Here is a 461,373-nt window from a genome sequence, read left to right on the forward strand (position 1 = left end):
GCTGCCTTGCTGCCTTGCTGCCTTGCTGCCTTGCTGCCTTGCTGCCTTGCTGCCTTGCTGCCTTGCTGCCTTGCTGCCTTGCTGCCTTGCTGCCTTGCTGCCTTGCTGCCTTGCTGCCTCGCTGAGGCCAGGGCTGCACCCGGCCATCTGTCCGCTCGCATGCCATCGCACGGATCAACAAAAAGAGCGGATTTATTCAGCTTATATGCCATCAAACAAGAGTGTTTAATCACCATTTCAGACCACACCGGTGGCATCCGCTGTCTCGAACTGTGGCATGGCAGTAAAGAGGGGGGAGGGATGAGGGTGACAACGCGTGTCTTCTCGAGGCTTTAGTAGACCAAATAAGGGTTTGTGCTGATCAAGGGTGGAAGTTCAATATCTTCATCCGATATATTGCGCCTTTCCCCTGACTCTTCTCTGCGGTGATGTCGATGAAACGCATTCTCTCTATCCAGTCCCACGTGGTGTTCGGCTGTGCCGGCAACAGTGCTGCCGTATTCCCCATGCGCCGTCTAGGTATGGAGGTATGGCCCATCAACACGGTGCAGTTCTCCAACCATACCCAATATGCGGCCGGTTGGCAGGGGATGGCCATGCCTGCAGGGCATATCAGCGCCCTGAGCATGGGGCTCTCGGACATCGGGGTGCTGGGACACTGCGATGCGGTGCTGAGCGGTTATCTCGGCTCGGCGGAGCAGGGGGACGAGATCCTGACGGTGGTGGCCGCGGTCAAGGCCGCCAACCCTGCCGCCATCTATTTTTGCGATCCCGTGATGGGCCACCCGGAGAAAGGGTGCATAGTCGCGCCTGGGGTGACCCGCTTTTTGACCGAGAAGGTGCTGCCGGTGGCCGATGTCATGGCCCCCAATCTGCTGGAGCTGGAGACACTGTGCGACGTTCATCTGACGGATCTGGCGCAGACCCGAGCCGCCGCCCATCGTCTGCTGGCACGCGGGGTGAAGATGGTGCTGGTCAAGCATCTTGGACGCGCCGCCCGCGAGCCGGGCCGCTTCGAGATGCTGCTGGCTACCCCCGAGGGGGATTATCTGATTGCTCGTCCGCTCTACGAGTTTGCTCGCCAGCCGGTGGGCGTGGGGGATCTTATCAGCGCGCTGATGCTGGCCAATCTGCAGGCGGGTTACGATGCCGTCAGCGCGTTCGAGCGCACCAATGCGGCGGTGGATGCGGTACTGCTGCACACCTGGCAGGTCGACGCCTATGAGCTGCAATTGATCGCGGCTCAGGAGGCCTTTGCCACCCCCGAGATCAAGGCGCGGGCCGAGCGGCTGGCCTGATCTTCCCACCATTGGCTAAGTCTGGGCGCGGATGATCCGCGCTCAGCTTGGCCCCCTGATCATCCTTCCTCATCTCTCAGTTAACAGCCCCTCTGCGCCGCTTATCTGGTTGCACACCTGACTAGGTAATGTCGCCTGAGCCGTCATCTTGGTTCTGGCACCGGGGATCCGGTTCAGCTCTGACCGTGTGCCTGTTCCCGCAACTCTTCTTTATCCAGCGTGACCTGCCGGTAGTGCTCGACCGTGGGAAAGGGATCGTAGAAGTGATGGAGCAGGGCCTTCCACTGCTGGTATTGGGGTGAGCCACGAAAGCCCTGGGTGTGATCTTCGAGGCGCTGTCAGTTGACCAGCAGCAGATAGCGATGGGGATCGGTCAGCGAGCGCTGGAGCTGGTGTCCGCTGTAACCGGGCATGGCGCTGATGATCCGTTGGGCCTGGGAGAATGCCTGCTCGAAGGCGGCAGCCTGACCGGGGATGACCTGCAGATGGGCGACTTCCAATATCATGGTGGCTCCTTGTCCCAAGGGGAAAGGGGCCATTGCAGCAGGTCGGACGGGGAATGACAAGGCCGGCCACAGGGGCCGACCTTGCCGGTTTGATCACGACGTTACTTGAGTGCCGATCAGGTGCGTGGGTGGCGGGCCCGGTAACGCTCGGCCATGGCATTGGCCGCGATCATGGCGTGGTAGACATCCTGTTCGTTGACGCTCATCGGCATGTTGCCCATGGTGTCGAGGGGATCGCAGGCAAGCTTGGCCACCTGACGCCACTCGCTCTCCACAAACTGGCTCAGTCCCATCTCCTGCAGGGTCATGGGCAGGCCGGCCAGCTGGATGATGCGCATCACCTCGTCGAGCTCGGCCTGGGGGGCGCGTTCGAGCACCAGCTGGGTGAGCAGGCCGAACACCACTTTCTCACCATGCTGGGCCCGGTGCAGATCTGGCACCACCGACATGCCGTTGTTGACCGCATGGGCCGCCGCCAGGCCGCCCGCCTCGGCGCCTACGCCACTCAGATAGATGGTGGCCTCGATGGTCTGCTCCAACGCCGGGGTGGTGACATGGTGGCGCACCGCGTCCATCGCCAGCTCGATGTTCTCCCCCAGCAGCTCGTAGCAGAGCCGGGCCAGCCCGAGGCCGGTGCGGGAGGGGCGCTTGCCCACCAGATTGATGCCGTCGGCCCGGTAACAGGCGCGGGCCTCGAAATAGGTGGCAAGGGCATCACCCACACCGGCGGCAAAGAAGCGGGCGGGGGCCGCCGCTATGATGGCGGTGTCGGCGATCACCACGTCCGGGTTCTGGGGCAGGAACAGATAGCGCTCGAACTCGCCCGCCGGGTTGTAGATCACCGCGAGGGCGGTGCAGGGGGCATCGGTGGAGGCGATGGTGGGAAACAGTACCACCGGGCGGCGCAGATAGAAGGCCACCGCCTTGGCGACGTCCAGGGTCTTGCCGCCACCGATGCCGACGATGACGTTGGCCCCCTGTTGTTCGGCAAGATCGCACAGGCGGCGGATCTCAATGTCGGTACACTCGTAGTTGAACTTCTCGACCGCTCCTTTCAGGCCTGCCTGTAGCAGGCCGGCCAGCGCCTCTTCCCGCACCCGCTCCAGAATGAACTCGTCGCTGACGAGCAGGGCGTTGTCGCCGAAATCTTTTACGTGATCATGGAGTTGGGGCAGCAGATCGTGGCCGATGATGAACTTTTTGGGGGAGGTGACGGTACGAGGCAGGATAGACATGCAGTATTCCTCAAGGCAGTGAGCGGTACCCGATTGGTATGCAAACGGGTCTTTCTGCCACACCATACGCCTCGCCTGGCGTGAGGTGAAGGAAAAATGGCGCTCAAATGGGGCTGAAGTCGGATCAGAATTAATCCATCTGACCGATTTGATTGTTTTGGAAGGGCAAAATGCAGGGAAAAACTGCACGCCCTCCATGGGGAGGGCGCGGCAGTTCAGTGGAGGTGTGGTGCGAGCCTCAGAGCTGCTTGTAGAAGAAGAGGGTGGCCGCCAGGGTGCCATCGGCACTGCGGGCAAAGGCGGGGATCTGGCCCGCCTCCTGATAGCCCAGCTGGCGATAGAGGCGGGAGGCGGCATCGCCCACCCGGGTGTCGAGCACCAGCAGGCTACGGCCGGCCTCTTTGGCCCCTTGCTCCATGCTGGCCATCAGGGCACGGCCGACCCCCTTGCCACGGTGGAGACTGTGCACCATCAGTTTTTCCACCTCGGCGCGGTGACGGCCATTGGCCTTGGTGCACAGCGAGAGCTGGAGGGAGCCGACCAGCTGGTGTTGCTCAAAAGCGACCCAGAGCCGGCGGCTGCCCGCGGCCAGCTCCGTCTCTATGCCCTGCCAATAGACGAGCCCCTGCTCTTCGGTCAGCGGCGGCAGAAAGCCCACCGAGGCCCCACTGGCCACGCTGTCTTGCAGCAAAGTGATGAGGGCAGGCTTGATGCCCTGGGTGGTATCAACCTCAACTATGTCCATCAGGAGTCCTTGTCAACGAAGTTCACGCCGTCGGCCCGGTCTGCCACGGCGCCTGCCGCCAACGGGACTGGCGGCAGGATGACTGGCTAGACTCGCCGTTTCCGCCGCCAATTTCAAGTCGTTGCCACTCGCCGGGTGCGCCCGATCACGCCACCCGGGCAGTTTCCCCTAGCGCATAAGCTTCTGTTCGACCAGCCAGGCAAACAGCAGCCGGGAAACCGGGGAGATCTCGGCCAGATGGCGGCTGTCGAGCCAGCGCAGCTCGGCGATTTCCGCCGAGGCGACGGGCGTGCCGTCAGCCTCGCCGGTGTAGCAGCGCAGCCTGACGTTGACCCCCTCTGGCTTGCCGTCGGCCTGGGCGCTGAACTCGCAGGCAAACGCCAGGGTGTCGGGCTTGAGGGCCACGGCCAGCTCCTCCTCGATTTCGCGCATCAGCGCCGCCTCGTCGCTCTCTCCCGCTTCGCGCTTGCCGCCGGGAATGTAGTAGATGTGCTTGCCGTGGGAGCGGGCACAAAGCAGTTGCTGATCCTTGAAGGTCAGCCAGGCGAGTTTGTCGATCATGAACGTCTCTCTGGTGATGGGGTGGTGGCTTGTTCGCACAGGGTGCGATAGGAGCGGCTCTCCAGCCGTTCGGGGTTCAGCCCGAGCTGGGCGGCCAGGGCCAGCAGTTGCTGGCGATAGCCCGGCAGCAGGGCCTCGTCATCGGTCATGATGGCCAGCTCGGCAAAATCGCCGAGCCCCGCCAGGTGATCCAGGGTGACGTGAAAGGGGCCGACGAAATAGATGCTGCGCACTTTGCGAAGGGTCAGTATCGGCTGGTAACCCAGGGTGTGCAGCATGCTGATGGCCTTGTCGGCGTCGGTGATGTTGACCGCCTCGCAGCGATCGGGTTCGGGCCCCTTCACGATCCAGAGCTGGATGCCGGAGGGGTGCATGGCGCGGATCAGCAGGCTCTTGCCCGCCGCGTTCAGGCTGCGGTCCGGCGTGTCGAAGTAGGTGTCCTGCTCCTGGTTGCGCTCCAGCATCACCTCGGGATTGAGTGCGGCGAGGGCCGTGGTGAAGGCCTCGACATCGCCGAGCCTGTATTTGAACTCGACCTCGAAGCGGCCCTGAAAGTGCTGTGCTGACATCGACAGGCATCCTTGAGTGTTGCGGATTGGCATGGCGGGCAGCCTAGCAAAGTTGGTGGGCTGGCCCAAGGGGCAAGGCGGCAGGATGTGGAAACGATCTGTTTCCGGGGCGCAGGGTTGATCAATGCGCCGCATATTGCCGTGATCAAGGGTGGGCGCCGCACATGGTCGAGCCAGTTCGGGCATGGCGGTTGCTCACAAGCTCGCCGAGCGGCCGGCAAAAGTTCGCGCTGGCGCACAGGATGGGGCGTGCAGGCTGGGCGATGGCAGACCCCTGTGTTTTAATCCTCGCCACGTTTGCGGCAGCCGCCCCGTGCCGGGCCGCTGCCTTCGCTTTGGCAAGATGCAGGTGAGAAGATGCAAGTGACAGCAGAGAGCAAGTTTATCGGACTCGGGGTGGCGGGCAATTTCGCCGGTCATCTGGAGCAGGCCGGCGAGGCCTCGGATTTCGTGGCGGTGGTGGTGCGCGACACCAGCGCCCCCAAGGCGCTGTTCCCCTTCTACGTGCCGGGCCACCCCGGCCAGCTCGGCGTCTTCCCCTTGAGCGGCGATGCCATCTTCTTGCCGGAAGCGGCGGTGAGCGGCGATGAGAAAGTGCAGATAGAGCCGGAAGTGGCGCTCTGGTGCGAGCTGGAGTACGCGGGGGAGCAGGTGGTGGCCATCCATCCGCGCGCCTTTGGTGCCTACAACGACTGCTCCATTCGCCGTCCCAACGCCAAAAAGATCAGCGAGAAGAAAAACTGGGGTGAAGAGAGCAAGGGGCTGGCCCCCGCGTTGTTGCCCCTTTCCCACTTCGCCGCCGGCTGCGAGCTCGATGACTACCGCATCGCCTGCTATCTGGAGCGGGACGGCGAGCTGCACCCCTACGGGGTCGACAGCGCGGCGGTGGATTACAGCTACTTCCACGGCCAGCTGCTGACATGGGCCATCGACAAGTTCAACCATCAGCAGGACGAGGGGCCGGCCGAGCACATCCAGGGGCTGCTGGCCCAGGCCGGGCGCCCGGCCCATGCCCTCATCAGCATCGGGGCCACCCGCTATACCCCGTTTGGCGAGACCCACTTCCTCAAGCCCGGCGACACCGCCTGCGTGCTGCTTTATCCGGCCAGCCGCTACGACGAGGCGGCGATCCGCGACGCCATCAGGGCTCGCCGCTTCGGACCGGACATGTCGGTGCTGCTGCAGGCGGTCAAGACCCGCTGAGGCGCGTTTGCCGATTTGCAGGGATGGTGCCCCCGAGGTTTGCGACCCTCGTCCAGGGTGGCGGTGTGTCGCCATGGTTCAAGGAGAAGGAAGGATGACGCTCATAAGGCGCTGTACCCTGCAGGATATGGCCGGCCTGCTGGCACTCTATCGGGAGTTGCGCCCCCATGACCCCGCGCTTGCGCCGGACGCTGCCCGCACGGCGCTGACGGCCCTGCTGACCCAGCCGCACCTTCACCTGCTGGTGGCGGAGGTGGATGGCCAGCTGGCCGCCACCTGCCAGCTTGGCGTGGTCGCGACCCTGACCAACGGTGGTCGGCCGTTTGGCATCATAGAGCACGTGGTGACGGCCTCTGCGTTTCGGCGCCGGGGCATCAGCCGGCAGTTGCTGACCCATGCGCTTGAGCTTGCCTGGCAGCAGGATTGCTACAAGGTGATGCTGCTGTCTGGGGAGGGGCGCGATGAAGCCCACCGCCTCTATGAAAAGCTGGGCTTCAAGGCCGGCATCGAGAAGGGGTTTGTCCTCAAGCAGGTCGACGCCATGACAACGACCGGACAGGCTCCAAACAATCAAGCGATTGAGTGAGCACGATATGAGACTGGAGCAGGCATCGCGCGGGGATTATCAGGCCCTGATCGCGCTGTGGGAGGCGTCGGTGCGCGCCACTCACCACTTTTTGCCGGAGGAGGAGATAGCCACCCTGCGCGAGCTCATTCTGGCACATTACTTTGACGCAGTGACCCTCACCTGCGCCCGCAGCGAGCAGGGGATCGCCGGCTTTTGTGGGGTACAGGAGGGCAATATCGAGATGCTCTTCATCGACCCCGCCCTGCGCGGGGGCGGGGTGGGTCGCCTGCTGGTGGCCGATGCCATCGCCCGGCTGGGGGCGACCCGGGTGGACGTCAATGAGCAGAATGAACCGGCGCTCGGCTTTTATCGCCATCTGGGCTTCGCGGTGGTGGGCCGCTCGGCGCTGGGCGGGCAGGGCAAGCCCTATCCGCTGTTGCACATGTCCATTGCGACAGAGGGCACTGACAGGCCGGTGACGCCATCATGAAAAAAACCGCCCTCGGGCGGTTTTTTGTTATAACGGGTTCAGGACTGTGTCTTACTCCTCGTTGGAGTTGTCCTGATAGTCGCCGCGCTGGGCCTTCGGCAGGCGGCGCATGGGGGCAAAGCCGATATCCTCGCCCACCACTTCCCGCTTGCGCGCCGGGGCGGGTTTCTTGGCACCATCCCCCTTGCCTTTGCCGGCGGCGGGCTTGCCCTTGCCACCCTTGGCATTGGCGGCGCCACGGGCGCGCGGCGGATTTTGTACCGGCTTGCTGCCGGGCAGGGTTTGCCGGCTCGGTTTGCCGCTGGGCTCATAGCCGTCCAGGATCTCGACGGAGAGGGATTGGCCGATCAGCGCCTCGATGGCCTTGAGCTGACCCAGCTCGTCCTGGCTTACCAGCGAGATGGCCTCGCCGCCACGGCCGGCGCGGCCGGTGCGGCCGATGCGGTGGATGTAATCCTCCGCCATCTGGGGCAGTTCGAAGTTGATCACGTGGGGCAGCTGATCGATGTCGAGGCCGCGAGCGGCGATGTCGGTCGCCACCAGTACCCGCACCTTGCCCTCCCGAAAATCCGCCAGCGCCCGGTTGCGGGCACCCTGGCTCTTGTCGCCGTGGATGGCGACGGTATCCAGGCCATCCTTTTGCATCTGCTGGGCGAGCCTGTCGGCAATCTGCTTGGTGCGCACAAACACCAGCACCCGCTGCCAGTTGCCGCGGCCGATCATGTGGGAGAGCAGCTCGCGGCGGCGTTCCCGGTCGACCTGGATGATGCGCTGGGTCACTTGTTCGGCGGCGGTGTTGCTGGGGTCGACCTCGATCAGGGTGGGGTCGCTCAGCAGATCGTCCGCCAGCGCCTTGATGTCGTCCGAGAAGGTGGCGGAGAAGAGCAGGGTCTGCCGCTCGGTGGGCAGGGCCTTCATGATGCGGCGGATGTCGTGGATGAAGCCCATGTCGAGCATGCGATCCGCCTCATCCAGCACCAGCACTTCCAGCTCGGTCAGGGTCAGGGCGCCCTGGGTCAGCAGATCCAGCAAGCGGCCCGGGGTGGCCACCAGGATGTCGATGCCGAGCTTGATGGCGTCCAGATTGGGTTTGATGCTGACGCCGCCGTATGCGATCAGGGTGCGAAACGGCAGGTGGTGGGCATATTTGATGATGCTCTCGCCCACCTGGGCGGCCAGCTCGCGGGTCGGGGTGAGCACCAGGGCGCGCACCTGACGCCGGCCACGGCCATGGTTGGCCAGCAGCCGCTGCAGCATGGGCAGGGTGAAGCCGGCCGTCTTGCCTGTGCCTGTCTGGGCGCCGCCGAGCACGTCCTGTCCGGCCAGAATGGCGGGAATGGCTTGCTGCTGGATGGGGGTTGGCTGTTCGTAACCCAGCTCCTTGACGGCCCGCAGGATGTGCGGGGACAGACCCAGTTCGTTGAATGACATGTTCGAGAGAGACTCCTCTGGTGAGCCTTGGGCTCAGCGGGTGACCGGCGCACGGGGCCGGCCACGGGATGAAAGTGATAACGGGGGCGTAATATAGCAAAAGCGCGGCCGCTGCGCAGTAGCTGTCGCACCGGCCGCTCAATTAGGCAGGTTCAGGCAATCAGAGCAGATCGCGGATGGGGGCGACCAGGTTTTCCGGTTTGGTGGTGGGGGCAAAGCGGTCCACCACCTGGCCGTCCCGGTCGATCAGGAACTTGGTGAAGTTCCACTTGACGTTCTCCAGCCCCAGCAGACCCGGTTTCTCCTTCTTGAGCCACTGATAGAAGGGGTGGGCCTGTTCGCCGTTGACCTCGCACTTGGCCATGATGGGGAAGCTGACCGGGTAGTCGAGGGAGCAGAAACGGGCGATCTCCTCGGCATCACCCGGCTCCTGGTGGCCGAACTGATCGCAGGGGAAGCCCAGGATGACCAGCCCCTCGGGCCCCAGCTCCCGATAGAGTGCCTCCAGCCCCGTGTATTGAGGGGTAAAGCCGCAGCGGCTGGCCACGTTGACCACCAGAATGACCTGGCCCGCGAGGGAGGCGAGCGGCAGTTCACTGCCGTCGAGGCGTTGCAGGGTGAGTTCGGGCAAAGACATGAAAGACTCCTTTGAGTGGGGCCCATTCAGGGCACATTGCACCACGTTAACGGGGGCGGCGGCGGGGAGCAAGCCGGAGTGCTCCCTTGGTGGGAGCAGATTGAGTGCGCCGGATCACAGAGTGGCAATCGCGCCGAGATAATGGGGGTCTTGGCGGCCCGGATGGCGTATTGATGGTGGGACTTCTCAAGAGAAGCAAACCGGTTTGTGTCTTGGCCGGGAAGTCGCTAAAAAGCGCCCTCTTTCCACTTGTTGCGAGTCAATCTTGGACTATCAAGCCGTCATGGACGCCATATACACCCGGGGATGGGTGATAGTGGATGATTTTTTAACCGCCGCCGAGGTGGATGCCCTCAGGGCCTGTCTGCCGGACGAGTGGCGACCGGCGGGGATCGGCCGCGATACCCTGCATCAGGACAACCGCGACATTCGCCGGGATCAGATCCACTGGCTCGACGCCTCCCTCGGCGCGCCGGTGACCGACTATCTGGTCCGCATGGAGGCGCTGCGCCTGGCCGCCAACCGGATGCTGATGCTGGGGTTGTTCGACTACGAGGCCCACTTTGCCCGCTACCGCAGCGGTGACTTCTATGCCACCCATCGCGACGCCTTCGCCGGGCGCTCCAACCGCCGCCTCACCTCGGTGTTTTACTTGAACAACGACTGGCAGCCAGAGGCGGGCGGGGTGCTGCGCATGTACGGTGACGACGAGCAGTTTCTGATGGACGTCTCCCCCCGGGGCGGGCGACTGGTGCTGTTTCTATCCGAAGAGTTCCCCCACGAGGTGCTGCCCGCCAACCAGGAGCGCTACAGCATCGCCGGCTGGTTTCGGGTCAACGGCAGCGGCAATGGTCGGCTCGATCCGCCGCGCTGAGCTCTTTTCATCCAATTTCTGACACAGGCGGGAATTTTTATGGCTCTTGTCGGCGGATGGGGCGCCCATCGGCTGACAAGGCTCGATCTCCCTTGCTACACTGGCCCGCACTTATCTTCGTATCTGGCTTCGTCCGGTTTTAATGCGGTTGGGTTTTAAATGGTGATGGCGAAGCCGCTTTTCCCAAGGGATCACATCTAATGAAGAACATCCATGTCTTGCTGCTGTGTGGCGGCGGTGGCTCCGAACACGAAGTCTCGCTGCGCAGTGCCAATTTCCTCGAAAAACAGCTCTCTCTCCTGCCCGGCGTGGAAGTGACCCGGGTCGAGATGTTTGCCGACCGCTGGCTCAGCGCCGACGGCCGCGAGTGCAAGCTGGGGCTGGACAAGCTGCTCTCTTTCGACAGCGTGGCCCGTCCGGTGGATTACGTGGTGCCCTGCATCCACGGCTACCCGGGTGAGACCGGCGATCTGCAATCCTTCCTCGAGCTGGCCGGCCTGCCTTACCTGGGGTGCGACGCCGAGGCGAGCAAGGTGTGCTTCAACAAGATCACCACCAAGCTGTGGCTCACCGCCCTCGGCATCCCCAACACCCCTTATCTGTTCCTGACCGAGCAGGGCGAGGCGAGCCTGACCGAGGCGAAAGCGGCGCTGGCCAAATGGGGCAAGGTCTTCATCAAGGCGGCCTCCCAGGGCTCTTCCGTCGGCTGCTACTCCGCCAGCAACGAAGCGGATCTGGTGAAGGGCATTGCCGATGCCTTCGGTTACTCCGAGCAGGTACTGATCGAAAAAGCGGTCAAGCCGCGCGAGCTGGAAGTGGCGGTCTACCAGTACGGTGATGAGCTGGTGGCTACCTACCCGGGCGAGATCTGCGTGCCGCAGGACAAGTTCTACACCTATGAAGAGAAGTACAGCAGCGCCAGCCACACCGAGACCGCGCTGCGTGCCGAGGGGCTGAGCCAGGCCCAGGCCGATGCCATCCACGAGTATGCCTTGAAGGCGTTTCGTCAGCTCAAACTGACCCACCTCTCGCGCATCGACTTCTTCCTGACTGAAGAGGGGGAGATCCTGCTGAACGAAATCAACACCTTCCCGGGCATGACCTCCATCTCCATGTTCCCGAAACTGCTGGAGCATCACGGCCACAACTTCGCGCACTATCTGGAGCAGATCCTGCGCAAGGCGGTCTGACGGCTTGCCGAACGTAACAGAGGGGCCCGCGGGCCCCTCTGTCGTTGTTGCGGTTGGCGATGTCACATGGGGTCAGCGGTGAACAGCCAGATGTGCGCCCCTTGCGGATCCGCAATCAGGGCCATGCGCCCGACCCCCGGGATGTTCATGGCGGGCACCACCACGGTGCCGCCGTGCTGGTTGACCCTGAGCACCCTGGCATCTACGTCATCCACCGCGATATAGGTTGCCCAGTGGGGTGGTACGCCGGCCATCTCGGGATTGCCCCGGGTAGACTGCACGCCGGCGATCGGCCTGCCATTGGCAACCAGCATGGGGTAGTCGCCGCCTTCCATCGTCATGGTCTGGCTCTCCCAGCCGAGCACCTCGGTGTAGAAACGGATCCCGGCCTCGGCATCGGGGAGATAGAGCTCGTGCCAGGTGAAGGTAGTGCCTTCGGCCAGGGCGTGCTCGCGGGCAATGTCTTGTTCTGCCATCGTCGTCCTCCTGTGTCCCATGCGTGGGTGCATGGATTGACGACCAAGTATTAAAGAGGCGCGGCATCCCGGCTTGCCCCAGATGGGGGCCTTGCTGCGCAAAGGGCGCGCCGTTACAATCTGCCCCCTTTTGTCCCGCCACAGGCACCGTCAGAGCCGCGTTCCATGAAGCCAATCCCCGATCACGCCGTCAATCGCCTGCGCATCTGGCGCAAGAGCGTCTCGACCCGACCCTTTCTCGCCCGTGGCGGCAGCGTGCCGCGCTGCGAAGCCTGTCAGCTGCGCCACGACTGGTGTGCCTGCGAGTGGCGCCCCGAGCTCAAGGCGGAGGCCGGCTTCTGCCTGCTGATGTACGACAGCGAACCGATGAAGCCCTCCAATACCGGCCGCCTCATCGCCGATGTGCTGCCGCAGACCACCTGGGCGTTTCTCTGGTCGCGCACCCAGCCCCATCCCGAACTGCTGGCCCTGCTGGCGGATCCCGCCTGGCAACCCTATGTGGTGTTTCCCGCCTGCGAGAAGGAGCCGGCCCGGCTCACTTCGGTGGTGACCCCGGTTCCCGGCAAGAAGCCGCTCTTCATCCTGCTGGACGGCACCTGGCCCGAGGCGCGCAAGATGTTCAACAAGAGCCCCTATCTGGACGGTTTTCCGGTGCTCTCCATCAAGCCGGATGCGCTCTCCACCTATGGCATGCGGGTGGCCCACTGCGACGAGCACCTCTGTACCGCCGAAGTGGCGGCCTGCGTGCTGGAGGTGGCCGGCGAGCTGGCGGCGGGGCAGGCGCTGCAGCTCTGGTTCAATCTCTTCAGCAGCCGCTACATGGCGGGCCGGGTCAGCCGGGCCCCCGGCGAGGATGAAGCCCATCTGCAGCAGGCGCTGGCCGACCTCAAGGCCGATGGAGTGACCTGCTGCGCGCCCGACGCGGCCTGATCAAGGCGGGTGAGGGGACCGCACGCGTGCCAGCCACGTCATGGTGCACTTGATTGATGAAAATCAGGAATCAATTGCCTGCCACCGTTTCGTTGGCGTCATGAGCCAAGCCCCATTAGGATAGCGACCTGCGGTGTTTATCAGGCTCATGGCGAGCCTGCGCTGTGCGGGCCCTTGCGGGCCCCGGTCAATTTCGCGAGGCGATGGATGGAACTGGAACTCTTTACCCTGCTTGCCCTGTTTGGCGTGGCCCTGGTGGCCGGCTTCATCGATGCCATTGCCGGCGGCGGGGGCCTGCTGACGGTGCCCGCTCTGCTCGCCACCGGCATGCCGCCGGCCCTGGTGCTTGGCACCAACAAGCTGCAGAGCAGTTTCGGCTCCTTCTCCGCCACCTGGTTTTATGCCCGCAAGGGGCTGCTGGAGTGGGCCATCATCTGGCCGGCGGTCATCTGCACCTTCATCGGCGCGGCCATCGGCACCCTGGCGGTGCAGACCATCGATGCCGCCATCCTGGAGCGGTTGCTGCCCTTCCTGCTGATGGCGTTTGCCTGCTACTTCTACTTCTCCCCCCGGGTGAGTGATGCGGAGAGTCAGCGCCGCCTCACTCCCATGGCGTTCGCCCTGCTGGTGGGCGGTGGCGTGGGTTTCTATGACGGCTTCTTCGGGCCGGGGACTGGGTCATTTTTTGCCATCGGCTTCGTGGCCCTGGCGGGTTTTGGCATGGCGCGGGCCACCGCTCACACCAAGCTGCTCAACTTCACCTCCAACATCGCCTCCCTGCTGTTCTTCACCTTGGGGGGCAAGGTGGTGTGGAGCGTCGGCCTGTGCATGGCGCTGGGGCAGTTCATCGGGGCCCGCATGGGCTCCAAGCTGGTGCTCAAGAAGGGGGTCAAGCTCATCAAGCCGCTGCTGGTGACCGTCTCCCTCTTGATGTCCGTCAAGCTGGTGTGGAGCCAGTATCCCGAGCTCTTTGCCTGGCTGGGCTGACGCCTTGCACAAGGGATTATAGAGAGGGCCCGATCCGCTGGATCGGGCCCTCTTGTTTTTCAGCCCCTGGAAGTCAACTGCCGGAAATGGGCCTGCAGGGCCTGCACCAGGCGGGCAATGCGCTCGCGCTTGAGGCTGTTTGGCCGGTAGACCAGGTGGAGCGGACGCCCCAGCCCCGGCAGGGGACGGGCCTGCGCCCCTTGTTCGCCCACCAGGGCCAGCAGGCCGGCCGGCAGCAGCACGGGGCCAATCCCCGCCTTGGCCAGCTCGATCAACGCCAGGTAGGAGTCGAGCTCCATGGCCGGTGTCAGGCCAAGGGCCGCCAGTGGCTCGCGCAGATAGCGGTTGGAGGGGTTGTCCAGATCCATGGTGAGGATGGGCAGCAGCCGATCGGTGTCGTGTTCGTGCGTAGGCACGGCATCCCCCACCAGATAGAAGGGCTCCTCCAGCAGTCGCTCGGTGCACAGGCCGTGGCCGGGGGGCAGGCGCCCGGCGCAGATGCCGAGCAGGGCGTCGCCGCCGCGCACCCGGGCCAGGATCACCGGCGTGTGGTGGGTGGAGAGGGCGATGTGGGGATCACGCTCGAGATAGTCGTGCATGAAGCGGGCGAGGTAGCCCGCCAGCAGGGTTTCCGAGCAGGCGACGGGCAGGGGAGTCTGGTCGGTGAGGATCTGGCTGTCCGTCAGCACCCCCTTCATCTCGGCCAGACTCGGGGCCACCCGGGTGAGCAGCTCCCTGGCCTGGGGGGTGAGGCGGGTGTGGCGCCCATCCGGCTCGATGAGCTTCTTGCCAAGGCGCTGCTCCAGCTGGGCAATGCGCTTGCTGACCGCCGACTGGCTGATATAGAGGCGGCTTGCGACCTTGGCCATGGTGCCCTCGCTCGCCAGCAGGCAGAGTGTCTCCAGCCCTTCCAGTAACATGCTCTCTCCCATCCTCGTCTGTTGAAAGCGGTTACCTTAGGGGCTGGTGGCATCAGGGGCAAGTACCGTTTGTAGCCCGTGCCAGCGGCCAGCGCCACGCCTTGACGGGCGGGGCGAAGATCACCAGGTTGCCGATGAGGCTCACCACCACGCCGACCACCGACACCGGCTGCCAGACGAACCCCTCGTAGAAGGTGGACAGGGTCAGCGCCACCAGAGGAAACAGCACGGTGGCGTAGGCCGCCTTGCTGGGGCCGATGCGCCCCACCAGGGTGAGGTAGGCTGTGAAGGCGATGACGGAGCCGAAGATGGCCAGATAGACCATGGCCGCCAGGTAGCGCGGATCGGTGGGCAACGTCAGCGACTGACCGAGCAGGGTGACCCAGCCCAGCAGCAGCCCCACGCCGTAGACCATGCCCCAGGGCACCATCTGCAGCACGTGATAGCCCTGGCGCTGGCCGCGGGCCGAGACCAGGTTGCCGAGCGAGAAGCAGAGGGTGCCACCGCAGGCAAACAGCAGCCCCTTCCAGCCGTTTGCACCCAGTTGCGCATCCGCCAGCACGGGCCAGAACAGCAGCAGGGTGCCGACGAGCCCCAGCAAGGATCCTTGCAACCAGCGCAGGCCGGGTCTTTTACCCTCGAACAGCCAGAGATTGAGGCCGTTGAAGATGCTGGCGCTGGCGAAGATCACCGCCGACATGCCGCTCGGGATATAGAGGGTGGCGTGGTAGAAGCAGAGAAAGTTGGTGGAAAAAAGCAGGGCGCCGAGCAGGGCGGCATAACGCTGGCCCGCCCAGGGCAGGCGCGGGAACTTGCCGCTCACCGTGAGCAGGGCAAACAGTGCCAGCGCCGCTAGGGCAAAGCGATAGAGCACCGAGACCTCGATGGGAATGGGGCCGAGCTGCCAGGCGATGGCGATCCAGGTGCTGCCCCAGATAAGGACGGTGGCAAGATAGAGCATCAGGTTCATGGGGTATCCGGTGAGATGAGAACGACATGGGATCAGCATGCAGCGGGCGGTGGCGGCGGGCTTACACCATCTTGCGGTTTTTTACGGGCAGCCGCAGCCTTTGCCGCCGCGCCGCGTTAAGATGGCGCACAGGGGCCATAGGCAAGCAACAAGAGGTACAGAGCGGGTGCTGCAGACTAAGCCGGCGGGAGTATTCGATGCACTGGTCAGCACGGGCGCGCGACTGGAGAACGCCTGCTGGCTGGAACCTGGCCTTGGCGTCGCCAGCTGGCGCAACTGTTACGATCAGACCCGCTATCACAAGCCGGGCCACCATACCCTGAGCGTCTACCTGCAGGGGGGCGAGCAGACCGAGCGGCTGGACGGCCCGGGCGGTCACGGCGGCACCGGCAAGGTGTGCATCATGCCGGATCACCACAGATCCGAGTGGCTGGTGCGCGAGGAGTTTCGCTTCTTCCACCTCTACTTCACCCCGTCCCACCTGACCCGCATCGCCGAAGAGGTGTGCGACAAGGAGGGGCGCCACCTGCTGCTGGAGGACAAGACCTTCATCGACGATCCGCTGGCCGCCAGCCTGGTGCAGGGCCAGCTGATGCAGCTGGACTGGCAGCACCAGGTGGACAGGATGGCGCTCTCCCACGGCGCCTGGATGCTGATGCTGCACGCCTATCGCCACCACACCCGGGAGGCGCCGCCGCTGCCCGAGGTACGCGGCGGGCTGGCACCGGCGGTGATCCGGCGGGTGCAGGAGTACCTGCTGGCCCATCTGGCGGAGCCTGTCACCCTGGCCGAGCTGGCGCAGGAGGCGGGTCTGAGCGAATACCACTTCGCCCGCATGTTCGGCCAGAGCCTGGGCTGTCCGCCCCACCGTTACCTGCTGGGGCTGCGGCTCAAGCGGGCAAAGCAGCTGCTGGCCGGTGCCGACTCCCTAGCCAGCATCGCCGTCCAGTGCGGTTTCTCGTCCCAGGCCCACCTTGGCAACCGCTTTCGTGAAGCGTTTGGTCTGACCCCAGGTCAGTGGCGCAGCCAGCTGTCATCCTCCTGTCACAGATAAGCGGCAGATTGGTTGGCAACGAGGGGGAGCCTCGTTCCTTCAACCCGCACAGGAGATGCCCTTGAATCATCGCAAACGTCAGACTCGCACCCGCCACCTCTGGTTCAGCCACTGGAACGCCCCCCAGGGCCGACTTGCCGGCGCCCCCGTCCCCGAACCGCTCGTTCCTCACAGTTCCCGCTGAAAATCGCCACGACCCGATAGGATTTTCCCGACAACTTTGCCACTATTGCGCCATCAGGATGGACTGGATATGGCCGCATGTTTCTGGAACGCATTGAAGTCAAAGGTTTTCGCGGAATAAATCGCCTCTCGCTCGGGCTGGACCACACCACAGTGCTCATCGGCGAGAACGCCTGGGGCAAGTCCAGCCTGTTGCGCGCCCTCTGGTGTCTGCTGGGCCAGGATGCCGAGCCTTACCAGTTCAGCAGCGATGACTTCCATCAGCCTGAAGATCCCGAGCTCGAGCCGGCCCGCCACCTGCAACTGGTGCTCACCTTCAGCGAGCACAGGCCCCAGATGTGCCTGCATTCCCAGCGACTGGCCCGTCTCGGCGCCGCCTGGATCAAGCACAAGGACAAGTTTCACCGCATTCACTACCGCGCGAGCGCCGAGCTGCAGAGCGACGGCTCCGTCACCACCACCCACGACTTTCTCGATGGCATCGGCAAGAGCCTGGCCATCGACAATGCCCACGAGCTGGTCTGCCTGCTCATCACCATGAACCCGGTGTTCCGGCTGCGGGATGCCCGAACTGCCCGCAACGGGGTGGAGACCCTGCAGTGGGGGGATCTCTCCGAGCTGCGGCTGAGCGAGCTGGCCGACAAGCTGATCGACGAGCCCCAGCGCATCGGCGAGCCCGAGCTCAAGGAGGCGCTGCAGGCGGTACGCCAGCTGATGGATCACTACTTCAACGCGCTGGCCCCCATCAAGAACAAGCCGCGCAGCCAGCGGGAGATCGTCAACCGCCCCATGACCCTGCGCAATCCCGGCAATCTGCAGGCGCTGCTGCGCAATGCCGACAACCGGGCGCTGCAACTGGCGATGGCGGGCATGGCGGCCACCCTGCTGCAGGCGCGGGGCAACCGGGAGCTGGAGCAGGGGGCGCGCCCCATCATGATCCTGGAAGATCCGGAGAGCCGCCTGCACCCCACCATGCTGGCGCTGGCCTGGGGCCTGCTGGAACAGCTGCCGGGGCAGAAGCTGCTCACCACCAATTCGGGGGACTTGCTCTCCTCGCTGCCCCTCAACCAGATCCGCCGGCTGGTGCGCCGCCAGCAGGATATCCTCTGTCATCAATTGGGAGGCGAGCGCTACAGCAGCGACGATCTGCGCAAGATTGCCTTCCACGTACGCATCAACCGTCCCATGTCGATGTTTGCCCGCTGCTGGCTGCTGGTGGAGGGGGAGACCGAGATCTGGCTGCTCTCCGAGCTCGCCCAGATCTGCGGTTACAGTTTGCGGGCCGAAGGGGTGCGGATCATCGAGTTCGCCCAGTGTGGTCAGTCACCCCTTATCAAGGTGGCGCGCGACTTTGGCATCGAGTGGCATCTGCTCACCGACGGCGACGAGGCGGGGGTCAAGTACGCCACCTCGGCGCGCTCCCTGCTCAAGGGGGAGCGGGAGCGGGACAGGCTGACCCAGTTGCCGGCGGCGGACATAGAGCACTACCTCTACCACAACGGCTTCGAGGCGGTGTTCCGGCGTGAAGCTGGCGTCGGGGGGCGCTCGACCCTCAACGCCGGGCGCATCATCAACAAGGCGATTCACCATCGCAGCAAGCCGGGCATGGCGCTGGCGGTGGTGGAGGAGGCGGAGCGGCTCGGCGGCGAGCACATCCCGCCGGTGCTGCGCCAGATGTTCGCCCGGGTGGTGGCGCTGGCCCGCGGCCAGAGCTGAGCCCTTCGTCGCAGGCTGATGCGCGGCAGGGATTGGGGATGGCGGCGGCTTTGGGTATACTCGGCCCCTTCATCCGGCGCCATCGGCGCGTTCTGAATTCTTGCTGCTGGAGGCGTTATGTTCGTCCAACTCCCTTTTTGGCTCTTTCCCCTGACCGGCCTGATGGCGCTGGGGGCCCTCATCGCCCTGGGCCTGGTGCTCTGGCGCGGTGATCTTTGCCCGGGCCAGCGCTCGCGGATCACCACCCAGCTCTTCTCGGTCTGGGTGATCACCGGCCTCTCCCTGATGCTGGCAGTGGAGGCCAAGGCGGCCGACTGGCTGATCTGGAGTGGCGGCGCCGCCCTGATCCTGGGAGTGGTGTTGTCACTGGCCCAATCCCGGCTCGAGGGCAAGCGCGCCATCCCGGCCACCCTGTTCTGGCTGCCGGCGGTGCCGCTGTTGGTTTATGGCATCGGCTTGCTGCAGATCCAGGGCTGGCTTGGCGGCCTGCTGCAGATGGTGCTGCTGGGGGCGGCCTTCGCCCATCTGATGCTGCTGCGGGCCCGTCACCGTCTGCAGGCGTTCAACACCCTGTTGCCGCTGGCCGGGCTGGTGGCCGCCATCCTGAGCCTGCTCTGGCTGGCGGTGCTGGTGGGCTGGCAGGGGAGCGGCGCCGGGCTTGATGCCCTGATCCCCGGCGTACTGACCCAGGCGGCCCTGCTGATCGCCGCCCTGCTGCTCTGGTTCAGCCCGCTCTACCGTCAGCAGGAGACAGCGCCGGTGGTGGTCTCCACCGCCCTGTGCGGCCTCATCATCGCCCAGATCGCGGCGACCAGCGTGCTGCACCAGCTGGCCTGACCGATCGGCATCATGAAAAAGCCCACCCCGGTTGCCCGGGGTGGGCTTTTTGCTGGCTGTTTGCGGCCTTGGTATGCGACCTCTAGTAGAAGTCGTCAGCGCCGCAGATAAAGAGGCAGCTGCTGCGCGGCTGGGCCAGATACTCCCGGGTCAGCCCTTCGAGCGGCATGCCGAAGGTGCTGATGTCCTCGGGCGAGGGCAGGGCGGTATCCAGGATCCGGCGCCAGTAGCCACCGACCCCCTTGGGGGGGCTTGGCAGGTTGAAGGTGAGCGGCTCCCAGTAGGCGTTAAACAGCACGTAGAGGGCCAGCCGGGTTTCGCTCGACAGGGCCGACATGGCGATGGCGTGGGAGTGGGGGCCAAAGTCCGGCTGGGCGGCGTTGACCCCATGCCAGCAGATCTCGCTGTGGCGCAGGATCTCGGTCAGCGACAGCGGCATGCTCTCCTGCTCCGGGCGCTGGAACAGGTGCTTGCGATACTGGATCAGCTCCTTCATGAAGCGGAACATCTCCTGCCCCCTGGCATCGGGCTGCCAGTGCATCCAGCAGGTGTCGTTGTCCTGGCAGTAGCCGTTGTTGTTGCCGTGCTGGCTGCGCAGCACCTCGTCCCCCATCAGCAGCATGGGGGAGCCCACCGAGAGCAGGGTGGCCACCATCATGTTCTTGGCCTGACGAGTGCGCAGGGCGTTGATCTGGGGATCCTCGCTCGGCCCCTCCTGGCCGTGGTTCCAGCTGAAGTTGTGATCGCAGCCATCCCGGTTCTGCTCGCCGTTGGCCTCGTTGTGCTTGCCGTTGTAGCTGGTCCAGTCCCACAGGGTGAAGCCGTCGTGGCAGGTGACGAAGTTGATGCTCTTCTCCGGATCGGCGTGGTGGTAGTGGTAGATGTCCGGGCTGCCGCACAGCCTCTCCACGAACGCCATCACGGCGTTGTCATCCCCGCGCAGGAAGCGGCGCACGTCGTCTCTGAACTGGCCGTTCCACTCGCGCCAGCGGGCGCCGGCCAGGCTGCCCACCTGATAGAGGCCCCCCGCATCCCAGGCCTCGGCGATGAGCTTGATGTCGGCGATGCGGGGATCGGTATCGATGGTGCGCAGGGTCGGTGCATTGGCCTGGGGCTGGCCCGACTCGTCCCGCGACAGAATGGCCGCCAGGTCGAAACGAAAGCCGTCCACGTGCATCTCCTGACGCCAGAAGTGGAGGCTGTCCATGATCATGCGCAGCACCACTGGGTGGGCGCCGTTGAAGGTGTTGCCGCAGCCCGAGTAGTTGGTGTCCTTCTGATTGGCGTCGAGGATGTAGTAGGCCTCGTTGTCGATGCCGCGAAAGGAGAAGGTGGGGCCATCATCGCCCCCCTCGGCGGTGTGGTTGTAGACCACGTCCAGGATCACCTCGATGTTGGCGCGGTGCAGCGCCTTGACCATGTCGCGAAACTCGGTGAGGGGATCATCGCCGCTGGCGTACTGGGCGTGGGGGGCGAAGAACGACATGGGGCTGTAGCCCCAGTAGTTGGAGAGCCCTCTGGGGGCATCCTGGGGATCGAACTGGAACACCGGCAGCAGCTCGACTGCGGTGACGCCGAGGGATTGCAGGTAGGGGATCTTCTCGATAAGGCCGAGGTAGGTGCCACGCAGGGCGGGGTCGACCCCCGAGTCCGGCGACTTGGTAAAGCCCCCCAGGTGCAGCTCGTAGATCACCGAGCGGGAGAGGGAGTGGGCAGGCAGCTTGTCCCCCTCCCAGTCGTAGTTTCGGGTATCCACCACCCGGTTCTTGGCGCAGCAGGCCAGGTTGCTGCCGGGGCGGGCCGCCGCCCAGCGATCGTAGTTGGCGCCCAGCTCGATGCTGCGACCATAAGGGTCCAGCAGCACCTTGTCGACATCGAAGCGGGTGCCGTAATAGGGGCGCCAGGGGCCCTGGATGCGATAGGCGTAGCGCTGACCCAGCCCGATCCCCTCTATATGGATGTGCCAGTAGTAGGCGGTGCGGTTGAGGCGGGGGGAGAGGGGGATCACTTCCGGCGTGGCATCGTCGGCGCCGGCAAACAGCAGCAGTTCGACTCGACTGGCAAGACGGGCCCAGATGGCGAAGTTGACGCCGTCGTGCTCGGGTGTGGCCCCCAATTGACGGCAATGACCGGCGGAGATGCGCATGATAAACCTACCCAGAACGAGGAGTTACAAACCATCTGAGTGTAGTGCGCCAGCTTGGCCCACAAGCTGCTTGCCTGAAAAAACCGCGCTCTGTTGCAAATTCCTGCGATTTATGCCGGTTTAATCTACGAATGAAGTTTTTTTAGGATATTTACTTGCAATCTGAGCGCCGGCGCCTATTATTGGCGACCTCAGACGCGGGGTGGAGCAGCCCGGTAGCTCGTCGGGCTCATAACCCGAAGGTCGTCAGTTCAAATCTGGCCCCCGCAACCATCTGAGTTCTTGCATCAGCCTTGTTTCACAATGTGTTGATAAACAAGAGAATTCGAACAGGCTACTGCTCAGCTTGAACGAAAAAATACGGACGCGGGGTGGAGCAGCTCGGTAGCTCGTCGGGCTCATAACCCGAAGGTCGTCGGTTCAAATCCGGCCCCCGCAACCAACTATTTGTGTCCATGGCAGGCAATGCCGCGCGGTGGAGACGAAGACAGCAAGGGGCAACTGCTCTGCCTCTTGTGGTGGCAGTACAATTCGGACGCGGGGTGGAGCAGCTCGGTAGCTCGTCGGGCTCATAACCCGAAGGTCGTCGGTTCAAATCCGGCCCCCGCAACCAACTAATTTGTGTCCATGGTAGGCAATGGCCGCGCGGTGGAGACGAAGACAGCAAGGGGCAACTGCTCTGTCTCTTGTGGTGGCAATACAATTCAGACGCGGGGTGGAGCAGCTCGGTAGCTCGTCGGGCTCATAACCCGAAGGTCGTCGGTTCAAATCCGGCCCCCGCAACCAACTTTCCTTCTTTATTACCTTGATCCTCTAGCTTGTCATCCAGCCGCTTTCGCGGTCTTTCTGCTTTGTCTCCTTTTCGAGTTTGATATTGATTTTCAAGTGCAATCTGGCTGTGACCCCGCTTTGTTGGGTATCATCTCTGGTACCTCTTCATGGACGAGGGCCTTGCCCGATGATGCAACCATTTACCTATCTGCCGCCGCAGATCGACATTCACGACGCCAGCCTTGCTGCCGTCCTCACCAATGGTCTGGCCGCCAACTTGCTGATTTGCGCCGAAGAGCGGCGCGAGAGCCTGCTGGCCCTGCCCGAGCTTGCCGCCGTCGGCGCCCAGATCGCGCTGGGGCAGAAAGCCCCCTACAGCCTGGTGCTGCACAATACCCTGCAACTGCTGGTCTTCCTGCCGGCCCGTCCCCCTCGCGATCATACCCTCTACAAGCAGGTGCGCAGCTGGGTTGCGCCGCTGGCCGGCCTCAAGATTGAGCGGCTGGGGCTGCACCTGGAGGGGTTTGACGAGGCCGATACCACTCTCCTGGCCGAACTGGCACTGGCCACCCTGCTGGCGGCCAACGTGCCGCTGCCAAGCCACAAGCATCGCAGCGAAGATCCCTGGCGTTACCAGCAGGTCGCGGTCTCTCCCAATTGCGTGCTGGATCTGGCGCGGATCTATGCCGAGGCCGAGGGCAACGGTATCGCCCGCCATCTGGCGGTGTCGCCCGCTTCCGATCTGACCGCCCGCAGCTACCGTGAATGGGTACGCCAGCTTGCCCAGAGCGAGGGGTGGCAGTGGCATGAGTACGATCAGGCCCAGCTGGCCGAGCAGGGGGCCGGTGCCTTCATCGCGGTGGCCCGCGGCTCGGAAGACAACCAGGCCGCCATGGTCAAGCTGAGCTACTGCCCACCCAATGCGGTGCGGCGAGTGGCCCTGGTGGGCAAGGGGATCTGTCACGACTCGGGCGGCTACAACCTCAAGGTTTCCGGCAGCATGTACGGCATGCATCTGGACATGGGGGGCAGCGCGGTGGCGCTGGGCACGCTTCACGCCATCAGCCGGGCCAGGCTGCCCTACGAGGTGCACTGCTGGCTCGCCATCGCCGAGAATCACATAGGCCCGCTCGCCTACCGGCCGGGGGAGGTGGTGACCGCCCTCAATGGCACCACCATCGAGGTGGTGGATACCGATGCCGAGGGACGCATGGTGCTGGCCGACACCCTCAGCATGGCGGTGCAGGACAACCCGGATCTGCTGATCGACTACGCCACCCTGACCGGGGCCTGCAAGCGGGCGCTCGGCAGCCGCTACAGTGGCGCCTTCACCAACCGGCCCCAGTGGCTGAGCGAGCTGATCAGCCTGGGTCAGCGCAGCGGTGAGCGAGTCTGGCCCTTCCCGCTGGATGAGGATTACGACGACAACCTCGATAGCGAGTGGGCCGATCTGTTACAGTGTGCGCCCGGCGCCTCGCCGGATCACATCGATGCGGCCCGCTTCCTCAGCCGCTTCGTGCCTGCCCAGACCCCCTGGCTGCACCTCGACTTGAGCGGTTTTCGCAACAAGGGCGGCAATGGCGTGGTCAGCAGCGAGGTGACCGGTTTCGGGGTCAGATTGACGCTGGAACTGCTGGCCGGCCCGCTGGGACGGCGCAATGAACTTGATCAACCAGAACAGTAAGGGATCCCGTGAAAGAACCAAGTTATGACTGGGTGTTGTTCGATCTGGATGAAACCCTGGTCGATTTCCCGGTCGCTCAGGCGCTGGAGCAGACACTGCACATTTACGGCGTGACGCCGACTCCGCCCAAGATGGCGGAGTACCATGCCCTCAACCACCGGCTTTGGCAGCAGTACAACTCCGGCGAGATCGATGCCGTCCACCTGCAGCAGACCCGTTTCTCCCTCTTTGCCGAGCAGGTGGACGTGGCGCCGATGGCGATGAATGACACCTTCCTGCAGCAGATCATCGCCCTGAGCGTGCCGCTGGAGGGGGTGGAGGAGACTCTGCAGGCGCTGAAGAGCAAGGTGAAAATGGGGATCATCACCAACGGTTTCAGCCTGCCCCAGCGCGGGCGCCTCGACAAGCTGGGCTGGCAGGCCTGGTTCGAACCGCTGGTGATCTCGGACGAGGTGCAGGTGACCAAGCCGGCGCCGGCCATCTTCCAGCACGCGCTGGCACTGATGGGACAGCCGAGTCCGGCGCGGGTGCTGATGGTGGGGGACAACCCCAAGACCGATATCGCCGGCGCCGCGGCCCAGGGGCTGGCAACCTGCTGGTACAACCCGGCCCGTCAGAATGGGCCGAGCGAGGCGACCCACGAGATCCACCACTTCGCCCACCTCTCGGCCATCGTGCTGGGCGAATAGGAACTTCTGCTGCGCAGGGGAAGTGAAAAAAAACAAGGCAGCCCACGGGCTGCCTTGTCTGTATCCGGCTCTTGCTAGCGGCCGAGGCGGGCCAGCAACCAGGACTCCAGCAGTGCCACGCCGGGGGCCAGCACGGCCTCGTCGAAGTCGAACTCCGGGTGATGATGGGGCGCCGCCAGATTGGCCCCAAGGATCAGGTAGGCCGCCTGGCCGCCGTTACGTTGCACCCGCTCGATGAGAAAACCGGCATCCTCGCTGGCGCCGAAGCGGCGGGTGTGAATGGTCTCCAGCTTGAGCGCCTGGGCGAGCGGGATGATCTCCTCAAGCAGGGCCGGGCTGTTGTCGATGCCGATGGCCTCTCCCTGCTTGCGAATGAGGTAGGTGGCACCCTGCATCATGGCCGCCCCTTCCACCATCTGCTGCACCTGGCTGAACATGTAGTCGTTGAGGGCCGGTGTGGCGCCCCTAGTCTCTCCCTGCAGCAGGGCATGGCCCGGGATCACGTTGCGGCCACTGCCCGCATGGAGCTGGCCCACGTTGATGCGGGTCATGCCATCGCGATGGCGGGCGATGCCGAGCATGGCGGTGGTGGCCATGCAGGCCGCCGCCAGCGCATTGCTGCCGGCGTTGGGCTCGAGCCCCGCATGGGCGGCGCGCCCCATGAACTCCACGTCGAACTTGGTGGAGCAGAGAAATTCGGTGGGATTGACCACCAGCTCGCCGCTGTTGGCGTGAATGCCGATGTGCAGCGCCAGCAGGGCATCCACGTCATCGAGCTGGCCACCGGCGGCCAGCGCCTTGCCGCCGCGACACCCCTCTTCGGCGGGTTGGAAGAACAGTTTGATACGGCCGTTCAACCGATCGGCGAGGGCGGCGATCCGCTTGGCCAGCACCAGCCCGATGGCGGTATGGCCATCATGGGCGCAGGCGTGCATCCAGCCGGGGTTGCGCGAGTGCCAACCTTCCTGGCTGGGGGGATGCAGCTCATCCTGGCTCTCCTCGACCTCCACCGCATCGATGTCGAAGCGAAAGGCCAGGGTCGGGCCCGGTCGGCCGCTGTCCCACAGTCCCATCACCCCCGTTATCTCTTCGATCCGGCCCAGCCAGTCCGGATGGGCGCCCTGGCGCAGGGCTCGCTCCTTCTGGGCCTGCACGTCTATGTTGCGTCCCATGATGAGGTTGCTGGCCAGCAGCTTGTCACCCAGCATGATGGAGAAACCGAGTTCATTGAGGTGGTGAGCGATGAGGGAGCTGGTACGAAATTCACACCAGGCCGCTTCGGGCAGACGATGAAGATCACGACGCCAATGGCTTAGCGCATCCTGTGTCATGGTAATTCCTGCATGGCGAATCCAGCGGATATTGTGACGGGCAGGGGGGCAAGAGTAAATCCCGCAGACACAAATGCAACAGGGGGAGCCACTGGCTCCCCCTGTTTACGCTGCCTTGGCACGACAGCTCTGTTTATATACACCGACTGGTGCTAACCACCTTGTCTGCACTCATTTTCGATGAAACGACCAAAAATGACTGAATGCGGTGAATTAACCAGCGCACTGGTGCCTGTCGTTGCCCATGCGGATCACGAAGTGGGCAACCAACCGGCTCAAAGCTGTGACAGCGACGGCAGAGAGACGGCAACCAGAGTGAAAAACACGGTGAAAACGGCAGTAACCACAAACTCTTTCATATTATTGTCTCCCTTGGCTGACTGATGATGGAACCAAGATACCACAATTGCGCAGTAAAACAATAGTAAAGTGTATTTATGTGGCCATAGTTGTCGCGTAGCGCTTGAAAGCGTCATTTTTATAAATCTAAGGCTGTTTTATCAGCTTCAAGATGGGTGTTGGGCATCCACCAGGATTTGATGGTATTTTTGTTCAATGAAATCAATGTATTATATTTATTCTTGTTGTGTCTCATGCAGGGTCTTATATGAGGCTTTTTTGGTTTTTTGAAATTTTGTCGGCAAAAGCAGACAGTTTTGCTGGCAATGGGGTGAGTCTGGCGTGGTTTGGACTCCTGTCAGCCCCATTTTCCCTACCCCCAGCATTTCTTGTCGTGCTCCGGGAGTTTTTCCCTGTCGTGACGCCACCTTCTGGCGGCAGCACGCTCGCAAATCTGCAGAAATCCTGCGGTTGATGACAGTCGCGCAACCATTGAACCGACCCTGTTCGACTCTTTTCAAGGCATGTTGACGGCTCGATGGGGGCTGCTGATGGCAGGTACATGGCCACTTGATGGCATGGAGGGTGAGCTGACTGCACAGCGCGATGGCCCTGTGCAGGGTTTCGCTGCGAGTCAATGGCAGGTGGGGAGGTTTGCTGGCTGCATCGCCCTGACCGGGCTGCCTGAAGAGGCGAGGGGAAGGCAGGGAGCCATGGGCGGGGAAACAGCAAACATGGCCAGAGGGTGGAATGGGAGCGGGCGTGCCGGCAGGTGGCCCACGCCAATAAAAAACCCTCCAGCGGAGGGTTTTTTGTCACAACAGCCTGAACAAGCGGGGCTTAGAACAGGGTGGTGGAGAGATCGTAGAGCTCCTGGTTGAAGGGACGCTTCAGGTTCTCGATGCAGTCGATGATGTCGTGGTGCACCATCTCGTTGCCTTGAATACCGACGCAGCGACCACCCTGACCGGCCAGCAGCTGCTCGACGGCGAAGGCGCCCATGCGGCTGGACATGATGCGATCGCGGGCGGTCGGGGAGCCACCGCGCTGGATGTGGCCCAGGATGGTGGCGCGGGTTTCGCGACCTGTCATGGCCTCGATATCCTTGGCCAAGGCGTTCACGTCGGTGACATGCTCACAGATGGTGATGATGGCGTGGCGCTTGCCTTTGGCTTCCCCTTCCTTGATCTGTTGCAGCAGCTTCTCTTTGTCGAAGGCCACTTCCGGCACGATCACGTACTCGGCACCGCCGGCGACGGCGGCAGACATGGCTAGGTCGCCGCAGTGGCGGCCCATGATCTCGACCACGGAGATGCGGTGGTGGGAGCTGCAGGTGTCGCGCAGACGGTCGATGGCATCCACCACCACGTTGAGGGCAGTGTCAAAGCCGATGGTGAAGTCGGTACCGGCGATGTCGTTGTCGATGGTGCCCGGCAGGCCGATGCAGGGGAAACCCTCTTCGGTCAGCTTCTTGGCACCCATGTAGGAGCCGTCACCGCCGATCACCACCAGGGCGTCGATACCGTGCTTTTTCAGGTTCTCGATCGCTTCGGCGCGCACTTTCGGATCTTTGAAGGCCGGGAAACGGGCGGAGCCGAGGAAGGTACCGCCACGGTTGACCACGTCGGAGACACTGTGGCGCTCCAGCTTGACGATACGGTCCTGGTGCAGACCGAGGTAGCCATCATAGATGCCGTAGACTTCCAGGCCATGATGCAGGCCGGCGCGCACCACGGCGCGAATGGCTGCGTTCATACCCGGTGCGTCGCCACCACTGGTCAAAACACCAATACGTTTGATTTGTTTGGTCATGAGTGCCTCTGGATCTGAGTTGTCGAATACGAAAGGGTTAAATGAGACAAGCCACTTTTACTATATCGGCTTTCATATGGGATGCGCTGGCTGCCATAGGAAAAGCGATACGCAGGAGGGGGCAAGCGCCCCCTCCATGGCAGCCGATTACTTGGCCGCGCCAGCGATGATCTGGGAGAAGTCGTCCACTTTCAGGGACGCACCGCCCACCAGGCCGCCGTCGATGTCCGGCTGACCGAACAGGTCGGCAGCGGTGGCACCGGTCACGGAGCCGCCGTACAGGATCTGTACCTTGGCAGCCACGGCTGCATCAAACCCGGCCAGGTACTGGCGGATGTGAGCGTGCACGGCCTGCGCGATTTCCGGGGTAGCGGTCTTGCCGGTGCCGATGGCCCATACCGGTTCGTAAGCCACGACGGCGTTCTCGAAGGAGGCGATACCGCAACGATCGATCACGGCTTTGAGCTGGGTTTCGACCACGGAGTTGGTGGTGCCGGCTTCGAACTGGGCCAGAGTCTCACCGATGCACAGCACGGGGATCAGGCCGCCTTTCTGGATGGCTTCGTACTTGGCAGCAACCACCTCGTCGGTCTCTGCGTGCAGGGTACGACGCTCGCTGTGGCCGACCAGGGAGTAGGTGCAACCGAAGGCTTTGAGCATGGACGGAGCGTTCTCGCCGGTGAAGGCGCCAGACTCATGAACGTCGGCGTTCTGGGCACCGTAGGCAATCTTGCTGCCGGCGGTCAGCTGCTCAACCAGACCCAAAAAGATAACCGGCGGGCAGACGGCGACTTGTACAGAAGGATGAGCGGCAGCCGCCGGGGTCAGTCCTTTGATCAGTGCTTCGACGGAAGCCTTGGTGCCGTTCAGTTTCCAGTTACCCATTACCAGGTGCTGTCTCATCTTCTATATCTCCTAGGCATTTGATTGCGCGACATTATATGAATTGAACCGAGCCCAAGATAGCTGACCCGGCGGCAAATGACGTAATTTTTTTTCGCTTTCCTGATCCAAATCAGGAATGAAAGGCTCGATCGCTCAATCGGTGACCTGACCCCGCAGACGGGCCCACCATACCCCAATCCATTCGTGAATGGCAGCCTCGGAATACATCAGATAGCGCCCCTTGGGCAGGTAGCTGTAGAGGGGTTGCACCACCTGGCTCTGCTTGGCGGTGTAGTCGGTGGGAGCCGGCACGGCATTTAGTCCCTGACCCTGATAGAGCGCCATGGCCCGCGGCAGGTGGGTGGCCGAGCTCACCAGCGCCACCCGCTTGCCTTGCAGGTGGCGGCTGATGCTGACAGCCTCATCGTGGGTGTCTTTGTTGTTTTCAAACAACGTCATCCGCGAACGGGGGATGCCGAGGCTTGCCGCCATGCGGGCGTTGACCTCGGCGTTCGAGAGGGGATCCCCCGACACATAGCCCGAGAAGATGAGCTCCGCTTGCGGATAAGCCTGGGCCAGCCGTACCCCCTCCAGGGTGCGGGCCAGGGCGATGTTGTTCTGCCAGCTGCGCTCAGGGACGGTCGGGTCGCTCACATGGCCGTTGCCGAGCACCACGATGGCCTGGATGTCTGGATGCTGGCTCACCTCGAAGGGGGGGAAGGTCTGCTCCAGCGGGCGGGCCAGCTGGTAGCTCACCGGCCGCATCCCCATCAGGGCGACGATGAGCAGGGCCAGGGTCGCCAGCAGCTTGCCGGTTTTCTGAAAACGGGTGAACCAGAGCAGCAGCAGCGCCAGCAACAGCAGGGTGACGGAGAAGGGGAGCGGCATCAGCAGCTGACCCAGCCACTTTTTAAGCACAAACACGGCAGAGAGTTCCTTGAGTTTTCAGCAAATTCGGGATGTGACAGAATACCTCTCTTTTTTGGGATGGCCACAACCCTGTGGCGCAATAGTTGAGTTTCTCCTTGAAGCACGATCAGAGTTTCGACGGGCGGGCCGACAAGTTCGCCCGCAACATTTATGACTCCACCAAGGGGCGCATCCGCACCACAGTGGTCTGGAGCGACATCGAAGCCTGCCTGGCCCGCCTTGGCAATCGGCCCCTGCGCATCCTGGATGCGGGCGGCGGGTTTGGCTACTTTGCCCAGAAGCTGGCGGCCATGGGCCATCAGGTGGAGCTGTGCGATCTTTCCGCCGAGATGCTGGCGCTGGCCCGCAGCCAGATCGCCGAGAAGGGGCTGGAAGACAGAATCCGTCTCATCCATTGTCCCATTCAGGATCTTAAAGCACACGTGACCGGCACCTTCGATCTGGTGCTCTGTCACGCGGTGCTGGAGTGGCTCGCCGAGCCGCGCCAGACCTTGCTCGGTCTGTTCCCTTTCGTCAATGCCGGGGGCATACTGTCGCTGCTTTTCTACAACCGCCACGGCCTGCTGTTCCAGAGCCTGGTGGTGGGCAATTTCGATTATGTGCGCCTGGGTCTTCGCAAGAAGCGGCAGACGGCGCTGACCCCCACCAATCCCCAGCTGCCGGAGCAGGTGTATGACTGGATTGGCCGGGGCGGGCTCAAGATAATCGGCAAGACCGGGGTGCGGGTGATCCACGATTACATGCGCCACAAGCAGGATCAGCTGGAGAAGTTCGACGATCTGCTGGCCATGGAGCAGCAATATTGCCGGCAGGAGCCGTTTATCTCCCTGGGGCGCTATATCCACGTGATGGCGCAGAAACCCGCCGGCTGAGCCCCTTTTTCGATGCTACCGGATGTAGCCGCGCGCAAGGCTTTGCGCCCAATACAACAACGAGATGACAACGTCATGATGAGTACATCCCGTACCCTGCCAGAGATGGTGGGATGGGTCAGGCAGGAGGGGCTGGCGTTGAGCCTGCCCACCGACCGGCTGGCCTTTCTGATTGCAATCAAGACCCTGTCCGAAGATGAGTCGGACCTGTCGGAAGCGGCCCTGCACGATGCCTTCGGCTACGTCAGCAACGCCTTCGGCCAGATGGACGAGACCCTCACCGGTCGCGCCAACAACGCCATCAACGATCTCATTCGCCAGCAGCTGCTGTCGCGTTTCAACACCGACATGGTGGCGGGGGAGAGCCTCTATCGCCTGTCGCGTCTTGGCATGAGCATCGTCGACTTCTTTATGGATCAGCGCCAGGTCGACTCCATCAAGCTCTCCATCCTGCTCGAGCACCTGGCGGCCGAGCTCGACACCGCCCGCAAGGCGGCGCTCGAGACCAACACCCGCGAGCAGTGGGATGCCGAGGTGCTGCCACGGCTCACCTTCTCCCTGGAAGAGACGCTGGGGCGCATCGATCTTACCCAGCGCGCCATGGATGAGCAGCAGAATCAGGTCAAAAGCGAGATCGCGGCCTTGCTGACCCAGAACTGGGTCGATGCCATCCACAGCTGCGAGAAACTGCTGCACGAGACCGGCCAGACCCTGCGCGAGCTGCAGGATACCCTGGACGCCGCCGGCCACCGCCTGCAGGCGGGGCTGCTCAACATTCAGGAAGCGGCGCAGGGGCGCGAGGATCTGTTCCACGTCGAGGAGCTGACTCACGCCCTGCAGGGGCGCCTTGACGTCATCACCAGCTGGGGCCAGCAGTGCATCGAGTTGTGGGCCCGCTACGACAGGCACGTCCACAAGTTCATCCGCAATGCCATCGACATGGACAAGAACCGCGCCTTCAGCCAGCGGCTGCGCGAATCCATCCGCAACTTCGATCAGCACAACTGGCAGCTGCGGGTGGCCGAAGAGCCCCGCCTGCTGGAACTGCGCGACGAAACCATCGCCATCCACGACGAGGAGGTGACCGGCGAGGTGCCCCTCGAGATGGAGTACATGGAGATGGTGGACATCAACCAGGAGCTGGCCGAGCGCATCGAGCGCTACCTGGCACGCTACCCCGAGCAGGGTCAGCAGCTGGATCTCGCCGACGTGCTGCGGGAATACCTGCTGGACTACCCGGCCCATGCCCACTTCGACGTGGCGCGTCTTCTGATCGACCAGGCCGTGCGCCTGGGCCATGCCAGCGGCGAGCACCAGCTGCATCGTCAGCCCGCATGGAAACCCATTAACCAAGCTGGATCCAAGGTTCAGGCCTATGTCATTGATCAATACTGAATTTCCCTTGCCGCTGCGGCTCGCAGAGGCGATTGCCAACCCCTTGTTTCCGCGCATCGACACCGCCCTGCGCTCCGGTCGCCACATCAGTGCCGACGAGTTCGAGCAGCACTCGGCGCTGGTGGAGTATCACCAGGAGCTGGAGATCTTCTACGGCCGCTATCAGGTTGAACTCATCAAGGCGCCGGAAGGCTTCTTCTACCTGCGCCCGCGCCCGAGCGCCGACATCGGAACAACAGTGTTATCTGAGCTCGATATGCTGGTGGGCAAGGTGCTCTGCTACCTCTACCTGAGCCCGGATCGGCTCGCCTCGGAAGGGGTGTTCGCCATGGGCGAGCTGCAGGAGGAGGTGCTGAGCCTGGCCGACGAGAAGCAGCTGCTGCGGATGGTCAACAGCCGCTCCGGTGGCACCGATCTGGACAAGAAGAAACTGCTGGAGAAGATCCGTACCTCCATGCGCCGCCTGCGCCGCCTTGGCATGATCACCGCCCTTGGCAACAGCGACAAATTCAGGGTCAACGAGTCGGTGTTCCGCTTCGCCGCAGACGTGCGCTCCGATGAGGATCCGCGCGCCGTGCAGCTGCGGATGATCCAGGAGGGGGAGGCCATCTTCCACGACGACGAAATGCCGAGCAGCGACTCGCTGTTTGATGACATCGAGGCGGATCTCGATGAAGAACAACTGGATCTGGAGGTATAAAGGTGCGAGGCAAGTTCAAATCCCTGACCATGGTCAACTGGAACGGTTTCTTCGCCCGTACCTTCGATCTCGACCAGCTGGTCACCACCCTCTCCGGCGGCAACGGGGCGGGCAAATCCACCACCATGGCGGCCTTTATCGCGGCCCTCATCCCCGACCAGTCCCTGCTTCACTTCCGCAACACCACGGAAGCGGGCTCATCCAGCGCCTCCCGTGACAAGGGGCTCTACGGCAAGCTGCAGCGCGGCCACTGCTATTCGCTGCTGGAGGTGATGAACAGCCGTGAGCAGCGGATCTGGGTCGGCGTGCACCTGGAGCAGGTGGCCAACCGTGACAACAAGGTCAACATCACCCCGTTTGCACTGGTGGATGTGCCGGAGCAATTGCAACCCACCGATCTGCTGCTGGAGAAGCTCGACGACGGCAAGGGCCGGGTACGTGCCTTCGCCGATCTGAAAGGGGCGGCGGCCGAGCTTGGCGCCATCAAGGTCGCCAAGTTCAATACGGTGACCGACTATCACAACTTCATGTTCGAGTTCGGCATCACCCCGAAGAAGCTGCGTGATCAAAAAGATCGCGGCAAGTTCTACCGTCTGATCGAGGCCTCCCTCTACGGCGGTATTTCGTCTTCCATCAGCCGCTCCTTGCGCGAATACCTGTTGCCGGAGAACTCCGGGGTGCGCAAGGCGTTCCAGGACATGGAGGCGGCCATCTACGAGAACCGCCGCACCCTGGAGGCGATCAAGGAGACCCAGGGCCAGCGGGATCTGTTCAAGAACCTCATTACCGAGACCACCCATTATGTGGCGGCCGACTACGTGCGCAACGCCGCCGAGAAGAACCGTCTCTCCGAGCTGGCCCTCAAGGCCCGGGCCGAGCTTGCGGGCAAGCGTCGCCTGCTGGCCGAGGAGAAGCAGCGCGCCATCTATCTGGCCGACGAGGTGGAGCAGCTCACCAATCGCGAGAAGCTGCTGACCGACGAGCTGGAGTCCGCCGCCGAGCACCTGGCCAAGGTGCTGGCCGCCGTGGCACTGCAAAAGAAGATCGAGATGTACCGCGCCGATCTGGCGGATCTCTCTGACAAACTCGAACAGCAGCAGGCAGTGGTGGAAGAGATCCACGGCCAGTTGCTGGAGGTGGAAGAGCGCAAGGAGCTGGCCCAGGCAGAAGTAGACAGCCTCAAGACCCAGCTGGCCGACTACCAGCAGGCGCTGGATATCCAGCAGACCCGCGCCATCCAGTACCGTCAGGCGGTGCAGGCCCTGGAAAACGCCCGCGAGCAGTGCGAGCTGCCGGGGCTGACCGCCGAACAGGCGAGCGACACCCTGCACCAGTTCCGCGCCGCCGAGCAGAGCCTCACCAGCCGGGTGCTGGGGGCCGAACAGCAGCTGGCGCTGGCCAAGGCGGCGGTGGCCGAGCACGAAGCGGCGCTGGCGCTGCTTTTGAGCATCGCCCCCGAGACAGTGCGCGAGGCCGCCTGGCCCACCGCCCAGGCACTGCTCAAGCGTCACATCGAAGACAAGGCTCGGATTGCACAGGGGCAGGGGCTGCGCGCCGCGCTGGCTCGCCTCGAGAAAGAGAGCGAAAGCCAGAAGAGTCTCTTCAAGCTGCGTGACGAGCTGCAGCAGGCCTCTGGCCAGCTGATTGCCAGCAGCGATGAGCTGGAGATCTTCCTCGAAGCCCAGCGTACCCGTCAGGAGGAGCTGGCCGAGCAACAGGCCGAGGTCAATCAGCGCCGTGCCAGCCTCGAGCATCAGGGCACTCAGCTTGGCCGCGATATCGCGGAGCTCACCAAGCTGGCCCCGCGCTGGCTGAAATCCTTCGAGAAGCTCGAGCAGCTGCGCGAGCAGAGTGGGCTGCCGCTCGCCACCGCCGAAGAACTTTCTTCCGGCATGCAGAGCGTGCTCGACAAGGAGCGCGAGTTCGAGCAGGAGAGCAACCGCATCGCGGCGCAGAAACAGGCGCTGGAGCTGCAAATTCGCAACCTGCAGTTGGGGGCTGGCGAGGCGGATCCGCGGCTGGCCCGCATTGCCGAGCAGGTGGGGGGCGTGCTGCTCTCCGATGTCTATGACGACATCTCCATCGACGATGCCCCTTACTACTCCGCCCTCTACGGCCCGGCTCGCAGCGCTCTGGTGGTGCTCGATCTCGAAGGCGCCATCGAGCGGCTGAAAAAGCTGGAAGATTGCCCGGAAGATATCTACCTCATCCAGGGCAACCCCGACTCCTTTGACGAGGATCTGGTGGAGGCCGACGAGCTGGGTGACGCCGTGCTGGTGCGCACCAGCAAGCGTCAGGTGCGCTTCTCCCGCTACCCCGAGCTGCCGCTGTTTGGCCGCGCCGCCCGGGAAAAACGGATCGAGCAGCTCGACCTTGAGCGCGAAGAGCTGATCGAGGGTTATGCCAAGGCCGCCTTCGAGCAGCAGAAGTACCACCGCCTCTACGGCCATTTCCGCGACTTTATCGGCCAGCATCTGGATATCGCCTTCCGCCCCGACCCGGAAGCGGAAGTGCAGGCCAAACAGGCCGAGCAGCGCAAGCTGCAAGAGACCATCGCCGAGTGCAACAAGCAGCTGACCGAGGCCAAAGCGGCCGCCGCCCAGCTGACTCGCCATATCCAGCTGGTGCAGGGGATGCTGCCCTTTGCCCACCTGTTTGCAGAGACTGAGCTGGCTGCCCGCCTCGAGGCGGCTCACGCTGACGTGGAAGCGTTGAAACAGGCCGAAGCCTTTATCGCCAAGCACGGCAAGTCGCTCGAGAAGCTGGAAACCATGGTGCAGGTGCTGCGTCAGGATCCGCAGGATCTCTCTGCCCTACAGGCGGCGTTTGACGAAGCCAACGAATTGCTGGCCGAGCAGAAGCGCCGTTGCTATGCCCTTGATCAGCTGGTGGCCCGCCTGCCGCACTTTGCCTATCAGGATGCGCAAGACCTGCTGGGCAAGGCCTCCGAGATGAGCGAGCGACTCAAAGAGAAGCTGAAAGCGGCCGAGCTTGCAGCCCGCACCGCTGGCGAGCAGCACAAGCAGATTGCCCAGCGCCACACCGAGGCGTTGCAGCTGCGCACCGCGCTCAACTCCAGCGTCGAGGCCAAGCGCCAGACCCTGACCGAGTTCGAGCAGGAGCTGGCGGCCATGGGGCTGACCCTCTCTGACGACATGGAAGAGAAGGCGCGCGCCCACAAGAAAGAGATCGAAGAGCTGCTGATCCGCACCCGTTCCCGTCGCACCAGCGCCGAGGCCCAGTTGCAGGTAACCAAGCGCGAGATCGAATCCCTCGGCGGTCGTCTCAAGCTGGAAGGCAAGGATTACTACGGCGCTCGCAAATCCCTGGTGGGTCACAAGGCGAGCTGGTCGCGGGTGGTGCGGCTGGCGCGGGAGACCGACGTCGAGAAGCGCCTCAACAAGCGCGAGCTGGCTTATTTGGACAGCGACGAGCTGCGCTCCATGTCGGACAAGGCCCTCGGCGCCCTGCGGGTGGCGGTGGCCCACGACGAGGCCCTGCGTGATGCGCTGCGACTGTCGGAGGGCAACCGTAGCACCGAGCAGAAGGTGGCCTTCTACGTGCAGGTTTACCGTTACCTGAAAGATCGCATCCGCAACGACATCATCCGCTCCGATGATCCGGTGGAGGCGATCGAGGAGATGGAGATCGAGCTGGCCCGTCTGGCCGATGAGCTCAAGCAGCGGGAAACCCATCTGTCGCTCTCCTCTCACGAGGTGGCGGCCAAGATCACCAACATCATCCGCCGCGAGCAGAATCGCATCCGGGTGCTCAACCAGGGTCTGCAGAACATCGCCTTCGGTCTGGTGCGCGGGGTGCGTCTCAACGTCAATATCCGCGAGGCCCACACCCGTCTGCTGACGGCGCTGGCTGACCAAACTGCCATGCACAACGATCTGTTCGCCGACAAGGAGCTCAGCTTCTCCGAGGCGATGGCCAAGCTGTTCCAGCGCCTCAACCCGCAAGTGGAGCAGGGGGATCGCAGCTATCAGGTGATGGGCGACGTGCTGCTCGACTATCGCAACTACCTGGAGCTGGAGATCGAGGTGCAGCGAGGTGCCGATGGCTGGCTGCGGGCCGAAAGCGGCGCGCTCTCCACCGGCGAGGCGATCGGTACCGGTCAGGCCATCCTCTTGATGGTGCTGATCAGCTGGGAGGAGGAGTCCCGCCGTCTGCGCGGCAAGGACATCGCCCCCTGCCGTCTGCTGTTCCTCGACGAAGCGGCGCGGCTTGATGGCAAATCCATCGCCACCCTGTTCGAACTGTGCGAGCGGCAGGACATGCAGCTGCTTATCGCGGCGCCCGAGAACATCAGCCCCGAGAAGGGCACCACCTACAAGCTCATCCGCAAGGTGCAGGGCAAGCACGAGCACGTGCATGTGGTGGGTCTGCGTGGCTTCGGCTTCGCCGACGACAAGCTCATCGCCTGACAGAGGCTGACGGACGAGGTATGAAAACGGGAGGCTTGGCCTCCCGTTTTGTTTGGAAACTGTGGCAAAGTAGCGGCGCGGCCCTGGCAGGCCGGCATCACGCCGGTTTGCTTACAACCGGCGCCGCTTTATTGGTATCGAAACCCCGCAGGGGAGCAAGGACAAGGCACATGGTTGAAAAGGGGCAATTTTTGCGAAAGGGGCTGCTGCTGCCGCTCACCGTACTGCTGGCCGCCTGCAGCAGTCGCTATGACGAGAGCCACGGCGGTAGCTGGCGCGGCTATAGCGAGACGGGGCTTGCCTCCTACTACGCCGATCGCTACCACAACAAGCGCACCGCCAGCGGCGAGCCTTACCAGCGCCACGCCAACACTGCCGCCCACATGGAGCTGCCCTTCGGCGCCATGGTGCGGGTCACCAACCTCGCCAACGGCAAGAGCGTGGTGGTCAGGGTCAACGACAGGGGCAATTTCCCGCGCGGGCGCATCATCGATCTCTCCAAGGCGGCGTTCAGCGCCATCGGCAATCCCCGCGCCGGGCTTATCAAGGTCAGGATTGAGGTGCTCTAGTAACCGGGTCTGCATGTGCTGGTGCCCCTCCATACCCGAGCCGCTGGAAGAGGGCGCTTCCCAGTGATCGCGGGCCATCTTCTTCATTCCATTGGTGATGTTGCCAACACGACTTCCCATTTTCCGGTGTGCCATTAAGATAGCCAAACGAAAATCAGGGAGTCTTTGCCATCTGGCGGCAATCGGTCAGGCGGGCATCGGGCAGGAGCAGGGGAGGTTGAATGCATATGGAACACCCCTTGCCGTGGGTGGAGGCGATCATGTCTCCCTTCAAAGGGGTGACAGGGGAGGATTTCACCGGCGTTTGCTGCAACCGGGCATGGCATGGTGTGTGAGACACCCCTTCAACCCCCTGCCCATGCTTCGCCGCTAAGGAGCAGGCTATAAAGAGAGACCTCATTCACAGGGAGGATCAGAACATGACTGACAAGCGCGCCATTCAGGCAGCGGCCATCCCCGAGCACAAGGCAAAGTCCCTTTATCCGGAGCCCTTTGCCTCCCTGGTCAAGCACCGCACCCGGCGCAGGCTGGGGGATCATTTCGGCCTCGCCAATTTCGGGGTCAATCTGACGACCCTGGCACCGGGGGCCATCTCGGCGCTCAAGCACCATCACGGCCTGCAGGACGAGTTCGTCTATGTGCTCTCGGGCAATCCCACCCTGCGCCACGGGGAGGAGGAGTACCGGATGTCGCCAGGGGAGTGCATCGGCTTCAAGGGTGGCAGCGGCCTGGCCCACCAGTTGCTCAACCACGGTGAAGTGGACGCCGTCTATCTCGAGGTGGGGGACAGGCTACCAGGGGACACCGTCGACTATCCCGATGACGATCTGGCCCTGATACAGGGTGCCGATGGCGGCTGGTTAGCCAGACACAAGGATGGCAGCCCCTACTAGGGGCGCCTCTTCGCGCAATGAGAGATACTTCCATGGTGTTCAGCCCCTTTTCTGCTGTCAGGGCAGAGGATTTTCTGCCGCTGCTCAACGACGAGACGCTGCGAAAGCACCTGATCCCTCACCCGCTTTTCGATGTTGCCGGGGTGCGCGACTGGATGGCGCACAAGCTGAGAGTCGACGACCGGCCAGGTTGCCGCGTGCGCGCCATCTTCCTCGACAGCACCTTAGCGGGGTGGTGCGGCATCCAGCCCGATGATGAGGGGGTAGAGCTTGCCATTGTGCTCGCCAGGGTTGGCTGGGGAAGCGGCGTGGCGATTTTCAACGAGATGATGGGGTGGGCGAGGGCGCTTGGCCATCGGACGATCCTCTTTCACCTGCTGGATACCCGCCCGCCTTACCGCTCCCTCGCCAGACGGGCCATCTGGGTGAGGAAAACACGCCTGGGCGAACACCCCTTCACCACCTATTGCCTTGATGTTGAATCCTGGTCTGCAGACCCTTAGCCAGGGGGTAGCAAGCCGTGCCGCCTCCTAGCGGGTAACATTGACACCCTTTGCGCAATGATCCCTCCCGCTCGTTTGTTCCTCTGTGCACTGCGTGGTGAACACTGTGTTCATTCTGCCCCCCTATATGGCCCCCACCGTCCTGCCTACACTGGGCAACTTCTGATGGGGGGCATCCGGCACTATAAATAGCTGCCCAGGCTGCACTCTCTAGTGTCTTGACGATGTAAAACGGAGAAGGATGGATGAAAAAAGAGACAGACAAACTGGTGTCTATCGCCGTGCTGAAGGCCCGCACTGGCATGAGAGAGCAACTGCGCCGCGAGCTGCTCAAGCTTATTGCGCCGACGCGGCGCGAGCCGGGCAACCTGGATTACGTGTTGTTTGAATTGCAGGAGGAGCCGGGCACCTTCTACATGCGCGAGGCGTTCATCAATCAGGCCGCGCTGGACAGCCACTGCCAGACGGACTATTTCCAGGCCTTTGCTGCCCAGGCCGAGGCTCTGCTGGCAGAGCCGCTGCGGCTGATTTTTATGGAGGAGGTGAGCCTCCCTTAAACCCATCGGGCCCAAGGTCGGCCCGATTTCTTCCCATGCCCGGTGCCGCACCAGACGCTATCCCCCGTCATCTTCCCCTTGATTTGCTTTCCTCCATCCTCCGACGAGGGACGTCTCATCACACTTATGCCACCTGTTTGTACCTGCAACCTTTTCATCTCCAGATTGTTTAGTAAGATACCCAAATGAAAATCAATATTGGGGCCAAACCCCGCAGCATCGTCACCATCGCGGGGGCTGTGATGTGGGTATTGGCCGTCATGGCGCCGAACAGATCAGAGGGATGAGATGGAGATAACACTGGCAGGGATCCCGCCAAGTGAGTTTGAACAGCGCTTTGCGGCCGTCAAAGAGGGGATCTTTCCCTATGTCGAGGCTGTGTTTGGCTGGGATGACGAGATGCAGCGTGAGCGGTTGACCAGCGAATATGAGCCGCACTGGTTTTCGTGGATCCTGGTAGAGGGTGAGCGAGTCGGCCTGCTCTGCTGCAAGCCATACGAGGATGCGCTGCACGTCCATCTGCTGATCATCTTCCCTCGCCATCAGGGCCGGCAGCTTGGTTCTGCCGTCATGGCGCGGCTGCAACGGGAAGCGGCATGTGAGGGGAGGGTGCGGGTGACCCTGTCGAGTTTTACCGCCAATCAGGGGGCGCTGCGGTTTTATCGGCGCCTCGGTTATCAGGTGGTGGCGGAGGAGCCGGCGTTCGTCTCCTTGTCCCGACCGGTGACGAGGGAAGAGTCATGGGGTGCCCATGGTTGAGGGAGCGTATTGATGGCAAGGCTGGATATTTTAACGGTTCCCGACCCCAGGTTGAGAGTCAAGGCCGAGCGGGTTGAGGATATTGCGGCCGTGCAAGGCCTGATCGATGACATGCTGGAGACCCTCTATGCCACCGACAATGGTATTGGTCTCGCCGCCACGCAAGTGGGGCGCAAGGAGGCCATCGTCATCATCGACCTGTCAAAGAACAGGGATCAGCCGCTGGTATTGATCAATCCGCAAGTGATAAGCGGCACTGACCCAGCGCTTGGGCAAGAGGGGTGTCTGTCCGTTCCCGATTATTACGCCGACGTCGAACGTTACAGCACAGTGGTGGTGTCGGCAGTGGATCGTCATGGCGCCCCGATCACGGTAAAGAGCAGCGATTTCCTGGCCATCGTGATGCAGCATGAGATCGATCACCTGCTGGGAAATCTGTTTATCGATTATCTCTCGCCGCTCAAGCGCACTATGGCGTTGAAGAAGGTAAAAAAGCATTTCAAGGCGACATGACGCGATATTTCATGCGGCACGTTACATAACCATTTGATTATCTGCACAGGATGACGGGGTAACCATGTACAAGGTTGGTATTGTTTTATTTGATGATTTCACCGATGTGGATTTTTTCTTGATGTATGACCTGCTTGGGAGAAGCAAAGAGAGCTGGTCGGTGAAAATACTGGGAACCAAACCGGAGCATGGCTCTGCACTGGGTATCAACGTAAAGACGGATGGACATGTGACGGAAGCCCGTGATCAGGATGTGGTGCTGATCACCAGCGGGCAGCGTGGCATCCCTGCCGCGCTGCAGGACCATGAGTTCATGTCCGCGTTGCGACTGGAGCCGCAGCGGCAGCTGATTGGCTCAATATGCGCAGGTTCATTCATATTGCATGAACTGGGTTTGCTGAAGGGAAAGAAATTGACAACCAACCCTGCAGCCAAAGCCCGGTTGCTGGAGATGGGGGGAGATGTGCAAGACTCTCCCCTGGTAGTGCAAGGAAATATTGCAACGGCAGGCGGCTGCCTCTCCTTGGTTTATTTGATTGGCTGGGTGGCCGAACGATGTTTTGGTCCGGAGAAGCGCAGGTTGATCCAGTCTCAACTTATTCCTGCCGGACAAATGGAAATCTTCGAAGAACTGATATCTTCCACCATCAGAGATGCTGAGAGTGCATTTGACTGATGTCATCCAATGCTCCTGAGCTCGGTTCAGACCATGACAAGCAAGCGCTATGACAAGGATGGTGAATGAACCTTGCGTTCAACAGGATCAATCTGGCCCGAGACTACGATTTTTGTGTGGCAGCGCGCCGGGACGCCTATGTGTGCAGCTTCCATCGCGACGACGGATTTGACGCGTTTCTGGCGGGCTATCGGGAGCGGATGACGACGAGGCTGACCAGCCGGGAGTGGCATTATCTGCATGTATGGCGCGGTGGCGAAATAGTAGGGCAGCTGGAATTTCGGACCTCTTCACCCGAGCCGGATAGCGGCTATGTTCACCTGATCTATTTGACGCCGCAGGCGCGCGGACAGGGCCTGGCCGCATTGCTGCTCCAGCACGTTGCCCACACAATGCAGCAGGCCGGTTGCCGGCGGGCAGTGCTGTCAGTCAGTCGCCTCAACTTGCGTGCGCTGCGTTTCTATCGACGCTGTGGGTGGCACTATCTTGGGCCAAACCCCAAGCATGCCGAGACAGATTTTTATGAATACCGGTTGCCGGACCCGGCTTGAAACTGGGCAAGCGACCTGAGCCGAAGACGGTGGGAGCGCATCCGCGCCCTGAATGACGATATGACAGGGCAGGCTGCAAGCCACGGAAGGAGATGGAATGAACAAGGTGCAGTGGGCTGTTGGTGGGAAAGGCAAAGCGCCGGGAAAAATGGCGCCTCGCAGGGGGAGTCTGGTGCTGGTGTCGCTGCTGGGTTGGCTGCTGGCTATGATGCCGGCCCACGCCGAGGAGCCGCTGCTCGCCGCCGAGTATCAGCCCTTGGTACAAAAGATGATCGATGCCGCCAAGGCGCGTGATCAGCAGGCGCTGGCCCGCCAGATCAAGTACCCCTTCAAGCGAGAGTATCCCATCCCCGCGATCAAGAGCCCGGCCGAGATGGTGGCCCGTTTCGACGAGGTGTTTGATGACGCCATTTTAAAGCGCATCGCCAGCTCCCGGGCCGGGCAGGATTGGCAGGCCATGGGTTGGCGCGGCATCATGCTGGGCAGTGGCGAGGTGTGGTTGGATTTCGATGGCAAGGTGATCGGCATCAATCATCAGACGGCGCAGGCTGCAAAACGCAAAGCTGAGCTTGTCGCCAAACAGAAAAGCGATCTTTATCCCGGCCTGCGGGAGTACAAACGCCCCGAGCTGATGTGGCAGACCGAGAAATTTACCATTCGCATCGACGAGTTGGGGGATGGCCGCTATCGCTACGCCTCCTGGGCCAAGGGCAAGGCACTCAGCGACAAGCCGGATCTGGTGCTGAAAAATGGCACCGTCAGGGTGGAGGGTTCGGGAGGCAACCACACCTTTCAATTCACCAGCGGCCCTTACCGCTACGAGTGCGTCGTGACCGTTTTGGGTGAGCAGGGCATGCCGCCGGGCGAGTTGGTGGTCTATCAGAACGAGGTCGCCATCATGCACCAGCCGGTGATCAAGGTGCTCTGAGACTCCGAGCGTTCAACGCGCAGCCCGGCGTTGTGCGGTGGTCATCTTCAACGGGCTGACGGTATTAGCCCTGCGGCACTCGAACCCCCTTGTCGAGGTAGAGGCTGCTGTAGTGAGCACGATGGGTGACGAACATCACCTGATGGCGGCTGCCATCGGAGAGGATGATGAAATCACCGGCCTGGGCGGGGCTGTGCAGGCTGATCTCATGTTCGGGGGCGGTCAGCTTGTCGACCTCCTCCTTGAAGGTGAGAGTGTAAGAATACATAGGGTGCTCCACTGCAGGACCTTATACAGACACGCCTCAAAGGTAGTTGCTGTCGCCCGGCTCTGCGGCGCCCAAGCGGCACCCGTGTACCATTTAATTTACCGGCCACGGCGGGCTCGCTATCTTATGGAAAGCGGCCTGCGGTATGTGCAAACACAGTCGGCAGACCAGGGTTATCAGCCATCGTCAGGAGCAAGTCATGACAGAGCCAGCAGCACAGTGGAAACCCGAGTTGGTGCGTATTGCCGCCTTCTCTTCTGGGGAGACGGGAGGCAATCCGGCCGGGGTCTGGCTTGGTGCTCAGCTGCCCGCTACCGAGGAGATGCAGCGCATCGCCGCCGAGGTGGGTTTTTCAGAGACGGCCTTTGCCGCGCCGCTCGCCATTGCCGATGAGCCTGCCGGGACGGCGGCGCCGCAGTGGCGGGTGCGTTACTTCTCTCCACTGGCCGAGGTGCCTTTTTGCGGCCATGCCACCATTGCCCTTGGGGTGGCGCTGGGCCGTCGGGTTGGCCCCGGTGAGTATGGGTTGCAGCTCAATCAGGCCACCATTTCGGTCTCGAGCTGGCTGGATGGGGAAGGGGAGTGGCAGGCGGCGCTGCAATCGCCCCCCACCAGCAGCAAGCCAGCCCCTGCCGAACTGGTGAGCGCCGCGCTGGCGCTGTTTGGTTATACCCGGGCTGATCTGGATCCCCGCATTCCGCCGGCCCTTATCCATGGCGGCGCCGATCATCTGGTGCTGGCCCTTAACAGCCGCACGGCTCTGGCGGCCATGCACTACGAGATGGCCGCGGGGCGCGCCCTGATGCAGCAAGAGGGGCTGGTCACCATCTTGCTGGTTCATGCCGCCCGCGAGCAGCTGTTTCATACCCGCAACCCCTTTGCTTATGGCGGTGTCTATGAAGATCCCGCCACCGGTGCGGCCACCGCGGCCTTTGCCGGTTACCTGCGGGACCTGCACTGGCCCCACGGTGGCATCATCGATCTCTTGCAGGGGGAGGAGATGGGGATGGCATCTCACCTGCACGCCGAGATCCCCCCCGAGCCTGGCAGTTCAATACGGGTATTTGGCCGGGCCCGTCTGATGTAACCCAGCTAATAAAAAACCGCCAGCTGGCGGTTTCTTACTTTATGTCGGGGCAAACCGGCCGCTTTGGCCTATTGCGGGTCGTGCTCCTCAGATGGGATCTGTTCCTGGTGATCGCTCTGTAGCCAGTGCAGCAGCAGGCGAGCCACCTGCGGGCTGCCAAGCAGCGCCATGTGACTGGTGCGATAGGCAATCATGGTATGGGCGGGGAGAAAGGCCAACTGGTGGCGTGCCTCGTCATGCAGGCCAAGGGCACTGCGCAGGGGCACCAGACCATCACCAATCAACCGGTCTGCCAGCAGACTGCGTTTGGCCGCCGTGGTGGCCGCAATGGCAAAACAGCGGACTCCGCCCGGCAGGGGTAAGGGCGTACGAGGATCGGCCAAGGGGGAAGAAAGGGGGCTCAGGGCAGGGCATGGCTCCATCACCTTGCCGTGGCGCAGATCCTTGATACCGGCGCTGCGCAGCTGTGCCAACCTGACGAACGGCTCGCTGTAGGCCGTCACTGGCAGCAGTCGTTCCAGCCAGTGGCCCACTGATTCGAGCGGCGCGCCATGATGGGGCGTGCCGAGAAACAGCAGATTTTTAAGGTGAGCCGGCCATGCCAGGGCGGCCATGTCGGCGTTGTGACAGGCGCTGCGGATCACCAGCCCGCCCATGCTATAGGCCAGCACGCTGATCTCGCCAAGGCCACCGGGCCAGTGGGTTGCCAGTTGTTCCAGCTGACGGGCCAGTGCTTGACCGTTCTGCACGATGGAGAGGCCCGAGTTGTAGCGCACATAGATGGGCACGTAACCCAGTGCCTTGGCCAGCATCTCCCCGTGATTGACCGATGTATCCTGGAGCCGTGTCTGCCACTGCAGATCGTTCATGCACAGACCGTGCACCATCAGCAGCACCCGCCCGCGAGGGGGCAGTTGCGCGGGCAGGCTCTGCCAGCTCAGGGGCTTGCCGAGATAACGCAGAGTCATGGGGGTGGCCAGGGCATTGTGACTCTCGACCAGCTTGTCCCCCATCACGCCATTGAGGGTGGCGAGCAGGGCGGCGCGGCTGGGCGTGTCGGGAATGTGCTGCAAAGGCGGGGCTGGCGGCAGACGGGCAAGCAGGGCATGGAGGCCGCTGCCCAACGCGCTGGCGGCGCCATGTACCCCCTTATAAACCAGCCCGGTGATCCCTGCCGTCTTTCCTTCCTCCCGCCCTTTGAAGCCCATGCCGCTCAAGACCGCCTGATGGACGGCTTCGGTGAGCTGTATGGTCGCAGGCAGGGCCTGAATGGACAGTCGTGTCAGTTCGCGAATGTCCGCAAGATGCCAGGAAGTGGCGGGTAGTGGTGCGGTTGGTTGCGTCATTAGAGCCCCCTGTGAAGATATTGCCGGCCTGCTCCCGCCCGGCCGCGAACAGCGTGCACGACAACCAGCTTGCGCCCTTTGCCCCGGGTTTGCCAGTAATGCGCCGACGGTTCTTGGCAGAAAACTACCTCGTGCGCCTAAAGGCTACGAGCGTGATCTTTCCTTGGTGCGAGTCGGGTCACGGCAGCGGGCAGCAAAATCCACTCTACTTCTTTTCCATATGGCACCGAAATGGGGAGGCGAAGATGTCACTGTTTGATGAGCGCAGGGTACAGGATCTCTGTGCCCGCTTGCTGGAGGGCAGCGATGAGAAGGGGTATTCACTCGATAGCAAGCATGGCCGCGGATTGCGAGATCTCTTGCAGGCTGTGGGCGGAGTCAAGCCGGTGGGGCGAGGGGCTCGTTATGTGCTGACGGATGCTGGGCGAGCTTATCTAGCAGCACAGTTGGCACAGGTGGCACCAGTGATGCCAAACAGGCGTGACACTGTACGTGCTCTCGGGGTGGACCTGCCTGCGTGCCTCAACCAGGCCAGTTTTCATGCCCTCTGGTATGGGGACAGCAAGAGCGGGATAGGTCCAGATAATGATGCTATCGACATAACATTGACACAGGATGAGGTGGTCCGGCTGCGTACCATGAGCCCGTTGCTACTCATTGATAAGAGCGGCCAGCGCCATGATATGACGGCACAGTTGGCGCTATTGGGAGAGCTGGTCTTGCCGGAGCGTTGTCTTTGCAAGTTGCAGGGCATCGAGTGGCAAGGACAGCAGATAGTCACGGTGGAGAACAAGGGGGCCTTCGTGGATTACCCGTTGCAAGCAGGGGAGTTGTTGCTTTATGTGCCTGGCCGCAATACCAGACTGGCGCGGCAAGTGATCCCGCTACTGCCGGCGGTTGTGCCTTGGGCCCATTTTGGTGATCTGGATCAGCGGGGATTGGATATTGCTACCGAGCTGGCCCATGCCCTCCGTCGTCCGTTGGCGCTCTGGTTGCCAGACACCTTGATGGCCTATGTTCATCACTATGCTTGTCCTTTGATCCGCCGCCTGGAAGGGCAACCGATCAGCAGAGGCAAGATCCCTTGGGGGGTAGTACCCGTGAGCGGCGGGGAGGACAGACTGCTGGCAGAGGCCATGACGCATCTAGTCTCAAACGGATTGTGGTTGGAGCAAGAAGTATTGGTGCTGGCCGGGGGTTGGCAGTCATGGCAACTCGAGGTGTTTTGCGAGCAAGGTAGCAAATAAAAAAACCGCCATCAGGCGGTTTTTTTATTTGCCGGCCCTTATTTCAGGGCTTTCTTCAGCTTCTTGATCTTGCTCTCGTGCTTGGCAATTTTCTCGAGGCGGGTGGCGATCTTCTTCTTGATCTCTTTCTTGCTGACTTTGGCCATCTGGCGTGCTCCTTTTGCAATGATGACACTCGCGGTGTCGGGGTAGGTCAGTCCATGAACCTCCAGAGTGCCACAGGGTAGCTGATGACACCAACCTTTCGCTCAAAATAACGGCAGACAGCATGCCGGCGTAGGGTCTTGTGCTGCGACGCTACGAATCCAGAACAGGGTCGCTGCAGGGTAATCGGCAGCCATAAAAAAAGCGCCCCGCGGGGCGCTCTTGTAATCGGTGCGTGGGGGCGATCAGGCCTTTTTCAGGTAGGCGGCAACCAGCACGATCTGCACGCCGTTGACCTTGCCTTCGATGTGCAGCGGGTTGTTGGTGAGGCGGATGCCCTTCACCAGGGTGCCACGCTTGGCGGTGAAGCCCGCCCCCTTGACGTCCAGATCCTTGATCAGGGTCACCGAGTCACCTTCGACCAGTACGGCGCCGTTGGAGTCGACGGTCGGGACGCTGTCGTCATCCTCGCTGGCCAGGCCCGCTTCGGCCCAGGCCTTGGTCTCATCTTCCATGTACATCATGTCCAGCATGTCCTGGGCCCACACCTCGCCCTGGGCGGAGAGGCTTTTCAGCTGGCGCCACGCCATGACCTGTACCGCAGGGACCTGGCTCCACATGCTGTCACCCAGGCAGCGCCAGTGGTTGACCACTGTGGTTTCTGGCTGCTCCAGCTGGCCACGGCAGGTGTCGCACAGGGCAACGCTGTGATCATCATCGCTGGCCGGAGAGTGGGGGACCGCGAAGGCAGTCAGTGCCTGTTCGGCACCGCACAGTTCACACTTGGCGCCCGCGCGCGCTTGCAGGATGGCATTGATGGTCATGTTTTGGTTCCATTCACGTTGGTAAAATGGCCCGCGCTGGGCAGGCCAAGATAATGAAGGGGCGGAATATACCACAAAACCCCGCTCTTTGTCAGGCTAAGCCCCGCCGCAGGACTATGGCGGGGCGGAGGAATGGGCCGAAGGGGCTCTCTTTGCCCGTGCTGAAGCCCGGTGATGGCGGCACACCCATGCCGGCGCAGCATGGATGAGAGTGCTTTTTGGCGCGGGATCGCTAGAATGAGCCTCCATTTTGACGGCAGAACAGGGGCTCACGTGCTGGCTCAACGTTTTCAACAACTGGACCGGCTGCTGAGCGAAGCCCGGCACTGGTGGCAATACCAACCCTATCATCACCTTGACCTCGCCTTTGCCAAGGCGGCGCCGGCGCTGGCTGAGCGGCTCAATGCCCTGTCGCTGGCCGAGATTGAGCGGCTCGATGGCGACATGCCTGCCCTGTGCGAGCTGCTGGCCCCCTGGATCCCGCAGGGTTCAGCGTTGCATGCTCTGAGCGCGTTGCCGACCCTGACGGGCGACCCCATCCCGTGCGAGCGGACCATGGCGATGTACATGCCGGGGCGCAAGCAGGCCCAGATTGAAGCCTTCACCGCCTGCCTACCCGCCCATCGCGGCCCCTATCTGGAGTGGTGTGCGGGCAAGGGACACCTGGGGCGGCTGGTCTCCCTGCACCGTCAAGCCGAGGTGCTGAGCCTGGAGCTGCAGGCGCCCCTGTGCGAAGAGGGGCGCCTGCTGGCCGCCCGCGACGGCGCCCGGATGGCATTTGTCTGTGCCGATGCCTTCGCCGATGAGACGGCCCAGCTGATCGCCCCGGCCCATCACGCCATGGCGCTGCACGCCTGCGGCGAGCTGCACACCCATCTGATTGAACAGGTGGCGGCGCGCGGTGCCGAGGGGGTGACCCTCTCCCCCTGCTGTTATCACCTGATCCGCACCAGCCACTACCGCCCGCTCTCCGGCCCGGCCAAGGCTAGTGCGCTGCAGCTTGCCAAGAGCGATCTGAAGCTGCCGCTGCAGGAGACGGTCACCGGCGGCGCCCGCATCGCCCGCTTGCGCGAGCAGGAGGTGGCCTGGCGGCTGGCCTTTGACTGCCTGCAGCGCCAGGTGCGCGGGGTGGATGAGTATCTGCCGGTGCCCAACATGCAAAAGAGCCTGCTGACCGGTACCTTCGAGGATTTCTGTGGCTGGGCCGCCGAGCGAAAGGGGCTGTTGTTGCCGGCCGGCCTCGACTACGCCGGGTTTCTGGCAAAAGGGGAGGCGCGTTATGGCGATGTCGCCCGCATGGAGCTGGTGCGTCACCTGTTTCGCCGTCCGCTGGAGCTCTGGCTGGTGCTGGATCGCACCCTCTTCCTGCAAGAGCAGGGCTACCGGGTGGAGGTGGGAGAGTTTTGCGACAAGCCCATGACTCCCCGCAATATCCTGATCCGTGCGGTGCGCACGCCAGAAAAATAAGCGGCGGGCCCCGTCGTTACGGGGTCTGTTGCAGCGGCTTGCTGTTTAACCTTCGAGGTCGCCGATTGGGGCGTTTGTTTCGTTGAAAGAGCGGCTTTTTCGCTCTTTTTTCATTTTTCTTCGGTTTATTTTCATATATCCGGCCGCCGCGTCAAAACATCGGTTCACAATGCATTTTATGGCGGCCGACCGACAGAGTGAATTGGCTCACAGTTCCGATAACATTCTTAATTTTCATCGTGAATTTAGTGGCTGATAATATTACTCTCGAGGCGACTCTTATCCCGACGTTATTCTGACATAAGGACTGTCTGTTATGTTCAAGCCTACACATTGTGCCTGGCTGGTTGCGGCTGCCTGCGCATTGCCAAGTCATGCCATGAATATTCAACCCGACCCACAAAATGCCGGTGGATATGTGATTGCCGCGCCGGATCTGGCGGCGGTTGAAAAATCCAAGACGGCCAATCCCATGTACGGGATTTGGGCAAAGGCGTTGGCGACACGTTCCAATACCATTGTCGATGCCATCAAACCGAGGGCAGCGAGCAACCCGGATAACGTCAAACGGGTCGAGCGGGTATTCACCGAATCGGACTGGGATTATTTAACCCAGATGGCGGCGCCGGAATATACCTACGAGCGTTTCTTGCGGGCGGTCGGTAAATTCCCCGCCTTCTGCGGCGAATATACCGATGGTCGCGATGCCGATGCCATCTGCAAAAAATCCATCATCACCGCCTTTGCCCATTTTGCCCAGGAGACCGGTGGCCACATTGCCAAGGAGAATATCTCCGACAACCCGCTGGCCCTGGAGGAGTGGCAACAGGCGCTGGTGCACGTGCGCGAGATGGGCTGGTCGGAGGGGCAGACCGGCTACACCACCGGCTGTGGCCAGAACGACTGGCAGAACAAGAAGTGGCCCTGCAGCACAGGGCAGGGTTATTTCGGTCGCGGCGCCAAGCAGCTCTCTTACCATTTCAACTACGGCGCCTTCTCCGAGGCGATGTTTGACGGCGATGCGTCCGTGCTGCTGAACAACCCCGGGCTGGTGGCGGACTCCTGGCTCAACCTTGCCTCCGCCATCTGGTTCTTCCTGACCCCGCAGGCTCCCAAGCCTGCCATGCTGCACGTGATTGACCGCACCTGGGTGCCCTCCCAGCGCGAGATCGCCGCTGGCATCGGCTACGGTTTTGGCACCACCATCAACGTCATCAACGGCGGCATCGAGTGCGGCGAGCAGAACAAGGACAAGGGTCAGCCGGTCAACCGCATCCGCTACTGGGAAGGGCTGGCCAAGCATTACGAGATCCCGCTCAAGGCCGACGAGAAGAACACCTGCTGGCAGCAGACCCCCTATGGCAGCCTCAACCTCAACGGCGCCACCGACGTGCTCTACACCAACTGGGACGGCAACTGGAAATATTACCCGGATCGGCCCGGCGGCTACTCGTTCGAGTGTGAGCTGGTGGGGTTCCAGACCGCCTACTCGGCGCTGGTGCCAGGAGATTACGAGAAGTGTGTGACCAACTTCTACGGCTCCCACGCCAACTGGCCCAAGGTGCGGGTGGTGGCCAAGCTGGATCCTGCGCCGGTTGACCCGACCGATCCCCCGGTGGGCGATGTACCTGCCTGGAGTGCCAGCAAGGTCTATACCGCGGGCAATCAGGTGAGCTACAAGGGGGCCATCTATCAGGCCAAGTGGTGGACCCAGGGCAATGAACCGGGCAAGGGGGATCCCTGGGTGCTGGTGCCAGCGAAATAAAGCAAAGCGGCCTGGATCAATTCGCGAGACGATTGATACATCTATTCAGCCAAGTAGGGGGACAGATTGTCCCCCTTGTTCCATATCCGACATGGAAAAATTGAGCTTGCATTTAATTTGGCAAGAGAGGGTGATACTCCGGCCCTTATCACTTATATGAGGGCCCAATGAGGGGGGTAATAGCCGACAGCTGCCGATGCTGATGCAGTAAGTCAGTCATCTATATCGGACTGACTCAGTTTTTTATCTTGGGGAGCCGTCAGCTGAACTTTATTCAGCTGGGCATTGATGATGTGTTGCCTTATTGAACTGGCCCTTGTTTTATCCATCAGGCATGCCTCACTCAGCCGATATTTTATCGGGCAATGACATGCAAGAGTTAAAAGGATTGGCCGCCATCTCGCCATGGAATATCACTGCGCAAATGCGTCAACATCAGGGAGCAACCTCATGTTCACTATTGCCGTGCATGTCGAAGTCCCGCTGACAGAGGTCGGGGAGGGCATCAAGGTGGCCAAATTTCAGGACCCTGAAGGCAACCGGATTGCATTGCAGGAGCGCTGGCCGCCGGCCTCGTGAGCCATCTCGCAGCCGGTTTTGTGATGGGGACGGTGGCCGACGAGGGCGCAACATGGTACTCATCTGATCCGGCAGTGGCCGCGATGGCGTGGTCAGGTCTGCGACGACAAGCGACAGCAAGGCGCAAGGAGGAGTGATGAAGGGACATTGTCTGTGTGGCGGGATTGAGGTCTTGGCCGGCGATCATCAGGAGGTGGGGGTGTGCCACTGCAGCACCTGTCGGCGCTGGTCGGGCGGCCCGCTGTTTGCGGTGCACTGCGGCAAGGAGGTGCACTTTAGCGGGCTCACCCCGGTGGCCTATCGCTCCTCGGAGTGGGCGGAGCGGGGCTTTTGTCCCACCTGCGGCACTCACCTTTTCTATCACCTGTTGCCGACGGATGAGTACATAGTGCCGGCCGGCCTGTTTCAAAACGAATCTTTCCAGCTGGCGAGCCAGATCTTCATCGACGAGAAGCCCGATTTCTACGAGCTGAAAAACGAGACACCTACCCTGACCGGTCAGCAGGTGTTCGAGCAGTTTGCCCCCAAGTAGTGAACGCGAAGGGAGGCCGCGAGCGCGGCTGGCAACATGAAAGGAACAGACCATGCAATTGGTAGTGATGCGCCACGGGCAAACCCCGGCCAATGCCGAGGGGCGCTATCAGGGGGCGCTGGATATTGCTCTAAGCGACACCGGCGTGGCCCAGATCAGCGCGCAGGCAAAGATGCTGGTCTTGGCGCATGCCCCGTTTCAGCAGCTGCTGAGCTCTCCCTTGCTGCGGGCACGGCAGAGCGCGGCCCTGGTGGCGGACGAGCTGGCGCTGCCGGTGACGCTCGCCCCTGCGTTTCGCGATCGCCATGTCGGGGTGTTCGAGGGGCTGACCCAACAAGAGGCGCGGGCGCGCTACCCTGCGCTGTGGGCCCGCAACATCACCCGGCGGCGAGTCGCTGGACGAAGTCATTGCCCGGGTCGGGCAGGGATTGGCGGAACTGGCGCAGAGTTGCCATCAGGAGCGGGTGTTACTGGTGGCGCACGGCGTGGTGGCCAAGGTGATCCGGGCGCTGACCGTGGCGGGATTTGACGACTTCTTCGAGTGGCAGCTGGCCAACGGGGCCCTGCTGGAGGTGTCGTTGGCATGTGACGACGCTGGCGGGCCGCTGGGTTTCTTTGCCCGGCCGGGCAGTGAACATGGTCTCGCTACCTTGAATTGAGGAAGGCGCCAGGCCTGATGATTGTCTATCAGGCTTGGCGTCGCCTATCAGGGGGAATCTGGCAGCGCCTTCCTTGAGCAGTTGCGCCCCTGTTTCTTGGCCAGATAGAGGGCGGTATCGGCCCGGCGCACCATGCGCTCCACCGTATCCTGCGGGCCCAGACTGGCACTGATGCCGACGCTGATGGTGAGCGGCACCTCGGTGCCTGCGCCCAGCTGATGCAGCTGCGACTCGACGGCGAGGCGGATCCGCTCCGCACTGGCCCAGGCCAGCTCCAGCGAGGTTTCCGGCAGCAGCACGATGAACTCCTCGCCGCCCCAGCGGCCCAGCATGTCCACCTCCCGCAGCTGTTTGGCGACTCGCCTGACCAGGCTCAAGATGGCCTGATCGCCCTGCTGATGGCCATAGGTGTCGTTGATCTGCTTGAAGTGATCGATGTCGATCAGCAGCAGGCTCATGGTGTGACTGAAACGCTGGCAGCGCTGCATCTCCAGCTTGACCAGTTCATCGAAGCGGCGCCGGTTGGCGATCCCGGTGAGGGGATCCGTAGTGGCCGCCACCTTGAGCTCCTCCACCAGCTTGGCCCGCTCCGAGATGTCCCGCAGGATGGCGGTCATCTCGGTGGTCTGGCCCAAGTTGATCTTGGCGATGGTTACTTCCAGCGGAAATTCGCTGCCGTCGCGGCGCAGCCCCATCACGGAGGCGCGGGCGTGCATGGGGCGCGAGTTGATGGGAGAGTTGCTGAACGCCTTGAAATAGCCGTCGTGGTTGGCCCGAAAGCGCTGGGGCAGCAGGGTCTCCAGCCGCTTGCCGAGGTAGCTTTCGTCTACCCCGAACATCTCGCAGGCGGCGGTGTTGATAAGTTCGATGCGCGACTCGCTGCTGACGCTGATGATGCCGTCATAGGCGGAGTTGACCACCGCCTCGAAGCGCTTGCGGCTCATCTTGAGCGCCTCTTCCAGCTGCTTTTTGGCGGTGATGTCGATGGCGGTGACCATGATGCGGGTGATGCGGGACTGCTCGGGAATGATGGGGGAGATGACAAAGCGCCACCAGCTGGTGCGCGACAGGGTATCGATGGGCAGCTCGCTCTCGAGCCCGGTCTGCTGGCTCACACACTCGTGCATCGGTTGCTCTATGCTGCCGGTGATGTAGCGGGGAAACATCTCGCCCAGGCGCTTGCCGATGCAGCCCAGCACATCCAACTCGAAGGCCTGGGCAAAGGTGTCGTTGGCGGAGATGAGGGTAAAGCGATCGTCCTTGTCGAGGGAAAACACCGCGACGGCGGCACCGATGGCATCGAGAGAGGACTTGATATCGGCGTGGGAACCCTGTGTGAACATGCAACCTCCATGACGAATAACATATTGATATTCAGTATAGTGCGGCCGCTTTGATGCCCGGTTGGCGGGAGCCGGGCAGGGGCCGGCCACAGAACGCCCGCTCTGGCAAACTGGCTGGCCGGCCCGGATTGGGCTTTACTTGCGGGCATCTACAAACGGCACCGGATCCGGCGCAGCGGTCTGGTCAGCGCAACGAAGCAGGGAGGGGGAGATGAAGATCAGCATCGAGGCACATATCGAGCAGGAGATAGAGGCGGTCTGGTGGGCCTGGAACGATCCGGACTGCATCGCCAGGTGGAATGCGCCCTCCAGCGACTGGCACACTACCAGCAGCCGGGTCGATCTGGTGGTGGGTGGGCGTTTTTGCCATCACATGGCCGCCAAAGACGGCAGCGCCGGGTTTGATTTCACCGGCACCTTTACCCGGGTGGAGGCGCCGACCCGGCTCTCGTTCTTGATGGATGACGGGCGCGAGGTGGATGTGCAGTTTGCGAGCGAGGCGGGCGGCACACGGGTGCAGGAGACCTTCGATGCCGAGTCGAGCCACACCCCGGCCCAGCAGCAGACGGGCTGGCAGGGGATCCTCGACAACTTCAAGCGCTACGTGGAGGCGGCAGGCTAGGGGAGAGGTGCCAGTAGCAATAAAAAACCACCGCCAGACGTCGGTGGTTTTTTATTGCGCCTTGATTACGGGGCTCATACCGCTGGCGTTGCCGGCGGGTGGCGCGAAGGCGTTACTCTTCGATATCCAGCAGCACCAGGATGGCGCTGTCACCGCCCCACTCGCGGGGGGCCTGATGGAACGCCTGTACATTGGGGTGTTGGGCCAGCCAGCTCGGGATGCGCTGCTTGAGGATGTGTTTGCCGATGCCGTGCATCACGGAGGCGACGTGAATGTTCTCGCGTCGGCAGAGAGTCAGCAGGGCCGCCAGCTCCTGTTTGGCCTGCTGCTGGTTCATGCCGTGCAGGTCGAGGTAGATCTCCGGCGGATAGCTGCCGCGCTTGAGCTTTTTGAGCTCGAATTTCGACACATCTTCGCGCACGTAACGGGTCGGTCCATCCTCTTCCAGATGGGGCTGGTATTCATCGCTGAAATAGTGGTCAACCCCAAGGGATTCGCGGCTCTCACGCATTTCGCGTTTCTGCTTGACCGGGCGTAACTCGGCCCTTATGGTATCTTGCTTGATTTTCCGGGTACCTTTTATCGCATCGCGGAACAGCAGGGTTTCCTCGTCTGTCGGTGAGGGCGTTTTTTTCATCAGGTACTCGTCTTGCTCGCTGTATAGAATTCTCGGGCCGGATATTACTCGACTTGGAGGTGGATTTGGACAAGATATTTATCGATGAGGTGGTTGCCGAGATGCACACCATCCAGGACATGTTGCGCTGGGCCATGAGTCGTTTCAACGACGCCGGGATCTTCTACGGACATGGTACCGACAACGCCTGGGATGAAGCCGTGCAGCTGGTACTGCCCGCGCTACATCTGCCGCCGGACGTGGATCCGGCCATGCGCCACTCCCGCCTGACCACCAGCGAACGGCACCGCATCGCCGAGCTCATCATCCGCCGCGTGCAGGAGCGCATTCCCGCCCCCTACCTGACCAACAAGGCCTGGTATGCCGGTTGGGAGTTCTACGTGGACGAGCGGGTGCTCATTCCCCGCTCCCCCATCGCCGAGATGGTGGCCAACCGCTTCGCCCCCTTCCTGAAAGACGAACCGACCCGGATCATGGATCTCTGCACCGGCTCCGGCTGCATCGCCATCATCATGGCCCACGAGTTCCCGGAAGCGGAAGTGGATGCCATCGACATCAGCGTCGATGCCCTCAACGTGGCCGAGCGCAACATCAACGATCACGGCTTGGAGCAGCAGGTCATTCCGATCCGCTCCGATCTGTTCCGTGATCTGCCGGTCGGCGACAAGTACGATCTCATCGTCTCCAACCCGCCCTACGTGGATTCCGAAGACATGTCGGATCTGCCGGACGAGTTTCGCCACGAACCCGAGCTGGCGCTGGCCTCCGGCTCCGACGGCCTCAAGCTCACCAAGCGTCTGCTGGCCAATGCCGCTGATTTCCTGAAAGACGATGGCGTGCTGGTGGTCGAGGTGGGCAACAGCATGATCCATCTGGAAGCCCAGTTCCCTGACGTGCCCTTCACCTGGGTGGAGTTCGAGAACGGCGGTCACGGCGTGTTCGTGATGACCCGTGCCGAGCTGGTGCAGTACCAGGACCATTTCGCGATTTACAAGAGCTAAGCAGGAGCAAGCATGGCAGGGAACAGTTTCGGCCAACTCTTTCGGGTTACCACCTTCGGCGAGAGCCACGGCCTGGCGCTGGGCGCCGTGGTCGACGGCTGCCCGCCGGGGCTTGAGATCAGCGAAGCGGATCTGCAGGGGGATCTGGACCGGCGCAAGCCCGGCACCTCCCGCTACACCACGCCGCGTCGCGAGCCGGACGAGGTGAAGATCCTCTCCGGGGTGTTCGAGGGCAAGACCACAGGCACCTCCATCGGGCTCTTGATCGAGAACACCGATCAGCGCTCCAAGGACTACTCCGACATCAAGGACTTGTTCCGTCCGGGCCACGCCGATTACACCTATCACCAGAAGTACGGCCAGCGCGACTATCGTGGCGGCGGTCGCTCCTCCGCCCGTGAAACCGCCATGCGGGTGGCGGCGGGGGCCATTGCCAAGAAGTACCTGAAACAGGTGCACGGCATCGAGATCACCGGCTTTCTCTCCCAGCTCGGCCCCATCAAGGCAGAAGCCTTCGACGCCGCGCAGATCGAGCAGAATCCCTTCTTCTTCCCTGATGCGGGCAAGCTGGAAGCGCTCGACCAATACATGCGCGACCTGAAGAAAGAGGGCAACAGTATCGGTGCCAAGGTGCAGGTCATCGCCAGCAATGTGCCGGTGGGCCTGGGTGAGCCGGTGTTCGATCGTCTCGACGCCGACATTGCTCACGCCATGATGGGCATCAATGCGGTGAAAGGGGTGGAGATCGGTGACGGGTTCGCGGTGGTGGAGCAAAAAGGCTCCGAGCATCGTGACGAGATGACCCCGGCCGGCTTTGCCAGCAACCATGCGGGCGGCATTCTGGGCGGCATCTCATCGGGTCAGGATATCGTGGTGAGCATGGCGCTCAAACCCACCTCCAGCATCACGGTGCCGGGCAAAACGATCAATACCGAAGGCGAGGCCATCGAGATGATCACCAAGGGTCGCCACGATCCTTGCGTCGGCATTCGCGCCGTGCCCATCGCCGAGGCGATGCTGGCCCTGGTGTTGATGGATCACCTGCTGCGCCACCGTGCCCAGAACCAGGGCGTGCTGACGCACACTCCGCAGCTGCGCTGATCGGCTGTTCACCACTCGGCTGATCGGGTGGCGCAGTCACACACAGGCACAATGAAAAGGCGACCTCAGGGTCGCCTTTTTGATGGCCATTCACCCCTCTTGGCGAGTGGGCCGGGGGGCGTGTCGGCCGCCGGGTTGTCGAGCCGGCAGGTGGGCGGGGTGGGGTTGCCGCTTGCCGGCGGCAGGTTGGCGATCGCCGCATCGACCCGGGCTAGGGTGTCGTCATCGATGGCGCTGTTGGCAAACATCAGGCTGACCGGCTGGTGGTGGAGCAGCAGCTGGCAGTGGATAAAACCGTCGGCCCCCAGCTGTTGCAGCCGGTAACGAGCGTATTGCCACTCGACGATGATGCCGTCGAGGCGGCGGGCCAGCAGCAGATCGATCAGCCGATCGTCGCTGTTGTATTCACTCGCCTGTTTCAGGGCCGGGCAGGATGCCATCAGCTGGGTCGGCCGGGTGCCGCGCAGCTTGCCAAGGCGCAGCTGGCTTTGCTGGCAGAGCCCCTGCAGGCTCTGCACATCCTGCCAGGGTTCACGCTGACCGGGGATGGGATCGCTGCTCAGCAGCACAAAGGTGCTGCGCCGATAGGGGGCTGAGAAACGGGCGAAGGCGCGCCGTTCCGGCGTATCGAGCGCCCCCATGGCGAGATCGAGTTGCTGCTGCTCTATTAGATGAAGGGCCCGGGCCCAGGGCAGATTGCGAAAGCGGGGCGTGAGCCCCGCCTGGGCCAGGATCTGGCGGGTCAGGCTCACGTCCAGCCCATCCAGCGTCCCCTGGGCATTGATGTAGCTGAACGGTGGCCAGTGACCCCAGGCGACGGACAATCTGGGGTTGGCTTGCAGCGGCAGAGTGAGGGCAAGCATCAGCAGAAGCAGCCAGCACCGGCCGGCAGGTAGAAAATGAACGCGCATGAACCTGAACCTCCTTGTTGCAGGATCGCCGCGGCGGCGTCGCCATGGCCTGGCATCAAGCATAGCCTGATTCGAATGAGTTCTTGAACGGCTTTTCTCGGCGGGACGGTGACCGGCTTTTGGCAAACATGCTGGGAGGAACATCACATTTTTCTCGTTTCTCCTCAATAACTCCGTTAGACTGCGCCCCTATTCTTTCCCCTTTGCTCTGCTCCCCGGGGAAATCGTTGTGTTCTCAACAGGCCCGAGTCTGGTGAGATGGCATCGGCTCAGCAGAGGAGCCCCATCCCGGATTGTCGGCGCCCCTATCCCTAGCAGGTAACTATGAGTTTTACTTCCCTCGGTCTGGCCGAACCCTTGTTGCGTGCCGTTGCCGAGCAAGGCTACGACACCCCGTCTCCCATTCAGCAACAAGCGATCCCGGCGGTACTGGCTGGCCGTGATCTGATGGCCGCCGCCCAGACCGGGACCGGCAAGACCGCAGGTTTTACCCTGCCGATGCTGCAACGCTTGACCGAGAGCAAGCGCAAGGTCTCCCCGAACCGCATCCGTGCCCTGGTGCTGACCCCGACCCGCGAGCTGGCCGCCCAGGTGGGCGAGAGCGTGCGCAACTACGGCAAGCACCTGCCGATCCGCAGCCACGTGGTATTTGGCGGCGTGAGCATAAACCCGCAGATGATGGCGACCCGCCGTGGTCTGGACGTGCTGGTGGCCTGCCCGGGCCGTCTGATGGACCTTTACAACCAGAACGCCGTCAAGTTTGACGAAGTCGAGATCCTGGTACTGGACGAAGCGGACCGCATGCTCGACATGGGCTTTATCCGCGACATCCGCCGCATCCTGGCTCTGTTGCCGAAGAAACGTCAGAACCTGCTCTTCTCCGCCACTTTCGCCGACGAAATTCGCGAGCTGGCTACTGGCCTCCTGGACAACCCGGCGGTGATCGAAGTGACCCCGCGCAACAGCACCGCCGAGCGCATCGAGCAGCTGGTGCACCCGTGCGACAAGGCCAACAAGATTGCCCTGCTGAGCCACCTCATCTCCAGCAACAACTGGCAGCAGGTGCTGGTGTTTACCCGTACCAAGCACATCGCCAACCGGGTTGCCGAGAAGCTTGAGAAAGACGGCATCAGCGCCGCCGCCATCCACGGCAACAAGAGCCAGGGGGCCCGTACCCGCGCCCTGTCCGGCTTCAAGGATGGCAGCGTGCGCGTCATGGTGGCGACCGACATCGCCGCCCGCGGCCTCGACATCGACAAGCTGCCCCAGGTGGTCAACTTCGAGCTGCCAAACGTGGCGGAAGATTACGTGCACCGTATCGGCCGTACCGGTCGTGCCGGCGCCGCCGGTCACGCCATCTCCCTGGTGGCGGCGGACGAGGGCAAGCTCATCAAGGCCATCGAGCGGCTGACCAAGCAGAGCATCCCCTGCGAGCAGGTGGCCGGCTTCGAAGCCTCCCGCGAGACGCTGGACAACATCGCCCGTGGCATCGGTGCGCCGCTGCGCAAAGAGCCGCGCGATCCGAGCGAGCAGCGCCGTGCGCCGCGTCCGCAAGGTCAAGGCCAGCGTCAAGGTGCCGGTCGCTCCGGCAATGGCGCCGGTGGTAACGGTGGTGGCAATCGCACTGGCAACGGCGGCAAGCCCAAGCCCCAGGGCGGTCAGCGTCCGGCTGATGGTGCCGGTAAACCGGCCCAGGCTCGTCGTCCGCGCCGTTCTACTCATAACCAGTAAGCGGTTCGGGAGCTTCTCTCCCCCGCTCAACGGTTGAATAGAAAACCCCGCCAAGTTGGCGGGGTTTTTTGTGCCTGCGGTTTGCAGCAGGATGAAAAGAGGTGGCTCAGGCTGCAAGCAAATGGCGACGCTTGCCGACCTGCGTCTGGATCTGTTGACATAGCGTTTGAATATTCGGTTCATCCATTTTTTCACGGGAAATATAGATGCCAACCGTGCCTCTGTTATATTCCTCAGCCATCTCGAGTGGGACGACACCAAATTTTGAGAAGTATTCTTCCATGCTGCCTGGATACGGCATGACCGCATTGCTGGTATTCACAAGATCGATGGCGGCCATCAATGAATTGGAGCTGTAAATGATTTTATCATTGAGCTGCATCTCTTCATGCTCTTGCTTTTTGATTGCCATATCCTCGACCAGATGAAGATATTTAGGTTCATCCGTGGTAATCAACAGGCTGGGGTAATAAACCAGATCCTGCTTGCTGCAAATTTTCCCTGAGAGGGGATGTCCAGCTCTGACAAATACGGCATCGCTGGCGGTAAAGAGCGGGATGAAGATCAGGCTGTAATGTTTATCCAGACCATGGATTTCATGCCCCAAGAACAGGTCGATATGATTGCCCAGGAGCAAGTCCAGCAGTCGCAGATGATTACCAACTTCGATATTGATGGCGCAAGACGGGTTGGCTGCGCGGTAATGCAGGGTGACAGGTTGCAGCACATGCTGCCACCAGGCGTGGCCGGTTCCCACTCTCAGGGGCTGGGCTGCTCGCTCGCGCAGGATGGCGAGTCGTCTGAGGGTGTCATCGTAGATCCGTTGCATCATGCGGGCCTGGGTCAGCAACAACTCGCCGGCTGCCGTCAGCGCCACACCGCCAGCCTGTCTGATGAGCAGGGGCGTACCCAGACTCTCTTCCAGTTTCTTCATGTTGTGGGTCAGCGTTGGCTGGCTCAGCCCCATGTGCCTGGCGGCGAGACTCACGCTTTTGTGGGTCGCGACTTCAATGAATTGTCTGAGGTGTTTATCCACGGGAAATAACGTACGTTCAGGATCAGGCGGAGCGCCACGCTAGTGCAAGCATGGGTGACTGTCAATCGCCTCCGTGTCGCCGCAACAGTTTTTGTGTGTGTCTCCTCACGTTGTTTTCTATTCGAGTTGACCGGTAACCGAGTTTATTTTGTGAATAGGATCACGCAATGCAGCCTGGTTATAGATGATGGCTATCCCGTCATTATGGTCGTCTATGTGTTTTTCAAGGCCTGCTGGTGTAGGCTAGAAAATACAGTTTATGGCTGTCATTAGAATAACGAAATAATAAATAAAGTAACGAAGGGAATATATGAAAATCCATCCATTGGCTTTATCCGTGTCATTGTTGTGCGGCGGAATGCTCTTGTCCGGTTGTAACGATAATAGTTCATCTGAAAGTGATAATACTATTGAGGCGAAAGCCCCCTGGGATTTTGATCTCTATCTGGTCGGGGAGTTCAGCGGTTGGGATCGTGAGGAGAAGTTCAAACTGCTCTTCAAAGATGGAATATATCGACTGGACAACCTGAAGATAAATTCAGGCATGTCACCGTTCAAGGTCGCGGGCCCAGAATGGACGAAATATCCTGACTTTTCTGCCGATAGCCGCAACGAGACCAGCATCTTCCCCGAACAGCGCTATCCCATGTACTACCAGAATAACGGACAGAACAATCGCCTGGTGGTGACCGAAAAGGGGCTGCTCGATATTCAGGTCAAGGTGACCAATGCCGATCTGGCGGCCCCCGTCGTCGAATTTACCATGGTGCGTGATGACCCCAATTACGCTGAAAACCTCTATCTGAAGGGCATAAACGGCAATCTCGAACCGCTCTTGCAGATGATCTACCAGGGCGACAAACGCTATGTGGTGGTGGCCAGGCTGGCTCCCGGGGAGCACAAGATTAAGATGGCCTCTGCCCAGGACGGGCTCGGCTTTGGTACCAGCGGCACCCTGTCATTGAACGATCCCGCCAGGATGCAGCGCTGTGACAGCAGTTGCCAGCTGGCATCCCTGTCGGTATCACAGGCGGGATATTACAAGTTTGTCCTTGATGCCAGTGGGGATGAAAAGGCCCCTGAGTTGCTGATCAGTGCCGCGACGGACGAGGATCTGCGCTTGATCAATCCCCATGAGGGGCATGAACTTATCGAGAGGCGGGAGTACCAGACCCATATACCCGGGGTCAAGGAGGTTGCCACCTTCTCGGTCAAGCAGGCCGGGGCCGACTATCGCAGCTATGCCCAGTCGACGACCCAGGAGCTGCGGGATCCGGGGGATAGCTTCACCACCTATCAGGAGCAGGCCGATCTGCCCCGGCTGCGTTCGGGCAACATGGTGTTTGACGCCTTGTTTACGCTGGCGACACACGAGATGCGGCAAAACAGCGTGTCCCAGGTCAAGGATGGCAGTTACGGCGGCGGTCAGGCGATCCCCTGCGACTGCTTCGAAACGGGGGCCAAGTGGCATTATGTCTGGACGCGGGATCTCTCTTACGCCACCGATCTGGGGCTGGGGGTGCTGGATCCGCAGCGGGCGCGTAACTCCCTGCAGTTCAAGCTCTCCGATTTCAGAACCGAGCTGAAGCAGGGTCTCGACGGCCTGATCCCGCAGGGGCGCCAGATCATTCAGGATACGGGCACGGGGGGCAGCTGGCCCATCAGCACCGATCGCATGGGGTGGGCGCTGGCGGCCGAGCAGGTGTTGGCGGCATTGCCGGCCGAGGAGCGCAGCGCCTTCCTGCCCGAGGCGTTTGAGGGGCTGCGCAATACCATTGAGAGCGATCGCCTGGCGGCCTTCGATAATGGCGATGGCCTCTATGGCGGGGAGCAATCCTTCCTCGACTGGCGTGACCAGACCTATGCCAAGTGGATCAAGACCGATATCGCCCACATCGGCATGAGCAAGTCCCTCTCCACCAATGTCCTCCACTACCAGGGTCTGATGCTGGCAGCGCACCTGGCCGCCGAGCTGGGCCAGGATGAGCTGGTGACTCGCTACAGCCAATGGGCCGCCGCGCTCAAGCAGGCCATCAATCGGGCCTTCTGGCTGGCAGATGAGAAGATGTATGCCAGCCTGATCAATACCGCTACGGATCCGAGCCCGGCCTACAAGTTCGATCTGCTGGGGGAGTCCCTTGCCATTCTGGCGGGCATTGCCGATGAGGCGCAGGCCAGGGAGATCGTCAGCCGCTATCCCATTGGGCCTTATGGTGCCCCTGTCTATTTCCCGCAGCAGCCCGATATGCCGGTCTACCATAACCGTGCCATCTGGCCCTTTGTCTCCGCCTACGGACTGAAGGCGGCGGCCAGGGTGCAGAACGTGGCCGTGGCCGATCGCCATGTAGACTCCATGATGCGTGGGGCCGCGCTCAACCTCTCCAACATGGAGAATCTGGAGTGGCTCTCGGGCCAACCCTCTCTGATGGATCTGGCTCAACCCGACTTGACGGGGCCTGTCATCAACTCCCAGCGTCAGCTCTGGTCCGTTGGTGGCTATATCGGCATGGTGACCAACACCCTGTTTGGCTACAACGTGGAAGAGCAGGGGATCCGTGTCTCGCCCTTTGTCACCAGTCACCTGCACAGGCTGATGGGTGCCAGACCCGAGGCCGTGCTCAAGGGGCTGAATTACCGTGGCAAGCAGATCGAGATCAAGCTGCTGCTCCCGGATGTCGGGGAGGAGGGCAGTTACTACCCGGTGCGCGGCATCATGCTCAACGGTGCCCCCGTGGGGGAGTTGATCAGCGAGGATATGCTGGCTGCCAGCAACCAGATCGAGGTCCAGTTGGGGGCCGGCATTGCCGATGAACAGGGGATCCGCCTGATCGAGGACGTGGCACCGCTGGACGTGGAAAACCGCAAGGTATTTGCACCGACCGAGCCCACCCTGCTGGGAGTGACCGAGCAAGCTGGCAAGCTGGTCGTCACATGGCAGGACAGCGTCAATAAAGGGGCGCTCAGCTACAACCTGTATCGCGATGGCAAGCTGGTCGCCAAGGGACTCGAGACGGCGGGAGAGTGGGTCGACGACCTGCGGCTGCAACCTGGCATGGCTTATTGCTACAGCGCGGAGGCCATCTATCCCGAGTCCGGTAACCGCTCCCATCATGCCAAGCCGGTGTGCTACCAGCCAGAGACCCAGCGCATCGCGGTCGATGCCGTCGTGGTGTCGCATACCGGCACCCTCACGGCGGCCGATGCGGCCATCTCCATGCCCTATCTGAAAGATTGGGGCCGCCCGGAGGATACCGTCCTGGTGCGCAATGTCACACTGGATGGTCAGCGCGCCATTCGCCTGCAGTACAGCAATGCCCAGCACGCCATCAATCTGGGGGTGACCAACGGGGTGAAGCGGATATCCGTGCTCAGCAAGGGCCAGGTGGTCGCAGGCGGCACTGTGCAGATGCCCCATGTGATGAAGGAGGGGGAGATCAAACCGCTGCGAGACTCGACCCCTGTCATCGTGAACGTGCCGGCAGGGCAGTACGACATCCTGGTGAGCGACTTCTATAACATGAGCTATCTGAAGGCGAACGATACCTACAATGATGCCGGCGGGCGGTGCGGGCCGGTCAACCTGATCGATCTGGCCAGCATCACTGTCTCGGCTCGTTAAACCAACTCAGCGGACAAGTCGGGCTTGTGGCCCGCAACTTGTCCCGCTGAAGAGTGCAAAAAGCCCTGCCACTCTGGCAGGGCTTTTCTGTATTGGCGGTGGTTCAGCCCAAGCTTGGGAAGTGCCCTGACTGTTGCGGGGAGAAGGTGCCACTGCGATGGCCGCAGCGGAAATGACAAGGCCCCGTCAACATCCGTTGGCGGGGCCTTGTCATTGGGGGATTCAATACCGGCTCTGGCTTAGAGCGCCGGCAGCAGCCCCATGCTGACGCTCACCTGCACCCCAACGATCAGCACCCCCATGGCACCGGCCAGGCCCAGGGCCAGCACGCCACCCGGGGCGCGGTAGTGGTGCGTCTCGGCCTGCTTGCGGCTCTGCCACACCAGTGCCACCGGCAGCAGTACCGCCAGTATCGCCAGCGCAATGGCGGCGTAGCCGAGCGCCATGATGAAGCCCTGCGGGAAGTAGAGGGCAAACAGCAGGGGCGGCACGAAGGTGATGAGGCCGGTCTGGGTGCGACCCTGCCAGTTGTCCTTGCGACGGGTCACCTTGGCCATGAAGTCAAACAGACCCAGGGTAACCCCGAGGAAGGAGGTGGCCAGCGCCAGATCGGCAAACAGGTGCATGGCCTGGTTGAAAGCGGGCCAGCTCACCAGCTTGCCGACGTTGGCCAGCAGGGTGTCCAGCGCGCCACCGCTCTGGAGCAGGGCCTGTTGACCCAGCAGACCCAGGATGGCGACCTGCCACAGCACGTAGAGAATGAGCGGCAGGGCGGATCCCCACACGAAGACCCGGCGCAGCTGCTTGGGGCAGTCCCCCAGGTAGAGCATCACGCTCGGGATGGAGCCGTGAAAGCCGAACGAGGTGAAGATGACCGGCAGACCCGCCAGCAACAGCCCCTGGCCCAGCGGCAGGGCGAGTAGGTGTTGCCCTTCGGTGCGCGGCAACAGCAGTGCCAGTACCGCCACCATGATCACCAGCTTGACGGTGAACATCAGCCGGTTGAGGTAATCCACCTGCTTGGTGCCGACACAGACCATGCCGCCAAACAGCAGGGTAAAGGCCCAGGCCGCCTGCTCCTGACTGAGGGGGAGGCCGGCATCGGCCAGCGCCTGGGCCAGCAGGCTGCTGCCGCCGCTGATGTAGGCGGAGGCCAGCGAGTAGAACAGCATCAGGATGCAGAAGGAGGCGATGCGCTTGCCCCAGGGGCCGAGCAGGTGATCCGCCAGCTGGTGCAGGTACCACTTGCCGGTGTTGAGGCTGGCTTCCACCTGCAGCATGGCGGTAAAGGCCATCAGGGCCCAGAGGCCGATCATCAGCAGCAGGGTGGCGGGGCCGCCGAGCGACGAAGAGGCCAGCGGCAGGGCCAGCATGCCGGCGCCTATGGTGGTGCCGGCAATCAACAGGGTACATCCCAGGGTTTTGGTGTTCATGGTGTCCATCCGAATCGAGAAACTGCGCGGTGCACAGCAGGCATATGAGGTGTTGGCAAGGCGCCTCCGGGGTCGAGACCGGAGGCTAGCAATATCGGAGTGAACCCATCGTTACGAAAAACCTGTGGTTGTAAAAGTTGGTTGCCAAGTTAACGGATCAAAATGGTGGAAACAAGCCTGAAAAAGCGGATTTTGTACTGGGTTGGCAGAATATGTGGAAATAAATGATGACAGATATGGTTTTAGGCTAGTGAAAAAAACGCGCCGCTGCGAACTGGGCCGCAGCGGTGCGCCATGGAGAGGGGATCAGCGGCGGCGTTTGAGGGTGCGGCTCACATAGTGGAGGCCGCACTGGTATTCGCCGCCAATCGCCTTGAGGGCCAGCTCCAGCGCCTGGCTGGCGAGGGCATCGTGCTGCTGGGGCAGGGAGTTGATGCCAAAGGGGAGGAAATCGAGCAGACGATCATCGCCGAAGGTGGCCATGGCGAGCCGGCTCATGTCGGTCTCCTGCTCAAGCAGATAGTCGAGCACCCCCTCCATAAGGATGTAGGAGGTGGCCACCAGTGCCTGGGGCAGCTGGCCGAGCTGTTGATGCAGCGTCTTGATCAGGCGATAGCCTTCGGCGCGGGAGAAGTGGGCCCCTTCACACAGATGGCAAGCCGTGCTGTGGCTGGCAACAGCCTGCTCGAAGCCCGCTTTGCGTTCACGGCTGATCGTGAGCGCCGGCAGCGCGGTGATCAAAGCGATGTGCGTGATTGCCGGCGAGAGCAGGGAGGCGGTGAGATCAAAGCTCGCCTTCTGGTTTTCACTGGCGACGGTGACGAACTTGTCGGCCGCCATGGCCCGGTCGATGGCGAGCACCTGGATGCCGCGCGTCTGCAGGCCGAGGTAGAAGGGATCTTCGGGCGGCAGGCAACTGGCCACCAGCAGCGCATCCACGTGGCGGCTGGCCAGCATCTCGGCCAGCTCCTTCTCGGTGGCGGGGTCATCTTCCGAGCAGACGATCAGCAGCTGATAACCCTGTACCCGCGCCCCTTGCTCCAGCCGTTTGGCGAGCTTGGCGTAACTGGCGTTCTCCAGGTCGGGCAGGATAAAGCCCAGGGTCCTGGTCTGGCCACCGCGTAGGGAGGCGGCGCGGCTGTCCGGCTGATAGTTGTGGGCGGTGACCACCGCCATCACCTTGTCGCGGGTAGCCTGGCTGATGCGGTATTGGTCGGCCTTGCCATTGATCACATAGCTGGCCGTGGTGCGCGAGACACCGGCGAGGGCGGCGATTTCATCCAGTTTCATCATGTTGGCTCTGTTTGAGTTGCAAGGCCCACGGGCACTGCCTGGTGAGGGCACCGAAAAGTGTGCGCGGGATCATATCATTGAAAAGCACTCTTTGTGGGTACTTGATCAATTCGCTGAAACGATTCAGTCTGAGTGTAAGTGAAACGATTCAGCTTGTCAGCAGACAATCGATGGCCGGGCATAAAAACCCGGCATGGCTCCCGAAGGGATGCAATCCGGTCTATTGTCAGCTGGCGAGTGGCACGAATGGTTATGTTTGATGCGCCGGTACGGTCAGACCGCCCGGCACCTGATGGAGAATCTCTATGTTGAAGTTGGCGCGACAGCAGATCCTGCTGGGGCAGTCGGTGGCGACCAAGGCCGAAGCCATTGCCCTGTTGGCAGGCAAACTGACCGAAGCCGGTCTGGTGGAGGCGGGGTACGTGGAGGGCATGCTGGCCCGCGAGGCGCAGCACGCCACCTATCTTGGCAGCGGCATCGCCATTCCCCACGGCACCACCGACACCCGGCATCTGGTGAAGAGCACAGGCGTCATGGTGGCCCAGTTCCCCAATGGCATCGAATGGGATGAGGGGCAGATCGCCTACGTCGCCATCGGCATCGCCGCCAAGTCCGACGAACATCTGGGCATTTTGCGCCAGCTCACCCACGTGCTGGGTGACGAGCAGGCGGCAGCCCAGCTCAAAGAGGCCACCGATGCCGACACCATCATCAATATCCTGACCGGTGCGACTGCGCCCAAAGAGGTGCAGTTCCTGGCCCTGGCCGACTTCCCGGCCGACGATCGCGATCAGCTGCTGCTGGGCGCCGCCGCCCGCGCCAAATCCGCCGGCTGGGGCGATGCCGCCATGGTGAGCGCCCTGCTGGCAAGCGAACCGGCCTATCTGGGCGAGGGGATCTGGCTTGCTCGTGCGCAAGCTGCCCAGACCGGTTGGGTGCTGGCCACGCCTAGCACTGCACTGAACGCAGGGGATCTGCCGGTCAGCGCCCTGCTGCTGCTGTGCGCCGCAGATAGCGGCCATCTGGCGCAGCTCGACAACCTGGCCAAGCTGGCTGCTGCCGGTCAGCTCGCCACCTTGGCTGGTAGCGAGGGGCTGGCCATGCTGCAAGCGGGCCCGGCGAGCGGTCTTAGTGAAACCTTCACCATCATCAACCCCCACGGGTTGCACGCCCGTCCGGGCGCCATGCTGGTCAAGGTGGCCAAGGAGTATGAATCCGACATTCGGGTGGCGAACCTGGATGGCAGCGGCGAGGCGGTCTCCGCCAAGAGCCTGATGAAGGTGATCGGCCTTGGCGTCAAGTGTGGCCATCGTCTGGCGTTTCGCGCCGAAGGGGCTGATGCCGAAGCGGCCCTCAAGGGGCTGGGCGAGGCCATCGCCGCCGGTCTGGGCGAGGGGGCGCACTGATGGACGTCGTCACCATCACCCTGAACCCGGCGCTCGATCTCACCACCCGCCTGGAGACCATGCACCCTGGCGAGGTGAACCTGGTGAGCGAGGCCAACTTGCGCGCCGCCGGCAAGGGGATCAACGTCGCCATGGTCCTGAAAGATCTCGGCCGTGATGTGGGTCTGACCGGCTGGCTTGGCGCCGAGAACCAGCAGAGCTTCGTCTCCCTGTTCGAGGAGCGTACGCTTGCCGATCACTTCGTGCGCGTGGCGGGCAGCACCCGCATCAACGTCAAGATCTCCGAGCAATCCGGCCGGGTGACCGATCTCAATCTGCCGGGGCTCACCGTGCACGAGGCCGAGGTGAGCGCACTGGAGACGGAGCTGGAGCGGCTGGCACCCAAGGCCGACTGGTTCGTGCTGGCGGGCAGCCTGCCCAAGGGCGTGGCGCCGGCGTATTGCGCCCACCTCATCGCGCTGCTCAAGGCCAAGGGCAAGCAGGTGATCTTCGACTGCAGCGGCGCGGCCCTCACCGAAGGGCTCAAAGCGGCGCCGACCCTGGTCAAACCGAATCTGGAGGAGCTCAGTCAGTGGGCCGGGCGCCCCATCCGGACCCTGGAGGAGCAGGCAGAGTGCGCCCGTGCGCTGCAAGCCGCGGGGATCCCCCATGTGGTGATCTCCAACGGTGCAGACGGCCTCGTCTGGTTCGGGCCGGACGCCACCTGGCAGGCCATTCCGCCGCGCATGGAGGTGGTCAGCACCGTCGGTGCCGGCGACTCCCTGGTGGCCGGGTTGGCCCATGGCCTCAGCCTCGGCTGGGGCGCAGAGCAGACCCTGCGCCTCGCCACCGCCGTCTCGGCCCTGGCGGTGAGCCAAGTGGCGGTCGGCTTTAGCGATATCAAGGTGTTGGATCCCTTGCTCGAGCGGGTGCGCCTGACTCGTCTGGATGCGGCACAGCGTCAACCCCAACCCCATTCCCATTCAATGGATAACTCAGGAGATGCCCAATGAAAGCAATTCTGGTTACGGCTTGCCCGGCGGGCATTGCCACCAGCTTTCTCGCTGCAAAACGGATAGAACAGCAGGCCAAATTGGCGGGCTGGGAACTCACCCTCGACGTCGACTCCAGCGTGCAGCCCCGTCAGGCGCCGAGCAAGGAGCAGATTGCCGCCGCTGATCTGGTATTGGTAGTGGCCAGCGCCCCGGTCGATCTCGCCGCCTATGACGGCAAGCCGCTCTATCGGGGCGACATGGATCTGGCGCTGCAAGACCCGGCCGCCCTGCTGGAGGCCGCGCGCAGCGGTGCCAGCGTCTATCGCCATCAGGCCGCGCCTGCCGTGGTCAAGGCTGCCGCCGGTGCCAAGCGCATTGTCGCGGTGACCGCTTGCCCGACCGGGGTGGCCCACACCTTCATGTCGGCCGAGGCGCTGGAGACCATGGCCAAGCAGCTGGGTCATCAGATCCGCGTCGAGACCCAGGGCTCGGTCGGTGCCCAGAACGCCCTGACGGTGGACGAGATCGCCGCCGCCGATCTGGTGTTCCTCGCCACCGACATCGAGGTGGACATGGCGCGCTTCGACGGCAAGCCGGTCTATCGCACCAGCACCGGCGCCGCGCTCAAGAAGACCCGCGCCGAGCTGGACAAGGCCTGGACCGAGGCCAAGACCTATCGCCACAGCGGCGCTGCCTCCCCCAAGAAAGAGGAGAAGGCGGGCCCCTACAAGCATTTGCTGACCGGCGTCTCCTTCATGCTGCCCATGGTGGTGGCGGGCGGCCTTATCATCGCGCTCTCCTTCATCTTCGGCATCGAGGCGTTCAAGGAGGAGGGGACCCTCGCGGCGGCCCTGATGAAGATCGGCGGCGGCTCCGCCTTCGCCCTGATGATCCCGGTGCTGGCGGGCTACATCGCCTACTCCATCGCTGACCGCCCGGGCCTCGCCCCCGGCATGATCGGGGGCATGCTGGCAAGCTCGCTGGGTGCCGGTTTCCTTGGCGGCATCGTCGCCGGTTTCCTGGCCGGTTACAGTGCCAAGTACCTGAGCGACAAGGTGCGCCTGCCGGTGACCCTGGAAGCGCTCAAGCCCATTCTGATCATTCCGCTGTTTGCCAGCCTGTTTACCGGCCTGGTGATGATCTACGTGGTGGGCGGCCCGGTGGCCGGCATCATGAATGCCATGACCGAGTTCCTCAACAACATGGGCTCTGCCAACGCCGTGCTGCTGGGTGTCATCATCGGCGCCATGATGTGCTTTGACATGGGTGGCCCGGTCAACAAGGCGGCCTACGCCTTCGGGGTCGGCCTGCTGGCCTCCAAGACCTACGCCCCCATGGCAGCCGTGATGGCCGCCGGCATGGTGCCGGCGCTGGGGATGGGGATCGCCACCTTCTTGGCCCGCACCAAGTTCATCAAGGCGGAGCAGGAAGCGGGCAAGGCCTCCTTCGTACTGGGTCTGTGCTTCATCTCCGAGGGGGCTATCCCGTTTGCCGCCAAGGATCCAATGCGCGTCATCCCGGCCTGCATGGCGGGCGGCGCCCTGACCGGTGCGCTCTCCATGCTGTTCGGCTGCGAGCTGATGGCACCCCACGGCGGTCTGTTCGTGCTGTTTATCCCGAACGCCATCAGCAACGTCATGATGTATATCGTGGCCATTGCGGCGGGCTCGCTGCTGACCGGGGTGGCTTACGCCATGCTCAAACGCGGTGAGGAACAGGCCAAGCTGGCCACGGCATAAGCCTTGCCATCCGGCAACATCTCATAGTGTCATAAAAGAAAAGCGGCCTGCGGGCCGCTTTTTTATGTTTGTCGTGAAAGGAGGAGGGGGAGAAACTAGAAATCCCAACCCGGTTGCTCTTGCGACTCGTTCTGGGCCCCCTCCAGCGCTTTGCGGCGGGCGGCTTCCACCCGCGCCTTGCGGCCCCGGCACAGGCGCATTACCTCCTGCTGCTGGGCCGGGGTCATGGTGAGCCAGTTGAAACGCTCCTCGCGGCTGCGCAGGCACCCCTTGCAGTAGCCCTTGTTGTTCACTTCACAGACCCCGATGCAGGGGCTCTGCAGCGGGAAGATCTCGAGCTGTTCCATCCATGGCCCCTCACACCTTGTTACCTTGTTATAACCCAGAAGATCCCCTTTGGAGAAATCCGTCGTCGCAGGCTTGAAGGCGTTTGCTTTCCCCCTGCAAATTTGGCATCTTCCCCGCCGAACATGACGCTTGGTGTTATATGAGGACATATGAATAAACACGCGTACTGGCTGACCGCCGCTGTGCTGGGGTTGGCCGGTTGTGCGGGCAACTCTGAGCAAGCCCAGGTGCCCAAAAACAAACCCGATGCCAGATGTTTTCTCAACTGCGAGGTGCCGGAAAATCTGGGCAAGCAGTATCTGGACGGCATGCTGCCCGACGATCTGGTGCGGGTTGAGCGCGTCAACAGCCGCGTGCGCGCCGACTACAGCAAGTTCGGCCCCCAGAGCAGGCTGGTGCTGGAGCGCTCCGGCAAGATGACCCGCCGCTATGGCGAACTCTATCACCAGCTCTCCCGCTGGGTGGCGAACGGCGGCAATCCCGCCGACATTACCCGCTACGGCATCAGCCTGGCCCAGCTGGGGGGCTCGGATCGGATGGGCAACGTGCTGTTCACCGGTTACTACTCGCCGGTGCTGGAGGTGCGCCACCGCCCGGATGCGAAATACAAGTACCCCATCTACGCCATGCCCAACTGCGGCAGTCGTTGTCCGACCCGGGCCCAGATCCACCAGGGGGCGCTGGCCAACCGCGGGCTGGAGCTGGGCTACAGCAAGTCTCTTATCGACAACTTCCTGATGGACGTGCAGGGCTCGGGCTTTGTTCACTATGGCGATGACGACAGGCTGCAGTATCTGGGCTACAGCGGCAAGAACGGTCACGGTTACGTCAGCATCGGCCGGGTGCTGATCGATCGCGGCGAGGTGCCCAGGGAGCAGATGTCCATGAAGGCCATCAAGGAGTGGGCAAACCGTCAGCCGGAGGAGAGCGTCAAGGAGCTGGTGGAGCAGAACCCCTCCTATGTCTTCTTCGAGCGTCGCCCCACCAACGATGTGATCGGGGCCGCCGGCATCCCGCTGTTGCCGATGGCTGCGGTGGCCGCCGACAAGACCCTGCTGCCGATGGGTACGCCGATCCTGGCGGAAGTACCGCTGCTGGACAAAGAGGGCAACTGGACCGGCAAGCATCAGCTGCGGCTGTTGATCGCGCTGGATGTGGGCGGGGCGGTGAAGAAGGGTCACCTCGACCTCTACCACGGCATGGGCGAGAAGGCCGGTGTTGCGGCCGGTCACTACAAGCACTTCGGGCGGGTCTGGAAACTGGGCCTGCACCATGGGCCGACCGCCGCGCCCTGGCTGTAAGGTCTTGTGGGGGCGGTTGTGCATCAGCCGCCCGCCCACGAGGCATAGAGATGGATGTAAAAAAGCCGCCGGAGCAATCCGGCGGCTTTTTGTTTAGCGAGGTGAGCTTGGACATATCAAGAGAGGGTGGTCTCAGCCCTTCTTGATGTCGAGCCGGATGGCCCCCACCGGCTTGCAACAGCAGGGCAGGCACTCTCCCTGCGAGACAAAGGCGAGCGGCACGGCGGCATAGTGCACCTTGCCTGCCAGCAGCGGCGTACGGCAGGCGCCGCAATAACCGCTGCGGCACTGGAACTCCACGTGATGACCGTGACGCTCCAGGGTCTCCAGCACGCTCTCGCCGGGGTGGGCGTGCAGCACGCCATCCCGGGTGTGTACCTGCGGTGCGCCCGTCTCGCTCTTGGCGGGGGCGGCGTGCAGGGGCTCGGTCAGCGTGCCGGTGGCGTCACTCACAGCTCGAAATCACCCAGGTCTTCGGCGTTCACTTCGCTGTCGATCTGACCCACCAGGTAGGAGCTCACTTCCACTTCCTGCGGGGCGACCTGCACGTTGTCGGAGGAGAGCCAGGTGTTGATCCAGGGGATCGGGTTCTGCTTGGCGCCGGCAAAGGCCGGTTGCAGGCCAACGGCGGCCATCCGCAGGTTGGTGATGTACTCCACGTACTGGCAGAGGATGTCCTTGTTCAGGCCGATCATGGAGCCGTCCTGGAACAGGTACTCGGCCCACTCCTTCTCCTGGATGGCGGCTTCCTTGAACAGATCGAAGCAGGCCTGCTCGCACTCGCGGGCGATCTCGGCCATCTCGGGGTCGTCCTGGCCGCTGCGCATCAGGTTCAGCATGTGCTGGGTACCGGTCAGGTGCAGCGCTTCGTCGCGGGCGATCATCTTGATGATCTTGGCGTTGCCCTCCATCAGCTCGCGCTCGGCGAAGGCGAAGGAGCAGGCGAAGCTGACGTAGAAGCGGATCGCTTCCAGTGCGTTGACGCTCATCAGGCACAGATAGAGCTTCTTCTTGAGCTCGCGCAAGGTGATGGACACCTCGCGGCCGGCCACCTGATGGGTGCCTTCACCGTGCAGGTGGTAGAGCGCGGTCGCTTCAATCAGATCGTCGTAGAAATGGCTGATGGAGCCGGCGCGCTTCAGGATCTGCTCGTTGGTGACGATGTCGTCAAACACCTGGGCGGGGGTGTTGACGATGTTGCGGATGATATGGGTGTAGGAGCGCGAGTGGATGGTCTCGGAGAAAGCCCAGGTCTCGATCCAGGTTTCCAGCTCCGGAATGGAGACCAGCGGCAGCAGCGCCACGTTGGGGCTGCGACCCTGGATGGAGTCCAGCAGGGTCTGGTACTTCAGGTTGGAGATGAAGATGTGCTGCTCGTGGGGCGGCAGGGCCTGGAAGTCGATGCGGTCGTGGGAGACGTCCACCTCTTCCGGGCGCCAGAAGAAGGAGAGCTGCTTCTCGATCAGGCGCTCGAACACTTCGTGTTTTTGCTGGTCATAACGGGCCACGTTGACCGACTGGCCGAAGAACATCGGCTCCTTGAGCTGGTCGTTTTGGGTCTGGCAGAAAGTTGAATAGGCCATGGTTGTCGAATATCGCGAAGTAGGGGAAACAGGAGGGCGGGAGCTTGTCGCTCCCGCCCGGTTCATCAGATCTTGCAGGCGCCGCCGGCACAACCGTCATCTTGCAGATCGGTCTGGGCATCGTCCGCACCATCACGGGTGTTGTGATAGTACAGGGTCTTGAGGCCGTATTTGTAGGCGGTCAGCAAGTCCTTGAGCAGCTGCTTCATCGGTACCTTGTTGCCTTCGAAACGGGCGGGATCATAGTTGGTGTTGGCGGAGATCGCCTGATCCACGAACTTCTGCATGATACCGACCAGCTGCAGGTAACCATCGACGCTCGGTTGCTTCCAGAGCAGTTCGTATTGATCCTTCAGACGGTCATACTCGGGCACCACCTGCTTGAGGATACCGTCCTTGGAGGCCTTGACAGAGACCAGGCCGCGCGGCGGCTCGATGCCGTTGGTGGCGTTGGAGATCTGGCTGGAGGTCTCGCTCGGCATCAGGGCAGTCAGGGTGGAGTTGCGCAGACCCACGGTGCGGATCTCCTCGCGCAGCGCTTCCCAGTCCAGGTGCAGCGGCTCGTTGCACAGGTTGTCCAGATCCTTTTTATAGGTATCGATGGGCAGGATCCCCTGGGCATAGGTGGTTTCGTTGAAGGCCGGGCAGGGGCCGAACTCGCGGGCCAGCTGCACGGAGGCCTTCAGCAGGTAGTACTGGATCGCCTCAAAGGTGCGGTGAGTCAGCGCCAGACCAGAACCGTCGGAGTAGCGGGCACCGTTCTTCGCCAGGTAGTAGGCGTAGTTGATGACGCCGATCCCCAGGGTGCGACGGTTCATGCTGCCCTTCTTGGCGGCCTTGAGCGGGTAGTCCTGATAGTCGAGCAGGGCATCCAGGGCGCGCACGGCCAGCTCGGCCATCTCTTCCAGATCTTCCAGCTTCTCGATGGCGCCCAAGTTGAAGGCCGACAAGGTGCACAGGGCGATCTCGCCATCCTCGTCATCCACGTTGTTGAGCGGCTTGGTGGGCAGCGCAATCTCGAGGCAGAGGTTGGACTGGCGTACCGGCGCCACGCTCGGATCAAACGGGCTGTGGGTATTGCAGTGGTCCACGTTCTGGATGTAGATGCGACCGGTACCGGCGCGCTCCTGCATCATCAGGGAGAAGAGATCCACCGCCTTGAGGGTCTTCTTGCGAATGCTCGGATCCTGCTCGTACTTGACGTAGAGCTCTTCGAACTTGTCCTGGTCTGCGAAGAAGGCATCGTACAGACCCGGCGCATCGGACGGGGAGAACAGGGTGATGTCGCCACCCTTGATCAGGCGCTGGTACATCAGCTTGTTGATCTGCACGCCGTAGTCCATGTGGCGGACCCGGTTCTCTTCCACGCCGCGGTTGTTCTTCAGTACCAGCAGGCTCTCAACTTCGGTGTGCCACAGCGGGTAGAACAGGGTGGCCGCACCGCCGCGCACGCCGCCCTGGGAACAGCACTTCACCGCAGTCTGGAAGTACTTGTAGAAGGGGATGCAGCCAGTGTGGAAGGCTTCACCGCCACGGATCGGGCTGCCAAGACCACGAATGCGACCGGCGTTGATGCCGATGCCGGCGCGCTGGGACACGTAACGTACGATGGCGCTGGCGGTGGCATTGATGGAGTCCAGGCTGTCGTCGCACTCGATCAGCACGCAGGAGCTGAACTGACGGGTCGGGGTGCGCACGCCGCTCATGATCGGAGTCGGCAGCGAGATCTTGAAGGTCGAGACCGCATCATAGAAGCGCTTGATGTAGTCCAGACGGGTATCTTTCGGATACTTGGAGAAGAGGCAGGCTGCTACCAGGATGTAGAGGAACTGCGGGCTCTCGTAAATTTCGCCGGTGACGCGGTTCTGGACCAGGTACTTGCCTTCCAGCTGCTTGACCGCGGCGTAGGAGAAGTCCATGTCGCGCCAGTGGTCGAGGTGGGCGTTCAGCTCCTCGAACTCGGCCTGGCTGTAGTCTTCCAGCAGATGCTTGTCGTACTTGCCCATGTCCACCAGCTTGGCGACGTGCTGGTAGAGGTGGGGCGGCTCGAACTGGCCGTAGGCCTTCTTGCGCAGGTGGAAGATGGCCAGACGGGCGGCCATGTACTGGTAGTCCGGGCTTTGCTCGGAGATCAGATCAGCAGCGGCCTTGATGACGGTTTCGTGGATATCGGCGGTACGGATGCCGTCATAGAACTGGATGTGGGACTTGAGTTCCACCTGGGAGACCGACACGTTGTCGAGACCCTCGGCGGCCCAGTCCAGCACGCGGTGAATTTTATCCAGATCGATGGGTTCTTTGTGGCCGTTACGCTTCGTCACAAACAAGTTCATTGGCTGATGACCTTTAGTTGATTCCCGAAAAACCATCGCACGGCGTTGGCCTCCGGCCCGGGCAGGGCGATGGAGGTGGGTACCTATTGTGCGATGAATCACAAGATATAGTGTTATTTTGAATTCGAGCTACAAGATAGTGAGGTCTGCCCGGCTTTGCAATCTGTGGATAAGGCAATTGCTGTGGATAAATTGTGGGTGTTGTCGATGGAGTTAGTGGACGCTCACAGCGAACGGGTTTTCATCCGTCCGATCCGGTAAATGCAAGTCTGATGATCGAACATGGAAAATTTAAATAACTTTTTTTGCTTGCGAAAACGGGGTGTTTTTACTAGCAAATTCAGCCTGATTATCCCTTGTGCAGCAAGGGTCAAAAGGTGTCCGATCCCGCTGCCGCACTGCTTGTCAAACCGGCAAAACGGGGGATCAATTGCCGATCCTCCGTTTTGCCGATCGAGTGACCAGATGAGCGTCATTTTCACCGCTCAGCTCAAGGGATGGTCGCAAAGCTGCGTCTGATATCCATCTCTTGTGTTATCCACCTGCTGCGTTATCCAGGAGAACCCAGGCGTGGAGCTCCCCCTGATCATCCACTTCTATATGTATCCACGGCAGCCTTGCCCGACTGCTCAGGCAGGCGGCGGCCGCTAATCCAGCTCGTAGCGCAGCCAGTGATGCAGAGCCTGCACGGTATCAAAGTGAAGATCGGCGCCCCACTGGGCGGGATCCTCGTCGTCATTGAGGTAACCCCAGCCGGCGACGGCGGTACGCATGCCGGCGTTGCGGCCGGCCTCGATGTCGCGCACATGATCCCCCACATAGAGGCAGTGGCTGGCCGCGATGCCAAGTTGCTCGCAGGCAAAGAACATGGGGGCGGGGTCGGGCTTGCGCACCGGCAGAGTGTCGGCGCTGACGGTGACGCCGCAACTGGCAAGCGCCGGCAGCGCCGCCAGCAGCGGCTCGGTGAGAAAGCCCGGCTTGTTGGTGACGATGCCCCAGGGCAGCTTTTTCTCGTCGAGCCACTCGATGAGATCCACCATGCCCTCATAGGGGCGGGTGCCGACACAGAGGTTGGCCGCGTAGTAGTCGAGCAGGGCGGTGCGAAGGCGGGTGGCGCCCAGCTCTTCCAGCAGCTCGTCACCAAGACCGGCCCTGAGCAGCCCGAGCGCCCCGTGGGAGGTGGTCTGACGGATGATGTCGTCAGAGAGGGGCGCAAAGCCTTCGCTGACCAGCACATGGTTGACGGCGGCGCCGAGATCCGGCGCGGTGTCGAGCAGGGTGCCGTCCAGATCGAACAGTACGCAGCCAAGGGGCGCAGCAGGGTGAGTCGTCATCAGCCTTGCTCCGGGCGTTCGAACGCCACCATGTAGTTGACGTCGACGTTGCGACCAAGCTTGAAGCTGTTGGAGAGCGGCGCGTAGTGGACGCCGCTCATGTCCCGTACCAGCAGGCCTGCCGCCTCACCCATGCGACACAGTTCGGCCGGGGTGATGAACTTCTTGTGATCGTGGGTGCCCTTGGGGACCATCTTCATCAGGTACTCGGCGCCGAGGATCATCATCAGATAGGCTTTCGGGTTGCGGTTGATGGTGGAGACGAACACCTTGCCGCCCGGGCGTACCAGGGCGGCGATGGCGCGCAGCACGGAGGCAGGATCCGGCACGTGCTCCAGCATCTCCATGCAGGTGACCACGTCGTACTGACCCGGGGCTTCGTCGGCGTGGGCCTCGGCGGTGATCTGGCGATACTCGAGCTCCACCCCCGCTTCCAGGGCATGCAGGCGGGCGACGCCCAGGGGCTCCTTGCCCATGTCGATGCCGGTGACCTGGGCGCCGCGACGAGCCATGCTCTCGGCGAGGATGCCGCCGCCGCAACCGATGTCGAGGATGCGCTTGCCAAACAGGCCGCCGCTCTTGTCGGTGATCCAGTCAAGGCGCACCGGGTTGATTTGATGCAGCGGCTTGAACTCTCCCTCCATGTCCCACCAGCGGGAGGCGATGGCTTCGAATTTGGCGATTTCTGTCAGATCGACATTGGCATCACTGTGCATTTTTTGATGATCCTGTGGCAAGGGCGCGCAGGCAGGGGAGTGCGCGCGCAATCTATTGTCCTGGCGGGCATTATAACGGACGGACTTTGTCACACCAGCCCGACTTGTTACCGGATTTGTGGCTTAAGATATTTGGCTCAGTGTGTTACCATGTCGCGCTGTTTAAGCCAAAGAACAACTAATTAGGGATTAAGGCTTTCTATGAGCGATCTGGCCAGAGAGATCACGCCGGTCAACATCGAAGAAGAGCTCAAGAGTTCCTATCTTGATTACGCCATGAGCGTGATCGTAGGACGAGCTCTGCCGGATGTGCGTGATGGCTTGAAACCGGTTCACCGCCGCGTTCTGTATGCAATGAACGAGCTGGGGAACGACTGGAACAAGCCCTATAAAAAATCGGCCCGTGTGGTCGGTGACGTAATCGGTAAATATCACCCGCACGGCGACATTGCCGTGTATGACACCATCGTCCGCATGGCGCAGGATTTCTCCATGCGTTACATGCTGGTCGACGGTCAGGGCAACTTCGGTTCGGTCGATGGCGACAGCGCCGCGGCCATGCGTTATACCGAAGTGCGGATGGCCCGCATCTCCCACGAGCTGCTGGCCGATCTGGACAAAGAGACCGTGGACTGGGTGCCGAATTATGACGGCACCGAGATGATCCCGGCTGTCATGCCCACCAAGGTTCCCAACCTGCTGGTCAACGGCTCCTCCGGTATTGCGGTGGGCATGGCGACCAACATTCCGCCTCACAACCTCACCGAGATAGTCAACGGCTGTCTGGCGTTGATCGAGAACGGCGACCTCACCATCGACGAGCTGATGACCTACATCACCGGCCCGGATTTCCCCACCGGTGGCATCATCAACGGTCGTTCCGGCATCGTGCAGGCATACCGTACCGGTCGTGGCTCCATCTACGTGCGTGCCAAGGCCGAGGTGGAAGTAGACGAGAAGACCAGTCGCGAGACCATCATCGTCCACGAGATCCCCTATCAGGTGAACAAGGCTCGCCTGATCGAGAAGATCGCCGAGCTGGTCAAAGAGAAGAAGATCGAGGGCATCAGCGCCCTGCGCGATGAGTCCGACAAGGACGGCATGCGCATCGTCATCGAGATCAAGCGCGGCGAGTCCGGCGAGATTGTGCTGAACAATCTCTACAAGCACACCCAGATGCAGACCACTTTCGGCATCAACATGGTGGCGCTGGACAACAACCAGCCCAAGGTGATGAACCTCAAAGAGATCCTGGATGCGTTCTTGCTGCACCGCCGCGAAGTGGTGACCCGCCGGACCGTGTTCGAACTGCGCAAGGCGCGGGATCGGGCCCACATCCTGGAAGGTCTGGCGGTAGCCCTGGCCAACATCGATCCGGTGATCGAGCTCATTCGCCACAGTGCGACCCCGGCCGACGCGAAAGCGGGCCTGGTTGCCAAAGGCTGGGAGCTCGGCAACGTGGCTGCCATGCTGGAGAAAGCCGGCGACGACGCGGCCCGCCCCGAGTGGCTGGAGCCCGAGTTCGGCATTCGCGAGGGTCACTACTACCTGACCGAGCAGCAGGCCCAGGCCATCCTTGACCTGCGTCTGCACAAGCTGACCGGCCTCGAGCACGAGAAGATCCTGGAAGAGTACCAATCTCTGCTGGATCTCATCGCCGAGCTGCTGTTCATCCTGGCAAGCCCGGTGCGGTTGATGGAAGTGATCCGCGACGAACTGCTGGCCGTGCGCGAGCAGTACGGCGACGAGCGTCGTACCGAAATCAGCATGTCCAGCGCCGAGATCAACATCGAAGATCTGATCACCCCGGAAGACGTGGTCGTTACCCTGTCTCACCAGGGTTACGTGAAGTATCAGCCGCTCTCCGACTACGAGGCCCAGCGCCGCGGTGGTCGTGGCAAGTCGGCCACCCGGATCAAGGAAGAGGATTTTGTGGAGCGTCTGTTGGTGGCCAACACCCACGACACCATTCTGTGCTTCTCCACCCGCGGCAAGGTCTACTGGCTCAAGGTGTATCAGCTGCCGGAGGCGTCCCGTGGCGCCCGCGGTCGTCCGATCATCAACCTGCTGCCGCTGGATGAGGGTGAGCGCATCACCGCCATCCTGCCGGTCAAGGAATATGACGCCGACAAGTATGTGTTCTTCGCCACCGCCAACGGTACCGTGAAGAAGACCAGCCTGTCCGACTTCAGCCGTCCGCTCTCCTCCGGTATTCGTGCCATCAACCTCAAAGAGGGTGATGAGCTGATCGGGGTGGACATCACCGATGGCAGCAACGAGATCATGCTGTTCTCCGATGCGGGCAAGGTTGTTCGCTTCGCGGAAGGCAGCGGTCGCGCTGATGCCGATGCCACTGACGAAGTTGAAACCGACGACGACGCCGGCAACGACGATGATGGCAGCGACAACGGCGAAGGCACCGAAAGCAAGGGCACCTTCAAGGGCGTGCGTCCCATGGGTCGTACCGCTGCCGGTGTGCGCGGCATCAAGCTCGGCGCCGGTGACAAGGTGGTCTCCCTCATCGTGCCCCGTGGCGACGGTGCCATCCTCACCGCCACCGAGAATGGTTACGGCAAGCGTACCGCGCTGGACGAATACCCGACCAAGAGCCGTGGTACCCAGGGCGTCATCTCCATCAAGGTGGATGAACGCAACGGCAAGGTGATCGATGCGATCCAGGTCGAAGATACCGACCAGATCATGCTGATCACCAACGGCGGTACCCTGGTACGTACTCGCGTTGCCGAGGTGAGCGTCATCGGCCGCAACACCGGCGGTGTGCGTCTGATCCGTACCGGTGAAGACGAAACCGTGGTCGGCCTGCAGCGTGTTGCCGAGAGCGACGAAGAGGAAACCGAGGCACTGGCCGTCGAGGGTGAGGTGTCTGAAGGCACCGATACCGCCGCAGACACAGGTGCTGTCGATGCAGGGGAGGCGGGCGACGAGTAATCGTTCCCCCTTTTCCCGATACGAAAGAGCGACCTTCAGGTCGCTCTTTTTTTATGCCCGCCGTTGGCTGGCTCAGCCAGGTTGCCGCCAGAGCGGCAACCGAGATGTCATCGGGGCGTCATGCCTCTGTCATGGGGGCAGGGCATCTTGCCTGCGTCGGCGATCACAACGGCGGCATCTGCCGCACAGGAGCATCTTATGACCAGCTGGGTAATGTGGGAGATCTGGTGGAGCCGGGTATGGGGCGAAGCTGGGAGGGACGAGGCGCAGCACGAACAGGAGCTGGAAGTGGCCCATGAACCGGCGAGGCTGCCGGTCGAGCTGATTGCCCGCGAGCGCGCTGCAGGAGTGCGTCACAGAAGCTGACTTGGTCATGCCCACTGGTGGCGTCATGACGGGAATTAAAACAGCCGCAGCTGCTCGCCCGGGCGGATGAAGGCATCCTGGCGCAGCTGAAAGTGGCGCTTGCCGAGCCCGAGCCGCTTGGCGATCAACCGAAAGCGCTGGGCCAGCAGATCGGCAAACTGGCCTTCTCCCCGCATCCGGGTCCCGAAGGCGGGACTGTTGAGGGCGCCGTCCCGGCTGGCTCGCAGCTGGTTGAGGATCGCCTCCTTCTGGCCGGGATAGTGTTGTTCCAGCCAGTCACTGAACAGCGGTGCCAGCTCATGGGGCAGTCGCAGCAGGATATAGTCGGCGCAGTGGGCGCCGGCCTCGGCAGCGCTCTTGATGATCTGCTCGAGCTCGGGCTCGTTGAGCCGCGGGATCATGGGGGCCGCCAGCACGCCGACCGGCACGCCGGCCTTGGCCAGTTTCTCCATCACCTTGAGCCGCCCGGCCCCCGTACTGGCTCTTGGTTCCAGCTGTCGCCGCAGGGTTTCATTCAAGGTGGTGACCGACACCATCACCTGGCAGAGGCCCTCTTGGGCCAGCTCGGTCAGCAGATCGAGGTCGCGCAATATCATGGCGCTCTTGGTGATGATTCCCACCGGATGGCGGTGGGCCAGCATCACTTCCAGCAACTGGCGGGTGAGGCGATAGTGATGCTCGATGGGCTGATAAGGGTCGGTATTGGCCCCCAGCACTATGGTCTGCGGCTGATAGGCGGGTCTGGCAAACTCCCGGCGCAACAGCTCGGCGGCGTTGAGTTTGGCAAACAAGCGGGTCTCGAAGTCGAGGCCGGGGGAGAGCTCGAGATAGGCGTGGCTCGGTCTGGCATAACAGTAAATGCAACCGTGTTCGCACCCCTGATAGGGATTGATGGAGCGGCCGAAAGGGACATCGGGGGAGCTGTTGTAACTGATGATGCTGCGGGCGCTGATCTCCGTCACCTCGGTGCGGGGATCGCTGGCGGCAAATGCCGCTTCCCACTCGGGTTGGGCCCAGCCGTCGTCGACCGCATCGACCCGCTGGCCGCTGAAACGGTGATCAACATTGTGGGAACTGCCTCGTCCTGCCATTGCATTGCACCAACACTGTTTATATATACAGTTATCATGCTGACCCTCATTGCCGAATGCAAGTTTTGCCGACCTATCCCGCCATAAAAAGCATGTCAAAAGGATCTCTTGCTTGATCGCGGCGCTACATTTCGTTTACATAAACGAAATGCGAACTGGATCACGGAAATCATCATGGCACCCATCACCTACCGCTGGCTCTTCATCGCCGTCATTGCGCTGGTTATCTGGCGCCTGATCCCGCTCTCTACCGAGCAGGAGCTGGCCTCGGCCAACCGCGCTTGGCGCACCGGCCACTTCGATGAGGCAACCCGGATCTGGTCGCCGCTGGCGGATCAGGGCCAGCCACGGGCCCAGGCATTGATGGGCTGGAGCCATGAAATGGGGCAGGGGAGCGAGCAGGATATGGAACGCGCCATCAACCTCTATCGTCAGGCGGCGCAGGCGGGGGACGCCTTCGGCCAATACCGGCTGGGGGAACTCTATTTGCGTGGCACCGGGGTGAAGCGGGATCTGCGCGAGGCGTTTCACTGGATGGAGCTGGCAGCCAGGAACGGCGATGTGCCCGCCATGTTGAAGGTGGGGGTGCTGCATCTGATGGGGGTCAGCGGGCGGGTCGATCTGCCCCGTGCCAAAGCGTGGCTCTATCAGGCCGCCAGGCAGGGCAACCAGCTGGCGCTCAAGGTGCTGCAGGAGCTGGAACTGGCCCAGGAGGGGAGCTCCACGTTCGATTTCAACTGGCAACCTCTGCTAGGGGAATAACCTCCAAGCGGTTCATCTGGTTGTAGAAAATCTCAGCAAACCCGATACAGCCTTGCTTACTTCTGGTAGCATGGTCCGGTTTTTGGTTTGTCTTGCGACGTTGAACGGGTTGTTTGCGTCACGGGGCGCCTTCGCAAAGTGCTGTGGAGAGCCAGAACATCACCCATTTTTGAATGAATCTTTCCATCCCGCATGTGCCCTTTGGTAGGGGGCACCACTGTATAAGGAAACACACAATGCCAATCATTACTCTGCCTGATGGCAGCCAACGTCAATTTGCCCACGCCGTTTCCGTCATGGACGTGGCCGCGGACATCGGTCCCGGTCTCGCCAAGGCGTGCATTGCCGGTCGGGTAAACGGTGAACTGGTGGATGCCTGCGAGCTGATCGAAGCCGATGCCTCCCTGGCCATCATCACCGCCAAAGACGAAGAAGGTCTGGACATTCTGCGCCACTCCTGTGCTCACCTGCTGGGTCATGCCATCAAGCAACTCTGGCCCCAGACCAAGATGGCCATCGGTCCCGTCATCGACAACGGTTTCTACTACGACATCGATCTCGACCGTACCCTGACCGATGAAGATCTGGCTGCCCTGGAAGAGCGCATGCTGGTGCTGGCCGCCAAGGATTACGACGTCGTCAAGAAGAAGGTCTCCTGGCAGGAAGCACGCGATGTGTTCGAAGCCCGTGGCGAGACCTACAAGGTCGAGATCCTGGATCAGAACATTGCCCGTGATGACCAGCCAGGTCTTTATCATCACGAAGAGTACATCGACATGTGTCGCGGCCCGCACGTGCCCAACATGCGTCATTGCCACCACTTCAAGTTGCAGAAGATGTCCGGCGCCTACTGGCGCGGCGACTCCAACAACAAGATGCTGCAGCGCATCTACGGTACCGCCTGGGCCGACAAGAAGCAGCTCAAGGCCTATCTGCAGCGTCTGGAAGAGGCCGCCAAGCGCGACCACCGCAAGATCGGCAAGCAGCTCGACCTGTACCACATGCAGGAAGAAGCGCCTGGCATGGTGTTCTGGCACAACGACGGCTGGACCATCTTCCGCGAGCTGGAAACCTTCATCCGCGGCAAGCTCAAAGAGTACGACTATCAGGAAGTGAAGGGTCCCTTCATGATGGATCGCGTGCTGTGGGAGCGTTCAGGTCACTGGGAGAAGTACGCCCAGGCCATGTTCACCACCCAGTCCGAGAACCGCGAGTACGCCATCAAGCCGATGAACTGCCCGGGTCACGTGCAGATCTTCAACCAGGGCCTGAAATCCTACCGCGACCTGCCGCTGCGCATGGCCGAGTTCGGCTCCTGCCACCGCAACGAGCCGTCAGGCTCCCTGCACGGCCTGATGCGGGTACGGGGTTTCACTCAGGATGATGCCCACATCTTCTGTACCGAAGAGCAGATCATGGAAGAGGTGTCAGCCTGTATCCGCATGGTCTACGACGTCTACGGCACCTTCGGTTTCGAGAACATCGTGGTCAAGCTCTCCACTCGTCCGGAACAGCGTATCGGCTCCGACGAAGCCTGGGATCGCGCCGAGGCCGCGCTGGCCGAAGCGCTGGTGCTGAATGGTCTGAAGTACGACCTGCAGCCGGGCGAGGGGGCCTTCTACGGTCCCAAGATCGAATTCACCCTGCATGACTGCCTTGACCGTGCCTGGCAATGTGGTACCGTGCAGCTCGATTTTGCCCTGCCGGGCCGTCTGGGTGCCACCTATGTGGGCGAAGACAACGAGCGTCACGTTCCCGTAATGATCCACCGCGCCATTCTGGGCTCGCTGGAGCGTTTCATCGGGATCCTGACCGAAGAGTACGCCGGACTGTTCCCGACCTGGTTGGCACCTACCCAGGCCGTGGTCATGAATATTACCGACAATCAGGCCGATTATGCGGTGAAAGTAGCCAAAGCATTGAATGATGCGGGCCTTCGCGCAAAAGCGGACTTGAGAAATGAGAAGATTGGCTTTAAAATCCGCGAGCATACTTTGAAGCGGGTACCTTTTATGCTGGTCTGCGGCGATAAAGAAGTAGAAGCCGGCAAGATTGCAGTACGTACCCGTAAAGGGGCTGACCTGGGCTCTTATCCTGTTGAAGAGCTGATTGCTCTGTTGACCCAGGAAGTTCAGACCCGCGGACAAAAGAAAGTGGAGGAATAAGCTATAAAAGGCGGAAAAAAACTGGGCAAGCAACCGCAAGCCCGCGCTCACCGGATCAACGAAGAGATCCGTCTGAAAGAAGTTCGTCTGACTGGCCTGGATGGTGAAGCCATTGGCATCACCTCCATCCAGGATGCTCTGAACTTGGCCCTTGAGGCCGGAGTGGATCTGGTCGAGATCAGTCCGAACGCTGAGCCGCCCGTTTGCCGGATCATGGATTACGGCAAATTCCTCTACGAAAAGAGCAAAACCACCAAAGAACAGAAGAAAAAGCAGAAAGTCGTCCAGGTCAAGGAAATCAAATTCCGTCCTGGCACCGACGAAGGCGACTATCAGGTAAAACTACGCAACCTGGTTCGCTTTCTGGAAGACGGGGACAAGGCAAAGGTCACCCTGCGCTTCCGTGGTCGTGAAATGGCCCACCAGGATCTTGGTATCAAGGTTCTGGAGCGCGTCAAGAACGATCTGGAAGAGCTGGCCGTAGTCGAATCGTTCCCGAAAGTCGAAGGCCGTCAAGCTGTGATGGTCCTCGCACCCAAGAAGAAATCTTAAGGCCCACAAGAAATTGACTCATGGGGCCAGCCCCATGAGTCGGTTCGCCTTGCGATTTTGTTGTCACTCACAATGCGGAGTATGAAATGCCGAAGATGAAAACCAACCGGGGCGCCGCAAAGCGCTTCAAGAAGACTGGCTCAGGTCGCTTCAAGTGCAAGCACAACCACCTGCGTCACATCCTGACCAAGAAGAGCAGTAAGCGTAAGCGTCAGCTGGGACCGAAGTTCTTTGTTTCCGCTGCCGACCACAAACGTGTTGTCGCTTGTCTGCCGTACGCATAAGGGGGGATGTGAAAAATGCCAAGAGTTAAACGTGGTGTGACCGCTCGCGCTCGTCACAAGAAAGTAATGAAAGCCGCCAAGGGTTACTACGGCGCCCGTTCCCGTGTCTACCGCGTAGCGGTACAAGCGGTAACCAAAGCTGGTCAGTATGCCTACCGTGACCGTCGCCAGAAAAAGCGTCAGTTCCGTCAGCTGTGGATTGCTCGTATCAACGCAGCAGCCCGTCAGAATGGTCTGTCCTACAGCCGTCTGATCAACGGTCTGAAGAAGGCTTCCATCGAGATCGATCGCAAGATCCTGTCCGATATCGCCGTTCACGACAAGCTGGCTTTCACCGCCCTGGTTGAAAAGGCCAAAGCAGCTCTGGTTTAATCCGGTTCTGTTATAAATGCTAAAAGGAGGCCTAGGCCTCCTTTTTTGTTGTCTGTCATTTGTCGCTTGCAGGCGGCGATGACTCTACCATCATGATAGCTATACATATGGCTTCATATGCCATCAAACTGAAATTGTGTACCCAATCGCAAAGAAGAAGCAGGTCCGGCTCGAAGCCCTACTTGATAACAAAATGATTTCTAGGGAGAAAAGGGCACCTTAACTATGGTCAGTGAAGGGGCTTTTTTTGTATTATTCCCCTCTTGACCTTATTTAGCCTAAAGGCTCCTGTACCGGGAGTGGTGACGAGGAAGACATGCAACAGCTTGAAGAAGTAGTCGGCCAAGCCAGGGCCGAAATTGAGGGCGTAAGCGACATCGCCGCCCTTGACGAAATCCGGGTCAAATATCTGGGTAAAAAGGGCTTTTTTACCGAGCAGATGAAGGGCTTGGGCGCCCTGTCTGCTGAAGAGCGTCCCGCCGCGGGCGCCGTGATCAACCAGGCCAAACAGCAGGTTCAGGATGCTCTGAACGGGCGTCGTGAAGCCCTCGAAGTTGCCGTGCTGAACCAGAAGCTGGCCGCCGAGACCATCGACATCAGCCTGCCGGGCCGCCGCATCGAGAATGGCGGTCTGCACCCGGTGACCCGCACCATCGAGCGCATCGAGCGCCTGTTTGGCGAGATGGGCTTCAAGGTTGCCCGTGGTCCCGAGATTGAAGATGGCTTCCACAACTTCGATGCGCTGAATATCCCGGCCCATCACCCGGCGCGTACCGATCACGATACCTTCTACTTCAATCCTGATCTGATGCTGCGCACCCACACCTCGGGCGTGCAGATCCGCACCATGGAACATCAGCAGCCGCCGATCCGCATCATTGCGCCGGGCCGCGTCTATCGTAACGACTACGACATGACCCACACCCCGATGTTCCACCAGGTCGAAGGCCTGCTGGTTGACGAGCATGCCAGCTTCACCGAGCTCAAGGGCATTCTGCACGACTTCCTGCGCAACTACTTCGAGGAAGACTTGACCATTCGCTTCCGTCCTTCCTACTTCCCGTTCACCGAGCCGAGCGCCGAAGTGGACGTGATGGGCAAGAACGGCAAGTGGCTGGAAGTGCTGGGCTGCGGCATGGTGCACCCGAACGTGTTGCGTTCGGTCGGCATCGATCCGGAAAAATACTCCGGTTTTGCCTTCGGCATGGGCGTTGAGCGCCTGACCATGCTGCGTTACGGGGTCAACGACCTGCGTGCCTTCTTCGAAAACGACCTGCGCTTCCTCAAGCAGTTCAAGTAAGGGCGAGAGAACATGAAATTCAGTAAATCCTGGGTGATGGAGTGGGTCCGCACCGAGTTGAGTGACAATGCGCTGGCCGAGCAGATCACCATGGCTGGTCTGGAAGTGGACGCCGTGGAAGCGGTGGCTGGCCAGTTCAACAACGTGGTGGTGGGTGAGGTGGTCGAGTGCGCCCAGCACCCGGACGCCGACAAGCTGCGGGTGACCAAGGTCAACGTGGGCGAAGAAGAGCTGCTGGACATCGTCTGCGGTGCACCGAACTGCCGTGCCGGCCTCAAAGTCTGCGTGGCCAAGGTCGGGGCGACCCTGCCGGGTGATTTCACCATCAAGAAAGCCAAGCTGCGCGGCCAGCCGTCCCACGGCATGCTCTGCTCCTTCAGCGAGCTGGGTATCGACGTCGAGGCCGATGGCATCATCGAGCTGCCGCTTGACGCCCCTATCGGCACCGATATCCGCGACTACCTCGCACTCAACGACGTCAGCATCGACGTGGATCTGACCCCGAACCGTGCCGACTGCCTCGGCATCGCGGGTCTGGCCCGTGAAATCGGCGTGCTCAACAGCGTGGACGTGGTCGAGCCGACCTGGACCCCTGCTGCTGCCACCATCGACGCTAGCTTCCCGATCCGGGTCGAAGCGCCGGCCGATTGCCCCCGTTATCTGGGCCGCGTCATCAAGGGGCTGAACCTGCACACCCAGAGCCCGCTCTGGATGCAGGAGAAGCTGCGCCGTGGCGGCATCCGCTCCATCGACGCCATCGTCGATATCACCAACTACCTGCTGCTGGAATATGGCCAGCCGATGCACGCCTTCGACTTGGCGACGCTTGAAGGGGAACTGGTGGTGCGCCGCGCCAAGGCCGACGAGCCGATGACTCTGCTCGATGGCAACGAAGTGAAGCTCAAAGAGACCACCCTGGTGATTGCCGATGCCAAGGGCCCTGCCTGCATGGCCGGCATCTTCGGCGGCAATCGCACCGGTGTCTCCGAGACCACCACCGACATCCTGCTGGAGTGCGCCTTCTTCGCGCCGCTCTCCATCACCGGCCGTGCCCGTGCCTACGGCCTGCACACCGACTCCTCCCACCGCTTCGAGCGCGGGGTCGACCCTGAGCTGCAGGCCAAGGTGATGGATCGCGCCACCCGTCTGCTGCTGGATATCTGCGGCGGTGAAGCGGGCCCGGTCATCGAGGTCAAATCCGATGCCCATCTGCCCAAGGCTGCCCCCATCAAGCTGCGTCGTAGCAAGCTCGACAAGGTGATCGGCATCAGCGTGGCGGATGCGCAGGTGGTCGAGATCCTGACTCGCCTCGGCATGCAGGTGACCGTGGATGCCGACGGCTGGACCGCGCTGGCTCCCTCCTGGCGTTTCGATATCGCCATCGAGGAAGATCTCATCGAGGAAGTGGCCCGCATCTACGGCTACAACAACATCCCCAACCTCAAACCCGCCGCATCCCTCGCGATGGTAGAGCAGGCAGAAGGGCAGGTGACCCTGAAGCGGGTGCGCGACCTGCTGGTCGATCGCGGCTTCCAGGAAGCGATCACCTACAGCTTCGTGGATCCCAAAGCTCAGCAGACCCTGTTCCCGCAGAGCGATGCCATCGTGCTGCCGAACCCGATCTCGGTCGAGATGTCTGCCATGCGTGTCTCTCTGTTCCCGGGTCTGGTGCAGGCGGTGGTCTACAACCAGAACCGTCAGCAGCCGCGGGTGCGTCTGTTCGAGCAGGGCCTGCGTTTCATCAAGGACGAAAATGCCGAGAACGGCATCCGTCAGGAGCCCATGCTGGCCGGCATCATCACCGGCAACCAGAGCGACGAGCACTGGGACATCAAGAGCCGCGCTGCCGACTTCTTTGATCTGAAAGGGGATCTGGAAGCGGTACTGGACTTGACCGCCGAAGGCGCCACCTTCACCTTCGAGCGTGCCGAGCACAGTGCCCTGCACCCGGGCCAGAGCGCGGCGATCCTGCGCAATGGCGAGGTCATCGGCCACATCGGCGTGATCCACCCGAGCCTCGAGAAGAAGCTGGGCCTCAAGAGCCGCGCCGTGATGTTCGAGCTGGAGCTGGACAAGCTGACCCCGGCCAAGGTGCCGGTTGCAGCCGAAGTTTCCCGCTTCCCGGCCAACCGTCGCGACATCGCCGTGGTGGTTGATGTTGCGGTTCTGGCCGGCGATGTGCTGGCAGTAATTAAAAAAGTTGGCGGAAATCAGGTAGTTGGAATAAACTTGTTTGACGTATACCAGGGTGCTGGTATGGCCGAGGACAAGAAGAGCCTGGCCATCAGTCTTGTCCTGCAAGACACCCAGCGCACTCTGGAGGAGAAAGAGATTGCCGAGACCGTAGACAATGTCGTGCGGGCCCTTGGTGAAGAGTTGAATGCATCCTTGAGGGATTGATCTATGGCGCTTACCAAAGCCGACATTGCAGAGCACCTGTTCACCCAGCTCGGGATGAGCAAGCGTGAAGCCAAAGATATGGTGGAAGCCTTCTTTGAAGAGATCAGACAAGCGCTTGAGCGTGGTGAACAAGTCAAGATTTCAGGCTTCGGTAACTTTGATCTTCGTGAGAAGAACCAGCGTCCAGGACGTAACCCGAAAACCGGCGAAGATATTCCCATCAGCGCCCGGCGGGTGGTCACCTTCCGCCCTGGTCAGAAACTCAAGGCCAGGGTCGAAAATGTTGAACCCAACGAGTGACAAAAAGCCAGGCAACCGCCTGGCTTTTACTTTTTCATGATAAAAACCAGTCTTTTGCTAGGTCTGCTGCTGGCCGCGCCACTGCAGGCGATGGATCTGCCTCTCTCCACGACCGCCAAGGCATTTGCCGATGCCACCCAGTCGCTGACCATCTGTTATCCGGCGCTCATCAGACCGCCTTATCTCGATGAGTCGGGAGGGCTGCTGGTCGATCAGATGGAGCGACTGGCCGAACAGCTCCCCTTTCCGCTCATCTATCAGAAGCTGCCCAACTGGTCTGCCGTGCGCAGCGGATTGCTGGAGGGGCGCTGCGATCTCATTCCCAACGTGGGCCCCTCTCTGGAGGCCCTGCCCGGGATGGCGCTCAGTCGTGCCATGCTGGAGGCCGAGTCCGCCATTCTCTATCGCGGCGAGCTGAAGCAGGCCAGGTTCCTGGTCTCGCCCATCTGGCAGGCGAACGAGGTACTGCGTGCCCTCTATCCCCATTCAACCCAGCAACCCCTGACCGAGGCGGACAACTGGTACGCGGCGCTGGCGGCGGGCAAGGGGACGGCCTACCTCGGCGACTACCTGCAGCTGCGTTACCTGATGCGCGAATACCCGGACACCGGGCTGCGGCTGAGGCGCCTGCGCAGCGACGAGCTGGTGGTGAGCTACCGGCTGATGATGCGGGACAAACCGGCGCTGCGCGAGCTGATCGACACCGCCATCCGCTACCTGCCGCCGGGCTCCCTCTATCAGGATCTCGACCGCTACCTGGCGCAGGGGGAGCAGGACATCAACCCGCTCCACTTCACCGACAAGGAGCAGGCCTGGCTGGTCGGCACCTCCAGCGCCATCAAGCTGGTGGTCAACCCGGATCTGATGCCCTACAGCGGCCTCGACGAGCAGGGCGATCTCAAGGGGTGGAGCGCGGACGTGCTGAAACTGGTGAGCCAGCAGACCGGGCTCAACTTCCACGTGATCCCCACCGCCAGCCGGGAAGAGGCGCTGGCCAAGCTGCAAAGCGGCGAGGCGGACATGATGGTCGGCCTGCTGGAGACGCCGGCCCTGACCAATGCCTTCGACTTCACCCGGGTCATGGCGGTCAGCCGTTATGCCCTGGTGAGTCGCAAGACCCAGCCGTTCGAGACACTGGCGGCGGTGAAGGGCCGGATAGTGGTGCCCGCCACCCTCTATGACGAAGAGATGCTGACCCGCCTGGAGGGCACGCATCGCTGGCGCAAGAGCGACACCCTGGCAGCGGGGATCGCGGCGGTACAGAGCGGCGCGGCCGACGCCATGCTGGCCGAGCTCTATCAGCTGCAATACCCGCTTCGCAACAACCAGCTGGACGGGCTGGAGGTGCGGGAGCTGCCGCAGCGTTTTGGGTTGGGGTTTGCCATCAGTCGGCACAGCCCCAGGCTTGCCGGGGTGATGGAGCAGAGTCTGATGACCCTCACCGGCAAGCAGAATGACGATCTCAAACTGCGCTGGCACCGGCTGGTACTGACCCAGCAGGCCGGGGTCAGCTACGGGATCTGGCTGGGTTCTGTGTTGCTGGCGCTGCTGATCAGTGCCGGTGTCATCTGGCTGATCTGGCGCTCGCGCCAGCAGCTGGCCCGGGAGGTAAGTCAGCGCCAGGCGATGGAGCAGACTCTGGCACTGGAGAGCCAGTTCCGGGAGTCCCTGTTCCAGGCGCTGCCGGTGCCCGTGTTCCTGCGGGACAATCAGGGCGAGATCATCAAGCGCAACAAGCAGGCCAAGCGGCTGGAGGCCCGCTACCTGGCGGAGCTGCAGCTGCCGCAGGCCCAGTTGCAAGAGAGCGAGGGGGAGATGGTGCTGGGCGATCAGGTCTACTCCTACGCCCAGATCCCGCTCCAGCTCGGCAAGCAGTCGCCGGCGGGGGATCTCATCGCGCTCTCCAACATCAGTGCCCTGCGCGAGCGCACCCGCTTGTTGCGCCAGGCCGAGCGGCGCCTGCGGGCGTTGACCAACACGGTACCCGGCGTGGTGATCCAGTTCCTGCTGCACGAGGAGGGGATCCGCCAGGTGGAGTTCATCAGCCGCGGCAGCTATGAGCTGCTGGGGCTGGCCAGTCAGCAGATCCGCCGCAACCCGGGCGAGGCGCTGGGACGGCTGGCGCCACAGGACAAGGTCGAGATGCAGCAGCCCATGCGCGAGATGCTGCAGGCCGGCCAGCCCTTCTCCTATGCCCTGCGCTACCAGCATCCGCTCAAGGGTACTCGCTGGCTGCAGTTTTACGGCCGGGGGCGCAGCCTGCCCGAGCAGGGGTGGCGGGTATACGGGGTGGTGCAGGATGTGACGGTGCGGGTCGAGCAGGAGCAGGCGCTGCAGGCCTCCCATGAGCGGGCCGAGCAGGCCGTGCTGGCCAAGGGGCGCTTCCTCGCGGCGGTGAGCCACGAAATTCGCACCCCCATGAACGCCATCCTCGGCTTGCTGGAGTGGCTCACCCATACCCCCCTCAATGCCGAGCAGCACTCTGCGCTCTCCCATGTCAGGCAGGCAGGGGATGAGCTGCTGGGCCTGCTCAACGACGTGCTCGATTTCAGCCGCAACGAGAACCGGCAGCTGGCGCTCTCGCCCCAGCCCACCGATCTGGTGGACTTGTGCGAGCATGTGGCCGCCGTGCACTGGTCCAAGGCCCGTTCCAAGCGGCTGCAACTGCGGCTGGATCTGGATCACCGACTGCCCGCTCAGGTGGAGCTGGATCCCCATCGGGTGCAGCAGGTACTGCACAACCTGCTGGCCAATGCCATCAAGTTCAGCAGCCGTGGCGAGGTGGTGCTGTGGGCCCGCCGGGACGGCACCCAGCTGCTGTGCGGGGTGGATGACGAGGGGCCCGGCATCAGTGCCGAGCTGCTGCCGCGCCTGTTCCTGCCCTTTGAACAGGGTGGGGAGGAGGGGCAGCCGCGGGCGCAGGGGACCGGGCTCGGGCTTGCCATCTGTCGCCAGCTGATGGAGCAGATGGGGGGCGAGATCCGGGTCGAGCCGCGCACGACCGGCGGCAGCCGCTTCACCTGTGCATTGCCGCTGGTGCTGCTGCAGGAGATGCCGCGCTGGCGCCCGCGGGTGAGCAGCGTCCATGTGGCGCTCGACGGAGCGGAGCGGGACTATCTGCTGCCCTGGCTCGGCGAGCTCGATCTGCCGGACGATCCGGCCGGCCCGGTACTGAGCGCCCGCCAGGATGAACAGGGGCTGCGCTACTGGGACTGGCAGGGCGAACCCTGGGTGCCGGGCTCCGTGGTCAGCCTGCTGCAGCCGCGGCTGGTGCCCTCCGCCCAGGGCATGATCACGTTGCCGGGGCAGGGGATGCGGGTGCTGCTGGTTGAAGATCACGAGGTGAACCGGGTATTGATCAGCATGCAGCTGACCCAGCTGGGGGCCCAGGTGATCAGCGCGGCCAACGGCCAGTTGGCGCTCGACATGCTGCAGCACGAGACGGTCGATCTGGTGCTGACCGATCTGCAGATGCCGGTGATGGACGGGGCCGAGCTCTGCCGCCGACTGCGAGACTCCCCGCGCTGGCAACATCTGCCCACCTACGTGATCACCGCCGATCTCAGCGAGCCGGCGGCGGCGCAGTTGGCCAGCTGCGGTTGTCGTGGTCATCTGGACAAGCCGCTGCTGCTCAAGGATCTCGCCAATCTGCTGCGCACCCTGGGGGACCCCGCACCCGAGCCGAACCCGGAGCAGAAGGCGGCAGCGCCTGCTTCTTGGTCAGAAGCCCAGATGCCGCTGCTCACCCCCGAGCTCATCTCCCTCTATCTGGAGGCGACCGGCCAGGATCTGGCCGACATTGAGCGCTGTGTCACACAAGCAGACGAGATGGCACTGGAAGCCGCTTTACACAAGATGAAGGGGGCCGCCAAAATGGTGGGCGCGACCCCGCTCGTCCAGGTGATTGAACAGTGGAAACGGGATCCACGGCAACCCCTGCTACCCCCGCTGCGGCAAGCTCTGGACGAGGTGTGCCGGCGACTACGTGAGAGGCTCTGACATGATCATCACAGATGAAGAGTTACTGGCCTTGCTGAACTCGGAAGAGACGGATGAGCGCCTGTTCCACCCCGTGACCATCTATGCCCTAGACGGGGTTGCCTATCGGGCGGCAAAAGCCGTCGAACTGCCGGAATTTGCCACCCTGCGCCGCACCCGGCCCGATGCCTGCTGGCAGTGGGAAGGTCTGTTTGCCGCCGGTGCCATCGCCCTGTTCGATCCCGACTCCCACGCTGGTGCCGACTACCTGCCGCAATTGACAGCGCAGGCGGAGGGGATCTATCGCCTCACTGATGACTGGCTGGCGGGGGTCAATGGCCGCTATCTGGCGTGGCAGGAGTGGCTGGCCCAGACCCGGGTGTTGCTGCTGGAGGATCACCCGTTTCAGGGGGCCCACATTCAGCAGGAGATCAGGGGACTGGGATTGCCCTGTCAGTGGGTGCAGGATGGCAATGCCTGCATCAAGGCGCTGGCCGGTGGCGAGATCAAGCTGCTGGTGAGCGATCTCAGCCTGGTGGATCAGGATGCCATCAGCCTGCTGATGAGCCAGCCCCAATACCAGCACAGCGGCCTGCCCATCGTGCTGCTCTCCGCCCACGACCAGACCCTGATCGACGGCGCCCGCCGCCTGCTGCACGATGCCGGGTTCAACGTGCTGGCGGCCCTGGCCAAGCCGCTGCTGGCCGACGATCTGCTGAGCCTGCTCAAGGGGCTTTATCTGGGGCCGCAGCGTCAGCGCCGCCTGAGCGGACTGCGCCGTACCATCCGCACCTGGCAGGGGGAGGAGAAGGGGCTGCTCGGGCTCTTGTCCGATCCTCCGTCACCCTTGCCCATTTGGCTGGCGGTGACCGGCTTGCCGCCGCGCTGGGAGCTGGTGCGCGAGTGGCTCGTCCAGCGGGGCAGGGAGCCTGGCGAGCTCACCCTGCTGATCCACCGGCGCGACCACCTGTTGAGCCAGGCGGAGCGTTTTGCCCTGGTGCTGCAGGCCAGTCTGGCGGGGGCACGGCTCGCCCTGCTGTTGGACAACGATCAGCACATTCCGTTCGACTTGCTGGAGCGGATGCCGCTGCAGCACCTGCTGTTGGGGCAGAGCCTGCTGCCGAGCCTGGAGGCCATGACCCCGGACTCCCTGCTGGGGCGCTTCATCAACCGAGCCCGGGAGCTTGGCATCGCCCTCTATCTGGACGATCCCTTCAACCTGCTGGACCACAACCTGTGGCGCGATCGCGGCATGGCGGGGCGCTGGTAGAGGGTGGCCCGCTACCTCTGCTGGCCGCCGGACGAAGCCCGGCTGCGACGCTCCCTGTCCGGCTGGCTTCATCCCCGCACCCGCGCCGACCTGCCGCTGATGATGGAGGTCGGGGGCGTTCCCTGCCGTTTGCAGGAGCTGGCGGGGGCCGATCCCGCCCGCATCCGGGCGGCTTATGACGAACTCGGTGAGCAGAGCGTCTACCTGCGTTTCATGCGCGCCAAGCAGAGGTTGAGCGATGAGCAGCTCGCCTTCTTCCTCGATTATCCCAGGGAACACCAGATCGGCCTGCTGTTGACCGACGGTCAGGGGCGGCCGCTGGCCCAGGCCCAGTCCATCCGGCGGCGGTTGCACCCGGATCGGGCCGAGTTCTCCTGCATCGTCGCCGATCACTTCCAGCACCGAGGGGCGGGGCGGCGCATCCTGCTGGCGCTGGCCTTGCTGGCGCGCGGCGAGGGGATCCGCGAATGGACGGCGGAGGTGCTACCCCAGAATCGCCCCATGCTGGCGCTGCTGCGCGGGCTGGGCCTGCCGCTCACCCTGGTGACGGGTCGGGAGCTGGTGTTCGTGCGACTCGATTTGAGCGTGCTCGACACCCTGTAACCGCATCATAAGACCAAGGGCGAATAGGCCGGTTTTTCACCCTGTGCTAAGGTCAGCCAGAGAGCTAGCCAGAGGGAGTCAGTCATGGTGCAGTCAGCGAAACACATCGTCATTCTTACCGGTGCCGGGATCTCGGCCGAGTCGGGCATCAAGACCTTTCGCGCCTGTGACGGTCTGTGGGAGGAGCACAGGGTGGAGGACGTGGCGACGCCGGAGGGCTATGCCCGGGATCCGGAGCTGGTGCAGGGCTTTTACAACTCTCGCCGTCATCAGCTGCAGCAACCCCACATTCACCCCAATCCGGCCCACTATGCGCTGGCCCGGCTCGAGCGCCTGCTGCCGGGCTGCGTCACCCTGGTGACCCAAAACATCGACAACCTGCACGAGAGCGCCGGCAGCAAGAACCTCATCCACATGCACGGTGAGCTGCTCAAGGCGCGCTGCCCAGGCTCGGGTCAGGTGATCGAGTGGCGCGGCGATCTCCATCAGGAGGAGCTGTGCACCTGCTGCCAGTTTCCCCAGCCGCTACGTCCGCACGTGGTCTGGTTCGGCGAGATGCCGCTCGGGCTGGATCGCATCTACGGCGCGCTGGCCCAGTGCGATCTCTTCATCTCCATCGGCACCTCTGGCGCCGTCTATCCGGCGGCCGGTTTCGTGCACGAAGCGGGATTGAACGGAGCCCATACCATAGAGCTCAACCTGGAGCCGAGCGAAGTGGGCAGCCAGTTTGACGAGAAGCGCTACGGTCCGGCTTCCCTGCTGGTGCCGGCCTATGTGGATGAGCTGCTGCAACGCTGCGGCGTACACCAGCCGGCGCAGATCGAGGGGCACAACTGGATGGAGATGCGCGGCCCCTAGCTATTGTGCATCAGCGCAGTTGCAATGAACCGGTGAAATCGCCACACTGGCAGCCAAAAAATGGGACGCAGTTGGCGCAACTTACATGATCACTCTCAAGCAATGGCTCGCTTTTTCCCTCCTGATGCTGGCCTGTGCCGGCGCATCGGCACAGGCCTCCCTGATGACCCTGGTGTTGCCAGGTGGCCAGCAAGTGGCCCTCGATGAGGCGACCCTCTCCGCCTTGCCACAGACCGAGTTCACCACCACCACCCCCTGGACCCAGGGTTCCCACCACTATCGCGGGCCGACCCTGGCAACCGTACTGGCGGCACAAGGGATCCAGGATGCCCGCAAGATCGCCGTCTCGGCCCTCAACGGTTATCAACAGGTGGTGGATCTGGCCCTGTTCGACGGCGTGCCGCTGACCCTGGTGCGTGCGGAGGACGGCAAGCCGCTGACCCGGCGCAACAAGGGGCCGCTCTGGTTGCTTATTCCGTTTACCAGCTATCCCAAGCTGGACGTGCCCGCCATCCACAACTGCATGGTGTGGCAGGTGACCCGCATCGAGATCGTCGATTGATGGGGCTATCCCGCCACAAACTGCTGCTGGTGGCGGTCTCGATGCTGTTTCTGCTCTCGTCGGGCAGCAGCCTCTATCTGCAGCATCGCCAGGAGCAGCTGGTCGACACCTTCTATCGCAACATCCACTGGAACATCAGCCAGGTGATGCTCGAATCCCAGCGTTTCCTCGCCGATCTGCGGCTCTATCGGGTCGGCCAAGTGGAGATGGAGACCCTGAGCCTCGATTACGATCTGCTGTGGAACCGGCTCGACATCTTTCTCATCAGCAGTGAAACCGCCGAGGCGCGCGAGCGGCACGGGCTTGGCAGGGCGCTGGCCGGACTGTTCGAGCAGATCAAGCGACTCGAGCCCCAAATGGTGGCAGGGGAGCTGCGGGAAGGGGCCCAACTCGCCCGCCTGCAGGAGGCGATCGCCAGCCAGACCCGGCTCATCGAGCAGATAGGCAACCAAATCCTCTCCGGTCAGGAGCGGGAACGTTCGGTGAGCCAGATCCGCAGCAGCCTGTTCTGGTTGCAGATCTGGCAGTTGATCCTGCTGCTGACCGGCGGTGCCCTGGTGGCCGCCCTCATTCGCGCCAATCTGGCGAATCGCCGGCTCGCCCTGCTCGACCCCCTGACCCGGCTTGGCAACCGCCGCGCCCTGCAGGAACAGCTCTCCCGCGCCCTGCATGCCGGCGAGGCGAGCGCCCTGGTGGTGCTCGATCTCAAACGCTTCAAGCAGGTCAATGATCTGCTCGGCTATCAGGTCGGTGATCGGCTGTTGCAGACGGTGGCTGACAAGCTGCAGCAAGCCCACGGCAGTCACGCCTACCGGCTCGGTGGTGATGAGTTCGCCGTAGTGCTGACCACGGCGGACGGGACGCTGGAAGCGCGCATCCACCAGCTGATGAGCCTGCTCCACTTCGAGTTCGTGACCCGGGAGTGCAGCTTCGAGCTGGCCTGCCGGCTCGGGGTGGCCAGAGCGCAGCAGCAAGATGCCGGCCAGCTGCTGGATCAGGCCATCCTGGCTCTCAATCAGACCAAGCGCAGCCAGGAGGGGGATATCAGCTGGTTTGCGCCGGCCATGCTGCAGCAGTTGCAGTTGACCCAGCACCAACTGCATCAGCTGCGCGACTGGCTGGCCGGGCGCGAGCCGGCGCCGCTGCGGGTGGCACTGCAGGCGATGACGGATGAACAGGGCAACGGCCTGTGGCAACTGGCGCTCTACTGGCAAGAGCAGGACACGCCCTGTCCTATGCGCTGGCTGCAGGAGTGCGGCGTGCTGGGCCCCGTGCTGGCCCGGCTGCTGCAGGCGCGCGAGACGCTGCGTGGCGATGATTGTGCCTTGTTGGTCCAGCTCGACAATCAGCTTCAGCTGGCCCAGGTGCTGGCCTGTCTGCCGGGGGCATCCCGCACGCCGCTGGTGCTGCTGGTGCCGGCATTGCAACCGGATACTGCCTTGCTAGCGGGATTGCGGCAGCAGGGTTGCACCCTGGCGCTCAGAGACATTGGCAGCGCCACCCCGGCGCAGCTGGCGGCCGGCTGGCCTGTGCGCTACTGGTTGCCGCAGGATGATGAACATGGCGAGTTGTTGCAGCCGCTGGCCCGGAGACTGGGGCTGGTGCAACTGCAGGTGCTGGCGGGCAGTGAGGCAAGGCAGCTGGCTTGAGCACAAAGAGCGGTATTGAACCTGCCAGAGACAAAACGCAGCAAGGCGACCCCAGGGTCGCCTTGTTTTTTTATTGAGCGTGTATGTCAGGGACGGGGAGCGCAAGAATCTCTGATCACCAGGTCAGGGTCAACGGTGATCAGGTGGTCCGCCAGCGCCTCGCCGTTGATGCGCGCCAGCAGCCGGGTGACGGCGAGGCGGCCCAGCTCCTCTTTCGGCTGATTGACGGTGGTGAGCGGCGGCGACATGAATTCGGCCAGCGCCACGTTGTCATAGCCGACGATGGAGAGATCCCGCGGGATCACCAGCCCCGCCTGATGCGCGGCGCTGATGGCCCCCATCGCCATCATGTCGTTGCAGACGAACAGCGCGCTGGGGCGCTCGGGCAGCGCCAGCAGGCGGCGCATCGCTTGATGGCCGCTGGCGCAGTCAAAGTCACCCTCCTGGATCCAGTGCGGATTGACGGTAAGACCGGCCTCCTGCATCGCCTGCTCGAAGCCCGCCTGACGCTGGTTAGCGGGGGCGCGGCTGTGGGGGCCCGTGATGCAGCCGATGGCGGTGTGACCCAGCCCCAGCAGGTGGCGGGTCGCCAGGTAGCCGCCGCGATGGGAGTTGTCGGCGATGAGGTCCACGTCGGCACTCTCCATCCCCCAGTCCATCACCACCACCGGCAGGCTCTTGAGCCAGTCGAGCTGGTTGAACACCTCCTGCTGTCCCTCGCTGCACATGATGAGCAGACCGTCGACCCGCTTGCGCAGCATCATCTTGAGGTAGGAGAGGGCGGTCTCGGCCTGCCCCTCGGTGTTGCCCAGCATCAGGTTGTAGCCCTGCTCGAAGCAGTAACGCTCCACCCCGCGCACCACCTCGGCAAAGAAGGGGTTGCTGGAGGTGGTGACCAGCATGCCGATACTGTTGGTCTCCTTCACCTTGAGGCTACGGGCCACCAGGCTCGGGGCATAGTTGAGATCACGCATGGCGGCGAAGACCCGCTCGCGGGTCTCCTCGGCGACGAAACGGGTCTCGTTGATGACGTGGGAGACGGTGGTGGTCGACACCCCCGCCAGCGCCGCCACCTCCTTGATATTGGCCATCAGTGCCCCTGTACAGTCTGCTCAAGCAGGAAGGCGTCGACCTCCTGCTTGCTCGGGATGGAGCTCTGGGCACCAAACCGGGTGACGGAGAGCGCCGCGGCGCCGTGGGCAAAGCGCACGGCCGCGTCAAAGTCGGCGCCGGCGAGCTCGGCCGCCAAGAGGGCGCCGTTGAAGGTATCGCCGGCCGCCGTGGTGTCCACTGCTTTCACCCGAAAACCCGGGATGAGCGCTTGCTGCTGCCCCTTGCTGCAATAGACCCCTTGCGACCCCAGGGTGATCATCACCTCTTCGATGCCCATCTGGTGGAAACGGGCGGCCGCCTCGGCAGCGCTCGCCTCGTCGGTGACCTTGACGCCGGTCAGCAGCTCCGCTTCGGTCTGGTTGGGGGTGATGAGGTCGACCAGTGCCAGCAGCTCGCTCGAGAGCGGACGAGCGGGGGCGGGGTTGAGCACCACCCGGGTGCCGTGGGCACGGGCCTGGCGGGCGGCCTCCAGCACGCTCTCCAGTGGCACTTCCAGCTGCAGCAGCAGGGTGTGGGCGGCGGCTATCATCGCTTCATGGCCTTTCACCACGGCCGGGGTGAGGGCGCCGTTGGCTTCGGCGGAGATGCCGATGCTGTTCTCCCCCTCATCGCTCACATAGATGATGGCGATGCCGGTCGGGAGCTTGGGGTCGAGCTCGACGGCGTTCACATCGATGCCGTCTTTAGCAAAGCCGGTCTTCATCTGGTGGCCGATGGCGTCATCGCCGATGCGGGCGATAAAGGAGACTTGTGCACCTAACCGGGCGGCGGCTACCGCCTGGTTGGCGCCCTTGCCACCGGGCACCACTTGATAGCTGTGGCCGGTCAGGGTTTCACCCGGGCGAGGAAAGTGGGGAACGCGCAGCACGTGGTCTGCATTGACACTGCCCAGAACGACGAGACGATTCATGTTGAGTACTCCTGATGCATCTTGGCATGGACACGAAAGCCGGATCCAGGCCGGGAGGCACCGTAAACCCTGAGTGAAAAGGGGGAGGCGAACCTCCCCCCGTCAACTTACTTGCTGACCACTTGCAGCGGAACCGGGATGGATTTTTCCACCGGCTGGCCCTTGAGCACCTTGTCGGCGGTTTCCACGCCAATGGCGCCGATCAGGGCGGGCTGCTGGGCCACGGTGGCGGCCAGTTTACCCTTGGCCACGGCGGCCTTGCCATCGTCGGTGCCGTCGAAGCCGACGATCATCACCTCTTTGCCAGCGGCCTGCACGGCGCGGATGGCACCCAGCGCCATCTCGTCGTTCTGGGCGAACACTGCCTGCACGCTCGGGTGAGCGGCCAGCAGGTTCTCCATGACGTTCAGACCCTTGGTGCGGTCAAAGTCGGCGGGCTGGGAGGCCAGCACTTCCAGCTTGTTGGCGGCCACGGCCAGGGCAAAGCCTTCGCCGCGGTCACGGGCGGCGGAGGTACCGGCGATCCCTTCCAGCTGGATCACCTTGGCACCGGCACCCAGCTTCTGGGTGATGAAATCGCCGGCCAGTTTGCCACCTGCCACGTTGTCGGAGGCGATGTGGGCCTTGACGTCACCCTGCGCCGCGCCGCGGTCCAGGGTCAGCACCGGGATGTTGGCCTTGTTGGCGAGGCGAATGGCGTTGCCCACCGCTTCGGAGTCGGTCGGGTTGATCAGGATGGCGTTGACCTTGCGCACGGTGAGATCTTCCATGTTGGAGAGCTCCTTGGCCGGGTCATTCTGGGAGTCCAGCACCACCAGCTCGTAGCCAAGCTCCTTGGCCTTGGCTTCGGCCCCTTCCTTCATGGTGACGAAGAAGGGGTTGTTGAGGGTGGAGACCACCATGGCCAGGGTGTGATCGGCGGCCTGGGCGGTGCCCAGCACGGACATGATGGCGGCAGCGAGCAGGGTATTGAGCTTTTTCATCATTTCATTCCTTGTGTGTGCTTACTTGCTTTTGTTATCGATCATCACGGCGAGCAAAATCACGCTGGCCTTGGCGATCATCTGGTAATAGGACGAGACGTCGAGCAGGTTGAGGGCATTGTTGAGGAAGCCGATGATGAGCGCCCCGATCAGGGTACCCATGATGCGGCCCTTGCCCCCCATCAGGCTGGTGCCGCCCAGTACCACGGCGGCGATGGCATCCAGCTCGTAACCCATGCCGGCGGTCGGCTGGGCGGAGGAGAGACGTGAAGTGACGATGAGCCCGGCCAGTGCCGACAGCATGCCGCACAGACCATACACCGCGAGCTTCACCCGATCCACATTGATGCCGGAGAGGCGGGTGGCCGATTCGTTGCCGCCGAGGGCATAGATGTAGCGGCCCAGGCGAGTGTGGTTGAGCATGAACCAGGCCAGCAGGAAGACGATGGCCATCAGCCAGATAGGCACCGGCAGGCCGAACAGGTAACCGGTACCCAGCCAGGCGAAGTGATCGGCACCGTCACTGAAACCGGTGGAGATGGGGCGCCCCTCGGTATAGACCATGGTGACGCCGCGCAGGGCGGTCATGGTGACCAGGGTGGCGATGAAGGCCTGCACCTTGCCCTTGGCAATGATGAGGCCGCTGATGCCGCCAAGCAGGGCACCGGCCCCCAGGGTGAGGGGGATCACCAGCATGATGGGCAGCTCCATGGCCACCATGGTGGCGGCCAGGGCGCCGCACAGGGCCAGCACCGAGCCGACCGACAGATCGATGCCGGCGGTGAGGATGACCAGCGTCATGCCGACCGCCATGATGGCGTTGACCGAGGTCTGGCGCAGGATGTTGAGCAGGTTGTCGGCGGTGAAGAAGTTGGGGCTGAGGAAGGAGACCACGCCGATCAGCACCAGCAGCGCCACCAGCGATTTGTTCTCGATCCACCACGCCTTGCTCATGATGCCGCGGCGGGAAAGGGTTTGGGTTGTCATTGTGCTGCCTCTTGCTCTGCTTGCCACTGTTTGCCGACTGCTGCCGCCATCAGTTTTTCCTGATTGGCGTCGCGGGTATTGAACTCTGCGCTGATGCGCCCTTCGTGCATCACCAGGATGCGATCACTCATGCCGAGCACTTCCGGCATCTCGGAGGAGACCAGGATGATGCTCATCCCCTCCTTCTTGAACTGGTTGATGAGCTGGTAGATCTCCTTCTTGGCGCCGACATCGACGCCGCGGGTCGGCTCATCCAGGATCAGCACCTTGGGCCTTGTCAGCAGCCCCTTGGCGATGGCCACCTTCTGCTGGTTGCCGCCGGAGAGCAGTTTTATCAGCTGATCTTGACTGGGGGTCTTGATGTTGAACAGGCGCACGTAGTCGCCCACCGCCTGGCGTTCGGCCTGGCCGTCAATCTTGCCACCACGGATGAACTCGCCGAGGGCGCACAGGCTCATGTTTTCACGCACCGACAGCTCCAGCACCAGGCCGTCACCCTTGCGATCCTCGGAGATGTAGGCGATGCCGGCCGCCAGGCCATCGGCCGGGCTTCTGGGGGCCAGTGCGCGGCCATCCACGGTCACCTGGCCAGCGCTGATGGGGCTGGCACCGTAGATGAGCTTCATCAGCTCGGTACGGCCGGATCCCATCAGGCCGCTGAAGCCCAGAATTTCCCCCTGGCGCAGGGAGAAGCTCACCCCGCGCACGCCGGGGCCGGCCAGATCCTTGACCTGCAGGCTGACCGGGCCGAGCTCGCGCATCAGACGCGGGTACTGCTCCTCCAGTCGGCGGCCCACCATCATCTCGATGATCCTGTCTTCGTCGAGATCGCTCACCGCCTGCTCGCCGATCCACTTGCCATCGCGCAGCACGGTGACCCGATCGCAGATCTCGAAGATCTCTTTCAGACGGTGGGAGATGTAGACGATGCCGCAGCCCTGCTCACGCAGCTCGCGGATAACCTTGAACAGCTGCTCGGTCTCGGTGTCGGTCAGCGCATCGGTGGGCTCGTCCATGATGATGACGTTGGCATCAAACGACAGCGCCTTGGCGATCTCCACCATCTGCTGTTCACCGATGGAGAGACTCCCGAGCCGGGTATCCGGGCCGTGTTTGACGCCAAGTCGTGCCAGCAGAGTGCTTGCCCGTTCGCGCAGCTGCTTGTGGTCGATGCTGCCAAAGCGGGTACGGGGCTCGCGGCCGAGGAAGATGTTGGCGGCAATGGAGAGCTCCGGCAGCAGGTTCAGCTCCTGGTGGATGATGCTGATCCCCTGATCCTGGGAGTCGCGGGGCCCTTTGAAGTGAACCGGCTCACCGCGATAACTGATGGTGCCCGCATCGGCCTGATAGATGCCGGTCAGTACCTTCATCAGGGTGGATTTGCCAGCGCCGTTTTCGCCGAGCAGGGCCATCACCTGGCCTGGATAGACCTTGAGGCCCGCCTCATCGAGGGCGCGCACCCCGGGGAAGGTTTTGACGATCCCGGAAAGCGCCAGAATGGGCGAGGGGAGCATATTGGCGTTGCTCATAGCTGCTTCCTTGGGAATTTAAAACGCCACGCCGGCGCAGAGAATGAGGTTGGCGTAGGGGGTCACCTCGCCGCTGCGCACGATGGCCTTGCTCTGGTGGGAGCGAGCTTTGAATTCTTCGTGCAGGCAGTACTCGATGGTGATGGGCTTGCCCTGGGCTGCGGCGTGCGCCTCCAGCTGATCCACCAGCGCCTGATGGGCGGCGGGGCTGATCTGCTTGATCTCGCTTGCCATGATCACCTTCTCCACCACCAGGTCGGTGAGCAGGGCGGTCAGCACGGTTTCAAGGCTCGGCGTCCCCGCCATCAACGCCAGATCGATGCGCTCGGGGCCCGCCGGGATGGGCAGGCCGGCATCGCAGACGGTGATCTCGTCGGTGTGGCCCATCCGTGCCACCAGGGCACTCAGGGGAGCATTGAGCAGTACGCCTCGTTTCATACAGCACCTCGGCAGGCTATGCCCGCGTATCTGATGTTAGCTAGGCAACCGGTTACGCAACCGGTTGCGTCATGAGGTGGAAGATAGGCGTTCAGGCGTTCTGGATCCACCAGGAGATGGCAGAAATGTGAAAACGATCTCAATGGCGAGGGGAAAGCGGGGAAAAAAGGTGCCAGAAGAGCACTGGCACCCGCAACGAGAGGAATTAGAGGGCGAGCCCTTGTTGCACGCCGGGGCGTGCCAGCATGCGCCGATAGTGATCCGCGACCTTGGGAAAGTCGCTGATGGCCACCCCGTCGCCCTCGAGCCAGCTCGCCACCACGAACAGGTAGATGTCGGCCAGGCTGAACCGCTCCCCCAGCACCCAGGGGCCGGCCAGATAGTGGCGCTCTATCTCGGCAAAGCCCTCGCGCATGTTGTGCGGCACCTTGGCCTGCATGGCGGCGATGGCCTGCGGGTCATCGGCCCAGCGGCTACCACGCCGGCCGTGGGCATGGGCGACGTGCACGGTGGCGGCGAGAAAACCGTGCACCTCCTGCATCCTGGCCAGCAGGAAGGGGTCGTCCAGCGGCGCCAGCCCGGCATGGGGAAAACGCTGCGCCACATAGAGCAGCAAGGCCGGCGTCTCGGTGAGCACACCGTGCTCGGTGACCAGAGCCGGGACCCGTCCCTTGGGGTTGATGGCCAGATAGGCGGGGGATCGCTGCTCGCCGGCCGCCAGATCCAGCCGTTTGACAACGTGAGGGGCACCGGCTTCGGTGAGGGCGATACGCACGGCCATGGCGCAGGTGCCGGGCGCGAGATAGAGGGTCAAATAAGACATGAACATCTCCTTGTGAAGCGCGTGCCCCCTGTTATCCCGGGTGGGGCGGGGCGCGCAAAAAAATCCGCACTGTCGCCTGGCATCCTACGCCCCCGGTGGCCGTCGGCCAAGGGCGGGATCCCGGCCAGGACAAGGGGAACTGATGAAATCAAAGGCTTTTTGAGCGCAGACGCGCGGGAAAAACGGCTACGCATGCCGGGTCAAATCGCTATAATGTGCTCCCTGAATAGCGGTCTTTCGGATGTTGGATAGTCAATTGAGTAACAAAATGCGGATAGGTGGTTCCCTCGAACAGTCCCTGAGCCAGGGATATCGTCTCGACCTCAAGGGGGTATTGCAGGAGAGCTGGCAACAGACGCGGCGCACCGGGTTCGGCCTGCTGCTGGCCATCGTCGGGGTAATGGCCATCTGGATACTGTTGAGCAACACCCTGCTGGCCCCTTATGTCAATCAGGAAGGGGGGATGGACGTGGCCCTGGTGCTGAGCCTGCTCATCACCGTCATCATGTCGCCCATGACCTCTTCCCTCGACATGCTGGGGTTGCAACAGTCGGTGGGGGTGCGTGCCCGGCCGAGCCAGGTGTTCGACTTCTTTCGCCACTTCCTGCGCCTTGGCAGCCTGAGCCTGCTCGGCAGCCTCATCACCAGCCTGTTCGGCCCGCTGTTCGAGCTGGTGGGTCTGCCGGTGATGCTGGCCTTCATTCCGTCGGCCCTGATCGGCATGGGGCTGGTGTTTACCGTGCCGCTGGTGCTGGAGCGCGGCCTGTCGCCGGCGCAGGCCATTCTGGTCTCCCTCAAGCTGTTTGCCCGTGGCTGGCCCAGCATAGTGCTGCTGCACGGGGTCATGATGGCGCTCTTCTTCCTGGCGCTGATCCCCATGGGGCTGGGGCTTATCTGGGTGGCGCCGCTCTATTTCAACTGCAAGGGGATCCTCTACCGGGATCTGTGCGGGGTGGCGGTCGAAGTGACCGAGGTGAGCCAGGGCCCCGATCATTTCAACGCCTGACGGGCATGCAGGGCGTCAGACAACAGCAACAGATAGCGGCGCGTGCGGATGCGTGATGCAAAAGGATGGCATATGAACAATCGATACGGGATGGCGGCCGCGCTGCTGATGGCGCCCATGCTGGCAGTGGCACAGCCCTCCCTCGAGCTGCAGTACGGCACCTTCTACAGCCAGATGAAGACCTTCGCCAAAGGGGAGTTCGGCCACGCCAGGCTGGGTTTTTATCTGACCGATCAGCAAAATGGCCGGCGCTGCCTGCTCACTTCGGCCCGGGTTTCGACCCTGGATCGGGACGTGGCGGCTGAGGTGACCATCGACAGCGAATTGCGACTGCCCTATGACGACGACCTTAATCTCGACAAGGCAAGAGTGGTAGTGGGGCTCACCGAGCCTCATGCAGCCTGCGATCTGTCGGTGCAGGTGATGGCCGATGTGCCGCCGCCGGCAGACAGTCGGTGGGAGCTCAAGGTGAGCGAGCTGACGGGGCGCCAGCACGACATGCGGAGCCTGCTGGAGAAGCTGGCCGGCATGGTCGGCAAGTATTTCCTGCCCGAGATGACGGGGGTGAGGGTCAGTCTGGTGCAGCCAAGCGGCACCGCCTACCTCATCGATGGGGCTCGCCAGCTGCCGCTGCCCTGGCAGGAGGGACAACTGCTGCTGAGCAACGCCCAGTTGGCGGAGTTTGCCGAGGGCAAGCTGCAGCTGCAGGGAGAGATCCTGCGACTGACCCCCTGGCTGCACAAGGGCTGATGGGGCCCGGGCCGCTTGCTTGCCGGCATAAAAATAAAAAAGGAGCGCCTAGCGCTCCTTTTTTCATTGGTGATGGTGAGGGCTTAGCGCACCTCAATCACGTCCAGCATGTCCATCTCGTCGATGTCCAGCAGCGGTGCCTTGGGCAGTTCGGGCGGATCAAACGCCTTGTCGCCGCCGTCGATGATGCCGGAGTCGCGGTTGATGCTCTTGAAGTCAAACAGCTTGTGATCGAGCAGGTGGCTCGGGATCACGTCCTGAATGGCGGTGAACATGGTCTCGAGACGACCCGGGAAGCGGCGATCCCACTCCTGCATCATCTGCTTGATGGCCTGGCGCTGCAGGTTCTCCTGGGAGCCGCACAGGTTGCACGGGATGATGGGGAAGGCCTTGACCTCGGCATAGCGCACCAGGTCCTTCTCCTTGCAGTAGGCGAGCGGGCGGATCACCACGTTCTTGCCATCGTCGCTCACCAGCTTGGGCGGCATGGACTTGAGCTTGCCCCCGTAGAACATGTTGAGGAACAGAGTCTCGAGGATGTCGTCGCGGTGGTGGCCCAGGGCAATCTTGGTGCAACCCAGCTCCTGGGCGGTGCGGTAGAGAATGCCGCGGCGCAGGCGGGAGCAGAGGGCGCAGGTGGTCTTGCCCTCCGGCACCTTCTCCTTGACGATGGCGTAGGTATCTTCTTCGACGATCTTGAAGTCGATGCCAAGGGTGCTCAGGTATTCGGGCAGCACGTGCTCGGGGAAGCCGGGCTGCTTCTGATCCAGGTTGACCGCCACCAGATCGAAGTGGATGGGGGCGCTGGCCTTCAGGCTCATCAGAATGTCGAGCATGGCGAAGCTGTCCTTGCCGCCGGACAGGCACACCATGACCTTGTCACCCTCTTCAATCATGTTGAAGTCGGCAATGGCCTGACCTACGTTGCGCCGCAGGCGCTTCTGCAGTTTGTTGAAACTGTATTTTTCTTTGGCGTTAAGCTCTTCTAGCATGACCTGAAACCCGGGACAAAAATAAGCGGCTTATTATAGCCATGTCCCGGGGGAGGGCAAGAAAGGCTTATGCTGGACGGCGGCTATCGACCGGGCAGCTGTAGTCGGCGGGTTTGAGGATCAGCATGTCGCAGGCGAGGCGATCCACCACGTGTTCGGCGGTGTTGCCGAGCAGGGCGGCGGAGAGCCCGGTGCGACCGACGCACCCCATGATCATCAGGGTGGCCTGCAGCTCGCCGGCGAGATCGGGCAGCACCTCTTCGGGCAGGCCTTCCGCCACCCGGGTCCAGAGATGGCCTATGCCGTATTTGTCGGCGTGGCTCAGCAGCAGGCTCTCGTGGTGTTTGCGAATGGCGTCGTTGTAGGCGTTGGGATCAAACTCCGGCAGCTCGATAGCCACGTTGACCGGGGTGCCCGGGTAGGTGTTGACCAGATAGAGGTTGGAGCCGAGCAGCTCGGCGATGGCGATCCCCTCTTCGGTGATCCTCTCGTTGAGCAGCTTCTGATCCTGATCGTCGCTGGAGCAATTGATGGCGGCGATGATGTTGCCACCCCGCTGCCAATGCCCCTCTTTCACCAGCAGCACGGGGCAGGGGCATTTGCGCAGCAGGTGCCAGTCGGTGGGGGTGAAGATGAAGGTTTGCAGGAAGGAGTGGTGGTGGGTGGCCTTGACCACCAGATCGTGGCGCTGCTCCAGCACTTCCTGAATGATGCATTCGAAGGGGCGGTTGTGCCAGACCACCTTGATCTCGCAGTCCAGCCCACGGGCACGGTAGGGTTTGAGTATGTCGTCGAGCCACTCACGGCGCTGGGAAATGACCCCGTGGCGCATCTCTTCCCGCTCATCCACCGACAGCATGGCGGTCATTTCATACGAGAAGTCGTAAATGGTGAGTAACAGGGTCAGCTGCGCCCCTTCATCCAGCTCGGCGACCTTGACCGCACGTTCGAGGGCGATTTGCCGCTCTTCTTCCGGGTTGATGACCACCAGGATTTTTCGGTACTTGACCATGTTCTCCTCCTCCTTGGCAAAAATACCAATGATGGCAGACCTTTAGCCATTACAGCTTAGCTCAGGAGGAGAAGGGGGGACGTGTGCCGGATCAAATTTCGGGGTAAACCGATCCGGCACCGGAGAGAGGAGGCTTAGCCGCAGGGGGGGCGGGTCGCACCGGCCATGACGCCGAGGGCGACGTGATCCAGCACGGTAATGTACTTGCCCTTGACGCTGATGAGGCCTGACTTCTGGAAACGGCCCAGCAGACGGCTGATGGTTTCGACGGTGAGGCCGAGGTAGTTGCCGATGTCACCGCGGGTCATGGAGAGACGGAACTCCTTGGCGGAGAAACCACGCTCGGAGAAGCGCACCGACAGGTTGTGCAGGAAGGCGGCAAGGCGCTCTTCGGCATTCTTCTTGGAGAGCAGCAGGATCATCTCCTGGTCGCCCATGATCTCGTTGCTCATCAGCCGCATGATCTGCTGGCGCAGCTTCGGCATCTTGCCGGAGAGATCGTCGAGCACGTCGAACGGGATCTCGCACACCATGGCGGTTTCCAGCGCCTGGGCGAAGGAGGGGTGCGCCTGCTTGTGGATGGCGTCAAAGCCTACCAGATCGCCAGCCAGGTGGAAGGCGGTGATCTGCTCGTCACCCTGTTCGGTGATGGTGTATGACTTGATGGTCCCGGAACGGATGGCGTAGAGCGATTTGAGCTCGTCGCCGGCCTTGAACAACTCTTCACCCTTTTGGATCGGCTTCTTGCGCTCGATGATGCTGTCCAGCTGATCGAGCTCGTTGTCGTTCAGAGTGAAGGGAATGCAGAGCTGGCTGATGCTGCAATCCTGGCAATGAATTGCACAGCCACCGCTCTGAATACGTCTGCCAGGTTTCTTTTCCGGGATCATAGGCTCATACGAATAATTGATTTATATCAAACAAGTTTACCATCAACTCATCCGTTTTGGATAGGGTTTCAAAAGGATGCAATCCCGATCCAGAGGGTATGCAGCCCGTATGCGATGAGCAGCAGGGCCCCGCCAAGGCGCAAACTGCGCAGGGTCAGCCAGTAGCGCAGCCGATCCGCCAGCCCTCCCAGCGCAAACAGGGTCGGCAGGGTGCCGAGGCCGAAAAAGAGCATGATCAGTGCTCCACCGCCAGCGGATCCCGCCGCTGCGCTCCAGGTCAGCATGGAGTAGACCAGCCCGCAGGGAAGCCAGCCCCACACCATGCCAAACGGCAGTGCCTGCCAGGCCGAGGTGAAGGGGATAAACTTGCCCGCCAGTGGCTTGAGGTGGGGCCACAACCTGGCGCCCATGCGCTCGAGCAGCAACACCCCCTGCCACCAGCCGGCGAGATAGAGCCCGAGGGCAATCATCAGGAAGGCCGCCACCAGCCGCAGGCCGGCGATGGCGTGCTTGCCCGCGCCGAGCTCGCTGGTGGTGGCGAGCAAGCCCCCGACTAGGGCGCCGGCAATCACATAGCTCAGGATCCGGCCGAGGTTGTAGTTGAGCAGGTAACCGAGCCGGCCCCAGAAGTGCTGCTTCTCGGCAGGAATGGCCATGGAGAGGGCGGCGGAGACACCGCCGCACATGCCGATGCAGTGGCCGGCGCCGGCCAGTCCCACCAGCAGGGCGCCCAGCAGATCAAGGGTGGCCGTCATCTTTGTGCTCGTGCTCGGCGTGTTTGGGGGCGGGTTGCTCTTCATCGAACAGGATATTGGAACCCTGGCGGTCGAGGTCTTCAAACTGCTCGGAGCGAATGGCCCAGAAGAAGACGGCGCCGGCGATGATGACGAAGAGGATGGCGATGGGGATGAGGACGAAGATGATGTTCATGCAGCAAACCTTGCAATAAGAGGGGTCATGGTACACCCGTTGGTGGCCGCAGGCCCGTCGATTTGAGGGTGAAGGGAGCAAGGCCCGCTCCCTTCACCCTGTCTGTCCCTGTGGCCACGGCTCAGCGGTTGAGCCGCATGGAGTTGGTGACCACGATGAGGGAGCTCAGCGACATGCCCGCCGCCGCCACGTAGGGGGGCAGCCAGCCGCTCGCCGCCAATGGCAGCACCAGCAGGTTGTAACCGATGGACCAGGCGAAGTTCTCCTTGATGATCTTGCGGGTGCGCAGCGCCAGGGCGCGGGCATCCAGCAGGCGGGAGAGATCGTCGGCCAGCAAGATGGCGTCGGCGCTGTTCTTGGCAAGATCGGTGCCGCCGGCCATGGCGAAGGAGGCATGAGCGCCGGCCAGCACAGGGGCGTCGTTGATGCCATCTCCCACCATGATGCTGATGTCGCCGCGGGCTTCGTGCTCCTTGAGATAGGCCAGCTTGCCATCCGGGGTGACGCCTTTGACCAGCTCGTCGACCCCCAGTTCGCGGGCTACCTCGTCGGCCTGGGCCGAGCTGTCGCCGGTGAGAATGGTGGTCTTGAGACCGGCCGCCTTGAAGGCCTGGATCAGCGCCTTCGCATCCGGGCGCAGGGTGTCGGTCAGCAGGAAGCGGGCGAGCGCCTGATCCTCGTCGGCCAGATAGATGACCAGCCCGTCCGCTTGCGCTTCGTGGGCATCGCTGATGCCGAGCCAGCGGGCACTGCCGAGCCGATAGTGACGTCCCTCGATCACCCCTTCGATACCGTGTCCGATGACGGGGCTCACCTTGCTGGCCGCCAGCAGCACGGCGTCGTCTGCGGCGTTGCTGCGAAAGGCGCGGGCGATGGGGTGTTCGGAATAGGCCTCCAGGGCACGGGCGATGGCAAGGCTGCGCGCCTCGTCGAAATTGCCCAGGGCCTCCGTGCTGGTCAGGCTGATGTTGCCCGTGGTCAGGGTGCCTGTCTTGTCCATCACGATGCGGTTGGCCCGGGTCAGCACGTCCAGCACGTGGCCGCGGCGCAGCAGGATGCCGGCCCGGGTCAGGCGGGCGGTGGCCGAGGTGAGCGCGGTGGGAGTGGCCAGCGACAGGGCGCAGGGGCAGGTCGCCACCAGCACCGCCAAAGTGACCCAGAAGGCCTGCTCCGGCTGATGGAAGTGCCAGAAGGTCCATACCCCGGCGGCGATGAACAGCAGCACCAGAATGAAATGGCGGGAGAGCACATCCGCCATCTGGGCGATGGCCGGTTTGTCGTCCAGCGCATGATCCTGCAGCCGCATGATCTGGGCCAGGCGCGACTCTTCGATACGATGACTGACCCGGATCTCCAATGGGGCGTCGGTGTTGATGGTGCCGGCGTAGACGGCATCTCCCGCCTGCTTGAGCAGTGGCAGCTGTTCGCCGGTCAGCATAGATTCGTTGAGACTGGCCTGCCCAAGCAGGATGATGCCGTCCGCCGGCAGGGTGGCCCCCGCCAGCACTCGCACCCGATCGCCAACCTGCAGCGTCTTGGCCGCCACCTCGTGTTCGCCATCCTCATCGAGCCGGGTGGCCATGATGGGCACCAGCCGCGCCAGGTTGGAGCTCGACTCGGAGGCCTTGCGTCTGGCCCGCAGCTCGAGGAAGCGCCCCAGCAGCAGGAAGAAGACGAACATGGTGATGGAGTCGTAATAGACCTCGCCGGTGTTGAACACGGTGGCCCACATGGAGGCGACGAAGGCGCCGATCAGTGCCAGCGACACCGACACGTCCATAGAGAGGTGTCCCTGCTTGAGGCTGCGCCAGGCGCCCACGTAGAAGGGCTGGGCCGAGTAGATCATGATGGGGGTGGAGAGCAGCAGACTTATCCACTTGAAGTAGACCATGAACTCCTCTTCGACACTGATGAAGAGATCCATGTAGAGCGCCACCGCACACATCATCACCTGCATGGAGCCGAGCCCCGCCAGTGCCAGCCGGAACATGTAGCTGCGCACCTCTTTGGCGTAGAGCGCTTCCTGCTGGTGAGTCTGGAAGGGGTAGGCGCGATAGCCAATCTTGGCAAAGCCTTTGAGGATGTCGCTCAACGAGAGCCGGTCCGGATCCCACTTGATGCGGGCTCTGTGGGTGGTGGTGTTGACGTTGATGTAGTGCAGCCCGGTCAGGTTGCCCAGATGGCGTTCGATGAGCCAGGCACAGGCGGCGCAGGTCAAGCCTTCCACCGTCAGCTGGATCTCGCGCACCTTGTGACTACCGGTGGCGCTGTCGGTGACAAAATCCTGCTGTACTTCGGCCAGATCATAGTGGGTGAGGGCGGCGAGCTCTGCGGGCACCAGCTCGCCTTTGGTGCCGGGAGCGGTGCGGTGCTCATAGTAGCTGGCCAGGCCGCATTCGAGAATGGTTTCCGCTACCGCCTGACAACCGGGGCAGCACATGGGTTGGACTATGCCTTTTATCTCGAGGGCATAGCGGCTGCCGGCGGGGACCGGCTCACCACAGTGAAAGCAGCCGCTCATGACAGCTGGCCGCAGGCTACCCGGCCTGTCGGCAGAAACAGTGAAGCGCCGGTTGCTGCCGGCGTGTCATGGTGAACAGGACGGCTCATGACTCAGCGTCCTTTGGGATCGAGTTCGACGGGGGCCTTGGTGGGGAGCTGGACAGTCTCTTGCAGCCGCCATTCGTGGTTGAAGGCATCCACCCGCACATGCCACTTGCCGGTGAGGGGCTTGTCGAGCAGCAGGCGATAGACGCCGTTGCCGTCGGCGGTCACCATGTGCTCGCTGTCCATGCCGGCGAGGGTGGGGTGAAACAGGGAGAGGTAGAGCGCCTGGCCGGCCGGGATATCCCCCGACAGCGGCTTGAGGGTCAGCTCGTTGCCGTTGACCTCCAGCGCGATGTGGATGTTGAGGGCTTCGGCGCGATCAAACTTGCTGAGATCCTGATTAATCTCTTTGCCTTGCTTGTAATAGTCTTCGGCCACCAGATTGACGCCATCCTTGCTGGCGATGATCGCCGTACTGATGCTGCCGATCACGGCGGCGGTCGGGAGGGCGATGATGAACCAAGGCCAGAATTGGCGATACCAGGGTTGGGACATAGTGCTACTACCGTGAAACCAGTGGTTAACGAAACAGAGGAAATTCAGTCAACACAAGATAACAAAAAGCCTCGAAGAGTCGAGGCTTTTTGCTGAGTAATCACGTGTTTATCACATGTTACTGCTTATTTTGCTGGTCGTTGTGGGACAAGCTGTAAACGTAGGAGGCGAGCAGGTGCACCTTGTCTTCACCCAGAATATCTTTCCAGGCCGGCATCACGCCGTGACGACCGTGGGTGATGGTCTGCTCGACCACCTGACGGGAACCGCCATAGAGCCAAGTGTTGTTGGTGAGATCCGGTGCCCCGAAGGCGATGCCGCCCTTGGCGTCCGGACCGTGACAGGCGGCGCAGATGGTGAAGCGCGCTTCACCCTTCTTGGCTTCCACCATGTCCACCTTGCGACCGGAGAGGCTCAGCACGTAGGAGGCCACTTCGCGGACCCCGTCCTTGCCGAGGATCTCGCCCCAGGCGGCCATCACGCCCTGACGACCGCCCATGATGGTGGTCTTGATCTGGTCGGGCGCGCCGCCCCATTGCCATTCGCTGTCGGTCAGGTTCGGGAAACCGCGACCGCCGCGGGCATCGGAGCCGTGGCATTGAGAACAGTTCTGCAGGAACAGACGCTGACCCACCTTGCGGGCTTCCGGATCGGCGGCGATCTCCTCGATGGCGCGATAGGTCTTGCCATCGGCCTGATAGGCCAGCTCACGGAACTTGGCGCCGTAGATCTCGTCAGCCTTGACGAGCTCGCGATCGTATTCCACCGCACGCCCTTCAGCCTTGGCGGAGGCTGCCGCTGCCTTGGACTCGGCCAGTGAGCGTATGTCCTGGTTGGAGCTCTGCCAGCCCAGCACGCCCTTGAAGTTGCCAAGGCCCGGGAAGGCAATCAGATAGACCAGACCGGTGACGATGAAGAAGAGGAACATGTAGGTCCACCACTTCGGCAACGGGTTGTTGATCTCTTCGATACCGTCGAAGGCGTGCCCCATGGACTTGCCCTCTTCCACGCCCATCTTGTCGCGCAGGCACCATACCAGCAGCAAGAAGCAGCCGAGGATGGTCCCCAGACTGATGACGGTCACAAAAATGCTAAACAAAGTGCTCATTATTGTTTCGCTCCTGCGTTCTTGTTATCAGCACTGGGTTGCTCGTCGTCGGCAAATACCAGATTGGCAGCCTCGTCGAAGGAGGTCTTGCGGCGCTTGCTGTAGGCCCAGACGATGATGCCGATCATGATGGCCATCAACAGCAGGGTATACAGGCCGCGAAAAGTGCCGTAATCCATATCCTGACTCCTTTATTTCAGGGCATGGCCCAGTGATTGCAGATAGGCTACCAGCGCATCCAGCTCGGTCTTGCCCTTCACGGCCTCACCGGCCCCCTGAATGTCGGCATCCGTGTAGGGTACGCCGAAGTGATCGCGGAACAGGGCCAGCTTCTTGCCGGTCAGCTCACCGGTCAACACGTTGGTGTCGAGCCAGGGGAAGGCGGGCATGTTGGACTCGGGCACCACGTCGCGCGGGTTGATCAGGTGGGCACGGTGCCAGTCGTCGGAATAACGACCGCCAACCCGGGCCAGATCCGGACCGGTTCGCTTGGAGCCCCACAGGAAGGGGTGCTCCCAGACGCTCTCACCGGCGACCGAGTAGTGGCCGTAACGCTCGGTTTCGGCGCGGAACGGACGGATCATCTGGCTGTGGCAGACGGTGCAGCCTTCGCGGATGAAGATGTCGCGCCCTTCCATCTGCAGGGCGGTATAGGGCTTGAGGCCCTCGACCGGCTCAGTGGTCTGCTTCTGGAAGAACAGCGGGGTGATTTCCACCAGGCCCCCCAGGCTGATGGCAAATATGATGCCGACCACCAGCATGGGAACGCTCTTTTCAAAGATCTCGTGACGGTTATTGTTGCTCATGCTTTGACCTCTTCAATCATGCTGGCTGTGCGACAGGTTCCAGGGAACCTTTGGGCGCAGTGATGGTGCGATAGGCGTTGTAGGCCATCAGCAACATGCCGGTGACAAAGAAGCAGCCACCCAGGAAGCGCACGAAGTAGAAGGGATAAGAGGCCTGCAGCGCTTCTACGAAGCTGTAGGTCAGGGTGCCGTCGTCGTTGACCGCACGCCACATCAGACCCTGCATCACACCGGAAATCCACATGGCGACGATGTAGAGCACGGTACCCACGGTTGCCAGCCAGAAGTGGACGTTGATGAGCTTGATGCTGTACATGCGGCCCTGGCCGAACAGGTTCGGGATCAGGTGGTACACGGCACCGATAGATACCATGGCAACCCAGCCCAGCGCGCCGGAGTGGACGTGACCTATTGTCCAGTCGGTGTAGTGGGAGAGGGCGTTGACGGTCTTGATCGCCATCATGGGGCCTTCGAAGGTGGACATGCCGTAGAACGACAGGGACACGATCAGGAAGCGCAGGATGGGGTCGTAACGCAGTTTGTGCCAGGCACCGGAGAGGGTCATGATGCCGTTGATCATGCCGCCCCAGGAGGGGACGAACAGGATCAGGGACATCACCATGCCGAGGGACTGTGCCCAGTCAGGCAGGGCGGTATAGTGCAGGTGGTGCGGACCGGCCCAGATGTAGAGGGAGATCAGCGCCCAGAAGTGAACGATGGAGAGACGGTAGGAGTAGACCGGACGACCCGCCTGTTTCGGTACGAAGTAGTACATCATGCCGAGGAAGCCGGCAGTCAGCAGGAAGCCTACCGCGTTGTGGCCATACCACCACTGCACCATGGCATCCATGGCGCCGGAGTACATGGAGTAGGACTTCATGCCGGAGAGCGGCACTTCCATGTTGTTGACGATGTGCAGCACGGCCACCGTGATGATGAAGGCACCGAAGAACCAGTTCGCCACATAGATGTGGGAGGTGGTGCGCTTGACCAGGGTGCCGAAAAAGACCACGGCATAGGCGACCCAGACGATGGTGATGGCGATATCAATCGGCCATTCCAGCTCTGCGTACTCCTTGGAGGTGGTGTATCCCAGCGGCAGCGAAATGGCGGCAGAAAGGATGATGGCCTGCCAGCCCCAGAACACGAAGGTCGCCAGCGGGCCACCAAACAGTCGGGTTTGACAGGTGCGTTGCACCACATAGAAGGAGGTCGCCATCAGGGCGCTACAGCCAAATGCGAAGATGACCGCGTTGGTGTGCAGAGGGCGAAGGCGACTGTAAGTCAGCCAGGGAGTATCAAAGTTGAGGGCAGGCCAGATCAACTGGGCTGCAATCAGTACGCCAACCGACATGCCGACAATTCCCCAGACAATCGTCATGACGGTGAACTGGCGAACAACGGTGTAGTTGTACTCAGGATGGTTAGTTGTATGGCTCATCGTTGTATTCCGCTTCCGATGCTGCTGTTGTTTGATTTTGTGTCCAGTGAGGTGGACCGACTTCATTGGCTACTGCCTTTTCTCTTGTTAACAACTGTTAATAAAAGGAAAAGCAAAAAGTAGCTAAATGAAAATTCAATGGGAATGATACTGAACTGACAGGTAAAATAACAGTATAAACAGTGATATATTTGGCTCCGTTGGGTCTCGCCTGTTCAATTATTTACCTTGCGCGAGATCACGAAAATGTCATTTTTCAGACATCTTACAAGGTTGTTTTTTCATGAAAGAGAGACTCACTTCACGCAAAATTATTCATTTGGCGATCGTGTTGACTATTTTGCTCGGTTTGGTTGCCTATCGAACCTGGTTCGATGGCGCGCAGACGGCGATGGCAAGCTCGGAAAAAGATCAGATTTGTGATCTGTCCCACAGCTCATGCCCCCTGCAGGCGGGGAATAAGCCGCTGACCGCCCGCATTGCCTCGCTGCCGGTACAGGCCGAACGTGACTTCGTGATACAGCTTCAGGGCGGCGATCCGGCCGTCACGCCGGTGAAGGCGTGGCTGGAGGGGCGGGACATGTTCATGGGGACCATTCCGGTCACCTTTGAGGCCACAGCCCAGGGCTGGCAAGGGACGACCCTGGTGGGATCCTGCACCTCGCCGATGATGGTCTGGCTGCTCAATATCGAGTGGAGCAATGGCCAGCGCCAGCAACTGGCGCTCTCCGTCGCCCGCTGAGAGCCTCCTTCTGAGGTGCAAAAGGAGGGGGCAAGGTGAAAATTGATTTGAATTTTTCAGGCAGGGCGTTACCTTGCACTGATTGTCAGGGAGTGAAGTTCATTTAATCATGATTGAAAAACAAGCATTTTATCGCACGCTCAACCAGCAGGCCCAGGCATTGCTGGAGGGAGAGCCGGATCTCATCGCCAACCTGGCCAACCTGTCCGCCCTGCTCAATCAGGAGCTGACCGACATCAACTGGGTCGGCTTTTACCTGTTGCAGGGGGAGACCCTGGTGCTCGGCCCGTTCCAGGGCAAGCCGGCTTGCGTACGCATTCCGGTCGGGCGCGGGGTATGCGGCACGGCGGTGGCCGAGGGCAAGACCCAGCTCATCGACGATGTGCACCAGTTTGAGGGGCATATCGCCTGCGACGGTGCCAGCAATGCCGAAATCGTGATCCCGTTGCGTCGGCGTGGCGAGATCATTGGCGTACTGGATATCGATAGTCCAATCTTTAACCGCTTTGACGAGCAGGACCGGATTGGCCTCGAAGAAACGGTGCAAATTTTGGAAAGCATGCTCTAAGTCATTGCTTGATGGTTCGCAAAAGGCCCCAAGCTCTCTATAATGGGGCCTTTGTTGTGCTCGGGCGTGCCCGCGCGTTTATATGAAAGCCAAGGTTATACATGGAAAACACTGAGAAGCTGAAGAACAGTAAAGAGATCGTTGCCTACCTGGTCGAGAAATTCCCGGCCTGCTTCATCGCTGAAGGAGAGGCCAAGCCGCTCAAGATTGGCATCTTCCAGGATTTGGCCGAGCGTCTTGCTGACGACGCCAGAGTCTCCAAGACCATGCTGCGCTCCGCTCTGCGTCAATACACCTCCAGCTGGCGTTACCTGCATGGCCTCAAGGCCGGCCAGGCCCGTGTCGATCTGGACGGCAACCCGGGCGAGCTGCTCACCGAAGAGCACATCGAGCACGCCAAGCAAGCCCTGAAGGAGAGCAAAGAGCGTGTCTTTGCCAGCCGTCGTACCAACAATAAAGAAGAGAAGGCCAAGCAGCCTCGTCGTCCTGCCCCGCGCAAGGCCGATGCCGCCGCCAAGTCCAGCAAGCCGAAAGCCGCTCCCAAGGCTGCTCCGGTTGCTGACGAGGCCCCGTTGGTCAAGGTGGATGCCGCTACCCTGAAAGTAGAACAGGGCGTGCGCGTGGTGCTGGGCAAGTCACCGGTACCGGCCACCATCAAGGAAGTGACCAAGGATGACGTTCAGGTTCAATTGCAGACCGGCATGATGCTGCGGGTCAAATTCGAGCACCTGGTTCTCTAAGGAGACAAATGTTGAAGCATGGCGTAATTCGTTTTTCCCTCGTTGCCTGTAGCCTGGCGCTTGCCGGGCTTGCACAGGCCATCGAGCCGGTGCTCAAGGAAAGTGATTTGCCTGTGTTGGCTCAGGAGAGCCAACATGCTACGGCTAGCAAGCGAATTGCCAATCTGTTTACCCGCTCGCATTACAAGCAGTTCAAGCTGGACGATGCCTTTTCCTCCGTGATCTTTGACAAGTATCTGGAGAATCTGGATTACAGCCGCAACCTGTTTCTGGCCTCTGACATCAGCCGTTTTGAAAAGTACCGTACCGGCTTTGACACCGACCTCGAAAGAGGGCGGCTGGCACCGGCCTACGAGATGTTCAACCTGAGTCAGCAGCGGCGTTATGAGCGGTTCGAATACGCCCTCAAACTGCTCGATACTCCTTTCGATTTTACCCAGCCCGACAACTACGTGTTTGATCGGGAAGGGGCGGACTGGCCGAAAGACGAGGCCGAACTCAACGAGTTGTGGCGCCAGCGGGTGAAGTTCGATGCCCTGAGCCTCAAGCTCAGCGGCAAGGAGTGGCCCGAGATCAAGGAGCTGCTCGGCAAGCGTTACAACAACGCCATCAAGCGGATGTCCCAGACCGAGAGCGAGGATGTATTCCAGCTCTTCATGAACTCCTTCGCTCGCGCCATTGAGCCGCACACCAGCTATCTGTCTCCGCGCAGCGCCGATCGTTTCAACACCGAGATGAACCTCTCGCTGGAGGGGATTGGGGCCGTGCTGCAGGCCGAAGATGACTTCACCGTCATTCGCTCCCTGGTGCCCGGTGGCCCGGCCGCCAAGTCCAACCACCTGAAACCGGACGATAAGATCGTCGGGGTAGGGCAGGACCACGGCAAGATTGTCGACGTGATCGGCTGGCGTCTCGATGACGTGGTCGAGCTCATCAAGGGGCCCAAGGGCAGCAAGGTGAAACTGGAGATCCAGCGTGGCAAGGGCGCCAGCGCCAAGACCGAGCAGATCGAGCTGGTACGTGACAAGGTACGTCTGGAAGACAGGGCAGCTAAGTCCAAGGTGATCACCGCCGAGGGCAAGAAGATCGGCGTGCTCGAGATCCCGAGCTTCTACGTCAACCTGCACGACGACGTGATCAAGGAGCTCTCCAGCCTCAACAAGCAGAAGATCGAGGGGCTGATCGTCGATCTGCGTGGCAACGGCGGCGGTGCGCTGACCGAGGCCTCTGCCCTGAGCGGCCTGTTCTTCGCGAGCGGTCCGGTGGTGCAGATCCGGGATCACATGGGCCGCATCACCGTCAACGGTGACGACGACGGCAACGTCTACTACGGTGGCCCCATGTCGGTGATGATCGACCGCTACAGCGCCTCGGCCTCCGAGATCTTCGCCGCCGCCATGCAGGATTACGGTCGCGCCCTGATCCTCGGCGAGAACTCGTTCGGCAAGGGCACGGTGCAGCAGCATCGCAGCCTGGCCAAGGTCTATGACTTCTACGAGCAGCCGCTGGGTCACGTGCAGTACACCATCGCCAAGTTCTACCGGATCAACGGTGGCAGCACCCAGAACAAGGGCGTCGCCCCGGACATCAGTTTCCCCACCGCGGTGGCACCGGAAGAGACGGGCGAGAGCCGCGAGTTCAACGCCCTGCCGTGGGACAAGATAGCGTCGGCCAAGTACGACAAGCTCGGCAACTTTGCCAGCTTGCTGCCCAAGCTGCAGGCGGCCCACGAGGCGCGGATCAACAAGGATCCGGAGTTTGCCTACGTGATGCAGGACATCGCCGAGTACAAGGAGGAGAAAGACAAGAAGTCGGTCTCCTTGAACGAGGCGGAGCGTCTGGCGGATCAGGCCAAGCAGGACGAGAAGGCGCTCAAGCGCGCCAACGAACGCCTGACTCGCCTGGGCAAGCCGACGGTGAAGAGCCTGGACGATCTGCCTGCCGATTTTGAGGCTCCCGACGAGTATCTGGTCGAGGCTGCCAACATCACGGCGGATCTGGCCAAGCTCAGCAAACGCGGCTGAACAGGGACAGCCAATTAATCAACAAGGGCGACTTCGGTCGCCCTTTCCTTTGCCTGAATGCAAACTATTTGACCCTGCCAACCGGTTATGACAGCCTCTGACACGTCAATAACAAGCGTGGAAGCAAACAATAATGACCGATCACTCCCAGGCCATGACGGCCAAATATCGCCAGGATTACCAGGCTCCGCTCTACTGGTGCGACAGCATCGACCTCGATTTTCAGCTGCAGGAGCCGCAGACCCGGGTCACCGCCATCTCGCGGCTGCGTCGCAACGGCGACCACAAGGAGCCGCTGGTGCTGGATGGCGAAGGGCTGGTCCTGCACGCCATCAGCGTGGACGGGGTTGCCTTTACCCAGTACGAGCAGGGTGAGAGCAGCCTGACCCTGTTCAACCTGCCGGCAGAGTGTGTGCTGACCATAGTCACCGACATCAACCCGGCCGCCAACACCGCGCTGGAAGGGCTCTACAAATCCGGCGATGCCTACTGCACCCAGTGCGAGGCGGAAGGGTTCCGACGCATCACCTATTACATGGACAGGCCAGACATCCTGGCCCGCTACAGCACCCGCATCACCGCCGACAAGGCCAAGTATCCTTTCCTGCTCTCCAACGGCAACAAGGTCGACAGCGGCGATCTGGGTGATGGCCGTCACTTCGTGCAGTGGCAGGATCCCTTCCCCAAGCCGAGCTACCTGTTTGCGCTGGTGGCCGGGGACTTCGATGTGGAGCGCAGCCACTACACCACCAAGAGCGGCCGCAAGGTGGCCCTCGAGATCTTCGTCGACAAGGGCAACCTGGACCGCGCCGGCTTCGCCATGGAGAGCCTCATCAACTCCATGCGCTGGGACGAGCAGCGCTTCGGCCTCGAGTACGACCTCGACATCTACATGATCGTGGCGGTGGACTTCTTCAACATGGGCGCCATGGAGAACAAGGGGCTCAACATCTTCAACTCCAAGTTCGTGCTGGCCAACCCGGCTACCGCCACCGACAGCGACTACCACGGCATCGAGCGGGTGATCGGCCACGAATACTTCCACAACTGGACCGGCAACCGCGTTACTTGCCGCGACTGGTTCCAGCTCAGCCTGAAAGAGGGGCTGACGGTGTTCCGGGATCAGGAGTTCTCCTCCGATCTGGGTTCGCGCGGGGTCAATCGCATCAACAACGTGCGCACCGTGCGCGGCCCGCAGTTTGCCGAGGATGCCGGCCCCATGGCCCATCCCATCCGCCCGGATGTGGTGATCGAGATGAACAACTTCTACACCCTGACCGTCTACGAGAAAGGCTCGGAAGTGATCCGCATGCTGCACACCCTGCTGGGTGAGGAGGCCTTCCAGGCGGGCATGCGACTCTATTTCGAGCGCTTTGACGGTCAGGCGGTCACCTGCGATGACTTCGTGCAGGCGATGGAGGATGCCTCCGGGGTGGATCTCGGTCGCTTCCGTCGCTGGTACAGCCAGTCCGGTACCCCCGAACTCACCGTGTCCGACGAGTACGATGCCGACAGCGGCGTCTATCGCCTGCACGTGAGCCAGCACACCCCGCCGACCCAGGATCAGCCGCAGAAACTGCCGCTGCATATCCCCCTCGACATCGAACTCTATGACGAGCAGGGGGCCATCATCCCGCTGCAGTACCAGGGCAAGGCCATCGGCAACGTGCTGGACGTGCTGGAAGCACAGCAGACCTTCGTGTTCGACAAGGTATCGGTCAAGCCGGTGCCCTCCCTGCTGCGAGACTTCTCGGCGCCGGTCAAACTGCATTTTGACTACAGCGACGAGGCGTTAGCCTTCCTGATGCGCCATGCCCGCAACGAGTTTGCCCGTTGGGATGCGGCGCAGATGCTGATCAACAAGGCGGTGATCGACGGTGTGGCCCGGACTCAGCGAGGGCAGGGGGTTGATGTCTCCCGGACCCTGCTGGCGGCCTTTGTCGCCATCCTTGACGACGAGGGGCTCGACCCCGCCCTCAAGGCGGAGATCCTGGCGCTGCCGGGTGAAGCGACCCTTGCCGAGCTGTTCGAGGTGGCCGACATCGATGCCATCCATCAGGTGCGCAACGAGATCCAGACCTCGCTGGCCCAGGCCTTCGGGGCCCGTCTGGTGGCCTGCTACGAGAGTTTGCGCCTGCCGGCTGATCAGGTGGTGCACGCCGACATGGCCAAGCGGGCGCTCAAGGGGGTCGTGCTGGGCTATCTGGCGGCCCTCGATGCCGGCAGCGCCGATCTGCTGGTGCGCCAGCAATATGCGGCTGCCGACAACATGACCGACACCCTGGCGGCGCTGCAGGTGGCCAACAGTCATCTGCTGCCGTGCCGCGCCGAGCTCTTGGCCGATTTCGAAGGCAAGTGGGCCAAGGACGGACTGGTGCTGGACAACTGGCTGCGGCTGGTGGGTGCCAAGCCGGCGGAAGACGTGCTGGAAGAGGTGAAGCAGGCGATGGCGCACCCCACCTTCAGCATTCGCAACCCGAACCGGTTGCGGGCGCTGGTGGGCAGCTTTGCCATGAACAACCAGGTGCAGTTCCATGCGCGCGATGGTCGCGGCTACCGCTTCCTGACCGATCTGCTGATCGAGCTCAACGAGGTCAATCCGCAGGTGGCCTCCCGCCTCATCACTCCGCTCATCCAGTTCAAGCGGCTCGATGAGGGGCGCAAGGCGTTGATCCGCACCGAGCTGACCCGTCTGGCCAACCTCGAGGGGCTGGCGCGGGATCTGTTCGAGAAGGTGAGCAAGGCGTTGCAGCAGTAAGTCCGAGCGGGTGGGGGAGTCATCTCCCGCCCTTTTACCGTGAGCCTTCAACCACGACCAGAGGAGTCATCGTGAAGCAGTTTACCTTTCGCCTCTCATTGAGCCATGACGAGGTCATGCTGATGTACCAGGGCCATGCCAAACGGCTGGTGGTGCGCAGCGAGCAGGGGCTGACCCTGGAACTGGGCATTGAGAAAATCCGGCCCTTCGTCGCCATCAGCGGGGTACATGGCTACTTTCGCCTCAAAACCCAGGACGATTATCGCTTTATCAGCCTCGAACGCATAAATTAACAAAACTCGAACATATTTCCGCGTAATTCACTGCTTTAAGTCACTATCTATCCGGTAAATCCGTAACCATCCAGTGGGATTTTCTGTTTTTTGCCAGAACGGCAAAATTTTTCACAGCTTAAGGCGTGATCTGTCCCTTGTTTTTAACAACTCATTATCACCTTTGCTCGCCTTCCTTGATCCAAGACATTACACTTCGCAGCAACTCTGTACCGGTGGGCATCCAGGGTGGATGTCTCTGTGTCGGTGGTTAATGTCGTCCGATAAGGAATATAGAAATGGCATTGAAAGACGCCCCTACCTCAGTTCTGCTCGAAAACGTTCTCAGCCTGATCCATCAGAAGTTGCCCAAGAAGAGTGCCTCCCTGGTCGAGTGCTTCGTCGCCAAGTTCTACGGCAACATGGCGAGCACCGATCTGCACGATCGCAATGACAGCGATCTCTATGGCGCCGCGCTCAGCCTGTGGAATGCGCTCAACCAGCGCACCAGCACAGAGCCCTATATCCGGGTCTACAACCCCGAGCTGACCCGCCACGGCTGGCAGTCTCCCCATACCATCGTCGAAATCATCCTGCAGGACTCCCCCTTCCTGGTGGATTCCATCCGCATGGCGCTCAAGCGCCGGGGCATCACGGCGCACATGATGCTGCACCAGCCGCTGCACCTCATTCGCGGCAGTGAAGGCAAGATCAGCGCCATTCTGGATCTGGACAACACGGCCGAACAGACCTCCGTCGAGACTGCCTTCCTCATCGAAATCGATCACCTCACCAGTGAGGAGCAGATGGAAGGGCTGACCGCCGAGCTCAACTCCGTCGCCGGTGAAGTGGCCCTGGCGGTCGGTGACTGGCAGCCCATGCTGGCACGCCTGAACGAGATCATCGACGAGCTGCCCAAACGCAAACACCCGGTCAGCAAGGCCGAGGTGGACTCCTGCGTCGCCTTCCTCAAATGGGTGGCCGCTCACAACTTCACCCTGATGGGCTATCGTCGCTACGACGTCAAGGCGGTGGAGGGGGATCACGAGATCCTGCCGCAGCCGGATTCGAGCCTGGGTCTGATGAAGAACTCCATCAAGGATGAGGGGCAGCGCCTGGGCACCATGCCGGCCAGTGCCCGTCACGCGGCCCTGAGCTCCTCCCTGCTGATCCTCACCAAGTCCAACAGCAAGTCACGGGTGCATCGCCCGGCCTATGTGGACTACATCGGCATCAAACGCTTCGACGAGCACGGCAAGGTGGTAGGGGAAGATCGCTTCATCGGTCTGTATGCCTCCTCCATCTACAACACCAGCGCGACCCAGATCCCGCTCATCAGCCACCGCCTCGAGCGCATCATGGCCGCTTCCGGTCACGAGAAGGGTTCCCATGCCTACAAGGCGTTGCTGAACGTGCTGGAAACCTACCCGCGCGATGAGCTGATCCAGGCTCGCGAAGAGGAGCTGCTGGCCACCGGTCTTGGGGTGCTGGAGATGCAGGAGCGCGACATGCTGCGCCTGTTCGTGCGCCGCGACGTCTACGGCCGCTTCTTCTCCTGTATGGTCTATGTCACCAAGGAGCGCTACAACACGGCGCTGCGGGTCAAGACCCAGCAGATCCTGCAGAAGTATTTCGGCAGCAGCGAAGAGGTGGAGTTCAACGTCTACTTCACCGAGGGCGTGCTGGCACGGACCCACTACATAGTGCGGGTCAACAACAACAACGTGGATGTGGATGTGAACGAAGTACAGAACAACCTGATTGAAGCGGCCCGCAGCTGGGATGACCGTCTGGACTCCGTGCTGCTCTCTCACTATGGTGAAGCCCGTGGCAACGAACTGCGCCGCCGTTTCAGCACCGCCTTCCCCCGCGCCTACAAGGAGGACGTGCTGCCGGGTTCCGCCGTGGCCGACATCATGGAGCTGGACAACCTGAGCGAAGCCAATCCGCTCGGCATGCTGTTCTACCGTGCCCAGGAGGAGGAGAACGATCGCCGGGTACGCCTCAAGCTGTTCCACCGCACAGAACCCATCCACCTCTCCGACGTCTTGCCCATGCTGGAAAACATGGGGCTGCGGGTCATCGGTGAGACCCCGTATCAGGTGCGCACCCCGGCGGGCGACATCTTCTGGATCCTCGACTTCTCCATGCTGCTGCATGGGGAGCAGCCGTTCGATCTGGAGCAGAGTCAGCAGCGCTTCCAGCAGGCTTTCGCGGCCATCTGGAACAAGCAGCTGGAAGATGACGGCTTCAACCGGCTGGTGCTGGGTGCCGGCCTCACCGGTCGTCAGGTATCCGTGCTGCGCGCCTATGCCAAATACATGCGCCAGACCGGCGTCTCCTTCAGCCAGTCCTATATCGAAGAGACCCTGACCCGCTACCCGGATATCGCCCAGCTGCTGTTCACCCTGTTCGAACAGCGCCTGGATCCGGCCGGCAAGCAGGACGCCAAGGTGCCATCGCAAGATGCCAAGGCATCCGCCAAGCTGCACGAGCAGCTCGCCGCCAAGCTCGATCAGGTTGCCAACCTGGACGACGATCGCATCATCCGCCGCTATGTGGAGATGATCGATGCCACCCTGCGCACCAACTACTACCAGCTGGACAAGGCGGGCAACATCAAGCCCTACGTCTCCTTCAAGCTGGCCCCCTCCAGCATCACCGACATGCCGTTGCCGCTGCCGAAGTTCGAGATCTTCGTCTACTCGCCGCGGGTGGAAGGGGTGCACCTGCGCTGGGGCAAGGTAGCCCGTGGCGGTCTGCGCTGGTCCGATCGCAAGGAGGACTTCCGTACCGAGGTGCTGGGTCTGGTAAAAGCCCAGCAGGTGAAGAACACCGTCATCGTGCCGGTGGGAGCCAAGGGCGGCTTCTACTGCAAACAGATGCCGGCGGGGGCGCCCCGTGCCGTCATCCAGGAGGAGGGCAAGGCCTGCTATCGCCTGTTCATTCGTGGCCTGCTGGACGTGACCGACAACATCATCGGTGGCGAGGTGATCCCGCCCAAATCCGTGGTGCGTCACGACGAGGACGACTACTACCTGGTGGTGGCCGCCGACAAGGGTACCGCGACCTTCTCCGACATCGCCAACGAGATAAGCCTCGAATACGGCCACTGGCTGGGCGATGCCTTTGCCTCCGGCGGCTCGGTCGGTTATGACCACAAGAAGATGGGCATTACCGCCCGTGGCGCTTGGGAGTCGGTCAAGCGCCATTTCCGTGAGATCGGCGTCAACTGCCAGACCACCGACTTCACCTGCGTCGGCATCGGTGACATGGCCGGCGACGTGTTTGGCAACGGCATGCTGCTCTCCGAGCACACCCAGCTGGTGGGCGCCTTCAACCACATGCACATCTTCGTCGACCCGACCCCCAATGCGGCCAAGAGCTTCGTCGAGCGCAAGCGCCTGTTCGAGCTGCCCGGCTCAAGCTGGGATGACTACAACCGGGAGCTGATATCACAAGGGGGCGGCATCTTCCTGCGCTCGGCCAAGTCCATCAAGCTGAGCCCCGAGATGCAGACCCTGCTCGGCACCGACAAGGCCAGCATGGCCCCGAACGAGCTGATCAAGGCCCTGCTCTGCCTGAACGTCGATCTGCTGTGGAACGGCGGCATCGGTACCTATGTGAAGAGTGCCCGCGAGAGCGATGCCGAAGTGGGCGATCGCAGCAACGACGTGCTGCGGGTCAACGGTCGCGATCTGCGAGCCCGCATCGTGGGTGAGGGCGGCAACCTGGGCTTCACCCAGCTCGGCCGGGTGGAGTACGCCAGCCAGGGCGGTCGCATCAACACCGACTTCACCGACAACGTGGGCGGGGTGGATTGCTCCGATAACGAGGTGAACATCAAGATCCTGCTGAACCAGCTGGTGGCGGCTGGCGATCTGACCCTAAAGCAGCGCAACCAGATGCTCTATGAGATGACCGACGATGTGGCGCAGATTGTCATCACCAACGCCTATCGCCAGTCCCAGTCCATCTCGGTGACCAGCTTCCGCGGCGCCGAGCAGCTCAAGGAGCAGCAGCGCTTCATCCAGGGGCTGGAGCGGGAAGGCAAGCTGGACCGCGGCCTCGAGTTCCTGCCCTCCGACGAGGAGCTCTCCGAGCGGATGGCGGCAGGGCAGGGGCTGACCCGACCTGAGCTGGCGGTGCTGGTGGCCTACGGCAAGATGGTGCTCAAAGAGCAGCTCAACTGCCCGGAAGTGACCGATGAGCCCTTCCTCGCCAACATGCTGGTGACCAGCTTCCCGGCCAAACTGCAGCAGCAGTTCGGTGCAGCGTTGGCCCAGCATCCGCTGCGCGGCGAGATCATCGCGACCCGGGTGGCCAACATGCTGGTCAACGACATGGGGCTCAACTTTGCCAGCCGGATGAAGGACGAGACCGGTGCCTCGGTGGCGGAAGTGGCCTGCTGCTTCGCCATGGCGCGCGAGGTGTTTGGCCTCAACCAGCTGTGGCGCGACATCGAAGGGTGTGACAACCTGGTGGATGCCCAGACCCAGCTCGAACTGATGTTCTACAGCCGTCGCATCGTGCGCCGTGCCACCCGCTGGTTCCTGCGCGCCCGCAACCGCAGCTGGAGCATCAGCGAGAACATCGCCTTCTTCCGTCCGGCCTTCGAGACGCTGGGTCAGCACCTCTACGAGGTGATGGACGAGAGCGAAGTGGCCGAGCACCAGCAGGCGGTCGCCGCGCTGGTGGCCAAGCAAGTGCCACAAGCCATCGCCCGTCAGGTGGCCCACATGAGCAGCCTCTTCTCCAGCCTGGACCTGGCGCAGATTGCCGCGGAGCACAAGACCGACATCCTGCGCGCCGCCAACGTCTACTATCGCCTCGGCGCCAAGCTGGATCTGCACTGGTTCCTCGACCAGATCAATCACCAACCGGTGGGCAACCACTGGCAGGCGATGGCACGGGCCTCCTTCCGCGAAGATCTGGACTGGCAGCAACGCAGTCTCACTTCCGTGGTACTGGAAGGGTGCAAAGATCAGGGAGAATGCGCTACCATACTGGCCGACTGGATTTCGGAGCATGAGCAACTCTTGTCCCGTTGGACCCACATGTTGGCCGACTTCAAGACCACCAGCACTCACGAGTTCGCCAAGTTCTCGGTGGCCTTGCGAGAGTTGAACCTGCTCCAGTTGAATTGCCGAACCTCGGCATAACCCCAAAAGCCCCGGCCAGTTGCCGGGGCTTTTTTTAAGGAGCAAACATGCTGTACCCTCTCGCCAGGCATTTCCTGTTCAAGCTCAATCCGGAACAGGCGCACGATCTCTCCATCAAATATTTGCCCCGCCTTCTCGGTACACCGCTCGATTGTTTCTTCCGCCACTCCCTGCCAAAACGCCCCGTCACCGTCATGGGGCTTTCTTTTGCCAATCCGGTGGGTCTGGCGGCCGGGCTCGACAAGGACGGTGAGTGCATCGATGCCTTCGGGGCCATGGGATTCGGTTTTATCGAGGTCGGTACTGTCACCCCCAGACCCCAGAGCGGCAATGACAAGCCCCGTCTGTTCCGGGTCATTCCAGCCGAGGGGATCATCAACCGGATGGGCTTCAACAACAAAGGGGTCGACCACCTGGTCGCTCAGGTCAAGCAGGCCAAATATCAGGGGGTGATCGGCATCAATATCGGCAAGAACAAGGACACCCCCATCGAGCAGGGCAAGGATGATTATCTGATCTGCATGGACAAGGTGTATGACCACGCCGGTTATATCGCCGTCAATATCTCTTCCCCCAATACCCCTGGGCTGCGTTCGTTGCAATATGGCGAGGCACTGGATGAACTGTTGGCCGCTCTCAAGGTTCGTCAGCAGGAGCTGGCCACACAATATAAGAAATACGTGCCGCTGGCCGTTAAAATAGCCCCGGACTTGACCCCGGATGAAATTAATCAAGTCGCCGCATCCTTGATAAAAAATGGCATCGATGGCGTGATTGCCACCAATACCACCCTCGAGCGCGACATGATTTATGACATGCCCCATGCCGGTGAAGCGGGGGGGCTCAGCGGCCGCCCTCTGCAGCACAAGAGCACCGAGGTGATCCGCCAGCTGGCCAAGGCGCTGGATGGTGCGCTGCCCATTATCGGGGTCGGCGGCATCGACAGCGCCATGGCGGCCCGCGAGAAGCTGGCGGCGGGTGCCAGTCTGGTCCAGATTTATAGCGGTTTTATTTATAAGGGCCCGGATCTGGTCAAAGAGATTGTGACCCATATATAAGAAATAAATCGGTGCCCTTTATTTAAAGTTGCTGAAATTCTCGACATGGAATAAAGTCGAGTAACGACTTCCAGTAAGGGCACCTCCATGTGTATCCAACCCAATGACAATTGGCAGTGGCATTATGATGCTCATGATGATCGTCTGATGCTGGATTTATCCGATCGCATGATATTTGCCACCGAATATAAAGGGCGGCAATTGGTGCCTAGCTCCTTCACCATCCAGCCGTTTTGTGTGGATGATGCCGCGCTCTATTATCAGCTGATGGACAGGGTGGCAGAACTGGAGTGGAGCGTGCCCCATCAGGTGCAGCTGGTCCTCAATGCCATCGCCGTCAGCCGCTTTTACAAACCCTTGATGCCACAAAGCTGGTTCTTTGGCGAAACCCATCCGGTTATCACTCCGGAAACCGGTGCACTGGTGTGCATGGGCACGCCTCATGGCAAGGGGGAGTTTCTGGTGATTGAAGCCGGCGATCAGGCCAGCGTCTGTTTGAACCTGACCGACGATCTGATATTGACCACCAGCAAGACACTACCCCGGTTTGGCGTCATCAAGGTGATGAACAATCGCATGAGCCAAAGACCCGCGGCTCAGGCGCAATATCGCCAAGTTGGTTGACAGTTAACTTGGCTAGGTGCACTGGTTTTTTACTCTGTCATAGTTCGCTATCACGTATCTCCCTTGTTAATCCTGCCTCATCCTGACCAGCCCCATTATTCTTTTCGCGTTATCTGCTCGTATGAAAAAATGCCCTCACGTCAATTTGAGGCGAGGGCGACAAACACACACTACAGGAGGAATAAGCTGTTGTATCAACAACACGGAACTATTCTAAAACCTGTAGTTTCTCTTGAAACCTGATAGATATGACAGGCGGGGCAATGTCGGCATAAGCGGTAGGGGATGTAAAAAATAGCCCTCCCGTTTACGGACGATAACGGGAGGGCAAAGCACGGGGTTTACAGAAAGGACTTGCTCTGTCGTGAAGAATAATAACGATTTGAGTTTTGTTTGACTCCTGTCAGATGTGGCAATTTAGAATAGGGCGAGGGGAATATATATCCGGATAACGGATCAAGACTTGCTCGCAAAATAGTCGATGCTGCTTTTTGTGCCATCACTCGCATTGGCGTTGCGTGTGCTGTCGTTACGGAGTCACTCGCTTGTCATCAATGTCACCATTACCGGCCTTCATCCCGTGCAGGCGCAACCACAGCCTCAGGGTCAACTGCGCGCTCTTTATGCAGACATGCCCAAGCTTTTGCTGCTCCGGATCGCCGCTTAAGGTATAATGCGGCACTATTTTTATGGCTTCCCCGTGAGCGTGATGAAAGAATTTTTTGCAACCTGCCCCAAGGGGCTGGAAAACCTGTTGGCCGTCGAGCTGACCAATCTGGGTGCAGAGCAGGTCCGCGAGACCGTGGCCGGCGTCCATTTCTGCGGCGAGCTGGCCATCGGTTACAAGGCCTGTCTGTGGAGCCGTTTTGCCTCCCGCATCGTGCTGGTGCTCTCCGAGTTCCAGATGAACGACGATCTGGACCTCTATCTGGGCGCCCATACCATTCCCTGGGAAGAGCACTTCTCCGGCACCGCCACCATAGCGGTGGATTTCACCGGTACCAACGCCTCCATTCGCAACACCCAGTACGGCGCGCTCAAGATCAAGGACGCCATCGTCGATCGCTTCACCAAGCGTGGTCATGTGCGCCCGGACGTGGACAAGAAATCCCCGGACATTCGCATCATGGCCCATCTGGGCAAGGGCAAGGCCAATATCACGCTGGACTTGTCAGGCCCAGCGCTGCACCAGCGCTTCTATCGTCAGGGCACCGGTGAGGCACCGCTCAAAGAGAACCTGGCCGCGGCCATGATTGCCCGTAGCGGCTGGGCCGGTGAGCCCATGATGGATCCCATGTGCGGTTCCGGTACCCTGCTGATTGAAGCGGCCTTTATCGCCGCCGACATGGCGCCGGCCCTGCGCCGCGAGCGTTTCGGTTTCGATCGCTGGCTGCAGCATGACAGCGAACTGTGGCAGAGCCTGATGATGGAAGCGCAAGTGCGAGCCAAGCGTGGCATGCAGCGCTGCGAGACCAAGCTGTTTGGTTGCGATGCCGACTCCCGCGTGCTGCTCAAAGCCCGTGACAACGCCAAAGCCGCCGGCGTGGCCCACCTCATTACCTTCAAACAGGCTGATGTCACTGCCCTTGAAAATCCGTTGCCCATGGCCGCGGAAGGGGAGACCCGTCAGGTCGGCATGCTGATCTCCAACCCGCCCTATGGTGAGCGTCTTGGTGAGTTCCCAGCGTTGCTGGAAGTGCATCAGGCCCTTGGCGATGCCCTGCGTCGCAGCTTCCAGGGGTGGAAAGTCTCGATCCTTTCTGCATCCCCCGAGCTCTTGAGCTGTCTGCGCCTGCGCGCCGACAAGCAGTATCGTCTGTTCAACGGGGCGCTCGAGTGTCAGCTGCGCAACTACCAGATCGCACTGGACTCCGTGGCCTCCCAAAAAGAGGTAGCGCAAGACTTTGCCAACCGTCTGCGCAAGAATCTGAAGGCCCTTGAGAAGTGGGCGAAGAAAGAGAACCTCGACTGTTACCGTCTGTATGACGCGGACCTGCCGGAGTACAACGCCGCCATCGACCGCTATCAGGACTATCTGGTGGTGCAAGAATATGCGGCGCCCAAGGACATTCCCGCCCAGAAGACCCGTCAGCGTCTGCTCGACATGGTTCAGGCCGCCATCAAGGTGACCGGCATGGACGGCGAGAAGGTGATCCTGAAGGTGCGCGAGCGTCAGGAGGGCAAGCAGCAGTACCAGAAACTCGGTGAAGAACAGCACCGGATGGAGGTACAGGAGTACGGGGCACGCCTCTGGGTCAACCTCTACGACTATCTGGATACCGGCCTGTTCCTCGATCACCGTCAGACCCGCCGCATGCTGGGTCAGATGGCCCGTGGCAAGCGCTTCCTGAACCTCTTTGCCTACACCGGCAGTGCCACCGTGCACGCAGGTCTCGGCGGTGCCAGCGAGACCACCACAGTCGACATGTCCCACACCTACCTGAACTGGGCGCAGGACAACATGCGTCTGAACTCGCTGGTGGGGCGTCAGCACAAGTTCGTGCAAGCCGACTGCCTGAAGTGGCTCTCCGAGGCGGACGAACAGTTCGATCTCATCTTCATCGATCCGCCCACCTTCTCCAACTCCAAGCGGATGGACGAGAGCTTCGACGTACAGCGCGATCACCTGCTACTGATGCAGCATCTGAAGCGTCTGCTGGCGGCCGGTGGCACTCTGGTCTTCTCCAACAACAAGCGCCACTTCAAGATGGATCTGGCCGGTCTCGAGGCCATCGGTCTCAAGGCCCAGAACATCACCGGCAAGACCCGGCCGAAGGATTTCGAGCGCAACCAGCATATCCACAACTGCTGGATCATCACTCATGCCGAGGCCCAAGGCTGATGCTGACCCTGTTTCACACCGACGGTTGCCACCTGTGCGAACAGGCGTGGGGGCTGGTGGAGCAGGCCGGCCTTGCCGGCAGGACCCGCCGCTGCGACATCCTGGATGACGCCGACTGGCTCGAGGCCTACCGGGTGCGCATTCCGGTTGTGCGCGACGAGGCCGGGCGTGAACTGGGTTGGCCCTTTACCCTGACGGAGCTGCAAGCGTGGCTTGCCGCCCGGGAGTAGTGGGCGATTTGACGATGAAACGGGGGGAGACTCAGTCTGCCGCCCGTTTTTTCATTAGCAAGAAGGAACAAGAATGGCTCTTTTGACATTGCACGGCGCTTCCCTGTCGTTCAGTGATTTTCCGCTGCTCGATCAGGCCGAGCTCACCATCGAGCGGGGCGAGCGCCTCTGTCTGGTGGGGCGCAACGGGGCGGGCAAGTCCACCCTGATGAAGGTGATCGCCGGCGAACTGCCGCTGGACGATGGCCGTCTGGTGCTGCAGCAAGACTTGAAAGTGACCCGCCTCGAGCAGGATCCCCCCGCCTCGAGCGAGCTCACCGTGTTTGACTACGCCGCCGAAGGGCTGGCCGGGGTAGGGGAGCTGCTCAAGCAGTATCACCATATCTCCATGGAGCTGGCACACGATGCCTCCGATGCCAACATTCGCAAGATGAGCCAGTTGCAGGAGCAGCTCGACTACCAGAACGGCTGGCAGTTCGAGACCCGCATCAACCAGGTGCTGACCCTGCTCGGTCTGGATCCTGACGTGACCCTCGACAGTCTCTCCGGTGGCTGGCTGCGCAAGGTGGCCCTGGCCCGCGCGCTGGCCTGCGATCCGGATCTGCTGCTGCTGGACGAGCCGACCAACCACCTGGACATCGATGCCATCAACTGGCTGGAAGAGTTTCTCAAGGATTTTCGCGGTGCCATCGTCTTCATCTCCCACGACCGGGAGTTCATCCACAAGCTGGCGACCAGGATCATCGATCTGGATCGCGGCGTGATCACCTCCTGGCCCGGCAATTACGACGAGTACCTGCAGGGCAAGGAGGAGTGGCTGCGGGTCGAGGAGCTGAAAAATGCCGAGTTCGATCGCAAGCTGGCCCAGGAAGAGGTGTGGGTGCGCCAGGGGATCAAGGCCCGCCGTACCCGCAACGAGGGACGAGTGCGTGCCCTCAAGGCGATGCGCATGGAGCGGACCCAGCGCCGTGAGCTGCAGGGCAAGGCCAAGCTGCAACTGGACGAAGCGGGCCGCTCCGGCAAGCTGGTATTTGAAAGTGAAGGCTTGGGTCTCGACTTTGGCGATCGCACCCTGTTTCAGGGGCTGGATCTGCAGGTGTTGCGTGGCGACAAGATTGCGCTGGTCGGCCCCAACGGCTGTGGCAAGTCGACCCTGATCAAGCTGCTGCTCGGCCAGCTCGAGGCAACCCGCGGCTCGGTGCGGCAGGGCACCAACCTGGAAGTGGCCTACTTCGATCAGTACCGCGAACAGCTCGACCCCGAGAAGACGGTGGTGGACAACGTCGGCGAGGGCAAGCAGGAGGTGATGGTGCGCGGCCGCTCCCGTCACATCCTCGGCTACCTGCAGGACTTCCTGTTTGAGCCAAAACGGGCACGCACCCCGGTGAAAGCCTTGTCAGGGGGCGAAAAAAACCGTTTACTGTTGGCCAAATTGTTCTTGAAGCCCAGTAATTTACTGATCCTCGATGAACCAACCAACGACCTGGATGTCGAAACGCTGGAACTGCTGGAAGAGCTGCTGGCGGATTATCCCGGTACCCTGCTGCTGGTGAGCCACGATCGTCGTTTCATCGACAATACCGTGACCGGTTGCTGGTTGTTTGAAGGGGATGGGCGGATCAGTGATTATGTGGGGGGCTATGCCGACATGATGGCCACCCGTGCCCAGCAGCAGTCTCAGCTGGCCGCACAGCAGGCGGCGAAGCAGCCCCAGAGCAAGGCGCCAGAGCCTGTCGTGACGCAGGTGCCGGTCGCGGCAAAACAGAAGAAACTCTCTTACAAGTTGCAGCTGGAGCTGGATAATCTGCCAGCCCGGCTGGAACAGCTGGAGGCGGAGCTGGATGCCCTGCAGACGGAGATCAACCACCCCGGTTTCTTCTCCCTGCCTGCGGAGCAAACCCAGACCAAACTGGATGCCCTGAATGCCGCAGAGGCGGCATTGGAACAAGCCTTCTCCCGCTGGGAGGAGTTGGAAGCGTTGAAACATCAGGACTAAGGAAGTAGATGAAAAAGCAATTATCCATGCTGGCCATTCTGGTCAGCGCCAGCCTGAATGCCCAGGCGGCACAAAGTCCCTTTTTCACCATTGTCGATGCGTCCGACAAGGGTTACGCCAGCGGGATCAGCGGCGACGGCAACGGGCTCATCGGGATCAACACCAAGAACAACATGGCCGAGCACTTCTCGACCGTGCGCTTCGCCGACTTCCTGGTTGACCGCTTCCGCTTCGAGCAGGGCTGCATGCTCTCCAACTCGGTCTGCAACTCCTTCTGGAACGACAACAGCAACTTCGCCTACCAGTGGCGTCGTGACTTCCTCGACGGTGTCGACCAGCGCAACAACGTAGGTTACGTGCAGCTGGGCGAGACCGACGGTCTGGTGACCGCGCTGGGTGACGTACCCGGCACCCAGGCGGGCTACAAGATGAGTGGCAAGGTGCGTACCGCCTTTGCCGTGGTCGAGGAGGGCAACCCCGTCGAGCTGAAGGATGGCGCCGGCACTCACAGCCTGAGCGTGCCGACCAGCATCAAGAAGCTGGACAACGGCCAGTATCTGGTGACCGGTACCGCCGCCACCGGCAAGAACATCGCCGTCAACTCCGAAACCTACAACTGGTGCTTTGCCGGCAACGACGGCCAGTATGGCGACTACCGCTACTGCCCGGGCCTCAACACCCAGGCGAGCTTCTGGCTGGTCAACAGTACCGGTACCTTCAACAAGCTGCTGCAGGCCAACGAGTATGCCCGGGGCCGCAACGAAGTGGTGCAGACCGCTTCCGCGCTCGGCGTGGGCAAATTCAACGGCACGCTGTATGGGGTAGGGTACTCCTCCACCGGCGAGATCGGCACCAACTATCTGGATGGCCGCAACCTGGCCGCCTACTGGACACTGGATCTGGATGGCAGCAAGGTGGGCACCACCCAGATCATCCCGCTGGCAGAAGGCGAGCCCGGCAAGGATGACGCCAAGCTGCAACACAGCTGGGCCGTGGGGGTCAACGACAACGGTTATGTGGTCGGCAACCAGCTCTATCGTATCAACAAGGGCCAGAACCGCCCGGTGGAGATGTTCGTGTTCAACCTGAACACGCCGACCACCAACGCCGTGGTCTCCCTGCAGGACAAGCCGCTCAGCGGCTCCGGCTCGGAAGCGGCCGCCATCAACAACCACAACATGGTGGTTGGCTGGCGTGACTCCCGTCATCAGACCCAACCCGTGGTCAACGGCACCAACCGCATGCAGGAAGGCTTCCTGCTCAACGCGGCGACCGGCAACAACTGGTATCTGAACGATCTCATCTGTGGTCTGGATGATGCAGGTGCCAAGCAGTGTGCCCAAAACGGTTACTACTACCACATCGCCTATGCCAGCGGCATCAGCGAGAATGGGACTGTGGCCGCGACCGCCTATCGCTACAACAGCGAGAGCGATCTGAACAACCGCACCAATGCTACCGTGGTCAGCGTCAAGCTGGCACCAGTCGTGACCGACTACAAGAACAACGATCCGGCCGGTTATGTGGTCGCCAACGCACCGGTCAACAACCAGACCGGTCAGGATGGCGGCAGCGGTGGTGGCAGCCTGTTCTGGTTGACTCTACTGGCCCTGCCATTCGCCTGGCTGCGCCGTTTCCAGCGCTAAAAAGTTGTGTCACTAAAAATTAATGCGGTTCAGTGTCTTGTGTCACAATGAGCGGATAGCATGAAATTTTTTGTTTGACCCTGCCAATCCCCTGGGGTAAAGATGAAAGCGACCGATGAAAAATTGGTCGCTTTTTTTGTTCCACGGAAGAGGGTCGTAGATGATGAAGAGACAAAAACGGGACCGTCTGGAAAGAGCTCGTGCTCGTGGTTATCAGGCTGGCGTGGTCGGCAAACAGAAAGAAGCGTGTCCGTATCAATGCCTGGATGCACGTGGGCACTGGCTTGGTGGTTGGCGTGATGCCATGGAAGGGCGGGGCTCAGGCCTCTTCATGAAGTAGTCGGTACTTCATCACACATTGCAAAAAGGAAAGGGGCCATGGCGGCCCCTTTACGTTGTGCGGTCTGACCGGGTGGTCAATCAGCTCATCAAAATGCGGTGGTGTCCTTGAACAGGCCCACTTTCAGGTCGGTGGCGCTGTAGATGGGGCGACCATCCACCTCGACCACGCCATCGGCAATTCCCATCACCAACTTGCGATTGATGACGCGCTTGAAGGTGATCTTGTAGGTCACTTTCTTGGCGGTCGGCAGGATCTGACCGGTGAATTTCACCTCGCCAACCCCCAGTGCACGACCCTTGCCGGGGCCACCTTTCCAGCCGAGGAAGAAACCAACCAGCTGCCACATGGCATCCAGACCGAGACAGCCAGGCATGACGGGATCACCCGGGAAGTGGCAATCGAAGAACCAGAGATCCGGCGTGATATCGAGTTCTGCCAGGATCTCGCCTTTGCCGTGCTCACCACCATGGTCATTGATCTTGACGATGCGATCCATCATCAACATGTTGGGGGCGGGCAGCTGGCTGTTGCCCTCACCAAACAGCTCGCCACGGCTGCAGGCGAGCAGCTCTTCACGGGTAAACGAGTCTTTGCCTTGTTCACACAGGGAAAGGCGGGCATCAATGGTGGAATTGTCTACGGTCACGCTGGTTATCCTTAAAATGGGTCAAAGCCGGGCCAATTTAGCGTACAGATGTTCGCTAAACAACTCCGATCACTTCGTTTATACCCCGAACAGCCTGCCAAACAGGCGGCGCAGCACGCCCCCCTTGACGGCCTCGGTGCCGTTGAGCTCATCCAGGCGCTGCTGGATGCGGCCAAACAGGGTATCCGGCATGTCCGGTTCGCCCGCCACACAGCCCGTCAGCAGCTCGATGGCCTCTTCCACATGATCCACCGGGTGGATATGGAACTGGCCGGCCTCTACTGCCGCGATCACTTCATCAGAGAGGTTGAGCTGCTGGGCGTTGGTACCGGGCAGCAGGATCCCCTGTTTGCCGGTGAGCCCGTGGATCTTGCACACCCGGAAGAAGCCCTCGATCTTCTCGTTGACGCCGCCGACGGCCTGCACGTTGCCAAACTGGTCGACCGCGCCGGTAACCGCAAAGTGCTGGTAGATAGGCTGGCGGGCGAGGGCGGAGAGCAGGGCGCACAGACCGGTCAGAGACGCGCTGTCACCATCGATCTCATGGTAGGACTGCTCGAACACCAGGTTGGCCGACAGCGGGGAGGGATTCTCTGCACCAAATTTGTTGGAGAGATAGCCGTGAATGATCATCATCGCCTTGGCGTGGATATGACCTGCCAGCTCCGCCTTGCGTTCGATGTCCGCCACATCACCATCCCCCAGATGGACGGTAGCGGTGAGGCGCACCGGCTCGCCGAAATCATAGGGGTGCCCTGAGACCTGAATGACGGAGAGACCGTTGATCTGACCCACTTCCTCACCATCGGTCTGCAGCAGGATCTGGCCGTCGATGACCCCCTGATCGGACTGCTCGACCAGGTAGTTGAGCCGATAATCCTGCTCTTCCAGTGCCCCGCGAATGTGCTCGTCGGTGACGACATCCGCTTCCAGCTCACGTGCCAGGCTGTCGGCCATGCGCATGATGGCTGAGAGCTGCACCTCGGAGAGCGAGAGCCACTCCTGATGATCACAGAGCCGGCTGGCATGGCGGCAGAGGGCTGCGAGGGCGGCCGGCGTGAAGTCCAGCAGGTTCCAGCGCTCGCGCAGCCAGGCCAGATATTGCAGATAGTCAGGCAGCTCCTCTTCGATGTTCACCTCGGAGACCAAGTCCGCGCGCAGGAAGATGCGCTCCGACATGTCTCTGTCCAGCATCTGGAACTCGGCCACATCCAGCCGGTCACCGACCAGGATCAGCTTGAGCTTGATGGGGGTGGCTTCCGGTGTGAAGAAGGGGGTGAGGGTCTTGCCTTCCTGATAGGCGTTCCAGTCCAGCTCGCCTTTTTGCATCGCGTTCTTGAGCTTGAACCAGAGGTGGGGCTGATCCAGCAGCTCGTCCAGCTGCAGGATCAGGTAGCCACCGTTGGCCTGACGTAGCAGGCCAGGTTCCAGCAGGTGCTGGTTGGCATAGACGGAGCCTTGCTCGGTCTGGTAGTTGATGGAGCCGAACAGGGTGTCCCAGTTGAGATCGCGGCCATACACCACGGGGGCTTCCTGTTCCTCATGGTGGATCAACAGGTTGATGAGGACCGGGTGCTGAAATTCGAGCCCTTGTGCCACATGGGCGGCCAGATCGGAGAGGAAATCATCGATCTTGGGATCATTGTTCTGCTTGCGCATGATGCGGGTGACCAGACGCTCGGCATCCAGATGGTGGCTCATCAGCTTGAGCAGTTCACCAACCATTTCACAAAACTCGATGCCGGTACCGGGTTGCAGGCGCAGCCAGATGGGTTTGAACGGATTGTTCAGGTTTTCGGTGTAGCAGAGATCGAACAGGTCGCCATCCTTGCCATTGGAGGCAGCGATCAGCGTCTGGCAGACATCTTCATAGTCGACCCCGGGGAAACCGTTGAGCAGCATGACCGGGCAGTCGCCATCAAAACTGGCGAGACGCTTGATGCCGGAGATGGCCCTGGGTTGCAGCGCGGCAAACGGAATGGGTTCGAGCTCGCTGAGGGCTGGAAACTGTTCAATCGCAAAAGCAGGTTTTAATTGTTCTGATGTTAATTCAGCCACTTAAGACATCCGGTCGGAGATAGGATCAATTGTTGCCATTATACACAGTTCAATAAGTGGTAACAGGAAACAAGATATCGAATTTAACATAATATACATTATGCGCGGTTGTCAGCATGGAGCAATTTAGTGTCCTGGATTGGTTCAACAACACAGGATTGGTTTGCCATGAACGAATCTTTCCCTTTCTGTTATCTCTCACTGTTGAACTTACTCATGTAGCCGATCCAGTGGTTTGTGATTGGCACTCTCGTGACGTTCGCTGTTGCCGGTGTGCAGGTATTTGGAGGTGGTGTCGATGCTGTCGTGGCCGGCATCGGCCTGCACATGGGACAAGGGTCGGCCATTGAGGTTGATGTCGTGAGTGATGCCGGTATGGCGAATGGAGTGCGGCGTCAGGTTGCGCATCTCTGCGGCATCCTGGGCAAAGCCATCCTGTTCCGCCAGCGTAGCGGCCGCCTGAATGACGGCCATCACCAGCTCGCGCAGCTGACGGATGCCGAGGTTGGCATTGAGCTCACCTTGTTCACGGCCGTGGGCTGCGGCCTTGTGACGCACAAACAGTGGCGTCTGTTCATCGGGTATCGGCAGTGGCGAGAGACCGAGAAAGGTCCGGTAGCGTTTGAGGGCCTCCAGCAAGGCATGGGAGACCGCCACGGTGCGGCGTTTGCCACCCTTGCTGCGGGGAATGTAATAGCCCCAGACGCCGGTTTTCCCGTCGCGGCGAAACTGCCCCATGACGGGGGTAAAACCCGGCCTTGCCGCCACCTCGGAGATGCGCAGGTAGCAGGCATACATCAGGCTGATCAGAAAGCGGCTGCGCTCGTGCTGCTCCGGTGACTCGGTGGCCAGCCGATCGGCCGCCTGCATTACATAGGACCATTGCAGCTCGCTGAAGGCCTGGCCCTGATCATCCGGCTCCTGCTGGACGGTGCGCTTCACCCGTTGCAGCAGAAGCGCCGGGTTGCGGTCCATGTACTCTTCCTGGATCAAAAACTGAAAAAAGGCCGACAGAATGGCGAGCTTGGTCTTCATGGCCTGTTCGCTGAGACGGTACGGCAGTTCACGGCCCAGCTCCCGTTTGCCAAGGAAGGGTCGCCATTGGGGATTGGGCAGGCGCTCTCCCCACTCCTTGTCGAGCACGAACTGCGCCACATTGCGATAGGCAATCAGGGCCGCTGGCGGTGACTGGCAATAATCGAGGTAGCGCATCATGATGCGCCGGGTCAGATCCTTTGGGCTGATGCGCATCTCGCCAAAGCACCAGTGCAAGAACGTGGTCAGCTCACTGCGATAGGTCTTGTAGTTGTTCTCGTTGTTGCGCTGCTCCAGCAGCCAGTCGACGGCGAGCTCGTAGACGATCCCGGCATCGGGTACGTCGGTGAGGCTGAGGTTGGCCAGGTACTGATTGACCTGGGGGTTGCCCGCCTCCAGGTATGCCAAGCCATCGAACAGCGGCATGGCGGGTGGAAGAAGTATGGTTGTGGTCATGGTCTTGCTTGAAATGGTTCTGGCTTGCGGCCTGCTCAAGGGTAATGCCGATAAATGGGGTTATCGGCATCATCGGTGGTGGGAACATTGTCAGGAAACATGGATACAGTCACCACGTGGAATCACGGCGAACACATTCTTATCCCATTCAATGAATATGCACTCTTGTCAGAAAATTCTCGGGGTAAATAGTCTGAAAGTTGACTGTTAATTCTCTCTTTTTGAATAAGAAAGTGTTTGGCCGTGATGGCTCGCCCCTTTTCCCTGTCCTTCCTCACCCTGTTATCCAGACGCCTTGCTACGCAACCCGCTTGAGTGACTTGCCTTTGGGTTCGGTTGCTTCACTCTGGGTTTCCTGGCTCTCTGTCTTGTTGCTCCCCTGCCCCTTTCCACCGCGCAATACGCTCTGCAGTGCGTCCCGCTGTTCGGCCAGATAGAAGGCCAGGCTCTCCTGTTGTTCAGGCTCGAGTGCAATGGGAGCCGCGGTCAGCAACGTCATCAACTCATCGGCAGTGTCCAGCAGCTTGTCATAGGCGTCAGCCTCTTTCTTGCTGGTAAAGGTCATCTTCTCCACTCCCCCACGAACCACAACATATTTGATCTCAACGGCCATAGTGGCGTCCTCCTTCTGATGGTGAATACAAGTATATGTATGGATATACAGTATTGCAAATAGCCACAGGCAGGTAGGATTTCAACAGAGACAGACCGATAGCGGGTTGGCCGTCACATTGATGAAAGGGTCATTTGACTTCCACGCCAAACTGGTCGGATGATTGGGTCATGACGATAACAAAGCAATTACTGATCCTGCTGCTGGTTGAGGTGACGCTCCTTGGGAGCATCGCCCACCTTGCCATCGGCCTCTCTTGGGCGCCCTCCATCTTGTTTGTGGTGGTGGCCCTGTTGGGGTTGCGCACCCTGGTGGTATTGCTGACCTGGGGCTTTTCCCGTTTCTATCCTGTGCCTGCCATCGGTTGGCGAGCCTGGCTGCCCATGGTGGGGCGGGAGATAGTGGCCTACCTGCTGACCTTCACCTGGCTGCTGCCGTTCGAGCGCTGGTTAATGCCGCCTGACAAGTTGACCTCCTCTCCCCTGCCTCTGCTGTTTATCCACGGTTATGGCTGCAGTCGCGGCATCTGGCGGGTACAGCGGGCACGGCTGGAGGCCGCCGGTCACACGGTGGCAACCGTCACCCTGACTCCTCCCTTTGGCCATCTCGACGACATGGTGCCCTTGCTGGCCAGGCGTATCGACGAGGTGTTGGTCGCCACCGGCGCATCGCAGCTGGTGCTGATCGGTCACAGCATGGGCGGACTGGTGTGCCGCGACTATCTGGCGGTGACGGGGGGTGACAAGGTGGCGCAGCTTATCACCCTGGCCACCCCTCATCAGGGCAGCCAGCTCGCCACCCTGGGACTCGGCGACAATGCCCGCGAGATGGAGCCAGGCTCCGGCTGGTTGCAGCGCTTTGCCGCCGTGCCGCTCTGCGTACCCGGCGTCTCGGTGCGCACCAGTCACGACAACTTCGTGCTGCCCCAGTCCCGCCAGCGCCTCGATGGCATGGAGGACGTTGAGCTCGCTGCCCTCGGTCACCTCTCTCTGCTTTACTCCCGCCGCACCACGGCCCTGCTGCTGACCCTGCTCTCCCGCCCGCAACCGCAAATGAAAAGGGCCTGATTGCTCAGGCCCTTTCCGTTTCTGCTACATAAACTCGTTGTCATCACCACTAGAAGTGGATCCCCTTGATCAGGGTGGAGACTGCCATCTGATCCGCCGAGGCCTTGGACTCGTTGCCCTCCTTGGGGTCGGAGAAGGTGCGGAAGCTGGTGTTCATGATCACCTGGGCCACCCGCGGTGCCAGGGCATGGATCACCTGGCCGAACACCCCGAGCCGGGTGGCGAGGCGCACGTGCTTGTTGATGATGGTGTCGCACACCAGATCGGCGGCTTCTTCCGGCGTCATCATGGGCACCTGTTCATATACCTTGGTGGGCGCCACCATGGGAGTTTTCACCAGCGGCATGTTGATGATGGAGAAGCTGACCCCCTTGTCGGCAAACTCGGAGGCCGCGGTGCGCACCCAGGCATCCAGCGCCGACTTGGAGGCAACGTAGGCTGAGAAGCGCGGCGCATTGGTCAGCACCCCGATGGAGGAGATGTTGATGATGTGCCCCTTCTTCTTCTCGATCATGGTGGGCAGTACCCCCATGATCACCTTGAGGGTGCCGAAGTAGTTGAGCTGCATGGTGCGCTCCAGATCGTGGAAACGGTCGAAGGAGTCCTCGATGGCGCGGCGGATGGAGCGACCGGCGTTGTTGACCAGGATATCCACGCCGCCATGTTCGGCCACTATCTGCCGAGTGATCGCCTCCCCCTGCACCAGGTCGGCGAGATCACCCTGATAGACCTGCAGGGTCAGGCCCAGTTCGGCAAACTCGGCCTGGGTTTCGGCAATCTTGTGCTCGTCCCGGGCGATGGTCAGCACCTTGGCGCCCGCCTCCGCCAGCTTCTTCGCGGTGGCCTTGCCGATGCCGGAGGTGGCACCGGTGATCAGCACCACCTTGCCCTCGACCCGGCCGCGCAGGGTGCGGTCGATGAACAGATCCGGGTCGAGGTGACGCTCCCAGTAGTCCCACAGGCGCCAAGCATAGCTGTGCAGCGGCGGTACTTCGATGCCGGTCCCCTTCAGCACCCGCTGGGCCTCGCGGTTGTCGAAGCGGGTGGGATAGTTGATGAGCCGGAAGATGTCCTTGGGCAGGCCGAGATCGGCGATGGCCGCATCGCGAATGCGCCGCACCGGGGTCAGCGCCATCAGCATGGTCATCAGATGGCGGGGAATGAAGCTGAACAGGGCTGCATTGATGCGAATGGCCGGTTCGGGGGCATGGGCCGCCCGGGAGAAGGTGCTCAGCATGTCGCCGACCCGCATGGGGTGAGAGTCGGTCAGGTGGAACGCCTTGTTGTCTTCCCCCTCCAGGTGGGCGATGTGATCGATGGCATCCACCACGAAGTTGACCGGTACCAGGTTGATGCGTCCCCCCTCGACCCCGATGGCGGGCATCCAGGGCGGCAGCATGCGGCGCAGCTTCTGGATGGTCTTGAAGAAGTAATAGGGGCCGTCCACCTTGTCCATCTCGCCGGTATTGGCGTCGCCGACCACGATGCCGGGCCGGTAGATGCGCCAGGGGATGGTGCTCTCCTTGCGCACTATCCCTTCGGCCTCGTGCTTGGTCTGGAAATAGGGCATGTCGAGGTGTTCGGCCTCATCGAACATGTCTTCCCGAAACAGGCCGTCAAACAGGCCGGCCACCGCGATGGAGCTGCAGTGATGGAAGCAGCGCACCTTGAGCCGCTCTGCCAGTTGCAGGGCCTGACGGGTGCCCTCGGCATTGACCTGCTGCTGAATGCCCGCTTTGGCGTTGAGATCATAAATGGCGGCGAGATGCAGAAAATGATCAACCTTGCCGATGAGGGGCTCCAGTTCGCCGTTGCCGACGCCGAGCAAGGGGTGGGTCATGTCGCCAACCACAGCAATGGCGCGATCCTCACCAACGCCCCAGTAGGCCAGCAGGTCGGGTACCCGCTCGAGATGGGCTGCCCGCATCAGGAAATGCACCCGACTATTTGGACGCTGCAGCAATTTTTTAATCAGCCGGCGGCCGATGAAGCCGCTGCCACCTGTGATGAAATAATCCATGGTATTTATATCCCTTACTGATTGGGCTGTTAGTTGCTGTTAGATATATCACGCTTTTACTGAAAATATTCATTCGAATATCATTCTTCGTGACCCAGTCCAAAATTACCAGGGTTGCCTGTTCCGTTATTAGGTAGAACCCTCTATTTTTTCTCCCTAGACTGAGGATGAAAGTTAAGTAATGCCACAACGAATATACCAAGGTTGTTGTCATTACCATCATCTATATCACGAGTAAGGAGACTGTCATGGCCAAAAAATTGAAAGCACTGGCAAGTTCGGTGACCGACAACCACCTCACTTCCACCATCAAAGAGTCCACCCAGCAGATCTGGCTGGCTGGCCTGGGTGCCTATGCCAAGGCGCAAGAGGAAGGCGGCAAGATCTTTGAAGCCCTGGTTCAGGAAGGGGAAGCCCTGCAAACCCGTACCCGTCAGAGCGCCGATGAGAAAATTGCGGCCATGACCGACAAGACCGCTGGTACCTGGGGCCGTCTGGAGCAGGTATTCGAGGATCGCGTGGCCCGCGCCGTCGCCAGCCTCGGCATCCCGACCCGCAAGGACATCGACAAGCTCTCCAAGCGGATGGCTGAATTGACTGAAGTGGTGCAGCAGCTGATCGATGCCCAGGACGACACTGCCCCGGCTGACGAGGCCAAGCCTGCTGCCGCAGCGGCCAAGAAGCCGGTTGTTGCCAAGAAGCCGCCGGTCAAGAAAGCCGCCCCCGCCCCCGTCGCCAAGGTGAAGGAAGAGGTCAAGGAGCTGGCTACGGAAGTAGAGAACGTGGCCAAGGAGATCAAGGAGAAGGGCGAAACCGCACTCTTCTGATCCTGACCGGCTTGTTCTGACTGATGATCCACCGGCCCATGCCCTCTGCTGGGCCGGTTTTGCGTGATAAGGGAGGCAAATCATGAGCACGATTGCGGTTGCCCTCGCCGGGGGGGGACCTCTGGGGGGGATCTACGAGATCGGTGCCTGCGCCGCCCTGGCCGACAGCATCAAGGGAGTGCGTTTCGAGCAGGCTGACATCTATGTGGGGGTGAGTTCGGGGGCGGTGATCGCCTCGGCGCTGGCCAACGGCATCTCCCCCGACAAGCTGGTGCGGATCCTGCTGAGCGACGACAGTGGCGAGTTCTTCGACCCCTCTACCCTGCTGCGCCCCGCCTTCGGGGAGTATTTTGAGCGGCTCACCTCGCTGCCGCCGCTGGCGCTGGCGTGTCTGGCCGACTACCTCTCCTCCCCCTGGAACAAGAGCCTGCTCGGCTCACTGCAGGGGCTGTCCAAGGCGATCCCCACCGGCATGTTCGACAGCCGTGGGGTGGATCGGATCCTGACCCAGTTCTTTTCGCGCCCCGGTCGCAGCAACGATTTTCGCGAGCTGGCCAGCCGGCTGTTCGTCATCGCCACCGAACTCGACACCGGTCGGGCGGTGGCCTTCGGCAGTCCGGGGCTCGACCAGGTGCCCATCTCCGCCGCGGTGCAGGCCTCCGCCGCCTTGCCCGGCCTGTTCCCGCCCTCCCTCATCGATGGCCGCTACTACGTGGACGGCGCGCTCATCAAGACGCTGCACGCCTCGGTGGCGCTGCAGGAGGGGGCCGATCTGGTGTTCTGCATCAATCCGCTGGTGCCCTTTGATGCTGGCCTGGCCAGCGAGCGCCCCGCCAAGCTGGTGGATAGCGGCCTGCCGGTGGTGCTGGCCCAGACGTTTCGCGCCATCATCCACTCGCGCATGCACGTGGGGATGGATCGCTACAAACACCAGTACCCAGATGCAGATGCCCTGCTGTTCGAGCCCTCCCCGGCCGATGGCGAGATGTTCTTCACCAATGTGTTCAGTTATCGGGACCGGCGCCATCTGTGCGAGCACGCCTTCCAGCATACCCGCCGGGATCTGTGGCAGCGGCGGGCCGAGCTTGGCCCCATCCTCGCCAGACACGGGCTGGAGCTGGATCTTGACGCGCTGGCCGATGAGCAGCGCTCCCTGCTGACCCCGGGCATCGGCGCGGTGGCGGCGCTGGATGCCTCACTGACTCAGTTGCAGCACTGGCTGACCCGTCGCTATGGCGACAAGGGCCGGCGTCAACCGAAGGAGTAGCATGGATCGCAAACCCAAGCGGCGTACCAGGGATCGCATCCTGGCCACCGCCCTCGCCCAGTTCAACCTGCTGGGCGAGCCGACCGTCACCACCACCGCCATCGCGGCCGAGCTGGAGATGAGCCCGGGCAACCTCTATTACCACTTTCACAACAAGGAGGAGATAGTCAACGCCCTGTTCGGCGAGTTCGAACAGGAGATGGCCCACCTGCTCGACACCATTACCCCGCCGTTGAACGAGGCGGAGGACATCTGGTTCTTCTTGCACCTGATGTTCGAACTCATCTGGAAGTACCGCTTTTTCTATTACGACATCAGCACCCTGATGAATGGCAACCACAAGGTGGAGCAGCGCTTTTCGGCCCTGCTGCGGCGCAAGGAGCTGACCGCCGCCGCCATCTGCCACCACCTCTGGCGCAGCGGTCTGCTAGAAGGCGACGAAGCGCAGGTGACGGCGCTGGCCGCCAACATCGCACTGGTAGGGACCTTCTGGATCTCTTATCAGCGGGCGCTGCATCCGCGCGCCGATGCCGACATCGCCCTCGGCGTTTTTCAGGTGATGGAGCTGGTGGCCCCCAGGCTGCGAGCCGATGCCCGCGCCGCGCTCGATGCCATTGCCAGCCATTATCGTCCCGCCGCCGTGGCGGGTTGACCGAACCGTGTTTTTTGATTGTGTTTTTAACAGGGAGAATCATATGACCACTGCACAGCCCAACTTCGATTTCACCCCCTTCCCCTGGCCGGAAGCCACCTATGACTATGCCGGGGAGCGCCTTGAGCAGCACTGGGAGCGGCTGCACCAGGGGGATGCCGAGCCCTGGCCCGAAGATGAACAGGTACAGGAGGCCTGGCGCGCCTATCACGCCGGTGATTTCGCCCGGGCTGTCAGCCTGGGGCTGGCCGCCGGCGAGGATGGCCTCAACGTGGCGAACAAGGCGCTGGTGATCCACGCCAGCTACCTGCTGGATGACAAATATGCCAAGCGCGAGGCGTTCGAGCTGGCCGCCAGCAACGCCGAGAAGCTGCAAAAACGTCAGCCAGACAACGTCAACGCCTGGTACTTTCACGCCCTGGCGCTGGGTCGCTACAGCCAGGTGATCTCGGTCTCCAAGGCTCTCTCCATCGGCATAGGTGACAAGATCAAGAGCAGCCTGGAGCAGGCGCTGGCGCTGGAGCCTGACCACGGGGAGGCCCATATCGCCTTCGGTGCCTGGCATGCGGAGATCATCGACAAGCTGGGCGCCATGATCGGCGGCATCACCTACGGCGCCAAGAAGGATGAGTCCGAGCGTCACTTCAAGGCGGCGCTGGCCATCATCCCCCACTCCGCCATCGCCCGCATGGAGTACGCCAACGCTATGGTGATGATGCACGGCAAGAGCAAGATGGCGGCGGCCGAGGCACTCTACGGCGAGGCTGCCGAGTGCGAGGCGCTGGATGCCATGGAGCGGCTCGATGTGGAAGCCGCCCGTGAGGAGCTGGAGGAGGAGTAATTCGCCAGACTCATAAAACAAGAGGCCAGCCCCCGGGTTGGCCTCTTGCGTTTGAAGCGCGGCGGATCAGCCGTGCAGCAGCTGATCCAGCATGGCGGGGTCGTAGAGCAGATCCGGCTCCATCAGCACCAGCAGCAGCAACTGCTCAAACTCCACCGCGAAGCGCTCGACGATGAGATCCGGGTCTGGCACCCGCTTCTTGTCGGTGATCAGGCCCACCTGCACCTTGTTGTCATAGGAGAGGATGGAGACGCCGACCGCGATGTCGCCGGCCTGGGGCACCCAGAACAGCGGCTGGCGCAACCTGGCGCCGGCCAGATAGAGGGTCTGCTGCGGGCCAGGCACGTTGGTGATGACGGCGCTGGCCTTGGCGGAGAGGATGTCGATGGCCTGTTGCTGCACCGCCTTGGGGGCCATGCCCATCACTTCCAGCAGGTTGAACACCACCGCCGGCTGCAGGGAAGATTTGAGCGCCTGCATCCGATCCCGCACCGCATAGAGGCGTTGCAGCGGATGTTCGATGTTGAGGGGCAGATCCAGGGCCACCAGCCCGAAGCGGTTGCCAAGGGCCCCCTTGTCGTCCGGGGCGCGCATGTTGACCGGCACCAGGGCCCGGATGTCGACGTCGGCTTCGTCGCCCTTCTCCAGCAGATAGTGGCGAAAGGCCCCGGCGGTGGCGGCGATCAGCAGGTCGTTGACCGAGCAGCCGAGCACCCGCCCCACCGCCTTCACATCCGGCAGCGGGATCTGTTCTGACCAGGCGACCCGCTTGGTGCAGCCGGTCTCTCCCCTGAGCCGGGTATCGGCATCATCGGAGAGGGTGGCAATGGTGTAGAGCTCGGCGGTCACGTCCCGGCTGGTCTTGAGGTAGTCCATCGCCTTGGTGGGGTGGGTCAGCACCTCGACGTATTTGGACCAGAGGGTGCCGGTCAGCTTGAGGCCGGCCCGCAGCAGGCGACTGCCCTGCTGATCGTGCTCTTCGTCGCCGTCGTCGTTGGCCACCGGCTCTGGCTGCGGTCTGGGAGGGGCAACCGGGCTCTCGTCCATCATGGTCAGCATGGCCCGCACCAGGGAGAAGCCGTCCCCCATGGCGTGATGAAAGCGCACCACCAGCGCCTGGCCGCCGAGGGAGGTGTCTACCAGGTGCATCTCCCAGAGCGGACGCTGGTGGTTGAGGGGGGTGGAGGTAAAGTCGGCCACCAGCCGCTCCAGCTCGGCCTTGCCGGCCTTGCCTGGCAGGATCACCCGCTTGAGGTGCAGGTCGAGATCGAAGTCGGGGTCGGTACGCCAGTAGTACTCCCCTCCTTCCAGGCAGGCTTTCTGCGCGAAGCGCGGCTGTACCCGTACGGTGTGCAGCAGGCTCTCGCGCAATCTGGTTTCATCCAGCTGACCGTCGAACATCAGCACGCCGACGATCTGCATCAAGTTGTTGGGTCTGTCCATCCGCAGCCAGGCGGTATCGACACAGGAGATGAGTTCACACACAGACATGTATTATTCCTATCGTTTCGCATTATTTGTGCCACATTTCGTTCTGGACGTCGGCGACCAGAACGGAAGCAACAAACAATGTTTTCTTATGTTGGTGAAACTGCACGGCGATTAATTCACGCCAGCCATCCATGACAAAGGCAGAGGATCTTGTTGCCCCGTGAAAATTAAAAATCAGACTTGTGATATGCCGCCTGAATAATAATCTCCAGGTCGGCCATTTCGTCAAAAGAATATAAAGCGCGCTATTTCACCATTATTTATTGCGCTGGATCAGTCTTTATTGGATTGGTTATCGCCGCGCGGGACAAGGCAGGCGCTGATCGACATATTCGAGGATCTCCTGCTCCAGTACGCTGCGTACCGGCAACAGCATCAGGCCGAGGCGCACTTCCAGCGACAGGGTATCCTCGGTGAGGCAGAGGGAGCCATTGACCCCGGCGCCACGAAACAGCAAGCGGGTCTCCTCCTCGTCTTCCCACTCGCAGTCGAGCTCGTACTCTTCGCTCATGTCCTGGGCGATGGCTTCGGCGGCGAGCCGAGCGCCGGCAAGGCCGAGCGGGTGTTGACGGCTGACCTGGATGGTCGACAGGTTGCTGCCGGCAAGGGGATCGTATAGAAACATGCTAACTCTCTGAGCTGTGACGACATTTACTGATATTAAACACATGAATCAAACAAGTGAAAGTGATTTGCAACATATTTGGGACTCACTTAACAAAGGCTGTCGAGTAAAAGCTCCATCGATTCCGCCTGGGTTGCCGCCGCGTTACACTGGGCTGGCGGCTCGTGACGAGTGACTCCCGCCCCTCGCCGGCCGCCCGCTTTATCCGTCACAGGCCATGGGATACACCAGAGAACACAGGTCAAGAGAGCAGCAGATGACCCAAGAGAAACAACCATCCGATGACCACCACCTGGATGAAGAGAGCACCCTGGGGCGACTCTACCGTCAGCTCAACCAGGTGGCCGCCTTGCGCGAGCAGATGCGCACCCACCCGCAGGATCAGCAAGACAGGGACGCACTGCGCCAATGGCAGGCCGATCGGCTGGGGCGCACTCACCGCGATCTGCTGGAGAGCAAGCGCTACGGCCCGGCTGCGCAGTTTTTCCTGACCGACCTCTACGGGCCGGGGGATTGTGCCCGCCGCGATGCGGACGTGATGCGGGTGATGCCGACTGCCGAGCGGCTGTTGCCGGAATCCGGTCTCAAGGTGCTGGCGCAGGCCATTGAACTCGATGCCCTCTCCGAGGAGCTCGACTACCTGATGGTGGTGGCGCTGCGTCGCGGCGGCAGCATGGCGCGCCTAAACGCCAGGAGTTATGCCCTCGCCTATCAGGAGGTGGGTGAAGAAGCGCGTCGCCGTCATCAGTTGCTACTGGTCAACGAGCTGGGGATGACCCTGGATCGGCTGGCCAGAAAACCGCTGCTCGGGGCGACCTTGAAGCTGATATCGGGGCCGGCCCATCTGGCGGGGTTGGGCGAGCTCTTCTCCTTTGTCGAGCGGGGTTACCGGGTCTGTCACCACATGGGGCGGGCCAGCGAGTTTCTCGAGACCATCGCCAGCCGCGAGACGGCGATCATGCAGGCATTGCTGGCGGGCGATGACACAGTGCTGGATTGACCTTGGGAGTCATGCAGGCACACATGCAGTCAAACATGACAAAGCGGGCCGAGTGGCCCGCTTTTCGCTTATTGCTGGACAGGAGTGCGGTCAGATCACCAGCAGATCCATGAAGGCGTGCACCGGGGTGGCGGCCAGCTGCTTGCCATCCTGGCAGAGGGCCAGGATCGCCTCGGCCCGTTTGGCAGGGAAGCGGGTGGCCAGGTTGTGGCGGAACTTCTCTACCAGCAGCGGGATCCCCTCCTCGCGGCGGCGACGATGGCCGACCGGGTACTCCACCTCCACCTTGGCGGTGTGGGTGCCGTCCTTGAAGAAGACCTGGATGGCGTTGGCAATGGATCGCTTGTCCGCTTCCAGATACTCGCGGCTGTAGCGCTTGTCCTCCTGCACCACCATCTTGGCGCGCAGCCCATCGATACGGGGATCGGCGGCCACGGCGTCCTCGTAATCCTCGGCGATGAGACGCCCGAAGATGAGCGGCACCGCCACCATGTACTGCAGGCAGTGATCTCGATCCGCCGGATTGTTGAGGGCGCCCACCTTGCTGATGATGCGAATGGCCGACTCATGGGTGGTGAGCTCGATGCGGTCAATTTCGTCCAGCCGCCCCTTCACCTGCTCATGCAGCTTCATGGCACACTCCACCGCGGTCTGGGCGTGGAACTCGGCAGGGTAAGAGATCTTGAACAGCACGTTCTCCATCACATAGCTGCCGTAGCCCTGATGCAGGGCGAACTGGTTTCCCTTGAACAGCACGTCGTAGAAGCCCCACTTGGGTGCCGTCAGAGCGCCGGGATAGCCCATCTCGCCGCTCATGGTGATCAGCGCCAGGCGCACCGCGCGGGAGGTAGCATCCCCCGCCGCCCAGCTCTTGCGAGAACCGGCATTGGGCGCATGACGGTAGGTACGCAGGCTCTGGCCATCGACCCAGGCCTGGGAGACCGCATCGATCACCTGATCGCGGCTACCGCCCAGCATGTGGGTCACCACGGCGGTACTGGCAACCTTCACCAACACCACGTGATCGAGACCGACCCGGTTGAAGGAGTTCTCCAGTGCCAGTACCCCCTGGATCTCATGGGCCTTCACCATGGCCGTCAACACATCGCTCATGGTGAGCGGCGCCTTGCCTTCTGCCACCCGGGTACCGGAGAGCCAGTCGGCGGTAGCCAGGATCCCCCCCAGGTTGTCGGAAGGGTGGCCCCACTCGGCGGCCAGCCAGGTGTCGTTGTAGTCGAGCCAGCGGATGATGGCACCGATATCCCAGGCTGCCTTGACCGGATCGAGACAGAGCTGGGTTCCGGGCACCCGGGCACCATGGGGTACCAGGGTACCGGGCACGATGGGGCCAAGGTGTTTGGTGCACTCGGGAAAACGCAGGGCCAAGAGGCCGCAGCCCAGGGTATCCATCAGGCAGTAACGGGCGGTATCGAGGGCGGCCTGGCTGGTAATGGGGTGATTGCAGACGTAATCGGCAATATCGACCAGCACCTGATCGGGGTCTGGTCTGTGGTTGACGTCGACGTTGGCGGACATCGTGACTTCCTTATCGTTGTAGTGAATGAAACGGGGTGATGAAACGGCGCTCTGCCCGCCCGCCTGCGCACATCGACCCCGCTGTTGCCGGTGTCGGGTGACGCAATGGGGTGACAGGGCCGCCCATGGTTATCGCTGCTGCAGCGAGACGAAATGCCGGGGCGCCGGGCCGACGTAATCGGCGCTTGGGCGGATGATCCGGTTGTGCTCGCGCTGCTCCATCACGTGGGCGCACCAGCCGGTGACCCGCGAGCAGACGAAGATGGGAGTGAACAGCTTGGTCGGGATCCCCATGTAGTGGTAGGCGCTGGCGTGGAAGAAGTCGGCGTTGGGGAAGAGCTCTTTCTCCTCCCACATCACTTTCTCCGCCTCGCAGGAGACGCGATAGAGCCGGTCATCGCCCACCGCCTCGGCCAGCTTGGCCGACCACCCCTTGATGATGACGTTGCGCGGATCCGAGGTGCGATAGACGGCGTGGCCAAAGCCCATGATCTTCTCCTTGGCTGCCAGCTTGGCCTGCAGCTCGCGCCGTGCCTGGGCCTCATCCTGCCAGGGCTCGATCATCGCCATGGCCGCTTCGTTGGCGCCGCCGTGCAGCGGGCCGCGCAGGGTGCCGATGGCCGCGGTGACGCAGGAGAACATGTCAGAGAGCGTCGAGGCGCAGACCCGCGCCGCAAAGGTGGAGGCGTTGAACTCATGCTCGGCGTAGAGAATGAGGGAGACGTGCATCACCCGGCGCTCCAGCTCGCTCGGCGCCTTCTGGTGCAGCAGCGCCAGGAAGTGGCCGCCGATGCACTCCTCGTCGGTGTCGAGGGCGATGCGTACCCCGTCGTGGCTGAACTTGTACCAATAGAGGAGAATGCCCGGGAAGGCGGCCAGCAGCCGATCCGCGACCTCATGTTCGTGCTCGAAGCCATCTTCCGGCTCCAGATCGCCGAGCATGGAGCAGCCGGTGCGCAGCACATCCATGGGATGGGCGTCGGCGGGAATGCGCTCGAGCACCTCCAGCAAGGCGGCTGGTAGGGTGCGCAGGCTGCGAAGGGTCCGCTTGTAATCCTCGAGCTGCTGCTCGTCCGGCAGCTCGCCTTTGAGCAGCAGGTAGGCGACCTCTTCGAACTGGGCGCCGTCGGCCAGCTCCTGGATGTCATAGCCGCGATAGGTGAGCCCGGTGCCGCTCTTGCCCACGGTGCAGATGCTGGTCTCCCCCGCGCTCTGGCCACGCAGGCCGGCGCCACCCAACGGTTTTTGCTGTCCCATTGCCTTTCCTCCTAGTCCCTGGATGTAAACAGACGGTCCAGCGTCTGCTCGTAGTGGTGATAACCGAGGAAGTCGTAGAGCGACTCCCGGGTCTGCATGGTGTCGACGACGGCCCGCTGATGGCCATCCTGGCGAATATGTTGATAGACGTTGAGGGCCGCCTGGTTGGCTGCCCGGCTGGCACTCAAGGGATAGAGCACCATGTCGACGCCGTGGGCGGCGAGCGCCTCCTTGTCGAATAGCTCGGTTTTGCCGAATTCGGTCATGTTGGCGAGAATGGGGACCCCGGCCGCCTGCTTGAACAGGTCATACTGGCCGAGCTCGGTCACCGCCTCGGCGAAGATCATGTCGGCACCGGCGGCCACATAGGCGGCTGCGCGCTCCAGCGCCGGGCCAGTCCCCTCCACCGCCAGCGCGTCGGTGCGGGCCATGATGACGAACTCGTCGTTCTCCCTGGCATCCACCGCCGCCTTGATGCGATCACACATCTCCTCCTGCGAGACCACCGCCTTGTTGGGCCGGTGGCCACAGCGCTTCTGGGCTACCTGATCTTCCATGTGCACGGCAGCTACTCCGGCCCGCTCGAAGGCGCGCACGGTGCGGGCTATGTTGAAGGCCCCGCCCCAGCCGGTATCGATGTCGACCAAAAGCGGCACACGAGTCGCCGCCGTGATGCGTTCGGCGTCGGTCAAGACGTCGTTCAGGCTGGTCATGCCAAGATCCGGCAGGCCATAGGAGGCGTTGGCCACGCCGGCGCCCGAGAGATAAATGGCCTGAAAACCGCTGCGCTCAGCCATCAGCGCCATGTAGGCATTGATGGTGCCGACGATCTGCAGGGGGCGTTCATTGGCGAGGGCGGTGCGAAAGCGCAGACCTGCCGAGGGGGTAAGGCTGGACATCATGACTCCTTTCACTTGTCTGGTCTGACTATCTAATATCACGTTTACGTTAACGTCAATCATACTTTCGTGGCAGACCCCTGCCAGGCAAGACAGGACGTGGCTTTTAGGGTAAATTTCACCAATTCCTTCAACAGGTTGAATCGTAATGTCGGATCCCAATCCCGTGATCGTCTGCCCGGCTTGCGACTTGCTGATCGAACGCAAGTTATTGCCGCTTGGGCGCCACGCCCACTGCCCCCGCTGTCATCAGCATCTGTACGGGCGCTACGCATTTCGCCCCTCCCAGCTGATGGCGCTGACCATCACCGGTTTCCTGTTGCTCCCGTCCGCCTTCTTCGAGCCGCTGATCTACCTGCGCCTGGCTGGCGTCAATTCGGACGCCAACCTGCTCAAGGGGATCCTGGTGCTGCTGCTCGAACACGAGATCTGGGTGGCGGGGCTGGTGTTCTGGTGCGCCGTGCTGGCGCCGGTGGGTTTGCTGCTCGGGATCTTTGCGCTGGCCTCGGGCCTCGCCAAACGCTGGCACATACTGGCGCCGACCCTGCAGGCGGTCGAGGTGTTTCGCCACTGGGCCATGCTGGAGGTCTACATCGTCAGCCTGCTGGTTGCCCTGTTCAAGCTGGTCGACATCGCCGACGTGCGCCTCGGCGGCGGCCTGCTCAGCCTGGGGATCCTGATGCTGCTCAACCTGACGTTGCTGATCCTGTTTGACCCCGCCCCCTATTGGGAGCGGGTACCGCTGGAGGAGCCGGACCATGTCCCAGACCAGCGCCCGTGAACTGGGGCTCTGCCGCTGCCACACCTGCGGCCTGCTGGTACGCTATCAGGCGGGCAGCGTCTGCCCCCGCTGTCACAGCCGGCTGCAAGTGCGCATTCCCCACTCCCTGGCCTGGTCCTGGGGCTTGCTGGCGCTGGCCAGCTTCATGTTGTTGCCCGCCAACCTGCTGCCCATCACCCACTTCTACAACAAGGGGTTGTTGCAGTCCGACACCATCTTCAGCGGTATCATGATGCTCTATCGCAGCAAGATGTCGGGGATTGCCACCATAGTTCTCACCGCCAGCATCATAGTGCCGGTGGGCAAGATTTTGGGGCTGGGCTGGATCTGCTGGCAGCTGCAGCGCAGCAAGCCAGTGCGGCGCAAACGCCAGCTCATCATGTACCGCATCATCGATTTCATCGGGCGCTGGTCCATGCTGGACTTGTTCGTCATCTCGCTGATGGTGGCCCTGGTGGATCGCGGGGTGCTGCTCAACGTGCGGGCCGGCCCCGGCGCCACCGCCTTTGCCGGTGTGGTGGTGCTGACCATGATGTCGGCCCGCATGCTGGATACGCGCCTGCTGTGGGACAAGGCGGCCCGTTAGGGTCGGCCATCACATATGCCTGAAACTGTTTGTCTTTATCTGAACTGCTGTTTATCTCAGCCAATTAAGGAGTCGGTATGATCGGGGCTGAACCCGTCATTGAGAAGCGTCGCTGGTTGTCACCCGTCTGGTTGCTGCCCTTTATCGCCCTGTTGCTGGCGGGGGGCTTCATCTACCAGCAGTTTGTCAGCAGTGGCCAGCTTATTCGCATCAACTTCGCCCAGGGCAACGGCATCCTGCCGGGCAAGACCCAAGTGCGCTACCAGGGGGTTGCCATCGGGGTGGTGCAGGAACTGGCGCTGGCCGAGGATGGCCGCAAGATAGCCGTGCTGGCCAAGATTGACAGCCGGGCCCGCCCGCTCATCCGCAAAGGTTCGGATTTCTGGCTGGTGAGCCCCAAGGCGTCGCTCACCGAGATCTCCGGTCTCGATACCCTGGTCTCCGGCAACTACATCAACCTGCAGCCCGGGCGGGACAACAACCCGCTACAGGAGGAGTTCGACGCGCTGGACGGCCCTCCCCCCGGTTATCAGGCCCAGGGGCGGATGCTGCACCTGACCGCCGATTCACTCGGCTCGGTCGGCATCGGCGCCAAGCTCTATTTTCGCGGCATCGAGGTGGGCAGCGTCATCAACACCCGCCTTGGCGAAGAGAACCAGAACGTGATCCTGGATCTGGTGATCGAGCCGCGTTTTGAACACCTCATCAAGGCCGACACCCGCTTCTGGAACATCAGCGGCATCAAGGGCTCCTTCAGCCTGGCCGGGGTCAATGTGGAGGCCGGCAGCCTCACCTCCATCCTGAGCGGCGGCATCGCCTTCGACTCTCCCAAGGACTCCCCGGAGCCGGAGAAAGGCCAGGTCTTCACCCTCTACAAAGGGTTGGCCGAGGCGGCCCGCGGCGAGCGAATTGACATCCAGGCGGGGGATCTGCCCATCAAGGAGGGGATGCCCATCCTGTTTGAAGGCATCGAGATCGGCCGCATCGACCCCATTCGCCTCACCGACAAGGGCCGGGTGGTGAGCGCACTGATCAACCCGGAGCAGGCGTTTCGGATCACCGGCAACAGCCGTCTGGTGTGGGAGAGCGTCTCCCTCGGCGCCGGCGGCATCAAGCATGCGGATCGCCTGCTGGCGGGCCCGGCCATTCGCCTCGACTATGTGGCGGGCGAGCGGGTCAAGGCCATGACCCTGAGCAGCAAGGAGCAACCGGGCGGCATCAAGCTGGTGCTGCAGGCAGATGATCTGGCCGGCCTCAACGAAGGGGCGCCGCTCTGGTACAAGGGCTTGCAGGTGGGCCAGATCAGCCAGCTCACCCTGGATGGCGGTGGCAACGCCAGCGTGGCTCTGGTCGTGCAGAACCAGTATCAGCATCTGCTGAACCGGGCCCGTTTCTATCGGGCGGCGCCGCTGCAGATCGATGCCGATCTGAGCGGCATCAAGGTGGAAACCAGCCCGGCCAGCGCCTGGATTGGCGGTGGCATCAAGCTGGTGCAGGCCCCCTCTGGCGAGCGGGTCAACCGGCTCTATCCCAGCCAGGAGCTGGCCCTGCTCGGCACCCGGGATGCCAAGCCCCGTCGCTGGATCTTGAAGGCTGAACAAGCCGATGGCATCGGTATCGGCTCCCCCGTGCTCTATCTGGGGCTCGAGGCGGGCAAGGTCAATGCGCTGCGCGCCGCCAAGGAGGGGGTGGAGATCGAACTCGAGATCGCCGGTGTCTATGCCCCCCTGCTGGAGCAGCAGCCGCAATTCTGGAAAAAGCCGGCGCTGGATACCCGGGTGCGGGTGGATGGCGTGCAGGTCAAGGTGGGGAACCTAGCCACCCTGCTGCGCGGTGCCATCGAATTCGATCGGCTCGGCACGGGTCGCAGCAGTCACCAGCTGTTTGACAGCAAGGAGCAGGCCAAGGCCAAGGTTCGGACCCTCTCCCTGGTGGCTGACAGCAACCCGGGGCTCGGGGTCGGCAGCCCGATCCGCTACCGCGGGGTCGACATCGGCAAGATTGAACAGATTGAGCTGGAGCCGACCCTGGGCCAGGTGATCTTCAAGGCCGAGTTGGATGGCCAGTATGCCGCGCGCTTCCTGCAGTCTGGTGCCCGCTTCACCCTGGTGCAGGCCAAGCTGGGGCTGGGCGGCGTGGCTCATCTCGATACCCTGATCAAGGGCGCCTTTGTGGAGGCGCAGCCCGGCCAAGGGGCTGGCAAGGAGCGCTTCCCCCTCAGCCAGAGTGGCCCGGCCGGCTTGGCGCTCACCCTCAAGAGCGCATCGGTCAACGGTTTGAGCGTCGGCAGTCCACTGCTGTTTCGCAAGATGGTGGTGGGCAGCGTGACCAAGGTGGCGCTGGCCCGCGATGGCAGCGAGGTGCTGATCGACGTCAACGTGGAGCAGGAGTACGCCCATCTGGTGCGGGCCAACTCCCGTTTCTGGAACGTCTCAGGGGTCAAGGCGGATATCGGCCTGACCGGTGGCACCATAGAGGTGGAGACGGTGCAGAGCCTGTTGGCGGGCGGCATCGCCTTCAACACTCCGGAGAAAGAGATGGGGCCGACCGTCAAGGCCGGCCACAGCTACCCGCTGCATGCCAAGGCCGAGAAAGAGTGGCAGGAGTGGAGCCCCCGCATCCAGCCCTGATCTCTCCCCTCACTCACGCTCACCCAAGCCCGGCACTGTGTCGGGCTTGTTTTTAGCCGCTGCGCTTTCAGAATATTCCTGCCCTTGTGATAAGATGTCGCCCCTCATTTTCGGTCAACGAGACGGCTCCGTGCACGACAACACCTATCTTCCCGATCACTTCTTGCGCCATATCGCAGCCATCATGCCGGCGCACCTCTCCATGGATGAGTTCGTGGCCAGTTGTCGACGACCGCTGCGGCGCAGCATCCGGGTCAATACCCTGAAGATATCGGTGGCGGCGTTTGTGGCGCGGATGCAACCGCTCGGTTGGCAGCTCGATCCCGTGCCCTGGTGCGACACCGGCTTCTGGCTCAGTCGCGAAGACGAGAGCGTGCCCCTTGGCAACACCGCCGAGCACTTGAGCGGCCTCTTCTACATCCAGGAGGCGAGCTCCATGTTGCCGGTCACCGCCCTGTTTGCCTGTGAGCAGACCCGGCGTGACGGCATGTTGCTGGACGCGGCGGCGGCCCCCGGCTCCAAAACCACCCAGATTGCGGCCCTGATGGACAACCAGGGCATGCTGGTTGCCAACGAGTACTCCAGCAGCCGGCTCAAGGTGCTCAGCGCCAATCTGCAGCGCTGCGGCGTGACCAACGTGGGCATGACCCACTTCGATGCCAAGGTTTTCGGCCAGTGGTTGCCGGAAACCTTCGATGCCATCCTGCTGGACGCCCCCTGCTCCGGCGAGGGCACGGTGCGCAAAGATGAAGACGCCTTGCGCAACTGGAGCATCGAGAGCATCGACGAGATCGCCGCCGTGCAGCAGGGGTTGCTGGAGAGCGCCTTCCATGCCCTCAAACCGGGCGGCGTACTGGTCTACTCCACCTGTACCTTGAGCCTGCAGGAGAACCAGGCCGTCTGTCAGTCACTGCAAGACAAGTTCGGCGATGCCTTCAGCTTTGACTCGCTGGCCGATCTCTTCCCCGCTGCAGAGAAAGCCTGTACACCAGAGGGATACCTGCACGTTTGGCCCCAGATCTTCGACAGTGAGGGCTTTTTCGTTGCCAGATTGCGCAAGCACCACTCAGTGCCCAACACCATGTTCAAACCGGGCAAGCTCGGCAAATTCCCCTTCTCGCCGCTGCCGGCCAAGGAGTCCGAACCCATGCTGCGCGAGATTGAAGCTGCTTTCGGGGTGGTGCCGCAGGGAAATCTGTTTGGCCGCAGCGAGGAGATCTGGCTCTTCCCCCAGCTGTTCGAACAGGTACAGGGCAAGCTGCGTTTCGATCGCATCGGACTGAAACTGGCGGAGACCTTCAAGAAAGGGTATCGGCTGACCCATGAGTGGGCGCTGGCCTATGGTGACGGTGCGAGCAAGGGATTCGTCGAGCTCGATATAGCGAATGCGCGGGAGTTCATGATGGGGCGGGATGTGTGGCCGGAGCAAGCCGCCGGCACTGGCGAGGTGATCGTCCGCTATCAGGGGCATACCCTGGGCATGGGGAAATGGGTGGGCAGCCGGGTCAAGAATGCCCTGCCCCGCGAGCTGGTGCGCGACAACAATCTGTTCGTGTAGCAAGTTGTACCGGAGCAGGAAAACCCACACTCCGGTTGAACCTTTGCGCGGATCTTGAAAAGCCTTGAGCCTTGTCTAAGCTTAAAGGCAATCCGAACACCAGTTAGCGCACGGCTCTGCAAGGAGCCAATTCCCCTATGCCAGGTACAAGGAATTCGTACCTGGCTTTTTTTATGTCCCTGTTTCTCGATCTTTGCCTCAATTGCCGGCGCGTTTACTCGAGCATCTCCGCCGGTGCTTGTGCATCGATCTGCGCCCTGTCCTGTTTCTGCTCATGCTGCAGCTCTTGCTGATAGAGCAGATCGATGGCCTGTTCGATGAGGGATGCCTGGCTGTCTTCGAGCAACTGCCCCAACATGGCCAACCGCTCGGCATGACGATTGCTGATCCAGCATTGCAACCGGCTGTGAGTTTCCTGTTTGCGTTTCACGTGCTGGCGCTGCCGTTCGGCATTGTCTTGCGCCCCGCTCACTTTCATTTCCTGGCTCATATCACCTTGCAACTTTGATTTTCACAGCCCGTTATCTCTCACCAAGTCTTCAATATTCGCTGACCAACACCGAAGAGCCTGACTCTCCCCTTCTTGATGGGGTGAGATCCAGTGCGCTGCAAATATATCACTGGATCAACAAGATATCATTTAACATAAAAAATGGAGTGACGCGGTTATATTACAGCAGGCCATCCAGGGCGTGATCCGAGAACTTGTGAGCATCGTCGAAATACTCCTGCAAGGTACGGATGTCCTTGTGGCGGGTGACCTCGATGATCTTGTTCATCGGTTTGCCGGCGGTCACCGCCGACGTGATAAAGCCGCGGCGCAGACTGTGGCCGCTGACCTGGAGGTCATCGATGGCCTGACCGGTGCGCCGCTTGATCATCAGGTTGATACCTTGCGGACCGAGCGGCTCCTGCATTAGCTGACCCCAGCGGTTCATGCGGCGAAACAGGGCGCCCTCGCTAATCCTGCTCTGTTTGAGCCAGCGCGCCAGTGCCGACACCGGACAATACTGTTTGCCTGGCACCAGGGCGATCTCCGTTTCATGCAGCTGATGTTTGCTGGGCTTGAGCCGAAGACGGATCCCCTGCCCCACAAAGTCGAGATCATCCACTTCAATCCTTGCCGCCTCCGAGCGTCGCAAGGCGCCGCTGAACATCAGCAACAGCAGGGTGTAATCCCGCAGCCCCGCCAGATTGCCGGTGTCGATTTCATCGAGCACACAGGCCAGCGGTTGCAGGGTCAGCGCCCCCGTTTTTCGTTTGCGATTGTCACCGAGTCGCACTATGCCCCGCATCATCTCCTTTATCTCCGCGTGCTCGGTCGGCATGGGGTGGATCCCCTTCTGCTTGAAAGCATAACGAATGCCGGCGAGCCGTCTTACCAGGGTGGCTGGCTTGCGGGGATCGCCGTTGCGAAGCTCCCCCTTCCCCTCTTCCTTGTCCAGCCAGACCCAATCGGCCAGGATGCCGTCGGCCTGATCCGCCAGGAAGTTCATGATGTCATGATGGGTGGTTTGCAACGGATCGAGCCCATGCAGCTGGCACCAGAACACGAAGATGCGGGTATCGGCCTGGTATGCATTGAGGGTAGAGTCGGCTTTGGCGCTGCGCAAGAAACGTCTGGCCCTGCTGTTCAGCTGAGGATCGAAGACGCTTTGCAAGGGCTGCTGAACTGGGCTTGAAATGCGTGGGTAGTTCACTTAACTCTATGATTTAATGCGGAGTTTCGTTGGATCTTACAGGATCTTGCAGATCTATCAAGTATCGATAATGAATATTATCGATACTTATGAAGAGTGCTTTAACCTATTTCAGCCACCTCATTTATTCCTCAAGCACACTGTTCTTCTTGCTTCGTTTTATCAGGGTTGAGCGCTTTGCCTCATCAGCATCCACCACACGAAGTGAGAGATAACGAACCACAATGCATGGATAGTGCAGACTGTTATAGTAAAACGCCCCGCTATGCGGGGCGTTGTTTGTTATCGCTTTGCCAACTTGAACAATTCAAAGAAGTTGTGACTGGTCGCTTGCGCCAATTCGGCTAGCGGCATTTGCCGCAGATCCGCGATGAACTGGGCCACGTCGCGTACGAAGGCCGGCTCGTTCTCCCTGCCCCGGTGCGGAACCGGCGCCAGATAGGGAGAGTCGGTTTCAACCAGCAGTCGTTCCAGTGGCAACGCCTTGACTACAGATTGCAGCGCAGCCGCGTTCTTGAAAGTAGCGATGCCGGAGATGGAGATATAAAAGCCCATCGCCATGGCCGCCTCTGCCATTTCGAGTGACTCGGTGAAACAGTGCAGCACCCCGCCTACCTTATCTGCCCCCTCCTCACGCATGATCTGCAGGGTATCCTGCTGGGCATCGCGAGTGTGAATGATGAGGGGCTTGTTCAGGGCACGGGCCACTCGGATATGCTCCCGGAAGGAAGCCTGCTGTACTTCCTTGTTCTCCGGCGAATAGAAGTAGTCGAGCCCGGTCTCGCCGATGGCCACCACCCTTTTATCCGCCGCCTGAGTCAACAACAAATCGGCATCGACGCCAGGTTCCTGGTTGAGGGGATGCACGCCGCAGGAGGCAAACACCTGAGGGTAAGGGGCGATCGCCTCCAGCATGGTCGGGAACTGTGCCTGGGTCACACTCACACAGAGAAAATATCCCACGTCCTGCCTGGCCGCCTTGGCCAGCACATCGGCCATGTCGGTCTGCTTGCTGCCATAACTCAGACGATCGAGATGGCAATGGGAATCAACGAGTAACATACAAAACCTTTTGGGATCTATAACCAGCGAGTGAGCCAGTTCATCAAATGAATGGTGGGGTTGGAGAGCTGCCCGGGCTGGCAGGCCGCCTTGAGCCCAACGAGCTGCTGCTCCGCCTCCAGCAGCTTTTCACTGGAGTGACGCTCCGCCAGTTGTTGACTGAGCGCGGCCAGATCCGGCATGGCCAGCTGGTGATGGCCACAACCGGCCTGCGTCTTGAGCGCATCGCACAAGAACAGCTGCACCCAGTGCAGTCTGACCTGGGTATCGCTTGCCAGCAGGCTGCACACATGGTTGGTCCGGGTGGGCGTTTGCGAGAGGGCGAGAAAACTCTCAAGCAGATCACGGCGATCCGTGTCCTGCTGCTGCATCAAGTAATCCAGCACTCGCAGCGGAGCCCCCTGGCAGATCCGCACCTGAGCCTGGGTGGCCTGATGACCCTGCTCGGCGAGCCAGGCCAGGGTCTCCCCTTCCGCCGGCAACTGGCAGACATGCTTGTGGCAACGGCTGAGAATGGTGGGCAGCAGGCGGGAAACCTGGGAGGCGATCAGCAGCAACAAGCTGTCGCCGGCCGGCTCCTCCAGGGTTTTGAGCAGCGCGTTGGCGGCCGATTCGGTCATGCGCTCCGTATCCGGGATGATCACCACCTTGCCCCGGCCAAGCTGGGCCGAGTTTTGTAGGCGCGCACAGATCTCGCGGATGGCCTCGACCCCTATGGTCTTGCCCTCAGTGGTGAGTGTGCCCAGATCCGGGTGATGACCCTTTTCAAACAGCTGGCAGGAGTGGCACTGACCACAAGGCTCGCCCCGATCAGGCTGATGGCACAGGTGCAGGCGGGCCAGCTGCTGTGCAAGTTGCTCCTTGCCAAGACCGGGATCACCCAGCAGCAGCCAGGCGTGACCGAGCCGACCGGCGGCGGCAGTCTGACTCAAGGCATGCCAGTCCGGGATCAACCAGGGATACATGAGGACTCGTCTTTCAGGTAGTGGGACAAGACCGACTCGATGGCCGCCTTGACCTGCTCCGGCGCTTGGCCGGCGTCGATCACCTTGACTGACGCATCGGCGGCAGCCAGTTCCAGATAACGCTGGCGGGTACGCTCGAAGAAGCTGAGCTGCTCAAGCTCGATCCGGTCCAGCTCACCGCGATGACGAGCCCGTTGCAGGCCGATGGCGGGATCGATGTCGAGATAGAGGGTCAGATCCGGCTTGAAATCGCCGAGCACGGCCCGCTTGATGGCGCCGATGAGGTTGGCATCGATGCCACGGCCACCGCCCTGGTAGGCCTGGGAGGAGAGATCGTGGCGATCGCCCACCACCCAGACGCCGTCAGCCAGCGCCGGCTTGATGCGTGTCTCCACCAGTTGTACCCGGGAGGCGTACATCAGCAGCAATTCGGCTTCGATGGTGAGCCGCTCGTCGTGCACCTCCTTGACGATGGCCCGCATCCGCTCCGCCAACGGCGTGCCGCCCGGTTCACGGGTACACTCGATCCGCGTCACGCCGTGGGCATGCAGATAGTCGGTCACGTAACGCACCGCGGAGCTCTTTCCTGCTCCTTCCAGTCCTTCAATCACGATAAATTTAGACATTAGGGTTTCTTCAAAATGTATTCACGCACCGCCCGATTGTGTTCATCGAGGGTCTTGGAAAAATAGTGGGCTCCGCCCCCCTTAGCGACGAAATAGAGATAGTCGGTCGACAGGGGATTGAGCGCCGCCTCGATGGAGGCCTTGCCCGGCATGGCGATGGGGGTGGGCGGCAAGCCGTCGATCACATAGGTGTTGTAGGGGTTCACGTCGGTCAGGTCGCTGCGGCGGATATTACCGTCATACCTGTCCTTCACCCCGTAGATGACGGTGGGATCAGTCTGCAATTTCATGCCAAGGCGCAGACGATTGACAAACACCGAGGCGATCCGCGCCCGCTCTTCCGGCATCCCCGTCTCTTTTTCGATGATCGAGGCCATGATCAGCGCCTCGTAGGGAGTCTTGTAGGGCAGATTGGCCTGACGCTTCTCCCAGCTCTGCTGCAGGAAGGTCTCCATGTCCTGATGGGCACGGCGCAAAATGGAGAGATCGCTGGCATGAGTGGTATAGGCGTAGGTCTCCGGCAGGAACCACCCCTCCAGCTTGCCGTTTTCGATGCCAAGCTCCTGAGCCAGATCGGTCTCGGGCAACTCGACGGTCAGCCGCTCCAGATAAGGGGCGCTGGCCAGCTGCTTCAACCAATCCTCGAAACGGGAACCTTCGACGAAGGTCAGGCTGAAGTGAAACTCCTTGCCGGAAGCAAACAGGGAGAGGGTATCCTTGAGCGGTGCCCCTTCCTTGATCTCATAGGTACCGGACTTGATGGCAACCAGCTCGGGATGACCGCGCAACCAGAGTCGCACCGCCCAGGGGCTGGTGTCCCCCTCCCCCAGTTCGGCGATCAGACGCGCCGCATGGGCTCCCTTCTCGACGGTAAAGAGACGGGTCGGTCCCTTGTTGGTGAGCGTCTCCACCTGTTGCCACTTGTAATGTACATAGCCCCCGGCAGCGGCGACAGTCAGCGCCGCGCCCGCGAGCAGGGTGTAAAGCCGATTAAACTTCAATGACCAAACGCTCCTGTAAACGGCGGATCAATTCCTGACTGGCATATTGGGTCTCCCCGATGCCGGTGACCGGCACTATGCCCATCAGGGTATTGGTCAGCCATACCTCTTCGGCCTGCCACAGTGACTCCAGCGGAGCCTCCACGACACGCAGTTCAATGCTCATCTGTTTTAGCATCGCCATCACATGGCGCCGCATGATGCCGTCTATGCCGCAGTGGGAGAGATCCGGTGTAAACACCGTTCTACCACGTCGCCAAAACAGATTGGCACTGACCCCTTCTACCAGAAATCCCCGACTGTTCAAGACTATACCTTCGACCCCGGAACGGGCCGCAAGTTCGCTTTTCAGCAGCACCTGCTCCAGCCGGTTGAGGGTCTTGAGGCCTGCCAGCATGGGGGCATCCCCCAACCGCTGCCGGCATACCAAGAGTGGAATGCCATCTTGCTGCCATGTCGGGTAGTGAGCCGGGTAAGCGGCCAGCGACAGGATCCGGGTCGGTGCATGGCAGGCTGTGCCATCATAGCCCCGGCCCCCGCTGCCGCGGGTCAGCATCACCTTGATCACCGCCAGCGCTTGATCGCGGGCCAATTGTGCCACTTCGTCGCCGAGTTGTTGCCAGTCCAGCTCGGCAAGGCCGAGTCTGGCGCTCGCTTGCTGCAACCTTGCCAGGTGTGCCGGCCACCAGACGGGTTGGCCATCCTTGACCAACAGGGTGGTGAAATGACCATCCCCATAGGCCAGACCACGATCCATGGCGGATACGCTGTCTGTCGGTATTCCATTGATCAGCAAAAGGATCCCTCCGATAAAAAAGGCCCGATACTGACGTATCGGGCCCATACTATCCGCCCAGGGCGAATTATACGCGTTTGAAGATCAGTGAGCCATTGGTGCCGCCAAAACCGAAGGAATTGGAGAGGGCATATTCGAAGTTGCCGGCCTTGGCAACATGAGGCACCAGATCCAGATCGCACTCATCATCCGGGTTGTCCAGGTTGATGGTGGGCGGCGCCATCTGATCGCGCAGCGCCAGTACCGTGATGATCGCCTCGATGGCACCGGCGGCACCCAGCAGGTGACCGGTCATCGATTTGGTGGAGCTGACCATCAGGGATTTGGCATGTTCGCCAAATACGGCCTTCATGCCGCGCAGCTCGGCGACGTCACCCAGCGGGGTGGAGGTGCCGTGGGCATTGATGTATCCCACCTGCTCGGGGGCGATACCGGCATCCTTGATGGCATTTTGCATGGCGCGAGCGCCACCGTTGCCGTCAGCGGGAGGCGCCGTCATGTGGTAGGCATCACCGCTCATGCCAAAGCCGACCAGCTCGGCATAGATCTTGGCACCGCGGGCCTTGGCGTGTTCGTACTCTTCCAGCACCAGCACCCCGGCACCATCACCCAGTACGAAACCGTCGCGATCTTTATCCCACGGACGGCTGGCCTTGGTGGGCTCGTCGTTGCGGTTGGAGAGCGCCTTGGCGGCGGCAAAACCGCCCATCCCCATCGGGGTGGATGCCTTCTCGGCACCACCGGCCACCATCACGTCCGCATCGCCGTAGGCGATCATGCGACCGGCCATGCCGATGGCATGAGTGCCTGTGGTACAGGCGGTGGTGACGGCGATGTTGGGGCCCTGCAGGCCTCTCATGATAGAGAGATGACCGGACACCATATTGATGATGGTGGACGGTACGAAGAAGGGGCTCAGCTTGCGGGGACCGCCGTTGACCAGGCTGCTGTGGTTCTGCTCAATCAGACCCAGACCACCGATGCCGGAACCGATCGCCACACCGACACGCTCGGCATTCTCCTCGTTGATGACGAGACCGGCATCATCCAGCGCCTGCACGCCTGCGGCGATGCCGTACTGGATGAAGAGATCCATCTTGCGAGCTTCTTTGCGGTTGATACCGTACTGCTCGGGATCGAAATCCTTGACCTGGCCTGCGAAGCGGGTCGCAAACTCGCTGGCGTCAAAGTGTTCGATGGGAGAAATGCCGCTCTGCCCGTTGAGCAGGGCTTGCCAGCTGGATTCGGCAGTGTTGCCTACCGGGGAAAGCATCCCCAAGCCGGTCACCACGACTCTGCGTTTTGACACTGAGGTAGTCTCCGAGAGGTGTTTTGAAAAGGAGTAAACATAAAAGAAGCGGCCCTTGGGCCGCTTCTTTCAGAACAGGAACTTATTCCTGATTAGCGGTGATGTAGTCGATAGCCGCTTGAACAGTGGTGATCTTCTCGGCTTCTTCATCAGGAATTTCGGTATCGAATTCTTCTTCCAGCGCCATTACCAGTTCAACGGTATCCAAAGAGTCAGCGCCCAGGTCGTCGACGAAGGAGGCAGCGTTCTTAACGTCTTCTTCTTTAACACCCAGTTGTTCGATGATGATTTTCTTTACGCGTTCTTCGATGTTGCTCATGACCTGAATTTTCCTTTAAAAATACGCTATTGCGTCTGGTTGGGGTAGTTTATTCAATTGACGTGAGTTTGCAAGTAGCTTGCCGCTGGTCAAACCACGAAATTCGCCAAACTTCGGCGTACTATCGCAAATTTGAACAGATCTCACGACAAATTGATTACACCATGTACATCCCGCCATTAACATGCAGGGTTTCGCCAGTGATGTAGGCGGCATCATCCGATGCCAAGAATACCACAGCAGCGGCAATTTCTTTTGGATCGCCCAGACGAGCGGCAGGTACCTGGCTCATGATGCCGGCACGCTGCTCTTCATTGAGCGCCTTGGTCATATCGGTCTCGATGAAACCGGGGGCAACCGCGTTCACGGTAATGCCGCGGGAGGCCACTTCACGAGCCAGCGATTTGGTGAACCCCACCAGGCCCGCCTTGGCGGCCGCGTAGTTGACCTGACCGGCGTTGCCCATGGTGCCGACCACGGAACCGATACTGATGATGCGGCCATTGCGCTTCTTCATCATGGCGCGCAGCACCGGCTTGCTCAGACGGTACAGGGAGGTGAGGTTGGTGTCGATGATCTCGTTCCACTCATCATCCTTCATCCGCATCAGCAGGTTGTCACGGGTGATCCCTGCGTTGTTGATCAGGATGTCGATGTCGCCAAAACGCGCCTTGATAGCGGTAAAGACGGCTTCGATGGATTCCTGGCTGGTCACGTTCAGTGCCATGCCGCAACCCTGTTCACCCAGATAGGCGCTGATTGCCTCGGCGCCGCTCTCGCTGGTCGCTGTGCCGACTACCTTGGCGCCACGGGCCGCAAAAGTTTCAGCGATCGCACGGCCGATGCCACGACTGGCACCGGTCACCAACACAACCTTATCGGTAAAGCTCATTCATTGCTCCTGTTTACTTGATCTGGGCCAGCGCCTGCTCGAAAGAGGCGGCATCGTTGGCATGAACACCTTCCACGCGCTTGTCGATGCGCTTGGCGAGCCCGGTCAGTACCTTGCCCGGTCCCATTTCGATCTCGAGGGTGACCCCCTCGTTGGCCATCCGTTCGACAGTCTCGGTCCAACGAACCGGGCTGAACAACTGACGCACCAATGCCTGCTTGATGGCGGCCGGATCCTGCTCACAGGATACGTCGACATTATTGATGACGGCGATGGCAGGAACCTTGATCTCGATCCCGTCCAGCGCAGCTGCCAGTTTTTCGGCGGCAGGTTTCATCAGCGCGCAGTGGGAGGGCACGGAGACCGGCAGCGGCAGCGCACGCTTGGCACCGGACTCTTTCATCAGCACGTTGGCGCGCTCGACGGCCTCTTTGTGACCGGCGATGACCACCTGGCCCGGGGAGTTGAAGTTGACCGGAGAGACCACCTGCCCTTCAGCCGCTTTCTCGCAGTTGGCGGCGATGGCGTCGTTGTCCAGGCCGATGATGGCGGCCATGGCACCGGTGCCTTCCGGCACGGCTTCCTGCATGGCCAGACCACGCAGCTCAACCAGTTTGACCGCATCGGTAAAGGCCAGCGCGCCGCTGCAGACCAGGGCTGAATACTCACCCAGACTGTGGCCTGCCATCACGGCGGGGGTCGCCCCACCCTGCTGTTGCCACAGGCGCCACAGCGCGACAGAAGCGGTCAGCAGCGCAGGTTGGGTGCGCCAGGTCTTGTTCAGCTCTTCGGCCGGACCTTCCATGACCAGGGCAAACAGGTCATAACCCAGCACTTGGCTCGCCTCGGCGAAGGTCTCCTTGATCACGGCATGTTGTTCGGCCAGCTCGGCTAACATGCCGACGGTTTGGGAGCCCTGTCCCGGGAAGGCAATGGCAAATTGGGTCATCATTGATTCCTTTAAATAAGAGAAAAATGAGAACGGCAGGATGAAACGCTCGCCCCATCCCGCTGACGATCAGAGGCGAACCAGCGCCGAGCCCCAGGCAAAACCGCCGCCGAAGGCTTCCAGCAAGACCAGCTGGCCCGGTTTGATCCGGCCGTCACGCACCCCTTCATCGAAGGCGATGGGCACGGAGGCGGCAGAGGTGTTGCCGTGTTTGTCGAGGGTCAGCACCACCTTGTCCAGCCCCATGCCAAGCTTCTTGGCGGTGGCGCTGATGATGCGGAAGTTGGCCTGATGGGGCACCAGCCAGTCCAGCTCGCTCGGCTCGATGCCGGCGGCTGCCAGGGTCTCGGTGACGATCTCGCTCAGACGGGTGACCGCGACTTTGAAGACATCATTGCCCTTCATGTACATGTAGGCTTCGAGCTCGGCCCCCGGCATGCCGCGACGGGGCTGCGGCAGCTTGAGCAGCTCGCCATAACGACCATCCGCATGCAGATGGGTGGAGAGGATGCCGGGGGTGTCACTCGCACCGATCACCACGGCCCCTGCCCCATCCCCGAACAGGATGATGGTGCCACGATCCTCGGGATCGCACATGCGCGACAGCACATCGGCGCCGACGACCAGCACGTGGCGGGCGGCACCGGATTTGACAAACTGATCGGCAATGGAGAGCGCGTAGGTAAAGCCGGCGCAGGCGGCAGCCACGTCGAAGGCCGGGATCCCTTGCGCTCCGAGCAGCCCCTGCAGTTCACAGGCGGCGGCCGGAAAGGCGTTTTCGGCGCTGGTGGTGGCCAACACTATCATGTCGAGATCGGCGGCCGTCAGACCCGCGGCCTCCAGTGCGCGCAGGGCTGCCTGGTGAGACAGGGTTGCAACGGTTTCATCGGCACCGGCAATGCGGCGTTCACGGATCCCGGTACGCTCAACAATCCACTCGTCACTGGTCTCTACCATCTGTTCGAGGTCGGCGTTGGTGCGTACTGAGTGCGGCAGATAGCTGCCAGTACCCAAAATTTTGCTATGCATAGAGTTCTTATAGATCCCTGTCGGAAAAGACAGATTCAAGGCGATCTGCGATTTGCAATGGAAGTTGATGCTTGGCCTCTTGTGCGGCCAGCAGGATCGCGTTACACAGGGCGCGACGTTCGGCCCGCCCATGGCTTTTTACCACAATGCCGCGCAATCCTAACAGACTTGCACCGTTATACTGGTCGGGGTTCAGGTAAGAAAAACGTCGTTTGAACATAAATCCGGCGATACGGCCAAGAAAACTGCGTTTCTTGCGGGGATATCCGGCCAGTTGGGCCATCATCCGCACCACCCCCTCCGCCGTCTTGAGGGCGACATTGCCGACAAAACCGTCGCAGACGATAACGTCGCACTCGCCACTGAAAATTCGATCCCCTTCGACAAAGCCGACGAAGTTGAGCGCCTGGCACTGGCGCAGCAATTCGGCACTGTGGCGCACCAGATCGTTGCCCTTGATCTCCTCCTCCCCCACGTTGAGCAGGGCCACCCTGGGAGTGGCAACCCCCTCCACCTTTTCAGCCACCACTGACCCCATCACGGCAAACTGCAGCAGGGTGTCGGCATCGCAGCTGACGTTGGCACCGAGATCCAGCATCACGGTGCGTTTGCCGGACAGGGTGGGCAGCGCCTTGATGAGGGCGGGTCGGTCGACGCCGGGCAGGGATTTGAGCACGCATTTGGCCATGGCCATCAGTGCACCTGTGTTGCCGGCGCTGACGCAGGCATCGGCTTCGCCGCCCTTGACCAGATTGAGTACGACTCGCATGGAGGAGTCTTTCAGGGTGCGCAGTGCCACGATCGGTTTGTCGCCCATCCCAACGACCTGGGAGGCATGTACAAAACGGACGCGAGGGTGATTGAGCAAGCCATGTTGCTGCAGGAGGGGGGTGGTCTGGTGCTGATCACCGACCAGGATCAATTTCAGCTGGGGTAAAAGAGACAGTGCCTGCACGGCGGCAGGCACTGTTTCCGAGGGGCCAATATCTCCCCCCATGATGTCTAGCGCGACAGTTTGCGTAGACAAAGGCAATCCTTAAGCGATTACCTTTTTACCGCGGTAGAAACCATCGGCAGTCACGTGGTGACGACGATGGATTTCGCCACTGGTCTGATCAACAGTCAGGGCAGCGGTGGTCAGCGCATCGTGGGAACGACGCATGCCACGCTTGGCACGGGTTTTACGGTTCTGTTGTACGGCCATTGTAGGCTAACTCCTAAATTCACTTACGTTTAAGCTCTTCAAGAACTGCAAAGGGATTCGGCCGCTCATCAGCAGGTTCGATTTCACCCCAGGTCATCTCCATGTTACCGCGCGGGCAAGCATCCATGGGATGCATGGCCACCTGCGGCAACGAGAGGATGAGTTCATCCTCCAGGATTTGATGAAGATCCATCTCGCCGTTTTCGTCCAACTCAATGGGCTCATAAGCTTCCGGCAGTTCTTCCTCGTTTGTTCTTTCGAACAGCGGAGTGTAGATAAATTCAGCTTCACAGAGATGCTCGAATGTCTCTCCACAACGCTGGCAAACCAGGTCAACCTTGGCATGGGCAGTGCCTTTCATAACGGTCAACTTCTGGACATCTTTGCCAAAGTGCAGCGATACATCGATATCACTCCGCAAGCCTGCGGTTGATTCCTCCAGCCTGGGCATCTGCGACTTTTCCACTATCCCGACATAATCGAGCAGCTTCGAGGCACTACGGACTGGATCAACCTTTACGGGCAACTTCACCTTTTGCATAGGGCGCGAATATTATAGGTCCAACAACTGATAGTCAAAGGAAAAAGTCCTTACCGCCGATGATTTTAACCTCACAACCCCCGCACATGGCGGAACTTGCGCTCACCGGTGCCTGATTATGCCACAAACCAGCGGATCCGACACCGGATCCTGGTCGGATTTGCTGGCGCGTCAGGCCCCAGGCAGTTGTCAGACCGTCCCGCCGTCGCTGCTTGTCCAGTTCGCCCTGCCTTCCCCACCCTGCTGCAATCAAGGGGTGGCGCCACAAGCACCATGCTTTCCACCATGTCGCTGATGAAGACAGGCACAGATCTCCACCGGGGCGGCCTCCATCAGGCGGCGAATGGCGCGAAAACTCTGCAGCGCAGCGTCGGCAGCCATGGGATTGACGAGCCAAGCTGGCAGCGTGTCGCCCGGGTTGGTATAGGTTTCGAGGCGCACCAGCGTCGTGCCGTTCAGCTGAGGCAGCGCCTCCCAGCGTCCTTCACTGGTGCGGATCCGCACCCGGCCGGGATAAGGCGGCAAAGCATCGGGGGCCGCCCAGACGCTCAACACCAGGCCGCAATCTGGCAGCAGTTGCAGGCGGGAGTGGGTGATCAGCTCCCGGTCCTGTACGGGCCAGGGGGCAGCGAGGCGGGTATAAACAATATCCTCATCGGGGGCGGGCTTGGCCAACACCCTCACCTCCAGGCTTTGGGGCAGCCACTCCTGATGTCGACCGGTATCACGCAGCACCGCGAGCAGCGCCGCAGGGGGCGCTGCCACATACATCTCCAGTCGCAAGGCCAGAAAGGCGCTGGGTGGATGAGGGCGGGTCCACAGCAGTATGCCCTCCTCCCCTGCCTGCAGGTGCCAGCTCTGTCCCCAGACCGGCAGACAGAGTAGCCACAACAACCATGCCCCCAGCTTGTTCATCTCATCGCCCCGTTACCCCGTTCTTATGCTTATAGCCGTTTTCGGACGGGACAGAGACAGTCAGCGAACTGGGAGCACAACCAAGCCACTCCATCAGCCAGATGTAGCCGACGCGCACTGTGTTCTGAGCAAGGCCAGCGCATCGAGCAGGCACACCTGCTTGCGAGCGCGGCGACATTTGCCCGCGCCGCACGATGGCGATACTATCGGCGCCTGCCCGTTTCTGAACCTGGATACCTGATTGCCATGTCGCGCCCCCTGATCCTCGCTTCCACCTCCCGTTACCGCAAAGCCTTGCTGGAAAAGCTGGGCCTCCCCTTTGAGTGCGCCGCGCCCGAAGTCGATGAATCTGTGCTGCCAGGTGAAGAGGCACAAGCGCTGGTGGCCCGCCTTGCCCATGCCAAGGCCAGCGCCATTGCCGGCCTTCATGATCAAGGGCTGCTCATCGGTTCTGATCAGGTGTGCGTCTGCGATGGCCGGATCCTGGGGAAACCGGGAACGGTCGAACAAGCGGTAGCCCAGCTGATGGCGGCCCAGGGGCGCAGCGTCACCTTTTATACCGGCCTGTGCGTACTGGATGCGGCCTCCGGCCGGGTCGAGCAGCTGGTTGAGCCTTTCACCGTCCATTTTCGCCAGCTGGATGAGGCTGCCATCCGCCGCTATGTGGAGGCCGAACGTCCCCTCGACTGCGCCGGCAGCTTCAAGTGTGAAGGCATGGGTATCGTGCTGTTCAAGGCTCTGGAAGGGCGCGATCCCAATGCGCTGATCGGCTTGCCGCTGATCGGACTGATCGAACTGCTGGAGCGCCACGGCCTCTCTCTGCCCTGATGAAGGCAGAATGTTGGCAATAAAAAACGGAAGCCTTGGCTTCCGTTTTTTATTGCATCCCGGTGCTTGTCATCAACCCAGCAGCGCCCTCAGCTCCGCCATGGTATCGACCACCGCCAGCGGATGGTGGGCCTGCAGGCGCCCCCGGTCGTGCACGCCCCAGCTTACGCCGATGCGCGGCATGGCCAGCGCCTCGGCCATCGCCATGTCGTGGATGGAGTCACCGATCATCACCGCCTGTGACGGGATCAGCGCCAGCTCGGTCAGGATCTGGGTCAGCATCAGCGGATCAGGCTTGGAATTGGCCTCATCTGCTCCGCGCGTGGCGGCAAAGAGTGGCCGCAATCCGGTTTCATCCAGTACCCTGTCCAATCCCCGCCGTGACTTGCCGGTCGCCACCGCCAGCGCAATCCCCTGCTCGTGCCAGCCGTGCAGCAGCTCCCTCGCCCCGGCAAACAGGGGGCTGGGAGTGGCATCGTGCAGGTAGTGGTGGCGATAGCGGGCGATCAGGGCATTGGCTCGCTCACCGCCCTGCTCCAGGGAAAACAGCCGGGGGATGCCGACCTCCAGACTGAGGCCGATGATCTGGTGAGTGTCGGTGGCGGTGGGCACCAGCTCGGCACAGTCACGGGCGGCGGCAGCCACGCAGGCCACTATCCGGCCCACCGAGTCCATCAGGGTACCGTCCCAGTCGAAAATGGCGAGCCGGATCTGTGGCATCAGCGCGCCAATCCGTTGAGGAAGGTCTCGAGTTCGGGCGACAGGGGCGCTTCGACCTGCATCTCGCGACCATCGGCCGGATGGGTAAAGGTCAGCCGCCAGGCATGCAAGAAGAGCCGTTTCAGGCCTTGGCTGCGCATTTTCTCGTCAAATGCCGCTTCTCCATACTTGTCGTCACACGCGATGGGGTGGCCGGCATGCAGGGTATGCACCCGGATCTGGTGGGTACGGCCGGAGATCGGGCTGCACTCGACCAGGGTTGCTTCGGCGAATTGACGGGCAATGCGAAACCGGGTTTCAGACGGCTTGCCATCGGCACTGACCCGCACGACCCGCTCGCCGGATTGCAGATCATTCTTGCGCAGCGGCGCATTGACCACCTTGACGTGGGGTTGCCATTGGCCACGCACCAGTGCCAGGTACTGTTTGCGCATGGTCTTGACCCGCAGCTGCTCGTGCAGACTACGCAGGGCGCTGCGCTTCTTGGCGACCAGCAGCACACCGGAGGTGTCGCGATCGAGACGATGCACCAGTTCGAGAAAACGGGCTTCCGGGCGCAGGGCGCGCAGCCCTTCGATGACCCCGAAGCTCAACCCGCTGCCGCCGTGAACGGCCATGCCGGACGGCTTGTTGAGCACGATCATGGCGTCGTCTTCAAACAGGATCTGGCTCTCCAGACGCTGGATGCTGCCAAGGTTGGCCGAGGGCAATTCGTTCTTTTCGGCGACTCGCACGGGGGGCACCCGTACCTCGTCCCCGGCGCAGAGTTTGTACTCCGGTTTGATGCGCTTTTTGTTGACGCGCACTTCCCCCTTGCGAAGGATGCGATAGATCAGGCTCTTGGGGACGCCCTTTAGCTGAGTCTTGAGAAAATTGTCGATGCGCTGCCCGTCATGCTCAGCTTCGATGGTGAGCAGCTGCACTTGTTGTTGTATCTGTGTCATGGCGCGGATTTTAACACTGCCGACGGTCCTTGGCTGCATGCTTTGTTGAAAAATGGCGCCTTGCTATAAAAGTGATTTAAATGGGATAATAAACAAGGTTTTGTCATTGTGTTCAAGCCTTGTACTAAGTGGCCAAAAATTATGCCACCCAATCCCGAAACACCGTGTATACAAGAACATGACGGTTCCCGGGTGCGAGGTACAGCGCATGGAGAACGCAAACAGAACCGCCTATTTGTCTCCACACCGGTATCCTTTTCATGCCTTCTCGAGAAGGCTGAACCAGAGTGCCCTTAGTTTGCGCCTCATGCATACCCCAACCGGGAGGTTGCCCCAGTATGCTGAAGACCCGAGGCCGGCGCCGGCAGGATCCTGTGGAGGAAATCAAAATGACAAAATAACGAGAACTCAATGAAAAGAATGCTAATCAACGCGACTCAGGAAGAAGAGTTGCGCGTAGCGCTGGTTGACGGACAACAGCTCTACGATCTGGATATTGAAAGTCCGGGACACGAGCAGAAGAAAGCGAACATTTACAAGGGCAAAATCACCCGCGTAGAACCCAGTCTCGAAGCTGCTTTTGTCGACTATGGCGCCGAGCGCCACGGTTTCCTGCCGTTAAAGGAAATCGCCCGCAATTACTTCCCCTCCGGTTACTCCTATCAGGGTCGTCCCAACATCAAAGAAGTGGTCCGCGAAGGCCAGGAAGTCATCGTCCAGATCGACAAGGAAGAGCGTGGCACCAAGGGTGCAGCCCTCACCACCTTCATCAGTCTGGCCGGCAGCTACCTGGTGCTGATGCCGAACAACCCCCGTGCCGGCGGTATCTCCCGTCGCATCGAGGGCGATGAACGGACTGAACTGAAAGAAGCCCTGAGCGGCCTGACCGTGCCGGACGGCATGGGCCTCATCGTGCGTACCGCCGGTGTGGGCAAGTCCCCGGAAGAGCTGGAATGGGATCTGAACGTTCTGCTCAACCACTGGGACTCCATCCACAAGGCGTCACAGAGCCGCTCCGCGCCGGTGCTGATCCATCAGGAAAGCAACGTCATCGTGCGTGCCATCCGTGATTACCTGCGCCGCGATGTGGGCGAGATCCTGATCGACAACCCGGTCATTTTCGAACGAGCCAAGTCGCACATCGAGCTGGTACGTCCCGATTTCCTCAACCGCGTGAAGCTGTACAAGGGTGAAGTTGCCCTGTTCAACCACTTCCAGATTGAGAGCCAGATCGAGTCTGCCTTCCAGCGTGAAGTGCGCCTGCCCTCCGGCGGCAGCATCGTGATCGATCCGACCGAAGCGCTGACCTCCATCGATATCAACTCCTCCCGCGCCACCAAGGGCGGCGATATCGAAGAGACTGCGCTGCAGACCAACCTGGAAGCGGCCGACGAGATTGCCCGTCAATTGCGTCTGCGTGACCTGGGTGGTCTGATTGTCATCGACTTCATCGACATGACGCCGGTTCGCCATCAGCGCGAAGTGGAAAACCGTCTGCGTGAAGCCGTGCATCAGGACCGTGCCCGCATCCAGCTCGGCCGGATCTCCCGTTTCGGTCTGCTGGAGATGTCTCGTCAGCGTCTGCGTCCCTCCCTCAACGAGTCCAGCAGCCATATCTGCCCCCGTTGCCAGGGTCAGGGCGTGATCCGTGACAACGAATCACTGGCCCTGTCCATCCTGCGTCTCATCGAAGAAGAGGCGATGAAGGACAACACCGAGCAGGTGCATGCTCAGGTGCCGGTCGATGTCGCCGCCTATCTGCTCAACGAGAAGCGCAGCTCCATCGCCAGCCTGGAACAACGCAATGATGTGCGTGTCTACATCATTCCGAACCAGCACCTGGAAACCCCGCACTACGAAGTGACCCGCATCCGTCAGAACGAGATCCCGGAAGCGGCCAGCTACGAGCTGAAAACCGAAATTGCCAAGCCGGTCTACCAGCCGAAACAGGCCCAGACCATCGAGCGCGAGCAGCCCCTGCTGCAAGGCTTCGTCCAGGCACCGCAACCGGCTGCGCCGGCGGCCCCCGCCCCTGTTGCAGCCCCGGTTGCCGAAGAGCCGGGCCTGTTCGGCAAGCTGTTCAAGAGCCTCTCCAACCTGTTCGGCGGCAATGCTGACAGCGCCGAGGTCACCGCGCCTGCCGAGAAACCGGCAACGCGCGAGGCTCGCAAAGAGGACGGTCACCGTCATCAGCGCGATGAATCCCGCAGCCGTGGTCAACGTGGTCGTCGTGACGACAACCGCAGCAGCCGCAACGGCGATGCCGGCGAGAAGCGCGAAGGCGTGGCCAGCCGCGAGAACGGCGAAGGCCGCAACCGTCGCCCACGCAAAGAGCGTGAGCCGCGTCAGGAACGTGAAGCCCGTGGTGACGTGCGCGAACAGCGCATGGAACGTGAACCTCGCGAGGCTCGTGAGCCGCGTCAGGAGCGCGAACCCCGTGCCCCACGTCAGGCTCGTGAGCCCCGCGCTCCGCGTGAACCGCGTGCCGAGGTAGTGGTCGACACGCTGGACAGCGTAGAAGCCGTTGCCACCAACGTGGAACAGCGTCAGGAAAAAGAGCAGAAAGTGGCCGAGCGCCGCGAACGCCGCCAACTGCGCAAGCAAATCCGCGTCGATGCGCCTGCCGATGACGCCGCTGTTGCCCATGCTGCCGATGTAGCGCCGGTTGCCACCGTCGATGCCGTTGACGCGACTGAACAGCAGGATGAGCAGGCAGAAGGCCAGCGTCGTTCCCGCCGTACTCCGCGCAATCAGCGTATCGAAGGCCAACGCCGCAAGCGCATCAACGAAGAAGCTCGCAGCCAGCGTGACGATGAAGAGCAGACTGCCGAAGTCGCTGCACCGACTCTGACTGCCGCCGCGCAAGCCGATGCAGCCCAGGTCAAAGTGGAAGAGCCGGCCGTGCCCGTGATCACCATTCCGAGCGCTGAAGCCGTTGCTGCTGCCCTGCAGGCCTCCTCCGCCCTGACCGAGCACGTGGTTGCCGAGGCCGTCGCCGAAGAAGCCCGCGAGCAGGCCGAAGCCGTTGTCGCCGCTGAACCGGTAGCAACCGTCGTCGAAACCGCCCCCGTGGTGGCCGAACCGGTCATTGCTGCTGTTGAAGCTGCGCCTGTTGCAGTGGAAACCGTGGCAGAGGCGGTCGTTGAGCCCGTACAGGCTGTTGAGACTCCGGTTGTCGAGACCAAACCGGTTGTGGAAGCGACCGTAGAAACCACTCCGGCAGTTGCAGACGTCGTTGCCGCACCGACCGTTGAACCGGTTGCCGCTGTGGCCGAACCTGTTGTCGTTGCAGAGACTGCCAAGGTTGAACCCGCAACCACAGCCCCGGCTGCCAAGCAGGTCAAGCGCGGTGGCAGCCTGCTGGCTGGTGCCCGCAAGGCCTCTGCCCCGATGGCAACTCCGGCCGCCGCCCCTGCCCTGCCGGCACGCGAGCCGGTCGAGTATGCACCCTTGGTGCGCAGCGAAGTGACCACTTCCGGCCGTCATGGTGGCAGTACTGCCGCCGTCAACGTTGCAACCAGCCCGGCCGGTCGTCCCTGATTGACCCGCTAGCCTGATAAAAGAGCCACACAGTGTGTGGCTCTTTTTTTATCTCTCTATGTAGCTCGTATTGACCCAGGAGCAGCGCCTGCAACCCGGTCCATTACCGTCTGCTCATCTTCTTTATGCCACTCTGTGCAAACCTAACCCTGGCTTCTCGCACTGCTGATGGTTACCCGTCATGCTTCCCTACCTCACTATCCAGGCTTCACGCTTCTGATACATCCATATGATCTGAAACCCCGGTCGTTTTACGACAGTAGACATGGTCAGTTGAAACCGCGATTAACACGCCTTGCTCCCCCCCATTCCCGCCGGCTTTCCAAGCAGTGAAGCTGTGATAGCGGAGCAGAACATTGCTCATGGCGTTGCACACTGTCCATTTCTTCTATCGGATATTCACCAACGCACATCTGACTGCCTCGTTACATCATCTGAACTCTGCTGCTCGCGCCGATTGGCCTCCCCATGACTTGAGTGACTGGTCTAACGGGCCACATTTTTGTTGATGTCAAATCCCCTCGCTTTGTAGACGGGTTTCTTTTAAGGTCGTGATATGGGTGAGATCAGTGACGAGTCTTTTACATTGTTTTCAAATATTTAGTTTGATGGCATATAACGAGAGCATTGGCATCCTCGTCAACTACGAAGGTATGGCTGAGTGTTTGTTTTGAAGACATGAAAAAAGGGCCCTTGGGGCCCTTTTGACAATCAGATGGAACTGGTTCAACTGAACAGATGGTTGCTGATCAGGAACAGACCACCGGAGAGCAGCATGGTGAGCGGCAGGGTCAGCACCCAGGCCATCAGAATGGTTTTGATGGTCTGGCTCTGCAGACCCGACTTGTTGGCCACCATGGTCCCCGCTACCGCAGAGGAGAGAATATGGGTGGTGGACACCGGCATGCCGGTCAAACTGGCGATACCGATGGAGGCAGCTGCCGTGATCTGGGCTGCGATCCCCTGGCTATAGGTCATGCCGGAGGAGCCGATCTTCTCGCCTACTGTGTAGACGATACGACGCCAGCCCACCATGGTACCGCAACCAAGCGCCAGGGCGATGGAGACGATAACCCAGGTCGGCGCGTATTCGGCGGTCGCGGTCAGATCCTTGCGCCATTTGGCCAGATCGGTCAGCTCCTTGGCCGGCAGCGGCAGCTTGGAGACCTTGCGGGCTGTATCGTCGATGCACAGCAGCAGGCGACGTACTTCACGACGATCGGTCAGGTCCATCTCTTCATAGGTACGCACCTGGGCAAGACGATTGTCCAGGGTGGCCATGGCCTGCAGTGCACCGGAGGCGGCGCAGTGGGTCATCAGCTCTTCCTGGGCCTGGGCCGGCACCTTGAAGTCCACCACCTTGGAAACCTGCTCATGGTTGCGCTGATAGATCTCCATGATGCGCTGGTTGGCATCCTGGGTGCGATCCAGATCGTAGGAGCGGCTGTTCATGTCCAGCGCGAAGTAGGCCGGCGCCATGCAGATCAGCACCAGCATCACCAGACCGATACCCTTCTGGCCATCGTTGGAGCCGTGCACGAAGCTGACCCCCATGGCAGAAGCTACCAGCGTGAGGCGAGCCCAGAACGGCGGATGCTTCTTGCCATCCACCAGCAGGCGCTCTTCCGGTGTTTTGTGGATCTTGCTGCCCTGCCAGACTCGTTTCATGGCAAACAGCAGTATGGCCGCGATGATGAAACCGACGGTAGGAGAGATGATGAGGGAGAGCATGATATCGATGGCTTTGCCGACGTTGATGCCTTCCTGCAGCGGTTGATGGTTGATCCAGGCATAGGCGCCGCCTACCCCCAGGATGGAGCCGATCAACGTGTGCGAGCTGGATGCGGGGATCCCGAAGAACCAGGTGCCCAGGTTCCACACGATGGCGGAAAACAGCAGGGAGAACACCATGATAAGACCCTGGGTAGAGTCCATTCCGAGCAGCAGATCGATGGGCAGCAGGTGAACAATGGCATAGGCCACCCCCAAGCCGCCCATCATGACCCCGGCAAAGTTGAACAGACCGGAGGCCACCACGGCCGTATGTGCCGGCATCGCCTTGGTATAGATGACCGTTGCTACCGCGTTGGCGGTATCGTGAAAGCCATTGATGAACTCATAAGCCAACACAAAAAAAACGGCCAATACCAAACCGATTGACCACCACAAACCCAAACCACTAAACATTTCAAACATAAAAAACGAACCTGTTTATGAGTTGCGGCGGATTATGCCAGAAGGCTGGTAACGCCATACCCGTTGTTGAAATATTTCAGTAAGAAAAAAAAAGAGCATTCAGCCAAAAAATAGCTTAGTGCCAGTCACCATGCGGCTTGTCTTGGATTAATTAAACAGACCTTGCCTGACAAAAACAGTCCCCAAACGGGAACAATTCATCATTTCTGGCCACTCCAATCCCCCTCCACAGGTGCGCGTTGCGTCAATCTTGGACCGATCCAAAAGGGAAAATTGCACAAGGAACCGACAACTTCCCTGCCGACGCAGGTTGCCACCACCATGGATAAGGGCGCCGTTGCAGGCGCCCTTCTTTAGCATGTTGTCTCTTGTCGACGGCCAAGGATCACGCAGGCCAGATCAGTCCTGGTTGATGCGGCTGGCCACGGCGCCCTGCTGGCTCTTGTACTTGGCGTTTTCCCGCTTGTTGTAGGGACGCGCCGCCACACCGGAGAGCATCTCGAAGTTCAGCGCACCTATCTTCATCTTGGGGCGCAGCGCCAGCGGCAGCTTGCCACCGTTGTAGAACTCCAGCACGATGCGACCGGACCAGCCCGGATCGATGCGGTGTGCGGTCACATGTACCATGAGGCCCAGGCGGGCCAGGGAGGAGCGGCCGTCAAGCCAGCCGACGATATCTGCCGGCAGGGTAACCGATTCATAAGTGACCGCCAGCGCCAACTGGCCCGGGTGCAGATAGAAGGCTTCCCCATCGGGAATGTGGATTTCGTCGCTCATCACCCGATCGATGGCATCGGCCATCTCGCTGCTCGGCCCGCTCAGATCAATATAGGGGGCGGTGTGATCGCGAAAGACCCGAAACTCGTTGCCCAGCAGCACGTCGACGCTGACGCCACTGATCCGTTCAATACCGGGTCTTGGCTCAATGACGATCTTGCCTTCATCCAGATGACGTTCGATATCGGTATCACAAAGACGCATTGGGCGACTCTCCTGACAAATTGTTCATTTAAAAAAGCCGGGCATCACCCGGCTTGATATCTCTCAACCGATCAACATATGGCGGATCCGCGCCTTGAGCATGTCGATGGCGATGCGGTTCTTGCCGCCACGGGGCACGATCACGTCCGCGTACTGCTTGGAAGGCTCGATAAACTGCAGGAACATGGGACGCACCGTCTTCTGGTACTGCTTGAGCACCGAATCCATGGTCCGGCCGCGCTCCTGCACGTCGCGCACCAGGCGGCGCAGCAGGCAGATGTCGAGCGGGGTATCCATGAAGATGGAGGCATCCATCAGATCGCGCAAGCGGCTGTCGGTCAGCAGCAGGATCCCTTCCAGAATGATCACCCGGCGCGGGGCAAAGGGGGTCACATCGCTCATGCGGGTGTGTTCGGTATAGGAGTACTGGGGTATGTTGACGGCATCCCCCTGCACCAGCTGGCTCAAGTGTTGTACCAGCAGGTCGTGATCCAGTGCGTTGGGGTGGTCATAGTTGGTCTTGACCCGCTCTTCCATGGTCAGGTGGGTCTGATCGCGATAGTAGCAATCCTCGGTGATCACGCCAATTTGACCGGCTCCCAGCTCGGCCACCAGCTCTTCATAGATGGTTTGGGCTATAAGACTTTTGCCGGACGCGGATGCACCAGCAATACCGATGATCACACACGAATGTTGAGTATCAGACATTGAAAAATACCTAAAGAGAAGAGCAGTGGGGATTGTTTAAACCGATCCATTATATAAAAAAGGGTGAGCCCTGCCCACCCTCAAATCCACCCCAAACGGCCGACCGCCGATTATTCATCCAGCGCCATGGCATAGAGGGGGGTCGCAATCGGTTTTCCGCTGAAATAGAGTTCAGCCCCCACCCGACGGGCCAGTTTCAGATAGGCCTCTGCCAGCTCCCCTTTCGGTGCGCCGAACACGGTCGGGCAGCCATCGTCCATGTGTTTGCGGATGTCGATGTGCAGTGGCAACTGACCCAGCAGGGCCACCTGATACTGCTCGGCCATCTTCTGACCACCACCAGTACCGAACAGCGCCTCATGATGACCACAGGCGCTGCAGACGTGATAACTCATGTTCTCGACGATGCCGAGCACGGGCACATTGACCTTGTTGAACATGGCCACCCCCTTGCGCGCATCCGCCAGCGCCACATCCTGAGGAGTGGTGACGATCACCGCTGCCGTGGTCGGTACCTGCTGGGCCAGGGTGAGCTGGATGTCGCCGGTGCCCGGCGGCATGTCCACCACCAGGTAGTCCACCTCGCCCCAGCGGGTCTCGTGGAGGATCTGGGCCAGCGCCTTGCTCGCCATGGGGCCGCGCCAGATGGTGGCATCCTGCTCGGAGACCAGATAGCCGATGCTGTTGCTCTTGAGGCCACAGGCCATCACAGGCTCCATCAGCTTGCCGTCATGGCTGACGGGGCGCTCCTTGAGGGTTCCGGTCATGGTCGGAATGGAGGGACCGTAGATATCCGCATCCAGAATGGCGACCCGCGCCCCCTCCTTTTGCAGTGCCAGCGCCAGGTTGACGGCGGTGGTGGACTTGCCCACCCCGCCCTTGCCGGAGGCGACCACGATGATGTTGCGAATGCCCTGCACCGCCGCCAGCCCCTGCGCCCGCGGCATGCTGGCCACCTCGATCTCGCCCACCCAGTCGATACGGGTCGCACCGGTAACGCTGCGCAGCCGGGCATCGAAGTCCTGCTGGATCTGCTCGAACAGGGAGTGGCCGGCGAAAGGCAACACCAGCTTGATGGTGAGCGCCGAACCCTGTTTGTCGATGCTGCGTACGAAGCCGGCAGCCACCAGATCCTTGCCCCACCCTGTCGGCTTAAATTCGGCTAGGATCTGTTTTACTGAATCAATCACCATTAACTCCTCATTATCTTGTCATTATCTTGAGGTGAACGGTTACCGCACACAAATCAGTGGCTTGCCTGCTTGCCGACCGGCGTGCGCCGGCGGGCAGGACGAGCCACAACCCTAGGCAGGCTACCCCCAATTCGGGTAACATGCACGGCACTCTATCATCCCAACAAGCACATCAAGAACGACTATATGGCAACTGATCCTCGTACAATGCTGGTAACCTGCGCCCTTCCCTATGCCAATGGCTCCATCCATCTTGGCCACATGCTGGAACACATCCAGGCCGATATCTGGGTTCGTTATCAGCGAATGCGCGGTCACCAGGTGCACTTTGTCTGTGCCGACGATGCCCACGGCACCCCGATCATGCTCAAGGCCCAACAGCTGGGGATCACCCCGGAAGAGATGATCGCGGCCGTCTCCCAGGAGCACCAGGCCGACTTCGCCGGCTTCAACATCAGCTTTGACAACTATCACTCCACCCACAGCGACGAGAACCGCGAGCTGGCGGAGCTGATCTACGGTCGTCTGCAGGCCGGCGGCAAGATCAAGAGCCGCACCATCTCCCAGCTGTTCGATCCGGAAAAATCCATGTTCCTGCCGGATCGTTTCGTCAAGGGCACCTGCCCCAAGTGCAAGTCCCCGGAGCAGTATGGCGACAACTGTGACAGCTGCGGCGCCACCTACAGCCCAACTGAGCTCATCGACCCGAAATCTGCCGTCTCCGGCGCCACCCCGGTGATGAAGGACTCCGAGCACTTCTTCTTCGACCTGCCGCAGTTTGAAACCTGGCTGGCCGACTGGGTGCGCGGCTCCGGCGCCATTCAGGAAGAGATGGCCAACAAGATGCAGGAGTGGTTCGAAAGCGGCCTGCAGCAGTGGGACATCACTCGCGACGCTCCCTACTTCGGGTTCGAAATTCCGGGCGCCCCGGGCAAGTACTTCTACGTCTGGCTGGATGCCCCCATCGGTTACATGGCGTCGTTCAAGAACCTGTGCAACAAGCGCGGCGACATCGATTTTGACAGTTACTGGAAAGCGGACTCCGACGCCGAGCTCTACCACTTCATCGGCAAGGACATCGCCTACTTCCACTGCCTGTTCTGGCCGTCCATGCTGGAAGGCGCGGGCTTCCGCAAGCCGACCAAGGTCAACGTGCACGGCTACGTGACCGTCAACGGCGCCAAGATGTCCAAGTCCAAGGGCACCTTCATCAAGGCCTCCACCTATCTCAATCACCTGGATCCGGAGTGCCTGCGTTACTACTACGCCGCCAAGCTCAACAGCCGCATCGACGATCTGGACTTGAACCTCGAAGACTTCGTGCAGCGCGTCAACGCCGACGTGGTCAACAAGCTGGTCAACCTCGCTTCCCGTAACGCCGGCTTCATCGCCAAGCGCTTCGACGGCAAGCTGGCCGCCACCTGCGCCGAGCCTGAGCTCTACGCCGAGTTCGCCAACGCCCGCACCGCCATCGCCGAGGCCTACGAGAGCCGCGAGTTCAGCCGCGCCATCCGCGAGATCATGGCACTGGCCGACAAAGCCAACCGCTACGTGGACGACAAGGCCCCCTGGGTCATCGCCAAGCAGGAAGGGGCGGATGCCGAGCTGCAAGCGGTCTGCTCCGTCGGCATCAACCTGTTCCGCGTGCTGATGGCCTACCTCAAGCCCGTCATGCCGCTGCTGGCCGAACGTGCCGAGGCCTTCCTGGCCGAGACCCTCAGCTGGGATGGTATCGCCACCCCGCTGGTCGACCACACCGTCGCCCCGTTCAAGGCGCTCTTCTCCCGTATCGAGCCGGCCAAGATTGACGCCATGATCGAGGCCTCCAAGGAGGATCTGGCCAAGGAGCAGGCACCGAAAGCAACCGGCCCGCTGGTTGATGACCCCATCAGCGAAACCATCGCCTACGATGACTTCGCCAAGATTGACCTGCGCGTGGCGCTGATCACCAAGGCCGAAGCGGTGCCGGAAGCGGACAAGCTGCTCAAGCTGCAACTGGACATCGGTGGCGAGACCCGTCAGGTGTTTGCCGGCATCAAGTCCGCCTACAACCCGGAAGATCTGGAAGGCAAGCTGACCGTGATGGTGGCCAACCTGGCCCCGCGCAAGATGCGCTTTGGCATGTCTGAAGGCATGGTGCTGGCCGCCGGCCCGGGTGGCAAAGATCTCTGGATCCTGGAGCCACAGGAAGGTGCCCAGCCTGGCATGCGCGTCAAATAAGCGCTGCCGCAGCCGCTAGCAACGAGGGAGGCCTGGGGCCTCCCTTTTATTTTCTCTCTTTCCTCCTCCCCCTCTCCCGCTGATTGCGCCGTTTTGTGCTTTGCCTCCCCCCTTGGGTGCTTGTTGCTCCCGATCAATTTGCCTAGACTGGCGATTCACTTCGGGCCCATGGCCCATTCATCAGGCAAGGAGCAAGCATGATCACCTTATATGGCACCCCCGTCAGCCGTGCCCTGCGCGTATCCTGGTTACTGGAAGAGCTGGACGTGGCATGGCAGTTCCAGTTTCTCGACTTCGCCAAGGGCGAGAACCGCAGCGACTGGTTTTTGACCCTCAACCCGAGCGGCAAGATGCCGGTGCTCAAGGACGGGGAGTTCGTGTTGACCGAGTCCGCCGCCATCATGCAGTACCTGGCCGAGGTGTATGGCCCGAACTGGCTGCCGGCCAGAGGGACCCAGGCCTCGGCGTTGCACGCCCAGTGGGTCAGTTTCATCACCTGCGAGCTGGAGCAGCCGCTGTGGACCATCGGCAAACACCGCTTCGCCCTGCCCGAGGCCCAGCGTCTGCCGGCCATCTTCCCCACCGCCAAGTGGGAGTTCGACAAGGCAGCGGCCATCGCCGAATCCTGGGTGCCCGAGCAGGGTTACCTGCTGGGTGAGCAGGTAACCATCGCCGATCTGCTGCTGGCCCATACCCTGATGTGGGCCACCCGCTTCGAGCAGACCATTCCACCCAAACTCGCGGCCTATCGGGATCGCCTGGCCAAGCGCCCCGCCCTGCAGGCGGTGCTGGCCAAGACCCAGGCCATCGCCGACGCCGCTCAGGCTGGCTGATCTGCGGACAAGAAACCCTCAATGCAAACGGGAGCCCGCAAGGCTCCCGTTTTTCATGGTTGTTCGGTATCATTGGCGTGGCAGGGCGCTCAATTGGTATGAAAGCCGCTCCCCTTGGGTGGCGGCGCCGCTTCATACTCCATCCGGGTCACCTCGGCGGTGCGCGGGCCGCGCTCCAACCAGCCCAGCATCATTTGCACGCTCTGCTCCGGCCCGCAGATGAGGATCTCCACCGAGCCATCTTCCAGGTTGTAGGCATGGCCCCGCAGCCCCAGTTGCAGCGCCCGCTCCCGGGTGAAGTAACGAAACCCCACCCCCTGCACCAGGCCCCACACTCGCACGACAAACGATTGCTCTCCCATTTCTCACACCTTCCCCTTAAGAAATTTCCCTCCAAGGCGATAATGAGCGCGACACTCTCATCCCCTTGCAGGACGCAATACCATTATGAAAGAAGTAAAGTTTCGGTGGGTTGACCGTTATCTCATTCACCTCACGATCAGCGAAAAATTTCTCATCACCTTCTGGTGCCCGCTGCTGTTCATCGCCTTTATCAGCTGGTACCTGCTGGCAGACGGCCATCAGCAGGAGATGCAACTGCGCCTGGATCAGCTCAAGCAGCGGGTCGAACTGAGCGCCCAGCTGGCCAGCCAGCACGCCGATCTGACCCTGCCCGCCGAGCTCACGCTGAGCCCGACTGGCAGCACAGGGTTGACCCAGCAGGACGACATCTATCGATACGGCGCCAGCGCCGGTCAGGCCGGGGTCGTCACCGGGACCCTGGATGCCTCCCGCTACTCCCTGTGGGATGGCCAAGGAACCACCCTCACCATCATCGCCGTGCTGGCCGCCCTGCTGGCCCTGGTGACCCACTACCTGATGACCTTCGTGTCGGGGGCGCTCTACTCCACCAACAAGGCGCTGCAGACAGTGGCGGATGGCGATCTCACCTTCCGCCTCAACTTCTTCCCGGTGCGCGACGAGTTCTCCATTCTGGCCGGCAGCATCGACCGCTTCACCGACCGCCAGCACAAGATAGTACAGCTGGTGGAAGAGTCCGCCGAGGCGCTGACCATGGCGGCCGACGAGTTTCGCGATCATGCCAGCGAAGGCGAAACCATGGCCCGCTCCCAGCGCCAGCACATGGACTCCCTGGCCGCCGCCATGGAGCAGATGTCCGCCGCCATTCGCGAGGTGGCCCGCAACGCCAACGACACCCTGCAGCAGACCCGCCAGTCGAGCGAAGAGGCGGCCAATGGCGCCTCCCGAGTATCGCGCACTATCACCGCCATCCGCACCCTGGCCGACGAGATCGGCAACGCCTCCGGCGCGGTGGAGCGGCTGACCCACAATGCCAATCGCATCAACGAAGTGGTCAACGTCATCAACGCCATCTCCCAGCAGACCAACCTGCTGGCCCTCAACGCTGCCATAGAAGCGGCCCGCGCCGGCGAGCAGGGCCGTGGCTTCGCGGTGGTGGCCGACGAGGTTCGCACCCTGGCCAGCCGTACCCAGCAGGCCACGGTAGAGATCCAGCAGATGATTGAAGAGCTGCAGGCCGGCACCGGGGCACTGAACGACATCATGGAGAAGACGGTGGAGCGGGCGGCCAGCAGTCAGCAGCTCATCAGCGAGGTGGGGCTAGACATCGACAAGCTCAGCAACCACAGCGATGCTGTGCTGGAGATGAGCACCCAGATCGCCACTTCGAGCGAACAGCAGAGCTCGGTGGCCGAAGAGATCACCCGCAATCTGGATCAGGTGCGCCATGAAGCGGGCCAGGTGGAAGCGTCCGCCAGCGCCTCGGTGGCCGGCACTGCCGGCCTCAAGGCCACCGCCACCGAGCTGGCCCAGGCATTGAAAGGGCTAAAGATCTGATTTTTTAACAACAAGCGCCCAGAGCCTGACGCTATCTGCCAAGGTTGTTTGAGTTTTGCCAGCGGGCCACATAGAATGTGGCCCCTTTTCTTTTGACCATCTGGCAACTCCCATGAGCGCTTCCATCTATCTCGTCAAAGGCCGCGAAAAATCCCTGCTGCGTCGCCACCCCTGGATCTTCTCCAAGGGGATCGAGCGGGTTCAGGGCAACCCCATTGACGGCGATACCGTCGAGATCCTCACCCATGACGGCAAGTGGCTCGCCCGTGGCGCCTGGTCCGGCAGCTCCCAGATCCGCGCCCGGGTCTGGACCTTCGACAAGGATGAAACCGTCGACCTCGACTTCTTCATACGCCGCCTGAAATACGCCCAGGAGTCCCGAGACGGCCTCATCAAGCGTCAGGGCCTCACCGGCTATCGTCTGTGCGCCGCCGAGTCCGACGGTCTGCCGGGCTTGACCATCGACCGCTACGCCGATTTTCTGGTGTGCCAAATTCTCTCCGCCGGTGCCGAGTTCCAGCGTGAGCTGATCACCCAGGCACTGCGCACCCTCTACCCCGAGTGCAGCATCTATGAGCGCTCCGACGTTGCGGTGCGTAAGAAGGAAGGGCTGAAAGAGCGCACCGGCGTCATCTATGGTGAGACCCCGAACGAGCCGGTGGTGATCGAGGAGAACGGCGGCGTCAAGATCCTGGTGGACATTCGCAACGGCCACAAGACCGGCTTCTATCTGGATCAGCGTGACAACCGCCAGGCCGCCGCCAAGTACACCGAAGGCAAGCGGGTGCTCAACTGCTTCTGCTACACCGGTGGTTTTGGCGTTTATGCCCTCAAGGGCGGCGCCAAGGAGGTGGTCAACGTCGATCTCTCCCAGAATGCGCTGGACATCGCCCGCCAGAATGCCGAACTGAACGGTCTCGATACCAGCAACACCCAGTTCGTCCGTCACGACGTGTTCAAGCTGCTGCGTGAATACCGCGAGAAGGGCGAGAAGTTTGACGTCATCGTGCTGGATCCGCCCAAGTTTGCCGAGAGCAAGGCCCAGCTGCTGGGTGCCTGCCGCGGCTACAAGGACATCAACATGCTGGCGTTCCAGCTGTTGGCGCCGGGTGGCGTGCTGCTGACCTACTCCTGCTCCGGCCTGATGGAGCAGAGCCTGTTCCAGAAGATCGTCGCCGACGCAGCGCTCGATGCCGGCCGCGACACCCAGATCTTGGAGCTCTTGTCCCAGGCCTCCGATCACCCCATCGGTACCGCCTATCCGGAAGGCTTCTACCTCAAGGGACTGGTGGTGCGCGCCCGCTAAGCCGAGCAGACCAGCGCTGCCCCCCTTGTCCCCGGTTCCAGATCCGGGCAGTGGTTCGGCAAGCCATCAAAAAGCCCGCTATTGTAGCGGGCTTTTTATATGCGCCGCCGAAGAGATTGCTCCTTTGCTTCTCCTCCAGCGGCGATGGGTACCCCCATCTCTCCTCTTCGACTGACTGCAGCCATCCTCAATCTGGAATTGCCCCATCGTTAGCCCGCTTCTCATGCCTCTTTCACCCTTGGCATGGCATACACAGCCCACCAGCAGGGACTGCCCGGCATTTTTTTTATGCAAAAACATGAAATGTTACGCACCAACATTAAAAATTACTCGGGAAAATATCGGCCATAAACGCATACTCACTCACCTGAATGAATATTGTTGTTTTCCCCTGTGGTTGGTCACACCCTGCCTCTCCCGGCTCGTCAAAGCACCAGGTCGGTAGGAATGCATCATTCCATTCAGTCACGCGCTGGCGCCCCCAACGGGAAGTAGTTCCGAAATGGTCTGGCCTCCTCCACCACCCGCACGATGGAGGGACAGCTGAGTAGACGGGCGCGATAGGCACGCAGGCAGCCATGGCTAGCGGGGATCTCGTGGGCCCAGTCGGCGTAGAAGAGCGAGGGCGCGGCGGCGCAATCGGCCAGCGTGAAGTCTGCGCCGGCAATCCAGTGGCGCCCTTCCAGCCGCTGATCGAGCCAGGGGTAGATCTGATCGAGCAGCTCGCGGGCCTCCACTACGCCATAGCGGTCACGCTCAGCGGCCGGGCGCAGCATATCCAGCACCACTTTTTGCATCGGCGTCATCACATAGTTGTCGAAGACGCGATCCAGCATATGCACTTCCAAGCCCGCATCGCCAGGCGGGATCAGGCAGACGGGGCCCGGGTGGTGCGCCTGCAGATGGGCGACTATGGTGCTGCTCTCGAGGATGCAGCGACCGTCATCCAGCAGCACCGGGAAGCGCTTGAGCGGCCAGAGGGCGGCAAGCTCGGCGTTAGCCGCCGGCTCTTCCAGATTCCGGTACTCGAACGGGGTGGCATTCTCGTAGAGAGCGATCAACACCTTCTGGCTGTAGGACGAGAAAGGATGGGCATAGAGTTTCATCGGGATGCTCCTGGCACTCTTGCGGATGACTTTCCAAGTCTAGATCCCCTCTTCATCTTCAATGCCGCGCTCATCCCTTGCTGGTTTTTGGATGATAAATGCGCATTCATGACGAAAATCACACCCGTATGGCTCTCTTTTAGGTAGGGTGATCCCGCCTGTGGCCGCCAAGCCAGGGCAGTCGACTCATTGATGAGCGGCACCACAACAAAAATCGATGTCAGGCCAAGCTGAACATCATCAAGGATCCCGTCATGAATCAATCATTGCCGCTGTTGACACCGCTGCGGGGCATCGCTGCCCTGATGGTGGTGCTGTTCCACGCCCGCTTGCTGCTCTTTCCCCAGTGGATGGAGCCCATCGCCGGCCACACCCAACTCATCGAGAACGGCTACCTCTGGGTCGATCTGTTCTTTATTTTGAGCGGGCTGGTGCTGGCCCATGTCTACGGGGAGGCGTTCGCCCACACGCCCCGCACCATAAGTTATGGCCGCTTCCTCTGGCTGCGACTGACCCGGGTTTATCCCCTCTACCTGGTGACCCTGCTGCTGCTGGTGGGCTGGGAGCTCTACAAGGCCCACCATGGGATTGGCTTCTACGCCGGCCCCCTGTTCAAGATGTGGGAGTGGGAAGGGATGCCCCCCTTCGGCTCCCCTTTTACCCCGGCCGAGGCGCTGCCAAGCAGCCTGTTGCTGCTGCAGGTGGTGACCGATCAGGGGTTGACCTGGAACTTCGCCGCCTGGTCGCTGAGCGTGGAGTGGATCAGCTATCTGCTGTTTCCGCTGCTCATTCCGCTCGCCGTCACCCGCAGCCGCTGGAGCAACCTCGCCCCCTTGCTGGCCCTGACTGTGCTGGCCTTTATCGTGCACAGCCGGGGTACCCTGGATGTCACCAGCGGGGCACTGGCCATCGGGCGCGGGGTGAGTGAATTCGTGCTCGGTCTCTGGCTGCTGCCGAAGGTCAAGGCCGCCCGCCAGTGGCCCATGATGCAGCAAGATCTGCCGCTGCTGCTCGCCTTTCTGCTCCCCTTCGCGCTGATGCAGTTCACCATGACGCAGCAGCTGACCCTGCTGCTGATCAGCGCCTACGTGTTGCTGATCTGGATTGCCGCCTGCCAGGGCGATCGCCAGAGCCCGCTGCTGCGCCTCCTGGATAACCGCTTCACCAACTGGCTGGGGGATCTCTCCTACTCCATCTACCTGCTCCACGCCCTGGTACTGCTCACCGGCTGCGAGCTTGCCCACTATCTGGCGCCGGGGCTCACTGCGTGGTGGTATGCCCAGACCAACCCCTTGCTGGGGGTGCTGGCCACCTTGTTGATGCTGGCGGTGCTGATCGGTCTCTCGGCGCTGAGCTACACCCTGCTGGAGCGGCCGCTGCAACGGCGCCTGCGCCGGCTCGGCAAGGCTCGCCAGCCGGTGATGGAGCAAGCCGGCTAAGTCCCCCACCAAGATGGCCCCGATGGCAGCATGGCTTGCCTTCGGGGCGATACCAGGGGAGGCCTTGCCAACGTCATGGCGAAGGCTGCCCCCTCCCTTTGAACCCGCCAATTCCCTGTGCTTTGTGTGAATTCCAGTTCGAACCAGAGCGGCCATTTGTGGCATAATGGCCCGTCCTGTGGCCCTTGGCGGGGCTGCGCCGGCGCGATGTCGCCCCTCCTCCCCCGTCCTGCCTGGCTGTCTTGCACGGCAAGCCTTGCATCGCTGCGCACACAGCCAGCCTGGGCCACCCAAGTTTCGCGCGCATGCGCACCCATTTGACGGCGTCATAGAGCCGCTGCACTTATTTGTACACGCACGTTTGCACACACAAGGGGAAAGTATGTCTTCCATTCGTCTGACCCAATACAGCCACGGCGCTGGCTGCGGCTGCAAAATCTCTCCCAAGGTGCTCGACACCATTCTCAAGAGCCAGATCCCGGGCTTTGACGACCCGACCCTGGTGGTCGGCAACAGCAGCAAGGATGACGCGGCCGTAGTCGATATCGGCAACGGTCAGGGCATCGTCTCCACCACCGACTTCTTCATGCCCATCGTCGATGACCCCTTCACCTTTGGCCGCATCGCCGCCACCAACGCCATCAGCGACATCTACGCCATGGGCGGCAAACCCATCGTCGCCATCGCCATCCTCGGCTGGCCCATCAACACCCTGCCAGCCGAAGTGGCCCAGCAGGTGATCGACGGCGGCCGTCAGGTGTGTCACGAAGCGGGTATTTCTCTGGCCGGCGGCCACAGCATCGATGCCCCCGAGCCCATCTTCGGCCTCGCGGTGACAGGTATCGTGCCGCTCAACGCCATCAAGCAGAACGACACCGCCAAGGTGGGTGACACCCTCTATCTGACCAAACCGCTTGGCATCGGCATCCTCACCACCGCCCAGAAAAAGGGCAAGCTCAAGCCCGAGCACGAGCAGCTGGCCCCCAACGCCATGTGCACCCTCAACAAGATTGGCCAGCGCTTTGCCGAACTGCCCGGCGTGCACGCCATGACCGACGTGACCGGCTTTGGTCTGGCTGGCCATCTGCTGGAGATGTGCGAAGGTTCTGGCGTCAGTGCCCGCCTGGACTTCAAGGCGCTGCCACTGCTGGACGAGGTGGATTACTACCTGAGTGAGGGCTGCGTACCGGGCGGTACCCTGCGCAACTTCGACTCCTATGGCAACAAGCTGGACGCCATGGATGACCGCACCCGCAACATCCTGTGCGACCCGCAGACCAGCGGCGGCCTGCTGGTAGCCGTCGGTAAAGAAAGTGAAGCCGAGCTCCTCGCCATTGCCGCACAGGCAGGGCTGACCCTCTCCCCCATCGGCCAGCTGCAGGCCCGCACCGGCAACCAGTTCATCGAGGTTGTCCAATGAGTTCTCTGCCACTGGCCACGGATTACGCCCGGATTTTTCTGGATGACGTTCCGCTCATCGACCTGCGCGCCCCCATCGAGTTCAAGGAGGGGGCCTTCCCCTGCTCGACCAATCTGCCCTTGATGACGGATGATGAGCGGGCCCAGATCGGTACCTGCTTCAAGCAGCAGGGTCAGGCGGCCGCCATCGCGCTGGGTCATCAACTGGTCGGTGGCGCGGTGCGGGCCGAACGCCTCGAGGGCTGGCTGGCCCAGCTGCGCCGGCAGCCGGATGCCGTGCTCTACTGCTTTCGCGGCGGTCTGCGCTCGCAAACGGTGCAGCAGTGGCTGCATGAGGCGGGAGTCACCCGTCCGCGGGTGGCCGGTGGCTACAAGGATCTGCGTCGCTTTCTCATCGACACGCTCGACGGAGCGGCGGCCGAGTGCCACTGGAGCGTGCTGACGGGCATGACCGGCTCCGGCAAGACCCACATGCTGGCCAAGGTGGCCCAGGCGCTGGATCTGGAGGGGCACGCCCACCACAGGGGGTCGTCGTTTGGCCAGCTGCCCGGCGGCCAGCCCAGCAACATCAACTTTGAAAACAACATGGCCATCGAGCTGCTCAAACGTAGGCAGCAAGGGGAGCAGCGTTTCGTGGTGGAAGACGAAAGCCGCCTCATCGGCCGCTGCTGCCTGCCCAATTCGCTGTTTGACACCATGAGCCAGGCCCCGCTGGTGGTGGTCGAGGTGCCGCAAGAGGAGCGCGCCGAGCAGATCCGCCAGGACTATGTACACGATCTCTGGCTGCGTTATGAGGAGCGTTTCGGCGCCGAAGAGGGCTGGCCGCTGTTTGCCGCCTACCTCACCGATGCCCTGGCCAGACTCAAGCGCCGGCTCGGCGATCAGGCCCATCGCGAGCTGGATCAGTTGATGCAAGTGGCACTCGAAGAGCAAGGCCGCAGTGGCCACACCGAGCTGCACCTGGCCTGGATCACCCTGCTGCTGACCCGCTACTACGACCCCATGTATCTCTACCAGCTTGGCAACAAGCGCGAGCGCGTCATCTTCCAGGGTGACAAGCAGGCCTGCCTCGACTTCTTTGCCCAACAGCGTGCCTGATCTTCACCGTACAAGAGGACCCCATATGTTGAAATTCGAGGTGATCCCGGTCACCCAGTTTGCCCAGAACTGCTCCCTCATCTGGTGCGACGAGACCCATCAGGCCGCCCTCATCGATCCGGGCGGAGAGGCGGACAAGCTGCTGGCCGCCATCGCCAAACGGGGGCTGACCCTCACCCACATTCTGCTGACCCACGGTCATCTGGATCACGTGGGCGCCGCCGCCGAGCTGCGCGACAGAACCGGCGTCACCATCACAGGCCCCCACAGGGAAGATGCCTTCTGGCTCGACATGCTGCCCCAGCAGAGCCAGATGTTCGGCTTTGCCCATACTCCGGCCTTTACACCGGATAGCTGGCTCGAACAGGGTGACAAGGTGCAGGTTGGCAAGAGCGAGCTGGAGGTTTATTTCTGCCCGGGTCACACTCCGGGTCATATCGTGCTGCTCAGCCAGGCCGAGCGGCTCGCCTGGGTGGGCGATGTGCTGTTTGCCGGCAGCATAGGTCGGACCGACTTCCCGCGCGGGGATCACGGGACGCTGATCAAGTCGATCACCGAGACTCTGCTGCCGCTGGGGGACGACATCGTCTTCATTCCGGGGCACGGCCCCAGCTCGACGTTCGGCCGCGAGAAGGCAAGCAATCCCTACCTGATGCAACCTATCTGGTGATCTCCCGCTCCTCGCGGGTGTCCCACTGGCTCTTGAGACGCAAGATCTCCGGCATGATCTCGAGAAAACGTGCGAGCAGCCGGGGATCGAAATGCTGGCCAGCACCGTCACGCAGCGTGGCCAGCACCTGCTCCAGCGGCCAGGGCTCCTTGTAAGGGCGACGCACGCTCAGGGCATCAAACACATCGGCGATGGCCACGATCCGCGACGCCTCGGGGATCCCTTCGCCGGTCTCCCCTGCGGGGTAACCCGAACCATCCCACTTCTCGTGGTGATGCAGGGCTATCTCCGCCGCCATCCGAAAGATGGGGGCGTCTGAGCGGCTCAAGATCTCGTAGCCGATGCGCGGGTGGGTGCGCATGATGACCCACTCCTCTTCGGTGAGAGGACCGGGCTTCTTGAGGATGTGATCGGGGATCCCAATCTTGCCCATGTCGTGCATGGGGGCCGCCAGCTCCAGCAGCTCCGACTGCTCCGGACTCCAGCCCGCCGCGCTGGCCAGCGCGCGGGCGTAGGCGGCCATGCGCCAGATATGCACCCCGGTGTCGGTGTCGTTGTAGTGACCCGCTTCGCTCAGCATCACGATGGCGGTGCGGTAGCTGTGCTCGAGCTGATCGAGGCGCACCAGAGAGAGGTGGTTGCGCACCCGGGCGCGTACCGTGCTCGGACAGACCGGCTTGTAGATGTAATCCACCCCACCCGCCTCGAACCCCTGGCTCTCGCTGTCTGCGTTGTCGCTCGCCGTGATAAACAGCACCGGGATCCCGGCGTGGGCCGGATCGGCCTTGAGTCGGCGGCACACCTCGTAGCCATCCATGTCTGGCATGCGCACGTCAAGCAGGATCAGGGCAGGTTCGTGGCGCGCCACGGCGGCCAGCCCCTCCTCGCCTCCCTTGGCGAAGAAGAGGCTGTACTCCTCCTTGAGGATTTGTCGCAGCAGCCCGAGGTTGCTCGGCTCGTCGTCGATGATCAGCACACGCGGTCGATTCATGATCCAGGTGCCTCCCGATTCTCCAGATAATCCTCCAGCTTGCAGGTGGCAAGCTGGATGTCGAACAGCTCCAGGGCCGCACTGATCTCGCTCACCAGCTCAGCGGGCAAGTAGCTCTTGGCCTGACCCAGCGCAGGCTCGATCAGCTCCAGATCCTCGCTCATGAGGGCCTGACGCAGAGCGTGCAGGCACACCTCCTGCGCCTCCCCCTGCGCCAGCGGGGAGCTGACAGCACCTGGCTCACGCCCGGCATAGATGTCGATAGCCTGCTGCGCCCGCTCCAGCGCCTCGAGCAAGGGGGCGATGAGCTGACTGGTGTCTCCCCCCTGTTCGATGGCCTCGTTCAATTCCGCACTGATGCGCGCCACATCGGTGAGCGACAGGCTGCCCGCCACCCCCTTGAGCTTGTGGGTCAGGCTCGCGGCCGCGTCCGTCTCGTGCTGGGCGATGTAACCCGGCAGCACGGTACCGACCGTCATGTAGTCATCGCGAAAACGCCGCAGGTATTTGAGATAAACCGACGCCTCGCCCCAGTTGCGCAGTCCGGTATCGATGTCGATGCCGGCCACCGGCTCCTGGGATGGCGGCGCGTCGCTGACCGTGATAGGTGCCACACTGTCGGGCAGGTAGCGCAGCAGGGTTGCGATGAGCTGCTCCACGTCGAGCGGCTTGGCGATAAAGTCGTTCATGCCAGAGGCCAGCGCTGCTTCGCGTTGATCCTTGAACACCCCGGCGGTGAGTGCCAGCACGGGGATATCCTCCCGTCCCGGCAGCTGGCGCAGACGACGGGTCGCCTCGTAGCCATCCATCACCGGCATCTGCACGTCCATGAGCACCAGATCGATGCGCTGCGCCGAGTCGGCAAGGCAGGCCAGAGCCCGCTCCCCGTCGATGGCGGTGATCACCACGGCCCCCTCCCGCTGCAGCAAGCGGGTTGCCACCTCCAGGTTGATGTCGCTGTCATCGACCAGCAGTATGTGCACGTCCGGCAGGCGCTGATGGCGCTGACCGCTTTCCAGCGGCTCCACATGTTCGCGCTTCTCGTGAATGAGGCGCGCCACCGCGTTGTAGAGACTGGAGCCGGTGACCGGCTTGTGCAGCACCAGATCCACCTGCTCCGAACCGGGGCGGCGCATCAACTCTTCCTGGGAATAAGCGGTCGCCATGATGATGATCGGCGAGCGATCCTGCTGTTCGAAGGCACGGCGAATGGCCACGCAGGTCTCGAGCCCGTCCATGCCCGGCATCATCCAGTCGAGCAGGATCACGTCGAAACGCTCCCCCTGGCGCAGCAGATGGTGCAAGGCCTGCTCGCCCGACTCCACCACCCGTGACTGCCAGCCGAGGGAGCCCACCGTCATCGACAGGGTATCGCGGGTCACCTGGTTGTCGTCGGCGATAAGCAGCGAAACGTGCTGCAGCCGCTCGTGGAAGACTTCGGGTCGCTCTACCTGAGCCAGACGGACACGGAACCAGAATTCGCTCCCCTTGCCCAGTTCGCTGGTGACACCGATGTCGCCCCCCATCAGGCTCACCAGACGGCGGCTGATGGTCAGGCCAAGCCCGGTTCCGCCAAAACGGCGGCTGGTGGAGGAGTCGGCCTGGGAGAAGGCATTGAAGATGTTGGCCTGCTGCTCGGGCGGAATGCCGATCCCGGTGTCGCGCACCCGAAACAGCAAGGTAGCCGTGCCATCTTGCTCAGCCTCCAGCTCGACCTTGACCTCCACCTCCCCGCGCTCGGTAAACTTGATGGCGTTGCCGGTCAGGTTGAGCAACACCTGTTCGAGGCGCAGGGCATCCCCAACCAGGTGAGTGGCCCGCTCGGGGGCACTGCTCACCACCAGCTCGAGGTGTTTTTCGCCCACGCAGGTGGACATGATGGCCGCCACGTGATCGAGTACCTCTTCCAGACTGAATGGCACCTGCTCGAGCTCGAGCCGGCCCGACTCAATCTTGGAGAAATCGAGGATGTCGTTGATGATCCCGAGCAGTGCCTGCCCGGCCTGGTGGATCTTGCGCACCAGGGCCCGCTGGCCATCGTCAAGCCCTCCCTGCTCGAGCAGGTAGGTCAGCCCCATGATGGCGTTCATGGGGGTACGGATCTCGTGGCTCATGTTGGCGATGAAATCCCCTTTGACCCGCGCGAGCCTGGCCGCCTCCTGCTGCGCCAACTGCTCTCGATGCCGACTGTGCACCAGCGAGGCCACCCCGGCACCGAACAGCAACAGCAAGGTGCCGCAGCTGGCCGAGATAAGCCCCCAGATATGAGTGCGAATGGCCAGCAGCTCGCTGCGTGGCACCATGGAAGCGGCTTTCCAGATCAGCTGATCGTGATTGAGTGCCGGGTACAGGGTGGTCCAGCTCCACAGCCCGTCGGCCAGTTCAACCTGGCCGCTCGAGGCGCCCCAGAATGCCTGCCAGGCCTGGGGAGAAGATTGCTTCAAGGTGAGGTTAGGGCGCTCGAGCATGAACCCCCACTCTTGTGCCGGATCCGGGCTGCGCAGCCAATAACCGTCCTGGTTGAGCAGCATGGTGTGATCGGCGGCCTTGCCACTGCTGTTGGTGAACTCCTTGAGCATACGAGCGGCCTGCACGTTGATAAGCAGCAAGCCCAGATCGCGGCCCCCCAGACGCATGCGCTTGGCGATGCGGATCATGGGATTGAAGGGGCGATCGATCACCCCGTGTTCGACGTTGAGATCGAGCGGCGAGACGTAAACCCGCTCCCAGGGCAGCGCCATGGCATCGCGAAAATAGTAACGCTCCCCTTTGTTTTGCAGCTGGTCGTCGGCCACTCGCTGCAGATGCTGACCCTGACGATCGATACGCACCCGCTCCATCCCGTCCGGCGCCAACCAGCGCACCTGAGCATAGTCGGGATTGCGGTTCATCAGAACGGTAAACTGGGCAGCCATGGTGTCACGCTCGCCGCGGCTCGCCGCTTCAAGCAGAATGGGCTCTTCAGACATGCTGCGCACATGGCGCAACGGCACCGCCAGCTCGTCATCGAGACGACTGCTGGCGAGCGCCAGAAAGGTGCTCTCATCACTGCGAACACGATAGAGCTCGCGCTCCACCAGTGCGTCCCCCAGCAGGTATCCCCCCACCAGGACCAGCACCAGAATGGGTGAGAACAGCAGGAAATATCCCCGTATGATTCCCTTCATGACGGTCAACACCACCCCGTGATTGGACTTGTTCGAATACTTTATATATGTCAGAGCACCACAATTGGTGTCCTGCTGTCAATCATGCCTACAAGTAAAGACTAACAGCACTAGTTGAGTATTTTATTTTTATCGGGAAAAAATGCCGTAAAAACAAAGAGGCCACCCGATTGGGTGGCCTCTTCACAGGAACGTTCGTGGTCGATTAGACGCGAACGAAGTCCAGGTGCAGCAGCTTGTAACGTACCGGGTGACGCTGGATAGCTTTCACTTTTACGTTAACTTCTTCGCCGTTGATAACCAGAGTCAGTACGGACTCATAGAATTCCGGCTTTTCTTGGGCCAGGATGAATTTCTTGTGGTCAACGGTGATGGACACGGCTTCTTTACCTGCACCGTAAACGATGGCAGGAACTTGGTCAGCGTGACGCAGGCGGCGGCTCGCACCTTTCCCCAGGTCAGAACGGACTTCAGCTTGGAATACGAAAGACATAGTATGTATCTCTTTTAGATGAATTTATGGTGCAGACTGCGACCGGTCGGCACCTCGCAAAACGAGCGCGAATACTATCACGGGCCCCGAGCAGTGACAAGAGACCTCAGCGTCCCTGCTCCAATCTGGCAAAACGCTGCAATCGCTGGGCCGGGCTCAGGGCATCGAAACGGGCCAGCGTCTGCGGCGCCGGGCAGTAGAGAGTATCTCCCGTCTTCACCTTGATGCCCTGACCCATCAGCGCCTGGTTGTCGTCGACGATGGCCAGCAAATAGCTGTAGGTATCCCCCGCCACCCCGGTCACGGTCCCGTTCTGGGCCAGCATGGCGGCGATGCGCCAGAGGGTCTCCCCTGCGGCGACCTGATGACAGACCCGCTTGCCCCCAGCCGCTGGCGCCGCCAGCGTCAGCGTGTTGCTGACAGGCACCATCATCCCCTGCCCATTCCCCTGCGATGACACAAATTGCGCCAACCGGGTAGCAGGCGCCTGCCAGCTGGCCTGCTGCAACAAGGCAGCCAGCAGGGGTTCCCCTTGCTCACTTGCCTTGGGTTGGCCTGGTGATGGTGGCACGGCAAACTCCGCCATGAAGGGCACGGCCAGGGTCGCCACCTCTTGTGTCGGATGAGGTTGATAGGCCGCCGGGGTAATGGGTACCAGCCCGTAGGCCGCTTCGTCGATGCGCCGCAATCTTGCCAGATAAGCTTTGGAAAGCTCGGCCTCCCCCTCGAACAGATCGAAGGGAGGCACCAGCCGTGCCGGAAACAGCACCTGCCAGCGTCCCTTCTTCTTCTTGAGCTCGAGGGTGGGAAATTGATTGCCCCGCCAGGCCACGAACATGGCGGGCGGGGTGCGATGCAGCGGGTAGTACTCCGGGTTCAACTGTACCCAGGTTTGCTCGGCAATGGGCTGATAGCCACTGATGTTGACCATCGCCATCCCTAACCAGAATCCAAGCATCCTTGCTCCTCCGTTAGCGTCCAGGCAGCCGGTAGCGCACCCGCAGCCTTTCTCTTCAGCAGATTAGCACTGGGCGATGGCGTTTAGCACCCGTTTATCGGAGACCGGATAGGGGGTCCCCAGATTCTGGGCAAAGAACGACACCCGCAGCTCCTCGATCATCCAGCGGATGTTGGCCACTTCGGTGGGCACCAGCTGGGATTTCGGGATCTTGGCCAGCAGCGCCTTGTATTCCGACTCAACGCTGTGCACCTTTAGCATGTAGACCCTATCCCGGTTGGGATCGATGGCGAGCTTCTCCAGGCGCCGCTCGATGGCGCGCAGGTAGCGCAAGAGATCCGGCAGCCGCTGCCAGCCGGTCTCGGTCACGAACCCCTTGTGAATGAGGTTGCCGAGCTGCTGCTGGATGTCGGACATGGCAAAGGCGGTGTCGAGCTGCATCTTGCCCTTGAGCCGCTTCTTGACCTCATGGGAAAGGGTCAGCACGGCTTCCACCTGCTTGGCCACTTCCACCACGGCGTCGTTGAGCTCGGCGCGGACATACTCCTTGAGCGCCTCGAAACCCGCTTCGTCCCAGGCCATGCCGCCGTGCTGCTCGATGAGCTTGTCGCAGCCGCAGGCGATGCAGTCGTCAATCAGCTCGGCCACCTTGCCAAAGGGGTTGAAATAGAGCCCCAGTTTGGCCTTGTTGGGCAGCTTCTCCTGCAGGTACTTTATGGGAGATGGTACGTTGAGCAGCACCAGCCGGCGCTGACCGGCCCACATCAGCTGCTGTTGTACCACCGGGCTCTCCACCAGCTGGATGGCGACCGAATCCTTCTGATCCACCAACGCCGGATAGGCCTTCACCTCGAAACCGCTGCGCTTTTGGCTGTACTCCTTCGGCAGCTCGCCAAAGCTCCACAGGGTGAGGCCGGACTGCTCGATATCGTCGTCCGCCACTTGTGACAACGTCTCCTGCACCTTGCCGCGCAGGGACTCTTTCAATGCCTCCAGGTCCTTGCCTTCCGCCACTTTCTTGTGTTTGTCGTCCACCACCCGGAAGGTAAGTTTCAGGTGATCGGGCACCGCAGTCCAATCCCAGGATTCGCGGGGTACGGCCACGCCGGTCATGCGCCGCAGCTGGCGCTCCATCTCATCCAGCAGCGGCCCCTGCTCGGGGTTGATGCTGGCGAGCAGGGCATCGGCATAGTTGGGGGCTGGTACGAAGTTCTTGCGCATCGGCTTTGGCATCGACTTGATAAGGGCCACCAAGAGCTCGTGACGCAGCCCCGGGATCAGCCACTCGAACCCCTTCACCTCCACCTGGTTCAGGAGCGGCAGCGGAATATGCAGGGTCACGCCATCGGCGGCCTCCCCCGGCTCAAACTGATAGGTCAACTTGAGCTTGAGGCGCCCCTGCTGCCAGAAGTTGGGATAGTCGAGATCGCTGATGTGGGCCGCATCCCCCTTCATCAGCATCTCTTTTTCGAAGTTGAGCAGCTCGGGATCCTGCTTCTGCGCCTCCTTCCACCACTTGTCAAAGTGACGGGCAGAGATAATTTCTTCCGGCAGGCGGGCATCGTAGAAGCGGAACAAGTCCTCGTCATCCACCAGGATGTCGCGCCGACGGGATTTGTGCTCCAGCGCCTCCACCTCGGCCAGGAGCTTGCGGTTGTCACTGAAGAAGCGGTGGCGGGTCTCGAAATCCCCCTCCACCAGGGCGCGGCGGATAAACAGCTCGCGGCACAGGGCCGGATCGATGCGGCTGAAGTTGATGGTGCGCTCGTTGACCAAAGTCAGGCCGTAGAGGGTCACCTTCTCCTTGGCCATGACGGCGCCATTTTTCTTCGACCAGTGGGGGTCGCTGTGGTGCAGTTTGATGAGGTGGCCCGCCAGCGGCTCCACCCACTCGGGTTCAATCTTGGCGTTGATGCGAGCGTAGAGACGCGAGGTCTCAACCAACTCTGCGGCCATCACCCACTTGGGCGGCTTCTTGAACAGGCCCGAGGCCGGGAACAGATGGAAACGGCCGTTGCGGGCACCAAGAAACTCCGGCTTCTCCAGATCCTTGTTGCCGATATGGCTCAAGAGGCCTGTCAAGAGCGCACAGTGCACCGTCTTGAAATCCGCCGGCTCTGCATTGGCCTTGAAGCCTAGCTCTTTCACCGTCTGACGCAATTGGAAGTGAATGTCCTGCCACTCGCGCACCCGCAGATAGGAGAGAAACTCCTTCTGACACATGCGCCGGAACGGGTTGCTGCCAAGGGCATCCTGCTGCTCTTTCAGGTAGTTCCACAGATTGACGAAGGCGAGGAAGTCGGACTCCTTGTCTTCAAAGCGTCTGTGCTGCTCGTCGGCGGCCTGCTTCTTCTCCATGGGCCGCTCGCGAGGATCCTGAATGCTGAGGGCGGCGGTGATCACCATCACCTCGCTCAAACAGCCGGTTTGCGCGGCGCTGATCACCATCTTCGCCAGGCGGGGATCAAGGGGGATGCGCGAGAGCTGGCGACCGGTCTCGGTCAGCTGAAGCTTGGCTTCGCGATCGCCGGTGGCAGGCAGCTCGCGCACCGCCTCCAGCTCTTTCAAGAGGGTCAGACCATCCTTGATATGGCGCGATTCCGGCGGCTCGACGAAGGGGAACGCCTCCATGTTGCCAAGGCCGAGCGCCAGCATCTGCAGGATGACGGAAGCCAGGTTGGTGCGCAGGATCTCGGGGTCGGTAAAGGCCGGACGGCCGTTGAAGTCTTCCTCGGAGTAGAGGCGGATACAGATACCGTCCGCCACCCGGCCGCAACGACCCTTACGCTGGTTGGCACTGGCCTGGGAAACCGGCTCGATGGGCAGGCGCTGCACCTTGGTGCGCCAAGAGTAGCGACTGATACGGGCAGTGCCCGGGTCAATGACGTAACGAATGCCTGGCACCGTCAACGAGGTCTCCGCCACGTTGGTGGCGAGCACGATGCGCCGTCCGGCGTGGGGCTGAAACACCTTGTTCTGCTCGGCGTTGGAGAGGCGGGCGTAGAGCGGCAGTACCTCGGTGTCGCGCAGGTTGAGCTTGCGCAGGGCATCGGCGGTATCGCGGATCTCCCGTTCGCCGTTCATGAAGATGAGGATGTCCCCCAGCCCTTCACGGGCCAGCTCTTCGACTGCATCGAAGATCCCCTGCAGCTCGTCGCGCTCCTCCAGCCCCTCGCTCTTGTCACTGCTCTTTTTATCAACAAACAGTGGGCGGTAGCGTACCTCCACCGGGTAGGTGCGCCCGGAGACCTCGATCACCGGCGCCTTGTTGAAATGGCGGGAGAAACGCTGCGGGTCTATGGTGGCCGAGGTGATGATGACCTTCAGATCGGGGCGCCTCGGCAGCAGCTGCTTCAAGTAACCCAGGATGAAGTCGATGTTGAGGCTGCGCTCGTGGGCCTCGTCGATGATGATGGTGTCGTACTGGGTGAGCATCCGGTCGTTCTGGATCTCCGCCAGCAGGATACCGTCGGTCATCAGCTTGATGTGGGTCTGCTCGCTCACCTGATCGGTAAAGCGCACCTTGTAACCCACGTAGTGGCCAAGCTCGGATTCCATCTCCTCGGCGATACGGGCCGCCACTGTACGGGCCGCCAGACGGCGCGGCTGGGTGTGGCCGATAAAGCCCTTCACCCCGCGCCCCAGCGCCAGACAGATCTTGGGGATCTGGGTGGTTTTGCCCGAGCCGGTTTCGCCGGCGATGATCACCACTTGATGCTCTTCAATGGCTTTGGCGATCTCCGCCTGCTTCTGGCTGACCGGCAGATTGTCCGGGTAGGTGACCCTGGGCACACCGGCCAGACGGGATTGATAGCGCGCCTCGGCTACATCCAGATCGGCAGCGATGGTCTCGAGCACGGCGGCCTGCTTGGCTTCCGGCAGCTTCTTGGCCCCGTGCAGACGGCTGGAGAGACGGCGGGCGTCGAGGTTCATGCAGGCAGATAGACGGCGGCGCAGCGCCTCGATAGAGAGAGACAAGGTACGAATTCCTTAAAAGAGTGCCCATCAAGGGCCATATCGATAGCTGGGGGAGATCCTAAAGAGCGAGGCTGGACGGTGCAAGCCTTAAAGCGGCGCCGAGGGGGATGAGGCCTGTATCACAGCGGGCATCGGCATTCCCCATGCGGCAATAAATAGAGCAGGCATGGTGCCTGCTCTGTGCTGCCAACGTGCTGACGAGGTGAAAACAGCGTCCTCAGGCACGAGCCTTGTGTACGAAACAGGTCCCCAGCTGGGCGTGGATGGCCTGCATCACGTCGTGGCGGCTGATGACCCCGAGCAGATGCCCCTCCTCCACGACCGGATAGATCTTGGGCTTTTGTCCCATCATCATCTCGGCCAGCTCGAGGATGCTGGTGTCGGGGCCGACGGCCAGCACCTCCTTGCGCATCACATCCCTGACCTGGGCCACCTGTTCACAGTGATAGGCCTCTTTCAACATGACGGCGATACAGTCCTGCTCGGAGACCCAACCCACCAGGTGACCCCGTTCGTCCACCACGGGACCGCCAAGCTGGCGACTGTTGAGAAACTTTTCCACCGCCGCCTGCACCATCATCTCCGCGCTGAAGGTGATGGGACGAGTCTGCATGTAATCCTTTGCCTTGAGTGATTCCATTGTGCGTTCCCCCAACCTGCCTCCCGGGCGGGAGGCGCGAGCCGGGCACTATGTCCAGCTCACTCCAAGCATAGCTCGCATGGATCAGGAGATGGATTGCAGCAACAGCAGCAGCTCGTTCTGGCTGTGGCAGTCGGTCTTCTTGAACACCCCTTTCAGGGTCGAGCGCACGGTTTCCACCTTGACGCCACGCAGCTCGGCGATGTCGTTGCTGCTGTAGCCCTTGCTCATCAGCACCAGCAGCTCTTTCTCGCCGATGGTGAGCGGATAGAGGCTGGCCAGCGCTTCGATGTCGGGGTTGAAGGAGTGTTCGGGATCCCGCAGCACCACCTCCACATACCGCTCGAAGCGATTGAGACCGCTCATCAGGGTGCACTGGATCAGCAACGGCCGTAGATTGGGCTGACGAGGAATGGACATATAGGCGCTGGCGCCGGGCAGCAGATAGGCGAAGCCATTCAATATCTCTTTGAACTGGCGCTGCTGCTCCTTATTTTGCAGCGAGAAAATACCATTGCCCGCTCGCAGTTCCACGTTCTCGTCGGCAATACGATTGAAGGCCACGTTGGAATAATGGATATGCCCTTTGTCATCGACGATGGCGCTGGGTTTATTATGGTTTTTTACCAGCTGTTGCAGCTGATAGTTCTGGGTTTCCAGGGCCAGCAAGTTCCAATAATGTTGGCTCCAGGCCGCCAGGCCAGAATAAACTTCGCCAAGGGAAGAAATTTCCTGCGCGCTAAAATCATCCTGCGTCGCCGCACGATAGGTAGACAGGCTGCTCAGCCCCCGCCCCTTCACCCGGCAGACACCGCCGGCCGCAAACTGGGCGCCGAAACTGGCCAGCAAACCCGCCGAATTGGAGAGGCTGTTGGCACTGACGATCCCCTGGCAGCCCTTGTCCAGATAGTGATTGAACCACACATCCTGGCGATGGTGCTGGACATAAAACTGCTGCTGGGCTTCGGTCAAACCACTGGAAAAGAGCTTGATGCCGTCGCTCTTGTCGTCATCCCGCAACAAGAACAGCGACGAGCTGCCTGATACGTCGGAGCGGAACTGATCCACCACCAACTTAATGTCAGAATCATTAATACCGCACTCATATAACTGGCTTATATAGGGCGATACCCTTTCTTTTACTAATGCCTTCACACCCGAACTCCTAATTTCTTATTTTTATTGAAGTGGCATCTTACTCTGCAATGAGAAACGCGAAAAGTAGTCAAATGAACAAAGGTTTTATAACTGATCCATAAATAGTAATGATGAAACGACATAAGAGCGCTCGAAAGCGAAAATCTTAAATCCAAGTTAATGTTTTTTATGATTTTTGTCGCTGATGTTGTGCTTGTCTGTGGCAAGCCACAGACACTGTCGACGCGACAATGGTGCAACAAAGCAGCCCTCTCGTGCCATTTGCTGCGACAAGTTGCCCAGGGGTACCAATCAACGCGACTATGTCACTCCACAGACCTGGTTATTCTGGGCCTCTCCACGCCTAAGCGCCTGCCACCTCTCGCCCTCGGCCATGCAGGCCCCCTGCCCGACCGATCTCTGCTTCCCTGATCATTTATCAAATCCAACCGACTCCCTTTGCCGCCAACCTCATCGCTTACTCGCTGTCGTCGCCACTCAAGGTGTTTCATTTTGGTTAATTTTGTGTTTAATTCACTCTTGAAACACTTAATGTATATACAAATAATAACCCAACACACGGACTGACACCCACCGCAAGGAGCAGGTATGGAATCGGACAACCTACTGTTAACCCCCATGAAGCCAGGCGCGGGTATCAAGCTGCTGCTGACCAGCCTGCTGGGCATCGCCATCTTCTTCATTCCGGTCGAGCTGGGGGGGCGCAGCACCATAGTGGTGGATCATCTGGCCGGCCTGGTGATGGCCCAACGCTCCCTGGCAACCGGCCTCATCCTGCTGCTGATCGGGTATGGAGCCGTGATGCCCTTGCTCGATGGCCGCTGGCGTGCGCGCCCCATCGACAGGGTATTGAGCCTGTTCAAGCTGCTGGGGCTGGGTGTGGCCTTGATCTATGTCACCGGGATCGGGCCGGCCTGGCTGATGACCCCGGATCGACTGCCTTTTCTGTTCGACAAGCTGGCCATGTCGGTGGGCCTCATCGTGCCCATCGGCGCCATGGCCCTCACCTTTTTGCTCGGCTTCGGTCTGCTGGAGCTTATCGGCGTATTGATGCAGCCCGTGATGCGACCCCTCTGGCGCACGCCAGGCCACTCCGCCATCGATGCCGTGGCCTCGTTCGTCGGCAGCTACTCGGTGGGTCTGCTCATTACCAACCGGGTTTTCCTGGCAGGCAAGTACACGGTGCGCGAAGCCGTCATCATCGCCACCGGCTTCTCCACCGTGTCGGCCGCCTTCATGATCATCGTGGCCAAGACCCTTGGCCTGATGGCGCAGTGGAATTTCTACTTCTGGTCCACCCTGGTCATCACCTTCATCATCACCGCCATCCTTGCGCGGGTGCCGCCCATCGCCACCATGGCTCATGAAGGCGACACCGACGAACCCTTGCCTGCCGGCCAACGCCGCTGGCAAGCGGCCATGGCCGCCGGGCTCGCCCAATCCAGTCAGGCCGAGCCCTTGCTGATCCAACTGCGGGACAACCTCAGGGACGGTCTTCACATGGCTGCCGCCGTGGTGCCGACCATACTGTCGGTCGGTTTGCTGGGCCTGCTGCTGGCCCAGCACACCCCCCTGTTCGATCTGATTGGCTGGCTGCTCTGGCCGCTCACCTGGCTGCTCGATCTGGGAGAGCCGCTGGCTACCGCCAAGGCACTCTCGGCCGGCCTGGCAGAGATGTTCCTGCCGGCCATCCTGCTCAAGGATGCAGAGCTGCTGGTGCGCTATGTCGCGGCCGTGGTCTCGGTCAGCTCGGTGCTCTTTTTCTCGGCCTCCATCCCCTGCATCCTGGCCACCCGGATCCCGGTAAGTGTGGGACAACTGGTGGTGATCTGGCTGCTGCGTACCCTGCTTGGCATTGTGCTGGCTACGCTTTGTGGCCGCCTTGCCATCGCACTCGGCTGGCTTGAAGGATCAAAGAGGCTCACGCATCAGCACGTTGGCTGAAACACTAAACAGGGAGGCAAGCCTCCCTGTTTATTTAATTTACCGGCCCCCTCTCCAACACTGAAAATAATACATGGCCAGCCCATTCACGATCATCAAACTGATACAGTCTGAGCATCACCAATAATGAACAACAATGGGTCAGGCACATGATGGCCGCTTGAAAAATTTATAAACAATAGAAATCCATTTAAAAAACATATGGCGAGCGTGACCAAGGCAAGTCTTGAATCAGGCCTGTCATGTCACCAGTAGGCTCACGGTGACAGCTACTTCAGCCCCGCAGCTGGCTTCCATGCAGCCGTCTTTTAGGTTGATGAACCAACCAGACAGCAGAACAGCTGTTTTCCATTTCTTATTTTGCAGGCAATATTTGGTAACAACTTCCTCATTATCATTCCCCCATGGCTGTGATACTACAGTTGACTGCCGATCTCTTATTTTTGGTGACACAGATTAAATATGGATATTGTCATGACACATCATCGCCATGCATTTTTCGACAGGGTCGACAGGCAACCGCAATTCATGCGGTCAGGAGGGTCCCATGCTGCCCTCTAGACCCGCAGTCGAGACTCATCTCGGTGCCTTGCTCCTCATGGTCTTCGTCATCGTGCTGATGGGTCAGTTTGGCCACCAGCTATGGACGCCAGACGAACCTCGCGAAGCCGCCATCGCCTGGGAGATGTTCAACAGCCGTGAGCTGGCCATCCCGACCCTGGCCGGCAGCAGCTTTATCGAAAAACCCCCGCTCTATTACATTCTGGCCATCCCCTTGCTGGCCCTGTTGCACGATACCCTGGGTATCACGGTAACACTGCGCCTGGTGGGGGCCCTCTGGGCCCTGGGCACACTGCTGTTCACCGGCCTGCTGGCCAAGCGGGTATTGGGTTCAGGCACTGCGGCGCTCTGGTCGGTCATTGCACTGGGAACCATGGAGGGCTTCATCATGAACAGCCACTGGATCCGGGTAGACACCAGCCTCGCCTTTTTCGTCGCCTTCACCATGTGGGCATTCGCCGAATGGTACCTGGGTGGTCGATCACGGATGCTCTGGTGCGCAGGGCTCGGTCTCTCCCTCTGTTTTCTGGTCAAGGGGCCCATCGGCCCCATCACCCTCTTCTTTGGCTGGCTGGCGCTCTTCATCCCGGCACTCAGGCGTCATCTTGCCGCTAACGAGGGAGGCCGTTTCGTGATGCAGCACCTCGGCATGAGCCTGCTGTTCGTCATGCCCATTGCAGGCTGGCTGCTGGCCCTGTGGCAACATCCCGAGGGAGACGCGCTCTGGCAACAGTGGTTTTGGCAAAATCAGGTGGGCAGGTTGACAGGCAGCGCCGCCGAACTGGGCCACATCAAGTCCGGCGAATACTTCTTCTACCTTGCCGGTCTGGCTGAATACACCCTGCCCTGGCTGCCCCTCGTGTTCTATTGGGGCTGGCAAACCATCAGGCAGAAACAGTGGAGCGCCTCCCGCCTGTTCCTGCTCATCTGGACAGTGGGCACCCTGCTGTTGCTCAGCGTAGCCTCCACCAAACGGACCCTCTACCTCTTTCCGCTGATGCCGGTCTTTGCCCTGATGGTCGGGCAACTGAGCCTCAGCTGGCCTCGCTGGCTGAATGGCTATGGCCGTGGCTGGACCCTGTTCATGTTCCTGTTCGCTCTGGCCCTGCTCATGGCCCCTTTCTACCTGCCGCTGTTGCCGGTGGAGATCCCCGACCAGACTCTTGGCGTCATCAGCACCCTCGGCTGGCGTCATGTGCTGGCGGCGGTATTGCTTATTTTCGCGGCTGAACAGTTATGGCGTTGGCGTGAAATTGAGGGAGCCACCCTGCTGGCCAGTGCATCCGGCATCATGTTCTTGCTGGCATTTACCCTGGCCTACCCCGCCATTGATGCCGCCAAAGCGATGAAAGGCGATACAGAGCGTCTCTTGCTGAAGATCCCCATCGAGCAGCGCGCCCGGATTGCCGGCTGGAACTTTGGTGAAACCGAGCGGGGACTCTTTTCGGTGTACGGCGACTGGCAGATCAAAAACGTCGACACGGCGCGGCTTCATGACATCTTGACTTGCCGTGACCCCATCTTCACCAGCCTGCTCATCAATCAGGACGACAAGAACTTCCAGCTGGCCAGCTTGCTGGCCGGGCATACCTACCGGTTGCTGGCCACGGGACACCCCAGAGTGGACAGAGATGCCCGCGCCATCTACTGGGTCAAGGGGCGCTGCGACCATTGATGAATTACACGGAGATAGACCCTATTGGGGAAAGGCCATTGAAATTGAAACTGGCTCATGTTGACGCTTTCCTGTTCCTCACCAAATGGAGGATGAGGAATCATGGCCAAGACCGGCTCAAGGTGGCCAGTCAATTTGCCAACGCTGGCTGAACAGCCTGCTCCTGCATCAGCAGACCAGACCGCATAAAGCAAAGAAGCCAGGACTATCCCACTCCTGGCTTCTTTGCTTTTTACGCGCTTATCCATGCTCAACACCTGTCAACATGACACGCCTGCACGATATTCCCTTGCCTATGTCCTTCAGATAAGAGTCGCAGCCAAAAACCCGGCCATGATGGCTTGCCCGGGCTATCAACATGACCGGCTTTTTAATGAAGAGCTCCCTCCGCCATCAATTCGATTCAACCAGGTGCCCTCGGTTCAACAGTGAGTCATGTGATCCGAGGCCTGCGATAAGGCGCAGACTCTTCCCCCACTCATCCATGACCGGGCTGAGGCAAGGCGCCGGTTCGACGCTCAACTATCATCTATGTCTCCACGATTTGATCATACTGACAGGCAGCCAGAGATGACGCGCATGTCTGCACGCCGGCGCTCTCGTATGCAAGGGGAGCCGGGTGGTTCAAGCAGAAATTGTCGCATGAAAGCGGATCTTCAATCGTCATTGCCGATGAATGTCAGAGTTTTAACCTTATGTTCAGTAACGCTATTTCAGAGTTAGATTGATCTTAGGAACGAAGAGCACTGTTTCACCGTCATAACGTTAATAAGAGGACATAGTGAATGGACAAACACACTCATGGGGCCGGTCAATGCCCTTTTGCACACGGAGCCAATACTTCCGCCGGCCAGGAGCCTCAAGTTTGGTGGCCCAATGCCCTCAACCTCGACATCCTGCACCAACATGACCGCAAGACCAATCCGATGGATGAGTCTTTCAATTATGCTGATGCCTTCAGCAGCCTCGATTACGACGCCCTCAAGGCCGACCTCCATGCCCTGATGACCGACAGCCAGCCCTGGTGGCCGGCCGACTGGGGTCACTACGGCGGCCTGATGATCCGCATGGCCTGGCACTCCGCAGGCAGCTATCGCGCCACCGACGGCCGTGGCGGCGCCAACACCGGCAACCAGCGCTTCGCCCCCCTCAACAGCTGGCCAGACAACGGCAACCTCGACAAGGCGCGCCGCCTGCTGTGGCCGATCAAACAGAAATACGGCAACAAGATCTCCTGGGCCGACCTGATGATCCTGGCGGGCAACGTCGCTTATGAATCCATGGGGCTCAAGACCTTCGGTTTTGCCGGTGGCCGCGAGGACATCTGGCATCCGGAAAAAGATGTCTACTGGGGCTCCGAGAAGGAGTGGCTGGCGCCGAGCGGCAGTGAAGGGAGCCGTTACAGTGGTGAACGGGATCTGGAGAACCCGCTGGCCGCGGTGATGATGGGGCTTATTTACGTCAACCCTGAAGGGGTGGATGGCAACCCTGATCCCCTGAAAACCGCCCACGACATGCGCGTCACCTTTGCCCGCATGGGGATGAATGACGAAGAGACCGTCGCCCTCACCGCAGGTGGCCACACTGTCGGCAAGGCCCACGGTAACGGCAGCGCTGCCAAGCTGGGGCCGGCCCCGGAGGGCGCCGAGCTGCACGAGCAGGGACTGGGGTGGATGAACCACGAAAGCCGTGGCATCGGCCGCGACACGGTCACTAGCGGGATCGAGGGCGCCTGGACCAGCAACCCGACTCGCTGGGACAATGGCTACTTCAAGATGCTGCTGGGTCATGACTGGTGGCTCAAGAAGAGCCCGGCCGGTGCCTGGCAGTGGGAGCCCGTCGCCATCCAAGAGGAAGATCGCCCGGTGGACGTGGAAGACCCTTCCCTGCGCTGCAACCCCATCATGACGGACGCAGACATGGCACTGCGCTTTGACCCCGTCTACCGGGAGATCTCCGAGCGCTTCGCCGCGGATCAAGACCTCTTCTCCGATGCCTTTGCCCGCGCCTGGTTCAAGCTGACCCACCGCGACATGGGGCCGCGCAGCCGCTACCTGGGGCCGGAAGTGCCGAGCGAAGTCATGGTGTGGCAGGATCCGGTGCCGGCTGTGGATTACCAGCTCTCTGACAAAGAGGTGAGCGAGCTCAAGGCCAAGTTGCTGGCCTGTGGCGTGGCGCCAGCCGATTTGATCGCCACCGCCTGGGACAGTGCCCGCACCTTCCGCGGCTCCGATTATCGCGGCGGAGCCAACGGTGCCCGTATCCGCCTTGCGCCGATGAAGGCGTGGGAAGGCAACGAGCCCGCTCGCCTCGAGAAGGTGCTCAACGCCCTGACTACCCTGCAGGCCACCCTGAACAAGCCGGTCAGCATCGCCGACCTGATTGTGCTGGGCGGCAGCGCAGCGGTAGAGCAGGCGGCCAAGCTGGCCGGCGTTGATATCGTCGTTCCCTTTGCACCGGGCCGGGGCGATGCCAGCGCCGTGCAAACCGATGCCGAGTCCTTTGCTTTCCTCGAGCCGGTGCACGATGGTTTTCGCAACTGGCAGAAGGGGCACTATCAGGTGCAGCCGGAAGAGATGCTGCTCGACCGCGCCCAGTTGCTGGGGCTGACCGCTCGCGAGATGACAGTGCTGGTCGGCGGCATGCGGGTGCTTGGCACCAACCATGGCGGCTTGGCCCACGGCGTCTTTACCGACCGGGTCGGGGTGCTCAGCAACGACTTCTTCGTCAACCTGACCGACATGGCCTATAGCTGGCAGCCGACTGGCCGCAACAGCTACCAGATCGTGGATCGTCAGAGCGGCGCAGTGAAGTGGACCGCCACCCGGGTTGACCTGGTGTTTGGCTCCAACTCGGTGCTGCGTGCCTACGCCGAGGTCTATGCCCAGCAAGATGGCAAGGAGAAGTTCGTGCGCGACTTCGTCAAGGCCTGGGTCAAGGTGATGAATAACGACCGTTTCGACCTGAAATAATCCGCCAGGTCCGTAGAAATAACGCCAGCCGCGAGGCTGGCGTTCTTTTTTGTCGGCACGCGCAGCCAGCGGCGGTGCATCGGCCTCCCCTCACTAACGGGGGACTGGAGAGCGGAAAAATAGTGAAGCAAGAGGGGGCGGAAGGAATACAAGCAGAGAGCACAGCCCCTGCACCGGTTCGATGTGGTGGGCGGCGTGACAGACGTGGACCCCTACTCATAAAAACGCAGCTGACACGAGGAAAAAGTGTCAGCTGCGTCATGACTACTCGCTATGCATCCGGATGGTGAAGGCCTTGAATCGTTGCACACGCCACTGGCTGACAACGGGAGGGAATCACCTGCCCCATCCTAGCCCATGGGTCGGCAACGACAGCCCGGCGTTACCGGAGCGAGTTGGCAGAGAAGCTGGGGCAAAATGCCCCATATACGACCCACAGGCAAAACAACAAAGCATAAGCATTTAATTTTAAAGGAATAAAACCCTTAGAACGGCATCTTGAAGCCGGGAGGCAGTTGCATGCCGCCGGTCAGCTCGCCCATCTTGGCCTTGTTCTGCTCTTCGACGCGACGCACGGCATCGTTGACGGCCGCAGCCACCAGATCTTCCAGCATCTCTTTGTCATCTTCCATCAGGCTCGGGTCTATTTCGATGCGACGCACGCTGTGGCTGCCGGCCATGGTGACCTTGACCATGCCAGCGCCGGCTTCACCGACTACTTCCATCTGGGCAAGCTGCTCTTGCATCTTCTGCATGCGCTCTTGCATCTGTTGGGCCTGTTTCATCAGGTTCCCCATTCCACCTTTACCAAACATATGTCGTCTCTCGTCTTGAAATCCGGCATCCAGCGCCGGGCCGTGGGTTTACCCGTCCTAAGTGGGGACGGCCAAACCGTTTTTCAACCGGGCACCAGGCCCGGATGGTGTGATCAGTTGCTCAGCGGCTCTATGCTGTCGTGGTGCAGCATGGCGCCAAACCGCTGTTGCAAGAATTGCACGTTGGGATCCTGCTCCAGATCCCGGGTGACCTGCTCCCGCACCCCGAGATAGAGGCGGTGCTCAATCTCGAGCGGGGTTTCCCGCTCTGGCACGACCCCCAGGGTGACGTCCACCTGTACCGCCAACCCCAGCTCGGGGCCGATGATCTCGGCCAGATCGGCGCGCGCCCTGTCGCTCACCAGATGGCGTTGCTCGGGTTTGAGAGTCAGCAGCACCTTGTCACCCTGCTGCTCCATCACCGAATTGATGGCCAGCTGGCGCAGGCGGCCGCCCACACCGGTGCGGGCAATCAGTTCGGCCCAATGGTCGCCGCAATTGGCCAGCAGCGAAGAGGGGATCAATCTGGCCGCCTCCTCGCTTCCTTGCGGCTGGTTGTCGCTCTCCAGCTCGTTCCAGTCGATGGTTTCCATGACCGAGGCGGCAGACTCGCTGATGGTCGCCTCAGGGGGCGTTGCAACGGCGGCCGGGGCACTCGGCGCAGCGACCGTCTGCCGGCCGGCACTGCCATCCAGATCCCAGGGCGGCAGATCATCCGCCTGGGGACGCGCGGCGGGCGCAGTCGGCGTCACCTGGGTAGTTCGCTCCGGCAAGGGGGCGCTGGCGAACGCATCGTTGAAACCTTGATTCAGATACTCTTCGTAGTCGCTGCCGCTCTCTTCATAGGCATCGAGCGGCGGCAATTCATCGTAACCTGACTGGGTCACTTGAGTTGGTGCCGACCCCCGAGTCTCACTCGGGGAGTGGGGCGCCGAGGCCGGCATGGCCGCAGCCTGCGCCACCGGTGCAGGTTTGGCGGCCGCCATCGGTTTGACCGGCGTCGCCCGGGCTGGCGCCGCATTGCCGCTCGGCTCGCCGCGCAGGCGGCTTCGCAGAAGATTGCGCTTGCCCAGCAGACTTTGCATGCTGGCCACCGTTGAAGAGACACTCCCCTCCCCGCTGTCAGCCACTTCGTCGGTCATATTCGTTGGTGCGGAGCTTTGTACGGAGGACGCGGGTTGAGGCGCGGGCGCAATAGGTTCGGACACAGCCTCATAGCCCATCTGCTCGGCTTCACGCAGCAACTCCGCCTGCTCGGCAAACAGCGGATCCAGCGCGGCGCCGCCTTCCGGCTCCGCCATGTCAGCCACCTGTGGGTGAGGCTGGGCGGCCTGTCCGGCCTCCTGCGTCCCTTGGTGCTCGGCAGGTGCAAAAGAAGTAACCGGCGCAGGCGAGTTCGCGGCGTCGGCTGACGGAGCCTGCGGCATCATGCCGGTGGCCGGGGGTGGCTCAACCCCCTCGGGCTTTCCCAAGGCGGGGGGCGTGCTCCTCGCGCCGGCGGCGGGCAGGCCACCGAGTGCCGGAGGCAGCGCCGTCAGGCTGGCGGGGTGCAGCACCTCGCGCCGGGGCGAGAAGGCCAGCATCCGCAGGCAGGTCATCTCCAGTGCGGTGCGGCCATCGGGGGCCCATGGCAGATCCTTGCGGCCACCCAGCACGATCTGATAGCAGAGCTGCACCTCTTCCGGGCTCATGGCCTGGGCCAGCTGCAGCAGGGCATCGGCATCCGCCCCCTGCTCCTGCACGGTGGCGGGCAACAGCTGCGCCATGGCGATGCGATGGAGCAGCCCTTCCAGCTCGGCATGGAGCTGATCAAAGTCGGGGCCCAGGGTCGCTATCTCGGTGATCTTTGCCATGGTGGCGGGTGCATCCTGGCGCAGCACAGCTTCCAGCAGTTGATGCAGATGGCGGTGATCCAGGGTCCCCAGCATGGCCAGCACACTGTCGGTGCGCACGCTGCCATTGCCGTGTGCCAGCGCCTGATCGGTCAGGCTCAGGGCATCGCGCATGCTGCCGTCCGCCGCCTTGGCCAGGGCCAGCAGGGCGCGCGGCTCGAAGGGTTGTCCCTCCTGATCCAGCACCCATTCGAGCTGCTTGGCGATCTGGGCCTGATCCAGACTCTTCAGATGAAACTGCAGGCAGCGCGACAAGATGGTGATGGGCAGCTTCTGCGGATCCGTGGTAGCCAGCAGGAACTTCACATAGGGGGGAGGCTCTTCCAGGGTTTTCAGCAGCGCGTTGAAGCTGTGGCGCGACAACATGTGCACTTCGTCGATGAGATAGACCTTGAAGCGGCCACGGGCCGGTCGGTACTGCACGTTGTCGAGCAGCTCGCGGGTATCTTCCACCTTGGTGCGTGACGCCGCATCGATTTCCAGCAGATCGACGAAGTTGCCCTGATCGATCTCGCGGCAGGTGTCGCACATGCCGCACGGATGGCTGCTGATCCCCTGCTCGCAGTTGAGGCTCTTGGCCAGGATGCGCGCAATGGTGGTCTTGCCGACCCCGCGAGTACCGCTCAGCAGATAGGCGTGATGCAGCCGTCCCTGATCCAGGGCGTTGGTCAAGGCGGTCAGCACATGATGCTGGCCTACCACTTGTTCAAACGTATGGGGGCGCCATTTACGCGCCAGAACCTGATAGCTCATAGATCTCGATGCAGGGATGACAAGGCATTGAGGCTGGATGCTAACACAAATGCGGGGCGGGCTGTATCGGCTATCGGCCGAGGCGGGAGGGATCGCTTGAATTTCAAACCGATGCCCGCTCGGGCACCGGTTTGGACGCAGGCAACGGGCTGACGAGGCCCGTCTGCGTGATCGGACTGGCGGCTTATTCGCCCGGCAGTTCGACCAGGGAGACCACCTTGACGCCGGCTGCGGTCAGGCGGGCATCACCACCCAGCGACGGCAGGGAGATGATGAAGGCGGCATCGGCCACTTCACCGCCGGCACGGCGGATCAGCTTGACGGTGGCATCGACGGTGCCGCCGGTGGCCAGCAGATCGTCCACCACCAGCACCTTGTCACCGGGCACGATGGCGTCGGTGTGCAGTTGCAGGGTGTCGGTGCCATATTCGAGGGCGTAGGACTCCTCGATGACGGCGCGGGGCAGCTTGCCCGGCTTGCGAACCGGCACGAAGCCCAGACCCATGGCGAAGGCAACCGGCGCGCCGAAGATGAAGCCGCGCGCTTCGGTACCGACAATCTTGGTGATCCCTTGATCACGGTAGTGATTGGCCAGCAGATCGATGGTGGCCTTGAAGGCGTCGGCATTCTCGATCAGGCTGGTGATGTCGCGAAACAGAATGCCCGGCTTCGGATAGTCGGGAATGGTCTTGATGCTCGCTTCGATAAATTTCAGGGTTTCCGGATTCATGGTTTGACCGTTTGTTTTTCGACGCAGATGGTCGTTTCTCTCAGCTTCCCGCCAGCGGGAAATAAAAAGGCCCGTCACGCAAAAATGACGGGCCGACTCCATAGCATTATTGCCGCAATAGCTTAGGGACTTCACTTCTCCATTGCAACTGGCTCCAGCACCGGCAGGCGCATTAACCAGGTGAGCAGGATCACCATTATGGCAATGAGCAGCAGCCTGACCCACATCATGGGCACCACCGCCAGCGACACCGAAAAGGAGAGCAGAATAAAGACAATGGCGCGCCGCCTGGCATGGCGGCGAATGCCGCGATACTGCTGCCAGTCCTGGATGGGGGGGCCGAACCAGGGGTGCGCCAGCAACCAGCCATGAAAGCGGGGGGACGAGCGGGCAAACAGCGCCGCCGCCAGCAGCATGAAGGGCGTGGTCGGCAGCAGGGGCAGGACTATCCCGACTATCCCGGTGGCGAAGGCAAGCCAGCCCAGGGCTATCAGACACCAGCGTTTCATGGGTACTCCTCTGAATGTATCTCTGCCTTTAGCCTAACAGAGTTGGCCTGGAAGCTGACAGCCTGGCCCAGGCGGTGGCCGTCGATTGGGTTCATCGAGTGGCCAAACGGCTGACAATCCCGGCAATTGCCACTACAATCTGCGCTCTTTTTTCTCTGTTTGCCCTGCGGAACCGGTTATGCGCGTTATTTTGGCCCCCATGCAGGGGGTGCTGGATCACTTGATGCGGGAGGTGCTCACCTCCGTCAACGACTACGACCTCTGCGTCAGCGAATTCATCCGGGTGGTCGATCAGCTGCTGCCGGCCAAGGTGTTCCATCGCCTCTGCCCCGAGCTGAAACAGGATGGCAAGACCCGGGCCGGAACCCCGGTACGGGTGCAACTGCTGGGCCAACACCCCGAATGGCTGGCCGAGAACGCACTGCGCGCCATCGAGCTTGGCTCCCCCGGCGTCGATCTCAACTTTGGCTGCCCCGCCCCCACGGTCAACAAGAGCAAGGGAGGGGCCGTGCTGCTCAAGGAGCCCGAGACCATCTATCGCATCGTCAAGGCGGTGCGCGAAGCGGTGCCGGCCCATCTGCCGGTGAGCGCCAAGATCCGCCTCGGCTACGATGACAAGGATCTCTATCTGGAGAACGCCCTGGCGGTTCATCAGGCCGGGGCCAACGAGCTGGCCGTGCACGCCCGCACCAAGCGCGAAGGCTACAAGGCGCCGGCTCACTGGGAGTATGTGGACGCCATTCGCCGCGCACTGCCCATCCCGGTCACCGCCAACGGCGAGATCTGGAATCATGCCGATGCCCTCACCTGTGCCCGGGTGTCCGGCTGCGATGCCCTGATGGTGGGCCGCGGCGCCATCTCGTTGCCCAACCTGGCCAACGTGATGAAGACCGGCTGTGCCCACATGAGCTGGGCCGAGGTGCTGCAGTTGATGGTGAGCTACACCGAGCAGGATTTGGCCAGCGAGAAGGCCGACTACTACCCGAGTCGCATCAAGCAGTGGTTCAGCTACCTCAAGCGGGAGTATCCCGAGGCAGACCAGCTGTTTCAGGAGATCCGGGTACTCAAGGAGACCCATCCCATTCGGGACGCCCTGCTGCAGGCCGCGAAAACTGTGATCTAACCGTTCTTTACTTGACGCATATCATCTTGATAATCCTGTCGCTTCCCTATACTGCCCACAATTTGTTATTCGTCCGTTGGGGGCTAGTGTGTGTGAAATGACGCAAGCTCAGTTGGCCGTGTGGCGTGATCGCCTGCTGACTGACTGGGCGCAAGTAAGAGAAGAGCTGATCGGTCAGCTCAAAGCCTGTCGGCGTGACGAGTGGGCGGAGCAGGTGGATCACTGCGAGCGGGATCAGCTGGTCGATCTCACCAGCCGCCTCGACTTGCCCAAGGTGGAGCAGAGCGTGGCCCGGCTCAAGCGGATCGATGCGGCGCTTTGCCAGATGGATCTCGGCCTCTATGGCCTCTGCTCCGACTGCGAGGAGCCGCTGGCCATCGAATCGCTGGAGCAGGACCCGACCCTGCAACGCTGCCCGCGCTGCGAAGCCCGCTATCGCAAGGGATTCCACGCCCACGAGCTCTGAGGGATGCACCTTCGTGCATCCTTTCCCCCGGGCTGGTCAGCCCGACATTTCTATTCAATAATCAACAACAACCACGCTGAACAGGGATAGCTCCGTGTACAGAGTCTTGTTGTTATGGTGTTTGTGCACCGCCGCCTGGGCGCAGGAGTCACTGCAGGTGGGCTGGGCCAGCTGGCACCCGTTCAGCTTTCGCGACGAACAGCAGCAGCTACAGGGGCTGGACATCGACCTGCTGCAAGCCATCTTCAGCCGGGCCGGCTTCAGCGCCAACTACAGCGAGATGCCCTGGGCTCGCGTACTGCGCGAGCTGGAGTTCGGCACCATCCAGCTCACCATGTCCGCCAACCAGACCGCCGAGCGCGAGCGGTACGCCCGCTTCAGCCTGCCCTATCGCAACGAAGAGACAGTGCTGCTGGTGCGCCGTCAGGACAGGGCTCGCTGGCAAGGGATCACCCAGCTCTCGGACCTGCTGCCACGGCAGGATTTCACCATAGGGATGATGCGTGATTTTGATTACGGCACCGATTTTCGCACCTTCATGCAATCGCCCCAGATGCAGGATCGGCTGCTGGCCCGCCTGCGGATGGAGCCCTTGCTCAAGCTGCTGCTGGCCGGTCGCATTCAGGGGGTGGTCATCGATCCCATGGGGCTGCAGGAGATGAACCTGGCCGGTATCCCGCTCGATGACCTCACCCCCCTGCTCAATATCCAGCGCACACCGGTACATCTGATGCTGAGCCGGCGCACCACCACGCCAGCCCAGCTGCACCGGCTGGACGAGGCCATCCAGGCGCTGCTCACCAGCCCGGAATACACCCAGATCCTGGCCCGCTATCGTTATCAGTTGCCGCCCATCAGATGAAAAAAACGGGCCAAGTGGGCCCGTTCTCTTGTGCGCTATCTCATTGAGCCAACAGATGGCCAACCAGCTCAAAGCGCCAGCCCTGCAGTAGCATGGGCTTGTCGGCCCGGGCCCGCTCTTCGTCGCTCATGCGCCAGCTCCAGGTGAAGTACTGGTGAATGATCTTCTTGCTCGCCACCAGTTCGGGCGGAATATTGCTGGCCTTGGCCTTCTCCTCCACCATCCCCTTGATGCGCTTGAGCTCGGCCTTGTATTGGGGGTAATCCACCAGCCGGCGAATGGGCTCGGGCCAGCCGGCGGGATCGCTCTGCTGGGCGGCGGCCACGATATCCAGCATCCGCTTGCCGTGGATCTTGATCTCGATGGGGGCCAGCCCCAGCTCGTTGAGATCGCGCAGGGAGGTGGGCTTGCGCTCCGCCACCTTGAACAGGTGCAGCTCCTTGACCACGAAGTTGAGGGCCAGATCCCGGCGCACCGCCTCCTGCTGACGCCAGGCGGCCAGCTCGCGCAGGATCGCCAGCTCGCGGCGCCCCAGCTGCCAGGCGTTGACGATGTCGAGATAGGCCTGACGGGGATCGCTGCTCTGGGTCTTGCGGGCAGAGTGGTTCTGACACTCCTGCTCGAACCAGGCGAACTTGCCGCTTTCACGCAGCGCTGCCATCACCTTGTCGTAGAGAGGCAGCAGATAGAAGACGTCGGCCGCCGCATATTCGAGCTGACGGGGGGTGAGCGGGCGCGCCAGCCAGTCGGTGCGCGCCTGATCCTTTTCCAGGGTCACGCCGAGAAACTCGTTGACCAGGGCGCCGAAGCCCACCGAGACCCCGTGGCCCAGAAAGGCTGCCGCCAGCTGGGTATCGTGCATCTGGTTGGGCAGATGGCCCGCCTGATGCTGGATGAGCTCCAGATCTTCGCCGGAGGCGTGCAAAATGGCGATCTGCCCTGCCCGACCGAGTCGCTGCCAGAGGGAGGAGAGATCCAGCGTCAAGGGATCCAGCAGCGCCAGCTGGTGGCCGTCATAGATCTGGAACAGGCCCAGCTGGGGGTAATAGGTACGGGTGCGGACGAATTCAGTATCGATGGCCAGGGGAACGTCGGCCAGGGAGGCGAGATACTGATCCAGTTCGGCTTGCTGTGAAATGAGTTGATAATGCATCTGTGCCTGCGCGTTGATCAGGGCCAAAAGAAAAAACCGTGGGCTGACCCACGGTTTTGCATAACGACGGCATGCTGCTTGGCAGCGCCACGCCGGTTACTGCTTGGCAATCTCCTCGTCGCGCAGCACGCGGCGCAGGATCTTGCCCACATTGGTCTTGGGAAGTTCGTCACGAAATTCTACCAGTTTCGGGACCTTATAGGCAGTCAGATGTTTGCGGCAGTGCGCAATAATCTCGTCTTCCAGCAGCTTTGGATCTTTCTTCACCACGAAGATCTTCACCAGCTCGCCGGAAACCTTGTGCGGCACGCCGACGGCGGCCACTTCCAGCACTTTCGGGTGGAGCGCCACCACGTCTTCAATTTCGTTCGGATAGACGTTGAAACCGGAGACCAGGATCATGTCTTTCTTGCGATCGACGATCTTGAAGAAGCCCTGCTCGTCGCACACCGCGATATCGCCGGTACAGAGCCAGCCATCCTGCATCACCTCGGCGGTGGCTTCCGGTCGCTGCCAGTAACCGCTCATCACCTGCGGACCGCGTACCTGCATCTCCCCCGGTTTGCCGAGTTCGTGGATCACCTGGCCGTTGTCATCCACCAGCCGGATGTCGGTGGAGCAGACCGGCAGGCCGATGGAGCCGTTGTAATCCACCAGATCGTAAGGACAGACGCTCACCAGGGGTGAACACTCGGTCAGGCCGTAACCTTCCAGCAGCGGGGTGTCGGTCAACGCCTTCCACTGCTCGGCCACCGCCCGCTGCACCGCCATGCCGCCGCCGATGGTGAGCTTGAGCTTGTCAAAGGGCATGCTCTGGAACTCGCCATTGTTGACCAGCGCGTTGAACAGGGTGTTGACCCCGGTGATGCAGGTGAAGGGGTACTTCTTGATCTCTTTGACAAAGCCCGGGATGTCACGCGGGTTGCTGATCAGCAGGTTGTAGCCACCCAGACGCATGAACAGCAGGCAGTTCACGGTCAGCGCGAAGACGTGGTAGAGCGGCAGTGCGGTGACCACGAACTCCTTGCCTCGCTCCAGCATGGGACCATAGACGCCGAGGCACTGCTCCACGTTGGCGATCATGTTGCGGTGGGTCAGCATGGCCCCCTTGGAGAGGCCGGTGGTGCCGCCGGTGTACTGCAGGAAGGCGAGATCGTCGTTGTTGATCTCGGGCTTGATGTACTGCAGATAGCGCCCCTTGGCCAGCGCCTGACGCATGGTGCTGGCGTGGGGCAGATTGTACTTGGGCACCAGCTTCTTGACGTATTTCACCACGAAGTTGACCAGGGTTCCCTTGGCCAGTCCCAGGTTGTCCCCCATCCGGGTCAAGATCACGTGCTTGACCGGGGTGTCATAGACCACTTTTTCCAGGGTGTGGGCAAAGTTGGAGACGATGACGATGGCCTTGGCGCCGGAGTCCTTGAGCTGGTGCTCCAGCTCGCGCGGGGTATAGAGCGGGTTGACGTTGACCACTATCATGCCGGCACGCAGGATGCCGAACACGGCGATGGGATACTGCAGCAGGTTGGGCATCATCACGGCGACCCGGTCACCCTGACTCAGCTTGAGCTCGTTTTGCAGGTAGGCGGCAAAGGCGCGGGACTGCTCCTCGAGACGACGATAGGTAATGGTCTGCCCCATGTTGACGAAGGCAGGCTGGTCGGCGAACTCGTTCACCGACTCTTCAAACATCTCGACCAGGGAGCTGTATTGGTCTGGATTGATCTCGGCGGGCACCCCTTCTGGATAACGCTTCAGCCAGACTTTTTCCACGAACTTCTCCTGCATAACTAGCACCTGTGCGCTCACTGTGTTGCCTCCGTCCCTGTTCACATCCATTTCAAGCAGTTGTTTTAAGCTCATACTCTAATGCCGCCCATATTTACATAGGGCAACATCAATTAACAGCGAATTAACAACAGAAAAATGTGAGGGGGAAGACAAACCTGGAATTATTGAAAGCCGTCGATTCTACCGAATTTGACAAAATTTTTCGATACAAACCGCGGTCTCTGCCGAATTTTCCATATGAAAATGGTGGTTTCCCGCCAAAACGACCCGCTCAATGCGCGTAAAGGCGGCATGACGCTGTTGCCACTGTGCCTGCAGGCTGGCAAAGCCCTCTGCGCCGGCGATAAACAGCACGGGACAGGCAATGGCCCGGATCAGGGACTGGGCCTGCCCCTCGCTCATGCGCATGGGGGAGAGATCCCGCAAACGGGGATCGCTGCGCCAGTGCCAGCGCCCTGCCCGCGCTTCCAACTGCCGCTCGCAGATAAGGCGTGCCGCACTCGGGGTGATGTCCGCCACCTTGCAACGCGCCGCCACCGCCTCGTCGATGGAGGCAAAGCCCTGGGAGGCTCGCTCGCGGGTTCTGCTGCGGTTGAGGATGGCTCGGCGCAGCTGCTCCGGCACGGCGTCGTCCGGCTGACTGAGGGGTCCGAGTCCCTCCAGCAGAATGAGCCGCTCCACCTGCTCGGGGAAGACCCCAGCATAGGCGGAGGCAATCAGCGCCCCCAGGGAGTGGCCCAGCAGCACAAAACGCGACCAGCCGGCGGCCTGGGTGATCTGATAGAGATCGTCCAGCCAGTCGACAAAGACATAGGGCGTGTTCTTGTGATCCGAGCGACCGTGCCCCGGCAGATCGACACAAACGAGGTGAAAGTGAGTCAGAAAGGGGGCCAGGGGCACAAAGCTTGCGCTGTTGTCGAGCCAGCCATGCAGGGCAAGCAGCAGCGGTTTGTCCCCCTGCTCTCCCTGCGCCGGCGGGCTCTCGAGCAAGGCAACCCGGCGGCCGTCGGCCAGGGTCAGGAAGCGCTCTTGCAGCAAGGTGTTCATGCCTAGCTCCTAGCGGCGCAGCGGCCGTCTCGGCCAGTAGGGATCATAGAAGGGGTCGTAGAAGTAGGGATCCATGTAGCGGATCTCCACCTCCTTAACCGGCGGCCACAGCTTGCTGCCCGTCACCTTGAGCACCGAGAAGCGATATTTATGCTCGCCAATCTGGCTGTCCACCGGCTGAGCTATGGTGCCGAGCACCGTCAGGCTGCGCCCCTTGGCATAGAGGGTCGGGTCGACAAAACCCTGCATGATGGCCAGAAAACGGCCCGGGCTCTGTTCGGTCTGCTCCGGCACCCCGTTGGACTTGAGCGGTAGATAGACCACCTCGATGACGCTCTGATCCGCCTTGTTGTGTACCGACGAGATGACGCCGCTCCAGCGGGCCGGCTTGCCTTCCAGGCCGGCAAGCGCCGGCTGGTAGGCCACCAGCTGGTTGGCGGGCTCATAGGCCAGCTCTTGCGGGACCGAGCTGCAGGCACCGAGCAGAAGGCCGGCGGCCCCCATCACCATTGCACGCTTCAACATGTCACTCTCCTTGAGTCGGGCTGGGCCCGACCTCTCAACCGCCCGCATGGGGCCTGTGTCGACCGGCATGAGCGACAAGTCTGCCACTCCTGCCCTTATTCGCGACCCGGCAGCTTCTTCCAGGTCACCTTGTCACGCAAATATACCGGGGTCGCCTGCTCGACCGCCACCGCCTCGCCGGCCAGCCAGGCGCTGCGGGCCAGCGGCAGCATGTCCTCTGCCGCCGGGAAGCGTACCTGGCTCGCCACCTGCTCGTCGGCCAGCGCAGCGAGGGTCTCACCATAGGTCTCAAATCCGGTACCGACGCGGGTAAAGCTGCCCGGCAGCGTGCCGCGGGACGCCACCAGTGCGGCGGGGCCGCTCACCACCTCTTCGCCCACCAGCTGGGCGCGGCCATCGATGAGTTCATATTGGCCGAAGTAGACCTCGTCCATTCGCGCATCAATGGCGGTCAACACCCGCTCCGCCCCGTCCAGGCGATGAGCCCCCTGCGCCATGGCGGCCAGGGTGGAGATGCCGATCAGCGGTACACCTGCGCCCAGCGCCAGCCCCTGTGCCACGCCGATGCCGATCCGTACCCCGGTAAAGGAGCCGGGACCGCGGCCGAAGGCGATGGCATCGAGCTCGTCCAAGGTTACCCCGGCCTCGTCCAACACAGCCTGAACCATGGGCAGGATTTTACGGGTGTGATCCCGCGGCGCCTCTTCCCAACGGGAGAATACCTTTTCCCCCACCAACAAGGCGGCGGAGCAGGCTTCGGTGGCGGTATCTACGGCCAGGATCTTCAACTCGTTCATGCTTTCCAATCTCTATAAAATCAGTCAATTACATAATCTGCAAGCAGGCTCTGCCAGCAGTTTTCACATTCTGGTGCGCGCATTGCGGGCCACCTCGTCCCCTATCGGCAGCGTGGCCGCCTCGCCAGTGCACGGGTGCGCAGCATCTTCGGTAGATTCAGCCCTTGCGATCGAAAAAACCGCCCAGGGTGGCCAGCTCCCGGGTCCGAGGAATCGCGGGCAGGCTCTTGATGAAGGTCGCGCCGTAGGGTTTGTTGACCATGCGGGGATCACAGATGACCAGTACGCCGTGATCACTGCGATCACGAATGAGCCGCCCCACCCCCTGCTTCAAGGCAATCACCGCCTTGGGCAGCTGGATATCGGCGAAGGGATCACCGCCCCTGAGCTTGCAATCATCCACCCGCGCCTTGAGCAGCGGATCGTCGGGGCTGGCAAACGGCAGCTTGTCGATGATAACACAGGAGAGCGCGGCACCACGCACGTCGATCCCCTCCCAGAAGCTGCTGGTCGCCACCAGCACGGCGCGGCCATTCTCGACAAACTCCTTGAGCAGCCGCTGCTTGTTGTCCTCCCCCTGCAGCAACACGGTGCGACCGATCTCCCGGCGCAGCACCTCAGCCACCTGGCGCATCACCTGATGACTGGTACAGAGGAAGAAACAGCCCCCCGGCGTCTTGTTGATAAGCGGGATCATCAGGTTGGCCAGCTGCTCGCCCCGACCAAAGGCATTGGGCTCGGGCAGGAAGCGCGGCACACACAGGCGCGCCTGCTCGCCATAGTCGAACGGGCTGTCGAGGATAAGCTCGGCGCTGCCGGCCAGCCCCAACTCCGCCTTGAAGTGATCAAAGCGCATGTCCACTGTCAGCGTGGCCGAGGTAAACACCCAGGCCACCTCGGAGCGCAGCACCTCGGCGCCAAAGCGCTCGGCCACCGACAGCGGGGTCAGATTGAGGGTGAAATGGAGCCGCGAGCAGTCATACCAGTAGGAGAAACCGGTCTGATTGACCGCCAGCACCTCGCCAAGGCGAGTGCGCAGCTCACTGATGCGCTCGAAACAGTGGTCAAGCTGCTCCCCTCGCCCCAGCGCCAGCTTCAGCACCTCGTAACACAGGCCGAGGGCATCGTTGAGGCGGGCCAGCGCCTGGCCCCAGAGCGGTTGGCGCAACATGTCGCGGGTGTTGCCACGACCGCCGTCCACCCCGAAGGCGAGCCGCAAGTCCTGGCTCGCGATGGCGAGCCTGTCTGCCGCCTTGCCAAGCTGACCCATGTCGTGGGCCTCGGCCCGATAGGCAAGCTGGATATCCTGCGCCAGATCCTGGATGGTGCGGCTGCCCACCGACTTGCCGAAGTAGTTGGTGGCGATCTCGGGCAGCTGGTGCGCTTCGTCAAACACATAGACCTGCGCTTCTGGCACCAGCTCGCCAAATCCGGTGTCCTTGACCGCCATGTCGGCGAAGAAGAGGTGATGGTTGATCACCACCACCTGGGCATCCATGGCGCGGCGGCGGGCCACCACCAGATGGCAGTCGTCGTAATAGGGGCAATCGCGGCCGAGGCAGTTTTCATTGGTGCTGGTGACGTGCGCGAGGATCTCGGCGTTCTCCTGCAGCCCCGGAATATCCCCCACGTCACCGTTGTCGGTGGCGGTGGACCAGGACTTCACCTTGACCAGGTCGTTGAGCACTTCGGGCTTTTGCAGGTGGGATTCGCTGAGCAGCCGGTTCATCCGCTCGATGCAAAGATAGTTGCTGCGCCCCTTGAGCAGAGCCACCGGCGGGGTATAGGAGAGTGCGCCGGTGATGGTCGGCAGGTCTCGATAGAAGAGCTGCTCCTGCAGGTTTTTGGAGCCGGTGCTGATCACCACCCGCTTGCCGGATTCCAGCGCCGGCACCAGATAGGCGTAGGTTTTGCCGGTACCTGTACCCGCCTCCACCAGCAAGCGACCGTGTGACTTGATGGCGTTGGCCACCGCTTCGGCCATCGCCAGTTGCGGGGCGCGGGCGACAAAACCGTCGATATGGCTGGCCAGAGGGCCGTCTGGCTTGAACAGGGTCTGGATGGTCAAAGGGGCGTCCCGCTGCAACAAAAGGGGGCATTATGCCAAAAAGGTGGCAAAAGCGGGACTGACTTCTGTCCCTAGACGAAGAGATCGATCTGGTGATCGGGATCCGGCTTGTGATCGTCCTCTTCAGGCTTTTCCTGATCACGCTTGGCCGAGGGGTAAGGCTGCTGGCGCTGCTGGGAGTCACCGTTGTCGGTGCTGGTCTTGCGCAGCTGATGCTTCTGGCTGATCTGGGTTACTTCCCGCTTGATGTCGTCACTGCTCGGCGCGGCCGGCGCCCTGGGCAGAATGGGGAATAACAGGTCCTGGCTGGGCATGATGTCGCCTCCTCTGGCTCACCTTGTCTAGTTATCGACCATAAAACCGTTTTCTCAACTTTAATCGACCAAATCACATTTTCCGGTTGCTTTTTCCGTCAAGGCGGGTAGTTTAAATCGGGCGTCAACTACGACATCTTATTTGTAAAGGATTGATTACATGCCGTTCACCAGCCTGAAGACTCATCACCACCATCATCATCCCGAATAGTCTTTCAGGAGGTTGACTGCTGGAAGACACTTAACTGGTGACTTCCAAAAGGACCGCAAGATTCATAAACCCTCGGAAGCACCCACTTCCGAGGGTTTTTTCGTTTTTGACTAGAAGGAAATCGAGCAATGGAAACACAACGTCTGCGCATCGCCATGCAAAAATCCGGTCGTCTGAGCCAGGACTCCCAGGCCCTGTTCAAGAGCTGCGGCCTCAAGATCAACCTGCGCGAGCAGCGCCTCATCGCCCATGTCGAGAACATGCCCATCGACATCCTGCGGGTGCGTGATGACGACATCCCGGGGCTGGTGATGGAAGGGGTGGTCGACCTTGGCATCATCGGCGAAAACGTGCTGGAAGAGGTGCAGCTCATCCGCGCCTCCCAGGGCCAACCCTTTGCGGTCAAGACCCTCAAACAGCTCGACTTCGGCGGCTGCCGCCTCTCCCTGGCGGTGCCGGACGACGTCAACTACACCGGGCCAGAGAGCCTCGCCGGCAAGCGCATCGCCACCTCCTACCCTGGGCTGCTCAAGCGCTTCTTCGACGAGAAGGGGCTCGCCTTCAAGAGCGTGATGCTGGGCGGCTCGGTGGAAGTGGCGCCGCGCGCGGGCCTGGCCGACGCCATCTGCGATCTGGTCTCCACCGGCGCGACTCTAGAGGCCAACGGCCTCAAAGAGGTGGAGGTGATCTACCGCTCCAAGGCGGTACTGGTACAAGCACCCAACCCCTTGTCCGATGCCAAGCAGAAGATCATCGACACCCTGCTGCCCCGCATTCAGGGGATGCAGCAGGCGCGCGAGAGCAAGTACATCATGCTGCACGCCCCCAAGGACAAGCTCGATGCCATCACCGATCTGCTGCCGGGGGCCGAACGTCCCACCATCATGCAGCTGGCGGGCGAAACCAATCAGGTGGCGCTGCACGTCGTCTCCAGCGAGACCCTGTTCTGGGAAACCATGGAACAGCTCAAGGCCCTGGGTGCCAGCTCCATTCTGGTGCTGCCCATCGAGAAGATGATGGAATAAGGAAGGGATATCATGCAGACCCTGATCTGGAAGACCCTCTCCCCCGCCCAGCAGGCCGACGTGCTGACCCGGCCCGCCCTGAGTGACGAAGCCGACATCGGCGCCGTGGTACGGGAGATCATCGGCTCGGTACGCAGCCGGGGCGATGAGGCCCTGCGCGAGCTGAGCCAGCGTTTCGAACGTGCCCCGCGCCAGCAACTGCAGGTAAGCAACGCCGAAATCGAGGCCGCCTGCGAGCGCCTCGATGACGACATCAAGGGCGCCATCGAGGCGGCCATCGCCAACATTCGCACCTTCCACGCCGCGCAAGCGCAGCCGGTGGTGCGGGTGGAAACCCAGCCCGGTGTGGTGTGCGAGCTGCGCACCCAGCCCATCAGCCGGGTCGGCCTCTACGTGCCGGGTGGCAGCGCGCCGCTACCCTCCACCGTGATGATGCTGGCCATTCCGGCAGCGATCGCCGGTTGCCGTGAAGTGGTGCTCTGCACCCCGTCCCCGGCCAGCGACGAGATCCTGTTTGCCGCCCGTGCCTGCGGGGTCGAGAAGATGTTCGCCATCGGCGGTGCCCAGGCCATCGCCGCCATGGCTTACGGCACCGAAAGCATTCCCAAGGTGGACAAGATCTTCGGCCCGGGCAACGCCTATGTGACCGAAGCCAAGGGGCAGGTGTCCCGCGACTGGCGCGGCGCCGCCATCGACATGCCCGCCGGCCCCTCCGAGGTGCTGGTGATCGCCGACGAGAGCGCCAACCCGGCCTTCGTGGCGGCAGATCTGCTCTCCCAGGCCGAGCACGGCCCGGACAGCCAGGTGGTGCTGGTGACCACCTCGCCCCTGCTGGCCGATGCCATCGGCGCCGAGCTCAAGGGCCAACTGGCCAAGCTCACTCGCCGCGACATCGCCGCCAAGGCGCTGGGTTCAAGCTTGGTGATCCTCTGCGATAACTTGGACGAGGCGTGTGCCATCTCCAACGCCTACGCACCGGAACACCTCATCGTGCAGACCCGTGCCCCCCGCGAGCTGCTGGACCGACTCGAGAATGCCGGCTCCATCTTCCTTGGGGCATGGACACCGGAATCCGTCGGGGATTACGCCAGCGGCACCAACCACACTTTGCCCACCTACGGCTATGCCCGCACCTGCTCCAGCCTGGGACTGGCCGATTATCAGCGCCGCTACACGGTGCAGGAGCTAAGCGAGAGCGGCATCCGCGGCCTTGGTCCAATCGTCGAGCGCATCGCCCAGGCCGAGGGGCTCGATGGCCACAAAAATGCCGTCACCCTGAGATTGCAAGCCCTCGCGGGCGCCACCCAAACCGGTTCACAGCAAAAGGATTTGTCATGAGCATTGCCAATCTGGCGCGCCGCGTGGTGCGTGCCCTCACGCCCTACCAATCTGCCCGTCGCATCGGTGGCAAGGGTCATGTCTGGCTCAACGCCAACGAGGCCCCACAAGCCTACCCCTTCACCGTCGAGGGGAGCCGTCTCAACCGCTACCCCGAGTGCCAACCGGCCGAGGTGGTGAACGGCTATGCCGCCTACGCCGCGGTCAATCCCGACCAGGTGCTGGTGAGCCGCGGTGCCGACGAGGCCATCGAGCTCTTGATCCGCACCTTCTGCGAGGCGGGACAGGATCAGATCCTCATCTGCCCGCCCACCTACGGCATGTACGCCATCAGCGCCGAGACCTGTGGTGTCGGCATCGTCGAACAGCCGCTCACCGCCAGCCGCCAGCCGGACTGGCCCGCCATCGCCGATCGCCTCGGCGACGTGAAGCTGGTGTTTCTTTGCTCCCCCAACAACCCCACCGGGGATCTGGTGGGTCACGACGGGCTTATCGCCTTGCTGGAGAAGGCGCAGGATCGCGCCATCGTGGTGGTGGACGAGGCCTATATCGAGTTCTGCCCCGAGGCGTCCGTGGTAGACCTGCTGGCTCGCTTCCCCAATCTGGTGGTGACCCGCACCCTCTCCAAGGCCTTCGCCCTGGCGGGGATCCGCTGCGGCTTTACGCTGGCAACCCCCGAGGTGATCGCCATGCTGGCCAAGGTGATCGCCCCCTATCCCATTCCCGAGCCCATCGCCCAGATAGCGGCGCAGGCCCTCTCCCCCATGGGGCTCGAGCTGATGCGCGAGCGAGTGGTGGAGCTCAACAAGCAAAAGGCCGCCTTCAAGGCAGAGCTGGCAGGATTTGCCTGCGTGAAGGAAGTGTTCGAGGACAAGGGCAACTTTGTGCTGGTGCGCTTTGTGGATGGCGCCAGCGTGTTTGCCGCCATGAAGGCCGCCGGCATCATCTTGCGGGACTTCTCGACAAAGCCAGGCCTTGATAACAGCATTCGCGTCACCATCGGCTATCAGGGCGAGATGGACGCCGTGCTGGCAGTGTTGCGTGACCTGCCCTCTCCCACTTTGTAAGACAAGGATGTAGCGATGAAGACCCCGTTTTTGTTTATCGACCGCGACGGCACCCTGATTGAAGAGCCGGTGACCGACAAGCAGGTGGACAGCCTCGCCAAGCTGCGCTTCGAACCCATGGTGATCCCGGTACTGCGCGAGCTGCAGGCCGCCGGTTACGTGCTGGTGATGGTGACCAACCAGGATGGGCTGGGCACCGCCAGCCTGCCGCTGGAGAACTTCCAGCCGCCCCACGATCTGATGATGCACCTGTTCGAATCGCAAGGAGTGAGCTGGGAAAAGGTGCTGATCTGCCCTCACTTCCCCACCGACGGCTGCAGCTGCCGCAAACCCCACCTCGGCCTGGTGAAGGAGTATCTCGCCTCGGGTCGCATCGACTTTGCCAACTCCTTCGTGATTGGTGACAGACAGACCGATCTGCAGCTTGCCGAGAACATGGGCATTGGCGGTATTCGCTACCACCCGCAAGATCACGACTGGCTCGCCATTCGTGATCAGCTGCTCTCCAAAGGACGAGTTGCCGAGGTGGAGCGCTATACCAAGGAGACCCGCATCCAGGTGGCAGTGGATTTAGACAAGAGCGGCGGCAACCAGATTGAAACCGGCATCGGCTTTTTTGATCACATGCTGGATCAGATAGCGACCCACGCCGGTTTCAGGCTCAAGCTCAAGGTGAGCGGCGATCTGCACATCGACGATCACCACACGGTGGAAGATGTCGGCCTCGCCCTCGGTCAGGCCCTGCGCCAGGCCCTTGGCAACAAGCGCGGCATCGGCCGCTTCGGCTTCGTGCTGGCGATGGACGAGGTACAGGCGGTGATCGATGGCCGCCCGCGTGCGGATGAAGAGACCCCGCTCACCGAGCAGGAGGTGGCCACCGCGCTGGATTTGAGCGGCCGCCCCTACTTCGTGTTCGACTGCCCGAGCGGTTTTGGCCGCGACAACGTGGGCGAGATGGCCACCGAAATGGTGCCCCACTTCTTCCGCTCACTTTCTGATGCCATGGCCATCACATTGCAGATGAAGGTGGGCAGCGGCAACACCCACCATCAGGTGGAGGCGCTGTTCAAGGGCTTTGGCCGTGCCCTGCGCCAGGCCATTCGGGTGGAAGGGAGCGAACTCCCCTCCAGCAAGGGGGTGCTGTGATGGATGTGAGCAAACAGAAGCTGGTCATCATCGATACGGGGTGTGCCAATCTGGCCTCGGTCAGGATGGCGTTCGAGCGCCTCGGCGCGGCGCCTCGAGTCTCCCGCGAGGCGGCCGACATTGAAGCGGCCGACAAGCTGATCCTGCCCGGGGTCGGCACCGCCGTGGCCGCCATGAAGAACCTCAACGAGCGCAATCTGGTGCCCCTTATTCGTGCCGCCAAACAGCCGCTGCTGGGCTTTTGCCTCGGCATGCAGATGCTGGCGGAGGCCTCCGAAGAGATCATGAGTGAGGGCGAAGACAAGGGCGGGCTGATCGACTGCCTTGGCATAGTCCCTGGCAAGATCCGGCTGATGGAGGTGGGCAACCTGCGCCTGCCTCACATGGGCTGGAATCAGGTGGAGCACGACGAGAGCCACCCGCTGCTGAAGGGCATTCCAAGCGGCAGCTACTTCTACTTCGTCCACTCCTATGCCCTGGAGGTGACCGACGCCACCATCGCCACCTGCGACTACGGCCAGCCGTTTACCGCCATCGTCGGTCGTGACAACTTCTTTGGCGCCCAATTCCACCCGGAGCGCTCCGGCGCGGCCGGAGCCCGCCTACTGCAAAACTTTTTGGAGCTGTAACAAGGATGATTATCCCAGCCATTGATCTGATTAACGGCCAAGTCGTGAGGCTCTATCAGGGCGACTACGGCCAGAAGACCGCCTACAGCGACAGCCCGCAGGCCCGTTTCGATGAATATGTCTCCCAGGGGGCGGTGCAGCTGCACCTGGTGGATCTGGACGGTGCCAAGGACGCCAGAGCGCGCCAGCTCCCCCTCATCGCCCAGCTGCTGTCGGCGACCGAGGCGCCGGTGCAGGTAGGGGGCGGTGTGCGTAGCGAGCAGGATGTGGCGGATCTGCTGGCCGCCGGCGCCAGCCGGGTGGTGATCGGCTCTACCGCCGTCAAATCGCCGGATCTGGTGGCCAGCTGGATGGAGAAGTACGGCCCCGAGCGCATCGTGCTGGCGCTGGACGTCAATATCGACACCCAGGGCAACCGTCACATCGCGGTGGCCGGCTGGCAGGAGAATAGCGGGGTGACCATAGAGGCGTTGATCGAGCGCTTCCTGCCCGCCGGGCTCAAGCACGTGCTCTGCACCGACATCAGCCGTGACGGCACCCTGGCCGGTACCAACGTCGAGCTCTACCGGGATCTCTGCGCCTGCTACCCGAGCGTCGGTTTCCAGGCCTCCGGCGGCATTGGCGGCATCGAGGATATCGAGGCGCTCAAGGGCTCCGGGGTCAAGGGGATCATCCTCGGTCGCGCCCTGCTGGAGGGCAAGTTCTCGGTGGGGGACGCCATCGCCTGCTGGGGCAGCCACGGCAGCGCCGGCTGATCCCGCCACAGCAGACAACCTCCTGACGTTGACTGGTGAAGGCCCGCCTGCCGGGCCCTCTCCAGCAAGGGGTAAATCGGGGTAAGTCCTTATTACTTGGTAACAATTGACTCTATACTCGAACTCACTGAGACAACGTCACGGAGGATCTATGTTTACATCTCACTCCGCCACCATCCTGATTGTCGACGATTCCCCCGAGAATCTGATGGTGCTGACCGACCTGCTCTCCTCCACCTACCGGGTGCTCGCGGCCCAGAGCGGAGAGAAGTGCCTGCGCATCGCTACCGGCAAGATCACACCGGACCTCATTCTGCTGGATGTGATGATGCCTGGCATGGACGGCTACGAGGTGCTCAAGCAGCTGCGTCTCAACGGGCAAACCAGCCGCATCCCGGTCGTGTTGCTCACCGCCCTCGCCGACCCCCAGAGCGAAGAGTACGGCCTGTCGCTGGGAGCCGCCGACTACATCACCAAACCCATCAAACCCGCCATCGTCCAGGCCAGGGTGCGCACCCAGCTGGAGGCCAAGCAGGCCCGTGACGGTCTGCAAAACCAGAATGCCGCGCTGGAGGCCGAAGTGGCACGGCGCATGGCGGAAAATGATCTGACCCAGCAGGTCTCCATCCGCGCCCTCGCCCATCTGGCGGAGATCCGCGATCCCGAAACCGGCAATCACATCCTGCGCACCCAGGGCTATGTCAGACAACTGGCCAGCGCGCTGTCGACCCATCCCCGCTTTGCCGAGACCCTGACCCCCCGCTACATCGACCTGCTGAGCCGCTCGGCCCCGCTGCACGACATCGGCAAGGTGGGCATACCGGATCAGATCCTGCTAAAACCGGGCAAGCTGACGCCCGAGGAGTGGCAGATCATGCGCACCCACGCCAAGCTCGGCAGCGATGCCATCGAGGAGGCAGAACGGGACATCGATCAGCCACTGGTATTTCTCACCCTGGCCAAGGAGATCGCCCACTGGCACCACGAGAAGTGGGACGGCAGCGGCTATCCGGACGGTCTGAAGGGAGACGCCATTCCACTCTCGGCCCGCTTGATGGCATTGGCGGATGTGTTCGACGCCCTCATCAACGTGCGGGTCTACAAGGCGGCCATGCCCTATGACGAGGCGCGCGCCCTGATCCTCTCCGGCAGCGGCCAGCATTTCGACCCGGACGTGGTGACCGCCTTTGACAGCCACTTCGACGAGTTCATCGCCATCGCCGAGCGCTACAAGGACGACAACGAGGTCCCTCATGGCTGAACGGCCGCCCTTGACCCGGGCCCATGTACTCAATGTGGTGCTCACCTATGCCGCCGTGGCGAGCCTGTGGATCCTGCTCTCCGACAAGGCGGTGGAGTGGCTGTTCAGCACCCCGGCGCAGTTCGCACTGGCCAGTACCATCAAGGGGTGGCTGTTCATTGTCATCACCGCCACCCTGCTCTACGCCATGCTGCGCCGGCGCATCGATCAGCCCACCGTCAGCAGCACGCCATCAAGGCGCCAACTGCTTCCCTTCGTGCTGTTCAATGGCCTCATCATTGCCCTGACCGCCATGGCCATCGCCCAGAACATCAATCTGACCCAGGACAAGGAGGCGACCCGGCTCGAGACCATTGCCGACCTTAAAGGCAAGCGCATCACCGAGTGGCTCAACTCCCGCGAATTCGACGCCCACATCCTGCTCGAAAACCCGCTCTATGGCGCCCTCTATCGCGAAGCCCAGACCAGCCATGCCGGCCAGGCCGACCTGATGGCCAGACTCGATGAGTTTCTCTCCATCCGCCGTTTCAGCGCCGCCACCGTGCTGGCGCCGGGTGGCGAGGTGCTGTGGCAGACGCAGGGGGCCAGCGGGCTCAACCGCGCGCTGCGCAATGTCCTGGCCAGTGTCAGCGCCGGGCGTATCACCCGGGTGGGCCCCTACCTGGACGAGCAAGGGCATGCCCGGCTCGATTTCATCGCTCCCCTGCCGGTGACCGACGGCAAGCCCCCCCTGATCGTGCTGCAGATCAGCAGCAGCGATCCCCTCAACAGCATTCTCAAGACCTGGCCGGTACCGGACAGCAGCGGGGAGGCTTTGCTGTTTCGCCGCAACGGCGAGCAGATCCAGTTCATCAATGACGTCCGCTATCGTCCGGACTCGGCCCTCAGCCTGCAGTTGCCGGCCAGCAGCAAGGAGCTGCTGGCGGCCCAGTACCTGCGCCATGATCACGACGCCCAGGACAAAGCGATCTTCTTTGGCCGGGACTATCGCAACGTGCCGGTGTTTGGCACCGCCCGTCCGGTGCTGGGCACCGACTGGTACCTGCTGGCCAAGATAGACGAGGCGGAGCTCAACCGCGCGGTATTGAAAGAGAGCATCTGGATCGGGCTCATCGGCCTGCTTGCCCTCTTCATTACCAATGCGGGCATAGTACTGCTGCGCCAGCACACCCGGCTGCAGATGGCCGAGCAGGTTCGCCAGTCCCAGGCCGGCCGGCTGCAGGCGCTGCAACTGCTCTCCGCCATCGCCGACAGCTCGGAAGACGCCATCTTCGCCAAGGATCTGGAGGGCAAATACATTCTGTTCAACCGCGCCGCCAGCCAGTTTGTCGGCAAGTCGGCCAGCGAGATGCTGGGCCAGGATGACACGGCCATCTTTCCCCCCGATCAGGCGCGCATGCTGATGGAGATTGGCCGCCAGGTGATTGCCAGCAACCGGGTGCAGACCCAGGAGGAGTTTCTGACCCTGCCAGGCGGCGAGCGGGTGTTTCTCGCCACCAAGGGGCCGCTGCAGGGCAGCGATGGCGAGGTGATCGGTATCTTTGGCATCTCCCGCGACATCACCGACTTCAAGCGAGCCGAGGCGGGCCTGCGCGAGCGTGAAGGATTGTTCCGCGCCCTGGTGGAGCAATCCCTGGCCGGCATCTACATCATCCAGCAGGGTCAACTCTGCTACATCAACCCCGGTTTTGCCCGCCTGTTCGGCTACGGCTCGACCGCGGCGCTGCTGAAGATTGGCTCCCTGCCTGCCCTGGCCAGTGCCAAGGACAGCGCCAGAGTGGCCGAACAGTTGCAGCGCTGCGAGCAGGAAGACAGCGAGATCCACACCCGCTTCACCGCCCTGCATCACGATCACCAGAACATCGAGATGGAGCTGTACGGCCGGCGCGTCGACTACCGTGGCCAGCCCGCCGTGCTCGGCCTCTTGCTGGACATCACGGAGCGGGAGCAGGTCGAACAGGCCCTGACCCGTCAGGCGAGCGAACTGCGCCAGCAAAACAACGAGCTGGAGCGGTTCAACAAGGTGATGGTGGACAGAGAGCTCGCCATGCTGGCCCTCAAGCACAAGATCAATGAGTTGTCGCTCCAGCTCGGAGAGCAGCCCCCCTACCCGCAGGCCCCCACTCCGCCGGAAGAGTCCCTATGATGAACTGGTCTTCGCTGTGGCATATGCGCCCCACCAAACAGCGCTGGAGCGTCTGCCTGCTGGCACTGCTGCTGCCCGTCCTGATGCTGCAGATCCGGGTCCAGCTGCCCATCGCCTTTGGCGAGCGCCCTCTGCTGGTGCTGTTCATGCTGCCCATCATCGTCTGTGCCCTGCTGGGCGGCCTGCTGCCCGGTCTGCTCTGCACCCTGATGAGCGGCCTGCTCACGGCCTACTTCGTGTTGCTCCCGGTCCACGAGCTGCGCATCGGCTCCGGCCAGGATCTGGTGCAGTGGGGCATTCTGGAGGTCAACGGCATCCTCATCAGCCTGCTGAGCGCCGCGGTGCACCACTCCCGCAGCCGGGAGACCCAGCGTTGGCAAGAGCTGGCCAGCATCCAGTCCCGTCTGCAACAGAGTGAAACCCGCTTCCAGGCCACCTTCGAACAGGCTGCGGTCGGCATTGCTCTGGTCGCCCCCGACGGCAAGTGGCTTCGGGTCAACCAGCGGCTGTGCGACATGGTGGGCTACCAGGCCGACGAGCTGATGGGAATGACCTTTCAGCAGATCACCCACCCGGACGATCTCTTCATCGACCAGACCTATGTGACCCAGATGCTGGCCGGCGAACGCCAGCAGTACACCCTGGAGAAGCGCTACCTGCGCAAGGGAGGCGAGATCCTCTGGATCACCCTGACGGTGGCACTGGTCAAAAACCTCAAGGGGGAGCCCGACTACTTTATCTCGGTGATCGAGGACAACCAGCAACGCAAGGAGGCGGAGGAGGCCCTGCGCCGCAACGAGGGGATCCTGCGTGAATCCCAGCACCTGGCCAAGATCGGCAACTGGCGCTGGCACATCGCCGATGACAGCCACTTCTGGTCGCCGGAGATCTACCGCATCTATGGCCGCGATCCCTCCCTGCCCCCCGCCATCTATCCCGAAGTGAAGAAGTATTTCACCCAGGAGGGGTGGCGAACCATCGCCCAGTCGGTCGAGCGCTGCCTGCAGGATGGCCTGCCCTACGAGTGCGATGCCGAGGTGTATCACGAACATGGCGACCCCGCCTGGATCATCGCCCGGGGGGCGGCGCTTCGAGACAGCGAGGGGACCATAGTCGAGCTTTATGGCACGGTACAGGACATCACGGAGCGCAAACTGGCAGAGCAGCAGTTGCTGCACAACCAGCAGGTGGCCCTCGATACCCAGCGCCGCGCCAGGCTGGCGGCGCTCAATCTGATGGATGACGCCATCAGCGCCCGCATCCGCGCCGAGACCACCAGCAGCGCCCTGCGCGAGAGTGAACAACGGTTGCTGCTGGCCCAGGAGGGGGCGCACATCGGGATCTGGGAGTGGAACATCCAGAGTGGTCGCCTCTACTTCTCCCCCGAGTGCGCCCGCCTCTATGGCCGCAGCGCCGAGCAGCTCGGCGAGATCCACACCTGGCAGCGCTGCCTGCACCCGGACGACAAGCCACGCATCGACAAGCTGCTGGCAGACCTCCCCGCCGGCGGCAAGCCGGTCGAACTCGAGTTCCGGATCCTGCTGCCCAATGGCGAGGTGCGCTGGCTCAGCAGCAAGGGCAGCGTCTATCGGGATGCCCAGCAGCGCCCGCTGCGCCTGCTCGGCATCCATCTGGACATCACGGAGCGCAAACTGGCAGAGCAGCAGCTGCGCCAGCTGTCGCTCGCGCTGGAGCAGAGCCCGGACGGCGTCTTCATCACCGATACCCAGGCCCGCATCGAGTATGTCAACGTCGCCTTCCTGACCACCAGCGGCTACCAGCAGAGCGAAGTGATCGGCCAGACCCCGACCCTGCTGCGCTCCGGCCTCACCCCCAGGGCCACCTATATCGCCCTGTGGGACGCCATCAAGCGCGGCCAGCGCTGGCACGGCGAGTTCATCAACAAACGCAAGGACGGCTCCCACTACCATGTGCTGGCCACCGTCTCCCCCATCCGCCAGGAGAACGGGGTCGTGACCCACTACGTGACGGTACAGGCCGACATCACCGAGAAGAAGCAGCTCGGCGAGGAGCTGGATCAATACCGCTATCATCTGGAGGAGATGGTTGACGAGCGCACCCTGCAACTGGCCCAGGCCCACCAGCGGGCGGAGAGCGCCAACCGCGCCAAGAGCGCGTTTCTGGCCAACATGAGCCACGAGATCCGCACCCCCATGAACGCCATTCTGGGGCTCACCTATTTGCTCAAACGCGACACGCCGGATCACACCCAGCAGGAGCGACTGGAGAAGATCGACAACGCCGCCCAGCACCTGCTCACCATCATCAACGACATTCTCGATCTCTCCAAAATCGATGCCGGCAAGATGGCGCTGGAGCAGAGCGACTTCTCCCTCACCGCCATGCTGGACAACGTCAGCGCCCTGATGAGCGAGCAGGCCCGCGCCAAGGGGCTCACCATCATAGTCGACATCGGCGACACCCCGGCCTGGGTGCACGGCGACATCACCCGTCTGCGCCAGGCGCTGCTCAACTACACGGCCAACGCCATCAAGTTCACCGAACAGGGCTCGGTCACCCTGCGGGTACGACCGGAGCGCCAGCTTGGCAGCGACTATCTGCTGCGCTTCGAGGTGGAGGACACCGGCATCGGCATCAGCCCGGAACAGACCGAGAAGCTGTTCCAGGCCTTCGAACAGGCGGACGTCTCCACCACCCGCAAATATGGCGGCACCGGGCTGGGGCTCGCCATCACCAGCCGGCTCGCCACCCTGATGGGCGGGGATGTGGGGGTCAGCAGCACCCTTGGCAAGGGCAGCTGCTTCTGGTTTACCGCCCGCCTGTCGGCAGGCCAGGGCGAGCCGCAACAGCCCGCCCGGCTGGAGCAGACGGTGCAGCAGGCCCTCTTTTTCGCCAACCACGCCAGGGTGCTGCTGGTGGAGGACAACGCCATCAACCGCGAGGTGGTGCTGGAATTGCTCGGCAACAGCGGCCTGGTCATAGAGACGGCGGTGAACGGCCAGGAGGCGCTGGCGCGCGTCAGTCTGCACCCCTTCGATCTCATCCTGATGGACATACAGATGCCGCTGATGGATGGCTACAGCGCCACCCGCGCCATCCGGGCACTGCCGGGTTGGGATAAGGTGCCCATTCTGGCGCTTACCGCCAGTGCCTTCGAAGAGGACAGAAGGGCCTGCGAGTCCGCCGGCATGAACGACTTTATCGCCAAACCGGTCACCCCGACCCGCCTGTTTGCAGCGCTGCAACAGTGGCTGCCCAACAGCTCAGCCGCCAAACCTGGTTATCAGCGCCGGGCCAACGATCTGCTGATCGGCCCCCTCGCCCGCCTGCAAGGGGTGCCCGGGCTCGACCTGCAACAGGGGCTGGCGGTGTTGCAGGGCAACCAGAACAAGTACGTGACCCTGCTGCGCCACTTCGCCAGCGAACACAGTCTGGACATGCAGCAGCTGGCCGCTCAGCTGCAAACCGGTGACAAGCCCGCTGCCACCCGGCTGGTGCACACCCTGCGCGGGGTGGCCAGCACCCTGGGGCTGGTCGAACTGGCCGCGCTCTGTCAGCAGCTGGAGCAGGCCCTTGCCAAAGGGAACCCGGCCACGGCCGAGCTGATGATGCCCATCGAGCGCCACCTCTCTGAGCTGCTCAACCTGCTGGGAGAGGAGGAGCGCCTGGTCCCCGCCACCTCGGCCCCCCTTGGCGGCCAGTGGCAACAACCGCTGCTGCGTCAGATGGAAGAGCTGCTGCTGCAAAGCGACACCGCCGTGCTGCCGCTGTTCGAGCAGTATGCCGCCCCCCTGATGCTCACGCTGGGCGCCCGGGGCGAGACGCTGGCACGCCAGCTCAAGGTGTTCGACTTTGATGGGGCCCTGCTCACTCTGCGGGCACTGCTGGCAACGGATGATGCTCATGGGGAACTACTGGCACGCCAGCCCGATGGCAGCAAGGGATCCCAGGGAGCCAACAGGGCGGATAAAGGGTTGAATCACTGAATAAAGTCGTGCATATAGTGGTGTTCCCCCGCGTGAAAACACCGTCCGGATCCGGTCTTTTTTCCCGTACAGGAACCCGCTGTTAAAGCATGCCATTGACATTTTTTCACTCGCCACCGGGCTCTCGGGCCCGTAGGCAACAACGTTAGTTTTAACAGTGCTTTACATGGAGCAACGAGCATGTTGTCAAAGCGTATTATCCCCTGTCTCGACGTCAAAGATGGCGTGGTGGTCAAGGGAGTGCAGTTTCGTAATCACGAGGTGATGGGTGGCATCGTCGAGCTGGCCCGCCGCTACGCCAGCGAGGGGGCCGACGAGCTGGTGTTTTACGACATCACCGCCTCGAGCGATGAGCGGGTGGTGGACAAGAGCTGGGTGAGCCGGGTGGCCGAGGTCATCGACATCCCCTTCTGCGTCGCCGGTGGCATCAAGAGTGTCGAGGATGCCCGCCAGATCCTGGAATTCGGGGCCGACAAGGTCTCCATCAACTCGCCGGCACTGGCCGATCCCACCCTCATCACCCGCCTGGCCGAGCGCTTCGGCGTGCAGTGCGTGGTGGTGGGCATCGACTCCTATTTTGATGCGCAAAGCGGTCACTATCAGGTCAAGCAGTTTACCGGCGACGAGAGCCGCACCCGCACCACCGCCTGGCATACCCTCGACTGGGTCGAGGAGGCGCAAAAGCGTGGCGCCGGTGAAATCGTGCTGAACGTGATGAACCAGGACGGCATGCGCCAGGGCTATGATCTCGAGCAGCTCAAGCTGGTGCGCGCCGTCTGCAAGGTGCCGCTCATCGCCTCCGGCGGCGCCGGTGCCATGGAGCACTTTCGCGATGCCTTCACCCTCGCCGACGTGGACGGGGCGCTGGCCGCCTCCGTGTTCCACAAAGGCCTTATCCCCATTCCCGAACTGAAACGCTGGCTGAAAACCGAAGGAGTCGCCATCCGTGAATAATCAAGCAGTAAACAACGACGCATCGCTGGCTGAGCGCCTGGACTGGGCGAAATGTGACGGCATGATCCCCGCCATCGTCCAGCATACCGCCAGCGGCGAGGTGCTGATGCAGGGATTCATGACCCGGGAAGCCCTGGATAAAACCCTGGCGACTGGCCAGGTCACCTTCTTCAGCCGCAGCAAGCAGCGCCTCTGGACCAAGGGGGAGAGCTCGGGCCATGTGCTCCAGCTGGTCGCCATCACTACCGACTGCGATCAGGACTCCCTGCTGATCGCCGCCAACCCCGTCGGCCCCACCTGCCATCTGGGCAATCCCTCCTGCTTCGACGGCCACCCCGTGCCACCGCTCGGCTTCCTGGCCGAGCTCGAGCAGATCCTGGCCGCACGCAAAGGCGCGGATCCGGCCACCAGCTACACCGCCAGCCTCTATGGCAAGGGCACCAAGCGCATCGCCCAGAAGGTGGGTGAAGAGGGTGTCGAAGTGGCGCTGGCCGCCATGGCCAAGGATCGGCAGGAACTTATCAACGAATCCGCCGATCTGCTCTACCACCTGACCGTCTTGCTGCAAAACGAGGGACTGGGTTTGAAGGATGTGGTGCAGCGGCTTTATGAGCGCCACACCAAGTGATGACCAGCCGGTGAAGCACAAACGGGCCCTGATGGGCCCGTTTCATTTAATGGCCAGCACCGGCACGAGAGCCGGCAGGCCGCACACTCTTTCAGCCGATACGGGTCCAAAAGCTCATGTTCACCGAATCAGGATCCAGCAGAGTCAGGTACTCCCCTGCCACGGCATTGTGCAACCACTGCTGGCAATAGGCTTCGACCAGTGACTGGCTGGGGGCCATCACCAGATCGGCATAGATACCGTCGGCGCCGCGCAGCAGGCAGTGCACAATGAGCTCGGACTGCTGGACAAGAAATTCGGACTCGACCCTGTGTGCCAGGGCGAGCAAATCCGCCTCCGTCACCCCTTCCCTGAGTCTGAAAGTGGCAAACTCGACGCCCCCTGCCCCTTGCATGTCGCCCTTGATGATCATCTTGTTCTCTCCGTTGTGGATGGTCTGGAGAAAACAGCATAACGAAGGGCTACTGACAGCCTTGTGTCAGTCCTGAATTGCCGTTTCGGCACCACTGCGCGCATGAGTGAACTCGTCCGACTGCCGCAGGGCGAGGTAATCGGCCAGGGTCACTCCAGGGGGCGCCCCTTCTCCCTGACGGCACAGTGCCAGGGTATCGATGCGATCCACTCTGAAATCCCGGTAGGCCTGACGCAGCGCACACCAGGCGCCGAGCGTCCAGCATCCGCCCCAGTAAAAGAGTCCGAGGGGATAGATGTGGCGGCCCGTCTTGCAGGCTTTGGCATCCTGATAACCTATTTCCAGCCAGCGGCCGGCGGTGATGGCCTCGTGCAACTGATCCCAGCGGGCGTATACCGGATGCGCCGTGCGATAGTCCGGTACCCGCACCACGGGGTCGCGGTCCGCCTGAATGCCCTGAGCCGGCAAAGCGGCCTCTATCTTGGCGAGCAGGGCCCGGGCCGGATCGGCCATCCCCTTGCCGGTCAGTACCGCCACCAGGTTCACCCCGGTGATAAGGGCCTCCAGCTCGGCTGCGCTCAACTGCAAGGGGGCCATCTCGAACCCCTCACTCAGCCGATAGCCCAGCCCGGCTTCACCATAAACGGGAATGCCAGCCAGAGAGAGATCGTCCATATAGCGGTAGATGGTGCGCTCCGAGACACACAGGCGCGTTGCCAGCTCGCGGGCGGTCAGAGGCTGGTGAGCCCGCAGCAGGTTGGTCAATTGAAACAGTCGATCCGATTTTCTCACGGACATCCTCAGGCTGGCAGGAGATGACAGGCATAGTAAGCCGGGACCGGCCCGAAAGGCACGTATTGTTGGCTGGCAACCGCTACCGGCGAGGCCTTGCTTCCTGCATCTCGTAAAGCAAAACGGGCCCGCAGGCCCGTTGATTGACTTGGCGCTCTCGTCAGAGTCACCCGAGCTGCTGGCGCAGCATAAATTTCTGCACCTTGCCGGTGGAGGTTTTCGGCAGCGGGGTGAAGATGATCCGCTTGGGGGCCTTGAAATGGGCCATCTGCTCGCGGCAAAACGCAATGAGTTCGGCCTGGGTGAGTTCACGCCCCTCCTTGAGCTTGACGAAGGCGCAGGGCACCTCCCCCCACTTCTCGTCCGGCATGGCGATCACCGCCACCTCGTCCACATCGGGGTGGCGATAGAGCACGTCCTCCACCTCCAGACTGGAGATGTTCTCCCCGCCCGAGATGATGATGTCCTTGGATCTGTCCTTGATCTCCACATAACCGTCCGGGTGCCACACCGCCAGATCGCCGCTTCGAAACCACCCCTCCGCCATCGCCTCGGCGCTGGCGGAGGGGTTCTTGAGATAGCCCTTCATCACCACATTACCGCGCAGCACGATTTCGCCCATGGTCTTGCCATCCTGAGGGACAGCCTCGCCGCTGACCGGATTGATGACCCGCATCTCTCCCTGCAGCGGTGAGGCCACTCCCTGGCGTGCTTTCAGACGCGACAGCGTGGTGGCATCCTGCCCCTGCCAGCTTTTTTGCGGCTCGCACAGCACGCAGGGGCCATAGGTTTCGGTGAGGCCATAGACGTGGGTCACGGCGATCCCCATCGCCTCCATGCCGGCGATCACGGTGGCAGGGGGCGCCGCGCCTGCCGTCATCGCCTTGATGGGGTGGTCGAGCCCGCGTTTGAGGGCCGGATCGGCGTTGTTGAGCATGTTGAGTACGATGGGCGCGGCGCAAAAATGGGTCACCTTGTGCTCGTGCAGCGCCTCATAGATGGCCGCCGCCTGCACATGGCGCAGGCAGACGCTCACCCCGGCCGTCGCCGCCAGGGTCCAGGGGAAACACCAGCCGTTGCAGTGAAACATCGGCAGGGTCCAGAGATAGACGCTGTGCTTGGGCAGCTCCCAGGAGAGCACGTTGTTGACTGCATTGAGGTGGGCGCCGCGATGGTGATAGACCACCCCCTTGGGGTTGCCGGTGGTGCCGGAGGTGTAGTTAAGCGAGATCGCCTGCCACTCATCTTGCGGCAACCAGCCGGGCTCATCCCCGCTCCCCTCGGCAAGAAACCCCTCATAGGTGAGCTCGCTGACTAGCTCCCCTTCCCGATAGAGGGGATCGTCGATGGCGATGAGCAGCGGCGAGTGTTCAATCAATGCCAGCGCCTTGCGCACCACGGAGCCAAACTCCCGGTCCACCAGCACCACCTTGCTCTGGGCATGCTGGAAGATAAAGGCCATCGACTCGGCATCGAGCCGGGTGTTGATGGTGTTGAGCACGGCGCCGCTCATGGGCACCCCGAAGTGGGCCTCGAACATGGCCGGGGTATTGGGGGCGACGATGGAGACGGTATCCCCCTCGCCGATGCCATGGCGGCGAAGGGCCGAGGCCAACTGGCGGCAGCGTCGCTCGGTCTGGGCCCAGCTCTGGCGCAGGGGGCCGTGGATCAGCGCCGGATAGTCGGGATAGACCCGGGCGGCCCGTCCCAGAAAGCTGATGGGGGTCAGCGCCTCATAATTGGCGGGATTTTTTTCCAGATCGCGCTGATAGATGTTCTGCTCTGTCATCGGGTTCCTTCCTCGCAGGTAGCAAAAGCGGTGCGCTCCCGGGAGCGCCGGCAACCATCGTCTGGCGTCCTGCCAGAGGGTGCTCGTATCGGGGATCACAGCCTAGCGCGAGGCGATGGCCACAGGTATTAGCAAAACGTCTTAGAGGCGCTGCGCCGGCAACGCGAATCTGACTAAGCTGCATGCTGATGCCTGTTTTTTCAGCGACAAATATCGACGGCCAATATCCTCAGCATAAAACCCGGCAAATAATGAATATGCTGATGCTTGCATGCAAGCTGGTCATATCTGGTTGCAGGCTTGCCGATATCGATATATTTACAAACAATGCCAGCTGGATATTTATGGCATAAGCAAGCGCATCGGTTTATTGCCAATAAATTAATGACAGATTCCTCATGAAATATATTTTGTGACGGCATCCATAAAGCAGGCCCGCAGCGCTGTTCATGCTTCCCCTCGGCGGGTTATGGTTTCTTTGTGAAACAATCTACCGGATGTTCAATATCAGGCCAGATTTCTCGCCATACGATGCGCTACAACCAGTGAGTTTGCGCACTCTCGCTGCATGACGAAGGAACCCTATCGACCCGATATTCCGCCGAGCCCGAACCTGCTTTATCGAGGAGCATTCTATGTGTGCCGAGCCGAATACCCAGACCCGCAGACAATTTCCCACCGCGTTTACCATCTTGTTTTTGATCATGTTGTTGGCCATCGCCCTCACCTGGATAATTCCGGCGGGCGCCTATGCCAAGCTCTCTTATAATACCGCCAGCCATATGCTGACCATCAACACGCCGCAAGGGGAAACCCGGCGAGTGCCCGCCACTCAGGATGAGCTGACCAGACTCGATATCAATATCGGGGTGGAGCAGTTCGTCAACGGCACCATCCGCAAGCCCATCGCCATCCCCGGTACCTATGAGCGGCTGGCCCAGGCGCCGAAGGGGCTCTCCGACGTGGCAGTGAGCATGGTCAAGGGCACCATAGAGGGGGCCGACATCATCGTCTTCATCCTGGTGCTGGGGGGGCTTATCGGCGTCATCAACAAGACCGGCGCCTTCAATGCCGGACTGGTGGCGCTGTCGCGCAAGACCCGCGGCAACGAGTTTATGTTTGTGGCGCTGGTCTGCTTTGTGATGGCTCTGGGGGGCACCACCTGCGGACTGGAGGAGGAGGCGGTCGCCTTCTATCCCATCCTGGTGCCCATCTTTCTGGCGCTCGGCTATGACGCCATCGTCTGCGTGGGGGCCATCTTCCTTGCCGCCTCCATGGGCACCACCTTCTCCACCATCAACCCCTTCTCGGTGGTGATCGCCTCCAACGCCGCCGGCATTCCCTTTACCGAGGGGCTGAGCTTTCGCGCCGTCGGCTGTCTGGTGGGCACCCTGGTGGTGATCGGTTATCTCTACTGGTACTGCAAGAAGATCAAGGCCAACCCCGCCTTCTCCTACACCTATGAGGACAGAGAGAGCTTTCGGGCCCGCTTCCTGAAAGAGAGCTCCCTTGATGAAGGGGTCACCTTCACCCTGCGCCGCAAGATCATCCTGACCCTGTTCATCCTCGCCTTCCCCCTGATGGTGTGGGGCGTCTCCATGGCTGGCTGGTGGTTCCCGCAGATGGCGGCTTCCTTCCTTGCCGTCGCCATCGTCATCATCTTTATCTCCGGCCTCAAGGAGAAAGAGGCGGTCGAAGCCTTCACTCAGGGGGCGTCCGAGCTGGTGGCGGTCTCGCTCATCATCGGGCTGGCGCGGGGGGTCAACCTGGTGCTGGATCAGGGGATGATCTCGGACACCATTTTGGCCTATGCCTCCAGTCTGGTGGCCGGCATGCACGGCGCCGTGTTTGCGGTGGCCCAGATGCTGGTGTTCACCCTGTTGGGGCTGGTGGTGCCCTCCTCTTCGGGGCTGGCGGTGCTCTCCATGCCCATCATGGCGCCGCTGGCGGATACCGTGATGATCCCGCGCTATATCGTGGTGTCGGCCTACAACTGGGGGCAATACGCCATGCTGTTCCTGGCCCCCACCGGGCTGGTGCTGGTCACCCTGCAGATGCTCGGCATCCAGTTCAACCAGTGGGTCAGGTTCGTGCTGCCCATGGTGGGCTTCGTGCTGGGCTTCGGCGCCCTGATGCTGGTGGCGCAGGTGATGATGCTCTAGCCCCTGACCCCGGCGGGGTCAGGCTTAAACTGCGGCGCAGATCCGGAGCCTAGTGGCGCACCCTGTGCTGCTGGCGAAAACAGAAGAGCTTGAGGCTGATGTCGGCAAGGTCGGCGGGCAGCTCCTGCGCCGTCTCGCAGAGGGGTTGATAGAGGGAGTCCAGCAGCCGCTGGGCTTGTTCCCGGGTGATGATGCCGGCCTGCACGGCCGGTTGTATCCATATTGGCAGCATCGACATATGAACCCCCTTGCTGACCGGATGACCGCAGCCAATCTGGCCTGACTGCGGGTGGCGCCTGCCGGCTCACATTGCTGCGGGCCGCCAGAGACACGCGATTGATCCTCTCTGCCAACAGAGCAAGCATAATGCTTGCCGTGATCTGTTATCGGCCGCCAATCCTCCCCGCAACAGTGATTTATCAAGCGGTTGGCGTGCCCAGACTGGCCCTTGTTGACGACTAGGCCCCCCTTGTTTGCCACTGCGCCAGTCGGCAGCGGCAGAAGCTTGGCGCAAAATGGGAAAATAGGCCCAGCTGAATCGCAAAATGCCACTCGCAGATCACTTTTGCTGCCCTCAGCCGCCCTTTGTCGCCAAAGCCCGACACCTTTTTGACGAGACGCTTTTCGGTGCAGTCAGGGGCTGTCGTGCCCGCACGGGCTTTGCCTTGTGCCTCCTTGCCCTTGTGCCAAGATGAGCGCAAGCAAGAGACGCATCCCGTGATGCATTTGAGGAGAAGAGAAAATGAACAAATCCATGTTGGCAGGAGTCGGGATCGGTGTGGCTTCTGCGCTGGCCTTGTCAGCCGCCGCCAGCGGATCCCTGTTTTCATCACAGCCTCAGTTCGCCGAAGTGCTGGCCAGCAAAGCGGTGACCGAGACCATCAAGACCCCCCGTCAGGAGTGTCGCAACGTCACCGTGACCCACCGCAAACCGGTGCAGGACGAGCACAAGATCCTGGGTACCGTGGTCGGCGCGGCGCTGGGCGGCGTGCTTGGCAACCAGTTTGGTGGCGGCAACGGCAAGAAGGTGGCGACCGCTGCGGGCGCCGTGGCCGGTGGCTATGCCGGCAACCAGGTGCAGGGCAACATGCAGGCCGGTGATACCTACACCACCACAGAGCAGCGCTGCAAGACGGTGCAGGAGAGCAGCACCCGTACCCTGGGCTATGACGTCACCTACCGCCTCGCCGGTCAGGAAGGGGTGATCCGCATGAACAAGGCCCCCGGCGCCACCATCCCGGTCAAGGATGGCAAGCTGGTGATCGACGGCCCCCAGAGCGGCAGCTGATCCCGTCAGCGTGTCCAGCTCAGAGGCCCATCCTGGTGATGGGCCTCGTTGTTTTCGGCACGTTGGCCTGCAACCGCAAGGTGGCCAACAACAGAAAGGGGCCCGCAGGCCCCTTTTTATATTGAGAAGTCATCCTCAGTGGCGACCGAAGGGCCACCAGGACTTGTCGTTGTCCAGAATGTCGACCCGGGTCTCCTGCAGGTTGCCCGGCTGGCCACCCTGCAGCGCGGCCAGACTCACCTTGAACTGCTCGGTGGGCTCGACAAACCAGTCATCGATGATCAGCACCTTGACCGACTTGCTGCCCCCCTCGCCCGCGGCCCAGCTCACGGTCTGGCTGAACCAGGGCAGGAAATCCAGCCCCCAGCGCGCCGTGACCCCGTCAAGGGCCACCCGGGCCCGGGCCGGCTTGCTCAGATCGCCGCTGCGCACCAGCGGGATCTCGGCAAACCACTGCCCCTCGTTCACCGTCATGCTGGCACGCGCCAGCGAAATGGTGGACGGCGCCAGCTTGTCCTTGATGGTCACCAGGGTCTGGTGCTGCTCGCCCAGGGTCGCGCCGCTCGCATCAAACAGCTCCAGGGTAAAGGTCTCGTCCCCCTCGCGCAGGGTGTCGCTCTTCACCGGGATGCTGATGGTCTGGCTGTCGCTCTCGCCCGCCCCCCAGTGCAGGGTGCCGGTGAGCGGCGCCACGTCGTTGGCATCGGCGCTGCCGTAGGCGATGCGATAACTCACGCTGGCCTCCCCATGGCTGCCATCGCTGCGGCTGACGGTCAGGGACAGGGTGTTGCCCTCCTCCACATTCGCGGCGGCGCTCTCGAGGCTCAACACCCCGGCGGGGGGCAGCGGATACTGGATGGCCACCAGCACGGGGTCGTGATCCGAGGCGCTGAAGGGCCCTTCGGATTTCGCCAGCTGGCCGCTGTACTTGCTGCCGTACTCGAAGAAGTTGCTCTCGGCGGAGTTGATGTGCCAATCCTCGATGCCGATCACCTTGGCCGCGAGGCTCGGATTGGCCAGGGCGTGATCCAGGTTGCCGAGCTCCCCTTCATAGCTGTAGGAGTAGGTGTCGGTGCCGTGGAAGCGGGTGTTGAGGTTGATAAGGCCATATCCCTTGCCCAGGGCGCTGCCGCTCTCCTCGAAGGGCTGGCCCGCCAATGTGGTGAAGGAGGCGCTCATGATCTGGCGCGACTGAGCGGCCGGATCATAGTCGGTCAGCACCCGGATGGGATCCTCCATGCCGTAGGCGTTCATGTCGCCGATAAGCAGCAGATCCCCGCTCACCCCCTTGAGCTGTTCCCCCAGCACCTTGGCGGCGGAGACCCGCAGCGCGTTGCAGTGGCCCTGGCCATCCAGGGGATCGGCGGTGGCGTAGTCGGGGTAATCCTCGAAGCAGGCGGAGCCCTTGGACTTGAGGTGGTTGACCACCAGGGTCAGGGGCGCATCCCCCTTGGGCGAGCTGAAACGCTGCACCAGCGACTCGCGCATCCCCTGGTTGATGGTCACCGGCTTGCCGCTGGCATCCTGCGCCTCGGCCTGCTGCACCGGCAGCGCGATGAGGCTGGCGGCTCCCTCCGGGGTCACCTTGGCGGGTCGGTAGATGAGGCCCACCGTGATGGCGTCGGTGCCGATGGGCTTGCCATCCGGCGAGGCAATCCAGCGGTAGTGATCCGCCTCGTCCGGCTGGGCGGCGTTGAGGGCCCCCACCAGGTTGGCGATGGCGGAGTTATCGCCGTAGCCGTTGTTCTCTATCTCCATCAGCCCCACCACGTCGGCATTGAGACGGGTGATGGCGCTCACGATCTTGGTGCGCTGCAGCTCGAACTCCGCCACCGTCAGGGCGCCCCGGTTGCTGCCGGTGGGGTTGGCATCGCCCCCCACGACAGTGGTGAAGAAGTTGAGCACATTGAAGCTCGCGACCCGCAGATCCCCCGCCTCGGCGAGTTCCGGCGTTTCCACCCGATCCCAGCCGCTGTGATCTATCTGGCTGGCGTCGATGCGGTTGCTGGCCACCAGTCGGAACAGGTTGTAGGAGTAGCCAAGCGCCCCCTCCAGCCCGTTGAGCTTGTCGCCGATGCGCAGGTAACCGTCCTCGGCGTTGAAGCCGGGGAACCAGGGCAGCACACCGTCCGGCGCCTTGGCGTCGGTCTCCACCACCAGCTGGTTCTGCTGGTTGCGAAGGGCCCAATTGCTCGCCTCCTGACTCATGGCGGCAAACTTCTGGGTCGACTTGATGAGCGGCGCGCCATAAGCCAGCACCAGGTTGTTGCGCTTGCCGTCGTAGTCGAAGCTGAAGTTGCGGGTCACTACCAGGCTGGATTCAGGCACCAGCCGCACCTGCATCCCCTCGTGACGTTCCAGCAGCTGGCTCAGGCTCTCCCCCGCCACCGGCACCAGATCCACCGCCGCCGGCACGGCCCCAGCAGGCCGGGTCACTACCAGCTCGTCGGCGTTGATCTGGGTCTGGTTGAAATACTCTTTCACCTTGCCCGAGACGCACACCTCGGCCCCCGGCACGATGGCAGCGTTGGCCTTGGTGCTGTAGACGAAGAGGCCGTCGGAGGTGGCCGGATCGCCGTCCCCCTGTTCATCCTGGATGAAGAAGCCCTTGTAGAGGCCGCTCACCACCTGGGTCACCACACCGCGGGTGGCATAGGCCTGCTCAGACTCGAACTTGCCGGCCGGCACCAGCGGGCTGCTGTTGCCGGGGCCCTGAATGGCGGGCACCGGCACCAGGCTGTCCACCGGGCAGACGAAGGCGGGCGGCTGGGTACCATCGCAGGGGCCATCGCCGCTGCAACCCAGGCCACTGGCGTCATCTTTCGGGGCGGCCACATATTCGAGCGCCGGATCGAAGGGGGCGGTTGCATCAGTCCGACCCGTGGTGACGGTGGCCTTGCGGCGCAGGGTCATGTCCAGGGTCGAGACGTTGCCCGACACCCAGGCCGTACCCGGATCCACCCCCACCTGGCCGAAGCTGTCGATTATCTCGCTGCCGCGATAGAGCACCAGGGCATCGTCACCGTTGAACACCAGGTTGCCGCTGGTGCGGTTGGCCTTGGCCAGGATCTCGGCATTTGCAGAGGGGTTGGCCAGCACCAAAGTGGCCCCCGGGGCCAGGGTGCCTTGCAGCGCCAGGCTGTTGGTGGGGGATTCGCTGATGGGTTTGCCGTTGGCGTAGAGCGCCAACCGGTATTGGGAGAGATCGACGGCGTCGCTGCCGAGGTTGCTCAGCTCCACCGCCTTGTTGTTGCCCGAGCCTTCCAGGTATTCGCTGATGAGCAGTTGTGCCTGTGCCTGTCCCGCCAGCGCCAGCCCGACGGCCAGCGCTACCAGAGAGTGTCTTCCTGACATGCCAGTTTCCTTTTCTTTTTGACGTTATGTTTTGCGCCCCGCCAGGCGGGCCGCAGCACCTTGTTACGATTCTGATTGAGCATCATGGTGGCCTCGGCCAACCACGGCGCCTACTCTGCCCGTTTCGGCGCAGGGCCGCCGCGAGCTGGCTAACAATTACAGAAAAATGTTGCGGTCACGTGACGAAAAAGGGGCTTTTTTTCCGCCCCCTTGCCGTTATTTTCCGTTATTTCCCGCCCACCGGTATTTGCTGCCGCCAATAGGCAAAAGAGGCGCACAAGATGGCGACACTAGTTGACATAGTGCGTAAAAACAGTCGCTTGCCATTTCCAGGTCGCTGCGCGGACCAGGCTGTTCATTATTTGTGCTGATAGCTGGGCAGTGCAGTATGCCTGTTCCCCAGTGCCCGCCTGAAATAACGGGATGCGTGCTTGAGCGGCGGGGTAAAAATAACCCTCCCGGCATATTTCAGACGCTGCTACCTCGCTGCCGAACGACGGTTTGAGAGGCTAATCGAGGGGCTAACCCATCACCCCTTGCAGCACTTTTTCACCGCCCGCACCACGTTCTGATAACCGGTGCAGCGGCACAGATTCCCCGACAGCCCGCGGCGGATCTCCGCCTCGGTCAAGGGTCGGCGATCTGTCTTGTCGAGCAGGGCGGCGCTTGCCATCACGAGGCCCGGGGTGCAAAAACCGCACTGCACCGCCCCCTCGTCGATAAAGGCCTGCTGCACGTCGGAGAGCTCATTGCCCTGCCGCTCCCCCTCCACGGTGCGAATGGATTTGCCATCGGCCCATACCGCCAGATAGAGGCAGCTGTCGATGGCCACGCCATCGACCCGCACGGTACAGGCGCCGCACTCACCGACGCTGCACCCCTCTTTCACGCTGATAAGCCCCTGCCCGCGCAGGAAGTGGAGCAGCGACATGGTGGGCGGCACCGCATAGGAGTAAGGCTTGCCGTTGATCTCGCACTGGATTTCTACGGCAGCACAGCTTTGCGGTTGCATCATAGGATCTTGCCTCCGGCACGTTCGACGGCGCAGGTGATCACCCGCTGCGCCAGGGTTTTGATCAGGTGCAGGCGAAACTCCTTTTCTGCCCGCCAGGAGGAGCGCGGCGTCACATCGGCCACCACCGCCTCGGCAATGGCTGCAAGGGTTGCCCGAGTCAGCGGTTGCCCCTCGGCCGCCGCTTCGGCGTGCGGGGTGCGCACCGGCGTCGGGGCCGCCACCCCGTAGGCCAGCCGCAGGCGCTTGAAGTGGCCATCCTCAATCTGGCAGTAGGCGGCGCAGCCGATGGTGGCGATGTCCATGGCACCCCGCATGGCGTACTTGAAGTAGTGGGAGCCCACCTGGGAGTGCGCGTCCGGGGCAAAGTGGAATGCCACCAGGATCTCCGCCGGTTGCAGCGCCACCTTGCCGGGGCCGGTGTGAAAACCGGCGATGGGGATGCGGCGCGTGCCATCGGGGCCGGCGATCTCCAGCTCTGCTTCCAGCGCGACCGTGGGCGCCGCCGAGTCGGCACTGGTGGCGCCGTTGCAGATGTTGCCGCCATAGGTGGCGACGTTGCGGATCTGCGGCCCGGCGATGGTGGCAGCGGCCTCCGCCAGCATCGGCAGGCGGCGCTGCACCAGTTCGTTTTCGATGAGCTCGGTAAAGGTGGTGCCAGAGCCGATACGGATCGACCCATCAGGCAGCTCACTCACCCCTTTGAGCTCGGGCAAGTCGTGAATATCGACGATATGACGATAGGCGGCGTTGAGGTGATGGAGCTGGATCATCACATCGGTGCCACCGGCCAAGAGGCGCGCCTCGGGATCGGCCTGGCGCAGGGCAACGGCCTCGGCCACGCTGTGGGCCTTGTAGTAACGGGCAATATCAAACATGGCGTTGCTCCTCCCCTGCTCCCTCGCCAATCAAACCCGCTGCGACAAACGCCCTGAACAGGGTCTTGGGGGTGATGGGCAGCTCGTTGATGGCGACCCCGGTCGCCATGCGAATGGCGTTACGGATCGCCGGGCCCGGCGAGATAATGGGCGGTTCCCCCAGGGATTTGTGGCCATAGACCGACTGGGGCTCGTAGGTCTGCACGAAGTCGCATTCGAGCTCGGGCAAATCCAGCATGGTGGGGAACTTGTAGTCGAGCAGGTTGGGGTTGCGCACCACGCCGGTTTTGGCGTCGATGATCATCTCCTCGAACAGGGACCAGCCGATCCCCATTCCCATGCCGCCGTGCACCTGCCCCTCTGCCAGCTGTGGGTTGAGGATCTTGCCCGCATCGTGCAAGTTGAGGATGCGATTGATGGTCACCTTGCAGAGATCGATGTCGACACTGAGATCGACAAAGGTGCAGCCAAAGCTCGGTGGGTTGGTGGTGGTCTTGTGGGAGACCTCCGAGGTGATCTGGCCGCCGATGGTGAGGTGGTAGTAGGCGTTGACCGACACCTCGGCGACGCTTATCAGCACCTTGTCCGGCGCACCGGCCAGTACCACGTAGCCGTCGATCAGGGTGAGCGATCCCACATCCTGATGGCAGAGCTGGGATGCCAGCGACAAAATGCGGGCCCGCAACTGCAGCGCCGCCTGATGGATGGCGGGGGCCGCCACATAGCTCTGGCGCGAGGCAAACGAGCCAGGATCGTAGGCGGTGATGTCGGTATCCTGGGTCGAGATGACCCGGATCTGCTCAAACGGAATGCCTAAGGTCTGGGCCGCCATCTGGGCAAAGACGGTGTCCGACCCCTGCCCAATCTCGGTGGCGCCGATCTGCAGATTGACGGTGCCATCCTGATTGAGCAGCATGCGGGCGCCGGCGATCTCCACCCCCACCGGATAGGTGTTGGAGCCGTAGCTAAAGCAGGCCACCCCGATGCCACGGCGCACCCGACTCGCCGGATCCTGTGCCAGACATTCGGCCTTGAGCCGCTCCCACTGGAACTGCTCGCCGCCCCGGCGCAGACACTCGGGGAGCCCTGCGCTGTAGATGGTCTTCTGGTTGACCTGATTGACATCCCCCTCGCGGGCCACGTTGGCGATGCGAACTTCGAGCGGGTCGAGCCCCAGCTCGGCGCAGGCGTCATCCAGCATGCATTCGAGGGCAAACACCACCTGGGGCGCGCCGTAACCGCGCATGGCGCCGGCGGTGGGCAGGTTGCTGTAGAAGGTTTTGGCGTCGTAGCCAAAGGCGCTGCGCGGATAGAGGTAGCTTATCTTGTTGGCGCCGGCACTGGCGATGGAGTGGCCGTGGGAGGCATAGCCGCCGGTGTTGGAGAGCACATCGAGCTGATACCCCTTGAGGGTGCCATCCCGGTTGATGCCGAGGGTGCCGTCGATGGCAAAGCCGTGGCGGGTGCGGGAAGCAAAGAAACACTCCTCCCGGCTCAAGGAAACCTTGACCGGCACGCCGCCAAGCTTGTAGCTCAAAAATGCCGCCATCGGCTCTTCCAGCACATCCTGCTTGTTGCCAAAACCGCCGCCCATGTAGGGCTTGATCACCCGCACGCTCGACCAGGGCAGGCCGAGGGATTTGGCGACCCGGCTGCGCACTATCTGGGGGATCTGGGTGCTGGTGACGACGATGATATGGTCCGGCTGATCCATGTAGGCGTAGCAGGTCACCGTCTCCAGATGACAGTGCTGCACCACCGGCGTCTGGTAGTGCCCCTTGAACTGCAAGTCGGCGGCGGCGATGGCCTGCTCCGGCTCTCCCGCCCGGATCTGACTCTGGCGCAGCAGGTTGCCGGTCGGGTGGATGGGATAGGCCCCCTCGGCCAGGGCGCTGGCCGCATCCGTCATCACCGGCAGCGGCTCGTAGGTCACCTTGACCAGTGCTGCCGCTTTTTCGGCGACCAGCGGATCGCGGGCCACGACTATGGCGACCCCATCGCCGAAGTGACGCACATGGTCAGTGAGCAGACGGCGGTCTTTCACATCCCGCTTGGTCTCATCAAGGGACCAGGCGTGACCGGCGGTACGAAAGCAGGTGGTGGGCACATCCTCGTGGGTGAACACGGCTTCGACCCCGTGCAGGGCCAGCGCCTCGCTGGCGTCGATGGTGAGCACCTTGCCGTGGGCGATGTTGCTTCGCACGTATTTGGCGTGGCGCATGCCGAGCATGATGTTGTCGTCGGTGTAGCGGGCGCTGCCGGTCACCTTGGCCTCGGCATCCACCCGCTTGAGCGGTAATCCTATGGACATATGCAAGTCCTTTGTCAGGCAGAAAAATCAGAACCGGTATAAAAAACAGCAAGATATGCGCCCGTTTCCGGCACCTCGGGCCAACCGGGGGGCAAAGGCGGCGAGCAAAGGGAAGAAGTGTGAAGAAGATCCCATCCGGCGCCCATCAGGCGCTCCGTCATGGCCGTGGCCAGTCCCGCAGCAGCAGCCCATGGAGGGCTCGGCAGCGCAATTGCCGGGCGGCGTTATCAATCTGGTAAGCCCCGTTATCAAAATGGTATGAGTTCGATTTGCAGGGCGAGGCCGGCCAAGAGAGGCTGGCCCCGCGATAAAGAAGGACGCGATGCGGACTAGATGGCCCAGCCGCCAGCGTAGAAGAGCACCAGCGCCAGGGCGATGATGACGGTGCCGACGTTGAGCTTGCGCCACTCCTTCGAGCAGATACGACCGATCACCAGGGCGCTGAAGCCCAGCATGATGCCGGTGACGATGTTGCAGGTGAGCACGATGAAGACGGCGCACAGCAGGCCGGACATGGCCCCGACAAAGTCATCGAAGTCGAGCCGGGCGACGTTGCTCAGCATCAGCAGCCCCACGTACATCAGCGCCGGTGCGGTGGCATAGGCCGGCACCAGGTAGGAGAGCGGCGAGAGGAACAGCATCAGCAGGAACAAGACCCCCACCACGGTGGCGGTAAGGCCGGTCTTGCCACCTGCCGCCGTGCCCGCCGCCGATTCGATGTAGACGGCGGCCGGCGCGGCCCCCACCAGACCGGAGAAGATACTGCTGATGGAGTCGGCACTGAGCGCCTTGCCGCTGTTGATGATGTGACCATCCTTGTCCAGCAGGTTGGCCTGCCCCGCCACGGCGCGAATGGTGCCGGTGGCATCAAACACCGCCGTCATCACCAGCGCCAGCACGCTTGGCAGCACCAGCGGCGAGAGCGCCCCCATCACGTCCAGGCTGAAGATGAGGGAGTTGCCCTGCTCGTCGGCGAGGCTCGGCATGGCGAACAGCCCCTGGTACTTGACCGCCGGATCGAAGATGAGGCCGAAAATGGAGATGGCGATGATCACCAAGAGGATCCCGCCCGGAACTTTAAGCTTCTCCAGCCCGACGATGACCGCCAGCCCGATAAGGGACATGATGACCGGCATGGAGGTAAAGGCCCCCAGCGCCACCGGCAGCCCCTCCAGCGGGTTCTTGATCACCAGCCCTACCCCGTTGGCGGCGATCAGCAGGAGGAAGAGCCCGATGCCGATGCCGGTGCCGTGGGCGATCCCCATCGGCAGGTTGTCGAGGATCCAGCTGCGCACCCCGGTCACCGAGATGGCGGTAAACAGCACCCCCATCAGAAAGACGGCGCCGAGCGCCACCGGGATGGCGATCTGCTGCCCCAGCACCAGGCTGAAGGCGGTAAAGGCGGTGAGCGAGATGGCGCAGCCGATGGCCATCGGCAGCTTGGCCCAGAGCCCCATCAGCAGCGAACCAAAGCCCGCCACCAGACAGGTGGCCACGAACACGGCGCCGGGGGGAAAGCCCGCCTTGCCGAGCATGCTGGGCACCACGATCACCGAATAGACCATGGCGAGGAAGGTGGTGAGCCCCGCCAGCACCTCCTGGCGCACATTGCTGCCCCGCTCGCTGATCATGAAGTAGCGATCGAGCGCGCCGCCGGCGGGCTGTCGTCCCGCCGCCGCCCCCTTGTCCGCAACTGCCCCGTCCATCTCGTTTATCCTGTTTGTCTGGCTCATGGCCGACTCCTTCCTGCATCCCTGAATGTGTCGTGACGAAATGGCGGTCGGTGCCGTGGATCTCTGCTGCCACGGTCGCCGGCATCATGGGGTTGGCAGGCAAGGCAAACGTTTGACTTGCCATCTAAAAAACCGGGCCATTTCACCTGCTGTGGCGGGGCAAACGCCCCGCCTGTCGTGCGGCGCAGGTACCACGCTGGCCCCTGCTGCCGTGTTCCCGGGGCGAGCATACCCGCCCCTCTGCTTTGAAAAGCGGATCAGCCCCGCTCGTGCACCAGCTGACCATCCACATAGGTGCGGTAGATGGATCTGTCATCCCCCAGGGTCAGCAGCACGAACAGCTTGTCGCGCAAGGTGGTGGAGTTGTCGTAGCGCAGCTGCTGCAGCGGGGTGGCGACCGGGTCGAGCACCACGAAATCCGCCTCCTTGCCCACCGCGAAGCTGCCGATCCGCTCGTCCAGCCCGAGCGCATGGGCGCCGCCCAGGGTGGCGAGATAGAAGGCCTGATAGGCCGAGAGGCGCTCGCCCTGCAACTGCATCACCTTGTAGGCCTCGTTGAGGGTCTGCAGCATGTTGAAGGTGGTGCCGGCGCCAATGTCGGTGCCCATCCCCACCTTCACCTGCTTGTGCCACGCCTTGTGCAGCTTGAAGAGGCCACTGCCCAGATACAGATTGGAGGTGGGACAAAACGCGATGGTGGAGCCGGTCTCCTTCAGGCAATCCCACTCCTGCTCTTCCAGATGGACGCAGTGGGCAAACACGCAGTTGTGGCCGGTGAGCCCGTGCTGGTGATAGACGTCGAGATAGCCCTGATGCGCCGGGAAAAGGGATTTCACCCAGGCTATCTCGTCCTTGTTCTCGCACAGGTGGGTGTGCAGATAGGTGGTCGGGTACTCTTCGCGCAGCCGTCTCGCCATCGCCAGCTGCGCCGGGGTCGAGGTGGGGGCAAAGCGCGGCGTGATGGCGTAGAGCAAGCGGCCGTTGCCGTGCCAGCGCTCGATAAGCGCCTTGCTCTGCGCATAGCTGCTCTCGGCGGTATCGAGCAGATAATCTGGCGCGTTGCGATCCATCATCACCTTGCCGGCGATCATTCGCATGTTGATGCGACTGGCCGCCTCGAACAGGGCATCCACCGACTCGGGGTGGACGGTGCCAAACACCAGCGCCGTGGTGGTGCCGTTTCGCAGCAGCTGCTTGATGAAGAAGGTGGACATCTCGCGGGCGTACTCGAGATCGTTGTAGCGCCGCTCGGCCGGGAAGGTGTGGCGGTTGAGCCACTCCAGCAGCTGCTCGCCATAGGCCCCCACCATCTCGCTTTGCGGGTAGTGGATGTGGGTGTCGACAAAGCCGGGCACTATCATCTTGCCGCGATAATCCCGCACCCGCACCTGGGCCGGAATGCGATCACGGCCCTCCTCCCACTGGCCGAACCAGTCGATGCAGCCGTTGCGGATGATCAGCAGGCCGTCTTCGATGAGGCGGGCATTGGGCTCTATCTCCTCGGGCTGGCTCACCACCCGGGTGATGTCGAAGAAGCTGCCGCGCACCGCCTTGACGGAGTTGTCGTTTTTCATCTCTCAATTCCCTCTTGTTGTTCGTTAGCCGCGATCCACTTGCGGGGCGCACACCTGGGCCTCGTCCGTCGCCAGCCCCTGTTGGCGGGCAGTGGCCGACGGAGCGGGTCGGGTGGCAAAACGGGTGTCGGGCTTGTCGCTCAACTGGATCAGCTCCACCGCCTCGGCGGCATTGGCGGCCACCTTGCGTCTGCGGCTTTGCGGCAGCACCAGGTTCATGATGATGGCGGTGATGCCGCCGGCGCAGATGGGGTTCTCCACCAGCATGTAGATCCCCGCCGGCAACACCTTGAAGACGTTCGGGTCGTAGGAGACGCCGAGCCCCAGCCCGAGCGAGGTGGCGACGATCAGGGTCTCGCGTCGATCGAAGCCGTGACTGATGATGATGCGTCCGCCGGCGATGGCGATCATGGAGAACATGATGACCATGGCCCCCCCCATCACCGGTGACGGTATGGTGGTGAAGAAGCGCCCCACCACCGGGAAGAGGCCGAGCAGCACCAGGATGACGGCGATGAACTTGCCCACGTGGCGCGAGGCCACCCCGGTCATCTGGATGACGCCGTTGTTCTGGGCAAAGGTGGTGAGCGGCAGGGAGCCGAGCGCCGAGGCGATCACCGACACCAGGCCGTCCGCCAGCACGCCGCCGGAGAGCCGTTTTTGAAACTCGGGGCCCTGGATCTGCCGGTGGGAGACCATGGCGGTGGCGGTGATGTCCCCCACCGCCTCCAGCACGCTCAACAGATAGATGGTGCCGGCCAGCACGAAGGCGTGCAGATCGAAGGAAAAACCGTACTTGAACGGGATGGGTACTGTGATGAGTGGCAGGTTCTCAAGGGCGGAGAAATCCACCATGCCGAGCATCAGGGCTACCGCATAGCCCACCAGCAGGCCGATGGCGATGCCGCTCATGCGAAGCAAGGGGCTCTTGCTGCAGTTGAAGGCGACGATGACGCAGAGCACCAACAGTCCCAGGCCGATGTTCTCGTATTTGCCGAAGGTGCCGCTGCTCATGGCGGAGAAGCCGCCGCCAAAGTCGATGATCCCCACCTTGATGAGGCTCAGGCCAATCATCAGCACCACCACCCCGCTCACGGTGGGGGTGATCACCCGCTTGAGGTAGGGCAGCACGAAGGAGGAGCCCATCACCAGGAAGGCCCCGACGAAGGAGACCCCGAGCAGGGTCGAGACGATCAGCTCCTCGTGCAGGCCATCTTTTTTCATGGCGCTGCCAAGCGCAATCATCACGGTGACGAAGGAGAAGTTGACCGACTGGATGGAGAGCAGCCCCGAGCCGATGGGGCCGTAGCGGTTCACCTGCAGCCAGGTGCCGATGCCGGAGGCGATCATCGCCATGGAGACCAGATAGGCGGTGGTCTCGGTGGAGAGGCCAAGGGCCCCGCCCACGATCAGGGCCGGCGTCACCATGGGCACGAAGATGGCCAGCAGGTGGGTCACGGCCCCCATCAGGGTTTGGTAAAAGGGAGGTTTGTCTTCGAGCGCGTAAATCAGGTCCGAGTGCTTGCGTGTTGTTTTAGACATCTTGATTGTCCCATCACACAGAATATGGGCGGAGTACTCATTCCGCTGTCAGGTGCTGGGGGCGAGCCTGCGCCCGCCCCTCACCTTTTCTTATGCCGACGCTTGTTGCTCCAGCTTGCCCAGTTCGCGCAGGATCTGCTCCGGCGTGAAGTGCCACTTGCGCAGCCAGACACCGCAGGCGTCGTGGATGGCGGTGGCGATGGCGGGCGCGGCGCCGTTGACCCCGATCTCCGAGATGGACTTGGCGCCGTAGGGGCCGACCTTGTCGTCACTCGGTACCAGGAAAGCCCGAAAATCGCGCGGGATGTCGCCAATCTTGGGCGCGCCATAGCTCTTCAGATCCCGGGTGAGCGGGATGCCCTTGCCGTCGTAGCAGATCTCCTCGGTCAATGAGTGGCCGATGGCCCGCATGGTCGCCCCGTAGATCTGGCCGAGCGCCAGTTCCGGGTTGATGGGGGTGCCGCAGTCGAGCAAGGCGTAGAACTTGTCGAGCCGGATCTGGCCGGTTCTGACGTTGACCGCCACCTCGGCGAAGTTGGCCCCGTACGGGAAGGCAAGCTCCGAGGTGATGTAGCTGGCGGTGCCCACCAAGATACCGAAGCCGGTACCCGTCTCCGCCTTGTGGGCCAGCTTGGCGAGGCTTACCTCCCCCAGCTTGCCGCGCACCAGGCCCGGAAACGCCAGCTCAACATCGGCTACCGGCTCACCCAGCATGGCGGCGCCGTGCAGCAGGATCTTCTCCTTGAGGTTCTCGGCCGCCTTCTTGGCCGCGTTACCGGAGAAGCAGGTGCCCGACGAGGCGTAGGCCCCCTTGTCGAACAGGGCGTGGTCGGTGTCACCGGAGATGACGTGCACATCCCCGAGCGGGCAGTGCAGCACTTCGGCAGTCAGCTTGGCCACCACGGTATCGAGGCCGGTGCCGATATCGGCGCCACCGGAGTGGACGATAAAGGTGCCGTCCGATTCCAGCTTGACCATGCAGTTGGCCTGATCGATGTCCGGGATCCCCGATTTTTGCATGATGATGGCGACACCACGACCGATGCGCCAATCCCCGTCAGCGGGTTTGGGGCTGTCCCAGGCGATCAGCTCGCGGCCCTGCTTGAGGATGGGCTCAAGGGCACAGCTGGCCGCGTGGGGCACCGAAGTAGGCATCTTGCCCTCGCCGATGGCACCGAGCACCTTGAGGATGTCCCCCTCGTGCACCCGGTTGTGCTCCACCATGTCGAGCTGATCGATGCCGAGTTTCTCGGCCAGTTCCGCAATCGCCATGGTCAGCGCGAAGTTACCCTTGGGCGCACCGTAGCCCTGATAGGCACCGGTCGGGCAGATGTTGCTGTAGTAGGTATTGACGGTAAAGCGCACGTTCTCGCACGGATAGAGCGGCAGGGAGAGCGCCGGGCCGTTGCTCGGCACCGTCAATGAGTGGTTGCCGTAAGGGCCGGTGTTGGCACGAAAATCCATCTCGATGGCGGTGATGGTGCCATCTTTTTTGGCCCCCACTTTCACCTTCACCTTGGCCACGTGGCGGGAGGTGTTGCTGATGAACTCCTCTTCACGGGTGTAGCGGAAGGTGACCGGACGGCCGGTGACCTTGGTCGCCCAGGCGCACACCTCTTCCAGCAGGATATCCTGCTTGGAGCCAAAGCCGCCCCCTACCCGCTCCTTGATCACGTGCACCTGGTGCTGCTTCATGCCGACGATGCGCGCCACCTGACGGCGCACGTGCCAGGGCACCTGAGTTGATGCGTGAATGACCAGCCGATCGCCATCCATGTAGGTGAAGCAGATGTGCGGCTCGGTCGGGCACTGCTGGGCCTGGGTCGACTCGTAGGTGCGCTCGACAATCTCGTCCGCCTCGGCAAAGCCCTTGGCCACATCGCCAATCTGGCCATGGACGCTGGCGGCCAGGTTCTCGTGGGGACGGGAGCCGATGGGGAAGTTGATGATCATGTGCTCGTCGCCGCGGCGCACCGAGCAGGCGTTCTGCTGCTCGAGATCCGCAGGCGCCCCGGCCATGTAGACGATGGGCTCGTCATGCACCAGCGGCGCATTGGGGGCCATCGCCTCGTCTATGTTCATGACCGCCGGCAGCACCTGATACTCGACGTCGATGAGTTTCAGCGCCGCCAAGGCGATGGCTTCACTCTCGGCCACCACGGCGGCCACCCGATCACCGACGTGACGCAGCTTGCGGCCAAACATGCGGCGATCGAGCGGTGACGGCTCGGGGGCGCTCTGGCCACCCGGGGTGTAGTAGACATCCGGGCAGTTGAGGTGAGTGATGACGTGCACCACCCCCGGCATGGCTTCGGCGCGGCTCACGTCGAGTTTGGTGATCACCGCATGGGGATGGGGGCTTCGCAGCATCTTGATGACCAGCGCATCCTCGGTGACCCGATCCTCCACGTAGCAGGGCTTGGCCTGCACCATCTTGGCGGCGTCCACTTTCGGGCAGCTCTTGCCGATGTGGCGCAGGTCGTCACGAAACTCGGGGGCAATCTGGCACAGGTAATCGGGATCCTTGAGGCGCGAGCTGGCAAGCTCGATGGCCTGATAGAACTGCTGGTAGCCGCCATCGCGGTGAAACAGGCCCGAGAGCGCGTCGTCGATTTGATCACGGTTGGGGCTGGGGTGGCGATCAAGCAGGTCGGTGACGATGAGCGCCGCGGCCGGATCGTTGTAGCCGGACTGCACCACGCCCACGTCCACCATGGCCTGCTGCACCAGACTGAGCTGGTTCCAGCTGCCCAGCGACTCGGCGGTGCGCACCTGCGCGCCCTCCAGTTGGGCGGCGATCAGCAGGGAGGCGTTGATCACCTTGCCGTTGAAGAGGATCGCGTCGGAGCCGGCAAAGCCGAAACCGTCGTCACTGTTGCGCACCGAGTGCATCCGGCACTGGTTGAACAGCACCCGCTGGGCATTCTCGCCAGCCGGGGCGATGACGGTGCGCAGGGCACCGTTCAGGGTAAAGTTGAGTTCCATCATGCCTGTACCTCCTGCTGCTGGCACTCCACCAGCAGATCTGCCACCACCACGCCGCTGATATAGCGCTTGTAGGCCACGCTGCCACCGAGATCCGCGCGCGGCGCAATCAGTGCGCTCACCGCCGCCTCCAGCGCTGCATCCCGCAGCTCATGACGCTCCACGTCCCGCAGGCGCATCGGCTGCGGTGTGACGCCCGCCAGGGCGACCCGCATCTCGCCAAGGGCGTCGAGGGCCACCGCGGCTGTCATCACCGCCAGGCCGTCGGCGTTGCGGCTGATGCGGCGAGTGGCGCAGCGCAGCTCGGGCTCCGGCAGCACCACCCCCAGCACCAGCTCCTTGCGCTGGCCGGCCAGATAGGCATCGATGGGTTGCAGCTGGTTGTTCTCCAGCACCACCACCGCTTCGAGCACCAGCAGCACCGGCAGCAGCGGGGAGTCCTGCTGCTGGCAGGCAAGCTCGCCGCCGAGGGTGGCCTGATTGCGCAGATGGCGGGAGTAGACAAACCCCAGCGCCTCGCACAGGGCGGCCGGGGTACGGGGGTCGTCTTTGAGGGCTTGCAGGGTAACGGTGGCGCCGATGTGGAGCTGACCGTGCTGCTGCTCGATCTGGCCAAGTCCGAGCTTGGCCAGCGAGATGGCGACCTTCTTGTCGGTGCGGGTCGGCGCGGCGTTGAGCTTGCTGCCGCCCCCCATGTAGACAGCGTCGTTGCCAAACTGGGCCTTGAGGGCCAGCGCCTGACCCAGTTGCTCGGGTCGGAAGAATTGCTCAATCATGTGTCGTCCTTACTCTTGCTGCCCGCCGCCGGGAAGGTCCACAGGGCGGGCAATCCAGTCCAAACGTGCGGAGGGTGGCCTTAGGCCAGCGCGTCCATTCGTTGCCACAGGCGGCTCGCCACCTTGCTGGCCTGCTCATAAAGGGGCTCGACGTCAAAGGCGAACTCGCGATCCTGATAGACCATGCGCCCCTCCACCATCACGCTGTTGACCGAGGATGAGCCCATGCCGAAGGCGAGATGGCCACCGAGATTGCGCGGTGCCAGCGGAGTCGGTGCGGCGTAGTCGCAAATGGTGAGGTCGGCCTTGTAACCCGGCTCCAGGCGGCCAAATTTGGCGCCGAAGTTGCGCTCCAGCAAGGTGTTGCCGTTCCACAGGAACCGGGCAAAGCTGTCGGGCCACAGGGCACCACCGGCATCCTTGTGTTTGAAGTAGGCGAACTTGAGCTCTTCGAGCATGTCGGAGCCGATACCGTCGGTGCCGAGCGCCAGGTTGCGGTATTCCGGCAGGTGCAGGTTGTAGCCCACGTGGTTGTTCATGTTGGAGCGGGCGTTGTGCACCAGGAAGGCATCGCGGCTGTTGAGCAGCTCGATGTCGGCCGGGCTCAGGTAGATGCCGTGGGCGATCAGGGTCTTGCTGTCGATAAGATCAAACTCGTCCAGCCGGGCGATGGGCTCCTTGCCATGGTGGTGGTGGCCGTGAGCCATGTCGTATCTGTCTTCCGCCACATGGATATGCAGCCCGCGACCGGTGACCTGCACCGCTTCGCGCAGCATGGCCAGCCCTTCGTCGGGCACGGTGAAGGGGGCGTGGGCACCGATATGAGCCTCCACCAGATAGGGTTCGTCCCCCTTGGCCTTGGCGGCATCGATGGCTTGCGCGAACTGGATGTTCTCCTCCACCCCGGCCTGCAGCTCGGTGAGGCCGCCGTTGCGATCCGTGGTCTCGAAGCAGGTCATGCCGCGCAGACCCGCCTCCACAAACCCTTTGCGCAGCACATTCAGGGAGCCCTTGATGAAGTTGGGCGAAGCGTGGTGGTCGATCACCGCACTGCAGCCGCTCTTGATCGCTTCCAGCGAGCAGATGAGGCCGCTGTAGTAGAGGGACTCTTCATCGAGCGCCCGATCCAGCCGCCACCAGAGGTTTTTCAGGGTGGAGATAAAGTCCGGGCAGGGGGCGATATTGGCCATGATCCCCCGCGACAGGCCGGAGTAGAAGTGGTTGTGGGCACAGACGATGCCCGGCATCACCAGCTTGCCACCCATCTCCCGATAGGTGGCCTCTGGGTAGAGGGCCCGCAGATTGGGCCCCACCGCTTTGATGAGCGATCCTTCGATGGCGATATCCACCCCTTCCAGCACCAGGGTCGGTTCCAGCTGGACGGCGGTGACGTTCTTCAGAATAAACATGGTTGGCTCCTTCGCTTATTCGTGGTTCGCTCAGGCCTCGACGGCCCCCAGCAGGTAGTGGTGATGGGCGTGGACATGGCTGATGATGCGGCACATGTCGCCAAGGGCCGCTGGCGCCTCCAAAATCTGGCTCTGGGCGTCTATGGTCAGGCGATAGATCTCGCCATCCTGACGCACCCGCAGTTCGCCACCGTCAGCCAAATAGAAACCGGGGTTGCGGCTGTTGTCGAAGTCCTCGGGCAGGCTGAAGATGGTGACCTTGTCCTGATAGGGCTTGCCCTGCCAGGGGCAGAACTGGGCGCAGTTGCCGCATTCGTTGCAGTAGGCATCCAGATGCAAGGTCTGGAACTGGTCCTTGAAGCCCGGCACCGCGATAGCGACGTTGGCCCGGTTGGGGCAGACATCCACGCACTTGCTGCAGAGGTAGTTGCACTCGAGGCAACGGTGCGCCTCTTGTGCCACGAAGGCCTCCCGCTCGCCCTTGTCCACCAGGGTGACGGCGATGCTCCCCTTGCGGCGGTAGATCTCATCCTTGCCCGACGGCTGGATGGCCACGTCACGCTGCTGGCTGGCGATATGCTCGCGAGAGAGCACCAGATCCGCGGCGCGACGGGCACCACCGATGGCACCGACGATGGAGGACGGGCCGCTCTGCACGTCGCCAATCAGGAAGACGTTGCGACGGCTGGTTTCGCCGCTCTGGCCATCCACCTCGGGCCAGCCATCGCTACCAAGGGGAATGCCCATGGCTTTCAATACCTCGCAGTCAGGCTGCTCGCCGATGGCGGTGATCAGCGCATCCATCTGCATCACTTCGGTCTGCTCGGTGGGCACAGGACGGCGGCGGCCCTGCTCGTCGGGTTCCCCCAACGCCATCATCCGAACTGTGAGCTTGCCATCTTTGTCAAAGCGCTCCGGATTGGTGAGGAAGCAAAAATGCACCCCATCCTCCACCGCTTCCAGATACTCCTCGCGATAGGCGGGCATCTCTTTTTCGCTGCGACGGTAGATAACGGTCACATCGCTGACACCGGGCACCTTGAGGGCGGCTCGGGCGCAGTCCATGGCGGTGTTGCCGGCACCAACCACAGCCACATGGCGGCCCAGCGGCAGCGGTTTGCCCTGATTGAAGCTGCGCAGGAAGTGGAAGGATTTGTAAATCCGCTCGTGTCCCCCCTCAAGGCGCATGCCACCGTTCTTGTCGGCACCGATGCCGACGAAGACATAGCTAAAGCCCTGCTCCTGCAGCTTGTCGACGGTGAGCGCCGGATCGCAGCCGAACTCGAACTTGACCCCGTGGGCGGCGACAAAGTCGATGTCGTGCTGGATAAGCTCGGCCGGAATGCGGAACTCGGGGATGATGTGTTTGACCACGCCACCGGCATCCGCTTCGCGCTCGAACAGGGTGACCGGGTGACCGGCGCGGGCCAGGAAGTAACCGGCGGAGAGACCGGCCGGGCCGGCGCCAATGACCGCCACCGGGTGCTTGTCACCGCTGCCTGCCGGTTTGTGCCAGCGCGCCTTGTACCCTTCCCAGCCGCGCTCCAGCGCGACCTTCTTGAGTTCGCGGATATTGAGCGCGCTGTCGTAGTCGAGACGGGTGCAGTTGTACTGGCACTGGTGATCGCAGATGTGACCTGTGATGGCGGGCAAGGCGTTGCGCTGATAAATCAGCTCAAGGGCTGCCACATACTCCCCCTCGCCCATCAGGCGAATGTACTCGGGGATATCCTGATGCACGGCGCAGGCGGTGACGCAGGGCGCCACGTAGCAGTCGGTCAGCGGCAGGCCGCCACCCACCTCAATGCGATCGTCGGACTTCCACTCCTTCTGGGTGTAATCCATGGTGAGGGCCTTGGCGGCAAGGGCCTCCAGCTTCGCAACATCCACCTGAGCCATGGCCCAGCTATCGGAGGCGTCGATCTCTTTGAGGCACTCCAGCTGGCGCAGGTAGCCACCCGGTTTGAGCAGGTCGGTGGCCATGGTTATGGGACGAATGCCGGTCTCGAAGATATCGCTGATGTTGAACTTGCTGGCACCACCGGAGTAGGAGATGGGCAGCTTGCCATCGAAGGCACGAGACAGCACGGCGGCCACGTTGATGGAGAGCGGGAACAGCGCCCGGCCGGACATGTACATCTCATCACCCGGCAGCGCCCCCTTGCGGTTGATGGTGCCGAGGGTGTTGGTGAGCTTCACCCCGAAGGTGAGCCCCTTCTCGGCTCCCAGCGCCATCAAGCGGGTCAGCATGGCCTTGGCCTGATCCAGTTTGAGATCGTGATCGAACGACGCTTCGCTCAGACCAATGTAATCAAAGCCGCAGGTATCGAGGATCTCGCGCACCCGCGGGTAGCCCAGCAGGGTCGGGTTCAGTTTGACGAAAGTGTTGAGCCCCTTCTCTTCCAGCATGTAGCGGCAGATGGCCTCAATTTCGTTGGGCGGGCAGCCGTGCATGGTGGAGAGGGTAACGCCGTGCACCAGATTGGCCGGGATACGATCTACCAGCTGTTGCAGGCGATCGCGGCGCGCCCCCAGTCCCAGCTCGGCGATAAACTGCTCGTCGGCCACCAGCTCGCGTACCACCTGCTGGTACTCGGCAAATTTCGGACTTTGGCTTGCATCCATCAGGCTGTGGATGAACTGCTGCATCGGCGGCTGTTTGATGCCATCGAGGTTGTACCCCACGCTCATGTTGAAGATGAAGGACTTGGCCTCTCCGTCGAGGCGCGGGTCGAACACCTCCTCCAGCAGGTAGAGGGCAAACCAGGCTTTCAGGTACTCGTCAAACGCCTTGGGCAGGGTGAACTCGGTGGACCATTCGGTGTTGAAGCACTCGTCTTCGGCATCGATGCAGGGCTTTTCCAGTTCGAGACGGTCCAGGATCTGCACCGTCTTGAGCTCGATAAAGCGCCCGCCGGTCAGCCAGGAGGTGACGATGTTCTGGGCCAGCTGGGTATGGGGGCCGGCTGCCGGGCCAATGGGGGTCTCGCAGGTTTCACCGAACACCTTGATCTTGCGCTCGTCCTGCTTGCGATAGAATTGCGCGGCGGGAATGCCGAAGATGGATTGACTCGCTTTATATTCCGAGAAGATACGGACCAGAAGGTTCTTGAAGGGAACGGGTCGCATAATATCGCCCATGTTGATCTCCTTGCAGCGGCACTGCTCATTGACAGGGTGAATAAATGGGGCCCATCCACAACCACGCATAAAAAGCCCCTTGAAACTGACAAGAGCAACAATCAGGCCAGCGCCGGATCTTTTTATTTTTCAGCCATAAAAACGTGAGGCACCTCCAATTAATAAAACATCGAAAGCCGATACCAGTTTCGACAATGAGAGTGGCTATCAACACCAAATTTAAATAATGAAAACGCCGCCCTCGTTGCTGAAAATGATCTCACTTTGGCGCGGCGCGCTATCAGTTTGATAAAGAGTGCGGCCATCGCCATTATCAGGCCGGCCAGGATGATAACGGTCGCTGTCGGCCCCTGATAACGGGTTAGACAAGGGGATAAATATGCAAAGCAAGGCCGGGCAAACCTCTGCCAGCCGACCACTTCAGCGCTCGAATGCTTCGCTTGCCAGCAGCGCCTGATAGCGCTCCGGGGTGTCCACATCCTGCAGGATGGCGGCGCTCTGTACCTCGATGAATCGGTGGGGATGTGCCAGCAGCCAGCGGCGCATCGACCCCTGCACCGGCGCTGCTGCCAGCACCCTGGCAAGGGCGGCGGGCAACAGCACGGGGTGGCCCGCCTCCCCCTGATAGAAGGGAAAGAGGGTCTCGTCCCCCCGCGCCTGCCAGAGCGTGCGGTACACCTCGGGGGGGATGCAAGGCAGATCGCCGTGGCTTATGAAGAGGTGATCGCTGCTACAGGCGGCGAGCCCCGCGCGGATGGAGCTGCCGAGCCCCTGTGCATAATCATGGTTGTGTACCAGCCGGATACGGGGGTGATTGGCGTAGCGGCTGATCAGCTCATCGGCGCGGTGCCCCACCACCAGAATGACCCGGTCACACAGCACCAGGGCATTTTTGAGACTCTCATCAAGAATCGTGCTCTGGCGATACGGTAGCATCAATTTCCACGCGCCCATTCGCGATGAGAGCCCGGCTGCCGTAATTAGGCAGTCACACCGCTCGCGCGAATGCCAGTGCTTCTCACTGACCGCGCCTCTATTTTCATCGGTCGTCGCCATGGCTATTTCATCACCCATTTTGCTCACCTCGCCAAATATCGAGAGTGTATTAAACCCGTTCACCGAAAATATTGATGGACGTACCACTTTAATTAGTCTTTGCGGCGCCGGGGGGAAAACCAGCACCCTCTTCTGGCTGGCCGACTATTTCCATCAACAGGGCAAGAAGGTGCTGCTCACCACCAGCACCCGGATGTTTCTGCCCGCCCCCTCCCCTCGGCGCACCCTGCTGATCGAGGCCGACCCCATCCGGCAGCTGACCCGCTGTCAGGCGCTGCCCGATGAACCGATGCAGCTGGTGCTGTTCAGCCACCTCGATCGGGCCAGCGGCAAGGCGGTGGGGCCGAGCCCTCAGCAGATCGATCTGCTCAAGGGGCAGCAACGCTTCGACATCATCCTGGTGGAGGCGGACGGCGCCCATCACAAGTTATTGAAAGCGCCCGCTTTGCACGAACCTTGCATTCCTCGGCACAGTGATTGGGTGATCGCCCTGGTAGGCGGCGCCATGGTGGGTGCCAGCGCCGACCCGGCGCAGATCCACCGCTGGGCCGAGTTCCAGGCCCTGTGCGGGATTGCAGCCGGTGAACGGCTCGACTGGGCCCTGTTTGACCGGCTCATCGCCCACCCCGAGGGGGCGTTCAAAGGCACCCCGCCCGGGGCGCGCCGAGTCTGGTTTATCAATGGCGATTATCAAAATGAGCAGCAGTGGCTGCCCGCCCTGATAAACCTGCTGCAGCGCCACCCCGAGCTCCACGCCATCTGGCAGGGGGCCGTGCGTGAACCCGGCGCCATTCACCATGTTTGCTGTCGGCCTGCCTCCGAAGCCGCGCAGTCACTGACCCGTTAAGGATGATACGAGGTACCTTATGAATCTGTTTGCACACGCTGCCCGACTGGAGCAGGAGAACACTCCCTTTGCCATGGCCCAGATCATCGAGAGCCGGGGCTCCACCCCGCGCCATCAGGCCCAGATGCTGGTGATGGCCGATGGCCGGATCCTCGGCACCATCGGCGGCGGCATGATCGAGCGGCTGGTGATCGAGGAAGCCATGGCCGCCATTGCCGAGCGCAAACCGCGCATCTTCCACGGCCGGATGGCCCGCAACGGCGAACATGCGGTGGGCTCGGATTGCGGCGGCGCCATGTCGGTCTATATCGACGTCTACGGCCTGCGCCCCCGCCTGGTATTGATCGGCGCCGGCCACGTCAACCGGGCACTGGCCCATGCCGCCGCGCCGCTCGGCTTTGACATCCATGTAGGGGATTGCTTCGAGGGGAGCCTCAGCCCAGATCGCTTCCCGGCTGGCACCCATCTGCAGCAGGCCGACACCATCAGCGCGGTGATCGAGCAGCTTGCCATCGAGCCCGCCAACTTCGTCATCATCGCCACCAACCACCAGGACAAGGAGGCGCTGGATCGACTCATCAGCCGTCCCCTCGCCTACCTGGGGCTGCTCGCCAGCAAGCGCAAGGTGCAGACCTTCACCCAGGCCCTGCGCCAGCAAGGGGTGAGTCAGGCCCAACTGCAGCGGCTGCACGCCCCTATCGGCTACAACATAGGTGCCGAGACCCCCGAGGAGATCGCCATCAGCATCCTCGCCGAGCTGCTGCAGGTTAAAAACGGTAAAGCGGGTGGCCTGATGCAGGATGATGTGCGCCTCAAGCGGGATCAGCTGGTGGTGATGCGCGGCTCCGGCGATATCGCCACCGGGGTGGCGCTGCGTCTCTACCATGCAGGCTTCAAGGTGGTGATGCTGGATCTCGACAAACCAACGGTGATCCGCCGCACTGTCGCCTTTGCCCAGGGGATGTTCGACGGTGAGACCAGTGTCGAGGGGGTGTGCGCCAAGCGGGTCGAAAGCGTCGAGCAGGCGTTCGAGCAGCTGGATCGGGGTGTCATACCGCTACTGGTTGACCCCGACTGCACGACCCTTGCCGAACTCAAGCCCCGCTATCTGGTGGATGCCATCCTCGCCAAGCAGAATCTCGGCACCCACAGGGAGATGGCCCCCATCACGGTGGCCCTCGGCCCGGGTTTTGAGGCGGGGCGCGACTGCGATGCGGTGATCGAGACCAACCGTGGCCACCATCTGGGGCGGGTCATCTACCAGGGCCCTGCCCAGCCCAATACCGGCATTCCCGGGGTGATCGAGGGGCACTCCGCCCGCCGGGTGGTGCGCGCCCCCGTCGCCGGGGTGATGAAGAGCCTGATCAAGCTCGGCGATCTGGTGCAGGAGGGGGACGTGATCGCCCACGTGGGGGACGCCCCCATTATCGCGCCGCTCTCCGGCATGGTGCGGGGGCTGCTCAGCGATGGCATCGAGGTGACCATCGGCTTCAAGATCGGTGATATCGACCCCAGGGGCGAGCGGGCCGATCCCACTACCGTCTCTGACAAGGCGCGGGCGATCGGCGGCGCCGTGCTGGAGGCTATGATGCATCTGGCCCAGCGCAGATAAGAGAGTGTTCTTAAAACCAGAAGGGCCCGCCATGATGGCGGGCCCTTTTCCATTCTCGTTCCTCTAATCAGCTTAGCCCTGCTTGACCCGGGTCTCCCCCGCCACCGACACCACAGAACGCTTGCCCTTGCGGCTGATAACGATAAGCGCCAGTACGATCAGGGCGATACCGCTCCCCTCCACCGGCCCCGGGTTTTCACCGAGCAGCCACCAGGAGAGCAGCACGCCGCTCACCGGCACCGCCAGGGTACTGAGCCCGGCGATCCCCGCCGGCAGCTTTTTCAGCACGAACAGCCAGAGGCTCCAGGCCAGCGCGGTGGCGAAGATGGCGCTGTAGGCAAGCGCACCAAACACATAGGGCTGCCAGTCGATGGGGCGCTCCGGCACCAGCGCCGCCACCAGTGCCATCACCAGGGTGGCGTAGATCATCTGCCAGGTGGTGAGGGACATCAGATCCACCGCGGGGTGGCGGGCATACATCCGCTTGGCAATGATGGCGCTGATCCCCCAGCAGATGCCGGAGGCAATGCCCAGCAGCGCGCTCTTCATGGAATCCAGGTGCAACTGCCAGGGCTCGATCACCAGCAGCAGGCCGCAGGCGGCTACCCCGACCGCCAGATAGTGGAGCTTGCGCATCCGCTCACCTAAAAAGAGCGCCGCGAAGATCACCACCCAGAACGGCATGGTGTAACTCAGAATGGCCACCTTGCCCGCCCCGCCGCTGATGAGTGCCCACTGGGCCAGCCCCACCATGCCGCAGGTCTGGAACAGGGCGATGGCGAGGGTATAGCGAAACGGGGTGGGCCTGAGATAACGGCGGCCGCGCAGGCACTGCACCAGCAGCAACACCAGGGATCCGCACAGGCAGCGCAGAGCGGTGAACTCGAACGCCCCCGCGTAGAGCATCACCTGCTTCATCACGATCCAGCTGTAACTCCAGATGGCGGTGAGCAGGACCAATCCCCCCAGCGCCGCCATGTTCAACTTGCTATTCATTGTGCTGCCTTGTTGCTGCGGCCGGTACGTCCGCCATTCGGGGCGCCATCTTACTCCTCTGCCGCCCCCCTGCCCACTGCGGATAAGAGCTGGCCGGCCCATGCTTCCCTCAGCCAATCCCTGACGCCGGCCAACAGAAAGGGGGCCTTGGGCCCCCTGTTTGCAACCATCAAAGACGAGGCTACAGGCTTATCAGGGTGCCGGTCTTGCCGGCAATGCCGTCGGCGGCCTTCTCCAGCAGGGTGATCAGGGATCTGCGCCCCACCATGGAGGTGGCGAACGAGAGCGCCGCCTCCACCTTGGGCAGCATGGATCCCTTGGCAAACTGCCCCTGTGCAATAAAGCTGTTGGCATCTGCCACGCTCAGGGTATCGAGCCACTGCACATCGGGCTTGCCGAAGTTGATGGCGACCTTCTCTACCGCGGTAAGGATGATCAGCATGTCGGCGTCGATAAGCTCCGCCAGCCTGGCACTGGCCCAATCCTTGTCGATCACCGCGCTGGCACCGCGCAGGTGATTGCCCTCGCGCAGCACCGGAATACCGCCGCCCCCGACGGTGATCACCACCTGACCGGCAGCCAGTATGGCAGAGACGGTCTCTTTCTCGATGATATCGACGGGTTTGGGGGATGCCACTACCCGGCGATAGCCACGGCCGGCATCCTCTTTGAGCCGCTCGCCCTTGGCCATCAGCGCCTCGGCCTCCTCCTTGCTGAAGAAGCCGCCGATGGGCTTGCTTGGGTCGAGGAAGGCGGGATCGTTTTTATCCACCTCCACCTGGGTCACCAGAGTAGCAACCGGCTTGTGGATGCCGCGTTCCAGCAGGGCCTCGCGCAGGGCGTTTTGCAGGTCATAGCCGATGTAGCCCTGACTCAGGGCCACGCAGACCGACATCGGCAGATGGGGGGATTTTGGCTCGTGGCGTGCCGCCACCTCGAACGCCTGCTGGATCATCCCCACCTGCGGCCCGTTGCCGTGGGTGACCACCACCTCGTGCCCTTGGGCGATCAGGTCGGCAATGGTGCCTGCCGTGCTCTGCACCGCCTTCATCTGCTCGGGCAGGTTGTTGCCCAGCGCATTGCCACCAAGGGCCAGTACGATTCTCTGTTTCATCTTGTTATCTCCAGTGATGGGACAAGCCGGCGCAATACCGGCCCACCTTTCGTTGTTCACATAACCTTGTTGATTTGCGTATTTCGAACGGATTGTCAGCCTGCCACTGTGGGGCAAGGCGAGTGCAGCTCCGGCGCCAACGCCGGGTCAAAGGGCGCTCTGGCCAGAAAACGGCCGTGACCACGCCGCCCCAGAAACCCGCCATCGCGAGCGACTATCTCGCCACGGCTCAGGGTCATCCTGATCCGGCCGGGGCAGCACATCCCCTCGTAGGGGCTGTAGTCGCCGTTGTCATGCAGCAGTGGGTGAGAAATCAGGGTGTCACCGCGGGGATCCATCAGCACCAGATCAGCGTCAGACCCCGGTTGCAGGTTGCCCTTGCGCGGCCAGAGGCCAAACAGGCGCGCCGGGTTGGCGCTGGTGAGGGCCACGAAGCGGGACGGCGAGATGCGCCCGCCCAATACCCCGTGGGCAAAGAGCAGCAGCATCCGGTTTTCGACCCCGGGCAAGCCGTTGGGGCAGCGGCTGAAATCGCCCCCCGAGAGGGTCATGCGCTGGACGTGGGAGAAGTTGCAGTGATCGGTCGCGACGGTGTCGATATCGCCAGCTGCGATGCCGACCCACAGCTTGTCCTGCTCGCGGCGTGAGCGCAGCGGCGGGCTCAGCAGATAGTCGACCCCGTTCTCCTTGTAATAACACTGCTCATCGAGCAGCAGATATTGCGGGCAGGTCTCCACCCAGACAGGCTGCCCCTGACGACGCGCCAGTTTCAGATACTCCAGTCCCAAGCCATTGGAGAGGTGGACGATATAGAGCGGCGCATTGCCAGCGAGCCCCGCCAGATTGATCATCCGGGCCACCGCCTCGGCTTCGCACTCCAGCGGGCGACTCTGTGGGTGATACCAGGGTTCATGGTGACCCGCGGCCAGCAGGGCCACACGGCGCGCCGCGATGGCGGCGTCGTTCTCGGGGTGGACGGTGGCGAGCGCCCCCACCTCCTTGAGGCGGGCCAGCGCACGCAGCACGTCGTGATCACCCAGCTTGTACTGGTAGGTGAGATAGAGCTTGAAGCTGCTGATCCCCTCCTCCTGCACCATGGCGGCCATCTCGTGGAGGATGGCGTCATCCACATGCTGGACAACGCCGTGAAAGCTGTAGTCGACCACGGCCTGATCGGCGGCATAGTCGTGATAGCGGGCCAGCTGGTGATGCAGATTGCACCCTGCCGGGCCAAATCCCATGTGATCGACGATGGTGGTGGTGCCACCACAGGCGGCGGCACGGGTACCGCTGAAAAAATCATCGCAACTGCGGGCAATCCCCACATCGATGTTGAAGTGGGTATGGACGTCGATGCCGCCCGGCATCACGTAGCAGCCGCTGGCATCGATCAGCTCGGTCTCGCCATCGGGCTCGATAGCGGCGGCGCGCGCAAGGATCACCCCGTTCTCGATCAGCAGATCCTGACGATATTCACCCTGCGCATCGACCAGCACGCCGTTCTTGATCAGCCGTTTCATCCACTCCCCCTCAGCTCCTGTTGCCCTTCACGCAGCAAGCCCCGCCTGAGCGGGGCTGATCATGGTGGACAGGGATGCCAGCCTCCCTGCCCTGCGCTCTTACTTGTCCAGCTCGGCCAGATAGAGCATGGGGATCACGGCGTACATGGCGGCGCACTTGACCAGATGCTCCTTCCAGGTTTTCTCGTTCGGCGCGTGGGCTTCCGGCTCTTTGCCCGGGCCAAAGCCGATGACCGGAATGCCGTGGCGACCCATGATGGAGACCCCGTTGGTCGAGAAGGTCCACTTGTCCACCACCGGCGCCTTGTTGAACAGCTGGGTGTACGCCTTGGAGAGGGTTTTGACCGTGATGTGATCTTCTTCCACCTTCCAGGTCGGGAAGTAGCACTCGGTCGGGTAGACCAGGCCGGTGTAGGCCGGACGGTCGTACTGGTACATGGAGACCTCGGCACCGGCGGCTTGCACTGCAGGCAGGGCGCGGATCTCGTCGAGCGCCCCTTGCCAGGTCTCGCCCCAGGTGAGACGACGATCGATGGAGACGGCGCAGCTGTCCGCCACCGCGCAGCGGCTTGGCGAAGTGAAAAAGATCTCGGAGACGGTCAGGGTGCCCTTGCCGAGGAAGTCGTCATTGCCGAGGTTGTGGCTGAGCTCCTGCAATTCACCGAGGATCGGGCCCATCTTGAAGATGGCGTTGTCACCGCGCTCCGGCGCGGAGCCGTGGCAGCTCACCCCCTGCACCTCCACGCGGATCTCCATGCGGCCACGCTGGCCACGGTAGATCTGGCAGTCGGTCGGCTCGGTACTGACCACGAATTCGGGGCGGATCTTGTTCTGCTCGATGATGTACTGCCAGCACAGACCGTCGCAGTCCTCCTCCTGCACGGTGCCGGTCACCAGCAGGGTGTACTCGTCTTCCAGTCCCAGATCCTTGATGATCTTGCCGGCGTAGACCATGGAGGCCATACCCCCTTCCTGATCGGAGGCGCCGCGACCACCGATGATCTCGTGATCCTCCATCCCCTCATAGGGGTCGAAGGTCCAGTTGGCCATGTTGCCTACGCCCACGGTATCGATGTGGGCATCCATGGCGATCAGGTGCGGGCCGTGGCCGATATAGCCCAGCACGTTGCCCATGGGGTCGATCTCCACCTTGTCGAAGCCGACCTTCTCCATCTCCTGCTTGATGCGCAGCACCACCCGCTCTTCATCGCAGCTCTCGCTCGGGATGGCGATCATGTCGCGTAGGAACTGAGTCATATCGGCCTTGTACTGGTAGGCCTTCTCCAACACCATTTCAAACGGAATTTGCTTGCTCATTGTGTCTCTCCATAACCAACCTGGGGGTACGGGAGTACGCCTCCCGCCCGCTACTCGTCATGGCACCCGCCGGGCACCATCCTGTTTCAATTCGTGCCTCTTTCATTTGCAGGCGGGATTACCCGCAGGCAGGGTGCTTGCCTTCCCACACCACTTCCCGGTAATGGGCCACGTCGGTGTCCCCTTCGGTGTTGATCACCAGCACCACCGACTGCTCATCGAGCCCCAGCCGGGCCATCAGCGCCGCGCGATCCGGGTGGTGGCGCACCGCCGCCAGCACGCCGGTGCCGACCGAGCCGGATTCGCCGGAGATGATGCGGGGATCATCGCCAAGGGGGTTGCCGAGCACTCGCATGCCGAGCGCCGAGACCTTGTCGTGACAGGAGATGAACTGGGTAGTGCAGCCGCGCAACACCGGCCAGCCGAGGGGATTGGGTTCACCGCAGGCGAGACCGGCCATGATGGTGCGCATGTCGCCCCCCACGTTGACCATCTCCCCCGCCACGCCGGAGCGGTAGATGCAGTCGGCCTGATCCGGCTCGACGACTATGCTGTGCAGGTTCTTCGCCCCGAAGCAGTCCACCAGATAGCCGAGCACGCCGCCCGCCAGCGCCCCGACCCCGGCCTGCAGCAGCACGTGGGTGGGCTGTTTGATGCCCATGGCCTGCATCTGCTCGACCGCTTCGTCGGCCAGGGTGGCGTAGCCCTGCATGATCCAGGTCGGGATCTTGGTGTACCCCTCCCAGGCGGTGTCCTGCACTATGTACCAGCCGCGCTCCTCGGCCATCTTCATGGTCAGGCGCACGGTGTCGTCGTAGTTCATGTCGGTGACGATGCACTCGGCCCCCAGCGCCAGAATGTGGTCCACCCGCTCCTGGGCCGAGCCCTTGGGCATGTAGACCACCGCATGCTGGCCCACCTGCTTGGCGGCCCAGGCGACGCCACGACCGTGGTTGCCGTCGGTGGTAGTGGCGAAGGTCATCGGCTCCTTGATGGTGCGCTTGATGAGATCGAAGGTGAAATCTTCCACCGCCACCCCGTATTTTTCACAGAGCAGGTTGGCGATGGCGTAGACGCCCCCCAGCATCTTGAAGGCGTTGAGGCCAAAGCGTTTGGACTCATCCTTCACCAGGATGTTCTTCACCCCGATATAGGCGGCGAGCGCTTTCAGATCGCACAGGGGGGTGGGCTCATAACCGGCCAGTTTTTTATGAAAGGCGCGGGCCTTTTGCGCCTCGATACGGGAAAACAGGGGCAGCGACTCACCGGTAAAGAAACGGTTATCGGCAATCTCCATCTTCAGGGAAAATTGGGACATGAATACCTCGCAAAGAGTCATCTCGCCGGGGATCATCGAGTGAAAAGCGCCCCGGGGAGAGAACCCATGACAATCATTGCGTGATGACGACGGCCGGGCATTATTTCCCGCCCGGCCAGGCCATTATTTGACGCGTTTTTGCGCCTCTTTTATCAAGCCTTCGAGGGCGGCGCCCGGTGCCGAGAATTTACGGGCGACAATCATGGCGGCGATAATATAGGGCTTCCAGCTCGCCTCTTTATAAGTGGCGATGCGGTATTTCTCGAATACCCCTTCACTCACTTCCCCTTCCTTGCAGGAGACGCCGGAAATATCCGCCGGCAGGCAGTGCATATAGAGCGCCTCGCCCCCCTTGGTGAGGGCCATCATCTCTTCGGTGCAGTGCCAATCCTTGTGCTTGGCGTTTTGCGCCAGACAATGCTGCTCCAGCGCCTTGAGGCCCGCGTGATCGTTGGCCCGCAGCAGCTCGGTGCGCTGCTCCATCACCTGGTAGGGCGCCCAGGACTTGGGATAGACGATGTCGGCATCCTTGAACGCCTCTTCCATGGAGGTGACCTGACGGAAGCTGCCGCCGGATGCCTTGGCATTCTCCTTGGCCACTTCGATCACGTCCGGGATCAGGTCATACCCCTCTGGATGGGCCAGGGTCACATCCATGCCAAAGCGGGTCATCAGGCCGATGATGCCCTGCGGCACGGAAAGCGGCTTGCCGTAGCTCGGCGAGTAGGCCCAGGTCATGGCAATCTTCTTGCCCTTGAGGTTTTCCAGGCTGCCGAAGTGCTCCTGCAACCAGGCAAGATCAGCCATGGACTGGGTCGGGTGATCAATGTCGCACTGAAGGTTGACCAGCGCCGGGCGCTGGGGCAGCACTCCCTTCTCGAACCCTTCGTCGAGCGCAGCGCCCACTTCACGCATGTAGGCGTTGCCGGCCCCCAGGTACATGTCGTCGCGAATGCCGATGGCGTCGGCGCAGAAGGAGATCATGTTGGCGGTTTCACGGACGGTCTCGCCGTGGGCTATCTGGGACTTGCCCTCGTCCAGATCCTGCTGGGTCAGGCCGAGCAGGTTGAGGGCGGAGGCGTAGGAGAAACGGGTACGGGTGGAGTTGTCGCGAAACACCGAGATGCCAAGACCGGTATTGAACAGCTTGGTGGCGATGTTTTCGGCGCGCAGTCCCTTGAGGGCCTCGGCCAGTTTGAGCACCAGCGCCAGCTCCTGAGGGGTCTGCTCCCAGGTCAGCAGGAAATCTTTTTCATGCAGGTTGGACTTGAGTTCATTGATCTCTTTGATTAACTGGTTCACTGCTTTCATCGTTAGCCCCAATCTGTTGATGAGAAATGCATTGCTCCCCTTCCACTCACAGGTCACCGAAACAAGGGCCATTGGGTGAGTTCATCGGTCAGCGTCAAATAAGGGCAATCAATAAGCGTGCCAACGCATAAATAAGCGGGAAATAACCAGAAAAGGCGTCTTGAATGTGAGCCGGCGCACAGCCTGAGGCTATATGGCGCCCCGCCAAGGCAGGTGAGCCGACTTATTTTCAAGCGGATGGCTGAGTGCCACTGAAATAGCGCGAGAATAGTGCGAGAAGAAACGAAGCCGGCCCTGATAATTATCAGTCCGGCTATCACCACAGCCTGCCAATTGATAGAAAGCGGGGCCACATTCTCATAATGATAACGCCGCGATTGTCGGTCGCGGCGCGGTGAAGCGGAGCCGTCAGGCGACCCGCTGCGGGATCAGGCCTGCACGGCTATCTCGTACTTCTTTATCTTGCGATAGAGGGTGGCGATGCCGATCCCGAGTGCCTGGGCGGCCAGCTTCTTGTTGCCAAGGCGCAGCAGGGTCTCCTCTATCATCTGCTTTTCCATGTTCTCCAGCCCGTTTTCACCAAGTGGCAGCGCCAACCCGCGCTCGACCTGACCGGCGGCCGGATCTGGCAGGCTTGCCTCTGGCGATGACCAGGGCGCCCCCGTAGCCGATGCCGGGTTGCCAGCGGCAGGGCTGAGCGCAGGATCGGCCAGCACGCCATGGGGATAAGGGTCGGGCGAGAGCGGTATGGGCGCGATTTGCACCGTGCTGCGTGGCGGCTCGTCCGCCCCACTGCGCTGGTTGCGCAGGATATTGGGGGGCAACAGGATGCTCTCGATCACCTCCCCCGCCTGCACCACGTTCACCAGGTACTCGATGAGGTTGCTGAGCTCGCGCACGTTGCCGGGCCAGCGGTAGCCCTCGAGCAGCGCCATCACCTCCGGGCTCAGTCCCGGATACAGCAGACCGATGCGGCTGGTGTGCAGGTTGAGGAAGTAGTGGGTCAGCAGCGCCACGTCCCCCTCCCGCTCACGCAGGGGCGGCAGGTGGATGGGAATGACGTTGAGGCGATAGAAGAGATCCTCGCGAAACTTGCCCTCGGCGATGTACTGCTCCAGATGCTGATGGGTCGCGGCTATGATACGGATGTCCACCGGCACCGGCCGGCTGGCGCCGATGGGGGTCACCTCCCGCAGCTCCAGCACCCGCAGCAGCTTGGCCTGCATAGTGAGCGGCATGTCCCCTATCTCGTCGAGAAACAGGGTGCCCTGCTGGGCAGCCTGGATCAGCCCCTGCTTGCCGGTGCTGGAGGCGCCGGTGAAGGCCCCCTTCACGTAGCCGAACAGCTCGCTCTCGAGCAGCTGCTCGGGGATGGCGGCGCAGTTGATGGCGATGAAAGGCTTGTCGCGGCGCGGGCTGAGCCGGTGGATGGCGCGGGCCACCACCTCCTTGCCGGTGCCGCTCTCGCCGCACACCAGCACGCTGGAGGGGCTCAGGGCGATGCGATGGAGCAGCTTTTTCAGGGCCCGCATCGGCTTGCTCTCTCCGATCAGCATGCTGACTCCCTCGTCGGGTTCCAGCGGCTGACTCGGCGTACCGTGGGACTGGTGAAACGCCATCAGAAACAGCTGCTGGCCTTGTACGTGGTGCAGCTGGCCGATGATCAGCTCCTGACGATCCCCCAGGGTGACGATATGCTGCAGGTGACCGGTCAACCCCTGCTGGGCAAAGGTGAGCGGCCGCAGCCCTATCTCGCAGCCCAGCAGCGCCTCCTGCTGGCAGTTGAGCTGCTTGAGCGCCACCTCGTTGGCGTAAAGCAGCTGGCTCTTCTCATCGAGCAGCAGGCAGCCCTGATCCATGTGGTTCATCAGGCTCAGGAAGACCTTGTTGACCCCGTCCGACAGGCCGCGCGAGTCGAGCAGCTTGGCCACGAAGATGCTGGAGATGTGCTGCACATAATCGCACACCTCCTGCAGGTTGTTGTTGAGGCGGGCCTGCTGCTCCGGATTGAAGGCCACCAGGCTGATCACCCCGATGCAGTTCTCCTCCACCATGATGGGCACCCCGAGAAAGGCCCGCTCCCGGCAGCTCTCCTTGCAGCTGCACCCCTCGCAGACCGGATCATCGCTGGTGTGGGTGACGATCTTCTCGCGCTGATGCTCGATGACGTAGCGCAACAGGCGGGAGTCCCCCTCCAGCTGGCGACCGAAGAACTTGCCGTAAGGGCCGGTTCCCGCCACCCGCACCATGTTGGCGTCCACGATTTCCACTTCCAGTTGCAGCACGCTGGCCAGCATCTTGGCAAAGCGCAAAATGGTGGGCTGGATCTGCATCAACAAACATTGGTTACTGACGGACATCATGTTGTAAATCCCCTGGCTCCCACCCCGGGTGGGATTCATGCTGGCCAGATACTATGCCAATTCGATGGCAGCGACTTCGCCGAGGATCACGAAAAGGGAACTTGCACCCGCCCCACTACCGGGAGTGAGAGCTGGCGCAGGCTGGGGAAGAGAAAAGCCAAGGAGCAGGCCGCAGACATCATCTGGGGTACGCGAAAACGGTGAGAACAGCCGGATCAACTGCCCAGATGCAGGGCCAGCCAGACTGCCAGCGGGATCACCAGGACCGAGAGCGCATTGCCGCCGAGCACGATACTGGCCACCTTCTCGGGCTGGCACTGGTACTGCTCGCACAGCATGTAGTTGAGCACCGCCGGCGGCAGTGCCACCGACAGCATCAGGAGCGGGATCCAGGCCGGTTGCAGCGGCAGCAGCCAGACCGCCAGCCCCAGGGAGATGCCGCCAGCCAGCAGATAGAGCAGGTTGCACTTGAGGGCGAGCCCCAGGTGATCCAGCTCCCCCTCCATCAGCCGGATACCGAGGGCAAACAGCATCAGCGGTACCGAGATCTGGCCGAGCAGGGAGGCGCTGGTCACCAGGTACTCGGGCAGCGGAATGTGCAGATTGGCCACCAGCAGGCCCGCCAGGGCGGCCCACAGCACAGGGCTTTTCAGCCAGAGCCAGCGGGAGGTGTTGGCCGAGAGGATGAACATGCCCACCGAGAAGTGGAGCAGGTTGGAGAGCACGAAGAGGATGATGATGGCGCCTAGCTGCTGCTCGCCGAAGGCCAGCACCATCAGCGGAATGCCGAGGTTGCCGGTGTTGCGAAACATGGCGGGCAGGATCAGGGCCGGTCGGCTGATGCTGCTAAGCCTGAGCAGAGAGAGCAGCAGCCCAGGCAGCAGGATCACCAGAGCCCCCGCCGCGATGAGCGAGAGGTGAGCCATCAGATCCAGCGGGTATTTGACCAGCGCCGAGAACACCAGCGCCGGGGTGAACAGCTCGATATTGGCCCGGTTGACGTAACCCAGCGCGCCGCCCGGACGCAACCGGCCGTAGAGGGCGCCAAGCCCCACCACCGCAAACACCGGAATGACGATATTGAGCAGCGCGCTGAACATGGGCGAGTCCTTTACAGTTCGCGGGCGGGGGTTCCCATCAGCAGCACGGGATCCAGGGTCACTTCCTGGCGGCCGTTGCTCACCCAGAGCTGGCCATCGGAGATGGTACAGGTGAGCTGCATGGTGCGCTCGACCATCTCGGTCAGCGGCAGGGTCTGGCTGTCGGAGAGCTCAATCACGGTGAGGTTGTCGTGCAGGCTGAGCTTGCCCTGGTTCTGCTTCCACCAGACGCTGGTGCCACGGCCGCCGTAGAGGTAGAGCACCACATGGTGGGAGCGGTTGCACGCCTTCTTGAGACGGCGCTCGTCGGGCTGACCGAGTTCGATCCAGAGTTCAATCTCGTCGGAATAGTTCTTGCGCCAGAGCTCGGGCTCATCATCGGCAGAGAGGCCCTTGGTGAACTCCAGTCGCTCGGCGGCGTGCCAGGCGAAGGCCGCCAGCCGGATCATCATCCGCTCGTCGGTCTCGGAGGGGTGACGGGCCAGGGTGAGAGAAAAGCCCTGATAGAGATTGCGATCCATGTCGGACAGGCTGAGCTGAGCCTTGAATACGGTTGCCTTGAGAGCCATAGAAAACCTTGAATACCTTGGGAAGCGGGCCGAAACGAAAAACTGCGCGCCAGTGTAATCAAAATCGGCGGCAGGTTCGACCTCAAGCAGCACAGATTTGGCCCGGCTCGCGCAGATAACAGCCTGCAGAGGCTCCAAAAACAAATGCCAGTCCGAAGACTGGCATTTGGCGGTATGAACGAAAGAAGCGGATCACTTCTCGGCGGACTTGACCCCGAAGGCATTGAGCAGCAAGCAGCAGGTCACTGCCACCGCTACAAACCCGCTCAGGAAGATAAAGGGCATGGCCCCGTATCCCAATACAGTCCAGATGGTTTGTTCAAGCAGACTCATTATGTGTCCTTCATCCAGTGAAATGGGTGTCCCTTTCGTGACGGGGTTATTCCCCGTTCCTGATGATGCTATTTGACCCCAACCAGCGCCTGAGTCCTATGCCACCAAAGTAATAAATAGGGGGCTACTTTGCGTTGGATCAACAATTTATCCCTTGCCGAGGAAAAATATGGACGCAATTCAACCCGTTGTCAGCCTGCGGCCCTCTCCTCTCCCATTGCTGCACCAAAAAGAAGGAGGCGACCCTGGGGTCGCCTCCTTGTCGGTTGGGCTGTTGCCGCGAGCGGCGCACCCTCAATAGAAGCGCTGCTGCTCGGCAGCCATCGCCTTGAGGCGATCGCAGGGGGCGAACCGGTCGCCATGGCGCTTCTGGTAGTGCTCAAGACGCGCCACCAGGTGCTCGATGCCAAGGCTGTCCATGTAGCGGAACGGGCCGCCCAGGAACGGCGGGAAGCCGATGCCGAAGATGGCGCCGATGTCGCCATCGCGGGCCGAGGCCACCACGCCGCTGTCGAGCGCCATGGCCGCTTCGTTGAGCATCATCAGCACGCAGCGCTCGGCGATCTCCGCCTTGGCCTGTTTGGCTTGGGGGCTGACGCCCAAGACGCCATAGACGCTGTCGTCCACCTTCTTCTTGCCCTTGGCGGCTTTGCCGTAGAGGTAGAAGCCCTTGCCGTTCTTGCGCCCCTTGCGATCGTTTTGCAGCAGCTTGTCAAACGCCGCCGGCGCCTGGAAGCGCTCGCCCCCCAGCTCTTTCTCGAGGATCGGGGAGATCTTGGCCCCAACGTCGATCCCCACCTCGTCCAGCAGGGTGATGGGGCCCACCGGGAAGCCGAAATCGAGCAGGGCACCGTCCAGCACCTCCACCGGCTCCCCTTCCAGCACCAGGCGCGCCGCCTCGTTCATGTAGGGGGCCAGGATGCGGTTGACGTAGAAGCCCGCCTCGTCCTTGACGACGATGGGGGTCTTGCCCTGGGCCCGGGCGAAGGCCAGGGTGGTGGCGACCGTCTCGGCACTGGTACCGGCGTGGGGGATGATTTCCGCCAGCGGCATCTTGTCCACCGGGCTGAAGTAGTGCAGCCCCACCACCCGCTCCGGGTGTGCCGCCGCCGAGGCGATCTGGTGGATAGGCAGGGAGGAGGTGTTGGAGGCAAACACTGTGTGCTCGCCGCACTCGCGCTCCACATCCTTCACCATCTGGTGCTTGAGGGCGAGATCTTCGAACACCGCCTCCACCACCATGTCGACCCGGTGGAAGCCGGAGTAGTCGAGGGTGCCAGTCAGCAGGCTCATCTGTTTCTCAAGCTCGCTGCGCAGGATATGACGACGCTTGAGCTTCTTGGCCAGGATGTCGTAGCTGTAGCGCATGGCATTGCCAATGCCGGCACTGGCCACGTCCTTGATCCGCACCGGTACCCCCGCCTTGGTAGCTGTGACGAAGGCGATGCCGCCCCCCATCAGACCACCGCCCAGCACGGCGGCATGGCCCACCTTGCGCGGCTCGGCCCCCTGATAGGCGACCTCCTTCTTCATCTCTGTGGTGGCAAAGAAGATGGAGCGCAGGGCGGCGGATTCGCTGGTCATCACCAGCTCGCCAAAGTGGCGGGATTCGGCGGCAAGGCCGGCCTGCATCCCCTCTTCCACCCCGATGCGCACCACCTCCAGGATCAGCTCAGGAGCCGGGTAGTTGCCACGGGTCTTCGCCTTCACCCCCTTGCGGGCCTGATCGAACAGCACCTTGCGGCCAAGCTTGTTGGTCTCCAGCAGTTTGCCCTGCAGATCTCGCTTGAGCTCGTGGCGGGGTTTGCCCTTCTTGGCCAGCTTGATGGCAGCCTCCAGCAGGATGGAGGGGGGCACCACATCGTCCACCAGCCCCAGTTTCTTGGCCTGCTTGGCCCGCACCTGCTTGCCGGTCAACATCAGATCGAGCGCCTTGGCCACCCCGATGAGGCGCGGCAGACGCTGGGTCCCGCCGGAGCCCGGCAGCAAGCCCAGTTGCACCTCGGGCAGGCCGAGCACCGTCTTGCCGTGATCGGTGACCACCCGGCCATGACAGGCCAACGCCAGCTCCAACCCACCGCCGAGGCAGGGGCCGTGAATGGCGGCGATCACCGGGATGGGCAGCGACTCGATCTCGGCGAAGATCACCTGCCCTTCCCGCGACAGCGTCTCGGCATCCTTGACGCTGGTACAAGCCGCCAGCATGCTGATGTCGGCGCCGGCGATGAAGGAGTCCTTCTTGCCGGAGACCACCACCAGGCCGATCAGCTCTTTATTGGCTTTCACCTCGGCCAGCACCGCGCGGATCTCGTCCACGAAGGCGGCTTTGAGGGTATTCATGCTCTCGCCCGGCACATCCATGGTGAGAATGCCGATGCCATCCTGGCGCACCGCCAGGGAAAAAGTCTTCTCGCTCATCACTCTACCTCCAGCACCATGGCCACGCCGAGACCGCCCGCCGCACAGGCGGTGTTCAGCCCCAATCCTCCTCCCCGACGCCGCAGTTCGTGCAGGGTCTGGGTGATCATGCGCGCACCGGTCGCGGCAAAGGGGTGACCATAGGCCAGCGAGCCACCGAGGACGTTGAATTTGTCCATGTCCACTTCGCCGATGGCCTGATCGCGCCCCAGCTTGCTCTGGGCAAACTCGTGGCTGGCAAACATCTTGAGGTTGGCCAGGGTCTGGGCGGCAAAGGCTTCGTGCATGTCGATCAGGGTGAGATCGCTGAGCGTGATGCCGGCGCGGTCCAGCGCCAGCGGGGTGGCGTAGGAGGGGCCCATCAGCATGTCCTGCCACACATCGATGGCAGAAAACGCGAAACTGCGGATATAGCCGAGCGGCTCGAGACCGAGCTCGCGGGCTCGCCCTTCGCGCATCAGCAGCACGGCGGCGGCGCCGTCGGTGAGCGGGGTGGCGTTGGCGGCGGTGACAGATCCATGCAGCCGGTCAAACACCGGCTTGAGCTTGGCGTAGCTCGCCAGATCCGAGCTTTCGCGGATGTTGTTGTCTCGCTCCAGCGGCGCCTTGTAAGGAGGCACGTGAGCGGTGAACACCTCGCCACTCAACTTGCCATCGGCCCAGGCCTGAGCGGCCAGGGTGTGGGAGCGGTGTGCCAGCGCATCTTGCGCCTCGCGGCTGATCTGGTGGCTCTTGGCCATCTGCTCGGCGGTCTGGCCCATGGAGAGGCCGGTGGAGTACTCGGCCACGGCGGGTGGCACCGGCAGCAGATCCTTGACCCGCAGCTGGCGCAAAATGTTGAAGCGCTGCTGCAGATTGCGCGCCTTGTTGAGATCCACCAGGGCGCGGGCCAGCTTCTTGCTCACCCCGATGGGCAGCACGGAGGAGGAGTCGGCACCGCCGGCGATGGCGATGTCCACCGTGCCGGCCATGATGGATTCGGTGACGTTGGCGACGGCCTGGAAACTGGTGGCGCAGGCGCGCGACACGCTATAGGCATCGGTGCTGACGCTCATGCCGGTGCCGAGCACGATCTCGCGGGCAATGTTGGGGGCTTCCGGCATCTGTACCACCTGGCCGAACACCAGCTGGTCGATGAGCTTGGGATCGAGATCGGTGCGAGCGAGCATCTCGCTCACCACCAGTTTGCCCAGATCCACCGCAGGTACGCCGTGAAAGGCGGTGGCCTGCTTGGCAAAGGGGGTGCGCAAACCCGCCACGACGGCAATCCGTTCGCCCTGGCGAGTCGTCAGTTTCAATGGCTCTTTCATCCTGGCTCCTTGGTTAAACGAGAAGACTAAAGGGAGAGGTCTGACCTCATTGCGCCACATCTTAACAATCCACTCACAAATTTCATACGGCTGATTGAAACTAAATTGCCGCCATCTTGGCCCCCTCCCTCGCCCTTGTGCGCCAACTGGAGTATAAAAAGATCAACTTCTATGAAAACAACGGGTTTATTGCATGGCAGCGGCCGAGTTCAGACAGCTTGGGGACTATCTTGGTAGTCAGATTCTGGGACAGGGCCCCCTCATCGAGGGGCTGCTGATCGCCCTGTTATGTGAAGGACATGTGTTGATCGAGGGCGCCCCCGGTCTTGCCAAGACCCGGGCCGTCAAGGCGCTGGCCGGCGCGGTGGAGGGGCGCTTCGCCCGCATCCAGTTCACCCCCGACCTGCTGCCCGCCGATCTCACCGGCAGCGAGGTGTTTCATCCCCAGGATGCAAGCTTCGTGTTTCAGCCCGGCCCCCTCTTCAACCACCTAGTGCTGGCGGACGAGATCAACCGGGCGCCGGCCAAGGTGCAATCCGCCCTCTTGGAAGCGATGGCCGAGCATCAGATCACCGTGGGCAAGAAGAGCTGGCGCCTGCCACCCCTATTTATGGTGGCCGCCACGCAAAACCCGATAGAACAGGAAGGGACCTATCCCCTGCCGGAGGCCCAGCTCGATCGCTTCCTGCTCAAGCTGCTGGTGGACTACCCGAGCCCCGCCATGGAGCTCGCCATCCTCCAGTTAAACGCTCGCGGCGACACCCTGCCGGCGCCGCCGCTCACCCTGAGCCAGGCCGATCTGCTGGCGGCCCGCAGCGCGGTGCAGGCGGTGCAGATGCAGGGGCGCCTCGAACACTATCTGGTGCAGCTGGTCTGCGCCACCCGCCCTGGCAGCGGCCTCTGTCCGGAGCTCGAACCCCTGGTCGCTGTTGGCGCCAGCCCCAGGGCCAGCATAGGTCTGGCCAGAGCGGCTCGCGCCAGGGCCTGGCTGGCCGGGCGGGATTTCGTGCTGCCCGAAGACATTCAGCAGCTGGCGCCGGCCGTGTTGCGCCATCGCCTCATCCCCAGTTATCAGGCGCTGGCGGACAACCTCGACAACGAGGCGCTCATCACCCTGCTGCTGGATGCGATCCCATGCCCCTGAGCGCGCTCGCACCCTCTGCGCAGGCCCTGCTGTCATGACGGGCGCCGCCGATCCCCTCGCCCATCCCGATATCGCCCTGCCGCTTGCCAGGTTGCTGGCGATCAGGCTGTGGGCCCGGCAGGGGCCACGCTCGTCCATTCAACCGGTGGCACAGGGGCGGCTTGGCCGCACGCCGGGGCTCACCTTTCGCGAGCTGCGCGCCTATCAGGCCGGTGACGAGGTGCGCCACATCGACTGGCGGGTGACCGCCCGCCTCGGTCGCCCCTATACCCGCCTCTACAGCGAAGAGCAGGATCAGGCCCACTGGCTGCTGCTCGACCTCTCCCCGGCCATGTACTTCGGCTCACGCCACCAGCTCAAGGCACGCCTGGGCTGCGAGCTGGCCGCCGCCCTGCTCTGGCAAGGGGAAAAGCAGGCCAACACCCTGATCTGCCACGGCGTGGAGACACACCTGCAACATCAGCGCGGCTCTCTGGTGCCGCTGCTGGAGGCCCTCTGCCACCACTACCGGCTGGGGCTGGCACGCACACCGCCACTCCACGCCCTGGCCCATACCCTGGCCCGGCTCAATTTGCCCCACGGCGCCAGATTGACCCTGATCACCGATCACAGCCCTCTCGATGAGGCGCTCTGCCGCCAGCTGCAGCTGCTCGGTCGGCGCCACGACATTCATTGCTGGCAGATCCGCGATCCGCTGGAGGCGGCCCTGCCCACCCAGGGCCGTCTGGCGGTGCGTGCCGGCCAGCAGAGCGGCTGGCTCGAGGCCGGCGAACCGGGGTTTGCCTTGCGCTATCAAGCAGCCGCCGAGCAACTGGCCCGCCAGAGCCATCAGCAACTGCTGCCGCTGGTGCAGCGCCTCTACCGGCTCGACAACGGCCAGCCGCTGCAACGCCAGTGGCAGGAGGGGGCATGTCGCCAATTCTGAACTGGCTTGCCAGCGCCGTGCCGGGCAGCAATGTGCCCACCTCCCCGCTGGCGGCGCAGCTGCGCGACATCCACCCAGGCCCACCGCTGCAGCTCGCCTCTGATCCTCGCCTGCTGGGCTGGTGGTGGCTGCTGATCGCCCTGCTGGTCGGCACCTTGATCATCCTCGGCGTACAGAGCCTGCTGCGTTATCGCCGCTGGCGGCGGCAGCTCGACTGGCAGGCCCCCGATCTGGTGCCCAGGTTGCAGGCCGTGATGCGCGAGGCCGTGCTGCCGCGCTGGCCCGAGGCTGCCTCCCTGCAGGGCGAGCCCTGGCTTGTCTTTCTTGATTCTTTGGGGCTCGATTCTCTGGGAGGCAGCCGCTTTCGCGAGCTGGCCCCGCACTGGTCTGCCTGGCTCTACGGCGGTCAAAGCCCGGATGCGCAGCAGCGCCAGGCGCTGCGCCGGGCCTACCTCGCCTGGGGACGTCACTGCATCTGCCCGCCAGCCTGTTTGCTGGCGCTGCGCACTCGCTGGCGGCGCGGGCCAAGCCTTACAAGAGATGCGCACATCCGGAGGCAATCATGATCCTCGCCTGGCCCTGGTTTGCCCTGGCGCTGGTGCTGCCGCTGCTGGTGCGCTTTGGTCTGCCGCCCCGCCCCAGCGGCGCACACGACCCCGGTGTACTGAACCATGCCGGCTTTCCTCTGCTGCGCCCCCATGCTGGCCAGCCCCTGTGGCGAATGGCGCTGTGCTGGTGCGCCCTGGTGCTGGCGCTCTGCCGCCCCCAGTGGCAGGAGCCGCCTCAGGTGAGCTATCAGAGCAGCCGGGATCTCATCCTGGCGGTGGATCTCTCCGACAGCATGCGCACCCAGGACATGCTGGACGACGGGGAGCAAAAAGACCGGCTCAGCGCGGTGCGCCAGCAGATAGACAGGCTCATCGCCGCCCGCCCCGGCGATCGCATCGCCCTCATCGTGTTCGCCGACCACGCCTACCTGCTCTCGCCCCTGACCCAGGAGACCAACGCCCTGCTCGGCCTCACCCGCGAGCTCGATTTCGAGCTGGTGGGGCGCACCACCGCGCTGGGCGAGGCCATCCTGCTTGCTCGCCAGCACAAGGCTCCCAACCGCTCCACCGCCCTCTTGCTGGTCACCGACGGGCGCAACACCGCCGGCAGCGCCGATCCCCTGAGCGAAGCCAAACGAGCCGCCGCCGCAGGCATTCGCCTCTATACCCTGGGGGTGGGCGCCGATCCGGATACCTTTGCCGAGGCGATGGCCCCCGCGCTGGCCCCGGCCCAGAGCGATCCCAGCGCCGAGCTGGACGAGGCCCTCTTGCAGCAACTGGCCGAGGTGGGCCATGGCCGTTACTTCCGCGCGCGCACCCAGGGGGATCTCGAGGCCATCAATCAGGCGCTGGATACCCTGGAACCCGTCGCCACCGCGCAAACCCGTTATCGCCCCAACGTGGAGCTCTACCCCTGGCCGCTGGCGCTGGCCTGGCTGCTGCTGAGCTGGCCAGCCCGGTTGCGCTGGCCGGTGCGGCTGACTCGCAAGGCCCAGCCTGATCAGCCGTCCCGAGGCGCCCCATGATGGAGCTCACCCTGCTGCGCCCACTCTGGTTGCTGGCCCTGCTGCCCTGGCTGTGGCAGGGGTGGCGCCGTCGCCGCCAGGCCCCGCTGCTGGCCCCCGCCATGCAGGCCTATCTGCTGCCGGGGCAGCGGCGCCAGCGCCCCTGGCTCTGGCTGGCCTGCCTGCCAGTGATCCTGGCCTTGAGCGGCCCGGCCCTGCGCCAGCAGAGCCTGAGCGTGCCAAGCCCCGCCCTCGACATCTGGCTGCTGGATCTCTCCCGCTCCATGCTGGCCACCGACCTGCTGCCGGATCGGGCCACCCGGGTGCGGGTGCTGCTGCAGGATCTGCTGGTCGACAGGGAGCGGCAGGAAGCAGCCCATCCCATCGCCCTCATTCTGTTTGCCGGGGATGCCTACCTCGCCATGCCGCCCACCCGGGATCAGCAGGCCATCGCCCTGCTGCTACCCGACCTGCGCCCGGCCATCATGCCAAGACAGGGCAGTGCGCCCGAGCGCGCCGTGGCACTGGCGCTCAAGCAGATCCCCGCCGGCCGGCAGGCCCGCCTGCTGCTGATCACCGATGACCTGACCGCCCGTCAGGCCGAGCGGATCAAGGCGAGCTGGCCCTGCCAGGGCAACCTCTTTTGCCACCCCGAAGTGCAAGCCCGTCTCGATATCCTGCTGGTCAACGCAGGCCAGGCCAGTCAACTGCCCGCCACCCTGGGCGGCGGCCTTGGCCGCGAGCTGCCCGCCCCGGATGTGGCGACGCTGCAGCAGCTGGCAACCGATCTCGGCGGTCAGCTGCAGTGGCTGCAGCAGGGATTGCCGCGCTTTGCCCCCCTGCCCATGAGTCAGACCACAGGCGCGCACCAGGCGCAGGATCTCGGCCCCTGGCTGCTGCTGCCCCTGCTGCCGCTGGCACTGCTGGCCCGCATCGGCAGCCTCTGGCTGGTGATGATGGGGACACTCTTGCTGACGCCCCCCTCCCTGCAGGCCAATCCGGCGCTTGCCAGCACGCCCCCGCTCGGGGACAACCTGGCCTGGCAGGCCTTCTTGCAGGGGCGCTATCAGGAGGCGGCCCGCGCCTTTACCGATCCCGTCTGGCAGGGCAATGCCTGGTATCGGGCCGGCGACTACGCCCGGGCCGTTGCCGCCTACGGCCGGGCCAACAACGCTACCGCCCACTACAACCGGGGCAACGCCCTGGTACAGCTGGGCCAGCTGGCCGCCGCCGAGCAGGCCTATCTGGCGGCGCTGGCACTGGTTCCCAACCATGAAGACGCGCTTTACAACCTGGCGCTGCTGCGCGCCCAGCCGCCCGCGGCAGCACCAGAGGCGCAGGATCCCAAGCCTGTCGATACCCCCGAGCAGGCCGCTACCCCGGATGTCCCGCTGCCTCCATCTCCCCCCGTACTGCTGCTGGAGCAGCGGCTGCGCAAGGAGGATCAGCGCAGGCGCGAGCAGGAGGCCGACAAGGGCCTTCTCCCCACAAGAGGGGAGGATCCCTGGTGACGCGCCTCTCTGCCCCTTGCCATGCGCTCTGCCTTCTGCTGCTCTGGCTGCTGCCGGCGCAGCTCTTTGCCGCCCCGCCCCGGGCCGAGCTGCTGCCAGGTGCCGATCGCCGCGACTGGCTGCTGATCATCGAAGCGGACGGCGAGCGCCAGAGCGATGAACTCGCCATCACCCCCCTGCTGCGCCGCTTTGCGGTGGGCAAGGTGACCATGAGCCGGGTCACAGCCCCGCAGCAAAACCTGACCCGCTGGCAGATCCCCCTGCACCTGCTGGACGACGCAGAGCAGCAGGTGCCGGCCCTGTCGCTAGGAACGGAGCAGACCCCGTCCATCCCCTTTCCGCCGCGCTCCGAGAGCGGCAGCCTGGTGCCAGCCCCTGCCATCTCCCCCATCGAGTTGCAGGCCCGAGTGCTGCAACAGGGGCCGCTCTACCCAGGCCAGCCCTTTGTCTATCAGCTCAGCCTCTGGCTGCCCGCCAACATGGAGGCCCCCAACCTCACCGAGCCGGCCAGCGATGCCTTCACCATCCGCCGTCTCGGCAACGATCAGTGGCAGCCCCCGGCGAGCCCCGGCCTGCCGGGCCGGCTGACCCGCAGCTGGCTGTTGCAGGCCAGGGAGGCCGGGCGCCATCCGCTGGAGTCCCCCCGCTTTCAGGGGCGCCTGCCGCAGGATGACGGCGGCAGCGACCCCCTCTCGGCCCGGGCCGCCACCCTGTTCGTGCAGATCGACGAGCCCCCGCTGCAACCGGTGGCGAGCCGGCTTACCCTGAGCCAGCGGCTGGATCCCCCCACCGGCGCCAGAGCGGGCGAACCGGTAATCCGCACCCTGACCCTCACCCTGGAAGGGGGGGATGGCAACCGCCTCACCCTCTCCAGAGTGCTCGGGAGCACAACCCTGCCCGCAGGCGTGCAGGCCAGACCGGACGGGGAACAGCAGCAGGAGCGCTATCTCGCCGAGGGGACGCTGCGCTTCGAGCGCGAGTGGCGTCAAGCCCTGACCGTCGACGAGCCCGGCGACTACCTGCTGCCCGCCATCGAGCTGGCCTGGTTCAATACCCGGCGCGGGCGCATCGAATACGCGCGCCTGCCCGCCGTCCCCTTGCACATCACCGCAGGGGCGCAGGGGCAACCGACCCGGGATGGGCCGAACGACGAGAGCCTGCTATGGGTCATCTGGGCTCTGCTGCTGCGCGCCTGCTGGCGCCACAGGCCGCGCTGGCACGCCTTTTACCGCCTGCAACAGGCGCTGTATCGGGCCGATGCCGAACAGATCCGGGCCCGCTTGCTGGCGTGGGCCTACCTGCGCTGGCCACTGCCCCATCTTCGTCTCGACACCCTGCCCTGTCGCCGCGATCCCGCCCTTGCGCCCCACTTCGCCGCCCTGGAGCGAGCCTGTTTTGCCGCCGTCGTCCCCGCTGGCAATGATGGGCACGACTGGCGCGGCTTTGCCGCGGCCCTATGCGGCCAGGAAACTTTTGCGATAGCCTATGGCCTCAGGCAACTGGCCCGGATCTGTGGTTCCGGGCCTTCATTCAAATAAGGAAGCCCAGCGATGGCTTTAGGATTTTTCAGAAAAAAAGGCGCCACGGTCGGAAAGGATCCCACGACCTCTCCGGTCTATGGAGGTATGGCCGACAAACAAACCAAATACGAAGCCCTGGTGCATGCCCTGCACGGGGACATCTACCGCTACGCCTATTGGCTGTGCCGGGATCCTCAAGTGGCGGAAGACCTGGTGCAGGAGACCTTCCTGCGCGCCTGGAAGGGGATAGACACCCTGGTGGATGACAAGGCCGCCAAGGCCTGGCTCATCACCATACTACGGCGGGAGAACGCCCGGCGCTTCGAGCGCAAGCAGTTCGATCTCGTCGATCTCGACGAGCACCCCCAGAGCGATCAGGAGGCGCTGCACAGCGAACAGGAGATGGAGAACGAGTGGCTCAGACGCCACATCGCCCGCCTGCCGGCAGAATACCAGGAGCCTCTGCTGCTGCAGGTGCTGGGAGGCTTCAGCGGCGACGAGATCGCGGCGCAACTGGGGCTGAACAAGAACACCGTCATGACCCGCCTGTTTCGGGCCCGCAATCAGATCAAAGAGGCCATGGAGTCAACGACCCAACAGAGAGGACACACCAATGGATGAGCTGGAATTTCGCCGTCGGGCCATAGCCCATCCACATGAGCAGGATCCCGCGTTTCTCGAGCAGGCCCAGCACTCCCCCGCCAACCGCAAGCATCTGGAGGAGATGAAGCAGCTCGATCGCAGCCTGCAGCGGGCGATGGAGGTCGAGGTGCCGGCCGGCCTGGCCGAGCGCATCCTGCTCAGGCAGGCACTGGAAGCAGATCAGGAGCAGGTGGTGCCCCTGCCGGTGCGCCCGCGCAACAACTGGCGTGCGCTGGCGATGGCCGCCTCGGTCGCCTTCCTGCTCGGCATGAGCACCCGCTGGCTGAGCTGGCCGCAGGCCACCCCGGACGAGCTCTCGCTGGCCCAGGTCGCCATGGCCCACGTCTATGGCGAGGAGCCCTTCATCAAGGATGTGGACGAGCAGGTGAGCCTGCGCACCATCAACGCCAAGATGGAGAAATATGGCGCCACCCTGATGGGCATGCAGGGGTTGAAGATCACCTATGTCAACCACTGCTCCTTCTATCAGGGGCCGGCGCTGCACATGGTGCTGCAGGGCAAGATGGGCCCGGTCACCCTGTTCCTGGTGCCCAAGCATGTGCCGCTCACCCTGCAGCCCACCTTCGAGGATGGCCAGCTCAAGGGGGAGATCCTGCAACTCAAGGGGGCCAACATGGTATTGATCGGTGACATGGAGGAGCCGCTGGCACCGGTGGCGCAGCAGCTGGAATCCCGACTGCACTGGTCGATTTAACAGGTGTTAACGCAATCCTGACCCGAACGAACTCGGGTCAATTCGACGGGCAGACCAGACAACTTGGCTGCCCGTTTCCGCCCTTATCCCCCACGATTTGCCGCCATTTCCGGCTCATTCACGGCAAGTGCCGAAAAATATTTTTGTGATGCAGATCGCCCTATGTGCGTGTTTTTTATCCAATAAATGGTAAAAGAGACTATTTATGCGGCACATTCAAACAAATGATTAACACTCCAGAAACTTTTATGTATTCTGCTGTCACTGGTCTGATTTCTTACCTCCTACCAGATCCATAGAATCACGCCAGAATTGAATGGGAAGAAGCTGAAATAACAACAGATCTTGTCACATACGGAGGCAAAAAAGCCCCGATGCTGACAGAAAATCTGCCTACAAGAGAGAACACTATGACAACTGCCTTTTTCAAAAAGAGCCTGATCGCTGCCGCCGTCACTCTGGCCAGTACCCAAACCTTCGCCGCCGCGTTTCAGCTGAACGAACACTCAGCCTCCGGTCTGGGCCGTGCGTACGCCGGGGAAGCCGCCGTGGCAGACAACGCCTCCGTGTTGTCCCGCAACCCGGCAGCCATGACCCAGTTTGACAAGATGGCGTTCTCCGTATCCGGCACCTACATCAAGCCGGACGTGGATGTAAATGGTGACATCTATGCAGGTTCCGCCAAGATGGCCGGCGCCAGCGAGAGCGGCATCGCACCGAGCGCCTTCGTGCCCGCCACCTACTTCATCCAGCCGCTGAACGATCAGTGGGCCTGGGGTATCGGCCTGTTCTCCAACTACGGTCTGTCGACCGAGTACACCGAGAACTTCAACGGTGGCTCCATTGCCGGCAACACCGAACTGCTGACCTTCAACATCAACCCGAACATCGCCTACCGCGTCAACCAGCACTTCACTTTCGGTGCCGGTGTGAACCTGGTCTATGCCAAGGCTGAACTGAACCGCCGTGCCGGCGTGCTGGCCGCCGTGCCGCCGCTGAGCAGCGTACCGGGTGTCGGCAAAGACACCATCGTCAGCCACCTGAAGGGTGACGACTGGGGTTACGGCTGGAACGTGGGCACCATGTTCGAAGTCAACGAAAACAACCGCTTCGCCCTGACCTACCGCTCCCAGGTGGATCTGAAGTTCAAGGGTGACTACCAGGGTACCTCCTCCGGCTTCAAGACCGTCGGTGGCGAACTGCCGCTGGATCTGCCGGCCCAGGCCGAGTTCGCCGGTTACCACCGTCTGAACCAGCAGTTTGCGGTGCACTACTCCGTCAACTGGACCGACTGGAGCGCCTTCCAGGAGCTCAAGGCCACCAGCGGTCAGTGCAACAGCACCGACGGTGCCGGTGTCTGCCTCTACAAGCCTGAGAAGTTCAAGGACTCCACCCGCTACTCCCTGGGCGGTACCTGGTACGTCAACCCGTCCTGGGAAGCGCGTATCGGCTTTGCCTACGACAACACCCCGATCGAGCCGGAATACCGCAGCCTGAGCATCCCGGACTCCGACCGCGTATGGTATAGCGCCGGTGCCACCTACCACATCGACAAGGACATGAGCGTCGATTTCGGCATGGCCTATCTGGACGGCAAGAAAGTGGACGTCAACGAGAAGCTGGTTGAAAGCAACGAAGCCCTGCGTTGGAAAGGCACCTCCCACGGCAACGCCTTCCTCGCTTCCGCTCAGTTCAACATGAAATTCTGAGCATCAGCGAATTGACCAGAGCGCCTACGGGCGCTCTTTTTTTATGCTCAATGCCTGTTTCAGCGTACATCTGTAGTAAACAACTGTACGCTTTTCTTTTTTTATCAAGCTGTTAGCAGCACATCCTTCAGCATTTAATTCCGTTTTGAACCGCCTGCCTCCGCGCCCGTTGCCTTACTGGTCGTACCATATAAAATCCTGCATCCAATCAGAAAAACGTTCGAACCCAAGGTTCACTTTCAAGGACAATGCAATGCACTCCATCATGAAGCCGTCTCTCATCGCCCTGCTGGTGCTGTCGAGCCAGGCCCAGGCGGCAGGTTTCCAGCTGGCCGAGCAATCCGCCACCGGCATGGGCCGTGCCTTCGCGGGCGAAGCCGCCATCGCCGACAATGCCAGCGTGCTCTCTCGCAATGCCGCCGCCATGACCCGTTTCGATACCATGGCCTTCTCCGGTGGCTTCATCTATGTGCACCCCGATGTCAACATCGAGGGCACCACCCGGGTGCCGACCGCCAGAGGGCCGGTCGACCTGGATGCGGCGGCCCACGACATCGCCGATGATGCCTGGGTGCCCAACGCCTACCTGATAGTGCCGCTCAACGATCAGTGGCGCCTGGGGCTGGCCGCCACCTCCTATTACGGGCTCGGCGTCAAGATGCCGGACAACTACAATGCCGGCCACTTCGGCAACGTCTCCGACATCAAGACCGTGGATCTGGGCGCCTCGCTGGCCTATCGCGTCAACCGCGTCTGGTCCGTCGGGGCCGGCCTCTCCGCCATTCAGGGCGAAGGAGAAGTGGGTGGCACCTTCCCCTCCAACAACCAGATCGCCAAGCACCTGAAAGGGGATGGCTGGGCCATGGGCTGGAACCTGGGCACCCTGCTGGAGCTGTCGGACGCGACCCGCATCGGCCTCTCCTACCGTCACGACGTGACCCTGAAGCTCTCGGGCGACGCCATCGGCATCGATCAGAACGGTCAGCCCTTCACCGATACCGGCAGCCTGGATCTGCCGCTGCCCGCCACCGCCGAGCTGGCCCTTTTTCATCAGCTGACGCCGGCGCTGGCACTGCACTCGAGCATCAACTGGACCAACTGGAGCAAGTTCGTGCAGCTGGAGTCCGAGCTCGACCACCACGGCGTCATGCACATCAAGGACGAACACTGGAATGACAGCTGGCGCTATGCGCTGGGTCTGACCTACCAGCTGGCGCCGCAATGGACACTGCGCTCGGGCCTTGCCTACGACCGCAGCCCGGTGCCGGCAGATCGCCGCACCATCTCCATCCCAGACTCGGATCGGGTCTGGTACAGCGCCGGGGTGGGTTATCAGTTCGATCGCAACCTCTCGCTGGATCTGGGGGTCACCCTGATCGACGGCAAGAAGGTGGACGTGAGCGAAACCATGCAGCTCAAACCCGGCATCCCGCAGACTACCTCCACCTTCCAGGGCACCTCGGAAGGGGACGCCTGGCTGGCCGGCCTGCAGCTCAACTACCTGTTCTGATCCGGCGGGCCTTCTGGGGCCCGTCTATTCAAGCACTATGCCAGTTATTGACCGTTTCTGGCCTTCACGCGCTGGCATAGTGCTCTGCTTCACAATAAAATCAATCCAGTACACCCGCTGGAGAGATGCATGTATTCCTACGTAGCAAGGCAGCCCATCCTGGATCGGGAGTTGAAGACCCACGCCTATGAGCTGCTGTTTCGCGACAGTCTGGATAACGTGTTTCCTCCCATCTCCTCCCAGCAGGCCACGGCCAGGCTGGTGGCCGAACAGTTCCTGCAACAGAACATCGATCAGCTGCTCGGCGGTCGCCCCTGCTTCATCAACTTCCCCCACTCCCTGCTGCTGGAAGGACTGGCCGAATGCCTGCCGCCGGAGAAGGTGGTGATCGAGATCCTGGAAGACGCCGCCCCCGACGACGCCCTGCTGGCCAAGGTGAAGCAGTTGCACGAGCTGGGCTATCAGCTGGCACTCGATGACTTCACCCTGTCGCCGGACTGGGAGCGCTTCCTCCCCTATATCCACATCATCAAGTTCGATTTGCGCACCACCTCCCTGTTGCGGATCAAGGTGTTCATCCAGCAGCATCAACAGCTCAAGCTCACCTATCTGGCCGAGAAGGTGGAAGACAAGGCGGAGTTCGAGCGGGCCAAGCGGCTCGGTATCGACCTGTTCCAGGGCTTCTTCTTCAGCCGCCCCGAAATGGTCAAGCAGGCCACCATGGAGCCAGCCCAGGTGGTGGTGATGCAGTTGCTCAACGTGGTCAACCAGGCCGAGCCGGATCTCAACCGCATCGAGCAGTTGCTGAGTCAGGACATCTCCCTGTCACTCAAGCTGCTGCGTTACGTCAACCACCTCAAGAGCCACGCCAACCCCATTTCCTCCTTTCGCCAGGCGGCGGTCTATCTCGGCCACACCCAGCTCAAGCGCTTCGTGACCCTGGTGGCCGCCACCAGCGCCGGCCAGGGCAAGAGCGCCGAGCTCTATCAGATGTCGATGATCCGGGCCCGTTTCTGCGAGCTGCTGGCCCATACCCATGCGCCCACCCAGGAGGCTCAGCAGGCCTTCATCACCGGCCTCTTCTCCCTGCTTGACGTCTTGATGGAGCAGCCGATGGACAAGCTGCTCGGCACCATTCCGCTGATCGAGGAGATCCGGGTCGCCCTGCTAGAGCGCAAGGGAAACCTGGGGTTCTACCTGTCGTTTTGCGAAGATTACGAGAATGCGAACTGGCAGCGGATCACCGCCAGAACGGCCCGGCTCGGGCTCAATGAAGAGAAGGTCAGCCAGCTCTATCTGACCGCCACCGCCTGGGTCAACCAGCAACTCCAGGCGATGGCGGAGACAGATTAACCCAGCTCGATGGCGACCGCGGTCGCCTCCCCGCCCCCGATGCACAGACTGGCGATCCCACGCTTGAGGCCACGTTCGCGCAAGGCGTGGATCAGGGTCACCAGGATCCTGGCGCCACTTGCCCCCAGCGGATGACCGAGGGCACAGGCGCCGCCGTTCACGTTCACCTTGTCATGGGGCAGCTTGCAACCCGCCATGGCCAGCATGCTCACCATGGCGAATGCCTCGTTGACCTCGAACAGGTCCACCTCGCCCACCTGCCAGCCCACCTTGGCCAACAAGCCCTCGATGGCCCCGATGGGCGCGCTGGTAAACTCGGCAGGCTGGGCCGCGTGGCTCTGATAACCCACCAGCCGTGCCAGCACGGGCACGCCGAGCTGCGCGGCGGTGTCGGCCCGCATCAGGATCAGCGCCGCCGCCCCGTCCGAGATGGAGCTGGCATTGGCCGCCGTGATGGTGCCCGTCTTGCTGAAAGCCGGCTTTAGCTGGGGGATCTTCTCGGGGCGCGCCTTGCCAGGCTGCTCATCCTCGGCCAGCAGCAGGGTCTCTCCGGCCTTCACCGGCGCCAGCTCCGCTGCAAAGGCGCCGCTGCGCTGGGCCGCCAGCGCCCGCTCCAGCGAGGTGATGGCAAAGGCATCCATGTCGGAGCGGGTCAGTCCGGCGCGATCGGCGCTCAGCTGGGCATAATGGCCCATCAGCTGACCTTCGTAGGCATCCTGCAGCCCGTCGAGGAACATGTGATCGAGCACGCTCTGGTGCCCCATCCGAAAACCGCTGCGCGCCTTGTCGAGCAGATAAGGGGCACGGCTCATGCTCTCCATCCCGCCGGCGATCACCACGTTCGTGTCACCGAGTCGCAACCCATCGGCCGCCAGCATCACCGCCTTCATGCCGGAACCGCACACCTTGTTGACCGTGGTGCAGGGGATGCTGTCCGGCAGGCCCGCCTTCAATACCGCCTGACGGGCGGGCGCCTGGCCGACCCCGGCACTCAGCACGTTGCCAAGATAAGCCTCATCGATCTGCTCCCCCTTGAGCCCGGCCTGCGCCATGGCTGCGGTGATGGCACAGGCACCCAGTTCGGGTGCGCTCAGGTTGGCCAGGGCCCCTTGAAAGGCCCCCATGGGGGTACGTTTGGCCGCAACAATCACGATATCCATCAATTGCACTCTCCTTGTTACATTGAGATAACATATGCCGCCGCCGTCGCGGGAACAAGACTTGCGGGGCAGTTGACGTTTGGGTAAGGTGCCAGCCAGGATTGACAGTCAAGATAGCGCCATGAACCGAACCAAGGATGACAAACGGACCTACAGCATCAGCGAACTGGCCCGTGAATTTGATGTTACGACCCGAAGTATTCGTTTTTATGAAGATCAGGGACTTTTGAATCCTGCTCGTCAGGGGCAGACCCGGATCTACAGCCGTCAGGACAGAGTGCGGCTCAAGCTCACCCTGCGCGGCAAGCGACTGGGGTTCAGCCTGGCGGACATCCGCGATCTGTTCGATCTCTACGATGCGGACAAGAGCAGCCGTACCCAGCTGCAGACCATGCTTGGACTGGTGGCCGACAAGCGGGATACCCTGCAGCAGCAGCTGGAAGACATCAAGATGGTGCTGCTGGAGCTGGACGCCGCCGAGCAGCGCTGCCAGCAGGCGCTGGAGCAGCTCGGCTGAGGCAAACAGACAAGCATAAAAAAGGGGCCCGCGGGCCCCTTTTCATTGCAACTGGATTATTTGTTCCAGCGGTCCGGATCGTAATCCGGGCTGTAGCGGTCGACGATGACGGCGCAGGCCGCATCACCGGTGATGTTGAGGGCGGTACGGATCATGTCGAACAGACGATCCAGCGCAAACAACAGCGGCAGTCCCTCGATGGGGATCCCGGCGGCCAGCAGCACGGCGACCACCAGGAAGCTCGGGCCAGGTACGCCGGCCTGACCGATGGCCCCCAGGGTGGCGGTCACTATGATGGCAGCCCAGGCACCCATGGAGAGATCGATCTGATAGACCTGGGCGAAGAAGATGGCGACCAGACCGTAATAGATGGCGTTGCCGCTCATGTTGATGGTGGCACCCAGCGGCAGCACGAAGGAGGCCGTGGCATTGCTCACCTTCAGCTCTTTCTCGCAGGTCTCCATGTTGACCGGCAGGGTCGCCATGGAAGAGGCGGTGGAGAAGGCGACGATCTGCGGCTTCTTCATGGCAGACAGGTACTTGCGCACCGGGGTGTTGGAGAAGATCATGACCAGCAGCGGATAGACCACGAAGCCGAAGATCAGGATGGCGGCCAGATAGACCACGAACAGCTTGATCACCAGGGTCAGCACGTCGAAGCCGTAGGTGCCGATGGCGTCAGCCATCAGGCCGAACACGCCGAGCGGCGCAATCAGCATCACCTTGTTGATCATCCAGACGAAGGCATCCACCAGGGTGTTCAAACCATCGACCAGCGGCTTGGCCCGCTCGCGGGGCTGCTTGGCCAGCGCGATGCCGAGGAACATGCAGAACAGCAGGATCTGCAGGATGTTGGCTTCGTTGAGCGACTGGAAGACGTTGGTCGGGATCATCCCGAGCAGGGTGGCGACCGCATCGGGCAGGGCGCCCTTGTCGGAATAGTCACCGGAGAACATGGAGGCCATGGAGCCGAACTCGACCCCGATCCCGGGTTTGAAGATCTGCCCCATCACCAGTGCCAGCAGCACCGCCAGCGCCGAGGTGCCGAGGAAGAAGGCCAGCGTGGTGACGCCAATCTTGCCTGCTGCCGGGCTGGCCCCCAGATTGGCAGCCCCCGACAGGATGGCCACCGCCACCAGCGGGATCACCAGCATCTTGATGAGCTGGATAAAGAGCGTACCGAGCGGTGCGAACACGGTGGCTTGTTCACCCATGAACGCCCCCACCAGTGCCCCCAGCACCATGGCAACCACGACCTGGAAGCCAACGTTCTTAATGAGTCCTTTTGTTAACACAGAATGTTCCTTTATGTAGCAATTATTTACACTTTCCCAGTGCAATCAACCAAACAGGGGAAGAACAGCTGTCCATTCTCCTGAGCGCGCGCTTTATCTCATATTTATTGGCTGTTTGAAATCGCCAAATCGTTAACGGGAGTTATTGATAAGTTTGCAATAAGGTTAAGATTCAAAAGGAACACGGCGATTTTTCCCGCTTTCATCATGACAACTGACAAAACATTGTGCTATTTTGGCTTGGCAAACGTGCATACAGGGATGAAAACATGCTGAAAGTTAACGAATATTTTGACGGAAATGTAAAATCCATCGGTTTCGAGCAAAAAGGGGACAAAGCGACCGTCGGTGTGATGGAAGCGGGTCACTACCAGTTCAATACCGCCGCCCCCGAGCGGATGACGGTGGTCAAGGGTGCCCTTACCATCCAGCTGGCCGATGAAGATGAGTGGCACACCTATGAGCAGGGCCAATCCTTCGACGTGGCCGGCCACTCCTCCTTCAAGCTGGAAGTGAAGACCCCCACCGCCTATCTGTGCGAGTTCCTCGACTAAGCCGCAGACAAGCTGCAGCCCAAGTGGATAAGAGAGCGGACCCGAGTCCGCTCTTTTTCATCTGATCCCCTCCTCCTCTCGGCAACCCTTCGCCGTGACCCCCTCATTTGCGTGCCGCCATCACACCCCTCGGTTTTCCCGCTTTCCATCGACTACAAAAAATTTACAATATTTAGACGAAACCCATAATCGGAGTGGTGTCATGATCAGTGTCTTCGACCTGTTTTCCATCGGGATCGGTCCCTCTTCTTCTCATACCGTGGGGCCGATGCGCGCCTCTTACGCCTTCGTCATCGCACTCAAGCAACAGGGGCTGCTGCCCCGGACCGAACGGGTAGAAGTGGAGTGCTACGGCTCCCTCGGCCAGACCGGCAAGGGCCATGGCACCGGCAAGGCCATCATCCTGGGGCTGGCCGGTTTTGAACCCGAGTCGGTGGACATCGAGGCCATTCCCGCCTTCCTGGCCGAGGTGGAGCGCAGCCAGTCGCTGCGGCTGGCGGGGGAGCAGCCCAGCCAGTTCGCCCGCAGCGGCGCCATCATCTTCAACCGGCGCAAGACCCTGCCCGCCCACTCCAACGGCATGACCCTGCGCGCCTTCGCCGGTGAACAGCTGCTGCTCGAGCAGACCTACTACTCCATCGGTGGCGGCTTCATCATCGAGGAGAGCCACTTCGCCAACGCCAAGGAGGAGGCCGCCCGCTTCGATGCGGCCCACCCCGTTCCCTACCCGTTCGAGAGCGGCGCCCAGCTGCTGGCCCACTGCCAGGAGAGCGGCCTCTCCATCTCCGGCCTGATGCTGGCCAACGAGAAGGTGTTTCGCACGGAGGCCGAGATCAAGGCGGGCCTGCGCAAGATCTGGCAGGCGATGCAGGGTTGCGTCGAGCGTGGCTGTCGCAGCGAGGGGGTGTTGCCCGGCGGGCTCAAGGTGAAACGGCGGGCGCCGGCCCTCTATCGCCAGCTCAGCTGCGAGACCAATTTCAACAAGGATCCGCTGATGGTGATGGAGTGGGTGGATCTGTTCGCGCTGGCCGTCAATGAGGAGAACGCCGCCGGCGGTCGGGTGGTGACCGCCCCCACCAACGGTGCCGCCGGCATCATTCCCGCCGTGCTGCACTATTACGATCGTTTCGTGCGCAAGGTGGATGACGAGCTGCTGCTGAGTTACTTCCTCACCGCCGCCGCCATCGGCATCCTCTACAAGAAGAACGCCTCCCTCTCGGGTGCGGAAGTGGGCTGCCAGGGGGAAGTGGGGGTGGCCTGCTCCATGGCGGCGGGGGCATTGACCGAGATCCTGGGCGGCAGCCCGGCGATTGTCGAAAACGCCGCCGAAATAGGCATGGAGCACAACCTGGGGCTCACCTGCGATCCGGTGGGCGGCCAAGTGCAGGTGCCCTGCATCGAGCGCAATGCCATGGGGGCGGTCAAGGCTATCAACGCCGCCCGCCTCGCCCTGCGAGGCACCGGCGAGCACAAGGTGTCGCTGGACAAGGTGATCAAAACCATGTGGGAAACCGGCAACGACATGAAGACCAAATACAAGGAAACCGCCCGCGGTGGCCTGGCGGTTAACATTACTGAGTGTTAAAAATCGGTAATTTGCTCCATTTGGTTCCTAAATACCCGGCATTGTCGGGTATTTTTATGGGCAAACGCTTAACAAAATGGATAAGCATCAAAATAAATTTTATACTCGCCGCTCCGATTCAACAAAAATAGATCTATTTCAACTTTTTTTGGGCTTTGAGCCGTTACACTGTGGTTATCTGGTTCATTGACCTCGGCGACGACGCCCTCGTCCCATGGATCACCCCGTTTCTGCGAGTGGGCATGGCGCCCCCTTCTATCCTGAGGTAATTGTTACATGATCAGCGTTTTTGATATCTTCAAAATCGGTGTTGGCCCCTCCTCTTCCCACACTGTCGGCCCGATGAAGGCAGCCAAACAGTTCGTGGATGAACTGCGTGCAGGCGGCAAGATCCGTGACATCACCCGGATCCAGGTCGATGTCTACGGCTCACTCTCCTGGACCGGTAAAGGTCACCACACCGATACCGCTATCATCATGGGTCTGGCGGGCAACCTGCCGGAAAATGTCGATATCGACGGCATCCCCGAGTTCATCTCCCGCGTCGAACAGACCGGTCGTCTTCCCATCGGCCTGCACTGCCATACCGTCAGCTTCCCGCGCGACGCCATGGTGTTCCATGACGAAGCCCTGCCGCTGCACGAAAACGGCATGAAGCTGACCGCCTTCATCGAAGATGAAGCCGTCTACAGCAAGACCTACTACTCCATCGGCGGTGGTTTCATCGTTGACGAAGAGAACTTCGGCAAGGGCGACAGCGGCGACATGTCCGTCAGCTATCCGTTCAAGAGCGCGGCCGAGCTCATCGCCCACTGCAGCCAGACCGGCCTCTCCATCTCCGCCCTGATGATGGAGAACGAGAAGTGCTTCAACACCCCGGAAGAGATCTACAAGAAGCTCGGCAAGATCTGGACCACCATGCGTGAAGGGATCGAGCGCGGCTGCCGCACCGAGGGCGTCCTCTCCGGCCCGCTGCGCGTACCGCGCCGCGCTGCGCCGCTCTATCGCCAGCTGACCACCAACGAGAACCTCTCCAACGATCCGATGAACATCGTCGACTGGGTCAACATGTTTGCCCTGGCGGTCAGTGAAGAGAACGCGGCCGGTGGCCGTGTGGTGACCGCGCCGACCAACGGCGCCGCCGGCATCATCCCGGCCGTGCTGGCCTACTACGACAAGTTCATCCAGCCGGTTGGCCGTGACGACTACACCCGCTTCTATCTGGCTGCGGCTGCCGTCGGCATGCTCTACAAGATGAACGCCTCCATCTCCGGCGCCGAAGTGGGCTGCCAGGGTGAGGTGGGCGTCTCCTGCTCCATGGCCGCCGCCGGCCTGACCGAGCTAATGGGCGGCAGCCCCGAGCACGTCTGTGAGGCCGCCGAGATCGGCATGGAGCACAACCTGGGTCTGACCTGTGACCCTGTCGCCGGCCAGGTGCAGGTGCCCTGCATCGAGCGCAACGCCATCGCCGCCATGAAGGCGGTCAACGCCTCCCGCATGGCGCTGCGTCGCACCTCCAAGCCGCGCGTCTCCCTGGACAAGGTGATCGAGACCATGTACATCACCGGCAAGGACATGGACTCCAAGTACCGTGAAACCTCCCGCGGTGGCCTGGCCATCAAGGTGATGCAGGTTGCCTGCGACTAAGCAGATAACGGCAAATGCAAAAGGCGGGAATTCCCGCCTTTTTTATTGCCCATTATTTCCCGCTCATCACCTTCTGCATGGCCCCATTTCCCTGGGGCTGGCTCGCTAATTTCCGGGGCCATCCTGCAGCCCGGCCGAGATTGATGGCCAGAGCGCCTCGGCGTTATTCCACCAGGCGATCGGCCAGGGTCCCCACCGCCACCACGAAATAGTGGGAGCGATTCCAGTCGCGCAGTACTCGATAATTGGGATAGGCGAGATAGGCAGCGCCCCCTCCCCCGTCGGGCTGCACCAGCGAGGCCTGCATCTTCACCGCGGGCAAGGCGCCGCCATCCGCTTTGCGTACCCCGAGGGCCTGCCATGCCGACAGCGTTCGGGTATCTTCAAGCCCGACCAGCGCAGGATCCAGACCGGTGGGCACCCTCACCCGGCGCCCCCAGGTTTCATCCCCGTGCCAGCCGTTCTGGCGCAGATAATTGGCTGCCGAACCAAACACATCCGCCGGCGTCCCCCACAGATCCTTCTTGCCGTCACCGTCCTGGTCGACCGCGTATTGACGGAAGGATGAGGGCATGAACTGCACCTGCCCCATGGCGCCGGCCCAGGAGCCCTTGAGCTCGGCCGGGGTGATCGGCTCCTCTTCCAGCATGTGCAGGGCATCGAACAGCTGCCCCTTGAAGAAGGCCTCACGGCGCCCCTCCCAGGCCAGGGTCGCCAGCGACGAGACCAGCGGATATTTGCCGGTCAATTTGCCGAAATTGGTTTCAATGCCCCACAGGGCGACAATAAAGCGGGGTTGCACATCATATTCCGCCCCTATTTTTGTGAGCAGCGGCAAATACTGACGATATAGGCGTTTGGCTTGATTGACTTTCCACTGCGGCACCGCGTTGGAAATATAAGTGGCGAGGGTCTGTTTAAATTCCGGCTGATTTTTATCGTGCCGAATGGCGACCTCGATCAGATGAATATCGGCGAAGGCGGCAGCAATGGTCGCGGGCTGGATCCCGGCGGCCAGGGCCTCCTGTTTGAGGCCCGTCACATAATGGTCAAAATCGGGGCTGGCCTGCAGCGGGTGGCTCGACAATCCCCCCATCAGCAGCAGTGCCAGCCGCCTCTTCATTTCCGTTCGGCCTTCAATTGAGCCTTGTGCTGCTCCAGCAGGTTTTCCGGCGGAGGGGGCATCTGCAGATAGAAGCCCTGACTCTGCAGCGCCTCCATCACCCGGCTGGTGGAGGCGATCCCCAAGGGCTTGGCTGGGTCCAGTTTGGTCATCAATACCAGTTCGGGACGGCCGAATGTACTCATCAGCACCTCGGGTACGCGGGAAAAGTCCTCTCTTCTTTCAACAAAAAGATAGGTCTCGGCTTTTTTGCGACTTTTATAGACTGCACACAACATGGAAATTGATATAATCCAACCGGTTTATTGCCTCTGAGGATGGCAAACTATAACATCAGGAATTGAATAACAATAACGGATTACCGTCTCTGTCTCGGGGAAGATTCATGGTTGAGCGCGATAACGAATTGAAAGGGACCACCTTCACTATTTCTGTGTTGCATATCAGCGATGGTAAGCCTGAGCGGATCCGCCAGTTGCTGGCGGCCAAAGTGGCCCAGGCGCCCCAGTTCTTTAATTGTGCCCCCCTCGTCATCAATGTGGAACGGCTCACCGAGATCCCCGACTTCGAACAGCTCAAGGAGCTGGTGGAATCGGAAGACTTCGTGCTGGTCGGGATCACGGGGGCCCAGAACGAGGCGATGAAGACGGCCGCCAAGGCGGCAGGGCTGGCGGTGATGGCCTCCGGCAAGAGCCGCAAGGCCGAACCCCAGCCAGAACCGGCGCCGGCCCCCATCGTAGAAGCGAAACCCGTGCCGGCACCGGTGATAGCGAGCAAGGTGCATGTGGGCCCGGTTCGCTCCGGCCAGCAGCTCTATGCCGCCGGCACCTCGCTGGTGGTGCTGGGCTCGGTCAGCCCGGGCGCCGAAGTCATCGCCGACGACAGTATTCATATTTATGGCACTCTGCGCGGCAGGGCCATTGCCGGCGCCAAGGGCAACCCCCAGGCACGGATTTATTGCCAGCAACTGCAGGCCGAGCTGCTCTCCATCGCTGGCACCTTCCAGCTCAGCGATGCATTGCCGGCCGGCCTCATCCAGCAGCCGGTTCATGTCCGGCTGGATAACGAACAACTCCGTATAGACCGTATCAAATAGAGTTACAAGGAAGCGAGAATGGCGCGAATCATAGTCGTTACATCGGGTAAAGGTGGCGTTGGCAAGACCACAACCAGCGCGGCCCTGAGTACCGGTTTAGCCCAGCGTGGCCACAAGACTGTGGTCATCGATTTTGACATTGGCCTGCGAAACCTGGACCTCATCATGGGCTGCGAGCGGCGCGTGGTGTATGACTTCGTCAACGTCATCAATGGCGAGGCCAACCTCAACCAGGCCCTCATCAAGGACAAGCGCTGCGAGAACCTGTTCATCCTGCCCGCCTCCCAGACCCGGGACAAGGATGCTCTCACCCGCGAAGGGGTCGAGAAGATCCTGGATCAGCTGAGCGAGATGCAGTTCGACTACATCGTCTGCGACTCCCCGGCGGGGATCGAAGCCGGCGCCCTGATGGCGCTCTACTTCGCCGATGAAGCTATTGTCACCACCAACCCGGAAGTCTCCTCCGTGCGTGACTCGGATCGCATCCTCGGCATCCTGGCCTCCAAGTCCCGTCGCGCCGAGCGTGGCGAAGACCCCATCAAGGAGCACCTGCTGCTGACCCGCTACTGCCCGACCCGCGTCAACCGCGGCGACATGCTGAGCGTACAGGACGTACAGGAGATCTTGGCCATCAAACTGCTCGGGGTGATCCCGGAGTCCCAGGCGGTGCTGCGCGCCTCCAACTCCGGCGAACCCGTCATCCTGGACAAGGAGTCCGATGCCGGTCAGGCCTATGAGGACGCCGTTGCCCGCCTGTTGGGTGACACCAAGGATTTTCGTTTTCTGGAAGAAGAGAAGAAGGGCTTCTTTAGCCGACTGTTCGGGAGTTAAGCATGTCATTATTGGATTATTTTCGTTCCAACAAGAAACAGAGCACCGCACAACTGGCCAAAGAGCGGTTGCAGATCATCGTGGCTCACGAGCGTTCATCCAGAGGGGGGCCGGATTACCTGCCCCAGCTCAAGCAGGATATCCTCGACGTGATCCGCAAATATGTGGAGATAGACCCTGACAAGATCACGGTCCAGCTCGACAAGAAGAGTGATGAGCTGTCGGTACTCGAGCTCAACATCACCTTCGCCGACGACAAGAAGGGATGAGCCTGACGCCCTATGCGTGACCCTTTCCCCCAATGAAGACCGGATCCTGCTGCCAGGATCCGGTTTTTTATTGCCGCAACCGGGTCAAGAGCGCTGCTGCACTCGCCAAGCCCGTGGGGGACGGCTAGAATACGGCGCGCCACCGTGCGGCCGGGCCGTCGGTGTTTTTCTTTATTTATCAGCTGGAACAGACCGCTTATGTCTTTGAATGACGAAATGCACAGCGTCGAGGAACTGCTCGACACCGCCCTCGAACTCTTCATGGAGCTGGCCTCCGACAACCTGCCGGAGCAGGAGATCGCCCGCTTCAATCAGGAGTTCAACGACCGCGGCCTGCTGGCGGAAACCGATCCGGCCGATGACTGGGAAGTGGACGTTGGCTTCGAGGTCAGCGACGCCGAGTACGCCGAGATCTGGATCGGCCTTGGCAACGAGCAGGAAGAGTACGAGCACCTGTTCGCCCGCATGCTACTCTCCCGCCGTGTTGACGAGAAGTTCTGCCACATCGAATGGCTGCCCCAATAATTCCGGATCCCGATGATCCGAGTCACTACGTCTGGGAGTCGGAGCCAGAGCCCGTGCGGCCCAATCCGGCACGGCGCCTGCTGAACTGGCTCGGCAAGCTGCTGCTGGCGGCCCTGCTCAGCACCATCGTCTCGGTGGCGCTGCTGCGTTTCATCGATCCACCCATGTGGACCTGGCGCATCGAGCGGGCGCTGTTTCCCCCTGCCAAGGTGGCCGAGGTGAAGCACGACTGGGTGCCGCTCGAGCAGATCTCCCGCGAGCTGCAGCTGGCGGTGATCGCCGCCGAAGATCAGCGCTTTGCCGAGCACAACGGCTTCGACATGGATGCCATCAGCTCGGCGCTCAAGCACAATCAGCACAGTGAGCGGGTGCGCGGCGCCAGCACCCTCAGCCAGCAGACCGCCAAGAACCTCTTCATGTGGAGCGATCGCAGCTTCCTGCGCAAGGGGATCGAGGCCTGGTTCACCCTGCTGATGGAGCTGGGCTGGGACAAGTCCCGCATCCTCGAGGTGTACCTGAATATCGTGGAGTTCGGGCCCGGCATCTACGGCGCCGAGGCCGCTGCCAGACACTACTTTGGCAAGCCGGCGATACGTCTCACCCGCTACGAGGCGTCACTGCTGGCGGCAGCCCTGCCCAACCCCTGGCGCTACCGGGTCAAGCCCCCCTCGCCCTACGTCCAGCAGCGCTCGGCCTGGATCCGCCGTCAGATGGGCCAGCTGGGGCAGGTAACCCTCAACAAGGTGCATCAGACAGACTGATGCCTGATGGGTGTCGGGTTTGTTTACGATGCGAGCCCGATCTCGTCGGTGGAGGGCCCCAGGTGCCCGCCCACCGTGCCCCGATGCAGCGGCAGGTAGTGCCACCACCAGGTCTCCCGCCGCCGCTTGATCTGCTGCCGTCTCGTCCGCCGTTTCATGCCCGCTCTCCCTTGCCCTGCCCCTCTTCAACCATACCCAACTCCAGTCAGCCTTGCCCGGCGCTGGCGCACCCTTCCCACTGGTCTGGCCGCCACCGCCAATAATTGTTACAGTAGCGAACCTCGATGTATCTGGAGTGATTTCATGGAACAGCGTACCCCGGATCAGCTGGTCGAATGGGCCTATGATCAGTTTCTTGAGCAGGCCGCAGACATGCTGGCCCCCGAACAAATCGTCGACATCACCCTGGAGTTCGAACAGCGTGGCGCCGTCGAGGCGACCCTGCCCAATGCCGACTGGTCAACCGAACTCGGTGTGCCGGTGGACATGGAGCGCTGGGTCGAAGTGTGGGTGGGTCTGCTGGACCATCAGGAGGAGTTTGAGGTGATCTTTGCCACCTTCCTGCTGCCCCGTCATAGCAATGAGCACGATGTCCACGTGCGCTGGCACCGTCAGCAACAGGCATGAAAAAGGCGCCCTCGGCGCCTTTTTCTTTTGTGGTGATCTTTGCTCAAGGCCGGGCCGCGATGGCCTTCGCCAGACAGCGCCGGCACCAGCAGCTATCAGCCTCCCCCATGGGCAGGGCCGGCAGCTGGCTACACCAGCACTCTGCGATGGTCGCGCCGGCCGACACGGCGCAAAAGGCCGGTTCACCGCAGCCGGGGCAGCGGTGGGTGCTGGTGGAACCATCCAGCTGCGCCATCACCGCCAGCTGGGCCTCGCTCGCCATGGCGGACCAGTGACCAATCTCGGTCAGAGTGCGACCACAGCCAAGGCAGAGACCGTCTTTTGCCCGGCACGCACCGACGCAGGGGCTCGGCACTTATTCGCCGCCTTCGCGCTGATCGTCGCCCGTCAATGTGATGCTGTAGTCATCGATGACCAGCTTGCCCTGCTTGTAGAGGCCGCCGATGGCCTTCTTGAAGGTGCCCTTGCTCATGCCGAGCAGCTTGTAGATGAGCTCGGGTTCGCTCTTGTCGCCCACCGCCAGGCTGCCGCCCTGCTTCTTGAGGCGGACCAGGATCTGCTCGCCGGCATCGTCCAGCCGCGCCACACCCGGCTTTTGCAGGGTCAGATCCAGCTTGCCGTCATCACGCACCTGCTTGACCCAGGCGGTCAGCGGACGACCCGTGGTCACCCGGCCGAACACCTCGTTCTTGAACAGCATGCCGGAGTACTCGCCATTGACGATGGCCTTGATGCCGAGCGGCGTGCGCTCGCCAGGCAGGGCAGTCACTTCGTCACCGGCCTTGAAGGGAGGTTTGTCGGTGCGCAGGAACCGCTCGAGGCGGCTGGTGCCCACCATGCGCCCCTCGTGATCGAGCATCAGCCGCACCAGATAGACATGGCCCACCTGCATCGGCTTGTTCTGCTCGCGGCTTGGTACGAACAGATCCTTCTTCATGCCCCAGTCGAGGAAGGCACCAATCTTGTTGGCATTGACCACCTTGAGGCCGACGATGTCGTCCACCATGGCAAACGGCTTGTCGGTGGTGATCACCGGCTCGCAGTCGGCATCCAGATAGAGGAAGACCTTGACGCCGTCCCCTTCCGCCACCCCTTCCGGCAGTTGACGCTTGGGCAGCAGCAGCTCGCCGTACTCTTCGCCAGCCGCCAGCCAGGCGCCCCGATCTTCGAGCTCGACTACGGTAAGGGTGTTCATCTTGCCAATCTGTAGCATGGTGTTCTCTTCTTTCATTGTCCGGATGGCCAATTTTTCATTGCCTGTATGGGCGCGCATGTTACCCCAAGAGCGGTAACAGGGCCTAGTCCCTTGCCCTGTTCGCGGGTGATTTTCAGGGCCTTTTGGCCGGGGCGTGTCCATATAATCGCCAGTCAGCCGCCCTTTTGCTGCAAATAACCCCACTTTTGGGTAGACTTCGCCGCTGTCAAAATCCAGAGGAACTGTCGATGAATCCATCCACTCGTACCCGTCATCTCAATCAATGGATCCAGACCCACAGTGGGCAGGACATGACCTACCCGGCGCTGCACGGCTTTTTGTGTGCCCGCCTGGTCGGGCCGGATGCCCCTGACTGGCAGGCCCCGCTGGCCGGTCTGTTGCCCCATGACGCCGAGCTGGATGAAAAAAGCGCCGAGGCGCTGCGCCACCTGATCGCCGAGCTGGAAGCCCAGGCCGATGAGGCCCAGCTCGCCCTGCCGAGCCAGTGCCGCCTCTCCACCGAGAGCCCGGAGCAGGTGTTCGAGCAGAGCCACCCCCTCGGTCAATGGTGCTACGGCTTCAGCCAGGGCTTTGCCACCTGGCCCAAGCCCAGGGATCTGAACGATCCGACCACCCAGTACCGTTTCAGCCTGGCCGCCGAGCTGAGCCTGTTTCGCGACAAGCCGATGGCGCAGATGCTGCACGCGGCCGCTGGCAGTGACCTCCCCTTCATGGAGTTCTGCAAGCGTCAGCGCCAGAACATGAAGACCGCCCTCAACCAGCTGCTGCAATTAGATGAGTATCAGGCCGTACCGAGCACGAAGCAGGCGCTGGACAGCGAGCAGGCCGAGCAGTGGCAGCAGTGGTTCGAACTGGCCGATGCCAGCCGCGATCCGCACAGCCGCCTCGGCTGGTTTGACAAGGTGATCGCCGACGCCGAGCCGCTGTTTGACGCCGCCTTCTGGCAGCAGATTGCCGGCCATGGCTGGAGTGCCCACGAAGCGCGCCCGCTGCTGGCCGCCCGCGCCGGGCGGGCCGACTGCCTGCTGCGCCTCGGCCAGCTGGAACAGGCGCGCAGCGAATATCTGGCCCTGCTCGAGCTGTGCGTGGCCGACGAGCTGGGTTGCCGTTATCCCCTCTCCAGCCTCTATGCCCTGCAAGGGGACTGGTCGGCCCTGCAGGCTCTGCTGGTGCGCTTTGATGAAGCCTCCAGCTGGCTGCTCTACAACAAGGCGCTGATGACATTTGTCTGCGCTGGCGCCGAGGCCGCGCAGCCGCTGCTGGCCGCCGCCATCAAGGCCAACGCCCATGTGCCGGCCTGTCTGCTGGGCCAGCGCAAGCTGCCCAAACAGGAGCCCCACAGCTGGCAGGCGGGCAGCCGTGACGAAGCGGCGCTCTACACCCTGCAAAGCCGCGAGGCCTGGCTCAAGCACAACGCCCTGCTCTGGCTGCGCAAAGGCTGAGCCGGCGACAGTAAAACCAGCTTCGAATAGACCCGGTTGCGGCGGATGACGTGCGCAACCGCACATTTCTCTGGTACTTGTTCAGACAAACGGCCCTGTGTTACGTATCATCAAGGTCAAAGTATCAAGAGAAACTGCACCCGATGCAGCCGTCACAGCAGGATGTCATATGTCAAAGATCATAGAGCTGCTTGCCCACTATCCCCCCTATCAGCTGGTACACGCCGCCGAGATGGTGCGCGATACCTTCGAACAGTTTTACCAGCAACGCTATCAGCTGACGGTGCCTCAATGGCGCCTGATGATGGTGCTCGGCCCCAACTACCCCATCAGCCAGAAAGAGCTGGTGGAGGCAAGCGGGATGGACAAGGTACGGATCTCCCGCGAAATTCACCGGCTGGTGGAAAAAGGGATCCTGTTCACCGAGAGCAGCGAGCACGACAAGCGGGTCAGCCTGGTCTCCTTCACCCAGGCGGGGCTCACCTTGTTCCAGCAGCTCAAGAGCGAAGCGGGCAGCTGGCAGCACACCCTCACCGACTACCTGCCGGCCGAGGCGCGCCAATCCATCCGTCTGCACCTGCAAAGCGTCAGCGATGCCATCGAACAACTTCACCTGCTGGATAACGAGCGACCCTCATGAACCTGAACAACTTTGCCACCATGGACGTCAACATGCTGCTGAGCCTGGTCAACATGCAGCTGCGTGATCGCTACGATGATCTCGATGATCTCTGCAAGGCGCAGGATCTCGACAAGGCGGCGCTGGTCGCCCGGCTCGCCAGCGGCGATTTCCACTATCAGGAAGATCAGAAGCAGTTCAGATAGGGATCCGGATCACAACCCGGCCCATGCCGCTGGCTCCGGCGGCAAAAGCTGCTATGGTGATGGCTACCCCGGTCAACTGACCTTCGGCAAGAGGTATGGATACATCTTGCTGTCACAGACCGCGGTTAGCCTTCTCTTCACCAGCCGTAGCCAAGGATGACCCATGATGTTTCTGACCCGTCCCGCCAGCCTGATCACCCTCTGTGCCTTGCTGATGATCAGCCTCCTCTCGCCCCGCCTGCCCGACAGCGCCGAGCAGTGGCTCACCACCCTGCTGCTGGGCTCCCTGGTGGTGGTCTGCCTGATGGTCGGCAGCGGCTGTCGCCGCTTTCTGCGGGATTGACCTGACGGGCCGCTTCATCAGGTCAGGCACCAAAAAACAACGCAGCCCGAGGGCTGCGTTGTTGCTTTCTGGCGTATGGCTGGTTGCTCTCTTGATCAGAGGGCCAGGGTCTCCAGCTGGCCCTTGGCCTGCTCGATGCCCTTGGCCTGGGCATCCGGACCCATGCCCATGCCTTCGGCATAGATGAAGTCCACCTCCTTGATGCCGATGAAGCCCAGCACGGTGCGCATGTAGGGGGTCACCAGATCGGTGGCGCTGCCGACGTGCATACCGCCGCGGGGGCTGATCACCAGGGCGCGGGTGTTTTCCACCAGGCCGACCGGACCGGTTTCGGTGTAACGGAAGGTCACGCCGGCACGGGCCACCAGATCGATCCAGTTTTTCAGCTGGGTCGGGATGTTGAAGTTGTACATGGGGGCGGCAATCACCACCAGATCGCTCGCCTTGAGCTCGGCGATCAGCTCGTCGGACTGGGCCAGCACGGCCAGTTGACGCTCGTTGAGATTTTCACCACCGCGCAGGCCAGACGCCAGCTCGCCATCCAGTACCGGCAGGTTCAGGGCCGCCAGATCACGCACGGTGACGGTGTCGGACTGATGGTCGGCCAGGAAGCCGTCGATCAGGGCGTTGGATTGGGAATATTGGCCCAGGATGCTGGACTTGAGTACGAGGATATTGGCCATGGTGAAACTCCATTAGGTTGTCGGTTGAACAGCGGTGCTGTCGATGGAGGTCACTCTAAACATTGGGCTTCTATACAGATAGCGAAAATAGATGCTCAACTTATTCAAAAATTTTGATGGTAGTGCATTCTCTCGCCAGCCGCCTCTCTCACGCCCTGCCAAGGCTTGGCAGAACAAACGATTGCCGTTATGATCCGCCGCACTTTTTTCAGCGACCCGGATCCCATGACACCCTCGCGCAGGCACTCCCCCTTTGCCGGTGCAGTCTGGATGATGGTAGCGGGCCTCTGCTTCGCCGCCGTCAACAGCCTGAGCCAGTATGTCAGCTTCAAGCTCGGCCTCCCCTCGACCCAGGTCGCTTTCCATCAATATCTGATTGCCCTGGTCTGTCTGCTGCCCTGGCTCATTCGCCACGGCCTGCGCCAGTCGCTGATGACCAACCAGCTGCGGCTGCACCTGCTGCGGGTTGCCCTCGCGGTGGTCGGCATCCAGTTCTGGCTGTGGGCGCTGGCGGTGCCCGTTCCCATCTGGCAGGGCATCGCGCTGCTGATGACCTCGCCGCTGTTCGCCACCCTGGGGTCAGCCCTCTTTCTAAAGGAGCAGGTAAGCCGGGCCCGCATTCTGGCGACCCTGGCCGGCTTTGTCGGCGCCATGCTGATCCTGGCCCCCTGGACCGACGATTTCAGCTGGGCTTCCCTGCTGCCGGTGGCGGCAGCCCTGTTTTGGGCCGGATACTCCTTGCTGGTGCGCTATCAGGCGGCGAGCGAGTCGTCCCACACCATCGTCGTCTATCTGCTCATCTTCAGCACTCCGTTCAACGCCATGCTGGCGCTGCCGGAGTGGCAGTGGCCTAGCGAAACCCAGTGGCTGCTGGTAGCCGCCTCCGGCGTGCTGTCGGCGCTGGCCCAGATGTCCATCGCCCGCGCCTACAGCGTGGCCGAGGCCTCGTTCGTGCAACCCTTTGATTTTGCCAAGCTGCCCATGAACGTGCTGGCCGGCTGGCTGGTGTTTGGCTGGGCGCCGCCCGGCCGATTGTGGCTCGGGGCCGCCATCATCATCGGCGCCATCACCCTGCTCACCCATCTGGAGCAGCGCGCCCACAAATCTGTTTCCTGAGGTACGCCATGCGTGCCTCTTTTTTTGCCCGCTATTCGTGCAATAGCATTCATCAACCGTCACCCACGACATCAGGAGAGATCACATGTTTGGAACCGCTACCCGCCCCGGCGCCACCCGCGCCCTGCTGCTGGGCTCCGGCGAACTTGGCAAGGAGGTCGCCATCGAGCTGCAACGCTTCGGCATCGAGGTGATCGCCGCCGACCGCTATGCCGATGCCCCCGCCATGCAGGTGGCGCACAGAGCCCATGTGCTGGACATGCTGGACGGCGCCGCCCTGCGCGCCCTGGTCAACGAGGTCAAACCGGATCTGATCATCCCCGAGCTTGAAGCCATCGCCACCGATACCCTGGCCGCCCTGGAGCAGGAAGGGGTCAAGGTGGTGCCAAACGCCCGCGCCACCCAGCTCACCATGAACCGGGAGGGGATCCGCCGTCTCGCCGCCGAGACGCTGGGCTTGCCCACCTCCCCCTACCGCTTTGCCCAGAGCAAGGAGGAGTTTGTCGCCGCCGTTGACTCCATCGGCCTGCCCTGCGTGGTGAAGCCGGTAATGAGCTCGTCCGGCAAGGGGCAGAGCGTGCTGCGCGATCTCGCCAAACTCGACGAGAGCTGGACCTATGCCCAGGAGGGCGGTCGCGCCGGTCGCGGCAAGGTGATCGTCGAGGGCTTCGTCCCCTTCGAGTACGAGATCACCCTGCTCACGGTACGCGCGGTGGACGGCATCCACTTCTGCGAGCCCATCGGCCATCGCCAGGAAGATGGCGACTACCGTGAATCCTGGCAGCCGCAAGCCATGAGCGAGCTGGCACTGGCCCGCTCCAAAGAGGTCGCAGCCAAGGTGGTCGAGGCGCTGGGCGGCTACGGCCTGTTCGGGGTCGAGCTCTTCATCAAGGGTGACGAGGTGTGGTTCAGCGAGGTCTCGCCGCGCCCCCACGACACCGGGATGGTGACCCTCATCTCTCAGGATCTCTCCGAGTTCGCCCTGCACGTGCGCGCCATTCTGGGGCTGCCCATCGGCACCATCACCCAGTACGGGCCTAGCGCCTCCGCCGTGGTGCTGCGCGAAGGCCACAGCCAGAACATCCGCTATCAGGGGATTGGCGAGGCGCTGGCCCTGGTGCCGGGTGCCCAGCTGCGACTGTTTGGCAAGCCGGAGATCGCCGGTCGCCGCCGGCTCGGCGTGGCACTGACGCGAGCCGAGCAGTGCGACGAGGCGGTAGAAAAAGCCAAAGCGGTCGCGGCCGGGGTCAAGGTGCTGTTCTAAGCCCACTTTTTGGCATACGAAATCAAACGTTTGCCAGCATGATCCAGCGCAAGGGGCATGGCAATGCCCCTTTTGCATTGAGGCACCTTGTTTATAATCCCCCCTTCACCTATGTCAGGAGTACAAGATGTTAACTGCCGTGATCTTCGATATGGATGGTGTTCTGATCGACTCGGAACCCTTTTGGCAACGGGCCCAGATGGCTGTCTTCTCCGAGCTGGGCCATCCCCACACGGTGGAAGATTGCGAATCGACCATAGGCGTGCGCATCGATCAGCTGGTCGCCCACTGGTATCGGTTGCGCCCCTGGAGCGGCCCCAGCCAGGAAGAGGTGGTGCTGCGCATCCTGGATCGGGTCAACGCCCTGATCCTCTCCGAAGGTCAGGCCAAGGCTGGCGTGCTGGAGGCACTCGACCTCATCGAGGCGCAAGGCCTTAAAATCGGTCTGGCCACCTCCTCCCCCTTTGCCATGGTGGAGGCCGTGCTCGGCAAGCTCGGCATTCGCGATCGCTTCCTGGCGGTGCACTCTGCCGAGGTGGAGCGCTTTGGCAAGCCGCACCCGGATGTCTATATCCACGCCGCCGAGAAGCTGGGAGTCGAGCCGGTGCATTGTCTCGCCATCGAGGACAGCTTTACCGGTCTGCTGGCGGCCAAGGCGGCCTCCATGACCGCGCTGATAGTGCCGGACCCGGCGCTGGTGGGTGACCCGCGTCTGGCCATTGCCAACCATCAGCTGCGCTCGCTGGCCGAGCTTAATAGCGAGATGCTGGCCAGCTGGGTCAAATAAGCCACGCTCTGGCGGACTGACCTCCTGCCTCCCTTGATCCCGGTCATAATCGTGCGCTTGCTCGCGGTCAGGCAGGTGCGATCCAGCTAGAATCTGGGGAGAGAGGCGGCCCACGGGCCCGAGGAGGTCATCATGATCGAGTACACCAGCAAGCGCATCGTCTGCCCCCACTGTGGCCATCATACCCGGGTCGAGCTGGATGCCAGCCAGGGGGATCAGGAGTTTTATGAGGATTGCATGGCCTGCTGCAACCCCATCCACCTGCGACTGCACCGGGATGAGGCGCGCGACTGCCTGCAACTCTTCGTGGATGCTGACGACGAACAGATGTTCTGAGTCGCCCTGACAGGGGATAGCGCAAAACAAAGCGGGGCCCACTGGGCCCCGCTTTCCTTTTTGCCTAAGCGGCCGCGCCTGCGCCTTATTGGCGGGCCGCCAGCACCCGCTCCACCGTGTCGACGATGGCCTGAGTCTGGGGGTCAATCTCGATGTTGGTCTGCCAGCCGGCCTTGACCCAGCCGAGGTTGGTGCGGGCCAGGGTCTCGGGGATCAGGTTGACGCAAAATTCGCAGCCGCGCACCTCGCCCACGGTAAGGCTGATGCCATCGATGCCGATGTAGCCCTTGGTCAGCACGTATTTCATCAGCGTTGGGGCCAGGCGATACCACACCTGCCGGTTGTTGGGGGTGTCGATGACCGAGATCACCTGCGCGGTGCCCATGATGTGGCCGGACATGGCGTGGCCGCCAATCTCGTCGCCAAAGCGGGCGGCCCGCTCCACGTTGACCTTGTCCCCCAACTGCAGCTGGCCGAGGTTGGTGAGGCGCAGGGTCTCCTGCATCAGATCGAAGCTGACCAGCTCTCCTTCGACCCGGGTGACGGTCAGGCAGCAGCCGTTGTGGGCCACGGAGGCGCCCAGCGCCAGCCCCTCGCCCCAGGTCGGGCTCGGCATGCGGATCACGTGGGTTCGAAAGTTGGGCAGCTCTTCGATGGCCACCAGTTCGGCGGTCCCCTGCACTATGCCGGTGAACATGTCTCGTCTCCTGCTACGAAAAAAGGCAGGGTAACCTCGCCGCACGACCCAGACAAGCGCAACCGCTGACAAGCAGGCGGCCGATCGCTATAGTGACGGCATTCAACCAAGTGCTGACAAGGAAACAAAAATGCAGGTATATCAATGCTGTGAGGCCATTCGCATCGCCTACAACCAGATTGGCTCCGGCGAGCAGGGCTATGTGCCGCAGGCCATCGCCGCCACCATCAGGGCGCTCAACGCCGTGGCATCGGACGAGCGGGTGCCGGCGGATCTGCGCGAGCAGGCCGCCTACGCCGCCGCCAACCTGCTGATCAGCGATCACGAAGACGCCTGATCCAGAGCTCGCACCAATCGTTTCGTCCCGGATGAATTTCAGGCTAGAATGACCCCCCCGCACTTTGCACTCCCGCTTCCGGAGTGCAAAGGCTCTTCCCGATACCCGCTCTTTTTACGCTTTATCTGATCCACTCGGAGGTGTCAGTGCAACGTTATTGGTCCGAGGCGAGGCAACTCGTTCGTCTAGCCAGCCCCATTCTGGTCGCCCAGGTGGCCCAGATCGCCATGAACTTTGTCGATACCGTGATGGCGGGACAGGTCAGCGCCGTCGATCTGGCCGCCGTGTCGGTGGCCTCCAGCTTCTGGTTGCCGGTGATCCTGCTGGTGCAGGGCATCATCATGGCGCTCACCCCCATCGTCTCCCAGCTCAATGGCGCCCGCAAACGGGACGAGGTGCGCCCGGCGGTGCACCAGGGCTTCTGGCTGGCGCTGATGGTCACCCCCATCGCCATGGTGGCGCTCTATTTCAGCCCGCTGGCGCTGCAGTTCATGGAGGTGGATCCCGTGATGGCCGCCAAGACCACCGGCTACCTGCACGCCATCCTGTGGGGGCTGCCCGCCTTCGTGCTGTTCCAGGTGCTGCGCAACTTCAGCGAGGGGCTCTCTCACACCATGCCAACCATGGTGATCGGCTTCGTGGGGCTGGCGGTCAACATCCCGGCCAACACCATCTTCATCCACGGCCTGTTCGGCATGCCGAAACTGGGCGGGGTCGGCTGCGGCGTGGCCACCGCCATCGTGCTGTGGGCCATGCTGCTGGCGATGATCGTCTATGTGAAGCTCTCCCGCCACTTCAAGGAGATCAACCTGTTCGCCCAGCTCGCGCGCCCCAACGGCAGCCGGATCTGGCGCCTGTTCCGGTTGGGTTTCCCCATCGCCATGGCCATCTTCTGCGAGGTGACCCTGTTTACCGTGGTGGCCCTGATGCTGGCCCCCTTTGGCGCGGAGACGGTGGCGAGTCACCAGATAGCGCTCAACTTCTCCAGCCTGGTGTTCATGCTGCCGCTCTCCATCGGGGTGGGCGTCACCATCCGGGTCGGTCACAGCATCGGCGAAGGGCTGCCTGATCACGCCCGGGTCGCCGCCCGCACCGGCCTGATGCTGGGCATGACGGTGGCCGCCGCCACCGCCGCCCTCACCGTGCTGCTGCGCGAGCAGATCGCCACCATCTACACCGAAGATCTGCAGGTGATCACCCTCGCGGCCACCCTGCTCTTCTTCGCCGCCATCTACCAGATCTCCGACTCGGTACAGGTGGTGGCGGCGGCGGCCCTGCGCGGTTACAAGGACACCAAGGCGATCTTCTACGTCACCATCGTCGCCTACTGGGGACTGGGGCTGCCCACCGGCATGATCCTGGGCCTGACCGACTGGGTGGTGCCGCAGATGGGACCCCAGGGGTTCTGGGTCGGCTTCATCGTCGGCCTCACCTCCGCCGCCCTGATGCTGGGTACCCGGCTGCGCTACATCTATGGCCGCTTTGCCAGCCCGGAGGCCTGCAGCGCCCTCTCCAAGGCGCAATAAGGGGAAACTCGCCTGCAAAATCAACAGGCTGCGCAAGAACTGGGCAAACAGTCTCCTTTGTGCGTGCGGCCTGTTGACAGCCTAGGGGGGCATGGGTAGTATGCCGACCACGCCAGCAGTGCTGGCGGGATAAAACGGGTTTTCAATCCGGTTTATGAAGTGGGTTTATAGCTCAGTTGGTTAGAGCACTACCTTGACATGGTAGGGGTCGTTGGTTCGAATCCAATTAAACCCACCACTTTTCCGCGATGCGTCCTTAGCTCAGCTGGTTAGAGCACCACCTTGACATGGTGGGGGTCGGTGGTTCGAATCCACTAGGACGCACCATCCGGAACACTGTTATGCGTCCTTAGCTCAGCTGGTTAGAGCATCACCTTGACATGGTGGGGGTCGGTGGTTCGAATCCACTAGGACGCACCATAACAGTTTGAATAAATTGCAGATATGAATTTGATGTGGGTTTATAGCTCAGTTGGTTAGAGCACTACCTTGACATGGTAGGGGTCGTTGGTTCGAATCCAATTAAACCCACCACTCCCCTGCAATCACACAAAGTCGCCTTGCGCACCCTGCGTCCTTAGCTCAGCTGGTTAGAGCATCACCTTGACATGGTGGGGGTCGGTGGTTCGAATCCACTAGGACGCACCAGATTAGAAAAGCCCGCCCCTCGAGCGGGCTTTTTGCATTTCTCTTCTCTGACGATCCATGCTTTCCCCTCTCGCCTGCCTCCTCTTGACCCGCTGCGGCCATTGTCGGGCCATGGCCGCAGCGTTCCCTTGCCCAGTCAGAAGAGATCGAGCTGCTGGCCGCAGATCCGCTCGAACGACTCGCCGATAAAGGGGAGGATGGCATCGGCGATGGGTTTGAGCTGCTTGTCGATGTAGTGCTCGTAGTCGATGGCGCTGCGCCGGTATTCGAGCGGCTCGGGGCCATTCAGGGTCACCAGGTAGGCGATGGAGCCCCTGTGCTGGTAGCGCTGGGGCAGACCGCGGCGCAGGTTCTCCTCGTCCGCCAGGCGCGCCGCCCGCACGTGGGGTGGCACGTTCTTCTGGTACTCCTCGAGTTTCTGGCGCAGCCGCTTGCGATAGACCAGCAGCTCGTCGTGAAGGCCGGCGCGGGTCTCGTCCACCATGGTGCGCACATAGCCGCTGGGATCCTGGTCGTGAAACACCATCTCGTAGAGCCGGGTCTGGAACGCCTTGGCAAGGGGCGTCCAGTCGGTGCGCACCGACTCGAGCCCCTTGAACACCAGCTGCTCCTCTTCACCTGCCTGATGGCCTGCCACCAAGCCCGCATAACGCTTCTTGCTCCCCTTCTCCAGCCCGCGGATGGTGGGCATCAAGAAGCGGCGATAGTGGGTCTCGTACTGGATCTCCAGATAGCTCGGCAAATCGAACTCCCGCTTGATCAGCGCAGTCCAGTTGTCGTTGATCATACTGGCCAATCGCCGGCCGATCTCGTCCGCCTGGGCGGGGCTGGTCTCGCGCCCCAGGTGGACGAAGGTGGAGTCGGTGTCGCCATAGATCACCTCGAAACCCTCCCCTTCGATCCACTCCCGGGTCTGCTGCATGATGCCGTGACCGCGCAAGGTGATGGAGGAGGCAAGCCGCGGGTCGTAGAAGCGGCAGCCACCCGAGCCCAGTACCCCGTAGAAGGAGTTCATGATGATCTTGATGGCCTGGGAGAGCGCCTTGTTGCTGGCCGCCTTGGCTCTATCCCGCGCCGCCCACAGGGTGGCGATGAGATCCGGCAGGAAGTGGCGCTCGCGGGAGAACAAGGCGCCGCGAAAACCCGGGATGGCATGGTCGGGATGCTGCAGCCCCTCGATGAGCCCCATGGGGTCGATGCAGAAGGTGCGGATGATGCTGGGATAGAGGCTCTTGAAATCGAGCACCAGCACGTGGCGATAGAGCCCAGGTTTGGAGTCCATCACATAGCCGCCAGGGCTCGCGAGCCCCCCATCGGCGGGCAGGTTGGGGGCCACGTAGCCGCCGCGGTGCAGCCGTGGCAGATAAAGATTGGTGAAGGCCGCCACCGAGCCCCCTACCCGGTCGAGCTCGAGGCCGGTGAGGGAGGCGCGCTCGATGGCAAAGGGGATGAGGTGGCAGTAGTCGAAGATCTCCCACACCAGCTTGCAATCCTCCAGGTTGTAGCGGGCCAGCGCCTCCTTGTCGGAGTGGAACAGCTCGGTGATCTTCTCCCCCCGGTTGGCCACGTCCTCGATGTCCTTGCCGCGGCCGAGCAGCTCGCTCGCCACCGCATCCAGGCTGTAGCTGGGGAACTGCCAGGTGGCGCTCTTCAAGGTGTCGATGCCGTCCAGCACCATGCGCCCGGGAATGATGACGCTGCCGCTCTGGGGGTCGTTGCGGGATGAGCGCCAGAAACAGAGCTCGTGACCACGGCCGAGTCGCAGCCGCCGCTTGTTGAGCTCGGCGCGGCGCAGCAGCAGGCGAAAGTCGAAGTTGACCACGTTCCAGCCGATCACCAGATCGGGGTCGTGCCGCACAAACCAGCGCTCCAGCGCACTCAGCAGGGCGCTCTCGTCCGCCACCCACTCGACCTGGGTGCCCCAGCTGTCGGCATCGGCCTCCGGCGTACCGATCATGATGACCCGCGCATCCTCGGGGCTGTAGAGCCCCACCGAGAAGAGGGCCCCGTCCATGGCGCACTCCACGTCCAGCGACACCCAGGAGAGGGTCGGCGTCACCGCCTGGGGCGCGCAGCGCGCCTCGTTCACCTCCCAGTAGCCCTGCTTGCCCCCCTTCTTGCGCGCCCGCCCCTCGAAGCGCACGCCGGCGGTGATGAAACGCTCCATCAGGAAGCGCTCCGGCAGCCGGATATCCGCCTCGAAGTGCTCCAGCCCGCGGATGAGCAACAGCTCGATGGCGCGGTGAAAGGCGCTCAGGGTGGCAAAATAGCAGCCCACCACGGCGCGACCGTCGAAGGTGTGCATGGGCAGGCGGCGAAACCGCCCGCTCACCCCGGCCCCCTTGAACAGCTCCGCCGCCTCCGCCATATGGCTCTGCGGCAGGAAGAAGACCGGCTCCTGCCCCGGCACCACCACCCGCACCGGCCCCTGTTCGCTCCAGAGCCACATCACGATCTCGGTGCGCTCCGGCTGCTCGCCGCGGCCGCGCACATCCCGCCCGTGACGGGTCAGGATAAAGCCGTCGCGCGGCGGGGTAACGGGAGGGATGGGTGGGTGGTCGGTCATGCCAGTCATCGGGATCAACATAGGTGTGGGACTATTGTACGTTCATACAGTGCTTTACTGCAATTGGCACGCCAGGCTGCCATTGCCACGCAGGCTGCCAGGGGTGGCGCAAACTGGTATGCTCGGCCAGACGGACACGCACTGCCGGTGGCTGTGGTGTTCGCCCATCGACTCACCCCGCTTGTCAGCCAACATCAGGAGGTCATGGTGGCGCTTTATTCTCTGCTGGATCAGCTGGCCATCCCCTATCAGCGCATCGATCACGCCCCCGTCTTCACCTGCGAGGAGGCCAGCCGGCTGCTGCCCAATCTGCCCGCCGCCAAGACCAAGAACCTCTTCCTGCGCGACCCCAAGAGCGAACGGCTGTTTCTGGTGGTGACCCCTGAGCAGAGCCGGGTCGATCTCAAGGCGCTGGCAAGCGCCCTTGGCGTCAAACGGCTGAGCTTCGGCTCGCCCGAGCGGCTGGAATCCGTGCTCGGCCTCACCCCGGGCTCGGTCACCCTGCTCGCCATGGTGCGAGACAGAGAGAGCGCGGTGGAGCTGGTGGTGGATGAGACGATTTGGCAGGCCGAGCGGGTGCAGTGCCACCCGCTGGTCAATACCGCCACCCTGCTTATTCGCCTCGACGACGTGCGCCGTCTGCTGGCCCACCTCGGCCGGGAAGCCACCGTCATGCGGCTGCCGGTGGTGGTCGACTGAGGTCGACGTGTGCGGGGGATGGCCCTTCGTCACTCCCCGCCCCTGATTAATCGTGTCAGCCGCCGGCAACTGGGGGTGTTGGCACTATCCTGCCCAGACCATCCAAGCCATTGCTCAACGGCACAATTCATGCTGTGATCCGCCCCAGTCACCCGGCCCTGAGACCACAGCGCCGTTACCGGCAGGAAGAGCCCACACCCTTGATGCAGAGTCTGTTTTCCTCGGCCCAGTTGCTGAGCCTGGTGCTGTTTGTCAGCCTGTCCCACGTCGGGGTCGCGGCCATTTTCGCCTACCTGTGGCATACCCAGCGACCGCTGCGCGCCCTGCTCTACTGGTCGGCCAGCGAGCTGGCCATCGCCGCCGCCTTTGGTTGCCTGCTGCTGCGCCCCCTCACGGGGGAGACGTCCCTTGCCAATATCCTGCTCACCAACCTGCTGATCATCGCCACCCCGCTGCTCTATGAGCGGGGCCTGCGCCATTTTTTCCGGCGCGAAGCCGACCGCTTCGGCTGGCTCTGCCCGCTCCTCGCCCTCGCCGGCTTCCTGCTGTTTGCCCTGGTGGCCTCGCAGCAACCGCTGGCCGATGTGCACAGCCGGATCATCACCCTCTCCGGCGTGCTCTCGCTGCAGATTGGCCTGCTGCTGTGGCAGCTCTGGCGCTACCAGCGACTAGCCCCCGCCTACCGGGTGCTGCGCTTCGCCATCCTGCTGCTCGCCCTGCAACTGGCCCTGCAGCTGCTCAGGATGGCCAAACATCAGTGGTGGCCGGAGTCGGCCGCCTCCAGCCTCACCGACCCCCTGCTCGGCCCGGTGATCCTGCTCAGCCTGCTCTTTACCATTGCCCGCAGCTTCATCCTGCTGAGCCTGGTGCACACCCGCCAGCAGCAGGCCATGCTCGCCACCCAGCGCGAGCTGGAGCGGCGCGCCAACCAGGATGCCCTGACCGGGCTGGACAGCCGTCACCATTTCGAGCAGCAGCTGGCGGCGCGGGCCTGCCGCAGCGCCCGCCCCTGGCAGCTGCTGCTGATCGACCTGGACAACTTCAAGCAGATCAACGACCACCACGGCCATCCCGCCGGCGATGCCATGCTGCGGGCGGTGGGCCGGGTGATCCGGAAGAGCCTGCCGCCGGTGGCACTGGCCGGGCGCCTCGGCGGCGACGAGCTGGCGCTGCTGGTGATGGAGACGCCGCAGACGCTGCCAGGCTACTGCCACGCCCTGCAACAGGGGGTCACCGAGGCTACCCGCTCGCTGGCGGGCGGCCCCATTGGCCTTAGCATGGGGCTGACCTCGCTGCAGACGGGAGAGAACTTCGAGCAGGCCTATCTGCGGGCGGATCAGGCGCTCTATGCCGCCAAGCAGAGCGGGCGCATGCGCGCCTGCATCCGCGAGGCCCACCACAGCGAGCCACGCCTGCTGCAAGCGGCAGAGCTGCACCCGTGACAGCCGTCATCGAGTGTCGGGCCGCGCAACCTGCCGATGGCCCCGCCTATCGCCGCTATGTGGCCGAGTGTGGCGCCGCCGGCCTGCCGCTCTATCAGGTGGCGCAATTCGACCCGGATCAGTGGATGCAGGATCTGCTCGCCCATGCCGCTGGCGAGCGCCTGCCGCCGGACTACCCGCCCACCACCACCTACTTTGCCCTCGAGGGGGCAGAGATCCTCGCCACCTTGCGCCTGCGCCACGGCGACACCCCGGCGACCCGCCAGTGGCTCGGCCACATAGGTTACGAGACCCGCCCCTCCCGCCGCGGTGAAGGGGTGGCCCGCACCCTGCTCGGCTGGCTGCAACGCCATATGCTGACCGGCCCCGTGCTCATCAGCTGTGACGAGGCAAATTCCGCCTCGCTCAAGGTGATCGCCAGCGTCGGTGGGCAATGGCTGGATCGCCGCTACCATGCTGGCGATCGCTGCTGGGTGAACTTTTACCAGATCCAGCCCCACCCCGCCCGCCAGCAAGGCGCCGCTGACTCGCAGCCATAAAAAGAGCGCCCGCAGGCGCTCAGTCGTCTCTTGGTTGCAGGAGCCTGGGCGTCAGTAGCCCTCCTCCTGCTCCGCCTTCAACCGCGCCTGGCGGGCCAGGGCCTCCTCCTCGGCGCTCTCGATTTCGTGCAGTACGGCGTCAAGATCCACCCGCTCGTTGCTCTCTTCGAACAACCCGGTCAGTTCGCTGTCGGGGGTGAGCTTGCCATCTTCATAGAGGGCCCACATCTCCCTAGCGTAACGGGTCTTGAGCAGCTCGGGGGCATACATGCCGTAGTAGTTGCGCATGTTGTCGACGTCCCGCTCCAGCATGGCCTTCGCCTGGTTGTTGGCGGCGGCATCCACCACCTGGGGCAGGTCGATGATGACGGGCCCCTCTTCATCCACCAGCACGTTGAACTCGGAGAGATCGCCGTGAATGAGGCCGGCGCAGAGCATGCGCACCACGTAGCGGATCACCCTGGCGTGGTCGGCCAGCGCCTGTTCGTGGCTGAGGGCCACGTCGTTGAGGCGGGGCGCCACGTTGCCATCGGCATCGGTCACCAGCTCCATCAAGAGCACGCCGTCGAGGCAGACATAGGGCCGTGGCACCCGCACCCCGGCGGCGGCCAACTTGAACAGGGCATCCACCTCGGTGTTCTGCCACACCTCTTCGTGCTGCTTGCGACCGTACTTGGAGCCCTTCTCCATGGCGCGGGCATCGCGGCTGCTGCGCACCCGGCGCCCTTCCTGATAGACCACCGCCTGCTTGAAGCTGCGCTTGGCGGCCTCCTTGTACACCTTGGCGCAGCGGATCTCGTCGCCGCAGCGCACCACGTAAACATCGGCCTCTTTGCCGCTCATCAGCCGGCTGATCACCTCGTCAACCAGGCCGTCGTCAACCAGAGGTTGGATTCGATTTGGAGTTTTCATGCCCGCCCTTTCACCCTGTGTGCGCCCCCGAAGATAGCCTCTTCCGGTGCGCTTGCCTATTCCAGATTGTGCCGTGCCACCGGCGCCCGGGCACCGGTCCTTCCATTGCGTCAGTTTTCGGGGGGCAGGTCGCCGCGGATCCGCTTAATGCCCTCTTCGTAGAAGCCCTCGTGCCCCTGGGGATGCTCCATGGTCTCGAAGATCTTGAGGAACCACATGTACTGCTCCGGGTGCTGGCGCAGCTGCTGCTCCACCATGTCGTTCATGGCGCGAACGTCGGCCTCCAGATCGGTGCCGGGATAGGGATCGAAGGGGGCCTCGATCTCCAGCCGGTAGCAGCCCTCCTCCTCGTCATAGCAGGCGAGGATGGGCACCGCCTTGGCGCCGGTCAGCTTGACCAGCTTGGGCAGGGCCGGCAGGGTCGCCTTAGGATGGCCGAAGAAGGGCACGAAGATGCTGGCCTCGCGGCCGTGATCCTGATCCGGCAGGTAGAAGAAGCTGGCGCCGCCACGGATCGCCTTGATGGCCGGCTTGATGCCGGCACTGCGCTCATACACCTTGCCCCCCTTGGCCCGCTCGCGGTTGATGTACCAGTCGAAGACCTGATCCTTGGCGCTCTTCATCATGGTGCACATGGACATGCCCCGGATGGCGAAGTAGCGGCCTATCATGTCCACCGCCCAGGTGTGAGGCACCACCAGGATCACCGGCCGGCCGGCGGTCTGCTCTGCCTCGATGTGCTCCCAGCCGCGCACCTTGATGCGGCCGGCCAGGTGATCGGCGCTGCGCAGGGTCAGCTCGGCAAAGCCCATGAAGGTCTTGAGCCCCACCCGGATCGATTTCAGCAACAGGGCCTGACGGCCCGCCTCATCCAACTCGGGAAAGCAGATCTTGAGGTTGGTGTCGGCGATATAGGCCTGCTTCCTGGATAGACGCAGCAGAGGGGGAGCCAGCCGGTCGGCCAGCCGGTCACGCAGGCCATGGGGCAGCAGCCCCAGCAGGCAGAGCAGGCCGAGCGCCAGCCAGCTGCCCCACCAGCGCGGATGGAGCAGACGGGGATGAAATGAGGTGTCGAAAACCGGATCGTGTGAGGACATGGCCGCCATCAAGTCATAGAAAATAAACGGTTATTTTAATTATCCTGACAAAATTTTCCACTTTGGGCTGGCGCGGGCCCGGTTGGGGCAGGCGCCGGCTCGACTGCTCGCCCTACCAACCGGCAGAGGAGCAATAAAAATGGCCCCGCAGGGCCATAGTACAAGCAAGGAATTGCTCATCAGGAGAGCGGCTGCAACCCGCGACGGATCCGCTGGATCCCCGCCTCATAGCGGCCATCCAGCCCGACCTGATCCTCGCGGGTGTCGAAGATCTTGAGAAACCACATGTACTGGCCCGGATCCCGGCTGAGCTGCTGCTGCACCATGTCGTTCATCCGGCAGGTGTCGGCCATCACATCGTCGGTGGGATAGTTGTCAAAGGGGGCGTCTATCTCCAGCCGGTAGCAGTGATGCGCCTCGTCATAGCAGGCCAGCAGCGGCACCGCCTTGGCGCCGCTCACCTGCACCAGTCGCGGCAGGGCCGGCAGGGTTGCCTTGGGCTGACCGAAGAAGGGGGCGAAGATGCTCTTCTCGCGGCCATGATCCTGATCCGGCAGGTAGAAGAAGCTGTTCCCCTCCTTGATGGTGCGGATCACCGCCTTGATGCCGGCGCTGCGCTCATAGACGCGGCAGCCGTTGCGGGCCCGGGCACGGTTCAGATGCCAGTCGAACACCGGGTTGCGCGCCCGTTTCATCATGGTGCACATGGGCACCCCACGCTGGGTGAAGTAGTAACCGGCCGCGTCCACCGGCCAGCTATGGGGCACTACCAGGATCACCGGTCTGCCGGCCGCCTGCTCCGCCTCGATATGTTCCCAGCCAGTGACCCGCATCCGCTTCATCAGATAGGCGGGGCTGCGCACCGAGAACTCGCCAAAGCCGAGCAGGCTCTTGAGGCCGACCCGGATAGAGGTCATCAGGATGGCATCGCGCTCGGCCTCGCTCTTTTGCGGGAAACAGAGGGCCAGGTTGGTTCTGGCGATGTAGACCTGCTTTTTCGAGATGCGAAACACCAGCGGCGCCAGGGCGGCGGCCAGCCGATCGCGCAGCCTCACCGGCACGAAGGCCAGCAGCATCAGGACGCCAAGCGCCAGCCAGCTGAACCAGTAACGCGGATGCAGGAATCGGGTCTCGAAACGAGGGTCAAACACGGGATCATGGGAAGACATGGATGGGGTCAAACATGGGAAAGGGAGCTGCATTGTATTCATCCTGACAGGTAATACCAGTTAAATTCATCATGGCTTTGGCTAGAGGGTCGCCCCGACCGGGGCCAACAAAGCGGGCGGGTTTGCGCAGGCAAGTCCATAAAAAAAGCGCCCCACCCGAGGTGGAGCGCCTTGTCGTCATCTGTTCGGTGGCGTCCGTCTTGCGCGGACCTGCTCACCGGACCCTTTATCCCGGCCCTCTTGCGGCCATTTCCTAGCGACGAACCATGCCGGATGCCAGCTCGTCGTTGCCCAGCGGCAGGAAGAACATCAGGTAGCGCAGGGCCACGTAACCGACTATCAGAGTGGCGGCGCCCAACTCGAAGTGGGCCAGCAGCCGGATCTGCTCGACGTACTCGGCCGCCTGGGGCCACTGCTCGACCAGATGGCTCACCTTGAACAGGGCGGTGGCACCGATCACCAGCGGGAAGGTGAAGGCGGCATAGCCCGGCGAGAACGGCAGACGCAACAGCTTGATGAAGGCCAGGTAGATGATGCCGGTCATCAGCACGGCGATCCCCAGCAGCACGGCTACCAGCAGCAGGGAAGGTTGCTCGCTCACGGTGAGGTAGCCGGCCAGTGACAGACTGGCGGGCGCCGCCAGGATGGCAATGGTCGGTTTGGCGGCATCCGGCACTTCATGGCTGAAGATGAGACGATAGAGCATCAGCGGCAGCATCAGGCCGTAGCAGAGCATGCCGAACCAGAGCAGGCCGTTGGCCAGCGCGGCGTATTGGCCGCCCGGGAAGGCGACGTCCGCGACTATGATCCCCACCGGCGGTACGAACCAGCTCGGCACCATGTGGTGGATTTCAAACTGTTTGGCCCGATGCCAGACGAAGGTGGCCAGGAACCCCAGGTGCAGCAGCACTGCAAACAGCCAGAGCCCCTCCCCCAGACCGGCGTTGAGCATGCCGACCGCCTTGGAGACCACCATGGTGCCCATGGCATAGGTGGGCACCACGCTGCCGACCACGGGGTGAGCCAGATCCTGCCACAGCAGGCGCGGGTGCAGCAGAAACTTGAAGGTCAGGATCACCAGCAGCACGGCGGCAACGGCGGCACCCAGCAACTGCAGGCGGCCATCGAAGTGACCGGCATTTTCCCAGCACCAACCGAGACTGGCGATCCCGAGCGCCAGTCCTGCCATGGGGGTCGGAGCAGCGGCCAGGGATTGACGGGTTCTTGCGATCATGTCTGAAACCTCATGTGAGAGACGATGGGCATAGGATAATGAGCGGCCATCGTTTACGATATCTAAATGAATTAAATCAATCGTTCAGGATTTCCAAACATGAAGCTGACCCTGCAACAACTCAAGGTCTTTGCCACCATCGCCCGTTACGGCAATCTGGGGCTGGCTGCCAATGAACTGTGTCTGAGCAAGGGCGCCGTCTCCCAGTCGTTGCAGGAGCTGGAGCGTCAGCTCGCCACTCCGCTGTTCGATCGCATTCACCCCAGGCTGCAGCTCAACAACGAGGGGCGCCTGCTGCAACCGGCGGCCGAGGAGCTGCTGACCCGGATGCAGGATATCGAGACCCTGTTCAGCCCGGATGCCGAACCGAGCGGCCAGCTGCGTCTGGGCGCCAGTCAGACCATAGGCAACTACCTGCTGCCGGCCCTGCTCGCCACCAGCAAGCAGGAGCTGGGACAACCGCCCAGGGTCACCATCACCAACACCCACCAGCTCTGCCACCTGCTGGCCAACTTCGAGCTGGACCTGGCGCTGATCGAGGGGGAGAACCACCACCCGGACCTGGTCAGCGAGCCCTGGCTCCACGACGAGATGCTGATCGTGGCCCAGCCCGATCACCCCCTCGCCGGCCGCCATCGCCTCTCCCTCGCCCAGCTGAGCGATGAGACCTGGGTGCTGCGCGAGCCCCAGTCCGGCAGCCGCGAGCAGTTCGAGCAGCAGATCCAGCCCGAGCTGCCCCGCTGGCAGGCGGGGCTCGAGCTCAACACCCTGGAGGCGGTGATGCTGGCGGTCGAGAAGGGGCTTGGTATCTCCTTCATCTCCCACCTGGCGGTGTCGGATCGGCTGCAGGCGGGTCGTCTGGTGGCCCTGCCCCTCGCCCGTCGCTTCCCCCGTCAGCTCTCCCTCATCTGGCACCGGCAGAAGTATCACTCCGCCGCCCTGCGCCGCTTTCTGCAATTTTGCCGCGCCCAGGAGGATGTGTTGCCCAGCCAGATCAGCAGCACCTGAGCCAATGGGATGATCGGGCAGCCTATTGCCCGGCATGGCCCTTGCCGCCAGGTATCGGCAGCAATGGAAGAGGGAGAGCCCAGGCTCTCCCTCTTGGTCATTCTGCCTTGTGACTCAGCGTTCAGCGGGCTGTAATCCCCGCTCGACCCAGCCCAGCACCTGTCTGGTCAGTGCCTGCGGCACCCAGGGGGAGTCGGTGATGCCCACCCTGACGCAGGCGGCAAAGTGATCCGCCTCGTGCTGCATGCCACCGCCCGCCACCGGCAGCGCGATGTCGTGGGGCCAGGCCGGCAAGGGGGCGCCGCCAAGCCAGACGATCTGCTGGGGGTTCCACCACTTGCCCACCAGCTCCAGCGCCCAGCCGGGCCCGGACAGCCAGGCCGACTTGTCGAGATCCTCGACGATGGAGGCCACCAGCTCGGCCTTGAGCGGGCCGGCGAAATCAAAGCGGGCCGCTTCGTCCACCTCCCCCGCCTGACGGGAGAGGCTGACCTCGGGCTCCCCCGCCGCCAGCCCCAGTTGGTGACAGAGGGCGGCATAGAGCCAGAGCGGGTAAACCCCCACATCCCAGGCTGCGCCGCCAGCCAGCGCCGGATCGAACAGCTTGCCGTCCCGCGTCTGCACCGAGCCGAAGGCGGCCTTTAGCCTGTCGGGGGCCGGCAGGGCCGACAGGCGCCCCAGCAATGCGCGCATGGCGGGGAAGCACATCACCTTCATCGCCTCCATCAGCAGCAGGCCCCGCTCGGCGGCGAGCCGCACCAGCCGATCCCAATCTGCGACGCGAGTCACCGCCGGCTTTTCCACCAGCACGTGCTTGCCCGCCAGCAGCATGCGTTCGATCAGGGCAGCGTGCTCCGGGTGGATCACCGCCACGTAGACCGCCTCCACCAGGGGATCCGCCGCCAGCGCCTGATAGCTGCCATGGGCGTGGGGCAAGCCCTGCTCGTCGGCAAAGGCCTGCGCCCGCCCCTGATCACGGGCGGCGATCGCCACCACCCGGCTGCCACTGGCGTGTCCGTTCACATCCTGACAAAAACGGCGGGCGATGGCCCCCGCGCCGGCAACGCCCCAGCGCAGCGGCTGTTCGCTTGTTCTCTCTTGCATCCCTGTCTCCTTATGCGCTCTGCCGGTCAATCATCACCCCTGCGCCAGGCTGCGCAGCCAGCGGATCTCGTCGCCCCAGATGGACTCGTCAATGGTCTCCAGGATCAGCGGAATGCCGTCGAAGCGATGGTCATTCATGATGTGATGGAACACCGCCTCCCCCAGGTTCCCCTCACGCAGGCTGTGGTGACGATCGACCCGGCTGCCGAAGGTGCACTTGGCACCGTTGATATGCATCCCCTTCAGATACTGGAAACCCACCGTCCGGTCGAACTCGGCAAAGACGGCGGCACAACTCTCTTCGGTACGCAGATCGTAGCCGGCGGCAAAGGCGTGGCAGGTGTCAAAGCAGATGCCGACCCGGCTTTTGTCTTCCACCCCGTCGATGATGGTGGCCAGGTGCTCGAACGACCAGCCGAGGTTGGTACCCTGACCGGCGGTGTTCTCGATCACCGCCGTCACCCCTTCGCTGCGCTCCAGCGCCCAGTTGATGGATTCGCTCACCAGCTTGAGGCTGGCCGCCTCCGGGATCTGCTTCAGGTGGCTGCCCGGATGAAAATTGAGGTAGCAAAGTCCCAGCTGCTCGCAGCGCTTCATCTCGTCCAGAAAGGCATCGCGGGACTTGGCGAGGCCATCGGGGTCGGGATGACCCAGATTGATGAGGTAGCTGTCGTGGGGCAGGATCTGCTCGGGGCGAAAGCCCCCCTTCTCGCAGGCCAGCTTGAAGTCGCGGATGCTGGTCTCGGAGAGCGGCGCCGCCTGCCACTGGCGCTGGTTCTTGGTAAACAGGGCGAAGGCGTTGGCCCCGATGGCCTGGGCGCGGGCGATGGTGTTCTCCACCCCGCCGGCCGCACTGACGTGGGCTCCGATAAATTTCATCACATCTCCTCTGCACTGTTGCTGGGTCTGGCCGCGCAGCAAAGAGGCGGCCAACCCGTGTGGGGCGCCATTATGCCAAGCCGCCCGGCCGGCGCCAAACCGGGATTGTCGATGGCAGCCATAGAGAGACCCGCCGCAGGTGGGGATTAGCGTCAAGCCATCAATCGGCTGCGTCCATCCCTGCCCGCGTCGCCAGGCTGTCGCGCGGGCCGTCAGGGCCCAGCGCTGACGCCAGGATGCCGCTCAGCCACTGGATGAAGGCCTGCACCCTAGGGGCCAGCTGACGGCGATGGGCATAGAGGGCGTGAATGGGCAGCGGGGGCGCCTGCCACTTTGGCAGGATGGCCACCAGCTCGCCGCTGGCCAGCAGTGGCTCCACCCCGACTCGCGGCTGCTGGATGATGCCAAGCCCGGCCAGCGCCGCCGCCAGATAGGATTCGCTGTCGTTCACCGTGAGCGCTCCGCTCATCGCCAGCACGGCGCGCGAGCCGTCTGCCTGCAGATACTCGAAACCGCTCTCTCTGGGCCCGCTGCTGCTGCCGTAGTGCACCAGCCGATGGCCGCTCAGCTCGCTCAGGCTGCGGGGCGTTCCGTAGCGGGCCAGGTAGGCGGCGCTGGCGCAGTTGATCTGGCGGTAGTGGCCGAGGGGGCGCGCCACCAGACTGGAGGGCTCAAGCGCCCCGACCCGGATCACGCAGTCAAACCCCTCCCGCACCAGGTCTACCCGCCGGTCCGTGCTGCTCAGCATCAACTGCAAGGCGGGATGCGCCGCCAGAAAGGCGGGCAGCACCGGCATCACCAGATGGCGAGCCATCCGGCCCGGCATGTCCACCCGCAGCTGGCCGCTCAGCTGCCCCTGCTGGCGAAACAGCCCGTTGAACTCCTCCATGTCCGCCAGCAGATCCTGACAACGGGCGTAACAGAGCCGGCCATCCGTGGTCAGCTGCACCCGCCGGGTGGTGCGCTGCAGCAAGCGGGTGCCCATCTGCTCCTCCAGCCGGCGGATGGCCGCCGAGAGCGTCGCCTTGGGGATCCCCAGCTGCTCGGCACTGCGGGTAAAGCTCTCCAGCTCCGCCACCCGCACAAACATCCTCATCGCATCCAGTTGATCCATGCCACCATTGTCTCGCTAATCGGAACAGTGCATTCATTATCGCCTTATTTATCCAATCAACAACGGGCAATAGAGTGATCACACCGGCTCATCCCGAGCTCATGACCACAGACAGGAGTCCTCTCATGACCCATCCCATCGCACTCATCACCGGCGCCAGCCGCGGCCTTGGCAAACAGGCGGCGCTGGCCCTCGCCGCCCGCGGCGTCGACCTCATCATCACCTATCGCAGTCAGGCCGATGAAGCGGCGGCCGTGGTGGCCGAGGCGACCGCCCTCGGCGTCAGGGCCCATGCCCTGCCCCTCGATGTGGCCGACAGCAGCAGCTTTGCCGCTTTCGCCAGCCAGGTGCGCGAGCAGTTGGGCGCGTGGCAGCGGGATCGGTTCGATTTTCTGGTCAACAACGCCGGCATCGGCATTCACGCCAGCATCGAGCAGACCAGCGAGCAGCAGTTCGACACCCTGTTCAACATTCACCTCAAGGGGGTCTTCTTTCTGACCCAGCAGTTGCTGCCGCTTCTGCGCGATGGCGGGCGCATCCTCAACCTGTCGAGCGGGCTGACCCGTTTCGCGCTGCCCGGTTATGCCGCCTATGCGGCCATGAAGGGAGGGGTCGAGGTGCTGACCCGCTATCTGGCCAAGGAGCTGGGGCCGCGCGGCATCGCCGTCAACGTGGTGGCGCCGGGAGCCATCGAGACCGATTTTGGCGGGGGTGTGGTGCGGGACAATCAGGCGGTCAACGATTTCATCGCCAGCCAGACCGCGCTGGGTCGGGTGGGCCAGCCGGAGGACATCGGCGGCGTCATCGCCGCCCTGCTCTCCCCCGACAGCCGCTGGATCAATGCCCAGCGCATCGAGGCCTCCGGCGGCATGTTCCTCTAAGGCGTCCGCTCACCGACGCCGAGATCTCTCTGGGCCGCCTGCGTCTGACCGCTGGCGGCCTGGTGAGCCTCGGGCAGGTGCGCCGCCAGGGTAGCCACGGCGTCGACATCGACCCGCCCCTGGCTCGCCAGCTGTTGCAAGAATGCGAGCGCCGCGTCGGCGCTCAGCCCCGCCCGATAGGGTCTGTGCTGCACCATGGCCTGGAAGATGTCGGCCACCCGCAAGATCCTCGCCTCCAGCGGCATCGCCTCGGCAGTCAGGTGGAAGGGGTAGCCGCAGCCATTGGGCTCCTCGTGGTGATAGGAGGCCCACAGGGCAATCTCCTCGAAGCCGTCGATGTGGCGCAAAATCTGATAGGTTTCAAAGCTGTGGGTGTTGATGATGGCCCGCTCCCGCTCATCGAGTTTTCCCGCCTTGTCGAGGATCTCGTCGGGTACCCGCAGCTTGCCGAGATCGTGCAGCAGCCCGGCGATCTCCAGCTGCTCGCAGCGTCCCTCTTCAATTCCTATCCATTGGGCCAGCCGCCGGGCCAGCCTGGCCACCCCGAGGGAGTGGGCCACGGTGAAGGGGCTCTTGGCATCGACGATGGCCGAAAAGATGCGCGCCAGCTGTTTGAGCTCGCCGTTGCTGGTGAGACAGGGCTCCCGCTCGCTCAGCATGCCGTGCATGTAGTCGGTGATGACGCGCCCCTCCAACTGCAGCCAGAACGCCTCCGGCAGGGAGGCCCGCAAAAAGGCCGCCACCAGCTCGGGGTCGAAGAACTCGCCGGCGCACGCCTCGATCCGCTGCCGGATCTCCTGGGTGTGCATCAGCAGGGAGCCGTCCCCATAATGCGGGGCCGCCAGGGCATCGACCCGGTCGACCAGAAAGATGAGGTTGGCCTGGCGCCGCACCGTGGCCGTCACCCCCTGCTGCAGAACAAGTTGATGCCAGTGAGTGTGGTGATAGCGGATGGGCTCCGCCAGCGGGGCCAGCGGCGGGAAATCCTTGAGCAGATCGTAACCGACCTCGCAATGACGCTGGGAAGACTCCCAGTCGAACTCGCTGACCAGATGGCTGTGGATAAAGGTGGAGGAGACGCCGATGTCGTGCAGCACCCCCAGCTCGAACAGGCAGGCCTGCTCGATCTCACCGGCCCCCAGTGCCTTGCCACACTCGGCGGCCATGATGCCGACCCGCTTGCCGTGTGCCACATCGCCGATGCCGACCAGATCCAGCGACGCCGACAGGGCGTATACCAGCTGGCGCAGATCAACCTGCTGGGCAACCAACCCGCCGCAGCGGGGATGAGAGCTGTTGTGGTGCATGATGCGCTTCCACCTCTGCCAAGGTGATAGATCCCTCTTCGGGGCCGCGTAAACATATTGAATCTAAACCAGATTGCCCCTCCCGCCGGTTTGCAGCCGCCATCCGCACACGCTAATTGACAAAAAGATGAGTTGGATCAATCCGGCAAGTGCCATGCCCGGATGCGGCGCGGGTCGGCCCGGTAGACGAACAAAAAAAACGGGCCCCGCCAGTTGGCGGGGCCCGTCGAGGGGATGGATTTGGTTACAGTGTCTTGCCGCCCGAGCTTATCACCGTCTGGTACCAGTAGAAGCTGTCCTTCTTGAGGCGGCGCAGGGAGCCCCCCTGCTCGTCCCGCTCAACATAGACGAAGCCGTAGCGCTTCTGGTAGCCGTTGAGCCAGCTCAGGATGTCGGTGAACGACCAGGCGCAGTAACCCAGGAGCTCTACCCCGTCCTGCAGCGCCTCCTGGCACGCCTTGACGTGGCTGCGCAGATAGTCGATGCGATAGTCGTCGTGCACCCTGTCCCCTGCCGCCAGCTTGTCGAACTCGCCGAGGCCGTTTTCGGTGATCATCAGCGGCAGGCCATAGCGGGAGGAGAGCCGGCGCAGGGCGATGCGCATCCCGGTCGGATCGATGGCCCAGTCCCAGTTGCTGGTCTCCAGGTGCGGGTTGGGGGCCGTCTTGTAGAGGCCGGGAATGCCGCTCGGCGGCGTAGTGCCTTTCTTGCCCGTGGTATTGATGCGCTGCATCGTCTGGCCGCCGAGGGGGTTGTCGGTGTAGGTCAGGGTGTAGTAGTAGTTGACGCCTATGTAGTCGGGGGTTCCTTCCCGCAACAGCTCGAGATCGCCGGGCAGGATCTGGGGCGCCTCGCCGTTCTCCCGCAGGTAGGCGAGCGCCGCCTGGGGGTAGCGGCCGAAGCAGTAGGCATCCAGCCACCAGAGGTTGGTGAACTCCTCGGCATTCTCGTAAGCCAGCATATCTTTGGGATCGCACGAGGCAGGATAGGCGGGGGAATAGGCAAAGCTTGGGCCGATCAGCCCCCCTGGCACGTGCTGACGGAACGCCTTGATGACGCGAGCGTTGGCCAGAAACGCGATGTGGTTGGCGGCAAAGAAGCGCTTGCGATCCTGCACCGCGGGCGGATGGGTGCCGAGCTGATAGGCGTTGGTCAGGTTGTAGTTCTGTTCGTTGAGCGACACCCAGTACTTCACCTTGCCGGCAAAGCGCTGATAGAGGGTCACGCAGTAGCGCTCGAAATCGGCGATGATCCGTCTGTCTTCCCAGCCGCCGTACTCATCCTGCAGCGCCTGGGGCAGGTCCCAGTGATAGAGGGTGAGCACCGGTTCAATCTGGTGGGCCAGCAGGGTATCGATGAGTTTTTCATAGAAGGCGAGCCCCGCCTCGTTCACCTCGCCGCGGCCGCTCGGGTAGATGCGCGGCCAGCTCACCGAGAAGCGGTAGGCCTTGAGCCCCATCTCGGCCATCAGCGCCACGTCCTCCTCCATGCGGTGGTAGTGATCCACCGCCACGTCGCCGTTGCTCCCCTCAAAGGTCTTGCCCGGCAGCTTGGTGAACAGATCCCACACCGAGGGACCCTTGCCATCGGCGTCCCAGCCCCCTTCCACCTGATAGGCGGCGGAGGCGGCGCCCCACAGAAAATCTTGCGGGAAGTCGTTGAACTTGTGGTGATGCATCTGGGGTTGCTCCTTCTGCGGCGGTGGGCTGGCCACCTTGATCGCACCGACTGGCGGTGCCCAATGGAATTGGCATTAGCATCGAACAGTTCTAAAATTCCGTCCAATGACAAATTTAACCATTCAACATTCCAAACAGGAATCACAGGAGCCGACATGGAGTTGCGGGATCTGAAGGCCTTCGTCACCCTGGGGGAAGTGTTGCACTTCGGTCAGGCGGCGGTGCGCCAGCACGTCACCCAGTCGGCGCTGAGCAAGCAGATCCGCCGGCTGGAAGAGGAATTTGGCGGCGAGCTGTTCGAGCGCAATGCCAGCAGCACCCGTCTCACCGTGCTGGGGCGCGCCCTCTATGAGGATGCCCGCGCCCTGGTGGCGGCCAGCGAGCAGCTAGCACGCAGCGCCCGCGACGTGCTGGCTGGCAACAGCGGCACCCTGCGCATCGGCTTCGGGGTCGCCACCAAGCTGCTGGTGCCCGCCGCCATCGCGCAATTTCGGGCCGAACGCCCCCAGGTGACCATAGAGCTCAACGATCTCTCCACCCACCATCAGTTGCTGGCCCTGAGCGAAGGCAAGCTGGATCTCGGCTTCTGCCGCCTGCCCGCCCCCAAGGGGTGGCCGTGTCTGCCGGTGGTGCGGGCCCATTTTGTCGCCGTGCTGCCCGCGAGCTACGCCGGCGTGAGCAAGCTGGCTGATCTGGTGGACAAGCCGCTGGCGATCCTGCGTCGGGACAAGGCCCCCTCGTTTTACGATCACCTGATGCACTACCTGGCCCAGAGCGGGCTGCGTTTTCGCGATATCCAGTACGTCAACGACTTCGCCGCCGGCGTCGCCACCGCCGCTGCCGACATCGCCTGGACCCTGGTGCCCTCCTCCACCACCATAGAGCACCCGGACGTGCTGACCCTGCCGCTGACCGAGGGGGAAGCCTGCTGGACCATAGGCCTTATTCGCCCACCCCACAGCAAGGGGCCGCTGATCGACGCCTTCTGGCAGACAGTCGCCAGCATGAGCGAGCCGGCCTTGCCATAAGGCAAGGCCGCGATGCTGGGAGTGACGCGCCGCTACAGCGCCGGGCCAGGGCGCTTCGCGGCGCACTCAGGCTCGGCCCGCTCAAGCAGTCGTGCCAGCCCCGCCACCATCTCTCTGCCCGTCTCGCTCGCCTTGTAATGTGCCGCCGCATGCAGCCTGGCATTGTCCCCTATGGCCATGGCCACAGCGGGGGCCTCCTGCAGCGCCGCCAGCACGCGCGCCAGTTCATCGGCGCTCTCCGGCTGATATTTGCGGCAGTTCACCCCGTCGGTCAGGTGGCGATCCCACCAGGCGCCATCCGCCGGAATGACCACGCACAGGCCGGCAGCCATGGCCTCCAGGATGGAGAGGCCGAAGGGCTCCTGATGGCTGGTGGAGACGAAGATGCCGCAGCCGGCCCTGATCTCGTCAAGGTTGCCGGGGTTTTCATGCCAGCGGGTATCGGGCAGATCTGGCCGGGGTGCGCTGCAAGGTTGCAGTATGTTGCGTGGTTGCAGATAGCAGACGGTCAGCGGCGCACGGGGCTCGGCAAGCTGCTGATGCGCCGCCAGCATGGTCTCCAGCCCTTTCCACTTGAGCAAGGAGGCGGCCCACAAGATGCCGGAGCCGCCGGTCGTAGCCGTGGGCCAGCTCGCCTCGCACAGTCCGTTGATGAAGGGCTGCCAGCGGGGCGGAAAGTCACGCTCGCCAAGGCGGGCGATCAGGGCCGAGAGCGAGGAGCGGGCGGCCTCCAGATAGAAGACCTGGCTGGCGCGCCACAGGGCCCTTGCCGACATGCCGGAGCAGCCCACCGGGCCGTGAATAAGCTGCACCACCGGGATCCCCGCGATCCGGGCGGCCCAGTAGCAGCAGAGATCCACCCCGGGGCCGGAGGCCGCCAGCAGGCCGCGTACCTCCCCCAGCCGCCATATCAGCCAGAGGATCATCAGGCTCTGCCACCCCTGCTTGAGCAGATACCCCAGGCCCGACTCGCGCCCCCGCAGCAAGGCGGGCACCCAGAGCGAATGGTGACGACATCCGGGCCAGGAGTCCAAGTCCGGCGTCAGGACATGCAGCGCCAGGGCCGGCAGGCGGTCGGCCAGCCCCGCCAGGATCACCTCGGTGGCCACCTTGGAGCCGCCGCGAAAAGAGATGGGATCCACCACCAGCAGCGTCTCCCCCTGCCCGGCCTTGCCAGCAGTCGACTCATGGTGCGGCTTCATGATGGTGCTCCTTCATCCGACCCGATCGCCGCCCTGCGCCCGCCAAGCAGCCCCCCTTCCCCCGCCAGACCCACCCTGGCCAGCAGCCGCTGGCCGAGCCAGCGCACCATGCGCCCGTAGGGGGGGAGCTCGGGATTGTCCCAGCGCCCCGAGAGGGTCGCCGACCAGAGCTCGCTCACCTTCTCCACATAGCGTTTGACCGTGAACAGCTGGCTGGCGCGCAATTGCCCCGCCCGCCCCAGCCGGTAGCGCAATCCGGCATCGCCCAGCCGCTGCCAGTGGGCAGCCATCTGGCGCCAGTCGCCGGGATCGGCCAGAAGGCCCGTCACCGTGTGTTCCACCACCTCAGGGATCCCCCCCACCCGATAGGCACTGACCGGCAGCCCCAGGGTGCCGGCCTCGGCCAGGGTCAGGCCGAACACCTCCTCACGGGCACCGGAGACCAGCAGATCCACCCCGCCGCGCAGGATGGCGGCGCTGTCAGGCCGCTCGCCGAGAAAGTGCACCCGCTCGGCCACTCCCAGTTCAGCGGCCAATGCCGTGAGCGCGGCCAGCTCGGGGCCGCTGCCAATCACCAGCAGCTGCGCCTTGCCCCCCTGAGCGCAGAGCTCGGCCAGGGAGCGGATCAGCAAGTCCACCCCCTTGCGCTTGATCAGCGACCCTATGGTGGCCAGGATCAGCTCCCCCGCCGGCAGCCCGGGCAGGCTGCTGACGGGCCAAGGCGCGTCACGATTGAGCCGCCCCCCATCCACCCCGTTGGCGATGTGAACCAGCCGTCTGTGCTCGCAGCCATCCTCTCGCCAGGGGGCCAGCACCGGCTGGCTCACCCCGATCAGCACGTTGGCCTGATGCACCCGCAGGGTAAACCTGTCTCTGGGCTGATAACGGGCGTGCAGATGGCACACCAGCGGCACCTTCATCTTGCGGCACACCCCGGCCAGCCACTGGCAGGGGGCGGCGCTGTTGGCGTGCACCAGGGTGATGCCGTGCTCGCTTATCAGCGCCTGCGCCCGCTGGCACAGGGCCCGGTGGGCGGCCAGATCGAAGCGGGGGGACTGCCAGCCCAGCAGCAGAGAGAAGGGCTCGACCACCGCCTTCACCCCGAGCAGGGCGGCCTCCTCTGCCAGCTGCTGGCTGTTGCACCAGAGCAGGGGGGCAAAGCGGCTGCGATCGAGGTGGGCCAGCAGATCCAGCAGGCAGCGCTCGCTGCCACGGATCCAGTTCTCGCCGTAATGCACCAGCAAAATGGGGGTTGCGCTCATGACTCTGCTCCCTTTTCCTGTTTATCCCGCTCCGCCTCGGCCATGGCCATTTCCGCTTCCCTGGCCTGCCGGACATATTTGATGGCTGCCACCGCCAGCGACAGCTCCAGATAGATGGGCCAGGTAAAGCCCTGGGTCAGGAAGGACCCCGAGATGACGAACCCCACCATGCTCGCCATCACCCCCTGCATGGCTGTGACTACTGCAGGAGGCATGCCATCCAGGCGGCAGTGCCACGCCCGGTAGAGGGTCACCGCCACCATGCCGACAAACAGGGTCAGCCCCACGAAGCCGGTCTCCGCCAGTACCCCGAACCAGGTGGAGTGCACCGCGTGGTTGAGGCCGTCCCAGTGGGGGCTGTAGAAGAAGTAGTTGTAGTAGAAGTTGGAGAGCCCCACCCCGATGAGCGGATGGGCCAGCGCCATGCCCCAGGCGGCCTGCCAGGCATAAAGCCGCCCCATGGCCGAGGCATCCACCCCGCTCTCCGCCGCCCCGCCGGAGGCCCTGTCGCTTATCCCGGCGGCGGCGAACAGCACCAAGAGCGCCAGGGTGCCGCACAGGATCAGCACGGTTTTCGACTGCACCCGCTGCCAGGCAAAGAGGCCGCTCACCGCGCAGATCCCGAGCAGGCCGCCTCGACTCTGGGTGGCGATGATGGCGGCGGCCACCAGCACGAACCCCACCGCCCCCAGAATGCGCCCTCCCAGGCCGTTGCCCCGATTGAGCAGCAGGCTCAGGGAGAAGCCGGCGGGAAACAGCAGCACCAGCGCCAGATCGTTGGGATCCCCCAGCACAGAGCCGAGCTCGCGCCCTATGGTGACCCGGGTCCCCTCCACCAGCCCGATGCCGCTGCTCTTGTTGTAGAGCGCCACCAGCGCCACCATGCAGCCGGCCACCACGAAGGCCCGCACCGCCAGGGCGAAGTCCTCCGGCCTGCGCACCAGCCAGGCGGTGGCCAGCGTCATCAGGTAGATCTTGCTGTAGCTGCCGGTCCAGGTGGCGATCGCCTCCCCCCGGTTGCTGGCAAACAGCACCCCGATGGAGACGACGATGAAAAAAGCGGTCAACCAGCTCAGGGGCTGGCTCCAGTAGGGCCTGATGCGACCGGTGAGCAGGGTGTGCCAAACCAGGGCGCCGATCGCCGCCAGCGAGAAGAGCAGCGGGATCTTGAGGGGATAGAGCTGGGGAAACACCTCGTGCAGCCGGAAAAACGAGAAGGTGACGAACCCCAGCACCATCAGAAACGGCCAGCGCAGGGCAAACCAAATGGCGGGAATGGCCAGCCCCAGCACCGGCAGCAGCAGCGGGTGCGGCAGCCGCCACCAGAGTCCGGCTACCAGCAGGGTGGCGGTCAGCCCCCAGATGGCGTGGCTCAGGCGACCCATTGCCCTGCCCACCACTGGCCGAGCCACATCATGGCAAGGGAGCCGGCACCGCTCGCCCACAGCGCCGAGAGGCGGTATGGCAAGGGCAGCAACCGCTGGCTCACCAGATAGAAGGCGAGCGCCCGCACCAGATAGACCAGCAGCAAGGTCCAGATCACCCCGGCCACCCCGAAGTGCGGAATGGCGAGCAGAAAGCCAAGGACGCCGAGCAAACTGCATCCCAGATTGATAACCATCTGGGCCTTGCTCTCCTCCCCGCTGAAGCAGCCGACATTGAGCAGATCAGAGACGTTGCGCACCGCCATCCCCAGCACCAGCAGCGGGATATAGGCGATGGCCCCGTGGTAGCTCTCCGGGGTGAGCCAGCGGATGAGCAGGGGGGCGGTGAGCCCCACCACCCCGGCGGTGGCAAACCCCAGCACGGAGCCCAGCACGCTGTAGTGGGCGTTCAGGCGCAGGCCGTCCGGCTCCTTGAGCAGCATGAAACGGCGCGGATACCACCAGAGGGCGAAGGGTTGCAGCAAGAGCCCCACCGCCAGCGCCAGCTTGCCCGCCACCGCGTAATAGGCCAGCAGCGCCTCGCCGACGTGCTCGGCCAGCAGCCAGCGATCCAGCCCGCTCAAGGCAAAGCCCGCCAGCCCGCTCACCACCAGCGGCAGGCCGTAGCGCAGCAGGGGGCGGTAGTGCTGCCAGTCAAAGCGGATGCCGCCATCGCGCCACTGCCAGAGGCTCAGCAGCAGCGCCAGCGCGACACAGGTGAGGGTGCCGGAGGCGAGCACCCCGCTCACGCCCCAGCCGAGCCAGAGCCACCAGGCGGTCAGCAGGGACTGGATCACCGCCTTGCCGGCGGTGGCCACGAAGAAGAGACGGGCCTGATTGCGCATCCGCAGCCAGGCCAGCGGCACCCCGATCACCCCCTCGAACGGCAAAGCGCTGAGCACCCAGCGTACATCGGCAAGGCGGGTTTCGGTTGGCAACAGTCGCTGCACCAGGGGCGCCAGCCACCAGAGCAGCACCAGGCTGGCCAGGGCGATGATCCAGACCAGGCCAAACACCCGCGCCACCACCTGCTTGCGCTCGCCCTCATCTGCCGCCATCCCGGCGAAGCGGTAGAGGGCGTCAACCAGCCCGAACCCCAGGATGAGGGAGCCCAGGTTGATGATGGTCAAGAGCACCTCCAGCTGGCCATACTCCCGGGGCGCCAGCAGGTGGGTCAGCACCGGCAGCATCAGCAGGGAGATCCCCTTCATCAGCAAGAGGCCGGCGGCGTAATAGAGCATGGCTATCTGGTTTACTCCGAGTCTCATAGGGCCTCCCAGCCACCAGGCAACGGATCTTGGGTCATCTGTGGTCAGCCAATGCAAGGGGCACGCCAGCCGGTGCAATTCCCCGTGCAGCCCTGCATGTCGCGCTCTCGACCTTCACAGCAACGCACATCAGGCCCAAAATGAATCTGATTTTTGCGTTTTGCAGCCCGGCCGGCGCAATTTGCACAGCGCCTTGCCACCCAACCCCCTGGCAGGCGGCCGGCGCGAGCCGGCAGCGTGCTGAGCGTCAGTTGGCCCGATCCCTGCTAGTGCCTGACTGGTCGGCCATGACGGCAACAGAGCCAAGGGAGAGCACACCATGAACAGCATCAGCCTGTACCGGATGAAAACCTGGGCCAAGCAGGGAGAGACGCCGCTGGCCCGCCTGCTGTGGCACCTTGCCAAGGGGGCCCGCAGCTGGAGCTTTCCGCTCATCCCGCCCCTGCACGGTCTGCTCTATCGTCTCTATCGGCTGGCAAGCCAGACACTCGCCACCCTGGCCCGCACCCTCTGGTGGACGCCGCTGTTCCAGTCCCGCCTGCGTGCCCCCGCCCCCCGCCTCTATCTCTATGGCGGCATCCCCTTTATCAGCGGCCCGGTGTCGATCGAGGTGGGGGAGGATTGTCGCCTCAGCGCCGCCATGACCATCAGCGGCCGCCCCTCGAGCAAGGGGCCCGCTCTCAGGATTGGCAACAACGTCGGCATCGGCTGGCAGACCACCATAGCAGTGGGCAGCCAGGTGGTGCTCGGCGATAACGTGCGCATCGCCGGACGCGCCTTTCTCGCGGGCTACCCTGGCCACCCGCTGGATGCCCAGGAGCGGGCCCGGGGGCTGCCGGATCGGGACGAGCAGGTCGGCGACATCGTGCTCGAACACGATGTCTGGCTCGGCACCGGTGCCATGGTGATGGCGGGGGTCACCATAGGGGCCGGTACCGTGGTCGCCGCCGGCAGTATCGTGACCCACAGCCTGCCCGCCGGGGTGCTGGCCGCCGGGGTGCCAGCCCGGGTGCTGCGCCCCCTCGATGCGCAAGATTGCCGCGACGCGCTGGCAGAGAGCGCCGCCAGCCGCCTGAGTGAGGAGAAGCAGCCATGAAGCCGTCGAGCGCACAGCCCCAACTGGTAGTACTGGGGGAGGACTGGGGTCAACACCCCTCCAGCACCCAGCACCTCATCAAGCGCCTGCTGCCGGACTATCGGGTGCTCTGGGTCAACTCCATCGGCCTGCGCCGCCCCCGCCTCAATGTGCGCGACCTGGGCCGGCTCGGCCGCAAGCTGGGTGCCGTGCTGCGCCGCTCGGCCAAGGGCAAGGCGCAGGCAGCCGCCATCCAGAGCGGGCCGACGCCCCAGGTGATGCCGCCGCTGGCGCTGCCCCTGCCCGGCAACCCGTTGGCGGGGCGGATCAACGGCCACTGGCTGGCGGCCCAGATCCGCCGACAGCTGCCCGAGCTCGACAAGCCGCTGCTCTGGATCTCCTTGCCAAGCGCGGTGGATCTGGTAGGCAAGCTCGGCGAGCGGGCGGTGATCTACTACTGCGGCGACGACTTCTCGGCCCTGGCGGGGGTGGATCACGCGGCCATCGCCCGCTGCGAGGCCAGGCTGGTAGAAAAAGCGGACCTGATTCTCGCCGCCAGTCCGGCGCTGGCCAGCCGCTTTCCCCCCCACAAGACCCGGCTGCTGAGCCACGGGGTGGATCTCGGGCTTTTTGTGCCCCCCCAACCCAGGCCGGCGGATCTGCCGAGCGGGCGCCCCATCGCCGGTTTTTACGGCAGCCTGAGCGACTGGATAGACGTTCCCCTGCTGGCGGAGACCGCCCGCGCCCTGCCCCACTGGGATCTGGTGCTGATAGGGCCCAGGCAGACTGACCTGAGCCCGCTGGCAGGATTGCCGAACGTGCACCTGCTCGGCCCCAGACCGCACCACACCCTGGCCGCCTACGCCCAGCACTGGCAGGTGAGCCTGCTGCCCTTCGTCGACAATGCCCAGATCAGGGCCTGCAACCCCTTGAAACTGCGCGAGTATCTGGCGACCGGCCGGCCCGTGGTCAGCACCGATTTTCCGGCGCTGGACGGCTATCGGGCGCTGGTGCATCTGCCCCGCCCGGGCGACAGCCTGGCCCAGGCCATCCAGCGTGCCGCCCTCGACGCCCCCGCCCAGGACTGGTTCCAGCGCTACGAGTGGGAAGCACTGACTCGCAGCGAAGGGCGCCAGAGTCGCCAGCAGGCGGTGGCGCAGCAGAGCTGGGATCACAGGGCCGATGAGCTGAAAACCTGGCTGGCGGGGCTGCTCTGATGATCTGGCTGGCGACGCGTTTACACAGAACATGCTGGCTACGGATATTCGGCCTGCTCACCCTCAGCCTGCCGGCCCTCTGTTTGACAATGGGAAGTTTGGCAATAGGAAGCACTGCGCTGGCGGCGAACCGCCTTGATGGCCCCACCCCCCTGCCACTGAGCGGCGAGCAGACGCCCCAGCGGCTCACCTTCGAGCGCCTGCCCTGGCCCATCGGGGCGGATGACGAACTGGTGATCGAGGGTCACAATCCCGCGGCAGGCCCCCAGACCCTGATCCTGCGGGTCGATGACGCCGCCTCGGTCAACTACCGCAGCCGGGTCAATCTGGAGCGGATCATCCCCCCGGGTCCCTTCACCCTGCGCTTTTCGTTAAGCGACTGGCGCACCGCCCAGCCCAGGGCCCTGGCCCTCGACCAGCTCACCAGGCTCTATCTCTTTATGGCTGACGGGGCGACGCCGCTCACCCTGACACGCTGGTACTGGTCCCCCGGGCTGACCCTGCCCGCCGGCACCATTGCCCTCGATCTGGGGGCAAGCGATGCCCCCCGCTTCACCGGTTTCGAGCCCCTGGCGCCGGGGGATCCGCGTCTGCTGGGCCACCCCAGCCCCATCTTGCGCCCCTCCGGCGATGCGCTTATCCGCGACGGGCTGCGCAACCTCGACGGCGTCAGGCTGGAGGTTCCCAAGGGGCGCTACCAGCTCACCCTCTGGCTCGACGATCCGGGCGAATGGGAGTACCTGCCCCACCCCCTCGAACGCAGCGTGCTGATCGACGGCGAGCCGGTCTGGGCCGAGCGGTTGCAGCCGGGCGAATGGCTGGCCCAGCGCTATCTCGCCGGCCAGCAGCAGGAGGCGTTGCCCAATCCAGACCCCTGGCTGCTGTTTGGTGCCCGCCAGGGGGGGCCGGTCAGCCTGGTGCTCGAGCACCCGGGCGGCCCGCTCACCCTCACCCTGGGGGGCAATTCGCCGGATGCGAAATTCCTCGCCGGCCTGCTGCTGGTCCCCGATCCGGCGGCGGACAAGCAGGCTGACGCCAAGGCTAACCCTCACCCGCTGGCCGAAGCCACCCGACGGGTGCTGGCCAAGCAGCGCCAGCTCTTTACGGAAAAGTGGGCCTTGGCCCCCTATTCGCTGCCAGAATCCCCCGCTCGTCTCACCTTGACCCCCATCGCGCAGGGGCAACCGACCTTGAGTACCAGGGCCAGCCCGGCCCCCCCCGCCACTCCCGTACTGGCCGCCCAAGGCAGCCAGCTGCTGCTGGAGTTTGTCATCGAGACGCCCGAGGATGACGCCGCCCCCCTGCTGGTGATCCAGCCGCCGGCGGCCAACGGCGTTACCCTGCCGCTGACCCCCTACCACAGCCAGTGGCATCTGGTACGCCCCCAGGCGAGCGGCACCCTGCTGCTCCCCTCGGATCAGGAGCTGGTGGAGGGGGTGGCGGGGCTCACCCTCAAGCGCCGGGTGCCAAGGCGCCTGGTGTTGCATCTTCCCATTCCGCGGGATGCACCGGCGGGGCGCTATCAGGGCAACATCCAGCTGCTCAGCCACCAGCAGCTGGTGCAACTGCCGTTAGAGGTCGAGGTGCTGCCCCTGATCCTGCCCGCCGCCAGCAAGCCGGTCGGCATCTACCTCGACACGCCCCCCTACCTTGGCTGGTTCGGCCAGGGCCCGGAGCTGGCCAGCGCCCAGCTGGCCGCCAGTCGCTGCGATCTGGCGCGGCTTGCCGGGCTTGGGATTAGCGGCGTTGCCCCCGCCCTGCCCCAGGATGAAGCCGGGATGCGCACCACCCAGGAGGAGGCCATCGGCCTTGGTTTTCACACGCCGCTGCTGGCCTACGCTTCGCTTAAGCGCTGGGGCAGCGACACCAATAGCCGGCTCGATGCCTGGCAGCAGCGCCAGGCGGCCTTTCGCGCCCAGGGGCTGCCCCCCCTGGCCTGGAGCCTGTTTGACGAGCCCGATCTCGGCGCCCTGCCCGCCATTCAAGCCATGGCCCGCGAGATGAAACGGCGGGATCCCGCCGTGGTGCGGGCCGGTCACTTCAACCACCCCGCCCAGGCGCCCTTGCTTGGCGAGGTGGAGATAGCCCTGATCAACGCAGGCTTTGGCGCCGACAAGGCCGATGTGGAACGGGTGAGGGCCGCCGGGGCCGCCCCCTGGTTTTACAACCTCGGCACCCCGCGTGCCGCCGGCTTCTACCTCTGGCAGAGCGGGGCCAAGGGCTATCTGCAGTGGCACGGGCGCATGCCCACCGCCCTGCCCTACGACCCCACCGACGGGCGCGAGAGCGACTTTCTGCTGCTGGGCCCGCAGGCCTGCGAGGCTCATCGCCTCTCCTACGATCTATTGCTGCTGCAACAGGGCATCGAGGATCTGCGCTGGCTCACCTGGCTCGAGCAGGCGGCGCGCCAACAGGTGGAGGCGGCCCTGCTGCTGCAGCGGCTGCGCGAGGCGGTGCCCACCCGCTGGCAGCAGGCCGAAGCACTCCCCGCCAGCCGCTGGGCCAGCTTTCGCGGCGAGATTGAACAACTGGCCAAGCGCTTGAAAACATTGCAAACTGGAGCCAATTCATCCCCCTGACTGGCCAGCTTATGCCGCATCAGAACGTCACCAACATAAAGGCTTTTGGGCGCCAGAATACCGGGCGTCGTCCCCGCCAGAGCGGGCTTGCCGCAGGCTTGCTGCTCTCCTTGCTGCCCTCTTTGCTACTCAGTGGCTGTGCCCGCCAGACACCCACCGAGGATCCCTTCCCCATGCTGGCGCAACTGCGCCAGCAGCAGTTGGCCGAGCAGGCCCAGCTGTCGCTGACTTATCAGGAGGAAGCAGTGATGTTGGCGGCGGATCAGGAGCAGCAGTTGCACCAGTTTCTCGGTCAGCGGGATCCGGCGAAGATAGCCCTTATCAGCGGCCCCGGGCCGCAGACCGACATGCTGGAGAGTGCGCGCCTTGCCAGCAGCCGTCTTGGCAAGCTGGCCAGCCTGCTCAGTGCCCGCGCCATCGAGCTCGAACCGCGCTACGACCCCATGCTGGCCCCGAACAGCCTGCTGATCCGGGTGTTGCCGGCCAATGCGGCGAGCCCTCTCAGCGAGGCTCGCCAGGCGCAATAAGGGCAAGACAGGCCGCAGGCAGCGCGACCCGATAGAGGGGGGCCGGTGCGTCGCCCCACAGCTTGTGCCAACCCTGATTGAATCGATACGCCAGCAGTGGCGGCTCCGGGTGCCACTGCCCCCGAAACATCACCCCCTGCAGCTGGCCTTTGCCTGCGAGTCGCACCGACATGGCCTCCCGATCCGGGGCCACCGCCATCGCCTGCAAGACCCCGTCACAATCTGGGTGGCGCAGCCGGTAGCCGACATAAGTGCCCCCCAGCAAGGGGCTGGCCCCCTGCCGCTGCCAGCCAAGCTGGCGGAGCTCCTGCAGCATCTGGCGCGTGCCATCCACCGGCTGGCGGTGCTGATAGCGCCACCCCATGGCGCCGGTGGAGGCCAGTGCCAGCAGCACCAGCCAGAGATAACCCCTAATCGGTGGTGACATGGCGCCCCCTTCGAAACAGCAGTGTCATCAGCAACAGCAGCACCAGCCACTGGTAGAGCTGGGCGAGCGTGCCAGTATGCAGCCAGCCGTACCAGCGCAGATCTAGGCTCATCAGCACCAGCCGCAACTGGTTGCTGCCGATGTAGAGCAGCAAGACCAGCCCCAGCAGGGGCAGCTGACGGTGCAGCGCCCGCCCCGGGGCGAGCCAGCAGGAGGAGACCAGCCAGGCCAGCGCCACCAGATAGAGCTGGGAGAACGAGGAGCAGCCCTTGAGCACGATCAGGGCATGGCCCCCCACCCGCTCGATGCGATTGCCGCTTTGCACCGTCTCCCACCCCAGCAGTTGCAGCCACTGGCCCACTCCCCAGGCATCGAGCGCCAGCACGGGGCCGGAACAGAGGGCAAAGAGTTGCTGCCCCCACAGCACGGCCAGGGTGAAGGCCACCACTATCTGCAGCGCGGCGCGCTCGTCCCAAGGCTGCTGGCGCCGCCACAGGCTCGCGGCCAGCAGCAGGCAGGCCAGCGCCTTGCAACTTGCGCTTGGGATCAACAGCAGCAGCGAGAAGAGCAGCAGAGCGGCGCGGCCAGGTTGCCACGTTGGCGCAACCCGCGATGCAATTTGCCACCAGATGGCAATCAGCAACACCACCAGCAGGTTGAAATGGCCCGTGTTGAGCCACACCATGGCCCACTGATTGAGCAGCCCCAACAGCAACCAGTTGGGCGCCCACTGCCAGGGACGGATCTCCATCGCCTCACCCCGCACTTGTTCGTTTTCATCCTGTGCGAAGACCGCAAATTTCATGCCCGCTGCTGATACCTGCAAAGTGGCACGCTTTATTCATCCTCCCCATCGGCACTGAGGATCAGGGCCAGGCCTCAAGGAGAAGGAGTGAGCAATGAGACTAAAACCGTTGGCAGGGTTGGTGGGGATGCTGCTGGTCAGCGCCCCCGCCTACGCTTTGACCGAAGTGGATACCGAGCTGCAACTGCTGATGGATGTGTCGGGCAGCGTCAGCGCGTCAGAGTTCAACCTGCAGTTGCAGGGCTATGTGGATGCGTTTTACAGCCAGGCGGTGCAAGACGCCATCCTGGATACCAGCGATGGCAAGCTGGGCACCATCGCCGTGCAGATGGTGATGTGGAGCGGCTCGACCCAGCAGGCGGTGATGACCGACTGGTTCTACCTCTATGACATGACCTCCATCAACGAGTTTGCCGCCACCCTGGACGCCCTGACACGCCCCTACTCGGGGATGACGGCGCCGGGCTCGGCCATGGAGTTCGGCGCCCTGCAGTTCGATACCAACGACTTTACCGCCACGCGCCAGGTGATGGATGTCTCAGGTGACGGGATCCAGAATGCCGGGCTGGATACCTCGACGGTACGGGATCAGCTGCTCGCCTCCGGCATCGACACCATCAACGGCATCACCATAGGCCAGGACTACCCCGATGGGGTGCTGCAGGATTGGTATCTGAACAATATCGCCGGCGGCGAGGATGCCTTCGTCATCAACGCCACCACCTTCGCCGATTTTGGCAGCGCCCTGGAGCTGAAACTCGCGGCCGAGATTGAGGGGGGTATTATCCCGGAGGGTGCACTGGCCGCCCCCATCGAGGAGATCCCGCTGGCGGCCCAGTTGCTGCTCGGCATGCCCTTGCTACTGGCCTGGCGCTATCAGCGCCGTACTCAAGGCCGTAATCAGGGGAACCAGCAGAACGCTGGATGGCAACGAATGCCGGTCATCGGTTAGTTTGTCACCCCGAGTGCAGAAATTAGGGAGCTGATGCTCCCTGATTTATTACCGCTACCATGACACAGCGGATCATAGGGGTAGGGATCGAAGGCCCTCTTGAGGTGTTTGTTAGCTTCATTGTGATTTATTGAGCTGGCTTATAAGCTCTTTTTCGGATTCTGCCATGAACACTTGTCGTTGAGCTGTGGGACATCGAACAATCCAGTCATCCTCATCACTATTTAAACAAAAGGGAACAGCAAACCATGCTTGGTTAGCCTTGTTAAGTGGTTTACTCCATTGACCATTGTTCCAGATCCTCAACAGGATTAGGCAATCGACCAATTAACCACTCGGCACAAATATCAGGTTTAAACTCTGGGTTGTAGCACTCTATTACCCAAGATAAAAAATCATCTGGACCGCCATTCATATACGGAGGTGGAGATACCGGATGGAAGGATGTTGGCAACCGTTCGTTGACTGACATATAATTTAAAACATGACCAAATTCTTGAACTGTATGCCATGCAAGTTGATGATGAATATCAATTTCAAATTTTACCCACCAGCGAAAACCTTCATCATAGCCTTTGTTTATAACACCACGTATTGCTGGAACTTTTTCCAAAAATTCAATTAATCTTGTAAACTCTCGAACGTTCATAATTACACTTAATGCCATAATGAAGTGCGAGTAAGACTACCACCAAACCTAAACGAATGCACCCTGAATACAAAGCAAAGATACCAGCGGTGAGAGCTACAGGTAAATGATTCGCTATGCAGCAGGGCCGTAGGTTCGATTAGCGAAGCGTAATCGGATATTCGCAGTTTTTCAGTAATATGTTTCTTAACTCACCCTCACATCTTATATTGCCACTTATGCGCCTCGAAACCCACTCTCTAACAAGCAGTAAAAATCACCGTTATAGACGTGCTTGCCGCGTTATCGGAAGGTAATACCACAAGCGTCCGATTACACCTACCGGCTAATCGCACCTACAAACTCTATAAAGGCACCGAAAAACATAATCAGTAAGAAATATTTTTCTCAAACTATTATTGCAAACAAATCATCACTTTTTACTCAACCAACTATCAATCAATGACTTCGTTAATTGTTTGATGGTTAGATAAAACGAACTTGGCGCTTAACGCCACTGTAAGAGGCAGAATATGCTCAGCTGAAATTAACTAAGAATGAGAAAAACAAGGTTTCTGCGTCTTATCGTTACGATCTTGATATGTAATTGTATCAACGTCCTTTATATGCGTACTGCAAAACTAGATTTGATAAAGCAGTTTGTCTTAATGAGAGATCTATTGTGTAAGATGCACATAATAAGGACAGCGACCTTGCAAATTTAACCCTTACAGACTGCAATACTTTATAAAACAAGACTTCATTACGGTCTCCTTGGTATTTATATAAAGCCATTAACTCCGTACTTAATTTATGAATCAAATCTAATAATATATGCTTTGAAAAGTCAGAATTAATATTTCCTCTTAGATTTTCGGTTTCATCCTTTATTGACTCCAAACTTTTTATAACAGCTTGGGATACCTCTTTATCGAAAGGGGCAACCAATACAAGTCTATTCTCTAAATATTCAAAATACTTTTCTAGCAACTGCTTGTCTGAGTTTGTTACGTGCTTTATTAGATCTTTTACTGAAACACCTGCTATTGATATAGTGCCACTAATAGCACTAACAATTTCCATAAATGGCATAAACAATGCTCCTTTACGTAAGGTCTAAATTCACCGAAAAAACTGCCATAACACAGATATGTGAAGACAGTTTTTACCGGTAAAAATATTGATATCCGCAGAGCTATATAAAAAAGAACGACTAAAACTCTACCTGAAGGTCAATAACGTCGATACAAGTGCTCGGCATCGAGTGGTTGCCAAAGGTGTGCCACTCGCCATCTTTAACTGTGACGTCACTCAATTTGGCGAGCGTGACGCAACGCCAGTTATCTTTCGTGTCAGTGGTAATAGCACCTTTGCTACTGTCGCCGCCGAACTGAAAAAATAAGGCCTGCTCAACACCATTTTTTGTACCGATTACATGAGGGCACATTTCGCGATGCCTGCCGTCATAAGTAGCAAAGACCTGCTGCTTGTTTGCGATTGCTGACTTGATAATATCATAAACTTTACTTCTCATGGATTTTCTCCTTCGGATTGTGATGGACCTCTATTTACGATTACTTTTTCTTATGGCTAACAGCCATAAGATAGAAGATGTTATTAGTGTGTGAGTAGCATCTTCCATCTAACTCCGCCCTACTACATATCTCCACAACCAATAAATTATTTTATAATTACTAATTACTAATTACTAATTACTAATTACTAATTACTAATTACTAATTACTAACAAATTTTCTTTTGTGATTAAAAAATCAATAACGAAAAGAGGCTCCATTTGTATCACCATGTAAAACAACAGTCAACAAGAAGAATAAAAAAGCACCACCAATTTTTATCGTTGCAATTACACCCGAATTCGTCGCAGACCATAGTCGTTGACCAAGGCGCTATCTGAGTGACATAAAAAAGGCCTCGTTATGAGGCCTTATCAGAAATATTCGGGTTCAGAGTGGTGACCTGCCTTGATGGCCACGGGTAAATATCAACCCGGCACCTCTACCAGTGACGGCTGGGCATGGGCTGCCTGGCCGCTGTGGGCATGCACAGGCTCGCAATAGGGAATGCGGCTTAGCACCGGCGCCTTGATAAGGGCTGCCAGCTGATCGGTGCGGCGCAGGCTGGTATCCGCCAGTTCAATCAGCAGCGCCAGCCCGCAGCCGAGCCCCAGGCCCCCCACCATGCCGGCAATAAGAAACAGCCAGAGCGGGTAGTTGCTGGGTTTGCTCGGGGCGAAGGGCCTGTCGATCACCTTGATCCGCTCGCCGGGCTCAAAACTGCCGAGCGCCCCGGTCACCTTGGCCTTTTCGTAGCGCAGCAGCAGATCCTGATAGAGGGAGCGCTTGACCTCGAGATCGCGCTCCAGCTCCGCCAGCTGGCTCTCCGTTTCGCCCTGGGAGGCCACCACCCTGTTCAGATCGTCGAGCTGGGCCTGCAGCGCGGCGGCATTCTGCTCGGCCTCGGCCAGCTGGGCCCTTGCCTGATCCCATTCGGGCCCGACCGCCACGCCGGGTTGGCTCTTCTGCTGTTCCAGCTCCTGTTGCAACTGCTCAATCTGGTAGCGCAGGCTTTGCACCTCGCTGTGCTGATCGCTGTAGCGCACCCGCAGCAGGGCCAGCTCGGTTTGCATCTGCTGCAGCTTCTCCTCCAGGCTGCGGGTCGTGGTCCCCTCCTGGCCGTGGGAGAGCTGCTCGACCCGGGCCTTGGCCTGCTGCAACTGAAGCAGGCTCTCGGCGTGGCGATCTTTCAGGCCGTAGAGCCGGGCGGCGTTGGCATTTTGCTGATCCGGCAGGGCGCTGGCATGTTCGCGCTTGAAATCCGCCAGCAGCTGCTCGGCCCCCTGCAGTTCGCTGCGCCGGCTGTCGAGCTGGCTTTGCAGAAAGCGCTCGGAGGACTCGGCCGACTGGCGCCCCTTGTTCAGGAGATTGAAGAAGAAGCGGCGCGAGACGGCCTCCAGCAGGCCGGCGCTGCTCTCTGCCGAGTCGGCTTTCACCTTCAGCTCGATCACCTCGTCCCCGATAAGACGGATGGAGACGGACGCCGAGAGCCAGTCCATGATGGCGTCGCGCTTGGCGGGCGGGGTGTTGTCATCCACCAGCTTGCGGTCCCGCGCCACCCCGTCCATCACGTAGCGGCTGCGCAGCATGGCCTCCAGCACCGCGAAGCGATCCTTGAGGCTCTCCTGGGTGATCAGATCCTTGAGGGTCGGCGTCTGGTTGGAATCCTGCGGCACCATGAAGGTGGTGCGGCTCTCGTATACCTTGGGGCTGAGCACGCCAATCCCCACCCCCACCAGCGGCATGACAAGGGCCGGCATCAGGATGAGATAACGGCGCCGCCAGGCGGCGAAGAGGATGATGTAGAGGTTGTAGTAGAACTGGACCGGCATGGCGTCACTCCCCTCAAGACAGGTATGGCATTCCACGAATGGATAGGGAAATGCAAGGGTAATGCCAGCAAGCGGGCCAACATGGCAGACGTTGTGGTACAGGATTCGCATAGTCCCGCCAAAGGGGCCCGGGAAGGGCCGACAACTGTGAGGAGAGTGCCATGCCCACCACCGCCCGGTCAGCCAGCACCGCCATCGTGCAAATCGTCCAGCACCTGCAGCCCGGGGGGCTGGAGACCATGGTGCTCAACCTCAGCCAGGCCAACGAGTGCCACCAGCCCATGCATATCGTCTCGCTGGAGGGGAGCAAGGAGGCGCTGCTCGCCGCCTGGCCCGCCCTGGGGCCGTTCGCCTCGCGGATCCACTGTCTGGACAAGCCCGCCGGCTGGTCGCTGGCCACTCTCTATCGCCTCATCCGCCTGCTGCGCCAGCTGCGGCCGGCGGCGGTGCACACCCACCATCTGGGCCCTCTGCTCTATGGCGGGCTGGCCGCCCGGCTGGCCCGGGTGGCGAGCCTTATCCACACCGAGCATGACGCCTGGTATCTCGATGATCCCCGCCAGCGCCAGCTGGCCGGGCTTGGGCTGCGCACCTTGCGGCCCACCCTGGTGGCAGACGCCACCCCGGTGGCGCACCAGCTGCAGGCGAGGCTCGGCGCCATCCAGGCCCAGGTGATCCCCAACGGCATCGACGAGGGGCGTTTCGTCCCGGGCCCCGCCGAGCTGGCGCGCCAGGCGCTGGGCTTGCCCCTCGGGGTGAGGCTCATCGGCTGCGCCGCCCGCCTTGAGACGGTCAAGGGTCACCACCTGCTGCTGGAGGCCGTGGCGCGGCTCTCCCCCGAGGTGCATCTTGCACTGGCCGGGGTGGGCAGTTTGCAAAATGCGTTGCAGCAACAGTGCCGACTGCTGGGGATTGCCCATCGGGTGCACTTTCTCGGCCTGGTGGAGCAGATGCCCCGCTTCTATCAGGGGCTGGATCTCTTCTGCCTGCCGTCACTGGCGGAGGGGATGCCCCTGTGCGTGCTGGAGGCCCAGGCCTGCGGCGTGCCGGTGGTGATGAGCGCGGTGGGGGCCGCCGCCGATATCGTCTGCCCGGCCAGCGGTCAGCTGCTGGAGACGCGAGATCCGGCTCTGCTGGCGCAACTTCTGGCACAGGGGTTGCTCAACTCTCGTGGCCTGCGCACCGTCACCCGGGAATTTGTCCGTGAACAGGGCAGCCTGAGCCGGATGGCTCAAGCCTATCAGGCGCTGTACGCCCGCTGAGGCGATGCCACCGACACGCGAAGAGACAGCAAAAGGAGCCTCCCATGGAATGGATCATGATCGTGTTCTGGCTGTGTGCAGCCCTGGTGGTGTACCACCATGTGGGTTACCCCCTGCTGCTCAAATGGGTCGGCAAACGGGCCTGCTCGCGCCAGCACCAACCGACCCCGCACCAACGGGGTTTTCGGGCCGAGGTCGGCGATGAGCAGCTCCCCGCCATCACCCTGGTGATGCCCATCTACAACGAGGCGACCACCCTGGCGGCCAAGCTGCAGAATCTGGCCAGCCTCGACTACCCGGCCGACAAGCTGGCGGTGCACCTGCATTTTGATGGCTGCACCGACGACAGCTATGCCATTGCCCTCTGCCAGCTCGGCGATCCCGCCTTGCTGCAGCTGCAGATCCGGCTGTTCGAGCACCCGCGCAATCGCGGCAAGGTGGCCGTGCTCAACGAGGCGATGACCCAGATTGACACCCCCCTGGTCGCCTTCAGCGATGTGTCGGCCCTGCTGCCCATCGACAGCCTGCTGCTGGCCGCCGCCCACTTTCAGGATCCTGCCGTCGGCGTGGTGGGCGAAGCCTATCGCTTCTGGCAGCCGGGCTCCCAGGGTGAGGCCAGCTACTGGCGCTACCAGAGCCAGATCAAGCTGTGCGAATCCGCCCTTGGCAGCATGCTGGGGGCCCACGGCGCCTTCTATGTGATGCGCAGTGACTGCCTGGCGCCGCTGGCGCCCGATACCATCAACGACGACTTCATCCTGCCGATGCAGGCCATCGCCAGAGGCTACAAGGCGGTCTATGACAATCGCTGCGCCGCCCTTGAGCTGGAGGTCTCCGATGCCCAGCTGGAATCCAAGCGCCGCAAGCGCATCGGTGCCGGCAACACCCAGCAGTTGCTGCGTCTGCTGCCGCTGCTGCACCCCAGATTCGGCTGGGTGGCGTTCAACTTCGCCAGCGGCAAGGGTTTGCGGGTGCTGATGCCCCTCTGCCTGACCCTGCTGTGGCTGTGCGCCATTCCGCTGGCCATCCACTCGCCCCTGTTCGCGGCGCTGCTGGCCGCTCAACTGCTGGGCTACGCCCTGGTGCTGCTGATCCAGCTCACCCCGCTGCACAACTGGCCCGGTCTGTTTCGCAAGATCCACTATCTGGTCCTCGGACACTGGTACAACGGCATCGGCTCCCTGCGCTACAGCCTGCGGATGCTGACCCGCCCCACCACACAGGAGAGAGCAGCATGAAACACCCCATCCCCAAAGCGACCCAGGTGCTCAAGCGCATCATGGATCTGGCCGGTGCCAGCCTCGGCCTGCTGCTGACCCTGCCCCTGTGGCCACTCATCATGCTGGCCATACGGCTCGACAGCCCGGGCCCGGTGTTCTTTCGCCAGTTGCGCATTGGCCGCAGCCACGCCAGCCACACCGAGCTTTTCTTCATGATCAAGTTTCGCACCATGCGCGCCGATGCCGAGGCAGGCACCGGGCCGGTCTGGTGCGGCAAGGCCGACAGCCGGATCACCCGCAGCGGCAACTTCCTGCGCAAGACCCGGCTCGACGAGCTGCCCCAGTTCCTCAATGTGCTCAAGGGGGAGATGTCGCTCATCGGGCCGCGGCCGGAGCGCCCCGGCATCGCCAACCGGCTGGAAGATGCGGTGCCCTTCTTCATCGAGCGCACCTATGAAATAGCCCCCGGCATCACAGGGCTGGCCCAGGTCAATCAGGGCTACGACGAGTCGCTTGACGATGTGCGCAGCAAGCTCGCCTTCGATCTCGCCTACTCGGTGACCCTGCTCCACCCCTGGCGCTGGCTGCTGCAGGACATGCAGATCATCGGCAAGACGGTCGCCATCATGGTGGGCAAGAAGGGGCGCTGAGCCGCCCCCGCTGCCGGATCTCGGGCCACTGCCTTGGCGGTGGCCCGATGCTTTTCACCTTCAGCCACGCCAGCCTGTCGGGCCTGCATCCCCATTTCATCTCATTGCTGACAGCGAGCCACGCCAACGCTGCCCTCACTCGCATCTCTTACCAGAGCGACGCCCCTCGCCATCCCAGGGCGGTTTGCGTCGCAACCTTCCCCCAGCCCCTGCTCTGGCTCCCTGCCAGGGGGAGCCAGAGGTCGCGGTCTGCTTCTTCAGCGAGGTGTTCGTGGGCAAGCGGATTCGCGCAGCTGTTCAGGAGCCTGGCGGACTGAGGCATCCAGCCGCACCATCTGGCCGGCGCCAGATAGGCAGAGCAGAGAGCGCGAGGCTGACAGGGAGAAGGGTTGACCGAAGGTGCGTCGCACAGCCATAAAAAAAGCGAGTGGCCTGGCCACTCGCTGCGCTTGCTGGCTGTGTGCCGGCGGCCCGGGATCAGCCGCCATAGACCGCCAGGATATCGCTCACCCTGTGGTTGACGCTGTAACCCCGGGCGATGGTCTGGCGGGCGGCCCGGCTCATGGCGCCCCGCGCCTGCTCGTCGCGGCTCAGCCAGTAGTTGACGATGGCCGCCATGTCCTGCACCTGGCCCGGCTCCACCAGCCAGCCGTTGGACTTGTGGTCAATCAGCGACACCAGCCCCCCCACCGCAAAGGCACAGACCGGAATGCCGTGGGCCATGGCCTCCAGCGCCACCAGCGGCAGCCCCTCGAAGCGGGAGGTGATGCAGAGCAGATCTATCTGCTGCCACTCGTCGGCCATCCGGCGAAAACCGTGAAACTCGACCCGATCTCCATACTGCATGCTGAGATCCCCCATCAGCGGCCCCTCACCATAGAGGTGAAAGCTCCCCTCCGGGCAAAAGGCGGCCAGCTGACAAAACGCCTGCGGCCCCTTCTCGGCAGAGAGGCGACCGACGAAGGCGATGCGATTGCCCGCCACCGCCACCGGGGCGGCAGGCATGGGGACAAAATTGCTGATGACGGTGCTTGGCACAGGCAATCTGCGGGCGATGGGCTCGCTCACTGCGATGCACTTCGCAAAGCGGGCCGTGAACCGGTCGAGCCAACTGTAGAGTTTCAGCAAGCCCTCCCCGTCATCCCCGCTGTGAAAGGTGGAGACCACGGGCTTGCCGCTGCACCAGGCAGTGAGGCGCCCCAGGATCCCGGCCTTGTAGCCGTGGGTGTGCAGCAGCACGAAGCCGGGCTGGCCAGCCAGCACCCGCACGAAGTCACGGCTGTTGCGACAGACCCGGTATGGCAGCCCCTGTTGCCTCAGCAGAGTGACAAAGGGGGTCATACCGTGATCCGCCACCAGCACTATGGTGGTGTTCAGACCCCGCGCCAGCAGATCGCGGGCAAGGTGGGTGATGTGGATCTCTATCCCGCCGACCTGGCGGGCATCGATGGCGAGCCAGACCTGATGTGTTGGCAACATGGGCAACCTCCTCTGGTGGCGTCGGGCCACCTGCAGCGGGGGTTTTGCATAGAGTGTGCCAGCAGTTTGGGGGCCTCAGTCGGCAGGAAATGCCACCAGCAGCAGGGTCATGTCATCCGGGGCCTTGTCGGCCCGCTCGTCAAACCAGGTGGCGATGGCCAGGGCCAGCTGCTCCAGGCCGGGTGCGGGGGTGAGACAGATCTGCTGCAGCTGCGCCTCCCACAACTGGCGCTCGGCGGGGTCCCGGCTCTCCAGCAGGCCATCGGTCCAGAACAGCAGGCGCTCGCCCGGCTGCAACTGATGCTCGCAGGTCTCGAAGTGGGGATCCGGCCGCAGACCGGGCAAGGGGCCGGTCACGCCGAGCGGGTGCATTCCGTCCTCCCCGATGAGCCAGGGGGCCGGGTGCCCGGCGCTGGCCCAGCGAACGCGGCCCGCCTCCCCCAGCTCGATGCAGAGGGTGGTGAGCAGGGTCGCCCCCAGCAGGGGATCGCTGTGCACGGCGGTGGAGAGGGTGGTCAGCAGGCTGGCAGGAGATCGCTGCTCGCTCTGGGCGGTCAGCAGACCGCGCAGATAGCCCGCATAGGCGTGGGCGAAGAACTTGGCCTCGGCATCGTGCCCCATCACGTCCCCAAGCCACAGCACCCGCTCCTTCACCAGCAGGAAATCCCCGCCCCCCACGGCGGCGGCGCGGGTCTGCAGCGCCAGCTGATAGCCGTGCAGCTGATTGGCCGGCAGCAGGGGGCGCAGGGCCGAGGTCATCCGCTGATCCAGCTGATCCCCCCACTGGGCCTTGAGCTGGGCCGACCGCTTGAGCACCCGGGCGACCGCCAGCTGCAGCGCCTGCTTGGTGATGGGCTTGATCAGGAAATCATCGATGCCAAGGGCGCCGGCCCGGCTCTGGGTCCATTGATCATGGTGGCCGGTCAGAAAGATGAAGGGGACCCCGCGCATCTTGGGATCCTTCATCAGCTGCTGGCGCAGGGCGAAGCCGTCGATCCCCTCCATCTCGATGTCGGAGAGCACCAGATCCGGCGGCTGGCGTCCCAACGCCTGCAGGGCCGCCAGGGGATCGGCAAAGCTGTCGACCTGATAGTGGTCGTGCAGATAGCCGGTGAGCAGGGTGCGCATCACCTTGTCATCGTCGATCACCGCCACCATGGGCATCCGCCGGGGAGCGTGCCGGGCCCGCAGGATCACCCGGTTGCGCCCCTGCTGGTGGCTGAAGCTCACTTCCTCAAACAGGCTGTGCACCAGCGCCAGACCATAGCCCCCCTCCTGCGGCTCTGCCGGCAGGGGGTTGGCCGCCAGCGCGGGCTGGGGCCCGCCGTCATCATCCAGTTGCAGACTCAGGCCCGACTCATCCTGCTGCAGGGTGAGCCAGAGCTGGCTCGCCGGCGGCTCCCCATGACGCACGATATTGGTGGCGAGCTCGCTGAAGCAGAGCAGCCAGTTGGCCTGCTCCTCGGGGGCCACCTGAAACAGCGCCAACCCTTGCGCCAGACGGCCACGCAGCTCGCGTACCGACTGCAGGGTGGCGGGGGCGGATCGCAACCACTCTTTCATATCGTCTCCCTCAGATCCGGAAGTTGAGCAGCATGCTGCGCCGGCACCAGCGTTTGAGCCACTCGGTCAGCCGGTTGCTCGGCAGCCGGTTGAGTTCGCGCAGGATCTCGCTGGCCAGCCCCGGATTGACCCTGTCATTGAACACGGCCCCCAGCAGATTGGCCTCGGCCCGGGTCAGCTTCTCCACCGCGCTCTGCACCATGGTGGTCGGCGTCACGCCGGCCAGCACCACCAGCAGGGCCCCCTCACAGGCGGCGCACACCTGATCCGCCGGGATATTGCCCCGGTTGAGGGCATTGAGGGGGGAGGTATCGAACAGCACAACATCATAGTGCTCGAGCCAGCGCACCAGCAGGGCGCGCAGGGTCTCCTTGTTGCGAAAGGCCATCAGATCCTTGCCCGGCGCCGGCAGCACCGCCAGGGCGTGACCCTGGTGTTGGGGCTCGGGCACGTCGTTGGGCCCCCAGGCCTGGCCGGCGGGCCGGCCCGGGTGATAGAGGTTGAGATCCACCAGCAGGGTCTTGAGGCCGTCCGCCTCGGCGCGCCGGGCCAGCGCCTCGCAGATGGTGCTGACCCCCTCGCCCCCCTCGGCCGAGGTGACCGCCAGGGAGCGGATCCCCCGCGCCAGGGTCGAGGCGTAGAGCGACTCCAGTTCCAGGTACTGGATCGGGATGCTCACGTTACAGGGTTCCCACCAGAGCGACCACCGAGATGGTGGTAAGAATGTCACGCATCCCGTCCATGAAGATGGCCCAGTTGCTGCTCTTGCTGTCGGGGATGAAGACGGTGTCCCCTGCCCTGAGCACCGGCAGCTTGCTGAAATCGGGCTCCTTGGCAAAGCCGTCCAGATCGAAGGTACGGGCCTGATCCCCCTGGCCGCTGACGGCCATGTTGATCACCACGATCTTCTTGATGTAGGCCGAGCTGGTGGGCCCGCCGGCTTCCGCCAGCAGATCCAGCAGGGTCATGGAGGAGTTGAAGCGATAGCGGCCCGGCCGAGCGATGGCCCCCAGCACCCGTATGGTGTTCTCCTTGGGCTCGTCGAGCCAGGGGCGGTTCTTCTCCGGCAGGTATATGGAGTCCCCCGGCAGCACCTTGGGCAACAGTGTTTCGTCGCCGGTCTCGAAGTAGAGGGCGAGATCCAGCTTGCTCACCCGCGCCGTACTGCCGTTGCGATGGGCGATGCGCACGTTGCGCAAATCCGCCGCTGCGGTGGGGCCATCGGCGGCAGAGAGGATGTCGATAAAGCCCATCTCCTCGTTGAAGGCGTAGCGACCGGGGGCGCCGACCTGACCGAAGATGTAGATGGAACTGTCCGGCGACTGGCGTACCCACTGGGATTTGTTGTCGCTGGGATCGGTAGGCAGCTCGGGGATCATGATGGTGAAGCCGGCGTGGATCCTGGGCAGGCTGCCAAGGGCCCCCCCCTGATGGAGAAACTTGTCGAGATCGAAGATGGTCGGGGTCGCCATGCCCCCCTCCGAGGTCAGGATCTGCACCTTGGCGATGTCGGCCCGCTCGTTGGGGCCACCGGCATGGGCGATGAGATCGAGCAGCGACATCTCGTCAGACCATTCATAGCGGCCGGGAATGCGTACCGCCCCCATCACCATCACCGCCCGTCCCGGCGCCACCTTTAGCCAGGATTTTTCGTTGATGTCGGTCTTCTCCGGCACGAAGATGGCGTCACCCGGCCTTATCTGCGGCAGGTTTTTCTGCATGCCCTCGGTATAGGCCTGCAGATCGATGGGTTCGACCGCGCCATTGGTGCGCAGCAAGCGGATCTGGCGGCTCTCGGCATAGCGGGTCGGCCCGCCGGCGTTGGCCAGGATGTCGAGGAAGGTATCCCCCTCCCGCCCCTCATAGGCGCCAGGCTTGAACACCTCCCCCATGATGTAGATGGTGCGCGCCCCACGCTTGATCTGCTCTTCGTCCTTGGGCACGAAGATGGTGGCGCCGGGGGCCAGCGCCGGCAGCAGCTTGTTGTTGCCCGAATCGAGGTACGCCTTGAGATCGAACAGCTCGGGGGCATCCCCGTTGATCACCCGGATCCGCTCCACCCCGGCAAAGCGGGTCACGCCGCCGGCCCGCATCAGCAGATCGACGATGGAGTTACCGCTCTTGAAGCTGAAGGCCCCCGGGCTGTTCACCTCGCCAAACACCTTGATCGCCTTGCCGGTGTCGCCATCGCCCCCGGCCGCCAGGGTGGCGGCATCGAAATCAATCTGGACGTTGCCAATAAGAGGGGATGCGGGTACGAAGACCACGTCGAGGGATTGCAGCGGGGGCAAGAGACCGGCATCGCCGGTATCGAGATAGCGCTTGTAGTCGAAGCTGGAGACGGTGTTGCCGCGGCGCACCTGCATGTTGTTGAGCTGGGCCCCCGGCACCAGGCCGCCGGCCGCATCCAGCGCCATCTGCACGTTGCCATCGGGGGCCAGATCATAGCTGCCTGGCTTTTTGACATAGCCCATGACGCTGATGAGCAGCCGCTTTTCCAACAGGGTGATGGTCAGCTGGGAGAGGTTGTTGTAAACAGGCTTGAGGGCGGTGCGAATGATGGCGTCCGCCTCTGGGAGCGTCTTGCCGCCCACCACCACTGAGCCTACCTCGGGCAGTTTGATTTCACCCTGCTTGTCGATCTGGAAGGGCTTGTCGAAGGCGGCCTCCCCCGGCTGCACGATTGAGAGCCGATCACCCGGCGCCAGCAGGGTGCTTGCCAGCAGCGGACAGGTAAACAAAAACAGAACAACCGCGATAAATCCCTTGATAGCGCCCCGATCCATAGACATCCTTTTTATTGTTACGTTTGCCTCCACTGACGCAACGGAAGTCCAGACCAGCTCCGGCTACAACCCCCACTGGTGGTCTTTTCCAGCTGCAAACGCACCTGCTTCAACGACTCGGCCAGCATGGCCTGACGCCAGGCTACGTCGGCCCAGAGTCGGCCATGTACATCCCGTACTATATCAACTCGTTGAGATTGTAGCTGTTTTAGCCCAGCCGGCATGCAGTCGCGCAGACCCGCCTGCTTCAGGCTGACCAGTTGCTGATCGAGCTTCTGTTGACGCTCATCATAACCTGACAGCAGGCGTTGTTCATCCTCATTTAACGGTAACCAGGTGGGTCTCAGCTCGGCCATTCCCCCCTTGCCCTCGGATGGCCATTGCGCGCAACCCGCCATCAGCAGCGAGATCCCGAGCACAAGCCAGTGCTTCATGATGCCACCACCATGCCGGATGACTGCATGTAGGCTTTCACGTTCTCATGACAGGGAATAACCCGGTTGATGTGCAGCATGTCCAGCAGATCGCGGGGTTGCCCCGGACCACAGATGATCTCCAGATGATGCCCGTTCATCACCAGCCGCTTGTGGAGAAACACCAGGGCACCGATCCCGGAGGAGTCGATGAAGTGCACGTCTCGCAGATCCGCCAGCACATCACCTGTGTACTCCGACAGCTTTTCAAATAAGGGGCGCAATTCACTGACGGCCATCGCATCAAACTCGCTTTCCAATGCCACAACCTGAGTGTCGTTAAGGGTGTAGGTCATGCTTTCCATGTTGAAGCTCCTTGTCTATGCCAAGACGGTTTCGTTCCATGCCATACCCAGTAAAGCAAGAGCCGTGCCTGGCAAGAAAAAGACCCAAAGAAACCCTGTTTTTCACCTTAACTAGAGAAGCACATCGGCCACGGCAAGGGGAGAATTCCTTGCCAATTTGCAACATGGCTCATCCTTCTCATTGCAAAATGCGATGAAAAGGCACTCTCACCCCCTCTTCACCCCCGTCTAAGCCACGCCAGCTGCCGCTTTCCACTATCAGGCACGCTTATTGCCTTGCCTCTATGCCAGGCCCGCCGTTGCCCTGGCATCTGCTTCTCACGGTTCCATGGAGGAAGGTTATGAGACTCAATTTTTATGTTGCTCCCCTGCTGGCCATTCTTTGCGCTACCGCCCAGGCGACTCCCGACCCCGACAGCGCCCAGCTCAGGGTGGAAGGCGCCATTACCCAGCCCAACTACCAGCAGGACGCCCTGTGGGACACCGCCATGCTGGATCAACTGCCCGAGTACGAGATCAAGACTCACACCCCCTGGTATGACGAAGAGAAGACCTTCCGCGGCCCCCGTCTGAGCGATCTGCTGGCCAAGGTGGGCGCCAGCGGCAAGCAGCTGACCATCACGGCGCTCAACGACTACTCGATCCAGGTGCCCACCAGCGATGCCGCCCAGTATCAGGTGATCCTGGCCCGCAGCATCGATGGCAAGCCGCTCTCGGTGCGTGACAAGGGGCCCCTGTTCCTGATCTACCCGTTTGATCAATACCCCGAGCTTCGCAACAAGCTCTATTACGGTCGTGCCATCTGGCAGATCAACAAGATCAAGGTGGAGTGAACCGCATCATGCAATCCATGGCAGCCAGTCAGCGCTCCCTGTTCGTCGTGCTCTGCGTGCTGTTGCTGGCGTTTGCCGGTATCGGTACCGTCCAGTACCGGCAGTTCGAGGAGCTGCAGCACAGCACCAGTCAGGGTGAAGACAACGTCATGTGGAACTATTTCCAGCTCTACAACGAGGCGCTGCGCTTTCAAAATGCCCTGAAAAATGAGCCGCGGGTCAAGTTCCAGCTCAGATACGACATTCTGGTCAGCCGGATTGAGCTGGTGCTGGAGAGCAAGGATCGCAACTTGCTGCAACATACCCAGATTTATCAGCAGGCCAGCAAGGAGATGCGCCGCTTCATCGCCCTGGCTGATCTCTGGCTCGGGCCGGTCCAGCACAAGCCGCTGGATCAGGCGGCCCATCAGCAGCTTGATCAACAGCTGGCCGTCCTGCTCCCCCAGCTCCACCAGCTGACCCTGGAGGTCAACGAGCAGGCGACCCTGCTTGACGTCGCCCGCCGCGAGGGGGTCCGCCAGCAGATCATCACCACCAGCCTGATCGCGGCCCTGCAGTTTGCCCTGCTGTTCGTGCTGGCCCTGCTCATCTGGCGGCAGATGAATATCTCGTTCCTGCAGCACAAGCTGATGCAGCAGCTCAACGAGAAGCTGGTGCGGGCCAACCGCGAGGCCGAAGCGGGTCAGCGGGCGAAAAGCAGCTTTCTGGCCAACATGAGCCACGAGATCCGCACCCCCATGAACGGCATACTCGGCATGTTGTCGCTGCTGGCGGATCGCACCATGGCCCCCAGAGAGCGGGAGTACCTGGAGACGGCACGGGAGTCAGCCAACCATCTGCTGGGGCTGCTCAACGACATTCTGGATATCTCGAAACTGGAAGAGGGGCGCATCGAGCTGCAGCTCGTGCCCCACCATCTGCCCAAGCTGCTGGAGGACATCCGGGCCCTGATGCAGAGCAATTGCGATGCGAAGGGGATCAAGCTCAGCCTGACCCTGGCCCCCAACACGCCGGAATGGCTGATGATGGATCCCCTGCGGGTGCGCCAGATCCTGTTCAACCTGCTGAGCAACGCCATCAAGTTCACCCACCAGGGCGAGGTGAACATCAGGGTGGACAGCCAGCCGCTGGACAAGGAGCGTCATTCGATTCGGATCGCGATTCAGGACACCGGCATCGGCATGAGCAAGTACCAGATGGGCAACCTGTTCCAGCGCTTCTCCCAGGCCGACATCTCCATCACCCGCCAATATGGTGGCTCGGGGCTGGGCCTCGAGATCTCCCGCAACCTCGCCCGCCTGATGGGGGGCGACATCTCGGTCGAGAGCCACGAGGGGTTCGGCAGCACCTTTACCTATCTCTGGCCTGCCCAGGCGACCACCCCGTCGATGACCAGCCTGCCCAGCAAGCCGATCAGTCAGGAGAGCTATCGCATCTTGCTGGTGGACGACAACGCCACCAATCGCAAGGTCATCGGTGCCATGCTCGCGTCTGCCGGCCATCGGGTGACGCTGGCTCTGCAGGGGGAAGAGGCGCTGGCCAGACTGGCGCAAGAGACCTTCGACATCGTGCTGATGGATGTGCAGATGCCGGTGATGGACGGGCTGGCAGCCACCACCCATATCCGCGCCTCGCGCCAGAGCTGGGCCGACATTCCCATCATCGCCCTGACCGCGGATGCCATGCCCGAATCGAAGCAGTACTACCTGTCTCACGGCATGAACGGCTACATCACCAAGCCCATCAGCAAGGAGCTCTTGCTGGGCGAGATCAACCGCCACCTGGTGCGCGAGCAACGCAAGCGCACCATGACCCTGGGCAATCAGGCTTGAAGCGGCGCCGCTGCGCCCGAACGCAGCGGCGTGAAGGTAGCAGGCGCTGGCTCGACGATGCGGGCGCCCGCCATGGGCGCCCGTTCTCACGCTTGAGCCAGACCCAGGTTCACTCCCGCCACCAGAGGCTGCCGCCATGGGGGGCCTGCAAGGTCAGCGGTTCCCCCATCATGGGGGTGGTCAGCGGGATCTGCTGCTCGGCCGCCAGCCGGGTGATTTGCTCCAGCGGCTCATCCCATGGGTGCATGGCAAGATCGAAGGTGCCGTTGTGGATGGGATAGAGCCAGGCTGCGCGCAGATCATGAAACGCCTGCGCGGTCTGGGCCGGAAACATGTGCACATGGGCCCAGCGCTCGTTGTAGGCCCCCGTCTCGAGGAAGGCCATGTCGAACGGGCCATGGCGCTCCCCTATCTCCTTGAAGCCGGCGAAATAGCCGCTGTCGCCGCTGAAGAACAGCTTGCACTCATCGCTGCGAATGACCCAGGAGGCCCACAGAGTCTGGTTGCCATCGCTCAGGCCGCGGCCGGAGAAGTGCTGTGCCGGCGTGGCGATGAGCTCAATGCCATCGACCCTGGTCTGCTGCCACCAGTCCAGCTCCCTGATCTTGTGTGCCGGCACGCCCCAGGCGCGGAGCCTGGCCCCGACCCCGAGCGGGGTGATGAAGTGCGCCACCCGGCCCTGCAGCGCCACTATGGTGGCGTGATCCAGATGATCATAGTGATCGTGGGAGAGGAGCACCCCGGCTAGGGGCGGCAGATCCTCAAGAGCCATGGGCGGGGCGTGCCAGCGCCTGGGGCCAAGCCATGAGAGCGGTGAGGCGCGCTCGCTGAAGACGGGATCGGTCAACCAGAACTGGCCACGCAATTTGAGCAGCAGGCTGGAGTGGCCCAGCCGCCAGACGCTGAAATCCGGAGCCGCCATGACATCCGCAAGGGTCATGGCCTGCACCGGGATGGCGCGATCCGGCAGGGTGCCAGCGGGCTTGCCAAACAGGAAGTCACGCCAGATCCCGACCTCTTTCCAGACACTGCGCGCGGGGGGCGCCACCAGATTGTGAAACCGGCCTGCCCGATACTGGGTTGAGTCCTGATGTTCGGGCAGACCCGATTGCAATACAGACGAGATAATACCGGCCATCGCGGCTCCTGTGAGTCATAACAACATAAGGGCCCCGGCAAACCGGGGCGACGCGAGCGTTGTCAAGACATGCGGCAGTGGCCGGGTGCCTTGCACGGCTCGCTTTCAAACAGGGCGCCTCAGCGCCCCACCAGTTTTCCCAGATGCGCCGGGTAGCGCCCCCCTTCCAGCTCGATGCCTGCCACGGCGGCGTCTATGTCGGCCAGCTCGCGGCTGCCGAGCCTGATGGCGGCGGCCCCCAGGTTCTCTTCCAGCCGGTGCAGCTTGGTGGTGCCCGGAATGGGCACGATCCAGGGCCGCTGGGCCAGCAGCCAGGCAAGCGCGATCTGGGCCGGCGTCACCCCCTTGCTGGCGGCCAGATCCCCCAGCACCTCCACCAGGCGCAGGTTGGCGGCGCGGGCCTCCTCGGCAAAGCGCGGCACTATGCTGCGAAAATCGTTCGCCTCGAAGCGGGTATCGGCCTTGATGGCCCCGGTCAGAAAGCCCTTGCCAAGCGGGCTGAACGGCACGAAACCTATCCCCAGCTCGTCGAGCAGCGGCAGGATCGTCTGCTCGGGCTCACGCCACCAGAGGGAATATTCGCTCTGCAGCGCCGCCACCGGCTGCACCTTGTGGGCACGGCGGATGGAATCGACGCCGGCCTCGGACAGACCGAAGTAGCGCACTTTCCCCTCGCGGATCAGATCCTGTACTGTGCCGGCCACCTCTTCCATCGGCACCTCGGGATCGACGCGGTGCTGATAGAAGAGATCGATGACATCGGTGTTGAGCCGGCGCAGGGATGCCTCGGCCACGGCGCGGATATTCTCCGGCCGGCTGTCCAGTCCATCGGGTACCTTGCCGTGCTTGAAGCCGAACTTGGTGGCGATCACCACCTTGTCGCGAAACGGGGCCAGCGCCTCCCCCAGCAGCAACTCGTTGTCGCCAGGGCCATAGGCTTCGGCGGTATCGAAAAAGGTGACCCCGAGCTCATGGGCGCGCCGGATCAGGGCGATTGCCTCAGCCTTGTCGGTGGCGGGGCCATAACCAAAGCTCAAGCCCATGCAGCCCAAACCGATGGCGGATACCGTCAGCCCGCTATGACCCAATTGACGTGTTTGCATGCTTGCTCCTTTTCTCACAATGCAGCCGAAACTGCCCTGGTAACCATGGATGCACAGCCCCTTGTCTCAACCAACCCGAAGGGGAGTCAAGCGCTAAAGGCTGGCGCGGTCGATGGACGCACTATAGAGATGGGATAAACATCGAACTAGACGGTAAATGACGGAATCAGTTACAACCAAATGATGTAAATCCATGAGCCAGACCATGATCAACGAATTGCGCTCCATCACCACCTTCGTACACACGGCCGAGCTGGGCAGCCTCAGCAAGGCGGCCGAGGCCCAGCAGATCTCTCCCCAGGCCGCCAGCAAGGCGCTCGGGCAGCTGGAAAGCTATCTGGGGGTACGCCTGTTTCATCGCACCACCCGCAGCATGTCGCTGACCGAAGAGGGGCAACGATTTCTGGAGGCGGCGCAGCCTGCCCTGCTCGGCCTGCAGCAGGCCCTGACGGCGGCGCGCCAGACCCGTGAGGAGTTCGCCGGCCCGCTGCGAATAGTGGGCCCGCGCTCCGTGGTGCAGACGGTCATAGGGCCGCTGCTGGGGGAGTACTGCCGCCGCTATCCCGATGTGCAGCCGGATATCCGGCTCGATGACAGGGTCGGCAACTGGGTGGAAGAGCGGGTCGATGTGGGGCTGCGCATCGGCATCTCGCCCCAGGAGGGGCTGATCGCGCGCCGCCTGTTCCCCATGCAGCTCATCATCTGCGCCGCCCCCGCGTATCTGCGCAAATATGGCGTGCCCCTCACCCTGCACGACCTTGCCCTGCATCGCTGCAGTGCCTTTCGCCACGCGGGCAACGGACGCCTGATCCCCTGGTACGTCAAGATGGGGGACGAACTGCAGGAGCATCCGGTGCGCCCGGCGCTCTCCACCAACGACGAGATGGTGGAGCTGGGGGCCGTGCTGGCCGGCGATGTCATCGGCCAGCTGGCCGGGCCGACGGCGGCGGCGCATATCCGCGCCGGCCGCCTGGTGCCCTTGCTGCTCGAGCACATGACCCAGCGGCTCGGCCTGTTTCTCTACTACGGCAGTCGCGCCGCCCAGCCCGCCCGGGTACGCCACTTCATCGATCTGGCGATAGCCAGCCTCGCGGACAACCGCGCCTATGTGCTCGACCAGGATGAACTGGAGCAGGCCCATCGGGCCGGCATGGCGTCGCTGCAAGCGACATGACGCCCGCACCCCCGTCCCGGTGCCGCAGACCAGCGCCCAGGCCTTCCCTTACATGAAGTACGGCTTGTCGCCCTCGCTGCCGGGTTGGTGGATGCCAAGGTTCTCCCCCAGATGCAGTTCGGGCGAGACCAGGATCCGGGTGATGAGATCCCCCACGCTCCTGCGCGACACCACAGTGCCCTGGAAAAGCTGGCCCTTGGCGGTCAGCTCGTAATCCACCTGATCCTCATCGGTCAGCCAGGCCGGACGCAAGATGGTGTAAGCGAGCCCCGATGCCTCGATGGCGTCTGCAGCACGGCGGTACGGTTTAAGCTCCTCGCCGATGATGCCGCGATTCCACTGGCCGAACTTGCCGGGCACCTCGTCGTAGATCCCGAGGGACAGCACGAAGACTAGGCGCTTCACCCCAGCGGCCTGCATGGCGGTGATGACCGCCTGGGCCTGTTTGTCCAGGTTGTCGCCACTGAGGTTGGCGTAGACGATCTCTTGTCCTGCCATCGCCTCCTTGAGCAGCGGCTTGTCCAGCACGCTGCCGATCACCACCCTGGCGTTGGCCGGCTCACGGCCGCTCAACTTTTTGGGGTCGCGCAGCAGCAGGGTCTGGCGGATGTCGCCCTGCCCGGCGAGCCCCTTGACCACCCACCGGGCTATCTGGCCGCTGGCGCCGAGGATCAATACGTTTCGCATATCGGTTTACCTTGTCGCTTGAATGGGTGGGGATGCCCCCACCGCTGGATCACAGGGTGCGCTGGAAGAAGGGCACGAGGCTTGCCATGGCGATGGCCACCGGCTCGGGTTTGTCGTAGAGGTCGTAATGGGACCAACCTTCGGCCACGACAATGTGCTTGTCGGTGGAGGCGGCGCGGCCGTAGATCTCCCAACCATCCCGATAGGCCCCAAAGCCCCCCGCCTTGTCGCCGATGACCACCATCAGCGGCTGGGTCAGCAGCACCTCGGCATGGAGGAAGGCATCCCACCCCATGGCGGCGCCGGTGAAGGACATCAGCTGGCGGGTCGCACCGTGAGGTTGCTGACCACGCGCCGTCTTGTAGTACTCGGTGGCCTCCAGCACGTCGATGTCGGTGATGCCTGCCGCGGTGGCCGCCGCCACTGACGCCGGCAGCAGATCGGCGGGTTCAGTGGCGCTCCCTTGTGCCTGGGCCGTGCGCATCCGGGCTATGCTCTGGGCCAGCTCAAGAGGCTTGAACTGGGCGAAGCCTTCGCGGATCAGGCGGCCATAGTTGACCCCTGTGATGGAGACCAGCGCCTTGAGGCGGTGATCCGTGATGCCCGCATGGATGGTGTAGGCGCCGCCGCCGCACACGCCGATGGCGCCGATGCGATCGCTGTCCACGTAAGAGAGGGATTGCAGGTAATCCACCGCGAAGCGGATGTCGGAGACCCGAATCGCCGGATCCTCGATAAAGCGCGGCTCACCGCCGCTGGCCCCCTGGAAGCTGGCGTCGGGCACCAGCACCACGAACCCCGCCGCAGCCAGCCCCTTGGCGTAGACATTGCCGGCGGTCTGCTCCTTGCAGCTGCCGATGGGGTGAGTGCTGACGATGGCCGGGTAGCGCTTTTGCTCGTCGAAATCGGGCGGCAGGTAGAGGTCGGCCGCCGTCTGCCAGCCCAGGTTCTGATAGGTCAGGTTCAATACATGGCTCATGATGATGCTCCTCGATAAGCGAGAGGGGCCTCCCCCTCTCGCGGGCCGATTAGTTCAGGGTTCGCAGGAAGAAGGGGGCCAGCTTGGCGACGGCCTCGTCGACATAGCGGGGCACATCGTAGAGGGACATGTGGTTGGCCCCCTCCACCACATGCAGGGTCTTGTCTGTGCTCGCGGCGCGCGCCAGCAGGTCATCGCTCATCCACTTGCTGCCGGCCACACTTCCTGTCACCGCCAGGATCGGCTGGGTCAGGAAGGCCTCCGCCTTGTGATAGGCGTCGTAGGTGATGATCTGGTTCAGGTTGCGGGTCAGCGCAAAGCCCGGTGCGTTGGGGTGCTCGCAGCGCGGGGTGTGGTAGTACTCCCAGGCTTCGCGCAGCTCCTCGTTGGGAGCATCCTCTTCACGCAGGGGCGCCAAGGGGATGGTGGCGTAGGCGGTGCCGGTCGCATCTGCGGTGCGGGCCTGGGAGCCGAACGCCAGATAGCCCATGGCATCGGCATCCTTGACGCTGTTGTCCCAGCCATTACGGAACATCTGGCCGATGTTGACCGCGCTGACCATGCCGAGCGCCTTGATGCGGCGATCCTGGATGGCGGCATTGGCGCTGTAGCCGGCACCGGCGCAGATGCCCATGGCCCCGATCCGGTTCTGATCGACATAGGGCAGCGTGGTCAGGTAGTCCACCACGGCGCTGACGTCCTCGCTGCTGACATGGGGGTTCTCCAGCTGGCGCGGCTCGCCCGAGCTCTCGCCCTGATAGGAGCGGTCAAAGGCGATGGCGATGAGACCCTGCTCGGCCAGCTTGCTGGCGTACAGGCCCGCGGTCTGCTCCTTCACCCCGCCGCCGGGGTGGGAAACCACGACCGCCGGGTACTGCTTGCGCTCATCGAAGTGCGGCGGGAAGTGAACGATGGCGGCCATGGTGATGCCTTGGCCGTTGCGATTGGGGAAGGTGACGTGGGACATGGTCGGGCTCTCCGTTAGGTTCAGGAGCGTCATGCTTGACGCGAGTTCGAGCTAATAGTAGTAAGTCTATTGAGCTAGATATACGCACCTATCAAGACATGACTGATTAGCCAGGCTAAACAAATGCCCATGGAACCTTCACTCGTCGCGTCACTGACGTGGTTTGCCCACATCGCCCGCCATCGCAGCTTCACCAAGGCCGCCACCGAGATGGGGGTGACCCGCGCCGCCCTCTCCCAGCACCTGAAGGGGCTGGAGCAGCAGCTGCAGGTACGGCTGCTCAACCGCACCACTCGCGACATGTCGCTGACCGAGGAGGGACGGCGCCTGCTGGATGTGCTGCAACCCTCCCTCACGGCCATCGAGCGGGTGGTGAGCGAACTTAATGACTCCCACCTTGAGCCCTCGGGCCTTATTCGCATCAACAGCTCGCGCATCGCCGCCAGGCTGCTGCTCGAGCCCCACATGGGGGAGTTTCTGGCGCGCCATCCCAAACTGCGGCTGGAGCTGGTGATGGCGGACGGGTTTTCCAACATCATCGCCGACGGGATGGATGCCGGCATTCGCCTGGGAGAGAGCCTGGATGAACACGTGGTGGCGGTGCCCATCACCCCCCCTTTGACCATGGCCATCGTCGGTGCCCCCGACTATTTCAGGCAGCATGGCACGCCGCAGACCCCGGGCGATCTCACCCGGCACAACTGCCTGGCCTACCGCTTCACCTCCAGCAACACCATAGACCGCTGGTCGTTTACCTCCCCCGATGAGGAGCAGCACACCCAGATCGTCGATCCCAAGGGCAACGCCGTGTTCAACGACGACGACAGCATGCTGCAGGCGGCCCTGCAGGGGGTGGGGTTGGTCAAACACCTGGATCTGCGGGTGCGCCATTACCTGAGTGACGGCTCACTGGTGCGGGTGCTCGCCCCCTGGTGCCCCCCCTTCCCAGGGTTTTATCTCTATGTGCCGTCGCGGGCCCAGATGCCGGCCAAGATCCGGGCGCTGATGGATTTCCTGATCGAGAAGCGAGCGCTGCTGTCCTGATCCCCCAGTGCTGGCCGTTGCCCGTCAGGCCAGCAAGTGGTTCACGCGCCACCAGTCAGTGCTCGGGCTTGCCGACGGTCTGGCGCTTTCCAGCGCCTGGCCGTAGGCATACGGCAAGCCCTTCTCTTTCAAAAAAGGGGTTGTAGCGTGGTGAGAACAAAGAGAATGCAATGGCAATAGAGGCCACGGGCAGTGACTGAGGGAAACATGATCCCAAGGGAACTACGTGGAAGATCAAGAGGACGTTTGCGCTGGACGCCAGAGCCACCTTGCGGTCGCACCTGAGAGCTTGTGGCAGAGAATCGGAAATATGGGATGAAGACGCCAGGCTCATCCACATCAAGTGGATGACCAAGAGGTCTGAAGAGAGATTGATAGGTAACTTATTGAATTTCAGAAACAAGTGGTGGCCCTACCAGCCACATCCCGGCACTCGAGTCCCCCGCCTTGGCTGCTACCTTCCGGTCCTGACCAGGTCGACGGGTTATCAATGCGAGAGGACCAATAGGACCACCGGCGAGGAGAATAGGCAAACTGGCCCATCAATGCAACGGCTTTCTGCCCTTGCTCGTGCCGTTCGCCTTATTTTTCAACAATCTGGCCAAGGGTTCAGCTAAACAGCATGAATTTGGCCCCCACCAGCAACATCAGCAGGGCGAACGCCTGCTTGAGCCGCTGGGGCGAGAGCCGGTGCGCCAGTTTGGCCCCCACCCGGGCAAACTGGGTACTGGTGAGCACTATGCCGAGCAGCGCCGGCAGATAGATGTAACCCAGGCTCCACTCTGGCAGATCCGGGTTGCCCCAGCCGGCGTAGAGGTAGCTGAGGCTGCCCGCCAGGGCGATGGGCATGCTGCAGGCGGCGGAGGCCGCCACGGCGTTGCGCATCGGCACGCTGTTCCAGCTCAGATAAGGCACGGTCAGCGAGCCGCCACCGATGCCAAACAGTGCAGACATCCAGCCGATGAGGGTGCCGGCGATGCCGGTGCCGAGCGCCCCCGGCAGATGACGCTCCGCCTTGGGCTTGAGATTGAGCCCCATCTGCAGCGCCATGGTCCAGGCGAAGCAGCCGATGATGATGTTGAGGGTACTGGCGCTGAGCAGATTGGCGGTCATGCCGCCGAGCCAGGCCCCGACCAGCATGCCGGCGCCAAGCCGGCGGATCATTACCCAGTCCACCGCCCCGGCCTCCTGGTGGGCGCGCAGGGAGCTGAAGCCGGTGAAGATCATCGTGGGCAGCGAGGTGCCGAGTGCCAGATGGGTAATGATGTCGGGGGCGACGCCCTGGGCGTGAAAGCTCAGCACCAGCACGGGCACTATGATGAGACCGCCGCCGATGCCGAACAACCCCGCCAGCATGCCGGCGAATGCCCCCAGCAGCAGATAACCCATAAACAGCATAAAAATTCCTTCCGAGGCTCTGCCGCGCACTAGGTCGTGTGCAGCACATAAAAAAAGAGATGGCCCTTGGGCCATCTCTTTATTGTGCCGGTTAACTCAAGGGAATGGTACCGTCCATCACCTTGTAGAAGGCCAGCACGGCGCAACCGAGCAGGGCCGCCGTCATCCCCTGCTCCAGCCGGTTGAGGCCGCGCAGCCCATGGTGCTGGCGCGCCTTCCAGTAGATGAAGATGCCGGGGCTGTAGAGCAGCGCTACCAGCAGCAGGTACTCGACCCCGGCGGCATAGACCAGCCAGCAGCCGTAGACGGTCGCCACCAGCGCCAGGAAGAGGTCGCGCTTGCGCTGATGGGGCTGACCTGCATAGGTCTCCCCTTTCAGCGCCAGCTTCAGCCCGTAGGCGCCGGAGAAGACGTAGGGCACCAGCGCCGCCGAGGTGGCGATGTTGACCAGCGCCAGATAGGTGCTGCTCTGGAAGTAGATGATGATGAGGAAGGTCTGTACCAGGCAGGTGGAGCACCAGAGCGACACCTGCGGCGAGCCGTTCTTGTTCTCTTTGGCGAACCAGCCGGGGAAGACGCCGGTCTTGCCCGCGATGTAGGGCACTTCCGCCGCCAGCACGGTCCAGCTCAGCAGGGCCCCCATCACCGAGATCACCAGGCCGATGTTGATGAGCCAGGCGCCCCAGGGGCCGACCACGGCTTCCAGGATCATGGCGGTGGAGGGGTTCTTGAGGGCCGCCAGTTGCGGCTGGTTCATGACCCCCAGCGAGAACAGGGTCACCATGACGTAGAGCGTCAGGGCCCCCAGCAGCGCCAGCACGGTGGCACGGCCTACGTCCTTGCGATGGCGAGCACGGGCGGAGACCACCACGGCCCCCTCGATACCGATGAAGACCCAGAGCGTCACCTTCATGGTGGACTTGACCTGATCCATCACGGAGCCCAGCTCAGGGGTACCCTGACCCCAGATGTCCAGGGTGAAGGTATCCATGTTGAAGGCGAGCAGGATGGCCACGCAGAAGACGATGAGGGGCACCATCTTGGCGATGGTGGTGACTATGTTCACCAGCGCCGCCACCTGGATGCCGCGCAGCACCAGGGCGTGTACCGACCAGATGAGGATGGAGGCGAGCGTGATGGCCACCGGGGTGTTGCCGTCACCGAAGATGACGTTGTCCGGTGTATCGAAGAAGTAGCTCAGCGCACTGAACACCACGATGGCGTAGGAGACGTTGGCCAGCAGCTGGCAGAGCCAGTAGCCCCAGGCAGCGTTGAAGCCGATGAAATCGCCGAAACCGGCCTTGGCATAGCTGAAGATGCCGCCATCGAGATCCGGGCGACGCATGGAGAGGTTCTGATACACCAGCGCGAGGCAGATCATGCCGATACCTGTGATGACCCATCCCAAAGCGACGGCCCCGGCACTGGCATGAGCGGCGATGTTTTGCGGCAGACTGAAGACCCCGGCACCGACCATGGAGCCGATCACCAGCGAGATGAGGGCGCCAAGCCCCAGTTTCTTGTCCATCTCAATCCTGTTTAATTAGGCGGCGGCAGAGCGTCCGTATTCATACTGCGCGCAATATGGGAGGGGCTAGAAATCCGTACCCCGTGAAAAAGGCGGCAACTATATTGCATGACTATTCCGACCGCAATCCCTCGTACCGTCAATCATGCACCGCCTTGACCGCGCGCAATTTTACAGCACTGACCCCGGGGGCCTGTGAGCTGGTTCAAATTAAGAAAGACCCGTTGATATTTCACATTTTTCCATGACCTGAGCCCCCTTTTTGCGGATAAGACCTGCATGAGAATGCAGCTTGCAGCCGAGCTCGGCAAACCTGACTGCTGACAAACGTTTCAATAAAAATGCCCCTGCGCCGAGGGCCAGGGGCATCTGCAAAAGGGAGCTGGAATTTAGAGGCGTAAGCCGCCGTCCAGCTCGATCATCCGCCCCGACAGATAGTCATTGGCGAGAATAAAATGCACCGTCTGGGCCAGTTGCGCCGCCTGCCCGAGGCTCCCCACCGGGATGGCCTGCTGCATGCGGGCCATGGCTTCGGGCTTCATCGCCGCCGTCATGTCGGTGGCAAACACCCCGGGGGCGATGCCCATCACCCGGATGCCGTGGCGGGCCAGCTCCTTCCCCCAGGTGACCACCAGGGAGGCCACCCCTGCCTTGCTGGCGGCATAGTTGCTCTGGCCCATGTTGCCGGCGCGGGCGATGGAGGAGATGTTGATGATGACGCCCCCCTCCCCGCCGGTGGCCATCAGCGCCGCCCCCTCGCGCCCGCACAGGAAGGTGCCGGTGAGGTTGACGTCGATGACGCTCTGCCACTGGGCCAGGCTCATCTTCTCCGCAAGCAACCCCTCCTTCACCTTGATCAGCATGCCGTCCCGCAGTATGCCGGCGCAGTTGACGAGGCCGTGCAGGGCACCGAACTGATCCTTGATGGCGGCGAAGGTCGCCTCGACCTCCGGCTCGCTCGCCACGTTGCAGACGAACAGGGCGCAGCGGCCGTCACGGCTGCGCACCTCCGCCTCGGTCACCTCCAGATCGGTGCGGTTGACGTCGATGAGCGCAAGCTGCGCCCCCTGTTCCGCCAGACTCAGGGCGATGGCGCGGCCCAGCCCCCTGCCCGCCCCCGTGATGGCGATGACTTTCTGTGTGATATCCATAAATGCTCCTGGTGAGATGGCCGGTGACTATCGAGTCAAAGACTATCGGGTAAAAAGGTAGATAGCGGCCCTTAACCCGGCTCTGTCTTGTCCAGATAGAGTTCGACGATGCTGGAAAAATCCCGGCCCCCCTGCCCCTTGGTGGCGTGCAGGTTGAAGAGGTTGCGGGCCAGCGCCCCCATGGGCACGGCGCTGTGGGCATGCTCGGCCAGGGCCATGGCGAGCCCCAGGTCTTTGACCATCAACCGGGTCATGAAGCCCCCCTGATAGTTGCGCGACGCCGGCACGTTCTCCATCACCCCGGGCCAGGGGTTGTAGCGCTCCAGGCTCCAGTTGTTGCCCGAGCTCTTGCCCATGATGGTGGAGAGCACGCCCGGATCCAGCCCCTCCTTGACCCCGAGCGCCAGCGCTTCCGCAGTGCCCGCCATGTGGATGGCAAGCAGCATGTTGTTGCACATCTTGGCGATCTGGCCGGCACCGAGCGCCCCGGCGTGAAACAGGTTCTGCCCCATGCAGGCGAGCACGGGTTTGGCCGCCTCAAAATCCGCCTGTTCGCCGCCGACGATGAAGGTCAGCGTCCCCGCCGCCGCGCCGGCCACCCCTCCCGACACCGGAGCATCGAGAAAACGGATGCCGCGCGCCTGCGCCGCCGCCCCCACCTGGCGGGCCGAGGCCACGTCTATGGTGGAGCAGTCGATGACCAGGGCGCCGTGCGGCAGGGCCGCCAGCAGATCCTGCCCACCCCGCTCACCGGCGCTCTCGCCAAGCCAGAGGCTGCGCACATGCTCCCCCGCCGGCAGCATGCTGATCACCAGCTCGCAGCCGCTCACCGCCTCACGGGCATCGCCGGCGGCGATGCAGCCAGCCTCGATGGCGCGGGTCAGGCTGTCGGCCACCAGATCAAACACCTGCACCCTGTGCCCCGCCCTGGCCAGGTTGGCGGCCATGGGGCCCCCCATGTTGCCAAGCCCGATAAATCCAATCCTTGTCATGGTCTGTTCCTTGTGTGTGATCCCGCGTCAACGGGGGCGCAAGGGGTTGTCCCCCTCGGGCCAACGATAGAAGGCATCCAGCCAGGCCTCACCCGTCTGCGGGGCCTGCCAGCGGGGGGATTTGTCCTTGTCGATGAGCAGAGCCCGCACCCCTTCGACGAAGTCCCCTCTGAGCACGCAGTTGACCGAGAGGGTCAGCTCGTCGGCAAACACCTCGGCCAGCGACTGGCGCCGTGCCTGCCAGAACTGGCGCCAGAGAATGGCGCGACTGATGGGGCTGCCGCTCTGGCAGGTCGCCCGCGCCTGGGCCAGCGCCGGTTCGTCCAGCTCGGCCCCCTTGAGGCGTGCCAACACCCCTTGCAGGGAGCGACCGGCCAACAGCATATCGATGCGGGCCTGGTGGGGTAGCAGCACGGGGGCTGGCAGCGTCTGGCCAAGAGATTGCTGCAAACCGGCCAGCAACCCCTCGATCTGCTCGCTGGCATCGACAGCGCCGGACCAGTCGAGGGCGGCGAGGCGCGCCGGCAGCTCCGCCCGCTCGTAGCTCGCCATGGCGTGATCCGCCAGAGCCAGACCGATGGCGTCCGCCCCGTTGAAGCGGGCCCCGGTGAGGCCGAGCCAGAGCCCGAGCCGGCCCGGCATCCGGCTCAAAAACCAGCTTGCCCCCACATCCGGGTAGAGGCCTATGGTCACCTCCGGCATGGCGAACAGGCTCTTCTCGGTCACCACCCGAAAACCGGCCCCGGCAAAGAGGCCAATGCCGCCCCCCATGCAGATGCCGTCCGCCACGCAGATGAGGGGCTTGCTGTAGCAGTGGATGTGGTGATCGAGCCGGTACTCCTGCTCAAAGAAGTCACGGGCATAACCAAACAGTGCCGACTCGCTCGCCTCCTGCTTGCGGTAATAAAAAGAGCGGATGTCGCCACCGGCGCAAAACGCCTTCTCGCCGGCCCCCTGCAGCAGCACGCAGACGATGGCCGGATCCTGCTCCCAGCGGGTCAGCGCCGCCTGCAACAACTGGATCATCTCAAGGCTCAGGGCATTGAGGGAGGCGGGGCTGGCCAGGGTCAGCATGCCGATGTGGCGACCATCCGCGGTGGGGTGGGTCTCGATGCGCACAGGCTCACTCATGGCTGGCCCCCGCAGACCGGGTATCAGCCCCTGTGACACGGCGGGCCGCCATCATTACCTCATTCATCCTTCACTCCCTTTTCAACGGCGTGGGTTGGTCGTAGTGCCAGCGCGGGGCCCGCTTCTCGAGGAAGGCGGCCACCCCTTCGCGCTGGTTGGCATCCTCAAACAGGGTGAGGAACAGGCTGCGCTCGAGCGGCAGCGCCGCGTCCCGATGGCCGCTGCGCCCCTGATTGATGAGGGTCTTGCAGGCGCGCAGGGCGCTCGGGCTCTGGCGCTCCACCAACTGGGCCATCTGGTGCGCCGCCTCCCAGGCGTGGCCCTCCTTCACCACCTCCTCCACCAGCCCCATCTCGTAGGCCAGGGTGGCGCTCACCTTCTCGCCGCAGAGGATCATCCGCTTGGCCCAGCCCGGCCCCACCAGTTCGGTGAGGCGCTGGGTACCGCCGGCGCAGGGCAGCAAGCCCACCGAGGCCTCCGGCAGGCCCAGCTTGGCCTGCTGCTCGGCGATGCGGATGTCGCAGGCCAGCGCTACCTCGAGGCCGCCCCCCATGGCGTAGCCGTTGATGGCGGCGATGCTGACCCCGTGAAAGCGCGCCAGCGCCTCGAAGGCGCGGCCAAAGGCCTCGGCCACTTCGCGGGCGTGCTCGACGTTGCCGTCGGCAAACATGTTGAGATCGGCGCCGGCACAGAAGAACTTGTCCCCGGCCCCGCGGATCACCAGCGCCACCACGTCGGGGCGGCCGTCGAGCTCCACCATCATCTGCAGGAAAGCCTGCAGGCTGGCGAGCGTCCAGGTGTTGGCGGGAGGATGGTCGAGGGTGATGTAGGCCACGTGACCGTGATATTCGAGCCTGATCCTTGTCATTGCGTTGTCCTTGTCAAAAAACCTGCCCCATGATGACAGGGTTGAATGGAGCCGACCTGCGGCTGGCTCACAAAGCCTGACGACGAGTCACGCCAACCGCGTCGTCAGGGCGGCCCCCTCTCGCTACTCCAGCGCCAGACCGGGCTCGGCCAGCAGACGGCGGGCGATGATGAGCCGCATCACTTCATTCGTCCCCTCCAGAATGCGGTGAACCCGGGTATCGCGCAGGTAGCGCTCGAGCGGGTACTCGCGGATATAACCATAGCCGCCAAAGAGTTGCAGGGCGTCGTCGCAGATGCGGTGGCCCACATCGGTGGCAAAGCGCTTGGCCATGGCGCACCAGGCGCTCTTGTCCGGCGCGCCAGCATCGAGTCTCGCGGCCGCCTGACGCACCAGCAGCCGGGCGGCCGCGAGCTCGGTGGCCATGTCGGCCAGGCGGAACTGCACGCTCTGGAATTCGCTGATCGGGTGGCCAAATTGCTGGCGCTGCTGCACATGGGCCAGGGCATCGTCGAGGGCCTGCTGGGCGGTGCCGACCGAACAGGTGGCAATGTTGATGCGCCCGCCATCGAGTGCCTGCATGGCGAACTTGAACCCCTCGCCCTCCTGCCCCAGCCGGTAACGAGCGGGAATGCGCACGGCGCTGAAGTTCACCTCCCGGGTCGGCTGGCTGTTCCAGCCCATCTTCTCCTCCGCCTTGCCGTAACTCACGCCGGGGGTCTGGGCCGGCACCATGAAGGCGGAGATCCCCTTCGCCCCCTCGCCACCGGTGCGGGCCATCACCACCAGCACGTCGGTGCTGCCGGCACCCGAGATGAACACCTTGCTGCCATCGATGACGTAATCCTCGCCATCGCGCACGGCGCGGGTCTTGAGGGCCGCCGCATCGGAGCCGGCCCCTGGCTCGGTGAGGCAATAAGAGCCCAGCAGCTCGCCGCTGGCCAGCCTCGGTACCCACTCCTCGGCCACCTCGGCAGGCAACCAGCTGCCCAGCATCCAGCTCACCATGTTGTGGATGGTCAGATAGGCGGTGGTGGAGGTGCAGCCCATGGCGAGGCGCTCGAAGATAAGGCTGGCATCGAGTCTCGGCAGGCCGAGGCCGCCATACTGCTCCGGGGTGTAGAGGCCGCAAAAGCCAAGCGCCGCCGCCTGCTTGATGGTGGGGACGGGAAATTCATGTTCCTTGTCCCAGCGCGCGGCGTGGGGCTTGAGCGCCTCCTCGGCAAAAGCGCTGGCGGCCTCCACATAGGCCTGCTGATCCGGGGTCAGGTTAAAATCCATCTTGTTCGCTTCCTTTTACTTGTTCGGTCGTTCCGTGTCTGTCAATGGGGCGCCCGGACAACCCGGGCGGCATCCTGCCGTCAGCGCAGCTGGATGGTCATGTTGGGGCCGGTCGGGATGTCTTCGTCGAACCAGCGTTCGGTCACCGTCTTGGTCTCGGTGTAAAAACGCACCGCCTGCTTGCCGTAGGCGTGCAGATCCCCGTAGAAGGAGCCGCGCCAGCCGGTGAAGGAGAAAAACGGCAGCGGCACCGGGATGGGCACGTTGATCCCCACCTGGCCCACCGCCACCTCGTGACGGAATTTGCGGGCGGCGGCGCCGCAGCCGGTGAAGATGGAGGTGCCGTTACCGTAGGGGTTGTCGTTGATGAGGGCGAGCGCCTCATCGAGGTTCGCCACCTCGAGGCAGGCCAGCACGGGCCCGAAGATCTCCTCCTTATAGATACGCATCTCGGGAGTCACGCCGCGAAACAGGGTCGGCCCCACCCAGTTGCCCACCGGGTAGCCGGACACGTCGCAGAAGCGGCCGTCCAGAAGGCACTCGGCCCCCTCGGCGATCCCCGCCTCGATAAGCCCCTCCACCCTGACTTTGGCCTCCGGGCTGATGAGGGGGCCGTAGGCGGCTTCGGGATCGTGCCAGACGCCGGGTTTTACCTTGGCGAACTCGGCGGCGAGCTCGGGGATCCACTCCCGGGCGCTCCCCACGAACACCGCCACGCTGATGGCCATGCAGCGCTGACCGGCGGCGCCGACCCCGGCCCCCACCAGGTTGCTCAGCACCTGCGCCTTGTTGGCATCCGGCATGATCACCATGTGGTTCTTGGCGCCGACAAAGCACTGGGCACGCTTGAGCTGGGAAGTGGCGCTGCGATAGACGTGGCCGCCGACCCGGGCCGAGCCGACGAAGCTGACCGCCTTGATGTCGGGATGGGCCAGCAGGGCATCCACCTGCTCGGCGCCGCCGTGCACCACCGACAGAATGCCCCGGGGGGCCCCCGCCTCGGCAAACAGCTCGGCCAGGCGCATGGGGGTGAGCGGATCCTGCTCGGAGGGCTTGAGCACGAAGCCGTTGCCGCAGGCTACCGCCAGCGGGAACATCCAAAGCGGGATCATGGCCGGAAAGTTGAAGGGGGTGATGCCAAGGCAGACCCCGAGCGGCTGCACCCAGGAGTGGCCGTCGACCCGGCGGGCCACGTTGCCCATGGTCTCCCCCAGGGTCTGGCTGGCGATGGCGCAGGCCTGCTCCACCACCTCGATGCCGCGCCACACATCCCCCTTGGCATCCGCCAGGTTCTTGCCGGTCTCCTGGGCCAGCAGGGCCGCCAGCTCGTCATGATGCGTCTTCAAGAGATGCTGGTAGTTGAACATCACCCGGGCCCGCTCGGAGGCCGGCACCTCCCGCCACAGCAGATAGGCGTCGTGGGCGGTGCGCACCGCCAGCTCAATTTCTGCCGAGGTGGCCTTCGGCACTCGCGCCAGCAGGCTCTGATCCGCCGGGTCGGTCACCTCGATCCACTGCTCGCTTGCGGAAGGGTACGCCTCCCCGCCGATGTGCAGCGGCACGTCACCGAACCGGGTCTGATGGTTGTTCATGGGCACTCTCTCCTTGCTGGCACATCATGGGCCGTTTGCGGGCGGGCCATGGGCACTCCTGTGACGGGGGACCATCACGACCGGGCAATCGCCCTTGCCGTCATGGCGCAACAAATTTACCTTAGACTAACAATCAATTTACGTTTACGCTAACGTAAACTTAAATCACAAATGGACTGACCAGTTTGGCCCCCTGTTTCAGCTCGGCCGCCAGGCTGTCACCCCTTCATATGAGGAGAGCAAGGATGCATGCAGTGATGGACGAGACCTTGAGCGCCCTGACCGAGCAGGTCGAGGCCTTCTGCCAGAAAGTGATCGCGCCGCGGGCCGGCGACATCGATCAGAGCAACGTCTTCCCCCGCGATCTCTGGCCCCAGATGGGTGAGCTGGGGCTGCACGGCATCACGGTGGCGGAGGAGTATGACGGGGTGAACCTCGGCTATCTGGCCCATGTGCTGGTGATGGAGCAGGTGAGCCGCGCCAGCGCCTCGGTCGGCCTCTCCTACGGCGCCCACTCCAACCTCTGCATCAACCAGATCCACCGCCACGGCACGGCGGCGCAGAAAGCGCGCTACCTGCCGCCGCTGGTGAGCGGCGAGCATGTGGGGGCGCTGGCCATGAGCGAACCGGGCGCCGGCTCTGACGTGGTGAGCATGCGCCTCACCGCGGTGCACGAGGGGGATCACTTCGTGCTCAACGGTAACAAGATGTGGATCACCAATGGGCCCGATGCCGACACCTTCGTCATCTATGCCAAGACGGATCCCGCCGCCGGGCCCAAAGGGATTTCTGCCTTTATCGTCGAGGCGGGCACTCCCGGTTTTTCCACCGCCCAGAAGCTCGACAAGCTCGGCATGCGCGGCTCCAGCACCTGCGAGCTGGTGTTCGACAACTGCCGGGTGCCGCAGGAAAACCTGCTGGGCCCCCTGCACGGCGGGGTCAAGGTGCTGATGAGCGGGCTCGACTACGAGCGGGTAGTGCTGGCAGCCGGCCCCCTTGGCATTATGCAGGCCTGCATGGACGTGGTGCTGCCCTATGTGCGCGAGCGCAAGCAGTTCGGCCAGGCCATCGGTGAGTTCCAGCTGGTGCAGGGCAAGCTTGCCGACATGTATACCCGCCTCGCCAGCAGCCGGGCGCTGGTCTATTCGGTGGCAAGCGCCTGCGATCAGGGCCGCACCAGCCGCAAGGATTGCGCCGCCGCCATCCTGTTTGCCGCCGAAAATGCCACCCAGATGGCGCTCGATGCCATCCAGCTGCTTGGCGGCAACGGCTACATCAACGAATACCCCACCGGCCGCCTGCTGCGGGACGCCAAGCTCTACGAAATAGGCGCCGGCACCTCGGAGATCCGCCGCTGGCTCATCGGCCGCGAGCTGATGGGAGATAACGCATGAGCAGGCTCCACTCCCGCCTCGACACCGCCAGTCCCGACTACGAGGCCAATCGGGCCGCCATGCAGGCCCTGGTCGACGATCTCAATGCCCGCCTGGAGGAGATAGCCTTGGGCGGCGGCGCGGCCAACAACGCCCGCCATCAGGCCCGCGGCAAGCTGCTGCCCCGCGAGCGCATCAACCAGCTGCTGGACCCGGGCTCCCCCTTTCTCGAACTCTCGGCGCTGGCCGGCTGGCAGGTCTATGACGAGCCGGTGCCTGCCGCCGGCATCCTCACCGGCATCGGCAGGGTCTCGGGGCGCCTGTGCATGCTGGTGGTAAACGATGCCACCGTAAAGGGCGGCACCTACTACCCGCTCACGGTGAAAAAACACCTGCGCGCCCAGGCCATAGCCGAGCGACTGCGCCTCCCCTGCCTCTATCTGGTGGATTCCGGCGGCGCCTTCTTGCCGATGCAGGATGAGGTGTTCCCCGACCGGGATCACTTTGGCCGCATCTTCTACAACCAGGCCCGCATGTCAGCCCAGAACATCCCCCAGCTGGCGGTGGTGATGGGGCTCTGCACTGCCGGTGGCGCCTATGTGCCCGCCATGGCGGACGAGTCGATCATGGTCAAAGAACAGGCCACCATCTTTCTGGCGGGCCCGCCGCTGGTCAAGGCCGCCACCGGCGAGGAGATCAGTGCCGAGGCCCTGGGCGGCGCCGAGGTGCACTGCGCCCACTCCGGGGTGGCGGATCACATGGCCCGCGACGATGCCCACGCCCTGGCCATCGCCCGCACCCTAGTGACCCACCTGGGCAACGAGCCGGTAGAGACCAACCCCGGCTACGAGCCCCCCTGCTACCCCATCGAGGATCTCTACGGCCTGGTGGGCACCAGTCTCAAGCGCCCCTATGACGCGCGGGAGCTGATCGCCCGACTGGTGGATGGCTCGGACTTTGACGAATTCAAGGCGCTGTTCGGCACTACCCTTGTCACCGGTTTTGCCCGGATCTGCGGCATGCCGGTGGGGATCCTCGCCAACAACGGGGTGCTGCACAGCGACAGCGCCCAGAAGGGGGCCCACTTCATCCAGCTCTGCAACCGGCGCGCCATTCCGCTGCTCTTTTTGCAGAACATCACCGGCTTTATGGTGGGGAGTAGCGCAGAAAAAGAGGGGATCGCCAAGCACGGCGCCAAGCTGGTCACCGCGGTGGCCTGCAGCCGGGTGCCCAAGATCACCCTGGTCGTCGGCGGCAGCTTTGGCGCCGGCAACTACGGCATGTGTGGGCGTGCCTACGACCCCGATTTTCTGTTCAGCTGGCCCAACAGCCGCATCTCCGTCATGGGCGGCGAGCAGGCGGCCGGGGTGCTGGTGCAGGTACGCCGGGACAAGCTGGCCGCCGAGGGCAAGCCGTTGAGCGAGCAGGAGGCGGCCGCCATCCGCGCCCCGGTGATCGAGCAGTACGAGCGTCAGGGCCACCCCTATTACGCCAGCGCTCGCCTGTGGGATGACGGCGTCATCGACCCGGCCCAGAGTCGCACCGTGCTGGCCCTAGCGCTGGCGGCCTGCCAGGGGGCCGAGACAGGCCCGGAACAGTACGGCATCTTCCGGATGTAAGGAGTTAACATGTCCGATCCACTCAGTCACGACACCCAGTCCGGTTTTCGGCTGGAGCGACACGGCCCGCTGGCCGAGCTGGTGCTGTCGCGCCCGGCCCGCCACAACGCCTTTGATGCCGACCTCATGCTGGGGCTGCTGGACTGCCTCGACGAGCTGGCCCACACCCACGGCCAGGCCCTCGCCGACCGCCCCCACGCCCTGCTGCTGCGCGCCGAAGGCAAGCATTTTTGCGCCGGCGCCGACCTCAACTGGATGCGCAACCAGGCCCACGCCGATTTCGAGCACAACCGGGAAGACGCCCGGGTGCTGGCCCGGCTGATGCAAACCCTGGACGAGCTCCCCTTCCCCACGGTGGCGCTGGTGCAGGGGGCCGCCTACGGCGGGGCGCTTGGCCTCATCTGTGCCTGCGATCTGGTGCTGGCCGCCGATGACGCCCGCTTCTGTCTCTCCGAGGTGAGCCTCGGGCTGGTGCCTGCGGTGATCAGCCCCTACGTGGTGCGCGCCATGGGAATGCGCCAGGCCCGCGCCCTGATGCTCAGCGCCGAACCGTTCGATGCGGTCACCGCCTGCCGCCTCAACGTGGCGCACCGGCGCTGCCCGCCGGATCAGCTGCTGGCCGAAGGACGCGCGCAGGCCCTGCGCCTGTGCCGCAACGGGCCCCAGGCGATGAAAGAGACCAAGCGGCTGCTGGCCGCCCTCGAGAACCACAGCGCCAGCCTGCACGAAGAGAAAACCGTTGAGACCATCGCCCGGGTACGGGTCGGTCTCGAAGCCCAAGAGGGGATGCAAGCCTTCTTCGACAAACGCTCCCCCAGCTGGCGTCCCCGTTTCAAGGATGAGACATGATTCAATACCACCCCATCAAGCGCCTGCTGATCGCCAGCTGTGGTCAATATAACTGGCGTGTGGATCAACACGCTTTGCACTTGTGCGCCTTGAACAACAGGGAGCAAGCATGACCAACCACACTCCAATTAAGCGCCTGCTGATCGCCAATCGCGGCGAAATCGCCGTGCGGATCATCAAGACCGCCCGGCGCCTCGGCATTCACACCATCGCCCTCTACTCGGACGCCGACGCCAGCGCCATGCATGTGCGCGAAGCCGACGAAGCCTGGCATCTGGGGCCGGCCCCCGCCCGGGAGAGCTACCTCGACACCGGCAAGGTGCTGCGCATAGCCCAGCAGGCGAACGCCGACGCCATCCACCCGGGCTACGGTTTTCTCTCCGAGAACAGCGACTTTGCCGCCGCCTGCGAGCAGCGGGGCTTTCGCTTCATCGGCCCAAGTGGCGCCGCCATTCTCGCCATGGGCGACAAGTCCGGCGCCAAGGCGCTGATGCAGGCCGCCGGCGTGCCGGTGCTGCCCGGTTATCACGGCGCGGATCAGCACTCAGAGTTTTTGCGCGATCAGGCGAGCCTGGTGGGCTTTCCACTCCTTATCAAGGCGGCCAGTGGCGGCGGTGGCAAGGGGATGCGCCGGGTCGATCAGCTGGCCGACTTTGACGACGCCCTGGCGGCGGTCAAGCGGGAGGCAAGTTCTGCCTTCGGTGACGACCACGTGCTGCTGGAGCGCTATCTCGCCTGCGCCCGCCACGTGGAGGTGCAGGTGTTTGCCGATACTCTCGGCAACGCCATCTATCTGGGGGATCGGGACTGCTCGTTGCAGCGCCGCCACCAGAAGGTGATCGAGGAGGCCCCCGCCCCCGACATTCCTCCGGCGCTGCGCCGTGCCATGGGCGAGGCGGCCGTCGCCGCCGCCCGGGCCATCAAGTATCGAGGAGCCGGTACCATCGAATTTCTGCTGTGCGGGGAGGAGTTCTTCTTCATGGAGATGAACACTCGGCTGCAGGTAGAGCACCCGGTCACCGAGGCCGTCACCGGCCAGGATCTGGTGGCCTGGCAGTTGGCGGTGGCCGAAGGCAAGCCGCTGCCACTCACCCAGGATGAGGTGGTGCTGCGCGGCCACGCGGTGGAGGCGCGCCTCTACGCCGAGGACGTGGCCGCCGGTTTTCTGCCCGCCAGCGGCCCCATCCAGTGGCTCAGCTGGCCCAAGGGGGTGCGCATCGATACCGGGGTCGGCGCCGGCGATGCGGTGAGCCCCTATTACGACCCCATGATCGCCAAGCTGATCGTCCATGCACCGAGTCGCAGCGAAGCCTTTGCCAGCCTGGCCGACGCGCTGGCGGCGCTGGATCTCGGCCCCCTGGTGCATAACGGCCCGCTCTTGCTGCGCCTGTGCGAAGAGCCCGAGGTGCTGGCGATGGGCCACCACACCCAGTGGCCCATTCCCACCGACCCCCTGCCCGTTCCGGCGCTCGCCTGGCCGCTCGCCGCCCTCTGGCTCGCCAGTCGCCAGCGCGATGCCTCCCCCTGGCAGCAGGCAACAGGCTTTCGGCTGGGCCCCACCCGCAGCTTCAGCGCAGCAGTGCGCATCGGCGAGGAGGCCCGCGTGCTGACCCTCACCGAGCGGGCAGGCGCCCTGCTCTGGCAGGGTGAACAGATCCCGTTCGAGCTTGGGCCGGATCACATACGCCTGCAGCAGGACGGCAACTGGCTGCGCTACCCACTGCAGTCCCTCGGCGAGGGCGACTATCTGCTGCAACTGGCGGGCAGGCGCATCCGCTTCTCGGCCGATGATCAGCATCATCAGCTGCACCATGATCACGAGATGGGCGGCGCCGCCGGCATCCTGGCCCCCATGCACGGCATAGTGGTGGCGCTGCAGGTCGAGGCCGGCCAGCCGGTCAGCAAGGGGCAGCCCCTGCTGGTGCTTGAGGCCATGAAGATGGAGCACGTCCTCAAGGCCGACCGGGATGGGGTGATCGAAGCACTGCAGTGCCGCCAGGGCGAACAGGTGAGTCAGGGCGCCGTGCTGGTGCGCTTTGCCGAAGAGCAGACCGAGCAGGAGGTACGCTAATGAACCGAACACAGGAGAACCGGGACGACAAGGTCAGCCTGGTGGAGATGGGGCCGCGGGACGGCCTGCAAAATGAAACTGCGACCCTCTCGCTGGTGCAGCGGCTGGAGCTCATCGCCCGGCTGGCCGAGAGCGGGCTGCAGCGCATCGAGGTGGGCGCCTTCGTCTCCCCCAAAAAGGTGCCACAGATGGCGGATTCCGCCGCACTGTTCGACGCCCTGCCGCGCAAGGTTGCAACCCGTTACGGCGCCCTGGTGCCCAATCTGCAGGGGCTGCAGGCCGCCATCGCCGCCCGCGCCGACGAGATAGGCCTCTTCACCGCCTGCTCGGACGGCTTTACCCGGGCCAATATCGGCATCAGCGTGGAGGAGTCGCTGGTGCGCTTCGCCCCCCTGGTGCAGGAGGCACGCAGCCTCGGCATCAAGGTGCGCGGCTACCTCTCCACCGTCATCGCCTGCCCGTTCGACGGCCCGACCCGGCCCAAGCGGGTCGCCGCCATGGCTGAGCGACTGCTGGATCTGGGCTGCCACGAGATATCGCTCGGCGACACCATCGGCGTCGGCACCCCGGGCACGGTGGCCCCCATGCTGGATGCGGTGCTGCACGAGATCCCGGCCGGCCGGCTCGCGGTCCATTTTCACGACACCTATGGCCAGGGGCTGGCCAACCTGCTGCCGGCGCTGGAGCGTGGCATCCGCACCATCGACAGCTCGGTGGCCGGGCTTGGCGGCTGCCCCTATGCCCCCGGCGCCTCCGGCAACGTCGCCTCGGAGGAGGTGGTCTACCTGCTTCATGGCCTTGGCATGAGCACAGGCGTCGATCTCGACAAGCTGGCCGCCACCGGCCAGTGGGTGAGCGAGCAGCTCGGCCGCCCCAACGGCTCTCGGGTCGGCCGGGCCCTGCACGCCAATGCCGAGCGGCTGCGCACGCGGCTGTGCCAGCCATCCCCGCACTCATCCCCGCACTAAGGAGCCCCGCCATGCCCAACACCCTCGCCCACGGACTCGCCGGCAAGGAGGTGACCTACAGCATCTCCGAGCTGGCTCACGAGTTCGACATCACCCCGCGCACCATCCGCTACTACGAGGACGAGGGGCTCATCACCCCGACCCGGGAGGGACAGACCCGCATCTACAGCCACAAGGACAAGATCCGCCTGAAATTGACCCTGCGCGGCAAGCGCCTCGGCTTCAGCCTGGCGGAGATCCGCGAGCTGTTCGACATGTATGACACCGACCGCTCCAGCAAGACCCAGCTCAACTCCATGATCCAGCTCATCGAAACCAAGCGCCACTCCCTGCGCCAGCAGCTGGAGGATATCCAGATGGTGATGGCCGAGCTGGAGGCGGCCGAGCAGCGCTGCGTAAATTCCCTTAACGGCTTGAAAACTGGCGCAGATTAACCGAATCTGGGGTTATTTACCCCCTTCCGGGAGCCCCGATGAAACGCTGGTGCTGGTTGTTGCTGCTGCTCTGCTACGGGGCATGGGGCCACCCTGTGATCCGGGTCGGCGGCTACCCCTATGCTCCCTTTGTGATCAAGGATGCGAACGACGGCTATCACGGGCTGACCCTGGATCTTATCGCCCAGCTCAACGACATCCAGCGGGACGTGCGTTTCGTCTTCGTACCCACCTCCGCCACTCACCGCTACCAGGCGCTGGCCCTCGGTCGTTTCTCCCTGATCCTGTTTGAAGACATCCATTGGGACTGGCATGCCGATGAGGTGCTGATGACCCGTCCGCTGCTGCTGGGTGGGGAGATCTATGTTGCGCTCAAGGCGCCGGGGCGGGATCAATCCTTCTTTGATCATCTGGAGCGACGCCAGCTGATCGGGGTCAGCGGCTATCACTACGGCATCGCCGACTTCGACGCGACACCGGGCAACATGAAGCGACGCTTCAACATCACCTTGGTCAAGGACAACGTCAGCGCCCTGCAGGGGCTGTTCAAGGGGCGCGGCGAGGTGGCCATTATCAACCTCTCCTACCTCAACCAGTTCGAGCAAGAACAACCGGAACAGGCCGCACGCCTGCTGCGATCGGACAAATGGGATCAGCAATACGCGCTGCGGGCCCTGCTCAGCCCGGATAGCAGAGTCTCGGTGCAGCAGCTGGAGCTGTGGCTGGATGCGCTTGAAAAGAGCGGAAAACTGGCAAGCCTCTGGACAAGGTACGGCGTACAGAATCAAGTGGCACCATGATAATGACCTGAAAGTTTGTTACCCTATGCGCATCAATTGGAGACCCTCATGCCCAAGCCCCTGCGTGCCCGCCTGCTGCGCTACGCTCTCTACTTCTGCGCCGCCCTGCTCTGTTCTCTGCTCATTCTGTTATGGCAAGCCCCCACCCTCACCCAGCGCCACCTGCCGGCCTGGCTGGCCAAACACTACGGTCTGCACCTGAGCCTGGGGGAGATTGACGTCGGCCTGCGCCACCCCTCCCTCGCCATCGGCTCCACCACCCTGTTTGATGACCAGCAGCAGCCCCTCGTCGCTTTCGATCGCTTGCAGCTCACCCCCCTGATAGGGGAAAGCTGGCGCCAGCGCGCCCTGATCCTCGATGAGGCACTGCTGGTCAAGCCGACGGTCAATCTGGTGCGACTGGCGGATCGCGGCCAAGACGCTCGCTTCAACCTGACCGAGGCGCTGGCCAGCCTGCTTGCGCCGGGTGACGCCGCGACCACCGACAGTGGCGCCCCCCTGCTGGTGCAGATCAACCGGCTGGCAGCCGAGCAGGGTCACATCACCTATCAGGACAGCCGCAAGCAGAGCAGCCCCGGCTGGGTGCCCACCCTGGCCCTGAGCGGGCTCGACCTGCAATTGCCGACCTTCTCCACAGCCCCGGGCCGCGCCAACCCCTTCGTGCTAGGAGCCACCCTCAATAAGCAGAGTCCACTCAAGGCGAGCGGTGAGCTCGACATCATAAACGGCGCCGGCAAGGGCAAGATCAGCCTGGGCAAACTGGCGCTCGCCCCCTTCGCCCCGCTCTGGGCCCCTTATCTCGACGTCAAGCTGGCCAGGGGCGAAGCCAGTGCCGAAGTCTCCTACCAGATAACCGAGGGCAAGCAGGGGCTCAGCTGGCAGCTATCCAAGGGCAAGCTGACCCTCAATGACTGGCAACTCCAGCGCCGCAAGGGCGGCGAATTTGCCCGCTTCAAGCAGCTGGCGCTGACCGGCATCGCGCTCGACGGCAACAAGCAGGCGCTGCAGATCGACCGGGTGACGCTCAAGGCGCCGGCCGTCAGTGCCGTGCTAGATGCCAACCAGCAGCTGGATCTGGCGACCCTGCTTATCCCGCAGCCGCCGGTCAAAACCAGTAAAGCCGCCAAACCGGCCGCCCCGGCCAAACCCTGGCGCTGGAGCCTCAAGCAGACCCGCATCGAACAGGGCCAGCTCAAGCTGACCGAATCGAGCAGCGGCAAGCCGCTGCTGCGCGAGCTCTCCGCCCTGACGCTGGCCCTGGGTCCGCTGGGCAGTCAGAGCGGACAGAGCAGCCCGCTCACCTTGAGCGGGGCGCTCAACAACCAGGCAAAACTGGACTTTGACGGCGACCTCGCCCTGGCGCCCTTCAGCCTCAACGGCGAGATCAAGCAACAGGGTCTGCCGCTCAGCTGGGCCCAGCCCTATCTGCAAGATCTGCTGCGCATCCGCGTGCGCGATGGCCAGCTTGCCAGCCGCACCAAGCTGGCGCTGGCCACCGATGCCAAGGGGGCATTGAGCAAGCTGGAGCTGAGCGGCGGGCTCGACATCGATCGGCTCAACGTGCTGGATCGGGCCGACAACCAGCGCCTGCTGCAAATTGAGCAACTGCAACTGAGCGGCCTGCACTACGACGGCATCAGCCAGCAGGTGAAGATCGACGACATCCTGCTGCGCAAACCCTTCGCCCGCATCGAGATCAACGAGGACAGGGTCACCAACGTGCAGCAACTGCTGCTGCCGCAACCGGCCACGGCCAAGCCCGCCAGCAGCGGGCCGGCCCCCCGCGTCAGCATCGCCCAGGTGCGCACCGAGCAGGGCAACCTGCGCTTTGCCGATCGCAGCCTGAGCCCGGAATTCGTGGTGGACATCGCCTCCCTCAGTGGCCAGAGCCGCCACATCAGCAACATCCCGGGCCAGCGCTCCGAGCTGGCCTTCAACGGCAAGGTGGACCGCTATGCCCCGGTAACCATTCGCGGCGGCACCAACCTGCTGATCGAGCAGCCGGTGCTGGACGTGGCCGTCACCTTCAACAACCTGGAGCTCACCACCTTCACCCCCTACTCCAGCACCTACGCCGGTTACGCCATCGACAAGGGCCAGCTCTCCATGAAGCTCAACTACCAGTTGCACGGCAACCGGCTGGAGGGGGACAACGACATCACCATCAAGAAGTTGCAACTGGGGGAAAAGGTCAAGAGCGAGCAGGCCAAGGATCTGCCGCTGGGGCTGGCGGTTGCCCTGCTGAGCGATGCCAATGGCGTCATCCAGATGAACCTGAAGGTAAAGGGCAATCTGGATCAGCCTGACTTCAGCCTCGGCAACATCTTCTGGGACGTGCTTGGCAACACCCTGCGCAAGGCGGTCACCTCCCCCTTCTCGCTGCTCGCCTCCCTGGCGGGTGGCAGCGAGGATCTGGACGAGCTGCCCTTCCTGCCTGGTGAGCCGGATCTCACCCCCACCCAGCAGGAGAAGCTGACCAAGCTGGCACAGGCCCTCAAGGACAGACCCAAGCTCAGCATGAACATTCGCGGCAAGGTCAACTTCAACGAGGAGCGCCCCATATTGCAGCGCCAGAAGCTCGAGCGGGTGTTGGCCAAGATCACCGGCAACCCGGTGGATCTCGATCTGCTGGAGCAGGACCCCGCCATGCAATCGGCACTGGCAGAGGCCTATGAGGCGCGTTTCAACGAAGATCTCGGGGATCTGGCCGATCGGCTGAAGCTCGATGAAGCGAGTCCGGCCCTGCGCACCCAGGCGGTGCTCCTGCTGCGGGATCAGCAGCTCATCACCGCCAAGTCCCTGCGCAATCTGGCCATGCGCCGCGCCCAGAACACCAAGGAGTTTCTGGTAGACCGCCAGGGGATCGCGCCGGAGCGGCTATTTGTGCTGGACAGCCAGGTCAAGGAGGCCGACAAGGAGGCCAAGGTGGTGCTGACCCTGGATGATTGAGCCGGTGGCATCAGCAGGATGAGGGGGATGCCATTCCCCCTCTTCTTTGGGATTGAGCCCTCCTTTCGAGACCTGTTGCCAAGCGCATGCCCCGCGTTCCTTCTCTTCCCCCTTCATCCGGCCAGCCCTCTCGGCTATCCAGCAACAATCTGCGTCACTGCATAAGGCAAACTGCAGGACCCAAGCTCGCGTTCAACACTTTATCACCCCCATCCTGACCCCTTGTTTCAGATATCCATCTCGTCAGCTCACTCGCCCGGCGCAATGCCCCTTGCTCAACCATGCCGAAGCCGCGGACAGGCAGTCAGGTCGTTTGTATTGAACCGGTCATTGACGCCTCTTGTCTGATGGCATATGAGCGTATTTTTTGGACTCATGTGTGCTCAGGCTTGGCGATGGAAATAGGTAGACAGCGCGGCTCAGCCCATCGTCTCGAACTGTATGAAACTTTCAGAAACGTTCTGATCAATACAATTTTTCAACCTTGCTCGCACCATTCATTCACCTGTCATCTACCTGGATCGCACGAATGGTCAGCCGGGTAAAAAATTCCGTTATTTTTTTACTGTTTCGTCCCTTCCGCCTCTTGCCCGAGGCCAAGAGCCTGCCTAAAATCGCGCGTCTTTTATCAACCCCCACCTCTATTTTTGGAGAACGCCACGTGAGCGAAAAATTGGCCAACCCTGCCCCTCTGGGTCTGATGGGTTTCGGTATGACCACCATTCTGCTGAACATCCATAACGCAGGTTTCTTCCCCATCAGCGCCATGATCCTGGCCATGGGCCTGTGCTATGGCGGTCTGGCCCAGATCATCGCCGGTATCATGGAGTACAAGCGCGGCAACACCTTCGGTGTGACTGCCTTCATCTCCTACGGCACCTTCTGGTGGAGCCTGGTGTTCCTGCTGGTGATGCCGACCATGGGTCTGGCCGAAGCCACTCCGCACGCCTACATGGGCTGGTACCTGCTGATGTGGGGCATGTTCACCCTGTTCATGCTGATCGGGACCGTCAACTACCCGCGCGTGAAGCAGTTCGTGTTCGCCTCCCTGACCGTGCTGTTCTTCCTGCTGGCCGCCCGTGACTTCACCGGCAGCACCCTGATCGGCACCATCGCCGGTTTCGAAGGCATCATCTGCGGCGCCAGCGCCATCTACCTGGCCATGGCCACCGTGATCAACGAGCAGTTCGGCCGCACCGTGCTGCCGATCGGCGATCACAAAAAAGCCGCCGCCGTTCAGCTCAAAGCCGCTGCCTAAGCACCCGGCCGACACAGCTGTCACGAAAAAGGCACCCCGCGGGGTGCCTTATTGTTGGGCGCGATTTGCCAGGTTCACCCGACTAGCCGTGATACTCGGGCTCACCCGCCAGCAGTCGGGTCGCCGGAAAACGCGTCGCCGGCTGCTGGCCGAAGAAGCGGGTGAACTGCTGGTACACCGCCGGATAGGTATCGCGCAGGCGCAGCGGATCGGTAAAAAAGCACTCGCTGCACACCGCAAAGAACTCGGCCGGGTGCGAGGCGGCGTAAGGGTCGATGGCGGTAGGCTCATGGCGATCCAGCTGCGCCTGCATGGCATCGAATGCTGCCTGCAGCGCACTCGTCCACTGGCGCGGATCCATGCCTGCCGGCAGCGGCGGCGCCCCGTCGGCCTCCCCTCCCAGCATGTCGAGCTTGTGGGTCAGCTCGTGGATCACCAGATTGAAGCCGTCCCAGTCCCCGTCCTGCTGCAGCTCGCTCCAGGCCAGTACCAGCGGCCCCTGGGGCCAGGATTCGCCGGCGTTCTCCTCTTCCACCTCGCTCACCAGCCCGAACTCGTCCTGCACCTGCTGGCGGCGCACCACAGGCTCGGGGATCAGGATGATTTCGTGAAAGCCCCGATACCAGTCGAGCCCCAGATGCAGAATGGGCAGCGCCGCTTGCAGGGCCAGCACCGCCTGCTGGCGGGGGGTAAGCGTCACCCCGATCTGGGTGAGGGTCTTGCGGGCCAGCAGCTGCTGCGCCAACCCGATCAGGGTCTCCTCCTCCTCCCGGGAAAAGCCCTGCAAAATGGGCACTGCGGCCAGGGCCTGCTGCCACTCCAGGGCATCCGGCCCCTGCTCATCTTGCCGGGACGCACCACCAAACACACTTCGTAAGCGAGACCAGAACACGCAGACTCCTCTTGCTGATCAGACTGTTTTCACAAACCGTTTCGGACGCTCGACATACCCCTGCGCCAGATAGAAGCGATGGGCCCCTTCCCGCTTGAGGCTGCTGGAGAGCTCCAGCTGGCTGCACCCCCGCGCCTGTGCATGGCTCTCTGCCACGGCCAGCAGGGCGGCCCCCACGCCGCTTCCCCTTGCACCCTCATCGCGACCAGCGCCGAGATCAGGCCCCACTCTGGTGCAACGTGCAGCGGGTTCAGGCAATGCCACACCAAGACGCCTGCGATCCCCTCATCGAGGCAGGCCACCAACACCTCGCGAGCCGGATCTGGCGTCAGCCAGCGATCCCCCAACTCCTGTGGACTGACCGGGTAGCCCAGCTGGCCGAACAAGTCGGCCATGGCGGCCACATCCCCGGCGCAGGCCGGGCGGATCACCGCCGTCTCTCTCTCTGTTTGCATCCTTGGCCTCGATTTTGCTCTGCTTCTCCCCCACGGGCATGCCGATGAAAGAGGAGATGATACCGGGTTGACACCGCATTTTGTCCAACCACATCACGATTTGTTAATGTCAATTCACAAATTAACAAGGTGACAACATATTTCGCTAGGAAGCCCTTGCACAAATCGATATGTTAAAACCCGCGGACTGGCCAGTGGAAACTTCCGCCACCAACCGGCCCCCAATCATAACGAGTGACTCCAGGGTCACCTGAAATTTAAGGGAGCGGGGCAGAGACCCCGCCAACAAGACAGCACAACAAAGGAGTTGTTGTACATGAATGAGATCGTCAATGCCATCAATGGTGTGATTTGGAGCCCTGCGCTCATCTACCTGTGTCTGGGGGTAGGCCTCTACTTCTCCCTGCGCAGCCGCTTTTTGCAACTGCGTCACATCAAGGAGATGATCCGCTTGATGTTTGATGGCAAGAGCACGGATGCGGGGGTCTCCTCCTTCCAGGCGCTGGCCATGACCCTGGCCGGTCGCGTCGGTACCGGCAACATCGCCGGGGTCGCCACCGCCATCACCTTCGGTGGCCCGGGCGCCCTGTTCTGGATGTGGATGGTAGCCTTCCTCGGCGCCAGCTCCGCCTTCGTGGAGTCCACCCTGGGTCAGGTCTACAAAGAGAAGATCAACGGCGAATACCGCGGCGGCCCGGCCTTCTACATCGAGAAGGGACTTGGCATGAGCTGGTTCGCCTGGACCTTCGCCATCGCCACCATCTTCGCCTGCGGCGTGCTGCTGCCAGGGGTGCAGGCCAACTCCATCGGCGCCAGTCTGCAGACTGCATTTGATATCGATCCGAACGTCACCGCCGCCGGTCTGGCGCTGCTGCTCGGTTTCATCATCTTCGGCGGCGTCAAGCGCATCGCCAGCTTCGCCAGTACCGTGGTGCCCTTCATGGCGCTGGGCTACATCATCGTCGCCTGCGTCATCATCGCCCTCAACATCCATGCGCTGCCGGGCGTGATCCTGCTGATCTGGAAGAGCGCGTTCGGGATGGATGCCGGCTTCGGTGCCATTCTGGGTCTGGCCATCATGTGGGGGGTCAAACGCGGGGTCTACTCCAACGAAGCAGGCCAGGGTACCGGTCCGCACGCCTCCTCCGCTGCCGCGGTAAGCCACCCGGCCAAGCAGGGCCTGGTGCAGGCGTTCTCCGTCTACATCGACACCCTGTTCGTCTGCTCCGCCACCGGCTTCATGCTGCTCATCACCGGCCTCTACAACGTGCAGGGGCCGGATGGCGCGGCGCTCTACACCGGCATTGCCGGCGTGGCTGCGGGCCCAGGCTATGTGCAGACCGCCATGGAGAGCATGATGCCGGGCTTTGGCAGCATGTTCGTGGCCATCGCGCTGTTCTTCTTCGCGTTCACCACCATCGTCGCCTACTACTACATCGCCGAGACCAACATAGCGTTCGTCAACCGCAAGATTAACCGCCCCTGGCTCACCTTCCTGCTGAAGCTCGGCCTGATGGCGGCCATCGTCTACGGCACCGTCAAGACCGCCGATCTGGCCTGGGGCATGGGTGACATCGGGGTCGGCCTGATGGCCTGGCTCAACATCATCGCCATCCTGCTGCTGCAAAAGACCGCCTTCACCTGTCTGAAAGACTACGAGGCCCAGCAGGCCCAGGGGCTGGATCCGGTGTTCCACCCGGAGAAGCTCGGCATCAAGAACGCCGACTACTGGTCTGGTCACCGCTCCGAAGACAACCTGGAGCAGGAGAAATCCGGTCACTCGTTCGAGCCGGATCAGGATCGCAAGATCTCCTGATCGCTTAAGACTCACCCAACAAAAATGGCAGCCTCGGCTGCCATTTCTTTTGTTCATTCCTGTCTCTCAGAGCGCATTGCGGCGCGGCCCGAACGGCAGACGCCAGCGAAACAGGCTGTTGAGGGTGGCGCGCCACTGGTTGGGGCGTCCCAGGATCTGCTTTTGCAACCGGGTCTCTTCTTTGAGCATCGCCTCGTCGCTGCGGGCCCAGGCCTGGTTGTAGAGCTGCTTGATCCCCGCCAGCGCGTCGGGGGACTTGGTGATGAGGGTCCTCGCAAACTCCCGCGCCTGGGCCAGCGGATCGTCGCAGACCCGGCTCACCAGCCCGAGGGACTTGGCCTCCGGCGCCGGCAGCTCGCGCCCGCTCATGGCCAGCTCCATGGCGGTATCCACCCCCATCAGGTTGCGCAGGGTGACACTGCCGCTCATGTCGGGGATGATGCCCCACTTGATCTCCATCACCGAGAAGCGGCAATCGGGGGTGCTGAACCGAAAGTCGGCGCCAAGGGCGATCTGCAACCCACCGCCAAAGCAGACCCCCTGGGTCACGGCGATCACCGGCACCGGCAGCTGATGCCAGCCATAGGCCACCCGCTGGGCCAGGTTGGTGGCTTCATCCGCCTCGCGTTTTAAGATCTCGAGCGCCGCCACCGGCTGCTTGAGCATGGATTTCACATCCAGCCCGGCGCAAAAGGCCCGCCCCTCCCCGTGCAGGATCACCGCCCGTAACCCCTTGTGCTGACGCAACTGCTCGAGCACCCCGTCGATGGCGCTGAACATGGCCCTGTCCAGCGCATTGAGCTTGTCGCCCCGCGCCAGCATCACCTCGGCGATGCCGTCCCGGATCTCGCATTTGACCCTTGGTTTTTCCATTTTCCCCTGTCCTCTCCTGAGCTCACACTGGTCATACCACCACGTTATCAGAGTGTTATCATCAGGTACAGCGGCCCATGGGATCGGCTGGCCGTGCGACTAAAGTCGGCTGGCCGGCAGCACGCCGCTTTGTCAGACTGATTTGACGCCACCGGCCAAGGATTGCCATGACCACTCTGTTCAACTTTGCCCGTCCGCCGTTTGACTGCCTGAGCGAGCCTGAGCGCCAACAACTGGGGCAGGCCCTCTCCATCTGCTACTTTCGCGCCGGCCAGCCGGTGTTAAAGGCCGGCGACGCCCCGCCCGGCCTCTACCTCGTCATCAAGGGGGCGGTGGAGGAGTCGACCCCCCACCATCAGTTCGGCGACTACGGCGAAGGGGACATGTTCGACGTGCGCGCCCAGTTCGACGGCCACTGTCGCCACCAGTTCAACGCGCTGGAAGATCTGCTCTGCCAGCTGATCCCCCGCGACACCTTCCTGGCCTTGTGTGAAGGCAACGACGCCTTCGCCCGCTACTTCACCGCCAGCCTGGCACAGCGACAGCAGCTGCAGGAGCAGCGCGCCCAGCTGGGCCAGAAGAATCTGGCGGAGTTCATCCTGACCCGCATCGAACCCGGCCATCTGCAGCCGCCGCTCATCGTCGACAGCCGCCTGTCGCTCCTGGCCGCCACCGAGGCCATGGTGGCCAGGGGCACCGACTGCCTGCTCTACCCCGCCACGGACGGCAGCCTGAGCCTGGCAACCCGCAAGACCCTGCTGCACGCCCTCACCCTCAAGGGATTGCCGCTGACGGCGCCGCTGGCAGTGCTGACCCCCACCCCGCTGATCGGGCTGGCCCAGGGCAGCTATCTGTTCGATGCCCTGTTGCTGATGACCCGTCATCGCATCAAGCGGCTGGTTGTCTGGCAGGGACAGGAGGTGGCGGGGATCCTGCACCTGACCCAGGTGCTCGGCCTCTTCTCCACCCACTCCCACGTGCTGACCCTGCGCATCGCCCGCGCCGACACCCTGCCAGCACTGGAAGCGGTGGCCCGTGAACAGCAGCAGCTGACCCGCTCCCTGTTCGCCCAGGGGATCCACACCGCCTTCTTGATGAAGCTCATCGCCACCATCAACGAGCAGCTGATCGCCAAGGCCTTCGCGCTGGTGATCCCGCCCGAGGTGCAGGAGCGGGTCTGCCTGCTGATGCTGGGCTCGGAGGGGCGCGGCGAGCAGATCCTCAAAACCGATCAGGACAATGCCCTGATCCTGCCCGCCGACCTGTCCTGGCCCACCCAGCAGGCCGATCTGGCCGCCTTCAGCGAGCTGCTAGCCAGGCTCGGCTACCCGCCCTGCCCCGGCCGGGTGATGGTCAACAACCCCGCCTGGGTCAAACCCCTCGACGGCTGGCTGCAGGAGATCGAGCGGGCCTGCGTCGAAGCCAGGGAGGCGGATCTGCTCTGGCTGGCCACCCTGGCCGACGCCCACCCCATCGCGGGCGATCGCGCCCTCCTTCCCCCCGTTGCCCGCAAGTTGCGCGAGCAGCTGGCCGAGCGGGGAGATCTGCTGGCGGAGATGGTGCGACCGGCGGTCGCCTTTCACGCCCCCCTCACCCTGTTTGGCCGGCTGGAACGGGCACCGGAGGGGCTGGATCTGAAACGTGGCGGCCTCTTCCCGCTGGTGCACGGCATCCGCATGCTGGCGCTGGAAGCCGCCATCCTGGAGACCTCCACCCTGGGGCGGATCGAGGCGCTGGTGACGGCAGAGCGGCTCAGCGCCAGCTTTGGCGCCGATCTGGCGGAGGCGTTCAGACTGTTCGTGCGGCTCAGGTTGCGCAGCCAGCTCAAGGAGGGGGAGAGCCGGGTGCAGGTCAATGATCTCAGCCATGGCGAGCGGGACCTGCTGCGCCAGGCGCTGCATCAGGTGAAGAAATTCCAGCAGTGGCTCACCTTGCACTTTCGTCTGAGACAATAGCGTGTTGAGCCGCCTGCGTCGTCACTGGCTTGGCCGCCGCTTTCACGCCTCGGCGTTCGCCCCGCTCTTTGCCGCCCCCCCGGCCGACGAGTGGGTGGCCCTCGACTTCGAGACCACCAGCCTGGATCCCGACCGGGCCGAGATCGTCGCCATCGGGGCGGTGCGCATTCGGGGCAACCGGCTGCTTACCGGCGAAGCGCTCTCCCTGCGGGTGTTGCCACCCGGCAACCTCACCGCCGAGTCGGTGGTGATCCACGGTCTGCGCCATCAGGATCTGCAACAGGGCATGGAGCTGGAAGCCGCGCTGCATCAGCTGCTTGCCTTCATCGGCCCCCGTGAACTGGTGGGGTATCACATCGCCTATGATCTGCGCATCCTCAACCTGGCCTGCCGCAAGTTGTGGGGGCTGACCCTGGCGCAGCGAGGCATAGAAGTGAGCCGGCTCTACCACGATCACCTCTATCGCCGCTATCCTGAGGCCGTCATCGATCTTCATCTCGCGGCGATCTGCCACCATCTGGCACTTCCCCCCCTGCCCGCCCACGACGCCCTCAGCGACGCCATCACCGCGGCCCTCATCTTCCTGCGCCTGCATCAGGGCGGGCCACTGGCTTATCCCAAAGTCTAATTGTCCATAAATAACATTTGATTCACATTTTGGTTACATGGGCAGCTTAGGCTGCCCGGTAGGGAACCCCCTCATCCACCGCTGACACTCAACGTCATGGAGCACTGCAATGGAACAGCAACCTTATCTTCGGATCCAGCAAGATCCCAACTTCCAGGCGCTGGTCGCCAAGCGCCAGCGCTTTGCCTGGTCCCTCTCCATCCTGATGCTGGGGCTCTACCTGGCGTTCATCCTGCTCATCGCCTTTGCCCCCGGCTGGCTTGGCACCCCCTTGAGCGAAGGATCTTCCGTCACCCGCGGCATCCCGGTCGGAATAGGTCTCATCCTGTCCGCCTTCGTGCTGACCGGTGTCTACGTGTTTCGGGCCAACGGCGAGTTTGACGAACTGAACCAGAAGATCCTCAAGGGAGTGCAATCATGAAAGGCAAGTTTCTGCTGCTGCCGGCCCTGCTGGCATCGTTCCCCCTGCTGGCAGCCGATGCGCTGACTGGCGAAGTGCATCGCCAGCCCCTCAACATCCCGGCCATCATCATGTTCGTGGTCTTCGTGGCGGCGACCCTGTTCATCACCTACTGGGCCTCCAAGCGCAACCGCTCGGCCGCCGACTACTACGCCGCCGGCGGGCGCATCACCGGCTTCCAGAACGGTCTGGCCATCGCCGGTGACTACATGTCCGCCGCCTCCTTCCTCGGCATCTCGGCGCTGGTCTACACCTCCGGCTACGACGGTCTCATCTACTCCATCGGCTTTCTGGTGGGCTGGCCCATCATCCTGTTCCTGATCGCGGAGCGGCTGCGCAACCTCGGCAAGTACACCTTTGCCGACGTGGCCTCCTATCGCCTCAAGCAGACCGAGGTGCGCACTCTCTCCGCCAGCGGCTCGCTGGTGGTGGTCGCCCTCTACCTGATCGCCCAGATGGTCGGTGCCGGCAAGCTCATCGAGCTGCTGTTCGGCCTGCAATACCACGTGGCCGTGGTGCTGGTCGGCATCCTGATGGTGCTCTACGTGCTGTTTGGCGGCATGCTGGCCACCACCTGGGTGCAGATCATCAAGGCGGTGATGCTGCTCTCCGGTGCCAGCTTCATGGCCATCATGGTGATGAAGTCGGTCAACTTCGACATCGGCACCCTGTTCAGTGAAGCGGTCAAGGTGCACGAGAAGGGCATCGCCATCATGAGCCCGGGCGGCCTGGTCGCCGATCCCATCTCCGCCATCTCGCTGGGTCTCGCCCTGATGTTCGGTACCGCCGGCCTGCCCCACATCCTGATGCGCTTCTTCACCGTGAGTGACGCCAAAGAGGCCCGCAAGTCGGTGTTCTATGCCACCGGCTTCATCGGCTACTTCTACATCCTCACCTTCATCATCGGCTTTGGCGCCATCCTGCTGGTCAGCACCAACCCCGACTTCAAGGATGCCACCGGCGCCCTGCTCGGCGGCACCAACATGGCGGCCATTCACCTGGCCGATGCGGTAGGTGGCAGCCTGTTCCTGGGCTTCATCTCCGCCGTGGCGTTTGCCACCATACTGGCGGTGGTGGCCGGGCTGACCCTGGCCGGTGCCTCTGCGGTCTCCCACGACCTCTATGCCAGCGTCATCAAGAAGGGCAAGGCCAACGAAGCCGACGAGCTGCGCGTCTCCAAGCTCACCACCATAGTGCTGGGTGTGGTCGCCATCGGGCTGGGCATCCTGTTCGAGAAGCAGAACATCGCCTTCATGGTGGGACTGGCCTTCTCCATCGCCGCCAGCTGCAACTTCCCGGTGCTGTTCCTCTCCATGTTCTGGTCACGCCTGACCACCCGCGGCGCCGTCTATGGCGGCTGGCTGGGGCTGGTGAGTGCAGTCAGCCTGATGATCCTGGGCCCGACCGTGTGGGTGAAGGTGCTGGGTCACGCCCAGGCCATCTTCCCCTACGAGTACCCCGCCCTCTTTTCAATGGGGCTGGCGTTTGTCGGGATCTGGTTCTTCTCGGTGACCGACAAGTCACAAAATGCCGCCGACGAGCACGCCAAGTTCTTCCCGCAGTTCGTCCGCTCCCAGACCGGGCTTGGCGCCGCCAGCGCCAGCTCCCACTGAGCCTTCCATTGACAGTTGCAAGCCGGCCTCAGGGCCGGCTTTTTTCATGCCGACAGACAGCGGTTAGTGCCCGTTGCTGTCCGAACGACGCGGCCATGGCCGCCAGGGTGCGCGAGTGCCCAGCACCACCATCCAAATCCCCCCTGCAATAGACCCGGATCACAGTTCTTGCTAAAACTTTCGGGGGATCTGTGCCATAATGCGCGCCATTTGACAGATCAACCGGGACATTCCAGTGCTTTCAAGCAACAACATCACCATGCAGTTCGGCGCCAAGCCGCTGTTTGAGAACATCAGCGTCAAGTTTGGCGGCGGCAACCGCTACGGCCTCATCGGCGCCAACGGCTGTGGCAAGTCCACCTTCATGAAGATCCTCGGCGGCGATCTGGAGCCCACTGGCGGTAATGTGAGCCTGGACGTCAACGAGCGGATCGGTAAGCTGCGTCAGGATCAGTTCGCCTACGAAGAGATGCGCGTACTGGACGTGGTCATGATGGGTCACACCGAGCTGTGGGCCGCCATCGCCGAGCGCGACGCCATCTATGCCAACCTGGAAGCGACCGACGACGACTACATGAAGGCCGCCGAGCTGGAAGGCCTGGTCGCCGAGTATGACGGCTATACCGCCGAAGCGCGCGCAGGCGAGCTGTTGCTGGGTGCCGGCATTCCCATCGAGCAGCACAACGGCCCCATGAGCGAAGTGGCACCGGGCTGGAAACTGCGGGTGCTGCTGGCACAGGCGCTGTTCTCCAACCCCGATATCCTGCTGCTGGACGAACCGACCAACAACCTGGACATCAACACCATTCGCTGGCTGGAACAGGTGCTCAACGATCGCGAGAGCACCATGATCATCATCTCTCACGACCGTCACTTCCTGAACTCCGTCTGCACCCACATGGCGGATCTGGACTACGGCGAGCTGCGCGTCTACCCGGGCAACTACGACGAGTACATGACCGCCGCTACCCAGGCCCGTGAGCGTCTGCTGGCCGACAACGCCAAGAAGAAGGCCCAGATCGCCGATCTGCAATCTTTCGTCTCCCGTTTCAGCGCCAACGCCTCCAAGTCCAGCCAGGCCACCTCTCGCCTCAAGCAGATCGACAAGATCAAGATTGAGGAAGTGAAGGTCTCCAGCCGTCAGAACCCCTTCATCCGCTTCGAGCAGGAGAAGAAGCTCTACCGCAACATCCTGGAGATCGAAGGCGTTTCCAAGGGTTATGGCGACGGCCCCCTGTTCAAGGGGCTCAACATGATGCTGGAAGTGGGCGAGAAGGTAGCCATTCTGGGTACCAACGGTATCGGTAAATCCACCCTGATCAAGACCCTCGTTGGGGCACTGGCACCGGATACCGGCACCATCAAGTGGTCCGAAAACGCTCAGATAGGCTACTACGCCCAGGATCACGCCGAGGACTTCGACACCGACCTCAATGTGTTCGACTGGATGGCCCAGTGGAAACAGGAGAACGAAGACGAGCAGGCCGTACGCTCCGTGCTGGGCCGTCTGCTGTTCTCCCAGGACGACATCAAGAAGCCGGTCAAGGTGCTCTCCGGTGGTGAACAGGGCCGCATGCTGTTCGGCAAGCTGATGATGCAGCGCCCCAACATCCTGATCATGGATGAACCGACCAACCACCTGGACATGGAATCCATCGAATCCTTGAACCTGGCGCTGGAGATGTACAAGGGCACCCTGATCTTCGTCTCCCACGACCGTGAGTTTGTCTCCTCCCTGGCGACTCGCATCCTGGAGCTGACCGAGAACGGCATCCGCGATTTCGGCGGCACCTACGAGGATTACCTGCGTACCCAGGGCGTGGTGTAACCCCGACCTTCAGGCAGCACGATAAAAACCGGCACGCGTTGCCGGTTTTTTTATGCCTGTTGGCAAGGCTCCCTCTTGGGATGCAGACCAGAAGAGCCAAGGGTTTGGCTCTCGCAGCTTATCTTCGGCCTGGCAGCTGGTCTTCGGCCAGAAGGGGCAGCACATCCCACCCCTTCTGCCGCGCGCAGATAAAAAAACGGCCCCATCAAGGGGCCGTTCTCATATCGACTGGGATCGGTTCGACTTATTCGACCGTGGCTTCCACGTCGATGAAGTACTCGATCTTGGCAGACTTGCGCAGCTCGTCGATGAGAGACTTGTAGCTCACCTGAGCCTTGCCCTGACCCAGCTGGCCTTGCAGCAGCTTGGCCATGCCGGACGGCTCCTTGGCGACGGTCACCTTGTCCAGGGCCACCACCACGCGGTCGCCATTGGCTTCGGTCACCAGCTCGACGCTCGGCTTGCCATCGACCGGATGAGGCATGCGGAAGGCCTGTGCCACTAGGTTCTGATCCAGATCCTGGGCGAAACGGGCGACGCCATCGTGGCTCTCCACCTTCAGACCCAGTGCAGTCAGCTCGGGCTGGATGTTCTCACCGGCCTTGAGCTTGTCCAGCAGACCCTGCGCCTTGCCACGGGCCACTTCACTGGCCTTGTCGTGCTTGATGGCGGCAATCACCTGCTCTTTCACCTCCGCCAGCGGCTTGGCCGCTTTCGGCTGGTGACCGGTGATGTGCATCACCAGCGCCTTGCCGTCAGCCAGTTCGATCACGTCGGAGTTGGTGTTGTCATCGCGCAGCTGCTCGGAGAAGGCCGCAGAGAGCGCCTTGGGATCATTGAGCGGTGCCGGGGCATCAGCCTGGCTGAAGTAACCGGTGGACTGCACCTTGAGGCCCATGGTCTCGGCGGTCAAGTCCAGCGAGTCCGGGTTCTCGAAGCTGCTGTCGGCCATCTTCTGCTGCTCGGCAAAGAACAGCTCCTTGGCCTTGTCGCTCTGCAGACGGCTGATGGTCTCTGCCTTCACATCGGCAAACGGCTTGGTCTGGGCCGGTTCAACCCCCAGCAGCTTGATGACGTGGAAGCCGAACGGGCTCTTGACGACGGCGGAGAGATCGCCGGCCTTGGCCAGGGCAAATGCCGCCTTCTCGAAGGCCGGATCCATCACCCCTTTCTCGAACCAGTCCAGCTCGCCGCCCTTCTTGGCGGAGAAGGTATCGGAGGAGTCGGCCTTGGCCAGCGCGGTGAAGTCGTCACCCGCCTTGGCTTTCGCCAGTACGGCTTCAGCCTTCTGCTCGGCGGCTTTCTCGTCCTTGCCAAACGGGATCAGGATATGAGCCACATGACGACGCTCGGCACGCTGGAACAGATCCTGGTGCTGATCGTAGTAGTCCTGGGCATCCTGCTCGCTCACCTTGACGTCTTTGCCAAGGGTGGCGGCGTCCAGCAGCAGATAGTCGACCTTGACCTGCTCGTCGTTCATGAAGCGGTTGCTGTTGGCCTTGTAGTACTGCTCCACCTCTTCATCGGAGACTTTTACGTCACCCAGATAGGCGGAGGCGGCCAGGCGCACCAGACGCAGGTCGCGAGTCTGGTTGTAGAGCTTGTCCAGTTGCTCGGCTTCACCCTTAAGCGCAAATTCGGTGCCCAGCAGGGCGCCCATCAGTTGCTGACGCACCATGTCCTGGCGCAGGGAGTCACGGAACATCTCGGGGGTCATGCCGGCACGGCGGATCAGCTGCAGGTAGCGATCGTTGTTGAACTTACCCTCTTCGGCAAACTCGGGCATGGCGACGATGGCCTGCTTGATCTGCTCATCGCTGACCCGCAGACCCAGTTCACGGGCCTTGCTGTCAAACAGGGCCTGATCGATCAGTCTGTCCAGTACGCCGCGGCGGAACTGTTTCATGTAATCTGGATTGGCGGCCAGCTGATTGAAGGACTCCCCCATTTGGGACTCCATGCGGGCGCGCTCGTTGCGGTAGGCATTTTCCAGTGCCGCGGCAGTGATATCCGTGCCGTTGACGGTGGCGGGGGCGGTACGGGCCGGACCGTTCAGATAGCTACCTACACCGGCCAAGGCAAAGGAGAGGATGATCAGGCCCAAGATAACCTTGGCCACCTTGCCCTGCGCCCCTTCGCGTAGTTTATCCAACATCATGTTTGTACTTATGCTCCCGAACTCGATGGGCGTAAATAATGAAAAGGCGCACCGATTGCGATGCGCCTTGGTCAATCAGTATGAGGGAGAGCCCTCTCACTTGTCTGGTCTGTGACCAAGGACGGTAGCCGATGTAGAATCAGCGCCCGGCTTAGTTGACCGCGTCTTTCAGGGCCTTACCGGCTTTGAAGGCAGGAACTTTACCAGCGGCGATTTCGATGGTCGCGCCAGTTTGCGGGTTACGGCCAGAACGGGCAGCACGTTCGCGCACGGCGAAAGTACCGAAACCAACCAGAGCAACCTGGTCACCCTCTTTCAGCGCTTCACCGACGGCGTCAATGAAAGCATCCAGCGCACGGCCAGCAGCGGCTTTGGAGATATCAGCACCGTCTGCAATCTTGTCAATCAGTTGAGATTTATTCACTCTTATATTCCCCTTTTATCGAACATCGCTGCGGCGCCGATTTCCCTGGCCACAACAAGTGGAGGTTTTATAGCAAGCCTCCTGATCAGTTGCAAGTGACAATCTGGCGCAAACCCGCGCCACATCACGCCTTGCGACTCATCATGAGTTCCCGATCGGTGGTCAAGGCTACTTCCGTTATCCGGAGCATGCAAGCCTTAACCACCGCCCGAATGCGCCAAATTTGCGGCGCATCAACATTTATATGACAGAAACGCGCTCAAACCCTTGCGGATTGTCCTGCAACGCCAGTTCCAGCACCTCATCAATCCAGCGAACCGGATGAATTTCAAGGTCTTGTTTGACGTTGTCCGGGATCTCCTCGAGGTCCCGCTCGTTCTCTTTCGGGATCAGCACACGCTTGATGCCACCACGATGAGCCGCCAGCAGCTTCTCTTTGAGACCGCCGATGGGCAGCACTTCGCCGCGCAAGGTGATCTCCCCCGTCATGGCCACATCAGCACGAACCGGATTACCGGTCAAGCTGGAGACCAGGGCGGTACACATGGCGATACCGGCGCTAGGACCATCTTTGGGGGTGGCCCCTTCCGGTACGTGCACGTGGATGTCGCGCTTCTCGTAGAAGTCCGCATTGATGCGCAGCTTCTCGGCACGGGCCCGCACCACCGTCATGGCGGCCTGGATGGACTCCTGCATCACGTCACCAAGGGAGCCTGTGTAGGTGAGCTTGCCCTTGCCCGGCATGTTGGTGGTCTCGATGGTGAGCAGATCGCCCCCCACTTCGGTCCACGCCAGACCACAGACCTGACCCACCTGGTTCTGGTCGGTCGCCTTGCCGTAGTCGAAACGCTGCACCCCGAGGAACTCCTTGAGGTTGGCCTGATTGACCTGAACATGCTTGATGCTCTTGTCCAGCAGGATGCGCTTGACCGCTTTGCGACAAATCTTGGAGATCTCGCGCTCCAGGCTACGCACCCCCGCCTCGCGGGTGTAGTAGCGGATCACCCCGACCAGGGCGGAATCCTCGATGGTGATCTCGGACTCTTTCAGGCCGTTGCGCTGGATCTGCTTGGAGACCAGATGCTGCTTGGCGATGTTGAGCTTCTCGTCTTCGGTGTAACCGGACAGACGGATCACTTCCATCCGGTCCAGCAGCGGACCCGGGATGTTCATGGAGTTGGAGGTGGCCACGAACATCACGTCCGACAGGTCATAATCCACTTCCAGGTAGTGATCGTTGAAGCTGTTGTTCTGCTCGGGATCCAGCACTTCCAGCAGGGCGGAGGCGGGATCGCCGCGCATGTCCGAGCTCATCTTGTCGATCTCGTCGAGCAGGAACAGCGGGTTCTTCACGCCGACTTTTGCCATCTTCTGGATGAGCTTGCCGGGCATGGAACCGATGTAGGTACGACGATGACCGCGGATCTCCGCCTCGTCACGCACGCCGCCGAGCGCCATGCGCACATATTTGCGACCGGTGGCCTTGGCGATGGACTGACCGAGCGAGGTCTTGCCCACACCGGGAGGCCCAACCAGACAGAGGATGGGGCCCTTGAGCTTGTTCACCCGCGCCTGCACCGCCAGATACTCGAGGATGCGATCCTTGACCTTCTCCAGGCCATAGTGATCAGCATCCAGCACCTCTTGCGCCTTGCCCAGGTCTTTCTTGACCTTGGAACGCGCCTTCCACGGCACCTGCACCATCCAGTCGACGTAGCTGCGCACCACGGTGGCTTCCGCCGACATGGGGGACATCATCTTCAGCTTGGCAAGCTCGGCTTGCGCCTTCTCACGGGCATCTTCCGGCATGCCGGCCTCTTCAATCTTGCGATTGAGGGCCTCGAACTCATCCGGACTGTCTTCCAGCTCACCCAGCTCTTTCTGGATGGCCTTCATCTGCTCGTTGAGATAGTACTCGCGCTGGCTCTTCTCCATCTGCTTCTTGACCCGGGAGCGGATGCGCTTCTCGACCTGCAGCAGGTCGATCTCCGACTCCATCATGGCCATCAGAAACTCGATGCGCTCGGACACAGAGGCGATTTCCAGCACCTTCTGCTTGTCTTCGAGCTTGAGCGGCATGTGGGCAGCCATGGTATCTGCCAGGCGCGCCGCGTCGTCGATCGCCGAAATCGAGGTGAGCACCTCGGGCGGGATCTTCTTGTTGAGCTTGATGTAACCTTCAAACTGACCGATGGCAGAACGTACCAGCACGTCCTGGTCCTTCTCGTCGATCGCCTTGGAGGCGATGTACTGCGCCTCGCCAACGAAGAAGTCCCGGTCGTCGATCATCCGCTCAAGACGGGCACGCTGGCCCCCTTCCACCAGCACCTTGACGGTGCCGTCGGGCAGCTTGAGCATCTGCAGAATATTGGCCACTGTCCCGACGGAGAAGATCTCCTCCACCGTCGGCTCATCGGTTGACGCATCCTTCTGGGCCACCAGCAGAACTTTCTTGTCCTGCTCCATGGCCGCTTCCAGACAGCGAATGGATTTTTCCCGCCCCACAAAGAGTGGAATGACCATGTGGGGATAAACCACCACGTCACGAAGAGGCAGGACGGGAATCTCGATGCGTTCTGAACGCTCTAGGTTCATATATGTCCTCTCGGCTTGTTATACCGTTGGCAAAGCGCTTGGCTGAGTATATGGGGGCGCTTAGATGAGATTCAATCGCCGAAACCGCAAAAAGCATGAAAGGGGCAAAAAGCCCCTTTCATTTGATTAAAAATCAGACATTTACTCTGATGCGGCGGCCTGGGTCTCGGGATTTTCGTAGATCATCAAGGGCGCGGAGTCCCCCTTGATCACGGTCTCGTCGATCACCACCTTGCTGACACCGTCCAGCGACGGCAGGTCATACATGGTATCCAGCAGCACGGCTTCCACGATGGAACGTAGACCGCGAGCGCCGGTTTTGCGCTCCATCGCCTTGCGGGCGATGGCGTTCAAGGCGTCATCACGGAACTCCAGCTCCACCCCTTCTAGATCGAACAGCGCAGCATACTGCTTGGTCAGCGCGTTCTTCGGCTCTTTCAGGATCTGGATGAGGGCAGCCTCGTCCAGCTCGGTCAGGGTCGCGACCACCGGCAGACGGCCGATGAACTCGGGGATCAGACCGTATTTGATCAGATCTTCCGGCTCCACTTTGGCAAAGCTCTCGCTCAGGGTCGCCTTGGCGCTCTTGGACTTGACCTCGGCACCAAAGCCGATGCCGGTGCCCTTGACGGAGCGCTGCTCGATCACCTTGTCCAGACCGGCGAAGGCGCCACCGCAGATGAACAGGATCTTGGAGGTATCGACCTGCAAGAACTCCTGCTGCGGGTGCTTGCGACCACCTTGCGGCGGCACGGAAGCGATGGTCCCTTCGATCAGCTTGAGCAGGGCCTGCTGCACCCCTTCCCCGGAGACGTCGCGGGTGATGGAGGGGTTGTCCGACTTGCGGGAGATCTTGTCGATCTCGTCGATGTAGACGATGCCGCGCTGGGCCTTCTCCACGTCGTAGTCGCACTTTTGCAGCAGCTTCTGGATGATGTTCTCCACATCCTCGCCCACGTAACCGGCTTCGGTCAGGGTGGTGGCATCGGCCATGGTGAACGGCACATCCAGCAGACGGGCCAGGGTTTCGGCCAGCAAGGTCTTGCCGCTGCCGGTCGGACCGATCAGCAGGATGTTGGATTTGCCCAGCTCTACACCACCGGACTCGCTGCCGCTGCGCAGCCGCTTGTAGTGGTTGTAGACGGCTACCGCCAGCACCTTCTTGGCGTACTCCTGCCCGATCACATAGTCATCCAGATGAGCGCGGATTTCATGAGGGGTCGGCAGCTCGCTACCATCGCGCTTGGGCGAGATCTCGCGGATCTCCTCGCGGATGATGTCGTTGCACAGCTCGACGCACTCATCACATATGTAGACGGAAGGGCCAGCGATCAGCTTGCGCACTTCATGCTGGCTTTTGCCGCAAAAAGAGCAGTAAAGCAGCTTATCACCCTCACCCTTGCGTTTTTCTGTCATTCAGCAACCTCGTTTTATCAATAGAGGATGGATTGTCCTGTTGAGTTTACAACAGTCCGGAACACCCTGCCCATGCCTGATCTGCCGATTGAGGGCATCACCAAATCAGATGATGTCCTCAATGATGGTACGGGCTAGCTCGTGGCTCAGCCGCGGCGGCTCAGGACACCATCAACCAGACCATAGGCCACGGCCTGCTCGGCGGACATGAAGTTGTCACGGTCGGTGTCACGCTCGATGGTTGCCATGTCCTGTCCGGTATGGAAGGCAAGACGCTCGTTCAGGGTATTCTTGATCTTCAGGATCTCCTGGGCGTGGATCTGGATGTCAGATGCCTGGCCCTGGAAACCGCCAAGCGGCTGGTGGATCATCACGCGGGCATTGGGCAGGCAGAAACGCTTGCCCTTGGCACCACCGGCCAGCAGGAAGGCGCCCATGGAGCAGGCCTGCCCCATGCACACAGTGCTGACGTCCGGCTTGATGAACTGCATGGTGTCATAAATGGACATGCCGGCCGTGACGGCCCCACCCGGAGAGTTGATGTAGATGCTGATGTCCTGATCCGGATTTTCGGACTCCAGGAACAGCAGCTGAGCCACCACCAGATTCGCCATATGGTCTTCGACCTGACCGGTCAGGAAGATCACCCGCTCCTTCAGCAGACGAGAATAGATGTCGTAGGAACGCTCCCCTTTCGCGGTTTGCTCTACCACCATCGGGATGAGCGCATTGCGTGGGGATTCAGTCACATCGTTATAGTTCTTGTACATAAGGCATTGTCCCTAAAATAAAATGGCCCGAGTGGAGATCACACGAGCCATTATACTTAACAGTCTTGACCTTAAGTCAAATGTTCTTAGGCAGCGGCACCGGACTTGTTGATCACTTCGTCAAATGCAACTTCCTTCTCGGTCACCTGGGCCTTGGACAGGATCAGGTCGATGGCTTGATCTTCAACTGCCAGGTTGCGAACACCGTTCAGCATCTGTTCGTTCTTCTGGTAGTACTCGATCACTTCCTTCGGATCTTCGTAGGCAGTGGCCATGGATTCGATGATGCTGTTGACGCGCGCTTCATCAGCCTTGATCTCGTTGGTACGGATCACGTCGCCCAGCAGCAGACCTACGCGTACACGACGCTCGGCCTGGGCCTGGAACAGTTCGGCCGGCAGTTCAGGTGCGTTGCCGCCCTGGAAGCCGCCGAAACGCTGCAGCGCCTGCTGACGCAGGGCATCGATTTCCTGAGCAACGGCAGCCTTCGGCAGATCGATCTGGTTGGCTTCAACCAGGCCGTTCAGCACCTGCTCTTTCACACTGTTTTTCAGGGCTTGAGCCAGTTCGCGCTCCATGTTCTTGCGCACTTCGGCTTTCAGCTCTTCAACGCTGCCGCTCTCGATGCCGAAACGCTTGACGAACTCTTCGGTCAGCTCAGGCAGGATCTGCTCTTCCACCTTGTTCAGCTTGGAAGCGAACTTGGCAGCTTTGCCTTTCAGGTTTTCAGCGTGGTAGTCAGCCGGGAAGGTCACGTCGATGGTGAACTCGTCGCCTGCTTTCTTGCCCATGATGGCGTCTTCGAAGCCAGGGATCATGCGACCGGCACCCAGTACCAGGTTGAAGCCTTCGGCCTTGCCGCCGTCGAACTCTTCACCGTCGATGGAACCGACGAAGTCCATGGTCACACGCATGCCATCGGCAGCGGCGGCGTCCACTTCACTCCAGGTAGCGTGCTGCTTGCGCAGGGTGTCGATCATGTTGGCCAGATCTTCATCCTTCACGGTAGCAACCGGCTTCTCGACCTTGATGGTCTCGAGGCCAGCAACTTCGAACTCCGGATACACTTCGAAAGTGGCGGTGAATTCGAAATCCTGACCCTCTTTGATCTCTTTCGGATCCATGGTCGGGGCACCGGCCGGGCTCAGTTTGTTGTCGATGATGGCCTTGATGAAGTTGCTCTGCATCATTTCGTCAGCAACGCGAGCATGAGCCATGGCGCCGAACATTTTCTTGATGATGGCAACCGGAGCCTTGCCAGGACGGAAACCGTCGATGCGACGGGTTTTGGCCAGGCCGTTCAATTCTTTGCGCACGGCGGCGTCAACGGTAGCGGCCGGTACGGTGATGGTAAGACGGCGTTCCAGACCCTGGGTTGTCTCTACAGAAACTTGCATTCTTCTACCTCGTTCAACTCAGCACTGCGTGCTGACCCTTTATTGCCCCTGGGCAAAGCCCGGAGTCTTCCTGTTTATAAAGACAACGACTGTCTTTGTGATGAGAAAATATGACGCGACATTATAGCGGCGCACTTTGATCGAGTCGAGCCACACGTCCCCAAACCGGGCTGGCAATGGCACAATTCGCGCAAAACTGCCCCTTATATGGGGAAAACCGAGCCCGACTTCAAGGATGCAGACTGCAAGAATTTGCACTTGCTCACCTTTTTTCGTGCAAGAGCCTACTTTTTCATCTCATCAGCCGGCAGACCGGCCGCGGCGTGCAAGCTGCGACCCAAATTGTCCGCCCCGCCCCTTCAACCATTGCGTCCATGACCATCGCTCGTTATGGTGGCAGCCATCTTGATAAGTCTGGAGTCACCGACATGGCCTTTTTCCGCTTCTTGTTCAATCTGCTCTGGTTCGTACTGGGAGGCGTCTTCATGGGGCTGGCCTGGTGGCTGGCCGGACTGCTCTGTTTCATCTCCCTCATCGGCATCCCCTGGGGACGCGCCTGCTTCGTCATCGGCACCTTCACCTTCTTCCCGTTTGGCAAGCAGGCGGTCAACCGCAAGACCATGACGGGGATGAGCGACATGGGCACCGGTACCATGGGGCTGATTGGCAACATCATCTGGTTCGTGCTGATCGGGATCTGGCTGGCCATCGGCCACATCGCCTCGGCGCTGGCCTGCTTCGTCACCATCGTCGGCATCCCGTTCGGCATTCAGCACCTCAAGCTGGCGCTCATCAGCCTGGCCCCCATCGGCCAGATGATCGTCACCAATCAGGAAGCCGAATCCGGTCGCTATATTCGTTAAGGGCGATGCCGACAGCCGCAAAAAAGGGCAGACTAGGGTCTGCCTTTTTTCATTGCCATCTTTGAGGTACCCCATGCTGCCCAGCCACTTCTTCGCCAATCTAGCCCGCATGAAGCTCATCTACCGCTGGCCGCTGATGCGCAACATCCAACCCGAGAACATCGCCGAGCACAGCCTGCAGGTGGCCATGGTGGCCCACGCCCTCGGTCTCATCAAAAACCGGCTCTTTGGCGGCAGTGTGGATGCCGATCGCGCCGCCGTGATGGCCCTTTATCACGACAGCAGCGAGGTGCTGACCGGCGATCTGCCCACCCCGGTCAAGTACTTCAATCCCGAGATTGCCCGCGAATACAAGAAGATTGAGCTGGCGGCCGAGCAGCGCCTGCTGGGCATGTTGCCGCCTGAGCTGGTCGAGGATTTTCGCCCGCTGCTGGACTCGGGTGCCCAGGACGGCGAGCTGGCCAGGTTGGTGAAGGATGCCGACACTCTCTGCGCCTATACCAAGTGTCTGGAGGAGATCAACGCCGGCAACCGGGAGTTCGAGCCGGCGCGCAAGCGCCTCGAGCAGATGCTGGCCGCCCGGATGAGCGGCGAGATGCGCTACTTCATCGACATCTTCGTGGCGAGCTTCTCGCTTCCGCTCGATGAACTCAACGCCCACTGAGCCAGCCAGCACCCCTCGAAACAGCAGGACCCGCCGGTTTGCGCCGGCGGGTCCTTCGTTTTTCTCAGCAGACAAGATGCCGCGTATCAGTGTCCCAACTCGCGGGACGGCACCAGCCCGCTCGCCCGCCAGGCGGGATAAAGGGTCGCCACCAGGCTCATCAGGATGGCGGCGCCGGTCACGATGAGCAAGTCCTGCATGTGCAGCTCGGTCGGCAGAAAGTCGATGAAGTAGATATCCGGATTGAGGAAACGGTGCCCGATCACCCCTTCGATGGCGCTCAGGATCTGGGTCAGCTTGCTGGAGAGCAGGCCGCCCAGCAGGGCGCCGAGCAGAGCCCCTGCCACCCCGTTCACCATCCCCTGAATGACGAAGGTGAGCCGGATCTGGCCCGGGCTCGCCCCCATGGTCTTCAAGATGGCGATCTCGCTGCGCTTCTCGTTCACCGCCATCACCAGGGTGGAGACGATGTTGAAGCAGGCCACCGCCACCACCATCAGCATCACCACGTACATCACGGTGCGCACCATCTGGATGTCCTGATAGAGATAGCCCTGGCGGCTCATCCAGCTGCTGATGTAGACGTAGTGCGGAAACTTCTGGGCGGCCGCCACCGTGATGGACTGCGCCTTGAGCACGTCGTTCACCTTGAGACTGAAGCCCTCCACCGCACTACCCATGCCGGTGATGGCCTGGGCATCGGCCAGATGCATGAAGCCGAGCACCCCATCGAGCTGGCCGCCGATCTCGAGCAGCCCCACCACCTTGAGGGTCTCCCGCTTCGGGTTCTTGATGCCGGTGGCATCGCCCCCCTGGGGCAGCAGCAGGGTGACGGTATCCCCTATCTTGACCCCCAGCTTGTCGGCGATGGTTTTGCCGAGGATGAGGCCGTGCTCGCCGGCTTGCAGCTCGCGCAGGCCGCGCCCCGTCATGTAGTTGCCCGCATCGGAGAGATTGGCCTCGAGCTCCGGCAGCACGGCGCGCACTTGCAGCCCCTTGAGGGCGCTGCCGTGCTCCAGCAAGCCGTCGAGCCGGATCACCGGGGCGGCAGCCTCCACCCCGGGCTGGGCCAGCAGGTAATCCCGCAGCTTGGGCCAGTTGGGGAGCGGCGCCTCCATCCCCATCAGCTCGCCGTGGGGCACCACGGAGAGCACCCGGTTTTTGAGCTCCCGCTCAAAACCGTTCATGGCGGAGAGCCCCAGGATCAGCGCCATCACCCCGAGAGCGATGCCGATGAGGGAGGAGGCGGAGATAAAGGCGATGAAGCCGTTGCGACGGCGGGAGCGGCTGTAACGCAGGCCCAGAAACAGGGGCAGCGGTTTGAACATCAGGCGACCTCCGCCATCACGCCGCTCACCAGGGTCACCCGGCGATGGAGCTTGGCCGCCAGGCTCAAGTCGTGGGTCACCACCACGAACGCGGTGCCGAGCTCGCGGTTGAGCTCGCAGAGCAGCTCATAGACGGCGGTGGCGCTGGCGTGATCCAGGTTGCCGGTGGGCTCGTCCGCCAGCACCAGGCTGGGTTCGTTGACCAGGGCGCGGGCGATGGCCACCCGCTGGCGCTCACCACCGGAGAGCTCGGACGGTCTGTGGTTGAGACGATGGGAGAGCCCCACCCGCCCCAGCATCTTGCTCGCCTTCTCGGTGGCGCTCGTCACCGACTCGCCGGCGATCAGCAGCGGCATGGCAGCATTTTCCAGCGCACTGAATTCGGAGAGCAGGTGGTGGAACTGGTAGACAAACCCCAGCTCCTGGTTGCGAAACTTCGCTTGGGTGCGGCTGTCCCAGCGATGGATATCCTGCCCCTTGAACAGCACGGCGCCGCTGGAGGGGTTGTCGAGCGCCCCCATCAGGTGCAGCAGGGTGGTCTTGCCGGAGCCCGAGCTGCCCACCACCGCCAGCATCTCGCCGGGCGCCACACTAAGATCGATGCCCTTGAGTACCTGGGTCTCCAGATCGCCCTCTTTGTAGACATGATTGAGGGCCTGACAGCGCAGCAGCGGCTCGCAGGAGACGGATTGATTCATAAAGGGGGCTCCACTTGCACCAGTAACAACAGAAGATGAATTATTCATAGCGCAGCGCCTCCGCCGGTTTGACCCGGGCCGCGCGGGCCGCCGGGTAGAGGGTGGCGCTGAAGCTGAGCAGCACGGCGCCCAGCAAAATGGTCACGACCTGGGCGGGTTCGACGATGACCGGCAGACCCGAGCCGCCGGCCGTCATGTAGAGGTTGAGCCCCACCGCATTGAGCAGGGGGTTGAGCCCCATGGAGAGTGCCAGCCCCGCCAGCCCCCCGAACAGGGCGCCGATGACGCCGCTGGAGGCCCCCAGCACCATGAAGATCTTGACGATGCCAGACTCGCTCATGCCCATGGTGCGCAGGATGGCTACCTCCCCTTCCTTGTCGGTCACCACCATCACCAGGGCGGAGAGGATGTTGAAGGTGGCGACCGCGATGATCAGCACCAGCATCAGCCCCATCATCCGCTTCTCCATGGCCACCGCCTGGAACAGCTCGCCGCGCTCGCGGCGCCAGTCCTGCCACTCCAGCCCGTCCGGCAGCGCCGTCTTCACCACCTCGTCGGCAGAGAAGGGATCATCCAGCCAGAGGCGAATGCCGCCTACCTTGTCCGCAGGCAGGCGCAGCAGACGCTGGGCATCTCCCAGCGCAATCAGGGCAACCTGGCTGTCCACGTCGGCGCCGACCCCGAAGATACCGGAGACGGTGAAGAGGCGCTGGGCCGGCACCCGGCCAAACGGGGTGAAGCGGGTGCCTTCGGTCAGGATCAGACGGACCTGGTCGCCCATGGAGACCTTGAGACGATTGGCCACCCCCTGCCCCAGCACTATGTGGTATTCGCCAGCTTGCAGGCTGTCCAGACGCCCCATCTGCATCTGGGCGTGCAGGATGTCATCCTTGGGCCACTGGGCGGGATCGATCCCCTGCACGCTCACGCCGGTGAGCTGACCGGGGCTTTGCAACATGCCTTCGCTGTCGAGCATGGGAGCATGGGCGATCACGTGGGGCAACTTGGCCAAGTCCGGCAGCCCCTGCGGCGCGGCATCGATGCGCCCCGCCGGGCTGGTCACCACCACATGGGGAATCACCCCGAGGATGCGCCCCTTGAGCTGCCCTTCAAAACCGTTCATCACCGAGATGACCACCATCAGGGCCGCGACCCCGATGGCAATGCCGAAAGTGGAAAACAGGGAGATAAATGACACGAAGCGATTGCTGCGTCGCGAGCCTGCGTAACGCAGGCCGATGGCCAGCGACAGTGGCTGAAAAAGTCCAGTCTTCAAGGATATCTACGTTGCCAACAAAATAAGATACCGGATAATAAAGGGAAACCGTCTATGACAACAAGGGATAGCCTCCATGCAGGAACAGTTCTTCAGTGTCACCCATGCCACGCCGGTCAATGTGATCCCCATGCCCGGCGATTTTCACCTGCCCTCGCTGGAGGCACTGGAAGCCGAGCTGCCCGAACCCTTTCGCATCGCCTCCTCCATCACCTCCATCGACATGGTGACCAGCCGCCTGCTCCGCAACCAGAGTGAGTCGATGCACGATCTGGTGGAGATCATCAACCAGCAGTCGCGCAAGATCGACATGATCATGGGCTATGTGCTGTCGGTGCAGGATCACCCGGAGCACCGCTTCCACACCCTGCGCTTTGGCGCCGGCCAGCTCACCTATCTGCACCCGCGCCAGGGCCACGGCGAGGCACCGCACCTGCACCAGATAGTGCGGCTCAAGATCTTTCTGCGCGAAGAGGCCTCCGCCATTTACTGCTACGGCCAGGTCAAGCAGCTGGAACCGAGCGAGCACGGCACCCAGGTGGTGCTCGACTATGTGCGGATCCGCGAGGATGACCGCGAACTGCTGGTACGCGCCAGCCTGCATATCCAGTCCAAACAACTCAAACTTCGTGCGCAAGACCGTCAACGTTAAAAGAATCGAATGATGCCAATAAAGCTCCCCGCTTTGCCCGCCAAGGCGGGCCAAAAGTTAACGCTCGGCCAGCTGACAGGCAGCAGCCTCTCGCTGATGGCCGCCCGCCTCACCGAGGAGGCTCATCGCCCCGTCCTGCTGGTGACCGCCGATACCCCGAGCGCCCTGCGCCTCGAACAGGAACTGCAATACCTGCTGGCCGACACTGGCTGCCCGGTGCTGCTGTTCCCGGACTGGGAGACCCTGCCCTACGACACCTTCTCCCCCCATCAGGACATCATCTCCCAGCGGCTCGAGACCCTCTACAAGCTGCCACAGATGAGCAGCGGCGTGCTGATCGTGCCCATCTCCACCCTGATGCTGCGCACGGCGCCCCGGGTCTATCTCGACAAATACAGCCTGATGATAAAGAGCGGCCAGCGCCTCAACCTGCAGCAGCTGCGCGCACGCCTGGCCGAGGCTGGTTACGTGGCGGTGGAGCAGGTGCTGGAGCACGGCGAATTTGCCGCCCGCGGCTCCCTGCTCGATCTCTTCCCCATGGGCAGCAGCAGCCCCTATCGCATCGATTTTTTCGACGACGAGGTGGACTCCATCCGCCCGTTCGACCCCGAGACCCAGCGCTCCAGCGAGCCGGTCAAGAGCGTCAGCCTGTTGCCGGCCCGGGAGTTTCCCACCGATGAAGCGGCCATCGAGCTGTTTCGCGGCCAGTATCGCGAACAGTTCGAGATCTCCCGCGCCGAGGGCTCCATCTATCAGGAGGTGAGCAAGGGGCGCTGGCCGGCGGGCATCGAGTACTATCTGCCGCTCTTCTTCCAGCAGACCGCCAGCCTGTTTGATCACCTGCCGGACAACACCCTGCTGCTGACCGTGGGGGAGATCTACCCCGCCGCCCAGCGCTTCTGGAACGACATCGGCCAGCGCTACGAAGACAGGCGCTGGGACAATACCCGGCCCCTGCTGCCACCCCAGCAGATCTACCTGCCGGTGGAGCAGCTGTTTGCCGCTCTGGGTCAGTACGCGGCCGTACGGCTGCAGGAGGCCCCCACCGCCGGTGATGCGGGCCAGCACGACCTGCCGATCTCGGCGCTGCCGGACCTTCAGCTCGATCACAGCAAGGAGCAGCCGCTGCTGGCCCTCAGCCAGTTCCTGCAAGGGTTTACCGGCCGCACCTTGTTTGCGGTGGAGTCCGAAGGACGGCGCGAGGTGCTGGGGGACCTGCTGGCGCGCATTGCGCTGCAACCCAAGGAGTTCACCTCGCTGGATGCCTTCATCACCAGCAAGGCCCGCCACGGCCTGCTGGTGGCACCGCTCGAACGCGGTTTCTTGCTGCGAGAGCCGGGGCAAGAGGAGCTGGCGCTCATCACCGAAACCGAACTGCTGGGCGGCAAGATCCGCAGCAAACGGCAACGGGAGAAGAGCAAGAATTTAAGCTCCGATGCGGTGATCCGAAACCTGGGCGAGCTGACCCAGGGTCAGCCGGTGGTGCACCTGGATCACGGGGTCGGTCGCTATCTGGGGCTGGAGACCATAGACGCCGGCGGCCTGCCCACCGAGTTTCTGACCCTGGAATACGCCGGTGGCGACAAGCTGTTCGTGCCGGTCACCAGCCTGCACCTCATCAGCCGCTATACAGGATCCGACAATCCGCCCAGCCACAAGCTCGGCGGCGAGGCCTGGGTCAAGGCGCGGCGCAAGGCGGCCGAGAAGGTGCGCGACGTGGCGGCCGAGCTGCTCGATGTCTATGCCCACCGCGCGGCCCGCGCCGGCTTTGCCTTCAAGCACGACCGCGAGGCCTATCGCCAGTTTGCCGCCGGCTTCCCGTTCGAGGAGACCGAGGATCAGCTCAATGCCATCAATGCGGTGCTTGGCGACATGTGCCAGGCCAAGAGCATGGATCGGCTGGTGTGCGGCGACGTGGGCTTTGGCAAGACCGAGGTGGCGATGCGGGCGGCCTTTGTGGCCGTGCACGGCGGCAAGCAGGTGGCCGTGCTGGTGCCCACCACCCTGCTCGCCCAACAGCACTACGACAACTTCCGCGACCGCTTCGCCAACTGGCCGGTGCGGGTGGAGGTGCTGAGCCGCTTCCGTTCCGCCAAGGAGCAGAGCGCGGTGATGAAGGAGATGGCCGAGGGCAAGGTGGACATCATCATCGGCACCCACAAGCTGCTGGGCGCCGAGCTCACCTTCAAGGATCTCGGCCTGCTCATCGTCGACGAGGAGCATCGCTTCGGTGTGCGCCAGAAGGAGAAGATCAAGGCGCTGCGCGCCGACGTGGATATCCTCACCCTCACCGCGACCCCCATTCCGCGTACCCTCAACATGGCGATGTCGGGCATGCGGGATCTCTCCATCATCGCCACCCCGCCCGCCAAGCGCCTGGCCATCAAGACCTTCGTGCGCCAGCATGAGCCGGCAGTGGTGCGCGAGGCGGTGCTGCGGGAACTGAAGCGTGGCGGCCAGGTCTACTACCTGCACAACGACGTGGAGAGCATCGAGAAGTGTGCGGCGGATCTTGCCGAGCTGGTGCCGGAGGCGCGCATCGGCATCGCCCACGGCCAGATGCGCGAACGGGAGCTCGAGCGGGTGATGTCGGACTTCTACCACCAGCGTTTCAACCTGCTGGTCTGCACCACCATCATCGAGACTGGCATCGACGTGCCAAGCGCCAACACCATCATCATGGACCGGGCGGATCATCTGGGTCTGGCCCAGTTGCACCAGCTGCGGGGCCGGGTCGGCCGCTCCCACCACCAGGCCTATGCCTACTTGCTCACCCCTCATCCCAAGCTGATGACCAAGGATGCGGCCAAGCGACTGGAGGCCATCGCGTCGCTGGAAGATCTCGGCGCCGGCTTTGCGCTCGCCACCCACGATCTGGAGATCCGCGGCGCCGGCGAGCTGCTGGGCGACGATCAGAGCGGCCAGATCGAATCGGTCGGCTTCACCCTCTACATGGAGATGCTGGAGCAGGCGGTGGAGGCGCTCAAACATGGCAAGGAGCCGTCGCTCGAGCAGCTGATGAGCCAGCACACCGAGGTGGAGCTGCGCCTGCCGGCCTTGCTCCCGGACGACTACATCCCGGACGTCAACATGCGGCTCTCAATGTACAAGCGGATCGCCAGTGCGGCGGACGAGCAGGAGCTGCGCGAACTCAAAGTGGAGCTGATCGACCGCTTCGGCCTCTTGCCGGAGGCGACCAAAACCCTGATGGAACTGGCCGCCTTCCGCCAGCGCGCCACGGCGCTGGGCATTCGTCGGGTGGAGATGAGCGAGCGCGGCGGTTACCTGGACTTCACCCAGGAGACCCGCGTCAACCCGGCCTATCTGGTCAGGCTGCTCTCCGAGCAGCCGCGCATCTACAAGATGGACGGGCCGACCCGGCTGCGCTTCCAGGTGCCGACCCAGGATCGCGCCATGCGCCTCAAACTGGTGGACGGTCTGCTGGCGGATCTCGCCAGCCACGCCAGCCCCTGAGGTGGCATTCCTTGAGCGGCTAGCCGCTCACCCACATAAAACGGGAGCCATATTGGCTCCCGTTTTTTATCCCGTGACACAAGCGGTCAAGACTGCTCGGCCGGGTTCTCGTGGGCGGAGAACTCCCGCATGAAGGCCTCGGCCCGCTCCACCATCTTGGTGGACCCGACGAAGTAAGGGGTCCGTTGGTGCAGTGCGGTGGGCTGGATATCCATGATGCGATTGAAGCCGTCGGAGGCTCTGCCACCCGCCTGCTCCACCAGAAACGCCATGGGGTTGCACTCATAGAGCAGACGCAGCTTGCCATTCGGGGAGTTGGTGCCGGACGGATAGATGTAGATGCCACCCTTGAGCAGGTTGCGGTGAAAGTCGGAGACCAGAGAACCGATATAGCGAGAGGTATAAGGTCGGTGGGTCGCCTCGTCCCGCTCCTGGCAATATTTGAGGTACTTCTTCACCCCGTCCGGGAACTTGATGTAGTTGCCCTCGTTGATGGAGTAGATCTTGCCCTCTTCCGGAATGCGGATGTTCTCGTGGGAGAGGCAGAAGCAGCCGATGGAGGGGTCGTAGGTAAAGCCGTTGACGCCAAAACCGGTGGTGTAGACCAGCATGGTGGAGGAGCCATAGACCACGTAACCGGCGGCGACCTGGCGGTTGCCCGGCTGCAGGAAGTCTTCCAGGGTGACGCCGGCACCCGGCTTGCTGACCCGGCGATAGATGGAGAAGATGGTCCCGACGGAGACGTTGACGTCGATGTTGGAGGAGCCGTCGAGGGGATCTATCAGCACCACGTACTTGGAGTGGCGGGAGAGCTCGGAATCGAAGGAGACGAAATCCTCCTCCTCTTCGGAGGCCATGCCGCACACCTCGCCACGGGCTTCCAGCGCCGCCTTGAAGCGCTCGTTGGCGTAGACGTCCAGCTTCTGCTGTACCTCGCCCTGCACGTTTTCAGCACCCATGGAGCCGATGATGTCCGCCAGCCCCGCCTTGTTGATCTCCCGGTTCACCACCTTGGCAGCCAGGCGAATGGAGCTGAGCAGAGAGGTCAGCTCGCCGGTCGCAGTGGGATAATCCGCCTGCTTTTTGACGATGAACTCGCCCATGGTGATCATGTTTCGCATTATGGTTCCTTTAAGATCGTTTCCGTTGGCATTGAAAACGTTTGCAAGCATCAGCAAAAAAAGTGCCGATCCTCGGCAGCGTTGTTTTGTAACCTAATGTAACGTCTGTTTTTTGTTTTTGCAGCGAATTAAGCCGCTTGATAAATGCGCATTTCCGCCATTTTTTCTGCCCGACGCTCGCCATAAACTGGTTTCAATCGGTAACTTTTCTAATGTTAATTCGTGGCAAAAAATCACGAAGATGTTGCCATGAGGGCGCCAAGATCCCCGCTCTGCCCCCTATCTGGGGCGCATGCCAAAGGAGACCGGTCTGCCTCTTGAGATCTCGCCATCAATCCCGCACACTGGCCAGGCTTTGGAAGCAAAAAAACATAAGGATATTCAATGAAAAGGACTCTCATTGCCGGCACGGTGGCCGCTCTGTTCGCACTCCCCGTCCTGGCGGCCCAGGTACCGGTCGGTACCAAGCTGTTACCCGCAGAACAGCAAACCTTCATCCGCAACATAGGTACCGAACCCGCCTCCATCGATCCCCAGATGGTGGAAGAGAGCGCGGGCAGCGAAATCGTCAACGATCTGTTCGAGGGGCTCTACACCCTGGACGGGGACGGCAAGCTGCAACCTGCCGGCGCCCTGGGTTACCAACTCGATCCCACCGGCACCGTCTACACCTTCAAGCTCAGACCCGATGCCAAGTGGTCCAACGGCGAGCCGGTGACGGCAGCCGATTACGTCTATGGCTGGCAGCGGGCGGCGGATCCCAAGAACGCCTCCAACTATGCCTGGTTCATCGAGCTGACCGGCGTCACCAATGCCGCCGAGGTCATCCAGGGCAAGCAGAGCCCGGATACGCTGGGCATCAAGGCGCTCGATGACCATACCCTGCAGATCACCCTGAAAAACCCGGTTCCCTTCTTCCTGAAGACCCTCTCCCACTACACCACCTTCCCGGCGCCGAAGGCGACCATCGAGAAGTTCGGTCATGAGTGGGTCAAGCCGGGCAACATCGTCTCCAACGGCGCCTTCGTGCTCAAGGAGTGGACCCCCAACGAACGTCTCATCGCCGAGCGCAACCCCCATTACTGGGACAACAAGAATACGGTGCTGAACAAGGTGCTCTATCTGGAGATCGTCTCCGATACCGCCGCCTACAACCGCTACCGCGCCGGCGAGCTGCACTACACCAGCTACCCGCTCGAGCAGTACAAGCAGCTCAAGCAGCAGAGCCCGCAGGAGCTGGTGAGCGTGCCGACCCTGGCCACTTACTACTACGTGTTCAACACCCAGCGCAAACCGTTCGATGACCCCAAGGTGCGCAAGGCGCTGTCGCTTGCCATCGACAGGGACACCATCACCGAGAAGATCCTGGGACAGGGTCAGATCTCTGCCTTCAGCCTGACGCCACCCATCGTCGACGGCTTCGAGCTCAAGCGACCAGCCAGCGAGCTGATGAGCAAGGAGGAGCGGATCAAGCAGGCCAAGGCGCTGCTCGGCGAGGCGGGGTACGGCCCGGACAAGCCGCTGACGGTGGACATCCTCTACAACACCAACGAGGGGCACAAGAAGATAGCGCTGGCCATCTCCTCCATGTGGAAGCACAACCTGGGTGTCCAGGCCAAGCTCAACAACATGGAGTGGAAAACCATGGTCTCGGCCCTCAACGAAGGGGATTTCGGGGTCAGCCGCTACTCCTGGAACGGGGACTACAACGACGCCTCCACCTTCCTCGATATCCTGACCTCCAGCAGCAGCGCCAACAGCGGCAAGTGGTTCAACAAGGAGTACGACGCCCTGCTGAGCAAGGCCCACGACTCGCAGGATGGCGCCGAGCGCAACCGCCTCTATCAACAGGCGGAAGCGGTGATCGAGGCCGACGCCCCCATCGCCCCGGTCTACTTCTACGTCAAGTCCCGCCTGCTCAAGCCCAACATCAAGGGCTACCCCTACCAGAATCCGCAGGATCTGGTCTACTCGAAGGACCTCTACCTCACCGCGCAGTGAGGCTAGATATCCCGCATAAAAAAAGACCGCCATTCGGCGGTCTTTTTTTCAATCCTCCCGGCAGGCGGCCAGCGCCACCCTGCGCCGGCGCAGCACCACAGGTTGCACCAGCAGCTGGGCCAGCAAGACCCCAAACAGGGTCATGCCACCGCCGATCAGGTGATAGCTGGTCAATCTCTCGCCGAGCCAGCTGATGGCAAGGCCCGCTGTCATCACCGGCAACAGGTTCATGAAGATGGCGGTGCGGCTTGCCCCCAGCAGAGCGATGCCCTGCATCCAGAGCCAGGGGGACAGGGCTGAGGTCGGGATCCCCGCATAGAGGATCAGCCAGAGCGCCCGCCCGTCCGGCCAGTGTCCATCCACCAGCAGATAAAACGGAGTGAGGAACAGCAGACCGCACAGCACCTGGCCGTAGAGCATGGACCAGTTGTCGAGCCCCAGATCCCACTTCTTGAGCAGCACGCTGTAGAGCGCATAGGTGCCCGCAGAGAGCAGCATGTAAACGGAGCCGATGTGGATGCCCTGAGTAAAGAGGCGGGCGGGATCCCCCTGCCCCAGCAAAATGGCCAGTCCCAGAATGGAGATGACGCCGCCTAGCAGCGCCCCCCAGGTGGGACGCTCGCGCAGCAACCAGATGCTGAGCAGCACAGTCATCAAGGGGGTGAGCCCCATCATCAGGCCGATTTCGGTGGCCCCCAGGGTCTGCGCCGCGTAGTAGCCGAAGGTCTGGTTGAGCACCATGCCGAGCAGGGCCAGCGCCGCCAGCTGATAGAAGCCGGCCCGCAGTTTGGCCCGCTCGCGCCAGGCCCGATGGGCCAGAAACGGGGTCAGCACGATGGCGGCCACCATCCAGCGCGACCAGGCAAGCGCCGCCGGTGAGAGTACCCCCACCGCCAATTTGCTGACGATGGCGTTGCCGGCCCAGATGGCCATGCAGGAGAAGGGAAACAAGAAGGCAAGGGGCATCGCTATATCCAGAAAAAGCCAGCGGGTATTTCAGGCGGGAGTATAGGGAGGCCGGCAGGATTAGCAAGCACCAGGCCGTCCGGGGTGGATTGCCTGACAAAAAGGGGAACCGAACAGCGCCAAAGAGGCCGGAATGGCCCCAAAAACAATCATGCCCGCACGGTGGCGGGCATGACGCGGATCAGCGAGGTGACGAAGCTATCACGCCGCATCCATGTGCAGTCTCGAGATCAACGCGTTGACCTCGACCACGGTCTGGCGGTGGGGAATGTCCGCCGACGTGGGCATCATCAGCAAGCCGGACTGGAAGTCGAAGCGTCCTCTGCCGTGGATGTAAATCCGCCCCTTGAAGAAGGTTTTGACATGTTTTGCCACCATCAGTGGCAGGTACTTCTTGAATACTCTCATCGTTTGCAACCTCTTGCAGTTGTATCCGTATGACAGCAGCTTCTGCGAAATAATTCCGTCAAATCTGTATAAAAATCCGGAAAAATCGCAACTCTCTTCCCCAAAAAACCAATCTATAACTTTTTATTAACTTTTAGCGTATTGTATGTGGTCCTTCCAACCAGAGCAAGGCCCCCTTGCCATCCTGCCACTCGATACAGGCCAGGCCCGAGGTGGCAAACATGGGGGCACCGGCCGCCGGACAGAGGCTCTGCACCAGGTATCCCACCAGCGGCAGGTGGCTCACCATCAGGATGCTGTCGTGCTTGGCTGCCAGCGTAGTGAGGTAGCTCGCCACGAAGGCCGGATCACCGTAAGGGGTGATGTCACCGCTCTCTTCGACGGCCCCCGCCTTGGGTAATTCACTGCATATGCTCTGCCAGGTTTGTCTGGCGCGCAGATAGTTGCTGTGGATCACCCGATCCAGCTTGCCGCCAAGCTGGGGGGCCAGCCAGCGGGCCATGTGGATGGACTCTTCAATTCCCTGCTCGGTCAGTGGACGCTGTTCATCTGTTTTCGCATTCATGCCAGCTTGGCCATGACGCATGATGTAGATTTTCATTACAACCTCGCCCAACGGGCCTGTTTTGATAGCGGGGGGATCTTACCCCGCCATGCCGGGGGAAACAATTGCGCTACCTCTCAGAAAAGGGTTTGCCTCACTGGGTAGCGGGGTCGATAATCATGTTTAAATTCAAATAAATCCAACAAGAGTCACGCGCCAATGAGCCCATATGCCAGTCCCAACGACCATCGGCAATACCACTATCTGGAGCTGGCAAACCGGCTCAGGGTCTTGTTGATCTGCGATCCCGACACCGACAAGTCCGCCGCCTCCCTGGCCGTCAACACCGGCCACTTCGACGATCCGGCGGACCGGCAGGGGATGGCTCATTTCCTTGAGCATATGCTGTTCCTTGGCACCTGCACCTATCCCAAACCTGGTGAATACCAGCAATTTATGAGCCGTCATGGCGGCAGCAACAACGCCTGGACCGGCACCGAGTTCACCAACTTCTTCTTCGAAATTGACAACGGCTTCTTCGAGGCAGGACTGGATCGCTTCTCCCAGTTCTTCATCTGCCCCACCTTCGATCCCGAGTGGGTGGACAAGGAGCGCAATGCGGTCGACTCCGAATACCGCCTCAAGCTGCAGGACGACGTGCGCCGCAGCTACCAGGTGCACAAAGAGACGGTCAATCCTGCCCACCCCTTCGCCAAATTCTCGGTGGGCAACCTGGATACCCTGGCCGATCTGCCCGGCCGGGATCTGCGCTCCGACCTTATCCGGTTTTACGAAACCCACTACAGCGCGGATCGCATGGCGCTGGTGATGATCTCGCCAGCCACCATCGAGACCCAGCTGGGTTGGTGCGATCGCTTTTTCGCTCCCATTTTGAATCGCAATCTGGGAACGCCGACCCTCGACATGCCCCTCTACCGGCTCGATGACCTGGGCATTCGCATCCAGATCAACCCGGTCAAGGAGACCCGCAAGCTCGCGCTCACCTTTCCGTTGCCCAACGTGGATGAGTATTACGACAAGAAGCCCCTCACCTTCCTGAGCCACCTCATCGGCTACGAAGGGGACGGCAGCCTGCTCTCTCTGCTGAAAGCGAAGGGCTGGGTCAACCAGCTCTCCGCCGGCGGTGGCATCAGCGGCGCCAACTTCAAGGATTTTGGCGTCAACTTCGGGCTGACCCCGCTCGGGCTCGAACACGTCAACGAGATAGTGGCGGCCCTGTTCGGTTACTTGAAACTCATCGAGCGCGGCGGGGTGGAGGCCTGGCGCTATGACGAGAAGCGCACCGTACTTGAGTCCGCCTTCCGCTTCCAGGAGCGGGGCCGGGCACTTGACACCGTCTCCGGACTGGTGTTGAACCTGTTCAGCTACGCCCCCGATGACCTGCTCTACGGCGACTACATGATGCGCGCATACGACGAGCCGCTCATTCGCCGCCTGCTCGCCAAGCTCACCCCGCACAACCTGCGCATGACCATCACGGCGCCGGAGCTCGGCACGGACCGGCTGGCCCGCTGGTATCAGACCCCTTACAGCGTCGCCATCATCACGGAAGCGGAGAAGATCCGCTGGCAGCAGAGCGAGCCGGATCCCGCGCTGGCCCTGCCGCTGCCCAACCCCTTCATCAGCAACCGGCTCGACGTGCGCACGCCTGAGCTCACCGCCGACATGCCCGCCTGCCTGATTGATCGGCCCGGCTTTCGGCTCTGGCACCTGCATGAGCATCAGTTCAGCGTGCCCAAGGGCAACCTCTACATCTCCATCGACAGCGAGCACGCGGTCAAGAGTCCGCGCCACATCGCCATGGCACGCCTGGCGGTGGAGCTGCTCACCGACCACCTCAACGCCCTCACCTACCCGGCGGAGCTGGCGGGGCTCGGTTATCAGATCTATGCCCACCAGGGCGGCTTTACCATCAACCTGAGCGGCTTTGCCGACAAGCAGCCGCTGCTGCTCGACATGATCCTCGGCAACCGCACCCTGGGTTACCCGGATCCGGCCCGATTTGCCGAAATCAAGGAGCAGCTCATCCGCAACTGGGACAACCAGTCCAAGGCGCGCCCCATCTCCCAGCTGTTCAACCAGCTCACCAGCCTGCTGCAGCCCAACAACCCGCCGTTCGAGCAGTTGCTGCGCCACCTGCGCAGCGTCGAGCTGGGCGAAATGCCCGCCTTCGTGGCTAGCCTCTTTGCCGAGGTGCACGTAGAGACCCTGGTACACGGCGACTGGACCGCCGCCGAGGCCCTCGAGCTTGCCGCCCTGCTGGAGCGCCACCTCGGCGTCAACAGCCAGCCCAGTGCCGAGACCCGTCGCCCACTCATTTCCATTCAGGACAGGGGCACCCTCATTCGTGAACAGGGCTGTGAGCATGAAGACTCGGCCCTGCTGGTCTACTACCAGTCGCGCACCACCCGGGCGCGGGATCTGGCCTGCTTCACCCTGGCCAACCACATCATGTCCTCCACCTTCTTTCACGAGCTGCGCACCCGTCAGCAGCTCGGCTATGTGGTGGGGGCCGGCAACCTGCCCCTCAATCGCCATCCCGGCCTCATCTTCTACATCCAATCGCCGGTGGCCGGACCGCAGATCCTGCTGGATGCGGTGGAGGAGTTCATCGATCTGTTTCCGCTGGCCATGCTCGAGCTCACCGCCCGTCAATGGCAGGACAGCAAGGCGGGCCTGCAGGCCCAGCTGAGCGAGCGGGATGCCAACCTGCGCAGCCGCGGCCAGCGGCTGTGGGTCAGCATCGGCAACAAGGATCTCGGCTTTGATCAGCGCGAAAGGGTGTGCGAGGAGGTCGGCAACCTGAGCCGCGCCGATCTGGTGCGCTTTATCACCCAGCTGAGATCGAGAACGTCGGATCGGCTGATCCTCTGCAGCTATGGTCAGGGCCACGAGCACGACGAGCGCATCACCGGCCAGTTTATCGACGCCCCCCGCGCGTTCCGGCTCAATGCCGCCACCTTCGAGGCCTGATCAGGCCGCCTGTTCCTCTTCTTTCAGCCAATAAAAAGCCGACCCCGTGGGGTCGGCTGGAAAAACCATAATCAATTGCGACCAGAGCCGCCAAAAGTGAACATGAGCGTGAAAATCAGACACTGAGTTGATGGTCGGCGGGCAGTCCCAAACCAGAGCGCGCCTGCCGATGACAACAGTGATTGAGAAACAGGCTCATCTTAGGCACTCCCCTCCCTTGTCACGTTGATCTATGTCAAAGGAGGTAATAAAGAGTCAACCAGCTGCAGCTTTATGGCCAGTTTTATGGCCTCAGCTCACGCTTTTGGTCAGGCCTCTGGACGGCGCACCAGCCGGTAGGCCACCTCGTCGAAGTAGGAGAGCTGGCCCGACAGCACCCTGGGGTGATCGAGCTCCGCCGCTCGCCCCAGCACCTCGACCTGGAAGTGGCGCTCGAACAGGGTGCGCACCTCCATCTCCCCCACCGAGAACGGCGGCTGGCGCTGCTGCTCCGGCTGATACTCCAGGGTCACCAGCAGGATCTGACCACCCGCCTCGATAAGCCGGCTCATCAGCTCGGCATATTGACGGCGCATGGCGGTCGGCAGCGCGATGAGAGCCGCCCTGTCGTAGGCCAGCCGATAACGGCGGCCAAGTTCAGGGGCGGCGAAAAAATCCCCCTCATAAATGCGCAGGCTGTCGTGCTGATGGCACTGATAGGGCCCCTCGGCACTCACAGTATCACTCAGCTTGTTCTCGCTGAAAAAGCTGTTGATGGCGACGGACGAGAGTTCGAACCCGTCGACCGGATGACCCTGCCCGCTCAGCCAGAGCATGTCGCGGGACTTGCCGCACAGGGGCACCAGCACGGGCTCGCCCTGCTGCTGGGCCGACCACCAGGATTGCAGCCAGCGATTGAAATCCGCCTGATGAAAGCCGATCCGGTTCTCTTCCCAACGCTGATGCCAAAATGCCGCTTCCATCCAGTAACCCCTGTCATGTAAAGATGCCTCAATATCACAACTTAGCCCGGCACACGCAAGCACCAACAAGGCGGCAGCCGTAACTTTTGCCCAAAAAAACGCGGCAAAACAAAAAAGGGCCCCAAGGCCCCCTTTTGACATCTTTTTGTCATCCACTCCTGCTCTTGCTCGCCTGCTTACGACAGAGACGGCAGGGCGAGCCGGATCAGAGCAAGACTGGCTCGGCGCAGATGACCGCCGCCACCGCAGCAAGCCTGGCTGCAATCTCGGTAAAGTCGGGGCGCGTCGCCACTACCTCGGCGAGACAGTCATCCACCAGCACATGCAGGGCATCCAGCCTGTTGTCACGGGGAGCGCAGCGGGCCAGCAGCTCTTCCAGCAGGCAGCCGAAGGCTCTTACTTCCAGTCGCTCCAGCAAGCCGGCCAGCTCACCATCGGTTCGCTCATAACAGGAGGCGGCACCGAAATCCCCGAGCAGCAGCCGCCCCTCCCCTTGCGAGGAGTGCAGCATGTTGTGGGCGTAGAGATCGCCGTGCAGGATGCCGCGTCCGTGCAGATGCAGCGCAGCGCTCGCCACCCCCTGCGCCATGGCCAGCAACGCAGCCGGGGTAAAGCGAGCATCGGCCGGGTAGATGTCGCGGGTACAGGAGTCCAGGCTCGGCGGTCCCGCCAGGTTGATAAAATCAGGGTCTATCAGCGCCATCACCAGCGCCGGGATGCCGGAGGGGTGATCGCCCACCCGCCCCTCGACCCCGACCAGATGGGGATGACGACCGGCCGCCAGCGACAGCGCCAGCTCGCAGCGGGGCAACCCATCGCTGGTCACGGCCCCCTTGAAGCACTTGACCGCCACCGCCCGCGGCCCCGCCGGCGTGGCCAGCTCGGCGCGATGGATGACACCGGATGCCCCCTGCCCCAGCAGCTCGCCCACCTTGAGTTCAGCCCACGGAATGTCGGCCACCGAGGCGCACTGGCCTAGTCGCTGCTCCTGCTTGTCGCTAAAGGGGTTGCCCGCATACGCCAGCCAGGCGAGGCGCGGCAGGCTCACCAGCCAATGCGGGAGCGCGTCGAGCCGGTTGGCGGCGATGCGCACCAGCTCCAGACGCTGGCAGTTGGAGAGGGTTGCCGGCAGCTCGCGCAGGCGGTTGCCCGAGAGCATCAGCTTTTGCAGGGCCTCGCACTGACCCAGCTCGTCGGGCAGCTGCTCGATGGCGTTGTCGGTCAGGATCAACCAGCGCAGCCCCGCCGGCAGCGACGCGGCGGGCACCGTGGCGATCTGGTTGGCCTTGAAGCCCACCATGGTGAGCGCCTGGCAGCGCCCCAGCACCTCGGGCAGCTCGGTAAAGCGGTTTTCGGAGCAGAAAATGATGCGCAGCTTGCTGAATTCGGCCAACTCGTCAGGCAGCCGACTCAACTGGTTGCCGGTGAGATCCAGCACCTCCAGCGTCTCTTTGAGACTAAAGATTTCGGGCGGGAACTCCGTCAGGTTTTCGGCGAGTTTGAGGTGGCGGGCGCCGCAGAGTTCACCTGCGCGCAGCTGTTCCAGGGTATGCATGACATCGTCTCTATCGGGGTGGCCGGCTCGCGGCCAACGGCGCTGTCGGTATGGACCCGCAGTCAAACCGGCAGTCAAAAAATGAGGGGGCATTATAGAGAATGACGGCCGAAGATCCCCTGTTTTGTTGCCGCAAGGGTCGGCACCAGCGCACGGTGCCGTGATAGGGGGTAAAGAGAGCAAGATCCGGGTCGTGTCTGCGAGGGCCGGTTGCCATAGTGGAGCCGAACCAGAGTGGGGTCGAGCCTATTGAGGGTCGAATCCATTACCAATCCTGTGCGCCCGCACAACACACCTGCGAGGGAACTGCCATGTCATTACTGTCCAACAAGGTCGCCATCATCACCGGCGCCAGCTCCGGCATCGGCCGCGCCAGCGCCATCCTGTTTGCCCGGGAAGGGGCCAGCGTCGTCGTCGGCGCCCGCCGCCAGCTCGAGCTGGATCTGCTGGTGGAGGAGATCCGCCACGAGGGGGGCCAGGCGGTGAGCCTGGCGGGAGACGCCAGAAGCGAGACTTACGCCCGCGCCCTGGTGGATCTCGCACTGACCCGTTTCGGCGGACTCGATATCGCCTTCAACAACGCCGGCAGCACGGGGACACCGGGCAGCGTGCCGGCGCTTGGACTGGCACAGTGGCAGGAGACCCTGGATACCAACCTCACCAGCGCCTTTATGGGGGCCAAGTACCAGATCCCCGCCATGCAGGCACGCGGGGGCGGCTCGCTGATCTTTACCTCTACCTTCGTCGGCCATACCCTGGGGCTGCCCGGCATGGCGGCCTATGCCGCGAGCAAGGCCGGCCTGATTGGCCTGACCCAGGTGCTGGCTGCCGAATATGGGGCACAAGGGGTGCGGGTCAACGCCCTGCTGCCGGGGGGCACCGACACCCCCATGGGACGGGCCTTTACCGATACCCCGGAGAGCCTCGCCTTTGTGCAGAATATGCATGCCCTCAAACGGCTGGCCCAACCGGAGGAGATCGCCAGCTCAGCCCTCTATCTCGCGTCCGATGCATCCAGCTTTACCACCGGCATTGCCCTGCTGGCCGATGGTGGGGTATCTATTTGTCGCACATGACCTTGTCGCATCCAAGATCCTGCGGCTGCAAACTTATCGTGAGAGCGCCTTATGTCTGATTACGCCCGCATCGCCGATGCCATCCGTTTTATCGCAAGCCAGGTGGCGCGCCAGCCCACCCTGGACGAGATAGCGGCGCACGTTCACTTAAGCCCCTTTCACTTCCAGCGGCTGTTCAGCCGCTGGGCCGGGGTGACCCCCAAACGCTATCTGCAGGTACTGACCCTGGAGCGGGCCAAGGCGCTGCTGCAGGAATCGCGCCCGCTGCTGGAGGTGGCCGATACCCTGGGCCTGAGCAGCGGCTCGCGGCTCTACGATCACTTCGTGCAGCTCGAAGCGGTGACGCCGGGCGAGTACAAGCAGCGCGGGGCCGGGCTGGTTATCGATCACGGGGTGCACGACACCCCCTTCGGCCAGGCGTTTGTCGCTCTGACCCCGCGGGGGGTATGCAACTTCTCATTTCTCGATGACCAGGCGCCACAGACGCCACTGGCCGCTCTCGCCCAGAGCTGGCCAGAGGCAGAACTTAGGGAGGCACCATCACGCACCCAGGGGGTCATCCACACCATGTTCGATGGCAGCAAGGCACCGGATCGCCCCATCTCCTTGCACGTGAGCGGCACCAACTTTCAGATCAGCGTCTGGCGGGCGCTGCTGCAGATCCCGCCCGCCAAGGTAGTGAGCTACGCCCAGGTGGCGAGCGCTGTCGGCAACCCCAAGGCCGCCCGCGCCGTGGGGCTGGCGGTGGGCGCCAACCCCGTCGCCTTGATGATCCCCTGCCACCGGGTCATCCAGCAAAACGGCAAACTCGGCGGCTATCACTGGGGCGAGACCCGTAAGCAGGCGATACACGCCTGGGAAACGGCAAGGTATGAGTGAACCTGGCCTTTTTCTGCTCGGCCTGATGGGGGAGAAACTGGTGTGTTGGTGGTGAGTCAGCAAACTATCAAACCATGCCGGACGAGCAGGCAGTGATATAAAGCGGGAGCATGAGAAGAGTCGGGGTGCAGATCGCCCCTTTATTGCCTTGGCGAGGCATGGAGATTAGCAACACCATCCTAGCGGATTGACGAAACACGTAGGGTGCAATAAGCGCAGCGCATTGCACCGTTTTCAGAGCGGCTTTTGTACGGGGTATAAGGCTCAAAAATGGCGGTCAAATTTCATTGCACTACGGCACTAAAGGACGGATTAGTGTGGAGATGACACCCCACAATATTTTCAAGGAGGTCAGCAATGAGAACGAAGGAAATGCGAATTGGCAGCGAACACAAAGCACCGGATTGAGGCCGGTGTCAGTTGATAACTAGATCTGTACAGTACGATTTCTTGTGATAACCAGAACTGTAAAACCCGCAATTAATATATATCACATCATATTAGATATTTTATTGCGTGCGTTTTTTATCAATACAACATCTTTGCTTACCCTATTGTTTATAGCAACTAGGCGAGCAAAAAGCTCAGTATCACTTTGAGTAAAATTTATATATCTATTAGTTGCAGTTAGCCCCCAAACAAGCAAACTAACAACAGGTTCACCACTATACATACTTGCAACCCCACCAATTAGGCCGCTAAAATCCAATGCAGATAAACGTTGTTGGTTTTTCTCCAATTTATTAATACTATCTTTTAGTTGAAGTATTTTATAGTTTACTTCTTCTTCACTTAACTTAGAAAGGTCATTTAATATATCAGTTGCAAATGGAATCTCTTTGTGTGAAAAAACTCTATCAAGCTCAAGAATGCTCATGTCGTTATTTATCGCATAAATACTACTAAGCAACTCTTTAAGCTTATTTTCTTTTATTTGAGGTGCATGCATATTTACTCCATGATAGATTGAACCAACTAGTTCTGCTGCTTTAGCATATCTAGATTCATTTTCACTCTCATACGGAAAGTAATGGGCACCTAATCCTTGAGATATTTCATAACTAGAGCTGAAAAGTGGAATATCGCTACCTTTTCCCCCGAAATACATTTCACTTATTAATCCACCAATACCCAAATGGCCAATCAATAGTAACCCATTTTGATTAACTATACGCTCCATTCCATTCCAAGAATTAGCTAGCGCACCAGCTATTTCGGATGCACTTTTTGAATTAGATAGATGAAGTGAATTTAAAAATCGGAATTGCTCATCTGTTGTATAAGAAAAACCTAACAGCCCTGTTCTATCTCTCATGCTCAGTAAACACGATGCAGTTATGCTTCTTGGAAAAATGATAGCCTTTGGGTCTACATCCAAAATATATGCAATCAAATCTAAAGGGTATAGCTCTATATTATCTATGATACTGAATTTGAGGCGCCCATTCTCTATCAACACTTTCAATTCGAACTCATTTATTTCGAACATTTCAAAAAAGCTTTTTCTAGTTGAAGAAGTTTTTTGTGGAAGAGATATGAATACTGTTCTATAAAGAGATAGATATGTCCTCAAGTTTCCTCTGTCATGATGTGTAGCATCTATGAAACATAAACTGCTGTCATTAAGATCTTCTAACTGTGAAATATCACTTCGATTGAAACTTGTTTCTCTTAATATACTCAAACGTTGATCGACCCAGAACTCCTCATCCTCCTCATATTTATCGAGTATAATCTTAGGCATTTCTCTATCAATCAAACCTGATGCCTTAATAATTAGATTATGTGGAAGAAAATCCATCCCCCCCATAAGTTCCTTCTCTCTAATCGTATGAGAAATTATCTCTTTCTTTAAGTTTGGATTTACATTTATTACCAATTCATAATTATCCAACCCTAAATCAGATAAAATAATTTCTATTTCTAAAACATCATCAGCAGAGGGGAGCACCTCAAGTTCCAAATTAAATTTCCCTGTAGCCATTTTGTAATCAAACCTAAATGGCTGAAATCGCTTTGGCAACATCATATATAGTTCATTTTCTATCTCAGCGTAAGTATACGGATAGCCATGTTGGTTTATTTTCCTCCATGATTCACGCAATTCAACTTTTTCAAAACCTTCCCTTATACAAGGAACAATAAGAGGTGCAGGATTACATATGGCTCTATAATTATCATTATAATCTTTAGATAGTATCTCAACATCACTATCACTGACATTTTCAATAACAATGAAGATTGCATTCCCTTGTCGAAAAAGCCCTAGATGTGGGAATTTATGCGTCTGTAAGACAAACCGTTCATAATCGTGAACTATTACATCTATCTCAGCCTCATAGTTATATAGGTAATTTTCCATCCCATCCCCTTAATGAATTTTTATTCATAATCCGAAATAATTCTATCGCGCTAGTATAATGCTATCCATTTATTAACTAAATCTATAGCAAGAATATTTATTTGACATAAATCAAAAATAAGAAAGGCGCCCTAAGGCGCCTTTCTTATTGCTGGGCGTTGGAGCCAACTGGCTGGAGGCTATCCCTCTCCCCGCCTTGCCCGCAACCCAATCAGATCGGGGTGATGGAGGTGATATGGGCCGAGCCATCCAGGGACTGGAAGATCTGCACCACGGCTTCCCCGTGGATCGGGTTGGGCAGCGGCACAGTAGTTTTGCATTTGAAGCGGTAGTTGGTACCGGCGACGACCTGGGTGGAGACTTCAAAGGGGGTGTACTGCACCCCGACAAATCCTTCCAGTGCCTGGTTGAATACGGCCTGATCTTTGGCGCTCAGCTTGTGGTAGGCAGTCCATCCGCCCAACAACACTGCTTGTTCTGACATAACAAACCCTCCGTGATCTCTTGTCCCTACTCGTTTGGCTGTTCGGGTTCCGCCCCGTTTATTCAAGTGGTGTCCGGACTCCACCGGGTGCCATACCAGATTTGGTATGTCCGGTGTCGACAGTGCACATAAAGGCGTTGCTGTCGCCACCCTCCCCTGCTGCCACGACCCTCGCCTCACAGAATCGGTCTCAATTGGCATGGCTGAGCCTAGTGCGAGATCCATAAAACACCCCCTGTCAGATATGACAGAGGCAGGGAGGCGAGAAAGCGGCTAGCGAGGGGAAAAGTGAGGCGCAAACGATTGGAAAAAGAAAAGACGCCGCAAGGGCGTCTTTTTTACATTTTTATGCTTGAAGGGCGAAAGGGCGTTAGCCGCTTATTCCCATTCGATGGTTGCGGGCGGCTTGCCGGAGACGTCGTACACCACGCGGGAGATGCCGTTGATCTCGTTGATGATGCGGTTCGACACGTGACCGAGGAAGTCGTACGGCAGGTGGGCCCAGTGAGCGGTCATGAAGTCGATGGTTTCGACGGCGCGCAGCGCAATGACCCAGTCATATTTGCGACCATCGCCCATGACGCCAACGGAGCGCACCGGCAGGAACACGGCGAACGCCTGGCTGACCTGGTTGTAGAGGTCGGCTTTGCGCAGCTCTTCGATAAACACCGCATCGGCCTTGCGCAGCAGGTCGCAGTACTCTTTCTTCACTTCGCCAAGCACCCGCACGCCCAGACCCGGGCCCGGGAACGGGTGACGGTAGAGCATGTCGTAGGGCAGACCCAGCTCGAGGCCAACGCGGCGCACTTCGTCTTTGAACAGCTCGCGCAGCGGTTCGACCAGTCCCATCTTCATCTCTTCCGGCAGGCCGCCGACGTTGTGGTGAGACTTGATGACGTGGGCCTTGCCGGTCTTGCTGGCAGCAGATTCGATGACGTCCGGATAGATGGTGCCTTGCGCCAGCCAGCGGGCGTTTTTCAGCTTTTTCGCTTCATCGTCGAACACTTCGACGAAGACGCGGCCGATGATCTTGCGCTTGGCTTCCGGTTCATCTTCACCCGCCAGGGCGGAGAGGAAGCGCTCTTCGGCATCGACCTTGACGATGTTCAGACCAAAGTGATCGCCAAACATCTCCATCACCTGCTGACCTTCGTTCAGGCGCAGCAGACCGTTGTCGACGAAGACGCAGGTCAGGCGATCGCCGATGGCACGGTGCACCAGCATGGCGACTACGGAAGAGTCCACCCCGCCGGAGAGGCCCAGGATCACCTCGTCGTCACCCACCTGCTCGCGGATGCGGGCAACGGCGTCGTCGATGATGGTGGCCGGGGTCCACAGGCATTCGCAGCCACAGATGTCTTTGACAAAGTGCTCCAGCATGCGGGCACCCTGACGGGTGTGGGTCACTTCCGGGTGGAACTGCACGCCGTAGAAACGCTTGGCCTCGTTGGCCATGGCGGCGTGCGGGCAGGTGGCGGTTTGGGCGATGGTGGTGAAGTCGGCCGGGATGGTGGTGACCTTGTCGCCATGGCTCATCCAGACATCCAGCAGTGCATTGCCGTTGTCGGCGATGGCATCTTCGATGTTGCGCAAGAGCGCACTGGTCTTGCCAGAGTTGCCCAGCACTTCCACCTTGGCGTAACCGAACTCACGCTCGGTGGAGGATTGCACCTTGCCACCCAGCTGCTCGGCCATGGTCTGCATGCCGTAGCAGATGCCGAACACCGGCACGCCGGCGTTGAACACATACTCGGGGGCGCGCGGGCTGCCCGCTTCGGTGACGGACTCGGGGCCGCCGGAGAGGATGATGCCGCTCGGATTGAATTCGCGGATCTGCTCTTCGGTCACATCCCAGGCCCACAGTTCGCAGTAGACGCCGATTTCGCGCACGCGGCGGGCGATCAGCTGGGTGTACTGGGAACCGAAGTCGAGGATAAGGATACGGTGCTGGTGAATGTCTTTAGTCATTTTATTCCTGCATCAGGCTGCTGTTGTCACAAAAAGCACGGGATAAAAAAGCGGTGGAGAAACGGGGCCGCAGCCCCGTTTTATCAGCCCATCCGATAGTTGGGGGCTTCTTTGGTAATGGTCACGTCGTGAACGTGGGACTCTTTCATCCCGGCGCCCGAGATGCGCACGAATTCGGCCTTGGTGCGCATGTCGTCGATGGTGGCGCTGCCGGTCAACCCCATGGAGGAGCGCAGGCCGCCCATCTGCTGGTGGATGATCTCTTTGAGACGGCCCTTGTACGGCACGCGGCCTTCAATCCCTTCCGGCACCAGCTTGTCGGCGGCGTTGTCGGTCTGGAAGTAGCGGTCGCTGGAGCCCTTGGACATTGCGCCCAGAGAACCCATGCCACGGTAGGATTTGAAGGAGCGACCCTGATAGAGCTCGATCTCGCCCGGTGCCTCTTCGGTACCGGCAAACATGGAGCCTACCATGACGCAGCTGGCGCCCGCGGCGATGGCCTTGGCCACGTCACCGGAGAAGCGGATGCCGCCATCGGCAATCACCGGGATGCCGGTGCCTTCCAGCGCGTCGACGGCGTCGGAGATGGCGGTGATCTGGGGCACGCCCACACCGGTCACGATACGGGTAGTACAGATGGAGCCCGGGCCGATACCGACCTTGACGGCGTTGACGCCGGCAGCGGCCAGCGCCTTGGCGCCCGCGGCAGTCGCCACATTGCCGCCGATGATCTGCAGATCAGGGTAGGCTTCACGGGTCGCCTTGATGCGATCCAGCACGCCCTGGGAGTGGCCGTGGGAGGAGTCGATCAGCAGCACGTCCACACCGGCTTCCACCAGGGCGGCGACGCGCTCTTCGTTGCCGGCACCGGCACCGACGGCGGCACCGACCCGTAGACGACCCTTGTCATCTTTACAGGCGTTCGGCTTGCGCTCGGCTTTCTGGAAGTCCTTGACGGTGATCATGCCCTTGAGTTTGAAGTCGGCGTTGACCACCAGCACCTTCTCGATACGGTGCTTTTGCATCAGGCCGACCACCTCTTCACGAGGCGCCCCTTCACGCACGGTGACCAGACGATCCTTCTGGGTCATGATCTGTTCGACAGTCTGGGAGAGATCGGTCACGAAGCGCACGTCACGACCGGTGATGATGCCCACCAGCTGGTTGCCTTCGGTCACCACCGGATAGCCGGCGAAACCGTTCTTGTGGCTCAGCTCCTTGATCTGGGCGATGGTCAGGTCAGGGCGTACGGTGACGGGATCTGTGACCACGCCGCTCTCGTACTTCTTGACCTTGCGCACTTCTGCAGCCTGCTGCTCGATGGACATGTTCTTGTGGATAAAGCCGATACCGCCTTCCTGGGCCAGTGCGATAGCCAGACGGGCTTCGGTCACTGTGTCCATGGCAGCGGAGATCATGGGGATGTTCAGGCTGATGGCAGAGGTCAGCTTGGTACGCAGATCGGCAGTATTGGGAAGAACTTCGGAGTGGGCGGGAACCAACAGTACATCGTCGAAGGTTAACGCTTCTTTGGCAATCCTGAGCATGGCAATATCTCACCGTTGAGGAAGTGGGGGTGTAAAATATTGCCGACGAAGTTTACTCACGCATTGGTCACTGGTAAAGAAGTTTTTTGAATTTTTTATGGCGTTTTGACCTTTTCAGCCGCCAAGACGCTAAAAACCCAACAATTTTCGTCATAAAACGGCCGTTTGCAGGCAAAAGAGTTGCCTCATTGCGGTTTTATGCAAAAAAGCCCCCGTTTAATTTTTTCAGGCCCCCCCGCAACCCTTCCCCCTTTGCAGACCCGTTGGCACCTGTCGAGCGCCCTCGCAAACCGGGTCACTCGCCCCTGGCAAGTTCGTCAACAACTAAGCCGAGCTGCGCCGTATCCGAACTGGTTCACCCGGGTTGGCACGTTCAGCTAAGTGACCTTTTCACGGCGCGGGTTTGCTTTGAGCCGGCGCCTGCGTATCATGATTAACATTCTGAATTGAAATGGAATTTCATGATGAATCACGGACACCCGCAAGGGCGCATGGCCATAACCCTGGCGGCACTGGGGGTCGTCTATGGCGATCTTGGCACCAGCCCGCTCTATGCCCTCAAGGAGAGCTTCGCCGGACACCTGGGCCTGCAACCTACGCCGGCGGGGATCCTCTCCATCGTCTCCCTCTTCTTCTGGACCATCATGATCGTGGTCTCATTCAAATATGTGTTGCTGGTGCTTCGGGCCGACGACAAGGGAGAAGGGGGGATCCTCACCCTCGCCTCGCTGGCCTCCCGCCGCCTCCCGGCCAAGCCGCGCGCCCTGCTCATGATGCTGGGTCTGGTCGGTGTCGGGCTCTTCATCGGGGATGCGGTGATCACCCCCGCCATCTCGGTGCTCTCGGCGGTCGAAGGGTTGCAGGTGATCACCCCGGAGCTGGCGCCCTTCGTGCTGCCCATCACCCTCACCGTACTGGTGATCCTGTTCGGGGCCCAGCATTACGGCACCGCCGGCATCGGCCGCCTGTTCGGCCCGGTCATGCTGCTCTGGTTCGGGGTGCTGGCGGCGCTCGGGGCCTATGAGATCGGGCAGAATCCCGCCATCCTGCAAGCCATCAACCCGCTCTACGCCCTCGATTTCATGGCCAGCCGACCGGGTGTCGCCTTCATCACCCTGGGGGCGGTCGTGCTCTGCGTCACCGGCACGGAGGCGCTCTATGCCGACATGGGCCACTTTGGCCGTGGTGCCATCCGGCTGGCCTGGGGCTCTCTGGTGATGCCGGCTCTGCTGCTCAACTACTTCGGCCAGGGAGCCCTGCTGCTGCGCAATCCCGCCGCCATCGAAAATCCCTTCTACCTGCTCGCCCCCTCCTGGCTGGCCTTTCCCCTGTTGATCCTCGCTACCCTGGCCACCGTCATCGCCTCTCAGGCGGTGATCTCGGGCACCTACTCGGTGGTGCGCCAGGCCATCTTGCTCGGCTACCTGCCGCGCCAGGAGATCCGCCACACCTCGGAGCACGAGATAGGCCAGATCTACCTGCCGCTGGTGAACTGGCTGCTGCTGGGGGGTATCGTCATCGTCATCCTCTGGTTCCAGAGTTCAAGCAACCTGGCGGCCGCCTACGGCATCGCGGTGACCGGCACCATGGCACTGACCACCCTGCTGCTGATGGTGGTGGCCGCCCGCCGCTGGAAGTGGTCGCGCTGGCTCATTGCGCTGGTATGCGCGCCGCTGCTGCTGGTCGATGTCACCTTCTTTGCCGCCAATACCACCAAGTTTCTGGCCGGTGGCTGGCTCCCCATCCTGTTTGCGCTGCTGGCCATCCTGGTGATGACCACCTGGAAGCGCGGACGGGAGCTGGTGCTCGACAAGCTGGAACACAAGTCACTGGCGCTGAAAGGGTTTGTCGACAACATGCAGGCAGACCCGCCACTGCTGGTACCCGGCACCGCCGTGTTTCTCTCGAAATCGGTGCAGGTGGTACCCCACGCCATGCTGCACAATCTCAAACACAACAAGATCCTGCACGAACGGGTCATCTTCCTGACCGTTCAGATCAAGGACGAGCCCTGGCTCTCCTTCAAGGAGCGCATCGAACTCACCCACCTTGGCGAGGGGTTCTGGCAGGTGGTCGCCCACTTCGGCTACAAGGAGGTGCCCTCCATGGAGGAGATCTTCCAGGCCTGCGCCCAGGAGGATCTGAAGGTCACCATGGCCAAGACCTCCTTCTTCCTCTCCCACGAGCACCTGGTCAGCACCGATCTGCCCGGCATGGCGCGCTGGCGGGAAGGCCTGTTCGTCTGGATGAACCGCAACTCCCTCAAGGCCACCGACTTTTTCCATATTCCTGCCAACCGGGTGGTGGAGCTCGGGGTATTGCTGGAGCTGTAACCCGCTGCCGCCACTCATTACCAGAAGGCGGCGTTGCAACCTGTGAGGTGGCAAAGGGAACAAGGTGTCGATGCTTATCTCCCGGTTTTTCATCCTGTTACGATTAAAACACGATTGATAATAGTTATTGTTTGATGAGCTATTCGTCGGGCAAGCTTGCGGCATCGGCGCCGGTTCTGGCGCCCTCACACCAGCCGTTTGAGTATGAATATGAAGACTCGTCAGGGAGCCCAGTGATGGACGCCTGCAGCCCGAGACCAACACTGCCCGCCAACGATCCCGACACCGCCCGTCTCGTTTGCCTTGCCATCGCGATCGCCCTGCATCTTGCCGCCTTCTGGTGGCTCTATGCGCACCAGCCTGCGCCCATCACCCCGCCCTTGCCGCTGACCCTGTCGGCCCGCTGGGTCGGCGAAGCTGCAACCAATGACGCTCCTGCCAAGGCGGCCCCCGCCCCTGCTACCACAGCGCAGCAAATACAAAAAGTGCAGCAAAAGGCCAGGTCGCTGCCGCCCCCCAAAAAACAGCCGCTCAAGCCAGTCAAAAAGAGCGTCAAGCCGCTTAAACACCGCACCCCGCCGGTGCAGCCCGCCAAGGTCATGCCGGTGAGCAGTCCGCAACCGCCGATCACTGCATCCGCCCCTGCGACGGCAGCAACGGCCGCACAGGCGAGCGGCGAAAGTGCCAGTCAGCATCCTGCCCTCAAGGCTGGCGGCGGCGCGGGCAACAGCGCCCCCATCGCCCGCGATGCACGGCTCAACAACCCCGAGCCCCAATACCCCTATGAGTCGAGACGACGGGGAGAAGAGGGGCAGGTCATCCTCAATGTGCGGGTGACGGCCGAGGGCACCGCCGCCTCGGTGGAGGTGGCCAAGAGCAGCGGCTATCGGCGGCTGGACATGACGGCCCGCAAGACCGTCAGCCACTGGACATTCATTCCTGCCAGACAGAACAACGTGGCCATCGAGGCCTCGGCAAGAGTCACCATCATTTTCAAATTAAGGGCTTGAACATGGATCCTGAAATCGCAAGCAACGGCATGGGCATCGCCCACCTGCTCAGCCAGAACAGCGGCGTGGGGCTGATCCCCTTCATCCTGCTGGTATTGATGTCCCTTGGTACCTGCTACTACGCCCTGCTCAAGGGCTATCTCGCACAGCGGGAACAACGCCTCAACGCCCGCTTCGTCGCCAATTTCTGGCAGCATGACAGCGTGCAGGAGATGGAGCGCCAGCTGGCCCACCTGCCGCCGCAGGAGGCCTATGGCCGGCTGACCGGCGCCGCGCTGGCGGCCGTGGCCCAGCTGAACCGGGCCGAGAAACATGCGGTCAGTTGCAAACTGGGCTCGCCGGATGAATATCTGCTGCGCGCCATGCGCCGGGCCATCACCCAGGAGCGGGTGCGGCTGGAACAGGGACTGGCCTTCCTCGCCTCGGTGGGCTCGGCGGCCCCCTTCATCGGGCTGTTTGGCACCGTCTGGGGCATCTACCACGCCCTGCTGGCCATCGGCGCCGCCGGCCAGAGCAGTCTGGACAAGGTCGCCGGCCCCGTGGGCGAGGCGCTGATCATGACCGGCTTCGGCCTCGCGGTCGCCCTGCCGGCCGTGCTCATCTACAACTTCTTCGTGCGGCGCAATCGCCTCAGGCTCGCGGCGCTGGAGGAGTTTGGCCACGATCTGTTCACCCAGCTGGTAACCGGCTGCGAGCAGGTCGCTACCACCAAGGTCACTCCGCTGATGGAGCGGAAAACCAGAGAGGGGCGCGGCTGATGGCATTTGGTAAACTGTCGGACGAAGGGGACGATCAACCCCTCTCCGAGATCAACATGATCCCGATGATCGACGTCATGCTGGTGCTGCTCATCGTCTTCATGATCACCGCCCCACTGCTCACCAACGCGGTCAAGCTCGAGCTGCCAGAGGCCAGCAGCCAGCTCAACCAGCCAGACAAGCAGGACATCAATCTTGCCATCGATGGCGCCGGCACGATCTACTGGAACGATCAGGAGGTCGACGAGGCCGCCCTGCTCGCCAGAATGGAGAGCGCCGGCCAGGCCGAGGGGGAGCTGCCCGAGATCCAGCTGCGCATCGATCGCAAGGTGGAGTACGGCATCATCGCCAGGGTGATGGCGCAGGCCTCCCAGCACGGCCTGCACAAGATTGCCTTCGTGAGCCAGCCGGAGCCGTAACGCTCCCGTCACCCACACGCCAGTACGCCAGGGCCTGGATGCCCTGCTGCCATCCTGGCAGTTGCCAGCACAGGCACCTTGTCGGCATCATGCCGATGCAGCGCCAATATTGGCGACCATCACCGCAAGGACGACACCATGAAACCTGCCGATTATGGGCGCCTGCTTCTGCTGGCCGCCATCTGGGGCGCCAGCTTCCTGTTCATGCGCATCGCCGCCCCGGCATTCGGCGCCGTCAACACCACCTTCCTGCGGGTCCTGTTCGCCCTCATCGGGCTTGCCGTCATGCTTCTGCTGCTGCGCGCCCCCATGGGGTTTCAGGGCAAGCTCAAGTCCGCCATGCTGCTCGGCGTCATCAACTCCGCCATTCCGTTTCTGATGTACGCCATCGCCGCCCTCTGGCTGCCGGCCGGCTACTCGGCCATCCTCAACGCCACCACGCCGCTGATGGGGGCCCTCATCGGCTTTTCCTGCTTCAACGAGCGCCTTGATAGGCGCAAGTGGCTGGGGGTGGTATTGGGGGTGATCGGGATCAGCCTCATCACGACTACTGGCGAGGTGAGTGCCGATGGGCATCTGCTGCCCGGGGTGCTGGCCTGCCTGTTTGCCACCGCCTGCTACGGCCTCGCCGGCTTTCTCACCCGCAGCTGGATCACCCATCGCGGCGGGCTCGATGCCAAGTTGGTGGCCTTTGGCAGCCAGCTGGGTGCC

389 protein-coding genes, 9 tRNA genes, 1 other RNA gene, 4 pseudogenes and 1 other annotated feature (1 of these 404 only partly in view) are annotated in these 461,373 nt (G+C 62.2%); of the genes and pseudogenes, 201 read left to right on the plus strand and 202 right to left on the minus strand.

What is annotated here, in order from left to right; genetic code table 11:
• Positions 1 to 236: hypothetical protein (locus tag ACB033_RS07350; RefSeq protein ID WP_371140427.1), on the minus strand; the 236-nt coding region annotated here is incomplete at its 3' end.
• A gap of 198 nt (positions 237 to 434) precedes the next feature.
• Between ACB033_RS07350 and pdxY the strand changes: the two genes are divergently transcribed.
• A complete protein-coding gene (pdxY, locus tag ACB033_RS07355) occupies positions 435 to 1,298 on the plus strand; it encodes a pyridoxal kinase PdxY (protein ID WP_139724304.1) in 864 nt (287 codons plus the stop codon).
• Between the two features lie 173 nt (positions 1,299 to 1,471).
• Here pdxY and ACB033_RS07360 read toward each other — a convergent pair.
• From ACB033_RS07360 to cyaB, 5 genes and pseudogenes are all read right to left on the minus strand, one after another.
• Positions 1,472 to 1,804: pseudogene (locus tag ACB033_RS07360) on the minus strand (antibiotic biosynthesis monooxygenase).
• A 116-nt stretch (positions 1,805 to 1,920) separates the two neighbouring features.
• A complete protein-coding gene (locus ACB033_RS07365; protein WP_124250988.1) occupies positions 1,921 to 3,039 on the minus strand; it encodes a glycerol dehydrogenase in 1,119 nt (372 codons plus the stop codon).
• 238 nt (positions 3,040 to 3,277) lie between these two features.
• Entirely contained in the window at positions 3,278 to 3,784 is a 507-nt protein-coding gene (locus ACB033_RS07370) for a GNAT family N-acetyltransferase (RefSeq protein ID WP_019838807.1), read from the minus strand.
• A 168-nt stretch (positions 3,785 to 3,952) separates the two neighbouring features.
• Entirely contained in the window at positions 3,953 to 4,345 is a 393-nt protein-coding gene (locus ACB033_RS07375) for an NUDIX domain-containing protein (RefSeq protein WP_026139176.1), read from the minus strand.
• Positions 4,342 to 4,914 carry a class IV adenylate cyclase gene (cyaB, locus tag ACB033_RS07380; protein WP_139724305.1) on the minus strand — a complete coding sequence of 191 codons (573 nt, stop codon included), beginning with the start codon at positions 4,912 to 4,914 and terminating at the stop codon, positions 4,342 to 4,344. The genes ACB033_RS07375 and cyaB overlap by 4 nt, the downstream gene beginning before the upstream one ends.
• Positions 4,915 to 5,271: 357 nt before the next feature.
• Here cyaB and ACB033_RS07385 point away from each other — a divergent pair, with 357 nt between their 5' ends.
• The 3 genes from ACB033_RS07385 (at position 5,272) to ACB033_RS07395 (ending at position 7,175) form a co-directional block, all read left to right on the plus strand.
• The gene (locus tag ACB033_RS07385) at positions 5,272 to 6,117 is read left to right on the plus strand and encodes a DUF5718 family protein (RefSeq protein WP_139724307.1); all 846 of its coding nucleotides are present in this window, start codon (positions 5,272 to 5,274) and stop codon (positions 6,115 to 6,117) included.
• A 94-nt stretch (positions 6,118 to 6,211) separates the two neighbouring features.
• Positions 6,212 to 6,703, plus strand: a complete 492-nt coding sequence (locus ACB033_RS07390; protein ID WP_042049346.1) for a GNAT family N-acetyltransferase — start codon at positions 6,212 to 6,214, stop codon at positions 6,701 to 6,703.
• A gap of 7 nt (positions 6,704 to 6,710) precedes the next feature.
• Complete coding sequence (locus ACB033_RS07395) at positions 6,711 to 7,175, plus strand: GNAT family N-acetyltransferase (RefSeq protein WP_371140428.1); 465 nt, start codon at positions 6,711 to 6,713, stop codon at positions 7,173 to 7,175.
• Positions 7,176 to 7,226: 51 nt separating this feature from the next.
• On the opposite strand, the gene ACB033_RS07400 is transcribed toward ACB033_RS07395, so the two are convergent.
• Together ACB033_RS07400 and ACB033_RS07405 are read right to left on the minus strand one after the other, a co-directional pair.
• Entirely contained in the window at positions 7,227 to 8,606 is a 1,380-nt protein-coding gene (locus ACB033_RS07400; protein ID WP_010634098.1) for a DEAD/DEAH box helicase, read from the minus strand.
• A gap of 160 nt (positions 8,607 to 8,766) precedes the next feature.
• Positions 8,767 to 9,243, minus strand: coding sequence for a glutathione peroxidase (locus tag ACB033_RS07405; RefSeq protein ID WP_010634097.1), 477 nt, complete (start codon positions 9,241 to 9,243; stop codon positions 8,767 to 8,769).
• 265 nt (positions 9,244 to 9,508) lie between these two features.
• Between ACB033_RS07405 and ACB033_RS07410 the strand changes: the two genes are divergently transcribed.
• The gene (locus ACB033_RS07410; protein WP_162519796.1) at positions 9,509 to 10,117 is read left to right on the plus strand and encodes a 2OG-Fe(II) oxygenase; all 609 of its coding nucleotides are present in this window, start codon (positions 9,509 to 9,511) and stop codon (positions 10,115 to 10,117) included.
• Positions 10,118 to 10,317: 200 nt separating this feature from the next.
• Entirely contained in the window at positions 10,318 to 11,307 is a 990-nt protein-coding gene (locus ACB033_RS07415) for a D-alanine--D-alanine ligase (protein WP_139724313.1), read from the plus strand.
• A 62-nt stretch (positions 11,308 to 11,369) separates the two neighbouring features.
• On the opposite strand, the gene ACB033_RS07420 is transcribed toward ACB033_RS07415, so the two are convergent.
• Positions 11,370 to 11,783: a VOC family protein gene (locus ACB033_RS07420; RefSeq protein WP_139724314.1), complete on the minus strand. Its 414-nt coding sequence runs from the start codon at positions 11,781 to 11,783 to the stop codon at positions 11,370 to 11,372.
• 165 nt (positions 11,784 to 11,948) lie between these two features.
• Here ACB033_RS07420 and ACB033_RS07425 point away from each other — a divergent pair, with 165 nt between their 5' ends.
• Positions 11,949 to 12,713: a tRNA-uridine aminocarboxypropyltransferase gene (locus ACB033_RS07425; protein ID WP_017783975.1), complete on the plus strand. Its 765-nt coding sequence runs from the start codon at positions 11,949 to 11,951 to the stop codon at positions 12,711 to 12,713.
• A 207-nt stretch (positions 12,714 to 12,920) separates the two neighbouring features.
• On the plus strand, positions 12,921 to 13,700 hold the full coding sequence (locus tag ACB033_RS07430) for a TSUP family transporter (RefSeq protein ID WP_010634092.1): 780 nt from the start codon (positions 12,921 to 12,923) through the stop codon (positions 13,698 to 13,700).
• A 59-nt stretch (positions 13,701 to 13,759) separates the two neighbouring features.
• On the opposite strand, the gene ACB033_RS07435 is transcribed toward ACB033_RS07430, so the two are convergent.
• A complete protein-coding gene (locus ACB033_RS07435) occupies positions 13,760 to 14,620 on the minus strand; it encodes a LysR family transcriptional regulator (RefSeq protein ID WP_139724316.1) in 861 nt (286 codons plus the stop codon).
• Between the two features lie 52 nt (positions 14,621 to 14,672).
• Positions 14,673 to 15,590: a DMT family transporter gene (locus ACB033_RS07440; RefSeq protein WP_024943377.1), complete on the minus strand. Its 918-nt coding sequence runs from the start codon at positions 15,588 to 15,590 to the stop codon at positions 14,673 to 14,675.
• A gap of 166 nt (positions 15,591 to 15,756) precedes the next feature.
• Here ACB033_RS07440 and ACB033_RS07445 point away from each other — a divergent pair, with 166 nt between their 5' ends.
• The 3 genes from ACB033_RS07445 to ACB033_RS07455 all read left to right on the plus strand — a co-directional run bounded on the left by ACB033_RS07445 (position 15,757) and on the right by ACB033_RS07455 (position 19,380).
• Entirely contained in the window at positions 15,757 to 16,644 is an 888-nt protein-coding gene (locus tag ACB033_RS07445; protein WP_139724318.1) for a helix-turn-helix domain-containing protein, read from the plus strand.
• Positions 16,645 to 16,905: 261 nt separating this feature from the next.
• Positions 16,906 to 18,543 (plus strand): ATP-dependent endonuclease, encoded by a 1,638-nt coding sequence (locus ACB033_RS07450; protein WP_017780171.1) that lies wholly within the window; start codon positions 16,906 to 16,908, stop codon positions 18,541 to 18,543.
• Between the two features lie 117 nt (positions 18,544 to 18,660).
• A complete protein-coding gene (locus ACB033_RS07455) occupies positions 18,661 to 19,380 on the plus strand; it encodes a hypothetical protein (RefSeq protein WP_017780170.1) in 720 nt (239 codons plus the stop codon).
• Positions 19,381 to 19,462: 82 nt separating this feature from the next.
• Here the strand turns inward: ACB033_RS07455 and glgX are convergent, their stop codons facing one another.
• Entirely contained in the window at positions 19,463 to 21,526 is a 2,064-nt protein-coding gene (gene glgX / locus ACB033_RS07460) for a glycogen debranching protein GlgX (RefSeq protein WP_139724320.1), read from the minus strand.
• 196 nt (positions 21,527 to 21,722) lie between these two features.
• Between glgX and ACB033_RS07465 the strand changes: the two genes are divergently transcribed.
• The 6 genes from ACB033_RS07465 (at position 21,723) to yjjG (ending at position 24,670) form a co-directional block, all read left to right on the plus strand.
• A tRNA-Met gene (locus ACB033_RS07465) sits at positions 21,723 to 21,799 on the plus strand.
• Between the two features lie 92 nt (positions 21,800 to 21,891).
• A tRNA-Met gene (locus ACB033_RS07470) sits at positions 21,892 to 21,968 on the plus strand.
• 94 nt (positions 21,969 to 22,062) lie between these two features.
• Positions 22,063 to 22,139: transfer RNA gene (locus tag ACB033_RS07475), tRNA-Met, on the plus strand.
• Between the two features lie 96 nt (positions 22,140 to 22,235).
• A tRNA-Met gene (locus tag ACB033_RS07480) sits at positions 22,236 to 22,312 on the plus strand.
• A 172-nt stretch (positions 22,313 to 22,484) separates the two neighbouring features.
• Positions 22,485 to 23,981, plus strand: coding sequence for a leucyl aminopeptidase family protein (locus ACB033_RS07485; RefSeq protein ID WP_139724021.1), 1,497 nt, complete (start codon positions 22,485 to 22,487; stop codon positions 23,979 to 23,981).
• An 8-nt stretch (positions 23,982 to 23,989) separates the two neighbouring features.
• Complete coding sequence (gene yjjG, locus ACB033_RS07490; protein ID WP_042006652.1) at positions 23,990 to 24,670, plus strand: pyrimidine 5'-nucleotidase; 681 nt, start codon at positions 23,990 to 23,992, stop codon at positions 24,668 to 24,670.
• Positions 24,671 to 24,744: 74 nt separating this feature from the next.
• On the opposite strand, the gene ACB033_RS07495 is transcribed toward yjjG, so the two are convergent.
• The 4 genes from ACB033_RS07495 to elyC all read right to left on the minus strand — a co-directional run bounded on the left by ACB033_RS07495 (position 24,745) and on the right by elyC (position 29,961).
• The gene (locus ACB033_RS07495; RefSeq protein WP_042006653.1) at positions 24,745 to 26,001 is read right to left on the minus strand and encodes a M20 family metallo-hydrolase; all 1,257 of its coding nucleotides are present in this window, start codon (positions 25,999 to 26,001) and stop codon (positions 24,745 to 24,747) included.
• A gap of 1,179 nt (positions 26,002 to 27,180) precedes the next feature.
• On the minus strand, positions 27,181 to 28,152 hold the full coding sequence (gene pfkA, locus ACB033_RS07500; protein WP_005300508.1) for a 6-phosphofructokinase: 972 nt from the start codon (positions 28,150 to 28,152) through the stop codon (positions 27,181 to 27,183).
• Between the two features lie 147 nt (positions 28,153 to 28,299).
• Entirely contained in the window at positions 28,300 to 29,055 is a 756-nt protein-coding gene (gene tpiA, locus ACB033_RS07505; RefSeq protein ID WP_005300511.1) for a triose-phosphate isomerase, read from the minus strand.
• Positions 29,056 to 29,190: 135 nt separating this feature from the next.
• Entirely contained in the window at positions 29,191 to 29,961 is a 771-nt protein-coding gene (gene elyC / locus ACB033_RS07510) for an envelope biogenesis factor ElyC (RefSeq protein WP_139397571.1), read from the minus strand.
• 101 nt (positions 29,962 to 30,062) lie between these two features.
• Here elyC and cmoM point away from each other — a divergent pair, with 101 nt between their 5' ends.
• The 13 genes from cmoM (at position 30,063) to ACB033_RS07575 (ending at position 43,313) form a co-directional block, all read left to right on the plus strand.
• Entirely contained in the window at positions 30,063 to 30,839 is a 777-nt protein-coding gene (gene cmoM / locus ACB033_RS07515; protein ID WP_010634083.1) for a tRNA uridine 5-oxyacetic acid(34) methyltransferase CmoM, read from the plus strand.
• Between the two features lie 75 nt (positions 30,840 to 30,914).
• Positions 30,915 to 32,234 (plus strand): chromosome partition protein MukF, encoded by a 1,320-nt coding sequence (gene mukF, locus ACB033_RS07520; protein WP_005300519.1) that lies wholly within the window; start codon positions 30,915 to 30,917, stop codon positions 32,232 to 32,234.
• Positions 32,215 to 32,934 (plus strand): chromosome partition protein MukE, encoded by a 720-nt coding sequence (gene mukE, locus ACB033_RS07525; protein WP_005300522.1) that lies wholly within the window; start codon positions 32,215 to 32,217, stop codon positions 32,932 to 32,934. Before mukF ends, mukE begins: the two co-directional genes overlap by 20 nt.
• Before the next feature lie 2 nt (positions 32,935 to 32,936).
• Complete coding sequence (mukB, locus tag ACB033_RS07530; protein WP_139724019.1) at positions 32,937 to 37,364, plus strand: chromosome partition protein MukB; 4,428 nt, start codon at positions 32,937 to 32,939, stop codon at positions 37,362 to 37,364.
• Positions 37,365 to 37,534: 170 nt separating this feature from the next.
• A complete protein-coding gene (locus ACB033_RS07535) occupies positions 37,535 to 37,933 on the plus strand; it encodes a septal ring lytic transglycosylase RlpA family protein (protein ID WP_162519783.1) in 399 nt (132 codons plus the stop codon).
• Positions 37,934 to 38,352: 419 nt separating this feature from the next.
• Positions 38,353 to 38,826 (plus strand): cupin domain-containing protein, encoded by a 474-nt coding sequence (locus tag ACB033_RS07540; protein ID WP_139724017.1) that lies wholly within the window; start codon positions 38,353 to 38,355, stop codon positions 38,824 to 38,826.
• 17 nt (positions 38,827 to 38,843) lie between these two features.
• Positions 38,844 to 39,329 carry a GNAT family N-acetyltransferase gene (locus ACB033_RS07545; protein WP_139724015.1) on the plus strand — a complete coding sequence of 162 codons (486 nt, stop codon included), beginning with the start codon at positions 38,844 to 38,846 and terminating at the stop codon, positions 39,327 to 39,329.
• 245 nt (positions 39,330 to 39,574) lie between these two features.
• On the plus strand, positions 39,575 to 39,886 hold the full coding sequence (locus ACB033_RS07550) for a putative quinol monooxygenase (RefSeq protein WP_117405843.1): 312 nt from the start codon (positions 39,575 to 39,577) through the stop codon (positions 39,884 to 39,886).
• Between the two features lie 288 nt (positions 39,887 to 40,174).
• Complete coding sequence (locus ACB033_RS07555; RefSeq protein ID WP_024942520.1) at positions 40,175 to 40,645, plus strand: N-acetyltransferase; 471 nt, start codon at positions 40,175 to 40,177, stop codon at positions 40,643 to 40,645.
• A gap of 12 nt (positions 40,646 to 40,657) precedes the next feature.
• On the plus strand, positions 40,658 to 41,158 hold the full coding sequence (def, locus tag ACB033_RS07560) for a peptide deformylase (RefSeq protein ID WP_139724014.1): 501 nt from the start codon (positions 40,658 to 40,660) through the stop codon (positions 41,156 to 41,158).
• 64 nt (positions 41,159 to 41,222) lie between these two features.
• Positions 41,223 to 41,834: a DJ-1/PfpI family protein gene (locus ACB033_RS07565; protein WP_139724012.1), complete on the plus strand. Its 612-nt coding sequence runs from the start codon at positions 41,223 to 41,225 to the stop codon at positions 41,832 to 41,834.
• A 65-nt stretch (positions 41,835 to 41,899) separates the two neighbouring features.
• On the plus strand, positions 41,900 to 42,385 hold the full coding sequence (locus ACB033_RS07570) for a GNAT family N-acetyltransferase (protein WP_024942523.1): 486 nt from the start codon (positions 41,900 to 41,902) through the stop codon (positions 42,383 to 42,385).
• A 97-nt stretch (positions 42,386 to 42,482) separates the two neighbouring features.
• The gene (locus ACB033_RS07575) at positions 42,483 to 43,313 is read left to right on the plus strand and encodes a hypothetical protein (RefSeq protein ID WP_139724010.1); all 831 of its coding nucleotides are present in this window, start codon (positions 42,483 to 42,485) and stop codon (positions 43,311 to 43,313) included.
• 64 nt (positions 43,314 to 43,377) lie between these two features.
• Here ACB033_RS07575 and ACB033_RS07580 read toward each other — a convergent pair whose 3' ends face one another.
• Entirely contained in the window at positions 43,378 to 43,581 is a 204-nt protein-coding gene (locus tag ACB033_RS07580) for a hypothetical protein (RefSeq protein WP_017785290.1), read from the minus strand.
• A 199-nt stretch (positions 43,582 to 43,780) separates the two neighbouring features.
• On the opposite strand from ACB033_RS07580, the gene ACB033_RS07585 reads away from it, so the two are divergent.
• Positions 43,781 to 44,668 (plus strand): PhzF family phenazine biosynthesis protein, encoded by an 888-nt coding sequence (locus tag ACB033_RS07585; protein WP_024942525.1) that lies wholly within the window; start codon positions 43,781 to 43,783, stop codon positions 44,666 to 44,668.
• 68 nt (positions 44,669 to 44,736) lie between these two features.
• Here ACB033_RS07585 and ACB033_RS07590 read toward each other — a convergent pair whose 3' ends face one another.
• Positions 44,737 to 46,014 (minus strand): triacylglycerol lipase, encoded by a 1,278-nt coding sequence (locus ACB033_RS07590; RefSeq protein ID WP_126881909.1) that lies wholly within the window; start codon positions 46,012 to 46,014, stop codon positions 44,737 to 44,739.
• A 245-nt stretch (positions 46,015 to 46,259) separates the two neighbouring features.
• On the opposite strand from ACB033_RS07590, the gene ACB033_RS07595 reads away from it, so the two are divergent.
• Positions 46,260 to 47,261: a Wadjet anti-phage system protein JetD domain-containing protein gene (locus ACB033_RS07595; RefSeq protein ID WP_139724008.1), complete on the plus strand. Its 1,002-nt coding sequence runs from the start codon at positions 46,260 to 46,262 to the stop codon at positions 47,259 to 47,261.
• 389 nt (positions 47,262 to 47,650) lie between these two features.
• On the opposite strand, the gene ACB033_RS07600 is transcribed toward ACB033_RS07595, so the two are convergent.
• On the minus strand, positions 47,651 to 48,229 hold the full coding sequence (locus ACB033_RS07600; protein WP_065017663.1) for an alkylphosphonate utilization protein: 579 nt from the start codon (positions 48,227 to 48,229) through the stop codon (positions 47,651 to 47,653).
• 237 nt (positions 48,230 to 48,466) lie between these two features.
• Here ACB033_RS07600 and ACB033_RS07605 point away from each other — a divergent pair, with 237 nt between their 5' ends.
• From ACB033_RS07605 to ACB033_RS07625, 5 genes and pseudogenes are all read left to right on the plus strand, one after another.
• Positions 48,467 to 49,696: a methyltransferase gene (locus ACB033_RS07605; RefSeq protein WP_139724006.1), complete on the plus strand. Its 1,230-nt coding sequence runs from the start codon at positions 48,467 to 48,469 to the stop codon at positions 49,694 to 49,696.
• Positions 49,697 to 50,012: 316 nt separating this feature from the next.
• A complete protein-coding gene (locus ACB033_RS07610; protein WP_042006862.1) occupies positions 50,013 to 51,461 on the plus strand; it encodes a chitinase in 1,449 nt (482 codons plus the stop codon).
• Positions 51,462 to 51,911: 450 nt separating this feature from the next.
• On the plus strand, positions 51,912 to 52,040 hold the full coding sequence (locus ACB033_RS07615; protein WP_094698153.1) for a VOC family protein: 129 nt from the start codon (positions 51,912 to 51,914) through the stop codon (positions 52,038 to 52,040).
• Between the two features lie 136 nt (positions 52,041 to 52,176).
• On the plus strand, positions 52,177 to 52,572 hold the full coding sequence (locus ACB033_RS07620) for a GFA family protein (protein ID WP_139724004.1): 396 nt from the start codon (positions 52,177 to 52,179) through the stop codon (positions 52,570 to 52,572).
• A 52-nt stretch (positions 52,573 to 52,624) separates the two neighbouring features.
• A pseudogene (locus ACB033_RS07625) lies at positions 52,625 to 53,231 on the plus strand (histidine phosphatase family protein).
• A gap of 47 nt (positions 53,232 to 53,278) precedes the next feature.
• Here the strand turns inward: ACB033_RS07625 and ACB033_RS07630 are convergent.
• On the minus strand, positions 53,279 to 54,574 hold the full coding sequence (locus ACB033_RS07630; RefSeq protein ID WP_017764566.1) for a diguanylate cyclase: 1,296 nt from the start codon (positions 54,572 to 54,574) through the stop codon (positions 53,279 to 53,281).
• A gap of 211 nt (positions 54,575 to 54,785) precedes the next feature.
• Between ACB033_RS07630 and ACB033_RS07635 the strand changes: the two genes are divergently transcribed.
• The gene (locus tag ACB033_RS07635; RefSeq protein WP_124250347.1) at positions 54,786 to 55,196 is read left to right on the plus strand and encodes an SRPBCC family protein; all 411 of its coding nucleotides are present in this window, start codon (positions 54,786 to 54,788) and stop codon (positions 55,194 to 55,196) included.
• Positions 55,197 to 55,308: 112 nt separating this feature from the next.
• On the opposite strand, the gene smrB is transcribed toward ACB033_RS07635, so the two are convergent.
• The gene (smrB, locus tag ACB033_RS07640) at positions 55,309 to 55,833 is read right to left on the minus strand and encodes an endonuclease SmrB (RefSeq protein ID WP_017764564.1); all 525 of its coding nucleotides are present in this window, start codon (positions 55,831 to 55,833) and stop codon (positions 55,309 to 55,311) included.
• Positions 55,834 to 55,898: 65 nt separating this feature from the next.
• On the opposite strand from smrB, the gene prmB reads away from it, so the two are divergent.
• On the plus strand, positions 55,899 to 56,834 hold the full coding sequence (prmB, locus tag ACB033_RS07645) for a 50S ribosomal protein L3 N(5)-glutamine methyltransferase (protein WP_005300587.1): 936 nt from the start codon (positions 55,899 to 55,901) through the stop codon (positions 56,832 to 56,834).
• A 12-nt stretch (positions 56,835 to 56,846) separates the two neighbouring features.
• Positions 56,847 to 57,935 (plus strand): chorismate synthase, encoded by a 1,089-nt coding sequence (gene aroC / locus ACB033_RS07650; protein WP_010634057.1) that lies wholly within the window; start codon positions 56,847 to 56,849, stop codon positions 57,933 to 57,935.
• A 65-nt stretch (positions 57,936 to 58,000) separates the two neighbouring features.
• Here aroC and ACB033_RS07655 read toward each other — a convergent pair whose 3' ends face one another.
• The gene (locus ACB033_RS07655) at positions 58,001 to 58,846 is read right to left on the minus strand and encodes an ABC transporter substrate-binding protein (protein ID WP_139724002.1); all 846 of its coding nucleotides are present in this window, start codon (positions 58,844 to 58,846) and stop codon (positions 58,001 to 58,003) included.
• A 324-nt stretch (positions 58,847 to 59,170) separates the two neighbouring features.
• On the opposite strand from ACB033_RS07655, the gene ACB033_RS07660 reads away from it, so the two are divergent.
• Positions 59,171 to 60,577, plus strand: a complete 1,407-nt coding sequence (locus ACB033_RS07660) for a DEAD/DEAH box helicase (RefSeq protein WP_005300600.1) — start codon at positions 59,171 to 59,173, stop codon at positions 60,575 to 60,577.
• Between the two features lie 106 nt (positions 60,578 to 60,683).
• Here ACB033_RS07660 and ACB033_RS07665 read toward each other — a convergent pair whose 3' ends face one another.
• Positions 60,684 to 61,613 (minus strand): LysR family transcriptional regulator, encoded by a 930-nt coding sequence (locus tag ACB033_RS07665; protein ID WP_139724000.1) that lies wholly within the window; start codon positions 61,611 to 61,613, stop codon positions 60,684 to 60,686.
• Positions 61,614 to 62,130: 517 nt separating this feature from the next.
• On the opposite strand from ACB033_RS07665, the gene ACB033_RS07670 reads away from it, so the two are divergent.
• Positions 62,131 to 65,232: an amylo-alpha-1,6-glucosidase gene (locus tag ACB033_RS07670; RefSeq protein ID WP_371140506.1), complete on the plus strand. Its 3,102-nt coding sequence runs from the start codon at positions 62,131 to 62,133 to the stop codon at positions 65,230 to 65,232.
• A 239-nt stretch (positions 65,233 to 65,471) separates the two neighbouring features.
• On the opposite strand, the gene ACB033_RS07675 is transcribed toward ACB033_RS07670, so the two are convergent.
• Both ACB033_RS07675 and cra read right to left on the minus strand, forming a co-directional pair.
• Positions 65,472 to 66,665 (minus strand): aromatic amino acid transport family protein, encoded by a 1,194-nt coding sequence (locus ACB033_RS07675; RefSeq protein ID WP_139723998.1) that lies wholly within the window; start codon positions 66,663 to 66,665, stop codon positions 65,472 to 65,474.
• Between the two features lie 306 nt (positions 66,666 to 66,971).
• A complete protein-coding gene (gene cra / locus ACB033_RS07680) occupies positions 66,972 to 67,958 on the minus strand; it encodes a catabolite repressor/activator (RefSeq protein ID WP_017764556.1) in 987 nt (328 codons plus the stop codon).
• Between the two features lie 305 nt (positions 67,959 to 68,263).
• On the opposite strand from cra, the gene fruB reads away from it, so the two are divergent.
• From fruB to fruA, 3 genes are read left to right on the plus strand one after another with little or no spacing between them, the layout of a single operon-like run.
• Positions 68,264 to 69,364: a fused PTS fructose transporter subunit IIA/HPr protein gene (gene fruB / locus ACB033_RS07685; protein ID WP_139723996.1), complete on the plus strand. Its 1,101-nt coding sequence runs from the start codon at positions 68,264 to 68,266 to the stop codon at positions 69,362 to 69,364.
• Positions 69,364 to 70,356 carry a 1-phosphofructokinase gene (gene pfkB, locus ACB033_RS07690; RefSeq protein WP_371140429.1) on the plus strand — a complete coding sequence of 331 codons (993 nt, stop codon included), beginning with the start codon at positions 69,364 to 69,366 and terminating at the stop codon, positions 70,354 to 70,356. Before fruB ends, pfkB begins: the two co-directional genes overlap by 1 nt.
• Positions 70,353 to 72,077 carry a PTS fructose transporter subunit IIBC gene (gene fruA, locus ACB033_RS07695; RefSeq protein ID WP_139723992.1) on the plus strand — a complete coding sequence of 575 codons (1,725 nt, stop codon included), beginning with the start codon at positions 70,353 to 70,355 and terminating at the stop codon, positions 72,075 to 72,077. Before pfkB ends, fruA begins: the two co-directional genes overlap by 4 nt.
• 95 nt (positions 72,078 to 72,172) lie before the next feature.
• On the opposite strand, the gene ACB033_RS07700 is transcribed toward fruA, so the two are convergent.
• On the minus strand, positions 72,173 to 72,424 hold the full coding sequence (locus tag ACB033_RS07700; protein ID WP_054544945.1) for a DUF1289 domain-containing protein: 252 nt from the start codon (positions 72,422 to 72,424) through the stop codon (positions 72,173 to 72,175).
• A gap of 150 nt (positions 72,425 to 72,574) precedes the next feature.
• Between ACB033_RS07700 and mltA the strand changes: the two genes are divergently transcribed.
• Positions 72,575 to 73,726: a murein transglycosylase A gene (gene mltA / locus ACB033_RS07705; RefSeq protein ID WP_005300625.1), complete on the plus strand. Its 1,152-nt coding sequence runs from the start codon at positions 72,575 to 72,577 to the stop codon at positions 73,724 to 73,726.
• Positions 73,727 to 73,858: 132 nt separating this feature from the next.
• Here the strand turns inward: mltA and yfaE are convergent, their stop codons facing one another.
• The 5 genes from yfaE to ubiG all read right to left on the minus strand — a co-directional run bounded on the left by yfaE (position 73,859) and on the right by ubiG (position 79,692).
• Positions 73,859 to 74,179, minus strand: a complete 321-nt coding sequence (gene yfaE, locus ACB033_RS07710; RefSeq protein ID WP_017764551.1) for a class I ribonucleotide reductase maintenance protein YfaE — start codon at positions 74,177 to 74,179, stop codon at positions 73,859 to 73,861.
• Entirely contained in the window at positions 74,176 to 75,309 is a 1,134-nt protein-coding gene (nrdB, locus tag ACB033_RS07715; RefSeq protein WP_005300631.1) for a class Ia ribonucleoside-diphosphate reductase subunit beta, read from the minus strand. Before nrdB ends, yfaE begins: the two co-directional genes overlap by 4 nt.
• Before the next feature lie 65 nt (positions 75,310 to 75,374).
• Positions 75,375 to 77,642, minus strand: a complete 2,268-nt coding sequence (nrdA, locus tag ACB033_RS07720; RefSeq protein WP_026139081.1) for a class 1a ribonucleoside-diphosphate reductase subunit alpha — start codon at positions 77,640 to 77,642, stop codon at positions 75,375 to 75,377.
• 647 nt (positions 77,643 to 78,289) lie between these two features.
• Positions 78,290 to 78,976, minus strand: coding sequence for an HAD family hydrolase (locus ACB033_RS07725; protein ID WP_139723990.1), 687 nt, complete (start codon positions 78,974 to 78,976; stop codon positions 78,290 to 78,292).
• Complete coding sequence (gene ubiG / locus ACB033_RS07730) at positions 78,976 to 79,692, minus strand: bifunctional 2-polyprenyl-6-hydroxyphenol methylase/3-demethylubiquinol 3-O-methyltransferase UbiG (protein ID WP_162519782.1); 717 nt, start codon at positions 79,690 to 79,692, stop codon at positions 78,976 to 78,978. The genes ACB033_RS07725 and ubiG overlap by 1 nt, the downstream gene beginning before the upstream one ends.
• 201 nt (positions 79,693 to 79,893) lie before the next feature.
• Between ubiG and gyrA the strand changes: the two genes are divergently transcribed.
• Both gyrA and ACB033_RS07740 read left to right on the plus strand, forming a co-directional pair.
• Positions 79,894 to 82,641 (plus strand): DNA topoisomerase (ATP-hydrolyzing) subunit A, encoded by a 2,748-nt coding sequence (gene gyrA, locus ACB033_RS07735; RefSeq protein ID WP_195878669.1) that lies wholly within the window; start codon positions 79,894 to 79,896, stop codon positions 82,639 to 82,641.
• Between the two features lie 198 nt (positions 82,642 to 82,839).
• Complete coding sequence (locus ACB033_RS07740) at positions 82,840 to 83,007, plus strand: hypothetical protein (protein ID WP_162852089.1); 168 nt, start codon at positions 82,840 to 82,842, stop codon at positions 83,005 to 83,007.
• A gap of 35 nt (positions 83,008 to 83,042) precedes the next feature.
• On the opposite strand, the gene ACB033_RS07745 is transcribed toward ACB033_RS07740, so the two are convergent.
• Positions 83,043 to 84,098, minus strand: a complete 1,056-nt coding sequence (locus tag ACB033_RS07745) for a PA0069 family radical SAM protein (RefSeq protein ID WP_139723986.1) — start codon at positions 84,096 to 84,098, stop codon at positions 83,043 to 83,045.
• A 174-nt stretch (positions 84,099 to 84,272) separates the two neighbouring features.
• Between ACB033_RS07745 and ACB033_RS07750 the strand changes: the two genes are divergently transcribed.
• The 14 genes and pseudogenes from ACB033_RS07750 to ACB033_RS07815 all read left to right on the plus strand — a co-directional run bounded on the left by ACB033_RS07750 (position 84,273) and on the right by ACB033_RS07815 (position 101,153).
• Positions 84,273 to 84,860: a tetratricopeptide repeat protein gene (locus ACB033_RS07750; RefSeq protein WP_193557956.1), complete on the plus strand. Its 588-nt coding sequence runs from the start codon at positions 84,273 to 84,275 to the stop codon at positions 84,858 to 84,860.
• A 236-nt stretch (positions 84,861 to 85,096) separates the two neighbouring features.
• Positions 85,097 to 87,025: a threonine--tRNA ligase gene (gene thrS / locus ACB033_RS07755; protein ID WP_139723981.1), complete on the plus strand. Its 1,929-nt coding sequence runs from the start codon at positions 85,097 to 85,099 to the stop codon at positions 87,023 to 87,025.
• Between the two features lie 21 nt (positions 87,026 to 87,046).
• On the plus strand, positions 87,047 to 87,577 hold the full coding sequence (gene infC, locus ACB033_RS07760) for a translation initiation factor IF-3 (protein ID WP_185219337.1): 531 nt from the start codon (positions 87,047 to 87,049) through the stop codon (positions 87,575 to 87,577).
• 86 nt (positions 87,578 to 87,663) lie between these two features.
• Positions 87,664 to 87,861: a 50S ribosomal protein L35 gene (gene rpmI, locus ACB033_RS07765; protein ID WP_005300673.1), complete on the plus strand. Its 198-nt coding sequence runs from the start codon at positions 87,664 to 87,666 to the stop codon at positions 87,859 to 87,861.
• 15 nt (positions 87,862 to 87,876) lie between these two features.
• Complete coding sequence (rplT, locus tag ACB033_RS07770) at positions 87,877 to 88,233, plus strand: 50S ribosomal protein L20 (RefSeq protein ID WP_005300683.1); 357 nt, start codon at positions 87,877 to 87,879, stop codon at positions 88,231 to 88,233.
• Positions 88,234 to 88,549: 316 nt separating this feature from the next.
• The gene (gene pheS, locus ACB033_RS07775) at positions 88,550 to 89,533 is read left to right on the plus strand and encodes a phenylalanine--tRNA ligase subunit alpha (RefSeq protein WP_017764544.1); all 984 of its coding nucleotides are present in this window, start codon (positions 88,550 to 88,552) and stop codon (positions 89,531 to 89,533) included.
• Positions 89,534 to 89,545: 12 nt separating this feature from the next.
• Positions 89,546 to 91,933 (plus strand): phenylalanine--tRNA ligase subunit beta, encoded by a 2,388-nt coding sequence (gene pheT, locus ACB033_RS07780; RefSeq protein ID WP_139725508.1) that lies wholly within the window; start codon positions 89,546 to 89,548, stop codon positions 91,931 to 91,933.
• A gap of 3 nt (positions 91,934 to 91,936) precedes the next feature.
• Complete coding sequence (ihfA, locus tag ACB033_RS07785; protein WP_005300715.1) at positions 91,937 to 92,233, plus strand: integration host factor subunit alpha; 297 nt, start codon at positions 91,937 to 91,939, stop codon at positions 92,231 to 92,233.
• A gap of 54 nt (positions 92,234 to 92,287) precedes the next feature.
• On the plus strand, positions 92,288 to 96,232 hold the full coding sequence (locus ACB033_RS07790; RefSeq protein ID WP_162519889.1) for an ATP-binding protein: 3,945 nt from the start codon (positions 92,288 to 92,290) through the stop codon (positions 96,230 to 96,232).
• Position 96,233: 1 nt separating this feature from the next.
• Positions 96,234 to 97,481: a response regulator gene (locus ACB033_RS07795; protein WP_010634037.1), complete on the plus strand. Its 1,248-nt coding sequence runs from the start codon at positions 96,234 to 96,236 to the stop codon at positions 97,479 to 97,481.
• A gap of 3 nt (positions 97,482 to 97,484) precedes the next feature.
• Complete coding sequence (locus ACB033_RS07800) at positions 97,485 to 98,084, plus strand: GNAT family N-acetyltransferase (protein ID WP_010634036.1); 600 nt, start codon at positions 97,485 to 97,487, stop codon at positions 98,082 to 98,084.
• Between the two features lie 66 nt (positions 98,085 to 98,150).
• Positions 98,151 to 98,942 (plus strand): annotated as a pseudogene (cobB, locus tag ACB033_RS07805) (Sir2 family NAD+-dependent deacetylase); the annotation flags it as partial.
• A gap of 85 nt (positions 98,943 to 99,027) precedes the next feature.
• Positions 99,028 to 99,504: a hypothetical protein gene (locus tag ACB033_RS07810; protein WP_139725509.1), complete on the plus strand. Its 477-nt coding sequence runs from the start codon at positions 99,028 to 99,030 to the stop codon at positions 99,502 to 99,504.
• On the plus strand, positions 99,504 to 101,153 hold the full coding sequence (locus ACB033_RS07815) for a diguanylate cyclase domain-containing protein (protein ID WP_371140430.1): 1,650 nt from the start codon (positions 99,504 to 99,506) through the stop codon (positions 101,151 to 101,153). The genes ACB033_RS07810 and ACB033_RS07815 overlap by 1 nt, the downstream gene beginning before the upstream one ends.
• 86 nt (positions 101,154 to 101,239) lie before the next feature.
• On the opposite strand, the gene ACB033_RS07820 is transcribed toward ACB033_RS07815, so the two are convergent.
• The 7 genes from ACB033_RS07820 to ACB033_RS07850 form a co-directional block, all read right to left on the minus strand.
• Entirely contained in the window at positions 101,240 to 102,244 is a 1,005-nt protein-coding gene (locus ACB033_RS07820) for a substrate-binding domain-containing protein (protein WP_139725511.1), read from the minus strand.
• Positions 102,244 to 103,176 (minus strand): ribokinase, encoded by a 933-nt coding sequence (rbsK, locus tag ACB033_RS07825; RefSeq protein WP_139725512.1) that lies wholly within the window; start codon positions 103,174 to 103,176, stop codon positions 102,244 to 102,246. The genes ACB033_RS07820 and rbsK overlap by 1 nt, the downstream gene beginning before the upstream one ends.
• A gap of 107 nt (positions 103,177 to 103,283) precedes the next feature.
• The gene (gene rbsB, locus ACB033_RS07830; protein WP_010634030.1) at positions 103,284 to 104,159 is read right to left on the minus strand and encodes a ribose ABC transporter substrate-binding protein RbsB; all 876 of its coding nucleotides are present in this window, start codon (positions 104,157 to 104,159) and stop codon (positions 103,284 to 103,286) included.
• Positions 104,160 to 104,180: 21 nt separating this feature from the next.
• The gene (gene rbsC, locus ACB033_RS07835; protein WP_017782888.1) at positions 104,181 to 105,146 is read right to left on the minus strand and encodes a ribose ABC transporter permease; all 966 of its coding nucleotides are present in this window, start codon (positions 105,144 to 105,146) and stop codon (positions 104,181 to 104,183) included.
• On the minus strand, positions 105,143 to 106,675 hold the full coding sequence (rbsA, locus tag ACB033_RS07840) for a ribose ABC transporter ATP-binding protein RbsA (protein WP_371140431.1): 1,533 nt from the start codon (positions 106,673 to 106,675) through the stop codon (positions 105,143 to 105,145). The genes rbsC and rbsA overlap by 4 nt, the downstream gene beginning before the upstream one ends.
• Positions 106,676 to 106,693: 18 nt before the next feature.
• The gene (gene rbsD / locus ACB033_RS07845; protein WP_371140432.1) at positions 106,694 to 107,113 is read right to left on the minus strand and encodes a D-ribose pyranase; all 420 of its coding nucleotides are present in this window, start codon (positions 107,111 to 107,113) and stop codon (positions 106,694 to 106,696) included.
• Positions 107,114 to 107,318: 205 nt separating this feature from the next.
• Positions 107,319 to 107,936, minus strand: coding sequence for a glutathione S-transferase family protein (locus tag ACB033_RS07850; protein ID WP_371140433.1), 618 nt, complete (start codon positions 107,934 to 107,936; stop codon positions 107,319 to 107,321).
• Positions 107,937 to 108,204: 268 nt separating this feature from the next.
• On the opposite strand from ACB033_RS07850, the gene ACB033_RS07855 reads away from it, so the two are divergent.
• Positions 108,205 to 108,942 carry a hypothetical protein gene (locus ACB033_RS07855; RefSeq protein WP_172442765.1) on the plus strand — a complete coding sequence of 246 codons (738 nt, stop codon included), beginning with the start codon at positions 108,205 to 108,207 and terminating at the stop codon, positions 108,940 to 108,942.
• A 72-nt stretch (positions 108,943 to 109,014) separates the two neighbouring features.
• Positions 109,015 to 109,692 carry a DUF2987 domain-containing protein gene (locus tag ACB033_RS07860; RefSeq protein ID WP_371140434.1) on the plus strand — a complete coding sequence of 226 codons (678 nt, stop codon included), beginning with the start codon at positions 109,015 to 109,017 and terminating at the stop codon, positions 109,690 to 109,692.
• Between the two features lie 83 nt (positions 109,693 to 109,775).
• Here ACB033_RS07860 and ttcA read toward each other — a convergent pair whose 3' ends face one another.
• The 11 genes from ttcA to ccoN form a co-directional block, all read right to left on the minus strand.
• The gene (ttcA, locus tag ACB033_RS07865) at positions 109,776 to 110,684 is read right to left on the minus strand and encodes a tRNA 2-thiocytidine(32) synthetase TtcA (RefSeq protein WP_005300763.1); all 909 of its coding nucleotides are present in this window, start codon (positions 110,682 to 110,684) and stop codon (positions 109,776 to 109,778) included.
• A 67-nt stretch (positions 110,685 to 110,751) separates the two neighbouring features.
• Positions 110,752 to 111,696 (minus strand): universal stress protein UspE, encoded by a 945-nt coding sequence (gene uspE, locus ACB033_RS07870; protein WP_017764530.1) that lies wholly within the window; start codon positions 111,694 to 111,696, stop codon positions 110,752 to 110,754.
• Positions 111,697 to 111,830: 134 nt separating this feature from the next.
• The gene (locus ACB033_RS07875) at positions 111,831 to 112,586 is read right to left on the minus strand and encodes an FNR family transcription factor (protein WP_005300768.1); all 756 of its coding nucleotides are present in this window, start codon (positions 112,584 to 112,586) and stop codon (positions 111,831 to 111,833) included.
• Between the two features lie 68 nt (positions 112,587 to 112,654).
• Positions 112,655 to 113,341: a sulfite exporter TauE/SafE family protein gene (locus tag ACB033_RS07880; protein ID WP_139725518.1), complete on the minus strand. Its 687-nt coding sequence runs from the start codon at positions 113,339 to 113,341 to the stop codon at positions 112,655 to 112,657.
• Complete coding sequence (gene ccoS / locus ACB033_RS07885; RefSeq protein WP_005300771.1) at positions 113,325 to 113,516, minus strand: cbb3-type cytochrome oxidase assembly protein CcoS; 192 nt, start codon at positions 113,514 to 113,516, stop codon at positions 113,325 to 113,327. Before ccoS ends, ACB033_RS07880 begins: the two co-directional genes overlap by 17 nt.
• Positions 113,517 to 113,637: 121 nt before the next feature.
• Positions 113,638 to 116,037, minus strand: coding sequence for a heavy metal translocating P-type ATPase (locus ACB033_RS07890; RefSeq protein WP_139725519.1), 2,400 nt, complete (start codon positions 116,035 to 116,037; stop codon positions 113,638 to 113,640).
• A 92-nt stretch (positions 116,038 to 116,129) separates the two neighbouring features.
• The gene (locus tag ACB033_RS07895; RefSeq protein WP_017782879.1) at positions 116,130 to 116,618 is read right to left on the minus strand and encodes a FixH family protein; all 489 of its coding nucleotides are present in this window, start codon (positions 116,616 to 116,618) and stop codon (positions 116,130 to 116,132) included.
• 118 nt (positions 116,619 to 116,736) lie between these two features.
• Positions 116,737 to 117,726 (minus strand): cytochrome-c oxidase, cbb3-type subunit III, encoded by a 990-nt coding sequence (ccoP, locus tag ACB033_RS07900; protein ID WP_017780111.1) that lies wholly within the window; start codon positions 117,724 to 117,726, stop codon positions 116,737 to 116,739.
• Positions 117,726 to 117,905: a CcoQ/FixQ family Cbb3-type cytochrome c oxidase assembly chaperone gene (locus tag ACB033_RS07905; RefSeq protein WP_005300779.1), complete on the minus strand. Its 180-nt coding sequence runs from the start codon at positions 117,903 to 117,905 to the stop codon at positions 117,726 to 117,728. The genes ccoP and ACB033_RS07905 overlap by 1 nt, the downstream gene beginning before the upstream one ends.
• A gap of 12 nt (positions 117,906 to 117,917) precedes the next feature.
• Positions 117,918 to 118,532, minus strand: a complete 615-nt coding sequence (ccoO, locus tag ACB033_RS07910) for a cytochrome-c oxidase, cbb3-type subunit II (protein WP_005300783.1) — start codon at positions 118,530 to 118,532, stop codon at positions 117,918 to 117,920.
• Positions 118,533 to 118,548: 16 nt separating this feature from the next.
• The gene (ccoN, locus tag ACB033_RS07915; RefSeq protein WP_005300785.1) at positions 118,549 to 119,973 is read right to left on the minus strand and encodes a cytochrome-c oxidase, cbb3-type subunit I; all 1,425 of its coding nucleotides are present in this window, start codon (positions 119,971 to 119,973) and stop codon (positions 118,549 to 118,551) included.
• Between the two features lie 283 nt (positions 119,974 to 120,256).
• Here ccoN and ACB033_RS07920 point away from each other — a divergent pair, with 283 nt between their 5' ends.
• From ACB033_RS07920 to rmf, 14 genes are all read left to right on the plus strand, one after another.
• Positions 120,257 to 120,715: a hypothetical protein gene (locus ACB033_RS07920; RefSeq protein ID WP_010634019.1), complete on the plus strand. Its 459-nt coding sequence runs from the start codon at positions 120,257 to 120,259 to the stop codon at positions 120,713 to 120,715.
• A 109-nt stretch (positions 120,716 to 120,824) separates the two neighbouring features.
• Positions 120,825 to 121,283, plus strand: a complete 459-nt coding sequence (locus tag ACB033_RS07925) for a GAF domain-containing protein (protein WP_005300791.1) — start codon at positions 120,825 to 120,827, stop codon at positions 121,281 to 121,283.
• Positions 121,284 to 121,384: 101 nt separating this feature from the next.
• Positions 121,385 to 122,023, plus strand: a complete 639-nt coding sequence (gene proQ, locus ACB033_RS07930; RefSeq protein WP_005300795.1) for an RNA chaperone ProQ — start codon at positions 121,385 to 121,387, stop codon at positions 122,021 to 122,023.
• An 8-nt stretch (positions 122,024 to 122,031) separates the two neighbouring features.
• On the plus strand, positions 122,032 to 124,047 hold the full coding sequence (prc, locus tag ACB033_RS07935) for a carboxy terminal-processing peptidase (RefSeq protein ID WP_371140435.1): 2,016 nt from the start codon (positions 122,032 to 122,034) through the stop codon (positions 124,045 to 124,047).
• Positions 124,048 to 124,180: 133 nt separating this feature from the next.
• Positions 124,181 to 126,805: an aminopeptidase N gene (gene pepN, locus ACB033_RS07940; protein ID WP_371140436.1), complete on the plus strand. Its 2,625-nt coding sequence runs from the start codon at positions 124,181 to 124,183 to the stop codon at positions 126,803 to 126,805.
• Positions 126,806 to 126,876: 71 nt separating this feature from the next.
• Entirely contained in the window at positions 126,877 to 127,098 is a 222-nt protein-coding gene (locus ACB033_RS07945) for a DUF2835 domain-containing protein (protein WP_005300804.1), read from the plus strand.
• 278 nt (positions 127,099 to 127,376) lie between these two features.
• Positions 127,377 to 132,239: an NAD-glutamate dehydrogenase gene (locus ACB033_RS07950; protein ID WP_371140437.1), complete on the plus strand. Its 4,863-nt coding sequence runs from the start codon at positions 127,377 to 127,379 to the stop codon at positions 132,237 to 132,239.
• Positions 132,240 to 132,286: 47 nt separating this feature from the next.
• A complete protein-coding gene (pyrD, locus tag ACB033_RS07955; RefSeq protein ID WP_139430844.1) occupies positions 132,287 to 133,297 on the plus strand; it encodes a quinone-dependent dihydroorotate dehydrogenase in 1,011 nt (336 codons plus the stop codon).
• Positions 133,298 to 133,384: 87 nt separating this feature from the next.
• Positions 133,385 to 133,921 (plus strand): cell division protein ZapC, encoded by a 537-nt coding sequence (locus tag ACB033_RS07960; protein WP_042051824.1) that lies wholly within the window; start codon positions 133,385 to 133,387, stop codon positions 133,919 to 133,921.
• Between the two features lie 673 nt (positions 133,922 to 134,594).
• Positions 134,595 to 136,763, plus strand: a complete 2,169-nt coding sequence (gene rlmKL, locus ACB033_RS07965; protein WP_371140438.1) for a bifunctional 23S rRNA (guanine(2069)-N(7))-methyltransferase RlmK/23S rRNA (guanine(2445)-N(2))-methyltransferase RlmL — start codon at positions 134,595 to 134,597, stop codon at positions 136,761 to 136,763.
• Positions 136,763 to 136,993, plus strand: coding sequence for a glutaredoxin family protein (locus ACB033_RS07970; protein ID WP_024941800.1), 231 nt, complete (start codon positions 136,763 to 136,765; stop codon positions 136,991 to 136,993). The genes rlmKL and ACB033_RS07970 overlap by 1 nt, the downstream gene beginning before the upstream one ends.
• A gap of 73 nt (positions 136,994 to 137,066) precedes the next feature.
• Positions 137,067 to 138,989, plus strand: a complete 1,923-nt coding sequence (locus tag ACB033_RS07975; protein WP_139725523.1) for an ABC transporter ATP-binding protein — start codon at positions 137,067 to 137,069, stop codon at positions 138,987 to 138,989.
• 8 nt (positions 138,990 to 138,997) lie between these two features.
• The gene (locus ACB033_RS07980) at positions 138,998 to 140,635 is read left to right on the plus strand and encodes a DUF3466 family protein (protein ID WP_139725524.1); all 1,638 of its coding nucleotides are present in this window, start codon (positions 138,998 to 139,000) and stop codon (positions 140,633 to 140,635) included.
• A 160-nt stretch (positions 140,636 to 140,795) separates the two neighbouring features.
• A complete protein-coding gene (rmf, locus tag ACB033_RS07985; RefSeq protein WP_005315693.1) occupies positions 140,796 to 140,975 on the plus strand; it encodes a ribosome modulation factor in 180 nt (59 codons plus the stop codon).
• Between the two features lie 88 nt (positions 140,976 to 141,063).
• Here rmf and fabA read toward each other — a convergent pair whose 3' ends face one another.
• From fabA to ACB033_RS08005, 4 genes are all read right to left on the minus strand, one after another.
• Positions 141,064 to 141,624, minus strand: coding sequence for a 3-hydroxyacyl-[acyl-carrier-protein] dehydratase FabA (gene fabA / locus ACB033_RS07990; protein ID WP_005300828.1), 561 nt, complete (start codon positions 141,622 to 141,624; stop codon positions 141,064 to 141,066).
• A gap of 78 nt (positions 141,625 to 141,702) precedes the next feature.
• Positions 141,703 to 143,682 carry a Lon protease family protein gene (locus ACB033_RS07995; RefSeq protein ID WP_005300832.1) on the minus strand — a complete coding sequence of 660 codons (1,980 nt, stop codon included), beginning with the start codon at positions 143,680 to 143,682 and terminating at the stop codon, positions 141,703 to 141,705.
• 210 nt (positions 143,683 to 143,892) lie between these two features.
• Complete coding sequence (locus tag ACB033_RS08000; RefSeq protein ID WP_371140507.1) at positions 143,893 to 145,143, minus strand: tyrosine-type recombinase/integrase; 1,251 nt, start codon at positions 145,141 to 145,143, stop codon at positions 143,893 to 143,895.
• 328 nt (positions 145,144 to 145,471) lie between these two features.
• A complete protein-coding gene (locus ACB033_RS08005) occupies positions 145,472 to 145,786 on the minus strand; it encodes a YebG family protein (RefSeq protein ID WP_371140439.1) in 315 nt (104 codons plus the stop codon).
• Between the two features lie 170 nt (positions 145,787 to 145,956).
• Between ACB033_RS08005 and ACB033_RS08010 the strand changes: the two genes are divergently transcribed.
• Complete coding sequence (locus ACB033_RS08010; RefSeq protein WP_371140440.1) at positions 145,957 to 146,853, plus strand: esterase/lipase family protein; 897 nt, start codon at positions 145,957 to 145,959, stop codon at positions 146,851 to 146,853.
• Positions 146,854 to 146,902: 49 nt separating this feature from the next.
• Here the strand turns inward: ACB033_RS08010 and ACB033_RS08015 are convergent, their stop codons facing one another.
• The gene (locus tag ACB033_RS08015) at positions 146,903 to 148,873 is read right to left on the minus strand and encodes an SDR family oxidoreductase (protein ID WP_371140441.1); all 1,971 of its coding nucleotides are present in this window, start codon (positions 148,871 to 148,873) and stop codon (positions 146,903 to 146,905) included.
• Positions 148,874 to 149,121: 248 nt separating this feature from the next.
• Here ACB033_RS08015 and ACB033_RS08020 point away from each other — a divergent pair, with 248 nt between their 5' ends.
• The 4 genes from ACB033_RS08020 to ACB033_RS08035 all read left to right on the plus strand — a co-directional run bounded on the left by ACB033_RS08020 (position 149,122) and on the right by ACB033_RS08035 (position 152,460).
• A complete protein-coding gene (locus tag ACB033_RS08020) occupies positions 149,122 to 149,700 on the plus strand; it encodes a phasin family protein (RefSeq protein WP_005300845.1) in 579 nt (192 codons plus the stop codon).
• An 82-nt stretch (positions 149,701 to 149,782) separates the two neighbouring features.
• The gene (locus tag ACB033_RS08025; protein WP_005300847.1) at positions 149,783 to 150,967 is read left to right on the plus strand and encodes a patatin-like phospholipase family protein; all 1,185 of its coding nucleotides are present in this window, start codon (positions 149,783 to 149,785) and stop codon (positions 150,965 to 150,967) included.
• 1 nt (position 150,968) lies between these two features.
• Entirely contained in the window at positions 150,969 to 151,619 is a 651-nt protein-coding gene (locus tag ACB033_RS08030) for a TetR/AcrR family transcriptional regulator (protein ID WP_005300850.1), read from the plus strand.
• Positions 151,620 to 151,662: 43 nt separating this feature from the next.
• Complete coding sequence (locus ACB033_RS08035; RefSeq protein ID WP_005300853.1) at positions 151,663 to 152,460, plus strand: hypothetical protein; 798 nt, start codon at positions 151,663 to 151,665, stop codon at positions 152,458 to 152,460.
• 66 nt (positions 152,461 to 152,526) lie between these two features.
• On the opposite strand, the gene ACB033_RS08040 is transcribed toward ACB033_RS08035, so the two are convergent.
• A complete protein-coding gene (locus ACB033_RS08040) occupies positions 152,527 to 153,951 on the minus strand; it encodes a wax ester/triacylglycerol synthase family O-acyltransferase (protein WP_139725527.1) in 1,425 nt (474 codons plus the stop codon).
• A 292-nt stretch (positions 153,952 to 154,243) separates the two neighbouring features.
• Entirely contained in the window at positions 154,244 to 154,621 is a 378-nt protein-coding gene (locus tag ACB033_RS08045) for a polyhydroxyalkanoic acid system family protein (protein WP_017764503.1), read from the minus strand.
• Positions 154,622 to 154,832: 211 nt separating this feature from the next.
• On the opposite strand from ACB033_RS08045, the gene ACB033_RS08050 reads away from it, so the two are divergent.
• Positions 154,833 to 155,576 (plus strand): hypothetical protein, encoded by a 744-nt coding sequence (locus ACB033_RS08050; RefSeq protein WP_126881850.1) that lies wholly within the window; start codon positions 154,833 to 154,835, stop codon positions 155,574 to 155,576.
• 90 nt (positions 155,577 to 155,666) lie between these two features.
• On the opposite strand, the gene ACB033_RS08055 is transcribed toward ACB033_RS08050, so the two are convergent.
• The 3 genes from ACB033_RS08055 to prpB form a co-directional block, all read right to left on the minus strand.
• Entirely contained in the window at positions 155,667 to 157,112 is a 1,446-nt protein-coding gene (locus ACB033_RS08055) for a bifunctional 2-methylcitrate dehydratase/aconitate hydratase (protein WP_139725528.1), read from the minus strand.
• A gap of 129 nt (positions 157,113 to 157,241) precedes the next feature.
• On the minus strand, positions 157,242 to 158,369 hold the full coding sequence (prpC, locus tag ACB033_RS08060) for a 2-methylcitrate synthase (RefSeq protein ID WP_017779027.1): 1,128 nt from the start codon (positions 158,367 to 158,369) through the stop codon (positions 157,242 to 157,244).
• 11 nt (positions 158,370 to 158,380) lie between these two features.
• Positions 158,381 to 159,268, minus strand: a complete 888-nt coding sequence (gene prpB, locus ACB033_RS08065; RefSeq protein ID WP_279484353.1) for a methylisocitrate lyase — start codon at positions 159,266 to 159,268, stop codon at positions 158,381 to 158,383.
• A 148-nt stretch (positions 159,269 to 159,416) separates the two neighbouring features.
• On the opposite strand from prpB, the gene ACB033_RS08070 reads away from it, so the two are divergent.
• The 4 genes from ACB033_RS08070 (at position 159,417) to rsmF (ending at position 164,823) form a co-directional block, all read left to right on the plus strand.
• On the plus strand, positions 159,417 to 160,049 hold the full coding sequence (locus ACB033_RS08070) for a paraquat-inducible protein A (RefSeq protein ID WP_010633989.1): 633 nt from the start codon (positions 159,417 to 159,419) through the stop codon (positions 160,047 to 160,049).
• Positions 160,027 to 160,635, plus strand: coding sequence for a paraquat-inducible protein A (locus ACB033_RS08075; protein WP_010633988.1), 609 nt, complete (start codon positions 160,027 to 160,029; stop codon positions 160,633 to 160,635). Before ACB033_RS08070 ends, ACB033_RS08075 begins: the two co-directional genes overlap by 23 nt.
• Before the next feature lie 77 nt (positions 160,636 to 160,712).
• Positions 160,713 to 163,265 (plus strand): MlaD family protein, encoded by a 2,553-nt coding sequence (locus ACB033_RS08080; protein WP_338714011.1) that lies wholly within the window; start codon positions 160,713 to 160,715, stop codon positions 163,263 to 163,265.
• 130 nt (positions 163,266 to 163,395) lie between these two features.
• On the plus strand, positions 163,396 to 164,823 hold the full coding sequence (rsmF, locus tag ACB033_RS08085) for a 16S rRNA (cytosine(1407)-C(5))-methyltransferase RsmF (RefSeq protein ID WP_319906227.1): 1,428 nt from the start codon (positions 163,396 to 163,398) through the stop codon (positions 164,821 to 164,823).
• Between the two features lie 214 nt (positions 164,824 to 165,037).
• Here the strand turns inward: rsmF and ACB033_RS08090 are convergent, their stop codons facing one another.
• From ACB033_RS08090 to ACB033_RS08165, 16 genes are all read right to left on the minus strand, one after another.
• The gene (locus ACB033_RS08090; protein WP_021465678.1) at positions 165,038 to 165,313 is read right to left on the minus strand and encodes a RepB family protein; all 276 of its coding nucleotides are present in this window, start codon (positions 165,311 to 165,313) and stop codon (positions 165,038 to 165,040) included.
• A 181-nt stretch (positions 165,314 to 165,494) separates the two neighbouring features.
• Positions 165,495 to 166,523 carry a site-specific integrase gene (locus ACB033_RS08095; RefSeq protein WP_139725531.1) on the minus strand — a complete coding sequence of 343 codons (1,029 nt, stop codon included), beginning with the start codon at positions 166,521 to 166,523 and terminating at the stop codon, positions 165,495 to 165,497.
• A 282-nt stretch (positions 166,524 to 166,805) separates the two neighbouring features.
• The gene (locus tag ACB033_RS08100) at positions 166,806 to 167,585 is read right to left on the minus strand and encodes a TatD family hydrolase (protein ID WP_139725532.1); all 780 of its coding nucleotides are present in this window, start codon (positions 167,583 to 167,585) and stop codon (positions 166,806 to 166,808) included.
• 17 nt (positions 167,586 to 167,602) lie between these two features.
• Positions 167,603 to 168,550, minus strand: a complete 948-nt coding sequence (gene holB / locus ACB033_RS08105) for a DNA polymerase III subunit delta' (protein WP_123246141.1) — start codon at positions 168,548 to 168,550, stop codon at positions 167,603 to 167,605.
• Positions 168,535 to 169,176 (minus strand): dTMP kinase, encoded by a 642-nt coding sequence (gene tmk / locus ACB033_RS08110; protein ID WP_017782852.1) that lies wholly within the window; start codon positions 169,174 to 169,176, stop codon positions 168,535 to 168,537. The genes holB and tmk overlap by 16 nt, the downstream gene beginning before the upstream one ends.
• A complete protein-coding gene (gene mltG, locus ACB033_RS08115) occupies positions 169,176 to 170,177 on the minus strand; it encodes an endolytic transglycosylase MltG (protein ID WP_017764491.1) in 1,002 nt (333 codons plus the stop codon). Before mltG ends, tmk begins: the two co-directional genes overlap by 1 nt.
• Complete coding sequence (gene pabC, locus ACB033_RS08120) at positions 170,167 to 171,021, minus strand: aminodeoxychorismate lyase (protein WP_017779017.1); 855 nt, start codon at positions 171,019 to 171,021, stop codon at positions 170,167 to 170,169. The genes mltG and pabC overlap by 11 nt, the downstream gene beginning before the upstream one ends.
• A gap of 19 nt (positions 171,022 to 171,040) precedes the next feature.
• Positions 171,041 to 172,282, minus strand: a complete 1,242-nt coding sequence (fabF, locus tag ACB033_RS08125; RefSeq protein WP_010633978.1) for a beta-ketoacyl-ACP synthase II — start codon at positions 172,280 to 172,282, stop codon at positions 171,041 to 171,043.
• 82 nt (positions 172,283 to 172,364) lie between these two features.
• Positions 172,365 to 172,601 carry an acyl carrier protein gene (acpP, locus tag ACB033_RS08130; protein ID WP_005300909.1) on the minus strand — a complete coding sequence of 79 codons (237 nt, stop codon included), beginning with the start codon at positions 172,599 to 172,601 and terminating at the stop codon, positions 172,365 to 172,367.
• 157 nt (positions 172,602 to 172,758) lie between these two features.
• Positions 172,759 to 173,493, minus strand: coding sequence for a 3-oxoacyl-ACP reductase FabG (fabG, locus tag ACB033_RS08135; RefSeq protein WP_139430867.1), 735 nt, complete (start codon positions 173,491 to 173,493; stop codon positions 172,759 to 172,761).
• Between the two features lie 13 nt (positions 173,494 to 173,506).
• The gene (fabD, locus tag ACB033_RS08140; RefSeq protein WP_139430971.1) at positions 173,507 to 174,442 is read right to left on the minus strand and encodes an ACP S-malonyltransferase; all 936 of its coding nucleotides are present in this window, start codon (positions 174,440 to 174,442) and stop codon (positions 173,507 to 173,509) included.
• Positions 174,443 to 174,511: 69 nt separating this feature from the next.
• Positions 174,512 to 175,471 (minus strand): beta-ketoacyl-ACP synthase III, encoded by a 960-nt coding sequence (locus ACB033_RS08145; protein WP_139430868.1) that lies wholly within the window; start codon positions 175,469 to 175,471, stop codon positions 174,512 to 174,514.
• A gap of 7 nt (positions 175,472 to 175,478) precedes the next feature.
• Positions 175,479 to 176,498 (minus strand): phosphate acyltransferase PlsX, encoded by a 1,020-nt coding sequence (gene plsX, locus ACB033_RS08150; RefSeq protein ID WP_099359430.1) that lies wholly within the window; start codon positions 176,496 to 176,498, stop codon positions 175,479 to 175,481.
• A 9-nt stretch (positions 176,499 to 176,507) separates the two neighbouring features.
• Positions 176,508 to 176,675: a 50S ribosomal protein L32 gene (rpmF, locus tag ACB033_RS08155; protein ID WP_005300935.1), complete on the minus strand. Its 168-nt coding sequence runs from the start codon at positions 176,673 to 176,675 to the stop codon at positions 176,508 to 176,510.
• A 19-nt stretch (positions 176,676 to 176,694) separates the two neighbouring features.
• Positions 176,695 to 177,216, minus strand: coding sequence for a 23S rRNA accumulation protein YceD (gene yceD, locus ACB033_RS08160; protein ID WP_010633974.1), 522 nt, complete (start codon positions 177,214 to 177,216; stop codon positions 176,695 to 176,697).
• A 249-nt stretch (positions 177,217 to 177,465) separates the two neighbouring features.
• Entirely contained in the window at positions 177,466 to 178,131 is a 666-nt protein-coding gene (locus tag ACB033_RS08165; RefSeq protein WP_139430869.1) for an START domain-containing protein, read from the minus strand.
• A 246-nt stretch (positions 178,132 to 178,377) separates the two neighbouring features.
• Here ACB033_RS08165 and ACB033_RS08170 point away from each other — a divergent pair, with 246 nt between their 5' ends.
• Positions 178,378 to 178,959, plus strand: coding sequence for a nucleoside triphosphate pyrophosphatase (locus ACB033_RS08170; RefSeq protein WP_095592752.1), 582 nt, complete (start codon positions 178,378 to 178,380; stop codon positions 178,957 to 178,959).
• Between the two features lie 72 nt (positions 178,960 to 179,031).
• On the opposite strand, the gene ACB033_RS08175 is transcribed toward ACB033_RS08170, so the two are convergent.
• Together ACB033_RS08175 and rluC are read right to left on the minus strand one after the other, a co-directional pair.
• On the minus strand, positions 179,032 to 179,679 hold the full coding sequence (locus ACB033_RS08175) for an HAD family hydrolase (protein ID WP_017788078.1): 648 nt from the start codon (positions 179,677 to 179,679) through the stop codon (positions 179,032 to 179,034).
• Positions 179,679 to 180,623: a 23S rRNA pseudouridine(955/2504/2580) synthase RluC gene (gene rluC / locus ACB033_RS08180; protein WP_371140442.1), complete on the minus strand. Its 945-nt coding sequence runs from the start codon at positions 180,621 to 180,623 to the stop codon at positions 179,679 to 179,681. Before rluC ends, ACB033_RS08175 begins: the two co-directional genes overlap by 1 nt.
• A 411-nt stretch (positions 180,624 to 181,034) precedes the next feature.
• Between rluC and rne the strand changes: the two genes are divergently transcribed.
• Positions 181,035 to 184,163: a ribonuclease E gene (rne, locus tag ACB033_RS08185; RefSeq protein ID WP_371140443.1), complete on the plus strand. Its 3,129-nt coding sequence runs from the start codon at positions 181,035 to 181,037 to the stop codon at positions 184,161 to 184,163.
• A gap of 726 nt (positions 184,164 to 184,889) precedes the next feature.
• Here rne and ACB033_RS08190 read toward each other — a convergent pair.
• From ACB033_RS08190 to apbC, 4 genes are all read right to left on the minus strand, one after another.
• A complete protein-coding gene (locus ACB033_RS08190; protein ID WP_017764478.1) occupies positions 184,890 to 186,359 on the minus strand; it encodes an inorganic phosphate transporter in 1,470 nt (489 codons plus the stop codon).
• 399 nt (positions 186,360 to 186,758) lie between these two features.
• The gene (dcd, locus tag ACB033_RS08195; protein ID WP_005300960.1) at positions 186,759 to 187,340 is read right to left on the minus strand and encodes a dCTP deaminase; all 582 of its coding nucleotides are present in this window, start codon (positions 187,338 to 187,340) and stop codon (positions 186,759 to 186,761) included.
• A gap of 63 nt (positions 187,341 to 187,403) precedes the next feature.
• A complete protein-coding gene (gene udk, locus ACB033_RS08200; RefSeq protein WP_005300963.1) occupies positions 187,404 to 188,048 on the minus strand; it encodes a uridine kinase in 645 nt (214 codons plus the stop codon).
• 110 nt (positions 188,049 to 188,158) lie between these two features.
• Positions 188,159 to 189,241 (minus strand): iron-sulfur cluster carrier protein ApbC, encoded by a 1,083-nt coding sequence (gene apbC, locus ACB033_RS08205; protein WP_017764477.1) that lies wholly within the window; start codon positions 189,239 to 189,241, stop codon positions 188,159 to 188,161.
• Between the two features lie 186 nt (positions 189,242 to 189,427).
• Between apbC and metG the strand changes: the two genes are divergently transcribed.
• Together metG and ACB033_RS08215 are read left to right on the plus strand one after the other, a co-directional pair.
• On the plus strand, positions 189,428 to 191,461 hold the full coding sequence (gene metG, locus ACB033_RS08210) for a methionine--tRNA ligase (RefSeq protein ID WP_371140444.1): 2,034 nt from the start codon (positions 189,428 to 189,430) through the stop codon (positions 191,459 to 191,461).
• 197 nt (positions 191,462 to 191,658) lie between these two features.
• Entirely contained in the window at positions 191,659 to 192,294 is a 636-nt protein-coding gene (locus ACB033_RS08215; RefSeq protein ID WP_010633965.1) for a glutathione S-transferase family protein, read from the plus strand.
• Between the two features lie 89 nt (positions 192,295 to 192,383).
• Here ACB033_RS08215 and ACB033_RS08220 read toward each other — a convergent pair whose 3' ends face one another.
• Positions 192,384 to 192,656: an acylphosphatase gene (locus ACB033_RS08220; RefSeq protein ID WP_016350729.1), complete on the minus strand. Its 273-nt coding sequence runs from the start codon at positions 192,654 to 192,656 to the stop codon at positions 192,384 to 192,386.
• Between the two features lie 85 nt (positions 192,657 to 192,741).
• Here ACB033_RS08220 and ACB033_RS08225 point away from each other — a divergent pair, with 85 nt between their 5' ends.
• On the plus strand, positions 192,742 to 194,172 hold the full coding sequence (locus ACB033_RS08225) for a methyl-accepting chemotaxis protein (protein ID WP_371140445.1): 1,431 nt from the start codon (positions 192,742 to 192,744) through the stop codon (positions 194,170 to 194,172).
• 112 nt (positions 194,173 to 194,284) lie between these two features.
• On the plus strand, positions 194,285 to 195,478 hold the full coding sequence (locus ACB033_RS08230) for a class I SAM-dependent methyltransferase (RefSeq protein ID WP_371140446.1): 1,194 nt from the start codon (positions 194,285 to 194,287) through the stop codon (positions 195,476 to 195,478).
• A 461-nt stretch (positions 195,479 to 195,939) separates the two neighbouring features.
• Here ACB033_RS08230 and ACB033_RS08235 read toward each other — a convergent pair whose 3' ends face one another.
• Positions 195,940 to 196,584 (minus strand): glutathione S-transferase family protein, encoded by a 645-nt coding sequence (locus ACB033_RS08235; protein WP_371140447.1) that lies wholly within the window; start codon positions 196,582 to 196,584, stop codon positions 195,940 to 195,942.
• Between the two features lie 254 nt (positions 196,585 to 196,838).
• Between ACB033_RS08235 and ACB033_RS08240 the strand changes: the two genes are divergently transcribed.
• From ACB033_RS08240 to ACB033_RS08255, 4 genes are all read left to right on the plus strand, one after another.
• Complete coding sequence (locus ACB033_RS08240) at positions 196,839 to 198,023, plus strand: acyltransferase family protein (RefSeq protein ID WP_371140448.1); 1,185 nt, start codon at positions 196,839 to 196,841, stop codon at positions 198,021 to 198,023.
• A 382-nt stretch (positions 198,024 to 198,405) separates the two neighbouring features.
• Positions 198,406 to 199,443 (plus strand): selenide, water dikinase SelD, encoded by a 1,038-nt coding sequence (gene selD, locus ACB033_RS08245; protein ID WP_371140449.1) that lies wholly within the window; start codon positions 198,406 to 198,408, stop codon positions 199,441 to 199,443.
• A complete protein-coding gene (gene mnmH, locus ACB033_RS08250) occupies positions 199,440 to 200,540 on the plus strand; it encodes a tRNA 2-selenouridine(34) synthase MnmH (RefSeq protein WP_371140450.1) in 1,101 nt (366 codons plus the stop codon). Before selD ends, mnmH begins: the two co-directional genes overlap by 4 nt.
• A 25-nt stretch (positions 200,541 to 200,565) precedes the next feature.
• Complete coding sequence (locus ACB033_RS08255) at positions 200,566 to 201,210, plus strand: MBL fold metallo-hydrolase (protein WP_139725539.1); 645 nt, start codon at positions 200,566 to 200,568, stop codon at positions 201,208 to 201,210.
• Here the strand turns inward: ACB033_RS08255 and ACB033_RS08260 are convergent.
• The 7 genes from ACB033_RS08260 to ACB033_RS08290 all read right to left on the minus strand — a co-directional run bounded on the left by ACB033_RS08260 (position 201,200) and on the right by ACB033_RS08290 (position 212,592).
• Positions 201,200 to 202,201 (minus strand): HD domain-containing phosphohydrolase, encoded by a 1,002-nt coding sequence (locus tag ACB033_RS08260; protein WP_010633956.1) that lies wholly within the window; start codon positions 202,199 to 202,201, stop codon positions 201,200 to 201,202. The genes ACB033_RS08255 and ACB033_RS08260 overlap by 11 nt on opposite strands.
• Positions 202,198 to 205,368 (minus strand): hybrid sensor histidine kinase/response regulator, encoded by a 3,171-nt coding sequence (locus ACB033_RS08265; protein ID WP_162519885.1) that lies wholly within the window; start codon positions 205,366 to 205,368, stop codon positions 202,198 to 202,200. The genes ACB033_RS08260 and ACB033_RS08265 overlap by 4 nt, the downstream gene beginning before the upstream one ends.
• A 205-nt stretch (positions 205,369 to 205,573) precedes the next feature.
• Positions 205,574 to 205,861: a 50S ribosomal protein L25 gene (gene rplY / locus ACB033_RS08270; RefSeq protein WP_005301003.1), complete on the minus strand. Its 288-nt coding sequence runs from the start codon at positions 205,859 to 205,861 to the stop codon at positions 205,574 to 205,576.
• 106 nt (positions 205,862 to 205,967) lie between these two features.
• Positions 205,968 to 206,819, minus strand: a complete 852-nt coding sequence (locus ACB033_RS08275) for a hypothetical protein (RefSeq protein WP_139725541.1) — start codon at positions 206,817 to 206,819, stop codon at positions 205,968 to 205,970.
• 63 nt (positions 206,820 to 206,882) lie between these two features.
• Complete coding sequence (gene hrpA, locus ACB033_RS08280; RefSeq protein WP_139430878.1) at positions 206,883 to 210,797, minus strand: ATP-dependent RNA helicase HrpA; 3,915 nt, start codon at positions 210,795 to 210,797, stop codon at positions 206,883 to 206,885.
• A 217-nt stretch (positions 210,798 to 211,014) separates the two neighbouring features.
• Positions 211,015 to 211,437, minus strand: a complete 423-nt coding sequence (locus ACB033_RS08285; protein ID WP_005301012.1) for a CBS domain-containing protein — start codon at positions 211,435 to 211,437, stop codon at positions 211,015 to 211,017.
• 84 nt (positions 211,438 to 211,521) lie between these two features.
• Entirely contained in the window at positions 211,522 to 212,592 is a 1,071-nt protein-coding gene (locus tag ACB033_RS08290) for a transcriptional regulator (RefSeq protein WP_005301015.1), read from the minus strand.
• 591 nt (positions 212,593 to 213,183) lie between these two features.
• On the opposite strand from ACB033_RS08290, the gene ACB033_RS08295 reads away from it, so the two are divergent.
• Both ACB033_RS08295 and ACB033_RS08300 read left to right on the plus strand, forming a co-directional pair.
• Positions 213,184 to 214,539: a YjiH family protein gene (locus ACB033_RS08295; protein ID WP_139725542.1), complete on the plus strand. Its 1,356-nt coding sequence runs from the start codon at positions 213,184 to 213,186 to the stop codon at positions 214,537 to 214,539.
• Between the two features lie 547 nt (positions 214,540 to 215,086).
• A complete protein-coding gene (locus ACB033_RS08300; RefSeq protein ID WP_371140451.1) occupies positions 215,087 to 216,775 on the plus strand; it encodes an ArnT family glycosyltransferase in 1,689 nt (562 codons plus the stop codon).
• Here ACB033_RS08300 and ACB033_RS08305 read toward each other — a convergent pair.
• Positions 216,745 to 217,023, minus strand: coding sequence for a hypothetical protein (locus ACB033_RS08305; RefSeq protein WP_139430881.1), 279 nt, complete (start codon positions 217,021 to 217,023; stop codon positions 216,745 to 216,747). The two genes, ACB033_RS08300 and ACB033_RS08305, sit on opposite strands and share 31 nt — an antisense overlap.
• Positions 217,024 to 217,560: 537 nt before the next feature.
• Here ACB033_RS08305 and katG point away from each other — a divergent pair.
• The gene (gene katG / locus ACB033_RS08310) at positions 217,561 to 219,747 is read left to right on the plus strand and encodes a catalase/peroxidase HPI (protein ID WP_139430882.1); all 2,187 of its coding nucleotides are present in this window, start codon (positions 217,561 to 217,563) and stop codon (positions 219,745 to 219,747) included.
• A gap of 485 nt (positions 219,748 to 220,232) precedes the next feature.
• On the opposite strand, the gene ACB033_RS08315 is transcribed toward katG, so the two are convergent.
• The 4 genes from ACB033_RS08315 to ACB033_RS08330 all read right to left on the minus strand — a co-directional run bounded on the left by ACB033_RS08315 (position 220,233) and on the right by ACB033_RS08330 (position 224,446).
• Complete coding sequence (locus ACB033_RS08315) at positions 220,233 to 220,562, minus strand: YbaB/EbfC family nucleoid-associated protein (protein WP_005301028.1); 330 nt, start codon at positions 220,560 to 220,562, stop codon at positions 220,233 to 220,235.
• A 113-nt stretch (positions 220,563 to 220,675) separates the two neighbouring features.
• On the minus strand, positions 220,676 to 223,207 hold the full coding sequence (dnaX, locus tag ACB033_RS08320) for a DNA polymerase III subunit gamma/tau (protein WP_139725544.1): 2,532 nt from the start codon (positions 223,205 to 223,207) through the stop codon (positions 220,676 to 220,678).
• A gap of 184 nt (positions 223,208 to 223,391) precedes the next feature.
• Positions 223,392 to 223,937 (minus strand): adenine phosphoribosyltransferase, encoded by a 546-nt coding sequence (gene apt / locus ACB033_RS08325; RefSeq protein WP_026141272.1) that lies wholly within the window; start codon positions 223,935 to 223,937, stop codon positions 223,392 to 223,394.
• A gap of 131 nt (positions 223,938 to 224,068) precedes the next feature.
• Positions 224,069 to 224,446, minus strand: coding sequence for a YbaN family protein (locus ACB033_RS08330; RefSeq protein WP_139725545.1), 378 nt, complete (start codon positions 224,444 to 224,446; stop codon positions 224,069 to 224,071).
• Positions 224,447 to 224,624: 178 nt separating this feature from the next.
• Between ACB033_RS08330 and dusC the strand changes: the two genes are divergently transcribed.
• The 3 genes from dusC to ACB033_RS08345 all read left to right on the plus strand — a co-directional run bounded on the left by dusC (position 224,625) and on the right by ACB033_RS08345 (position 226,897).
• Positions 224,625 to 225,569, plus strand: coding sequence for a tRNA dihydrouridine(16) synthase DusC (gene dusC, locus ACB033_RS08335; RefSeq protein ID WP_124249475.1), 945 nt, complete (start codon positions 224,625 to 224,627; stop codon positions 225,567 to 225,569).
• A gap of 97 nt (positions 225,570 to 225,666) precedes the next feature.
• The gene (locus tag ACB033_RS08340) at positions 225,667 to 226,035 is read left to right on the plus strand and encodes an RNA polymerase-binding protein DksA (RefSeq protein ID WP_017782825.1); all 369 of its coding nucleotides are present in this window, start codon (positions 225,667 to 225,669) and stop codon (positions 226,033 to 226,035) included.
• A 94-nt stretch (positions 226,036 to 226,129) separates the two neighbouring features.
• On the plus strand, positions 226,130 to 226,897 hold the full coding sequence (locus ACB033_RS08345) for an ABC transporter substrate-binding protein (RefSeq protein WP_117403635.1): 768 nt from the start codon (positions 226,130 to 226,132) through the stop codon (positions 226,895 to 226,897).
• A gap of 40 nt (positions 226,898 to 226,937) precedes the next feature.
• Here ACB033_RS08345 and rnd read toward each other — a convergent pair whose 3' ends face one another.
• The 7 genes from rnd to ACB033_RS08380 all read right to left on the minus strand — a co-directional run bounded on the left by rnd (position 226,938) and on the right by ACB033_RS08380 (position 234,592).
• Positions 226,938 to 228,050: a ribonuclease D gene (gene rnd / locus ACB033_RS08350; RefSeq protein ID WP_181969393.1), complete on the minus strand. Its 1,113-nt coding sequence runs from the start codon at positions 228,048 to 228,050 to the stop codon at positions 226,938 to 226,940.
• A gap of 96 nt (positions 228,051 to 228,146) precedes the next feature.
• Positions 228,147 to 229,823, minus strand: a complete 1,677-nt coding sequence (gene fadD / locus ACB033_RS08355; RefSeq protein ID WP_081013316.1) for a long-chain-fatty-acid--CoA ligase FadD — start codon at positions 229,821 to 229,823, stop codon at positions 228,147 to 228,149.
• Between the two features lie 198 nt (positions 229,824 to 230,021).
• Positions 230,022 to 230,888 (minus strand): alpha/beta fold hydrolase, encoded by an 867-nt coding sequence (locus ACB033_RS08360; RefSeq protein WP_162519886.1) that lies wholly within the window; start codon positions 230,886 to 230,888, stop codon positions 230,022 to 230,024.
• A gap of 9 nt (positions 230,889 to 230,897) precedes the next feature.
• On the minus strand, positions 230,898 to 231,413 hold the full coding sequence (locus ACB033_RS08365; protein WP_065017116.1) for a Slp family lipoprotein: 516 nt from the start codon (positions 231,411 to 231,413) through the stop codon (positions 230,898 to 230,900).
• 95 nt (positions 231,414 to 231,508) lie between these two features.
• A complete protein-coding gene (gene tsaB, locus ACB033_RS08370; RefSeq protein WP_162519887.1) occupies positions 231,509 to 232,210 on the minus strand; it encodes a tRNA (adenosine(37)-N6)-threonylcarbamoyltransferase complex dimerization subunit type 1 TsaB in 702 nt (233 codons plus the stop codon).
• Positions 232,211 to 232,367: 157 nt separating this feature from the next.
• Positions 232,368 to 234,278, minus strand: coding sequence for an ATP-dependent DNA helicase (locus tag ACB033_RS08375; RefSeq protein WP_139725546.1), 1,911 nt, complete (start codon positions 234,276 to 234,278; stop codon positions 232,368 to 232,370).
• A gap of 71 nt (positions 234,279 to 234,349) precedes the next feature.
• Positions 234,350 to 234,592, minus strand: coding sequence for a hypothetical protein (locus ACB033_RS08380; RefSeq protein WP_005301068.1), 243 nt, complete (start codon positions 234,590 to 234,592; stop codon positions 234,350 to 234,352).
• A gap of 186 nt (positions 234,593 to 234,778) precedes the next feature.
• Positions 234,779 to 234,903, plus strand: a sequence feature (His leader region).
• A gap of 28 nt (positions 234,904 to 234,931) precedes the next feature.
• Here ACB033_RS08380 and hisG point away from each other — a divergent pair.
• From hisG to hisIE, 11 genes are all read left to right on the plus strand, one after another.
• Entirely contained in the window at positions 234,932 to 235,828 is an 897-nt protein-coding gene (hisG, locus tag ACB033_RS08385; protein WP_017764450.1) for an ATP phosphoribosyltransferase, read from the plus strand.
• Positions 235,829 to 235,840: 12 nt separating this feature from the next.
• Positions 235,841 to 237,166, plus strand: a complete 1,326-nt coding sequence (hisD, locus tag ACB033_RS08390; protein ID WP_139725547.1) for a histidinol dehydrogenase — start codon at positions 235,841 to 235,843, stop codon at positions 237,164 to 237,166.
• The gene (gene hisC, locus ACB033_RS08395) at positions 237,163 to 238,233 is read left to right on the plus strand and encodes a histidinol-phosphate transaminase (protein WP_139725548.1); all 1,071 of its coding nucleotides are present in this window, start codon (positions 237,163 to 237,165) and stop codon (positions 238,231 to 238,233) included. Before hisD ends, hisC begins: the two co-directional genes overlap by 4 nt.
• A 15-nt stretch (positions 238,234 to 238,248) precedes the next feature.
• Complete coding sequence (hisB, locus tag ACB033_RS08400) at positions 238,249 to 239,379, plus strand: bifunctional histidinol-phosphatase/imidazoleglycerol-phosphate dehydratase HisB (RefSeq protein WP_017764447.1); 1,131 nt, start codon at positions 238,249 to 238,251, stop codon at positions 239,377 to 239,379.
• Positions 239,379 to 240,008, plus strand: coding sequence for an imidazole glycerol phosphate synthase subunit HisH (gene hisH, locus ACB033_RS08405; RefSeq protein ID WP_043171375.1), 630 nt, complete (start codon positions 239,379 to 239,381; stop codon positions 240,006 to 240,008). Before hisB ends, hisH begins: the two co-directional genes overlap by 1 nt.
• 5 nt (positions 240,009 to 240,013) lie before the next feature.
• Positions 240,014 to 240,763, plus strand: coding sequence for a 1-(5-phosphoribosyl)-5-[(5-phosphoribosylamino)methylideneamino]imidazole-4-carboxamide isomerase (hisA, locus tag ACB033_RS08410; protein ID WP_371140452.1), 750 nt, complete (start codon positions 240,014 to 240,016; stop codon positions 240,761 to 240,763).
• Between the two features lie 151 nt (positions 240,764 to 240,914).
• The gene (locus ACB033_RS08415; RefSeq protein ID WP_010633932.1) at positions 240,915 to 242,024 is read left to right on the plus strand and encodes a two-component system response regulator; all 1,110 of its coding nucleotides are present in this window, start codon (positions 240,915 to 240,917) and stop codon (positions 242,022 to 242,024) included.
• Positions 242,017 to 244,170 (plus strand): PAS domain S-box protein, encoded by a 2,154-nt coding sequence (locus ACB033_RS08420; protein ID WP_371140453.1) that lies wholly within the window; start codon positions 242,017 to 242,019, stop codon positions 244,168 to 244,170. The genes ACB033_RS08415 and ACB033_RS08420 overlap by 8 nt, the downstream gene beginning before the upstream one ends.
• Positions 244,167 to 248,138 carry a PAS domain S-box protein gene (locus tag ACB033_RS08425; RefSeq protein WP_371140454.1) on the plus strand — a complete coding sequence of 1,324 codons (3,972 nt, stop codon included), beginning with the start codon at positions 244,167 to 244,169 and terminating at the stop codon, positions 248,136 to 248,138. Before ACB033_RS08420 ends, ACB033_RS08425 begins: the two co-directional genes overlap by 4 nt.
• Positions 248,139 to 248,318: 180 nt before the next feature.
• On the plus strand, positions 248,319 to 249,092 hold the full coding sequence (gene hisF / locus ACB033_RS08430) for an imidazole glycerol phosphate synthase subunit HisF (protein WP_011706044.1): 774 nt from the start codon (positions 248,319 to 248,321) through the stop codon (positions 249,090 to 249,092).
• A complete protein-coding gene (gene hisIE, locus ACB033_RS08435) occupies positions 249,085 to 249,720 on the plus strand; it encodes a bifunctional phosphoribosyl-AMP cyclohydrolase/phosphoribosyl-ATP diphosphatase HisIE (RefSeq protein WP_139725552.1) in 636 nt (211 codons plus the stop codon). The genes hisF and hisIE overlap by 8 nt, the downstream gene beginning before the upstream one ends.
• 91 nt (positions 249,721 to 249,811) lie before the next feature.
• Here hisIE and ACB033_RS08440 read toward each other — a convergent pair whose 3' ends face one another.
• The 3 genes from ACB033_RS08440 to ACB033_RS08450 all read right to left on the minus strand — a co-directional run bounded on the left by ACB033_RS08440 (position 249,812) and on the right by ACB033_RS08450 (position 252,713).
• Entirely contained in the window at positions 249,812 to 250,132 is a 321-nt protein-coding gene (locus tag ACB033_RS08440; protein ID WP_005301101.1) for a hypothetical protein, read from the minus strand.
• Between the two features lie 66 nt (positions 250,133 to 250,198).
• Positions 250,199 to 250,897, minus strand: a complete 699-nt coding sequence (locus tag ACB033_RS08445) for a YafY family protein (protein ID WP_193557970.1) — start codon at positions 250,895 to 250,897, stop codon at positions 250,199 to 250,201.
• Positions 250,898 to 251,090: 193 nt separating this feature from the next.
• Entirely contained in the window at positions 251,091 to 252,713 is a 1,623-nt protein-coding gene (locus tag ACB033_RS08450) for an acyl-CoA synthetase (RefSeq protein WP_139725554.1), read from the minus strand.
• A gap of 635 nt (positions 252,714 to 253,348) precedes the next feature.
• Here ACB033_RS08450 and ACB033_RS08455 point away from each other — a divergent pair.
• A complete protein-coding gene (locus tag ACB033_RS08455) occupies positions 253,349 to 254,875 on the plus strand; it encodes a YfcC family protein (protein WP_139725555.1) in 1,527 nt (508 codons plus the stop codon).
• A gap of 49 nt (positions 254,876 to 254,924) precedes the next feature.
• Here the strand turns inward: ACB033_RS08455 and ACB033_RS08460 are convergent, their stop codons facing one another.
• Positions 254,925 to 255,113, minus strand: coding sequence for a hypothetical protein (locus ACB033_RS08460; RefSeq protein ID WP_139725556.1), 189 nt, complete (start codon positions 255,111 to 255,113; stop codon positions 254,925 to 254,927).
• A gap of 504 nt (positions 255,114 to 255,617) precedes the next feature.
• Between ACB033_RS08460 and ACB033_RS08465 the strand changes: the two genes are divergently transcribed.
• Positions 255,618 to 256,163 carry a glycine zipper 2TM domain-containing protein gene (locus ACB033_RS08465; protein WP_016350791.1) on the plus strand — a complete coding sequence of 182 codons (546 nt, stop codon included), beginning with the start codon at positions 255,618 to 255,620 and terminating at the stop codon, positions 256,161 to 256,163.
• Between the two features lie 135 nt (positions 256,164 to 256,298).
• On the opposite strand, the gene ACB033_RS08470 is transcribed toward ACB033_RS08465, so the two are convergent.
• The 12 genes from ACB033_RS08470 to mocA all read right to left on the minus strand — a co-directional run bounded on the left by ACB033_RS08470 (position 256,299) and on the right by mocA (position 277,952).
• Positions 256,299 to 259,517 carry an ExeM/NucH family extracellular endonuclease gene (locus ACB033_RS08470; protein WP_371140455.1) on the minus strand — a complete coding sequence of 1,073 codons (3,219 nt, stop codon included), beginning with the start codon at positions 259,515 to 259,517 and terminating at the stop codon, positions 256,299 to 256,301.
• A gap of 529 nt (positions 259,518 to 260,046) precedes the next feature.
• The gene (xdhC, locus tag ACB033_RS08475) at positions 260,047 to 260,532 is read right to left on the minus strand and encodes a xanthine dehydrogenase iron sulfur-binding subunit XdhC (RefSeq protein ID WP_124249805.1); all 486 of its coding nucleotides are present in this window, start codon (positions 260,530 to 260,532) and stop codon (positions 260,047 to 260,049) included.
• On the minus strand, positions 260,529 to 261,407 hold the full coding sequence (xdhB, locus tag ACB033_RS08480; RefSeq protein WP_139725558.1) for a xanthine dehydrogenase FAD-binding subunit XdhB: 879 nt from the start codon (positions 261,405 to 261,407) through the stop codon (positions 260,529 to 260,531). The genes xdhC and xdhB overlap by 4 nt, the downstream gene beginning before the upstream one ends.
• Positions 261,400 to 263,718, minus strand: coding sequence for a xanthine dehydrogenase molybdenum-binding subunit XdhA (gene xdhA / locus ACB033_RS08485; protein ID WP_139725559.1), 2,319 nt, complete (start codon positions 263,716 to 263,718; stop codon positions 261,400 to 261,402). Before xdhA ends, xdhB begins: the two co-directional genes overlap by 8 nt.
• Positions 263,719 to 264,047: 329 nt before the next feature.
• Complete coding sequence (locus ACB033_RS08490; RefSeq protein ID WP_139725577.1) at positions 264,048 to 265,424, minus strand: NCS2 family permease; 1,377 nt, start codon at positions 265,422 to 265,424, stop codon at positions 264,048 to 264,050.
• Positions 265,425 to 265,708: 284 nt separating this feature from the next.
• Positions 265,709 to 267,025 carry a guanine deaminase gene (gene guaD, locus ACB033_RS08495; RefSeq protein WP_139725560.1) on the minus strand — a complete coding sequence of 439 codons (1,317 nt, stop codon included), beginning with the start codon at positions 267,023 to 267,025 and terminating at the stop codon, positions 265,709 to 265,711.
• Positions 267,026 to 267,049: 24 nt separating this feature from the next.
• On the minus strand, positions 267,050 to 268,567 hold the full coding sequence (locus ACB033_RS08500; RefSeq protein ID WP_139725561.1) for a nucleobase:cation symporter-2 family protein: 1,518 nt from the start codon (positions 268,565 to 268,567) through the stop codon (positions 267,050 to 267,052).
• A 90-nt stretch (positions 268,568 to 268,657) separates the two neighbouring features.
• A complete protein-coding gene (locus ACB033_RS08505; RefSeq protein ID WP_371140456.1) occupies positions 268,658 to 271,555 on the minus strand; it encodes a molybdopterin-dependent oxidoreductase Mo/Fe-S-binding subunit in 2,898 nt (965 codons plus the stop codon).
• Positions 271,552 to 272,328, minus strand: a complete 777-nt coding sequence (gene ygfM, locus ACB033_RS08510) for a molybdopterin-dependent oxidoreductase FAD-binding subunit (RefSeq protein ID WP_139725562.1) — start codon at positions 272,326 to 272,328, stop codon at positions 271,552 to 271,554. Before ygfM ends, ACB033_RS08505 begins: the two co-directional genes overlap by 4 nt.
• Positions 272,329 to 272,408: 80 nt before the next feature.
• Positions 272,409 to 273,737: a putative aminohydrolase SsnA gene (ssnA, locus tag ACB033_RS08515; RefSeq protein ID WP_126881803.1), complete on the minus strand. Its 1,329-nt coding sequence runs from the start codon at positions 273,735 to 273,737 to the stop codon at positions 272,409 to 272,411.
• Between the two features lie 30 nt (positions 273,738 to 273,767).
• Positions 273,768 to 276,878, minus strand: a complete 3,111-nt coding sequence (gene ygfK / locus ACB033_RS08520) for a putative selenate reductase subunit YgfK (protein ID WP_371140457.1) — start codon at positions 276,876 to 276,878, stop codon at positions 273,768 to 273,770.
• A gap of 420 nt (positions 276,879 to 277,298) precedes the next feature.
• Positions 277,299 to 277,952, minus strand: a complete 654-nt coding sequence (gene mocA, locus ACB033_RS08525) for a molybdenum cofactor cytidylyltransferase (protein ID WP_139725564.1) — start codon at positions 277,950 to 277,952, stop codon at positions 277,299 to 277,301.
• Here mocA and yqeC point away from each other — a divergent pair.
• Together yqeC and yqeB are read left to right on the plus strand one after the other, a co-directional pair.
• A complete protein-coding gene (gene yqeC / locus ACB033_RS08530; RefSeq protein ID WP_139725565.1) occupies positions 277,933 to 278,781 on the plus strand; it encodes a selenium cofactor biosynthesis protein YqeC in 849 nt (282 codons plus the stop codon). The genes mocA and yqeC overlap by 20 nt on opposite strands.
• Before the next feature lie 19 nt (positions 278,782 to 278,800).
• The gene (gene yqeB / locus ACB033_RS08535; RefSeq protein WP_139725566.1) at positions 278,801 to 280,393 is read left to right on the plus strand and encodes a selenium-dependent molybdenum cofactor biosynthesis protein YqeB; all 1,593 of its coding nucleotides are present in this window, start codon (positions 278,801 to 278,803) and stop codon (positions 280,391 to 280,393) included.
• Between the two features lie 72 nt (positions 280,394 to 280,465).
• Here yqeB and ACB033_RS08540 read toward each other — a convergent pair whose 3' ends face one another.
• The 12 genes from ACB033_RS08540 to fadI form a co-directional block, all read right to left on the minus strand.
• Positions 280,466 to 281,389 carry a DMT family transporter gene (locus ACB033_RS08540; RefSeq protein ID WP_026459022.1) on the minus strand — a complete coding sequence of 308 codons (924 nt, stop codon included), beginning with the start codon at positions 281,387 to 281,389 and terminating at the stop codon, positions 280,466 to 280,468.
• 181 nt (positions 281,390 to 281,570) lie between these two features.
• On the minus strand, positions 281,571 to 282,503 hold the full coding sequence (gene arcC / locus ACB033_RS08545; RefSeq protein ID WP_139725567.1) for a carbamate kinase: 933 nt from the start codon (positions 282,501 to 282,503) through the stop codon (positions 281,571 to 281,573).
• A 95-nt stretch (positions 282,504 to 282,598) separates the two neighbouring features.
• A complete protein-coding gene (gene hydA, locus ACB033_RS08550; protein ID WP_139725568.1) occupies positions 282,599 to 284,023 on the minus strand; it encodes a dihydropyrimidinase in 1,425 nt (474 codons plus the stop codon).
• 99 nt (positions 284,024 to 284,122) lie between these two features.
• Positions 284,123 to 285,340, minus strand: a complete 1,218-nt coding sequence (locus ACB033_RS08555; RefSeq protein WP_139725569.1) for a YgeY family selenium metabolism-linked hydrolase — start codon at positions 285,338 to 285,340, stop codon at positions 284,123 to 284,125.
• A 118-nt stretch (positions 285,341 to 285,458) separates the two neighbouring features.
• Positions 285,459 to 286,658, minus strand: a complete 1,200-nt coding sequence (gene dpaL / locus ACB033_RS08560) for a diaminopropionate ammonia-lyase (RefSeq protein WP_060389303.1) — start codon at positions 286,656 to 286,658, stop codon at positions 285,459 to 285,461.
• 123 nt (positions 286,659 to 286,781) lie between these two features.
• A complete protein-coding gene (ygeW, locus tag ACB033_RS08565) occupies positions 286,782 to 287,969 on the minus strand; it encodes a knotted carbamoyltransferase YgeW (RefSeq protein ID WP_139725570.1) in 1,188 nt (395 codons plus the stop codon).
• A gap of 428 nt (positions 287,970 to 288,397) precedes the next feature.
• Positions 288,398 to 290,332: a sigma 54-interacting transcriptional regulator gene (locus tag ACB033_RS08570; protein WP_139725571.1), complete on the minus strand. Its 1,935-nt coding sequence runs from the start codon at positions 290,330 to 290,332 to the stop codon at positions 288,398 to 288,400.
• Between the two features lie 215 nt (positions 290,333 to 290,547).
• Positions 290,548 to 291,432, minus strand: a complete 885-nt coding sequence (locus ACB033_RS08575; protein WP_024945339.1) for an AEC family transporter — start codon at positions 291,430 to 291,432, stop codon at positions 290,548 to 290,550.
• Between the two features lie 11 nt (positions 291,433 to 291,443).
• Positions 291,444 to 292,001 (minus strand): YaeQ family protein, encoded by a 558-nt coding sequence (locus tag ACB033_RS08580; protein WP_162519888.1) that lies wholly within the window; start codon positions 291,999 to 292,001, stop codon positions 291,444 to 291,446.
• A gap of 192 nt (positions 292,002 to 292,193) precedes the next feature.
• Entirely contained in the window at positions 292,194 to 292,334 is a 141-nt protein-coding gene (locus ACB033_RS08585) for a TIGR02808 family protein (RefSeq protein ID WP_005301193.1), read from the minus strand.
• 294 nt (positions 292,335 to 292,628) lie between these two features.
• A complete protein-coding gene (gene fadJ / locus ACB033_RS08590) occupies positions 292,629 to 294,752 on the minus strand; it encodes a fatty acid oxidation complex subunit alpha FadJ (protein WP_126881788.1) in 2,124 nt (707 codons plus the stop codon).
• Complete coding sequence (fadI, locus tag ACB033_RS08595; protein WP_017782779.1) at positions 294,752 to 296,062, minus strand: acetyl-CoA C-acyltransferase FadI; 1,311 nt, start codon at positions 296,060 to 296,062, stop codon at positions 294,752 to 294,754. Before fadI ends, fadJ begins: the two co-directional genes overlap by 1 nt.
• 193 nt (positions 296,063 to 296,255) lie before the next feature.
• Here fadI and ACB033_RS08600 point away from each other — a divergent pair, with 193 nt between their 5' ends.
• From ACB033_RS08600 to ACB033_RS08650, 11 genes are all read left to right on the plus strand, one after another.
• Positions 296,256 to 297,206, plus strand: coding sequence for a MoxR family ATPase (locus tag ACB033_RS08600; protein WP_126881787.1), 951 nt, complete (start codon positions 296,256 to 296,258; stop codon positions 297,204 to 297,206).
• A 34-nt stretch (positions 297,207 to 297,240) separates the two neighbouring features.
• Positions 297,241 to 298,131, plus strand: coding sequence for a DUF58 domain-containing protein (locus ACB033_RS08605; RefSeq protein ID WP_192897157.1), 891 nt, complete (start codon positions 297,241 to 297,243; stop codon positions 298,129 to 298,131).
• Positions 298,116 to 298,697 (plus strand): DUF4381 domain-containing protein, encoded by a 582-nt coding sequence (locus ACB033_RS08610; protein WP_126881785.1) that lies wholly within the window; start codon positions 298,116 to 298,118, stop codon positions 298,695 to 298,697. The genes ACB033_RS08605 and ACB033_RS08610 overlap by 16 nt, the downstream gene beginning before the upstream one ends.
• Positions 298,694 to 299,704, plus strand: a complete 1,011-nt coding sequence (locus tag ACB033_RS08615; protein ID WP_139724567.1) for a VWA domain-containing protein — start codon at positions 298,694 to 298,696, stop codon at positions 299,702 to 299,704. The genes ACB033_RS08610 and ACB033_RS08615 overlap by 4 nt, the downstream gene beginning before the upstream one ends.
• Positions 299,704 to 301,194: a tetratricopeptide repeat protein gene (locus ACB033_RS08620; protein WP_139724571.1), complete on the plus strand. Its 1,491-nt coding sequence runs from the start codon at positions 299,704 to 299,706 to the stop codon at positions 301,192 to 301,194. The genes ACB033_RS08615 and ACB033_RS08620 overlap by 1 nt, the downstream gene beginning before the upstream one ends.
• Positions 301,191 to 302,732, plus strand: coding sequence for a BatD family protein (locus tag ACB033_RS08625; protein ID WP_139724565.1), 1,542 nt, complete (start codon positions 301,191 to 301,193; stop codon positions 302,730 to 302,732). Before ACB033_RS08620 ends, ACB033_RS08625 begins: the two co-directional genes overlap by 4 nt.
• A gap of 12 nt (positions 302,733 to 302,744) precedes the next feature.
• Positions 302,745 to 303,335, plus strand: a complete 591-nt coding sequence (locus ACB033_RS08630; protein ID WP_005301215.1) for a sigma-70 family RNA polymerase sigma factor — start codon at positions 302,745 to 302,747, stop codon at positions 303,333 to 303,335.
• Positions 303,328 to 304,071, plus strand: coding sequence for a DUF3379 domain-containing protein (locus ACB033_RS08635; RefSeq protein ID WP_139724563.1), 744 nt, complete (start codon positions 303,328 to 303,330; stop codon positions 304,069 to 304,071). Before ACB033_RS08630 ends, ACB033_RS08635 begins: the two co-directional genes overlap by 8 nt.
• Before the next feature lie 410 nt (positions 304,072 to 304,481).
• Positions 304,482 to 305,780, plus strand: coding sequence for an outer membrane protein transport protein (locus ACB033_RS08640; RefSeq protein WP_005301224.1), 1,299 nt, complete (start codon positions 304,482 to 304,484; stop codon positions 305,778 to 305,780).
• Positions 305,781 to 306,033: 253 nt separating this feature from the next.
• Positions 306,034 to 307,290: an OmpP1/FadL family transporter gene (locus tag ACB033_RS08645; RefSeq protein WP_017764401.1), complete on the plus strand. Its 1,257-nt coding sequence runs from the start codon at positions 306,034 to 306,036 to the stop codon at positions 307,288 to 307,290.
• 129 nt (positions 307,291 to 307,419) lie between these two features.
• A complete protein-coding gene (locus tag ACB033_RS08650) occupies positions 307,420 to 308,643 on the plus strand; it encodes an EAL and HDOD domain-containing protein (protein WP_017779737.1) in 1,224 nt (407 codons plus the stop codon).
• Here the strand turns inward: ACB033_RS08650 and ACB033_RS08655 are convergent.
• Positions 308,640 to 309,803 carry an acetyl-CoA C-acyltransferase gene (locus tag ACB033_RS08655; RefSeq protein WP_139724559.1) on the minus strand — a complete coding sequence of 388 codons (1,164 nt, stop codon included), beginning with the start codon at positions 309,801 to 309,803 and terminating at the stop codon, positions 308,640 to 308,642. The two genes, ACB033_RS08650 and ACB033_RS08655, sit on opposite strands and share 4 nt — an antisense overlap.
• Before the next feature lie 121 nt (positions 309,804 to 309,924).
• Here ACB033_RS08655 and ACB033_RS08660 point away from each other — a divergent pair, with 121 nt between their 5' ends.
• Complete coding sequence (locus ACB033_RS08660) at positions 309,925 to 310,320, plus strand: MerR family DNA-binding transcriptional regulator (protein WP_005301228.1); 396 nt, start codon at positions 309,925 to 309,927, stop codon at positions 310,318 to 310,320.
• A 56-nt stretch (positions 310,321 to 310,376) separates the two neighbouring features.
• On the opposite strand, the gene ACB033_RS08665 is transcribed toward ACB033_RS08660, so the two are convergent.
• Positions 310,377 to 311,615 (minus strand): dicarboxylate/amino acid:cation symporter, encoded by a 1,239-nt coding sequence (locus tag ACB033_RS08665; protein ID WP_371140458.1) that lies wholly within the window; start codon positions 311,613 to 311,615, stop codon positions 310,377 to 310,379.
• Between the two features lie 269 nt (positions 311,616 to 311,884).
• Between ACB033_RS08665 and ACB033_RS08670 the strand changes: the two genes are divergently transcribed.
• The 3 genes from ACB033_RS08670 (at position 311,885) to ACB033_RS08680 (ending at position 315,401) form a co-directional block, all read left to right on the plus strand.
• A complete protein-coding gene (locus tag ACB033_RS08670; RefSeq protein WP_010633884.1) occupies positions 311,885 to 312,169 on the plus strand; it encodes a pyrimidine/purine nucleoside phosphorylase in 285 nt (94 codons plus the stop codon).
• Between the two features lie 202 nt (positions 312,170 to 312,371).
• Entirely contained in the window at positions 312,372 to 313,754 is a 1,383-nt protein-coding gene (locus ACB033_RS08675) for an L-serine ammonia-lyase (protein ID WP_010633883.1), read from the plus strand.
• A gap of 276 nt (positions 313,755 to 314,030) precedes the next feature.
• Positions 314,031 to 315,401 (plus strand): L-serine ammonia-lyase, encoded by a 1,371-nt coding sequence (locus ACB033_RS08680; protein ID WP_005301233.1) that lies wholly within the window; start codon positions 314,031 to 314,033, stop codon positions 315,399 to 315,401.
• Positions 315,402 to 315,564: 163 nt separating this feature from the next.
• On the opposite strand, the gene ACB033_RS08685 is transcribed toward ACB033_RS08680, so the two are convergent.
• Both ACB033_RS08685 and ACB033_RS08690 read right to left on the minus strand, forming a co-directional pair.
• Positions 315,565 to 316,524, minus strand: coding sequence for a lytic transglycosylase domain-containing protein (locus ACB033_RS08685; protein ID WP_139724492.1), 960 nt, complete (start codon positions 316,522 to 316,524; stop codon positions 315,565 to 315,567).
• Positions 316,521 to 316,802, minus strand: coding sequence for a YcgL domain-containing protein (locus ACB033_RS08690; protein WP_017764394.1), 282 nt, complete (start codon positions 316,800 to 316,802; stop codon positions 316,521 to 316,523). The genes ACB033_RS08685 and ACB033_RS08690 overlap by 4 nt, the downstream gene beginning before the upstream one ends.
• Positions 316,803 to 316,909: 107 nt before the next feature.
• On the opposite strand from ACB033_RS08690, the gene minC reads away from it, so the two are divergent.
• The 5 genes from minC (at position 316,910) to mtgA (ending at position 320,006) form a co-directional block, all read left to right on the plus strand.
• On the plus strand, positions 316,910 to 317,620 hold the full coding sequence (gene minC, locus ACB033_RS08695) for a septum site-determining protein MinC (protein WP_005301245.1): 711 nt from the start codon (positions 316,910 to 316,912) through the stop codon (positions 317,618 to 317,620).
• An 18-nt stretch (positions 317,621 to 317,638) separates the two neighbouring features.
• On the plus strand, positions 317,639 to 318,451 hold the full coding sequence (minD, locus tag ACB033_RS08700) for a septum site-determining protein MinD (RefSeq protein ID WP_005301248.1): 813 nt from the start codon (positions 317,639 to 317,641) through the stop codon (positions 318,449 to 318,451).
• A gap of 2 nt (positions 318,452 to 318,453) precedes the next feature.
• A complete protein-coding gene (gene minE, locus ACB033_RS08705) occupies positions 318,454 to 318,720 on the plus strand; it encodes a cell division topological specificity factor MinE (protein ID WP_005301252.1) in 267 nt (88 codons plus the stop codon).
• Positions 318,721 to 318,918: 198 nt separating this feature from the next.
• Complete coding sequence (locus ACB033_RS08710; protein WP_162519813.1) at positions 318,919 to 319,245, plus strand: HI1450 family dsDNA-mimic protein; 327 nt, start codon at positions 318,919 to 318,921, stop codon at positions 319,243 to 319,245.
• Between the two features lie 53 nt (positions 319,246 to 319,298).
• Entirely contained in the window at positions 319,299 to 320,006 is a 708-nt protein-coding gene (gene mtgA / locus ACB033_RS08715; protein ID WP_010633878.1) for a monofunctional biosynthetic peptidoglycan transglycosylase, read from the plus strand.
• A 23-nt stretch (positions 320,007 to 320,029) separates the two neighbouring features.
• Here mtgA and ACB033_RS08720 read toward each other — a convergent pair whose 3' ends face one another.
• A complete protein-coding gene (locus ACB033_RS08720; RefSeq protein ID WP_371140459.1) occupies positions 320,030 to 320,164 on the minus strand; it encodes a hypothetical protein in 135 nt (44 codons plus the stop codon).
• A 145-nt stretch (positions 320,165 to 320,309) separates the two neighbouring features.
• Here ACB033_RS08720 and ACB033_RS08725 point away from each other — a divergent pair, with 145 nt between their 5' ends.
• Positions 320,310 to 320,633, plus strand: coding sequence for an HI1450 family dsDNA-mimic protein (locus ACB033_RS08725; protein WP_005301259.1), 324 nt, complete (start codon positions 320,310 to 320,312; stop codon positions 320,631 to 320,633).
• A 43-nt stretch (positions 320,634 to 320,676) separates the two neighbouring features.
• On the opposite strand, the gene ACB033_RS08730 is transcribed toward ACB033_RS08725, so the two are convergent.
• Together ACB033_RS08730 and ACB033_RS08735 are read right to left on the minus strand one after the other, a co-directional pair.
• Positions 320,677 to 320,988 carry a DUF1289 domain-containing protein gene (locus tag ACB033_RS08730; protein WP_081588809.1) on the minus strand — a complete coding sequence of 104 codons (312 nt, stop codon included), beginning with the start codon at positions 320,986 to 320,988 and terminating at the stop codon, positions 320,677 to 320,679.
• On the minus strand, positions 320,989 to 321,864 hold the full coding sequence (locus ACB033_RS08735) for a S1 RNA-binding domain-containing protein (RefSeq protein ID WP_010633876.1): 876 nt from the start codon (positions 321,862 to 321,864) through the stop codon (positions 320,989 to 320,991).
• A gap of 212 nt (positions 321,865 to 322,076) precedes the next feature.
• Between ACB033_RS08735 and ACB033_RS08740 the strand changes: the two genes are divergently transcribed.
• The 4 genes from ACB033_RS08740 (at position 322,077) to ACB033_RS08755 (ending at position 324,459) form a co-directional block, all read left to right on the plus strand.
• Complete coding sequence (locus ACB033_RS08740) at positions 322,077 to 323,291, plus strand: UPF0149 family protein (RefSeq protein ID WP_371140460.1); 1,215 nt, start codon at positions 322,077 to 322,079, stop codon at positions 323,289 to 323,291.
• Between the two features lie 169 nt (positions 323,292 to 323,460).
• Positions 323,461 to 323,931: a MarR family winged helix-turn-helix transcriptional regulator gene (locus ACB033_RS08745; RefSeq protein WP_162519811.1), complete on the plus strand. Its 471-nt coding sequence runs from the start codon at positions 323,461 to 323,463 to the stop codon at positions 323,929 to 323,931.
• The gene (locus ACB033_RS08750) at positions 323,928 to 324,116 is read left to right on the plus strand and encodes a DUF4250 domain-containing protein (RefSeq protein ID WP_017764386.1); all 189 of its coding nucleotides are present in this window, start codon (positions 323,928 to 323,930) and stop codon (positions 324,114 to 324,116) included. Before ACB033_RS08745 ends, ACB033_RS08750 begins: the two co-directional genes overlap by 4 nt.
• A gap of 163 nt (positions 324,117 to 324,279) precedes the next feature.
• Entirely contained in the window at positions 324,280 to 324,459 is a 180-nt protein-coding gene (locus ACB033_RS08755; protein WP_017779728.1) for a hypothetical protein, read from the plus strand.
• 95 nt (positions 324,460 to 324,554) lie between these two features.
• On the opposite strand, the gene ACB033_RS08760 is transcribed toward ACB033_RS08755, so the two are convergent.
• Positions 324,555 to 325,142 (minus strand): FMN-dependent NADH-azoreductase, encoded by a 588-nt coding sequence (locus ACB033_RS08760; RefSeq protein ID WP_005301286.1) that lies wholly within the window; start codon positions 325,140 to 325,142, stop codon positions 324,555 to 324,557.
• Positions 325,143 to 325,367: 225 nt separating this feature from the next.
• On the opposite strand from ACB033_RS08760, the gene ACB033_RS08765 reads away from it, so the two are divergent.
• From ACB033_RS08765 to ACB033_RS08780, 4 genes are all read left to right on the plus strand, one after another.
• Positions 325,368 to 326,258, plus strand: coding sequence for a DMT family transporter (locus ACB033_RS08765; RefSeq protein WP_042006472.1), 891 nt, complete (start codon positions 325,368 to 325,370; stop codon positions 326,256 to 326,258).
• Between the two features lie 85 nt (positions 326,259 to 326,343).
• Complete coding sequence (gene purT, locus ACB033_RS08770) at positions 326,344 to 327,522, plus strand: formate-dependent phosphoribosylglycinamide formyltransferase (RefSeq protein WP_139724482.1); 1,179 nt, start codon at positions 326,344 to 326,346, stop codon at positions 327,520 to 327,522.
• A gap of 127 nt (positions 327,523 to 327,649) precedes the next feature.
• On the plus strand, positions 327,650 to 328,309 hold the full coding sequence (gene hxpB / locus ACB033_RS08775) for a hexitol phosphatase HxpB (protein WP_139724480.1): 660 nt from the start codon (positions 327,650 to 327,652) through the stop codon (positions 328,307 to 328,309).
• A gap of 132 nt (positions 328,310 to 328,441) precedes the next feature.
• Positions 328,442 to 328,645, plus strand: coding sequence for a CPXCG motif-containing cysteine-rich protein (locus ACB033_RS08780; protein WP_005301298.1), 204 nt, complete (start codon positions 328,442 to 328,444; stop codon positions 328,643 to 328,645).
• Positions 328,646 to 328,730: 85 nt separating this feature from the next.
• Here ACB033_RS08780 and ACB033_RS08785 read toward each other — a convergent pair whose 3' ends face one another.
• Positions 328,731 to 329,342 carry a riboflavin synthase subunit alpha gene (locus ACB033_RS08785; RefSeq protein ID WP_139724478.1) on the minus strand — a complete coding sequence of 204 codons (612 nt, stop codon included), beginning with the start codon at positions 329,340 to 329,342 and terminating at the stop codon, positions 328,731 to 328,733.
• Between the two features lie 130 nt (positions 329,343 to 329,472).
• Between ACB033_RS08785 and ACB033_RS08790 the strand changes: the two genes are divergently transcribed.
• From ACB033_RS08790 to ACB033_RS08820, 7 genes are all read left to right on the plus strand, one after another.
• A complete protein-coding gene (locus tag ACB033_RS08790) occupies positions 329,473 to 329,679 on the plus strand; it encodes a YaeP family protein (protein ID WP_005301307.1) in 207 nt (68 codons plus the stop codon).
• A gap of 146 nt (positions 329,680 to 329,825) precedes the next feature.
• Positions 329,826 to 331,205, plus strand: a complete 1,380-nt coding sequence (locus ACB033_RS08795) for an MATE family efflux transporter (RefSeq protein WP_017764378.1) — start codon at positions 329,826 to 329,828, stop codon at positions 331,203 to 331,205.
• 161 nt (positions 331,206 to 331,366) lie between these two features.
• A tRNA-Val gene (locus ACB033_RS08800) sits at positions 331,367 to 331,443 on the plus strand.
• 12 nt (positions 331,444 to 331,455) lie between these two features.
• Positions 331,456 to 331,532: transfer RNA gene (locus ACB033_RS08805), tRNA-Val, on the plus strand.
• Between the two features lie 16 nt (positions 331,533 to 331,548).
• Positions 331,549 to 331,625, plus strand: a tRNA-Val gene (locus ACB033_RS08810).
• A gap of 37 nt (positions 331,626 to 331,662) precedes the next feature.
• Positions 331,663 to 331,739, plus strand: a tRNA-Val gene (locus tag ACB033_RS08815).
• Positions 331,740 to 331,776: 37 nt separating this feature from the next.
• Positions 331,777 to 331,853 (plus strand) — tRNA-Val (locus ACB033_RS08820).
• 136 nt (positions 331,854 to 331,989) lie between these two features.
• Here ACB033_RS08820 and ACB033_RS08825 read toward each other — a convergent pair.
• Positions 331,990 to 334,428, minus strand: coding sequence for a DNA polymerase II (locus ACB033_RS08825; RefSeq protein ID WP_162519818.1), 2,439 nt, complete (start codon positions 334,426 to 334,428; stop codon positions 331,990 to 331,992).
• 195 nt (positions 334,429 to 334,623) lie between these two features.
• On the opposite strand from ACB033_RS08825, the gene ACB033_RS08830 reads away from it, so the two are divergent.
• The 3 genes from ACB033_RS08830 to ACB033_RS08840 all read left to right on the plus strand — a co-directional run bounded on the left by ACB033_RS08830 (position 334,624) and on the right by ACB033_RS08840 (position 337,099).
• A complete protein-coding gene (locus ACB033_RS08830) occupies positions 334,624 to 335,118 on the plus strand; it encodes a prolyl-tRNA synthetase associated domain-containing protein (protein ID WP_017779720.1) in 495 nt (164 codons plus the stop codon).
• Between the two features lie 203 nt (positions 335,119 to 335,321).
• Positions 335,322 to 336,560, plus strand: coding sequence for a GGDEF domain-containing protein (locus tag ACB033_RS08835; protein WP_162519810.1), 1,239 nt, complete (start codon positions 335,322 to 335,324; stop codon positions 336,558 to 336,560).
• A complete protein-coding gene (locus tag ACB033_RS08840) occupies positions 336,557 to 337,099 on the plus strand; it encodes a GNAT family N-acetyltransferase (RefSeq protein WP_371140461.1) in 543 nt (180 codons plus the stop codon). The genes ACB033_RS08835 and ACB033_RS08840 overlap by 4 nt, the downstream gene beginning before the upstream one ends.
• 51 nt (positions 337,100 to 337,150) lie before the next feature.
• On the opposite strand, the gene ACB033_RS08845 is transcribed toward ACB033_RS08840, so the two are convergent.
• From ACB033_RS08845 to ACB033_RS08860, 4 genes are all read right to left on the minus strand, one after another.
• Positions 337,151 to 338,011 carry a PA4780 family RIO1-like protein kinase gene (locus ACB033_RS08845; protein WP_017784775.1) on the minus strand — a complete coding sequence of 287 codons (861 nt, stop codon included), beginning with the start codon at positions 338,009 to 338,011 and terminating at the stop codon, positions 337,151 to 337,153.
• Between the two features lie 110 nt (positions 338,012 to 338,121).
• The gene (locus ACB033_RS08850; RefSeq protein WP_162519809.1) at positions 338,122 to 339,117 is read right to left on the minus strand and encodes a lauroyl-Kdo(2)-lipid IV(A) myristoyltransferase; all 996 of its coding nucleotides are present in this window, start codon (positions 339,115 to 339,117) and stop codon (positions 338,122 to 338,124) included.
• Positions 339,118 to 339,287: 170 nt separating this feature from the next.
• Positions 339,288 to 340,277 carry a lauroyl-Kdo(2)-lipid IV(A) myristoyltransferase gene (gene lpxM, locus ACB033_RS08855; RefSeq protein WP_139724469.1) on the minus strand — a complete coding sequence of 330 codons (990 nt, stop codon included), beginning with the start codon at positions 340,275 to 340,277 and terminating at the stop codon, positions 339,288 to 339,290.
• 253 nt (positions 340,278 to 340,530) lie between these two features.
• A complete protein-coding gene (locus ACB033_RS08860) occupies positions 340,531 to 341,511 on the minus strand; it encodes a TDT family transporter (protein WP_054544830.1) in 981 nt (326 codons plus the stop codon).
• A gap of 99 nt (positions 341,512 to 341,610) precedes the next feature.
• On the opposite strand from ACB033_RS08860, the gene ACB033_RS08865 reads away from it, so the two are divergent.
• Complete coding sequence (locus ACB033_RS08865) at positions 341,611 to 342,519, plus strand: LysR substrate-binding domain-containing protein (protein WP_139724467.1); 909 nt, start codon at positions 341,611 to 341,613, stop codon at positions 342,517 to 342,519.
• 114 nt (positions 342,520 to 342,633) lie between these two features.
• On the opposite strand, the gene ACB033_RS08870 is transcribed toward ACB033_RS08865, so the two are convergent.
• The 3 genes from ACB033_RS08870 to ACB033_RS08880 form a co-directional block, all read right to left on the minus strand.
• On the minus strand, positions 342,634 to 343,623 hold the full coding sequence (locus tag ACB033_RS08870) for a Gfo/Idh/MocA family protein (RefSeq protein ID WP_139724465.1): 990 nt from the start codon (positions 343,621 to 343,623) through the stop codon (positions 342,634 to 342,636).
• A 33-nt stretch (positions 343,624 to 343,656) separates the two neighbouring features.
• Positions 343,657 to 344,502 carry a deoxyribonuclease IV gene (gene nfo / locus ACB033_RS08875; RefSeq protein WP_139724463.1) on the minus strand — a complete coding sequence of 282 codons (846 nt, stop codon included), beginning with the start codon at positions 344,500 to 344,502 and terminating at the stop codon, positions 343,657 to 343,659.
• A 160-nt stretch (positions 344,503 to 344,662) separates the two neighbouring features.
• Positions 344,663 to 345,616 carry a LysR family transcriptional regulator gene (locus ACB033_RS08880; RefSeq protein WP_139724461.1) on the minus strand — a complete coding sequence of 318 codons (954 nt, stop codon included), beginning with the start codon at positions 345,614 to 345,616 and terminating at the stop codon, positions 344,663 to 344,665.
• Between the two features lie 125 nt (positions 345,617 to 345,741).
• Between ACB033_RS08880 and ACB033_RS08885 the strand changes: the two genes are divergently transcribed.
• Positions 345,742 to 346,497, plus strand: a complete 756-nt coding sequence (locus ACB033_RS08885; protein WP_005301360.1) for an SDR family NAD(P)-dependent oxidoreductase — start codon at positions 345,742 to 345,744, stop codon at positions 346,495 to 346,497.
• Here ACB033_RS08885 and ACB033_RS08890 read toward each other — a convergent pair.
• Positions 346,494 to 347,804 carry an HD-GYP domain-containing protein gene (locus ACB033_RS08890; protein ID WP_139724459.1) on the minus strand — a complete coding sequence of 437 codons (1,311 nt, stop codon included), beginning with the start codon at positions 347,802 to 347,804 and terminating at the stop codon, positions 346,494 to 346,496. The two genes, ACB033_RS08885 and ACB033_RS08890, sit on opposite strands and share 4 nt — an antisense overlap.
• Before the next feature lie 244 nt (positions 347,805 to 348,048).
• Positions 348,049 to 349,482 (minus strand): glycoside hydrolase family 1 protein, encoded by a 1,434-nt coding sequence (locus tag ACB033_RS08895; protein WP_139724457.1) that lies wholly within the window; start codon positions 349,480 to 349,482, stop codon positions 348,049 to 348,051.
• A gap of 156 nt (positions 349,483 to 349,638) precedes the next feature.
• Between ACB033_RS08895 and ACB033_RS08900 the strand changes: the two genes are divergently transcribed.
• Positions 349,639 to 350,511, plus strand: coding sequence for a LysR family transcriptional regulator (locus ACB033_RS08900; protein ID WP_139724455.1), 873 nt, complete (start codon positions 349,639 to 349,641; stop codon positions 350,509 to 350,511).
• 32 nt (positions 350,512 to 350,543) lie between these two features.
• Here ACB033_RS08900 and ACB033_RS08905 read toward each other — a convergent pair whose 3' ends face one another.
• The 4 genes from ACB033_RS08905 to ACB033_RS08920 are packed head-to-tail and all read right to left on the minus strand — an operon-like array spanning position 350,544 to position 355,667.
• Positions 350,544 to 351,713 (minus strand): glycosyltransferase family 4 protein, encoded by a 1,170-nt coding sequence (locus ACB033_RS08905; RefSeq protein ID WP_139724453.1) that lies wholly within the window; start codon positions 351,711 to 351,713, stop codon positions 350,544 to 350,546.
• Positions 351,710 to 352,975, minus strand: a complete 1,266-nt coding sequence (locus ACB033_RS08910) for a glycosyltransferase family 4 protein (protein ID WP_201989130.1) — start codon at positions 352,973 to 352,975, stop codon at positions 351,710 to 351,712. The genes ACB033_RS08905 and ACB033_RS08910 overlap by 4 nt, the downstream gene beginning before the upstream one ends.
• Complete coding sequence (locus tag ACB033_RS08915; protein ID WP_139725862.1) at positions 352,972 to 354,360, minus strand: O-antigen ligase family protein; 1,389 nt, start codon at positions 354,358 to 354,360, stop codon at positions 352,972 to 352,974. The genes ACB033_RS08910 and ACB033_RS08915 overlap by 4 nt, the downstream gene beginning before the upstream one ends.
• Positions 354,348 to 355,667, minus strand: coding sequence for a lipopolysaccharide biosynthesis protein (locus ACB033_RS08920; protein ID WP_139725861.1), 1,320 nt, complete (start codon positions 355,665 to 355,667; stop codon positions 354,348 to 354,350). The genes ACB033_RS08915 and ACB033_RS08920 overlap by 13 nt, the downstream gene beginning before the upstream one ends.
• A 319-nt stretch (positions 355,668 to 355,986) precedes the next feature.
• Between ACB033_RS08920 and ACB033_RS08925 the strand changes: the two genes are divergently transcribed.
• The 4 genes from ACB033_RS08925 (at position 355,987) to ACB033_RS08940 (ending at position 361,065) form a co-directional block, all read left to right on the plus strand.
• On the plus strand, positions 355,987 to 356,763 hold the full coding sequence (locus tag ACB033_RS08925) for a DapH/DapD/GlmU-related protein (RefSeq protein ID WP_139725860.1): 777 nt from the start codon (positions 355,987 to 355,989) through the stop codon (positions 356,761 to 356,763).
• Positions 356,760 to 357,959, plus strand: a complete 1,200-nt coding sequence (locus tag ACB033_RS08930) for a glycosyltransferase (protein ID WP_139725859.1) — start codon at positions 356,760 to 356,762, stop codon at positions 357,957 to 357,959. Before ACB033_RS08925 ends, ACB033_RS08930 begins: the two co-directional genes overlap by 4 nt.
• A gap of 89 nt (positions 357,960 to 358,048) precedes the next feature.
• Entirely contained in the window at positions 358,049 to 360,538 is a 2,490-nt protein-coding gene (locus tag ACB033_RS08935; RefSeq protein ID WP_139725858.1) for a hypothetical protein, read from the plus strand.
• An 11-nt stretch (positions 360,539 to 360,549) separates the two neighbouring features.
• A complete protein-coding gene (locus ACB033_RS08940) occupies positions 360,550 to 361,065 on the plus strand; it encodes a hypothetical protein (RefSeq protein ID WP_240041778.1) in 516 nt (171 codons plus the stop codon).
• On the opposite strand, the gene ACB033_RS08945 is transcribed toward ACB033_RS08940, so the two are convergent.
• Entirely contained in the window at positions 361,040 to 361,492 is a 453-nt protein-coding gene (locus ACB033_RS08945; protein WP_139725857.1) for a hypothetical protein, read from the minus strand. The two genes, ACB033_RS08940 and ACB033_RS08945, sit on opposite strands and share 26 nt — an antisense overlap.
• Entirely contained in the window at positions 361,476 to 362,297 is an 822-nt protein-coding gene (locus ACB033_RS08950) for a hypothetical protein (protein WP_371140462.1), read from the minus strand. The genes ACB033_RS08945 and ACB033_RS08950 overlap by 17 nt, the downstream gene beginning before the upstream one ends.
• A 94-nt stretch (positions 362,298 to 362,391) precedes the next feature.
• Here ACB033_RS08950 and ACB033_RS08955 point away from each other — a divergent pair, with 94 nt between their 5' ends.
• Positions 362,392 to 363,249, plus strand: coding sequence for a DUF1194 domain-containing protein (locus ACB033_RS08955; protein ID WP_371140463.1), 858 nt, complete (start codon positions 362,392 to 362,394; stop codon positions 363,247 to 363,249).
• A 274-nt stretch (positions 363,250 to 363,523) separates the two neighbouring features.
• Here ACB033_RS08955 and ACB033_RS08960 read toward each other — a convergent pair whose 3' ends face one another.
• From ACB033_RS08960 to ACB033_RS08975, 4 genes are all read right to left on the minus strand, one after another.
• A complete protein-coding gene (locus ACB033_RS08960; protein WP_195878550.1) occupies positions 363,524 to 363,898 on the minus strand; it encodes a hypothetical protein in 375 nt (124 codons plus the stop codon).
• Between the two features lie 591 nt (positions 363,899 to 364,489).
• A complete protein-coding gene (locus ACB033_RS08965) occupies positions 364,490 to 364,969 on the minus strand; it encodes a hypothetical protein (protein ID WP_371140464.1) in 480 nt (159 codons plus the stop codon).
• Positions 364,970 to 365,090: 121 nt separating this feature from the next.
• Positions 365,091 to 365,411, minus strand: a complete 321-nt coding sequence (locus tag ACB033_RS08970) for a hypothetical protein (protein ID WP_195878548.1) — start codon at positions 365,409 to 365,411, stop codon at positions 365,091 to 365,093.
• A gap of 468 nt (positions 365,412 to 365,879) precedes the next feature.
• Complete coding sequence (locus ACB033_RS08975) at positions 365,880 to 367,283, minus strand: GumC family protein (RefSeq protein ID WP_371140465.1); 1,404 nt, start codon at positions 367,281 to 367,283, stop codon at positions 365,880 to 365,882.
• A 161-nt stretch (positions 367,284 to 367,444) separates the two neighbouring features.
• Between ACB033_RS08975 and ACB033_RS08980 the strand changes: the two genes are divergently transcribed.
• From ACB033_RS08980 to ACB033_RS08990, 3 genes are read left to right on the plus strand one after another with little or no spacing between them, the layout of a single operon-like run.
• Complete coding sequence (locus ACB033_RS08980; RefSeq protein ID WP_371140466.1) at positions 367,445 to 368,545, plus strand: glycosyltransferase; 1,101 nt, start codon at positions 367,445 to 367,447, stop codon at positions 368,543 to 368,545.
• A gap of 44 nt (positions 368,546 to 368,589) precedes the next feature.
• Positions 368,590 to 369,783 (plus strand): glycosyltransferase family 2 protein, encoded by a 1,194-nt coding sequence (locus tag ACB033_RS08985; protein ID WP_371140467.1) that lies wholly within the window; start codon positions 368,590 to 368,592, stop codon positions 369,781 to 369,783.
• Positions 369,780 to 370,415 carry a sugar transferase gene (locus ACB033_RS08990; RefSeq protein ID WP_010633836.1) on the plus strand — a complete coding sequence of 212 codons (636 nt, stop codon included), beginning with the start codon at positions 369,780 to 369,782 and terminating at the stop codon, positions 370,413 to 370,415. The genes ACB033_RS08985 and ACB033_RS08990 overlap by 4 nt, the downstream gene beginning before the upstream one ends.
• Before the next feature lie 477 nt (positions 370,416 to 370,892).
• Here the strand turns inward: ACB033_RS08990 and ACB033_RS08995 are convergent, their stop codons facing one another.
• The 6 genes from ACB033_RS08995 to ACB033_RS09020 all read right to left on the minus strand — a co-directional run bounded on the left by ACB033_RS08995 (position 370,893) and on the right by ACB033_RS09020 (position 377,021).
• A complete protein-coding gene (locus ACB033_RS08995) occupies positions 370,893 to 371,894 on the minus strand; it encodes a glycosyltransferase family 4 protein (protein ID WP_139725849.1) in 1,002 nt (333 codons plus the stop codon).
• 75 nt (positions 371,895 to 371,969) lie between these two features.
• Entirely contained in the window at positions 371,970 to 373,457 is a 1,488-nt protein-coding gene (locus ACB033_RS09000) for a SpoIIE family protein phosphatase (RefSeq protein ID WP_139725848.1), read from the minus strand.
• Positions 373,458 to 373,467: 10 nt separating this feature from the next.
• A complete protein-coding gene (locus ACB033_RS09005; RefSeq protein ID WP_005301417.1) occupies positions 373,468 to 374,136 on the minus strand; it encodes a CpsD/CapB family tyrosine-protein kinase in 669 nt (222 codons plus the stop codon).
• Position 374,137: 1 nt separating this feature from the next.
• Positions 374,138 to 376,243 (minus strand): SLBB domain-containing protein, encoded by a 2,106-nt coding sequence (locus ACB033_RS09010; protein ID WP_139725847.1) that lies wholly within the window; start codon positions 376,241 to 376,243, stop codon positions 374,138 to 374,140.
• Positions 376,244 to 376,260: 17 nt separating this feature from the next.
• Positions 376,261 to 376,677 carry a hypothetical protein gene (locus ACB033_RS09015; RefSeq protein WP_139725846.1) on the minus strand — a complete coding sequence of 139 codons (417 nt, stop codon included), beginning with the start codon at positions 376,675 to 376,677 and terminating at the stop codon, positions 376,261 to 376,263.
• Positions 376,674 to 377,021, minus strand: coding sequence for an STAS domain-containing protein (locus tag ACB033_RS09020; RefSeq protein ID WP_005301420.1), 348 nt, complete (start codon positions 377,019 to 377,021; stop codon positions 376,674 to 376,676). The genes ACB033_RS09015 and ACB033_RS09020 overlap by 4 nt, the downstream gene beginning before the upstream one ends.
• A 341-nt stretch (positions 377,022 to 377,362) precedes the next feature.
• Here ACB033_RS09020 and ACB033_RS09025 point away from each other — a divergent pair, with 341 nt between their 5' ends.
• Positions 377,363 to 377,854 (plus strand): molybdopterin-dependent oxidoreductase, encoded by a 492-nt coding sequence (locus ACB033_RS09025; RefSeq protein ID WP_010633831.1) that lies wholly within the window; start codon positions 377,363 to 377,365, stop codon positions 377,852 to 377,854.
• An 8-nt stretch (positions 377,855 to 377,862) separates the two neighbouring features.
• Positions 377,863 to 379,686 (plus strand): ATP-binding protein, encoded by a 1,824-nt coding sequence (locus ACB033_RS09030; protein ID WP_240041777.1) that lies wholly within the window; start codon positions 377,863 to 377,865, stop codon positions 379,684 to 379,686.
• Between the two features lie 109 nt (positions 379,687 to 379,795).
• Here the strand turns inward: ACB033_RS09030 and ACB033_RS09035 are convergent, their stop codons facing one another.
• Both ACB033_RS09035 and ACB033_RS09040 read right to left on the minus strand, forming a co-directional pair.
• Positions 379,796 to 380,824, minus strand: a complete 1,029-nt coding sequence (locus ACB033_RS09035) for an MBL fold metallo-hydrolase (RefSeq protein ID WP_240041776.1) — start codon at positions 380,822 to 380,824, stop codon at positions 379,796 to 379,798.
• Positions 380,825 to 380,943: 119 nt separating this feature from the next.
• Positions 380,944 to 381,927: an aldo/keto reductase gene (locus tag ACB033_RS09040; RefSeq protein WP_139725844.1), complete on the minus strand. Its 984-nt coding sequence runs from the start codon at positions 381,925 to 381,927 to the stop codon at positions 380,944 to 380,946.
• Positions 381,928 to 382,120: 193 nt separating this feature from the next.
• Here ACB033_RS09040 and ACB033_RS09045 point away from each other — a divergent pair, with 193 nt between their 5' ends.
• On the plus strand, positions 382,121 to 383,101 hold the full coding sequence (locus ACB033_RS09045; protein ID WP_139725843.1) for a LysR family transcriptional regulator: 981 nt from the start codon (positions 382,121 to 382,123) through the stop codon (positions 383,099 to 383,101).
• Positions 383,102 to 383,149: 48 nt separating this feature from the next.
• On the opposite strand, the gene ACB033_RS09050 is transcribed toward ACB033_RS09045, so the two are convergent.
• From ACB033_RS09050 to ACB033_RS09060, 3 genes are read right to left on the minus strand one after another with little or no spacing between them, the layout of a single operon-like run.
• Positions 383,150 to 383,788 (minus strand): SDR family oxidoreductase, encoded by a 639-nt coding sequence (locus ACB033_RS09050; protein WP_139725842.1) that lies wholly within the window; start codon positions 383,786 to 383,788, stop codon positions 383,150 to 383,152.
• A gap of 49 nt (positions 383,789 to 383,837) precedes the next feature.
• Positions 383,838 to 384,767 carry an alpha/beta hydrolase gene (locus ACB033_RS09055; protein WP_139725841.1) on the minus strand — a complete coding sequence of 310 codons (930 nt, stop codon included), beginning with the start codon at positions 384,765 to 384,767 and terminating at the stop codon, positions 383,838 to 383,840.
• A 49-nt stretch (positions 384,768 to 384,816) separates the two neighbouring features.
• Positions 384,817 to 385,734 (minus strand): alpha/beta hydrolase, encoded by a 918-nt coding sequence (locus ACB033_RS09060; RefSeq protein ID WP_371140468.1) that lies wholly within the window; start codon positions 385,732 to 385,734, stop codon positions 384,817 to 384,819.
• Positions 385,735 to 385,857: 123 nt separating this feature from the next.
• Here ACB033_RS09060 and ACB033_RS09065 point away from each other — a divergent pair, with 123 nt between their 5' ends.
• The gene (locus tag ACB033_RS09065; RefSeq protein WP_139725839.1) at positions 385,858 to 386,778 is read left to right on the plus strand and encodes a LysR family transcriptional regulator; all 921 of its coding nucleotides are present in this window, start codon (positions 385,858 to 385,860) and stop codon (positions 386,776 to 386,778) included.
• A gap of 410 nt (positions 386,779 to 387,188) precedes the next feature.
• Here ACB033_RS09065 and ffs read toward each other — a convergent pair.
• From ffs to ACB033_RS09110, 9 genes are all read right to left on the minus strand, one after another.
• Positions 387,189 to 387,285, minus strand: an RNA gene (gene ffs / locus ACB033_RS09070) — signal recognition particle sRNA small type.
• A 102-nt stretch (positions 387,286 to 387,387) separates the two neighbouring features.
• Entirely contained in the window at positions 387,388 to 388,176 is a 789-nt protein-coding gene (locus ACB033_RS09075; protein WP_017779682.1) for a sulfite exporter TauE/SafE family protein, read from the minus strand.
• Positions 388,177 to 388,267: 91 nt separating this feature from the next.
• Positions 388,268 to 389,704 carry an arginine-ornithine antiporter gene (gene arcD / locus ACB033_RS09080; RefSeq protein ID WP_371140469.1) on the minus strand — a complete coding sequence of 479 codons (1,437 nt, stop codon included), beginning with the start codon at positions 389,702 to 389,704 and terminating at the stop codon, positions 388,268 to 388,270.
• A 389-nt stretch (positions 389,705 to 390,093) separates the two neighbouring features.
• Positions 390,094 to 390,855 carry an SDR family oxidoreductase gene (locus ACB033_RS09085; protein ID WP_017786952.1) on the minus strand — a complete coding sequence of 254 codons (762 nt, stop codon included), beginning with the start codon at positions 390,853 to 390,855 and terminating at the stop codon, positions 390,094 to 390,096.
• A gap of 71 nt (positions 390,856 to 390,926) precedes the next feature.
• Positions 390,927 to 391,847 carry a 3-hydroxyisobutyrate dehydrogenase gene (mmsB, locus tag ACB033_RS09090; RefSeq protein WP_371140470.1) on the minus strand — a complete coding sequence of 307 codons (921 nt, stop codon included), beginning with the start codon at positions 391,845 to 391,847 and terminating at the stop codon, positions 390,927 to 390,929.
• Between the two features lie 27 nt (positions 391,848 to 391,874).
• Positions 391,875 to 392,978 (minus strand): enoyl-CoA hydratase/isomerase family protein, encoded by a 1,104-nt coding sequence (locus ACB033_RS09095; RefSeq protein ID WP_371140471.1) that lies wholly within the window; start codon positions 392,976 to 392,978, stop codon positions 391,875 to 391,877.
• 70 nt (positions 392,979 to 393,048) lie between these two features.
• Complete coding sequence (locus ACB033_RS09100; RefSeq protein ID WP_016350891.1) at positions 393,049 to 393,846, minus strand: enoyl-CoA hydratase; 798 nt, start codon at positions 393,844 to 393,846, stop codon at positions 393,049 to 393,051.
• A gap of 123 nt (positions 393,847 to 393,969) precedes the next feature.
• Positions 393,970 to 395,127, minus strand: a complete 1,158-nt coding sequence (locus tag ACB033_RS09105) for an acyl-CoA dehydrogenase family protein (protein WP_025201631.1) — start codon at positions 395,125 to 395,127, stop codon at positions 393,970 to 393,972.
• Positions 395,128 to 395,207: 80 nt separating this feature from the next.
• Positions 395,208 to 396,719 (minus strand): CoA-acylating methylmalonate-semialdehyde dehydrogenase, encoded by a 1,512-nt coding sequence (locus ACB033_RS09110; RefSeq protein WP_371140472.1) that lies wholly within the window; start codon positions 396,717 to 396,719, stop codon positions 395,208 to 395,210.
• Between the two features lie 245 nt (positions 396,720 to 396,964).
• On the opposite strand from ACB033_RS09110, the gene ACB033_RS09115 reads away from it, so the two are divergent.
• The 9 genes from ACB033_RS09115 (at position 396,965) to ACB033_RS09155 (ending at position 409,040) form a co-directional block, all read left to right on the plus strand.
• Positions 396,965 to 398,113, plus strand: coding sequence for an isovaleryl-CoA dehydrogenase (locus ACB033_RS09115; protein ID WP_017786947.1), 1,149 nt, complete (start codon positions 396,965 to 396,967; stop codon positions 398,111 to 398,113).
• On the plus strand, positions 398,110 to 399,711 hold the full coding sequence (locus tag ACB033_RS09120; protein WP_371140473.1) for a carboxyl transferase domain-containing protein: 1,602 nt from the start codon (positions 398,110 to 398,112) through the stop codon (positions 399,709 to 399,711). Before ACB033_RS09115 ends, ACB033_RS09120 begins: the two co-directional genes overlap by 4 nt.
• A gap of 9 nt (positions 399,712 to 399,720) precedes the next feature.
• A complete protein-coding gene (locus ACB033_RS09125; protein WP_017764325.1) occupies positions 399,721 to 400,560 on the plus strand; it encodes an enoyl-CoA hydratase-related protein in 840 nt (279 codons plus the stop codon).
• A gap of 109 nt (positions 400,561 to 400,669) precedes the next feature.
• Positions 400,670 to 402,631 carry a biotin carboxylase N-terminal domain-containing protein gene (locus ACB033_RS09130; protein WP_139725832.1) on the plus strand — a complete coding sequence of 654 codons (1,962 nt, stop codon included), beginning with the start codon at positions 400,670 to 400,672 and terminating at the stop codon, positions 402,629 to 402,631.
• Positions 402,631 to 403,599, plus strand: a complete 969-nt coding sequence (locus ACB033_RS09135) for a hydroxymethylglutaryl-CoA lyase (RefSeq protein ID WP_025201625.1) — start codon at positions 402,631 to 402,633, stop codon at positions 403,597 to 403,599. Before ACB033_RS09130 ends, ACB033_RS09135 begins: the two co-directional genes overlap by 1 nt.
• 11 nt (positions 403,600 to 403,610) lie before the next feature.
• Positions 403,611 to 404,033 carry a MerR family DNA-binding transcriptional regulator gene (locus tag ACB033_RS09140; protein ID WP_005301493.1) on the plus strand — a complete coding sequence of 141 codons (423 nt, stop codon included), beginning with the start codon at positions 403,611 to 403,613 and terminating at the stop codon, positions 404,031 to 404,033.
• A gap of 38 nt (positions 404,034 to 404,071) precedes the next feature.
• The gene (locus tag ACB033_RS09145; protein ID WP_139725831.1) at positions 404,072 to 404,833 is read left to right on the plus strand and encodes an ABC transporter substrate-binding protein; all 762 of its coding nucleotides are present in this window, start codon (positions 404,072 to 404,074) and stop codon (positions 404,831 to 404,833) included.
• Between the two features lie 48 nt (positions 404,834 to 404,881).
• Positions 404,882 to 407,782 carry a DUF748 domain-containing protein gene (locus tag ACB033_RS09150; protein WP_139725830.1) on the plus strand — a complete coding sequence of 967 codons (2,901 nt, stop codon included), beginning with the start codon at positions 404,882 to 404,884 and terminating at the stop codon, positions 407,780 to 407,782.
• Positions 407,783 to 408,443: 661 nt separating this feature from the next.
• The gene (locus ACB033_RS09155) at positions 408,444 to 409,040 is read left to right on the plus strand and encodes a GPR1/FUN34/YaaH family transporter (RefSeq protein ID WP_017764320.1); all 597 of its coding nucleotides are present in this window, start codon (positions 408,444 to 408,446) and stop codon (positions 409,038 to 409,040) included.
• 82 nt (positions 409,041 to 409,122) lie between these two features.
• Here the strand turns inward: ACB033_RS09155 and ACB033_RS09160 are convergent, their stop codons facing one another.
• Positions 409,123 to 409,932: a zinc-dependent peptidase gene (locus ACB033_RS09160; protein ID WP_139725829.1), complete on the minus strand. Its 810-nt coding sequence runs from the start codon at positions 409,930 to 409,932 to the stop codon at positions 409,123 to 409,125.
• 18 nt (positions 409,933 to 409,950) lie between these two features.
• Positions 409,951 to 410,387 (minus strand): annotated as a pseudogene (locus ACB033_RS09165) (GNAT family N-acetyltransferase).
• Between the two features lie 316 nt (positions 410,388 to 410,703).
• Between ACB033_RS09165 and ACB033_RS09170 the strand changes: the two are divergent.
• A complete protein-coding gene (locus tag ACB033_RS09170; protein WP_017779667.1) occupies positions 410,704 to 412,203 on the plus strand; it encodes a sodium:alanine symporter family protein in 1,500 nt (499 codons plus the stop codon).
• A 66-nt stretch (positions 412,204 to 412,269) separates the two neighbouring features.
• Here ACB033_RS09170 and ACB033_RS09175 read toward each other — a convergent pair whose 3' ends face one another.
• On the minus strand, positions 412,270 to 413,076 hold the full coding sequence (locus ACB033_RS09175; protein WP_054544788.1) for a crotonase/enoyl-CoA hydratase family protein: 807 nt from the start codon (positions 413,074 to 413,076) through the stop codon (positions 412,270 to 412,272).
• Between the two features lie 167 nt (positions 413,077 to 413,243).
• On the opposite strand from ACB033_RS09175, the gene ACB033_RS09180 reads away from it, so the two are divergent.
• The 5 genes from ACB033_RS09180 to ACB033_RS09200 all read left to right on the plus strand — a co-directional run bounded on the left by ACB033_RS09180 (position 413,244) and on the right by ACB033_RS09200 (position 419,560).
• Positions 413,244 to 415,031 carry a putative nucleotidyltransferase substrate binding domain-containing protein gene (locus ACB033_RS09180; RefSeq protein ID WP_099359317.1) on the plus strand — a complete coding sequence of 596 codons (1,788 nt, stop codon included), beginning with the start codon at positions 413,244 to 413,246 and terminating at the stop codon, positions 415,029 to 415,031.
• 1 nt (position 415,032) lies between these two features.
• Positions 415,033 to 415,659 carry a 3'-5' exonuclease gene (locus ACB033_RS09185; protein ID WP_139725826.1) on the plus strand — a complete coding sequence of 209 codons (627 nt, stop codon included), beginning with the start codon at positions 415,033 to 415,035 and terminating at the stop codon, positions 415,657 to 415,659.
• A gap of 109 nt (positions 415,660 to 415,768) precedes the next feature.
• Positions 415,769 to 416,080: a DUF485 domain-containing protein gene (locus ACB033_RS09190; protein WP_017779663.1), complete on the plus strand. Its 312-nt coding sequence runs from the start codon at positions 415,769 to 415,771 to the stop codon at positions 416,078 to 416,080.
• Positions 416,077 to 417,732, plus strand: coding sequence for a cation acetate symporter (locus ACB033_RS09195; protein ID WP_017779662.1), 1,656 nt, complete (start codon positions 416,077 to 416,079; stop codon positions 417,730 to 417,732). The genes ACB033_RS09190 and ACB033_RS09195 overlap by 4 nt, the downstream gene beginning before the upstream one ends.
• 235 nt (positions 417,733 to 417,967) lie before the next feature.
• Complete coding sequence (locus ACB033_RS09200; protein ID WP_010633798.1) at positions 417,968 to 419,560, plus strand: ABC-F family ATPase; 1,593 nt, start codon at positions 417,968 to 417,970, stop codon at positions 419,558 to 419,560.
• A 244-nt stretch (positions 419,561 to 419,804) separates the two neighbouring features.
• Here the strand turns inward: ACB033_RS09200 and ppiD are convergent, their stop codons facing one another.
• The 6 genes from ppiD to tig form a co-directional block, all read right to left on the minus strand.
• The gene (gene ppiD / locus ACB033_RS09205; RefSeq protein ID WP_162519919.1) at positions 419,805 to 421,718 is read right to left on the minus strand and encodes a peptidylprolyl isomerase; all 1,914 of its coding nucleotides are present in this window, start codon (positions 421,716 to 421,718) and stop codon (positions 419,805 to 419,807) included.
• 151 nt (positions 421,719 to 421,869) lie between these two features.
• The gene (gene hupB, locus ACB033_RS09210) at positions 421,870 to 422,142 is read right to left on the minus strand and encodes a nucleoid-associated protein HU-beta (RefSeq protein ID WP_005315375.1); all 273 of its coding nucleotides are present in this window, start codon (positions 422,140 to 422,142) and stop codon (positions 421,870 to 421,872) included.
• 240 nt (positions 422,143 to 422,382) lie between these two features.
• Complete coding sequence (lon, locus tag ACB033_RS09215) at positions 422,383 to 424,737, minus strand: endopeptidase La (RefSeq protein WP_139725825.1); 2,355 nt, start codon at positions 424,735 to 424,737, stop codon at positions 422,383 to 422,385.
• A gap of 141 nt (positions 424,738 to 424,878) precedes the next feature.
• Positions 424,879 to 426,153: an ATP-dependent protease ATP-binding subunit ClpX gene (clpX, locus tag ACB033_RS09220; RefSeq protein WP_005301524.1), complete on the minus strand. Its 1,275-nt coding sequence runs from the start codon at positions 426,151 to 426,153 to the stop codon at positions 424,879 to 424,881.
• 146 nt (positions 426,154 to 426,299) lie between these two features.
• Complete coding sequence (gene clpP / locus ACB033_RS09225; RefSeq protein WP_005301526.1) at positions 426,300 to 426,923, minus strand: ATP-dependent Clp endopeptidase proteolytic subunit ClpP; 624 nt, start codon at positions 426,921 to 426,923, stop codon at positions 426,300 to 426,302.
• An 86-nt stretch (positions 426,924 to 427,009) separates the two neighbouring features.
• Entirely contained in the window at positions 427,010 to 428,320 is a 1,311-nt protein-coding gene (gene tig / locus ACB033_RS09230) for a trigger factor (protein WP_337079525.1), read from the minus strand.
• A gap of 428 nt (positions 428,321 to 428,748) precedes the next feature.
• Here tig and ACB033_RS09235 point away from each other — a divergent pair, with 428 nt between their 5' ends.
• Positions 428,749 to 429,183: a YccF domain-containing protein gene (locus ACB033_RS09235; RefSeq protein ID WP_017779658.1), complete on the plus strand. Its 435-nt coding sequence runs from the start codon at positions 428,749 to 428,751 to the stop codon at positions 429,181 to 429,183.
• 73 nt (positions 429,184 to 429,256) lie between these two features.
• Positions 429,257 to 429,847: a 5'-deoxynucleotidase gene (yfbR, locus tag ACB033_RS09240; RefSeq protein WP_371140474.1), complete on the plus strand. Its 591-nt coding sequence runs from the start codon at positions 429,257 to 429,259 to the stop codon at positions 429,845 to 429,847.
• Between the two features lie 86 nt (positions 429,848 to 429,933).
• On the opposite strand, the gene lolE is transcribed toward yfbR, so the two are convergent.
• From lolE to ACB033_RS09255, 3 genes are read right to left on the minus strand one after another with little or no spacing between them, the layout of a single operon-like run.
• Positions 429,934 to 431,175, minus strand: a complete 1,242-nt coding sequence (gene lolE, locus ACB033_RS09245; RefSeq protein WP_005301531.1) for a lipoprotein-releasing ABC transporter permease subunit LolE — start codon at positions 431,173 to 431,175, stop codon at positions 429,934 to 429,936.
• Entirely contained in the window at positions 431,175 to 431,873 is a 699-nt protein-coding gene (gene lolD, locus ACB033_RS09250; protein ID WP_026141350.1) for a lipoprotein-releasing ABC transporter ATP-binding protein LolD, read from the minus strand. Before lolD ends, lolE begins: the two co-directional genes overlap by 1 nt.
• A gap of 40 nt (positions 431,874 to 431,913) precedes the next feature.
• Positions 431,914 to 433,149: a lipoprotein-releasing ABC transporter permease subunit gene (locus tag ACB033_RS09255; protein WP_042051642.1), complete on the minus strand. Its 1,236-nt coding sequence runs from the start codon at positions 433,147 to 433,149 to the stop codon at positions 431,914 to 431,916.
• A 76-nt stretch (positions 433,150 to 433,225) separates the two neighbouring features.
• Between ACB033_RS09255 and ACB033_RS09260 the strand changes: the two genes are divergently transcribed.
• Both ACB033_RS09260 and mfd read left to right on the plus strand, forming a co-directional pair.
• Positions 433,226 to 433,801 carry a hypothetical protein gene (locus ACB033_RS09260; RefSeq protein ID WP_010633791.1) on the plus strand — a complete coding sequence of 192 codons (576 nt, stop codon included), beginning with the start codon at positions 433,226 to 433,228 and terminating at the stop codon, positions 433,799 to 433,801.
• A gap of 9 nt (positions 433,802 to 433,810) precedes the next feature.
• Complete coding sequence (mfd, locus tag ACB033_RS09265; protein WP_139725823.1) at positions 433,811 to 437,275, plus strand: transcription-repair coupling factor; 3,465 nt, start codon at positions 433,811 to 433,813, stop codon at positions 437,273 to 437,275.
• Between the two features lie 86 nt (positions 437,276 to 437,361).
• Here mfd and fbp read toward each other — a convergent pair whose 3' ends face one another.
• Positions 437,362 to 438,396 (minus strand): class 1 fructose-bisphosphatase, encoded by a 1,035-nt coding sequence (gene fbp, locus ACB033_RS09270; protein WP_017764306.1) that lies wholly within the window; start codon positions 438,394 to 438,396, stop codon positions 437,362 to 437,364.
• Positions 438,397 to 438,780: 384 nt separating this feature from the next.
• Here fbp and ACB033_RS09275 point away from each other — a divergent pair, with 384 nt between their 5' ends.
• Positions 438,781 to 440,397, plus strand: a complete 1,617-nt coding sequence (locus tag ACB033_RS09275; RefSeq protein WP_139430961.1) for a peptide ABC transporter substrate-binding protein — start codon at positions 438,781 to 438,783, stop codon at positions 440,395 to 440,397.
• Between the two features lie 48 nt (positions 440,398 to 440,445).
• On the opposite strand, the gene ACB033_RS09280 is transcribed toward ACB033_RS09275, so the two are convergent.
• From ACB033_RS09280 to sixA, 3 genes are all read right to left on the minus strand, one after another.
• A complete protein-coding gene (locus ACB033_RS09280; protein ID WP_371140475.1) occupies positions 440,446 to 441,363 on the minus strand; it encodes a DMT family transporter in 918 nt (305 codons plus the stop codon).
• A gap of 201 nt (positions 441,364 to 441,564) precedes the next feature.
• Positions 441,565 to 441,771 carry a DUF1107 domain-containing protein gene (locus ACB033_RS09285; protein WP_005301545.1) on the minus strand — a complete coding sequence of 69 codons (207 nt, stop codon included), beginning with the start codon at positions 441,769 to 441,771 and terminating at the stop codon, positions 441,565 to 441,567.
• Positions 441,772 to 441,904: 133 nt separating this feature from the next.
• Entirely contained in the window at positions 441,905 to 442,372 is a 468-nt protein-coding gene (gene sixA, locus ACB033_RS09290; protein ID WP_017764303.1) for a phosphohistidine phosphatase SixA, read from the minus strand.
• A gap of 162 nt (positions 442,373 to 442,534) precedes the next feature.
• Here sixA and ACB033_RS09295 point away from each other — a divergent pair, with 162 nt between their 5' ends.
• A complete protein-coding gene (locus tag ACB033_RS09295) occupies positions 442,535 to 445,309 on the plus strand; it encodes an insulinase family protein (RefSeq protein ID WP_371140476.1) in 2,775 nt (924 codons plus the stop codon).
• A 308-nt stretch (positions 445,310 to 445,617) separates the two neighbouring features.
• Here ACB033_RS09295 and ACB033_RS09300 read toward each other — a convergent pair whose 3' ends face one another.
• A complete protein-coding gene (locus ACB033_RS09300; protein WP_016350923.1) occupies positions 445,618 to 446,271 on the minus strand; it encodes a thiopurine S-methyltransferase in 654 nt (217 codons plus the stop codon).
• A gap of 205 nt (positions 446,272 to 446,476) precedes the next feature.
• Positions 446,477 to 447,826, minus strand: a complete 1,350-nt coding sequence (locus ACB033_RS09305) for a leucine-rich repeat-containing protein kinase family protein (RefSeq protein ID WP_371140477.1) — start codon at positions 447,824 to 447,826, stop codon at positions 446,477 to 446,479.
• 311 nt (positions 447,827 to 448,137) lie between these two features.
• On the opposite strand from ACB033_RS09305, the gene ACB033_RS09310 reads away from it, so the two are divergent.
• Positions 448,138 to 448,902, plus strand: coding sequence for an SDR family oxidoreductase (locus tag ACB033_RS09310; protein WP_162519833.1), 765 nt, complete (start codon positions 448,138 to 448,140; stop codon positions 448,900 to 448,902).
• 51 nt (positions 448,903 to 448,953) lie between these two features.
• A complete protein-coding gene (locus ACB033_RS09315; protein WP_139724793.1) occupies positions 448,954 to 449,781 on the plus strand; it encodes a bifunctional transcriptional activator/DNA repair enzyme AdaA in 828 nt (275 codons plus the stop codon).
• 490 nt (positions 449,782 to 450,271) lie between these two features.
• On the opposite strand, the gene ACB033_RS09320 is transcribed toward ACB033_RS09315, so the two are convergent.
• The 4 genes from ACB033_RS09320 to guaB form a co-directional block, all read right to left on the minus strand.
• Positions 450,272 to 452,143: a hypothetical protein gene (locus ACB033_RS09320; RefSeq protein ID WP_139724791.1), complete on the minus strand. Its 1,872-nt coding sequence runs from the start codon at positions 452,141 to 452,143 to the stop codon at positions 450,272 to 450,274.
• Between the two features lie 211 nt (positions 452,144 to 452,354).
• Positions 452,355 to 452,627 (minus strand): hypothetical protein, encoded by a 273-nt coding sequence (locus ACB033_RS09325; protein ID WP_010633780.1) that lies wholly within the window; start codon positions 452,625 to 452,627, stop codon positions 452,355 to 452,357.
• Positions 452,628 to 453,005: 378 nt separating this feature from the next.
• Positions 453,006 to 454,595 (minus strand): glutamine-hydrolyzing GMP synthase, encoded by a 1,590-nt coding sequence (guaA, locus tag ACB033_RS09330; RefSeq protein ID WP_016350936.1) that lies wholly within the window; start codon positions 454,593 to 454,595, stop codon positions 453,006 to 453,008.
• Between the two features lie 83 nt (positions 454,596 to 454,678).
• Positions 454,679 to 456,142 (minus strand): IMP dehydrogenase, encoded by a 1,464-nt coding sequence (gene guaB / locus ACB033_RS09335; RefSeq protein ID WP_005301581.1) that lies wholly within the window; start codon positions 456,140 to 456,142, stop codon positions 454,679 to 454,681.
• 464 nt (positions 456,143 to 456,606) lie between these two features.
• On the opposite strand from guaB, the gene ACB033_RS09340 reads away from it, so the two are divergent.
• The 5 genes from ACB033_RS09340 to ACB033_RS09360 all read left to right on the plus strand — a co-directional run.
• Positions 456,607 to 458,475, plus strand: coding sequence for a potassium transporter Kup (locus ACB033_RS09340; RefSeq protein ID WP_042050545.1), 1,869 nt, complete (start codon positions 456,607 to 456,609; stop codon positions 458,473 to 458,475).
• Between the two features lie 236 nt (positions 458,476 to 458,711).
• Positions 458,712 to 459,485 carry an energy transducer TonB gene (locus ACB033_RS09345; protein WP_139724789.1) on the plus strand — a complete coding sequence of 258 codons (774 nt, stop codon included), beginning with the start codon at positions 458,712 to 458,714 and terminating at the stop codon, positions 459,483 to 459,485.
• Between the two features lie 2 nt (positions 459,486 to 459,487).
• Positions 459,488 to 460,243: a MotA/TolQ/ExbB proton channel family protein gene (locus ACB033_RS09350; RefSeq protein ID WP_139724787.1), complete on the plus strand. Its 756-nt coding sequence runs from the start codon at positions 459,488 to 459,490 to the stop codon at positions 460,241 to 460,243.
• Positions 460,243 to 460,662 (plus strand): biopolymer transporter ExbD, encoded by a 420-nt coding sequence (locus ACB033_RS09355; protein ID WP_139724785.1) that lies wholly within the window; start codon positions 460,243 to 460,245, stop codon positions 460,660 to 460,662. Before ACB033_RS09350 ends, ACB033_RS09355 begins: the two co-directional genes overlap by 1 nt.
• A 138-nt stretch (positions 460,663 to 460,800) precedes the next feature.
• On the plus strand, positions 460,801 to 461,373 hold the 5' portion of the coding sequence (locus ACB033_RS09360; protein ID WP_139724783.1) for a DMT family transporter. The gene runs 357 nt beyond the window's last position; 573 of the gene's 930 nt are visible here — the first part of the coding sequence; its start codon is at positions 460,801 to 460,803; its stop codon lies beyond the right edge, outside the window.

It is taken from the genome of Aeromonas sp. S15(2024) (assembly GCF_041402265.1).
Taxonomy (GTDB): Bacteria; Pseudomonadota; Gammaproteobacteria; order Enterobacterales; family Aeromonadaceae; genus Aeromonas; species Aeromonas dhakensis.

Coding starts and splice junctions, on each gene's coding strand:
- pdxY (WP_139724304.1), top strand. CDS start 435: ATGAAACGCATTCTCTCTATCCAGTCCCACGTGGTGTTCGGCTGTGCC.
- ACB033_RS07365 (WP_124250988.1), bottom strand. CDS start 3,039: ATGTCTATCCTGCCTCGTACCGTCACCTCCCCCAAAAAGTTCATCATC.
- ACB033_RS07370 (WP_019838807.1), bottom strand. CDS start 3,784: ATGGACATAGTTGAGGTTGATACCACCCAGGGCATCAAGCCTGCCCTC.
- ACB033_RS07375 (WP_026139176.1), bottom strand. CDS start 4,345: ATGATCGACAAACTCGCCTGGCTGACCTTCAAGGATCAGCAACTGCTT.
- cyaB (WP_139724305.1), bottom strand. CDS start 4,914: ATGTCAGCACAGCACTTTCAGGGCCGCTTCGAGGTCGAGTTCAAATAC.
- ACB033_RS07385 (WP_139724307.1), top strand. CDS start 5,272: ATGCAAGTGACAGCAGAGAGCAAGTTTATCGGACTCGGGGTGGCGGGC.
- ACB033_RS07390 (WP_042049346.1), top strand. CDS start 6,212: ATGACGCTCATAAGGCGCTGTACCCTGCAGGATATGGCCGGCCTGCTG.
- ACB033_RS07395 (WP_371140428.1), top strand. CDS start 6,711: ATGAGACTGGAGCAGGCATCGCGCGGGGATTATCAGGCCCTGATCGCG.
- ACB033_RS07400 (WP_010634098.1), bottom strand. CDS start 8,606: ATGTCATTCAACGAACTGGGTCTGTCCCCGCACATCCTGCGGGCCGTC.
- ACB033_RS07405 (WP_010634097.1), bottom strand. CDS start 9,243: ATGTCTTTGCCCGAACTCACCCTGCAACGCCTCGACGGCAGTGAACTG.
- ACB033_RS07415 (WP_139724313.1), top strand. CDS start 10,318: ATGAAGAACATCCATGTCTTGCTGCTGTGTGGCGGCGGTGGCTCCGAA.
- ACB033_RS07420 (WP_139724314.1), bottom strand. CDS start 11,783: ATGGCAGAACAAGACATTGCCCGCGAGCACGCCCTGGCCGAAGGCACT.
- ACB033_RS07425 (WP_017783975.1), top strand. CDS start 11,949: ATGAAGCCAATCCCCGATCACGCCGTCAATCGCCTGCGCATCTGGCGC.
- ACB033_RS07430 (WP_010634092.1), top strand. CDS start 12,921: ATGGAACTGGAACTCTTTACCCTGCTTGCCCTGTTTGGCGTGGCCCTG.
- ACB033_RS07435 (WP_139724316.1), bottom strand. CDS start 14,620: ATGTTACTGGAAGGGCTGGAGACACTCTGCCTGCTGGCGAGCGAGGGC.
- ACB033_RS07440 (WP_024943377.1), bottom strand. CDS start 15,590: ATGAACCTGATGCTCTATCTTGCCACCGTCCTTATCTGGGGCAGCACC.
- ACB033_RS07450 (WP_017780171.1), top strand. CDS start 16,906: ATGTTTCTGGAACGCATTGAAGTCAAAGGTTTTCGCGGAATAAATCGC.
- ACB033_RS07455 (WP_017780170.1), top strand. CDS start 18,661: ATGTTCGTCCAACTCCCTTTTTGGCTCTTTCCCCTGACCGGCCTGATG.
- glgX (WP_139724320.1), bottom strand. CDS start 21,526: ATGCGCATCTCCGCCGGTCATTGCCGTCAATTGGGGGCCACACCCGAG.
- ACB033_RS07485 (WP_139724021.1), top strand. CDS start 22,485: ATGATGCAACCATTTACCTATCTGCCGCCGCAGATCGACATTCACGAC.
- ACB033_RS07495 (WP_042006653.1), bottom strand. CDS start 26,001: ATGACACAGGATGCGCTAAGCCATTGGCGTCGTGATCTTCATCGTCTG.
- pfkA (WP_005300508.1), bottom strand. CDS start 28,152: ATGACCAAACAAATCAAACGTATTGGTGTTTTGACCAGTGGTGGCGAC.
- tpiA (WP_005300511.1), bottom strand. CDS start 29,055: ATGAGACAGCACCTGGTAATGGGTAACTGGAAACTGAACGGCACCAAG.
- mukF (WP_005300519.1), top strand. CDS start 30,915: ATGATGAGTACATCCCGTACCCTGCCAGAGATGGTGGGATGGGTCAGG.
- mukE (WP_005300522.1), top strand. CDS start 32,215: ATGTCATTGATCAATACTGAATTTCCCTTGCCGCTGCGGCTCGCAGAG.
- ACB033_RS07535 (WP_162519783.1), top strand. CDS start 37,535: ATGGTTGAAAAGGGGCAATTTTTGCGAAAGGGGCTGCTGCTGCCGCTC.
- ACB033_RS07540 (WP_139724017.1), top strand. CDS start 38,353: ATGACTGACAAGCGCGCCATTCAGGCAGCGGCCATCCCCGAGCACAAG.
- ACB033_RS07545 (WP_139724015.1), top strand. CDS start 38,844: ATGAGAGATACTTCCATGGTGTTCAGCCCCTTTTCTGCTGTCAGGGCA.
- ACB033_RS07550 (WP_117405843.1), top strand. CDS start 39,575: ATGAAAAAAGAGACAGACAAACTGGTGTCTATCGCCGTGCTGAAGGCC.
- ACB033_RS07555 (WP_024942520.1), top strand. CDS start 40,175: ATGGAGATAACACTGGCAGGGATCCCGCCAAGTGAGTTTGAACAGCGC.
- def (WP_139724014.1), top strand. CDS start 40,658: ATGGCAAGGCTGGATATTTTAACGGTTCCCGACCCCAGGTTGAGAGTC.
- ACB033_RS07565 (WP_139724012.1), top strand. CDS start 41,223: ATGTACAAGGTTGGTATTGTTTTATTTGATGATTTCACCGATGTGGAT.
- ACB033_RS07570 (WP_024942523.1), top strand. CDS start 41,900: ATGAACCTTGCGTTCAACAGGATCAATCTGGCCCGAGACTACGATTTT.
- ACB033_RS07575 (WP_139724010.1), top strand. CDS start 42,483: ATGAACAAGGTGCAGTGGGCTGTTGGTGGGAAAGGCAAAGCGCCGGGA.
- ACB033_RS07580 (WP_017785290.1), bottom strand. CDS start 43,581: ATGTATTCTTACACTCTCACCTTCAAGGAGGAGGTCGACAAGCTGACC.
- ACB033_RS07585 (WP_024942525.1), top strand. CDS start 43,781: ATGACAGAGCCAGCAGCACAGTGGAAACCCGAGTTGGTGCGTATTGCC.
- ACB033_RS07590 (WP_126881909.1), bottom strand. CDS start 46,014: ATGACGCAACCAACCGCACCACTACCCGCCACTTCCTGGCATCTTGCG.
- ACB033_RS07595 (WP_139724008.1), top strand. CDS start 46,260: ATGTCACTGTTTGATGAGCGCAGGGTACAGGATCTCTGTGCCCGCTTG.
- ACB033_RS07600 (WP_065017663.1), bottom strand. CDS start 48,229: ATGACCATCAATGCCATCCTGCAAGCGCGCGCGGGCGCCAAGTGTGAA.
- ACB033_RS07605 (WP_139724006.1), top strand. CDS start 48,467: ATGAGCCTCCATTTTGACGGCAGAACAGGGGCTCACGTGCTGGCTCAA.
- ACB033_RS07610 (WP_042006862.1), top strand. CDS start 50,013: ATGTTCAAGCCTACACATTGTGCCTGGCTGGTTGCGGCTGCCTGCGCA.
- ACB033_RS07615 (WP_094698153.1), top strand. CDS start 51,912: ATGTTCACTATTGCCGTGCATGTCGAAGTCCCGCTGACAGAGGTCGGG.
- ACB033_RS07620 (WP_139724004.1), top strand. CDS start 52,177: ATGAAGGGACATTGTCTGTGTGGCGGGATTGAGGTCTTGGCCGGCGAT.
- ACB033_RS07630 (WP_017764566.1), bottom strand. CDS start 54,574: ATGTTCACACAGGGTTCCCACGCCGATATCAAGTCCTCTCTCGATGCC.
- ACB033_RS07635 (WP_124250347.1), top strand. CDS start 54,786: ATGAAGATCAGCATCGAGGCACATATCGAGCAGGAGATAGAGGCGGTC.
- smrB (WP_017764564.1), bottom strand. CDS start 55,833: ATGAAAAAAACGCCCTCACCGACAGACGAGGAAACCCTGCTGTTCCGC.
- aroC (WP_010634057.1), top strand. CDS start 56,847: ATGGCAGGGAACAGTTTCGGCCAACTCTTTCGGGTTACCACCTTCGGC.
- ACB033_RS07655 (WP_139724002.1), bottom strand. CDS start 58,846: ATGCGCGTTCATTTTCTACCTGCCGGCCGGTGCTGGCTGCTTCTGCTG.
- ACB033_RS07660 (WP_005300600.1), top strand. CDS start 59,171: ATGAGTTTTACTTCCCTCGGTCTGGCCGAACCCTTGTTGCGTGCCGTT.
- ACB033_RS07675 (WP_139723998.1), bottom strand. CDS start 66,665: ATGAACACCAAAACCCTGGGATGTACCCTGTTGATTGCCGGCACCACC.
- cra (WP_017764556.1), bottom strand. CDS start 67,958: ATGATGAAACTGGATGAAATCGCCGCCCTCGCCGGTGTCTCGCGCACC.
- fruB (WP_139723996.1), top strand. CDS start 68,264: ATGTTGAAGTTGGCGCGACAGCAGATCCTGCTGGGGCAGTCGGTGGCG.
- pfkB (WP_371140429.1), top strand. CDS start 69,364: ATGGACGTCGTCACCATCACCCTGAACCCGGCGCTCGATCTCACCACC.
- fruA (WP_139723992.1), top strand. CDS start 70,353: ATGAAAGCAATTCTGGTTACGGCTTGCCCGGCGGGCATTGCCACCAGC.
- ACB033_RS07700 (WP_054544945.1), bottom strand. CDS start 72,424: ATGGAACAGCTCGAGATCTTCCCGCTGCAGAGCCCCTGCATCGGGGTC.
- mltA (WP_005300625.1), top strand. CDS start 72,575: ATGAATAAACACGCGTACTGGCTGACCGCCGCTGTGCTGGGGTTGGCC.
- nrdB (WP_005300631.1), bottom strand. CDS start 75,309: ATGGCCTATTCAACTTTCTGCCAGACCCAAAACGACCAGCTCAAGGAG.
- nrdA (WP_026139081.1), bottom strand. CDS start 77,642: ATGAACTTGTTTGTGACGAAGCGTAACGGCCACAAAGAACCCATCGAT.
- ACB033_RS07725 (WP_139723990.1), bottom strand. CDS start 78,976: ATGACGACTCACCCTGCTGCGCCCCTTGGCTGCGTACTGTTCGATCTG.
- ubiG (WP_162519782.1), bottom strand. CDS start 79,692: ATGCACAGTGATGCCAATGTCGATCTGACAGAAATCGCCAAATTCGAA.
- gyrA (WP_195878669.1), top strand. CDS start 79,894: ATGAGCGATCTGGCCAGAGAGATCACGCCGGTCAACATCGAAGAAGAG.
- ACB033_RS07740 (WP_162852089.1), top strand. CDS start 82,840: ATGACCAGCTGGGTAATGTGGGAGATCTGGTGGAGCCGGGTATGGGGC.
- ACB033_RS07745 (WP_139723986.1), bottom strand. CDS start 84,098: ATGGCAGGACGAGGCAGTTCCCACAATGTTGATCACCGTTTCAGCGGC.
- ACB033_RS07750 (WP_193557956.1), top strand. CDS start 84,273: ATGGCACCCATCACCTACCGCTGGCTCTTCATCGCCGTCATTGCGCTG.
- thrS (WP_139723981.1), top strand. CDS start 85,097: ATGCCAATCATTACTCTGCCTGATGGCAGCCAACGTCAATTTGCCCAC.
- rpmI (WP_005300673.1), top strand. CDS start 87,664: ATGCCGAAGATGAAAACCAACCGGGGCGCCGCAAAGCGCTTCAAGAAG.
- rplT (WP_005300683.1), top strand. CDS start 87,877: ATGCCAAGAGTTAAACGTGGTGTGACCGCTCGCGCTCGTCACAAGAAA.
- pheS (WP_017764544.1), top strand. CDS start 88,550: ATGCAACAGCTTGAAGAAGTAGTCGGCCAAGCCAGGGCCGAAATTGAG.
- pheT (WP_139725508.1), top strand. CDS start 89,546: ATGAAATTCAGTAAATCCTGGGTGATGGAGTGGGTCCGCACCGAGTTG.
- ihfA (WP_005300715.1), top strand. CDS start 91,937: ATGGCGCTTACCAAAGCCGACATTGCAGAGCACCTGTTCACCCAGCTC.
- ACB033_RS07795 (WP_010634037.1), top strand. CDS start 96,234: ATGATCATCACAGATGAAGAGTTACTGGCCTTGCTGAACTCGGAAGAG.
- ACB033_RS07810 (WP_139725509.1), top strand. CDS start 99,028: ATGATCACTCTCAAGCAATGGCTCGCTTTTTCCCTCCTGATGCTGGCC.
- ACB033_RS07815 (WP_371140430.1), top strand. CDS start 99,504: ATGGGGCTATCCCGCCACAAACTGCTGCTGGTGGCGGTCTCGATGCTG.
- ACB033_RS07820 (WP_139725511.1), bottom strand. CDS start 102,244: ATGGCCAATATCAAGGAGGTGGCGGCGCTGGCGGGGGTGTCGACCACC.
- rbsK (WP_139725512.1), bottom strand. CDS start 103,176: ATGAATCGTCTCGTCGTTCTGGGCAGTGTCAATGCAGACCACGTGCTG.
- rbsB (WP_010634030.1), bottom strand. CDS start 104,159: ATGAAAAAGCTCAATACCCTGCTCGCTGCCGCCATCATGTCCGTGCTG.
- rbsC (WP_017782888.1), bottom strand. CDS start 105,146: ATGACAACCCAAACCCTTTCCCGCCGCGGCATCATGAGCAAGGCGTGG.
- rbsA (WP_371140431.1), bottom strand. CDS start 106,675: ATGAGCAACGCCAATATGCTCCCCTCGCCCATTCTGGCGCTTTCCGGG.
- rbsD (WP_371140432.1), bottom strand. CDS start 107,113: ATGAAACGAGGCGTACTGCTCAATGCTCCCCTGAGTGCCCTGGTGGCA.
- ACB033_RS07850 (WP_371140433.1), bottom strand. CDS start 107,936: ATGTCTTATTTGACCCTCTATCTCGCGCCCGGCACCTGCGCCATGGCC.
- ACB033_RS07855 (WP_172442765.1), top strand. CDS start 108,205: ATGCGGATAGGTGGTTCCCTCGAACAGTCCCTGAGCCAGGGATATCGT.
- ACB033_RS07860 (WP_371140434.1), top strand. CDS start 109,015: ATGAACAATCGATACGGGATGGCGGCCGCGCTGCTGATGGCGCCCATG.
- ttcA (WP_005300763.1), bottom strand. CDS start 110,684: ATGCTAGAAGAGCTTAACGCCAAAGAAAAATACAGTTTCAACAAACTG.
- uspE (WP_017764530.1), bottom strand. CDS start 111,696: ATGGTCAAGTACCGAAAAATCCTGGTGGTCATCAACCCGGAAGAAGAG.
- ACB033_RS07875 (WP_005300768.1), bottom strand. CDS start 112,586: ATGATCCCGGAAAAGAAACCTGGCAGACGTATTCAGAGCGGTGGCTGT.
- ACB033_RS07880 (WP_139725518.1), bottom strand. CDS start 113,341: ATGACGGCCACCCTTGATCTGCTGGGCGCCCTGCTGGTGGGACTGGCC.
- ccoS (WP_005300771.1), bottom strand. CDS start 113,516: ATGAACATCATCTTCGTCCTCATCCCCATCGCCATCCTCTTCGTCATC.
- ACB033_RS07890 (WP_139725519.1), bottom strand. CDS start 116,037: ATGAGCGGCTGCTTTCACTGTGGTGAGCCGGTCCCCGCCGGCAGCCGC.
- ACB033_RS07895 (WP_017782879.1), bottom strand. CDS start 116,618: ATGTCCCAACCCTGGTATCGCCAATTCTGGCCTTGGTTCATCATCGCC.
- ccoP (WP_017780111.1), bottom strand. CDS start 117,726: ATGAGCACTTTGTTTAGCATTTTTGTGACCGTCATCAGTCTGGGGACC.
- ACB033_RS07905 (WP_005300779.1), bottom strand. CDS start 117,905: ATGGATTACGGCACTTTTCGCGGCCTGTATACCCTGCTGTTGATGGCC.
- ccoO (WP_005300783.1), bottom strand. CDS start 118,532: ATGAGCAACAATAACCGTCACGAGATCTTTGAAAAGAGCGTTCCCATG.
- ccoN (WP_005300785.1), bottom strand. CDS start 119,973: ATGAGCCATACAACTAACCATCCTGAGTACAACTACACCGTTGTTCGC.
- ACB033_RS07920 (WP_010634019.1), top strand. CDS start 120,257: ATGAAAGAGAGACTCACTTCACGCAAAATTATTCATTTGGCGATCGTG.
- ACB033_RS07925 (WP_005300791.1), top strand. CDS start 120,825: ATGATTGAAAAACAAGCATTTTATCGCACGCTCAACCAGCAGGCCCAG.
- proQ (WP_005300795.1), top strand. CDS start 121,385: ATGGAAAACACTGAGAAGCTGAAGAACAGTAAAGAGATCGTTGCCTAC.
- prc (WP_371140435.1), top strand. CDS start 122,032: ATGTTGAAGCATGGCGTAATTCGTTTTTCCCTCGTTGCCTGTAGCCTG.
- pepN (WP_371140436.1), top strand. CDS start 124,181: ATGACCGATCACTCCCAGGCCATGACGGCCAAATATCGCCAGGATTAC.
- ACB033_RS07950 (WP_371140437.1), top strand. CDS start 127,377: ATGGCATTGAAAGACGCCCCTACCTCAGTTCTGCTCGAAAACGTTCTC.
- pyrD (WP_139430844.1), top strand. CDS start 132,287: ATGCTGTACCCTCTCGCCAGGCATTTCCTGTTCAAGCTCAATCCGGAA.
- ACB033_RS07960 (WP_042051824.1), top strand. CDS start 133,385: ATGTGTATCCAACCCAATGACAATTGGCAGTGGCATTATGATGCTCAT.
- rlmKL (WP_371140438.1), top strand. CDS start 134,595: ATGCGGCACTATTTTTATGGCTTCCCCGTGAGCGTGATGAAAGAATTT.
- ACB033_RS07970 (WP_024941800.1), top strand. CDS start 136,763: ATGCTGACCCTGTTTCACACCGACGGTTGCCACCTGTGCGAACAGGCG.
- ACB033_RS07975 (WP_139725523.1), top strand. CDS start 137,067: ATGGCTCTTTTGACATTGCACGGCGCTTCCCTGTCGTTCAGTGATTTT.
- ACB033_RS07980 (WP_139725524.1), top strand. CDS start 138,998: ATGAAAAAGCAATTATCCATGCTGGCCATTCTGGTCAGCGCCAGCCTG.
- rmf (WP_005315693.1), top strand. CDS start 140,796: ATGATGAAGAGACAAAAACGGGACCGTCTGGAAAGAGCTCGTGCTCGT.
- ACB033_RS08000 (WP_371140507.1), bottom strand. CDS start 145,143: ATGCCGCTGTTCGATGGCTTGGCATACCTGGAGGCGGGCAACCCCCAG.
- ACB033_RS08005 (WP_371140439.1), bottom strand. CDS start 145,786: ATGGCCGTTGAGATCAAATATGTTGTGGTTCGTGGGGGAGTGGAGAAG.
- ACB033_RS08010 (WP_371140440.1), top strand. CDS start 145,957: ATGACGATAACAAAGCAATTACTGATCCTGCTGCTGGTTGAGGTGACG.
- ACB033_RS08015 (WP_371140441.1), bottom strand. CDS start 148,873: ATGGATTATTTCATCACAGGTGGCAGCGGCTTCATCGGCCGCCGGCTG.
- ACB033_RS08020 (WP_005300845.1), top strand. CDS start 149,122: ATGGCCAAAAAATTGAAAGCACTGGCAAGTTCGGTGACCGACAACCAC.
- ACB033_RS08025 (WP_005300847.1), top strand. CDS start 149,783: ATGAGCACGATTGCGGTTGCCCTCGCCGGGGGGGGACCTCTGGGGGGG.
- ACB033_RS08030 (WP_005300850.1), top strand. CDS start 150,969: ATGGATCGCAAACCCAAGCGGCGTACCAGGGATCGCATCCTGGCCACC.
- ACB033_RS08035 (WP_005300853.1), top strand. CDS start 151,663: ATGACCACTGCACAGCCCAACTTCGATTTCACCCCCTTCCCCTGGCCG.
- ACB033_RS08040 (WP_139725527.1), bottom strand. CDS start 153,951: ATGTCTGTGTGTGAACTCATCTCCTGTGTCGATACCGCCTGGCTGCGG.
- ACB033_RS08045 (WP_017764503.1), bottom strand. CDS start 154,621: ATGTGTTTAATATCAGTAAATGTCGTCACAGCTCAGAGAGTTAGCATG.
- ACB033_RS08050 (WP_126881850.1), top strand. CDS start 154,833: ATGACCCAAGAGAAACAACCATCCGATGACCACCACCTGGATGAAGAG.
- ACB033_RS08055 (WP_139725528.1), bottom strand. CDS start 157,112: ATGTCCGCCAACGTCGACGTCAACCACAGACCAGACCCCGATCAGGTG.
- prpC (WP_017779027.1), bottom strand. CDS start 158,369: ATGGGACAGCAAAAACCGTTGGGTGGCGCCGGCCTGCGTGGCCAGAGC.
- prpB (WP_279484353.1), bottom strand. CDS start 159,268: ATGTCCAGCCTTACCCCCTCGGCAGGTCTGCGCTTTCGCACCGCCCTC.
- ACB033_RS08070 (WP_010633989.1), top strand. CDS start 159,417: ATGTCGGATCCCAATCCCGTGATCGTCTGCCCGGCTTGCGACTTGCTG.
- ACB033_RS08075 (WP_010633988.1), top strand. CDS start 160,027: ATGTCCCAGACCAGCGCCCGTGAACTGGGGCTCTGCCGCTGCCACACC.
- ACB033_RS08080 (WP_338714011.1), top strand. CDS start 160,713: ATGATCGGGGCTGAACCCGTCATTGAGAAGCGTCGCTGGTTGTCACCC.
- ACB033_RS08090 (WP_021465678.1), bottom strand. CDS start 165,313: ATGAGCCAGGAAATGAAAGTGAGCGGGGCGCAAGACAATGCCGAACGG.
- ACB033_RS08100 (WP_139725532.1), bottom strand. CDS start 167,585: ATGTTACTCGTTGATTCCCATTGCCATCTCGATCGTCTGAGTTATGGC.
- holB (WP_123246141.1), bottom strand. CDS start 168,550: ATGTATCCCTGGTTGATCCCGGACTGGCATGCCTTGAGTCAGACTGCC.
- tmk (WP_017782852.1), bottom strand. CDS start 169,176: ATGTCTAAATTTATCGTGATTGAAGGACTGGAAGGAGCAGGAAAGAGC.
- pabC (WP_017779017.1), bottom strand. CDS start 171,021: ATGGGCCCGATACGTCAGTATCGGGCCTTTTTTATCGGAGGGATCCTT.
- acpP (WP_005300909.1), bottom strand. CDS start 172,601: ATGAGCAACATCGAAGAACGCGTAAAGAAAATCATCATCGAACAACTG.
- fabG (WP_139430867.1), bottom strand. CDS start 173,493: ATGAGCTTTACCGATAAGGTTGTGTTGGTGACCGGTGCCAGTCGTGGC.
- fabD (WP_139430971.1), bottom strand. CDS start 174,442: ATGACCCAATTTGCCATTGCCTTCCCGGGACAGGGCTCCCAAACCGTC.
- ACB033_RS08145 (WP_139430868.1), bottom strand. CDS start 175,471: ATGCATAGCAAAATTTTGGGTACTGGCAGCTATCTGCCGCACTCAGTA.
- rpmF (WP_005300935.1), bottom strand. CDS start 176,675: ATGGCCGTACAACAGAACCGTAAAACCCGTGCCAAGCGTGGCATGCGT.
- yceD (WP_010633974.1), bottom strand. CDS start 177,216: ATGCAAAAGGTGAAGTTGCCCGTAAAGGTTGATCCAGTCCGTAGTGCC.
- ACB033_RS08165 (WP_139430869.1), bottom strand. CDS start 178,131: ATGAACAAGCTGGGGGCATGGTTGTTGTGGCTACTCTGTCTGCCGGTC.
- ACB033_RS08170 (WP_095592752.1), top strand. CDS start 178,378: ATGTCGCGCCCCCTGATCCTCGCTTCCACCTCCCGTTACCGCAAAGCC.
- ACB033_RS08175 (WP_017788078.1), bottom strand. CDS start 179,679: ATGCCACAGATCCGGCTCGCCATTTTCGACTGGGACGGTACCCTGATG.
- rluC (WP_371140442.1), bottom strand. CDS start 180,623: ATGACACAGATACAACAACAAGTGCAGCTGCTCACCATCGAAGCTGAG.
- rne (WP_371140443.1), top strand. CDS start 181,035: ATGAAAAGAATGCTAATCAACGCGACTCAGGAAGAAGAGTTGCGCGTA.
- ACB033_RS08190 (WP_017764478.1), bottom strand. CDS start 186,359: ATGTTTGAAATGTTTAGTGGTTTGGGTTTGTGGTGGTCAATCGGTTTG.
- dcd (WP_005300960.1), bottom strand. CDS start 187,340: ATGCGTCTTTGTGATACCGATATCGAACGTCATCTGGATGAAGGCAAG.
- udk (WP_005300963.1), bottom strand. CDS start 188,048: ATGTCTGATACTCAACATTCGTGTGTGATCATCGGTATTGCTGGTGCA.
- apbC (WP_017764477.1), bottom strand. CDS start 189,241: ATGGTGATTGATTCAGTAAAACAGATCCTAGCCGAATTTAAGCCGACA.
- metG (WP_371140444.1), top strand. CDS start 189,428: ATGGCAACTGATCCTCGTACAATGCTGGTAACCTGCGCCCTTCCCTAT.
- ACB033_RS08215 (WP_010633965.1), top strand. CDS start 191,659: ATGATCACCTTATATGGCACCCCCGTCAGCCGTGCCCTGCGCGTATCC.
- ACB033_RS08220 (WP_016350729.1), bottom strand. CDS start 192,656: ATGGGAGAGCAATCGTTTGTCGTGCGAGTGTGGGGCCTGGTGCAGGGG.
- ACB033_RS08225 (WP_371140445.1), top strand. CDS start 192,742: ATGAAAGAAGTAAAGTTTCGGTGGGTTGACCGTTATCTCATTCACCTC.
- ACB033_RS08230 (WP_371140446.1), top strand. CDS start 194,285: ATGAGCGCTTCCATCTATCTCGTCAAAGGCCGCGAAAAATCCCTGCTG.
- ACB033_RS08235 (WP_371140447.1), bottom strand. CDS start 196,584: ATGAAACTCTATGCCCATCCTTTCTCGTCCTACAGCCAGAAGGTGTTG.
- ACB033_RS08240 (WP_371140448.1), top strand. CDS start 196,839: ATGAATCAATCATTGCCGCTGTTGACACCGCTGCGGGGCATCGCTGCC.
- selD (WP_371140449.1), top strand. CDS start 198,406: ATGTCTTCCATTCGTCTGACCCAATACAGCCACGGCGCTGGCTGCGGC.
- mnmH (WP_371140450.1), top strand. CDS start 199,440: ATGAGTTCTCTGCCACTGGCCACGGATTACGCCCGGATTTTTCTGGAT.
- ACB033_RS08255 (WP_139725539.1), top strand. CDS start 200,566: ATGTTGAAATTCGAGGTGATCCCGGTCACCCAGTTTGCCCAGAACTGC.
- ACB033_RS08260 (WP_010633956.1), bottom strand. CDS start 202,201: ATGAATCGACCGCGTGTGCTGATCATCGACGACGAGCCGAGCAACCTC.
- ACB033_RS08265 (WP_162519885.1), bottom strand. CDS start 205,368: ATGAAGGGAATCATACGGGGATATTTCCTGCTGTTCTCACCCATTCTG.
- rplY (WP_005301003.1), bottom strand. CDS start 205,861: ATGTCTTTCGTATTCCAAGCTGAAGTCCGTTCTGACCTGGGGAAAGGT.
- ACB033_RS08275 (WP_139725541.1), bottom strand. CDS start 206,819: ATGCTTGGATTCTGGTTAGGGATGGCGATGGTCAACATCAGTGGCTAT.
- ACB033_RS08285 (WP_005301012.1), bottom strand. CDS start 211,437: ATGGAATCACTCAAGGCAAAGGATTACATGCAGACTCGTCCCATCACC.
- ACB033_RS08295 (WP_139725542.1), top strand. CDS start 213,184: ATGGAATCGGACAACCTACTGTTAACCCCCATGAAGCCAGGCGCGGGT.
- ACB033_RS08300 (WP_371140451.1), top strand. CDS start 215,087: ATGCTGCCCTCTAGACCCGCAGTCGAGACTCATCTCGGTGCCTTGCTC.
- ACB033_RS08305 (WP_139430881.1), bottom strand. CDS start 217,023: ATGGATAAGCGCGTAAAAAGCAAAGAAGCCAGGAGTGGGATAGTCCTG.
- katG (WP_139430882.1), top strand. CDS start 217,561: ATGGACAAACACACTCATGGGGCCGGTCAATGCCCTTTTGCACACGGA.
- ACB033_RS08315 (WP_005301028.1), bottom strand. CDS start 220,562: ATGTTTGGTAAAGGTGGAATGGGGAACCTGATGAAACAGGCCCAACAG.
- dnaX (WP_139725544.1), bottom strand. CDS start 223,207: ATGAGCTATCAGGTTCTGGCGCGTAAATGGCGCCCCCATACGTTTGAA.
- apt (WP_026141272.1), bottom strand. CDS start 223,937: ATGAATCCGGAAACCCTGAAATTTATCGAAGCGAGCATCAAGACCATT.
- ACB033_RS08330 (WP_139725545.1), bottom strand. CDS start 224,446: ATGAAACGCTGGTGTCTGATAGCCCTGGGCTGGCTTGCCTTCGCCACC.
- dusC (WP_124249475.1), top strand. CDS start 224,625: ATGCGCGTTATTTTGGCCCCCATGCAGGGGGTGCTGGATCACTTGATG.
- ACB033_RS08340 (WP_017782825.1), top strand. CDS start 225,667: ATGACGCAAGCTCAGTTGGCCGTGTGGCGTGATCGCCTGCTGACTGAC.
- rnd (WP_181969393.1), bottom strand. CDS start 228,050: ATGCATTATCAACTCATTTCACAGCAAGCCGAACTGGATCAGTATCTC.
- ACB033_RS08360 (WP_162519886.1), bottom strand. CDS start 230,888: ATGAACACCTTGCTGCAAGAGCGCTTCCTGACCCTGGCCGACGGCCGC.
- ACB033_RS08365 (WP_065017116.1), bottom strand. CDS start 231,413: ATGTTGAAGCGTGCAATGGTGATGGGGGCCGCCGGCCTTCTGCTCGGT.
- tsaB (WP_162519887.1), bottom strand. CDS start 232,210: ATGAACGAGTTGAAGATCCTGGCCGTAGATACCGCCACCGAAGCCTGC.
- ACB033_RS08380 (WP_005301068.1), bottom strand. CDS start 234,592: ATGCCCAGCCAGGACCTGTTATTCCCCATTCTGCCCAGGGCGCCGGCC.
- hisG (WP_017764450.1), top strand. CDS start 234,932: ATGGAAACACAACGTCTGCGCATCGCCATGCAAAAATCCGGTCGTCTG.
- hisD (WP_139725547.1), top strand. CDS start 235,841: ATGCAGACCCTGATCTGGAAGACCCTCTCCCCCGCCCAGCAGGCCGAC.
- hisC (WP_139725548.1), top strand. CDS start 237,163: ATGAGCATTGCCAATCTGGCGCGCCGCGTGGTGCGTGCCCTCACGCCC.
- hisB (WP_017764447.1), top strand. CDS start 238,249: ATGAAGACCCCGTTTTTGTTTATCGACCGCGACGGCACCCTGATTGAA.
- hisH (WP_043171375.1), top strand. CDS start 239,379: ATGGATGTGAGCAAACAGAAGCTGGTCATCATCGATACGGGGTGTGCC.
- hisA (WP_371140452.1), top strand. CDS start 240,014: ATGATTATCCCAGCCATTGATCTGATTAACGGCCAAGTCGTGAGGCTC.
- ACB033_RS08415 (WP_010633932.1), top strand. CDS start 240,915: ATGTTTACATCTCACTCCGCCACCATCCTGATTGTCGACGATTCCCCC.
- ACB033_RS08420 (WP_371140453.1), top strand. CDS start 242,017: ATGGCTGAACGGCCGCCCTTGACCCGGGCCCATGTACTCAATGTGGTG.
- ACB033_RS08425 (WP_371140454.1), top strand. CDS start 244,167: ATGATGAACTGGTCTTCGCTGTGGCATATGCGCCCCACCAAACAGCGC.
- hisF (WP_011706044.1), top strand. CDS start 248,319: ATGTTGTCAAAGCGTATTATCCCCTGTCTCGACGTCAAAGATGGCGTG.
- ACB033_RS08440 (WP_005301101.1), bottom strand. CDS start 250,132: ATGATCATCAAGGGCGACATGCAAGGGGCAGGGGGCGTCGAGTTTGCC.
- ACB033_RS08450 (WP_139725554.1), bottom strand. CDS start 252,713: ATGACAGAGCAGAACATCTATCAGCGCGATCTGGAAAAAAATCCCGCC.
- ACB033_RS08455 (WP_139725555.1), top strand. CDS start 253,349: ATGTGTGCCGAGCCGAATACCCAGACCCGCAGACAATTTCCCACCGCG.
- ACB033_RS08460 (WP_139725556.1), bottom strand. CDS start 255,113: ATGTCGATGCTGCCAATATGGATACAACCGGCCGTGCAGGCCGGCATC.
- ACB033_RS08465 (WP_016350791.1), top strand. CDS start 255,618: ATGAACAAATCCATGTTGGCAGGAGTCGGGATCGGTGTGGCTTCTGCG.
- ACB033_RS08470 (WP_371140455.1), bottom strand. CDS start 259,517: ATGTCAGGAAGACACTCTCTGGTAGCGCTGGCCGTCGGGCTGGCGCTG.
- xdhC (WP_124249805.1), bottom strand. CDS start 260,532: ATGATGCAACCGCAAAGCTGTGCTGCCGTAGAAATCCAGTGCGAGATC.
- xdhB (WP_139725558.1), bottom strand. CDS start 261,407: ATGTTTGATATTGCCCGTTACTACAAGGCCCACAGCGTGGCCGAGGCC.
- xdhA (WP_139725559.1), bottom strand. CDS start 263,718: ATGTCCATAGGATTACCGCTCAAGCGGGTGGATGCCGAGGCCAAGGTG.
- ACB033_RS08490 (WP_139725577.1), bottom strand. CDS start 265,424: ATGGACGGGGCAGTTGCGGACAAGGGGGCGGCGGCGGGACGACAGCCC.
- guaD (WP_139725560.1), bottom strand. CDS start 267,025: ATGAAAAACGACAACTCCGTCAAGGCGGTGCGCGGCAGCTTCTTCGAC.
- ACB033_RS08500 (WP_139725561.1), bottom strand. CDS start 268,567: ATGTCTAAAACAACACGCAAGCACTCGGACCTGATTTACGCGCTCGAA.
- ACB033_RS08505 (WP_371140456.1), bottom strand. CDS start 271,555: ATGATGGAACTCAACTTTACCCTGAACGGTGCCCTGCGCACCGTCATC.
- ygfM (WP_139725562.1), bottom strand. CDS start 272,328: ATGATTGAGCAATTCTTCCGACCCGAGCAACTGGGTCAGGCGCTGGCC.
- ssnA (WP_126881803.1), bottom strand. CDS start 273,737: ATGTTTATTCTGAAGAACGTCACCGCCGTCCAGCTGGAACCGACCCTG.
- ygfK (WP_371140457.1), bottom strand. CDS start 276,878: ATGGGCGATATTATGCGACCCGTTCCCTTCAAGAACCTTCTGGTCCGT.
- yqeC (WP_139725565.1), top strand. CDS start 277,933: ATGGCTATTTCATCACCCATTTTGCTCACCTCGCCAAATATCGAGAGT.
- mocA (WP_139725564.1), bottom strand. CDS start 277,952: ATGGGTGATGAAATAGCCATGGCGACGACCGATGAAAATAGAGGCGCG.
- yqeB (WP_139725566.1), top strand. CDS start 278,801: ATGAATCTGTTTGCACACGCTGCCCGACTGGAGCAGGAGAACACTCCC.
- ACB033_RS08540 (WP_026459022.1), bottom strand. CDS start 281,389: ATGAATAGCAAGTTGAACATGGCGGCGCTGGGGGGATTGGTCCTGCTC.
- arcC (WP_139725567.1), bottom strand. CDS start 282,503: ATGAAACAGAGAATCGTACTGGCCCTTGGTGGCAATGCGCTGGGCAAC.
- hydA (WP_139725568.1), bottom strand. CDS start 284,023: ATGAAACGGCTGATCAAGAACGGCGTGCTGGTCGATGCGCAGGGTGAA.
- ACB033_RS08555 (WP_139725569.1), bottom strand. CDS start 285,340: ATGAGCAAGCAAATTCCGTTTGAAATGGTGTTGGAGAAGGCCTACCAG.
- dpaL (WP_060389303.1), bottom strand. CDS start 286,658: ATGTCCCAATTTTCCCTGAAGATGGAGATTGCCGATAACCGTTTCTTT.
- ygeW (WP_139725570.1), bottom strand. CDS start 287,969: ATGAAAGCAGTGAACCAGTTAATCAAAGAGATCAATGAACTCAAGTCC.
- ACB033_RS08570 (WP_139725571.1), bottom strand. CDS start 290,332: ATGATGTCCGTCAGTAACCAATGTTTGTTGATGCAGATCCAGCCCACC.
- ACB033_RS08575 (WP_024945339.1), bottom strand. CDS start 291,432: ATGTTCAGCGCGCTGCTCAATATCGTCATTCCGGTGTTTGCGGTGGTG.
- ACB033_RS08580 (WP_162519888.1), bottom strand. CDS start 292,001: ATGGCTCTCAAGGCAACCGTATTCAAGGCTCAGCTCAGCCTGTCCGAC.
- ACB033_RS08585 (WP_005301193.1), bottom strand. CDS start 292,334: ATGAGTCTGCTTGAACAAACCATCTGGACTGTATTGGGATACGGGGCC.
- fadJ (WP_126881788.1), bottom strand. CDS start 294,752: ATGAGCGAGAAGACTTTTTCCCTGGCGGTGCGCCAGGATGGCATCGGC.
- fadI (WP_017782779.1), bottom strand. CDS start 296,062: ATGAAAGAGCCATTGAAACTGACGACTCGCCAGGGCGAACGGATTGCC.
- ACB033_RS08600 (WP_126881787.1), top strand. CDS start 296,256: ATGGCAGCGGCCGAGTTCAGACAGCTTGGGGACTATCTTGGTAGTCAG.
- ACB033_RS08605 (WP_192897157.1), top strand. CDS start 297,241: ATGACGGGCGCCGCCGATCCCCTCGCCCATCCCGATATCGCCCTGCCG.
- ACB033_RS08610 (WP_126881785.1), top strand. CDS start 298,116: ATGTCGCCAATTCTGAACTGGCTTGCCAGCGCCGTGCCGGGCAGCAAT.
- ACB033_RS08615 (WP_139724567.1), top strand. CDS start 298,694: ATGATCCTCGCCTGGCCCTGGTTTGCCCTGGCGCTGGTGCTGCCGCTG.
- ACB033_RS08620 (WP_139724571.1), top strand. CDS start 299,704: ATGGAGCTCACCCTGCTGCGCCCACTCTGGTTGCTGGCCCTGCTGCCC.
- ACB033_RS08630 (WP_005301215.1), top strand. CDS start 302,745: ATGGCTTTAGGATTTTTCAGAAAAAAAGGCGCCACGGTCGGAAAGGAT.
- ACB033_RS08635 (WP_139724563.1), top strand. CDS start 303,328: ATGGATGAGCTGGAATTTCGCCGTCGGGCCATAGCCCATCCACATGAG.
- ACB033_RS08640 (WP_005301224.1), top strand. CDS start 304,482: ATGACAACTGCCTTTTTCAAAAAGAGCCTGATCGCTGCCGCCGTCACT.
- ACB033_RS08645 (WP_017764401.1), top strand. CDS start 306,034: ATGCACTCCATCATGAAGCCGTCTCTCATCGCCCTGCTGGTGCTGTCG.
- ACB033_RS08650 (WP_017779737.1), top strand. CDS start 307,420: ATGTATTCCTACGTAGCAAGGCAGCCCATCCTGGATCGGGAGTTGAAG.
- ACB033_RS08655 (WP_139724559.1), bottom strand. CDS start 309,803: ATGGATATCGTGATTGTTGCGGCCAAACGTACCCCCATGGGGGCCTTT.
- ACB033_RS08660 (WP_005301228.1), top strand. CDS start 309,925: ATGAACCGAACCAAGGATGACAAACGGACCTACAGCATCAGCGAACTG.
- ACB033_RS08670 (WP_010633884.1), top strand. CDS start 311,885: ATGCTGAAAGTTAACGAATATTTTGACGGAAATGTAAAATCCATCGGT.
- ACB033_RS08675 (WP_010633883.1), top strand. CDS start 312,372: ATGATCAGTGTCTTCGACCTGTTTTCCATCGGGATCGGTCCCTCTTCT.
- ACB033_RS08680 (WP_005301233.1), top strand. CDS start 314,031: ATGATCAGCGTTTTTGATATCTTCAAAATCGGTGTTGGCCCCTCCTCT.
- ACB033_RS08685 (WP_139724492.1), bottom strand. CDS start 316,524: ATGAAGAGGCGGCTGGCACTGCTGCTGATGGGGGGATTGTCGAGCCAC.
- ACB033_RS08690 (WP_017764394.1), bottom strand. CDS start 316,802: ATGTTGTGTGCAGTCTATAAAAGTCGCAAAAAAGCCGAGACCTATCTT.
- minC (WP_005301245.1), top strand. CDS start 316,910: ATGGTTGAGCGCGATAACGAATTGAAAGGGACCACCTTCACTATTTCT.
- minD (WP_005301248.1), top strand. CDS start 317,639: ATGGCGCGAATCATAGTCGTTACATCGGGTAAAGGTGGCGTTGGCAAG.
- minE (WP_005301252.1), top strand. CDS start 318,454: ATGTCATTATTGGATTATTTTCGTTCCAACAAGAAACAGAGCACCGCA.
- ACB033_RS08710 (WP_162519813.1), top strand. CDS start 318,919: ATGTCTTTGAATGACGAAATGCACAGCGTCGAGGAACTGCTCGACACC.
- ACB033_RS08720 (WP_371140459.1), bottom strand. CDS start 320,164: ATGAAACGGCGGACGAGACGGCAGCAGATCAAGCGGCGGCGGGAGACC.
- ACB033_RS08725 (WP_005301259.1), top strand. CDS start 320,310: ATGGAACAGCGTACCCCGGATCAGCTGGTCGAATGGGCCTATGATCAG.
- ACB033_RS08735 (WP_010633876.1), bottom strand. CDS start 321,864: ATGAAAGAAGAGAACACCATGCTACAGATTGGCAAGATGAACACCCTT.
- ACB033_RS08740 (WP_371140460.1), top strand. CDS start 322,077: ATGAATCCATCCACTCGTACCCGTCATCTCAATCAATGGATCCAGACC.
- ACB033_RS08745 (WP_162519811.1), top strand. CDS start 323,461: ATGTCAAAGATCATAGAGCTGCTTGCCCACTATCCCCCCTATCAGCTG.
- ACB033_RS08750 (WP_017764386.1), top strand. CDS start 323,928: ATGAACCTGAACAACTTTGCCACCATGGACGTCAACATGCTGCTGAGC.
- ACB033_RS08755 (WP_017779728.1), top strand. CDS start 324,280: ATGATGTTTCTGACCCGTCCCGCCAGCCTGATCACCCTCTGTGCCTTG.
- ACB033_RS08760 (WP_005301286.1), bottom strand. CDS start 325,142: ATGGCCAATATCCTCGTACTCAAGTCCAGCATCCTGGGCCAATATTCC.
- ACB033_RS08765 (WP_042006472.1), top strand. CDS start 325,368: ATGACACCCTCGCGCAGGCACTCCCCCTTTGCCGGTGCAGTCTGGATG.
- purT (WP_139724482.1), top strand. CDS start 326,344: ATGTTTGGAACCGCTACCCGCCCCGGCGCCACCCGCGCCCTGCTGCTG.
- hxpB (WP_139724480.1), top strand. CDS start 327,650: ATGTTAACTGCCGTGATCTTCGATATGGATGGTGTTCTGATCGACTCG.
- ACB033_RS08780 (WP_005301298.1), top strand. CDS start 328,442: ATGATCGAGTACACCAGCAAGCGCATCGTCTGCCCCCACTGTGGCCAT.
- ACB033_RS08785 (WP_139724478.1), bottom strand. CDS start 329,342: ATGTTCACCGGCATAGTGCAGGGGACCGCCGAACTGGTGGCCATCGAA.
- ACB033_RS08790 (WP_005301307.1), top strand. CDS start 329,473: ATGCAGGTATATCAATGCTGTGAGGCCATTCGCATCGCCTACAACCAG.
- ACB033_RS08825 (WP_162519818.1), bottom strand. CDS start 334,428: ATGACTGGCATGACCGACCACCCACCCATCCCTCCCGTTACCCCGCCG.
- ACB033_RS08830 (WP_017779720.1), top strand. CDS start 334,624: ATGGTGGCGCTTTATTCTCTGCTGGATCAGCTGGCCATCCCCTATCAG.
- ACB033_RS08835 (WP_162519810.1), top strand. CDS start 335,322: ATGCAGAGTCTGTTTTCCTCGGCCCAGTTGCTGAGCCTGGTGCTGTTT.
- ACB033_RS08845 (WP_017784775.1), bottom strand. CDS start 338,011: ATGAAAACTCCAAATCGAATCCAACCTCTGGTTGACGACGGCCTGGTT.
- ACB033_RS08850 (WP_162519809.1), bottom strand. CDS start 339,117: ATGGCGGCCATGTCCTCACACGATCCGGTTTTCGACACCTCATTTCAT.
- lpxM (WP_139724469.1), bottom strand. CDS start 340,277: ATGTCTTCCCATGATCCCGTGTTTGACCCTCGTTTCGAGACCCGATTC.
- ACB033_RS08860 (WP_054544830.1), bottom strand. CDS start 341,511: ATGATCGCAAGAACCCGTCAATCCCTGGCCGCTGCTCCGACCCCCATG.
- ACB033_RS08865 (WP_139724467.1), top strand. CDS start 341,611: ATGAAGCTGACCCTGCAACAACTCAAGGTCTTTGCCACCATCGCCCGT.
- ACB033_RS08870 (WP_139724465.1), bottom strand. CDS start 343,623: ATGCAAGAGAGAACAAGCGAACAGCCGCTGCGCTGGGGCGTTGCCGGC.
- nfo (WP_139724463.1), bottom strand. CDS start 344,502: ATGAAATTTATCGGAGCCCACGTCAGTGCGGCCGGCGGGGTGGAGAAC.
- ACB033_RS08880 (WP_139724461.1), bottom strand. CDS start 345,616: ATGGATCAACTGGATGCGATGAGGATGTTTGTGCGGGTGGCGGAGCTG.
- ACB033_RS08885 (WP_005301360.1), top strand. CDS start 345,742: ATGACCCATCCCATCGCACTCATCACCGGCGCCAGCCGCGGCCTTGGC.
- ACB033_RS08890 (WP_139724459.1), bottom strand. CDS start 347,804: ATGCACCACAACAGCTCTCATCCCCGCTGCGGCGGGTTGGTTGCCCAG.
- ACB033_RS08895 (WP_139724457.1), bottom strand. CDS start 349,482: ATGCATCACCACAAGTTCAACGACTTCCCGCAAGATTTTCTGTGGGGC.
- ACB033_RS08900 (WP_139724455.1), top strand. CDS start 349,639: ATGGAGTTGCGGGATCTGAAGGCCTTCGTCACCCTGGGGGAAGTGTTG.
- ACB033_RS08905 (WP_139724453.1), bottom strand. CDS start 351,713: ATGAAGCCGCACCATGAGTCGACTGCTGGCAAGGCCGGGCAGGGGGAG.
- ACB033_RS08910 (WP_201989130.1), bottom strand. CDS start 352,975: ATGAGCGCAACCCCCATTTTGCTGGTGCATTACGGCGAGAACTGGATC.
- ACB033_RS08915 (WP_139725862.1), bottom strand. CDS start 354,360: ATGGGTCGCCTGAGCCACGCCATCTGGGGGCTGACCGCCACCCTGCTG.
- ACB033_RS08920 (WP_139725861.1), bottom strand. CDS start 355,667: ATGAGACTCGGAGTAAACCAGATAGCCATGCTCTATTACGCCGCCGGC.
- ACB033_RS08925 (WP_139725860.1), top strand. CDS start 355,987: ATGAACAGCATCAGCCTGTACCGGATGAAAACCTGGGCCAAGCAGGGA.
- ACB033_RS08930 (WP_139725859.1), top strand. CDS start 356,760: ATGAAGCCGTCGAGCGCACAGCCCCAACTGGTAGTACTGGGGGAGGAC.
- ACB033_RS08935 (WP_139725858.1), top strand. CDS start 358,049: ATGGGAAGTTTGGCAATAGGAAGCACTGCGCTGGCGGCGAACCGCCTT.
- ACB033_RS08940 (WP_240041778.1), top strand. CDS start 360,550: ATGCCGCATCAGAACGTCACCAACATAAAGGCTTTTGGGCGCCAGAAT.
- ACB033_RS08945 (WP_139725857.1), bottom strand. CDS start 361,492: ATGTCACCACCGATTAGGGGTTATCTCTGGCTGGTGCTGCTGGCACTG.
- ACB033_RS08950 (WP_371140462.1), bottom strand. CDS start 362,297: ATGAAATTTGCGGTCTTCGCACAGGATGAAAACGAACAAGTGCGGGGT.
- ACB033_RS08955 (WP_371140463.1), top strand. CDS start 362,392: ATGAGACTAAAACCGTTGGCAGGGTTGGTGGGGATGCTGCTGGTCAGC.
- ACB033_RS08960 (WP_195878550.1), bottom strand. CDS start 363,898: ATGAACGTTCGAGAGTTTACAAGATTAATTGAATTTTTGGAAAAAGTT.
- ACB033_RS08965 (WP_371140464.1), bottom strand. CDS start 364,969: ATGCCATTTATGGAAATTGTTAGTGCTATTAGTGGCACTATATCAATA.
- ACB033_RS08970 (WP_195878548.1), bottom strand. CDS start 365,411: ATGAGAAGTAAAGTTTATGATATTATCAAGTCAGCAATCGCAAACAAG.
- ACB033_RS08975 (WP_371140465.1), bottom strand. CDS start 367,283: ATGCCGGTCCAGTTCTACTACAACCTCTACATCATCCTCTTCGCCGCC.
- ACB033_RS08980 (WP_371140466.1), top strand. CDS start 367,445: ATGCCCACCACCGCCCGGTCAGCCAGCACCGCCATCGTGCAAATCGTC.
- ACB033_RS08985 (WP_371140467.1), top strand. CDS start 368,590: ATGGAATGGATCATGATCGTGTTCTGGCTGTGTGCAGCCCTGGTGGTG.
- ACB033_RS08990 (WP_010633836.1), top strand. CDS start 369,780: ATGAAACACCCCATCCCCAAAGCGACCCAGGTGCTCAAGCGCATCATG.
- ACB033_RS08995 (WP_139725849.1), bottom strand. CDS start 371,894: ATGTTGCCAACACATCAGGTCTGGCTCGCCATCGATGCCCGCCAGGTC.
- ACB033_RS09000 (WP_139725848.1), bottom strand. CDS start 373,457: ATGAAAGAGTGGTTGCGATCCGCCCCCGCCACCCTGCAGTCGGTACGC.
- ACB033_RS09010 (WP_139725847.1), bottom strand. CDS start 376,243: ATGGATCGGGGCGCTATCAAGGGATTTATCGCGGTTGTTCTGTTTTTG.
- ACB033_RS09015 (WP_139725846.1), bottom strand. CDS start 376,677: ATGAAGCACTGGCTTGTGCTCGGGATCTCGCTGCTGATGGCGGGTTGC.
- ACB033_RS09020 (WP_005301420.1), bottom strand. CDS start 377,021: ATGGAAAGCATGACCTACACCCTTAACGACACTCAGGTTGTGGCATTG.
- ACB033_RS09025 (WP_010633831.1), top strand. CDS start 377,363: ATGAGACTCAATTTTTATGTTGCTCCCCTGCTGGCCATTCTTTGCGCT.
- ACB033_RS09030 (WP_240041777.1), top strand. CDS start 377,863: ATGCAATCCATGGCAGCCAGTCAGCGCTCCCTGTTCGTCGTGCTCTGC.
- ACB033_RS09035 (WP_240041776.1), bottom strand. CDS start 380,824: ATGGCCGGTATTATCTCGTCTGTATTGCAATCGGGTCTGCCCGAACAT.
- ACB033_RS09040 (WP_139725844.1), bottom strand. CDS start 381,927: ATGCAAACACGTCAATTGGGTCATAGCGGGCTGACGGTATCCGCCATC.
- ACB033_RS09045 (WP_139725843.1), top strand. CDS start 382,121: ATGAGCCAGACCATGATCAACGAATTGCGCTCCATCACCACCTTCGTA.
- ACB033_RS09050 (WP_139725842.1), bottom strand. CDS start 383,788: ATGCGAAACGTATTGATCCTCGGCGCCAGCGGCCAGATAGCCCGGTGG.
- ACB033_RS09055 (WP_139725841.1), bottom strand. CDS start 384,767: ATGAGCCATGTATTGAACCTGACCTATCAGAACCTGGGCTGGCAGACG.
- ACB033_RS09060 (WP_371140468.1), bottom strand. CDS start 385,734: ATGTCCCACGTCACCTTCCCCAATCGCAACGGCCAAGGCATCACCATG.
- ACB033_RS09065 (WP_139725839.1), top strand. CDS start 385,858: ATGCCCATGGAACCTTCACTCGTCGCGTCACTGACGTGGTTTGCCCAC.
- ACB033_RS09075 (WP_017779682.1), bottom strand. CDS start 388,176: ATGCTGTTTATGGGTTATCTGCTGCTGGGGGCATTCGCCGGCATGCTG.
- arcD (WP_371140469.1), bottom strand. CDS start 389,704: ATGGACAAGAAACTGGGGCTTGGCGCCCTCATCTCGCTGGTGATCGGC.
- ACB033_RS09085 (WP_017786952.1), bottom strand. CDS start 390,855: ATGGATATCACACAGAAAGTCATCGCCATCACGGGGGCGGGCAGGGGG.
- mmsB (WP_371140470.1), bottom strand. CDS start 391,847: ATGACAAGGATTGGATTTATCGGGCTTGGCAACATGGGGGGCCCCATG.
- ACB033_RS09095 (WP_371140471.1), bottom strand. CDS start 392,978: ATGAGTGAGCCTGTGCGCATCGAGACCCACCCCACCGCGGATGGTCGC.
- ACB033_RS09100 (WP_016350891.1), bottom strand. CDS start 393,846: ATGACAAGGATCAGGCTCGAATATCACGGTCACGTGGCCTACATCACC.
- ACB033_RS09105 (WP_025201631.1), bottom strand. CDS start 395,127: ATGGATTTTAACCTGACCCCGGATCAGCAGGCCTATGTGGAGGCCGCC.
- ACB033_RS09110 (WP_371140472.1), bottom strand. CDS start 396,719: ATGAACAACCATCAGACCCGGTTCGGTGACGTGCCGCTGCACATCGGC.
- ACB033_RS09115 (WP_017786947.1), top strand. CDS start 396,965: ATGCATGCAGTGATGGACGAGACCTTGAGCGCCCTGACCGAGCAGGTC.
- ACB033_RS09120 (WP_371140473.1), top strand. CDS start 398,110: ATGAGCAGGCTCCACTCCCGCCTCGACACCGCCAGTCCCGACTACGAG.
- ACB033_RS09125 (WP_017764325.1), top strand. CDS start 399,721: ATGTCCGATCCACTCAGTCACGACACCCAGTCCGGTTTTCGGCTGGAG.
- ACB033_RS09130 (WP_139725832.1), top strand. CDS start 400,670: ATGACCAACCACACTCCAATTAAGCGCCTGCTGATCGCCAATCGCGGC.
- ACB033_RS09135 (WP_025201625.1), top strand. CDS start 402,631: ATGAACCGAACACAGGAGAACCGGGACGACAAGGTCAGCCTGGTGGAG.
- ACB033_RS09140 (WP_005301493.1), top strand. CDS start 403,611: ATGCCCAACACCCTCGCCCACGGACTCGCCGGCAAGGAGGTGACCTAC.
- ACB033_RS09145 (WP_139725831.1), top strand. CDS start 404,072: ATGAAACGCTGGTGCTGGTTGTTGCTGCTGCTCTGCTACGGGGCATGG.
- ACB033_RS09150 (WP_139725830.1), top strand. CDS start 404,882: ATGCCCAAGCCCCTGCGTGCCCGCCTGCTGCGCTACGCTCTCTACTTC.
- ACB033_RS09170 (WP_017779667.1), top strand. CDS start 410,704: ATGAATGAGATCGTCAATGCCATCAATGGTGTGATTTGGAGCCCTGCG.
- ACB033_RS09175 (WP_054544788.1), bottom strand. CDS start 413,076: ATGGAAAAACCAAGGGTCAAATGCGAGATCCGGGACGGCATCGCCGAG.
- ACB033_RS09180 (WP_099359317.1), top strand. CDS start 413,244: ATGACCACTCTGTTCAACTTTGCCCGTCCGCCGTTTGACTGCCTGAGC.
- ACB033_RS09190 (WP_017779663.1), top strand. CDS start 415,769: ATGGAACAGCAACCTTATCTTCGGATCCAGCAAGATCCCAACTTCCAG.
- ACB033_RS09195 (WP_017779662.1), top strand. CDS start 416,077: ATGAAAGGCAAGTTTCTGCTGCTGCCGGCCCTGCTGGCATCGTTCCCC.
- ppiD (WP_162519919.1), bottom strand. CDS start 421,718: ATGATGTTGGATAAACTACGCGAAGGGGCGCAGGGCAAGGTGGCCAAG.
- lon (WP_139725825.1), bottom strand. CDS start 424,737: ATGAACCTAGAGCGTTCAGAACGCATCGAGATTCCCGTCCTGCCTCTT.
- clpX (WP_005301524.1), bottom strand. CDS start 426,153: ATGACAGAAAAACGCAAGGGTGAGGGTGATAAGCTGCTTTACTGCTCT.
- clpP (WP_005301526.1), bottom strand. CDS start 426,923: ATGTACAAGAACTATAACGATGTGACTGAATCCCCACGCAATGCGCTC.
- tig (WP_337079525.1), bottom strand. CDS start 428,320: ATGCAAGTTTCTGTAGAGACAACCCAGGGTCTGGAACGCCGTCTTACC.
- ACB033_RS09235 (WP_017779658.1), top strand. CDS start 428,749: ATGGCCTTTTTCCGCTTCTTGTTCAATCTGCTCTGGTTCGTACTGGGA.
- yfbR (WP_371140474.1), top strand. CDS start 429,257: ATGCTGCCCAGCCACTTCTTCGCCAATCTAGCCCGCATGAAGCTCATC.
- lolE (WP_005301531.1), bottom strand. CDS start 431,175: ATGTTCAAACCGCTGCCCCTGTTTCTGGGCCTGCGTTACAGCCGCTCC.
- lolD (WP_026141350.1), bottom strand. CDS start 431,873: ATGAATCAATCCGTCTCCTGCGAGCCGCTGCTGCGCTGTCAGGCCCTC.
- ACB033_RS09260 (WP_010633791.1), top strand. CDS start 433,226: ATGCAGGAACAGTTCTTCAGTGTCACCCATGCCACGCCGGTCAATGTG.
- mfd (WP_139725823.1), top strand. CDS start 433,811: ATGATGCCAATAAAGCTCCCCGCTTTGCCCGCCAAGGCGGGCCAAAAG.
- fbp (WP_017764306.1), bottom strand. CDS start 438,396: ATGCGAAACATGATCACCATGGGCGAGTTCATCGTCAAAAAGCAGGCG.
- ACB033_RS09275 (WP_139430961.1), top strand. CDS start 438,781: ATGAAAAGGACTCTCATTGCCGGCACGGTGGCCGCTCTGTTCGCACTC.
- ACB033_RS09280 (WP_371140475.1), bottom strand. CDS start 441,363: ATGCCCCTTGCCTTCTTGTTTCCCTTCTCCTGCATGGCCATCTGGGCC.
- ACB033_RS09285 (WP_005301545.1), bottom strand. CDS start 441,771: ATGAGAGTATTCAAGAAGTACCTGCCACTGATGGTGGCAAAACATGTC.
- sixA (WP_017764303.1), bottom strand. CDS start 442,372: ATGAAAATCTACATCATGCGTCATGGCCAAGCTGGCATGAATGCGAAA.
- ACB033_RS09295 (WP_371140476.1), top strand. CDS start 442,535: ATGAGCCCATATGCCAGTCCCAACGACCATCGGCAATACCACTATCTG.
- ACB033_RS09300 (WP_016350923.1), bottom strand. CDS start 446,271: ATGGAAGCGGCATTTTGGCATCAGCGTTGGGAAGAGAACCGGATCGGC.
- ACB033_RS09305 (WP_371140477.1), bottom strand. CDS start 447,826: ATGCATACCCTGGAACAGCTGCGCGCAGGTGAACTCTGCGGCGCCCGC.
- ACB033_RS09310 (WP_162519833.1), top strand. CDS start 448,138: ATGTCATTACTGTCCAACAAGGTCGCCATCATCACCGGCGCCAGCTCC.
- ACB033_RS09315 (WP_139724793.1), top strand. CDS start 448,954: ATGTCTGATTACGCCCGCATCGCCGATGCCATCCGTTTTATCGCAAGC.
- ACB033_RS09320 (WP_139724791.1), bottom strand. CDS start 452,143: ATGGAAAATTACCTATATAACTATGAGGCTGAGATAGATGTAATAGTT.
- ACB033_RS09325 (WP_010633780.1), bottom strand. CDS start 452,627: ATGTCAGAACAAGCAGTGTTGTTGGGCGGATGGACTGCCTACCACAAG.
- guaA (WP_016350936.1), bottom strand. CDS start 454,595: ATGACTAAAGACATTCACCAGCACCGTATCCTTATCCTCGACTTCGGT.
- guaB (WP_005301581.1), bottom strand. CDS start 456,142: ATGCTCAGGATTGCCAAAGAAGCGTTAACCTTCGACGATGTACTGTTG.
- ACB033_RS09340 (WP_042050545.1), top strand. CDS start 456,607: ATGAATCACGGACACCCGCAAGGGCGCATGGCCATAACCCTGGCGGCA.
- ACB033_RS09345 (WP_139724789.1), top strand. CDS start 458,712: ATGGACGCCTGCAGCCCGAGACCAACACTGCCCGCCAACGATCCCGAC.
- ACB033_RS09350 (WP_139724787.1), top strand. CDS start 459,488: ATGGATCCTGAAATCGCAAGCAACGGCATGGGCATCGCCCACCTGCTC.
- ACB033_RS09355 (WP_139724785.1), top strand. CDS start 460,243: ATGGCATTTGGTAAACTGTCGGACGAAGGGGACGATCAACCCCTCTCC.